The organism is Streptomyces sp. 35G-GA-8 (assembly GCF_023534745.1).
GTDB lineage: Bacteria > Actinomycetota > Actinomycetes > Streptomycetales > Streptomycetaceae > Streptomyces.
Genome location: NZ_JAMHJQ010000009.1, coordinates 1 through 448,667, shown reverse-complemented (window position 1 = coordinate 448,667; position 448,667 = coordinate 1). Strand labels below are relative to the sequence as shown.

The 448,667-nt window shown below is 69.8% G+C and carries 393 protein-coding genes, 17 tRNA genes, 1 other RNA gene, 5 pseudogenes, 1 CRISPR repeat array and 2 riboswitches; of the genes and pseudogenes, 211 read left to right on the top strand and 205 right to left on the bottom strand.

Going from position 1 to position 448,667, the window contains the following annotated elements:
• On the top strand, positions 1–926 hold a 926-nt coding region (locus M1203_RS23150; RefSeq protein WP_249951674.1), incomplete at its 5' end, for an NPCBM/NEW2 domain-containing protein.
• Between the two features lie 107 nt (positions 927–1,033).
• Here M1203_RS23150 and M1203_RS23145 read toward each other — a convergent pair.
• From M1203_RS23145 to M1203_RS23135, 3 genes are all read right to left on the bottom strand, one after another.
• A complete protein-coding gene (locus M1203_RS23145) occupies positions 1,034–2,059 on the bottom strand; it encodes an SGNH/GDSL hydrolase family protein (protein ID WP_249951673.1) in 1,026 nt (341 codons plus the stop codon).
• Positions 2,060–2,197: 138 nt separating this feature from the next.
• A complete protein-coding gene (locus M1203_RS23140; RefSeq protein ID WP_249951672.1) occupies positions 2,198–5,788 on the bottom strand; it encodes a BTAD domain-containing putative transcriptional regulator in 3,591 nt (1,196 codons plus the stop codon).
• Between the two features lie 249 nt (positions 5,789–6,037).
• Positions 6,038–8,146: an asparagine synthase-related protein gene (locus M1203_RS23135; RefSeq protein WP_249951671.1), complete on the bottom strand. Its 2,109-nt coding sequence runs from the start codon at positions 8,144–8,146 to the stop codon at positions 6,038–6,040.
• Positions 8,147–8,728: 582 nt separating this feature from the next.
• Here M1203_RS23135 and M1203_RS23130 point away from each other — a divergent pair.
• The 4 genes and pseudogenes from M1203_RS23130 (at position 8,729) to M1203_RS23115 (ending at position 13,946) form a co-directional block, all read left to right on the top strand.
• Positions 8,729–10,210, top strand: coding sequence for an MFS transporter (locus M1203_RS23130; protein ID WP_249951670.1), 1,482 nt, complete (start codon positions 8,729–8,731; stop codon positions 10,208–10,210).
• A 173-nt stretch (positions 10,211–10,383) separates the two neighbouring features.
• Positions 10,384–11,607, top strand: a complete 1,224-nt coding sequence (gene lhgO, locus M1203_RS23125; protein ID WP_249951669.1) for an L-2-hydroxyglutarate oxidase — start codon at positions 10,384–10,386, stop codon at positions 11,605–11,607.
• A gap of 56 nt (positions 11,608–11,663) precedes the next feature.
• A pseudogene (gene trmB, locus M1203_RS23120) lies at positions 11,664–12,410 on the top strand (tRNA (guanosine(46)-N7)-methyltransferase TrmB); the annotation flags it as partial.
• 195 nt (positions 12,411–12,605) lie between these two features.
• Positions 12,606–13,946 carry a PrsW family intramembrane metalloprotease gene (locus M1203_RS23115; protein ID WP_249951668.1) on the top strand — a complete coding sequence of 447 codons (1,341 nt, stop codon included), beginning with the start codon at positions 12,606–12,608 and terminating at the stop codon, positions 13,944–13,946.
• Positions 13,947–14,032: 86 nt separating this feature from the next.
• Here M1203_RS23115 and M1203_RS23110 read toward each other — a convergent pair whose 3' ends face one another.
• From M1203_RS23110 to M1203_RS23085, 6 genes are all read right to left on the bottom strand, one after another.
• Positions 14,033–14,977 (bottom strand): aldo/keto reductase, encoded by a 945-nt coding sequence (locus M1203_RS23110; protein WP_249951667.1) that lies wholly within the window; start codon positions 14,975–14,977, stop codon positions 14,033–14,035.
• Positions 14,978–15,088: 111 nt separating this feature from the next.
• Entirely contained in the window at positions 15,089–16,114 is a 1,026-nt protein-coding gene (locus M1203_RS23105) for a M23 family metallopeptidase (RefSeq protein WP_249951666.1), read from the bottom strand.
• 11 nt (positions 16,115–16,125) lie between these two features.
• Positions 16,126–16,279, bottom strand: a riboswitch (cyclic di-AMP (ydaO/yuaA leader).
• Positions 16,280–16,563: 284 nt separating this feature from the next.
• The gene (locus M1203_RS23100; protein WP_249951707.1) at positions 16,564–17,790 is read right to left on the bottom strand and encodes a PP2C family protein-serine/threonine phosphatase; all 1,227 of its coding nucleotides are present in this window, start codon (positions 17,788–17,790) and stop codon (positions 16,564–16,566) included.
• A gap of 195 nt (positions 17,791–17,985) precedes the next feature.
• Positions 17,986–18,732 (bottom strand): MerR family transcriptional regulator, encoded by a 747-nt coding sequence (locus M1203_RS23095; RefSeq protein WP_249951665.1) that lies wholly within the window; start codon positions 18,730–18,732, stop codon positions 17,986–17,988.
• A 115-nt stretch (positions 18,733–18,847) separates the two neighbouring features.
• Positions 18,848–18,921: transfer RNA gene (locus M1203_RS23090), tRNA-Met, on the bottom strand.
• A gap of 65 nt (positions 18,922–18,986) precedes the next feature.
• Positions 18,987–19,196: a hypothetical protein gene (locus M1203_RS23085; protein ID WP_249951664.1), complete on the bottom strand. Its 210-nt coding sequence runs from the start codon at positions 19,194–19,196 to the stop codon at positions 18,987–18,989.
• A gap of 83 nt (positions 19,197–19,279) precedes the next feature.
• Here M1203_RS23085 and M1203_RS23080 point away from each other — a divergent pair, with 83 nt between their 5' ends.
• On the top strand, positions 19,280–19,963 hold the full coding sequence (locus M1203_RS23080) for an HAD family hydrolase (RefSeq protein ID WP_249951706.1): 684 nt from the start codon (positions 19,280–19,282) through the stop codon (positions 19,961–19,963).
• 52 nt (positions 19,964–20,015) lie between these two features.
• Here the strand turns inward: M1203_RS23080 and M1203_RS23075 are convergent, their stop codons facing one another.
• A complete protein-coding gene (locus tag M1203_RS23075) occupies positions 20,016–20,228 on the bottom strand; it encodes a hypothetical protein (protein WP_249951663.1) in 213 nt (70 codons plus the stop codon).
• Between the two features lie 117 nt (positions 20,229–20,345).
• The gene (locus M1203_RS23070; protein WP_249951662.1) at positions 20,346–21,395 is read right to left on the bottom strand and encodes a helix-turn-helix domain-containing protein; all 1,050 of its coding nucleotides are present in this window, start codon (positions 21,393–21,395) and stop codon (positions 20,346–20,348) included.
• Positions 21,396–22,086: 691 nt separating this feature from the next.
• Between M1203_RS23070 and M1203_RS23065 the strand changes: the two genes are divergently transcribed.
• Positions 22,087–22,275 carry a hypothetical protein gene (locus tag M1203_RS23065; protein WP_249951661.1) on the top strand — a complete coding sequence of 63 codons (189 nt, stop codon included), beginning with the start codon at positions 22,087–22,089 and terminating at the stop codon, positions 22,273–22,275.
• Between the two features lie 145 nt (positions 22,276–22,420).
• Here the strand turns inward: M1203_RS23065 and M1203_RS23060 are convergent.
• The 3 genes from M1203_RS23060 to M1203_RS23050 form a co-directional block, all read right to left on the bottom strand.
• A tRNA-Lys gene (locus M1203_RS23060) sits at positions 22,421–22,493 on the bottom strand.
• A gap of 298 nt (positions 22,494–22,791) precedes the next feature.
• The gene (locus M1203_RS23055) at positions 22,792–25,032 is read right to left on the bottom strand and encodes a DEAD/DEAH box helicase (RefSeq protein WP_249951660.1); all 2,241 of its coding nucleotides are present in this window, start codon (positions 25,030–25,032) and stop codon (positions 22,792–22,794) included.
• A 204-nt stretch (positions 25,033–25,236) separates the two neighbouring features.
• Positions 25,237–25,872, bottom strand: a complete 636-nt coding sequence (locus M1203_RS23050) for a hypothetical protein (protein WP_249951659.1) — start codon at positions 25,870–25,872, stop codon at positions 25,237–25,239.
• A gap of 167 nt (positions 25,873–26,039) precedes the next feature.
• Here M1203_RS23050 and M1203_RS23045 point away from each other — a divergent pair, with 167 nt between their 5' ends.
• The 5 genes from M1203_RS23045 to M1203_RS23025 all read left to right on the top strand — a co-directional run bounded on the left by M1203_RS23045 (position 26,040) and on the right by M1203_RS23025 (position 28,542).
• Positions 26,040–26,390: a metallopeptidase family protein gene (locus tag M1203_RS23045; protein WP_249951658.1), complete on the top strand. Its 351-nt coding sequence runs from the start codon at positions 26,040–26,042 to the stop codon at positions 26,388–26,390.
• Positions 26,391–26,458: 68 nt separating this feature from the next.
• Complete coding sequence (locus tag M1203_RS23040) at positions 26,459–28,180, top strand: metallophosphoesterase (RefSeq protein ID WP_374403700.1); 1,722 nt, start codon at positions 26,459–26,461, stop codon at positions 28,178–28,180.
• 80 nt (positions 28,181–28,260) lie between these two features.
• Positions 28,261–28,333: transfer RNA gene (locus tag M1203_RS23035), tRNA-Glu, on the top strand.
• 39 nt (positions 28,334–28,372) lie between these two features.
• Positions 28,373–28,447 (top strand) — tRNA-Asp (locus M1203_RS23030).
• 21 nt (positions 28,448–28,468) lie between these two features.
• A tRNA-Phe gene (locus tag M1203_RS23025) sits at positions 28,469–28,542 on the top strand.
• A 54-nt stretch (positions 28,543–28,596) separates the two neighbouring features.
• Here the strand turns inward: M1203_RS23025 and M1203_RS23020 are convergent.
• The 3 genes from M1203_RS23020 to M1203_RS23010 all read right to left on the bottom strand — a co-directional run bounded on the left by M1203_RS23020 (position 28,597) and on the right by M1203_RS23010 (position 30,831).
• Positions 28,597–29,484, bottom strand: a complete 888-nt coding sequence (locus M1203_RS23020) for a cytochrome c biogenesis CcdA family protein (RefSeq protein ID WP_249951656.1) — start codon at positions 29,482–29,484, stop codon at positions 28,597–28,599.
• On the bottom strand, positions 29,481–30,281 hold the full coding sequence (locus M1203_RS23015; protein WP_249951655.1) for a thioredoxin domain-containing protein: 801 nt from the start codon (positions 30,279–30,281) through the stop codon (positions 29,481–29,483). Before M1203_RS23015 ends, M1203_RS23020 begins: the two co-directional genes overlap by 4 nt.
• A 100-nt stretch (positions 30,282–30,381) precedes the next feature.
• Positions 30,382–30,831, bottom strand: coding sequence for a hypothetical protein (locus M1203_RS23010; protein WP_249951654.1), 450 nt, complete (start codon positions 30,829–30,831; stop codon positions 30,382–30,384).
• Positions 30,832–31,079: 248 nt separating this feature from the next.
• On the opposite strand from M1203_RS23010, the gene hrpA reads away from it, so the two are divergent.
• The 3 genes from hrpA (at position 31,080) to M1203_RS22995 (ending at position 35,705) form a co-directional block, all read left to right on the top strand.
• The gene (gene hrpA, locus M1203_RS23005) at positions 31,080–35,054 is read left to right on the top strand and encodes an ATP-dependent RNA helicase HrpA (RefSeq protein WP_249951653.1); all 3,975 of its coding nucleotides are present in this window, start codon (positions 31,080–31,082) and stop codon (positions 35,052–35,054) included.
• 101 nt (positions 35,055–35,155) lie between these two features.
• Positions 35,156–35,230, top strand: a tRNA-Asp gene (locus M1203_RS23000).
• Between the two features lie 262 nt (positions 35,231–35,492).
• A complete protein-coding gene (locus M1203_RS22995; protein ID WP_249951652.1) occupies positions 35,493–35,705 on the top strand; it encodes a DUF6274 family protein in 213 nt (70 codons plus the stop codon).
• Between the two features lie 412 nt (positions 35,706–36,117).
• On the opposite strand, the gene bldC is transcribed toward M1203_RS22995, so the two are convergent.
• Both bldC and M1203_RS22985 read right to left on the bottom strand, forming a co-directional pair.
• Complete coding sequence (gene bldC / locus M1203_RS22990; RefSeq protein ID WP_003949541.1) at positions 36,118–36,324, bottom strand: developmental transcriptional regulator BldC; 207 nt, start codon at positions 36,322–36,324, stop codon at positions 36,118–36,120.
• A 575-nt stretch (positions 36,325–36,899) separates the two neighbouring features.
• Positions 36,900–37,793, bottom strand: coding sequence for a hypothetical protein (locus M1203_RS22985; RefSeq protein ID WP_249951651.1), 894 nt, complete (start codon positions 37,791–37,793; stop codon positions 36,900–36,902).
• 179 nt (positions 37,794–37,972) lie between these two features.
• On the opposite strand from M1203_RS22985, the gene M1203_RS22980 reads away from it, so the two are divergent.
• A complete protein-coding gene (locus tag M1203_RS22980; RefSeq protein ID WP_249951650.1) occupies positions 37,973–39,073 on the top strand; it encodes a Glu/Leu/Phe/Val dehydrogenase dimerization domain-containing protein in 1,101 nt (366 codons plus the stop codon).
• Positions 39,074–39,375: 302 nt separating this feature from the next.
• Positions 39,376–39,627, top strand: coding sequence for a DUF3073 domain-containing protein (locus M1203_RS22975; protein ID WP_030350036.1), 252 nt, complete (start codon positions 39,376–39,378; stop codon positions 39,625–39,627).
• Positions 39,628–39,771: 144 nt separating this feature from the next.
• On the opposite strand, the gene purM is transcribed toward M1203_RS22975, so the two are convergent.
• The 7 genes from purM to purS form a co-directional block, all read right to left on the bottom strand.
• Complete coding sequence (gene purM / locus M1203_RS22970) at positions 39,772–40,842, bottom strand: phosphoribosylformylglycinamidine cyclo-ligase (RefSeq protein ID WP_249951649.1); 1,071 nt, start codon at positions 40,840–40,842, stop codon at positions 39,772–39,774.
• A 73-nt stretch (positions 40,843–40,915) separates the two neighbouring features.
• A complete protein-coding gene (purF, locus tag M1203_RS22965; RefSeq protein ID WP_249951648.1) occupies positions 40,916–42,442 on the bottom strand; it encodes an amidophosphoribosyltransferase in 1,527 nt (508 codons plus the stop codon).
• A gap of 73 nt (positions 42,443–42,515) precedes the next feature.
• Positions 42,516–43,388: an META domain-containing protein gene (locus M1203_RS22960; protein WP_249951647.1), complete on the bottom strand. Its 873-nt coding sequence runs from the start codon at positions 43,386–43,388 to the stop codon at positions 42,516–42,518.
• Positions 43,389–43,459: 71 nt separating this feature from the next.
• Positions 43,460–44,263: a maleylpyruvate isomerase family mycothiol-dependent enzyme gene (locus M1203_RS22955; RefSeq protein WP_249951646.1), complete on the bottom strand. Its 804-nt coding sequence runs from the start codon at positions 44,261–44,263 to the stop codon at positions 43,460–43,462.
• A 215-nt stretch (positions 44,264–44,478) separates the two neighbouring features.
• Positions 44,479–46,728, bottom strand: a complete 2,250-nt coding sequence (gene purL / locus M1203_RS22950; RefSeq protein WP_249951645.1) for a phosphoribosylformylglycinamidine synthase subunit PurL — start codon at positions 46,726–46,728, stop codon at positions 44,479–44,481.
• Between the two features lie 97 nt (positions 46,729–46,825).
• Positions 46,826–47,506: a phosphoribosylformylglycinamidine synthase subunit PurQ gene (gene purQ, locus M1203_RS22945; RefSeq protein ID WP_249951644.1), complete on the bottom strand. Its 681-nt coding sequence runs from the start codon at positions 47,504–47,506 to the stop codon at positions 46,826–46,828.
• Positions 47,503–47,754 carry a phosphoribosylformylglycinamidine synthase subunit PurS gene (purS, locus tag M1203_RS22940; protein ID WP_249951643.1) on the bottom strand — a complete coding sequence of 84 codons (252 nt, stop codon included), beginning with the start codon at positions 47,752–47,754 and terminating at the stop codon, positions 47,503–47,505. The genes purQ and purS overlap by 4 nt, the downstream gene beginning before the upstream one ends.
• Positions 47,755–48,129: 375 nt before the next feature.
• On the opposite strand from purS, the gene M1203_RS22935 reads away from it, so the two are divergent.
• The 8 genes from M1203_RS22935 to M1203_RS22900 all read left to right on the top strand — a co-directional run bounded on the left by M1203_RS22935 (position 48,130) and on the right by M1203_RS22900 (position 53,049).
• Positions 48,130–48,465, top strand: a complete 336-nt coding sequence (locus M1203_RS22935; protein ID WP_249951642.1) for an Lsr2 family protein — start codon at positions 48,130–48,132, stop codon at positions 48,463–48,465.
• Positions 48,466–48,617: 152 nt separating this feature from the next.
• Positions 48,618–48,689 (top strand) — tRNA-Gly (locus M1203_RS22930).
• 81 nt (positions 48,690–48,770) lie between these two features.
• Positions 48,771–48,843 (top strand) — tRNA-Gly (locus tag M1203_RS22925).
• Positions 48,844–48,984: 141 nt separating this feature from the next.
• Positions 48,985–49,953, top strand: coding sequence for an ABC transporter ATP-binding protein (locus M1203_RS22920; RefSeq protein ID WP_249951641.1), 969 nt, complete (start codon positions 48,985–48,987; stop codon positions 49,951–49,953).
• Complete coding sequence (locus tag M1203_RS22915) at positions 49,950–50,777, top strand: ABC transporter permease (protein ID WP_249951640.1); 828 nt, start codon at positions 49,950–49,952, stop codon at positions 50,775–50,777. The genes M1203_RS22920 and M1203_RS22915 overlap by 4 nt, the downstream gene beginning before the upstream one ends.
• Before the next feature lie 39 nt (positions 50,778–50,816).
• A complete protein-coding gene (locus tag M1203_RS22910; protein ID WP_249951639.1) occupies positions 50,817–52,346 on the top strand; it encodes a sensor histidine kinase in 1,530 nt (509 codons plus the stop codon).
• Positions 52,343–52,954 (top strand): response regulator transcription factor, encoded by a 612-nt coding sequence (locus M1203_RS22905; RefSeq protein WP_249951638.1) that lies wholly within the window; start codon positions 52,343–52,345, stop codon positions 52,952–52,954. The genes M1203_RS22910 and M1203_RS22905 overlap by 4 nt, the downstream gene beginning before the upstream one ends.
• 22 nt (positions 52,955–52,976) lie before the next feature.
• Positions 52,977–53,049: transfer RNA gene (locus M1203_RS22900), tRNA-Gly, on the top strand.
• A gap of 88 nt (positions 53,050–53,137) precedes the next feature.
• Here the strand turns inward: M1203_RS22900 and M1203_RS22895 are convergent.
• From M1203_RS22895 to ffs, 6 genes are all read right to left on the bottom strand, one after another.
• On the bottom strand, positions 53,138–54,037 hold the full coding sequence (locus M1203_RS22895) for a phosphoribosylaminoimidazolesuccinocarboxamide synthase (protein ID WP_249951637.1): 900 nt from the start codon (positions 54,035–54,037) through the stop codon (positions 53,138–53,140).
• Positions 54,038–54,150: 113 nt separating this feature from the next.
• Positions 54,151–55,677, bottom strand: coding sequence for a N,N-dimethylformamidase beta subunit family domain-containing protein (locus M1203_RS22890; protein ID WP_249951636.1), 1,527 nt, complete (start codon positions 55,675–55,677; stop codon positions 54,151–54,153).
• Between the two features lie 372 nt (positions 55,678–56,049).
• The gene (locus tag M1203_RS22885) at positions 56,050–58,023 is read right to left on the bottom strand and encodes a hypothetical protein (protein ID WP_249951635.1); all 1,974 of its coding nucleotides are present in this window, start codon (positions 58,021–58,023) and stop codon (positions 56,050–56,052) included.
• Positions 58,024–58,445: 422 nt separating this feature from the next.
• Positions 58,446–59,696 carry a phosphoribosylamine--glycine ligase gene (gene purD / locus M1203_RS22880; protein ID WP_249951634.1) on the bottom strand — a complete coding sequence of 417 codons (1,251 nt, stop codon included), beginning with the start codon at positions 59,694–59,696 and terminating at the stop codon, positions 58,446–58,448.
• An 82-nt stretch (positions 59,697–59,778) separates the two neighbouring features.
• Positions 59,779–62,139, bottom strand: coding sequence for a DNA polymerase III subunit gamma and tau (locus M1203_RS22875; RefSeq protein WP_249951633.1), 2,361 nt, complete (start codon positions 62,137–62,139; stop codon positions 59,779–59,781).
• 51 nt (positions 62,140–62,190) lie between these two features.
• Positions 62,191–62,289, bottom strand: an RNA gene (gene ffs / locus M1203_RS22870) — signal recognition particle sRNA small type.
• Between the two features lie 72 nt (positions 62,290–62,361).
• Here ffs and M1203_RS22865 point away from each other — a divergent pair.
• Positions 62,362–62,449: transfer RNA gene (locus M1203_RS22865), tRNA-Ser, on the top strand.
• A 103-nt stretch (positions 62,450–62,552) separates the two neighbouring features.
• Here M1203_RS22865 and M1203_RS22860 read toward each other — a convergent pair.
• The 3 genes from M1203_RS22860 to uppS form a co-directional block, all read right to left on the bottom strand.
• A complete protein-coding gene (locus tag M1203_RS22860; RefSeq protein ID WP_249951632.1) occupies positions 62,553–63,467 on the bottom strand; it encodes an NADP-dependent oxidoreductase in 915 nt (304 codons plus the stop codon).
• 220 nt (positions 63,468–63,687) lie between these two features.
• On the bottom strand, positions 63,688–65,148 hold the full coding sequence (locus tag M1203_RS22855; RefSeq protein ID WP_249951705.1) for an oxygenase MpaB family protein: 1,461 nt from the start codon (positions 65,146–65,148) through the stop codon (positions 63,688–63,690).
• Between the two features lie 137 nt (positions 65,149–65,285).
• Positions 65,286–65,975 carry a polyprenyl diphosphate synthase gene (uppS, locus tag M1203_RS22850; protein WP_249951704.1) on the bottom strand — a complete coding sequence of 230 codons (690 nt, stop codon included), beginning with the start codon at positions 65,973–65,975 and terminating at the stop codon, positions 65,286–65,288.
• Positions 65,976–66,429: 454 nt separating this feature from the next.
• On the opposite strand from uppS, the gene M1203_RS22845 reads away from it, so the two are divergent.
• A complete protein-coding gene (locus tag M1203_RS22845; protein ID WP_249951631.1) occupies positions 66,430–67,587 on the top strand; it encodes a hypothetical protein in 1,158 nt (385 codons plus the stop codon).
• On the opposite strand, the gene M1203_RS22840 is transcribed toward M1203_RS22845, so the two are convergent.
• Both M1203_RS22840 and M1203_RS22835 read right to left on the bottom strand, forming a co-directional pair.
• Entirely contained in the window at positions 67,568–68,152 is a 585-nt protein-coding gene (locus tag M1203_RS22840) for a pyridoxamine 5'-phosphate oxidase family protein (RefSeq protein WP_249951630.1), read from the bottom strand. The two genes, M1203_RS22845 and M1203_RS22840, sit on opposite strands and share 20 nt — an antisense overlap.
• A gap of 75 nt (positions 68,153–68,227) precedes the next feature.
• The gene (locus M1203_RS22835) at positions 68,228–69,646 is read right to left on the bottom strand and encodes an MFS transporter (protein ID WP_249951629.1); all 1,419 of its coding nucleotides are present in this window, start codon (positions 69,644–69,646) and stop codon (positions 68,228–68,230) included.
• A 151-nt stretch (positions 69,647–69,797) separates the two neighbouring features.
• On the opposite strand from M1203_RS22835, the gene M1203_RS22830 reads away from it, so the two are divergent.
• A complete protein-coding gene (locus tag M1203_RS22830) occupies positions 69,798–70,727 on the top strand; it encodes a LysR family transcriptional regulator (RefSeq protein WP_249951628.1) in 930 nt (309 codons plus the stop codon).
• A gap of 137 nt (positions 70,728–70,864) precedes the next feature.
• Positions 70,865–71,398, top strand: coding sequence for an EF-hand domain-containing protein (locus tag M1203_RS22825; protein WP_249951627.1), 534 nt, complete (start codon positions 70,865–70,867; stop codon positions 71,396–71,398).
• A 74-nt stretch (positions 71,399–71,472) separates the two neighbouring features.
• Here the strand turns inward: M1203_RS22825 and M1203_RS22820 are convergent, their stop codons facing one another.
• Positions 71,473–73,854, bottom strand: coding sequence for an ABC transporter permease (locus M1203_RS22820; RefSeq protein WP_249951626.1), 2,382 nt, complete (start codon positions 73,852–73,854; stop codon positions 71,473–71,475).
• A gap of 250 nt (positions 73,855–74,104) precedes the next feature.
• Here M1203_RS22820 and M1203_RS22815 point away from each other — a divergent pair, with 250 nt between their 5' ends.
• Both M1203_RS22815 and M1203_RS22810 read left to right on the top strand, forming a co-directional pair.
• Positions 74,105–74,971 carry a histidine kinase gene (locus tag M1203_RS22815; RefSeq protein ID WP_249951625.1) on the top strand — a complete coding sequence of 289 codons (867 nt, stop codon included), beginning with the start codon at positions 74,105–74,107 and terminating at the stop codon, positions 74,969–74,971.
• Positions 74,968–75,741, top strand: a complete 774-nt coding sequence (locus M1203_RS22810) for a response regulator transcription factor (protein WP_249951624.1) — start codon at positions 74,968–74,970, stop codon at positions 75,739–75,741. The genes M1203_RS22815 and M1203_RS22810 overlap by 4 nt, the downstream gene beginning before the upstream one ends.
• An 84-nt stretch (positions 75,742–75,825) precedes the next feature.
• Here the strand turns inward: M1203_RS22810 and M1203_RS22805 are convergent, their stop codons facing one another.
• Positions 75,826–77,754, bottom strand: coding sequence for a P-loop ATPase, Sll1717 family (locus M1203_RS22805; protein WP_249951623.1), 1,929 nt, complete (start codon positions 77,752–77,754; stop codon positions 75,826–75,828).
• 280 nt (positions 77,755–78,034) lie between these two features.
• On the opposite strand from M1203_RS22805, the gene M1203_RS22800 reads away from it, so the two are divergent.
• The 6 genes from M1203_RS22800 to M1203_RS22775 all read left to right on the top strand — a co-directional run bounded on the left by M1203_RS22800 (position 78,035) and on the right by M1203_RS22775 (position 83,259).
• Entirely contained in the window at positions 78,035–78,898 is an 864-nt protein-coding gene (locus M1203_RS22800; RefSeq protein WP_249951622.1) for an oxaloacetate decarboxylase, read from the top strand.
• 103 nt (positions 78,899–79,001) lie between these two features.
• Positions 79,002–79,436, top strand: coding sequence for a hypothetical protein (locus M1203_RS22795; RefSeq protein WP_249951621.1), 435 nt, complete (start codon positions 79,002–79,004; stop codon positions 79,434–79,436).
• 22 nt (positions 79,437–79,458) lie between these two features.
• On the top strand, positions 79,459–80,490 hold the full coding sequence (locus M1203_RS22790) for a bile acid:sodium symporter family protein (protein ID WP_249951703.1): 1,032 nt from the start codon (positions 79,459–79,461) through the stop codon (positions 80,488–80,490).
• 160 nt (positions 80,491–80,650) lie between these two features.
• A complete protein-coding gene (locus M1203_RS22785) occupies positions 80,651–81,067 on the top strand; it encodes a YciI family protein (protein WP_249951620.1) in 417 nt (138 codons plus the stop codon).
• Positions 81,068–81,091: 24 nt separating this feature from the next.
• The gene (locus M1203_RS22780; RefSeq protein ID WP_249951619.1) at positions 81,092–82,324 is read left to right on the top strand and encodes an RNA polymerase sigma factor; all 1,233 of its coding nucleotides are present in this window, start codon (positions 81,092–81,094) and stop codon (positions 82,322–82,324) included.
• A 137-nt stretch (positions 82,325–82,461) separates the two neighbouring features.
• Positions 82,462–83,259, top strand: a complete 798-nt coding sequence (locus M1203_RS22775; RefSeq protein WP_249951618.1) for a hypothetical protein — start codon at positions 82,462–82,464, stop codon at positions 83,257–83,259.
• 62 nt (positions 83,260–83,321) lie between these two features.
• Here M1203_RS22775 and M1203_RS22770 read toward each other — a convergent pair whose 3' ends face one another.
• The 10 genes and pseudogenes from M1203_RS22770 to M1203_RS22725 all read right to left on the bottom strand — a co-directional run bounded on the left by M1203_RS22770 (position 83,322) and on the right by M1203_RS22725 (position 97,307).
• Positions 83,322–84,902: an aldehyde dehydrogenase (NADP(+)) gene (locus M1203_RS22770; protein WP_249951617.1), complete on the bottom strand. Its 1,581-nt coding sequence runs from the start codon at positions 84,900–84,902 to the stop codon at positions 83,322–83,324.
• 125 nt (positions 84,903–85,027) lie between these two features.
• Entirely contained in the window at positions 85,028–86,044 is a 1,017-nt protein-coding gene (locus M1203_RS22765) for an MASE1 domain-containing protein (protein WP_249951702.1), read from the bottom strand.
• A gap of 118 nt (positions 86,045–86,162) precedes the next feature.
• Complete coding sequence (locus M1203_RS22760) at positions 86,163–87,041, bottom strand: PP2C family protein-serine/threonine phosphatase (RefSeq protein WP_249951616.1); 879 nt, start codon at positions 87,039–87,041, stop codon at positions 86,163–86,165.
• Between the two features lie 207 nt (positions 87,042–87,248).
• Positions 87,249–88,169 (bottom strand): SDR family oxidoreductase, encoded by a 921-nt coding sequence (locus tag M1203_RS22755; RefSeq protein WP_249951615.1) that lies wholly within the window; start codon positions 88,167–88,169, stop codon positions 87,249–87,251.
• Between the two features lie 249 nt (positions 88,170–88,418).
• A complete protein-coding gene (locus M1203_RS22750; protein ID WP_249951614.1) occupies positions 88,419–89,648 on the bottom strand; it encodes a beta-ketoacyl synthase in 1,230 nt (409 codons plus the stop codon).
• Between the two features lie 134 nt (positions 89,649–89,782).
• Positions 89,783–90,007 (bottom strand): annotated as a pseudogene (locus M1203_RS22745) (acyl carrier protein); the annotation flags it as partial.
• Positions 90,008–90,053: 46 nt separating this feature from the next.
• Positions 90,054–92,012, bottom strand: coding sequence for an acyl-CoA dehydrogenase (locus M1203_RS22740; RefSeq protein ID WP_249951613.1), 1,959 nt, complete (start codon positions 92,010–92,012; stop codon positions 90,054–90,056).
• A 314-nt stretch (positions 92,013–92,326) separates the two neighbouring features.
• Positions 92,327–93,604 carry a beta-ketoacyl synthase gene (locus tag M1203_RS22735; protein WP_249951612.1) on the bottom strand — a complete coding sequence of 426 codons (1,278 nt, stop codon included), beginning with the start codon at positions 93,602–93,604 and terminating at the stop codon, positions 92,327–92,329.
• On the bottom strand, positions 93,601–94,791 hold the full coding sequence (locus M1203_RS22730) for a beta-ketoacyl-ACP synthase 3 (RefSeq protein ID WP_249951701.1): 1,191 nt from the start codon (positions 94,789–94,791) through the stop codon (positions 93,601–93,603). Before M1203_RS22730 ends, M1203_RS22735 begins: the two co-directional genes overlap by 4 nt.
• 200 nt (positions 94,792–94,991) lie before the next feature.
• Positions 94,992–97,307, bottom strand: a complete 2,316-nt coding sequence (locus M1203_RS22725) for a family 2 encapsulin nanocompartment cargo protein terpene cyclase (protein WP_308404894.1) — start codon at positions 97,305–97,307, stop codon at positions 94,992–94,994.
• A gap of 158 nt (positions 97,308–97,465) precedes the next feature.
• Between M1203_RS22725 and M1203_RS22720 the strand changes: the two genes are divergently transcribed.
• Positions 97,466–98,077, top strand: coding sequence for an HhH-GPD-type base excision DNA repair protein (locus M1203_RS22720; protein ID WP_249951610.1), 612 nt, complete (start codon positions 97,466–97,468; stop codon positions 98,075–98,077).
• Positions 98,078–98,268: 191 nt separating this feature from the next.
• Entirely contained in the window at positions 98,269–99,834 is a 1,566-nt protein-coding gene (locus M1203_RS22715; RefSeq protein WP_249951609.1) for a M28 family metallopeptidase, read from the top strand.
• A gap of 36 nt (positions 99,835–99,870) precedes the next feature.
• On the opposite strand, the gene M1203_RS22710 is transcribed toward M1203_RS22715, so the two are convergent.
• The gene (locus M1203_RS22710; protein ID WP_249951608.1) at positions 99,871–100,011 is read right to left on the bottom strand and encodes a DUF397 domain-containing protein; all 141 of its coding nucleotides are present in this window, start codon (positions 100,009–100,011) and stop codon (positions 99,871–99,873) included.
• Positions 99,968–100,915, bottom strand: coding sequence for a helix-turn-helix transcriptional regulator (locus tag M1203_RS22705; protein ID WP_249951607.1), 948 nt, complete (start codon positions 100,913–100,915; stop codon positions 99,968–99,970). The genes M1203_RS22710 and M1203_RS22705 overlap by 44 nt, the downstream gene beginning before the upstream one ends.
• An 897-nt stretch (positions 100,916–101,812) precedes the next feature.
• On the opposite strand from M1203_RS22705, the gene M1203_RS22695 reads away from it, so the two are divergent.
• Positions 101,813–102,115, top strand: a complete 303-nt coding sequence (locus M1203_RS22695) for a type II toxin-antitoxin system VapB family antitoxin (protein ID WP_249951605.1) — start codon at positions 101,813–101,815, stop codon at positions 102,113–102,115.
• A gap of 163 nt (positions 102,116–102,278) precedes the next feature.
• A complete protein-coding gene (locus M1203_RS22690) occupies positions 102,279–102,917 on the top strand; it encodes a LytR C-terminal domain-containing protein (RefSeq protein WP_374403681.1) in 639 nt (212 codons plus the stop codon).
• Positions 102,918–103,064: 147 nt separating this feature from the next.
• Here M1203_RS22690 and upp read toward each other — a convergent pair whose 3' ends face one another.
• The gene (gene upp / locus M1203_RS22685; protein WP_030349959.1) at positions 103,065–103,700 is read right to left on the bottom strand and encodes a uracil phosphoribosyltransferase; all 636 of its coding nucleotides are present in this window, start codon (positions 103,698–103,700) and stop codon (positions 103,065–103,067) included.
• 143 nt (positions 103,701–103,843) lie between these two features.
• Between upp and M1203_RS22680 the strand changes: the two genes are divergently transcribed.
• The 4 genes from M1203_RS22680 (at position 103,844) to M1203_RS22665 (ending at position 105,572) form a co-directional block, all read left to right on the top strand.
• Positions 103,844–104,107, top strand: coding sequence for a hypothetical protein (locus M1203_RS22680; protein WP_249951604.1), 264 nt, complete (start codon positions 103,844–103,846; stop codon positions 104,105–104,107).
• A gap of 224 nt (positions 104,108–104,331) precedes the next feature.
• On the top strand, positions 104,332–104,868 hold the full coding sequence (locus tag M1203_RS22675) for a hypothetical protein (RefSeq protein WP_249951603.1): 537 nt from the start codon (positions 104,332–104,334) through the stop codon (positions 104,866–104,868).
• 53 nt (positions 104,869–104,921) lie between these two features.
• Complete coding sequence (tadA, locus tag M1203_RS22670; protein ID WP_249951699.1) at positions 104,922–105,350, top strand: tRNA adenosine(34) deaminase TadA; 429 nt, start codon at positions 104,922–104,924, stop codon at positions 105,348–105,350.
• Positions 105,351–105,484: 134 nt separating this feature from the next.
• Positions 105,485–105,572: transfer RNA gene (locus tag M1203_RS22665), tRNA-Ser, on the top strand.
• An 825-nt stretch (positions 105,573–106,397) separates the two neighbouring features.
• A CRISPR array of direct repeats spans positions 106,398–107,219; the repeat unit is 29 nt; unit sequence GTGGTCCCCGCGCCTGCGGGGTTGGTCCC.
• 155 nt (positions 107,220–107,374) lie between these two features.
• Here the strand turns inward: M1203_RS22665 and M1203_RS22660 are convergent.
• From M1203_RS22660 to M1203_RS22635, 6 genes are all read right to left on the bottom strand, one after another.
• A complete protein-coding gene (locus M1203_RS22660; RefSeq protein WP_249951602.1) occupies positions 107,375–108,616 on the bottom strand; it encodes a hypothetical protein in 1,242 nt (413 codons plus the stop codon).
• A complete protein-coding gene (locus tag M1203_RS22655) occupies positions 108,613–109,497 on the bottom strand; it encodes an ABC transporter permease (RefSeq protein ID WP_249951601.1) in 885 nt (294 codons plus the stop codon). Before M1203_RS22655 ends, M1203_RS22660 begins: the two co-directional genes overlap by 4 nt.
• Complete coding sequence (locus tag M1203_RS22650) at positions 109,494–110,576, bottom strand: ABC transporter ATP-binding protein (RefSeq protein ID WP_249951600.1); 1,083 nt, start codon at positions 110,574–110,576, stop codon at positions 109,494–109,496. The genes M1203_RS22655 and M1203_RS22650 overlap by 4 nt, the downstream gene beginning before the upstream one ends.
• Before the next feature lie 41 nt (positions 110,577–110,617).
• Positions 110,618–111,973 carry a lanthionine synthetase C family protein gene (locus tag M1203_RS22645; RefSeq protein ID WP_249951599.1) on the bottom strand — a complete coding sequence of 452 codons (1,356 nt, stop codon included), beginning with the start codon at positions 111,971–111,973 and terminating at the stop codon, positions 110,618–110,620.
• Positions 111,970–115,170, bottom strand: a complete 3,201-nt coding sequence (locus M1203_RS22640; protein WP_249951598.1) for a lantibiotic dehydratase — start codon at positions 115,168–115,170, stop codon at positions 111,970–111,972. The genes M1203_RS22645 and M1203_RS22640 overlap by 4 nt, the downstream gene beginning before the upstream one ends.
• Positions 115,171–115,311: 141 nt before the next feature.
• Positions 115,312–115,485: a gallidermin/nisin family lantibiotic gene (locus tag M1203_RS22635; RefSeq protein ID WP_249951597.1), complete on the bottom strand. Its 174-nt coding sequence runs from the start codon at positions 115,483–115,485 to the stop codon at positions 115,312–115,314.
• Between the two features lie 234 nt (positions 115,486–115,719).
• On the opposite strand from M1203_RS22635, the gene M1203_RS22630 reads away from it, so the two are divergent.
• The 7 genes from M1203_RS22630 (at position 115,720) to M1203_RS22600 (ending at position 121,184) form a co-directional block, all read left to right on the top strand.
• Positions 115,720–116,313, top strand: coding sequence for a sigma-70 family RNA polymerase sigma factor (locus M1203_RS22630; protein WP_249951596.1), 594 nt, complete (start codon positions 115,720–115,722; stop codon positions 116,311–116,313).
• Complete coding sequence (locus M1203_RS22625) at positions 116,310–117,272, top strand: hypothetical protein (RefSeq protein WP_249951595.1); 963 nt, start codon at positions 116,310–116,312, stop codon at positions 117,270–117,272. Before M1203_RS22630 ends, M1203_RS22625 begins: the two co-directional genes overlap by 4 nt.
• A 291-nt stretch (positions 117,273–117,563) precedes the next feature.
• Positions 117,564–118,211, top strand: coding sequence for a hypothetical protein (locus tag M1203_RS22620; protein ID WP_249951594.1), 648 nt, complete (start codon positions 117,564–117,566; stop codon positions 118,209–118,211).
• A complete protein-coding gene (locus M1203_RS22615; RefSeq protein WP_249951593.1) occupies positions 118,211–119,005 on the top strand; it encodes a hypothetical protein in 795 nt (264 codons plus the stop codon). Before M1203_RS22620 ends, M1203_RS22615 begins: the two co-directional genes overlap by 1 nt.
• Positions 119,002–119,919: an ATP-binding cassette domain-containing protein gene (locus tag M1203_RS22610; protein ID WP_249951592.1), complete on the top strand. Its 918-nt coding sequence runs from the start codon at positions 119,002–119,004 to the stop codon at positions 119,917–119,919. The genes M1203_RS22615 and M1203_RS22610 overlap by 4 nt, the downstream gene beginning before the upstream one ends.
• Positions 119,916–120,314, top strand: a complete 399-nt coding sequence (locus tag M1203_RS22605; protein ID WP_249951591.1) for a DUF2511 domain-containing protein — start codon at positions 119,916–119,918, stop codon at positions 120,312–120,314. The genes M1203_RS22610 and M1203_RS22605 overlap by 4 nt, the downstream gene beginning before the upstream one ends.
• 252 nt (positions 120,315–120,566) lie before the next feature.
• Positions 120,567–121,184, top strand: a complete 618-nt coding sequence (locus M1203_RS22600) for a hypothetical protein (protein ID WP_249951590.1) — start codon at positions 120,567–120,569, stop codon at positions 121,182–121,184.
• A gap of 213 nt (positions 121,185–121,397) precedes the next feature.
• Here the strand turns inward: M1203_RS22600 and M1203_RS22595 are convergent, their stop codons facing one another.
• Both M1203_RS22595 and M1203_RS22590 read right to left on the bottom strand, forming a co-directional pair.
• Positions 121,398–122,123, bottom strand: a complete 726-nt coding sequence (locus tag M1203_RS22595; RefSeq protein WP_249951589.1) for an ABC transporter ATP-binding protein — start codon at positions 122,121–122,123, stop codon at positions 121,398–121,400.
• A 2-nt stretch (positions 122,124–122,125) separates the two neighbouring features.
• Positions 122,126–122,929, bottom strand: coding sequence for an ABC transporter permease (locus tag M1203_RS22590; protein WP_249951588.1), 804 nt, complete (start codon positions 122,927–122,929; stop codon positions 122,126–122,128).
• A 259-nt stretch (positions 122,930–123,188) separates the two neighbouring features.
• Between M1203_RS22590 and M1203_RS22585 the strand changes: the two genes are divergently transcribed.
• The 6 genes from M1203_RS22585 to M1203_RS22560 all read left to right on the top strand — a co-directional run bounded on the left by M1203_RS22585 (position 123,189) and on the right by M1203_RS22560 (position 126,627).
• Entirely contained in the window at positions 123,189–123,497 is a 309-nt protein-coding gene (locus M1203_RS22585) for a hypothetical protein (protein WP_249951587.1), read from the top strand.
• Between the two features lie 121 nt (positions 123,498–123,618).
• Positions 123,619–123,876, top strand: a complete 258-nt coding sequence (locus M1203_RS22580; protein ID WP_249951586.1) for a hypothetical protein — start codon at positions 123,619–123,621, stop codon at positions 123,874–123,876.
• Positions 123,877–123,955: 79 nt separating this feature from the next.
• On the top strand, positions 123,956–124,120 hold the full coding sequence (locus tag M1203_RS22575) for a hypothetical protein (RefSeq protein WP_249951585.1): 165 nt from the start codon (positions 123,956–123,958) through the stop codon (positions 124,118–124,120).
• Positions 124,121–124,226: 106 nt separating this feature from the next.
• Positions 124,227–124,520 carry a Dabb family protein gene (locus M1203_RS22570; protein ID WP_249951584.1) on the top strand — a complete coding sequence of 98 codons (294 nt, stop codon included), beginning with the start codon at positions 124,227–124,229 and terminating at the stop codon, positions 124,518–124,520.
• A gap of 175 nt (positions 124,521–124,695) precedes the next feature.
• A complete protein-coding gene (locus tag M1203_RS22565) occupies positions 124,696–125,526 on the top strand; it encodes an RNA polymerase sigma factor SigF (RefSeq protein WP_249951583.1) in 831 nt (276 codons plus the stop codon).
• Between the two features lie 234 nt (positions 125,527–125,760).
• The gene (locus M1203_RS22560; protein ID WP_030349953.1) at positions 125,761–126,627 is read left to right on the top strand and encodes an RNA polymerase sigma factor SigF; all 867 of its coding nucleotides are present in this window, start codon (positions 125,761–125,763) and stop codon (positions 126,625–126,627) included.
• Between the two features lie 123 nt (positions 126,628–126,750).
• Here the strand turns inward: M1203_RS22560 and M1203_RS22555 are convergent, their stop codons facing one another.
• The gene (locus M1203_RS22555; protein ID WP_249951582.1) at positions 126,751–126,960 is read right to left on the bottom strand and encodes a hypothetical protein; all 210 of its coding nucleotides are present in this window, start codon (positions 126,958–126,960) and stop codon (positions 126,751–126,753) included.
• A gap of 368 nt (positions 126,961–127,328) precedes the next feature.
• On the opposite strand from M1203_RS22555, the gene M1203_RS22550 reads away from it, so the two are divergent.
• The 4 genes from M1203_RS22550 (at position 127,329) to M1203_RS22535 (ending at position 131,885) form a co-directional block, all read left to right on the top strand.
• Positions 127,329–127,814, top strand: coding sequence for a MarR family winged helix-turn-helix transcriptional regulator (locus M1203_RS22550; protein ID WP_249951581.1), 486 nt, complete (start codon positions 127,329–127,331; stop codon positions 127,812–127,814).
• A gap of 13 nt (positions 127,815–127,827) precedes the next feature.
• Entirely contained in the window at positions 127,828–130,311 is a 2,484-nt protein-coding gene (locus M1203_RS22545; protein ID WP_249951580.1) for an MFS transporter, read from the top strand.
• Positions 130,312–130,465: 154 nt separating this feature from the next.
• Positions 130,466–131,302, top strand: a complete 837-nt coding sequence (locus M1203_RS22540) for a YceI family protein (protein ID WP_249951579.1) — start codon at positions 130,466–130,468, stop codon at positions 131,300–131,302.
• A gap of 118 nt (positions 131,303–131,420) precedes the next feature.
• Positions 131,421–131,885 (top strand): PPOX class F420-dependent oxidoreductase, encoded by a 465-nt coding sequence (locus M1203_RS22535; RefSeq protein ID WP_249951578.1) that lies wholly within the window; start codon positions 131,421–131,423, stop codon positions 131,883–131,885.
• 92 nt (positions 131,886–131,977) lie between these two features.
• Here M1203_RS22535 and M1203_RS22530 read toward each other — a convergent pair whose 3' ends face one another.
• The 10 genes from M1203_RS22530 to M1203_RS22485 form a co-directional block, all read right to left on the bottom strand.
• Complete coding sequence (locus tag M1203_RS22530) at positions 131,978–132,829, bottom strand: TetR/AcrR family transcriptional regulator (protein WP_249951577.1); 852 nt, start codon at positions 132,827–132,829, stop codon at positions 131,978–131,980.
• 190 nt (positions 132,830–133,019) lie between these two features.
• Positions 133,020–134,648, bottom strand: coding sequence for an MFS transporter (locus tag M1203_RS22525; RefSeq protein ID WP_249951576.1), 1,629 nt, complete (start codon positions 134,646–134,648; stop codon positions 133,020–133,022).
• A 133-nt stretch (positions 134,649–134,781) separates the two neighbouring features.
• A complete protein-coding gene (locus M1203_RS22520) occupies positions 134,782–136,986 on the bottom strand; it encodes a glycosyltransferase family 39 protein (protein WP_374403668.1) in 2,205 nt (734 codons plus the stop codon).
• A complete protein-coding gene (locus M1203_RS22515; RefSeq protein ID WP_249951575.1) occupies positions 136,983–138,380 on the bottom strand; it encodes a bifunctional glycosyltransferase family 2/GtrA family protein in 1,398 nt (465 codons plus the stop codon). Before M1203_RS22515 ends, M1203_RS22520 begins: the two co-directional genes overlap by 4 nt.
• 25 nt (positions 138,381–138,405) lie before the next feature.
• The gene (locus M1203_RS22510; RefSeq protein ID WP_249951574.1) at positions 138,406–140,166 is read right to left on the bottom strand and encodes a cell wall metabolism sensor histidine kinase WalK; all 1,761 of its coding nucleotides are present in this window, start codon (positions 140,164–140,166) and stop codon (positions 138,406–138,408) included.
• On the bottom strand, positions 140,163–140,918 hold the full coding sequence (locus M1203_RS22505) for a response regulator transcription factor (protein ID WP_283958882.1): 756 nt from the start codon (positions 140,916–140,918) through the stop codon (positions 140,163–140,165). Before M1203_RS22505 ends, M1203_RS22510 begins: the two co-directional genes overlap by 4 nt.
• 84 nt (positions 140,919–141,002) lie before the next feature.
• Positions 141,003–141,938, bottom strand: coding sequence for an amidohydrolase family protein (locus M1203_RS22500; RefSeq protein WP_249951573.1), 936 nt, complete (start codon positions 141,936–141,938; stop codon positions 141,003–141,005).
• 17 nt (positions 141,939–141,955) lie between these two features.
• The gene (locus M1203_RS22495; protein ID WP_249951696.1) at positions 141,956–142,861 is read right to left on the bottom strand and encodes a DUF2797 domain-containing protein; all 906 of its coding nucleotides are present in this window, start codon (positions 142,859–142,861) and stop codon (positions 141,956–141,958) included.
• Positions 142,862–143,418: 557 nt separating this feature from the next.
• Positions 143,419–143,637, bottom strand: a complete 219-nt coding sequence (locus M1203_RS22490) for a hypothetical protein (protein WP_249951572.1) — start codon at positions 143,635–143,637, stop codon at positions 143,419–143,421.
• A gap of 258 nt (positions 143,638–143,895) precedes the next feature.
• Entirely contained in the window at positions 143,896–144,033 is a 138-nt protein-coding gene (locus tag M1203_RS22485; RefSeq protein WP_249951571.1) for a hypothetical protein, read from the bottom strand.
• Between the two features lie 428 nt (positions 144,034–144,461).
• Between M1203_RS22485 and M1203_RS22480 the strand changes: the two genes are divergently transcribed.
• Both M1203_RS22480 and M1203_RS22475 read left to right on the top strand, forming a co-directional pair.
• Positions 144,462–145,937, top strand: coding sequence for an AAA family ATPase (locus M1203_RS22480; protein ID WP_249951570.1), 1,476 nt, complete (start codon positions 144,462–144,464; stop codon positions 145,935–145,937).
• 29 nt (positions 145,938–145,966) lie between these two features.
• Positions 145,967–146,872 carry a hypothetical protein gene (locus M1203_RS22475; protein ID WP_249951569.1) on the top strand — a complete coding sequence of 302 codons (906 nt, stop codon included), beginning with the start codon at positions 145,967–145,969 and terminating at the stop codon, positions 146,870–146,872.
• Positions 146,873–147,072: 200 nt separating this feature from the next.
• Here the strand turns inward: M1203_RS22475 and M1203_RS22470 are convergent, their stop codons facing one another.
• A complete protein-coding gene (locus M1203_RS22470) occupies positions 147,073–147,642 on the bottom strand; it encodes a hypothetical protein (protein ID WP_249951568.1) in 570 nt (189 codons plus the stop codon).
• A gap of 210 nt (positions 147,643–147,852) precedes the next feature.
• Positions 147,853–148,014 (bottom strand): hypothetical protein, encoded by a 162-nt coding sequence (locus M1203_RS22465; protein ID WP_249951567.1) that lies wholly within the window; start codon positions 148,012–148,014, stop codon positions 147,853–147,855.
• Positions 148,015–148,477: 463 nt separating this feature from the next.
• On the opposite strand from M1203_RS22465, the gene M1203_RS22460 reads away from it, so the two are divergent.
• Positions 148,478–149,401 carry an FkbM family methyltransferase gene (locus M1203_RS22460; RefSeq protein WP_249951566.1) on the top strand — a complete coding sequence of 308 codons (924 nt, stop codon included), beginning with the start codon at positions 148,478–148,480 and terminating at the stop codon, positions 149,399–149,401.
• Positions 149,402–149,519: 118 nt separating this feature from the next.
• On the opposite strand, the gene M1203_RS22455 is transcribed toward M1203_RS22460, so the two are convergent.
• The 5 genes from M1203_RS22455 to M1203_RS22435 form a co-directional block, all read right to left on the bottom strand.
• Positions 149,520–149,948, bottom strand: coding sequence for a serine/threonine-protein phosphatase 2A activator (locus M1203_RS22455; RefSeq protein ID WP_249951565.1), 429 nt, complete (start codon positions 149,946–149,948; stop codon positions 149,520–149,522).
• A 274-nt stretch (positions 149,949–150,222) separates the two neighbouring features.
• Positions 150,223–150,675, bottom strand: a complete 453-nt coding sequence (locus M1203_RS22450; RefSeq protein ID WP_249951564.1) for an ATP-binding protein — start codon at positions 150,673–150,675, stop codon at positions 150,223–150,225.
• Entirely contained in the window at positions 150,672–151,409 is a 738-nt protein-coding gene (locus M1203_RS22445; RefSeq protein ID WP_249951563.1) for a GntR family transcriptional regulator, read from the bottom strand. Before M1203_RS22445 ends, M1203_RS22450 begins: the two co-directional genes overlap by 4 nt.
• Complete coding sequence (locus M1203_RS22440) at positions 151,402–151,608, bottom strand: hypothetical protein (protein ID WP_249951562.1); 207 nt, start codon at positions 151,606–151,608, stop codon at positions 151,402–151,404. The genes M1203_RS22445 and M1203_RS22440 overlap by 8 nt, the downstream gene beginning before the upstream one ends.
• Before the next feature lie 330 nt (positions 151,609–151,938).
• Entirely contained in the window at positions 151,939–152,151 is a 213-nt protein-coding gene (locus M1203_RS22435) for a hypothetical protein (protein WP_249951561.1), read from the bottom strand.
• 146 nt (positions 152,152–152,297) lie between these two features.
• Here M1203_RS22435 and M1203_RS22430 point away from each other — a divergent pair, with 146 nt between their 5' ends.
• Entirely contained in the window at positions 152,298–153,053 is a 756-nt protein-coding gene (locus M1203_RS22430; protein ID WP_249951560.1) for a GntR family transcriptional regulator, read from the top strand.
• A 107-nt stretch (positions 153,054–153,160) separates the two neighbouring features.
• Here the strand turns inward: M1203_RS22430 and M1203_RS22425 are convergent, their stop codons facing one another.
• From M1203_RS22425 to M1203_RS22415, 3 genes are read right to left on the bottom strand one after another with little or no spacing between them, the layout of a single operon-like run.
• On the bottom strand, positions 153,161–153,481 hold the full coding sequence (locus M1203_RS22425) for a hypothetical protein (protein ID WP_249951559.1): 321 nt from the start codon (positions 153,479–153,481) through the stop codon (positions 153,161–153,163).
• 57 nt (positions 153,482–153,538) lie between these two features.
• A complete protein-coding gene (locus M1203_RS22420) occupies positions 153,539–154,297 on the bottom strand; it encodes a glycosyltransferase family 2 protein (protein WP_249951558.1) in 759 nt (252 codons plus the stop codon).
• 5 nt (positions 154,298–154,302) lie between these two features.
• Positions 154,303–155,091: a GntR family transcriptional regulator gene (locus M1203_RS22415; RefSeq protein ID WP_249951557.1), complete on the bottom strand. Its 789-nt coding sequence runs from the start codon at positions 155,089–155,091 to the stop codon at positions 154,303–154,305.
• 233 nt (positions 155,092–155,324) lie between these two features.
• Between M1203_RS22415 and M1203_RS22410 the strand changes: the two genes are divergently transcribed.
• The 12 genes and pseudogenes from M1203_RS22410 (at position 155,325) to xerC (ending at position 164,763) form a co-directional block, all read left to right on the top strand.
• Positions 155,325–155,615 (top strand): hypothetical protein, encoded by a 291-nt coding sequence (locus M1203_RS22410; protein ID WP_249951556.1) that lies wholly within the window; start codon positions 155,325–155,327, stop codon positions 155,613–155,615.
• Positions 155,612–156,577 (top strand): annotated as a pseudogene (locus M1203_RS22405) (DUF2637 domain-containing protein). Before M1203_RS22410 ends, M1203_RS22405 begins: the two are co-directional and overlap by 4 nt.
• A 156-nt stretch (positions 156,578–156,733) precedes the next feature.
• On the top strand, positions 156,734–158,875 hold the full coding sequence (locus tag M1203_RS22400; RefSeq protein WP_249951695.1) for a cell division protein FtsK: 2,142 nt from the start codon (positions 156,734–156,736) through the stop codon (positions 158,873–158,875).
• A gap of 163 nt (positions 158,876–159,038) precedes the next feature.
• Positions 159,039–159,269, top strand: a complete 231-nt coding sequence (locus M1203_RS22395; RefSeq protein WP_249951555.1) for a hypothetical protein — start codon at positions 159,039–159,041, stop codon at positions 159,267–159,269.
• A gap of 28 nt (positions 159,270–159,297) precedes the next feature.
• Entirely contained in the window at positions 159,298–159,492 is a 195-nt protein-coding gene (locus tag M1203_RS22390) for a hypothetical protein (protein WP_249951554.1), read from the top strand.
• A 38-nt stretch (positions 159,493–159,530) separates the two neighbouring features.
• Positions 159,531–159,776, top strand: coding sequence for a hypothetical protein (locus tag M1203_RS22385; RefSeq protein ID WP_249951553.1), 246 nt, complete (start codon positions 159,531–159,533; stop codon positions 159,774–159,776).
• 102 nt (positions 159,777–159,878) lie between these two features.
• Positions 159,879–160,541: a hypothetical protein gene (locus M1203_RS22380; protein ID WP_249951552.1), complete on the top strand. Its 663-nt coding sequence runs from the start codon at positions 159,879–159,881 to the stop codon at positions 160,539–160,541.
• On the top strand, positions 160,541–160,861 hold the full coding sequence (locus tag M1203_RS22375; protein WP_249951551.1) for a DUF6303 family protein: 321 nt from the start codon (positions 160,541–160,543) through the stop codon (positions 160,859–160,861). The genes M1203_RS22380 and M1203_RS22375 overlap by 1 nt, the downstream gene beginning before the upstream one ends.
• Positions 160,862–160,951: 90 nt before the next feature.
• Entirely contained in the window at positions 160,952–163,018 is a 2,067-nt protein-coding gene (locus M1203_RS22370) for a YfjI family protein (protein ID WP_249951550.1), read from the top strand.
• Positions 163,008–163,334, top strand: a complete 327-nt coding sequence (locus M1203_RS22365; protein ID WP_249951708.1) for a hypothetical protein — start codon at positions 163,008–163,010, stop codon at positions 163,332–163,334. Before M1203_RS22370 ends, M1203_RS22365 begins: the two co-directional genes overlap by 11 nt.
• A complete protein-coding gene (locus M1203_RS22360) occupies positions 163,334–163,540 on the top strand; it encodes an excisionase family DNA-binding protein (RefSeq protein WP_249951549.1) in 207 nt (68 codons plus the stop codon). The genes M1203_RS22365 and M1203_RS22360 overlap by 1 nt, the downstream gene beginning before the upstream one ends.
• Complete coding sequence (gene xerC, locus M1203_RS22355; protein WP_249951548.1) at positions 163,528–164,763, top strand: site-specific integrase; 1,236 nt, start codon at positions 163,528–163,530, stop codon at positions 164,761–164,763. Before M1203_RS22360 ends, xerC begins: the two co-directional genes overlap by 13 nt.
• 94 nt (positions 164,764–164,857) lie before the next feature.
• Here xerC and M1203_RS22350 read toward each other — a convergent pair.
• Together M1203_RS22350 and M1203_RS22345 are read right to left on the bottom strand one after the other, a co-directional pair.
• Positions 164,858–164,930: transfer RNA gene (locus M1203_RS22350), tRNA-Arg, on the bottom strand.
• 284 nt (positions 164,931–165,214) lie between these two features.
• A tRNA-Ser gene (locus tag M1203_RS22345) sits at positions 165,215–165,305 on the bottom strand.
• 192 nt (positions 165,306–165,497) lie between these two features.
• Between M1203_RS22345 and M1203_RS22340 the strand changes: the two genes are divergently transcribed.
• Positions 165,498–166,013, top strand: a complete 516-nt coding sequence (locus tag M1203_RS22340) for an SSI family serine proteinase inhibitor (protein WP_249951547.1) — start codon at positions 165,498–165,500, stop codon at positions 166,011–166,013.
• Positions 166,014–166,331: 318 nt separating this feature from the next.
• Positions 166,332–171,095 carry a PAS domain-containing protein gene (locus M1203_RS22335; protein ID WP_249951546.1) on the top strand — a complete coding sequence of 1,588 codons (4,764 nt, stop codon included), beginning with the start codon at positions 166,332–166,334 and terminating at the stop codon, positions 171,093–171,095.
• Between the two features lie 144 nt (positions 171,096–171,239).
• On the opposite strand, the gene M1203_RS22330 is transcribed toward M1203_RS22335, so the two are convergent.
• The 3 genes from M1203_RS22330 to M1203_RS22320 all read right to left on the bottom strand — a co-directional run bounded on the left by M1203_RS22330 (position 171,240) and on the right by M1203_RS22320 (position 174,347).
• Positions 171,240–172,886: a long-chain fatty acid--CoA ligase gene (locus tag M1203_RS22330; protein WP_249951545.1), complete on the bottom strand. Its 1,647-nt coding sequence runs from the start codon at positions 172,884–172,886 to the stop codon at positions 171,240–171,242.
• 254 nt (positions 172,887–173,140) lie between these two features.
• A complete protein-coding gene (locus M1203_RS22325; RefSeq protein WP_249951544.1) occupies positions 173,141–173,758 on the bottom strand; it encodes a SigE family RNA polymerase sigma factor in 618 nt (205 codons plus the stop codon).
• A 274-nt stretch (positions 173,759–174,032) separates the two neighbouring features.
• Entirely contained in the window at positions 174,033–174,347 is a 315-nt protein-coding gene (locus tag M1203_RS22320) for a hypothetical protein (protein ID WP_249951543.1), read from the bottom strand.
• Between the two features lie 326 nt (positions 174,348–174,673).
• Between M1203_RS22320 and M1203_RS22315 the strand changes: the two genes are divergently transcribed.
• Complete coding sequence (locus M1203_RS22315) at positions 174,674–175,798, top strand: bifunctional DNA primase/polymerase (protein WP_249951542.1); 1,125 nt, start codon at positions 174,674–174,676, stop codon at positions 175,796–175,798.
• 57 nt (positions 175,799–175,855) lie between these two features.
• Here the strand turns inward: M1203_RS22315 and M1203_RS22310 are convergent, their stop codons facing one another.
• The 4 genes from M1203_RS22310 to M1203_RS22295 all read right to left on the bottom strand — a co-directional run bounded on the left by M1203_RS22310 (position 175,856) and on the right by M1203_RS22295 (position 181,009).
• Positions 175,856–176,521 (bottom strand): histone deacetylase, encoded by a 666-nt coding sequence (locus M1203_RS22310; RefSeq protein ID WP_249951541.1) that lies wholly within the window; start codon positions 176,519–176,521, stop codon positions 175,856–175,858.
• Between the two features lie 144 nt (positions 176,522–176,665).
• Positions 176,666–177,754 (bottom strand): ADP-ribosyltransferase, encoded by a 1,089-nt coding sequence (locus M1203_RS22305; RefSeq protein WP_249951540.1) that lies wholly within the window; start codon positions 177,752–177,754, stop codon positions 176,666–176,668.
• A 2,221-nt stretch (positions 177,755–179,975) separates the two neighbouring features.
• Positions 179,976–180,062, bottom strand: a tRNA-Ser gene (locus M1203_RS22300).
• Positions 180,063–180,283: 221 nt separating this feature from the next.
• A complete protein-coding gene (locus M1203_RS22295; protein WP_249951539.1) occupies positions 180,284–181,009 on the bottom strand; it encodes a DUF4241 domain-containing protein in 726 nt (241 codons plus the stop codon).
• A gap of 162 nt (positions 181,010–181,171) precedes the next feature.
• Here M1203_RS22295 and M1203_RS22290 point away from each other — a divergent pair, with 162 nt between their 5' ends.
• Positions 181,172–181,648 carry a hypothetical protein gene (locus M1203_RS22290; protein ID WP_249951538.1) on the top strand — a complete coding sequence of 159 codons (477 nt, stop codon included), beginning with the start codon at positions 181,172–181,174 and terminating at the stop codon, positions 181,646–181,648.
• 107 nt (positions 181,649–181,755) lie between these two features.
• Here the strand turns inward: M1203_RS22290 and M1203_RS22285 are convergent, their stop codons facing one another.
• Positions 181,756–182,223 carry a hypothetical protein gene (locus M1203_RS22285; protein WP_249951537.1) on the bottom strand — a complete coding sequence of 156 codons (468 nt, stop codon included), beginning with the start codon at positions 182,221–182,223 and terminating at the stop codon, positions 181,756–181,758.
• Positions 182,224–182,443: 220 nt separating this feature from the next.
• Between M1203_RS22285 and M1203_RS22280 the strand changes: the two genes are divergently transcribed.
• Positions 182,444–182,956 carry a hypothetical protein gene (locus M1203_RS22280; RefSeq protein WP_249951536.1) on the top strand — a complete coding sequence of 171 codons (513 nt, stop codon included), beginning with the start codon at positions 182,444–182,446 and terminating at the stop codon, positions 182,954–182,956.
• A 188-nt stretch (positions 182,957–183,144) separates the two neighbouring features.
• On the opposite strand, the gene M1203_RS22275 is transcribed toward M1203_RS22280, so the two are convergent.
• Positions 183,145–184,710 (bottom strand): S1C family serine protease, encoded by a 1,566-nt coding sequence (locus M1203_RS22275; protein WP_249951535.1) that lies wholly within the window; start codon positions 184,708–184,710, stop codon positions 183,145–183,147.
• Positions 184,711–184,926: 216 nt separating this feature from the next.
• Here M1203_RS22275 and M1203_RS22270 point away from each other — a divergent pair, with 216 nt between their 5' ends.
• The 3 genes from M1203_RS22270 (at position 184,927) to M1203_RS22260 (ending at position 187,940) form a co-directional block, all read left to right on the top strand.
• Entirely contained in the window at positions 184,927–185,832 is a 906-nt protein-coding gene (locus tag M1203_RS22270) for a glycerophosphodiester phosphodiesterase (RefSeq protein ID WP_249951534.1), read from the top strand.
• A gap of 96 nt (positions 185,833–185,928) precedes the next feature.
• The gene (locus M1203_RS22265; RefSeq protein WP_374403653.1) at positions 185,929–186,642 is read left to right on the top strand and encodes an ATP-binding protein; all 714 of its coding nucleotides are present in this window, start codon (positions 185,929–185,931) and stop codon (positions 186,640–186,642) included.
• A 332-nt stretch (positions 186,643–186,974) separates the two neighbouring features.
• Positions 186,975–187,940 carry a DUF5926 family protein gene (locus M1203_RS22260; RefSeq protein WP_249951532.1) on the top strand — a complete coding sequence of 322 codons (966 nt, stop codon included), beginning with the start codon at positions 186,975–186,977 and terminating at the stop codon, positions 187,938–187,940.
• 203 nt (positions 187,941–188,143) lie between these two features.
• Here the strand turns inward: M1203_RS22260 and M1203_RS39045 are convergent, their stop codons facing one another.
• Both M1203_RS39045 and M1203_RS22250 read right to left on the bottom strand, forming a co-directional pair.
• Entirely contained in the window at positions 188,144–188,614 is a 471-nt protein-coding gene (locus M1203_RS39045; RefSeq protein WP_308404893.1) for a hypothetical protein, read from the bottom strand.
• 617 nt (positions 188,615–189,231) lie between these two features.
• Complete coding sequence (locus M1203_RS22250) at positions 189,232–189,915, bottom strand: bifunctional DNA primase/polymerase (protein ID WP_249951530.1); 684 nt, start codon at positions 189,913–189,915, stop codon at positions 189,232–189,234.
• A gap of 627 nt (positions 189,916–190,542) precedes the next feature.
• On the opposite strand from M1203_RS22250, the gene M1203_RS22245 reads away from it, so the two are divergent.
• Together M1203_RS22245 and M1203_RS22240 are read left to right on the top strand one after the other, a co-directional pair.
• A complete protein-coding gene (locus M1203_RS22245) occupies positions 190,543–192,180 on the top strand; it encodes a PP2C family protein-serine/threonine phosphatase (protein ID WP_374403650.1) in 1,638 nt (545 codons plus the stop codon).
• Positions 192,181–192,275: 95 nt separating this feature from the next.
• Positions 192,276–193,757, top strand: coding sequence for an aminopeptidase P family protein (locus M1203_RS22240; RefSeq protein WP_249951528.1), 1,482 nt, complete (start codon positions 192,276–192,278; stop codon positions 193,755–193,757).
• A gap of 102 nt (positions 193,758–193,859) precedes the next feature.
• Here M1203_RS22240 and M1203_RS22235 read toward each other — a convergent pair whose 3' ends face one another.
• A complete protein-coding gene (locus M1203_RS22235; protein WP_249951527.1) occupies positions 193,860–194,339 on the bottom strand; it encodes an ATP-binding protein in 480 nt (159 codons plus the stop codon).
• A 308-nt stretch (positions 194,340–194,647) separates the two neighbouring features.
• On the opposite strand from M1203_RS22235, the gene M1203_RS22230 reads away from it, so the two are divergent.
• The 9 genes from M1203_RS22230 to M1203_RS22190 all read left to right on the top strand — a co-directional run bounded on the left by M1203_RS22230 (position 194,648) and on the right by M1203_RS22190 (position 204,875).
• Positions 194,648–195,472 carry a hypothetical protein gene (locus M1203_RS22230; RefSeq protein ID WP_249951526.1) on the top strand — a complete coding sequence of 275 codons (825 nt, stop codon included), beginning with the start codon at positions 194,648–194,650 and terminating at the stop codon, positions 195,470–195,472.
• 148 nt (positions 195,473–195,620) lie between these two features.
• Positions 195,621–196,337, top strand: a complete 717-nt coding sequence (locus M1203_RS22225; RefSeq protein WP_249951694.1) for a YcnI family protein — start codon at positions 195,621–195,623, stop codon at positions 196,335–196,337.
• A gap of 171 nt (positions 196,338–196,508) precedes the next feature.
• Positions 196,509–197,186 (top strand): SCO family protein, encoded by a 678-nt coding sequence (locus M1203_RS22220; RefSeq protein ID WP_249951525.1) that lies wholly within the window; start codon positions 196,509–196,511, stop codon positions 197,184–197,186.
• A complete protein-coding gene (locus tag M1203_RS22215) occupies positions 197,183–197,677 on the top strand; it encodes a copper chaperone PCu(A)C (protein WP_249951524.1) in 495 nt (164 codons plus the stop codon). Before M1203_RS22220 ends, M1203_RS22215 begins: the two co-directional genes overlap by 4 nt.
• A gap of 14 nt (positions 197,678–197,691) precedes the next feature.
• Complete coding sequence (locus tag M1203_RS22210) at positions 197,692–199,731, top strand: copper resistance protein CopC (RefSeq protein WP_249951523.1); 2,040 nt, start codon at positions 197,692–197,694, stop codon at positions 199,729–199,731.
• 78 nt (positions 199,732–199,809) lie between these two features.
• Positions 199,810–201,069 (top strand): iron uptake transporter deferrochelatase/peroxidase subunit, encoded by a 1,260-nt coding sequence (gene efeB, locus M1203_RS22205; protein WP_249951693.1) that lies wholly within the window; start codon positions 199,810–199,812, stop codon positions 201,067–201,069.
• Positions 201,070–201,141: 72 nt separating this feature from the next.
• Positions 201,142–202,077, top strand: coding sequence for a prephenate dehydratase (pheA, locus tag M1203_RS22200; protein ID WP_249951522.1), 936 nt, complete (start codon positions 201,142–201,144; stop codon positions 202,075–202,077).
• A gap of 579 nt (positions 202,078–202,656) precedes the next feature.
• A complete protein-coding gene (gene serS / locus M1203_RS22195; RefSeq protein ID WP_249951521.1) occupies positions 202,657–203,934 on the top strand; it encodes a serine--tRNA ligase in 1,278 nt (425 codons plus the stop codon).
• A 122-nt stretch (positions 203,935–204,056) separates the two neighbouring features.
• Positions 204,057–204,875, top strand: a complete 819-nt coding sequence (locus M1203_RS22190) for an HAD family hydrolase (RefSeq protein WP_249951520.1) — start codon at positions 204,057–204,059, stop codon at positions 204,873–204,875.
• Between the two features lie 367 nt (positions 204,876–205,242).
• Here M1203_RS22190 and M1203_RS22185 read toward each other — a convergent pair whose 3' ends face one another.
• The 5 genes from M1203_RS22185 to M1203_RS22165 form a co-directional block, all read right to left on the bottom strand.
• A complete protein-coding gene (locus M1203_RS22185) occupies positions 205,243–205,935 on the bottom strand; it encodes a hypothetical protein (protein ID WP_249951519.1) in 693 nt (230 codons plus the stop codon).
• Positions 205,936–206,258: 323 nt separating this feature from the next.
• A complete protein-coding gene (locus tag M1203_RS22180; RefSeq protein WP_249951518.1) occupies positions 206,259–206,978 on the bottom strand; it encodes an ABC transporter permease in 720 nt (239 codons plus the stop codon).
• Between the two features lie 25 nt (positions 206,979–207,003).
• Complete coding sequence (locus tag M1203_RS22175; RefSeq protein WP_249951517.1) at positions 207,004–207,915, bottom strand: ABC transporter ATP-binding protein; 912 nt, start codon at positions 207,913–207,915, stop codon at positions 207,004–207,006.
• A complete protein-coding gene (locus M1203_RS22170) occupies positions 207,912–208,823 on the bottom strand; it encodes an ABC transporter permease (RefSeq protein ID WP_249951516.1) in 912 nt (303 codons plus the stop codon). The genes M1203_RS22175 and M1203_RS22170 overlap by 4 nt, the downstream gene beginning before the upstream one ends.
• Positions 208,813–209,829: an ABC transporter ATP-binding protein gene (locus M1203_RS22165; RefSeq protein ID WP_249951692.1), complete on the bottom strand. Its 1,017-nt coding sequence runs from the start codon at positions 209,827–209,829 to the stop codon at positions 208,813–208,815. The genes M1203_RS22170 and M1203_RS22165 overlap by 11 nt, the downstream gene beginning before the upstream one ends.
• Positions 209,830–210,085: 256 nt before the next feature.
• On the opposite strand from M1203_RS22165, the gene M1203_RS22160 reads away from it, so the two are divergent.
• From M1203_RS22160 to M1203_RS22140, 5 genes are all read left to right on the top strand, one after another.
• Positions 210,086–210,916: a M24 family metallopeptidase gene (locus tag M1203_RS22160; protein ID WP_374403711.1), complete on the top strand. Its 831-nt coding sequence runs from the start codon at positions 210,086–210,088 to the stop codon at positions 210,914–210,916.
• 32 nt (positions 210,917–210,948) lie between these two features.
• On the top strand, positions 210,949–212,751 hold the full coding sequence (locus M1203_RS22155) for an SDR family oxidoreductase (RefSeq protein WP_249951514.1): 1,803 nt from the start codon (positions 210,949–210,951) through the stop codon (positions 212,749–212,751).
• Positions 212,748–213,671, top strand: a complete 924-nt coding sequence (locus M1203_RS22150; protein ID WP_249951513.1) for a metal-dependent hydrolase — start codon at positions 212,748–212,750, stop codon at positions 213,669–213,671. The genes M1203_RS22155 and M1203_RS22150 overlap by 4 nt, the downstream gene beginning before the upstream one ends.
• An 83-nt stretch (positions 213,672–213,754) precedes the next feature.
• Complete coding sequence (locus M1203_RS22145; RefSeq protein WP_249951691.1) at positions 213,755–214,666, top strand: MerR family transcriptional regulator; 912 nt, start codon at positions 213,755–213,757, stop codon at positions 214,664–214,666.
• 134 nt (positions 214,667–214,800) lie between these two features.
• Complete coding sequence (locus tag M1203_RS22140; RefSeq protein ID WP_249951512.1) at positions 214,801–215,361, top strand: RNA 2'-phosphotransferase; 561 nt, start codon at positions 214,801–214,803, stop codon at positions 215,359–215,361.
• 37 nt (positions 215,362–215,398) lie between these two features.
• Here M1203_RS22140 and M1203_RS22135 read toward each other — a convergent pair whose 3' ends face one another.
• Positions 215,399–216,298 (bottom strand): LLM class flavin-dependent oxidoreductase, encoded by a 900-nt coding sequence (locus M1203_RS22135; protein WP_249951511.1) that lies wholly within the window; start codon positions 216,296–216,298, stop codon positions 215,399–215,401.
• 158 nt (positions 216,299–216,456) lie between these two features.
• Here M1203_RS22135 and M1203_RS22130 point away from each other — a divergent pair, with 158 nt between their 5' ends.
• A complete protein-coding gene (locus M1203_RS22130; RefSeq protein WP_249951510.1) occupies positions 216,457–217,386 on the top strand; it encodes a Cof-type HAD-IIB family hydrolase in 930 nt (309 codons plus the stop codon).
• A 139-nt stretch (positions 217,387–217,525) separates the two neighbouring features.
• On the opposite strand, the gene M1203_RS22125 is transcribed toward M1203_RS22130, so the two are convergent.
• The 5 genes from M1203_RS22125 to hisC form a co-directional block, all read right to left on the bottom strand.
• Positions 217,526–219,229 carry a GAF domain-containing sensor histidine kinase gene (locus tag M1203_RS22125; protein ID WP_249951509.1) on the bottom strand — a complete coding sequence of 568 codons (1,704 nt, stop codon included), beginning with the start codon at positions 219,227–219,229 and terminating at the stop codon, positions 217,526–217,528.
• Positions 219,230–219,249: 20 nt separating this feature from the next.
• Positions 219,250–222,891 (bottom strand): thiol reductant ABC exporter subunit CydD, encoded by a 3,642-nt coding sequence (cydD, locus tag M1203_RS22120; RefSeq protein ID WP_249951508.1) that lies wholly within the window; start codon positions 222,889–222,891, stop codon positions 219,250–219,252.
• Between the two features lie 150 nt (positions 222,892–223,041).
• Positions 223,042–224,037, bottom strand: coding sequence for a cytochrome d ubiquinol oxidase subunit II (cydB, locus tag M1203_RS22115; RefSeq protein WP_249951507.1), 996 nt, complete (start codon positions 224,035–224,037; stop codon positions 223,042–223,044).
• A gap of 15 nt (positions 224,038–224,052) precedes the next feature.
• A complete protein-coding gene (locus M1203_RS22110) occupies positions 224,053–225,561 on the bottom strand; it encodes a cytochrome ubiquinol oxidase subunit I (RefSeq protein ID WP_249951506.1) in 1,509 nt (502 codons plus the stop codon).
• 308 nt (positions 225,562–225,869) lie between these two features.
• Positions 225,870–226,964, bottom strand: a complete 1,095-nt coding sequence (hisC, locus tag M1203_RS22105) for a histidinol-phosphate transaminase (RefSeq protein ID WP_249951505.1) — start codon at positions 226,962–226,964, stop codon at positions 225,870–225,872.
• Positions 226,965–227,333: 369 nt separating this feature from the next.
• Here hisC and M1203_RS22100 point away from each other — a divergent pair, with 369 nt between their 5' ends.
• The 3 genes from M1203_RS22100 (at position 227,334) to M1203_RS22090 (ending at position 231,019) form a co-directional block, all read left to right on the top strand.
• Entirely contained in the window at positions 227,334–228,446 is a 1,113-nt protein-coding gene (locus M1203_RS22100) for a LacI family DNA-binding transcriptional regulator (RefSeq protein WP_249951504.1), read from the top strand.
• A 479-nt stretch (positions 228,447–228,925) separates the two neighbouring features.
• On the top strand, positions 228,926–230,026 hold the full coding sequence (locus tag M1203_RS22095) for a metallophosphoesterase (protein WP_283958878.1): 1,101 nt from the start codon (positions 228,926–228,928) through the stop codon (positions 230,024–230,026).
• A 147-nt stretch (positions 230,027–230,173) separates the two neighbouring features.
• Positions 230,174–231,019 (top strand): hypothetical protein, encoded by an 846-nt coding sequence (locus tag M1203_RS22090; RefSeq protein ID WP_249951503.1) that lies wholly within the window; start codon positions 230,174–230,176, stop codon positions 231,017–231,019.
• Between the two features lie 86 nt (positions 231,020–231,105).
• Here the strand turns inward: M1203_RS22090 and thiC are convergent, their stop codons facing one another.
• A complete protein-coding gene (gene thiC / locus M1203_RS22085; protein WP_249951502.1) occupies positions 231,106–232,947 on the bottom strand; it encodes a phosphomethylpyrimidine synthase ThiC in 1,842 nt (613 codons plus the stop codon).
• Positions 232,940–233,085, bottom strand: a riboswitch (TPP riboswitch). Its footprint overlaps the gene before it by 8 nt.
• A 71-nt stretch (positions 233,086–233,156) precedes the next feature.
• Between thiC and M1203_RS22080 the strand changes: the two genes are divergently transcribed.
• The gene (locus tag M1203_RS22080) at positions 233,157–234,641 is read left to right on the top strand and encodes a YibE/F family protein (RefSeq protein WP_249951501.1); all 1,485 of its coding nucleotides are present in this window, start codon (positions 233,157–233,159) and stop codon (positions 234,639–234,641) included.
• A 31-nt stretch (positions 234,642–234,672) separates the two neighbouring features.
• Here M1203_RS22080 and M1203_RS22075 read toward each other — a convergent pair whose 3' ends face one another.
• The 4 genes from M1203_RS22075 to M1203_RS22060 form a co-directional block, all read right to left on the bottom strand.
• On the bottom strand, positions 234,673–235,107 hold the full coding sequence (locus M1203_RS22075) for an SsgA family sporulation/cell division regulator (RefSeq protein ID WP_030349862.1): 435 nt from the start codon (positions 235,105–235,107) through the stop codon (positions 234,673–234,675).
• 101 nt (positions 235,108–235,208) lie between these two features.
• Entirely contained in the window at positions 235,209–235,979 is a 771-nt protein-coding gene (locus M1203_RS22070; RefSeq protein WP_249951500.1) for an IclR family transcriptional regulator, read from the bottom strand.
• 300 nt (positions 235,980–236,279) lie between these two features.
• Positions 236,280–236,504: a DUF5326 family protein gene (locus M1203_RS22065; protein WP_249951499.1), complete on the bottom strand. Its 225-nt coding sequence runs from the start codon at positions 236,502–236,504 to the stop codon at positions 236,280–236,282.
• Between the two features lie 141 nt (positions 236,505–236,645).
• Positions 236,646–236,963: a cupin domain-containing protein gene (locus tag M1203_RS22060; RefSeq protein WP_030349859.1), complete on the bottom strand. Its 318-nt coding sequence runs from the start codon at positions 236,961–236,963 to the stop codon at positions 236,646–236,648.
• A 15-nt stretch (positions 236,964–236,978) separates the two neighbouring features.
• Between M1203_RS22060 and M1203_RS22055 the strand changes: the two genes are divergently transcribed.
• The 5 genes from M1203_RS22055 to M1203_RS22035 all read left to right on the top strand — a co-directional run bounded on the left by M1203_RS22055 (position 236,979) and on the right by M1203_RS22035 (position 240,691).
• Positions 236,979–237,359, top strand: coding sequence for a phage holin family protein (locus tag M1203_RS22055; RefSeq protein WP_249951498.1), 381 nt, complete (start codon positions 236,979–236,981; stop codon positions 237,357–237,359).
• An 8-nt stretch (positions 237,360–237,367) separates the two neighbouring features.
• Positions 237,368–237,880, top strand: a complete 513-nt coding sequence (locus M1203_RS22050) for a low molecular weight protein-tyrosine-phosphatase (protein ID WP_249951497.1) — start codon at positions 237,368–237,370, stop codon at positions 237,878–237,880.
• Positions 237,877–239,019, top strand: coding sequence for a cystathionine gamma-lyase (locus M1203_RS22045; RefSeq protein ID WP_374403636.1), 1,143 nt, complete (start codon positions 237,877–237,879; stop codon positions 239,017–239,019). Before M1203_RS22050 ends, M1203_RS22045 begins: the two co-directional genes overlap by 4 nt.
• Positions 239,020–239,242: 223 nt before the next feature.
• The gene (locus M1203_RS22040; protein ID WP_249951496.1) at positions 239,243–240,136 is read left to right on the top strand and encodes a LysR family transcriptional regulator; all 894 of its coding nucleotides are present in this window, start codon (positions 239,243–239,245) and stop codon (positions 240,134–240,136) included.
• 75 nt (positions 240,137–240,211) lie between these two features.
• Positions 240,212–240,691, top strand: coding sequence for an NUDIX domain-containing protein (locus M1203_RS22035; protein ID WP_249951495.1), 480 nt, complete (start codon positions 240,212–240,214; stop codon positions 240,689–240,691).
• 130 nt (positions 240,692–240,821) lie between these two features.
• Here M1203_RS22035 and M1203_RS22030 read toward each other — a convergent pair whose 3' ends face one another.
• A complete protein-coding gene (locus M1203_RS22030; protein ID WP_249951494.1) occupies positions 240,822–242,603 on the bottom strand; it encodes a globin domain-containing protein in 1,782 nt (593 codons plus the stop codon).
• 340 nt (positions 242,604–242,943) lie between these two features.
• Complete coding sequence (locus M1203_RS22025; RefSeq protein ID WP_249951493.1) at positions 242,944–243,582, bottom strand: HAD family phosphatase; 639 nt, start codon at positions 243,580–243,582, stop codon at positions 242,944–242,946.
• A 76-nt stretch (positions 243,583–243,658) separates the two neighbouring features.
• Here M1203_RS22025 and M1203_RS22020 point away from each other — a divergent pair, with 76 nt between their 5' ends.
• From M1203_RS22020 to M1203_RS22010, 3 genes are all read left to right on the top strand, one after another.
• Positions 243,659–244,201 carry a DUF2269 domain-containing protein gene (locus tag M1203_RS22020; protein ID WP_249951492.1) on the top strand — a complete coding sequence of 181 codons (543 nt, stop codon included), beginning with the start codon at positions 243,659–243,661 and terminating at the stop codon, positions 244,199–244,201.
• 5 nt (positions 244,202–244,206) lie between these two features.
• Positions 244,207–245,073, top strand: a complete 867-nt coding sequence (locus M1203_RS22015; protein WP_249951491.1) for a GNAT family N-acetyltransferase — start codon at positions 244,207–244,209, stop codon at positions 245,071–245,073.
• Positions 245,074–245,152: 79 nt separating this feature from the next.
• Complete coding sequence (locus M1203_RS22010) at positions 245,153–245,605, top strand: GNAT family N-acetyltransferase (protein ID WP_249951490.1); 453 nt, start codon at positions 245,153–245,155, stop codon at positions 245,603–245,605.
• Positions 245,606–245,766: 161 nt separating this feature from the next.
• Here M1203_RS22010 and M1203_RS22005 read toward each other — a convergent pair whose 3' ends face one another.
• Positions 245,767–247,158, bottom strand: coding sequence for a serine hydrolase (locus M1203_RS22005; protein WP_249951489.1), 1,392 nt, complete (start codon positions 247,156–247,158; stop codon positions 245,767–245,769).
• A gap of 96 nt (positions 247,159–247,254) precedes the next feature.
• On the opposite strand from M1203_RS22005, the pseudogene M1203_RS22000 reads away from it, so the two are divergent.
• A pseudogene (locus M1203_RS22000) lies at positions 247,255–247,626 on the top strand (VOC family protein); the annotation flags it as partial.
• A gap of 40 nt (positions 247,627–247,666) precedes the next feature.
• Positions 247,667–248,632, top strand: a complete 966-nt coding sequence (locus M1203_RS21995; protein WP_249951688.1) for an aldo/keto reductase — start codon at positions 247,667–247,669, stop codon at positions 248,630–248,632.
• 87 nt (positions 248,633–248,719) lie between these two features.
• Here M1203_RS21995 and M1203_RS21990 read toward each other — a convergent pair whose 3' ends face one another.
• Together M1203_RS21990 and M1203_RS21985 are read right to left on the bottom strand one after the other, a co-directional pair.
• A complete protein-coding gene (locus tag M1203_RS21990) occupies positions 248,720–249,106 on the bottom strand; it encodes a VOC family protein (protein ID WP_249951488.1) in 387 nt (128 codons plus the stop codon).
• A 195-nt stretch (positions 249,107–249,301) separates the two neighbouring features.
• Positions 249,302–250,261, bottom strand: a complete 960-nt coding sequence (locus tag M1203_RS21985; RefSeq protein WP_249951487.1) for an aldo/keto reductase — start codon at positions 250,259–250,261, stop codon at positions 249,302–249,304.
• A 163-nt stretch (positions 250,262–250,424) separates the two neighbouring features.
• Between M1203_RS21985 and M1203_RS21980 the strand changes: the two genes are divergently transcribed.
• Both M1203_RS21980 and M1203_RS21975 read left to right on the top strand, forming a co-directional pair.
• A complete protein-coding gene (locus M1203_RS21980; protein ID WP_249951486.1) occupies positions 250,425–250,997 on the top strand; it encodes a TetR/AcrR family transcriptional regulator in 573 nt (190 codons plus the stop codon).
• A gap of 152 nt (positions 250,998–251,149) precedes the next feature.
• Positions 251,150–251,716, top strand: coding sequence for a dihydrofolate reductase family protein (locus M1203_RS21975; protein ID WP_249951485.1), 567 nt, complete (start codon positions 251,150–251,152; stop codon positions 251,714–251,716).
• A 19-nt stretch (positions 251,717–251,735) separates the two neighbouring features.
• Here M1203_RS21975 and dnaB read toward each other — a convergent pair whose 3' ends face one another.
• A complete protein-coding gene (gene dnaB, locus M1203_RS21970) occupies positions 251,736–253,214 on the bottom strand; it encodes a replicative DNA helicase (RefSeq protein WP_249951484.1) in 1,479 nt (492 codons plus the stop codon).
• Between the two features lie 422 nt (positions 253,215–253,636).
• Between dnaB and M1203_RS21965 the strand changes: the two genes are divergently transcribed.
• Complete coding sequence (locus tag M1203_RS21965) at positions 253,637–254,974, top strand: MATE family efflux transporter (RefSeq protein ID WP_249951483.1); 1,338 nt, start codon at positions 253,637–253,639, stop codon at positions 254,972–254,974.
• A gap of 147 nt (positions 254,975–255,121) precedes the next feature.
• Here M1203_RS21965 and rplI read toward each other — a convergent pair whose 3' ends face one another.
• The 4 genes from rplI to rpsF form a co-directional block, all read right to left on the bottom strand.
• The gene (rplI, locus tag M1203_RS21960) at positions 255,122–255,568 is read right to left on the bottom strand and encodes a 50S ribosomal protein L9 (RefSeq protein ID WP_030354350.1); all 447 of its coding nucleotides are present in this window, start codon (positions 255,566–255,568) and stop codon (positions 255,122–255,124) included.
• Between the two features lie 18 nt (positions 255,569–255,586).
• Positions 255,587–255,823, bottom strand: a complete 237-nt coding sequence (gene rpsR, locus M1203_RS21955) for a 30S ribosomal protein S18 (protein ID WP_003967857.1) — start codon at positions 255,821–255,823, stop codon at positions 255,587–255,589.
• 43 nt (positions 255,824–255,866) lie between these two features.
• A complete protein-coding gene (locus M1203_RS21950) occupies positions 255,867–256,460 on the bottom strand; it encodes a single-stranded DNA-binding protein (RefSeq protein WP_249951482.1) in 594 nt (197 codons plus the stop codon).
• Positions 256,461–256,534: 74 nt separating this feature from the next.
• On the bottom strand, positions 256,535–256,825 hold the full coding sequence (rpsF, locus tag M1203_RS21945) for a 30S ribosomal protein S6 (RefSeq protein WP_006604399.1): 291 nt from the start codon (positions 256,823–256,825) through the stop codon (positions 256,535–256,537).
• Positions 256,826–257,097: 272 nt separating this feature from the next.
• Here rpsF and M1203_RS21940 point away from each other — a divergent pair, with 272 nt between their 5' ends.
• The 3 genes from M1203_RS21940 to M1203_RS21930 all read left to right on the top strand — a co-directional run bounded on the left by M1203_RS21940 (position 257,098) and on the right by M1203_RS21930 (position 259,843).
• Positions 257,098–257,412, top strand: a complete 315-nt coding sequence (locus M1203_RS21940; protein ID WP_249951481.1) for a hypothetical protein — start codon at positions 257,098–257,100, stop codon at positions 257,410–257,412.
• A gap of 110 nt (positions 257,413–257,522) precedes the next feature.
• A complete protein-coding gene (locus M1203_RS21935) occupies positions 257,523–258,641 on the top strand; it encodes a peptidoglycan bridge formation glycyltransferase FemA/FemB family protein (RefSeq protein ID WP_249951480.1) in 1,119 nt (372 codons plus the stop codon).
• Positions 258,642–258,811: 170 nt separating this feature from the next.
• Entirely contained in the window at positions 258,812–259,843 is a 1,032-nt protein-coding gene (locus M1203_RS21930; protein ID WP_249951479.1) for an alanine racemase, read from the top strand.
• A gap of 100 nt (positions 259,844–259,943) precedes the next feature.
• On the opposite strand, the gene M1203_RS21925 is transcribed toward M1203_RS21930, so the two are convergent.
• Positions 259,944–261,434, bottom strand: a complete 1,491-nt coding sequence (locus tag M1203_RS21925; protein ID WP_249951478.1) for a glycosyltransferase family 87 protein — start codon at positions 261,432–261,434, stop codon at positions 259,944–259,946.
• A gap of 139 nt (positions 261,435–261,573) precedes the next feature.
• Positions 261,574–264,195, bottom strand: coding sequence for a transglycosylase domain-containing protein (locus tag M1203_RS21920; RefSeq protein ID WP_249951477.1), 2,622 nt, complete (start codon positions 264,193–264,195; stop codon positions 261,574–261,576).
• A gap of 369 nt (positions 264,196–264,564) precedes the next feature.
• On the opposite strand from M1203_RS21920, the gene M1203_RS21915 reads away from it, so the two are divergent.
• The 3 genes from M1203_RS21915 (at position 264,565) to M1203_RS21905 (ending at position 267,814) form a co-directional block, all read left to right on the top strand.
• A complete protein-coding gene (locus M1203_RS21915) occupies positions 264,565–265,281 on the top strand; it encodes a PadR family transcriptional regulator (protein ID WP_249951476.1) in 717 nt (238 codons plus the stop codon).
• A 60-nt stretch (positions 265,282–265,341) separates the two neighbouring features.
• On the top strand, positions 265,342–266,424 hold the full coding sequence (locus tag M1203_RS21910) for an inositol-3-phosphate synthase (protein ID WP_249951475.1): 1,083 nt from the start codon (positions 265,342–265,344) through the stop codon (positions 266,422–266,424).
• 97 nt (positions 266,425–266,521) lie between these two features.
• On the top strand, positions 266,522–267,814 hold the full coding sequence (locus M1203_RS21905) for an MFS transporter (protein WP_249951474.1): 1,293 nt from the start codon (positions 266,522–266,524) through the stop codon (positions 267,812–267,814).
• A 59-nt stretch (positions 267,815–267,873) separates the two neighbouring features.
• Here the strand turns inward: M1203_RS21905 and M1203_RS21900 are convergent, their stop codons facing one another.
• Entirely contained in the window at positions 267,874–269,340 is a 1,467-nt protein-coding gene (locus tag M1203_RS21900) for a CCA tRNA nucleotidyltransferase (RefSeq protein WP_249951473.1), read from the bottom strand.
• 210 nt (positions 269,341–269,550) lie between these two features.
• Here M1203_RS21900 and M1203_RS21895 point away from each other — a divergent pair, with 210 nt between their 5' ends.
• From M1203_RS21895 to trxA, 7 genes are all read left to right on the top strand, one after another.
• A complete protein-coding gene (locus M1203_RS21895) occupies positions 269,551–271,926 on the top strand; it encodes a DUF6049 family protein (protein ID WP_249951472.1) in 2,376 nt (791 codons plus the stop codon).
• 45 nt (positions 271,927–271,971) lie between these two features.
• Entirely contained in the window at positions 271,972–274,119 is a 2,148-nt protein-coding gene (gene murJ, locus M1203_RS21890) for a murein biosynthesis integral membrane protein MurJ (RefSeq protein ID WP_249951471.1), read from the top strand.
• A gap of 120 nt (positions 274,120–274,239) precedes the next feature.
• Positions 274,240–275,949, top strand: a complete 1,710-nt coding sequence (locus M1203_RS21885) for a protein kinase family protein (protein WP_249951470.1) — start codon at positions 274,240–274,242, stop codon at positions 275,947–275,949.
• Between the two features lie 25 nt (positions 275,950–275,974).
• Complete coding sequence (gene sigM / locus M1203_RS21880; protein ID WP_249951469.1) at positions 275,975–276,679, top strand: RNA polymerase sigma factor SigM; 705 nt, start codon at positions 275,975–275,977, stop codon at positions 276,677–276,679.
• On the top strand, positions 276,676–277,659 hold the full coding sequence (locus tag M1203_RS21875) for a hypothetical protein (RefSeq protein ID WP_249951468.1): 984 nt from the start codon (positions 276,676–276,678) through the stop codon (positions 277,657–277,659). Before sigM ends, M1203_RS21875 begins: the two co-directional genes overlap by 4 nt.
• A 118-nt stretch (positions 277,660–277,777) precedes the next feature.
• Positions 277,778–278,749: a thioredoxin-disulfide reductase gene (gene trxB / locus M1203_RS21870; RefSeq protein WP_249951467.1), complete on the top strand. Its 972-nt coding sequence runs from the start codon at positions 277,778–277,780 to the stop codon at positions 278,747–278,749.
• Positions 278,750–278,791: 42 nt separating this feature from the next.
• A complete protein-coding gene (trxA, locus tag M1203_RS21865) occupies positions 278,792–279,124 on the top strand; it encodes a thioredoxin (RefSeq protein ID WP_249951466.1) in 333 nt (110 codons plus the stop codon).
• 96 nt (positions 279,125–279,220) lie between these two features.
• On the opposite strand, the gene M1203_RS21860 is transcribed toward trxA, so the two are convergent.
• From M1203_RS21860 to rpmH, 9 genes are all read right to left on the bottom strand, one after another.
• On the bottom strand, positions 279,221–279,838 hold the full coding sequence (locus tag M1203_RS21860; RefSeq protein WP_249951465.1) for a GNAT family N-acetyltransferase: 618 nt from the start codon (positions 279,836–279,838) through the stop codon (positions 279,221–279,223).
• 303 nt (positions 279,839–280,141) lie between these two features.
• Positions 280,142–281,242, bottom strand: coding sequence for a ParB/RepB/Spo0J family partition protein (locus M1203_RS21855; RefSeq protein ID WP_249951464.1), 1,101 nt, complete (start codon positions 281,240–281,242; stop codon positions 280,142–280,144).
• Complete coding sequence (locus M1203_RS21850) at positions 281,239–282,315, bottom strand: ParA family protein (protein ID WP_249951463.1); 1,077 nt, start codon at positions 282,313–282,315, stop codon at positions 281,239–281,241. The genes M1203_RS21855 and M1203_RS21850 overlap by 4 nt, the downstream gene beginning before the upstream one ends.
• A 265-nt stretch (positions 282,316–282,580) precedes the next feature.
• Entirely contained in the window at positions 282,581–283,297 is a 717-nt protein-coding gene (gene rsmG, locus M1203_RS21845; protein ID WP_249951462.1) for a 16S rRNA (guanine(527)-N(7))-methyltransferase RsmG, read from the bottom strand.
• Positions 283,298–283,401: 104 nt separating this feature from the next.
• A complete protein-coding gene (locus tag M1203_RS21840) occupies positions 283,402–283,920 on the bottom strand; it encodes a R3H domain-containing nucleic acid-binding protein (RefSeq protein ID WP_249951461.1) in 519 nt (172 codons plus the stop codon).
• Positions 283,921–283,934: 14 nt separating this feature from the next.
• Entirely contained in the window at positions 283,935–285,212 is a 1,278-nt protein-coding gene (gene yidC / locus M1203_RS21835; RefSeq protein WP_249951460.1) for a membrane protein insertase YidC, read from the bottom strand.
• Positions 285,213–285,215: 3 nt separating this feature from the next.
• Positions 285,216–285,575: a membrane protein insertion efficiency factor YidD gene (gene yidD, locus M1203_RS21830; RefSeq protein ID WP_249951459.1), complete on the bottom strand. Its 360-nt coding sequence runs from the start codon at positions 285,573–285,575 to the stop codon at positions 285,216–285,218.
• Entirely contained in the window at positions 285,572–285,943 is a 372-nt protein-coding gene (gene rnpA, locus M1203_RS21825; protein ID WP_249951458.1) for a ribonuclease P protein component, read from the bottom strand. The genes yidD and rnpA overlap by 4 nt, the downstream gene beginning before the upstream one ends.
• Positions 285,944–285,969: 26 nt before the next feature.
• Positions 285,970–286,107 (bottom strand): 50S ribosomal protein L34, encoded by a 138-nt coding sequence (gene rpmH, locus M1203_RS21820; protein WP_030354375.1) that lies wholly within the window; start codon positions 286,105–286,107, stop codon positions 285,970–285,972.
• Positions 286,108–286,483: 376 nt separating this feature from the next.
• Here rpmH and dnaA point away from each other — a divergent pair, with 376 nt between their 5' ends.
• The 11 genes from dnaA (at position 286,484) to M1203_RS21765 (ending at position 301,120) form a co-directional block, all read left to right on the top strand.
• A complete protein-coding gene (gene dnaA / locus M1203_RS21815; RefSeq protein WP_249951457.1) occupies positions 286,484–288,259 on the top strand; it encodes a chromosomal replication initiator protein DnaA in 1,776 nt (591 codons plus the stop codon).
• Between the two features lie 883 nt (positions 288,260–289,142).
• Entirely contained in the window at positions 289,143–290,273 is a 1,131-nt protein-coding gene (dnaN, locus tag M1203_RS21810; protein ID WP_249951456.1) for a DNA polymerase III subunit beta, read from the top strand.
• A gap of 89 nt (positions 290,274–290,362) precedes the next feature.
• Entirely contained in the window at positions 290,363–291,250 is an 888-nt protein-coding gene (gene gnd / locus M1203_RS21805; RefSeq protein ID WP_249951455.1) for a phosphogluconate dehydrogenase (NAD(+)-dependent, decarboxylating), read from the top strand.
• 32 nt (positions 291,251–291,282) lie between these two features.
• A complete protein-coding gene (gene recF, locus M1203_RS21800; RefSeq protein ID WP_249951454.1) occupies positions 291,283–292,491 on the top strand; it encodes a DNA replication/repair protein RecF in 1,209 nt (402 codons plus the stop codon).
• The gene (locus tag M1203_RS21795; protein ID WP_249951453.1) at positions 292,488–293,108 is read left to right on the top strand and encodes a DUF721 domain-containing protein; all 621 of its coding nucleotides are present in this window, start codon (positions 292,488–292,490) and stop codon (positions 293,106–293,108) included. The genes recF and M1203_RS21795 overlap by 4 nt, the downstream gene beginning before the upstream one ends.
• Positions 293,109–293,561: 453 nt before the next feature.
• Positions 293,562–295,640 carry a DNA topoisomerase (ATP-hydrolyzing) subunit B gene (gene gyrB / locus M1203_RS21790; RefSeq protein ID WP_308404891.1) on the top strand — a complete coding sequence of 693 codons (2,079 nt, stop codon included), beginning with the start codon at positions 293,562–293,564 and terminating at the stop codon, positions 295,638–295,640.
• Between the two features lie 51 nt (positions 295,641–295,691).
• Positions 295,692–298,367 carry a DNA gyrase subunit A gene (gene gyrA / locus M1203_RS21785; protein ID WP_249951452.1) on the top strand — a complete coding sequence of 892 codons (2,676 nt, stop codon included), beginning with the start codon at positions 295,692–295,694 and terminating at the stop codon, positions 298,365–298,367.
• Positions 298,368–298,454: 87 nt separating this feature from the next.
• Positions 298,455–299,075, top strand: a complete 621-nt coding sequence (locus M1203_RS21780) for a DUF3566 domain-containing protein (protein ID WP_249951451.1) — start codon at positions 298,455–298,457, stop codon at positions 299,073–299,075.
• 58 nt (positions 299,076–299,133) lie between these two features.
• Positions 299,134–299,207, top strand: a tRNA-Ile gene (locus tag M1203_RS21775).
• Positions 299,208–299,397: 190 nt separating this feature from the next.
• Entirely contained in the window at positions 299,398–299,532 is a 135-nt protein-coding gene (locus M1203_RS21770; RefSeq protein ID WP_211266759.1) for a DLW-39 family protein, read from the top strand.
• A gap of 307 nt (positions 299,533–299,839) precedes the next feature.
• Entirely contained in the window at positions 299,840–301,120 is a 1,281-nt protein-coding gene (locus tag M1203_RS21765; RefSeq protein WP_249951450.1) for a hypothetical protein, read from the top strand.
• 12 nt (positions 301,121–301,132) lie between these two features.
• On the opposite strand, the gene M1203_RS21760 is transcribed toward M1203_RS21765, so the two are convergent.
• Positions 301,133–302,650 carry a serine/threonine-protein kinase gene (locus M1203_RS21760; protein ID WP_249951449.1) on the bottom strand — a complete coding sequence of 506 codons (1,518 nt, stop codon included), beginning with the start codon at positions 302,648–302,650 and terminating at the stop codon, positions 301,133–301,135.
• A 34-nt stretch (positions 302,651–302,684) separates the two neighbouring features.
• Positions 302,685–303,233, bottom strand: a complete 549-nt coding sequence (locus M1203_RS21755) for a transcriptional regulator (protein ID WP_030354386.1) — start codon at positions 303,231–303,233, stop codon at positions 302,685–302,687.
• Between the two features lie 186 nt (positions 303,234–303,419).
• Here M1203_RS21755 and M1203_RS21750 point away from each other — a divergent pair.
• Positions 303,420–303,492 (top strand) — tRNA-Ala (locus M1203_RS21750).
• A gap of 75 nt (positions 303,493–303,567) precedes the next feature.
• Here M1203_RS21750 and fumC read toward each other — a convergent pair.
• The 3 genes from fumC to M1203_RS21735 form a co-directional block, all read right to left on the bottom strand.
• Positions 303,568–305,034: a class II fumarate hydratase gene (fumC, locus tag M1203_RS21745; RefSeq protein WP_249951448.1), complete on the bottom strand. Its 1,467-nt coding sequence runs from the start codon at positions 305,032–305,034 to the stop codon at positions 303,568–303,570.
• On the bottom strand, positions 305,031–306,692 hold the full coding sequence (locus M1203_RS21740; RefSeq protein ID WP_249951447.1) for an NAD-dependent malic enzyme: 1,662 nt from the start codon (positions 306,690–306,692) through the stop codon (positions 305,031–305,033). Before M1203_RS21740 ends, fumC begins: the two co-directional genes overlap by 4 nt.
• A gap of 185 nt (positions 306,693–306,877) precedes the next feature.
• Positions 306,878–307,849 carry an alpha/beta fold hydrolase gene (locus M1203_RS21735; RefSeq protein ID WP_249951446.1) on the bottom strand — a complete coding sequence of 324 codons (972 nt, stop codon included), beginning with the start codon at positions 307,847–307,849 and terminating at the stop codon, positions 306,878–306,880.
• Positions 307,850–308,281: 432 nt separating this feature from the next.
• Here M1203_RS21735 and M1203_RS21730 point away from each other — a divergent pair, with 432 nt between their 5' ends.
• Complete coding sequence (locus tag M1203_RS21730; protein WP_249951445.1) at positions 308,282–308,653, top strand: DUF6344 domain-containing protein; 372 nt, start codon at positions 308,282–308,284, stop codon at positions 308,651–308,653.
• Positions 308,654–308,691: 38 nt separating this feature from the next.
• Here the strand turns inward: M1203_RS21730 and M1203_RS38775 are convergent, their stop codons facing one another.
• Both M1203_RS38775 and M1203_RS21725 read right to left on the bottom strand, forming a co-directional pair.
• Positions 308,692–308,814, bottom strand: a complete 123-nt coding sequence (locus tag M1203_RS38775; protein ID WP_283958875.1) for a hypothetical protein — start codon at positions 308,812–308,814, stop codon at positions 308,692–308,694.
• A gap of 122 nt (positions 308,815–308,936) precedes the next feature.
• Positions 308,937–309,668 carry a DUF5324 family protein gene (locus M1203_RS21725; RefSeq protein WP_249951444.1) on the bottom strand — a complete coding sequence of 244 codons (732 nt, stop codon included), beginning with the start codon at positions 309,666–309,668 and terminating at the stop codon, positions 308,937–308,939.
• A 420-nt stretch (positions 309,669–310,088) separates the two neighbouring features.
• On the opposite strand from M1203_RS21725, the gene M1203_RS21720 reads away from it, so the two are divergent.
• Both M1203_RS21720 and M1203_RS21715 read left to right on the top strand, forming a co-directional pair.
• Positions 310,089–310,616 (top strand): peptidylprolyl isomerase, encoded by a 528-nt coding sequence (locus M1203_RS21720; RefSeq protein WP_249951443.1) that lies wholly within the window; start codon positions 310,089–310,091, stop codon positions 310,614–310,616.
• 139 nt (positions 310,617–310,755) lie between these two features.
• On the top strand, positions 310,756–311,667 hold the full coding sequence (locus tag M1203_RS21715; RefSeq protein ID WP_249951442.1) for a rhomboid family intramembrane serine protease: 912 nt from the start codon (positions 310,756–310,758) through the stop codon (positions 311,665–311,667).
• Between the two features lie 271 nt (positions 311,668–311,938).
• On the opposite strand, the gene crgA is transcribed toward M1203_RS21715, so the two are convergent.
• On the bottom strand, positions 311,939–312,196 hold the full coding sequence (crgA, locus tag M1203_RS21710; RefSeq protein ID WP_030350948.1) for a cell division protein CrgA: 258 nt from the start codon (positions 312,194–312,196) through the stop codon (positions 311,939–311,941).
• 142 nt (positions 312,197–312,338) lie between these two features.
• Between crgA and M1203_RS21705 the strand changes: the two genes are divergently transcribed.
• The 5 genes from M1203_RS21705 to M1203_RS21685 all read left to right on the top strand — a co-directional run bounded on the left by M1203_RS21705 (position 312,339) and on the right by M1203_RS21685 (position 316,321).
• Positions 312,339–313,106 carry a DUF881 domain-containing protein gene (locus M1203_RS21705; RefSeq protein WP_249951441.1) on the top strand — a complete coding sequence of 256 codons (768 nt, stop codon included), beginning with the start codon at positions 312,339–312,341 and terminating at the stop codon, positions 313,104–313,106.
• A 228-nt stretch (positions 313,107–313,334) separates the two neighbouring features.
• Entirely contained in the window at positions 313,335–313,514 is a 180-nt protein-coding gene (locus M1203_RS21700; protein ID WP_249951440.1) for a hypothetical protein, read from the top strand.
• Positions 313,511–314,149, top strand: a complete 639-nt coding sequence (locus M1203_RS21695; protein WP_249951439.1) for an aminodeoxychorismate/anthranilate synthase component II — start codon at positions 313,511–313,513, stop codon at positions 314,147–314,149. Before M1203_RS21700 ends, M1203_RS21695 begins: the two co-directional genes overlap by 4 nt.
• Entirely contained in the window at positions 314,146–315,498 is a 1,353-nt protein-coding gene (locus M1203_RS21690; RefSeq protein ID WP_249951438.1) for a class E sortase, read from the top strand. Before M1203_RS21695 ends, M1203_RS21690 begins: the two co-directional genes overlap by 4 nt.
• A 49-nt stretch (positions 315,499–315,547) precedes the next feature.
• Positions 315,548–316,321, top strand: a complete 774-nt coding sequence (locus M1203_RS21685) for a class E sortase (RefSeq protein ID WP_249951437.1) — start codon at positions 315,548–315,550, stop codon at positions 316,319–316,321.
• Positions 316,322–316,426: 105 nt separating this feature from the next.
• Here the strand turns inward: M1203_RS21685 and pknB are convergent, their stop codons facing one another.
• The 6 genes from pknB to M1203_RS21655 all read right to left on the bottom strand — a co-directional run bounded on the left by pknB (position 316,427) and on the right by M1203_RS21655 (position 324,563).
• On the bottom strand, positions 316,427–318,442 hold the full coding sequence (gene pknB / locus M1203_RS21680; RefSeq protein WP_249951436.1) for a Stk1 family PASTA domain-containing Ser/Thr kinase: 2,016 nt from the start codon (positions 318,440–318,442) through the stop codon (positions 316,427–316,429).
• A 167-nt stretch (positions 318,443–318,609) separates the two neighbouring features.
• Positions 318,610–320,076 carry a penicillin-binding protein 2 gene (locus tag M1203_RS21675; protein ID WP_249951435.1) on the bottom strand — a complete coding sequence of 489 codons (1,467 nt, stop codon included), beginning with the start codon at positions 320,074–320,076 and terminating at the stop codon, positions 318,610–318,612.
• Positions 320,073–321,485, bottom strand: coding sequence for an FtsW/RodA/SpoVE family cell cycle protein (locus M1203_RS21670; protein ID WP_249951434.1), 1,413 nt, complete (start codon positions 321,483–321,485; stop codon positions 320,073–320,075). Before M1203_RS21670 ends, M1203_RS21675 begins: the two co-directional genes overlap by 4 nt.
• A 29-nt stretch (positions 321,486–321,514) precedes the next feature.
• Positions 321,515–323,020: a Stp1/IreP family PP2C-type Ser/Thr phosphatase gene (locus M1203_RS21665; RefSeq protein WP_249951433.1), complete on the bottom strand. Its 1,506-nt coding sequence runs from the start codon at positions 323,018–323,020 to the stop codon at positions 321,515–321,517.
• Between the two features lie 141 nt (positions 323,021–323,161).
• A complete protein-coding gene (locus M1203_RS21660) occupies positions 323,162–323,680 on the bottom strand; it encodes an FHA domain-containing protein (protein WP_249951432.1) in 519 nt (172 codons plus the stop codon).
• A 10-nt stretch (positions 323,681–323,690) separates the two neighbouring features.
• Positions 323,691–324,563 (bottom strand): DUF3662 and FHA domain-containing protein, encoded by an 873-nt coding sequence (locus M1203_RS21655; RefSeq protein ID WP_249951431.1) that lies wholly within the window; start codon positions 324,561–324,563, stop codon positions 323,691–323,693.
• A 315-nt stretch (positions 324,564–324,878) separates the two neighbouring features.
• Between M1203_RS21655 and M1203_RS21650 the strand changes: the two genes are divergently transcribed.
• Positions 324,879–324,962: transfer RNA gene (locus tag M1203_RS21650), tRNA-Leu, on the top strand.
• Between the two features lie 326 nt (positions 324,963–325,288).
• Here M1203_RS21650 and M1203_RS21645 read toward each other — a convergent pair.
• Entirely contained in the window at positions 325,289–325,906 is a 618-nt protein-coding gene (locus tag M1203_RS21645) for an FMN-dependent NADH-azoreductase (RefSeq protein ID WP_249951430.1), read from the bottom strand.
• A 120-nt stretch (positions 325,907–326,026) separates the two neighbouring features.
• On the opposite strand from M1203_RS21645, the gene M1203_RS21640 reads away from it, so the two are divergent.
• The 4 genes from M1203_RS21640 (at position 326,027) to M1203_RS21625 (ending at position 329,558) form a co-directional block, all read left to right on the top strand.
• The gene (locus M1203_RS21640) at positions 326,027–326,377 is read left to right on the top strand and encodes a helix-turn-helix domain-containing protein (protein WP_249951429.1); all 351 of its coding nucleotides are present in this window, start codon (positions 326,027–326,029) and stop codon (positions 326,375–326,377) included.
• A 245-nt stretch (positions 326,378–326,622) separates the two neighbouring features.
• On the top strand, positions 326,623–328,107 hold the full coding sequence (locus tag M1203_RS21635) for a DUF2252 domain-containing protein (RefSeq protein WP_249951428.1): 1,485 nt from the start codon (positions 326,623–326,625) through the stop codon (positions 328,105–328,107).
• A 50-nt stretch (positions 328,108–328,157) separates the two neighbouring features.
• A complete protein-coding gene (locus M1203_RS21630) occupies positions 328,158–329,015 on the top strand; it encodes a J domain-containing protein (protein ID WP_249951427.1) in 858 nt (285 codons plus the stop codon).
• Between the two features lie 198 nt (positions 329,016–329,213).
• Positions 329,214–329,558 (top strand): rhodanese-like domain-containing protein, encoded by a 345-nt coding sequence (locus tag M1203_RS21625; RefSeq protein WP_249951426.1) that lies wholly within the window; start codon positions 329,214–329,216, stop codon positions 329,556–329,558.
• Positions 329,559–329,637: 79 nt separating this feature from the next.
• On the opposite strand, the gene M1203_RS21620 is transcribed toward M1203_RS21625, so the two are convergent.
• The 5 genes from M1203_RS21620 to paaA are packed head-to-tail and all read right to left on the bottom strand — an operon-like array spanning position 329,638 to position 333,330.
• Complete coding sequence (locus tag M1203_RS21620) at positions 329,638–330,702, bottom strand: 2Fe-2S iron-sulfur cluster-binding protein (protein ID WP_249951425.1); 1,065 nt, start codon at positions 330,700–330,702, stop codon at positions 329,638–329,640.
• The gene (gene paaD, locus M1203_RS21615) at positions 330,703–331,281 is read right to left on the bottom strand and encodes a 1,2-phenylacetyl-CoA epoxidase subunit PaaD (protein WP_249951424.1); all 579 of its coding nucleotides are present in this window, start codon (positions 331,279–331,281) and stop codon (positions 330,703–330,705) included.
• On the bottom strand, positions 331,275–332,021 hold the full coding sequence (gene paaC / locus M1203_RS21610) for a 1,2-phenylacetyl-CoA epoxidase subunit PaaC (RefSeq protein ID WP_249951423.1): 747 nt from the start codon (positions 332,019–332,021) through the stop codon (positions 331,275–331,277). The genes paaD and paaC overlap by 7 nt, the downstream gene beginning before the upstream one ends.
• Positions 332,018–332,308 carry a 1,2-phenylacetyl-CoA epoxidase subunit PaaB gene (gene paaB / locus M1203_RS21605; RefSeq protein ID WP_249951422.1) on the bottom strand — a complete coding sequence of 97 codons (291 nt, stop codon included), beginning with the start codon at positions 332,306–332,308 and terminating at the stop codon, positions 332,018–332,020. Before paaB ends, paaC begins: the two co-directional genes overlap by 4 nt.
• Positions 332,305–333,330, bottom strand: coding sequence for a 1,2-phenylacetyl-CoA epoxidase subunit PaaA (gene paaA / locus M1203_RS21600; RefSeq protein ID WP_374403601.1), 1,026 nt, complete (start codon positions 333,328–333,330; stop codon positions 332,305–332,307). Before paaA ends, paaB begins: the two co-directional genes overlap by 4 nt.
• A gap of 41 nt (positions 333,331–333,371) precedes the next feature.
• Between paaA and M1203_RS21595 the strand changes: the two genes are divergently transcribed.
• The 3 genes from M1203_RS21595 to M1203_RS21585 are packed head-to-tail and all read left to right on the top strand — an operon-like array spanning position 333,372 to position 336,329.
• Positions 333,372–334,154 (top strand): DUF5819 family protein, encoded by a 783-nt coding sequence (locus M1203_RS21595; protein ID WP_249951421.1) that lies wholly within the window; start codon positions 333,372–333,374, stop codon positions 334,152–334,154.
• A 50-nt stretch (positions 334,155–334,204) separates the two neighbouring features.
• Entirely contained in the window at positions 334,205–335,488 is a 1,284-nt protein-coding gene (locus M1203_RS21590; protein ID WP_249951685.1) for an HTTM domain-containing protein, read from the top strand.
• 52 nt (positions 335,489–335,540) lie between these two features.
• The gene (locus tag M1203_RS21585) at positions 335,541–336,329 is read left to right on the top strand and encodes an RNA methyltransferase (RefSeq protein ID WP_249951420.1); all 789 of its coding nucleotides are present in this window, start codon (positions 335,541–335,543) and stop codon (positions 336,327–336,329) included.
• Positions 336,330–336,421: 92 nt separating this feature from the next.
• Here M1203_RS21585 and paaN read toward each other — a convergent pair whose 3' ends face one another.
• Positions 336,422–338,155, bottom strand: coding sequence for a phenylacetic acid degradation protein PaaN (gene paaN, locus M1203_RS21580; RefSeq protein WP_249951419.1), 1,734 nt, complete (start codon positions 338,153–338,155; stop codon positions 336,422–336,424).
• A gap of 248 nt (positions 338,156–338,403) precedes the next feature.
• Between paaN and M1203_RS21575 the strand changes: the two genes are divergently transcribed.
• Positions 338,404–339,924 (top strand): 3-hydroxyacyl-CoA dehydrogenase, encoded by a 1,521-nt coding sequence (locus M1203_RS21575; protein ID WP_249951418.1) that lies wholly within the window; start codon positions 338,404–338,406, stop codon positions 339,922–339,924.
• On the top strand, positions 339,921–340,526 hold the full coding sequence (locus tag M1203_RS21570; RefSeq protein ID WP_249951417.1) for a TetR/AcrR family transcriptional regulator: 606 nt from the start codon (positions 339,921–339,923) through the stop codon (positions 340,524–340,526). Before M1203_RS21575 ends, M1203_RS21570 begins: the two co-directional genes overlap by 4 nt.
• Positions 340,527–340,612: 86 nt before the next feature.
• Here M1203_RS21570 and M1203_RS21565 read toward each other — a convergent pair whose 3' ends face one another.
• Positions 340,613–341,152: an Lrp/AsnC family transcriptional regulator gene (locus M1203_RS21565; RefSeq protein WP_374403597.1), complete on the bottom strand. Its 540-nt coding sequence runs from the start codon at positions 341,150–341,152 to the stop codon at positions 340,613–340,615.
• 188 nt (positions 341,153–341,340) lie between these two features.
• Between M1203_RS21565 and pdhA (M1203_RS21560) the strand changes: the two genes are divergently transcribed.
• The 7 genes from pdhA (M1203_RS21560) (at position 341,341) to M1203_RS21530 (ending at position 349,542) form a co-directional block, all read left to right on the top strand.
• Positions 341,341–342,555 (top strand): pyruvate dehydrogenase (acetyl-transferring) E1 component subunit alpha, encoded by a 1,215-nt coding sequence (gene pdhA, locus M1203_RS21560; protein ID WP_249951416.1) that lies wholly within the window; start codon positions 341,341–341,343, stop codon positions 342,553–342,555.
• Positions 342,552–343,556, top strand: coding sequence for an alpha-ketoacid dehydrogenase subunit beta (locus M1203_RS21555; protein WP_249951415.1), 1,005 nt, complete (start codon positions 342,552–342,554; stop codon positions 343,554–343,556). Before pdhA (M1203_RS21560) ends, M1203_RS21555 begins: the two co-directional genes overlap by 4 nt.
• Positions 343,556–344,986 (top strand): dihydrolipoamide acetyltransferase family protein, encoded by a 1,431-nt coding sequence (locus M1203_RS21550; RefSeq protein WP_249951414.1) that lies wholly within the window; start codon positions 343,556–343,558, stop codon positions 344,984–344,986. The genes M1203_RS21555 and M1203_RS21550 overlap by 1 nt, the downstream gene beginning before the upstream one ends.
• A gap of 70 nt (positions 344,987–345,056) precedes the next feature.
• Entirely contained in the window at positions 345,057–345,932 is an 876-nt protein-coding gene (locus M1203_RS21545) for an NTP transferase domain-containing protein (RefSeq protein WP_249951413.1), read from the top strand.
• Positions 345,929–347,383 carry a molybdopterin molybdotransferase MoeA gene (locus tag M1203_RS21540; protein ID WP_249951412.1) on the top strand — a complete coding sequence of 485 codons (1,455 nt, stop codon included), beginning with the start codon at positions 345,929–345,931 and terminating at the stop codon, positions 347,381–347,383. The genes M1203_RS21545 and M1203_RS21540 overlap by 4 nt, the downstream gene beginning before the upstream one ends.
• Positions 347,384–347,403: 20 nt before the next feature.
• Positions 347,404–348,459, top strand: coding sequence for a TrkA family potassium uptake protein (locus tag M1203_RS21535; protein WP_249951411.1), 1,056 nt, complete (start codon positions 347,404–347,406; stop codon positions 348,457–348,459).
• Between the two features lie 93 nt (positions 348,460–348,552).
• Positions 348,553–349,542 carry an NAD(P)H-quinone oxidoreductase gene (locus M1203_RS21530; protein WP_249951410.1) on the top strand — a complete coding sequence of 330 codons (990 nt, stop codon included), beginning with the start codon at positions 348,553–348,555 and terminating at the stop codon, positions 349,540–349,542.
• A 166-nt stretch (positions 349,543–349,708) separates the two neighbouring features.
• Here M1203_RS21530 and M1203_RS21525 read toward each other — a convergent pair whose 3' ends face one another.
• The 6 genes from M1203_RS21525 to M1203_RS21500 all read right to left on the bottom strand — a co-directional run bounded on the left by M1203_RS21525 (position 349,709) and on the right by M1203_RS21500 (position 357,612).
• The gene (locus M1203_RS21525) at positions 349,709–350,251 is read right to left on the bottom strand and encodes a bacterial proteasome activator family protein (protein WP_283958873.1); all 543 of its coding nucleotides are present in this window, start codon (positions 350,249–350,251) and stop codon (positions 349,709–349,711) included.
• A 98-nt stretch (positions 350,252–350,349) separates the two neighbouring features.
• A complete protein-coding gene (locus M1203_RS21520) occupies positions 350,350–353,199 on the bottom strand; it encodes an ABC transporter permease (RefSeq protein WP_249951409.1) in 2,850 nt (949 codons plus the stop codon).
• A complete protein-coding gene (locus tag M1203_RS21515) occupies positions 353,196–353,912 on the bottom strand; it encodes an ABC transporter ATP-binding protein (RefSeq protein WP_249951682.1) in 717 nt (238 codons plus the stop codon). The genes M1203_RS21520 and M1203_RS21515 overlap by 4 nt, the downstream gene beginning before the upstream one ends.
• Positions 353,913–354,205: 293 nt before the next feature.
• Complete coding sequence (locus M1203_RS21510) at positions 354,206–354,889, bottom strand: PadR family transcriptional regulator (RefSeq protein WP_249951408.1); 684 nt, start codon at positions 354,887–354,889, stop codon at positions 354,206–354,208.
• 214 nt (positions 354,890–355,103) lie between these two features.
• Positions 355,104–355,700: a hypothetical protein gene (locus M1203_RS21505; RefSeq protein WP_249951407.1), complete on the bottom strand. Its 597-nt coding sequence runs from the start codon at positions 355,698–355,700 to the stop codon at positions 355,104–355,106.
• A gap of 184 nt (positions 355,701–355,884) precedes the next feature.
• On the bottom strand, positions 355,885–357,612 hold the full coding sequence (locus M1203_RS21500; protein WP_249951406.1) for a protein kinase: 1,728 nt from the start codon (positions 357,610–357,612) through the stop codon (positions 355,885–355,887).
• Positions 357,613–358,021: 409 nt separating this feature from the next.
• Here M1203_RS21500 and M1203_RS21495 point away from each other — a divergent pair, with 409 nt between their 5' ends.
• Positions 358,022–359,668 carry a protein kinase gene (locus M1203_RS21495; protein WP_249951405.1) on the top strand — a complete coding sequence of 549 codons (1,647 nt, stop codon included), beginning with the start codon at positions 358,022–358,024 and terminating at the stop codon, positions 359,666–359,668.
• Between the two features lie 67 nt (positions 359,669–359,735).
• Here the strand turns inward: M1203_RS21495 and M1203_RS21490 are convergent, their stop codons facing one another.
• The 3 genes from M1203_RS21490 to M1203_RS21480 all read right to left on the bottom strand — a co-directional run bounded on the left by M1203_RS21490 (position 359,736) and on the right by M1203_RS21480 (position 362,168).
• Entirely contained in the window at positions 359,736–360,893 is a 1,158-nt protein-coding gene (locus tag M1203_RS21490; RefSeq protein WP_249951404.1) for a phosphotransferase, read from the bottom strand.
• Positions 360,894–360,995: 102 nt separating this feature from the next.
• Positions 360,996–361,412, bottom strand: coding sequence for a pyridoxamine 5'-phosphate oxidase family protein (locus tag M1203_RS21485; protein WP_249951403.1), 417 nt, complete (start codon positions 361,410–361,412; stop codon positions 360,996–360,998).
• Positions 361,413–361,511: 99 nt separating this feature from the next.
• A complete protein-coding gene (locus M1203_RS21480) occupies positions 361,512–362,168 on the bottom strand; it encodes a response regulator transcription factor (RefSeq protein ID WP_249951681.1) in 657 nt (218 codons plus the stop codon).
• A gap of 324 nt (positions 362,169–362,492) precedes the next feature.
• Between M1203_RS21480 and pdhA (M1203_RS21475) the strand changes: the two genes are divergently transcribed.
• The 3 genes from pdhA (M1203_RS21475) to M1203_RS21465 are packed head-to-tail and all read left to right on the top strand — an operon-like array spanning position 362,493 to position 366,135.
• The gene (gene pdhA, locus M1203_RS21475; RefSeq protein WP_249951402.1) at positions 362,493–363,674 is read left to right on the top strand and encodes a pyruvate dehydrogenase (acetyl-transferring) E1 component subunit alpha; all 1,182 of its coding nucleotides are present in this window, start codon (positions 362,493–362,495) and stop codon (positions 363,672–363,674) included.
• 2 nt (positions 363,675–363,676) lie between these two features.
• A complete protein-coding gene (locus M1203_RS21470; RefSeq protein WP_249951401.1) occupies positions 363,677–364,657 on the top strand; it encodes an alpha-ketoacid dehydrogenase subunit beta in 981 nt (326 codons plus the stop codon).
• 8 nt (positions 364,658–364,665) lie between these two features.
• Complete coding sequence (locus M1203_RS21465; protein WP_374403588.1) at positions 364,666–366,135, top strand: dihydrolipoamide acetyltransferase family protein; 1,470 nt, start codon at positions 364,666–364,668, stop codon at positions 366,133–366,135.
• 548 nt (positions 366,136–366,683) lie between these two features.
• Here M1203_RS21465 and M1203_RS21460 read toward each other — a convergent pair.
• The 3 genes from M1203_RS21460 to M1203_RS21450 form a co-directional block, all read right to left on the bottom strand.
• The gene (locus tag M1203_RS21460; protein ID WP_249951399.1) at positions 366,684–366,890 is read right to left on the bottom strand and encodes a hypothetical protein; all 207 of its coding nucleotides are present in this window, start codon (positions 366,888–366,890) and stop codon (positions 366,684–366,686) included.
• A gap of 227 nt (positions 366,891–367,117) precedes the next feature.
• Positions 367,118–367,363 carry a hypothetical protein gene (locus M1203_RS21455; RefSeq protein ID WP_249951398.1) on the bottom strand — a complete coding sequence of 82 codons (246 nt, stop codon included), beginning with the start codon at positions 367,361–367,363 and terminating at the stop codon, positions 367,118–367,120.
• Complete coding sequence (locus M1203_RS21450; protein WP_249951397.1) at positions 367,360–367,812, bottom strand: ATP-binding protein; 453 nt, start codon at positions 367,810–367,812, stop codon at positions 367,360–367,362. Before M1203_RS21450 ends, M1203_RS21455 begins: the two co-directional genes overlap by 4 nt.
• Before the next feature lie 276 nt (positions 367,813–368,088).
• Between M1203_RS21450 and M1203_RS21445 the strand changes: the two genes are divergently transcribed.
• From M1203_RS21445 to M1203_RS21435, 3 genes are read left to right on the top strand one after another with little or no spacing between them, the layout of a single operon-like run.
• Positions 368,089–368,970 carry a helix-turn-helix transcriptional regulator gene (locus M1203_RS21445; RefSeq protein WP_249951396.1) on the top strand — a complete coding sequence of 294 codons (882 nt, stop codon included), beginning with the start codon at positions 368,089–368,091 and terminating at the stop codon, positions 368,968–368,970.
• A 5-nt stretch (positions 368,971–368,975) separates the two neighbouring features.
• A complete protein-coding gene (locus M1203_RS21440) occupies positions 368,976–369,173 on the top strand; it encodes a DUF397 domain-containing protein (protein WP_249951395.1) in 198 nt (65 codons plus the stop codon).
• A complete protein-coding gene (locus tag M1203_RS21435; RefSeq protein ID WP_249951394.1) occupies positions 369,170–369,355 on the top strand; it encodes a DUF397 domain-containing protein in 186 nt (61 codons plus the stop codon). Before M1203_RS21440 ends, M1203_RS21435 begins: the two co-directional genes overlap by 4 nt.
• Before the next feature lie 39 nt (positions 369,356–369,394).
• On the opposite strand, the gene M1203_RS21430 is transcribed toward M1203_RS21435, so the two are convergent.
• Entirely contained in the window at positions 369,395–370,327 is a 933-nt protein-coding gene (locus M1203_RS21430) for a D-alanyl-D-alanine carboxypeptidase family protein (protein WP_249951393.1), read from the bottom strand.
• 249 nt (positions 370,328–370,576) lie between these two features.
• On the opposite strand from M1203_RS21430, the gene M1203_RS21425 reads away from it, so the two are divergent.
• Positions 370,577–371,260, top strand: coding sequence for a GntR family transcriptional regulator (locus tag M1203_RS21425; protein ID WP_249951392.1), 684 nt, complete (start codon positions 370,577–370,579; stop codon positions 371,258–371,260).
• 56 nt (positions 371,261–371,316) lie between these two features.
• Positions 371,317–372,558 carry a nitrate/nitrite transporter gene (locus M1203_RS21420; protein ID WP_249951680.1) on the top strand — a complete coding sequence of 414 codons (1,242 nt, stop codon included), beginning with the start codon at positions 371,317–371,319 and terminating at the stop codon, positions 372,556–372,558.
• A gap of 68 nt (positions 372,559–372,626) precedes the next feature.
• Here the strand turns inward: M1203_RS21420 and M1203_RS21415 are convergent, their stop codons facing one another.
• Positions 372,627–373,451, bottom strand: a complete 825-nt coding sequence (locus tag M1203_RS21415; RefSeq protein WP_249951391.1) for a maleylpyruvate isomerase family mycothiol-dependent enzyme — start codon at positions 373,449–373,451, stop codon at positions 372,627–372,629.
• A gap of 181 nt (positions 373,452–373,632) precedes the next feature.
• Here M1203_RS21415 and M1203_RS21410 point away from each other — a divergent pair, with 181 nt between their 5' ends.
• Positions 373,633–374,493 carry a carbon-nitrogen family hydrolase gene (locus M1203_RS21410; RefSeq protein ID WP_249951390.1) on the top strand — a complete coding sequence of 287 codons (861 nt, stop codon included), beginning with the start codon at positions 373,633–373,635 and terminating at the stop codon, positions 374,491–374,493.
• Between the two features lie 20 nt (positions 374,494–374,513).
• Here M1203_RS21410 and M1203_RS21405 read toward each other — a convergent pair whose 3' ends face one another.
• Positions 374,514–375,008: an LURP-one-related/scramblase family protein gene (locus M1203_RS21405; protein WP_249951389.1), complete on the bottom strand. Its 495-nt coding sequence runs from the start codon at positions 375,006–375,008 to the stop codon at positions 374,514–374,516.
• A gap of 215 nt (positions 375,009–375,223) precedes the next feature.
• On the opposite strand from M1203_RS21405, the gene M1203_RS21400 reads away from it, so the two are divergent.
• Complete coding sequence (locus tag M1203_RS21400) at positions 375,224–377,095, top strand: NHL domain-containing thioredoxin family protein (RefSeq protein ID WP_249951388.1); 1,872 nt, start codon at positions 375,224–375,226, stop codon at positions 377,093–377,095.
• A gap of 9 nt (positions 377,096–377,104) precedes the next feature.
• Here M1203_RS21400 and M1203_RS21395 read toward each other — a convergent pair whose 3' ends face one another.
• Together M1203_RS21395 and M1203_RS21390 are read right to left on the bottom strand one after the other, a co-directional pair.
• Positions 377,105–378,406, bottom strand: a complete 1,302-nt coding sequence (locus tag M1203_RS21395; protein WP_249951387.1) for a M18 family aminopeptidase — start codon at positions 378,404–378,406, stop codon at positions 377,105–377,107.
• A 203-nt stretch (positions 378,407–378,609) separates the two neighbouring features.
• Positions 378,610–380,436, bottom strand: coding sequence for an acyl-CoA dehydrogenase (locus tag M1203_RS21390; protein WP_249951386.1), 1,827 nt, complete (start codon positions 380,434–380,436; stop codon positions 378,610–378,612).
• Between the two features lie 163 nt (positions 380,437–380,599).
• Here M1203_RS21390 and M1203_RS21385 point away from each other — a divergent pair, with 163 nt between their 5' ends.
• The 3 genes from M1203_RS21385 (at position 380,600) to M1203_RS21375 (ending at position 383,765) form a co-directional block, all read left to right on the top strand.
• On the top strand, positions 380,600–381,088 hold the full coding sequence (locus M1203_RS21385) for an SseB family protein (protein ID WP_129772895.1): 489 nt from the start codon (positions 380,600–380,602) through the stop codon (positions 381,086–381,088).
• 144 nt (positions 381,089–381,232) lie between these two features.
• Positions 381,233–382,186: a pirin family protein gene (locus M1203_RS21380; RefSeq protein ID WP_249951385.1), complete on the top strand. Its 954-nt coding sequence runs from the start codon at positions 381,233–381,235 to the stop codon at positions 382,184–382,186.
• Between the two features lie 502 nt (positions 382,187–382,688).
• The gene (locus M1203_RS21375) at positions 382,689–383,765 is read left to right on the top strand and encodes an AI-2E family transporter (RefSeq protein WP_249951384.1); all 1,077 of its coding nucleotides are present in this window, start codon (positions 382,689–382,691) and stop codon (positions 383,763–383,765) included.
• On the opposite strand, the gene M1203_RS21370 is transcribed toward M1203_RS21375, so the two are convergent.
• On the bottom strand, positions 383,726–385,936 hold the full coding sequence (locus M1203_RS21370) for a SpoIIE family protein phosphatase (protein WP_249951383.1): 2,211 nt from the start codon (positions 385,934–385,936) through the stop codon (positions 383,726–383,728). The genes M1203_RS21375 and M1203_RS21370 overlap by 40 nt on opposite strands.
• A gap of 154 nt (positions 385,937–386,090) precedes the next feature.
• Here M1203_RS21370 and aspS point away from each other — a divergent pair, with 154 nt between their 5' ends.
• The gene (gene aspS / locus M1203_RS21365) at positions 386,091–387,863 is read left to right on the top strand and encodes an aspartate--tRNA ligase (protein WP_249951382.1); all 1,773 of its coding nucleotides are present in this window, start codon (positions 386,091–386,093) and stop codon (positions 387,861–387,863) included.
• A gap of 72 nt (positions 387,864–387,935) precedes the next feature.
• Here aspS and M1203_RS21360 read toward each other — a convergent pair whose 3' ends face one another.
• Positions 387,936–388,496, bottom strand: coding sequence for a DoxX family protein (locus M1203_RS21360; protein WP_249951381.1), 561 nt, complete (start codon positions 388,494–388,496; stop codon positions 387,936–387,938).
• A 231-nt stretch (positions 388,497–388,727) separates the two neighbouring features.
• Here M1203_RS21360 and M1203_RS21355 point away from each other — a divergent pair, with 231 nt between their 5' ends.
• From M1203_RS21355 to M1203_RS21345, 3 genes are read left to right on the top strand one after another with little or no spacing between them, the layout of a single operon-like run.
• Entirely contained in the window at positions 388,728–389,237 is a 510-nt protein-coding gene (locus tag M1203_RS21355; RefSeq protein ID WP_249951380.1) for a SigE family RNA polymerase sigma factor, read from the top strand.
• On the top strand, positions 389,221–390,105 hold the full coding sequence (locus tag M1203_RS21350; RefSeq protein WP_249951379.1) for a hypothetical protein: 885 nt from the start codon (positions 389,221–389,223) through the stop codon (positions 390,103–390,105). Before M1203_RS21355 ends, M1203_RS21350 begins: the two co-directional genes overlap by 17 nt.
• Positions 390,106–390,118: 13 nt before the next feature.
• Positions 390,119–390,934 carry a L,D-transpeptidase family protein gene (locus M1203_RS21345; RefSeq protein ID WP_249951378.1) on the top strand — a complete coding sequence of 272 codons (816 nt, stop codon included), beginning with the start codon at positions 390,119–390,121 and terminating at the stop codon, positions 390,932–390,934.
• 140 nt (positions 390,935–391,074) lie between these two features.
• Here M1203_RS21345 and metG read toward each other — a convergent pair whose 3' ends face one another.
• Positions 391,075–392,799 carry a methionine--tRNA ligase gene (gene metG / locus M1203_RS21340; RefSeq protein ID WP_249951377.1) on the bottom strand — a complete coding sequence of 575 codons (1,725 nt, stop codon included), beginning with the start codon at positions 392,797–392,799 and terminating at the stop codon, positions 391,075–391,077.
• A gap of 272 nt (positions 392,800–393,071) precedes the next feature.
• On the opposite strand from metG, the gene M1203_RS21335 reads away from it, so the two are divergent.
• Together M1203_RS21335 and M1203_RS21330 are read left to right on the top strand one after the other, a co-directional pair.
• A complete protein-coding gene (locus tag M1203_RS21335; RefSeq protein ID WP_249951376.1) occupies positions 393,072–393,725 on the top strand; it encodes a response regulator transcription factor in 654 nt (217 codons plus the stop codon).
• Positions 393,726–393,814: 89 nt separating this feature from the next.
• On the top strand, positions 393,815–394,942 hold the full coding sequence (locus M1203_RS21330; protein WP_249951679.1) for an ATP-binding protein: 1,128 nt from the start codon (positions 393,815–393,817) through the stop codon (positions 394,940–394,942).
• A gap of 113 nt (positions 394,943–395,055) precedes the next feature.
• On the opposite strand, the gene M1203_RS21325 is transcribed toward M1203_RS21330, so the two are convergent.
• Positions 395,056–396,507, bottom strand: a complete 1,452-nt coding sequence (locus M1203_RS21325) for a VWA domain-containing protein (RefSeq protein ID WP_249951375.1) — start codon at positions 396,505–396,507, stop codon at positions 395,056–395,058.
• A gap of 330 nt (positions 396,508–396,837) precedes the next feature.
• Here M1203_RS21325 and M1203_RS21320 point away from each other — a divergent pair, with 330 nt between their 5' ends.
• The 3 genes from M1203_RS21320 to M1203_RS21310 all read left to right on the top strand — a co-directional run bounded on the left by M1203_RS21320 (position 396,838) and on the right by M1203_RS21310 (position 400,024).
• Positions 396,838–398,925: a PhoX family phosphatase gene (locus tag M1203_RS21320; protein WP_249951374.1), complete on the top strand. Its 2,088-nt coding sequence runs from the start codon at positions 396,838–396,840 to the stop codon at positions 398,923–398,925.
• Positions 398,926–399,067: 142 nt separating this feature from the next.
• Complete coding sequence (locus tag M1203_RS21315) at positions 399,068–399,475, top strand: RNA-binding S4 domain-containing protein (protein WP_249951373.1); 408 nt, start codon at positions 399,068–399,070, stop codon at positions 399,473–399,475.
• Between the two features lie 102 nt (positions 399,476–399,577).
• Positions 399,578–400,024 (top strand): ATP-binding protein, encoded by a 447-nt coding sequence (locus tag M1203_RS21310; protein ID WP_249951372.1) that lies wholly within the window; start codon positions 399,578–399,580, stop codon positions 400,022–400,024.
• Here the strand turns inward: M1203_RS21310 and M1203_RS21305 are convergent.
• The 4 genes from M1203_RS21305 to M1203_RS21290 all read right to left on the bottom strand — a co-directional run bounded on the left by M1203_RS21305 (position 400,005) and on the right by M1203_RS21290 (position 404,043).
• Positions 400,005–402,092: an FUSC family protein gene (locus M1203_RS21305; protein WP_249951371.1), complete on the bottom strand. Its 2,088-nt coding sequence runs from the start codon at positions 402,090–402,092 to the stop codon at positions 400,005–400,007. The genes M1203_RS21310 and M1203_RS21305 overlap by 20 nt on opposite strands.
• 51 nt (positions 402,093–402,143) lie before the next feature.
• Positions 402,144–402,413 (bottom strand): DUF2630 family protein, encoded by a 270-nt coding sequence (locus M1203_RS21300; RefSeq protein ID WP_249951370.1) that lies wholly within the window; start codon positions 402,411–402,413, stop codon positions 402,144–402,146.
• 154 nt (positions 402,414–402,567) lie between these two features.
• Positions 402,568–402,915, bottom strand: a complete 348-nt coding sequence (locus M1203_RS21295) for a hypothetical protein (protein WP_249951369.1) — start codon at positions 402,913–402,915, stop codon at positions 402,568–402,570.
• A gap of 249 nt (positions 402,916–403,164) precedes the next feature.
• The gene (locus M1203_RS21290; RefSeq protein ID WP_249951368.1) at positions 403,165–404,043 is read right to left on the bottom strand and encodes a hypothetical protein; all 879 of its coding nucleotides are present in this window, start codon (positions 404,041–404,043) and stop codon (positions 403,165–403,167) included.
• Between the two features lie 185 nt (positions 404,044–404,228).
• Between M1203_RS21290 and M1203_RS21285 the strand changes: the two genes are divergently transcribed.
• The 4 genes from M1203_RS21285 (at position 404,229) to M1203_RS21270 (ending at position 407,768) form a co-directional block, all read left to right on the top strand.
• Complete coding sequence (locus M1203_RS21285) at positions 404,229–404,831, top strand: hypothetical protein (RefSeq protein WP_249951367.1); 603 nt, start codon at positions 404,229–404,231, stop codon at positions 404,829–404,831.
• Between the two features lie 98 nt (positions 404,832–404,929).
• Positions 404,930–405,139, top strand: a complete 210-nt coding sequence (locus M1203_RS21280) for a ferredoxin (RefSeq protein ID WP_249951366.1) — start codon at positions 404,930–404,932, stop codon at positions 405,137–405,139.
• Positions 405,129–406,520, top strand: coding sequence for an FAD-dependent oxidoreductase (locus tag M1203_RS21275; protein WP_249951365.1), 1,392 nt, complete (start codon positions 405,129–405,131; stop codon positions 406,518–406,520). Before M1203_RS21280 ends, M1203_RS21275 begins: the two co-directional genes overlap by 11 nt.
• A gap of 30 nt (positions 406,521–406,550) precedes the next feature.
• A complete protein-coding gene (locus tag M1203_RS21270; RefSeq protein ID WP_249951364.1) occupies positions 406,551–407,768 on the top strand; it encodes a cytochrome P450 in 1,218 nt (405 codons plus the stop codon).
• 1,480 nt (positions 407,769–409,248) lie between these two features.
• Here the strand turns inward: M1203_RS21270 and M1203_RS21265 are convergent.
• Positions 409,249–410,124, bottom strand: coding sequence for a glycosyltransferase (locus M1203_RS21265; RefSeq protein WP_249951363.1), 876 nt, complete (start codon positions 410,122–410,124; stop codon positions 409,249–409,251).
• Positions 410,125–410,463: 339 nt separating this feature from the next.
• Between M1203_RS21265 and M1203_RS21260 the strand changes: the two genes are divergently transcribed.
• Positions 410,464–411,324, top strand: coding sequence for a helix-turn-helix transcriptional regulator (locus M1203_RS21260; RefSeq protein ID WP_249951362.1), 861 nt, complete (start codon positions 410,464–410,466; stop codon positions 411,322–411,324).
• A 6-nt stretch (positions 411,325–411,330) separates the two neighbouring features.
• Positions 411,331–412,116 carry an SAM-dependent methyltransferase gene (locus tag M1203_RS21255; RefSeq protein WP_249951361.1) on the top strand — a complete coding sequence of 262 codons (786 nt, stop codon included), beginning with the start codon at positions 411,331–411,333 and terminating at the stop codon, positions 412,114–412,116.
• Here the strand turns inward: M1203_RS21255 and M1203_RS21250 are convergent.
• The 9 genes and pseudogenes from M1203_RS21250 to M1203_RS21215 form a co-directional block, all read right to left on the bottom strand.
• Positions 412,089–412,649, bottom strand: a complete 561-nt coding sequence (locus M1203_RS21250) for a molybdopterin-dependent oxidoreductase (protein ID WP_249951360.1) — start codon at positions 412,647–412,649, stop codon at positions 412,089–412,091. The two genes, M1203_RS21255 and M1203_RS21250, sit on opposite strands and share 28 nt — an antisense overlap.
• A 343-nt stretch (positions 412,650–412,992) precedes the next feature.
• The gene (locus M1203_RS21245) at positions 412,993–414,441 is read right to left on the bottom strand and encodes a flotillin family protein (RefSeq protein WP_249951359.1); all 1,449 of its coding nucleotides are present in this window, start codon (positions 414,439–414,441) and stop codon (positions 412,993–412,995) included.
• A 179-nt stretch (positions 414,442–414,620) separates the two neighbouring features.
• Positions 414,621–415,136: a hypothetical protein gene (locus tag M1203_RS21240; RefSeq protein WP_249951678.1), complete on the bottom strand. Its 516-nt coding sequence runs from the start codon at positions 415,134–415,136 to the stop codon at positions 414,621–414,623.
• Between the two features lie 194 nt (positions 415,137–415,330).
• Positions 415,331–416,413 (bottom strand): helix-turn-helix domain-containing protein, encoded by a 1,083-nt coding sequence (locus M1203_RS21235; RefSeq protein ID WP_249951358.1) that lies wholly within the window; start codon positions 416,411–416,413, stop codon positions 415,331–415,333.
• Between the two features lie 253 nt (positions 416,414–416,666).
• Positions 416,667–416,858 (bottom strand): annotated as a pseudogene (locus tag M1203_RS21230) (Gfo/Idh/MocA family oxidoreductase); the annotation flags it as partial.
• Positions 416,859–416,952: 94 nt separating this feature from the next.
• Positions 416,953–418,185 (bottom strand): methyltransferase domain-containing protein, encoded by a 1,233-nt coding sequence (locus M1203_RS38770; protein WP_283958870.1) that lies wholly within the window; start codon positions 418,183–418,185, stop codon positions 416,953–416,955.
• A 44-nt stretch (positions 418,186–418,229) separates the two neighbouring features.
• On the bottom strand, positions 418,230–418,364 hold the full coding sequence (locus M1203_RS38765; RefSeq protein WP_283958869.1) for a hypothetical protein: 135 nt from the start codon (positions 418,362–418,364) through the stop codon (positions 418,230–418,232).
• Between the two features lie 397 nt (positions 418,365–418,761).
• Positions 418,762–418,962, bottom strand: a complete 201-nt coding sequence (locus M1203_RS21220) for a DUF397 domain-containing protein (protein ID WP_249951357.1) — start codon at positions 418,960–418,962, stop codon at positions 418,762–418,764.
• A 9-nt stretch (positions 418,963–418,971) separates the two neighbouring features.
• The gene (locus M1203_RS21215) at positions 418,972–419,820 is read right to left on the bottom strand and encodes a helix-turn-helix transcriptional regulator (RefSeq protein WP_283958868.1); all 849 of its coding nucleotides are present in this window, start codon (positions 419,818–419,820) and stop codon (positions 418,972–418,974) included.
• A 244-nt stretch (positions 419,821–420,064) separates the two neighbouring features.
• Here M1203_RS21215 and M1203_RS21210 point away from each other — a divergent pair, with 244 nt between their 5' ends.
• Together M1203_RS21210 and M1203_RS21205 are read left to right on the top strand one after the other, a co-directional pair.
• Positions 420,065–420,559 carry an ATP-binding protein gene (locus tag M1203_RS21210; RefSeq protein WP_249951355.1) on the top strand — a complete coding sequence of 165 codons (495 nt, stop codon included), beginning with the start codon at positions 420,065–420,067 and terminating at the stop codon, positions 420,557–420,559.
• On the top strand, positions 420,547–420,807 hold the full coding sequence (locus M1203_RS21205; protein WP_249951354.1) for a hypothetical protein: 261 nt from the start codon (positions 420,547–420,549) through the stop codon (positions 420,805–420,807). The genes M1203_RS21210 and M1203_RS21205 overlap by 13 nt, the downstream gene beginning before the upstream one ends.
• A gap of 1,173 nt (positions 420,808–421,980) precedes the next feature.
• Here M1203_RS21205 and M1203_RS21200 read toward each other — a convergent pair.
• Positions 421,981–422,853 (bottom strand): N-acetyltransferase, encoded by an 873-nt coding sequence (locus tag M1203_RS21200; RefSeq protein WP_249951353.1) that lies wholly within the window; start codon positions 422,851–422,853, stop codon positions 421,981–421,983.
• Positions 422,854–423,005: 152 nt separating this feature from the next.
• Here M1203_RS21200 and M1203_RS21195 point away from each other — a divergent pair, with 152 nt between their 5' ends.
• Positions 423,006–423,344: a YciI family protein gene (locus M1203_RS21195; RefSeq protein WP_249951352.1), complete on the top strand. Its 339-nt coding sequence runs from the start codon at positions 423,006–423,008 to the stop codon at positions 423,342–423,344.
• A 168-nt stretch (positions 423,345–423,512) separates the two neighbouring features.
• Here the strand turns inward: M1203_RS21195 and M1203_RS21190 are convergent, their stop codons facing one another.
• On the bottom strand, positions 423,513–424,106 hold the full coding sequence (locus M1203_RS21190; RefSeq protein ID WP_249951351.1) for a TetR/AcrR family transcriptional regulator: 594 nt from the start codon (positions 424,104–424,106) through the stop codon (positions 423,513–423,515).
• Positions 424,107–424,209: 103 nt separating this feature from the next.
• Between M1203_RS21190 and M1203_RS21185 the strand changes: the two genes are divergently transcribed.
• Positions 424,210–424,899 (top strand): nitroreductase, encoded by a 690-nt coding sequence (locus tag M1203_RS21185; protein WP_249951350.1) that lies wholly within the window; start codon positions 424,210–424,212, stop codon positions 424,897–424,899.
• Positions 424,900–425,899: 1,000 nt separating this feature from the next.
• Here the strand turns inward: M1203_RS21185 and M1203_RS21180 are convergent.
• On the bottom strand, positions 425,900–426,871 hold the full coding sequence (locus M1203_RS21180; protein ID WP_249951349.1) for an SGNH/GDSL hydrolase family protein: 972 nt from the start codon (positions 426,869–426,871) through the stop codon (positions 425,900–425,902).
• Between the two features lie 325 nt (positions 426,872–427,196).
• Here M1203_RS21180 and M1203_RS21175 point away from each other — a divergent pair, with 325 nt between their 5' ends.
• Together M1203_RS21175 and M1203_RS21170 are read left to right on the top strand one after the other, a co-directional pair.
• Complete coding sequence (locus M1203_RS21175; protein ID WP_249951677.1) at positions 427,197–428,111, top strand: aminoglycoside phosphotransferase family protein; 915 nt, start codon at positions 427,197–427,199, stop codon at positions 428,109–428,111.
• Between the two features lie 193 nt (positions 428,112–428,304).
• On the top strand, positions 428,305–428,826 hold the full coding sequence (locus tag M1203_RS21170; RefSeq protein ID WP_249951348.1) for a hypothetical protein: 522 nt from the start codon (positions 428,305–428,307) through the stop codon (positions 428,824–428,826).
• Positions 428,827–428,904: 78 nt separating this feature from the next.
• Here the strand turns inward: M1203_RS21170 and M1203_RS21165 are convergent, their stop codons facing one another.
• The 3 genes from M1203_RS21165 to M1203_RS21155 form a co-directional block, all read right to left on the bottom strand.
• Positions 428,905–429,552 (bottom strand): TetR/AcrR family transcriptional regulator, encoded by a 648-nt coding sequence (locus M1203_RS21165; RefSeq protein WP_249951347.1) that lies wholly within the window; start codon positions 429,550–429,552, stop codon positions 428,905–428,907.
• 217 nt (positions 429,553–429,769) lie between these two features.
• Positions 429,770–430,405 (bottom strand): GPP34 family phosphoprotein, encoded by a 636-nt coding sequence (locus tag M1203_RS21160; protein WP_249951346.1) that lies wholly within the window; start codon positions 430,403–430,405, stop codon positions 429,770–429,772.
• Between the two features lie 179 nt (positions 430,406–430,584).
• A complete protein-coding gene (locus tag M1203_RS21155) occupies positions 430,585–431,997 on the bottom strand; it encodes an NAD(P)/FAD-dependent oxidoreductase (RefSeq protein ID WP_249951345.1) in 1,413 nt (470 codons plus the stop codon).
• Between the two features lie 200 nt (positions 431,998–432,197).
• Here M1203_RS21155 and M1203_RS21150 point away from each other — a divergent pair, with 200 nt between their 5' ends.
• Positions 432,198–433,199: an ABC transporter substrate-binding protein gene (locus M1203_RS21150; protein ID WP_374403565.1), complete on the top strand. Its 1,002-nt coding sequence runs from the start codon at positions 432,198–432,200 to the stop codon at positions 433,197–433,199.
• Here M1203_RS21150 and M1203_RS21145 read toward each other — a convergent pair.
• The 7 genes from M1203_RS21145 to M1203_RS21115 form a co-directional block, all read right to left on the bottom strand.
• Positions 433,196–434,749 carry a lysine N(6)-hydroxylase/L-ornithine N(5)-oxygenase family protein gene (locus M1203_RS21145; protein ID WP_249951344.1) on the bottom strand — a complete coding sequence of 518 codons (1,554 nt, stop codon included), beginning with the start codon at positions 434,747–434,749 and terminating at the stop codon, positions 433,196–433,198. The genes M1203_RS21150 and M1203_RS21145 overlap by 4 nt on opposite strands.
• Positions 434,746–434,916: a hypothetical protein gene (locus tag M1203_RS21140; protein ID WP_249951343.1), complete on the bottom strand. Its 171-nt coding sequence runs from the start codon at positions 434,914–434,916 to the stop codon at positions 434,746–434,748. Before M1203_RS21140 ends, M1203_RS21145 begins: the two co-directional genes overlap by 4 nt.
• Entirely contained in the window at positions 434,913–436,553 is a 1,641-nt protein-coding gene (locus tag M1203_RS21135) for a pyridoxal-dependent decarboxylase (protein ID WP_249951342.1), read from the bottom strand. The genes M1203_RS21140 and M1203_RS21135 overlap by 4 nt, the downstream gene beginning before the upstream one ends.
• Positions 436,554–436,582: 29 nt before the next feature.
• Positions 436,583–437,983 (bottom strand): diaminobutyrate--2-oxoglutarate transaminase, encoded by a 1,401-nt coding sequence (locus M1203_RS21130; RefSeq protein WP_249951341.1) that lies wholly within the window; start codon positions 437,981–437,983, stop codon positions 436,583–436,585.
• 53 nt (positions 437,984–438,036) lie between these two features.
• The gene (locus M1203_RS21125) at positions 438,037–438,327 is read right to left on the bottom strand and encodes a hypothetical protein (protein WP_249951340.1); all 291 of its coding nucleotides are present in this window, start codon (positions 438,325–438,327) and stop codon (positions 438,037–438,039) included.
• 164 nt (positions 438,328–438,491) lie between these two features.
• Positions 438,492–439,520 carry a class A beta-lactamase-related serine hydrolase gene (locus tag M1203_RS21120; RefSeq protein ID WP_249951339.1) on the bottom strand — a complete coding sequence of 343 codons (1,029 nt, stop codon included), beginning with the start codon at positions 439,518–439,520 and terminating at the stop codon, positions 438,492–438,494.
• Between the two features lie 72 nt (positions 439,521–439,592).
• On the bottom strand, positions 439,593–440,201 hold the full coding sequence (locus M1203_RS21115; RefSeq protein ID WP_249951338.1) for a GNAT family N-acetyltransferase: 609 nt from the start codon (positions 440,199–440,201) through the stop codon (positions 439,593–439,595).
• Between the two features lie 196 nt (positions 440,202–440,397).
• Between M1203_RS21115 and M1203_RS21110 the strand changes: the two genes are divergently transcribed.
• Positions 440,398–440,709, top strand: a complete 312-nt coding sequence (locus M1203_RS21110) for a hypothetical protein (protein ID WP_249951337.1) — start codon at positions 440,398–440,400, stop codon at positions 440,707–440,709.
• 109 nt (positions 440,710–440,818) lie between these two features.
• Here M1203_RS21110 and M1203_RS21105 read toward each other — a convergent pair whose 3' ends face one another.
• The gene (locus tag M1203_RS21105; protein WP_308404888.1) at positions 440,819–441,952 is read right to left on the bottom strand and encodes a methyltransferase domain-containing protein; all 1,134 of its coding nucleotides are present in this window, start codon (positions 441,950–441,952) and stop codon (positions 440,819–440,821) included.
• 399 nt (positions 441,953–442,351) lie between these two features.
• Here M1203_RS21105 and M1203_RS21100 point away from each other — a divergent pair, with 399 nt between their 5' ends.
• The 4 genes from M1203_RS21100 (at position 442,352) to M1203_RS21085 (ending at position 446,834) form a co-directional block, all read left to right on the top strand.
• Positions 442,352–443,434, top strand: a complete 1,083-nt coding sequence (locus tag M1203_RS21100) for an LLM class flavin-dependent oxidoreductase (protein ID WP_249951336.1) — start codon at positions 442,352–442,354, stop codon at positions 443,432–443,434.
• 2 nt (positions 443,435–443,436) lie between these two features.
• Positions 443,437–444,234: an FMN reductase gene (locus tag M1203_RS21095; protein WP_249951335.1), complete on the top strand. Its 798-nt coding sequence runs from the start codon at positions 443,437–443,439 to the stop codon at positions 444,232–444,234.
• Positions 444,235–444,298: 64 nt separating this feature from the next.
• A complete protein-coding gene (locus M1203_RS21090; RefSeq protein ID WP_249951334.1) occupies positions 444,299–444,739 on the top strand; it encodes a universal stress protein in 441 nt (146 codons plus the stop codon).
• Positions 444,740–444,839: 100 nt separating this feature from the next.
• On the top strand, positions 444,840–446,834 hold the full coding sequence (locus tag M1203_RS21085; RefSeq protein ID WP_249951333.1) for an ABC transporter ATP-binding protein: 1,995 nt from the start codon (positions 444,840–444,842) through the stop codon (positions 446,832–446,834).
• A 46-nt stretch (positions 446,835–446,880) separates the two neighbouring features.
• Here the strand turns inward: M1203_RS21085 and M1203_RS21080 are convergent, their stop codons facing one another.
• Positions 446,881–447,600 (bottom strand): TetR/AcrR family transcriptional regulator, encoded by a 720-nt coding sequence (locus M1203_RS21080; protein ID WP_249951332.1) that lies wholly within the window; start codon positions 447,598–447,600, stop codon positions 446,881–446,883.
• Positions 447,601–448,667: the final 1,067 nt, after the last annotated feature.

The window sequence follows — 448,667 nt, the reverse complement described above, 5'->3', positions numbered from 1 at the left end:
GGGCCGGTGCCGCCGCCGCGGCGACCGGTGGGGCGGGTGGCGCCGCCGCCGGAGCGTCCGGTGGGGCGGCGGGCGGAGCCGCCGGTGGGGCCGCCGGTGGGGCCGCCGCGTCCGAAGGGCTCGGCGCCCCGGTGAAGGCCGGCATCGGCGGGCTGGTGGCCGTCGCCGCGGCGGCCGGGATCGTCTTCGCCCTGGTGAACAACCCCGGGCCCGAGCAGCCGCCCAAGGCCAGGCCGCCGGTTGCGAAGCCCCTCGTACCGCAGCGGCCGGCCCCGTCGCCCGAGCCGCCGAAACCGGCCGCGCCCGAGCCGCCGGCGCCCAAACCCGGCACCACGCCCCCCAAGAAACCCGCCCCCTCGACGAAGCCCACGCCGTCGCGCACCCCCGCCCCGAAGCCCCCGTCCAAGCCCGGGCCCAGGCCCAAACCCAGGCCCAGCCCGCCCGCGTCGCCCGCGCCCAAGCCGCCCCCCAGCCCGAAGCCACCCCCGGCCCCGGCCGTCTTCCAGGTGAACAAGCTCGCGTACGGCGTCTTCGGCGACGGCTCCAAGCCGGAGGTACGGCTCGGCGCGAGCGACTGGCTCTGGCAGCGGTCGAACGTGTCGATCAACGGCACCCGCTACGGCCACGGCGTGACCATGCGCGCCGCCTCGTCGGTCACCATCGATCTCAACCGGAGCTGCTCCCGCTACGCGGCCCTGGTCGGGGTGGACGATCTCACGAGGGGACTCGGATCCGTGCGCTTCTCGCTGTACGGCGACGGGTCGCGGCTCTGGCGCTCGCCGGTGCTGAGCGGCGACGACGCGGCCGTACCCCTGGACGTTGGCATTTCCGGACGCAAGACCATCCGGCTGGTGGTCGAACCGCACACGCCGTTCGACGTGGTGGCACTCGCGGACTGGGCACAGTCCCGCATCAGCTGCCGCTGAACGGTCGGGTCATGCCCCACTACGTGAGCCGGCATAAGGACCGGCTGCCCGGGGTGTGTCCCCGGGCAGCCGGTCGGCGCCGTGAGCCTGCCGGGCCGCGTGCCCTTCTACCGGTTGAGGATCTGCTCGACCTTGCCGGCCACCTGCTTGGCCTGGATGTCGCGGCCCTTGTCATTGGGGTGCGCGTACCAGGGGAGCTTGGCGCCGAGATCGAGCTGGGAGTCCTCCAGCAGGCCGCCGACGCCCCGGTCGGCGCCGTTGCACGCCGTGTTGGCGCCGGTGTGGGCGTAGAGGTCGACGAAGTCGGCGCCGCCGTCGGCGTCAGCGACGACCTTCTTCGTGGCGTCGTTCAGCCGCTTCTGGATCTGGTCCAGGACCGGCAGGGCGTCCTGGGGAATGTCGGCGAACGGCAGCTTCGTCTGACCGGGCGCCGCGGTCAGGCACTTGGTGGTGTCCGCGGGCACGAGCCGGGGGTAGCCGACCAGGACGCGCTTCGCGTCGGGGGCGAAGTAGCCGATGCGGTCGAGCAGTTCCTCCAGTTCCCAACCGACCTGCTCGAACTGGCCGTCCAGCCAGTTCTTTCCGTCCCCGGTCTCGAAGAACTCGCCGCACTTGGAGGCGGGCTCGTCCCCGTCCACCGGCTCTCCCGGCAGCAGAGGGTGGCTCCGGAGCTCGTCGGAACACTGCTTCAGGATGCGGTTGAAGCCCAGCGTGTTGCCGCCCATGCTGCCCACGGCCAGCTGAGTGTCCTGCTTGAGCGCGTCCTGCTGCGGCGGGACCGTCAGGCCGGGCAGCAGCAGCTCCTGTTCCTGCCAGAAGTGGTGGACGAGTGCGCCTCCGCAGGAGACGTCCGCCTGGACGTCGAGCGTGATGCCCTTGTCCGCGAGGCGGCGGGTGGCCACGGTGGGGTAATTCTCCTTCGCCTGGAAGCAGAAGTCCCTCTTGCCGTCCTGGTTGAAGGGAGCGATGCCGAAGTTGGCGGTGTAGGAGTCGCCGAAGAAGACGGTCGGTACGGGGTCGGCGGGCGCCGCACCGGCGCTTCCCGCCGGCCCGGCGAGCGCCAGGCAGCTGCCCAGCGCGACGGCCGCGGCAGCCAGCCGCCGCGCCACCGGAGATTTCGTCGTCCTACGCATGGCCGAAGACATGGATGTGCCCTGTCGTCAAGGCCCACGAGAAGGGGCCGGTCACCTGGAACGTTTAGTGATCATTCATGCGCGCAGGGTGACGAGTCAAATGAGTGGTGCGGCATCCCGCGTTTCCGGTCAGCCCCTCTAGTCCCGCTCGTCGGGCCTCTCGCGTGGTGGTGCGACGGTCCGGGTCGGCAGCTCCAGCAGGTCGGCGATCTGGTCGGGGGTGAGAGGGCGGCCTGCCTCGTGCTCCGCCTCGTACTCCCGCTCGCCCAGCTCCGCGCGGGCGAGCGTCTCGATCCGCCGGGCCTCGGTCCACTCCGGCACCGAGCGCGGATAGCCGGCCCGCCAGGTGTTGGCGGCGGCCAGGATCCTGACGGCGCGGCGGGGGTCGCCGACGAGCAGCACCACCGGGGCCGCCATCTCGGCGAGCTGGGCGACGATGGGGTCCGTCAGCCGGCTCTCGCGCGCCGTACGCAGCACGGCCGCCAGCGAACGGGCGGCGGCCACCGGCCCCTTCGTCTCGTACGCGGCGATCCGCGCGTCCAGCGCGCTGGTCACCGCGGCGAAGTGCGGTGGCGGTGAGCCGCGTACGCTGCCGGACCTCGCCTCGTCCAGCAGCAGTCTGGCGCGGGAGGTCTCGCCCCGGTCCAGGGCGAAGACCGCCCGCATGAGGTGGACGAAAGCGCGGGCGTCCTGGACCTGATAGCGCTCGGCCTCTTCGGCGGCGCGGTCGAGCCTTCTCTCCGCGGCGTCCGTGTCACCGGCGCGGTACGACAGCTCGGCCAGGCGCGCGAGCAGGAAAGGCGCCTCGGCGTGCGCCCCCACCTCGCCGGCGAACCGCAGCGCTTCCTCGTACGCGTCGCGCGCCTCCTCGTACCGCCCGCGCGCCATGCCCGCCTCGCCGACGACGCTCGCCACCTGCGCGCGCATCCAGCGGTCACCGACGCGTCGGCTCAGCTCGCGCAACTCGGTCAGGTCCCGATCGACGCCGTGCGCTCCCCCGGGCATGTCGACGATCATGTGCGTACGGCCCATCAGCAGCACGCCCGTCTCCCAATCACCGCCGTGTGCACGGCAGTTGGCGATGGACGAGTCCATCAGGGCGTGGATGTCCAGCTTCTCGTCGTTCGCGTAGACGACCAGTACCCAGAGCAGCCCGGGAAAGCGGGCGGACTGCGGACCCGGTCTGCCGAAGGCCTCGCGGATCCGCAGGACGAGTTCCTGGAAGTGCGCGTCGGTCCTGATTCTCTCGGTCTGGCCGCTCTCACCGGCGAGAAAGACCCGTAGCACCTGGAGGTGCATCCGGGGCCAGTACCGGGGGTCGTCGGGGCCGGCCGGTTCGGGGCCGAGGCCGAGCGCGCACTCCGCCCAGGCCAGCCCCTCGGGGCGGTGGTTGCGCAGCCACCAGAACCAGCCCATGGCGAAGACCAGCCGCAGCGTCGTCTCCTCGTCGCGCGCGAGTACGGCGCGGTGGAGGGCGGCACGGATGTTGTCGAGGTCGACCTCCAGGCCCCGGATCCAAGGGAGTTGGTCCCTGGAGCGCAGTCGGGGCTCGGCCTCCTCGGCGAGGGCGGCGAAGTAGGCGGAGTGGGCGCGCTCGGCGGCGGACCGTACGGCCGGAGTCTCGGCGGCGCGTTCCGCCGCGTACTCGTGGATGGTCTCCAGGAGGTGGTAGCGCATCGCACCGCCGGGGCCGGGGCCGGGGACCGGAGTGGCGACGACGAGTGACTTGTCGACCAGCGCGCCCAGCAGATCGGGGACATGGGAGGCGTCGGCGGCGGCACCGGGGGACGCGCGACCGGAGGACCCGTGGGACGCGCCGCCCGCGGGGGCGGGCGAGGGGGTGCCGGGCACGTCTTCCGAGGGCGTGCCCGGCACATCGCCCGAGGGATCGGCCAGCACGTCGCCCGAGGGGTCGGCCGGCGCGCCGCCGCATACGCCCTCGGCCGCCGTCAGATCCCAGCCGCCCGCGAAGACGGACACCTCGCGCAGGACCCTACGCTCCCGCTCGTCCAGCAGGTCCCAGGACCAGTCGACAACGGCGCGCAGGGTCTGCTGGCGCGGCAGGACCGTCCGGCTCCCGCTGGTCAGCAGCCGAAAACGGTCATCGAGACGATCCGCGATCTGACGCGGCGTCAGCATCCGCAACCGCGCCGCCGCCAGCTCGATCGCCAACGGCAGACCGTCAAGACGACGGCAGATCTCCGCCACCGCCTCCGGATCCCCCGCCGGATCGAACCCCGGCCGCACCGCACCGGCACGCTCATCGAACAACCGGTGCGCCGGATCCGGAGGCAACGGCTCCACCGGCCGCACCGACTCACCCGGCACCCCCAACGGCTCCCGGCTCGTGGCGAGGATACGGAGGCCGGGACAGTGGACGAGCAGCGTCTCGGCCAGGGCGGCGGCGGCCCCGATCACATGCTCGCAGTTGTCGAGGACGAGGAGCGTGCCGCTGCGGGCGAGATGGTCGACGAGCCGGGCGGTCGGGTCGTCCCGGGCGGGCCGGCCGTCGCGGGCGGCGAGCTGGGTCTCGCGCAGCCCGAGCGCGCTCAGTACGGCACCGGGGACGGCCGAGGGGTGGTCCAGCGGGGCCAGCTCGACGAGCCAGGCGTTGCGGGGCGCGGCCTCCTCGGCGAGCCGGGTCTTGCCGGAGCCACCGGGTCCGGTGAGGGTGACCAGGCGGGAGCGGCGCAGATCGGCCCGGATGGCGTGGAGTTCGCTCTCGCGGCCGACGAAGGAGGTCAGACGGGGGCGCAGATTGCCGTGCGGCTCGTGGCTGTCCCCGGCGGGCGCCCCGGTCGTGGCCTCGCCGACGGAATCGGCACCGGGGTCGGAATCGGCACCGGCACCGGCACCGGCGTCGGCACCGCTGCCGATGTCGATGTCGAGCCGGAGAGCGGTGTCGGCCGTGGTCACAGGGGCCGCGTCGAACTCCCTCGGGGAAGAGGTACCGGTACCGTCACCGACCGCGGTCGCGGTCGCGGGCGCGGTCGCTCGGGCCGCGCCCGCTCCCGTGGCCGCCAGCAACTGCCTCTGCAACGAGGTCAGTTCGGGCCCGGGGTCGGCGCCGAGCCCGTCCGCGAGGACGCGGCGCGTGTCCTCGTACGCCGCGAGCGCGTCGGCCTGCCGGCCCTCCGCCCACAGGGCCCGGATGAGCTGCGCCCTGAAGGGCTCGTCGTACGGGTGGTCCGCGGCCAGTTCCCTCAGCTCCGGTACGAGCGTGGCCGTGGCGCCCCGGCGCAGATCGGCCTCTATGCGCTGCTGGAGGGCGGCCAGCCGCTGGGCCTCGGGCCGTACGCCGCGGTCCCGGTCGGGCAGATCGGCGAGGGCCGCGCCACGCCAGAGCGCGAGCGCCGCGCGCAGGGTACGGGCGGCGCTCCGCGGATCGCCCCCGTCGAGCTGGTCCGCCCCCTCGCGCGCGAGCCGCTCGAAGACGTACAGATCTATGTCGTCCACCACGGCCGCGAGCCGGTAGCCGCCGGGGACCGAATCGATCGCCTCTTTACCGAGGACGCGCCGGAGCCGCCCCACGAGCGCCTGGAGCGCGGCGGGCGCGTCCTGCGGCGGCTCGCCGCCCCACACCTCGTCCACCAGCTCCCCGACGGCGACGGGCCGGCCGGGGCGCAGCGCGAGCGCGGCGAGGAGCGCCCGCAGCCGGGGTCCGCCCAGCGGCAGGCTCCCGCCGTGTCCGTCACGCACCTCGGTGACGCCAAGGATGAGATACCGCACCCGGCCCATTGTGGGGGCAGGGTCTGACAACGACCGTCTGGTTTTCCCGGAGCGCCGCCGCCTTGGTAGAGCGGAGCGCCCCACTCCGCCCTACCGCGCGATCTCCGCCCTACCGCGCGATCTCCGCCTTACCGCGCGATCTCCGCTCTACCGCGCGGCCTCCGCTCTACCGCGCGGTGTCGGCTCCTCCGGCGCGGCCCCAGCTCCTCCGGCCAGGCCTCGGCTCTCCTCGCTCGGCGCCGACCGGCCCTACTGGTGCAGCGTCGGCCGCGGGGCCACGCCGCCCGCCACCGCCCGCTGGCGCGGCGCCGCCGTGCCCGTCCAGCAGGTGCCGCGCCGGGCGAGCAGCCGCCGCAGCCACAGCTCCGTGGAGACCAGGTCCGCGATCCCGTCCAGAGGCACCGGCTCGCCCTCGGCCGCCGCGCGCAGCGCCTTGCGTACGACGCGGGCCTCCACCAGGCCCGCGTCGGCGAGCAGCGGCGCGTCGAAGAGGTCGATCAGCTCGCCGACGGCCGCCCGCAGGCCCACGCGCGTCGCGGCGGCGGCGCCGTCCCGGGACGTGGCGCCCCAGCCCGGCGGCAGCTCGTGGATACCGGCCCCGGCGAGGACCGTACGGAGCACATCCGCGCGGGCGCCCGGCTGCACCCGCAGCGCCTCGGGCAGATCACGGCAGGCCCGTACCACCTGGTTGTCGAGGAACGGCGCGTGCAGCCGCTGGCTGCGGATCTCCGCGGCCTGTTCGAAGACACGGTGGTCGGCGGCGTGGCGGGCGAGCGCGGCGCGGGCGCGTGCCTCGCCGGGGCGCTGTACGGAGGTGGGCCGGGTCGACGCCGACATCAGGCGAACCGATACTTCGGCGAGCGCCTCCCCCGTCAGCCAGCGCGCGGCGGGGCCGGGCCGGGACCAGGTGAGGGCCGCCAGCGACGCCCCGAGCGGACTGATCGCGGCGGCGGTCAGCACCCCCCTGTTGGCCTCGGGGAGCCGGGCGGCGGCCTCTTCGAGACCGGTGCGGTACGGCGTACGCGCCAGCCGGCGGGCCGCCCGGTAGACGGTCAGCGGGATGAACAGCGAGGCGGGCGACGGGCCCTCGGCCTTGGCGAGCGCGCTGACCGGGTGCAGGAGATGGCGTCTGCGCCGGTCGAGCAGCAGATCGGCCAGGCGCGCCGGATGCGCGTCGAGCACCTCGCGGGCACCGGCGCCGGTGAAGTGGTCGGCGCTGCCCGCGGCCAGCCTGCGCCGGTGCCGCTCGGCGGTGACGAGGGACGGCCCGGGTTCGTCGGTGAGCGGGCCCTCCAACTCGGCGTACGGCAGGGCCTCTTCACCGCCCGGGACGACGACGTGGTGGAGCCGCGGGTTGGCGGCGATGGCGCGGGCCCGCTCCAGCTCGGCCTCGTCGCGGGCGCCGGTGGACAGATCGTTGAAGGTGACGGCGAGCAGCCGCTCCCCCGCGCCGGTGCCGTGCCCCAGGATCGTGCCCGGCGCCCCGGGCAGCCCGGCGGCGAGCAGCGCGAGAGTGCCGGAGGCGCTGCCGCCCGACAGATCGGCGCCGATGCCGGGCACGGGCCCGCCCCGGGCGGCACGCCGGTCGGCGGGCCCCATGCCGGGGACAGGACCCGGGTCGGGCGGCAGGGTCTCGGGGGCGTGGCGCGGCGCGAGCAGCCTGGCGCGTACGGCTTCGATGAGCGCGTCCCGTACGCCCTCGACGGCCCGGTCCGGATCACGCTGGGGTCCCGCGACGGCGAGGGAGGCGACCGGCTCGTATCCGGTGATCTCGCGCGAGCCCTCGCGCAGGACGAGCGCGTGTCCCGGCGGAATGCGTTTGACGCCGTCGTACGGGGTCGTGTCGCGCAGCGCCTCCGGGGTCTCGGGGCAGGCGAGGAGCGCGGCCAGATGCCCGATGTCGAGCTGCGCCTCGATGAGATCGGCGAGCGGCAGGGCGGCGGTGGCGTAGGCCGTGCCGTTCGCCCACGGCGTGTAGAAGACGGGCCGGGCCCCGGCCAGATCGCCTGCGACGGTGATGCGGCGGCCGATCTGGGCGACGGCGGTGTAACTGCCCGGCCAGGCGGTGAGATGGCGCAGGGCGCCGCCGCGCGCCGCGAACAGCCCGACCCGTAGCTCCTCGTCGGTGGCGCCGCAGCAGCCGAGCACGGCGAGCCGGGTGAAGGGATCGACCGTGACGACCCTGATCTCGTCCGGCCGCCAGTCGCCCACCGCCCACAGCGGATCCGGGTCGCCCCACAGGAGCTGGGATCCGACGGGATGCACGCTGCCGCCCTCGGAGCCGTCACCGACCGGACCGACGGCCCCTGCCGTACCGAAACGCGCGGCGATACTGCTCCATCCCACCAACCAGCGCATCGCCGCCTCCACAGCCTGTGGACAAGTCCAGACCAAGCTGGAAACGCTTGAGCTGAAGCCGTTCGGGAACATGCTGCCATGACAACAGCGCACAGGAGGGCCTACGGAAGCGCGGGTGGGAATGCGAATGCGCCCCTGGCAATGGCCATTTGGCGGAGATGTGGCCTTCCGCGGACAGACAGCATTCAGCCAATCTCCGGGCCCGGCGCGTCAGTTCAGCACCGGTATACGTTCAGTCCGGGAGGCGTGTCCCGCCTCCCGGACTGATCCACCGCCCGCGGGGATTGGGGCGGCGGGATCCCCCAGCCCACTGGTTCCAGTACGCAGTGGGCCGACCCACGCAGGTCTCATGGAAGCGCTCCCGCTCCACCGTGGCCAAGAGCGCACGGCCGGGCGCGCGCTGCACAGCCGGAGCACGGCGCGCCGCTCGGGGACCTGCGGCGCGATCACCGCACGGACAACAATCCCGCCATCCGGAACTCCGCCCCTTAACGGTCGGGATGTGGCGAACTACGCTGGGTTTACGAATGCCGCGCGCCTATGCCGCGAAGCGGCGGGCGTCTGTGTGCCGAGGGGTGACGCATGTCCAGGGAGCTACGCGGGCCGAACGAAAAGCTCGGAACCGTTCTCGCCCTCGCGGGAATCAGCAACGCCGGCCTGGCCCGGCGGGTCAACGACCTCGGGGCGCAACGTGGTCTGACACTCCGCTACGACAAGACCTCCGTGGCGCGCTGGGTGTCGAAGGGCATGGTCCCGCAGGGTGCGGCGCCGCATCTCATCGCCGCCGCCATCGGAGCGAAGCTGGGACGTCCCGTCCCACTCCATGAGATCGGTCTCGCGGACGCGGATCCGGCCCCCGAGGTCGGGCTCGCCTTCCCGCGCGATGTGGGCGAGGCGGTGCGCGCGGCGACGGAGCTGTACCGGCTGGACCTCGCGGGCCGCCGGGCGGGCAGCGGCGGCATATGGCAGTCGCTGGCCGGATCCTTCGCAGTGAGCGCTTACGCCACACCCGCTTCCCGGTGGCTGATAACCCCCGCCGACTCCTCGGTCGCCCGGGACGCGGCGGTCGCGGAGGCGGCGCAGGGAGCGCATGGCGGGAGCGGGGGGGCCGTCGATGCCTCCGGACCGGGTGGCGAGGTCACGCCACTGCGCGTGGGCCACAGCGATGTGGCCAAGCTGCGGGAGGCGGCCTCGGACGCCCGGCGCTGGGACTCCAAGTACGGCGGCGGGGACTGGCGTTCCTCGATGGTGCCCGAGTGTCTGCGGGTCGACGCGGCGCCGCTGCTCCTCGGCGCGTACAGCGACGAGGTGGGCAGGGGACTGTTCGGCGCCACCGCCGAGCTGACCAGGCTGGCCGGCTGGATGGCCTTCGACACCGGCCAGCAGGAGGCCGCGCAGCGCTACTACATCCAGGCGCTGCGGCTGGCCCGCGCCGCCGCCGACGTACCGCTCGGCGGCTATGTGCTGGCCTCCATGTCGCTCCAGGCGACCTACCGCGGTTTCGCGGACGAGGGCGTGGATCTCGCCCAGGCGGCGCTGGAGCGCAATCGCGGTCTGGCCACCGCCCGCACGATGAGCTTCTTCCGGCTGGTGGAGGCGCGCGCGCACGCGAAGGCGGGCGACGCGGTGGCGGCCGGGGCCGCGCTGAAGGCGGCCGAGGGCTGGCTGGAGCGCTCGCGGGAGGGCGACGCCGACCCGTCCTGGCTGGGTTTCTACTCGTACGACCGGTTCGCGGCCGACGCCGCCGAGTGCTACCGCGATCTGAAGGCGCCGCGCCAGGTACGGCAGTTCACGGAGCAGGCGCTGTCCCGGCCGACGGAGGAGTTCGTACGCTCGCACGGACTGCGCCTGGTGGTGAGCGCCGTGGCCGAGCTGGAGTCGGGCAATCTGGACGCGGCCTGCGCGGCGGGTACGCGGGCCGTGGAGGTGGCGGGCCGGATCTCCTCCGCGCGTACGACGGAGTACGTACGGGATCTGCTGCACCGCCTGGAGCCGTACGGGGACGAGCCGCGGGTGGTGGAGCTGCGGGAGCGCGCGCGGCCCCTGCTGGTGGCGCCCGCCTGATCCAGCGGCCTGCTCCCGGCGACACCTCGGGGCCATGTCCATGACGTCCCCGCACCCGGCCGGAACCTGTCCGCGAGGCATGGCGCACATGTCCACCGGTCAACGGTTCGAGCGCGGTGGTTTAAGCACGTCGTCCGCGGGCCAGTGCACTATCGGGGTGGGAGGTGGCGCGCATGAGCGGACGCGGACGCATGGGTTTCGACTGCGAGGTGCTGGTGATCGGCGGCGGGATCGTCGGTCTCTCGACGGCGTACGCGATCACGCGCGCCGCTCCGGGCACCAGGGTCGTGGTGCTGGAGAAGGAGCCGGGCCCCGCCCGCCACCAGACGGGCCACAACAGCGGGGTGATCCACAGCGGCGTCTACTACCGCCCCGGCTCGCTCAAGGCGCGGTACGCGGTGCGCGGCTCCGCCGAGATGGTCAAGTTCTGCGCGGAGTACGGCATCGCGCACGAGGTCACGGGCAAGCTGATCGTCGCCACGCGGCGCGACGAACTGCCCCGGCTGCACGCCCTGGTCCAGCGCGGCAGGGAGAACGGCATTCCGGTGCGCGAGCTGGGCCCGGCGCAGATCACCGAGTACGAGCCCCAGGTGCGCGGCCTCGCGGCGATCCAGGTCGGTACGACCGGGGTGTGCGACTTCGTGGCGGTCGCCGAGCAGCTCGCCGAGTCGGCGGAGGCGACCGGCGCGTCCGTACGGTACGGATCCGAGGTCACGGTCATCGACCGGCGCCCCTGGGGCGTCGCGGTCCGTACGGCCGCCGGCGCGGTGGTCAGGGCGCGGGCCCTGGTGAACTGCGCGGGGCTCCAGTGCGACCAGGTGGCGCTGCTGGCGGGCGACGAACCGGGCATGCGGATCGTGCCGTTCCGGGGTGAGTACTACGAGCTGGCCAGGCCGGATCTGGTGCGGGGGCTGGTCTATCCGGTGCCCGACCCGGCGTTCCCGTTCCTCGGCGTCCATCTGACGCGCTCCATCGACGGCGGTGTCCATGTCGGGCCGAACGCGGTCCCGGCGCTGGCCCGCGAGGGCTACACCTGGTCGGACGTGCGCCCCGGCGAGCTGGCGTCCACCCTCAGCTGGCCAGGCGCGTGGCGCACGGCCCGTAAGCACTGGCGGTACGGCGCCGGTGAGCTGCACCGTTCGCTCTCCAAGCGCGCCTTCGCGACGGCCGTACGGCGGCTGCTCCCGGCGGTCACCGACGCGGACCTGCGCCCGGCGGCGGCCGGGGTACGGGCCCAGGCGGTGCTGCGGGACGGCACGCTGGCCGATGACTTCCTGATCCGGCAGACCCCGCGCACGGTGCATGTCCTGAACGCGCCGTCCCCGGCGGCGACGGCCGCGCTGCCCATCGGCCGGGAGGTCGCGCGGCGGGCGCTGGCCGTGCTGGCGGAGGACTGAGCCTCGGGGTCCCGGTCCTCCGTAGAATCGGAGGCACTGTGAGCGAGACGAACGAGATGGCCGAGAGCCGCACCATGAGCCGGATGTTTCCCGAGGGCACGGGCCCCGCGGCCGACCCCGCCGGGTCCCACTTCGAGCGGCGCATCCGAAGCTTCCAGCCACGCCGGAGCCGGGTCACCACCGGCCAGGCCGAGGCGCTGCGGCGGATGTGGGCCGACTGGGGCATGGACATCGACGGGCAGCGGGTGCTCGACCCGGACGAGATGTTCGGCGGGCTTCCGGTCGTCCTGGAGATCGGCTTCGGGATGGGCGAGGCCACGGCGCGCATGGCCGCGGACGACCCGGGCACCGGCATCCTCGCCGTCGATGTGCACACTCCGGGCCAGGGAAATCTGCTCCGGCTCGCGGAGGAGAACGGGCTGACCAACATCCGGGTGGCCAACGGCGACGCGATCATCCTGCTCAGGGAGATGCTGCCGGCCGAGTCGCTCGCCGGGCTGCGGATCTACTTCCCCGACCCCTGGCCCAAGAAGCGGCACCACAAGCGGCGGCTGATCCAGCGCGAGTTCCTCACGCTGGCCGCGGGCCGGCTGAAGCCGGGCGCCGTGCTGCACTGCGCGACCGACTGGGAGCCCTACGCCGAGCAGATGCTGGCGGAGCTGACCGCCCACCCCGGCTTCGAGAACACCCAGCGGGACGGCGGTTACGCGCCACGGCCGGCCTTCCGTCCGCTGACCCGGTTCGAGGGGCAGGGGCTCGACAAGGGCCATGTGGTGCATGACCTGCTGTTCCGCCGCGCACCGGAGTTCCGGGCGACGGAACACCACGAAGCGGAACGCCACGGAACCGAACACCACGAAGCGGAACACCACGGAGCAGAACGCCACGGAGCGGAACGCCAAGCCCCTGAGCGCCCTTCGGTAACGGGACCCGCGTAACACGAGGCCGTGGTCCGGGCACCATCGCCAGGTGTCAGTGCCCCTCGTTAGGGTCGTCGAGTGTCAGAACCGTCCCCGCAGCCACCCGGTCCACGTCCGGCGATCCCCGACTACGAGCGTCAGCAGCGGCTCGGTGAGCTGTGGGCCGCCGTGCCGGAGCCCGCCCGCAGGCGCTACCGGCCGAGCCGCGCCTTCTGGCGCCGCCGCGCGGTGCGGGTGGGCGCCGTGATCACGGTGCTCGCCCTCTGCGCGCTGGTGATCCTCGCGCTCGTCCGGGACGAGACCGGCACGGAGGGCTTTCTGGTGGGACTCGGGCTGGCCGTCCTGCCCGTACCGCTGCTCATCACGGCCTTCCGCTGGCTGGACCGGGTCGAGCCGGGGCCCTGGCCGAATCAGCTCTTCGCCCTGGCGTGGGGCGCCTTCGCCGCCGCCCTTGTCGCGATCATCGCGAACTCGTTCGCGACCGAATGGATAGCCACCGCCACCGCCGACCCGGCGGGCGCGGAATCCCTCGGTGCCACGGTGATAGCCCCCGTCGTGGAGGAGAGCGCCAAGGCCGCGGCGATTCTGCTGATCTTCCTCTTCCGCCGGAGGGCCTTCACCGGGCTCGTCGACGGCGTCGTGATCGCGGGGTTCAGCGCCACCGGCTTCGCCTTCACCGAGAACATCCTCTATCTGGGCAGCGCCTTCGGCGAGGACCAGGACCTGGGCAACTCCGGTCTGGCCTCCGTCACGGCCGCGACCTTCTTCGTACGGGTCGTCATGTCGCCGTTCGCCCATCCGCTCTTCACCGTGCTCACCGGCATCGGTTTCGGACTGGCGGCGATGGCGGCGCGCAGGCAGCGGATCCGCCGGTTCGCGCTCCCTCTGCTCGGTCTGGCCCTGGCGATGGGCCTGCACGCGCTGTGGAACGGATCGGGGCCGCTCTTCGGCCCGTACGGCTTCTATGTGGTGTACGGGGTGTTCATGGTCCCGGTCTTCGCGCTGCTGACCTGGCTGGTGATCTGGAGCCGCCAGCGCGAGCTGCGCACGGTCGGGTCCGAGCTGCCCGCGTACGCCGCCGCCGGCTGGCTGACCCCGGCCGCGCCCCTCGCGCTCTCCTCCATGCGGGCGCGCACGATGGCGCGTGACTTCGCCCGGCGTACGTACGGCCCGCCGGCGGCCAGATCGGTACGGGAGTACGAGGCGTTCGCGACGTCCCTGGCGTTTCTGCGCCACCGGGCCCACCGCGGCGCGGTGGGCCCGGACTTCATCGAGCGCGAGCAGGAGCTGCTGCACCATCTGTGGCAACGCAGGGAGATAGCCGGGCCCGCGCTGACCTACGCGGCGCGGGCCACGGGCCGGGTACGGGTACCGCCGCCGTACGTCGACTACGACGGCTACAACCCCTACCGCCAATGACGAGCCGGTCCGACGAGGGCTTCGGGCAGCGGCTTCGGACGGCGGCTTCGGGCGGCGGCTTCAGTGAGAGGCTTCAGTGAGAGGCTTCAGGCGGACGCCGCCGTGAGCTTCGCCAGCTCCTCCGCCGTCAGTTCGAGGTCGACCGCCGCCAGCAGCGCGGGCAGCTGCTCGGTCGAACGCGCGGACGCGAGCGGCGCGACCACGGTCGGCTGAGCCGCCAGCCAGGCCAGCGCGACGGTCGCGATCTCGGCGTCCCGTGCCCCGGCGATCCGGTCCAGCGCGGCCAGGACCCTGGCGCCCCGCTCGGACTCCAGATATTCGGCCGCCTTGCCGGCCCGAGGGCTGTCGACCGTGGCCCCCGGACGGTACTTGCCGGTGAGAAAGCCCGAGGCCAGCGCGGCATACGGGACGACCGACAGACCGTGACGCAGCACGGTGTCCAGAAGCTCGCCCTCGTACGTGTCGCGGGAGACGAGGTTGTAGTGCGGCTGAAGCGCCACATAGCGGGCCAGCCCCTCGCGCTCGGAGAAGACGAGCGAGGCGGCCAGCCGCTCCGCGCCGATGTTGGAGGCGCCGAGCGCGCGGACCTTGCCGGCCTTCACCAACTGGTCGAGAGCGGTGATGATCTCCTCGACCGGGACCTCGGGGTCGTCGAAGTGCGTGTAGTAGAGATCGATGTACTCCGTACGGAGCCGGCGCAGCGACTCCTCGACCCCGGCCTTGATGGTGGCCGCTTTGAGCCCCTTGTACCGCGGGTGCGCGCCGACCTTGGTCGCGATCAGGATGTCGGAGCGATTGCCGCGCGAGGCCAGCCAGTTGCCGATGACGGTCTCGGACTCACCGCCCTGGTGGCCGGGTGCCCACGACGAGTACATGTCGGCGGTGTCGATAAAGTTCCCGCCCGCGGCGGCGTACGCGTCGAGGACGGCGAAGGAGGCCGTCTCGTCCGCGGTCCAGCCGAAGACATTGCCGCCGAGGGCGAGCGGGAAGACGTGCAGATCGGAGGAGCCCAGTGGGCGCAGAGCGGTCATAGGTGGATGCAATCCCCCAATGGGGACGCCCTATTCCGCTCCGCGCCCTCGTGTGGGCCGCATGGGGGAATACCCGGGGGAATACCGAGCAGGAGTGCCTACGGGGCAGGTCTACGGGTTGAGGCCCTTGCCGCGCAGCCAGCTCATCGGGTCCAGACCCGCGCCGCCCGCCGTGTGGACTTCGAGGTGCAGATGGGCGCCGGTCACATTGCCGGTCGCGCCGACCCTGCCGATGACCTCGCCGGTGGTGACCTTCTGCCCGGCGCTGACGGAGATCGAGGACTGGTGGGCGTACCAGATCTCCGTGCCGTCATCGAGCTCCAGGACCGTGCGGTATCCGTACGAGCCCGACCAGCCGGCCGACGTGATCGTGCCGCTGTGCACGGCCTTGAGCGGGGTGCCCGTCGGCGCGGCGAAGTCCAGGCCGGTGTGCTGGCCGGAGGACCACAGGGAGCCGGCCTGACCATAGGTCGAGGTGATCGTGTACGAGGAGGTGGGGATCGCGTAGCTGGCGGCCAGCTTGGCCAGCCGCTCCTTCTCCGCCTTGGCCCTGGCCTCCGCCTCGGCCTTCTTCTTCGCCTCTTCGATCTTCTTCTCGGCGTCGGTCTGCTGCTTCTTGGCCTCGGCCGCGGCCTGCTCGGCCGCCGCCGACTCCGCGGCGGCCTTCCGCGCCGCGTCGGCCCCGGTCTGCTGCGCCTCGGCCTGCTGGAGGATACGGGCGCGCAGCGCCTCTCCCGCGTCGGTGGCGCCCTGTTCGGTCTCGGCGGTCGTGAGCCCGGCGGTGGTGAGCGGGGCGGCGAGTACCTGGGACTCGGAGTCGTCCGAGGCGAGCGAGCCCATTCCCGGCAGCGACGCGGCGTCCGGGAGCTTGTCCGTGATCGCGTCGGGCAGGGATATGGAGACCGCGGGCTTGTCCTGCGCGGTGGCGATGCCGCCCGCGCCGACGGCGGCGATGACGCCGACGCCGAGGACCGTGGAGCTACGGGCCAGTCCGCGCTGCTTGGCGACGCGGTGCCGGCCGCGTACCGGCCGTATGGACTCCTCGGTGGGATTCCATTCCCCCCACGCCCTGTCCGGCTCGCTGCCGAAGGAGTGGGTTTCGAAGACGGCTTCGGGGGCAGGCTTGTTGGACGCCACTGAGGCGTGCTCCTTTCCTTCCTTCTCGCCTACCGGGTTAGCTGACGGGTTCGGAGCAGGAAGGTCTCCTACGGGCGCTCCTGCCGCACAGGGCAGCAAAAGACACCCGATTCACCCCAATTGGTGGTTCCCCGGTTCCCTCGCGGGATTCGGCGCGTGCGCACGGTGCCATCTCTTACGACGGCTGGGACGACCGCGCTGCGTTATCGAACGTTAATAGAGACCCGGCCCTTATTCCAAGCTGTTCCGGGTGATCGTTAACGACTTCGCATCGGACGTACCGGGACGTAAGGGAATCTAATCGGGCGAGTTGACGGCCCGTCAGGGGGGCCTACATTTCTGACGGTGTGTCAAATGTTATGCGGAGGGATACCCCTCGATTACATACAGTGGCAGAGGCGCCTCGCCGGGCGATCCGGGCAACGGCCTCGACGGCGGGCGCGGCCGTCTCACGGCACCAAGGGCATGGTCCTGCGCCGCTCCGGCTCGCCCTCCGAGGGCCGGCTGACCGCCAGCAGCGCCATGTCGTCCTGGCTCCCGCCGCCCGTGTGCCGCCGTACGTCGTCGATGAGCGCCTGAAGTATCTCGTCGGGCCCTTGGAAGACCCGTCCGTCGAGCCGTTCGCGCGGGACGTAGAAGACCCCATGGGCATCGCGCGCCTCGGTGAGCCCGTCCGTGTAGAAGAGCAGCGTCGCGCCCTCCGGATACCCGGCCTGGTCCGCCCGGTCCGGCCACGCGCCCAGTTCGCTCATCCCGAGCGGCAGCGCGTGGTCGCTCGGGGCGAGCATCCGTACCTGACCGTCGCGGCACATCAGCAGCGGCTCGGGGTGGCCCCGGTTGAGCAGCCGCACCACACCCTCCTCGTGCGGGATCTCGGCGAGAACGGCCGTGGTGAACCCCTCGAAGACATCGAGCCCGTCCCGTCGCGTCCCCTCGCGCCTGAGCGCGCGCTCCAGCCGCTGCGCGACCCCCTCCAGCGAACTCTCCTGCTCGGCGGCCTCCCGGAACGACCCGATGACCACCGCCACCGCTTCGACCGCGTCAAGGCCCTTCCCCCGTACGTCCCCGACCACCAGGCGCACCCCGTACGGCGTGTCCTGTACGGCGAAGAGGTCCCCGCCGATGAACGCGCCCTCCTGCGCCGCCTCGTACCGCGCGGCGATCCGCAGCCCCCCGATCCGCTCGGCCGGTCTGGGCAGCACCGCGCGCTGGGCGGTCTCGGCGATGATGCGGGCGGAGGCCAGCCGCTCGCCGCTGCGCCGTACGACACCGTTGATGTACAGCGCGAGCAGGGAGACGACCAGCACGGTCAGCACCTCGCTGATCGACTCCACCTGGAACTGGGTGTCCGCGTGGATATGCAGCACCACCTCGGCGCCCAGCGAGGCGGCGGCGATGGCGAGCGTGCCGGCCAGCGGGTAGAACGGGGCGGCGAACAGCGGAGCGGCGGCGAACAGGGGTGAGGCGGTGACCCGCGTCGGGGTCACCAGGTCGAAGATCACCGCAGCGATGATCACCAGCACGGGCAGTGCCCGCGCCAGTCTGCGTCCGGTACCGCCGCGTCCGCCCGGATACCGGCCGCCGCCGCGGACATTGTCGCCCGCCGCCCAGAAACCCCTTCCGTCAGCAGCCCAGAGCCCGGCGTCCTCGGCCGCCCGCCGGCCCCTGCCGCCGATGCTCTTTCCGAGCTTCCTCAGTCTCCACACCAGTGGTCTCCTGCCCGGTCCGCCGACTGCTGCGGACGGTGCCGCGCTCCACCCAGGCTGGCCGCTGCCCTCCCGGGCGGCGAATCGCCGTCGGCCGAGTGGGCTACGACGAGCCGACCCGCCGACCCCGCCGGTGCTTGGCGCACCCGGGGCCGACGGAACGGATCAGTCGGTCAGGTGGCGCTCGGCGTACACCTTCATGGCGTCCCGCACGAGCACAGCCGTACCTTCACCGTACTGGTCATAGGTGGCCGCGAAGCGCGCGTCATCGACATACATCGCCGTCACGCCGATGACATACGACCTGGTGGGCTCGACCGTGACGGACAGCCATTCGCAGTGACGCCGGGCGACGGCCCCTGCCTCCTCGCTGTCCGCGGCGAGGCCCGCCGCGGCCAGGCGCCCCCAGTCCCTGGCGATGTCCTCGTGCCGGCCCTTGAAGTCCTGCCGCTCCTCCTCGCTCAGCGACCGCCACCAGCGGTCGCCCTTTTCGTAGGCGTCCCGGCCCCACCGCTGGGTCACCTCCTCCTCGTACCGTGTGTGATCGAAGCCGTCGAGTACGTCCTCGGCCATGAGTTCCTCTCCCGTCGTCGTCTTGTGGAGAGTGGTCCGCACCGAGGCGATCAGCCGCCCGATGCGCTCCCGTTCCCGCTCCAGCAGGATCAGATGGCCGCGCAGGGCGGCGGCCGTGTCCTGCCGGCCGTCGAGGACGCGCGCGATCTCGGGCAGCCCGAGCCCCAGCTCCCGCAGCAGCAGAATCCGCTGGAGCCGGACCAGGGCGTCCTGTCCGTAGTAGCGATAGCCATTGCTGCCCGTACGGCTGGGCTCAAGCAGCCCCAGCTCGCCGTAGTGCCTGAGCGTGCGGCTCGTCGTGCCCGCTTTCTTCGCGATTTCCTGGATCGACCACTCCATGACTTTCACGGTAGAACTTGACGTTGCGTAAAGGTCAAGCACGGAAGCCGAAGGCGCGGGCGGGCATGACGAAGGCCCGGATTCACCAGGAATCCGGGCCTTCGTTCTCTTCCAGTAGCGGGGACAGGATTTGAACCTGCGACCTCTGGGTTATGAGCCCAGCGAGCTACCGAGCTGCTCCACCCCGCGCCGTTGAACGCAACTCTACGCCATCCGGAGCAAGATCATCACCACTCGGCGCACAACGAGCGGGCCTAGGCCGCCTCGACGACATCCGCGCGGACGGCGACGGCCCACTCCACCAGAAGTCGCTGGTAGCGCTCCTGCTCGGCGGGCGGCAGCGCGCCACCGGCGCGGGCCCACAGGGCACGGATCTCCGCGTTGACGACAGCGGCGGACCTGACAGCGCGTAACGAGTCGCCGTCACCGGAAGCGGGGGAAGGAGTGGACGAGGAAGCGAACATAGGAGCAAGGCTACGGCCAGCCACTGACAATCGGCAGAGCGTGTCCCCTCTGGCCCCTGTCCGGCCCTAGGGTTACACCGGTGATTGAAACCATCGTGTTCGACGTCGGCGAGACCCTCGTCCGCGACGACCGCTACTGGGCGTCCTGGGCCGACTGGCTGGGCATTCCCCGACACACCGTCTCCGCGCTCGTCGGCGCCGCCACCGTCCAGAACCGCGACAACGCCGACGCCCTCCGCCTCATCAAACCCGGCATGGATGTCGGCGAGGCGTACCGCGCCAGGGAGGCCGCCGGCCGCGGCGACCATCTCGACGAGTCCGATCTCTATCCCGATGTACGGCCCGCCCTGGCGAGCATCCGGGCACTCGGCCTCCGCGTCGTCCTCGCGGGCAACCAGACCGTCAAGACCGGGGAGCTGCTGCGCGGCCTCGATCTGCCCGTCGATCTCATCGCCACCTCGGGCGAGTGGGGCGTCGAGAAGCCGTCGCCGGAGTTCTTCGCGCGCGTCGTCGAGGTGTCCGGGACCACGCCCGACAGGACGGTGTACGTGGGCGATCATCCCGCGTACGACCTGTTCCCCGCCAGGGAGGCGGGTCTGCGCGCCGTCCATCTGCGGCGCGGGCCGTGGGGCTATCTGTGGGCGGACGACCCGGAGGTGATCGAGGCGGCGGACTGGCGGATCGACAATCTGACACAGCTCGCCGCGATCGCGGCGGAGCAGAGGGAGCCTGCCGACCAGGCGGAACGGGCGGACGAACAGCGCTGACCGGGTCGACGGGGCGAGGTGCCCGGGGAGCGTGGCAGCGCACCACGCGGGCTCACACCACGCTGTACTCGTGCGCGGGGCCGCCCTGCCACTCCACCCAGGCCGGGTCGTCCAGCAGCTCCCAGGCGTCCGGCAGCCCCGCCAGACGCAGGAATTCGATCAGATGGTCGTCGGAGTGGGCGAGCCCCATGATCCGCCCACGGACCGTGACCCGCCGCCCGCCTGTCCCTGACGCCCGGTGGACGACGATCGGTGCATCACTCATAGGCCCAAGAGTGCGTCGATCTCGCCCTGTGCGCAGCCTCTGGGACCCGGATCTTTTCACCACGGGCGGACGACGAAGGCTACGGGACGAAGACTACGGAGGGATATGCCCGCCCGCTCACGCCTCGGCGAGCCGAATCGCGTACCGAATTCCCTGCAGTTCCCTTCTCGCGCGCGCCGAGAGTTCCCGGTCGTCGAGCAGCGCCGGGAGACATTCGCTGAGCGCGCTCCCCGCCGGGCCGCCGGGCCGCAGCAGATTCGGCCGGGCCGCCAGCAGCGCCCACAGGGTGTGGACATTGAGGTCGAAGAACCCGTGACGCGGCGACAGTCCTCCGACGAGGTGGTGCATCAGCCTGTCGCCCGGCCAGCTGCCCGGGGTACGGGCGGCGATGAAGTCGTCGGACAGCTGGATGTGCGGTGCCTCGCCGATCCAGTACGCCCAGTAGTTCAGATTGGCGGCCTCGCCCGCGTCGTCGTCGACGAGGGTGCTGTCGATGAAGTGGCGCATCCGGTCCCGGTCGCCCTGCCGGGCGGCGACGGCCGCCACCGAGCGGGAGTTGAGCCAGGCCGACAGCCAGTCGTCGGGCCGTTCGATGCGCTGCTGGCGGGCCAGCCAGCCGGGGGTGTCGGGCCGGTCGTCATAGCCGGCCAGATACAGGGCCTGGCGCCGCAGCAGGAAGCTCTCCGACCCCCGGGCCCGCTCGGCGGTGCGCCGCATCTCCGAGAAGAAGCGGCGACGGTCCGCGGCCCCCAACTCGGGCCCCTGGGGCACCGGCCCCCGCCGGGTACGCGGCGGCTCGGGCAGCGCGCTCAGATACGTGGGAGCGACCCCGTTCAGAGGCCAGGCGAGCACCTCGACCAGATCCCGCCGCATCACGCACGCGCCCAGCGGATTGGCCTCGTACGAGAATCCGCCGTCCAGCGCGCCGGCGAGCAGGACGTCCGCCTCCATGGCGCGCTCCAGGGACAGCAGCAGCGCGGGGACGGTACCCAGCCGCATCAGCCGGTGGCTGTACACGAACAACTGCCCAACCGGTACGGCGGTCAGCGCCCGCCGCCCCGACTCCCACCCGGCGACGGTGTCGGCCGACACCCGGAACTTCTCGGCCAGGGCCTCCTGGGTGAGCCCCAGTTGCTCACGGATGATCCGGAACACATAACCGGACACGATCCCCGCACGTGCCCTCGGCGCTCTCGCCCGACTGCCGGTCAGGGTGAACCGCGGAACGTTCGGCACGGGGCCCCCAATCGCACACGGACCACGGCCGGCTACCCGTACCCGTGGTCACTTCAGGCGGTGATCTCCGCTCCCTACTGTCATGAACCCAGTAACGGACGGGCAACTCAGCGTAGTAGGAGAGGCGTCATGCCGATTGCCGTACCGCCGCCCGCACCCGGTCGGCACGGCGCGGAAGCCACACCTACGGATGACGCGGCAACCCGGACGACGACGGACGGACACGAAGTGGAAGCGGCCCAGTGACACCGAAGGTGCCCGCCTACACGGCGCCGGCGTGCCGCATCGAGGAGCACGCGGAATGCCACGGCCCGGGCGAGACCCGGCTCCCCTGGCAGTCGCGCACAGGACCCGCGATCGAAACGCTCCGCTGCGACTGCCCCTGCCACGGCACCCCCCAACGCCACTTGCACGCGGCGCCGGCCCCCTCGACGCCGGAAGCGGCCCGAATCCCGGTGGCAGATCCTGACGCGCTTGTCATCCGCCCCTCTTTTGTCATGTGAGTTCCTGCCCTCGCGGGTTCTCGCGGCAGCCACCCCTTGGATACACCCCTCGCGCATGGCACGCTGACGTTCCGTCAGCTTCCCGTAAGCGCGTTCGAAGCGCTGTCGAAAGGACTGCTATGCCCAGGGCCCGCCGCCTCGCGGTTGCCTCTCTGCTCGCGCTCGCCGCCGCCATCGCCCCCGCCGCCGCCACGACGGCCGATGACGCGCCCCAGGTTGTGGCCGCTACCACGGACGCCGGTTGGGGCAGCACCCCGACGACCACCCCGGACGCCGCCGGCACCCAGGACGACACCTTCTGCTGCTGAGGAGACCGCCGACCGGGCGCTCGGGGCGCCAACTGGACGACGAAGCCCCCCTTACCGCTGTTCGCGGCAGGGGGGCTCTGTACGAGTCGACCCGGGCGGGGCACTTCACAGCAGGTCGGACAAGGGATCCTCCGCCTGCCGACGGTAGGCCGTGTGGGACTCGAACCCACAACCAACGGATTAAAAGTCCGCTGCTCTGCCAATTGAGCTAACGGCCCTCGGCACAACACACACGAGCATAGCCCGCCCTCGGCCCTGCGCCGATCGGGTATCCCGTCGTGGGTATGTCGCGCGTCGGCGCGGGTGTCTGCGCGGTTCGTGGGGGAGGTGTCCGGCAGGGTGGCCGGAGGCGGTCTTCGTGGGCCCTGGGTGGACGGGATATGTCCGTAACCTCGGAGCCGCGGAGCCGCGGAGGCCGCAGGCCCCCTCGGACGCGGCCAGGGCCCGTGCGCCACCTCGGGGGTGGGGCACGGGCCCTGGTCGTGCGTCAGGCCGGACGATCAGCCGTTGCGAAGGTCAGCCGTTGCGCTTCCAGCGCGGCTTGTCGTCGCGGCGGCCGAAGGAGCCGGTGCCGGTGCCCGTCGTGCCGCCCCGGTGGTCGTCACGGCGGGTGGAGGGGCGGTCGTGGCCGCCGGAGCGGAAGCCGCTCGACGGGCGGTCGTCGCGGCGGTCGCGGTTGAACGGGCGGTCGCTGCCACGGTGGTCACGGCGCTCGAAGGAGCGGCCACCGCGGTCGTCACGGCGCTCGCCGCCACGGTCGTTACGGTCGTCACGACGGTCGCGGTTGAAGCCACCGCGCTCGGCACCACGGTCGTCACGGCGCTGGAACCCGCCGCGGTCACCGCCACGGTCGTCACGGCGGTCACGGTTGAACCCGCCCCGCTCGCCGCCACGGTCGTCACGGCGGTCGTCACGGCGCTGGAAGCCACCGCGGTCACCGCCTCGGTCGTCCCTGCGCTCGTCCCGGCGGAAGCCACCGCGGTCGTCGCGGCGCTGGAACCCGCCACGGTCACCACCGCGCTCCGCGCCGCGCTCGGCAGCACGGTCGTCGCGCGGCGTGTAGCCCCGCGCGCCGCCCCGGCCGCTGCGCTCGCCGCGGTCGTCGCGGCGACCGAAGTTGCCCCGGTCGTCCCTGCGCTCCTCGCGCTGCGCCGGTACGGCGGCCGCGGCGGCAGCCGCTGCCTCCTCGACCGCGCGCTCGGCCTCGGCGGCCACCTCGGCCACCGCCGCCTCCGGGTCGTCGCCCCGCTCGCGCGCCGCACGGGCGACCAGGCGCTCGGCCTCCTCGCGCAGTTCGGCGGCGCGGCGCTGGACCCGCTCCAGCTGCTTGGCCAGCTCGGCGGCCTCGCGCTCGGCCTGCTTGGCCGCGTTGTTCGCCGAGTCCGCCTGGACCTCGGTGAGCGAACGGGCACCCGTGATCTCGGCGACCTCCGGGTCGAACGCACCGGCTCCACCGACCATGTGGCGCGAGGCGTCCACGCCCGCGTCCTCCATCAGCCGGAAGATCTGGCGGCGCTGGTGCGGCAGCGCCAGCGAGACGACGACACCGGACTTGCCGGCCCGCGCCGTACGGCCCGAGCGGTGCAGATAGTCCTTGTGGTCCCCGGCCGGGTCCACGTTCAGCACGAGGTCGATGCCGTCCACGTGGATACCGCGCGCGGCGACATCGGTGGCGACCAGCGCGTTGACGTAACCGTCCTTGAAGTCGGCCAGCGTCCGGGTCCGCGCGCCCTGCGTCATACCGCCGTGCAGCGCGTCGGCCTTCACACCGGAGTCGCGCAGCTGCTCGGCGATACGGTCGGCGCCCAGCTGCGTCCGTACGAAGATGATCGTGCGGCCCTTGCGCGCGGCGATCGCCGCGGTGACCGGGGCCTTGTCCTTCGGCTTCACGACGAGCACGTGGTGCGTCATGGTCGTGACATTGCCCTGGGCGCTGTCGACCTCGTGGCTGACCGGGTTGGACAGGTAGCGCTTGACCAGCGTGCTGATCTCGTTCTCCATCGTGGCGGAGAAGAGCATGCGCTGACCGCCCGCGGGCACCAGGTCGAGCAGCTCGGTGACCTCGGGCAGGAAGCCCAGGTCCGACATCTGGTCGGCCTCGTCGAGGATCGCGATCTGGACCTGCTCAAGCGAGCAGGCACCGCGGTTGATGATGTCGCGCAGCCGGCCCGGGGTGGCGACGAGGATGTCGACCCCGCGCTCCAGCGCGTAGATCTGGTTGCCCATCGACGTACCGCCGCAGACGACCTTCATCTTCAGGCCGAGCACATCGCCGTACGGCTGGAGGGCGTCCGCGACCTGCATCGCCAGCTCGCGGGTCGGGGTGAGGATGACACCGCGGGGCTTCTTCTTCTCGGTGTGGCCGCCGGCGAGCGTGGCCAGCAGCGGCAGACCGAAGGAGAGGGTCTTGCCGGAGCCGGTACGGCCTCGGCCCAGGATGTCCTTGCCCGCCAGCGCGTCCGGGATGGTCGCGGCCTGGATCGGGAAGGGTGCGGTGACACCGTTCTGGCCGAGCTTGCGGACGATGCCGTCCGGGAGGCCCAGATCGCCGAAGCTGAGCCCGGGGGCCTCGTCGGCGCCTGACGCCTCGTCGGCCTCGAAGGTCTCGTCAATCCCGGTGGCCTCGGGGGCCTCGGTGGCCGTCTCGGGGGCCACGACGGCCTCCGCGCTCTCGACGATCTCGGCGGTCACGTCGGCGACCGTCTCGGGGGACTCGTTCTCGGGCATGACGGCGTGGTCAGTACTGGAAATGGACATGCGAAATGCGAAACCTTCCGGAGTCTCGGCACGCGCCCAAACTCCGTGATTCGCAAATCGACCGCCTCAATGCGGTCAGCCACGGCAAGGGAGAGTACGCGCCACGCGGCGCTCTTCTGTGTCGGCGCCGGGCAATGATCAAACGATCTACTACCATACGCACCCTCCCCCCTCTTAGGCAAACCGCCTCCGCCGCGACCTCGCTCACACCGGCCCGAGCTGCGGCGACGCCGCCGGCTCCTTCCGCATCCCCGTCCCGTCGCCGGGCGACCTCGCGCCCGCACGGACATCCGCCGCCGGGGACGCGGACGGCTGCTCCGGTGGCTCCGGCTCCGGCTCGGGCTGCGGTTCCGGGTCCGGGGGCTCAGGCGGCGGGGAGGCGGGCGGCGCCGTGCGCGTGGGCTCCTTGGGCGGTACGGGCCCGCCGCCCGGCGGCACCGGCTTCCCGGGCGTCGGACGCGTGCCCTTCGAGGGCTCGGGCGAGGGTGTGACGGCGGAACTGGCACTCGGCGAAGCGCCGTTGCCCCCCGTATCACCCCTGTCGTCCGTTCCCTTGTCCTCGCCCTTCCCGTCCCGGTCCTCCTCCCCCTCGTCGTCCGCGCCGCCCGGCTCCGGGTCGCCGCTCTCCGTACGGCCCTGCCAGGCGTAGGGCTCACCGGCCCCGGCGCCCTCGCCCGTGACGCCGTCGGGCTGGGCCGCGGCGCCCCTGCCCTCCGCCGACCGCGAGGGCGCCGGCTTCCCTTCGTCCTCACCGACGCTCATGCAGCCTGTGGAGGCCGCGACCGCCAGTGACGTGACGATCCAGACGGCGAATCGGCCTGGGGCGGACAACTGGCGCACGAGTGGCACCTCCGGGGGCGCGGAACGGGTCTCCCCGCCGACGGCGGGGGAAGGCTTTCACTGTTCAACTCCCTTTTCCCCGCCGGGGACACGCCCGGCGCACATCCCGCACCCGCGCGTCCGGAAGGCGGGGGCCGTTCCGCCGGACTCTGCTGGACAATGGCGATGTGCTGGAGATGACACGCGAGACCTTCGAAGAGCTGGTGAGCCAGGCCCTTGATCAGATCCCACCGGAGCTGACCAAAGTCATGGACAACGTCGCCGTCTTCGTCGAGGACGAACCCGACGCGTCCGACCCCGAGCTGCTGGGGCTCTACGAGGGGACTCCGCTCACGGACCGCGGCGAGTGGTACGCCGGGGTGCTGCCCGACCGCATCTCCATCTACATGGGGCCGACCCTGCGCTACTGCGAGACCCCCGAGGAGGTGGTGCACGAGGTCTCCGTGACCGTCGTCCATGAGATCGCCCACCACTTCGGCATCGCGGACGACCGGCTGCACGAGCTGGGCTGGGGCTGAGCCCCGCCCACCACTCCCGTGCTCCCGCACTCCCGTGCTCCCGCTACTCCTGATGGCGGCAGGCAGGCATGGCAGGCCCTCATCGTGGGCATACGCGATCAATGGCCCGTGATGTACCACGCTTCCCGTTCCGTACCTCTCTCACCCGCATCCAGGGCCATCTCAGTTCCAGCCGTGACGCGCCCACCAGCGCCCTGGTCCACTCCCCGCACCCCTACGCCCGCGCGCTCGGGCTGTTCGCGGTCGTCCTCCTCGGCGCCTGGCTCGGGCTGCTGATCGTCGGCAGCGTCAAGACCCCGGTCGGTCCGATGGACACCAAGATGACGCTGCGTCCGTCCCTGACCGGCGGCACCAAGATCAATGTCTCTCCGCTGGGCGCGCTGGAGCTGAGCACGCACACCGCCCCCATCCGCCTCGACGTCGATGTGGACCAGCTGGACCCCGTACGGTCCCAGGCGCTCGTCGAGCACCCCGAGCGGCTCTCCGGTCTCCAGGGCGAGGTCAGCCACGACGTCATGGACGGCACCACCGAGCTGGCCGTACGGTCCGTCGTCGCCGTCGTCTCCGGAGCCACCGCCCTCGGGCTCGCCGTCTACCGCCGCCCCCGCCGCGCCCTTGTCGCCGGCGGGCTGGCGCTCACGCTGCTCGCCGCCTCGGGTGTCGGCGCGTACGCCACCTGGAACCCCAAGTCGGTACTGGAGCCCCGGTTCTCCGGACTGCTCTCCTCCGCCCCGCAGGTGGTCGGCAGCGCGCGCTCGATCGTGAACGATTTCAACGTCTACCAGAAGGAGTTGGCGCGGCTGGTCACCAACGTGACCAAGCTGTACGACGCCGCCTCGACGCTCCCGACCTTCCAGCCGGACCCGGCCACCCTCCGGGTCCTGCATGTCTCGGACATCCATCTCAACCCGGCGGCCTGGCACATCATCGGCTCCCTCGTCGAGCAGTACGGGATCCACATGATCATCGACTCCGGCGACACCATGGACCACGGCGCCTCCGCCGAGAACACCTTCCTCGACCCGATCGCCGATCTGGACGTCCCGTACGTCTGGGTGCGCGGCAACCACGACTCGCGCGGCACCCAGGAGTATCTGCGGCGCATGAAGAACGTCCGGGTCCTGGACGAGGGCCGGGCCGTCACCGTCGCGGGGGTACGGGTGGCGGGCAGCGGCGATCCGCAGTTCACCCCCGACCGCTCGGTGGAGGCCCAGGGCGACCCGGCCGAACGCATGACGGGCATCCGGCTCGCCTCGGCACTGCGCGACCAGCAGCGGGCCGGCACGCCCGTGCACATCGCGGTCGCCCACAACCCGGTGGCCGCCCGGGAGACCGACGGTCTCGTCCCGCTGGCCCTCTCCGGCCATATCCACCACCGCGAGACGCAGATGCTGCCGCACGGAACCCGGCTGAAGATCGAGGGCTCCACGGGCGGCGGCGGGCTGCGCGCCGTGCAGAACGAGACCCCGGAGAAGGTGCAGATGTCCGTGCTCTATCTGGACCGGACGACCAAGCGGCTCCAGGCCTGGGACGAGATCACCCTCGGCGGGCTGGGGCTGACGACCGCCGAGGTCAGCCGCCATCTTCCGCAGGAGATCGTTACACCGGGCGCCGGGGCCTCGCCCAGCCCGGATCCGTCGGGCACGGGCGGTACGGGACCGTCGTCGGGCACCGGCTCCCCGGCACCGCCGACCGGCTCCCCCTCACGCACGCCGGGCGCCGCCCCGCCCGCACCCGGCGCCGGGCCACCCTCGCCCACCCCGCCGGACGTCCCCCTGCCCGCTCCCTAAACCGTTTTGGCGATAGCTCTGCCCATCCCATATGCTTCTCACGTCCCCGACGCGCTGCAAAGCGCCCAGGCGGGCCCTTAGCCCTCATCGTCTAGTGGCCCAGGACGCCGCCCTTTCAAGGCGGTAGCACGGGTTCGAATCCCGTTGGGGGCACGCAACACCGTGTGCGAGACTAGTGCTCGCACATTGCTTGGTCCTGTGGAGCAGTTTGGAGTGCTCGCCACCCTGTCAAGGTGGAGGCCGCGGGTTCAAATCCCGTCAGGACCGCTGCAGCCGTTGAGGTTGCGTGGCTGGGTAGCTCAGTTGGTACGAGCGATCGCCTGAAAAGCGATAGGTCGCCGGTTCGATCCCGGCCCCAGCCACTTCGGCCCATAAGGGCGGTAGCCCCCCACCGAGATTCTCGGCGGGGGGCTTTCTCATGCTCCCGTCTCGTTACGGACCGGCTCGGCACGCCCAGCAGGCTCAGCACACTCGTCGCGGTCGTCACGGCCCCGGGACCGGGACCAGCGCACCAGTGTGATCACCGCCACCACCAGCACCACCCCTCCCAGCAGCGCCCAGTCCGGGATCGCCGCCCCGATCCCGCGCGCCCACTGCTCGGTGGCGAAGGAGTCGTCGACCGAGAGCAGCCCCGGCAGCGCCGTCGTCCCGTCGAAGGCGAGGAAGACCACGCCCAGGACGAGGAAGAAGAGCCCCGAGAGCAGCGAGGTCGTGTGCAGCTCGAAGCGTCCCAGCCGGAAGGCCCGGCCGCGCAGCCACCGCCGGCCGCCGAGCTCGAACCGTTCCCAGAGCAGGGCGAGCAGGAACAGCGGTACGGCCATGCCGAGCGCGTACACCGCGAGCAGCAGCCCGCCGTAGGCCGGACTGCCGCTCAGCGCCGCCACGGTCAGCACGCTGCCCAGGATCGGCCCCGCGCAGAAGCCGGCGAGCCCGTAGACCATGCCGAGGGCGTACACGGACAGCGCGGTCGTCGGCCGGATCCGGCCCGACAGCGCGGCCATACGGCGCGAGGCGAAGCCCATGCCGATGATCTGGGCGACCCCGAACGCGATGATCAGCCAGCCGCCGGTGGTGACCAGCAGATCGCGGTGCCCGTAGAAGAGCCGGCCGGCGAAGGAACCGGCGGCGCCCAGCGGGACGAGTGTGGTCGCGAGGCCGAGGTAGAAGATGCCGGTTCGGGCCAGGAGCCGGCCGGCCGAGTCGATGGAGTACGCGAAGAACGCGGGCAGGAGCAGGGCGCTGCACGGACTGAGCAGCGCGAGGAGGCCGCCGATCAGGGCGACCGGGTACCCGATGTCGGTCATCGGTTCTCCTTGCCGTCCGTACCCGCCGTGCCGCTCTTCCCGGTCTCGGGGGCGTTCGTGGCCGCGTCCGCCGCGGCTTTCGCCGACTCGATGGCCCGGGTGAAGGTCTCGTCCGGCTGCGCGCCGGCGATGGGGCGGCCGTTGATGAGGAAGGACGGGGTGGCTGTGGCGCCGAGGCCGAACGCCTCCTCCTTGTCCTTCCGTACGGCCGCCGCGGCGGCGTCCCCGGCGCGGTCGCGATGGAACCGCTCCAGGTCCTTCACCCCGGCCTCCCGGGCGAGCGCTTCGAGCCGGTCGTCGCCGAAGCCCTTCTCCTTCGAGCCCTCGGCGTACGCGGCCGAGTGGAACTCCCAGAAGCGGCCCTGCTGTCCGGCGGCCCAGCCGGCGTGGGCGGCGGCCTCCGACTCCTCTCCGAAGAGCGGGTAGTTGCGCCATTCGATGCGCAGGGTGCCCTTCTTGACGTACTTCTCCATGAGGCCGGGCTCGGTGTCGCGGGCGAACTTGCCGCAGTAGCCGCACTTGAAGTCGGCGTACTCGATCAGGACGACCGGCGCGTCCGCGCGGCCGACGGCGAGGGGGTCCGCACCGTCGCGGCGGGCGAGCTCGGCCAGCTCGGGGTAGACCCCGGCCTGCGGCTCCGCGGAGACCTCGGCGACCGGGCTTTCCCCGGACGTGACGCTGGTGGCGGCGTCCGACGTGGTGGTGGCGGGTTTGGTCGCGGTGTACGAGACGACGCCGAGCAGGGCGGCGGCGGCCACGACACCGGCGCCGATGGCGACGGCACGGCGGGAGGACATACGGGAAGGCTGTGCGGACATGGGTGACCGGCTCTCCGTTGCGATCCGTGAAATGGATCCGTGAAAAAAGGGGGACGAAAGCGGCGGACGCGGTCGGCCCCTATACGCGCAGCAGTACGGAGAGATCGATCGGAGAGGGCGCGGCGACCGGCGGCGGCCCGCGGTCGGGTATCACGGCGAGCACGGCCTGAGCGATGCCCCACGCGCCGGCGGTGTCGCGGGCGTCGTTCAGCGCGGGCAGCAGTTCATGGGCGAAGCCGCCGCGCGCGGGGGCGAGAGGCGGGGTGCCGGCGTCGTCCCGGTCGCCGCGCCCGCAGCCCGGAGTCGGACCGCCGTACCCGTCGGCGCCCGTAACCGTCTCGGTCCCGGCGGTCCCGGCAGCGACAACCGTCTCGACGGTCCCGGCGGCCGGCGGGGAAGCCGACACGAAGTCCGACGCCGCGGCCGACGGGAGACAGAACAGCAGCGCGACCAGCATCCCCAGCAGCGCCCCGCCCATGCCCACACCCACGAAGCGGCGGCGCCTGCTTCCGACGGGCACGCGGGGCATCAGGTGAACCTCTCCGGGCGACGGCGGTACGGGACGAGTGGCGCGGGACGGGTGGTACGGGACGACTGGCGCGGGGACGGGTGAAGCGGAAGGACCAGGTACGGGGTACGGGGCACCTGTCTCGCATCGTAAGGGGTGCTCATTCCCCTCGGGCAATACGGCCCTCCGCCCCGCCGTGCCGCCGCGCCGGATCCGCCGCCGAAATGGGTTCGCCACTCCCGAGCCGCGGGTGAGATCCTGGGCCAGGTATGTCTACTTCCTTCGCCGACCTCCAGACCCTGCTGGCCGACGTCCCGCTGCGTGACGCGCAGCGGCTCGGCCGCCGTCTCGAAGGCGCACGCCGCATCCGTAAGCCCGACGCGCGGCAGGCCGTGCTGGACGAGATCGCGGGTCAGGCCGAGAAGGCCGCCGAGCGGACGCGGCTGCGCGCCGGACGGATGCCCGCCGTCTCGTACCCCGAGCAGCTGCCCGTCAGCCAGAAGAAGGACCTGATCCTGGAGGCGATACGCGACCACCAGGTCGTGATCGTCGCCGGGGAGACCGGGTCGGGCAAGACGACCCAGATCCCCAAGATCTGTCTGGAGCTGGGCCGCGGTGTCCGCGGCATGATCGGGCACACCCAGCCACGCCGGATCGCCGCCCGTACGGTCGCGGAACGGGTCGCGGAGGAGCTGGACACGCCGCTGGGCGAGGCGGTCGGCTGGAAGGTCCGTTTCACCGATCAGGTCGATCAGGACGCGACGTTCGTCAAGCTGATGACGGACGGCATCCTGCTCGCCGAGGTCCAGACGGACCGCGAGCTGCTCGCGTACGACACGATCATCATCGACGAGGCCCATGAGCGCAGCCTCAACATCGACTTCCTGCTGGGGTATCTCGCCCAGCTGCTCCCCAGACGCCCCGACCTCAAGGTCGTCATCACCTCCGCGACCATCGACCCGGAACGTTTCTCCCGGCACTTCGCGGACGCGCCCATCGTGGAGGTCTCGGGCCGTACGTACCCGGTCGAGGTCCGCTACCGGCCCCTGCTGGAGGAGGACGGCGAGGAGGGCGACCGCGACCAGATCACCGCGATCTCCGAAGCCGTGGACGAACTCCAGGGCGAGGGCCCCGGCGACATTCTGGTCTTTCTCTCCGGCGAGCGTGAGATCCGCGACACCGCCGACGCCCTGGAGAAGCTTCAGCACCGGAACACCGAGGTTCTGCCGCTCTACGCCCGGCTCTCGCACGCCGAGCAGAACCGGGTGTTCCAGAAACACAGCGGACGCCGGATCGTGCTCGCGACGAATGTCGCCGAGACCTCGCTGACCGTCCCCGGCATCAAGTACGTGATCGACCCGGGCAACGCCCGGATCTCCCGCTACAGCCACCGCACCAAGGTCCAGCGGCTGCCGATCGAGAAGATCTCCCAGGCCAGCGCCAACCAGCGCAAGGGCCGCTGCGGCCGTACCTCGGACGGCATCTGCGTCCGGCTCTACTCCGAGGAGGACTTCGAGTCGCGCCCGGAGTTCACCGACGCCGAGATCCTCCGTACGAATCTGGCGTCCGTCATCCTCCAGATGACCGCGGCCGGGCTCGGCGACATCGAGAAGTTCCCCTTCATCGATCCGCCGGACCACCGCAATATCCGCGACGGTGTGCAGCTGCTCCAGGAGCTGGGCGCGTTCGACCCGTCGCAGGCCGCGCAGAAGGACCCGAAGAAGCGGCTCACCCCGCTCGGCCGCAAGCTCTCCCAGCTGCCCGTGGACCCGCGGCTGGCCCGGATGGTCATCGAGGCCGACCGCAACGGCTGCGTACGCGAAGTGATGGTGATCGCCGCCGCGCTCTCCATCCAGGACCCGCGCGAGCGGCCCGTCGACAAGCAGACCCAGGCCGACCAGCAGCACGCCCGCTTCAAGGACGAGACGTCCGACTTCCTGGCCTTCATCAATCTCTGGCGCTACATCAGGGAGCAGCAGAAGACGCTGTCCTCCTCGGCCTTCCGCCGGATGTGCAAGTCGGAGTATCTGAACTTCCTGCGGATCCGCGAGTGGCAGGACATCTACTCCCAGCTGCGTACGGTCGCCAAGCAGATGGGCATCCATCTCAACGAGGAGGACGCGGCGGACCAGTCCATCCACGTGTCGCTGCTGGCCGGGCTCCTCTCGCACATCGGGATGAAGGATGTGAAGAACGCCGGGGGGGAGGGTGGGAAAAACACCGCCAAGAACGAGTATCTGGGCGCCCGCAGCGCGAAGTTCGCGGTGTTCCCCGGCTCGGCGCTGTTCAAGAAGCCGCCGCGCTTCCTCATGTCCGCCGAGCTGGTGGAGACCTCCCGGCTCTGGGCGCGGGTCAACGCGAAGATCGAGCCCGAGTGGATCGAGCCCCTTGCCGGCCATCTCCTCAAGCACACCTACAGCGAGCCGCACTGGGAGAAGGACATGGCGGCCGTGATGGCGTACGAGAAGGTGACGCTCTACGGAGTACCGATCGTCGCCCAGCGCAAGGTGAATTTCGGCCGAATCGACCCCGAGGCATCCCGGGAGCTGTTCATCCGCCACGCGCTGGTCGAGGGCGACTGGCGCACGCACCACCAGTTCTTCCATGACAATCGCAAACTCCTGGGCGAGGTTGAGGAGTTGGAGCACCGCGCCCGGCGCCGCGACATCCTCGTGGACGACGAGACGCTCTACGACTTCTACGACCGGCGGGTGCCGGACGAGGTGGTCTCCGGCGCGCACTTCGACTCCTGGTGGAAGAAGAGACGCCGCGAGGAGCCGGACCTCCTCGACTTCGAGCGCTCGATGCTCATCAACGAGAAGGCCGGCTCCGTCACCAAGGACGACTACCCGGACTCCTGGCGCCAGGGACCGCTCAAGTTCCGCGTGACGTACCAGTTCGAGCCGGGTACGGACGCGGACGGCGTGACCGTCCATGTCCCGCTCCAGGTGCTCAACCAGGTCACCTCCGAAGGCTTCGACTGGCAGATCCCGGGCCTGCGCGAGCAGGTGGTCATGGAGCTGATCCGCTCGCTGCCCAAGCCGATCCGCCGCCACTACGTGCCCGCGCCGAACTACGCCAAGGCGTTCCTGGAGCGGGCCGTGCCCCTTCAGGAGCCGCTGCCGGTGACCCTGGCCCGCGAGCTCCAGCGGATGGTCGGGGTGCCGGTCACGGCCGACGACTTCGACCCCGCCCGGATGCCCGACCATCTCAGGGTCACGTTCCGCATCGTCGACGAGCGGCGCCGCAAGATCGCCGAACACGCCGAGGGGAAAGACCTGGAGGCGCTCAAGCTCCAGTTGCGCCCCAAGGCCCGTCAGGCGCTCTCCAAGGCCGCCGCGGCCACCGCCGAGCGCTCGGGCGGCGAGGCGATCGAACGTACGGGCCTGACGGAGTGGACGATCGGCACGCTCTCCCGGGTCTTCGAGACCCGGCGGGCCGGCCAGCCCGTCAAGGCGTACCCGGCGCTGGTCGATCAGGGCGCGACCGTGGCCGTACGGCTCTTCGACACCGAGGCGGAGCAGCGGCAGGCGATGTGGGCGGGTACGCGCCGGCTGATCCTGCTGAACATCCCGGTGAACCCGGCGAAGTTCGCCTCCGACAAGCTCACCAACCAGCAGAAGCTGGCGCTCTCCCGCAATCCGCACGGCTCCGTCCAGGCGCTGTTCGACGACTGCGCCATGGCCGCCGCCGACAAGCTGATCGCGGACCACGGGGGTCCGGCCTGGGACGAGGAATCGTTCCGGAAGCTGTACGACAAGGTGCGCGCCGATCTCGTCGACGCGACCGTGCGGACCATCGGACAGGTCCAGCAGATCCTGGCCGCCTGGCAGGCCTGTGAGCGCCGTTTGAAGGCCACGGGCAGTCCGACACTGATCAACAACGTCCAGGACGTCAGGGACCAGCTGGCGGCCCTCGTACCGGCCGGCTTCGTCACCCGCACCGGGCTGCGCCGGCTGCCCGACCTGATGCGCTATCTCGTCGCGGCGGACCGCCGGCTCCAGCAGATGCCGACGAACGTCCAGCGCGACACCACACGCATGGAGAAGGTCCATGAGATGCGGGACGAGTACGCCTGGCTGCTCGAACAGCTCCCGCGGGGACGACCGGTGCCCCAGCAGGTGCTGGACATCCGCTGGATGATCGAGGAGCTGCGGGTGAGCTACTTCGCGCACGCCCTGGGCACCGCGCAGCCCGTCTCGGACAAGCGCATCATCAAGGCGATCGACGCGGCGGCGCCGTAACGCGTTCATGGCGGAGGGTGCGCGGGGAGTGAGTTCGACCGGACCCCGCGAGCTGCTGTAGAGTCTCGTCTCGCAGCCGCCGGTACGGGGCAGCGAAACCTGGTCCTGTGGAGCAGTTTGGAGTGCTCGCCACCCTGTCAAGGTGGAGGCCGCGGGTTCAAATCCCGTCAGGACCGCAGTCGCAGTACAGAGGAGCCCGCATCCACACCGGATGCGGGCTTTTCCGTTGCCCCCCTCTCTCTCTCACCACCCCCGTGCACAGGTGACCCCATTGCATACGGCAAGCGCCGTCGACGCCCTGGTCACGCCGCAGTAATGGCGTACCCAAATCCACCGGGCCCGGGCCGCATCTCCTTGACGACGCCAACGGCCGGGGGTACCTAAGCAGAAGGGCCCCACGCTCACCGCATCCACGGGCCCGCACCGGGGGTGGTGTGCGTGACGGCATCGACGACGAGGCATGAGACCCGCGCGCTGTTGCGCGCCCATCTGGCGGCCGCGTCCGGCCATCCGCATCGCACCGGATACTGCCCGATCTGTCATCGCCTCCAGCGGCTCGCCATGGAGTCCTCGGCGAACGACGATCTCTTTCTCGAAGAGTGCTTCCTGGACGACGAGTTAGCCGAGGACCAGGCCACCTCCGCTCCGTGACCGACCGTATGAGCGTGATCCATTCGGTAGCGCTCCCACTCTTGGCAAGTCCTTGGTGGTGTGACGCTAGTCACCGAATGAGTTTCTGGAATGACGGCGCTTACACCCCACCTACAATCCACCAATTTAATATGTGCAATTGCACTCTCTCCCGAACCCCTCCGGAGGCACCTTCGACACCGTCCACACAGCGCCCCAACAGGGCCGGGACACCGCCTCCCCGGCGCACAAAAAAGATCGCGCTGGACCCGGCGGAGTCCAGCGCGATCGACGACTTACCCCGTGATGCGAGGGCATGGGGCCTGTTGGGGCAGGCGCCCGTCGTATGGAGCTATGGGTCGGGACGACCGAGTTTGGGGGACCCGGCAGTGCCCTGCTTGTAGTTGAGCCCTAATGAGCCTTACTGGGTTGTTCAGGCCTCGCTGCGCTGCTGCGGAATACCCGCAAGCAGTGCGCGGACCTCTGCCTCGCGATACCGGCGATGCCCACCGAGCGTGCGGATGGACGTGAGCTTGCCGGCTTTTGCCCAGCGAGTGACCGTCTTCGGGTCCACGCGGAACATCGTGGCAACCTCAGCCGGGGTCAGCAGCGGCTCGGCATCAGGGGTGCGAGCGGTCATGAGCGGCCTCCTCGGGAGAACCGAACCATCTCGGTTCTTTCCTCTAAATTCTGCACCTTGACCCGCGTTGCCCGAAATGGCGGACGCGGGCCGAGTCGGTTATAGGACGAACGGCTTGTCCTCGGCACTACAACTACACCATCCGTCCAGCCACGTCGGCCAAACCGATGGAATTGCCCTCTGAGGTGTTCATCAGTGGCGGAAGCCGATGGACCATGCCATAGCGGACAGTCACGTCACAGATACGATCAGTCACAGAGCGATCAGGAGTCAACAGACCCCCCATATAGAGTGCAATGCTGAGCGTTCCGCCCACACTTGGGCGGAAGGAACCCTCCCCGGACTCCTTGTCCTATTTTGACACGAGGGTAGGCGATGGGCGCAAGAGCCCCGTTAGTGCGGTCCGTCACGCTTGAGGCAAAGGCCCGGATCGGGACCTCCGCCCTAGGCCCCGTTCACCGCCCGTAAGGGCCCGGACACTGCCCGTTTCGGCGCCCGTTCTCACCTGCGCACCGCCCGTCACTCTCCGCCTCGCGGGAGTCGGGAAGGGAGACGGAGGATGAACGCGGGGGAACTCAGTTCGCGAACTGGCGGTCCCGGACCGCCCGCCATCGCTCCGTGAGCCGTCCGTACGCCTCCCCGGCACCCTCGTCGTCCCCGTCCCGCAGCGCCGTGATCGCCGCCGCCACATCGGCCGCCGAGTGGTCCTCGGCGAGCTGAGCGCAGGACAGTACGTGCACCAGACCTCCGTAGTCCAGTTCGACCAGTGAGCGCGGGTGGAACTCCTCCAGCCAGCGCCCCACGTCCACCAGGCCGTCGATCAGCGGGCCGTCGTCCAGGGTGTCCCGCAGGGTCTTCAGCGAGCGGGCCAGCCGGCGCCGGGCCTGCACCATCGGGGTCCGGTACCGCAGCACCCGCGCGCCGCCAGGTCCGGCCCCATTCGATTCGGTCGCGTCCGATCCGGTGCCTCCCGGCACCGCCCCACCTGGCTCAAAAGTGCGCTCGTCGTCGGAGAAGAGGGTGAACCAGCGCACCGGCACCTGCCAGACCGCCGTCCGGATCCACGGCCGCGCGTCCGGGTTGCTGTCCCGCCAGCGCTCGTAGTCCTTCGCCGCCTGCCCGCGCACCACCGGCGGCAGCACCGCGTCCAGGAGCGGTACCGGCAGCAGTTCGCCCAGTTCCTCCAGCGCCAGCCAGCCGCGCAGCCGGGTGCGCCAGGGACAGACGCACACCACACCGTCCACCTCGGTGATGAAGGCGTCCGCGCTCTCGTGCACCGGCACGGGCACCGGCGGGGTGGGCAGCAAGTCGGCCAGGGAGCGCCGTAGTTCGTCCTGTGCGGTCGGCGTCCCGTCCCGGGCGGCGTAGCGTCGCCAATGACCCCGTTCGGGCTCGGCGAAGGCTGCAAGCGGCTCGTAGACCCGCAGGTAGGACGCGTAAGGGACGAGAACTGAAGACACCGCAGGCATGCGGCGCATCGTCCCATGCCTGTACCCCACAAGGGGGTGATCCTCGGCACTGCGGCTGATCCGCGCCCCCACAGGAATTACTCTCTTGCTTGCTCGACCGCTCCACCCTTCAACGGGTCCCTCCCCCACCCAGCAGGAGGGGCCCGCCCACCGCCGCTTCGTACTTGGGAGTCACCACAGTGACCGATGTGACCGGCGCTCCTGTCGACGTACTGCACACCCTGTTCCGTTCGGAGCAGGGAGGCCACGAGCAAGTCGTGCTCTGCCAGGACCGTGCCAGCGGCCTCAAGGCCGTTATCGCCATCCATTCGACCGCCCTGGGCCCCGCCCTGGGCGGCACCCGTTTCTATCCCTACGCGTCCGAGGAAGAGGCCGTCGCCGACGCGCTGAACCTCTCCCGGGGCATGTCGTACAAGAACGCCCTGGCCGGGCTCGACCACGGCGGCGGCAAAGCCGTGATCATCGGGGACTCCGCGCAGTTCGAGGGCGACAGAAGGACCGAGCTGCTGCTCGCCTACGGCCGGGCCGTGGCCTCGCTCGGCGGCCGGTACGTCACCGCCTGCGATGTCGGCACGTACGTCGCGGACATGGACGTCGTGGCGCGCGAGTGCCGGTGGACCACGGGACGGTCCCCGGAGAACGGCGGGGCGGGCGACTCGTCGGTCCTGACGGCCTTCGGGGTCTTCCAGGGCATGCGGGCGAGCGCGCGGCACCTGTGGGGCGACCCGTCGCTGCGCGGCCGCACGGTCGGGGTCGCGGGCGTCGGCAAGGTCGGGCGGCACCTCGTGGAGCATCTGCTCCAGGACGGCGCGCAGGTCGTCATCACGGACGTACGGGAAGAGTCGGTCACCCGCATCACCGACCGCCACCCACAGGTCGCCGTCGTCGCCGACAACGACACGCTGATCCGCACCGCGGGCATGGACATCTACGCCCCGTGCGCGCTCGGCGGCGCGCTGAACGACGAGTCCGTACCGGTCCTCACCGCGGCCGTGGTCTGCGGAGCGGCCAACAACCAGCTCGCCCACCCCGGTGTCGAGAAGGACCTCTCGGACCGCGGGATCCTCTACGCGCCCGACTACGTGGTGAACGCCGGCGGGGTGATCCAGGTCGCCGACGAACTGAACGGGTTCGACTTCGACCGGTGCCACGCGAAGGCGGCCAAGATCTTCGACACCGCGCTGGCGATATTCGCACGTGCGAAGGAGGACGGTATTCCGCCGGCCGCCGCGGCGGACAGGATCGCCGAGCACAGGATGGCGGAAGCCCGCCACCGCTGACCGCCCGAGAGGCCGGCGTGACGTACGCGGGACCGCGCGGGGGACCGTTCGGGAGACCAGACTCACGCCGGTCGGCGGGTCGCCCGGCGAGAAGAGGTTAAAATCGCAGCTGACCAGCGAGGACGGGGCACCTCGTTGGTCCTGCGCCAAGGCGCGTCATGCGGGCGGCGTACCGTATGGCCGCGGAAGCAGGTACCGTTGAAGCCCTACGGACGGGTCTCTCCGCGGAGAGCTCGTTCTGATTCATGAACGCGTGTCAAGACTCTGGGGCCGTCGAGCCCCGTCACCGAGGGGGTCGAGCCATGGGGCGCGGCCGGGCCAAGGCCAAGCAGACGAAGGTCGCCCGCCAGCTGAAGTACAACAGCGGCGGGACTGACCTGTCGCGTCTGGCCAACGAGCTGGGCGCATCGCCTTCAAGTCAACCACCGAACGCGGAGCCGTTCGAGGATGACGACGAGGAAGATGACCCGTACGCACAGTACGCGGATCGTTACAACGACGACGAGGACGAGGACGACGAGTCCGGACCCTCGACGCGGCGCCGCGGCGCTTGACGTCCTTATACGTCGATATACCCCGAGCAGTAGCTCATTGCCCGGTCCTGGGCGGTAGTCCGGGACCGGGTTCTGTGCTGTCCGCTGCCGGACGGTCTCCTACGGTGCCGGGGGCGGCCTGAGGCAGGACGGGTCCGCCCGCACTCAGCCCGCGTAGTCACCGGTCAGCGTGGCACCGGTGGAGTGGCCGGCCCGCTCGGTGATCTCTCCGGCGATCCAGGCGTCCACCCCTCGGTCGGCGAGCGTGGTGAGCGCGGCGCCGGCCGACTCCGCCGGGACGACGGCCATCATGCCCACGCCCATGTTCAGCGTCCTCTCCAGCTCCAGGCGCTCCACCCGGCCCGCCGTGCCGATGACGTCGAAGACCGCGCCGGGCGTCCAGGTCGAGCGGTCCACCGTGGCGTGCAGTCCCTCGGGGATCACCCGGGCCAGATTGGCCGCCAGACCGCCGCCGGTGATGTGGCTGAACGCGTGCACCTCGGTGGTCCTGGTGAGCGCCAGACAGTCCAGTGAGTAGATCTTGGTCGGTTCGAGCAGCTCCTCGCCGAGGGTGCGGCCGAACTCCGCGACCTCGCGGTCGAGCGACCAGCCGGCCCGGTCGAAGACCACGTGCCGGACCAGCGAGTACCCGTTGGAGTGAAGACCGGAGGACGCCATGGCGATCACCGCGTCACCCGTACGGATACGATCCGCGCCGAGCAGCCGGTCCGCCTCGACCACGCCCGTACCGGCGCCCGCGACATCGAAGTCGTCCTCGCCGAGCAGTCCGGGGTGCTCGGCGGTCTCGCCGCCGACCAGGGCACAGCCGGCCAGCACACAGCCTTCGGCGATGCCCTTGACGATGGCGGCGACCCGCTCGGGGTGGACCTTGCCGACACAGATGTAGTCGGTCATGAAAAGGGGCTCGGCGCCGCAGACCACCAGGTCGTCGACGACCATGCCGACCAGATCGTGACCGATCGTGTCGTACACGCCCATCTTGCGCGCGAGATCGACCTTCGTACCGACCCCGTCGGTGGCGGAGGCGAGCAGCGGGCGCTCGTAGCGCTTGAGGGCGGAGGCGTCGAAGAGGCCGGCGAAGCCGCCGAGGCCGCCGAGGACCTCGGGGCGCCGGGTCTTCTTCACCCACTCCTTCATCAGCTCGACGGCGCGGTCACCGGCTTCGATGTCGACGCCCGCGGCGGCATAGCTGGCACCAGTAGTCGTTTCGGACATGGCTGGGTACTTTCCTGTCGTCTTGCGGTCGTCTGGGGGACGGACGGTCACGGGCGGGGAGGGGCGCGGGCGGCTACGGGCGGCGGAGCGCGTCCGTGGCGGCGGTGTTGGCCGGGCCCGCCGCCAGCTCGGTCTCCAGCAGCTGCTTGCCGAGGAGCTCGGGGTCGGGAAGATCCATCGGGTACTCGCCGTCGAAGCAGGCGCGGCAGAGATTCGGCTTGGCGATGGTCGTCGCCTCGATCATCCCGTCGAGGGAGATGTACGCGAGGGAGTCGGCCCCCATGGAGACGCCGATCTCCTCGACCGTCATGCCGTTGGCGATCAGCTCGGCGCGGGTGGCGAAATCTATCCCGAAGAAGCACGGCCACTTCACCGGCGGCGACGAGATCCGGATATGGACCTCGGCGGCGCCCGCCTCACGGAGCATCTTGACCAGGGCGCGCTGGGTGTTGCCGCGGACGATCGAGTCGTCGACGACAACCAGACGCTTGCCCCGGATGACTTCCTTCAGCGGGTTCAGCTTGAGACGGATGCCCAGCTGGCGGATGGTCTGGGACGGCTGGATGAAGGTCCGGCCGACATAGGCGTTCTTGACCAGGCCCGAGCCGTACGGGATGCCGCTGGCCTCCGCGTAGCCGATCGCGGCCGGGGTGCCGGACTCCGGCGTCGCTATGACCAGATCCGCCTCGACCGGAGCTTCCTTGGCGAGTTTCCGCCCCATTTCGACCCGGGACAGATAGACATTCCGCCCGGCGATGTCCGTATCAGGACGGGCCAGATAGACATACTCGAAGACACAGCCCTTGGGCTTCGCTTCCGCGAATCGCTGCGAACGGAGACCGTTCTCGTCGATGGCGATCAGCTCGCCGGGCTCGATCTCCCGGACGTACGAGGCGCCGCAGATGTCCAGAGCGGCGCCCTCGGAGGCGACGACCCAGCCACGTTCGAGCCGGCCGAGGACCAGCGGGCGGATGCCCTGGGGGTCGCGGGCGGCGTAGAGGGTGTGCTCGTCCATGAAGACGAACGAGAAGGCGCCCTTGACGTCGGGCAGCACCTTGGCGGCGGCGTCCTCGACCGTGAGGGGCTTGCCGTCCTCGTCGACCTGACTGGCGAGCAGCGCCGTGACCAGGTCGGTGTCATTGGTGGCGGCGACCCGGGTCGTCCGGCCGTTCTCCTTGGGCAGATCGGCGACCATCTCGGCGAGCTGGGCGGTATTGACCAGATTGCCGTTGTGGCCGAGCGCGATGGAACCGTGGCCCGTGGCCCGGAAGGTCGGCTGCGCGTTCTCCCACACCGAGGCTCCGGTGGTGGAGTAGCGGGCATGGCCCACCGCGATATGGCCGAGGAGCGAGCTGAGGGAGGTTTCGTCGAAGACCTGCGAGACCAGGCCCATGTCCTTGAAAACCAGGATCTGGGACCCATTGCTCACTGCGATGCCCGCGGACTCCTGTCCACGGTGCTGCAGGGCATACAGTCCGAAATAGGTGAGCTTGGCGACCTCTTCGCCCGGGGCCCAGACTCCGAAGACGCCACAAGCGTCCTGGGGGCCTTTCTCTCCGGGGAGCAGGTCGTGGTTGAGTCGTCCATCACCACGAGGCACGCCACCGAGTGTAGGCGAGATCGACCACTGGTCCGAATTGGGGATACGGACCGGCCCCCCGCCGGCCCCCGTACTACTTCCCCGGGGCGGGCGCGGTGGCGCTCAGTCCCTGGCCGTCGGCGGCCCTGAGGGTCAGCCCGCGGTGACGCAGCTCATAGGAGACCTTGCCCTCCAGCACCTTCTGAACCTGGCGTTCCAGGGTCATTTCGGGCCCCGGGCAGAGCTTGCGGGTGGAGCTGACCCGGCCGATCGTGAGGGTGGCCGGGGCACCGGACGCGGACTCGGAGAGCCGCGCGGTCGCGCTGAAGGAGTTGCAGCCGAGGCTGCCCTCCATGGACAGGTCCTTGCCGTCCTCACGGAACGTGAAACGCGCCTTGCCGTCCGTCCCCTTGGGCAGGGAGGTCGCGGTGGCGCCCTGGGCCAGCGCGTCGACGGTCCACTCGGTGCCCACGAGGGGCGCGGGGGGCTCGGAGGTGAGGGCGATCGCGTCGCCGTCGGCGGTGGTGAGCGTGAGCCTCTTGTCCTGGACAGTGGCCTTGAGCTTGCCGGAGAACGCGCCGTCCAGCGCCTTCTCGAAGGTCTCCAGCTCCTTCGGACAGCCGATCATCGTGGTCTGCTTCTTGCCCACGGTGACCGTGTCGCCCTCGACGGTGACGTCCGCGCCGATGGAGTTGCAGCCCGTCTTCGCGCTGGCCCGCCCCTGGGAGTCGATCTCCACGCTGGCACCGGCGGGGGCGGCGGTCTTCCGGCCGCCGACGGTCACGCTGTCGACGTTCCAGCGCACATCGGTGAGGGCGGTCTCGGTCCGTACCTCTCCGCCGGAGCCCGCGCCGGCGCCGGAGCCCGAGCCCTTGCCGGACTCCGTACCGCAGGCGGTCAGTGTGAGCAGAGCGACGGTAGTGACGGCTGTGACAGTGGTGAGTGGGGTGATCCGCTGCTTCGGCATACCCGTGGGACGGGACGGGCGGGGCTCCGGTTCCGCGATTCCTCCCGTGTCCCCCGGGTGGCGGGGTCCCGTCACCCCATGAGGGGGAGCAGCCCGGCCAGATCCGCGCGCTCCCCACTGGCGCTGACCCGCGCCGCGCCGAGCGCGTCGTGCCAGGTCGTACGTCCGGTGGCGAGCCTGACCCAGGTCAGCGGATCGGTCTCCACGACGTTCGGGGGCGTCCCACGGGTGTGCCGGGGACCTTCCACGCACTGCACCACGGCGTACGGCGGGATCCGTACCTCGGTCGAGGCCCCGGGCGCCTTCACCGCGAGGGCGTCGGCGAGCAGTCGCGTACAGGCGGCGAGCGCCTGCCGCTCGTACGGAATGCTCAGCCCGGTCGCCCGGTTCAGGTCGTCGGTGTGGACGATCAGCTCGACGGTCCGGGTGACCAGATAGTCCCCGAGGCGTATGGCACCGATCCGGGTCGCCAGCAGCCGGTCGTCGGGGGCGTCGGGCAGCAGGGCGGCGATCCGGGTCCCGGCCCGCTCGAACAGTTCGTCGGGGGCGGCGGACGCGGCGAGCGCGCGAATGTCCTCGGAGATGGCCGTGGCGTGCGCAGCGGTCGTGAAGGGCCACTCGGGCAGGACGACCACGGGGCCGGGCGGCGGTCCCGGGTATTCGGGCTGTTCGAGATAGCGGTTGACGGACTCGACGGCCATGCTGAGATGCGCGGCCAGCTCGCGTACGGTCCAGTCGCCGAGCGCGGTGGGCAGCGCGAGCTGCTCGGGGGTGAGCCGGGCGACCGCCTCGCGTACCGTCCCGAACTGGGTCAGAACAGCGGTCCGGATCTTGGCGGAGTCGTAGCTGCGCAGACGCTTCTTGGCCGGTGGCATGGCGCGAGCATATGCGCGGCCCCCGGCCGGCCGCCGGGGCCGTACGCATCCCCGCCACGACTGGCGCGAAGTGACCCGCGCCGGCGCGTGATCCTGTCGCCGCGGGCCCCCGCCCGGTGGAGACCGGGCGGGGGCTCATCGCCGCGTTCGTTCGGACACGGCCCCGGATACGGACCGCGATCCGGGGCCGATACGACCCCGGATACGGCCGGACCTCAGGCCAGCAGCGCGGGGATCGTGCCCTCGTGGGCTTCCTTCAGCTCGGCCAGCGTGAGGCTGAACTCGTCCTGGATCTCGATCGCCTCGCCGTCCACGACCCCGATCCGGGCCACGGGCAGCCCGCGCGCACCGCACATGTCGGTGAAGCGAAGCTCCTCGCTGCGCGGTACGGAGACGACCGCGCGCCCCGCGGACTCGCTGAGCAGGAACGTGAACGCGTCCAGACCGTCCGGCACGACCAGCCGGGCGCCGTTCCCGCCACGCAGGCAGGACTCGGTGACCGCCTGGATCAGACCGCCGTCGCTCAGATCGTGCGCCGCGTCGATCATGCCGTCGCGGGACGCCGAGATCAGGATCTCGCCGAGCAGCTTCTCCCGGTCCAGGTCCACGGCCGGCGGCAGCCCGCCGAGGTGGTCGTGGACGACCTGCGACCAGGCCGAGCCGCCGAACTCCTCGCGCGTCTCGCCCAGCAGATAGAGGAGCTGGCCCTCTTCCGCGAAGGCGATCGGCGTACGGCGGTTGACATCGTCGATCACACCGAGCACCGCGACGACCGGCGTCGGATGGATGGCCGTCTCGCCCGTCTGGTTGTAGAGCGAGACATTGCCGCCGGTGACCGGGGTGCCCAACTGGCGGCAGCCGTCCGCCAGACCGCGCGTGGCCTCGGCGAACTGCCACATGACGGCCGGGTCCTCGGGCGAGCCGAAGTTCAGGCAGTCGGAGATGGCGAGCGGCGTGGCACCGGAGGCGGCGACATTGCGGTACGACTCGGCCAGCGCGAGCTGTGCGCCCGTGTACGGGTCGAGCTTCGCGTACCGGCCGTTGCCGTCGGTCGCCATCGCCACGCCCAGGTTCGACTCCTCGTCGATCCGGACCATTCCGGCGTCCTCGGGCTGCGCGAGGACGGTGTTGCCCTGCACGAACCGGTCGTACTGGTCGGTGATCCACGCCTTGGACGCCTGGTTCGGCGACGCGATCAGCCGCAGGACCTGCTCCCTGAGCTCGGCGGAGGTCGCCGGGCGGGCCAGCTTGTTGGCGTCGTCCGCCTGGAGGGCGTCCTGCCAGTCGGGGCGCGCGTACGGCCGGTGGTAGACCGGACCGTCGTGCGCCACCGAGCGCGGCGGTACGTCGACGATCTGCTCGCCGTGCCAGAAGATCTCCAGGCGCTCGCCCTCGGTCACCTCACCGATGACGGTGGCGATGACGTCCCACTTCTCGCAGATCTCCATGAAGCGGTCGACCTTGTCGGGCTCGACCACCGCGCACATGCGCTCCTGCGACTCGCTCATGAGGATTTCCTCGGGCGAGAGGGTCGCGTCACGCAGCGGCACGGTGTCCAGCTCGACCCGCATCCCGCCGGAACCGGCGGAGGCCAGCTCGCTGGTGGCGCAGGAGAGCCCGGCGCCGCCGAGGTCCTGGATACCGGCGACCAGCTTCTCGCGGAAGATCTCCAGGGTGCACTCGATGAGCAGCTTCTCCTGGAAGGGGTCGCCGACCTGGACGGCGGGCCGCTTGGCCGGTCCGGTGGACTCGAAGGTCTCGGACGCCAGGACGGAGACCCCGCCGATGCCGTCGCCGCCGGTGCGGGCGCCGTACAGGATCACCTTGTTGCCGGGGCCCGAGGCCTTCGCGAGGTGGATGTCCTCGTGCTTCATCACACCGATACAGCCGGCGTTGACCAGCGGGTTGCCCTGGTAGCAGGCGTCGAAGACGACCTCGCCGCCGATGTTCGGCAGGCCCAGGCAGTTGCCGTAGCCGCCGATGCCCGCGACGACGCCCGGCAGGACGCGCTTGGTGTCGGGGTGGTCGGCGGCGCCGAAGCGGAGCGGGTCCACGACGGCGACCGGGCGGGCGCCCATGGCGAGGATGTCGCGCACAATGCCGCCGACGCCGGTGGCCGCGCCCTGGTAGGGCTCGATGTACGAGGGGTGGTTGTGGGACTCGACCTTGAACGTGACCGCGTACCCCTGGCCGACGTCCACGACGCCCGCGTTCTCACCGATGCCCACGAGCATCGCGTCGCTGGCCGGGGCCTTCTCGCCGAACTGCTTGAGGTGCACCTTGCTGCTCTTGTACGAGCAGTGCTCGGACCACATGACGGAGTACATGGCCAGCTCGGCACCGGTGGGACGGCGCTCCAGGATCTCGCGGATCCGGGCGTACTCGTCCTCCTTGAGGCCGAGTTCCTTCCAGGGCTGCTCGGCCTCGGGGGTGCCGCTCGCGTGCTTGACCGTATCGAGGGTCACGCTCGGTCGCTCCTTCGCGCGCTGTGCTTCAGGTACGTCAGACCGGGGCGCTCACTCGCTCCCTCGGCTGTTCCGGCATCGAGGGTCTTGATGGTCATCAGGCGCTTACCAGCTTCTTCAGGATCGAGGTGAAGAACCCCAGGCCGTCGGTGCGGCCCGTACCGATCAGCGGCTCCACCGCGTGCTCGGGGTGCGGCATCAGGCCGACGACATTGCCCGCCGCGTTGGTGACTCCGGCGATGTCGCGCAGCGAACCGTTGGGGTTGCCGTCCAGATAGCGGAAGGCGACCCTGCCCTCGGCCTCCAGCTCGTCGAGCGTGCGCTCGTCGGCGACATACCGGCCGTCGATGTTCTTGAGGGGTACGGAGATCTCCTGGCCGGTCTCGTAATCGGCGGTCCAGGCGGTGTCCGTGGTCTCCACCCGCAGCTTCTGGTCGCGGCAGATGAAGTGCAGGTGGTTGTTCCTGAGCATCGCACCGGGCAGCAGATGGGACTCGGTGAGGATCTGGAAGCCGTTGCAGATACCGAGGACCGGCAGACCGGCCTTCGCCTGCTCGATGACCGTCTCCATCACCGGGGAGAACCGGGAGATGGCGCCCGCCCGCAGATAGTCGCCGTAGCTGAAGCCGCCGGCCAGCACGACGGCGTCGACCTGCTTGAGGTCCTTGTCGCGGTGCCAGAGGGAGACGGGCTCGGCCCCGGCGATCCGGACGGCGCGCAGGCTGTCCCGGTCGTCCAGCGTGCCGGGAAAGGTGACGACTCCGATACGAGAGGTCACTTCGACTCCTCGACCTTCACGATGAAGTCTTCGATGACGGTGTTGGCGAGAAACGTCTCGGCCATCTCATGGATACGGGCGAGGGCGGCTTCGTCGACCGGCCCTGCCACCTCAAGCTCGAAGCGCTTCCCCTGACGGACGTCGGCGATGCCCTCGAAACCCAGGCGGGGCAGTGCGCGCTGCACCGCCTGGCCCTGCGGGTCGAGGATCTCCGGCTTGAGCATGACGTCGACTACGACGCGTGCCACTGGCACTCCCGGTGGTGTGGTGCGGCTGGTTCTCGCTGCTGTCTTCTCCGGGGAATCCCCCAGACCCCCCGAGCTCTCTCAGCGTACCCGGCTCCAAAATCTACGCGGGTAGATATGCTGGTTCACAGATCACGCCGCGATTTCGGCCCCGGCGACAACGGGAAAAATCCAGGGAAAAAGTCGCATCCGCCATTGCCGTGGGACACGCTGATGTAATTGGCTGGGCTTCACAATGCGACGCCCACCGCTGTACAAAGGAATGCAGAAGAAAGCAGCATTGCCCCATAACAGCCGGAAGGCCGGTATCACCGCACGTCAGCCGCGTTTCCCGCAGGTGACGGAGGCGAGTGGCACCGCAGGAAAGGACCGATATCCGTGGCGCAACGCGTAGTGGTCACGCTCTCCGACGACATCGACGGAGGAGAAGCGGCGGAAACGGTCACGTTCGGCCTGGACGGGAAGTCGTACGAGATCGACCTCAATCCCGCCAATGCAAAGAAACTGCGCAAGGCCCTGGCACCGTTCATGGCCGCAGGCCGAAAGCAGACAAACGCCAGCAAGCACGGCAAGTCTCGCACCAGCTACCGGCACACCACCCTCGCGCCCGACCCGGCGGCGGTCCGCGCCTGGGCGCAGTCGCACAAGATGGAGGTGCCGGCCAGGGGCCGGATCCCCAAGCGCGTGTACGAGGCGTTCCGCGAGGCGAGTTGAGCCCGCGGCGCCCGGGTCCGCGGGCTGGGGGCGGCCCGGTCCCGCGGACAGCGCGCCCCGAGGCGCACGGAGTTGCACAGCACCCCCATTGATCGGCTAGAGTTTGGACCACGCCGAGGGGCAAGGCCGAAAGGCCAAACCCCAAGCAGCGTGCGGGTGTAGTTCAGTAGCAGAACGCCCCCTTTCCAAGGGGGAGGCGCAGTGTGCAATTCCTGTCACCCGCTCTGCATCGCTCTCCGGTCCAGTGGTCCGAAGGTTCAATTGGATCAGGTAGAGTGGTGTTCGCGTCGGTCTTCCGACGCACTGCGGACGTAGCTCAGTTGGTAGAGCGCAACCTTGCCAAGGTTGAGGTCGCCAGTTCGAACCTGGTCGTCCGCTCAGAGATGAAGGCCCCGGTCACTTCGACCGGGGCTTTCTTCGTTTGTCCCGTCGCTTGTCCCGGCCGACGATGACAAATGTCATCCCCCGCGATGACACCGCGCACTGCCGTCCCCACCGGTCCGGCGGAAACCTCGAAGCATGATGAACGACGCGGTAATCGAGGTGGAAGAGCTGAGGCGGGCATACGCCGGCGGCTTCACCGCGGTGGACGGTATCTCCTTCTCCGTGGGGCGCGGCGAGCTGTTCGCGCTGCTGGGGACGAACGGCGCGGGCAAGACTTCCACCGTCGAACTGCTGGAGGGCCTGGCCCGGCCCAGCGGCGGCACGGTCCGGGTGCTCGGCCATGATCCGTACACCGAGCGGAAGTCCGTCCGGCCCCGGATGGGGGTGATGCTCCAGGAGGGCGGCTTCCCGTCCGATCTGACGGTCGCCGAGACCGTGCGGATGTGCGCCGGCTGCACCACCGGGGCACGGCCCACTCAGGAGGCATTGGCTCTGGTGGGGCTCACTCAGCGCTCAGGCGTACGCGTCAAGCAGCTGTCCGGCGGGGAGAAGCGGCGCCTGGATCTGGCGCTCGCGCTGCTCGGCCGGCCCGAGGTGCTTTTCCTCGACGAGCCGACGACCGGGCTGGACGCCGAAGGGCGGCGCGACACCTGGGAATTGGTCAGGGAGCTGCGGGACGGCGGTACGACCGTGCTGCTGACCACGCACTATCTGGAAGAGGCCGAGACCCTTGCCGACCGGCTGGCGATCATGCACCAGGGCCGGATCGATGTCACCGGCACCCCGGCCGAGGTGACCGCCTCCCGGCCGGCCCGGATCCGCTTCGTCCTGCCCGAGGACGTTCCCGCCGGGCGGCTCCCGCTGTCCCTGCGGGCGGGGGCGGACGGACGGGCGGTGGAGATCCGTACGCGGCGGCTCCAGCGGGATCTGAGCGAACTCCTCCGGTGGGCCGAGGAATCGGGCGTGGAGCTGGAGGCGCTGGACGCGCGGTCCGCCTCCCTCGAAGAGGCCTTCCTCGACATCGCGGCGCGCGGGACGGAAACGGCGGGAATTGCCGGAACGGTCGGAACGGTCGGAACAGCGGGAACGGTGGACGCGCGATGAGCACGGTGAGCTCGAAGAAGACGGAGAGCCCCCGGAGCGGGGAGAGCGGCGTACGGACGACGACGACGACAGGAGACCATCTCAAGTCGCTCGGCCGGGCCGAGTTCTCGCTCCTCCTGCGGAACAGAACGGCGCTGTTCACCGCCCTGTTCGTACCGCTCGGAATGATCGTGGCGATCAGACAGTCGCTCGGCGGGATCGACCTCGGCGAGACCGGGATCAGCGCCCTTGAGGCGGCGATGACCGGCGGCATCGGCATGGTGCTGATCATGGCCGTCTACGGCAGTCTCACCTCCGCGTACACCGCGCGGCGCGAGGAACTGGTGCTCAAGCGGCTCCGCACGATGGAAGCGTCCGACCGGGAGATCCTGATCGGCACCGCGCTGCCGGCGGCCGGACTCGCGTTCATACAGGCGGCCGTGATGATCGCCGCCGGGGTCGTGTTCCTCGATGTCCGCGCGCCGCAGCAGCCGGTGGTGCTGGTCGGCGGGCTCCTGATCGGGCTGCTGCTGCTCAGCGCGCTGGCCGCCGTGACCTCCGCGTTCACCCGTACCGTCGAGAGCGCTCAGATCAGCATCATGCCGCTGTTCATGATCTCGGTGATCGGCTCGGGGCTGTTCATCCCGCTGGAGGCGCTGCCGGAGCGGATGGCCTCGTTCTGCGAGCTGCTGCCGGTGACCGGGGCCATGACGCTGATCCGCGCGGGCTGGCTCGGCGGGACGGACGGCCCCGACCTGCTCGGCGCGGCGCTGAGCGCCTTGGTTTGGACCATCCTCTCAGTGTTTGCTGTACAGCGATGGTTCCGCTGGGAGCCACGTCGCTGAGACACGGACACAGGCACCGGGACACCGAGGAAGGGCGCGATGTCCAGACTGACGGGCTGGTGGAACGGCAGGGGCGGGCCGGCCAGGAGCAACATGGTCAAGGTCGAGCTCTACACCCGCTGGACGTTCCACGCCCTCGCGGGCCTCGAAGTCGGCGCGATCGGCGTTCCGCAGCTCCTCGACGGAGCCGGCGGCGAGGTCGGGGGGCAGCTCGGCGGCTGGCTCTTTCTGTTGGTCGTCACACATGCCGTGCTCTGCGGTGTGCTGCTGTCCATGGCCATGGACTGGCGTCTCGGCCGACGCGAGCAGCCTCTACGGCTGATTCTGAGCGTTTCCGCGCTGACCGGCGGAGGCATCATCATCCTGCTCGCGCTGCGGAACACCAATTCCATTCCACAGGATCAGGGCTACGCGTTTCTCTTGATGGGGATCGCCGGTTTCGGCCTGGCGGCGATCGCCCTGGGCCTGCGCACGGCGGCGCACAGGGTGTACGCCGTGCTCGGTACGGCGGCCGGGACGGCGGTCATGAGTCTGGTGGTGGGGCTGGAGTGGAACAACGCCGTCGCGAACGCGGCCGGGGTCACCGCCACGAGTGCGGCTCTCGCGTTCACCTATGTCTTCTCGGCCTGGTTGGTCAGCGTCGTCTGGGAGCTGGACGAGGCACGCGAGCTGCATACGCGGCTGGCGATCGCGGAGGAGCGCTTGCGGTTCGGGCGCGATCTGCACGATGTCATGGGCCGCAATCTCGCGGTGATCGCGCTGAAGAGCGAGCTGGCGGTCCAGCTGGCCGAGCGCGACCGGCCGGGGGCGGTGACCCAGATGACCGAGGTGCAGCAGCTCGCGCAGGAGTCGCAGCGGGAGGTACGGGAGGTCGTACGCGGCTACCGGGAAGCGGATCTGCACACCGAACTGGAAGGAGCCCGGGGGGTGTTGAAGGCGGCGGGCATCGACTGCCGGATCAAGGGGGGCGATGTCGAAGGACTGTCCGCCGAGATCCAGTCGGCTCTCGGGTGGGTGGTACGGGAAGCGACGACGAATGTGCTGCGGCACGGGGACGCCCGGCGGTGCACCGTACGGCTGTCGCAGACAGGCGAGTCCGGGTCCTTGGCATCCGGGTCCTCGGCATTCGGGTCCTCGGCATCCGGGTCTTTGGCCGGGTGCCACGGGTCCGGGAGTGGGTCCGGTGGCCGGGAGGCGGTCCTGACCGTGGAGAACGACGGGGTGTCCGACGTCGGCGCCGACGGGTTGGCCGGGAAGGGCGCCGGGCTCGCGCGCCGCGGATCGGGACTGTCCGGGAAGGGCTCAGGGCTCGCCGGGCTGCGGGAGCGACTGGCCGCGCTGGACGGGACCCTCGAAGCGGGGAGTACGGCGGACGGCTGCTTCGTACTGACGGCGCGGGTGCCGCTGCCGAGGACGGTCACCGAGCACACCGGCCCCGCCGACCCCGCCGACCACGCCGAGCCCTCTGGGAACACCGGCCACCCCGGGCACACCGGGCACGTACGCCCCGTGGACGATGAGGTCGGTGAGACCGGCGAGACCGAGACCGGCGAGGAAGTGACGGTATGAGTCCTGTTCGCGTCCTGCTCGCCGACGACGAGCATCTGATCCGGGGCGCGCTCGCCGCCCTGCTCGCGCTCGAAGACGATCTGATCGTGGTCGCCGAGGCGGCCTCCGGGCCCGAGGCGCTGGCGATGGCACGGGCCCACCGGCCCGATGTGGCCGTACTGGATCTCCAGATGCCCGGCGCGGACGGTGTGAAAGTCGCCACATCGCTCCGTACCGATCTGCCCGGCTGCCGGACGATGATCGTGACGAGCCACGGCCGGCCGGGCCATCTGAAGCGGGCGCTGGCCGCGGGCGTACGGGGCTTCGTACCGAAGACGGTGAGCGCGCGGCAGCTCGCCGAGATCATCCGCACCGTCCACGCCGGGAACCGTTTCGTCGACCCCGAGTTGGCGGCGGACGCCATCTCGGCCGGGGACTCGCCGCTCACCGCGCGGGAGGCCGAGGTCCTGGAGCTGGCGGCGGACGGAGCACCCATCTCGGAGGTCGCGGAGCGCGCGTCTCTGTCGCAGGGGACCGTACGGAACTATCTGTCGTCGGCGGCCTCGAAACTGGGGGCGGAGAACCGACATACGGCGGTGCGTCTCGCACGCGAGCGAGGTTGGGTATAGTTGGCTCCGCGCCACGGCGCACGCGGACGTAGCTCAGTTGGTAGAGCGCAACCTTGCCAAGGTTGAGGTCGCCAGTTCGAACCTGGTCGTCCGCTCAGTGCAGAAGCCCCCCGGCCGAATCGGCCGGGGGGCTTCTCTGTGTTCCGATGGCAGGTCTCGGCCGCTGCTCGTGCGGGCCGGGGCCTACCGCCAGCTGAGGCCGGTGAGGAGTTCGTACGCCTCCAGGTACTTCGCTCGGGTCGCGTCGACGATCTCCCTCGGCAGCGGGGGCGGCGGCTGCTCGCTCCGGCGGTCCCAGCCGGACTCCGGGGAGGTCAGCCAGTCGCGTACGTACTGCTTGTCGAACGACGGCTGCGGGTGGCCCGGCTCCCAGTCGGCGGCCGGCCAGAAACGCGAGGAGTCGGGGGTCAACACCTCGTCGGCGAGCACCAGATCATCGCCGTCGAAGCCGAACTCGAACTTGGTGTCGGCGAGGATGATCCCCCGGTCGCGGGCGATGTCCCGGGCCCGGCCGTAGATGTCGAGGGTCGTCCGGCGCAGCAGGGCGGCGGTCTCCGCGCCGGCCTGGTGGGCGACTTCCTCGTACGGGACGTTCTCGTCGTGGTCACCGACCGCCGCCTTGGTGGCGGGCGTGAAGATCGGCGCGGGCAGCTCGGAGCCGTCCGTGAGCCCTTCGGGGAGCGCGAGCCCGCAGACGGTACGGGTCTGCTCGTACTCGGCGAGACCCGAGCCCGTCAGATAGCCGCGGGCGACGCACTCCACCGGGATCATCCGGAGCGACCGGCAGATGAGCGTGCGGCCGGCCCAGTCGGCGGGGGCGCCCGGGGGGAGGTCGGTGGAGATCACATGGTTGGGCACGAGGTCGCTGAGCTTCTCGAACCACCAGAGCGAGAGCTGGGTGAGCACCCGGCCCTTGTCGGGGAATTCGGTGGGCAGCACCCAGTCGTACGCGGACATTCGGTCACTGGCGACCATCACGAGGTCGCCCGCCTCGTTCCGGTACAGATCCCGCACCTTGCCGGTGTGGATGTGCACCAGACCCGGCACCTCGACGGGCTCGGGCTTTTCTACGAATCCGGACACGGTTCCTCCCCGTGGTTCTGTCCGATCTGAGAGATCGCCTCGATTCTCCCGTATGCCGGAAGTCCCAGCTCGCAGGGGTGCGGTGCGCCGTGGGCAGCCGGCTCCCCGTGCCCTCAGTCCCGCTTGCAGATCCGGTCCAGGAGGTTGGCGGTCGCGCGCTGGATACGGGCGTCCACATGGCCCGGCCGGTCCAGCGCCGGGGACCACGCGAAAGTCCCCGACGCGAAGACGAGCGCGCCGGACGGCGCGCGGTAGAGCGAGGTCTCCTGGTGGCGCCTGCTGTTGTCGAGATCGCGGTACGGGGAGTGCGCGAGCAGGATCCGGTCCTGGTGCTCGGGGAGCGCGGTACGCGGGAAGTAACGGTCCGCCTCACCGGCGACCAGGCCCTCGATCTCGTCGCCCTCGGTCGCGCCGGTGGCTTCCCAGAGCCAGTGATCGGCGTTCCGTACGACCAGGGGGCGCGGCTCGGGGACGCGGCCCGCGTACTGGATACCGAGCAGCTGCTGCTCCGGCCGGTCCACCTCGCGCCAGAGCGCGGGGCGGCCGGGACCTCGGCGCTTGCGGCAGGTGAGCAGGCGGTCGGGGACGCCGGAGGCCGAGGGCCCCAACTCCACCTGCCAGTACATGGTGTTGGCGGAGAGGAAGACGAGTGAGGTGCCGCCGTCCCGCGCGGCCTCGACGGTCCGGCGCATGGGCACGGACCAGTACTCGTCATGGCCGGGGAAGACCAGGCCCCGGTAACGGCTGGGGTCGACACGGCCCGCGTGCAGATCGCGGGTGTCGGCGTAGGCGAGGTCGTAGCCGTACCGCTCGGCCCAGCGGATGAAGTCGTAGGCGTGGCCGACATGGAGCGGCAGTCCCGCGCCCGCGTAGGGGCGGTCGAAGGAGACGGTCGTGGCGGCGTCGCGCTCGCCGAGGAGCCGGCCCTCCTCGTCCCAGGCGTGGTAGAGGCTGGCGCCGGTGTGGCCGTCCTCGGGATAGAGGTTGTACGCCTGCCAGGTGATGTCGGGGAGGAGCAGGAGCAGGTCGGCCGGGTGGCTGTCGCGGACCGTGAAGGGGATGTGGGAGCGGTAGCCGTCGAGCGTCGTGAGGACGGCGACATAGGCGCCGAGGGCCCAGAACTCCGGGATCTGGAGCCGCCAGGAGAGCCACCAGTGATGGCAGGAGACGGTCCGGTCGGCGGCGAGCGGGGGCGGCTGGACGATTCCGGAGAGCCGCGGGCTGGTGATGATCTTGCGGGCGCCGTCGCCGCCGTAGTGCCCGATCCGGTAGATGTCGACCGAGAACTGCTGGGGCGGGTCGACCGTCACATGGAAGTCGATGGCCTCGCCGGGCGCGACGGCGCCGGTGGACGCGAAGCCCTTGATCTGGCGTCGTACGTCGTCGGCGGTACGGGTGCCACCGCTGCCGGCGCTGCCGCCGTGATGGCCGCCGTGGTGTCCGTGACCGCCGTGGTGCCCGTGACCGCCGTGGCTGCCGCTGCCCAGATGCGGATCGGCGTACCAGGGCACGACATGGCCGGTGTCGTCGAAGTAGTTCTCGCTGCCGCGCAGCCAGGGCAGCGGGCCCTGACCGAAGGGATCGCTGACCGCGTGGGCGAGCGCACCCGATTCCCACCGCCGGATCTGGTCCGCCCCCATGGTGCGCCCCTCCTCCGAGCCCCCGCGCCATCAGGTGGCACGACCATTGATGAATGCGCCGACGCGAGCGCCGACGCGCCGGTGATACGACCGTTTATCCGGCCGGTGAAGCGGTCGGGTGTAAGCGGCGATCCCCAGCACATCACATTACGCACGCACTCCGTCACCGTTCGTTGCGAATTAACCTTAACGGAAGGCGACAATCGGGATGCACGGTGTGATAAAGGATGGGCGCCGATCGGCGCTCGCGGGGTGACGCCGGGCGGATCGCCGGGCCCCGTGCCGTGCGCTGTCGTGCGCTGTCGTGCGGCGGGTGGCGATTTCCGGCCCTCGGACGGGCGTGTGACGGGTCTCCGCGGCGTGTGGCGCGACTCACACGAGGCGTACGGGCTTCTCGGCCCGTACACCGAGCGAGACCAGCCAGGAACGGAGCGGTTCCGCGTCGCCGCCCTCGACCAGGCTGAGGACGCGCCCGCTCAGGTCCGCGCGGCGCTCGCCGTCGATCAGGAGCGCCGGGCCGTCGAGCCAGTCGAGACCGGGCACGGCGCCCGCCGTGTCGACGGCGGAGCAGCAGACCATCGCCGTGACATGGTCGGCGAGCAGCTCACGGCCGCTGCGGGGCGGCTGGAGCGGAAAGAGGGGCAGCGGGTCGGTGCCCCAGAGCGCGAGGGCGTCGCTCGCGGCCTCCGCCGGGGTGGACGGGGCCGCCGCCGCCTCTTCGCGGGCCAGCTCAGCGCTGATGCCCGCGGCCAAGGCGTCGCCGGGCTCACAGGCGTCACCGGCCTCGCCACCGGTCCTGGCGGTTCCAGTGCTTCCAGTGCTTCCAGTGGTTGCGGCGGTTCCAGGCGTTCCGGCGGTGACGGCGGTTCTGGCCGTGTCGGCGGCTCCGGCTGTGTCGGCGGCTTCGGCCGAGTCACTGGTCTCGCTGTTCTCGCTCGTCCTGTTCTCGCTCGTCCTGCTCTTGCTCGTCCCTCCGGCCATGGTGGAGCCGCTGGTCCCAGTGGGCTTGTCCGACCCGGCGTCGTGCCGGGAGAGATGGTCGATGACCCGTTCCAGGGTCGGGCCCGGGCTCAGCGCGGAGCCCGAGGGGTCGGCGGAGCACCGTACCCCCATGGTGTCGAGGACGCGGTGCAGCCTGGCCGCTTCCGTGCGCCACTTACGGTCGACGACCTCTTCCGGATACTGCTGCCAGTCCACCGGGGACCAGTCCGGGCCCGCCTCGGCCGGGCCGCCGTGGAAGAGGCGGGCGGCCAGCAGGGAGGCCGCCTCGTCGACCACGCCCGGTTCTTCGAGCAGATCGCAGGCGGGACGCTCGCCGAGCCGGGAGGCGAAGCCTTCCGCGAGGCTGTCGCGGCGGGACAGCTCGGTGAGGGCGGACACCACGCCGGCGTCCAGCCGGGAGGGCCAGCGGCCCATGCGCCACGCGGGCAGGGCGACCCTGGTCAGCAGCCGGTCCCAGCCCGCGTACGCGAGGCCGACCTGTTCCTGGGCGACGATCCGCAGACCGTAGTCCACCGCCTGCGCGCGCTCGGACGCCGCTGCCGCCACGCCGCGCTCCATCAGCGCGGCGTGCTCGCCGCAGCCGCGCAGCAGCAGCTTGGCGATCCGGCCGACAAAACCCAGCGCCACCCGTCGTATCGGCCCCAGGCCCGGCCGGGTCGCGACAGCCACCGCCGCGTCCAACCCCCGAACGAACCGGCGGGCCGCGGCTATGTCGGGGTGCGCCGAGGGTCCCGTACCCGCCACGACGGGGGCCAGTACGGCGCGCAGCTCGGCGACCCGCATCCACCACAGGAAGGGCGAACCGATCACGAGGACAGGGGCGGCGGGGATCCGCCGGGCGGCGCGCCGACGGCCGCCACCGAAGCCGGACAGCGCGCGGTGGCGCGTATATGGGTCCGCGTGCGTACGCGAGAACGCCTCGGCGTGCGCCGGATGCGTACGGTCCTCCAGCCAGCTGTCGCAGTCCGGGGTCAGCGCTATGGCGGAGGGCGCGGGCACATCGAGCCGCTCCGCGAGATCGCGCACCAGCCGGTAGAGATCGGGGGCGGCCTTCTCGGTGACGGGGACCGTGGGGCTGAGCGCGGGCCTGGCGCGGGCGACCACGGCGGCGACGGCACCCGCGAGCAGCAGCACGACGAGCGCGAAGCCCGTCACGGCCCAGCGCGCGATGTCCCAGCCCCCACCACTGATACGGCCCGTGGCGCCGCCGACAAGCAGTACGACGGCGACGGCGGCGGGCAGCAGCGCCACGGCCAGCGCCCTGCTGCGGATGCGCAGCACGGCGAGAGCCCGTACACGGGCGCCCTGAGCACCCATCTCCTCACGGATACCGGAACCGGACATGGTCGGACCTCACCCCCTCTGCCCCGCGGCCTGCGTTGCTCACTCCCCCACTGTGGCACCCGTCACTGACATCGCAATGCCGATGGGCCAAGTGCCGGAACGCCTGCGCCGCACCCTAGTTGGACCCTGGAGACCCGTCATCCGGATGGCCCAACGGTCACCCGATGGAATGGCTTTGGGCAAAGCTGCTGACGCGAGGGGGTGGGTGAGGGCGTGCGGCGTGGCAGCCCGGCCGGGCGGGGCGGGGTGATCGAGGGGCGGCGGGGTGCGGGGCGGGGGCCGGGCAGCGCGTGCCGGGCGGAGTGTGTGTGGCCGGGCGTGCCCCGCCAGACAGTGCGTGCCTGGTGGGGCGGGCCTGGCCGGGACGGGCCTGGCCGGGGCGGGCGGGGCGTGCCCGGCCTGGCCACGACGGGCGCCCGGGATCAGGCTTCCGCGGCCTCGCGGGCGATGTCCGTGCGGTGCTGGGAGCCCGCCAGACGGATGCGGCGCAGCGCCGTGTACGCGCGCTCCCGGGCCTGCGTCAGGTTCTGGCCCGTCGCCGTCACCGAAAGCACGCGACCGCCGGCGCTCACGACCGTGTCGCCGTCGCGCCGGGTGCCGGCGTGCAGGACGTACGCGTTGGGGGCATCCTGTTCCGCGATCTCTCCCAGACCCTCGATCGGGTCGCCGGTGCGCGGCGTGTCCGGGTAGTTGTGCGAGGCGACGACCACCGTGACCGCCGCGTCGTCGCGCCAGGTCAGCGGGGGCAGCGCGGCGAGGTCTCCCTCCGCCGCCGCCAGCAGGACGCGGGCCAGCGGCGTCCTGAGCCTCGCCAGGACCACCTGTGTCTCCGGGTCGCCGAAGCGCGCGTTGAACTCGATGACCCGCACGCCGCGTCCGGTGATCGCGAGACCCGCGTACAGCAGCCCCGAGAAGGGCGTACCGCGCCGGCGCAATTCGTTGACCGTCGGCTGGAGCACGGTCTCCAGGACCTCGTCCACCAGCTTGGGGTCGGCCCACGGGAGCGGGGAGTACGCCCCCATGCCGCCCGTGTTGGGGCCCTCGTCGTTGTCGAGGGCGCGCTTGAAGTCCTGCGCGGGCTGGAGCGGAAGGACCGTCTCGCCGTCGGTGATGGCGAAGAGGGAGACCTCCGGGCCGTCGAGGAACTCCTCGATGACGACCCGGTCGCAGCCGATCGCGTGCGCGCGCGCCGCGGCGAGATCCGCGGTCACGACGACGCCCTTCCCGGCGGCCAGCCCGTCGTCCTTGACGACGTAGGGCGGACCGAAGGCGTCGAGGGCGTCGTCGATCTGTTCGGGGGTGGTGCAGACGTAGCTACGGGCCGTCGGAACGTTCGCCGAGGCCATCACATCCTTGGCGAAGGCCTTGGAGCCCTCCAGCTCGGCCGCCTCCCGCGACGGGCCGAAGCACGGGATGCCCGCGTTCCGTACGGCGTCCGCGACCCCGGCCACCAGCGGGGCCTCGGGACCGACGACGACGAGCCCGGCCTCCAGCTCGGTGGCGAGGCGGGCCACGGCCGCACCGTCCAGCGCGTCCACCGCGTGCAGCTCGGCCACTTCGGCGATACCGGCGTTACCGGGCGCGCAGTGCAGAGCGGTGACCTCGGGGTCGAGGGAGAGAGAGCGGCACAGGGCGTGTTCGCGGGCGCCGCCGCCGATGACAAGGACCTTCACGGGGGGCAGCCTAGCCCGGACGGGGCGCCGCTCCGTGTGCGGGCCTCGGTCGGTCTTGGACGGGTCACCGAAAGACGGACCGCTATTCGTTTGTGTATTCCTCCACAACCGTCGCCCCCAGCTCGCGCACGATCAGGTCATGGCCGGAGAGCGCGGAGTCGACGAGATCCGGATCGTCCTCCTCCGGAATGTCGTCTTCCGGTGCCACGGGGGGCTTCGTGGGCGCGACGGGTCTGTTGTCGGGCCGCTCCGAGCGGTCGGGGCCGCTCCGGCGCTGGGACTCGGATCGCGCCGTACCCGGACCGGTCGGGCCTTGGGGCGCGGGGGCGGCGGGCGACGGCCCTGACGCGTGCGCGGGCTGGCCGGGGCGCTGTGTCTGCGTGGCTGCCGGGGTGGCCGGGGCGGCGTTCGAGGCGGAGGGGGCGCCGCCGTAACCGCCGGCTCCGCCCCCGTACCCACCGCCGCCGGGTGCGCTCGCCCCACCTGGGCCGGCCGCGCCACCGCCGTAGCCACCACCAGGGCCGGAGCCGGGGCCTGGGCCAGGGCCGGGGCCTTGGCCGCCGTAACCGCCACCGCCGCCGCCTCCGCCCGCCGGGGGCGCGGCGGTGCCGCCCGACGGGTCGACGATCGCCTCGATCTTCCACTGCACATGGAACTGCTCGGAGAGCGCCTGTTTGAGCACGTCCTCGCTGCCGCTGCTGGTGAAGTTGTCGCGGGCGCCCGCGTTGATGAAGCCGACCTGGAGTGTCGTGCCGTCGAACCCCGCGACCTGCGCGTTCTGGCTGAGCAGGATCCAGGTGAAGCGCCGGCGGTTCTTCACGGCCTCCAGGATGTCCGGCCACATGCTCCGCACCTGACCGGCGCCCTGTGTCATGCCGGGGGCCGGCGCGGCGGCAGCGGGCTGGGGAGCGGCCGGCGCGGACGCGGGCCCCGGCGACGATGCGGCCCCCTGTCCCTGCCCCTGCCCCTGTCCGGGCGCGGACGCGGTGGGCCAGCCGCCGGGACGGCGCCCCGGAGCCTCCGGCGCCGCGGCGGAGGGCCAGGCACCGGGCCGCTGCGACTCGGCGGCGGGGGTGGGTGCGGGTGCCGACGGGGGCGCGGACGGCGGCGGAGAGGCGGGCGCCGGAGCGGCATGCTGCATGGGCGGCGATACGGGCGCGGGCGCCGACGGCCCAGGCATCACGGTCGGTACGGGCGCGTGCGCCTCGGGCCCGGGGACGTACCCCGTCGCGGGACCGGGCCCCCCGGCCGAGAACGCGGCCCCCGCGACCGAAGCGGCCGCGGCCGCCCCGCGCTCCAGCCGGTCGAGCCGTGCCTGAACCGACCGCTCGTCGTCGAAGGCCGCGGGCAGCAGCACCCGCGCACAGATCAGCTCCAGCTGAAGCCGGGGCGAGGTGGCCCCGCGCATTTCCGTGAGCCCGGTGTTGACCAGGTCGGCCGCCCGGCTCAGCTCGGCCGCGCCGAAGACCGACGCCTGGGCCCGCATCCGCTCGACGACATCGGCGGGGGCATCGATCAGCCCCTTCTCCCCCGCATCCGGCACGGCGGCCAGAATGACCAGGTCCCGCAGCCGCTCCAGCAGATCGGCGACAAAGCGCCGCGGGTCGTTTCCGCCCTCGATGACCTGCTCCACGACCTCGAACGCCGCGGCCCCGTCCCCCGCCGCGAACGCGTCCACCACCGAATCGAGCAGCGACCCGTCCGTATAACCGAGCAGGGCCGTCGCCATGGCGTACTTCACACCGTCCTCGGCCGCGCCCGCGAGCAACTGATCCATGACGGACATCGAGTCCCGCACGGACCCGCCACCGGCGCGTACGACCAGCGGCAACACCCCGTCGGCGACCGGGATCCGCTCCTTCCCGCACACCTCGCCGAGATAGTCGCGCAGCGTCCCCGGCGGGACCAGCCGGAACGGATAGTGGTGCGTACGCGACCGGATCGTGCCGATGACCTTCTCGGGCTCGGTGGTCGCGAAGATGAACTTGAGATGCTCCGGCGGCTCCTCGACCACCTTCAGCAGCGCGTTGAAGCCCGCCGAGGTGACCATGTGCGCCTCGTCGATGATGTAGATCTTGTAACGACTGCTCGCCGGCCCGAAGAACGCCTTCTCACGAAGATCACGGGCATCGTCCACACCACCGTGCGACGCGGCGTCGATCTCGATCACATCGATGGACCCCGGCCCGTTCCTGGCCAGGTCCTTGCAGGACTGGCACTCCCCGCACGGCGTCGGCGTCGGCCCCTGCTCACAGTTCAGACAGCGCGCGAGGATGCGTGCACTGGTCGTCTTCCCACAGCCGCGCGGCCCACTGAACAGGTACGCATGATTGACCCGGTTGTTCCGCAGGGCCTGCTGCAGCGGGTCAGTGACATGCTCCTGCCCGATGACCTCGGCGAACGACTCGGGGCGATAACGGCGGTACAGCGCAAGGGACGACACACCTACGACGATATCGGCCCCCTACGACAACGCCCCCCTGCCGCCACCCCCAACACAAGCACCCCCCACGCACCCGCCAGAGCCAACCTACCCTTGCTGCCTTCCGGCCCTGGGGGAGTTCAGTCAGATAGCGCCACGTGAGGGGCTCCGCCCACAGTACCCGATGCGGGAGGCCCGGATCGAGTTCGCGAGCACTCCCCAGCGTCTTGTATTGTTTGCGGCGGAGGATTCGCCTAGTGGCCTAGGGCGCACGCTTGGAAAGCGTGTTGGGGGCAACCCCTCACGAGTTCGAATCTCGTATCCTCCGCCATTGCTCTCACCGGGCAATACGACGAAGGCCCTGACCAGTCTCGACTGGTCAGGGCCTTCGTCGTGTGTGGGTGCGCTGTCTTCGCCCGTTTCTGGGGGCGTTCTTATGGGATTTGGATGATCGTCTTGCCAGGGGTGCGCCGGTCGGGGGCGAAGGCGGTGGGTGCCTCGGGGAGTGGTCGTACCGCACCGATGATGGGCTTGAGTCGTCCGTCCCTGAGCCGGTGGGCGAGGTCCGTGAGTCGGGCGCGATCGGGTTCGACGACGAAGAAGACGGCCCGTCCGTCGGTGGGCCGGACCGTGGGTGGCCCGGCGATGGTGACGAGTGTCCCGCCGGCGCGAACCAGGGCGGCCGAGCGGTCGAGGATCTCGCCGCCGATCACATCGAACACCACGTCCACCTCGCCGACGTCCTCCAAGCGGTCGGCCTGGAGGTCCAGGAAGGCGTCCGAGCCGAGACGCAGTGCCGTGTCCCTGTCGGTGGCCCGGCCCGTGCCGATCACTCGGGCTCCCCGCTCGTGTGCGAGCTGCACCGCGATCGATCCGACACCGCCCGCCGCGCCGTGGATCAGGACGGTCTGTCCTGTCGTGAGCCGCGCGTGGTCGAACAGACCTTGCCATGCGGTCAGTCCGGAGATCGGCAGCGCGGCGGCCACGGTGTGATCGACGTCCGCCGGCAGTGGGGCGAGGTTGCGGGCCTCCACCGCCGCGTACTCGGCCAGTGATCCGTTCCGGGTCCAGTCGGCGAGTCCGAACACTCGCTGGCCGACGGTGAGGCCGGTGGTGCCATACCCCAACTCGGCTACGACACCTGACAGTTCGTGTCCTGGCACGCTCGGGGTCCGGTCGCGGCCCGCGCGGTCGCACCACGTTCCGGGCCAGTCGAGCTCGCCGGGGGTGAACCCCGCGGCATGCACGCGCACGATCACGTCGTTCTCAGCGGCGTGCGGATAGGGCATGTCCGACAGGGACAGTCCACCGACACCGGCGTCACGGTCTCGGACGATGATGGCTCGCATGGCGGATCCTCGCTCGGATGAGGTTCTTTCGAGCACAGGCACACAGGTGCCCGTTCAGCACGGTCGGACAGGCAGCCGACGACCCATCACACCGCCCGGTGAGCGGCGGGGCCACTTGCCAGGGCGGGCAGGAGGTCATTTGCCGTCGTGATATCGACCGTACGCTCAAGGCGGCCCATCCGCGTGGGCCATTTCCGCGGTATTGCGTCGGGCCACTTGCCTACGCCTCGGCGAGCAGTGGGTCGAAGGCGGTCGAGCGGCGGCGGCCCGCCATGAAGGAGAGGAAGTCCTTCACAAATGCGCTGCGGGAGTACGTCGCGGCGGCGTCCGCAGCGGCGTCGGCATCGGTCATCGTGCGGCGGAATCCCGTTCGGAACAGGGCCCGGTACTCGTCCGCGTCGATGCGCTGGTTGCCGTCCGTGTCGGTGACGCTGAAGAGCACCTCGGCGACCCTGATCAGCGCGGGGCCGGCGAGGGAGGGGACGGCAGCGGCGTACTCCTCCTTGCTGACGCGGCCGTCGCCGTCGAGGTCGAGAGCCGCCTGGAGCTCCCTCCACCACTCCGCGTACGCGTTGTAGAGCTTGGTCTCCTCCGGCTCGTCCAGATCGAGGCGGGAGGACAACTCCCGTGCCATGGCGGCGAGATCGGGCCAGTCCAGATAGCCGTCCCCGGTCTGGTCCAGTACCTCGGTGAAGAATTCCTCGGCGCTCCGCCGCGCCTCGGTGCCCCGCCGCGGCCCCGCCTCCTCCGCCGGACCGTATTCCGCCGGACCGTGCTCCGCCGGAAACGGTGTGACCAGCCGGAACAGGGCGCCGGCCCTCTTCATCCGGCCGCGCAGCTCGTTGAGCGTCGCCGCGCGCGGGTCGTCGCTGTCCGGGGACAGGTAGAGCAGGTTGGTGATGTTCTCGGCCTGGAGCCAGCTGTCGGGCAGGAAACGCGCCAGGCCGACGCCCAGGTAGGCGCTCTGCATCAACGCCTGGGCACCGGGGATTTCGGGCAGACCCGCCCGTCGGCGGAAGGGTTCGGGGAGAGACGCCACGGTGATCGTGCCGAGGACCGGACCGGCGAGCGCGCGACCCGCCGCCCATACGGTGGGCAGGCCGTGCAGCAGAGGCGGCGCCGGGAGATGGTCGAAGAGTTTGTAGAGGATGACGCGCAGGGCCTCGGTGTCCTCCAGCTCCTCCTGGACCGTGTGGTCGTAGTACTGCCAGAACTCCTTCAACGTGGGCGGCAGATGACCGCCCTGGTCCCCCAAGACCCCGAGATACGCCTGGAATTCGGCGTAGAGCTGTTCCATGGTGGTCCGGTCGAGTGGCTGACCGCTCAGTCGGCACATGGTGACGGAGCTCTCGAAGAGTGTCGCGACCACCCAGGCGCGGACCTTGGGGTCCATCGCGTCGTACGGCCGGTTCCGCGCGTCCGTACCGCTCAGCCTCGCGTGCAGGCGGTTGAGCCGCGCCGCCTCCCTTCGGCGCGTGTCGTCGTCGGCGCCGAACATGCGCTGCAGGCTGACGAGGGTGTTGCGCAGCCGCCGCCACGGGTGCGCCACGAACGTCGAGTTGTCGATCAGGGCCGCGCCGATCTGCGGATGGGCGGCCTCCAGCACCGTGGCCCTGAGTACGGCCAGGGCCCAGCGCGGATCGTTGAAGAACCGGTGGAACTGCGCGTCGGGGCCGAACAGGGAGCCGGGCTGTGTCTCAGAAGGTGTCTCAGAGGGTGTCTCAGGGGGTGTCTGAGGAGGTGGCCCCGAGAGGTCACCGTGGTGACCGGTGGCTTCGGTACGTGCGTCCTTGGGGCGGCTGCCGGGGCCTGTATCCGTCACGAGTGAGCTTCTCCGTTCGCGTGCGGCGTCACGCCGCCGAAGCGGCGATCGCGTTGCCGGTAGGTGTGCAGGCACTCCAGGAAGTGCGGCGCGCGGAAGTCGGGCCAGAGCACCGGCGGGAACATCCACTCGGCGTAGGCCACCTGCCAGAGCATGAAGTTGGAGATGCGCTGTTCGCCGGAGGTCCGGATGAGGAGGTCCACATCGGGTGTGTCGGGAAAGGGCAGATGAGCGGCGAAGAGCCGCTCATCGACGGCGTCGGCCGGCACCCCGTCCCGGATGAGGGATCGTGCCGCCTCGACGATGTCCCTGCGTCCGCCGTGATCGAAGGCCACGGTCAGCGTCATGCCCCGGTTCCTGCTGGTCAGCGTCATCAGGTCGGTGAAGTCCCGGGCCAGCGGTCCGGGGATCCTGGGGTCCGTCACCCCGAGGAACCGGCAGCGGATGCCGCGCGCGTGCAGCAGCGGGGCGTGTTTACGTACCACGCGGCGCACCAGTCGCATGAGGAAATCGACCTCGCCGCTCGGGCGTTGCCAGTTCTCGGTGGAGAAGGCGTACAGGCTCAGCCACTCCACCCCCGCTGTCCGTGCCGCCTCGATGACATCGATCACCGTCGCCTCCGCCGCCCGGTGACCCGACGTACGGGGCAATGACCGCCGTGCCGCCCACCGGCCGTTCCCGTCCATCACGCATGCGACATGACGTGGCACAGTTTCCTGCCGGTCCTCGGCGGCCGGGTGAGGCGGGGGTGCGGAGGCCGACGACGAGGCGGAGGTGCCGTCGGCGTCGGTGTCGCCGCCGGTGTCGCCGTCAGCCTCGGCCTCGGCCTCGGCCTCGGCTCGTTCAACCGTCATACGTGCTGCTCCCCCGCGATCGGCCCTCAGCAGATTGCCGGTCCCCGACCCCGCGCACATCGCGATCTCCGCACATTCACCCTTAGTACGTCAGTACGATTTTCGGTGCGGCGCACGAACGCGACCACCCCTGTCCAGGTCTCCCGGCCGGGCAGTCGGCTACAACCATGCGGCACTGACGCGAGTCTGACTGTTCGTCAGATAGCCCTGACCGTCCGTACGCGCGCCGCCAGGGGTGCGCCGAGGTGGCAGGGGCCTCTCTCTCGCCGTAAAGGAACGCCCACCGATGCATACACGGCACCTACTGCGTACCGCCGCCGCCTCGCTGACTCTCGCCGCCACCCTCCTCACCACCGGAGCCGCCGGAACCGCCGGAGCCGCCGACTCGGCGGAATCGACCGGTACGGCCTCCGGCTGGGAGCTCTCCCTTTCCGGAAACAGCCCCGTTGAGTCCCTGAAGTCGGTCTCCGCCCTCAGCGAGGATCTTGCCTGGGCGGTCGGCAGGAAGGCTCAGCACGGCGTCATCATGCGCTGGGACGGCGAGAGATGGAGCGAGAACACCGCTCCGGGGCTTCCCGCCGTGTGGGAGTGGTCGTCGGTCAGCGCCGTCTCCGCCGACGACGTCTGGGCCTACGGCATGGTGAACAGGGACCAGGTCCTCGTGCACTACGACGGCGAGCGCTGGAGCACCGTTCCCACCACCGGCCCCTCCGACGACTCCTGGCCCGAGGTCCCGATCAAGGCCGTACCGGGGCGGCTCTTCAAGGGCGGCAATGCCCTCTACACCTACGCGGACGGCGCATGGCAGACGTTCGCGTTGCCACCGCTCGTCGACATCCGGGACATCGACGCCCTGTCGGCGGACGACGCCTACGCGACCGGCATGCGCTACCCCGTGAACGGCGGCCATCCGGTGACCTACCACTGGGACGGTACGACCTGGACCCTGCTGGAGGAGCCTCCCGTACGAGCCGGTACGGACACGGCCAAGATCGCGGCGGACTCCCCGGACAGCGTCTACGTGGCCGGATGGTCCGACGGCCCCGACGCCGGCCCGCCCGTCCCGAGCGTCACGCACTGGAACGGGACCGCCTGGGAGGACATCACCGGTTCGCTCGCCGGCCTCTACCTCCACGCGATCGCCCCGGACGGCCGCGGCGGTCTGTGGGTCACCGGCAACGACCAGTCCGAATCGCCCCGCTCGTGGCCGGTGTTCTGGCACTACGACGGCACGAGCTGGACCAAGCAGCCCGGAGCCACGGCCCCCGACGGCGACACCCGGTATCCGTCCTACACCTTCTACGATCTGGCCCCGGCCGGTGACTCCGGAGCCTTCTGGGCCGTCGGTGACTACACCACGCCCATGGACTCCCACGGCGATCAGACGGTCAACGGCCTGATCGAACGCTCCACCACGCTCCCCCTCACGCCCGACCCGCGCTGACCGACCCGTCGGGACCACCGCGGCCCGGCGGCTCGTCTCGGCCCGGCGGCTCGGCGCGGCCCGGCCGCTCGTCGCCGCCCGGCCGCTCGTCGCGGTACCAGAGCGTGCTCCGCAGATCGGCGCCCCGTACCAGCTGGATCCGCCAGGGATCGATACGGATCACGTGGTACTCGGGATCCTCGGGTCCGCCGCGCCAGTACCGGGCCGGGTCGTACCCCACCCCCGGCGGACCGCCCTCGACATACACGTCCCAGGCGTGGCGTCTGGACTCCTCGTCCTCGGCCCAGGTCGAGACGCTGTCGACGAAGGCGGCGTTCTGCCGGGGGCTCCAGTACGCGTACGTGGTGTGCGGATTGCCCGCGAGGTGGGCCGTCTTGACCGGGGTCCTGTAGACCGCGAGCCAGCCGACCGGGTGGCCGTCGACGACTTCCCAGACGGGGAGCAGCACGCGGGCCCTGGGACGGTTCTCGCGGTCGACGGTGATCATCGTGGCGTAGGTGATGGAGCGGACGTAGCTGAAGAAGGTGTCCTGGATCTCGGCGAAGGCACTGGCTCGGTCGGCCATGAAGGGCTCCTCACACTGGTCGGGCAATCCGGCGGTCGGGCGATCGGGCAGCCCGGCGATCCGGCAGCCCGGCGGTCAGCGGGCAGCGGGGGTGTCGGGGCGGGCCTGCGCCTCCCCGTACGCGACCGCCGAGCCCTTCCGCGACCGCAGCCCGAAAGCGCTGACGAGGGCGGCGAGCAGGGCCGCCGCGAACGGGACGACCAGTGCGGCGTGGTATCCGTCCAGCAGGGCCGCCGGCGAGTCCGCGTCGGTGGCCGCGACGTTCACGGCGGTGACCGCCGAGAGCCCGAGCGCGGCGCCGAACTGGAACGAGGTGTAGAGCAGGCCGCCGGCCAGCCCCTGTTCACGCTCCTCGATACCGTCCGTGGCGGCGATGGTGAGCGGGCCGTACGCCAGCGCGAAGGCCAGCCCGAGGATGATCAGGCTCGGGAACATCATCGGATACGTCCAGTCGGCGCCGACCGGCAGGAACAGCGCGTAGGCGAGCGCGGCCAGCAGCAGACCGCCGAAGATCACCCTCGCGTTGCCGAACCGGGCCACCAGCTTCGGCGTGAGCGTGGGCGAGAGTATGGCGTCGATACCGATGACGATCATCGCGAAGCTCGTCTGGAGCGTCGACCAGCCGCGCAGCTCCTGGAGATACAGCACCACCAGGAACTGGAATCCGAAGAAGCCGGCCGCGAACAGCAGCGCGGAGAGGTTGGCGCGCACCAGTGGTCCGACGCGGAAGATGCCCAGACGTACGAGCGGAGAGGCCGAGCGCCGTTCGACGGCGACGAAGACACCGAGGAGGGCCAGGCCCGCCGCGAGCGTGCCGAGCGTCCAGCCGATCCCCGTGTGGGAGGCACGTTCGACGCCGAGGACGAGCAGCACGATGGCCGCGGTGATGGTGACCGAACCCGCCAGGTCCACGCTCTCCCCGGTCCGGTCCGGCCGCGGCGACCTGGGCAGGAGCGCGAGCGCGGCGGTCAGGACGAGGAAGGACAGAACGACCGGCGCGAAGAACACCCACCGCCAGTCGACCGCGGTGAGCAACCCGCCGACGACCAGACCGATCGAGAAGCCGCCCGCCGCCGTGCCGGAGTAGACGAGCAGGGCCTTGTCGCGGCGCGGGCCCTCCTCGAAGCTCGTGGTGATGATGGACAGTCCGGCCGGGGTCATGAAGGCGGCGGCGACGCCGGTGACGAACCGCGCGACGATCAGCGTCCAGCCGTCGGTGGCGAACCCGCCGAGGCCCGAGAAGAGCAGGAAGACGGTGAGCCAGAAGACGAACATCCTGCGGCGGCCGAAGAGGTCGGCGGCCCGTCCTCCGAGCAGCATGAAGCCGCCGTACCCGAGGACGTACGCACTCATGACCCACTGCAACTCGCCGGTGGACAGGCCGAGTTCGGAGCGGATGGAGGGGAGGGCCACATTGAGCATGGCCACGTCGATGCCTTCCAGGAAGATCGCACCGCACAGGACGAACAGCACGCCCCAGTCACGCGTACTCATCTGAATTCCTCGATGGTGTAGGGAAGTCTTGGCTCGATCACCATCGATCAGCGGCTGTGGGGGAACAACGGCGAAGATCGCAACGTTCGTCAAGCCAGGCTTACCGATCCGGCCCGGCCCGACCTGGCCGGCGCACCGATCCGGGGGAGCTATGGAGCGCGTTGAACCGGGGGCGACCATGGAGCGCGTTGAACTGGAGTGCTTTCTCATCCTCGCCGAGGAGCTGCATTTCGGCCGCACCGCGGACCGGCTGCGGCTGTCCCGGGCCCGGGTGAGCCAGCTCGTCCAGCGCCTGGAACGCCGCGTCGGCGCCCCGCTGTTCGTCCGTACGAGCCGCCGCGTCGCCCTCACCGCCCTCGGCCGGCAGCTCCGTGACGACCTCGAACCGCACCATCGCGCGGTCGGCGCCGCCGTCGCGCGTGCCGCCGCCACCGCGCGCGGCATCAGTGGCGTGCTGCATGTCGGGTTCTCCACCCCGCTGGCCGGCGAGATCGTGATGAAGGCCGCGGAGGCGCTGCGCGCCGGCCATCCCGAGCTGGGCGTGGAGATCTGTGAGGTGCCGCTCTCGGATCCGTTCGGGCAGCTGCGCAGCGGCGAGTTCGATGTCCAGCTCACGGAGTTCCCCGTACGGGAGGACGATCTCGGCGGGGGCCCCACCCTGCTCACGGAGGGGCGCGTGCTGGCGGTCTCCGCCGGGCATCCGCTGGCCGCCGGAGGGAAGGTGTCGCTCGAAGACCTGGCCGAGGTGCCGTTGCTCACGATCGCCGGTGAACTCCCCGACTACCGGCTGGAACAGCGGGTGCCCGCGCACACGCCCAGCGGCAGACCGATCCGTCGCGGCCCTGCCGTCACCCATATGCAGGAGGCGCTCATGCTCGTCGCCGGTGGCAAGGGGGCCCTGCTGTCGGCCGCGCACACCGCCACATACTTCACGCGGCCGGGCGTCACGTACCTGCCCTTCGAGGACGCCGAACCCATCGGGTACGGCCTGGTGTGGCGGGCCGGGGACGACACCGGCGCCGTCCAGGTCTTCGCGCGAGCGGTCCTCGAAGTGACGAAGGACCCCCAACTCGCCCTCTGATAAACCGCTTTCACTCATCCTGATGAATGCCTCGGCACTTCACGGGACGCACCGCCCCCTGCCTCGCACAGTGGAAACGCCTACGCGCGTGCACGATGCGTGCACGCCGGTCAGGGCCTGACGGAGGGCGAGACACCATGCGTACGGAAGCACTCGACCGGGTCAAGCTGGTCTTCACACTCTTCGACGTCAACGGCAACGGATATCTCGAAGCGGACGATTTCGAGCTCATGGCGACGCATGTCGTCCAGGCGGTACCCAGCGCCGACGACGCGGCGAAGAGCGCGATGGTCGCCGCGTTCCGGACGTACTGGACGACCGTGGTCGGCGAACTGGACGCCGACGGCGACGGCAAGGTCGGCCTCGACGAGTACGTGGCCTGTGTCCTTTCTCCGGAGCGCTTCGATGAAGCGGTCGACGAGTTCGCCGAAACACTGTCCGCGCTGGGCGATCTGGAGGGCGACGGACTGGTCAGGCGGCCGACATTCGTCGCGCTCATGACGGCCATCGGCTTCCGGCTCCCCAACATCCACTCCCTCTTCGACGCGTTCGGGCCCACGGACGCGGACCGGATCGCGCGGGTGACCTGGGCCGATGGCATCAGGGACTACTACGACCCCACCAAGGCCGGCATCCCTGGTGACCATCTGGTCGGTGAACCGGCGCTCTGACCGGCCTCAGAACGGGCGCGATCGCTCCGGGCTTGGGGTGGACGACGACCGGCCTCACTCGTTGTGCGGCGCCCTCACTCGTTGTGCAGCACCTTCGCGATCGTCAGCCGCGCCGCCGAGCGGGCCGGGACCAGGGCGCCGAGCGCCGCGATCACGATGCCCGTCAGGGCGAGCGGGGCCAGTACGGAGGCCTGCCAGACGTCCGTCATGGAGGCGGGGAGGCTGACGTCCGCCGCGTCGGTCATGGCGGGGATGATCAGTTCGTACGCGCCGATGCCGGCCGGGATGCCCAGCGCGCCGCCGACCGCGCCGAGCGCCGCCATCGAGGTCACCACCATCACGCTCACCTGACGCGGTGTCATGCCGAGGGACTTGAGCGTGCCCAGATCCCTGCGCCGCTCGCGGGTGTTGAGGAGGGCGGTGTTGAAGACACCCAGCGCGGCGACCGTCGCGAGGAGGACGGTCAGCGCCGAGGCCGAGCCGATGATGACGACGGCGTCGCGGTTCGTCTCGGAGAGGGCCAGGGGCCTGAGCCCCGGGTCCGCCGCCCTGACGGCCGCGTTGTAGGTGTCGACGGCGGTGCCCGGGGCGAGCTGGACCTCGTACTGATTGGCCTCGCGGTCCGGTGCGAACGCGGTCAGCGTCTCCCAGTTGGACTGGAGCCGGTCGGGCATGCCGTCCATGGTCTCGCCGACGATCGTGGCGGACGCCTTCCTGCCGTCCAGCGCGAAGGTGACCCGGTCACCGACCTCCAGGCCGCGCTTGTTCAGGAACGCGGGCGACGCCACCACCTCTCCCGGGCCCTCCAGCCAGCGGCCCTTGGCGATCGTCTCGCCCAGGGTGTCCGAATCGCCCCGGAAGAACTGGCAGTTGATGGTCTCCGTGTACCCGGCGAGGTTGACCTCGATCCACGCGTCGGCGGTCACCCGGACCGCGCCGGGCAGCGAGCGCAGCAGGGCCTCCGTCTCGGCGTCGCCCTGCTTCGGCGCGGGCTCGCCGAACTGCGGCTTGCCCACATGGACCACGGTGTGTACGTGCCCGACCCGCTGCGCGGCCTCGCCGTACGCGGTCATCGTGCTGGACAGTCCGGTCGCCAGCGTCACCGTGGTCACGCCGAGGACGACGGCCGCCAGGGTCAGGACCGTACGGCCCGGCCGCGCGAAGGGCAGGCCAAGCCCCAGGCTGACCGAGCGCGGCAGCCGGGTGCCCGCGAGCCGCCGCTGTACGCGCTGTCCGCGTCCGGCGCGGGGCGAGCTGCCCGCGCTGATCGCCCTGGCCGCCGGGAGCCGGTGCGCGCGCAGCGCGGGGGCGAGCGCGGCGAGGACGACCAGGACGGGCATCCCGAGCAGCGTCACGCCGTACACCCATGGGCTGATGCCCACGGCGAGATCCTCGGTCCCGATCCCCATGAAGACGCTTTTCAGGAGGGGTTGTGCCCCGATGCCGCCGAGTACGGTGCCGGTGACACAGCCGACGGCCCCCGGGACGAGCACCATCACCAGATAGACGGAGACGACCTGGTTCGGTGTGAAGCCCAGCGCCTTGAGGACCCCGATGTGCCGGAGCCCCGCGACGACCGCGCCGCTCACCACATTGGCGACGATCAGGACCGCCACCACCAGGCCGAGGATCCCGAAGGCCAGCAGGAAGGGCACATAGGCGGAGGCCGTGCGGCCGACATCCCGCTTGATGCTGAGGTACGACTGCGAGGCGAGCAGCGACGCCGACGGCAGGTCCGCCATGGCCGAGGCCATCGCCTTCTCGATCCCGCCGTCCGTGGCGGAGGCCGAGCCGGCGAACCGGTAGAGCATCTGCGTCGCGGTCGGGTGCAGGGCCCCGATCTGGTCGGGGGTGACCCAGCCCTGGGCGGACCGGCTGAGACTGCTGGCCCAGCCCACGACGGTGAGTCGCGGTCCTCCGGGGACGCTGATCACCGTGCCCAGTTCCCGGTCGGCGCCCTGCGCCTGGAGGACGATCTCCCCGGGGCGGGTGACCCAGCGGCCGGCCAGCAGGCGCACCCGGTCCACCGGACCGGCCGGGTCGGCGCGTCCGACGACCGTGAGAGGGCCGGTGATCACGCGCGGAGCGGCCGGGGCCCCGGATTCCGTACCGGCGCCGCCCCCGGTCCCGGTTCCGGACCCGCCCCCGGCCCCCTCCCCGGCGTCGGGAACGGTGATGACGGCCTGCTCGAACGGACCGGCCGCGGCCTCCACCCCCGGCCGCCGCGCCGTCGCCCCCAACCGCGCGTCCGGGACCCCGGCCCGGTCGAACGAGGCGACCACATGGGCGCCGCGCTGCTGTGCGAAGGCGCGGTCGAAGGGCGCCGAGGCGGCTTCGAGCAGCCCGAGTGCCACGACGATCGCCACCGTGGAGGAGAAGACGACAAGACCGATGACGATCGTCTGGAGCCTGCGCCGCCGTACGGCCGCGCGCGAGGCCCGCCACACGGCGCTCACGCGGTCCGCCCCGAAGTGTCCGGAGCCGCCTGGCCCGACGGAGTCGACGGAGTCATCGCGAGGGCCTCCGCCGTGATCCGTCCTGTCTCTTCTGCGGTTTCGGTAACCATGGCAAGAAGCTTGGGGGGAGCGGTACGGCCCGTACGTCCCTCCCCGGAGGTAATCTCCGGGCCGCGTCATCCCACGGATGTACGGCGCTGGATCCGGGGATGGATGCGCGTCCAGGGGGCCGTCTGAGAAGGTGGGATCCGTGGGGATATCCGGGACGGGCGCGCTGGTCGCCGCCCTCGTGGCGGCCTGTGCGGTCGCCGGCCGGCTGGCCGTGGCGCTCGTACGGGCACGGCGTCTGCACCGCAAGGCCCTGGGGGACCGGCGCTGGCTCCTCGAACGCGAACGCGAGAGCGCGGCCCGTACCGCCGTCGACACCGAACGGGCCAGGATCGCCCAGGAGTTGCACGACATCGTCAGCCACAACGTGAGCGTCATGGTCGTCCAGGCGGGAGCCGCCCGCGAGGTGCTGGCGACGCTGCCGGACGAGGCCGAGACGGCGCTGCGGGCCGTCGAGGGCGCGGGCCGTGACGCGATGACCGAACTGCGTCATCTGCTGGGGCTGCTGGCGCCGTCGCAGAGCGGCGAGGACGGGGAGGACGGGGAGGACCCGGACGGCTCCACCGGCGCGGCGGCCCTGTCACCGCAGCCGAGCCTGAGCCGGCTCAGCCCGCTGATCGACCGGATCGCGTTCGCCGGGCTGCCGGTCGAGGTGCGCATCTCCGGGGAGCCCCGCCCGCTCCCGGCCGGGATCGATCTCACCGCGTACCGGATCATCCAGGAAGCCCTGACCAACGCGCTCAAGCACGGCGGCGCCGAGCAGGCGGAGGTGACGGTGCGGTACGCCGACCACTGTCTGCGGGTCGAGGTGCTGAACAGCGGGCCGAGCGTGCTGTCCGGGCACCGGCCCGCGCCGGGAGAGCCGGCCATGGACGGGAGGGGCGGAGCGGGGCGCGGCCTGCTCGGGCTCCGGGAACGGGTCGCCGTCTACGGTGGCGATCTGGACGCCAGACGGCGCCTCGGCGGTGGCTACCGCGTACGCGCGCGGATTCCGTTGGACCGGCCATGAGCGCCGTACCCGACACCGCGCCCGGCACCCCGTCCGAGCCGGTCCCGCGTGTTCTGATCGCCGACGACCAGGCCCTGGTCCGTACCGGCTTCCGGCTGATCCTCACCACGCGCGGCATCGAGGTGGTCGGCGAGGCCGCCGACGGAGCCGAGGCCGTCGCGGCAGCCCGTCGGCTGCGCCCGGACGTGGTCCTGATGGACATCCGTATGCCGAACATGGACGGACTGGAGGCAGCCCGGCGCGTCCTCGAACAGAACCCGGAGTGCCGGGTGCTCATGCTGACCACCTTCGACCTCGACCGTTATGTCTACGCCGCGCTGGCCCTCGGCGCGAGCGGCTTCCTGCTGAAGGACGTCACCCCGCAGCACCTCACCGCCGCCGTACGCCTCGTCAACACCGGTGACGCGCTGCTCTCCCCCTCGATCACCCGGCGCCTCGTCGAACGCTTCGCCTTCAGCGACCACCGTCCAGGCCCTCCACCCGGCAGTCCGCCCGGCCACCCGTCCGGCAACCGGCCCGCCCGCGTGCCCGGACCGCCCGCCGTCCATCGCGATCTCACGGCCCTGACACCTCGCGAGCTGGAGGTCCTGACCCTCATGGGCGGCGGCCTCTCCAACGCCGAACTCGCCCGGGAGCTCACCCTCAGCGAAGCCACCGTGAAGACCCATGTCGCCCGGATCTTCGCCAAGCTCGCCCTGCGCGACCGCGCCCAGGCCGTGGTCCTGGCCTACGAGACGGGTCTGGTCTCGCCCGGGGGCCCCGCCGTCTAGGGGACGTCCAGGGGCACGTCGTCACGTTCCATCGGCCCGCCCGCACACGGTGCGTACCGCCGTACACCGGGCCGTGGCGCCGTGTCAGCGGCCCCCCGAGTCGCCCGAGCTCCCGTAGGACCCGCCGGCCAGGCGTCGCAGCCGGCGTGCCTCGTCCTCGATCCGCTGTGCGACGCTTCCCGCGCCCGTGGTGTCGTCCAGCCCGCTGGCCCGCAGCTGGGCGGCGAGGCTGGTGAAGTAGTGCGCGGCGGTGAGGAGATGGCCCGCCGTGTCGCTGTATCCGCCACTGCCGCCGCGGGGCCGGGCGGCGCCGATGTCGTTCAGCACGCGGCCGATCTGCTGGGTGATCTCGTCCCGTGCGTCCTGGGCCAGCCCGACCGCCCGCCCGACCTGGGAAAGGATGGAGTGACAGGACCGCGTCAGCTCCGCCAGCAGCCGGTACTCGCGGCTCACCCCCGTATTGCCCGCCCCGTCGACGGTGAAAGTGCCGGACGCGATACGGTCGCCCGCCGCCACCGGCTCGAAGCGGCGGAGGTCGATCGCGCTGGTGGCGCCCAACGCCTCACGGAAGCACGGATGGACATGGAGCTCCCCTTCGTGCGGCTGGACGGGCAGCTCACCGCCGCCCGCGAACACCACGTCATTGCCTCGGCGCACCCCGAGGAAGCCCACGCTGTACAGGATGTCGACCGCGCCGGACGGCGTCAGCGCCTCGGCGTACGCGGGGAACAGCCGGTGCAGCGTCTCCGCGGCCTGCTCGAACCGGCTGCTGAGCGCCGCGCGCGACACCACGTACCCCGTGTTCTGGAAGAGCGGGAAGAGCCGTTCGAGGAACGGGTGGGCGATCAAGTACTCCTGCGCCAGGTCCTTCAGCTTCCACGCGGAGAACTGCCGGCCCGCCTGGAGGACATCGGAGTCCGTGATCCGGTCGCGGCCGTGCGTCAGCCAGGCCGTCTCCTGGCAGAGGTTGAGGAACTGGATGGCGTCGCGCGGCCGGGGCAGACAGCGGCTGAAGATGAACGCCGCGGTGTCCTCCCCGCGCACGCTCGCCGGGAAGATCTCCCGCCACAGCGACTCCTCCGGCAGACCGGCGAGCCCGGTCGAGGCCCGGGCGCGGGCCAGGGCGAGCTCCCGAAGGGAGTGGTCCGTCCAGACGATCCGCAGCTCGTCCCCGTGGAACTTGTCGCCCTCGCCGAACGACAGCGAGTCGTAGATGTCCGCGCGCAGGAACAGCAGACACCGCACCGCCCGTCCGTACAGCCCCGCCGCGTGCTTCGCCGCCAGCAGCAGCCCGATCACCATCGAGTTGCTCTCCGGCTCCACCGACCAGACCTGCTCCAACTGGTCGACCAGGAGCAATAACGGCTCGTGCGCGGCGGCGCAGTCCAGCTCGGCGAAGGCGTCGGCCACCCCCCTTTCCACCACGTCCAGCTGCCGGGCGGCCCGCGCGCCCTCCGAGGGCGCGTGTGCCAGCTCCACCCCCGCCTTGAACCCGAACGCCTCCAGCGACAGCGCCGTCTGCAACCCCCGTGCGCCTTGGGCCAGTCGGTCGCCGAACCGGTCACCCGGACGGTCGGCGGGCAGCTCGTCGTTCTGCTTGAGGAAGCGGCGCAGCGCCTTCACCGAGTCGGCCTTCCGGCCGTGTGCGTCCGCCGCATGGGTCACCAGATGGCGCGCGGCGTTGACGGCGAACACATACCGCCAGATCAGTGACTTGGCCGAGTCTCCGGGCAGCCCCTGGAGCTCGAAGCGGCGGATCTCGTCCCCGGCGGCGTCGTCGGGCGTGATCAGCACTTTCCCGCCGGGGTGCACCCCGTCCGCCATCAGACGCATACAGATCGCGCTCTTGCCCGACCCCTTGCGCCCGATGATCAGCATCTTCCGGCCGGACACCGCCGCGCGCGTCGCGTTCGTCGACAGGAAGCCGCCGCGCAGCAGCAGCCCGTCGGTGACGTCCCGCTCGGCGTCCTCCCGCCCGAAGTGGAGATTCGCCAGTACGGATTCCCCCGCCATCCCATCCTCCCCCGTCCCGGTTCCCTACGCCCCCGCGCCCGCGGTCCGTCACAAGTCCGCTTTCCCGCACGGCAGTTGTATCGCACCGGGCGGCGATCCGCAGCGTCGATGAATCGTCACTTCGTTGAATTGTCACACATATCGATCACTCCGAATTTTTTGCCAGATCGAGCGACGACACGGTGTGTCGTTTTACGAAGTCTTGGTCTTCTGTAAATGTGTGCCCGTCAGCACATCGCCTGAACTCGTGATCGGGCGGGTTCTGGAACGAGGGAGAACCATGCGCTACGGCAACTCCTTGCGAGAAGCGGTCGAATCGCCTCGCACGACGCCTCTCATCGGCATCTACGACATGTACTCGGCCTCGATCGCGGCCCAGCACTACAACGGATTCTTTGTCTCCGGCTTCGGCTTCGCCGCTTCCCATTACGGGCTGCCGGACATCGGTTTCATCGCCTGGCCCGACATGGTCGCCTTCGCGGAACGGCTCCGTCTGGCGTTTCCTCGCCATCACATGCTCGTCGACATCGACGACGGGTATGTCGACCCCGAGGTCGCGTGCCATGTCGTCCAGCGACTGGAGCGCGCCGGGGCCTCGGGCGTGATTCTGGAGGATCAGAAGCGGCCTCGACGGTGCGGGCACGCGGACGGGAAGCTGATCCTGCCGCTGGAGGAGTACCTGGCCAAGCTCGATCTGGTCCTGCGCAGCAGGGAGGAGATGCTTGTGGTGGCGCGTACGGACGCCACGGAGGAGTCGGAGATCGTACGGCGCGCAGCCGCGCTGGCGGAGACGGACGCGGATGTCGTCCTCGTCGACGGCGTGCGGAGCGTGGAGTGGATTCGTAAGATCCGGTCGGTCGTCGGCGACAAGCCGCTGCTGTTCAACCAGATCGCGGGCGGAAAGTCGCCGCGGCTCTCCCTCTCCGAACTCTCCGACCTGGGCGTCAATCTCGCCATCTACAGCACGCCGTGTCTTTTCGCCGCGCACGGCGCGATCGACGGAGCGCTGGTCGATCTGAAAATGGCGGACGGACGGCTGCCGGACACCAGGGAGACGGGGGCGATCGGGGTCAAGGGATCGACGGAATTGCTGGAAAAGAACATCAGCAGACACCACGACAGTCGAGTTTCGGTGTCGGTGTGACCACGGGAATTACCTCTTGTCTTCTCATTTCCTTCGGTCCGGCACCGGCCGGCACCGTCTTCCGAGGAAAACGCCCCTTCTGAGGGGAGTCTCCACGACGAGTGTGATCGTCGCGGCGACGACGAGCGTCCTGTGCGGCGCCGGTGCCGCACAGGCCGACGACGACGAGCCGGAGCGGTCGGGGCCCGTCGCGGGACGTAACGTCGGCCTGCTGGTGATCGACAACTCCCATGCCGACTCATGGCTGGAGGTCGACCGGACGCTCAACACGCTGTTCAAAAGCAAGGGCACGGCGGGCAGCGACCACGACGGGGGTGGTGGCGCCATCGACGTGCGGACCGGGGATGTCTCCGGGTCCGAGAACGGGACCCGGAGCGGGCCCTGCTCATGTCCGAGCCCGTCCTCCGACGCCGACTCGGGCTCCGGCTCGGGCTCGGGTTCCGGCTCGGGCTCGGGTTCCGGCTCCGGCTCGGGTGGTGTGATCGAGCAGATCGGACAGATCGGACATCCGCCGTACCAAGGCGAGAACGGTGAATGATGTGACCTCCAAGTCCTGGCTGATGTCCTGGCCGGGCCGGCTGGGAAGGGCGATCGACCCCTACGTCGTCGCCCTTCTCGGCACGGTCGTGCTCGCGGCGCTGCTGCCCGCGAGCGGCCGGGCGGCCGTGGCCGTCGGCGGTGCCGCCGACCTCGCCATCGCGCTGCTCTTCTTCCTCTACGGCGCACGGCTCTCCACCCGCGAGGCGGTCGACGGACTGCGGCAGTGGAAACTCCACCTCGCCATCGGAGCCAGTACGTTCGCGCTCTTCCCGCTGCTCGGGCTGATCGTGGGCGCACTCGTACCGTTCCTCCTCACCGACCAGCTCTACACCGGCCTCCTCTTCCTCTGCGTCGTCCCCTCGACCGTTCAGTCGTCGATCGCGCTGACCTCCGCCGCCCGGGGCAATGTCCCGGCCGCCATCTGCGCCGGTACGTACTCCAGCCTGTTCGGCATGATCGCCACCCCGCTGCTCGCCGCCTGGCTGATCGGCTCCACCGTCAGCTTCTCGGCCCATGGGGCGGTGGCCATCACCACCCAGCTCCTGCTTCCCTTTGTCGCCGGACAGTTGGCGCGACGCTGGATCGGCGGGTTCATCGGCCGCCACAAGAAGCGGATCGGCCTGCTGGACCGGTTCTCCATCCTTCTCGTCGTCTATACGGCCTTCAGCCAGGGCATGGCGGAAGGCATCTGGCGGCAGATCACCCCGGCGCGGCTGGCCGGTCTGGTCGCGCTGGCCGCGCTCCTGCTGGCGGCGGCGCTCGCGACGACCTCGTTCGCCGCGCGGCGCCTGGGGTTCAGCCGGGAGGACCGGATCACCATCGTCTTCTGCGGATCCAACAAGAGCCTGGCGACGGGGCTGCCCATGGCGGCGGTGCTGTTCGGCGCCTCCGCGGGCCCGGTGATCCTGCCCCTCATGCTCTTCCACCAGGTGCAGCTGATGGTGTGCGCGGTCCTCGCGGGCCGCTGGGCCCGCCGGCCGCTGGAAACCGCCTCCGACCGGACTCCCGCGCAGGCGTCCCGTGCCGTTCCCCTGCGGGAGACGGCCCGCTGACCGGCCGGTCGCCGGTCCCCGGCGCTCCCCGAAGGGCGCCGGGAAATTTCTTCGTGATTCCGTCGGGCCAGTTGTCGAGAACGTGTGGCCCGCTCCGATGTCCCCTGTGAGAGTCACCCACGACGGGTGACGGCGTACCGAGGACCGAGGAGACGACATCATGAAGTATCTGGTGATGGTGCAGGGCTCGCAGGCCGACTACGACGCTCTGGGCGGCAAGGCGTCCGCCCACAGCCCGGCCTGGAGCGAGAAGGAGCTGCGAGCGATGTCCTCCTTCATGGAAGAGCTCAACAACGACCTCGCCGAGAGCGGTGAGATGGTGGACGGGAACGGTCTGGCCGCGCCCGCCGCCACGCGCCTCGTCGGGCTCGGCGAGGACGGCCGGCCCGTGATCACGGACGGCCCGTACGGCGAGACCAAGGAAGTGCTCGCCGGGTACTGGGTACTGGACTGCGAGAGCCTGGAGCGGGTGACGGCGATCGCCGAACGCGTCCTCCGGTCCCCGGTGCCCGAGGGCAGCCCTGTCCACCCCGTGGTCATCCGGCCCATCCCGGACATGGGCGGGGGCGACGTGTGAGACGTGACGTGTGAGACGTACGGCATGAGGCACGGAACGGAGATCGAGGACCTGCTGCGGCTGCACACGCCGCAGGTCCTCGGCGCGCTGGTACGGCGATACGGACACTTCGACGCGGCCGAGGAGTCCGTCCAGGAGGCGCTGCTCGCCGCGGCGCGGCAGTGGCCGGAGACGGGGGTGCCCGACAACCCGCGCGGCTGGCTGATCAGGGTCGCCTCCCGGCGGCTCATCGACCAGCTGCGTGCCGACGAGGCGCGGCGGGCGCGCGAGGAGACCGCCGCGGCGCTCACACCGCGCGACGCGTTCACGGCGCCGCCGCCCGGTGAGAGCCGCGCGCCGTCCCAGGACGACACCCTCACCCTGCTCTTCCTCTGCTGCCACCCCGAACTGGCCCCCGCCGCGCAGATCGCGCTCACCCTGCGTGCGGTCGGCGGTCTGACCACGGCCGAGATCGCCCGGGCCCATCTGGTGCCCGAGGCGACGATGGCCCAGCGGATCAGCAGGGCCAAGCGGCGGATCAAAGGGGTGCCCTTCCGGCAGCCGGGGCCCGAGGGCGGCGGCCAACGGCTCGCACCCGTGCTCCAGGTGCTCTATCTGATCTTCAACGAGGGCTATACGGCGACCTCCGGCAGCGATCTGCACCGCGCCGATCTCGCCCGCGAGGCGATCCGGCTGACCCGGGCCGTACGGGAGTTGCTGCCCCGGGAGGGCGCGGTGACCGGGCTGCTGGCGCTGATGCTGCTCACCGACGCCCGTAGCGCGGCGCGTACGGGGCCGGACGGCGACCTGATCCCGCTGGACGAGCAGGACCGTTCCCTCTGGGACGGGAAGGCGATCGACGAAGGCACCGCGCTGGTGACGGAGGCGCTGTCCCAGGGACCGGCCGGCGCCTACCAGTTGCAGTCGGCCATCGCCGCGCTCCATGACGAGGCGGCACGCGCCGAGGACACCGACTGGCCGCAGATCCTGGCCCTGTACGACATCTTGGTGCGCCGCGCGCCCGAGCCGATGGCCGAACTGGGCAGGGCCGTGGCCGTCGCGATGGTGCACGGCCCCCGGGCCGGACTGGCCGAGGTCGCCGTACTGGAGGACCGGTTGGCAGGCCATCACCGACTCGACGCCGTACGGGCGCATCTGCTGGAGAAGGCGGGGGACGTCGAAGGCGCGCGAGCCGCCTACCGGTTGGCCGCCGGGCGTACGCTCAGCGTGCCCGAGGCACGGTACCTGCGGATGCGCGCCGCCAGGCTGCCGGTCTGAGTCCATCCGACCCGAGTCCATCACCCGGAGATTGTCATCCCATGGCATTTCCATGAAAGATCTGATCCAACTGGCCCTTATTGTATCTTTAGGCTCTTTGGGTGCAATTGAACACATAGTCCATTCCTGTACGCGCCATGGACGTTGTTCCGCACGTGGATCCACGTGAACTCTGGGAACGGAACACTGTCCTGGCCGAAGCGTTCTGCGCCAGCGATGAGCGTGTACGCCAGGCCCAGTCAGTGCTGGACGAGGCGCAGGCCGAGCGGAGCAGGACGCTCGCGGCCTTCTCCGTGACGGTCGGGAACGACGGCGCGGTGGCCGATCTGATGGGCCTGAACGAACGGGAAGTCCGGGTCGCCCGGCGCACGGTGGGCAGGGAGGACGCCCGGTCCGTCGCCGAGGAACTCCTGATCCGCGGAACGCAGCCACCGCCACCACCGCTGATCCCGCAGGGGCCCCCGCAGACACCGCCGCCCCCTCCCCAGGCGCAGGCACAGACAGCGCAGGGACAGGGACCGATGTCCGATCCCGCCACCGACACCTTCCCCATGCCGGAGGTCCAGCTGCCCCAGCCCCGCGGCGAGATGCCTCCCCCGCAGCAGGACACGATGCCGCAGGACGCGCAGACAGCCGCCGCGCCCACCGACTTCCACACCCCCTCGGTGGAGGAGACGGTGATCTGGTCGGCGAGCATGGACTCCGTCCTGCTGTGGAGCTGGAAGTCCGGCCTCGACCTCCAGACGGTCGCCGCCGAACTGGGCCTGGATCTGCGGGCGCTGCTGCTCCGCGTACAGACCCTGGCCAACGACGGGCTGCTCACGCCGCGTACCCCGCCCTCCGACAGCGGGCAGTCGGGCCGTCACCGCCGGCACGAGGACCCGTACGCGGCCCTCATCAGCCCCGCGACCACGCCGTTCCCCGTCTACCACTGACGAACGCGGCACTGACGAACGCGGCACTGAGGAACGCGGCTCTGAGGAACGCGGCACTGAGCTCAGCGGTGTTCCCTGGCACCGTCCAGCCGGCGCGGCAGGTCGCGGGGGTTGCCGTCGGAGACATCGGCGGGGAGGAAGTCGGCCGGGACGTCCTGGTAGCAGACCGGGCGCAGGAAGCGCCGGACGGACAGGGTGCCGACCGAGGTCGTGCGGACGTCCGAGGTGGCGGGGTAGGGCCCGCCGTGCACCATGGCGTGGCTGACCTCGACGGCCGTCGGCCAGCCGTCGTAGAGGACGCGGCCCGCCCTGGTCTCCAGCAACGGCAGCAGAGCGGCGGCGGTGTCGTGGTCTCCCGGGCCGTGGTGGACCGTGGCGGTCAGCTGCCCGCGCAAAGCGCGTGCCACCTCGATGAGTTGGGACGTATCACGGCAGGTCAGCACGATCGCGGCGGTGCCGAAGGGCCGGTCCTGGAGTTCCGGCCGGCCCAGGAACGTCTCGGCCGGCGCCGTGAGCAGCCGGGGCGCGCAGGTGTTGGCGCCCTCGCCCGGCTGTCCGGCGGCGATCTCCCGTACGTCCTCGACCGCCGCCAGCGCCGCCGCCGCGTGCTCGTACGCGTCGTGGAGGGCCTGGGTCCCCACCGTCTGCGCCATCCGGGCGGACACCGCACGGCCGGCCGCCGCCAGGAACTCCGCCAGCTCGGGTCCGTTGACGGCGGCCAGCAGCCCCGGCCGGGTACGGAACTGCCCGGCCCCCGCCGTCAGCGCGCCGATGAATCCGTCGACCAGCGCGGCGGACCGGTCGCGGAGGGCGCCGGGCAGCAGGAGGACCGGATTGACGCTGCTCATCTCGGCGTACACCGGGACCGGTTCGGGGCGGGTGGCGACCGTACGCATCAGCGCCTCGCCGCCCGCCCGCGATCCGGTGAAGCCGACCGCCCGGATCCGGGGGTCGGCGACCAGGGCCCGGCCCAGTTCCGCGCCGGAGCCGAAGAGCAGCGAGAACACGCCTTCCGGCAGCTCGCTCTCGCGTACGGCGGCGGCCACGGCCGAGCCGACCAGTTCCGAGGTGCCCAGATGGGCGCTGTGTGCCTTGAGCACGACGGGACAGCCGGCGGCGAGGGCGGCCGTGCTGTCCGCGCCCGCCACCGAGAAGCCGAGCGGGAAGTCTCTCGCGCCGAAGACGGCCACCGGCCCGATACCGATATGACGCTCCCGCAGATCGGGCCGCGGCTCGGGGACGCGGTCCGGCAGCGGGCGGTCGATCCGTACCTCCGCCCAGGCGCCGTAGCGCACCTCGGCCGCGAGGAGCCGCAGCTGTCCCGTCGTACGGTCCCTCTCGCCGGTGACCAGGTCCGCGGGAAGGCCGCTCTCGGCGACGGCACGGGCGATCAGCTCGGCGCCGAGCGATTCGATACGGTCCGCGATGCGCTCCAGGAAGGTCGCCCGCCGCTCGGGGGAGGTGGCGCGGTAGCCGGGGGCGGCCAGCTCGGCCAGTTCGCAGGCGCGCGCGATGTCCTCGGGGGTGCCGGAGCCGTAGCCGGGCTCCAGCGGGGTGTCCGTACGGGGATCGAGCGAGACGATCGCCTGGCCCCGGCCGGGCCGCCGCTCGGCGCCGAGGAACATCGCTCCTGTCAGGGGCATGGTGCGCTACCTCACCTCTCTGGGCTTCGTCGGTTTCCTCGGACGGGGGACGCGGGGGCCGGGCGTGCGATCGCGGGGCCCGGAATCGCGGGCCCTGGAATCGCGGGGCCCGGAGATGCCGGGGCTCAGCCGCCCCCGGGCTTCTTCCCCCGGTCCTGACCCCACGGCTTCCGCGGCTTCCGCGGCTTCGACGGCTCCACCGGACTCAGGCGCGCCACCAGTTCGGCGAGCTCCACGCACGCCTGCTCGATCTTCAGCCGGACGTTCCGCTGCTCCGTGACGATCGCCGCCAGCAGCAGCGAGGTCAGCGCGACGGCCCCGTTGAAGGCCTGGAGGCTGACCAGGCGCTCGACGAGGGTGTGGTGTTCGAAGGCCCCGATACGGTCGGTCGCCTCCGAGATCGCCAGTACGGACACGCACAGCGCGTACGGCGCGCTCGCCGGGAGCTGGAAACGCAGCGCGGCCCAGATGAGCACCGGGAAGACGAGGAAGAGCACGGAGAAGCTGCTCAGGGTGGCCAGCGGCGTCACGACGACAGCGGTGATCAGCAGCGCCAGCGCCTCGGGCCAGCGGCGGAAGTCATTGGCGCGGGGAAGCCGGGCACGGCGGAGCATGAGCAGCATCGGCGTGACCACCAGCACCCCCATGGCGTCGCCCACCCACCACGCGGTCCAGGCCGGCCAGAACCCCTCCGGGCTCAGCTTGCCGCCGAGCACCAGCATCCACACGCCCAGCGTCGCGCTGATCAGCATCCCGGCCAGTGCCCCGAGGAACACCAGGGCGACCCCGTCGCGCAGCCGGTCCAGCTGCGTACGGAAACCCACGCGCCGGAGCATCAGAAAGGCGCAGACCGGGCCGAGGGTGCTCGCCGCGACGACCCCGATGTCGAAGAGACCGACGGGACCGAGCGTCACGATGGTGACGAGCGCGCCGAGCGAGATCCCCGGCCAGACCCCGATGCCCAGCAAGAGCAGCGCGACCACCGCGATGCCCGAGGGCGGCCAGAGAGGCGTCACGACCGCGCCGGAGATCGACAGCTGCTTCAGCAGCCCGAGCTGCGCGGCCCCGGCGTAGGCGGCGGCGACGCCGAGGATCCGGCCAGCGGCCATGGACAGACGTCGGACTTCCTCGGTACGCACCACATCAGCCATCAGACAACGCCCGCCGCCCGGGTACGCCGTGACACGCACTGCCGGAGGGCTCGCGTCACCCCGGGCCGTACGGGTGGACAGTGGCCCGGGAAGCGGCCCCCGCGTCAGGTCAGCGACGTTCGCCGCGCGCGCCGATGGGTCCCTCCGGTACGGAGTCATGGCAGAGGACGAGCACGGCGGCGTCGTCGGCGTGACCGGTCAGCTCGGCCACCTTCAGCACCTCGGTGGCCAGCGCGCTGGGATCCGCACCGACGCGGGAGTCCTGTGCGGCCAGCACCGCCTCGGCGGTCAGCTGGGCCACCCGCCCGAGGCCGTCCTCCACCGAGAACGCGGGGCCTTCCACCACACCGTCCGTGACCAGTACGAACGCCCCGGTGTCCGTCAGCCGTCGGCGGATCACCGGGTATATCTCCCCCGGCAGGATGCCCAGCGGCAGACCGCCCGGGTCCTCGTCGATACCCGCGCTGCCGTCCGCCGCGGCCCAGACCGAGGCCACATGACCGGCGCGGGCGCTCTCCAGCACGCGGGTGACCGGGTCGAAGCGGAGGAACGTACAGGTCGCGAAGAGGCTGGAGTCCACCGACAGCATCAGATCGTTGGCCCTGCTCAGCACCTGGCCGGGATCGCCGGCCGCAGCCGCGACCGCCCGCAGCCCGATCCGTACCTGCCCCATGATCACGGCCGCCTCGACATCGTGCCCCTGGACATCGCCGACGCAGAACGCGAGCGCTCCGTCGGGCAGCACAAAACCGTCGTACCAGTCACCGCCGATGTCCAGACCGTCCCGCGCCGGCGCGTAGCTGGCAGCCGTCCGCAGCCCCGGTACGGCGGGCAGGAAAGGCGGGAGCATCGCACGCTGCAGGGCCTCCGCCAGCTCCACCCGGGCGTGCTGAAGCTCCACCCGCCGCCGTGCCTGGGCGGTGAGCCGACCGAGTGTGGTCAGCAGGTCGTCGGCGCTCGCCGATCGGCTGGGACGACGCCGGGTCATGCACCGCTCCGAGGTACGTCCGTTGGTGGACCGCTGTGAGTTGTTCCTCGCAACGGAGTACAGAGGGGCCTCTCGCTCAAGCCTCACCTTCATCATATTTCCGCCACGCGGCTTCCGCCGGATAAGCCCGGGTCAGACCGGATCAACCCGGATTAGCTCGGGATCAGCCCGGATCAGCCGGTGATCCTCAGGGGGCCTTCTGGGTCCTCAGACTATGCACGACGCACGAGACGTGCATGACGAACATCGGTCGGCGGAGTCGTCCATCTCGTTCGCGGCCCCGCCCGCGCCCAGAAGGGTGGTGGGGGTCTCGGCCGAGGCGGGTTCCAGGGCGGGCAGGGCACGGCGGGCTCGCCGCGCCGCGGCGGGCGGGAGGGCCGCCCGTACGAGCTGGGCCGCGCGGAGCCAGGGCTGGGCGTAGACATGGCGGGCGCGGCGTTCGATGCCGGCGGTGAGGCGGTCCACGGCCGGGGCCAGCGGGTAGGTGCGGTTGGCCGGCCAGCGCATACGGGAGCGCAGCTCGCGGAGCGTGACATCCTGCTCGGCGCTCCGGACCATGTCGGTGTCGGTCCAGGTGAGATAGCCGACGCCGATCTCCACTCCGTGGTGCGCCACCTCCATACGGAGCGTGTGCGCGAAGGACTCCACCCCGGCCTTCGAAGCGCAGTAGGCCGTCATCATCGGCGCGGGGGCGAGGGCCGCGAGCGAGGCGATCTGGAGGTAGTAGCCCCGGGAGTCCAGCAGGGCGGGGAGGAAGGCGCGGGCGGTATTGGCGCTGCCGATCAGGTTGACCTCGATGACGCGGCGCCACGCGTCGGGCTCGGAGTGGCGGAAGAGCCCGCCCGCCGCGACCCCCGCGTTGGCGACGACGACATCGACCGTGCCGAAGCGCTCCTCGACGAGCCGTGCCGTACGCAGCATGGCCGCCGCGTCGGTGACATCCGCGTGCCAGTGGTCCGCCTCGCCGGTCAAGGACTCGGTGACACGGGCGAGTTCGGTTTTCTCCAGGCCGACGAGCGCCAGCCGGGCGCCCCGCTCGGAGAGGGACCGGGCGAGCTGTTCGCCGACGCCGCGCGCGGCGCCGGTGATGACGGCGGTACGTCCTCGGAGCGGCGGATGCCTGCTCATCGTGGGGCCTCCGGAGAGAGAGTGAGGGGAGGCCGCCCCCCGGCGCGTGGCTGGAGGACGGCATTCCGTACGCCGGCGCATTGTGTGCTCCGGCGCGTCGCGCGCGCTGACGCGGTGTGTGCGGCAGTACGCACGGCGGTGCGTGCGGCAGCGCATGCGGCAGGCAGCGCGTGCGGCAGGCGATGCATGCGGCGGGCGATGCATGCGGCAGGCAGTGCGTGCGGCAGGCAGTGCGTGCGGCGGCGCGGCTCAGGCGCGTTGCAGCGCCAGCACCGCGTTGTGCCCGCCGAAGCCGAACGAGTGGCTGACCGCGCGGTCGATCCGCTGGTGCAGCGGCTGCTTGGTCACGCAGTCGATGTCGAACTCGACGGCCGGCGCGTCCAGGTTGGCGATCGGCGGTACGACGCCGTACTGGAGCGTCAGAACGGTCAGGCCCGCCTCGATCGCGCCCGCCGCCCCCATACAGTGCCCGAGCACGCCCTTGGGCGCCGTGACCGGTGGACGGTGCGGATAGACCCTGCTGATCAGCGCCGCCTCGGTCGCGTCGTTGAGCGGTGTCGAGGTGCCGTGCGCGTTGACATGCTCGACATCACCCGACTGCCAGCCCGCGTCGCGCAGCGCCACCTCCACCGCGCGCTGGGCGACGGCGCCCGAGGGGTGCGGGCTCGTCGGGTGGTGCGCGTCGGTCGTGGCACCGGCGCCCGCCAGCAGCGCGCGTGGCTTCGCGCCGCGCGCCCGCGCGTCCTGCTCGCGCTCCAGCACCATGATCGCCGCGCCCTCCCCCAGGACCAGCCCCGCGCGGTCCGAGGCGAAGGGCCTGCACAGCAGCGCCGGGTCGTCGCCGGGATCCGCCGTGGCGGCGGCGCCCGAGCGCACGAACCCGGTCATGGCGACCGGGAAGACGATGGACTCCGTCGCCCCCGCCACGGCGATGTCGCACTGCCCGGTGGAGAGCAGGTCCCGCGCCACGGACAGCGCCGTGACCCCCGAGGAACACGCCGTGCACGGCGCCATGCTGGGCCCGGTGGCGCGCATCTTGATGGCGATCTCGGCGGCCGGCATGTTGGGGATCGTGAGCAGGATGCCGGACGGGGAGGTCGCCTCGGGCCCGCGTCTGTCGAGCGCGACGGACTGTTCCGTCAGGCTGGCGGAACCCCCGCTGCTGGTCCCGACCACGACGGCGACCCGGGTGCCGTCCCAGCTCGTCGGGTCGAGTCCGGCGTCGGCGACCGCCTCGCGCGCGGCGAGGAGTGCGAACTTCACGTACCGGCCCATCCGGAAGGCCGTACGTCCGCCGATCGCGGCGTCGAGATCGATGCCCTCGACCGTACAGGCGAAGTCGACCGCGCAGCCGCTCAGTTCGGGCACCCGATGCGCCGGGGAGACTCCCGCGCACACGCCGTGCCAGGTGGAGTCGGTGTCGTTCCCGGCCGGTGTGATCATCCCCAGACCGGTGATGGCGATGGCGGGTCCGGTCATCGGCCGACGCCCACCGCGGCCTCGTTCGTCCCGCTGACGCCGCTCATCGTGCCCGCCGCGTGAACCGCGCGGAGGGCGTGCGCCGAGGGCGCGGAGGGTGCCGCGTGCGCCGTCCGCGCCGTACGCGCCGTACGCGCCCCGTCGAGGAACGCGGTGATCTCCGCCAGCGTGGCGCCCTTGAGCAGCGAGTCCGAGTCGGCGTCGATCCCCAGAGTCTCCTTGATGATGACGGCGAACTCGGCGACGGCGAGGGAGTCCATCTCCAGGCTGTCCATGGTGGCCTCGGGGATGATCTCCGCGGCGGGCACCTTGAACGTCTCCGTCAGCACCTCGGAGATCTTCGGGTGGATCTCGCTCATGGGTTGTCCTTTCCAGGGGTTGGGTCGGTTGAAGGGGTCGGTGGTTTCAAGCGGGTGCGGCGGGTACGGCGTGCCACGCGCCCTCCGGGTCGTCGTAGGCGTCCACGTAACCGCCTCCGGAGATGGGCCAGTCCGCGAACATCTCCTCCGGCAGCGCGAAGGACTCCACGAGAGCGGGGGCATGGCCGGCCAGCCGCGAGATGAGCTGTTCGACGGCCTCGGGCAGTTCGTCGAGATGACGGGGGGCCAGCCGGCCCGCGGCCAGCAGATCGCCGCTGTTCCGGTCGATCCACTGGAGCGCGAAGAGCCGGCGCAGCGAACGCAGCAGGTCACGGGCCGAGGGCGAGCCGGACGAGAGCGAGCCGGACGAGGGCGACGTGCCGGGCTCCAGTCCTGCCATCGCCGCCGCGTACGCCTCCGACGCCCGCCGGTACGCGTACGCCTCCACGGCGCGCAGCGCGGCACCGGACGCCGCGTTCCACCGTGCCAGCGAATCACCGTGCGGCACCTGGCTCATCCGGCGGCGGGCCCGCTCCAGCCATACGGCCTCGACGGCGACGAGGAGTCCGTCCAGGAACAGCGGGTCGGTCAACTCACGGTGCGAGGGACCGTACGATCCGTCCCCCGCCTCCGGACCCGAAACCGCGTCCGGCCCCGGAGTCGGCGCGGGACCCGGCTCCGGTTCGGGCTCCGGAGCCGCCGAGAACAGCATCTCGGCCGCCGCCTTCGCGTAGATCGCGAGATTGTCGCCCTCCGCCGTGATGACGCCCTCGATACCCGCCAGCAGCTCGGTCATGCCGTTGTTCTCCAGCAGCGCCTGCGCACCGCACCGTTCCCGTGACTCCCCGATGACCTCGCGCGCCCGCCAGCTGATCCAGCCCTTGGCGACGGCCACCAGCCGCTCGGCCTCGTCGGTGTCCGCTTCGGTGCGCGACTCCCAGGCGTCCAGCGCCGTACGGTGCAACAAGCTCATCGCGAAGACCGTGGCCAGGGCTCCGACCAGGGGACCGTGGTGGCTGCGGTGCGCGAACACCGGTACCCGTTCCCCTCCCCTGGAACCGGAGATCCGCCGGTGCCCGCCGTACCGCACGGCGAGCGCCAGCGTGACCCGCGCCGAGCCGACCGCGCACGCGCTCATCGAGAGCTTGCCCGCCGTGACCCGGCCGATCGATGTCAGGAAGCGCCGTCGGCGATTGCTCTGCTCGCTCCTGAACACCCCGTCGTCCCCGATCCGCCCCTGCGCACCGCCCAGCAGCGCGTCGCGCCCCACGAACACCCGGTCGAACGAGGTCAGACAGTGGTCCACCGGGCTGCCCAGCCGGGCGGGCAGCCTGCGCACCCGGACACCGGGGAGCGCCCCGACGGCGTCGGTCAGCGGCGTCAGGAAGAGGAAAACGCCGTGATCGGTACCGTCCACGAGCAACCGCGCCGCCACCACACCGGACTTGGGACCGCCCACCGGGCTGGTGTTGGGCATGAACTTCTGCGCCCCGGCATGCGGCGTGCACAGGACGAAACCGTCCCGCTCCCGGTCATAGGCCGCCGTCGTCTCCACGGCGACCGCGTCGTTTCCGTGCGCCACCTCCGTACAGAGGAAGGTGCCCACCCGGCGCAGCGCGAAGAAGTCGGCCACGTCCGCCGAGCCCGCCACGTCCCGCGCCGTGCCGCGCGCCGCGCCCTTCTCGCTCTCCGCGTGGTCGAGAAGACTGCCGAGGAACAGGTTGTAGTGAATGCCCGCGACCGTCGTGAAGGCCGGGTCGACCGGGCCCAGCCACTCGTGCAGGGCGGCGAGCCCGCGCGCGTCGGCAACCAGCTCCGCGGGGCTGTCGAGCGTGTCATTGACGGTACGCAGCCGCTCGTACGCCATCGCCAGCCGTTCCCCGGACGAGGCACCGGGCCGGCGGCGGAACGGCGCCGCGGCGGCGAGCCGACGCCACGGCGCGTGCTCCCGGTCGAAGTCCTCACCGAAGAGCACGCGCGTCAGCGAATCCACTGTCGAATCCACCGTCGAATCCACCGTCGAATCCACCGTCGGATCCGCCGTCGGACCCACCGTCGGGCCCGATGAGTCCGTAGGATCCGATGAGTCCGCCGGGACAAACGACTCGGTCCGGACGAACGACTCCATCGGGACGAATGAGTCCGTCGGATCCAGGCCCGTCCGGTCCAATGAGCCCTTCTGGTTCGCCGAGTTCATGGCAACGGTATTGATATTTATACTCACGCCGGTATAACGATCAATCAATGGCGAAGAAACGACTCTCCCACCCGCAGAACCATGGGACATTCGTACGATCAGCTCCCTGATGTGACCTGTCGTCAGGCCCGCCGAAACGCCAGCGCCACGTTGTGCCCGCCGAACCCGAAAGAGTGGCTGACCGCCGTCTCCACCCACTGCCGCCGGGGTTCCTTGGTCACACAGTCGAGGTCGAACTCGACGGCGGGCGCGTCCACGTTGGCGATCGGCGGAATCACGCCATGTTCGAGGGTCAGCACCGTCGCCACCGCCTCGATCGCCCCCGCCGCCGCCAGCGTGTGCCCGACCACCCCCTTCGGCGCCGTGACCGACGGCCGGTGCGGGTAGACCCGGTCGATCAGTGTCGCCTCCATCGCGTCGTTGAGCGGTGTCGACGTGCCGTGCGCGTTGACATGCTCGACGTCGTACGGGCTCCAGCCCGCGTCCCGCAGCGCCTCCTCCACCGCCACCTGGGCCCACCGGCCGTCCGGCGCGGGCGCCGTCGGGTGGTGCGCGTCCGTACTGGCGCCCGCGCCGGCCAGCAGCGCGCGCGGCGCCCGGCCCCGGGCCCGCGCGTCCGCCTCGCGTTCCAGGACGACCATGGCGGCGCCCTCGCCGATGACGAACCCGTCCCGGTCCGAGGCGAACGGACGTGACGCCTCACCCGGGTCACCGGTACGCGTCGACAGCGCGCCCATCCGCGCGAAGGCCGTCACCACCAGTGGGGTCAGTACGGACTCGGCGCCCCCGGCCACCACCACATCGCACTGCCCGCTCGTCAGCAGATCGCGGGCCACGGCGATCGCGGTGGCCCCCGAGGCGCAGGCGGTCGCCGGGGCCAGGCTCGGCCCCCGGGCCTTGAGCGCGATGGCGACCTCTCCCGCCGCCGCGTTGGGGATCATCATCGGCACCAGTACGGGGGAGACCGCCTGCGGGCCGTCAGCCTGGAGCTTCAGCGCGTTGTCGACGAGCAGGGAGACACCCCCGACGCCCACGCCGAGCACCACGCCCACCCGGCCGCTGTCCCAGCTCACGGGGTCGAGTCCGGCGTCCGCCACGGCCTGCCGGGCCGCGATCAGCGCCAGCTTCACGAACCGTGCCATCCGCCAGACCGACCGCCCGCCGATCACGGCGTCGAGATCGATGCCCTCGACCGCGCAGGCGAAGTCGACCGGCATACCGGCCAGTTCCGGGCGCCGTCTGGCCAGCGACCGCCCCGCGCACAGCCCCTCCCAGAAGGACCGTTCATCATGACCGGCGGGAGTCACGACCCCGAGCCCGGTCACCGCGACCGTCCCGCTCCGCTGTCCGATCCTCTGCCCTGTCCCCTGTCCGCGCTCCTGCTCGGCCGTCGGCGTCATGATCCGTTCCTTCCGTCGAGGGCCGTGGCCCGTGAGCTGTCGGGCCGTACGGCCCCGGACGTAGTCGTCTCGACCGTCGTCGTCTCGACCGCTGTCATCGCGGGCGCGATCGTCGGGGGTGTGGCCGCCGCAGGCGCGGTCGTCGCGGGCCAGCGCAGCGCCACCGTTCCCCAGGTGAGGCCGCCGCCGAAGGCGGTCAGCAGCATGCGGTCACCCGCGCGGAAACGTCCCCGCGCGTCCGCGTCCGCGAGGGCGAGAGGGATGGAGGCCGCGCCGGTATTGCCCACCCGGTCGAGATGCGTGACACAGCGCCGCGCGCCGATCCCCAGCCGCTCCGCGACAGCCCGGAGAATCCGGGCGTTGGCCTGGTGCGGTACGAAATGGTCGACCTCGGCGGCGTCCCAGCCCACGGTGCGCAGCAGCGAGCGGCACGAACCGGTCATCCGCTCGACCGCGTGCTGATAGACCGCCCGCCCCCGCATCCGGAAGAACTCGTCGCCCTCGGCGGACGGTCCCGCCACCGACCTCGACCGCGCCCCGCCGCCCGCCACGGTGATCAGGTCGTATCCCGTCCCGTCACTGCCCAGATCGAAGGCGATCAGCTCGCCCGGGTCCCCGGCCCTGCCCGCGCCGATCAGCGCGGCTCCGGCGCCGTCGCCGAACACCACGCCCGATGAGCGGTCCCGGGGGTCCAGCCACGTGGAGTACACATCGGCGCCGACCAGGAGCACCCGTTCACAGATACCCGACACCACGAGTCCATGGCAGACGGCGAGGCCGTAGACAAAGCCGCTGCACACCGCGTCGATATCGAACGCGGGTACCGTGCCCAACCCCAGGCGTGCCGCCAGCGCCGGCGCGGTCCCCGGAATCAGATGGTCCGGCGTCGCCGTGGCCAGCACCACGGCGTCCGCCGCCCGCGCGGAGCCCGCCTCCCCGGAGCCCGCCTCCCCGGAGCCCGCCCGCGCGGAGCCCGCCCCCGCGGAACCCGCCCGCACCGGATCGGCGACCAGCAGTCTCGCCGCCTCATACGCGAGGTCGCCCGTGGACATCCCCGGAGCCGCCCGATGGCGGCCGGCGATGCCCGTGCGCGTACGGATCCAGGCGTCATCCACCCCCCACTCGGCGGGCAACGCCTCATTGGGGACCGGCTCCCCCGGGACCCATCCGGCGACGGCCTCCAGCACCGCCGTCCGTGGCCCCAGCCGCTCCCGGCTCTCCTCCCGGCTCTCCTCCGAGCTCTCCTCCGAGCTCTCTTCGCGCCCCCTCGCGCGCGGGCCCCGCGCCTCCTCGCGCCCGTACAGTGCGCTTCCGCTCGCCACCCACGGCCCCCATCCGGTAAACGATCACATCGACCGGATGACAAACGGGCGCGCCCGTAAGCGAGTTACTGCGCCATTTGGGGCAAAGATCGCGCTCGTTCCCACCCAGGTAGGTGAATCCGTGCCGCGGAGGTGCCGAGTCCGCTCGGAACGGGAGGCAGCCGACGAGTGATACCGGCCCGGTCCTCCAGCAGTTCGGCCTCCTTGTACCGCTTACAGCCGTGGTGCCAGTGGAGAATCCCGGACAGCCAGTTCTCCAGCTCCTTCACATAGCCGTCGAGCGCCCGGCGCGCGTCCGCGTCGAGGGCGAAGTCGTCGTACAGCACGGGCAGTTCATGGGCGACGACATGCTGGAACTGGCTCATCCGCGAGTTCATCAGGTCATCGATGATGGCGAGGGCGGCCGGATAGTCGCAGTTGAAGAAGTTCTCCACGACGAGCACACCGTTGTGCGTCTCGCCCTCGAACTCGATCTCCTTCTGGTACGAGAAGACGTCGTTCAGCAGCGTCGCGTAGTCCTGCGCCGCGTTCTCCATGGCCCTCATCGGGCCCGACCGATAGATCGCGGGCGGCACCATCCGGCCGTGGCTCAGCCGGGACAGACTCATCGTCATGTCCGAGCCGAAGGTCCGCCGGCGCATCTCGATGTAGTCGACGGGGTCGGGGATACGGTTCTGCACGTGATTGGCCAGCTCCCACAGCCAACTGTCGATCATGTCCACGACCGACTCACGGAAGGCGCGGCGCGCGTCCAGGTCCATCGGGCCCGCCGTACGGACCCACAGGTCGGCCAGCCCCCGTTCCAGCCCGGTCGCGGGCACCGGCATCGCCATCCCCTCGACCGGCATGAACCGCGCCAGCCGGTCATTGCACGCCCTCGCGCCCGCCATATCGCGCGCGTTTCCGTAGACCACCGGGTAGTAGTCGTCGCCGTACGTCCCCCACGTCAGCCAGTCCGAGGTGAGATCGAGCTCCTCCGCCGTGGCGTCCGGATGGATACCGGCCGCGCAGAGCGGCAGATCGATACGGCGCAGCCGCCGCTCGTCCCAGATGTCCGAGCCGGGGATGCCGGGCTGCGCCCTCAGGATGCCCATCCGGTCGGCCCACTCGACGGTGTGCTCCCGCGAGTGGTTCAGATGCGGACTCAGCGACAGCCCGAACGGCATCCGGAACTCCGGCAGCACGGAGGGGCCGACCCGCTGGAACGGGATATGACTATGCGCGCGCGCCCGCGCCGACGCACCCACGCCGATCGTCTTCGCGATATCGGCGGCGGCCGTACCGAGACCGACCGGCACCATCGAGAACGACATCCCCGCCCCGCCCGGCGCACCACCCGCCCCGCCGACGGCCCCGCCGCCCGCGCCGGGACCGGCAGCGGCACCGGAACCGGCGCCGTTCATATACCGGCTGGAGCGCATATGCCACTCATGGCCGCCCGACTGCCAGTCCTGGAGCCCCTTCACATAGGCGAGAGTGTCGGCGCACGCCCGCGGATCCAGGCCCTTCTCGGCGAAGAGCGGCCCCAGTTCGGTCAGCGCGGTGTTCTCGAACTGCTGGATGCGCGAGGTGAGCAGATCGTTGACGGCGTCCGCCGCCTCCTGTGTCGTACAGCCGAGGAAGGTCTCCAGGACGAGCACGCCATTGCTGAGCTCACCCTCCTCCTCGATCTCCCGCTGGTACGAGAACAGGTCGTTACGCAGATGGACGGCGTCCGAGAACGTGTCCTTCAGCACCCGCAGCGGGCGCGAGCCGGCGATCTCCGCGGGCACTTCGGCACTCGCCGCGTACTCGACGAGCCCAGCGGACCAGGGCGCTCCGCCGACCTTGCGGCGCATCTCGATGTACTCGACCGGATTCGCGATCCGGTGCGCGTTGATGTTCGCGAGCTCCCAGTCGGACTCATTGAGGAGATTCTCCGTGGACTCCGCGAACCGCTGTCGCCACGCCATGGACATGCTCGGGACCGTACGGGCCCAGAGGTCCGCCAGCCCCGCCTCGACCGGATTGGTCGGCTCCGGGAATCCGGCGGCGAGATCCATCGGCATGAAAGCGGCCAGCCGTTCGAGATACGCCTTGCCGCCCTCCCGGTCCTGGGGCCGCTTGTAGACCTCCAAGAAGTGGTCGTCGAAGAAGAACACCCACACGTACCACTCCGTGACCAGCGACAACGCCGGACCGTCGCAGTCCGGATGCGTGTACGAGCAGAGCAGGGCGTAGTCGTGGGAATCGAGATCGCGCTCCTCCCAGACACCCGAACCCTCCAGCATGCCCATGTCCCTGGCCCACCGCTTGGAATGCGCCCTGGCCTCCTCCAGGTGCGGATTGAGTCGGGCCGGATAAGCCATATAGAAATCCGGCAATTCAAACGGCTGTGTCACGGGCGAGCGGCCTTTCCCGACGGTTCCGGTGATTTTTCCCTGGGGCGTGATCTACCCCTCGCCCGACTCCGCCATCCGGACCACAAATTAGTCATATGAACACATGACGAGCGCGTGGCGTACGCACGTCACCGCGCGGCCCGGGTGATCATCGCTGAATGAGCACCACAATCCGGCTCGCACAACAGCCCGAGGCCGACGAGCTGCTCGGCCGCAGCCCGCTGGCCGCGCTCGTCGGCATGCTGCTTGACCAACAGGTCCCGATGGAGTGGGCGTTCTCCGGCCCGTACACCATCGCCGTGCGCATGGGACACGACGACCTCGACGCCGGCGAGATCGCCGCGTACGACCCCGAGGCGTTCGTCGCGCTGCTCTCGGACAAGCCCGCCGTGCACCGCTATCCGGGGTCGATGGCCAGACGCGTCCAGCAGCTCTGTCAGTACCTCGTCGAGCACTACGACGGCGATCCCACCGGGATCTGGCGTGACGTCGCCACCGGCGCGGAGGTACGGGACCGGCTGAACGCGCTGCCCGGCTTCGGCACGCAGAAGTCCCAGATCTTCCTGGCACTGCTGGGCAAGCAGTACGGGGTGCGGCCCAAGGGCTGGCGCGAGGCCGCGGGCGCGTACGGGGACGCCGGGTCGTACCGCTCGGCGGCGGACATCACAGGACCCGAATCGCTGGCCAAGGTAAGGGCGTTCAAGCAGGAGGCGAAGCGCGCGGCGAAAGCGGCGAAAGCGACGCCGGCGCCGACGCCCGAGACCGACTGATCGCCGACGGATCCGGACCGGCCCGCACCCCGGTCCAGGCGCGAACCAGGCGTGAGACGGGCCCGATCCGCGCCCGATCCGCGACTGTTCCGCCGATACGCACCATGACCTATGACACAAGTGTTCCCACGCGGCGCGGCGCTGGCTAGCTTTCCCTCACATTTGTTCGCACCGGAAGGATCCCAGCCCCTGTGAACGCAACTTCCCGCAGACTCCTGGCAGTCGCGGCCACCACCGCGCTCGCCGCCCCTCTGCTGCTGTCCGCCTCGTCCGCCTCCGCGCGCTCCCACGACCCGGCCAAGGACGCCGCGAAGGACGCGGCGAAGCTCTCCCGGAAGCTGGTGAGCGAGGCATCGGCCGGCGACGCCTACCGGCATCTGGAGAAGTTCCAGGCCATCGCGGACTCGGCCAACGGCAACAGGGCGGCCGGCACCCTCGGCCACGACGCCTCCGCCGCGTATGTGTACAGCCAGCTGAAGAAGGCCGGTTACCAGGTCTCGTACAACACGTTCGACATCACCTATATCGAGACGCTCGCCGAGAAGCTGACGGTCACCGCGCCGACGCCGCGCGACATCGCGATCACGGCCATGTCGTACACGACGTCCACCAAGGAGGGCGGCATCGCGGCCGACCTCGCCGTCGTCCCGGTCGACGCGACCACGGGCTGCGAGCCGGCCGACTACGCCGCCGGCGCCTTCACCGGCAAGATCGCGCTGATCCAGCGCGGCGGCTGCGACTTCGCGACGAAGCAGAAGGAGGCGGCGGCGGCAGGCGCGGTCGCCGCGGTCATCTACAACAACACCGAGGGCGCGCTCAGCGGAACGCTCGGCGGCCCGGACGCCGGGAAGATCCCCACGGGCGGCATCACGCGGGCCGAGGGCCAGGCGCTGGCCGCCGAGGCCGCCAAGGGCGCGGTGAAGGTCTCCCTGGACATCCGCCAGCTCCAGGAGGAGCGCACCACCCGCAATGTGGTCGCCGAGACCAAGGGCGGCAGGGCGGACAGGACCGTGATGCTCGGCTCCCATCTGGACTCCGTCACCGAGGGCCCCGGCATCAACGACAACGGCTCCGGTTCCGCCGGGCTGTTGGAGGTCGCCCTCAAGCTCGCCAAGACGCATGACAAGCCGGCGAACAAGGTGCGCTTCGCCTGGTGGTCGGCGGAGGAGCTGGGCCTGCTCGGCGCCGAGGCGTACGTCAACGGCCTCACCGCCGCACAGCGCGCGGACATCGCGCTCTACCTCAACTTCGACATGATCGCCTCGCCGAACTTCGCTCAGTTCGTGTACGACGGCGACGACTCGGACGGCGTGGGCGCGGGCCCCGGGCCCGAGGGCTCAGCCCAGTTGGAGAAGGGCATCACCGACTTCCTCGACAGCAAGAAGATTCCGCACGAGGGCACGGACTTCGACGGCCGCTCCGACTACGGGCCGTTCATCGAGGCGGGCATCCCGTCCGGCGGCACCTTCACCGGCGCCGAGGGCATCAAGTCCGAGGCCCAGGCGAAGAAGTACGGCGGCCAGGCCGGTATCGCGTACGACAGGTGCTACCACTCGGCCTGCGACGATCTCTCGAACATCAATATGAAGGCGTTCGGCATTAACATCGACGTGATCGCCAACGCCGTGGGCACCTACGCTCACGATCTGAGTTCGGTGACCAAGCCGACGGCCACCGCCGAAGCGGCGCGGATCCCGCTCAAGCGCGGCGAGGCCGAAACCGTTTCGCACTCCCGGGGCCACACGCCCACCGCGTAACGGAGAGGCCCGACAGCACGGCGCACCCCATTGCGTTCAGGCGATGGGGTGCGCGGCGGTTCTGGCGCCGGAAACGAACGTGGAGAAAACAGCTCTGCTGAACACGAGGACCGGGCCCTCGGTATTCTTGCTGTCACGTACGGGGATAATGCCCGGGATACCGGTGCCTATTTCCACGCAGTTTCCGCTGTTGTCGCCGCTGTAACTGCTCTTTACCCACGTTGTCGCTCTGAAATCGCGATTCATCATGGTGGCCGTACCCTTCCATCGCGTCATTGAGCAACGCGGCAGACTCGGAGGCGGACAGCGCATCCGCCCTCAGAACAGCATAGGTCTGTGCATGACGGCCGGTAACTTCCGGATCGTCGCTGAAGTGCCCGCGGTCAAGCGATTCCGAGTACACCCAGACATGGCCATCCGAGAGGGTGATCAGAGACATGGACGTATTGGGACGCCAAATACCCGGGACACCCGCCGGGGCGACTTGAACACGGATGTTCGGCTGCTTTCCCACGCGCAGCAGATGTGCGCACTGATCCCGCATGACGGCCGCGCTGCCGACCGTGTTCCGGATGCAGCTCTCATCCAGGACCATGAGCAGAAGCGGCCCCTCGGGGGAGAGAAACCTGTGCTGCCTGCTGAGCCGCGCGCGGACGCGCCTCTCCAGCTCGTCCCCGTTGGCCCGGCGCGAGAGCAACGCTCGGGCGTAGTCCTCGGTCTGCAGCAGCCCCGGCATCATCTGGGTCTGGTACTCACGGAGCGCCGTCGCCTCCGCGTCCATGGCGGCACGGCGCTTGAACCAGTCCGGATGGTCCACTTCCGGATACCAGTCGATCTTGTGCCAGAGCTTCTGCAGGATGCCGCCGGTACGCAACACGATGTCGCACGTCTCAGCGAATTTCTCGTCAGGAACACGTGTTCCGGCTTCCACACGGGCAACGTAGGAGCGATCGCAGGGGACTTCGCCAGCCAGTGCTATTTGCGTAACACCTATGGACTCACGGCAGTGCTTCAGAACTTCACCGAAGACATCGGCCGTGCTGGCGCCTTTCTCCCCGCCCCCTGCGTTGCGTCGGCCCATGGCCGCTCCCCTCATGTCATGTGACAGATCTCGACTGGAACGCGTGCGACGTTGTGCGCCCGCCCTGTGCAACGCAACCCTTGTCCTGTGCAACGTAGTTGCATCGCCCCGAGGACGACAATGCGCGAGGAATCGAACTCAATGACACACCGTCCCCCTGAATTGGAGGCCGTGGTCCTCGGCACGACTATGCTCCGGCGGCGCCGGGCGGAACAACTACCCGCCGAAGCAGGTGAATTGCACGAGCCGGTTTATTATCGAGTATCCCTCGGAGGGCATCAGAACGCGGCGCATGGAAAGGTGACGTGATGCCCAGGGCGACCTTGACCACCGTGCTGCTCTCAAAGACGGACTGCTGGTACTGCGAATCCTGCTGGATAAACAGCGTGGAGGCGGCACGCACCACCCAGGACGGCTCTATGGACCTGCTGTGCCTCGGGTGCGCCGAGGCGAATTTCCCGAGGCGCGTGGATATCTTTCCGCCGTTCGGAATCTTCGGGCTCTCGAACCGCAGAACGCGAACGAGCAATGGAAAGCACGCGAAACCGGGCGGCCCCAAACTACCGCCCGATCCGGGCCCGCATCCGCCGCCGAACCCGCGCCCGCAGTCCCCGCCGGGGACCCCGCCCGTCTGACGTCGCCCGTCCGGCGGGTCCGGCGGACGGGCGACGTCAGACGGGCGGGATGGCGTGGTGAGTCGCTGTCGCCCACCTCACCGGACCCCTTTCGAGCGAATCGGCGGCGCACCCCCAGCCGCCGACGGCCGCGCTCGCGGGGGCGCGGGCGCCGGAGGGGTTGGTTCCACTCACGCTTTACGCCCCCTTTGCCAATGAATGTGACTTTTGAACTCAGGCACCATGGCTGCGCCCGGAGCCGGTCGCCCGGTAGGCTTTCCGTGTGATCTTCAAGCGCATCGGTAACGGGCGGCCGTATCCCGACCACGGCCGGGAAAGCACCCGGCAGTGGGCGGATGTCGCGCCGCGCCCGGTCCGCCTCGATCAGCTCGTGACCACGAAGGGTCAATTGGACCTGGAGACACTGCTCGCCGAGGACTCGACCTTCTATGGGGACCTCTTCGCCCATGTCGTGAAGTGGCAGGGCGATCTCTATCTGGAGGACGGTCTGCACCGCGCCGTGCGCGCCGCGCTCCAGCAGCGCCAGGTGCTGCACGCACGCGTGCTGGAGCTGGATCCGCGCTGATCCGTGGGGACAGGGGCCGGCATAGGGGGCTCCGCCGGCAGAGGGGGCTCCGGCAGGGCCGGCCCTTCGAGCACTGAGCCTTTCGGGGCCTTTCGCCACCCGGACCGCGCAACCAGTTGATCATTTAGTAGGAAACACCACCGGGGCGCACTACGCTGCGGCCATGAGCATGCTGACTCCCCCCGGCATGGGCGGAAAGTACCGCATTACGGGCAACAAATACCCGCGCATGCGCCGCCCCCGTCATCGTCGCAGGATCGTGCTCGCGGCCGTCGCATCCGTCGTTGCCCTCGGCCTGGCCGGCTGGGGAACGCTGCAGCTCATCGACGTCTTCACGGGGGGCGGCACGAAAAGCGCCGCCGCCGCCGGGAAGTCCGGCTGCAAGCACTCGTCCGAGCCCGTCAAGGCGCTCCCCAAGCCCGGCCAGATCACGGTCAACGTCTACAACGCGACCCCGCGAGGCGGACTCGCCCAGACCACCGCCGACGAGCTGAAGAAACGCGGCTTCGTCATCGGCAAGGTGGGCAACGCCCCCGCCGCGTACGACAAGAAGGTCCCGGGCACCGGGATACTGCTCGGCGCGCTGAAGCCCGAGGACGGTTTCTTCACCGTCCTGGGCGCCCAACTGAAGGGGGCCACGTCGAAGACCGACTCCCGTAAGACACCGGATGTCGATCTGATTCTCGGCGCGGCCTTCGAGGCGCTGACCGACCAGAAGGACGCCGACCAGGCCCTGGCCACCCAGTCGAGCGCCGCGTCGGATCCCGCCTGCGGGGATCTGGGGGCGGCCCCGAAGAACTGACCGTCACGCCTTCCGTCGGGGCCCGGTTCGCCTGCCGCGCGAACCGGGCCCCGACGCGAGTCGGGCCATGACGCGAGTCGGGCCATGGCCCGAACCAGGCCATGAAGCGAACCGGGCCATGACGCGAACCGGGTCCCAGCGGATGCCCTACTCGGCCGTCCCGTACATACGGTCGCCCGCGTCGCCGAGGCCCGGGACGATGTAGCCGTTCTCGTTGAGGCGCTCGTCCACCGCCGCCGTGACGACCGTCACCGGCGTACCCGCGAGCTCGCGCTCCATCACCTCGACGCCCTCGGGCGCCGCGAGCAGCACGACCGCGGTCACATCGTCCGCGCCGCGCTTGATCAGCTCACGGATCGCCGCGACCAGCGTGCCGCCGGTCGCCAGCATGGGATCGAGCACGTACACCTGGCGTCCCGAGAGGTCCTCGGGCATGCGGTTCGCGTAGGTGGACGCCTGAAGGGTCTCCTCGTCGCGGATCATCCCGAGGAAGCCCACCTCCGCGGTCGGCAGCAGCCGCACCATGCCGTCGAGCATGCCGAGGCCGGCCCGGAGGATCGGGACCACGAGGGGGCGCGGGTACGAGAGCTTCACGCCCGTCGTGCCGGTCACCGGTGTCTGGATGTCGACCTGTTCTGTCCGTACGTCCCGGGTGGCCTCGTACGCGAGCAGGGTGACCAGCTCGTCGGCGAGGCGCCGGAAGGTCGGGGAGTCGGTGCGCCGATCGCGCAGCGTGGTGAGTTTGTGCGCCACCAGCGGGTGGTCGACGACATGAATCCGCATGGCGACACAGTAACCGGGGGCCAAGGCCGTACGCGCTGCCACCGTCCGGTCGGCATCAACCCCGGTCAGTGAGGGAAGGTGTCAGAAGGTCGGCCCCGGTACACCGCGGAGCTGAGTACGCAGCCTGAGGTGGTGACGAAGCCATGCCGGACGAGGATCGGGAAGGCCGGGATCAGCGCCCCGACGAGGCCGAGGCGAGGGCGGAGGCCGAGGCCCGGGAAGCGGACGAGGCCTGGGCGGAGACCCCGGCGGACGCCCGGGAGAGCGAGGCCGAGCGCCGTCGGCGGCGCGCGCAGTTCCTGCGGGAGCTGAACGAGGCCAAGGCGCTGCGCGAGCGCGTAAAACCCCGGCAGGCCCGCGCCGCGCGGATGCGCCAGCAGATGCGGATGCGTACGTTCCGGTGGTGACCGGCCGGTAGCCGCGCCCGGCGCGCGACGTACGTCATGTCCATCCCGCATGCTCATGGAAGGCATCCGGCGCCCGGAGCCGAACAGGGGCCTAATAAAATGGCCCGACGACGCAACGGTGGAAGACCTCTCGCGAAGCGTTCGTTTCTGCCACGATTCCGAGTGGGCGGGGCAGATCAGCGCACCGCCGGATCGTCACACCTCTGACCAGTGGGAGAGTCACGGTGTACTTCGCCGCACTGCTCGCGCGCACCGAAGACGGGTGGGAAGCGAGCGACACAGAGCTCGACGATGTGGAGACCTTGTCGGACCTGACCGACTTGGCCCGAGAAGCCTCGGTGGACGAGGACACGGTGCTCGTGTTCATCGAGCAGGAGGATGCCTGGTTCGGCATCCTCCGCGTGGAGGGCGAGGAAGATCCTCGCATCTACGTCTCCGACGCGGCCGCGGCCGCACGCTCCTCGTACGGGGAGATCCTCATTGATGAACTGCTCGGCAGGGACGACGACGACCCGGCCGACGACTTGGACACGCTGGACCTCGACGGTACGGAGGACGGCGAACCGGACGAGAACGACGAGGAGGAAGTGGACATCCCCGTGAAGGACGGGGAGACCGTGCCCGCGGGAGCCGTTGGCGACCGCGAGATTCTCAGCGACCTCGGCCTGTCCGAGGCCGATCTGCTGGCCCTGGATTCGGACGCGATGGCCGAGATCGCGGAGGCTCTGGGAGCCGCCGAGGTGCTGGAGACCGTCCGATAGTGATCCGGCACGACCCCGCGCCCGACCCGGTACGCGCACCGTGGCAGGCGGCCATGCGGCTTGCCCTGGAGGAGGCGGCACGGGCTGCCCTGTCCGGTGATGTGCCGGTCGGCGCCGTCGTGCTGTCCCCGGACGGCACGGTGCTCGCCGCGGGCCACAACGAACGCGAGGCCACGGGCGACCCGACGGCACATGCGGAGATCCTGGCGATCCGCAGGGCCGCCGGGAAGCTCGGAGCCTGGCGACTCACGGAGTGCACGCTGGTGGTGACCCTGGAGCCGTGCACGATGTGCGCGGGCGCGATCGTCCAGTCCCGGGTGGACCGGGTGGTCTTCGGCGCGCTCGACGAGAAGGCGGGAGCCGCCGGCTCGCTCTGGGACGTCGTACGCGACCGACGGCTCAACCACCGGCCCGAGGTGATCCACGGGGTGCTCGCGGAGGAGTGCTCCGACCTGCTGACGTCGTTCTTCCGCGACCGCTGACGACCCGTCGGGCAGCCGCCGCCCGGCCATCGACCGGCCGCCGCCCGGCCGCCGCCCGGCCGCCGGGCGCCCTTCGGGCGGCACTCGGGATACCGATTTCGGAGCACGGCCCACCTTGGGCTAAGCTCTCTCTCGGTAGCGTGTCCGAGCGGCCGAAGGAGCTCGCCTCGAAAGCGAGTGTGGGGAAACTCACCGAGGGTTCAAATCCCTCCGCTACCGCCATCGATCATCGCCCCTGACCTGGGAAAACAGGTCAGGGGCGATGGTCGTCAGAAGCCGTTCGGAGCCGGTCCGCCAGGCCATTCCGGCGCTCGACACAGCGGGAACCCCGGGACGTTGACCTCCCGCATCAGCTGCCGGACTCGCCAGGGTCCACCGGCCGCACTCAAGCCTCCCAACCGCCGGTGCCGCTCGGCGCCGAGGCTGCCTGATGACGCCCCGCCGTTCATGACCGAACGTGCCGAGGAATCTGCCCCGCGGATCCCTGCGCCTACGGAGAGCTTGTCACCCGAGCCGTCCTCCCGTCGGCCCGAGGGCAACCAGCCACGGCGGATCTCGGCGACAAGATCCTTCTTGGTCAGCCAAAAGAAGTGCGCGCCCTGGCCGGTGAGCTTGTCCGTGTCCGGACCCACAATGGGCGGGTCGGCGAACTGGACCGTTAGGTCGCCCTGCCCCAGGAATACGGAGGTGGGAGTGCGGGACGGTTTTGGCTTCCCGCTCCCGCTCCCGCTCCATGCCATGCCATGCCGGGAACGCGGCAGCCGCGCCCTCGGGCGGCGGCAGATGCCGGTCGATCTGCCAGGGCCCGATGGCCTCGGCGAGGACGAGAGCAAGGCGCGGGAAACGATCTCCAGGCGGTAGCGGGGCTGGGTACTACACCGTCAATACCCCCGCGCTATGCCGTCAGGCGGCGCGGAAAGTACGGTGGCAGCTGACGAAGACACACATCCCACACGCCCTCGTAAAGCAAAGAAGTACCTAATGTCGGAATCCACGAAAGTAAGTAAAACCAGGCACCGAGTCAGGTGAAACCCCAGGTCGCCGCCTGTGGTCCCCGCGCACGCGGGGTTGGTCCCTCGCAACCGAGCACCACCAGATCATGCCGGGAGTGGTCCCCGCGCACGCGGGGTTGGTCCCACGGCGCCGCGTGAGCGCGCACCGCAGCCGGAGTGGTCCCCGCGCCTGCGGGGTTGGTCCCTGCTGACTGTCGAGTACCAGTACCTGCCGTCGGTGGTCCCCGCGCCTGCGGGGTTGGTCCCCAGCGGGGGCACCGATGAAGCTGACCAGCCGAGTGGTCCCCGCGCCTGCGGGGTTGGTCCCGCGTGATACCCCTCGCACCCGTGCTACGGGTGGTGGTCCCCGCGCCTGCGGGGTTGGTCCCCACGCCTTCGCCGCCTCGGCGGTGGCGCGGTTGTGGTCCCCGCGCCTGCGGGGTTGGTCCCTTGAGTTGACAGGCCCCGTCCTCACCCACGAGGTGGTCCCCGCGCCTGCGGGGTTGGCCCCTGGGACTCGTTCGGGGCGATCTGGATCGCCTGGTGGTCCCCGCGCCTGCGGGGTTGGTCCCAGTCCCGCTGCTTCCAGCTTGCTCAGCGCCTTGTGGTCCCCGCGCCTGCGGGGTTGGTCCCCTTCGAGCCAGCCGGGGAGGTAGATCGTGGGGGTGGTCCCCGCGCCTGCGGGGTTGGTCCCGGACTGGCAGCGCACAACGCTGCGTAACCGGCGTGGTCCCCGCGCCTGCGGGGTTGGTCCCGCCCGCTCGATGCACCGCCGGTGCAACAGTGCGTGGTCCCCGCGCCTGCGGGGTTGGTCCCCCTTGCCCAGGACGACATGGTCCTCGCCGTCTGTGGTCCCCGCGTCTGCGGGGTTGGGCGCGGTGTGGCTTGTCGTGGGCGAATTCCGGGTGGCCGAGCCGGGTCTGCTTTCGGGCCCGGGGTTCGCGAGTTGTTCTGGCGGGGTTCGGGCAGCCCGGTCCTGCGGCGTCCAGCAGCTGGTTTGCCTGCTCGTCGGTGTAGTCGAACCCCTTCTGTTCAGGCGGTCCATGCGGCCAGTAGTGCCGCCGCCCTTTGAGGGATGGGGTGGTCGGCGCGGCCCAGTTGTTTGGCGGCTCGTAGGACTTCCGCGAGGACGTCCGGGTCGTGGGACTGGAGCCCGAGCACCAGCAGCGGGTCGAGTCGGGCGGACCAGGCTGCTCGGATGGCGGTGGGGGCGGTGGCGGCGGTCGTGGTGACTTCGCGGGCCCAGGCGCGCACGTGGGCGGGGTCCGCGGATGGCATCGGGGGGCCGCTGGCGCTCTGTGCGGGACGCTGCCGGTCTCTTCGTACCGTGGCCGCCAGGGCCGCCGCGGTCGTCGTGTGGTAGCAGGTACCGAACAGGTACGCGGTGGCCTTGTCGCCCTGGAGACCGGCCAGGACCTCCGGGCGGTGCACGGGGCCCGGCACGGCACCGTCCGGCCGGGACGCGCGGGCCAGCGCGTTCCAGCCCTCGGCCGGAAGCGGGTCCATGACGGGCTCTTCGCCCAGGGCCGCCTCGCACAGCAGCATCTCGGCCAAGAGGTCCAGGCTGCCGCGGGCCAGGTGCACGCCGAGCAGGACGCGTACGGTCTCGCGGAGGCGGGCCGTCGGCTCGGGCCCGCCGAGATCGAGGGGTCGGTGGCCGAAGTCCGTCGCGTAGAAGACGACATGGGTCAGGGCGTAGGTCTCGCTCTCGCTCAGCTGGAGGACATCCGGGTCCAGTGCGGCGATGCTCTCGCGGTGGAGCGCGCGGGCCTCGGGCAGGCACGCCGGGGCGGTGAATCCGCCGCGGTCGGCGAAGTAGCGGAGTTCGATCCGGTTGAGCACCGGCTTGTACGGCTGGGCGTGGGCGCCCGCGTCCGCCGCGAGCAGTGCCTGGCACGCCGCGCGGGACTCGGCGCGGGGGCGTCCCAGCAGCTCCAGCAGGGCGATCAGATTGAGGTGGTACGGGAAGAAGGCGTCACCGGCGCGCAGTCCGCGTGTGAAGGACACGTCGGAGGCGGCCCGTTCTGCGAGGTCGAGGGCTCCTGTCGCGAGCGGGGCATCCGTGGCGAGGACGCCCCCGCGGGCCAGGACCCGGACCAGGCCGAGGAGTTCGAGGAGCGGACCGGGGCGGAAGGGGCGGCGGGGCAGGAAGTCCTCCCACCGTTCGGGCGCGAACCACTCCAGCCGGTCCTCGATCCAGCGCAGGGCGCCCGCCAGAACCTGGTCGGCCGCCTCGTCCTCGGTGAGTGACGCAGCCGGCCGGACGCCGCTCATCGCGCGCTCCGGACGCGCAGCACGGCCAGAACCGCGACCAGGATTCCGGCGAGTGCGCCGAGGTCCGCCCACCACGGCAGCAGGCCACCGTCGCCCAGCAGGGTCTGGCGGGCCAGGTCAACGGCGTACGTCATGGGATTGAGGTGCATGATCCAGGCCAGCCAGTCGGGGGCGTCCTGGGCGCTGAAGACCGACCCGGAGAGGAACAGCATCGGGAACATGGCCAGTTGGACGGCCGCCTGGAGCGTCTGCACCCGCTTGATGACGGTGGCCAGGCACAGCCCGATGACGCTGAACACCACCGCGGCGAGCGCGTAGGCGCCGACCGCGGCGGTGAACCGGCCCGGCGTCAGCTCGACCCCGATCAGGGGGGCGAAGGCGAGCATCACGACGCTCTGCGCCGTCACCATGCCCGCCCCGGCGACCACCTTGCCCAGGGGCAGACAGATCCGGGGGACCGGGGCGACGAGGAGTTCGCGCAGAACGCCGTACTCACGGTCCCAGGCGTACGTCTGGCCGGAGGCGACGCCGATCGACACGACCTGGATGGCGATGATGCCGGGGAAGACATACGCGCTGAACGACACGGAACCGACCGAGCCGATCATGCCGTTGAAGCCGACGGCGTAGACGAGGACGAAGAAGAGGATCTGCACACCCTGACTGACGAGCATGCCCGGACGCTTGACCTGCCGGAGCAGATCGCGGTGGGCGATGACGCCGATGGCGCGCAGTGCCACGGTCAGGCGGCCGTCCTCGGAGCCGGACTCATGGGCGCCGGACTCATGGGCGGACTCTTGGGCGCCGGGCTCTTGGGCGCCGGGCTCTTGGGCGCCGGGCTCTTGGGCGAGGCCGGGGCCGGGGGCGCTGGTCGTGGTCACGGCGTGCTCCCGCTTTCCTGTCGGCCGCTCTCCTGTCGGCCGCGCTCCGGCTGGTCGTCGTTCTCCCGTACGGCCGCGGCCGCCAAGTAGACATCGTTCATGGACGGGTGGTGGACGGCGACGGTCAGACCGGGCACATCGAGGGCGCGCACCACCTCCGCGATCCTCGCCTCGGGATCGGCGCAGTGCACCGCGACTCCGCCGGGTTCGTGCAGCGGAGCGAAGCCCGCGGCGCGCAACTGACGGGCGGCGGCCTCGTCGTCGGCGCAGGACACCACGATGCGGGAGGAGTCCAGGCTGCTCTTGAGCCGTGCCAGGCTGCCCTGCCGGACGACCCGTCCCTGCCGCAGGATGACGATCTCGTCGGCGTACTCGGCCTCGTCCATGTAGTGGGTCGAGTACAGGACGGTGACACCCAGGCGCTCGCGCAGCCGCAGGAGATCGGCCCACACGGTGGCCCGTGCGGAGGGGTCGAGACCGTTGGTGGGCTCGTCGAGGACGATCAGGCCGGGGCGGTGGAGCAGGGCGCGGGCGATCTCCACCCGCCTGGCCAGTCCGCCGGACAACTCCTCGATCGGCTGGCGACGCCGGTCGGTCAGTTCGAACAGGTCCAGCATGAGATCGATGCGGGCACGGGCGTCGGCCCGTTTCATGCCGAACAGCCGGGCGTGGAACCACAGGTTGCGTTCCACGGAGAGTTCCTTGTCGAGGGTGCGCTCCTGGAAGACAAGGCCGAGCCGGCGGCGCGCGGCCATCGGGGCCTTCAGCACGTCGTACCCGAAGACGCGGACCGTGCCGGAGTGCGGCCGGGAGGCCGTCGACAACACGCCCAGCAGGCTGGATTTCCCGGCGCCGTTGGGGCCGAGGAGCGCGGTGATACGTCCCGGGGGAGAGCTGACCGAGACGTCGTCGACGGCACGCACCTTGCCGTAGCGCACGACGAGACCCCTCAGCTCGAAGGCCGCCGGTGCCTCGAAGAACGGGCCGGAAGACGGGCCGGAAGGCGGGCCGGAGGACAGGCCGGTGGACAGGTCGGAAGACAGGCCCGTGGACACGTCGGTGGGCAGGTCGCTCGACACGTCGTTCTCCTCGATTCGCTCGATGTCCGGAATCCGGGGGCTCAGACCAGTCCCAGCGTGCGGTCCCACGGCAGTGGCCCCCCATCGACCGGCAGCAATGACAGCGCGACTCCCGCCGCGCCCTCCAGCAGCCCCGCCGTGTTCACGGCCCGGTGCGGCACCGGCGAGTGCGCGGCGGCCGGGAAGCGCATGAGGTGGCGGAAGCCGAAGGGGGCGTCCTCGTCGGCACAGTCGAGGACCTTGGCGGTCAACCAGACGCGACCGGCCCGCAGTACGGGGTCGCCGGTGGCGTGCGCGACCCTGGCCACGACGCGCAGCAGTCCGGCGTGGCCGTGGCAGACGGTGGCGCCCTCGATCGCCCACTTGGACTCGTCCCGCCGCAGCGCCGCGTGCAGTGCGTCGACGGCGGCGGTGCGCCAGGCCGGCCGGTCGAAGGCGGTCCCGGCGTGACAGAGTGCGGCGGCGACGCCCGGGGCGCCGTAGCACCAGGCGGTCCGGGTGAACAGCTCGCGCGGCCGGTCGACGGCCAGTTCGTCGTCCCAGCTCGCCCGGGCCGGCCAGTACGATCCTGCCTCGTCGTGCAGCGTCCAGCCCAGCAGCCAGTCGGCGATCCGGTCCGCGGCGTCGTGCAGTCCTGACACCCGGTGCCCGGCGGCGTGAGCGGAGCCGAGCACCGTGAGCGGTCCGGCGATGCCATGGGCCAGGCCCAGGTTGAAGTCGCCGCGTGGATAGGTGTGCCGGTCGCGTTCGCCGAGCTGGAGCGCGGCCGGTACCCACCAGCCGGGGACCTCATGGCCGTCGACCCGGACGGGTTCGGTGAGGCGCACCAGGTGGCGGAGGGAGTCGGTCAGGGCGGACTCGACGTCGGGGCCGGTCTCGGCCGGATCGGCCGCCGAGTCCAGAAGCAGGCGGGTGACGCCCGAGACCCCGTTGATCAGGTCGTACGCGGCCCAGTCGACACCGGTGCCGCCGTTCGCGGCCCGCTCGCGGAAGGCGTGCAGCCGCTCCCGCTGGTCCTTGGCGACCCAGGCGGCCAGTTTCCGGCGCAGTGAGCCGTAGTGGCCGGCCGGACCCGCGCAGCTCTGGGCGGCGGCCAGCAGTGCGGCAGGACCGGAGAACAGTCCTCGGCTCGGCGCGGAGTTCATCGCCCGTCCGGCGGCGGCGATGTACCGGTGGGCCACCTGCCGCCAGGCCTCGTCGGTGCGTGCCAGCTCCGCGTAGAGGAGCGCGGTGCCCGGCAGACCGTTGGCGAGGGTCATCGGCCCCCACATGACGGAGTCGTAGATCGGATCGCGGTTGTCGTCGCGGGAGGCGACGGCGGCGACGTGTGCGGGGTCGGCGAGCCGGTCGGCGACCAGGGCCACCGCCTCCTGGGCCCCGGGCGTGGGGGTGTTCATGAGGTATGGCTCCGGCGCTGGAAATTGTCCTGGACGGCGCCCCGGGCGATCCCGAGGACAGTGAGCTCGCGGGCGCTCTGGCCACCGAAGAGGCGGTTGCAGACCATGTGCAGCAAGCTACCGACGACGCGGCCCTCGGGCGTGGCACCGGAGTCCCGCACGGCGTCGGCGAGTTGACGGACCGCCGCGTCCCGGGCGCGCAGGGCCGCCACGGCGGCGGCGCCGGCGGGGTCCAGGCAGGGCCAGCCGCCGTAGGGGTCGAGGGTGCGGCGCCAGTGGGCGGCCCGGGCGCGGAAGGCGGCGGGCAGATCCCGGCGCGAGCCGGTCATGGAGAGCCAGGCCGCCGCCGCGTCGTCGCCGAAGTCCTCGGTGAGCAGCGGGTGGTGGGGCGAGGGCGGTCCGAAGGCGTGCGCCAGCGCGGCGCAGGAGAGGGCGGCGAGGTCATCGACCGTATGGGCGTTCGCCGGGTCCTTGGCCAGCCGCAGCAGGTAGAGGGCGGCCTCGCTGTCGTACTGGAAGACCCGTTCGGCGAGCCGCTGGGCGGCCGGGCCGCCGTAACGCTCGGTCTCCGGGTCGTACTGGGCGACGGTGTGGCTGCGCAGCAGGCCCTGTTGGTGCCAGCGCTCCAGCAGCGCGCCGAGCGGGGGCGCCACCGAGCCCCACAGGACCTCGGGCCGGGAGCCGTGCAGGCGCACGCGCAGGTGGTGGCCGGCCTCGTCGGTGTAGCGGATGAAGAACCAGCCGTCGGCGCCCTTCTCGGCGGCCAGCGCCACCAGTTCGGGGACGTGACGGCGCAGCAGGTCGTCCTGGGCGCGGGCGGAGCCGTGCAGTTTGACGTACAGCCACTCACCGCCCAGGCCGTGCACGGTACGGGTGGGCTGATGGCGTCCGGCGTACGGCCTCCGCCGGGGCAGGCCCCTCTCGCGGCGGGCCAGCGGGACGACCAGTTCGACGGTGTGCCCGGCGAGCGGGCTCTCCAGCCAGCCCTCGTACTCGCCCGGGATCTCCTGGGCGATCAGGTCGGGGTGGCGCAGCACCTGGTCGCGCAGCAGCTCACGGTGCCAGGCGTCGCCGAGGTCGAGCAGCAGCCGCTGGTCGGCGGTGACGGCGAGGACCCGGCGCGGTACGTCCCAGGCTTCACGCCAGTCCGCGACCGCGCGGTCCCAGTCGGCGCCCCGCGCGTCCGCGGCACATGAGCGGGGTTCGTCCAGCCGCCACACGGCGCAGGCCAGCACGAAGGGGCCGTACCGGACCCGGGGGACGAAAGGCGCGTCGGCCGACGGCCCCCAGTTCCATGGCTCCCACAGCCGTTGCCCCTCCAGGCCGATCTCCCACAACAGCCGTACGGCGTTGGGGGCCTGGGCGGGCGCGCTGACCATGTTGCCCAGCACGGGCACGATCTCGCGGCCGGTGGGCAGATGGACGGCGGTGAGCCGGTCGAGGGTGGCACCGACGCCGATGTCCGACAGGCGCAGTTCCTCCGTGCCGGACACGTCGGGCACGCCGACGCTGATGCGGCGGCCGGTGGCCGGAGTGGTGTGGGCCAGGTTGGCGGCCCTCCCCGAGCGGGTGCGGAAGGCGAGGTCGACGGCGACGGCGTCCGCCACATGCACCGGGTTGTCCCGGTGCAGCGCGGCGAACTCGGTGCGCCAGGCGGGGTGCAGGTCGGCGAAGCGGGCGAAGGTCGACCCGGCGCGGTGCGACCCTGGCGAGGGCGACAGGAAGACCCGGAAGTCCCCGTCGTCCAGGGCCTCCACCGAGTCCGCGACGACCTGCACGGTCACCTCCGCGGAGTTGGGCAGCTCCGCCGGATCCGCGCTGTCGTGGCACAGCTCGTCGAGGTCCGCGTCACCGAGGACCACCTCGCGCAGCCCGGCCCGCTGTGCCGCGGCCACCAGCCGGGCCACGGCCCGGTCCCGGCGTGCCGTCCGCGGGGTGTCGGGCGCGGGGCCTGGCGGCGTGTCGCCGTTGGGCCAGCCGTAACCGGCGGGGGCGCCGAGACCCGTGGACTCGTCCAGGAGATCCAGGACCGGTACGAGTCGGTCGGCGCCGTACACGTCGAGGAACCGGCGATGGTAGTCCCGCAGTGCGAACAGCCCCAGCTTGGTGCGGGACAGCCGCCACATCACGTCCGTGGCACGCTCGATCACCTCCCGTACCGCGTACGGCAGATGCAGGGCGCTGTCGAGGCGGGTGTCGATGTGCAGGGGGGTGTCGTCCGGCTCCGCCGAGCGCGCCGTCTCCAGCAGCCGACCGAGCCGCTCGCGCCCGGCACCGACGGCCACCGCGTCGTACGCCTGCCGCTCTCGGTCCACCGTCAGCAGCGCGGTGCGGAGGCGGCGGGTCTCCTCGGACGCGTCCGCCACGGGTGCGAGCAGGTCCCGTACGTGCCGCAGTGGATCGCCGCCGTCCAGGGGCGGACGTAACCCGGTGATGAGGATCTCCTGCCGCACCAGCTCGCCGATCAGCGCCCGGATCTTCTCGACGGGGGCGCCCGGGAAGGCGTCCGCGAGACGCCCGGCCAGTTCGCCGTACGGCAGTGGCGCCGCGGCCTCGGTCACGGCCCGTTCGACGACGGGTGTGTGGCATACGGAGACCGTGGACCGTGTCTCGCCGCCCTCGGTGAGGCGGACGCCCTGTGCGGAGGACGAGGTGAGGACCAGCCGGTTCCCGCGTACGACCAGGGCCTGATGGGCCTGGACGGTGAGGGTGGACAGGACGGCGGGGTCCTGTTCGAGGCGGTGCACGAGCCGGGTGAGCCACTGCATGTCGGCGTGGGTGCGGGTGCGGTGTTCCGTGCCGCGCTGCAGCTTGGCGGTGGAGTCGAACTGGCCGGTGGCCACTCCGGCGAAGAGGCCGAAGGGGGTGGGCCGGGTCCGCATCCGGATGTCGTAGCGCAGCACCGCGAGGGCGGCCCGGCGCAGCTGGCCCGCCTTGATCCCGCGCGGGCCACGCTCCGTGACACGGCGGATCATGGCGCTGAGGCTGGGCGAGGCCAGGTCGAGCGCCTCGCTCAAGGCGGGGTCGGCGTGGACAGAGCCGAGCAGGGCGGCGCAGGCGTCCAGGTCCCGGGGGCCCGCCGTGGGCAGGGGCAGGCCGGGGCCGTGCGGTGCCATGGGCGCCCGGTACAGGAAGGTGTCCCTGGCCTCGAACAGGCTCTCCGGCGGGTTCCGGTGCTCCGGTGACGATGCCCCCACGGTGTGCTCCTCCTTGTCGTCCTGCCGTTGTGGTCCTGCCGTTGTCGTCCTGCCGTTCCGGTCCGCGTGCCGGGAAGTGCCGGGAAGAGCCCATGGGGCGGGGCGGGCCCCGCCCCATGGCTCCTGTCGTGTCGTGTGCCGTCAGCAGCAGTGGCTGCAGCCGGAGCCGCCGCCCTCGCTGGTGCAGCCAGGGGTGCACCACGAGACGCTGGTGATGGCCGGACCCGCGACCGACTTCTCGACGCCGATTTCCAGGTCGAGGTCGAACAGGTCCGTGTCCTTGGTGGACAGGACGGGTGCGTTGATGCTGCCCATGCGGATACTCCTTCGCAAGAATCGGACGAATGTGTGTGAATCGCGATCCGGACATCACCGAACCATGGGCGCTCGTCGCCGGACAACAGCTCCGGACGGGAATGGCAGCGATGGCAGTCCTGTGGCAGGGGCGTCTTTGAGAGGCGCGCTTGAAGGGCGCATGTGAGGGGCGCGTTCGAGGGGGCCGACGCGCCGGTCGAGTTCCGGCCAGAATCATCAGGAACAGCACAATTCGTGAACCGACCCGGCGCTTTTGGATACGTATGGGGTGTGTGTCCGGACGAAGCCCTGCTCGCTGCCGTTGCCGCCGGCGACCAAACCGCCCTGCGTGTCCTCTACGAGAGGCATGCCACCGCCGTGCTCCGTCTCATCCGCAGACTCACCTCCGACCAGGGCGTGGCGGAGGAGATCCTGCAGGAGACCTGGCTCGCGGTGTGGCGCTCGGCGACCGGGTTCCGCGGCGAGTGCTCGGTCAAGGGGTGGGTGATGGGCGTGGCCAGACGGCAGGCCCACAACCAACTGCGTCGCGCCCGGCCGCGGTTGACCGACCTGGCCGAGGCCAGGGACGTGCCGGATCCGGCACCGGGCGTGGAGGACCAGATCATGCGGGACGCCGAGCGCGCCGAGCTGATGACCGCCGTGGCGGCACTGCCGGAGCATCTGCGCGAGGTGCTCACGCTGGTCCTGGTCGAGGAGCTTCCCTATCCGGAAGTGGCCACCGTGCTCGCCATCCCGGTGGGCACCGTCAAGAGCAGAATGTCCCAGGCGAGACAGCGGCTGGGCCGCATGCTCGCCGCCGGGCGGCTGGAAGGAGCGGAACGACGATGACGACAGAACACCTCACGGACGACGCCCTGGCCCGCCTGGCGCACACGGCACCGCGCGACCCGCTTCCCCCGGGGCACCTGGCCGGATGCGCCGACTGCCGTACCCGTATGGCGGCGTGGCGGGACATCCGCGCGGCGGTGCGCGCGGAGGCGGCGGAGCACACCGTGTCCCCGCCCTCGTTCGACGTGCTGTTGGGGGGCGTGTTGGCGGGGGCGGAGGCACGGCACGCGGAGGCACGGACCGCCGCGAGACCGGACGACCCCGGCGCCGGAAACGTTCCGGCTGTCGTGCCGGGAAGCCGTGCGGCCACCGCACCCCCCACCCCGCACATCGGCGACTCCCTGCGGACGACCTGGCAACTGGTCGTCCGGCAGGCCGTGTTGATGCCGAAGAGCTGGGCGCCGCTCAGCGCGGCCGGCTTCGTGGGGGCGGCGCTGCTGGCATCGGTGCAGATGCACGAGCGGTTTGGGCTGCGGCTGTTCACCTCGGTGGCGGTGCTGCTGGTGATGCTCGGTGCGCTGATGACGGCCTCGCCCCGCTGGGACCCTCGGCGCGAACTGCTCCTCACCCTCCCGGTCCCGCCCACGGCCGTATTCCTGGCCCGGCTCACGGTGGTGCTCTGCGTCGACGTGGCACTGGCCCTGCTCTGCTCCACCCTGGTGGACGGGCCGCCCGGCTGGTCGCGAGTGGTCTCGGCCTGGCTCGGACAGTCCCTGCTGGCCGCGTCCTGCGCCCTCGCGGTCTCGGTCAGATCCAGCCCGGCGGCCGGGGCGGCGGCGGGCGGGGCGATATGGCTGCTGGGCGTGGTGAGCGGACCCCAGGGCATCTTCCCCACCCCGCTCGACGCCCTCCTCGGTCCCCTGCTGTCCACGACTCCCTGGACGCTGGCCCTGGCCGTGGCCCTCCTGGGCTGGGCCGTCGGCGCCATGCGGACCTCTCCGGACACCACCTCGCGGTAACCGGCCAGGTGGGCACCCGGCGTCCGCGCCCCGTGCCGTGAACCTCGGGGCGCTCCGCCGCTACGTACAGGGTGTACCGCCGCCAGGGGCCGGCGCCCCCGTAGCCGACCGCGAACGGCGGTACGCCACCCCCGCCATCGGGGGCCCGACGACCGGAGAGGAGCCCGGAGGGGAGCCCGGAAGGGAGCGGCGCGCGGGAAGCCCGCCAGGGACACAACCACCAGGACACAACCGCCAGGGACACAACAACGAGAAGGGAAAACGGGGTCAGGAAGATGGTGGAGCCGTGACATGACCGCTGCGACGCGGTGGACACACGAGGCACGCCGCTGCGGGAGACAGGCCTTCCTCCTCCCGGTACTGGCGGCACTCCTCGCCTACCTCACGAGTACGACCGGTTCCGGTGCCGGCGCCGGCATGCTGCTGGGCCGCTCCCTGCTGAGCTGCGCCCTGCCCGCTGCCACGGCACTGGCCTGCGCGGCGGTGGTGGCACGCGAGCAACTGCTGGAGCTGCATCTGTCGTTGCCCACCCGCTATCCGCTCGCCGTGGCCCGCCGCCTGTGCTGGCCGGTCGGCGTCGCGGCCCTCGCGGCGGGGGTGCTGGTGACGCTGCTGGCCCTCACCGGGCCCCGGGAGTTCGACCCGGCGGCCGTCCTGCTGGAACTGGCAGGACTGACAGTCCTGCTCAGCGGCGGCGCGGTCTGGGCCACGGTCCGGTTCGGGTCCGCGGCCCCCGCCACCGGCCTGGTCGTGGCGGCCGTCCTGGCCAAGCTGCTGCTGGTCGACCGGATCGTGCCGGACGGGACCGCGGCGGCCCTGCTCGCGCTGCCGGCCGGTGCCCTGCTCACCGTACGGGCGCTGAGGGCCCTCGAACCCGGGCGGGCAGGCGCCCGGCTCGACCGGGGCACCGCCCCGTACACCTCCGACGGGGAGACATGATGGGCGCACTGCTGTGGACGTTGCGGTACGAGGCGCTGATGGCCGCCCGCCGCAAGATCGTCTGGGGCGCCGTGGTGCCCCTCGCCCTGCTCAGCCTGCTGCTGGCCGTGTCCTCGCCCGCCATCGTCGGGCACGCCGACGCGACCGCCAGAACCGGCGCCGCCGCGGTGCTCGTCAACACCTTCTGCACGCTCGGCGTGGGCATCGCGCTCGCCGATCTGCTGCGCAGGACGCTGGAGACGCGTGGCATGGCCGAGCTGCTCACCACCACCCCGGCCGCGGCGGCGGCCCGCACCGCCGGGACCCTCGCCGGTCCGCTGCTGACCGCCCTGGCCCCGGTCGCCGCGCTGTTCCTGCTGTACGCGGGGGCGGTCGCGGCCACCGAGGGCTCCCCCGCGCCGCTCGGCTCGGCGGTCCTCGCGCTCCTGACCGCCGTCCTCCCGGCGGCGGCACTCGCCACGGCGCTCGGCGGGCTGCTCGGCCTGCTGATGCCGGTGGCCGTCGCGCGGGCCGTCCTGGTCATGGTCTGGCTGTGGGCCTGCCACTTCCCGCCGTCGTTCTCACCGGTGCCCACGGTCACCGGCACCGTCCTGTCACCGCTCGGCGGCTATCCGCTCGTCGCCTGGGCGCATGCCCCGACCGTATGGGCGACCCGGGAGGGCACCGGAGCCCTCCGCCCCGCCGTGAGCGACACGACCGCGCTGCTGAACCTCGCCCTCGTCCTCGCGACGGCCCTGGCCTGCCACGCGCTCGGCCACCTCGTCGCCCGTATCCGACGACACGGAGCATCATGAACATCACCACGGAGCAGCTGACCAAGGTCTACCGTGGCGGGCGCCGTGCGCTGGACGCTGTCGATCTGCACGTCGACAGCGGCACCGTCGGCCTGCTGGGCGCCAACGGGGCGGGAAAGACGACCCTGTTGCGCATCCTCACCGGCGTCCTGCGGCCCACCTCCGGCCGGGTCACGGTCGCCGGGCACGACCTGTCGACGACCGCCGGCCTCACCGCCGCCAAACGCACCCTGGGCTACCTGCCGCAGGAGCTGTCCCTCTACCCCGACCTGACGGCACGCGAGTTCCTCGACTACATCGCCGTGCTCAAAGGCATCCACGACAAGCGGGAACGCCGCCGCCAGGTGGCGGAGCGGCTCGCCGAAGTCGGCCTGGAGGACCGGGCGTCCGAGCGACTCGCCGGCCACTCCGGCGGTATGAGACGGCGTATCGGCATCGCGCAGGCCCTGCTGGGCAATCCGTCCGTACTGATCGTGGACGAGCCGACCACCGGCCTCGACCCGCACGAACGGATGCGCTTCCGCGCCCTGCTCGCCGGACTCGGCGGCGGTCGCACCGTCCTGCTCTCCACCCACATCCTCGACGACGTGGCCCAGACCTGCTCGGACGTGGCCGTACTCGCCGCCGGCCGGCTGGTCTTCCACGACACCACCGCCGCGCTGGTCAGCCAGGCCGCGGGCCACACATACGTCGTCCGGGCGGGCGGCCCGGGGGCCGGGCCGCCCGCCGGCGCACAGGTGGTCAGCGCGGTCAACACGGCCGGGGGAGCCGAGTACCGCATCGTCACCGCCGCGCCGGCGCCCGACGCCCGCCCGGTCGAGCCGTCCCTGGAGGACGGCTACGCCGCACTGCTCGCCGCCGACAGCACGACCCGAGACAACCGCACGCTCCGAGACGAAATGACCGACACATGACCGCGAAAGCCCGAACCCGCACCACCGTCACCGCATCCGCGCTCACCGGCCTGATCCTGCTGGCGCTCACCGCCTGCTCGGGCTCCGGTCGCAGCGACCCGGCCACCGGGGATCCGGTGCCGCTGCCCAGCCCGACCACCACGAAGCAGGCGATGAGCGAGAAGAACCTCGGCTACATGTGGCCGCTGAACGTCGATCACGGCACCGCCGAGTGCCGCGACAACGACCAGGCCGTCTTCACCGTCCCCGACGGCACCACCTACGCGCTCAACGACCGTGCCCGAGAAGCGGGGTACGCGGACATCGATCCGGTGCGCGCCTCCGGCGACGGCGGCGGCAAGGTGAGTATCGGTGTCCTGCTCAGCCGCACCATGAAACTCTGCCGGCCCGCCTGACCAGCTGACCGGCACACGGACAAGCCCACCGCGACGACCAGACCACCGCACCGACAGGACCACCGCACCGACAGGACCGACGACCGCGACGAACAAGAGGAATCCACAACAGCACGGGGGAAGAAAGCAGTGCACGAGTCCCAGCCTTTTCATGTATTGGTCCATGCCGGCCTCAGGAGTCACTTCGACTCGGCGGGTTCGGCGGACTCACCGTTCGAGACGCTCCGCCGGAGCCTTGACCACGTCGACTTCGTGGACGAGGAGAAACTGAACGCTTCCGGTGGGCTCAGCCTGCCGGTGCTGCTACCGGTCAACAGCGAGTTCCAGGCCGAGGAACTGCGCACTCTGCGGGTACGGCATCCGCTGTCCCTGCTCATCGCCGTCACGAACGACCTCTCGGGCCACCACACCTACTACGCCATCCGCTCCGGCGCGAACTTCGTGTTCAACGTGGCCATCTCGGGCGAGAGCCAGATCGGCATGGTGCAGGCGCAGCTGCGGGCCCATGCCCTCACCCATGCCCTCGCCCACGCCGACGTTCCGGCCACCGTCCCCGCCGACGCCGGGCGGGCCCCCGTACGCGTCACCGAGCAGAGGGTCACGCGGCCCGTGGCCCTCCCCGGCCTGCACGCGGCGGAAGCGTCGGCGGTCCCGGAACTGCACCGGGCCGACCGGGAACTGGTCCGCCAGCTCCGCACGTCCATGACCGTGTCGGAGATAGCTCGCCGTCACTACTGTTCCGAGCGGTCCATGTACCGCCGCATCCGCAGGATCTACGACGAACTCGGCGTACGGGGCCGTGCCGAACTGATGTCCGTCGTCCCGGCGTCGGCCGATACCGGCGACCGCGTCCGGTCACAGGCCGGCTGAGCGTCCCACCGCCGCGGCGGGACCTGCCGGGACATGTCCTCCGGCCCTGACGCCGTCTCCGGCCCCGGGATGTCCCCGGGGCCGGAGACGTCCCGGAAAGGGTCGGCTCCGGGGGCTGCCCCGGAGCCGGACGGCCGGGGAGCGAGCTGTCCTGGAGAGGGTTGACCCGGGGCGGAGGCCCGTAGCGGACATGGCCGTCCCTGGACGGGCCGTTCAGCGCACGCCCGCGTCCGCGGTCTCCAGCAGCCGGAAGAACCCGGCCTCCAGGTCACCGTCGTCGGCGAGCCCGGCCAGCGGACCCTCGTACTGGGTCCGCCCCGCCACCAGGACCTGCACCCGGTCGCACACCTGGGCCACCTCCGCCAGCTGATGGCTGGCGATCAGCACCGCCACGCCCTCGCCTGCCAGCGACCGGATGATCCCCCGCATCTCCCGGATGCCCACGGGATCGAGCCCGTTGGTCGGCTCGTCGAGGATGATCAGCCGCGGTCGCGCCAGCAACGCCACGGCGATGCCCAGCCGCCATCGCATCCCGAGGGAGTACGCGCCGACCTTGCGGTCCCGCGCCCCGGTCATCCCCACCAGGGTGAGGGCCGGCTCGATCCACTCCTTCGGGACACAGCGCAGCGAGGCGTGCAGCCGCAGCGTCTCGTCGCCCGTCAGCGTCGGCCACAGACCGGGCACCTCGATCAGCGCGCCGACCCGCGCCAGCGCCTCTCGCCCGACCGGCCCGCCGAACAGCTCGATACCGCCCGACGTGGGCCGCTGCAGACCCAGCACCGTCTTCATCAGGGTCGTCTTGCCGGCGCCGTTCGGCCCGAGCAGGCCATAGACCTCTCCCTGCGACACCGTGAGGTCCACGCCGTCGAGGGCACGGTGGGTGCCGTAGTGCTTGTGCAGCCGCCGGATGGACAGCGCGGGGGCAGCCGTCGTCGTCATGGTCAGATCTCCTTACGGCTCATGTGCGCGCTGCCGACGACCAGCAGGACCGCGGTCAGCACGACGGCGAGGACGACGGCGAGCGGAATCGCCGACATGGCGGTCACGGGACTGCCGTCGGGCAACGGCACCCCGTTGGGCCCGATCCCGGCCAGCGGCAGCACCACCCGCATGGGCCAGGCGAACGGAACGGCGTACCAGAAGTCCTTGTCCGAGACGAGCGCCCCGCACAACAGCCCCGCGACACCCACTCCGATACTCGGGCCCGTGCCCCACATCACCGCCACCAGCACGGCCAGGGCCGTCATCGACAGCCCCACCAGCCAGGGCAGATAGACCGCCGCGACCACCGTCCCCATCGCCCCGGGGAACTTTCCGCTGATCATCGCGCCCAGGGACAGCATCACCAGCAGCACCGTGGAGGACACGAGACCGAGCACGCCGAGGGCGGCCACCTTGCCGATGAAGTACCGGCGGCGCGGGACGCCGTACGACAGCAGCAGCCGCCAGGCGTCCTGGTCGGCGCGGACCGTCAGCGCCGCCGCGAGCCCGGCCGTCATCGGCACCAGCACGCCCCAGAACTCCAGCGTCACATTGCGGAACACCTCGAAGGTCTGTCCGGCCTTCGCCTCGGAGGAGCCGAGCGCCCCGAGGAACAGCGGGACGGTGATGACGATCGGCGCGAGCAGGTGGTACCAGGGCACGAACCCCCGCTTGTTGCGGGCCAGTTCCGTGCCCACCACGGTCACCAGCGAGGGGTTGTCGCGCCGCCCCGCCAGGGGCGGGTGGGCCGTGTCGTACACCATGGGTCTCCTCCGGGGTCGTGGTCGCTACGACCAGTACGTAGCGGTGGAGGCCGCGTCGGTTCAGAGCTCGGTGCGGACCGTACGTCGTTGGCAGTCCGTGGCAGGTCCGCCGGTGTGGCAGTCCCGCGGCTGCCACCTGCCGACGCACTGCCAACCCGGCTGTCAGCCACTGCGTTCGGCGGGTGCGGATGCCAGGGTCGGAGGCGCCGCGGCTGCACAGAACGCACGTCCCGTGCTTCACCGAACCCAGGAGGACCCCGTGAAGAAGTTCCGTACCGCGCTGACCGTGGGGGCGATGACCCTCGCCCTCGGCGGCCTCGTCGCGCCCGCCGCCTCCGCCACGACCTTCCCCGAGGCCGCTCCCCGGGGCGGGATCTCGATCCAGCGCACCTGGCACGCGACGGTCCAGTGCCAGATTGTTCGCATCAGCGACAACAACGTCATCGGCTACGACCGCGCGGACGGCAGCGGCAACTCCAAGGAGGCCGCGATCAACGACGCCAAGCGGAACGTCCCCGTTCCGCCCAACCACTACAAGCGCCACTGCGACGCGAAGCGCGTCTGGTAGCGTCCAAAAAGGTCGTCCGAAAAGGGCGGGAGGCGTCCGATTCGCCCCCGCCCCTTTTTGTCCACTTCTTTTTCTTTGTCCTTCGTCATTCACTTCAATGGGTGCCAGCAGGAGGCCGGCGATGTCCGAGGAGCGGAGCATCTGGGAAGTGCGGCTGGGCGTGTATGCCACGCGGCAGCAGGCCGACGAGATCAAGGAGCAGATCACCAGAATCCTCTGCCCGGACCCCGACCACGCCCCGCCCTGTCCGGTCCCGTGGTCGGTCATGACGCTGCACGCGTCGGACCTGGACGAGGAGGACCCCTATCCGGAGCTGGTGGAGCAGGCGCGGATCGAGCGGCCGGGTGGGCCCCCGCCCCCGGGGCCGAGTCGTGTGTGAGAGCGACCTCTGGGCACAGGTGTTCATACGGTTAGACTCACGCGCGACCGCACTGGGAAGACAGGGGAGGAAGCGGCGCATGGGGCAAGCGAGAAAGATAGTGCTGTACGCGGTCGCCGTCTTCGTGCTGTACACGATCATCACGTCGCCTGCCCGGGCCGCCGATCTTGTCCAGGTAGGGTTCGAGGGCATCTCCAGCGCCGCTCAGGGTGTCGGCCAGTTCATGTCCGAACTCATCAACTGACCGACGCTCCGTTACGGACCGATCCGCGGCCCCGGCCCACGCCACCGGCCCGCGCCACCCGGGTCCGCGCCCTCTATCTCTTTCCCGCGTCCTCCAAGGAGTGCCCGTGATCCGCCACCTGGTCCTCTTCAAGCTCAACGAGGGTGTCTCGCGCGACGAGCCGCGTGTCGTCGCGGGGGTGAAGGCCTTCAAGGAGCTCGGCGGGCAGGTGCCCGAGCTGGAGGTCTGGGAGTCCGCCTGGAACATCAGCGACCGCCCGATCGCCTATGACTTCGCCATCAACGCGGCGGTCGCCGATCACGATGCGCTCCAGCGCTATCTGGACCACCCGGCACACCAGGCGGGCGTCGCGCAGTGGCGTGAATTCGCCACCTGGGTGATCGCCGACTACGAGTTCTGAGCCTCCCGCCTCCTCGCCCCGCACCCATTCGGTGTGGGGCTTTTGGGTTTATTGCTCCATCTTGCCGTCAACACGGTTTTTTCAGGTGCTTGCACACAGTGGACATGTCTTGTGATGCTATGACCGCTTTTGACGGATGAGTTGACGTAGTCGACCGCAAAGGGGTGGCGTCACCGTGCCGGCCAGTACTACGCCTCAACTGCTGCCCCAGATCGAGACCGAGCCCCGCCCCACGTCACAGAGCCGGGGCGCGGACACCAGGGCGCTGACCCAGGTCCTCTTCGCCGAACTGAAAGGGCTTGAGCCGGGCAGCGAGGAACACACCCGGGTGCGCGGAGCGCTCATCGAGGCGAATCTGCCACTGGTGCGCTATGCGGCGGCCCGGTTCCGCAGCCGCAATGAGCCCATGGAGGATGTCGTCCAGGTCGGCACGATCGGCCTGATCAACGCCATCGACCGGTTCGACCCGGATCGCGGGGTTCAGTTCCCCACGTTCGCGATGCCGACCGTCGTCGGCGAGATCAAACGTTACTTTCGGGACAATGTGCGGACTGTCCATGTCCCCCGTCGACTGCACGAGCTGTGGGTACAGGTCACCGGCGCGACCGAGGACCTGACGACGGCGCACGGCCGCTCCCCCACGACCGCCGAGATCGCCGAGCGGCTGAAGATCTCCGAGGACGAGGTACTGGCCTGCATCGAGGCGGGGCGTTCGTACCACGCGACCTCACTGGAGGCCGCCCAGGAGGGTGACGGACTCCCGGGCCTGCTGGACAGGCTCGGTTACGAGGACCCGGCGCTGGCCGGGGTCGAGCATCGCGATCTGGTGCGGCATCTGCTCGTACAGCTGCCCGAGAGGGAGCAGCGGATCCTGATGCTGCGCTACTACAACAACCTGACGCAGTCCCAGATCAGTCAGGAATTGGGGGTTTCTCAGATGCATGTGTCAAGACTTCTGGCCAGAAGCTTTGCCCGACTGCGATCCGCAAATCGGATCGAGTCGTAACCCACAGGGGTAGACCCACTTCGACTCCCTTTCGCCGCTCGAAAAGCCCCACACCCCCTCTTTCCAGGGCGGATCCAGCGCTCACTTGTCGACATGTCACTACAGCGTGTTGCCGACATGTGACATTCTGCTGGAACCGCGTTTGCCGCACTCCCGGCTCCGGTATTCAGGTGGAGGCTGCGTTCCACCGACGGGAGCGGCCGACGCGACCGTCCGCGACCTCAAGGGGGTGGCATGTCCGTAGAACAGGGCAGCTCGAAGGTGCTCACGCTCACAAAGAGCGCTCCCGCGCCCGATGCTCTCGACCACGTGGTCCAGCCGCGTGTGTCCCAGCCGGAAGCCATCGACACCCGCACTCTGTCCCGCTCCCTGTTCCTGCGGCTCGCCGTGCTGGATCAGGACAGCCCGGAGCGCACCTACGTACGTGACACCCTCATCGAGCTGAATCTGCCGCTGGTGCGTTACGCGGCGGCCCGGTTCCGCAGCCGCAATGAGCCCATGGAGGACATCGTCCAGGTCGGCACGATCGGCCTGATCAAGGCGATCGACCGGTTCGACTGCGAACGGGGCGTGGAATTCCCGACGTTCGCCATGCCGACCGTCGTCGGCGAGATCAAACGGTTCTTCCGGGACACCTCATGGTCGGTGCGGGTGCCGCGCCGGCTCCAGGAGCTGCGTCTCGCGCTGACGAAGGCCAGCGACGAGCTGGCACAGAAGCTGGACCGCTCGCCGACCGTCCCCGAACTCGCCGCCGTACTGGGCGTGTCGGAGGAGGACGTGGTCGACGGTCTCGCGGTCGGGAACGCGTACACCGCTTCCTCGCTGGACTCGCCCTCGCCGGAGGACGACGGCGGGGAGGGCTCGCTCGCGGACCGGCTCGGCTACGAGGACATGGCGCTTGAGGGCGTCGAGTACCGCGAGTCACTCAAGCCGCTCCTGGCCAAACTGCCGCCCCGCGAACGCCAGATCATCATGCTCCGGTTCTTCGCGAACATGACCCAGTCGCAGATCGGCGAAGAGGTGGGCATCTCCCAGATGCATGTCTCGCGGCTGCTGACCCGTACGCTCGCGCAGCTGCGGGAAGGCCTGATCTCGGACTGAGGCCCGCGGACCCCGCCCCTCGCCCGTTCTCGGGCGATGTCGCGGGCGGGGTTCGGAACGACCGGACCGGGTGACGGAGCGGAGTTACGGGACCGGGCTTCGGAACCGGGCTTCGGGACCGGGTCAGGCGAAGGCCAGCCAGGCCACCACGGCCAGGACCACGACGGCCGCGACAACGCCGACGATCACTCCGACCTTCGGCCCGCTCTGCTGGGGCGGCGCCTGCCGGCGCTGCGGCTCGCCGTCGTCGACGAACGCACGGAACATCTGGGTGCTGCCCGCGGGGTCGGGATTGCCCTGGGGGCCCTGCGGGGCATGGGGGTTGTGTGCCATACGCCAGGACCCTAGCGAACGCGCGGATCGCGGCCAACGCCGGGCCCGCCGCCGACTGATACGCCCCGGCCGATACGCCCCGACTGATACGCCCGACCGATACGCCCTCCCGGACAGCGCCCGTGACATGACAGCCCCGCGACTGACCCGCTGACTGACCCGCTGACAGCCCCGCGACTGACCCGCTGACAGCCCCGTGACCGACCCGCTGACAGCTCCGCGACAGCTCCCGCGCCGGGCATTGACCTCGGCCATGCGAAGCCTTTTGGGTTCCTTTACTCCACTCAGCCCGTTTTCGTTTGCCTGCAGCAACCAACGGCTTCTATGGTTCTATGGTTGCCCCAAGCAACAAGATGTCGGGAGGGCCCATGGCCGCAGCACAGAGTCAGTACGCGGAACTGGCCCGACAGCTCAGTGCCATCGGCGCCGTCAAACGGGGGCTGGCGCGCATCCTGCCGGCCGAGTGCCCGGCCGGCACCGCCGCCGTACTGACCCTGCTCGACCGGCACGGCGAGATGCGGATGAGCCGGCTCGCCGAGCTGCTCGCCGTCGACATGTCGGTGACCAGCAGGCATGTCGCACACGCCGCCGAGCGCGGCTGGATCGAGCGGTCCCCGGACCCGGCGGACAAGCGCTCACGCATCCTGCGGCTCACCCCGGCGGGCCTGGAGCTGATCAACGAGCTCGCCCGGCGGACGACCGAGATGTTCGCACGGACGCTCGACGACTGGACCGACGACGAGGTCGGGCAGCTGGCCACGATGTTGGAGCGGCTGCGCAACAGCTTCGGCGACTGCCGGGACTGGCGCTACCAAGACTCGTACACCCGTACACCCATGCGGCAAGAGACGTAAGACAAGGAATTCAATGGCTACGACCACACCAACGGGTGTGCGGGGCGTCCACGCCAAGCACGGGGGCGGCGCCGCCCCCGCGACCGGCGCGCCGATGTCACACCGTCAGATCATGGAGGCGCTCTCCGGGCTGCTTCTGGGCATGTTCGTCGCGATCCTGTCGTCGACGATCGTCTCCAACGCGCTGCCGGAGATCATCTCCGACCTGGGCGGCGGACAGAGCGCCTACACCTGGGTGGTGACCGCGTCGCTGCTGGCGATGACGGCGACCACGCCGCTGTGGGGCAAGCTCTCCGACCTCTTCAGCAAGAAGCTCCTGGTTCAGATAGCCCTGGTCATCTACGTCTCGGGCTCGATCGTGGCCGGCCTCTCGCAGAGCGCCGGGATGCTGATCGCCTGCCGGGTGGTCCAGGGCATCGGCGTCGGCGGTCTCTCCGCCCTCGCCCAGATAGTCATGGCCGCGATGATCGCGCCGCGCGAGCGCGGCCGGTACAGCGGCTACCTCGGCGCGACCTTCGCCGTCGCCACCGTCGGCGGCCCGCTGCTCGGCGGTGTCATCACCGACACCACCTGGCTGGGCTGGCGCTGGTGCTTCTACGTCGGCGTCCCGTTCGCCGTCATCGCGCTGATCGTGCTCCAGAAGACCCTGAAGCTCCCGGTCATCAAGCGCGAAGGGGTCAAGGTCGACTGGTTCGGGGCCTTCTTCATCAGCGCGGCCGTCTCACTGCTGCTGGTCTGGGTCACCTTCGCGGGCAACAAGTACGACTGGATCTCCTGGCAGACGTACGCCATGGTCGGCGGGTCGGTGGTGCTCGGCGCCGCGTTCATCCTCGTCGAGTCCAAGGCACGCGAGCCGATCATCCCGCTGCGGCTCTTCCGTAACCGCACGATCACGCTGGCCTCACTGGCCTCGCTCTTCGTCGGTATCGCGATGTTCGCCGGCACGGTCTTCTTCAGCCAGTACTTCCAGCTGGCGCGCGACAAGTCGCCGACGATGTCCGGGGTCATGACCATCCCGATGATCGGTGGTCTGTTCATCTCCTCCACCGTCTCCGGCATGATCATCACCAAGACGGGACGCTGGAAGGTCTGGCTGGTCAGCGGTGGTGTGCTGGTGACTGCCGGGCTCGGGCTGCTGGGCACCCTCCGGTACGACACCCCGTACTGGCACATGGCGATCTACATGGCGCTGATGGGTCTCGGCGTCGGCATGATGATGCAGAACCTGGTCCTGTGCACACAGAACCAGGTCTCCCCCGAGGACCTCGGCGCCGCCAGCTCGACCGTCACCTTCTTCCGCTCGCTGGGCGGTGCGGTCGGTGTCTCGGCGCTGGGCGCGGTGCTCGGAAACCGGGTCACGCACTACGTCAAGGAGGGGCTGGCCGACCTCGGTCCGCAGGGTGCGGCCCTGGGCCACGGGGGCACCGGTGGCGGCGCCATCCCGAACCTGGACACGCTGCCCGCGCCGCTGCGGACGGTCATGGAGGTGGCGTACGGCCATGGCGTCGGCGATGTCTTCCTCTACTCGGCACCGGCCGCGCTGGTCGCGCTGCTGCTGACGCTCTTCATCAAGGAGGTCGCGCTGAAGTCGCGGGCCGGCGGTGAGACGGCGGAGGTCGCGGCTCCCGCCGTGACGAGCACGCCGACCGCTCCGACCGCTCCGACCGCGGCGAACGGCGCGATACCGGCGCTGTCCGGAACGACGCCGTCCCTGGCGGCGGCACCCCCGCCGGGCACCGCCGTACAGGGTGTGGTGCTCGGCTCCGAGGGCACGCCGGTGCCCCGCGCCGCCGTCACCCTGATCTCCCTGGGCGGCCGGCAGCTGGCCCGCTCGGTCGCCCAGTCCGACGGCGGCTATGTCCTGGACGCGCCGGGCGCGGGCTCGTACGTACTGATCGCCTCCGCCGACGGCTTCCAGCCGCAGGCGTCCACGGTGGTCGTCGGGGACGGACCGGTCTCGTACGACATCCTGCTCTCCGGTACGAGCGGTCTCACCGGTGCCGTGCGCGCCGCGGACGGCGGGTACCCGATCGAGGGCGCGATGGTGATCGTGACCGACGTGCGCGGCGATGTGCTGGCCACCGGGAAGTCGTCGGAGCAGGGCGAGTTCGGCTTCAGTGAGCTGGTCCCCGGATATGTGACCGTCGCGGTGAACGCCGCGGGCTTCCGTCCGCTGGCCCTGCCGGTGGAGATAGCCGGCCAGGGCGTCACGCGTGTCGAGGCCGTCCTCCTCTCCGGCGCCCTGGTCCAGGGCACGGTCAGGGCGGGCGCGGCCCGCCGCCCGGCGCACGACGCCCGGGTGACGCTGGTCGACGCGGCCGGAAACGTGGTCGCGACGGCGACGACCGGGGAGGACGGGGCGTACGCCTTCGCCGATCTGGACTCGGGCGAGTACACGGTCATCGCGACCGGCTACCCGCCGGTGGCGGGCTCGTTGACGGTCACCGGGCGCGGGGTCGACGGGCACGACATCGAACTCGCTCACCCCGGCGAGTAATGGAAACCCCCCGGGTCGCGCGGCGCTTGTAGCGGGCGGCGCGTCGGTCGGGTGCGGAAACGGGCTCCGGTGGCGGGGGCGGCGGGCAGGGGACGGCCTGCCCGCCCCCGGCCGGGGCCCGGCTCTTTATGAGACCGAGGGAGAGAGAAACGGGATGGGACTTCGCGGACAGGTACGGACGCGGGACGGCTGGGCGGTGCGCCACGCGGTCGTGACCATGACCAATATGAGCGGTACGCAGGTGCTGCGGGAGAGCGCCGACGAGAACGGCGCCGTACGGACCGACGCGGAGCTGGCACCGGGTCCGTACACCGTGGTCGTGACGGCCGTCGGCTACGCGCCCGTCGCCTCCACGGCGCTGGTCACGGCGAGCGGGCGGGCCGAGGTCGGCACGGTGGTGCTGGCCAGGCAGGGCGGGGTCGAACTGCCGCCACCGGGCACCTGGAGCCTGGATCCGGCGCACACGGCGGTGAGCGCGGTGGCACAGCATCTGGGGATCTCCAGCGTGCGCGGGAGGTTCACGGAGTTCGGGGGACGGATCGAGATCTCGGGGGGCGCGGCAGGCGGGTATGAGGCCGAGGCGTCGCGCGTCGACGCGGTCATCAGCGCGGCGAGCATCGACACCGGCAACGCGCTGCGGGACAAGCACCTCAAGTCGCCCGACTTCCTCGACGTGGAGCGCTTCCCGGAGATCACCTACAGCAGTACGGGGCTGACCCCGGCGGGCCCCGACCGCTGGACGGTGCACGGACTGCTGTCGCTGCACGGCGTCGTACGCGAGGTGGACCTGGACCTGAGCTACCTGGGCACCGGGCCTGACCCGTGGGGCGGGGTACGGGCCGCCTTCCGCGCGACCGCGGAGCTGCACAGGGAGGACTTCGCCATGAACTACAACCAGGTGGTGCAGGCGGGGATCTCGATGATCGGGACGACGCTACGGGTGGAGCTGGACGTCCAGGCGGTACAGGGCGAGAGCCTGCCGGGGGCGTGATGGCCGTGCGGCTCTCGTGTGACACCCAGGTGAGTCCTGGGGAGTCTTGGGGACGGTGTGGCTCCGGCGAGGAGTGTGGTTGCCGGCGGGCGGGCTCCGAGGTCGTAGGCTGCGCGGCATGGCACCGAATATCGCAACGAACAAGGCCGTTGACCTCGCCGGGCTGCTGGAGTTCGTACGTCCCAGGCACCGCGCGATCCTGCTGACCACCCGTTCCGACGGCCGGCCGCAGGGCTCCCCGCTCGCCTGCGGGGTCGACGACTCGGGCCGGATCGTCGTCTCCACGTACCCCGAGCGCGCCAAGACGCGGAACGCCAAGCGGGACGAGCGGGTGAGCGTGATCGTCCTGTCGGACGACTGGAACGGTCCCTGGGTCCAGGTCGACGGTACGGCCGAGGTGATCGACTCCCCCGAGTCGGTCGAGCCGCTGGTCGAGTACTACCGGAACATCGCGGGGGAGCACCCCGACTGGGACGAGTACCGAGAGGCGATGGTGAAGCAGGGGAAGTCCATCATCCGGATCACCCCGGAGCGCTGGAGTCCGCTTGCCACGGGCGGCTTCCCGGCCCGTCTCGTCTCGTAACCGTTAGGGGCGGGACGGGGCGGCCGGTGGGAGGGGCTGGACGGTCGGGGGGCCGGCCAGTCGGGCGGGGGCCGGCCGTCCCGTCCACCGGTTCAGTCGCGGGGCCCGCCCCCGCTCGGCTCGTGGGGCCCGTCCGCCGCCCCGGCGCGGTGTCCCGCGGGGGACCAGCCGCGCTCCCGCATCGTCTCGATGCCCGCAATGAGGAGTTCGATCGCGAACGTGAAGTCGCGTTGGCGCATCTCCGCCACCGTATCGCCGCCTCGCGCCTCCATCAGTTCGTCCGCGCTCTCGAACGACTCCTGGAACCGCGGCTGTTCGTTGATGGCGCCCATCGCCTGATGGAAGTACTCGTCCTGGGTCAGCCCGGCGTCGGCGCAGCGCTGTACGAAGTGGCCCTCGATCGTGCCGAATCCGTACACGAACTGGAAGACCGCCGCCAGCCCGCCCATCCGGCCGTGCGGCGCCAGGCCCGTCCGGTCCATGACGGTCTGGACGGCCGCCGAGAAGGCCATCGAGTGCGGGCCGATATTCAGATACCGGCCGATGAGCGGCGAGACCCAGTGGTGCCTGACCAGCACCGCCCGGTAGCTGGTGGCCAGTTCGCGCAGCTGGTCGCGCCAGTCGGCGTCCTCGTCGGTCATGTCGGGGACCTTGACCTCGCCGAAGACGGAGTCCAGGGCGAGTTCCAGGAGGTCGTCCTTGGTGTCGACGTACCAGTAGAGGGACATGGCGGTCACCCCCAGCTCGGCGGCCAGCCGTCGCATGGAGAACTTCGCAGGGCCCTCCGCGTCGAGCAGCCGTACCGAGACCGCCGTGATGCGGTCGCGGTCCAGGCCGGCGGGGTGGTCCGAGTTCTCGCTTCTGCGGCCGCGGCCCGCGGGCTTGCCCTCCAGCCAAACGCTGGTACGGGTCCGCCGCTTGGCGCGATCGGCTTCCGGCACCATGGGTGAGCCTCCTCGGTTCCCGCCGGCCGGGCTTCGGCCGGACTCCACTTCGCTGCCCGGCTCAGGCCCCGGCCGGCGCAGGCCCCTGCCGTCCGTCTCCGGGGACCGGGGCGACGACCGAGGCGACGACCGAGATGACGATCGGATGTTCCGATGAGCCGGAGCCCGGACGCCTGCCGCTCTTCCGATGCTATGCCGCCCCTGACACGGAGTCCGACGGGGAGCCCTGAGAGCCGACGGAGCCCGGAGTTCCAGGAGATTCCGGAGTTCCTGAAGTTCGCGGAGTTCCTGAAGTTCCCGGAGATCCCGGAGATCCCGGCGATCCCGGCGAGGGGTTCGCGCGCTCGGCCCTGCGCAGCAGCAGCGCGGCCAGCAGACCGCCCGCCAGTACGGCCACGGCCCCGACCAGCTGGCTGGTCTCCAGGCTCGACGCGAACGCGTCGGAGATGCTCAGCCGTTCCGCGTCCCCGTCAGCGGCCGCGAGCGCGGCGGGCAGCGAGGCGGCCCCCACCGCCGCCGGGACCAGCGCGGCGAAGCGGGAGTTGAGCACGGCGCCCAGGACGGCGACGCCGAGACCGTTGCCGAACTCGGCGAGCGTGCCGTTGATACCCGCGCCGACGCCCGCCTTCTCCGGCGGGATCGCGCTCATGATGGCGTTCGCCATGGCCGGCATGGAGAGGGCGACACCCGCGCCCATCACGACCAGGCCGAGCAGCATCCCGCCGTAACCATGGGCGCCGAGCAACGCGATCGCGGCGAGCCCCGCGGACACCAGGACCATGCCGAGCGCGATGGTGCCCGGCGTACCGAGCTTCCGTACGGCCAGCGCGCCCACGCCCGCGAGGTTCAGGACGATGACGCTGACCGCGAGCGGAGCCGTACGCAGACCGGCGTCCAACGGCCCGTAGCCCAGGACGAACTGGAGATGCTGGGTCAGCAGGAAGAGCGAACCGGTCATCCCGAAGGCGACCAGGACGGCTCCCGCCACCGCCCCGATGAAGCGCTGGTCGCGGAAGAAGTGCATGTCGAGCATCGGATACGGGACGCGCAGCTCCCAGAGGACGAACAGACCGAGGACGACCAGGCCGACGGAGGCCGAGAGCAGCACCTGTCCGGAGAGCCAGCCGTGGTCGGGCCCGGAGATGATCGCGTACACGACGGCCGTCATACCGATGGTGGAGAGCAGCGCGCCGAGCAGATCGGGGCGGTCGCCCTCCTTGCTCTTCGACTCCGGTACGAGCGTGGCGACGGCGATCACTCCGAGCACCGCGACCGGGATGTTGATGAGGAAGATCGCGCCCCACCAGAAGTGGTCGAGCATGGCGCCGCCGATCAGCGGACCGGCGGCGAAGCCGAGGGAGTTGACGGTCGACCAGATACCGATCGCCTTGACGCGCTCGGTGTCGTCGAACAGCTGGACCACGACGGCGAGGGTCGTGGTGATCAGCAGCGCGCCCCCGACGCCCATCCCGGCGCGGGCGGCGATCAACTGGCCGCTGGTCTGGGCGAGTCCGGCGGCCAGCGAGCCGATCCCGAACAGCACGAGGCCCACGATCAGCAGCTTCTTGCGGCCGTAGCGGTCGGCGGCGTTGCCCGCGGTGAGCAGCAGGCCCGACTGGACCAGGGAGTAGGCGTTGATCATCCACTGGATGTCGGCGGTGGAGGCGTGCAGCTCGCGGGTGAGGGACGGAATCGCGACGCTGAGGACGGTGTTGTCGAGCAGCACGGTGAGTTGGGCGAGACAGATGACACCGAGGATCAGCCAGCGCTGCGGATGTCGTGCGGGGGCGGTGCGGTGCTCGGCGGCTGTCGCCGTCATGGAGGACTCCTTGTACGGTGTACGGGAACCGTCGCCGTACACCGTACAAGAGCCTCCCTTACGCCGTATAGCGTCTTTTTCTCGCCAGACGGGCCCCGCTGTGGGGCAGGGCTTCTGGATCAGGCCTCCTGGGTCAGACCTGCTGGGTCAGGTCGTAGAGGGTCGCGCCGTCCACGGTGACCTTCTTGAAGGTGGATTCCACCCATGTGGAGATCCCGGAGTTCGAGCCGAGGCCACCGCCCCGGCCACCACCACCGCCGCCACCGCCGCCACCGCCGCCCTCACGGGCGTCGTCGCCGCCCGACAGGAAGTAGTGGATCTTTCCGTCCGCGACGTACTGCTTGAACTGGTCGAGGGTGGGGGACGGATCGCTGCCGTTGAAGCCGCCGATCGCCATGACGGGCTTCTCGGTGGCGAGTTGATAGCTGGCCGCGTTCTGGGAGCCGATGGTCGCCGCGACCCAGGTGTAGTCGGAGGCGTCCTTCTTGAGCGCGGCCTCGACCTCGGAGCTGACCGTCTGGCCGTTGAGTAGGCCGCCCATGCCGCCTCCGCCGCCCATACCGCCCCTGAAGCCCTCGGGCAGCGCGCCGTTCGGCGGCAGTTGGGGCAGGCCACCGCCGGCGGCCGGAGCTTGTCCCTGGCCTTGGCCCTGCCCCTGGCCTTGGCCTTGCCGCTGTGCCTGTCCCTGGCCTTGGCCTTGCGCCTGGCCTTGGCCTTGGCCTTGAGCCTGGCCCGCTGCCCGCTGGCCGGGAGGCACCATCCCTGCCTCGACGGCGCCACCGGCGCCCCGGGCCCCACCGCCGCCGAATCCGCCGGGGCCGCCCCGCGCCGAGGCCGGTCCCGCCGTGATGATGGAGCCCCGGTACGCGGTGTTGACCGTGGTCAGCGTGTACGCGAGCGGCCCGGCCAGCGAGGCCGCGATCGCGAGCCCCGCCGCCGTGAGCGCGAGCGGCCGGCCGAGCCTGCCCGCGACGAGCAGCCCCACCGCGGCCGCCAGGCCGCCGATCAGGACCGCCCAGCGCAGCCACGGCACATAGTCCGGGGTCCGGCCGAGCAGTACGTACGCCCATACCGCCGTCCCCGCCGCCGCGATCCCCAGCGTCGCCGACGCCAGGATCCCGGCGCGCTCCTCCCACAGGACGGTGACGCCCATGCCGATGACGGCCGCGATGTACGGCGCCAGTGCCACCGTGTAGTACTCGTGGAAGATTCCGGCCATGAAGCTGAAGACCCCGAGGGTCACCAGCAGCGAGCCGCCCCACACCAGGAACGCGGCGCGGGCCGTGTCCGTACGCGCGCTCCGCCGGGTCACGACGAGTCCGACGACGAGCAGCAGCAGAGCGGCGGGGAGCAGCCAGGAGATCTGACCGCCGATGGACTCGCTGAACATCCGGCCGATTCCGGTCTCGCCGCCGCGCCCGCCCCCGCCGCCGCCTCCACCGCCGACGCTTCCGGCCTCCTCGCCGTTGATCCGGCCGAGACCGTTGTAACCGAAGGTCAGTTCAAGGAAGGAGTTGGTCTGGGAGCCGCCTACGTACGGACGCGAGGAGGCGGGCCACAGCTCCACGATCGCGACCCACCAGCCGCCGGAGACGACGAGCGCGAGACCGGCCAGCGCGAGCTGGCCGAACCGGCGCCGTACGGACGTGGGCGCGCACACCGCGTACACCAGCGCCAGCGCCGGCAGGATCAGAAAGCCCTGAAGCGTCTTGGTCAGGAACGCGAACCCGATCGCGATCCCCGCCCACACCAGCCACTTGGTCCGTCCGGCCTCCAGCGCACGCAGCACGCAGTAGACGCTGGTGGTCATCAGCAGGGCGAGCAGCGCGTCCGGGTTGTTGAAGCGGAACATCATGACGGCGACGGGCGTCAGCGCCAGCACCACGGCCGCGGTCAGCCCGGCGACGGCGCTGAAGCGGCGGCGTACGGCGGCGTACAGCACCGCCACCGTGCCGAGCCCCATCAGCACCTCGGGCACCAGGATCTGCCACGATCCGAGCCCGAAGAGCCTTACGGACAGGGCCATCGGCCAGAGTGCGGCCGGGGGCTTGTCGACGGTGATGGAGTTCGCCGCGTCGGAGGAGCCGAAGAAGAAGGCCTTCCAGCTCTCGCTGCCCGCCTGCACGGCGGCGGAGTAGAAGGAGTTGGCGTAACCGGAATCGCTCAGATGCCACAGCTGGAGCAGCCCTGCGACCAGCAGGATGGCGAGCAGGGCCGGGCGTACCCAGGCGGCGTCCTCGGCCCTGCCCCGCCAGAAGCGGAGGGCGCGGCCGGAGGCGCGATGGCTTTGTTGGGCCGCCATCGCCGGAGGGCCGTCGGGCTGAAGGATCGTGGTCATCGTGCGGTCCTTGGGTCGAGGTCGGCGGTGTCGGAAGAGGAAGCAGGAGCGGGAGCGGTGCCGGTGCCTGTGCCCGTGCCTGTACCTGTGGCTGTGGCTGTGGCGGGAGCGGTGGCGGAGGACGTAGCGGTGTCGCGGGCGGGGAAGTCGTCCGTACGGCGCTCGGGGAAGACCCAGGCGCGCAGGAGCAGGAAGCGCAGCACCGTCGCGGCGAGGTTGGCGGCTATCAGCACGGCCAGCTCCGTGGAGTGAGAGGGGGTGCCCGTGGCCGCGTCAAGGGCCGCCAGTGAACCGCTGGTCAGGGCGAGTCCGATGGCGAAGACGACCAGGCCCTGGGCCTGGTGACGTACGGCCCGCTCGCGGCCCCGCACCCCGAAGGTGAGCCTCCGGTTGGCGGCGGTGTTGGCGATCGCGGAGACCAGCAGAGCCGCCGCGTTGGCGAGTTGTGGACTCGCCATTGAACGAAAGCCGGAGTACAGCAGAAGATAGAAGAGCGTGGACAGGGCGCCCACGAAGCAGAAGCCGACCAGTTGCCTGGCGAGTCCGCCGGGCACCCCACCGATCCGGCGGTCTCTCGGGTCATCCCCGAATGGCCTGGCCAGCCGGTCCAGAGGCAGCGCGCCCACCGCCAGTGCCCGCCCCACCCGCCAGACGCCCTTGAGATCCTCGGCCGCGGTCTTGACGATATGCACCGTGCTGTCGGGGTCGTCGATCCAGTCCACCGGGACTTCATGGATCCGCAGTCCGGCGCGTTCGGCGAGCACGAGCATCTCTGTGTCGAAGAACCACCCGGTGTCCTCGACCATCGGCAGCAGCCGCTGGGCGACGTCACCCCGTATGGCCTTGAACCCACACTGCGCGTCGCTGAAGCGCGCGGAGAGAGAGGACTTGAGGATGAGGTTGTAGGCCCGCGAGATGAACTCGCGCTTGGGGCCGCGTACGACCCGTGACGAACGGGACAGCCGCGACCCGATCGCCAGATCCGAGTGGCCCGAGATCAGCGGCGCCACCAGTGGGAGGAGTGCGTTGAGATCCGTGGACAGATCCACATCCATATAGGCGAGGACGGGCGCGTCGGAGTGCGACCACACGGTACGGAGCGCCCTGCCGCGGCCCTTCTGCTCCAGACGGTACGCGCGTACCTCCGGAATCTCCGTGTCGAGCCGGGCCGCGACCTGGGGGGTCCGGTCGGTACTGGCGTTGTCGGCGATCGTGATGCGAAAGCTGTACGGGAAGGTGCGGGCGAGGTGTTCGTGCAGGCGCCGCACACATGGTTCGAGGTCCTGCTCCTCGTTGTAGACGGGGATCGTCACGTCAAGTACGGGGGCATCGGTCACCTCGACCGGGAGATGCTCCCGGGCCGGGAGTGTGCCCCATGAAGTGTCGGTTCGCATGGTTCGACATTCGCGAGGCGCGCTGTCACGGCAGTGTGGTGAGGCTGTGCCCCGTCTGTGAGTCACGGCCGGTCCCCCACGAGCCCTGCTGGGGCCGATGCTGATGCTGCTGTCCGTGTGAGGGGTGGGTCTGCCCCTGCCCGTGCCCGTGCGGGTCGGGCAGACGTACGGAGAACACGGTCCGGCCGGGGACGCTCTGTACGGTGACGGTCCCGCCGTGGGCGGTGACGACCGCTTGGACGATCGCCAGGCCGAGACCCGTGGAGCCGGCCGCGCGGGAGCGTGACGCGTCTCCGCGCGCGAAGCGTTCGAAGACATGCGGAAGCAGCTCGGGAGGGATGCCGGGGCCGTCGTCCTGCACTTCGAGGACGACGGAAGGGCCGGCGCCCAACGACCAGACATCCCACAGTCCCCCGTCCCAGTACCCGCTGTCGCTCCTGCGGACGCGTGCGGTGACGGTGGTGCCGGGCGGGGTGTGCGTACGGGCGTTGGCGAGGAGATTGACGAGCACTTGATGGAGGCGGGAGGCGTCGCCGTACACCGTGGCGGACGGCTCGTCCGGCTCGGGCAGTTCAAGGCGCCAGTGGTGGTCCTGTCCGGCGGCATGGGCGTCGCTCACCGCGTCCACGACGAGAGGGGAGAGATCAGTGCTCTCGTACGAGAGCGGGCGTCCGGCGTCGAGCCGCGCCAGCAGCAGCAGGTCCTCGACCAGGCCGGTCATGCGTTCCGCCTCGGCCTCGATACGGCCGAGCGCGCGCCGGGTGTCGGGGCCGGTCTTCTCGCGTCCGCGCCGGGTCAGCTCGGCGTATCCCCGGATCGAGGCGAGGGGTGTACGGAGTTCATGGCCGGCGTCGGCGACGAACTGCCGTACCCGCGTCTCGCTCTCCTGCCTGGCCGCGAGTGCGGACCCGACATGCCCCAGCATGCGGTTGAGGGCCGCGCCGACCTGTCCTACCTCGGTGCGTGGATCGGCCTCGGCGGCGGGGACCCGTGCGAGCGGGGCAACCTCACCCCTGTGCAGCGGCAGTTCGGAGACCCGGGTGGCGGTCGTGGCCACGCGCCTGAGCGGTCGCAGCGCGACGCCGACGAGGGCGCTGCCCGCGATACCGGCGGCGATCAGCCCGGCGACGGTGACACAGACCTCCACGAGCACCAGGGTGCTGAGACTGTCCTGCACTTGGGCGGCGGGTATACCGACGAGGTAGGCGCCGTTGACGCCGTCGACGTACTGGATCCGGTAGTCGGCGCCGTCGGGCAGCGTGACGGTGTGGGCCGTGCCGTCGCGCGGGACGGCCGCTATGGCCGCCTTCTGCGCTGCGCTGAGCGGCGTTTCAGCGACCGGTGGCCATGTGTTCTCGTTCTTCTGCAGGGCGCTCATCAGCCCCCGGCCGACGGAGCCGTCGGCCGCCAGCTCGACAGCGACCGTACCCACGGGTGCGCCGCCGCCCGTGACGACTTTCAGCGGGTCCTTGCCCTCGAGGGTGGTGTCGGATGGCCGGTCGCCGGTGCCGTTCCCGGTGCCGTCCTGCGCCGCCCCGTTCCCCGCGGCGTCCGTCGGTCCGTTCTCGCCGCTGCTCGCCGCCCTTCCCGGCGGCGGACCCGCGGCCCGCTTGGCGACGGCCTGCACCTGCGTGTCCAACTGGTCGTAAAGATACGAGCGGTAGGCGATCGTCGTGACCGCCCCGATCACCGCACCGACGATCGCGATCAGCGCGACCGCCGACACGACGAGCCGCGTCCGCAAGGACCAGCGCCGCTTCGTCGCCCCGCGCCGACGACCCTTCATCGCGGGGCGTCGCCCGGCTCACCGGGCTTGATCAGATAGCCGGCCCCGCGCCGGGTGTGGATCATCGGCGGGCGCCCGGCGTCGATCTTCCGCCGCAGATAGGAGATATACAGCTCGACGACATTGGCCTGGCCGCCGAAGTCGTACGACCACACCCGGTCCAGGATCTGTGCCTTGCTCAGCACCCGGCGCGGATTGCGCATCAGATAGCGCAGCAGCTCGAACTCGGTCGCGGTCAGATGGATGGACTGCCCGTCGCGGGTGACGTCATGGCTGTCCTCGTCGAGCGTCAGATCCCCCACGACCAGCAACGACTCACTGCGCACGGCCGCCGCGCCGGACCGCCGGATCAGTCCGCGCAGCCGCGCCACGACCTCCTCCAGGCTGAACGGCTTGGTGACATAGTCGTCACCCCCCGCGGTCAGTCCGGCGATCCGGTCCTCCACGGAGTCCTTCGCGGTGAGGAAGAGCACGGGCACCTGCGGCAGCTCATGACGCAGCCGCCCCAGCACCGCCAGCCCGTCCATGTCGGGCAGCATCACGTCCAGCACGACCGCGTCGGGACGGAAGTCCCGCGCCGAACGCATGGCGCCCGCGCCGTCACCGGCGCTGCGCACCTCCCAGCCTTCGTACCGCAGGGCCATGGACAGCAGCTCGGTGAGCGAGGTCTCGTCGTCGACGACAAGCACGCGGACGGGGCTCCCGTCCGGCCTGAGCATTTCGGTACGCCCCCGGGGCGAGGTGATGGTCATGCTCTTCACCCTGGGGACGGCCTCTGAGATTGACCTTGTCGCTTCCTGTGAAATCCCTGAGAAACGAATTCCCGACTCAGGACACTAGAGGCCGCGGTCGGCGATCCCGAAGAGCCGGGCCCCGTTCTCGTAACAGACCGCCCGCAGCCACGCGTCCCCCAGCCCCAGTCGTTCCAGGGCCTCCAGCTGATGAATGTACGGATAAGGGATGTTCGGGAAGTCCGTCCCCAGCAGGATCCGGTCCCCCAGGTCCGCCAGCCGCGCCCTCGCCTCCCGGGGGAACGGCGCGAAGGCCTCGCTGAAGTCCGTGAACGCCATGGTCGTGTCCAGCCTGACCTCCGCGTACCGCTCGGCGAGGTCCAGGAAATCCACGTACTCCGGCATCCCGAGATGCGCGACGATCAGCCGCAGCCCGGGGTGGCGCGCCAGCAGCCGCCCCACCGGCTCGGGCCCGGTGTACTTGCCGGGCGCCGGGCCTGAGCCGCAGTGCATCACCACCGGGACGGCGGCCTCGGCGAGCAGCCCCCAGACCCGGTCGAGCCGCTCGTCGTTCGGGTCGTACGCGCCGACTTGGAGGTGCGACTTGAAGATCCGGGCGCCGCCCTCGACGGCCTCGCGTACATACGCCTCGACGCCGTCCTCCGGGAAGAGCGTGGCCGTCCGCAGACAGTCCGGCGTACGTGCCGCGAACGCGGCGGCCCAGCCGTTCAGCCATTCCGCCATTCCCGGCTTGTGCGGGTAGAGCATCGAGGTGTACGCCCGGGCGCCGAACGCGCGCAGCAGAGCGACCCGTTCGTCCTCCTCCCGCCGGTAGGAGATGGGCCACTCCCGCCCGATGAGCGGCCCGGCGGCGTCGAAGTACGCCCAGACCTTCTTGAGGACCCGCTCCGGCATGAAGTGCGTATGTACGTCGACGAGGCCCGGAAGCCCCGTCCGCTCCCGGAACCGCCCTACGGCCTCGACTTCCCCCGCGTCACGCTCTTCACCCTCGTCACGCTCCTCACCCTCGTGACCACTCATGCCGGCCCCATCCCCCTTCAGAAGAGCTCGTCCTGTACCCCGCCGTTGTCCATGTCCCTGACCGGCACGGTGACCACGCCCTCACCCCCGCCGTCGCCGCCCGCCGGCGCGGTCAACTCCCACCCGCTCATCAGCCGGGTGTCCAGGACAATCATCCCGCCGTCCGCGGTGGCGAGATGGAGATCGGGCCCGGCGGCCGCGACCAGCCGCCCGGCGACGCACCCGGCGTCCACCAGTTCCACCACCACGCCGGTGGCCGGCGCCAGCCCGGCCAGACCGAAGGCCCCGGCGTGATCGACCGCCGCGAACTCCAGCCGTTCCAGCGACGGCGGCCACCCTTCCAGCGCCACCGCCCGTCCATACAGCCGCTCGATCTCGGCCACCCGCTCCGCCAGGTCCGGCAGCGCGGCCCGTACGGCCCGCTTCCGCGCGTACGGGATACGGTCCGGCACCCCCAGCGCCCTGCGCAGCAGATCCTCGGTCCGCCGCGCGGCCATCAGCGGCCCGCGCCCGAGCCAGCTGAACGCGACCGCTCCCTGCTCCAGGAGGCGCGCGGACCCACGCTCCTCGGCGGTGATCCCCACCTTGACCATCCCGGGCCCGAACCACGCGAGATAGACGCGGTACGTCCGCGGATCATCGGCGATGGTGTCGGCGGCCACGGAGTGCGCCCGGTCCAGCCGCGCGCACTCGGCGCACTGCCCGCCCGTACCGCGCCCGGCGACCGGCGCCCCAAGGGGACACACGTTCCCCCGCGCCCCGACGCACACGCGCGCCCCGACGGCACGGAACCCCAGGTCACGCCCGTACTCCAGAACACTCTCCCGCCGGACGCCGCTCCCGCCCCCGCTCCCCTCGCCTCGCCGCCAACCGAGCACGGGCGCCGCGCCGCTCCAGCGAAGCCCCTGGCACTTCCATCCCATACCCAACCCACTCACCCGCTCGCCCACTCCCGCGTGAACCCCGATGAACCCCGACGAACCCACGGACCGCGGCAGGTTCGTCGGCGAAGGTCCGCGAGCCGATGTCCGAGAACTACTCGCTCCGTCGCCGTACGGACAACGCGAGAGGCCCCCAGGACTTCTCCTGGGGGCCTCTGACGTGTTGTGCACTCGGCAGGATTCGAACCTGCAACCTTCTGATCCGTAGCTCTAGCGAGATCGGTCAGTGACGGTCATTCCGGCCGCTAAGAGGCCCCGCAGAGGTGGTGGCGTACGGGGGCGGTTGCTGGGGTTGCGGTACTGCGCTGCGGTACAGGGCCCGCCGCTACGGAAGTGCCTTGGGGTTGGTGCTGATGAACCCCTTTTCTCGGGCCAGATCACGGCGCAGTCCTGCGTCTTGGCCAGGGCCAGGAGGTCTTCCCGCGGCTCGGAGGGGAGCAGGATGGGCGGATCGTGTGGTCGACAAACCTGCTGTAGTCCGCGAGCTGTCCGATTGCCATCCGGATGTTCTCGCGGGGTGACGCTGCCCTCGGTCTCGATCAGGAGACCGAGTCCCTTGGCGTGGAGATCGGTGAAGAGCTGGCGGCTTTCACCTGGGGCAGGATGCGCTGCCGGCCGGACTGGTGGCCGTGGCTGGTCAGGTAGTCGGCGAACGCCTTGACCAGGCGGGCTTCCTTGCGGTCGGCCTCGCAGGGCTCCTGGTTCGGGTTGACGAACGTGGTCTGGCTCTCGTTCCGTTCCAGGGAGAGGTCGTCCACCTGGTTGGGGTGCGAGACGAGCAGCCGGCCGAGCTTAGTGGCGGGTTCCTGGGGTGCGGTGTCTACCGGGTTGAGCCGGAAGACGATGACCTTACGGAGAGGGCGGTCGTTGGTCTCGGGGGCGTCCGTGGAGTACCAGGGGGTTCTCGTGGTCGACGGTGAACTCGCCGCGGTAGGTGACCGTTCCGCGGGCGCCCTGGAGGACGCGGAGCGCGCGTCCTTCAGCCTGGTGGTTCAGGATGCTGGCGCTGCCGGAGATCATCCGCTGGTCGCCGTACTGGCCTTCTGCACACCCAAACACTGGAGGCGTACGGACACAGTCTCCATCCCGTGCAGTACGAGGAGCTCGTTGCCGGCCTCGAAGATCTCCCCGGCGCAACTGCGGTCCGCCTTCAAGCCCGAACCGTCGTGATCGTTGCCGATGATCTACCCGATCCGCTATGCCAAGACGGGCGTGCCTGTCACCGCGGCACGACTACCGCGAGCTACCGGCTTACGCGCTGGCCTCATCCGACGTCACGGCCCTGAACCCATGCAGGGCGAACTAGACCTAGGGCTTGAAGAACTAGAAGAGCAAGCGGCTCATCGAGACCTCGGTCAGCTTCCGCCGGAGACGAGGCTGCTCCTCGTCGCCTACGCCTGCTGCATGCCCCAAGGGGTAATGCGGCTTGAGCGGGGTGCCGCGGAACTGCACTGTGAGGACCATTGCCTCATCTGGCACCACGATGAGCCAGTGCAAGTCTGCAGGTGACCTCGGCGCGACCGGCCAGTGAGTTTTATCGAATGCACCTCTACGGCGCGCATGCCGAAGGTAGCCTGCTCACATGGACCAAATGATGCCGCCCGGCACCCCGAGCTTGACAAAAGAATCCGCCCCAGAAAGCCTCATCAAGTCGGTTGAAGTGACCAAACTATTCGGTCAATTCTATTACGAAATCGATCTAACCGATCCCATGCTCGCCACACCAGCGAGCCGGAGACTTACGCTACTTTATGGAGACAATGGAAGCGGGAAGACGACCATCCTCAACCTGCTATGGAACGCCCTCAGCGCATCACCCCTCGGCGCCCACCGCTCATATTTGGGGAATTGCCCTTTTGCAACCCTAACCATCCAGCTAAACAATGGTGATTCAATCACCGTAGAAAAAGCGGAGGATCTGCAAGGTCCTTTCCATATTCGCGCCCAAGGCACAGGAGTAGATATTATCCAGCGTTACGCGACACTGGATGATGATTCATACTTTGCCATTGGAGAGGATGGCCAGTCGGTATCAGAGTTGAGCAGACGGGAGATGGAATACCGCTTGCGTATGGAACGGAGAACACGGGACTCGCGCGCCCCACATGCTAGTCGGCGCGCACGCGAACAACTTGCACTCTTCGCGGATCAACGGAACGACGCCTTTGTTGATTACCTGAACGGTCTCAACGCCAACCCGCACTTCCTTGCGGATGACCGACAAATCTATGGTGACGATCTTAATCATCATTTGAAGAATCATAGAAGTGTTCGAGATGTCGAGGAAGAGGGCCCAAATGATACCAAGTCCTTTCTTGGTAAAGAACTCGGGTCAGTTATGCGCAGAGTTCACATGCAGTTCCAACAGCAAGTCATCCGCGGGAATCAACAAGGCTCTCGTGGGACCAATAAAATCTACCTAGACATTCTGGCAAGAATCGCCCAAAGGGACTTTAACGGGGGAAGTCATTCACCCATCGAAACACTACTTAACCGACTTAACGATCTAGCCGTAAGGACGCAAAAATACGCAGAGTTTGGGCTAGTACCCGCATTGCGTTCTCAGCCTTTCGCCAGCCTCCTATCCGATATTCCAACTGATAAATCGGCTGTTGCCGAAGAAGTAATTCTTCCTTATCTGGAAGCACAAGAAACTCGACTTGATGCACTAAAAAAGACAGAGCAACTGATTCGAACTTTGGTCGAGCAAGCGAACGGTTTCCTCCGCACAAAACGACTGGTTTTCGATCTTTCTCGCGGTATGCGTGTTGTCGCATATGACAGCATGGAACAGGAGCTCGGTCCCCACCAGCTGTCCTCAGGTGAACGTCAAATCCTCCTCCTGCTGTCAAACACGGTTCTCGCACGTGGCAATACGAAGCTCTTCCTGATCGACGAACCGGAGCTTAGCCTCAATGTGAAGTGGCAGCGGAAGCTGATGTCAGCTTTGCTCGCCTGCACCGAGGGTAGCGGGATGCAATTTGTAGTTGCCACACACTCCGTCGAGGTTATTACAGGAAATAAGGATTCGCTATCCCGACTCGTTTCGAAGAGTTGAAAATGCATTTAGCGAACCGAGAGGGCGAAATGACTAACATCGACGAGAATCGCAGAACGCCAGGCGAATTGGCAATGCTCGAAATTCTTGAGCCCGACATGAAGGAAGTTATAGTTGAGGGTAGAGGCGACCAGGCAATTTTGCGCTGGTTCTTTACCCATGCAGCACCTGAGACGGAAATTGACATTTTCGCAGTTAAGGAAAGAGTCCTTATAGACGAGGAGGTAGTCTCCACACACGGCTACAACACAGGCGAGCGGGGAAGCGTCCTAACGGTAGCAGAAATTGTAAATGCGGCTCATCCTGAGGGTAATCGTCTTCGTTTCGTAGCTGATCGGGATCTCAGTTCCCTCGGATTGGACGGGTGCCCGCAGATCGGAAACGTTTTCTACACGGATTTCGCATCCATGGAACTCTACTTCTTTTCCGAAAAGCCCATTGGGAAAATGCTCAGCGTGGCACTGAGGGCGCCCGCCAGAATTTCGCCTAGAGCTGTGATCGAAGCGGTCACGCCCGTCCTCGTATCCATTTTCACCATAAGATCAATTTTGAGATCCTTGCCAACGCCTAAGAAACTCGCCAGCAAAGTTATCGATAGCCTTAAGTTCACCGAAACTGGCAGTACGCTTGATGTGCGGGAAGCATTTAGCAAGTCATGCCAAGGGGCAAACATCGAAACTCTTGTCGCGAAATATTCAGGCGTTGAAATTGCAAGCGACTTAGATGTTCGACACTTCATCCGAGGTCATGACATTAGTGCCGTTCTGGTTAGATACATCTCTTCTCTTCATGGGCAACTATTTCGCGAGGATAGGCGTCACCTGGCGCAAGCCGCGGCAATGGAAATTTGCCTGACCACCTGCCTTGAGCTTGCGGACTTCGAAGGGTTCGCGCTATTTAAAAGTCTCAAAGATTACGTATCTACTCGACCTTGACCTACCTCCCGCACCCACTATTCACCCCGGCTCCCATCCCGTCCGCCTTCGACCCACACACACCGTGGAGCGGAGGCAGACGGGATGGGAGCTCCACAACGCTCGCCACGCTCCGCTGAACAGCACGAACACCACTCCGTGGGTAAATTTGAGGACTGGTGGCGGGGACACCAGGCGGACAGCCGGACGAGATAGAGGCGTTAGCCGCCCGCCTGTCCCCCATCCCTGCGAGCAGTCGGCAGCAGGAGGTCCCGCTCCGGATGGTTCTCGCCGGTGACCTTCCCCTGTACTCCAAGGTCCACCCGAGCGGCCTCGTGGAACTGGTTGATCTCCCTGAAGACGGCACGATTGCGTTCGCGCCAGTCCTCCAAGGTGCCCGTAGTCTTCCCGCTCGCCTGCCAGTCAACGGCAAGGGCCACCACGTTCAACTCGTGCGCGGCCTCAACCACCTCGTCTCCGCCGAGCAGCATGATCTGTTCAAAGGCCCGACCGCGGAGACGTCCGGCTTCAGACTGCTCGGCGAGCATTTCGCTCTCTGTCTTGCCGCTCTCACGCAGGCCTTCCTTGTGCTCGTACAACTGCACAGCCACAAAGATGCAGGTCCTCATCGTGTCGATGTAGCCCGCATAAGCATCGAGCTTCCGGTCGTCCCACCGAGTCAACAGCTCCCGCCGGTGCCGACTCCGCTCCATCACATAGTTGGTCAGATGCGTCGTCAACGCACCGAGCAACACAGCAGCGACGGTCACAAGTTGCTCGCCGATGCCCAACTCGTCCCCCAGTCAACCAAGTCATCTACATCTCTGGAGGATCTTAGGAGTGGGACGGTCTCAAGCCCAGGTGGCAAACGAGCTACGAGTGAGACCGAAGCCGGAGAGCTTGGCAGTGGCCTGACGGCGACGTTGGTCGCAGCCCCGATGAACGGGCCGCGACCAACGTGGTGCCCCACCATGACGACGACGTCTGGAGCCAGCGTCTCGTTACAACTGAGAGATCACGAACCCGATCACCACCATCAGGAGCCCTGCGCCTCCGATGGCCACCAGCAGGGGCGTGGCAAGTACGGGATGCCTGTACGACACGTACACAAGTCCGACGAAGACAAGGGCGAGCACGATGAGCAGCAAGAGCAACAGGAGCATCTGAGTGGCGTTTTGCGGGCCGGTCGGAGTCATCTGGCTTCTCTCCGGATCAGGGCATGCGTCCGCCGCATGCGAAGGGATGGGAGTGAGCCCCGGGACCGAGTGACAGGTCCGCGGCTCGACGTGGGCCACTATCGGGAGAGCGAGGGTTAGCCGCGCAACCTCGCTGGGAGCGGCTCCGTCACGACGCCACCCGATGGTGACCTAGCACCAAGATTTCCAACGGCCGTCATCCATTCAACGGTTCTGATCTGTGGTTTTCCGGAAATCCTGCTCATGGATCGCCTTGAGTGGACGACATCCTCGCGCTACGAAGCTCGCGCCAGCAGACCCTTGAATCGGCGCTTCTACACCAGTACGGGGTTAGCCACGCAAACCTCGTGGGCGTCGGCGGCAGCCGGTCCGGCATCGCAGGCGGCCGCAGAGCTACGGTTTACGCGGAACCGGCGGAAAGGCCAGTTGGATGCTCAGTCGCAGCGCAGATGCCCTGATCGGCCTCGGCAGGCGCTACGTGCGCGACGCTCCCGGGGCGCTCGGCAAGGCTGCCCTAGCCGCTCGGTGCTTGAACCCTCGGTTGCGGGAGCGCCCACGACGGCGGGTTGTCCGGTCGCGGTTCGGGGCTCGGTTCGCTGTTGATACTCGGGACCTCATCCAGCGGTACCTGTACATGTTCGGGGTGTGGGAACCGCACATGACGCGGTGGCTACAGAGCCGGCTCCGGCCCGGAGACACGTTCGTCGACGTCGGGGCGAACATCGGCTACTACAGCGTCCTTGCGTCCGGGCTCGTCGGGGACGAGGGCCAGGTGGTGGCGATCGAGGCATCGCCGGACTTCCACCGGAAGCTGTTGCAGCAGGTGCAGCTCAATCAGTGCAGCAACGTGCGCGCGGTTAATGGCGCCGTCTCGGACAGTCGGAAGGCTCTGACGTTCGTACTTGCCAGTTCAGCCAACATGGGGGCGAACAGCATCGTCCCGTATGACGGGCTGGCGGAGTCCTCGTTTGAGATTGAGGCGCGGCCACTGCCGGAACTGCTTGAGTCGGACGAGATCGCCCGTGCTCGCGTGATCAAGATCGATGTCGAGGGGGCGGAGGGGTCCGTCGTGCGGGGGATGGTGCCGATACTCGACAAGCTACGGCCGGACGTCGAGATCACGGTTGAGGTGACCCCCGATCGCATGGCCCAGCTCGGGGACTCCGCCGAGGAGTTGGTGACGACGATGCGCGATCACGGGTTCAACGTCTACCGGCTCGCGAACGACTACGCGCCCGAAAGCTATCCCTCGGCGCTTCGTGGCAGGCCGGTTGTTCCGGTGAGGTGGCGCGGGGCGATCGTTGAGGAGAGTGACTTGATCTTCTCCCGTATCGACGCGGAGACGCTCGCCTGATTCCCTGAGCCACGGACACACGACAGGCCCCAGGTTCAGTGACCTGGGGCCTGTGTGGTGATGAGACGTAGCGTCGCATGACTGAGGGCTGTCTCGTCTGCGCGCGCCGACTCGCGCGTTAGATGCCACCCTCGTCGGGTTGGCGCTCCCTCGTCTCCGCGTCATGCGCGAGGCGTCTCAATGCACGGCGTGTCCCTTCCTCCGTCTTCCAGTCCGGCGGAGATGTGCGCTCATACGCCTCCCGTACCGCGTCCATACGCCGGTGGAAATCGCGGAACGAGACGTTGCGCTCCCACCACTCCTCGGCTGCGATCAGACACGCACCGAACCGGCTCAGGAGGGAAGGCTTCGGCGGGTTGAGGATCCGCTGAACGTTCCACTCCACACGCTCGTTCAGGTCGTCAGGTGCACGGTTGCGCTTTGACTCGCGTCGGTCGATCAGGTCAAGAACCCAGGCGATGAAGTGAGTCATGAGATCAACCCCGACTCCGCGCATGGGCACGGAGAAACCAGAAGGGGTAAAAAGAACGCCGGGCTGATCGTCCATCTCAGCACTGCGCCCTGGTACAGCAGAGAGAGCGCCGCCGGTTCGCCTCGGTTGAGCTGGTCAGCGGCTGTCCACTGGTGGCGCTCAAGCCATTCGAATGCCCACCGGGCCTGCACAGGATCGAGGCCCCCGGTCAGTGGGCGCAAATCCACGCGCAGCCAGGACAGCGCTCCCCCTGTGCTCCGAGCCGCGCGCGTCTTCTGCTTACCGGGTGCATCGGCCTCCGCTGCGGTGACCGTGAACTCGCACCAGAAACCCGCTCGAATCCAGAGGCTCACGATGCCCCCAGAGGGGCCGGCCGTTTGATCTGCGCCCATACCGTCTTGCCGACTGGGCGCTCCGCGACTCCCCAAGCGCCGCCGCTCAGGACGTCCACCATTTCCAGGCCTCGCCCGCGCTCGGCGTCGCCCTGGTCCCCATCGCTGGGAGGAGACAGTTCGGGGTGGCGCTCCGCGTCGGCGTCGGACACCTCGATGCGAATCACTTCGGCGTTCGGCACCACGACCAGCTTCCAATGAGAATCCGGAAGGGCCCGCGCGTGCGTTACCGCGTTCGCGGTCAACTCCCCCACTACAAGCAGCACGTCGTCCCTCGTGCCCGAGTCCACGTCCCACTTACTCATGGCCGCTTCGAGCACGCTGCGGGCAAGGGGAACAGATCGAGCGGTCATCGGAAGCCGGATATTGAACGAGGCTTCTGAGGTGGTGATGGCGTGCAACGCAGTCATCCCGCTGCCCCCACTTCCTGGGTCACAGAACGCCTGGTGAAGAGGGCATCGGTGCGGTCACCGGGAAGCACCAGGAGCGCCGCCTCCACCACACGGTCACTGGCGTCGGTCGACGTACGTTCCACCGCCAGAACAGGAGCCCTGGTGCTGATGTGCAGGGTGTGCGCCTCCCACGCCGTGGGGAAGCGCGCGGTGACCCGCTCGGCGGTCGCCGTCACCCGTACGCCCGCCCCGGACAGCAGCTGCCGCACGCCGTCGCCCCACGGCGACTCATTCACGTCCGGCACGCCGAGACGAGCCACGGCATGAGGCACGTAGACACGGGCCAAGCTGCGCGGTGACGTCCCCTGATAGCTGATGAAGGCGTACTCGGCCAGCGGACTGCCCGCTCGCACGGCCAGGAGCAGAGACAGCTGAGCATCTGCCTCCACCAGCGCGGTTTCGAGGCTGACGCTGACGGCGACGTTGGGTACGAGGCTCCGTCCGGGCTCGTGCCTGTCATTGGCGTATGTGATCCGCTGTCCCGGCCGACGGATGAAGTTCCCGCTGCCGTGGCGCTTCTCCACCAGCCCCTCGCTCTGAAGAACCTCCAGCGCGTTCCGCAGCGTCGGTGTGCTGACCTTGTAGCGCAAGGCGAGTTCCTGTTCCGCGGGCAGCCGCTCGCCCACGGACAAGGCACCCGTCGTGATCAGGCGCCGTAGGTCGTCCGCGACGTGCTCGTACCGGTTAGCCATGCGTCCCGCCTTCACCGGAGGCCTCGACCTCGCTCGAATGGCACGAGCACACGCAGCTCTCGTAGACGATCGGCACGGCGGCCGGGGAAGCTTTGAACTCCGCCTCCTCGCACTTGGCGTGCGTACCGACACGGCAGGCCATTGAGTAGTACGGCACGGTCATGGCGGCGCTGGTCGGTCGCTGGTGACGGGTCGACATCAGTGGACCTCCGCGGCGTTGAAGTACGGGCGGACCAGGAGCGTTCGGGGGCGCGGCCGACGCCACAGTCGGGCTCGCTCTTCAGCCGTCAATACGTACGGCCGTACGAGAGCGTTGTCTTCCGCTCGAAGTGGCGCGGCGTGCTTAGGGCGCCGCGGTGGGCGCATCGGCATCAACGCCGCAGGTGAAGTGCGTCGTTCGGTCTGGCCGGCGATCGCGCGATGCGAACCGCGCCGACGAGGTAAACGATGACGCGGTGAAGGTGGAGCGAGCCGTCGTCTGGTCCCTGCGGCAGCACGGCGGATAAAGTCGAACACACTGATCAGCTCCCTATAGCTGATGGGTGTGCCCCCGGACGGTGTCGCCTGTCTCGGGGGCATTTCTGCGGATGACGGCCCATGCGAGGCGACCGCCCGCGCTGCTGATGTCCAGCCCGAACCGATCGGCTGCTTCCAGCACCGCCAAGAGCTCCTGCCAGGACCCGGCCGAGACCGAGTCCGCGACCTCCGTCTCGATGCGCGTGTGGTCGTCGTGATCCGTCACGCGCGGGGTGAACCCGGCGGCGGAGAGGCGCGTGGCCAGTTGGTCAGCCCATCCTTGGGGTAAGGACACGAGTCCCCCGGTCGCCGCAGGATCACTTTAAGTGAAGGTAGTTAACTAGATTAGAGCTAGTGGACTAGATTTTCCATATGCGTGAGCAACCGCCCTACCTCCGGATCGCCGACGTGCTGCGGCAGCGCATCGCTGACCAGGAGTGGACGCCGGGAGACCGGCTCCCGTCCCGTGCTCAACTCGCACAGGAATGCGGGGTCGGAGAGAACGTCATTCGCCGTGCGCAGGAACTCCTGATCTCACTGGGCGTGCTGGAGGGCCGTACGGGATCGGGCACGTACGTCGCCGAACCGCGCGAGCGTCTGCGCATGGTCCGCTCGCAGTACCGCGAGCAGCGCGGGGGATCACCGTTCCGCGCCGACATGGCGTCGCTCGGCAAGCGCGGTACGTGGGAGAGCCGTACGGATGCGAAGGTCCCGGCCCCGGCGGACATCGCTGCGCGGCTCGGCATCGCCGAGGGGGATCTCTGCGTCCGCACCGCGTACGAGTTCCTGGTCGACGGTAAACCGGCTCAGGTGTCGACCAGTTGGGAGCCGTACGAGATCACGTCCGGCACGCTGATCGTGCTGCCCGAGGGCGGACCGCACGCCGGCGCGGGAGTGGTCGACCGCATGGCGGAGATCGGCATCACGGTCAGCCACGTCGTGGAACAGCCGGAGCCCGGACAGGCCAACGCCGACGAAGCGACGCTCCTCGGCCTACAGCGCGGCGCCCTCGTCACGCGCATCCGGCGGACGTACTACAGCGACGACGCGCGCCCGGTGGAGACGGCGGACATCGTCATCCCGGCCGCTACCTGCGAAATCGTCTACGAGGTGCCCGTCCGCAACTGACCCGCCTCGCCAGCGCGCACGCGTATTGGAGCCACTGCACCGATCACCGCGTTGGTCTTCACACCGTCTGCCTGGCTATCCCGTTCTGTATGCCGTCGGTTCGTCTCTCATAGAACGATCACCAGCACCGACGTCGGCAGCAAGGTCACCAAGGCGCTGGGTAGCCAGTACCAAGGAGAAGCCACAGCAACCCTGCGCCGCACGGGGCGGTTGGCCAGCCACCAGAACAGGATGAACCCGATCGCCACTGGCCCCCCGAACAGGAGCCAAGGCAGCATGCCGTCGTTCTCCGTCGGCTCCCGCTGGGTCCAGCCGAGCGCGGCGAACGGCCAGTTCGACGCGAAGTACCACAGCAGCCATACCGGAACCACAGCGGGAAGTCCCAGCAGCAGGTTCACGCCCACGGATGTCAACGACCATTTCCACATGCGCCCAGTATGGAAACCCATGGTGGCAGTCGCTTGCTGCGGGAGAGTCAGCAGCGTTCAGCCGACGGCCGGATAGTTCCACCGCAGGTACGAGAGCGCCCGCGCCCTCGCCTCCACCACCGCCATGCGGGCATCCCGTTCCGCCGGGTCGGTGTGCGCGGCCTGCCCCGTCGCCTGGCCGGGCCACTTGCGGTACAGGAGCCCCACCTCCGGTGAGAACCAGCCGCGGCTGACCGAGTCCAGCGCGAGCAGCAGCCCGGTGTCCTCCGAGGCCGGCAGCGCCATCCATCCGCCGAGAGCCAGCACCAGGTCCCGGCGCGCGAAGAGCGTCGCCGGGTGGACCGGGGCCCGGTAGTTGTTCGCCGACCAGTACGCGGCCACCGTGCCACGCTCGATCGGACCCGCGTCGGGGTCGCCCTCGAAGCCGATGGTCGAGCCGTCCGGCAGCAGATCCAGCACGCGCGATGTCGCCCAGCCGAGCGTAGGGTCGGCTTCGAGCGCCGCCAGGTCCCGGGCCAGCGCCCCCGCCGGCAACTGGTCGTCGGCGTCCAGGACCTTCACGTACTCGCCGTCCGCGTGCGCCAGCGCCAACGTGCGGGCAGTGCCCGGACCGCCGGGGCGCCCCTGCTTGAAGGTCACCCGCGCATCGTCGGGTACGTACGGCGCGACCTCGTCGCTCCGGCCGTCCTCCTGGATCAGCCAGTGCCACTCCCACCCCTCGGGAAGCTCCTGCTCGCACAGCGACTTGTACGCGTCCGGCAGGAAGTGGGCCGACGGTGCGTGCACGGCGGTAATGACGATGATGCGCCGGCTCACGGCACTCACCACCTTTCCAGGGGAGTGGCGAAGAGCATTTCCGTACGGTCACCGGGCAGCGTGACGTCGGACATCTCCACGACGCGGTCATTGAGGTCGAACGAGGTCTTCCGGAGCAGGAGGACCGAGGTCCCGGGCGGGAGCTCAAGCTCCTCCGCCTCTTCGGGAGTCGGCGGCCGGGCGGTCACACGCTCTTCGATGCGGTCCAGCTCGATGCCGACCGAGAGCAGCTGGTTCTGCGTACCCCCGGGCCACGGCTCGTTCGCCGCGTCCAGGAGGTCAGGGTTCGACTCAACCAGCGCACGGATGAGATACGAGGTGACCAGGGCGAACGGAGCGGTCTCGGCGGCGTACCGCGTCCGATACGTACGCTCCACGAGGGCGCTGCCCTCAGGAACGCCGAGCGCCTCGGCAATCTCCTTGTCCGCCTTGGTCTCGCGGTACGACGCGTGAAACACGAGGTCGTTCACCTCAAGACCGGTGTCGTGCTCGGTGGAGCCCGTCTCCAGTCGCCTGGCCTCCGGCTCCCGCGCCCGGTCTTTCTCCCACTGGTGGCGGTCGTTCGCGCGAAGGACCCTCGTACGGGCCTTGCGGACGAAGTTCCCGCGGCCGTGCAGCTTCTCGATCAGCCCCTCGTCCTGAAGGAGCCTGAGCGCGTCACGGATCGTCGGGACGCTCCGCCTGTGCTCCTCGGCGAGCTTCGTCTCCGAGGGCAGGCGGTCGCCGGGCTTCAGCTCACCTGCGCGGATGGACTCTCGAAGCTCGTCCGCGATCCGCTCGTATGCCTTGGCCATGGGTACTCACCGTCCTCTTGTGCGACGGCGCCAGCATACGACTCCTAAAGAGGTCTTGACGACTGGGGGAGGGATGCCCCATAGTCCTAGCTACTCCTAAAGAGGTCTTGAGGAGAAGACCTCTTCATGAGTTGCTTTGACATGGCCGGTGACGGCGGTCGACGGTCAGACGATGCCCGCCGGGCCGGCTTCGCCCATCCCATTCAGGACCAGGAGAGAAGGTGAGGACCCCCATGCGTACGTACGTCGGCGGCTGGGCGGCCCACGCATTAGAGGAGCGGGAGCAGGAGCCGGATTCCGAGGGCTTCCGGGACCTCTTCCTCGGCGAGTACGGCGAGACCGCCGAGCAGCGTGAGGTCAGGAGGGCAGCCGCCCGCGATGTGCTGCTGGAGCTGCTTGAGCAGAGCGAGAACGATGAGATCTCCCTGCTCAACGCGGTGTACGCGGCTCAGCTCAGCAGCGTCGCGGCGCTGAGGAACATGGCTGGAGTGCTGCCAGTGACCTGGACGAGGGCCGCCGCATGAGCCGACCGCCCGCGCCTCTCCCGCTCAGCACAGTGGACAAGGCACTGCTCGGCATCGTGATCCCGACGGGTGGTGCGGTTGGCGGCCTCGGCCTTGTCGCTTCGTTCGGCTCTGTCTCCTCGGCAGCAGAGCGCTGGGGATTCACCGAGGCGTGGATGCTCCCGGTCGGTATCGACCTGGCCATCCCGGTCTTCACTGCGGCCAATCTTCTGTTGATCCGGCTCGGCATGCCGTTGGCCTGGGTACGGTTCGTGCCCTGAGCTCTCACGCTGGTCACCTGCTGGCTGAACGTCGCGGCCGGGACCTCGATCTCGGCGAAGATCGCCCACGGATCGATGCCGCTGTTGTGGGTCGTGCTCAGCGAGGTCGCGGCGCACGTCTACGCCGTCCGCATCGGGGTGGCGACCGGGGCCCGGATGGAAAGCATCCGACGCTCGCGCTGGCTGTTCGCGCCCCGTACGACGCTGATGCTGTGGCGTCGGATGGCGCTCTGGGAGACGACCGACTATCGCGAGGCTCTGGCGCTGGAGAAGCAACGGCTTCTCGTTCGGGCCGAGTTGCGCGAGAGCTACGGTCGGGCCTGGCGACGCAGGGCTCCGCACCGCGATCTGGTGTTGCTCAAGCTGGGCGAACTGGCACCGGAGGGCTACCTCCCGACCGACGCCGAAGAAGAAGACCAGCCCGACGCGACGGCGGCGGACTGTGAGTCGGCCTCGGAGCCGAAAGTCCGACCGCGTTGGAAGGCGAAGGCGCAGAAGTACCGCCCGCGCATGACGTGGGACGAGGCGATCAAGAAAGCCCGCGAGGAAACGGCGTCTTGGCCCTACGAGCGCCTGGACGCCGAGCCCATCCGTAAGGCCGTCGGCTGTGGCCAGGACCGCTCGCGCCAACTGCGCGACGTACTCAGGTCCGAGCGCCGCGCGGCGGAAGCCGAACCGGAACCGGCAGCGGCTGTGGTCTGAACAGACCGACCTAACTCCCCGTTTCGAACTGAGGCCCGGCCGGTGCTTTGGCGGGTAGGGCCGGGCCTCAGCCTCCCTATCCGGAAGGAAGTGCCAGTGAAGCACGAGGATCACGACGATCAGGAGCGCGAGTTCTTCGCGCGGTTGGAGAAGGAGATGAGCGTCGGTAAGCCCGGGGCGGAGCAGTCAGCCCCAGCCGAGGCCCCGACCGAGTCGGCCGACTCCCACACGACCGAGCGCGTCGAACGCGTCGATCCCGCTGATCCGGACGCGACAGTCATGGTCGACCGTCCCGGCGGACCGTCGGGCCCCGGGCTGATGGACCGCGTACGCGGCGCGAAGCGGCGCGCGGTCGTCCCCGCCTGGGCCAAGTCCCGAGCCGAGTTCACCAGCGCGAGCAAGGGCGTGGCCGCGTATGCCTGGCACGTCACCTCGTACCACGCGATCCGTACACCGTGGTACGCCCTGCGCCTCGTACTACAGGCGCCACGGGGCATGTCCCGGTTCATCGGCGGCTCGCTGCGGTGGATGGCGGACGCCGAGGGCGGGCCACTCCGTCAGTCGGCGGCCACGAACGACGACATCGACGACTATCTGAAGCTCTGCCGACAGCGGGACCGTCGGGTGCGGTGGCGTACGGTCGTCGCCGTCCTCGCCTCGATCGTCGGGCCGACAACGGCACTGACCCTGTACGTTCTGGCCCCGGCCTGGCTGCTCGCCCTCGCGTGCACGGCCACCACCCTCGCGCTGGGCTGGCTAGGCCAGGCCGCCGACGCTCCGGTCATCAACAGGGCTGTGGAAATCCCCAAGGCCACCAAGCTGACCAGCGACATCGTGTTGCGCGCACTGGGATCGATCAGCATCGCTGCCATCAACCAAGCCCAGTCCAAAGGCGATCCGGGCTTCGCCTTCACCGCGCCCATCACACGGGACGGACCGGGGTGGCTGGCCGTGGGGGACCTGCCGTTCGGCGTCACCGTGACGGACGTCGCCGACCGTCGCGACAAGTTGGCCTCGGGACTCCGGCGCCCGCTGGGGTGCGTATGGCCGGAGGCCATCCCGGACGAACACACCGGCCGGCTCAGGCTCTGGGTCGGGGATCAGGACATGTCCCAGGCCGACCAGGCACCGTGGCCGCTCGCGAAGTCCGGCAGCACGGATCTCTTCAAGCCCGTCGACTGGGGAACTGACCAGCGCGGGCGGTGGGTCGGTGTCACGCTCATGTTCATCGCCGGTGTCATCGGTGCCATCCCGAGGATGGGCAAGACGTTCCTGCTCCGGCTGCTGCTGCTCATCGCCGCGCTCGATACGCGGGCCGAGCTGCACACGTACGACCTGAAGGGCACCGGCGACCTGGACTCGGTCGGTGACCGTGTGGCCTACCGCCACCGGGCCGGCGAGGAGGACCCGGACATCGAGTACGCCATCGCTGACCTGCGAGAACTTCAGGGTGAGCTGCGGAGGCGAGCCAAGGTGATTCGGTCGCTGCCCCGGGACATCTGCCCCGAGTCGAAGGTGACCACCGAACTGGCCTCCAAGCGCTCGCTCGGCCTCCACCCGATCGTGGTCGGGGTGGATGAGTGTCAGGTCTGGTTCGAACACCCCAAGTACGGCGGTGAGTTCAAGGACATCTGCACCGACCTGGTCAAGCGCGGACCGGCCACCGGAATCGTTCTGCTGCTGGCCACGCAGCGGCCGGACAAGGACAGCATTCCGACGGCCATCAGCGCCAACGCCTCGGCCCGCTGGTGCCTGAAGGTCATGGGCCAGATCGAGAACGACATGGTCCTCGGCACCGGCGCGTACAAGCGCGGCGTGCGCGCGAGCATGTTCGCCTGGGGTGACAAGGGCATCTCTTATTTCCTCGGTGAAGGCGCGGACGCCCGGATCGTCCGCTCGGCGTTCATCGACGCCGTACAGGCCGACCGGATCGCGCTTCGCGCACGCGTACTACGAGAGCGCGCCGGCACCCTCGCCGGGCACGCGCTCGGTGAACAGCCCGCGTCGAATGCGGCTGCCTCGTACGACCTGTTGGCCGATCTCTGCGCCGCGATTCCCTCCGACAAGCCGAAGCTCTGGAACGAGGTTGTCGTCCCGCGTCTCGCCGAACTCCGGCCGGACGTCTACGGCGAGTGGACCCCGGAGCAGCTGACCAGCGCGCTGAAGCCGTACGGCATCCGGACCGCGCAGGTATGGGGCACCACCGAGGACGGCAAGGGCGCCAACCGCCGTGGCATCAAGCGCGCCGACGTCCTCTCGGCGATCACAAAACGTGTCGGGAAAGCGGAAGCGGCATAGCCGTTCGCGCCGCTGGACCTAGCGGCGAGCCCCGCTAGGTCTAGCACCCCCGCTAGCGCCGAGAACCAACTCTGAGCAGGCAACTAGCCCCTAGCGGCCCTGCCTGGCTCATGCCCTCATTCCTGCCCTGGGAGGGGTTGTCATGCCTTCTCTGCTCTCCGCAATGCCCATCCTCATAGTCGCCACGCTCTGCTACGGGCTGATGTGTGCCGCGAGTCCGTACGGCGCCTGCCGCAAGTGCAAGGGCTGGGGCCACAAGATCCATCAGACGCGCACCGGACGGCTCAAGCGCGGTCGTCAGTGCAGGCGCTGCGACGGCTACGGCCGCCGTCTCCGGATCGGCCGCCGCCTCTACAACGGCGCCGCTCGCCTCCACCACGACGGCACCCGCTGATCACCAACAGCTTCTGGAGGCCACGCCCATGTTCCTGACCATCTCCGCACTCGCGCTGCTCGGGCTCCTGCTGGCGCTGCTCCTGCGCTTCAAGGCCGTCGGCATCGGGGCCGCCGTGGTCGCCGTGCTCTTCGGCTTCTACCTCTCGCGCACCGGAGCCGCCGAGTCCATCGACCAGGTCATGACCGCGCTCGCCGATGCCGTACGCGACCTCGGCAACTGACGCAGATCCCGCCCATCCCACCGAGAGGAATCCCGCCCATGTCCGAGCAGTACGCCACCGCCCCTCCTCAGATCTCGCTGATGGCCGCGGGTGAACTCCGGGACGCCCTTGAGGCAATCGGCGAGGGCCGCGGCCCCGCCGCCGTCGCCTCGCTGATGGCCATCGACTCCGCATCCTGGCAGGCGATCGAACAGCGTCTCGCCGTCGTCGTGGGCAGCGACCTCCGGACACTCCTGCTGGCGTCCGCCGGCGGCGCCAGCGCGGTACGGCAGTTCGTCGGCTGACGGTCCTCTGCGCGGCTCCAACTCCCCTCATCACGGCAGGAGGTGGAGCCGCGCGGAGGACCGGACAGACCGACCGGCCCGCGCCCGACACGGAGGATCTCCATGCCCAAGCCGACCTCAGCGTGGTTCGACACCCTGACCGCGAGCGCGCATGCCCTCGGCGCCGCCGCCCGCGAATACCGAACCGCCCATCAGACGGCGTGCACCGCCTCATGGCACGTCGATCCCACGCGAGTACTGCCCGTCAACGGCAAGCTGATTGTTCTCGAAAGGGACTTCGTGCGTCCGCAGGACGATGCCCTCTGGCGACTCGGTGAGTTGTACGGCGACCTGCGCGACACGACGAAGAAGCTGTACGAGAACGCGGCGCAGGCGTACGCGTACGGCACCGCCGCGGCCGTGCAGTCCGTAATCAACGGCGCGCGTCCGCCCCACATCGAGCTCGGGCGTCGCGACGGCTGCTACATACTGCCCGCCGAGCCCCTGCCAGACATGCGGAGTGCGCTCAGCCGGTGGACCGGAAGCGAGCGGCTCGCCAGTTTGCGGCAGCGGGTACTGGAGCAGGAGTGCGCCCTCGCGTACGTCTCCGACTTTGCGTTCTACGAGGACCTGGCGGACTACGAGTGCACCGAACTCGCCCATGCCTCCGAGCGCGCCGCAGGGCTGCCGGACACTGCGTACGCCTACGGCGAGGCAGCCGAGAGCGCCTTGCACTTCGTGCTTCTCACCGCAGCGACCAACCAGGCTTCCGGGGGAGACCGATGATGCGGGAGATCCCCCTGCTCACCGCGCAGATGAGTCGAACCGGGGACGGCTCCCACTGGGCTGTCTACGTCGTCCTCTCCGGCGAGAGCCGGTGGCCGGAGGAACTGCTCCCCGCCGACGGCGGCATCCCCAGCGTCAACGACCGCGTCACCGCGCTCAACCGCCTCGGCTATGTCCCGTTCAGGACGTACCCGTACTGGGACTGGGTCGAGACGGAGAACCCGCGGGACACCGCATCCCCGGTCCGGCTCATCGCCACCTTGGCCGTTGTCCCAGCGAAGTCCGAGCACCGCACAGAAGACCTCACCCGGCACTCGTAGCTGTGCCCGGGGCAGCGGTCGACGGGTCAAAGACGCCCGCTGCCCCGGATCCTCCCCATCCCATCCACGGAACCAGGAGGTGCCCTCAGAATGCCCCACATCCGCCTCGCTCACGCAGTCGCCCTGGTGAACGTACGCAGCGCCCGCCGGATCCGCTGGCACCTCTTGCACGCGAAAGGCCGCAAGGTGACCAGCCCCTTCCCGTCCGACGAGACGCAGACAGAACCGCCGAACGATCTGGACGCCGAACAGGCCGCGCTCGGCTCCATGCTTCTTTCTCGCGCCGCGATCACCGAGGTAACGGCGATCCTGGCCCTCGACGACTACTACCGGCCGGCGCACGCGACCATCCACGCGGCGATCACCGCCATGCACGCCTCGGGCCTGCCCGTCGACCCGATCACCGTCGCCGCGTATCTGCGCGATGCCGGAGATCTTCACCGCGTCGGTGGACCGAGCTATCTGCACACCCTCGTTCAGGCCACGCCCACCGCGGCGAACGGCTCGTACTACGCCCAGATCGTCACCGAGGTCGCGAAGCAGCGCCGTCTCATCGAGACCGGCACTCGGCTGATCGCGCACGGCCGCCGAGACGCGTCGGGCACGGAGCAGATCGCCGCCCAGGCCGCCGAGGAACTGGCAACGATCCGTTCAACAGACCGTTGGCCGGCCCCGATCCCGCTCGGCACGCACGCGGCTCTCCCCGTCTTTCCGGTATCCGCCTTGACGCCATGGATGGCGGAATACGTGGCCGCCGTTGCCGAGTTCACCCAGACCCCGCCGGACCTCGGCGCGACCATGGCGCTGGCCGCTGTCTCCACAGCGGCGGGCGGCCGGGTGCATGTGGAGATCCGGCCCGGCTGGCGTGAGCAATCCAATCTCTACCTCGTCTGCGCGATGCCTCCCGCTTCGCGGAAGTCCGACGTGTTCGCCGCCATGACGGAACCGATCTACGACGTCGAACGCCAACTTCAGGAAGAGTCCCGCGCCCGGATCATCGAGGCCGAGACGGCAAAGGAAGCGGCACTCGCCGAGGCCGAGGGACTTATGGCCAGGGCGCGTAAGCCCGGTGACGGCATGGACCGCAGCGCCCTGGTTGCCGAGGCATCCGCGGCCAAACTCCTCGCCGAGGAGATCGCCGTACCACCGAGGCCGCGCCTGACAGTCTCCGGCGACATCACCCCCGAGCCCCTCGCGCAACAGCTCGCGGTTCACCGCTGCCTGGCCGCGCTGTCCCCCGAGGGCGACCTCTTCGACATCATCGCGGGACGCTACAGCGCCAAGCCGAACCTCGGCGTCTTCCTCCAGGCCCACAAGGGCGAACGGCTCCAGACGGACCGCATCACCCGCGAACAGCCCAGCGTCGACAAGCCGGCGCTCACCATCGGCATCACGCCCCAGCCCGCCGTCCTCCAGGACCTGGCCGGCGCCCCCGGCGCCCGCGACCGAGGACTGCTGGCCCGCTTCCTGTACGCGCTGCCCGCCTCGAACCTCGGCTACCGCAAGACCCGCACCACCCCCGTACCCGAGGCCGTAGCCCAGCGCTACCACGCCCGCCTGTCCGGCCTCCTCCACACGCTCTACGCGCTCCCGGAACCGGTCACGGTCCCCCTCACCGCCCAAGCGGACCGAGCGGTAGAAACACTCCAAGACCGACTCGAAGTCGCCCTGCGCCCGGAACAGCCCCTCGCCCATCTCCTCGACTGGGCAGGCAAACTCGTCGGCCACACGGCCCGAGTCGCGCTGCTCCTCCACCTCGCCGACCGAGTAACCGACGACCGATGGGGCCAACCGGTCCCCGCCGAAACGGTCAACCGCGCAGCGGAGATCACCGACTACTACACCCAGCACGCCTTGGCCGTCTTCGACCTGATCGGCTCAGACCCCGCCACCGAGGCCGCAGCGACCATCCTCGGCTGGCTCCGTCGCCCACGCACGGACGGCACATGGCGTACGACGATCAAGCGCCGCGACGCCGTCGCCGCCTCCCGCCGCTTCCGCACCGTCACCCAGGTCGAACCAGCCCTCGCGTTGCTCGAATCCCACGGCTACCTCCGCGCCAACGCACCGGCCAGAACCGTCCGCACAGGCCAGCCGGCCACGGCCACGTACCTCGTCCACCCCTCCCTCCAGGAGGGCAGCGCCGATGCCCTCTGACCGTCAGCAACGTCAGCACAATCCACTGACCAGCAAGAACGCCGACGAACACATGGTCAGCAGCCGTCAGCACCGTCAGCGCCCCCAGCCGCTGACACAGCTGACATCCGCTGACGCCCGCCAGCACCCCAAAACCGCCGGTCAGCGAGTTCCGCTGACGCTGCTGACACCCCCCGCCACCCCCTACATCGCCGAATGCGCGGCCACGGCCGCAGAAGCAGCCGGCACCGTGCACCGCCGCATCGGCGAACTGGCCGAATTCGACAAGCTGCCCGACCTGCCCGACCACACCCACTGCCTGGAGGCGGACTGCTGATGACTCCCGCTGTGATCGAACGCAAGTGGCACACCACAGCCGAGGTTGCCGAGATGCTCGGCTTCGGTCTGTCCAAGACCAAGATGCTCGTGCTCACCGGTGAGATCCGCTCGGTGAAGGTCGGCCGTAACCGGCGCATCCTGCCTGCCTGGGTGGACGCGTATGTCACCCGCGTTGCTACCGACGATGCGCGGTGGTCGGCATGAGTGGCAAGCGGGGCAACGGCGAAGGGTCCATCTACCCCTACAAGAACGGCTTCGCCGCGTACGTCTGGGTCGACACCCCGGACGGGAAGCGCAAGCGGAAGTACGTCTACGGGCCGACCCGCGATGTCGTGCACGACAAGTGGATCCGGCTGCACGGCGAAGCCAAGAAGGGGCCCGTGGCGACCCGTCACCGCACCCTCGAAGCCTTCCTGATGTACTGGCTCGACTCGATCGTGAAGCCGAACCTCGCCCCTCTCTCCTACATCTCGTACGAGGGTTCCGTACGGCTCTACATCGGCCCGCACCTCGGCAGGAAGCGCCTCGACAAGCTCACCGTGCGGGACGTCCGCGAGTGGCTGACCAAGCTTGCCGGCATCTGCCAGTGCTGCGCGCAGGGCAAGGACGCCAAGCGCTCACCGGATCGGCAACGCTGCTGCGCCGCCGGTGAGTGCTGCGAGGCATTCCCCTCCCGGCGGGTGATCCAGGCCGCGCGCGACGCGCTGCGCGCCGCCCTGTCGCACGCCGTGGCCGAAGAGGAGATCGGTAAGAACGTCGCCTCCCTGGTCAAGGTCCCCAAGCCGCGTCGTCGCCGGATCAAGCCGTGGTCCGTGGCCGAGGCGGGCCACTTCCTCGCCGACGGAGTGGCCCGTGACGATCACCTGTTCGCGGCCTGGGTCCTCGTCCTCTGCCTGGGGCTGCGACGTGGTGAAGTGCTCGGTCTAACCGGGAAGTCCATCGACTTCGAGACCGGCGAGTTGTACGTGGACCACCAGATCCAGCGAGCCGGACGGCAGATCCTCCACCGCGAGACCAAGACGGAGGAGTCGGACGACTTCCTGCCGCTGCCCGCGCTCTGCCTCAAGGCCCTACGCATGCGCCGCGCTCAGCAGACCGGGGACCGGAAAGCCGCAGGCTCTCTCTGGCAGGACAGACACGATCTGGTCTTCACCACGAAGTACGGGACGCCGATCGAACCGGGCAACCTCACCCGCATGTTCGCGCTACGCGCCCGCCGGGCCGGCCTCCGGGCGATCCCGCTGCGGAACACCCGGCACACGTGCAGCTCGCTCCTGGTCGCCCTCAAGGTGCATCCGAAGATCGCTCAGCGCATCCTTCGGCACTCCCAGATCGCCATGACGATGGAGGTCTACGCGGAGGCGAGTGAGGACGAGGTACGTGCGGCCATCGGCAAGCTTTCCGAAGCGATGGGCGGCACTGGCTGACGTTCCCGACCCCGGTTGACCCGTTGCTGTACTTCGCTGCTGTACGGCCCAACGCGAGAGGCCCCCGGTTTTCCCCGGGGGCCTCTCACCTGTGTGCACTCGGCAGGATTCGAACCTGCAACCTTCTGATCCGTAGTCAGATGCTCTATCCGTTAAGCTACGAGTGCTCGGCGTTCCGGGCTTTTCTTCCCGGTCGGCGTTGCGGGAACAACATTACATGACCTGTGGCGCCAGGTGAAATCCATTCGCCAGACCACACCTGACCTGCGAAAACGTCTCAGAAACCGCCCTGGGGCGGCGTGTCGGCGGGGGTGTGGACGATCACTCGTCGGGGCGCTCGCCCGTACGGGCCATCGTTGCCGGAGCGCCGGAGCGCCGGAACTCAGGAACGCCGGATCGCAGGAACGACCGAAGCCCCGGCTGTGGGGCCGGGGCTTCGGTGATCAACACGCGGAGGCGGAGGGATTTGAACCCTCGATGGGCTTTAAGACCCAAACCGCATTAGCAGTGCGGCGCCATAGACCGGACTAGGCGACGCCTCCAGCACACCCGCGCGGGCGCGGATGGTGCGTGCAGATGATGACACAGCCAGGTGGGGTGTCACCAATCGCTTCTCACGGTACTAGGCGGGTGGCCCGCAGAGCAAAGCGCTTCCGCATGCGAAACGCCGGGGCTTGACGCGCGTTAGACACGGCGGGCCGTTGGCCCCGGATCCGTCACCGTCAGGAGCTCCCATGCCGCGTCGCCTCGCCCTCACCGCCGCCGCCTCCTTCGCCGCTTGCGCCGCCCTGCTGGGCGCCTTCGCACCCGCCGCCTCCGCGGACGCCTCGGCCCGCGCCGACACCGGCGCCTTCATCGAGTCCGCCGACTCCACGCTGACGCGGCTCGCGCCCGTACCGCTGCCCCTGGCCGAAAGCGCTCCGGACGAGTTCACCGTCACCGTCGCGGACTCCGGTCTCCGGGGTGCCGACGGCACGTACCGCCTGAAGTGCCGGCCGGCGGGTGGGACGCATCTGCAGGCGCGGGCCGCGTGCGACCGGCTGGCGCAGCTGGCGAGCGAGCAGAAGGATCCGTTCGCGCCGGTGCCGAAGGGCGCGCAGTGCACCATGCTGTACGGCGGTGACGCCACGGCTCGTATCACCGGCACCTGGCAGGGCCGCGCCGTCGACGCCACGTTCAACCGGAAGAACGGGTGCGAGATCGCCCGCTGGCAGACGCTGGAGCCGGTACTGCCGAGCACCCGCGGATAGCCCCCGATAGCCCCCGGTCCGGACCGTACGTCGCTCACGTAAGCCCCTGCGCGCGCGGAGCGGCGTACGGATGACCCAGTCGTGACCCAGTCGCCGGGCAGTACGTCCCACAATGAGGCAATCGCGAGGTGCGGGAGGCCGCGTGAAAGGCCAGTGGCAAAAGCCATTCGCACACAACCCCTGCGAGAGCTCCCGCTCATCCGCCGTCGCGGCCGCTTGCCCAGCCTTTAGACTCCCTTCCGTGACAGGCCGGAACCCGAGGGGCAAGATGGGTGCCGCGGTCCGCAAGGTGCAGTGGTTCAGGGAGGAAGCGTCGTCGTGAGCAGCAGGCCATCCCGAGGCGCTGCTCGCCTCGCGGCGATACTCGACGCACTCCCCGACGGCTTGGTGCTCGTCAACGCCAACGGCACGGTCGTCAACGCCAACACCATCGCGCTGGAGATGTTCGAGACCCCCGGCACCGCGCTGGTCGGTCGCGGGCTGCTCGATCTGCTGCCCGAGTTCGACTCCAAGCTGATCCCCGGTTCGATGCGCCGCCCGGAGACGGCGGACGCGCGCGGCCGTACGAAGCCGACGCGGATGATCGCGCGGCGTACGGACGGCGGTGAGTTCCCGGCCGAGGTCACCAGCGCGAGCCTGGAGGACGGCCGGGACGCGTACAACGACTCGCACAGCTACACCGGCGACGAGCTGCTGATGCTGGTCGTACGCGATCTCTCCGGCACGATGGACACCGAGGCCGAGCTGGCACGCTCGCAGCGGCAGACCGAGATGATCCTGCGGGCCGCGTCGGAGGGTGTCGTCGGTACGGACACCGAGGGCCGCGTCGTCCTCGTCAACCCCGCCGCCGCGCAGATCCTCGGCTTCCGCGCCAGCGATCTGGGCGGCCACCGGCTGCACCCGCTGATCCTGCACTCGCGCGCGGACGGCGAGCCCTTCCCGTACGAGGACTCCCCGCTCGCGGACACGCTCAGGTCGGGCCGCAAGCACCGGGTGCGCGGGCAGGTGCTGTGGGCGAAGAACGGCAAACAGGTGCCGGTCGATCTGACGACCGCGCCCGTACGGGACGGCGACCAGCTCGTCGGCGCCGTGATGACCTTCACCGACCGGCGTCCGTACGACGATCTCACCAAGCAGCACGCGGCCGAGCTGGCGACGGCGGAGGAACGGCACACGGCGGAGCTGACGGAGACGACGGAGCGCCTCACCACCGAGCTGACGGACACGACCGAGCGCCTCCGCGCCGAGCTGGCGGAGACCACCGAGCGGCTGCGCGCCGAGCTGGCCGAGGCCACCGAGCGGCACGCGGCGGAGCTCGCGGACCGCAGCGACCGGTACGCGGCCGAGATCGAGGAGCTGACGGAGCGGTACGGCGAGACGTCCGACCGGCACTCGCAGCTGACCGCCGTCCTCGGCGAGTCGCTGCGCGGACCGCTGGTCGAGCTGCGCGGCGAACTGGCCACGCTCGCCGCCGACCCGGCCGGCCAGCTCTGGCCCGAGGCCAACCAGATCCTGCACCATCTGGCCGCGGGGTACTCCCGGATGACGACGCTCGTCGACAACGTCCTCGGGTATCAGCGGCTCGACGCGGGCACGGAACAGCTGATCAAGACGAACACCCTGCTCGACGGGGTCGTGGCGGCCGGGGTGGAGGGCGCGGTCGAGCTGATCGGGCCTGGCCGGGCGCAGTTCGCGGTGCACGCCCCGCCGATCGAGGCCGAGGTGGACCCGGGCCGGCTGGCGACGGCGCTGGCGCATCTGATCGCCGATGTGGCCGGGGTCGACTCGACGGGCCGGGCCAGGCTGATGCCGGGCGGCGGTTACGTCGACTCGACGATCGTGGTGGCGGCTGCGCAGCGCAGCGATGTCGTACGGATCGAGGTGCGCGGGCCGTTCGCCGGGGGTGATCCGGTGCATGAGCCGATCGTGCGCGGGATCGTACGGGCGCACGGCGGGGTGCTTCAGACGCACGAGATGCCGGGTATGGGCGGCAGCGCCTACGTGCTGGAGCTGCCGCTCGGCGAGGGCGCGGGTACGGTCAGGCCGCCCGCCGGGATGCCGGGGTCCGCACAGCCCGCCCTGCCCGCGCAGGCATCGGGCACGGGTACGGACACAGGCACGGGTACGGGCACAGGCGCGGGCACGGGGGCGAGCACTTCGGGTGGCGGCGGCAGGCGGCGCGCCCGGCGGTCGTCCACGGACGCCTTCCTGGCGTCCGCGACGGAGGACACCGGGGAACCGACCGGACGCCGTCGGGCGCGTGCGGCCGAGCCACCAGAGGCTGAAGCGGCGCCCGTGACCGGCGCGGCCGGAGTCGGAACAGCGGGGTCCGGGGCTGGGACCGATGGGGCCGGGACAGACGGGTCCGGGTCCGGCGCCGGGACGGAGGGTGCCGGTCCAGGAGGCCCGGGAGCCCGGCAGGACCTGATCCCCGCGCAGGGCACCGGCGGCGGCAGCGGTACGGGCCGTCGGCGCGGCCGTCCGAGCCCCGCTGACGACGCCGCGGCAGCCGCGGGCGCCGGGCCGGGTGTCGGAGGACCGGGTGTGGGCGGGCCCGCGGCCGGCGGGCCGTATCCGGGGTCCGCAGTCGCGCTGCCGGCCGCCCCGGCCTCCGAGGGGTCGGTCGTGACGGCCGCCGAGGGAGCGCATCCGACCGGACGGGCGGCGCTCGGCCAGGCCGTCCCGCCGCAGGGCGTGCCCACGGACGCCGCCGGGACCGGGCGCAGGGCCCGGCACGGGGCCCAGGGTGGCCCGGGTGGCCCGGGTGGCCCGGGTGGCCAAGCCGACCAGGGCGGACGAGGTGGCGGGCCCGGACGAGGTGGCCAGGCCGGACAGGGGCAGCGGGCGCTTCCCGCGCTTCCGGCCGGTCCTCTGACTTCCGCCGCTGCCGCTCCGATGGCACCCGCTGCTCCCGCGTCTGCGCCCGTTCCTGCGCCCGTATCCCCGCCCGCGCCGACCGGCGTCGCGACAACCGCCGCACCCGCTGTGGGTGCCTCGCCCGGCGTTCCTCCCGTACCCGCCGGGCCGGCCCCCGCCGTTCCACGACCGGCATCCGCACCTGCGGCCCCGGCCGCTCCGGCGCCCATGCCGCCGCGTCCCGCTCAGCCGGCGCCACCGGCCGGACGCCGTGCCCGGCGTGCGCTCGCCCCCGCGCAGGAGCGGCACATCCCTGTGCCCGCCGAGCCCGAGGGCGCGCGCAGCCCGTTCGCGCTGCCGCCCGCCGAGGCCGACCGCACGCCCGGTCCCGGCCACGGCCCCGGCCCCGCCGCTGGTCCCGTCGCCTCGCCCGCGCGCAATGCCTCGCCCGTGCCCGGTGACTCGTTCGCGCCCGGTGGCTCGCTGTCCGGCCGCCATGACGCCGTGCGGACGAACCCTGACGACGACCACACCCCGCCGCAGCCGCACCCGCTGCCGTCGGGGCGCGGGCGCAGGGGGGCGTTCGCCGAGACCGAGGACGCCCCGAACCCGAACGCCTGGGGAAGCCCCGACCCGACCCCGCCCGGCCGGTTCGCGCAGGATCACGGTTACGGCCATGGCACGGGCCCTGCGCCCCGGCCCGGCCCGGCCTCCGACGGCCAGGGGATGGCCTCCGACGGTCAGGGGATGCCGACGACTTCCGGCTTCGGCACGATGGCCGCGCCTCCGGGCTGGCCGGACGACCCCGCCGCGACCAACCCCCCGACCGGAGCGCCGGGCGATGCCCAGGGCAACGCCACCGGCAGCGTGTCGGTCCCGTCGGCTGCCCGTACTTCCCCGGCGTCCGGGGAGGTACCGGAGGACCCTTCCGCCCAGTCCCAGTCCCAGCCTCCGTCGGCCGCCCCCGCCGTCGCCGTACCGAATCCACGGCGCGGCGCTCATCAACCGCTCCCGCCCGCGCAGCCTCTGCCCGAAGAGGCGCCGGTCTCGGCGGACTCCACACAGGGGCGGGCCTTCAGCGTGCGGACCCTCGGCCAGGGTGTCCCCTTCACGCAGCAGCCCCCGCACCAGCAGAACCAGCCCCAGGCCCCCGGCCAGCCGCCGAACCAGGCCCCGGGTCAGACACCGGGTCAGACACCGGGCCAGCCGCAGTCCCTCGGCTCCGGCCGCCGCCGCAAGCTGGGCACCCCGCCCGACGGCACCGAACGCCCCGACCCGAGCGGTCCCGGCCCTCACACGGGCTCCGGCCCCGGCGCGCACCCCGCCGTCGGCGCGGGCGCGTCACCGGGCGGCTCGCGCCTGCCCCACGCTCACCCCGAAGGGCGTTCGTACGCGATCGGCGCGCCCGACGAGGGCGCCGAGGGCCCCGAGCCGCTGGACGGCCCCGGAGGAGCGGTCGAGGTGGCCAACCGGCCCCAGCCGCGGCCCGTCGACGACGAACTCCCCCCGGAGCCGCTCGACAACCCGCGACGGCTGCTGGTCTGGCCCGCGCCGGACGTCTCCACCCAGCAGGCGCTGAGCGACCGCGGCTACCGCCCGGTGGTGGTGCACTCCCGCGAGGAGGTCGACGCGCAGATCGCCGCGTTCCCGGCGGCGCTGTTCGTCGACCCGCTGACCGGACCGATCACCCGTACCGCGCTCCAGTCACTGCGCCAGGCCGCGGTCGCCGCCGAGGTCCCCGTCCTGGTGACGGCGGGTCTCGGGCAGGCGACCCGCGAAGCGGCGTACGGCGCCGATCCGGCCGTACTCCTCAAGGCCCTGGCCCCGCGCGACAGCGAACAGCACCCCCCGCGCGTCCTGTTGATCGAGGAGAACGAGGAGATCGCGCTCGCCCTGACGGAGACGCTGGAGCGGCGCGGCATGCAGGTCGCGCTGGCGGCCACCGACAACGAGGCGGTCAACCTCGCCACCCAGATGCGGCCGAACCTGGTCGTCATGGACCTGATGCAGGTACGCCGCCGCCGCGCCGGGATCATCGACTGGCTGCGGGCGAACGGCCAGTTGAACCGGACGCCGCTGGTGATCTACACCTCGGCCGGAATCGACCGTACGGAGCTGCCGCGGCTCGCCTCCGGGGAGACGGTGCTGTTCCTGGCCGAGCGCTCCACCAGCGACGAGGTGCAGTCCCGGATCGTGGACCTGCTCGCGAAGATCGGAACGAACTAGACGAACTGGGCGACCGGGCGACCGGGCGACCAGGGCAGGCCCTGTCCGACCGGTCGGACAGGGCCGAACACAGCGGCCCTGGTTCCTGTCCGGTCGATCTTCGCGGGCCCGCGGCCTGATCGGCGAAGATCCACCGGACAGGCCCTAGACGCGAGTGACGTCCAACTCACCGTCCGCGTACTGCTTGCGGATCACCTTCTTGTCGAACTTCCCGACGCTCGTCTTCGGCACCGCGGACACCACCGTCCACCGCTCCGGCAGCTGCCACTTCGCGATCCTCCCGGCGAGGAACTCCTTGAGTGAGACGTAGTCGGCCGTCGCCCCGTCCCTGAGAACGACCGTCGCGAGCGGCCGCTCGCCCCACTTGTCGTCCGGTACGGCCACGACCGCCGCCTCCGCCACCTCCGGGTGGGCCATCAGCGCGTTCTCCAGCTCGACGCTGGAGATCCACTCGCCCCCGGACTTGATGACGTCCTTGGCCCGGTCGGTGAGCGTGAGAAAGCCGTCCGCGTCGATCCGCCCCACGTCGCCGGTCTTGAGCCAGCCGTCCTCACTGAACTTGTCCGCGGGCCTGATCTGTTCACCGCCCGCGCCCCCGTAGTACGCCCCGGCGATCCAGGGACCCCGTACCTCCAGCTCGCCCGCCGACTCACCGTCCCATGCCAGAAGGTCGCCACCGGGACCGGTCAGCCGGGCCTCGACACCGGCCGGGAAGCGGCCCTGGGTGATGCGGTACGGCCACTCCTCCTCGGCGGTGAGCCCGGCGGGCGGGTTGGACATCGTGCCGAGCGGCGAGGTCTCCGTCATGCCCCAGGCGTGGCAGAGCCGTACGCCGAGCTTGTCGTACGCCTCCATCAGCGAGGGCGGACAGGCCGCGCCGCCGATGGTGACGCGGGCCATCGAGGTCAGATCGCGCGGCCGGGCGGTGACCTCTGCCAGCAGCCCCTGCCAGATGGTGGGGACCGCGGCCGCGTGCGTGGGCTTCTCGCGCTCGATCATCTCGGCGAGCGGGCCCGGCTGGAGGAAGCGGTCGGGCATCAGCATGCTGACGCCGGTCATGAAGGTGGCGTGCGGCAGGCCCCAGGCGTTGACATGGAACTGCGGGACGACGACCAGCGTGGTGTCCCTGTCCGTCAGCCCCATCGACTCGGACATATTGACCTGCATGGAGTGCAGATAGATGGAGCGGTGGGAGTAGACGACGCCCTTGGGGTCACCGGTGGTGCCGGAGGTGTAGCACATGGCCGCGGCGGACCGCTCGTCCAGCTCGGGCCAGGCGAACGCGGTGGGGCGGCCGGCGATCAACTCGTCGTAGTCGTGCACGCGTACGGCCGCCCCGTCGAGCGGCGCGCGATCGCCGGGACCGGAGACGATGACGTGCTCGACGGTCGGCAGATGCGGGAGGAGCGGGGCGAGCAGCGGCAGCAGCGAGCCGTTCGCGAGGATCACGCGGTCGGCCGCGTGCTGGACGATCCAGATCAACTGCTCGGCCGGGAGCCGGGGGTTGAGGGTGTGGAGGACCGCGCCCATCGAGGGGATCGCGAAGTACGCCTCGACATGCTCGGCGTTGTTCCACATCAGAGTTCCCAGCACACTTCCCTCGGTTACTCCGAGGTCATCGCGTAGGGCGTTGGCAAGCTGTGCCGCGCGGGCGCCGATCTCAGCGAACGTGCGGCGCTGGGGTTCTGCCTCACCGGTCCATGTCGTGACGGTCGACTGCCCATGGATGGTGCGGCCGTGCTCAAGGATCCGACTGATCAGAAGCGGCACGTCTTGCATAGTGCTGTCCACAGCATCCTCCCGGGGGCGCCGTCGCCACATCGCGACGAGTGGGGAAGATTCTGCGCACGTACCGTGCGGTATGTCACTACCCGGGAGTAGAAACGGCGGTAGGAAGTCAAAGTCTCGGGGCGGGGTCTCGGGAGCCCACCAGGCCAGGCGCGAGCCGCGTGGCGAGTCCGGTACGAGCCCCTGTGCGAGTCCGGTACGAGTCCGCGTGCGAGCCCGGTGCGAGTCCGTGTGCGAGCCCGGTGCGAGCCCGGCCGTCAGCGGGCGGGCGAGAGCTCCGGGTCCTCGCGGAGCTTTCCGAGCGCGCGGGACACCGCGCTCTTGACCGTGCCGATCGAGACCCCGAGCACCTCGGCGGTCTGGGCCTCGCTGAGATCCTCGTAGTACCGCAGGACCACCATGGCCCGCTGGCGGTCCGGAAGCCGCATGACCGCACGCCACATCGCGTCGTGCAGCACCTGCTGCTCGGCCGGATCGGGCTCGGGCTGGCCGACGGGCTCGGGCAGTTCCTCGCAGGCGAACTCGTCGACCTTGCGCTTGCGCCACTGCGAGGTCCGGGTGTTCAGCAGTGCGCGGCGGACGTAACCGTCCAGTGCCCGATGGTCCTCGATGCGGTCCCAGGCGACGTACGTCTTGGTGAGGGCCGTCTGCAACAGGTCCTCCGCGTCGCACGGATTGGAGGTGAGCGAGCGCGCCGTACGCAGCAGCACGGGCCCCCGCGCCCGTACGTACGAGGAGAACGACGCGAAGGGCGGGTACGGCGAGAAGTGGGCACCGTGGGCGCTGTGGCCGGCGGCCGGCGGGTGACTCGGATACGACGAGTGCGCGGCCGGCTTGGCGGCTTGAGAGGCGCTCGTGCAGACAGGCGTGGTCATGGCTCAACGCTAGGAGCGAGGCCCACCTCAGGGGATCGGCCCCAGGTCCCGAAGCCTTCTCCGCCTCAGGGTGTAGTGAGGGTGCTGCCTCCACCTCCTGTAGGTGGAGGAGCGGTCGGGGAGACCGTCAGGGTCACCCTGTGGGAGGACGGATCCGGCACCGTACGAGAACGATCGGTCACGCGAAGAACGCCCTACGCGGCGGCACCGGAGAACCGGTACCGCCGCGCAGAACGAATCTCACCCCTCAGTCACGCCCCCGTCGGGCCGTACTTCACCACCAGAGGTTGTTGAAGCTCACCGAAACGTTCTCGTTGGACTGGTCGATCGACGTGAAGCCCGAGCCGATCACGTTCGCGGTGTTGTTCTGATTGGACGCCCCTTCGCCGGTGGCCACCTGCTGGGTCGTCGTCGAGTTGCCGAGGTTGTGTCCGCCCACCCCACTGCCAGTGAGATTGGCCACGGTCGCGTTGGATCCATCACCGGAGAAGGCGCCGTTGTCGGCCTGAGCAACCCCAGTGAAGAGCGCGGCGGCGAGGGGCAGCGCGGCGACGGCGGCGAAGGCACGGGCGGTACGGAAGCTTGCCATGACATTTCCTCCAGGAACCAGAAGTACGGCTTTTTCCGAAGCAGTTGGCCGACTGCCTCGGTCGTGGTGACGACGTCGCGACCTCAGAATTGCCCACCGAATCCCTCTCGAACCAGCCCGGAGGGCCTGATTCCCTCGCAAGCGTGAGGACATGTCGATAAACCCCCAATGCGCCCCCAAAGCCCGGAGCCACGCGCGCCAGGATCGTGCGACCTGACGCGCGATCCCCTCCACCACAAGGGAAGAAGCGTTTCCGCACCCCTTCCGCCCGGCCGCCTCGAACCACCCCCCTTCCCTTCTTCGAACACTTGTACGAACATAGACTCATGGCCATCACCGCCGGGCACACCGCCACCCTGGCCCTCGCACACGCGCTGTCCGCCGCCGAGCGTGGGCTTCCCGTCTTCCCGCTGTCCCCCACCAAGCTCCCCGCGCTGCGCTCGCCACACAGGGGCGAGCCCGAACCGGCCCTCTGCCACGGCGAATGCGGGCAGCCCGGCCATGGTGTGCATGACGCCACCACTGATCCCACCGGCGTGCGCTCCTTGTTCGCCGCCGCCCCCTGGGCGACCGGCTACGGCATCGCCTGCGGCCGGCCGCCGCACCATCTGATCGGCATAGACCTGGATGTCACCTCCGGACGGACGGGACCGACGTCGGGACGGACGGAACCGACGGGAACGGCGGGACGGACGGGACGGACGGGAACGACGGGACGGACCGCGGAAACGGCGCCGACCTCGAACCGGGCCTCGAACCGGGCCTCGAACGAGGTCTCGAACGGGGCCTCGACCTGGGAATCGCCCCTCGGCCCGGCCCTCGGCTCGGCTCTCGACTCGGCCCTCGACTCAACCCTCGGCTCGGCCTTCGACTCACCCCCCGACTCGGTGGCCGCGCTTCAGCAACTGGCACTCCAGCATCTGTTCACGCTCCCGGAGACCGTGGTGATCCTCACCCCCAGCGGTGGCCGCCACATCTGGCTCACAGGCCCGCCCAACGTGGTCGTACCGAACTCCGCGGGCCGGCTCGCCCCCGGCATCGACGTACGCGGCGCCGGCGGCTATCTCGTGGGCCCCGGCTCGGTCACGGCACGCGGGGCCTACCGGCCGGCCCCCGGTACGGCCGACCTGGCGCCCGCGCCCTGCCCCCGCGCCCTGCTGCGTCTGCTCACCACCCCCGCGTCCCCTCCCCGCTCCCAGCACCACCGGCACCGCTCGGGCGCGGAACAGGAACAGCCCGCGCGCGGCCACGGCCTGGTGCAGTTCGTACGCGCGGCGCACTCGGGTCAGCGCAACACCCGGCTGTTCTGGGCCGCCTGCCGCGCGTACGAACACGGTTTCGGCGAGACGCTGACGGAATCCCTCGTCGATGCCGCCGTATTCACCGGCCTGACGGAACAGGAGGCCCGCGCGACGATCGCCTCGGCCGCCCGCCTCACCGCCGGCCCCTGACCCGACAGCACGCCCCACGAACCAGGCCACGCCCCGCCCCGCGCCACTCCGCACCCCTCAGGAGATGGCGATCAGGTCCGCCACATCGCGCGCGCTCCACTGGCCGGCCGCACCTGGGCACGCCGCGAGATAGCGCGCGACAGTGTCCGGCTCCCAGGCGCCCGCCTCCAGCAGGCCGGAACCGAGCATCCTGACGTACGGCGCGGAAGGCGCGTTCCACTCCAGCTCGTTCACGCTCCACGGAGCGGTGAAGGTAACCACCGGAATCCCGTCCATCGCCCCCGGACACACAAGCGTCTCGTACCGCCCGTCCCCGAGCACCGCCCGCCCGTCGGTCACCACTTCCGTCAGATCGAGATCGTCCCCCGGCTCCCGGTACATCTCCTGTGCCGCGATGTCCGAGAACTGCCCGACCGAGACAAGGTGTGCCCTCGCCAACACCCTTCCCCCGACGCCGGGGTCGTAGAAGGCCCTGCCGCCTCCCCAGACGAGCGATTCGGTGGCGAAGTACATGACACCGTCGAGCTCCACCGGCACGGAGGCCCTCGGCGGACGCTTGTCCCTGCACCCCGGATACCCCCTGGCGGCGCCCGGCGGCCGTCCGCCGGCGATGTAGTACGAAAGCCGCTCAAGGCACGTATTGGAACCGTAGGACGTGTACCAGACCTGACTCGGCGGCGCGATGGCGCTCTGTCGACTCTGTACGGCATGGGGGCTGCTCACTGATCCACCGATCGCTGGTCACGGCCATTTCAACGCGACGCACGCTCATCCTCGCGGATGATGCGTGGCCCGGGTGTCGGCCCTCGATGTCCTCCGTACCGAGCGACTCGTAGAGCGCCCGGTACGGGCGGCGGATACTCAGGCTCAACCCACCTGCTTCACCTGGATGACCTTGTACTCCTTGCCACCGATGATCTTCGTCGTCTCGCCCGTTTTCACGAACTTGCCGCCGCGCGGGATAAGGACCTCCGATTCCCTGCCGTGGTAGCGGGAAAGGGGGTCGATGTTGCGGCCATTGTCCGTAGTGACTTCCATCACCACATTCTCGCCCTTCCGACCGTTGGCCTTCGCATTCTCGGCGGCACGGTCGGCCTTCGCCGGGTCGCTGGACGTGCTGAGGTACTCGGGCATCTCGACCTCTTCGCCGTTGGCGAACCTCTCCATCAGCTCGTCCGGCATGAACGTACCCCGGTAGAACGTCCCGTTGACGGGCGGCAAGTGCTCCAGAGCACGGTCCATCTTCTCGATGAACTCCGGGACCCGCCCCGCACGGAGGCCGGAGATCGGCTGACCACGCAGGTACTTGTTCGCGTCCTCGGCCCACGGGCCGGTGTAGTCGGCGATGATGAGCGCGTCCTCGGCGGTGAGATCCTTTGTCAGCGGATTCTCGTCAGCCTTCTTCTCGACCTCCTCCGACCACTTCTTCCTGTCCCCATTGCGGTACTTCGGGACATCGTCCAGCGCGGTCATCGGGTCGGGACGGTCGGAGCAACTTCCCCCATCCGGACCCGGTTCGGGCTCGGGCTCGGGGTCGCGCTCGGGCTCCGGCCTCGGCTCATCAGTGAGTCCAAGAGCGTGGGAGACCCTGTCCTCCACGTCTTGGAACGTATCGACACCAGCGAGGGAGTATCCGGACAGCGCCTGCGCCGCGTTCATCGCGGACGCGCCTCCGGAGTCGGCTGCGAGCGCGACGCCGCCAACGACAACGCGCGTCCGGCCCGCGGCCGAGGCAAGCGTGTAACGACCGTCGCCGGCCGCGCCGGTGCTCACGGGGCCGGAGAACGCGACCTTGGTGGCGTTCAGGCAGTCGTTCTTATCGTCCTTGTCCTTGTCGTCGTTCTTGTCGTCTTTCTTGTCGTCGTTCTTGCCGCCGCTGCTCCCGCCCGTGCCACCACCGGTGCCTCCGCTGGTGCCCGTTTCCCTGCAGCTCTGCATGATGCCCCAAGGGGCCATGACCGGATTGCACTCGACACCACCACTCGACCCACCACTGTCCGAACCACCATCGGAACCACCACCGTCCGAACCACCGCCAGAGTCACCACCACCATCGGACCCACCACCATCCGAACCACCGCCATCGGACCCACCGTCCGAACCGCCCCCATCGGAACCGCCCCCGTCGGAGCCACCGCCGTCCGAACCACCGCCGCTCGAACCGCTACCCCCGGTACCCCCGCCGGCGTCAGACCCGCTGGTGCCCGTTTCCCTGCAGCTCTGCATGATGCCCCAAGGGGCCATGACCGGATTGCACTCGACACCACCACTCGACCCACCACTGTCCGAACCACCATCCGAACCACCACCATCGGAACCGCCGTCCGAACCACCGCCGCGCGAACCGCAACCCCCGGTACCCCCGCCGGCGTCAGACCCGCTGGTGCCCGTTTCCCTGCAGCTCTGCATGATGCCCCAAGGGGCCATGACCGGATTGCACTCGACACCACCACTCGACCCACCACTGTCCGAACCACCATCCGAACCACCACCGTCGGAACCGCCACCATCGGAACCACCACCATCCGAACCACCACCGTCGGACCCACCACCATCGGAACCGCCGTCCGAACCACCCCCGTCGGATCCACCTCCGTCGGAACCGCCGTCCGAACCACCCCCATCGGACCCACCACCATCGGAACCGCCGTCCGAACCACCCCCATCGGACCCACCACCATCGGAACCGCCGTCCGAACCACCACCATCGGAACCGCCGTTCGAACCACCACCGTCGGATCCACCACCATCGGATCCACCGTCCGAGCCACCACCGTCGGATCCACCACCATCGGACCCACCGTCCGAGCCACCACCGTCGGATCCACCACCATCGGAACCACCGTCCGAACCACCCCCATCGGAGCCCCCGTCTGAGCCGCCTCCGTCGGAACCGCCACCATCCGAACCACCACCATCCGAACCACCACCGTCCGAACCACCCCCATCGGACCCACCACCGTCCGAGCCACCCCCATCGGAACCGCCGCCGGAGTCACCACCCCCGTTGTTCCCACCGTCAGAGTCACCACCACCGGAGTCACCACCTCCGTTGTCGCCGCCTCCGGAGTCACCACCGCCGCTGTCGCCACCACCCGACGCACCGCCACCCGACTCGCCACCGCCACCGGCGACCGTGTCGCTCTCGCAGTCGCCGCCAAGGATGTTGCAGACCGCCGTCTGAAGACCGGTCGCGACCTGAGTCCCCACACCACTAACAACAAGCGCACCGATGATCAGGGCAACGACACCGATCATCCCCGCGTACTCGACCGTCGACTGGCCGCGGTTCCGGCGCCATCCGATCATGTGCGGAATCGACGGAAACGCCTCCCGACGCAACCGCTCACGCGTCCACCGCGGCCTCACAGCCCGCTGATCCGCAGGCAACTCAAACCACACCCGGCTCGCACCCGCACTGACCAACGCCAACAAAGCACCCGGCAACAGAAGCTGACTCAGCCCCCGCTCCGAACCCCCATACAAATTGACCACGCTGCCGACCAGCAACCACGCCTGAAGCCCGACCAACCCGAACCAGACGACCTTCCCACCCGTCCACACAAGCCGCGCCAGAACCACCGCAGCAATCCCCGGCACCACCGCATACAACGCCACCAAAGACAGCGCCGGCGTGACACGAGTACCCAGCTCCAGCAGCGAGTTCACCACCCCCACACCGCCCAGCAGCGTGAGAGCGAACATCAGATAGAGCAGAACCCGGGTCACCACGAGCGATCTCGGCAACTCCCAGCGACGCGCGGGCGCGGGTATGCCGACCTGGACCGCCACGCCTTGTGAGTCCGACACGGGAAACCCCTCCAGCAAACTGCCTAGGATGTCCGGCCCAGGCGCCCAGCCGTCGCCCGTATCTCGGCACAGTACGGAGACGCAAGACCCATTCCGAAGGGCCCACGGACCCACCTGGGGCCCAAACCCACCCCGCGCCGCGTCTCAGCGGCTCTCACCGTCCCCAAACGACATCGGGTGATCGAACAGCGGCAGCCGCGTCGCACAGGTTCGCCAGATGGACGAACACGGATTCTGGGGGATGGCTGGACGACGGCACTGATCCACAGCAGTCCACAGGCGAGAAACCCTGAGGCAGGAGCAACACGGAAGGGGCGCCCCTCGCCGAGGAGCACCCCTTCTGACCAGCGCATACGCTGACCTGCTGCGGTGGGTGTGGGATTTGAACCCACGGTGACATCGCTGCCACGACGGTTTTCAAGACCGTTCCCTTAGGCCGCTCGGGCAACCCACCCACGCCCCGCCCACCAGCGACGGAGCGGCTACAGCCTACCGGCTGCGCGATCTCGATGCGCTGCCCTGGCCAGAGGATGGCCACGGCGAGCTTCCGCGTCCTCCGGGTGAGTCCAGAGTGACCAATCCCATGAGGGGATTCTTGCTTCTCGCCTCACTTGATCAAGTCCTCACGCGAGTAGGGAGGTTCAGCGGACGCGGCGGGGCCCGCTGGGCGCCGCGTCAGGCCTTGGCACCGGGCAAACCGCTGGTTACGACGATGGTGGCCACGTCGCCGGTCTTGGTGCGGCCCAGCCAGACGACACCTCCCGACTCAGCCGTGAACGTAACCAGATCGGCTTGTTGCGACTCATCGGATACCCGCTCGCACCAGTCCGGCAGTTCCTCGGAGTCGCGCTCCACCGGCCTGCCGTCCACAAACGTGCGAAACGGCGCGGCCAAGGCCGTCCACGCACCGGCGTCGGCGAAGCAGCCAATATTGGCGTCGGAGTAGAAGCGGACCTGCTCGCCCGGCTGAAGCCGGTCGATATCGTCGTCGACACCCAGGCCCATCTCCCACCCGACCACGGGGTCGTCACTGACGCGCAGGCGGGTCGCGGCGCACGCGATGCCGTCGACGTGCTCCCCGAAGAATTCGTACGGACCCGCCGTCCACGCGATCTCCACCCGGTAGGTGCCCGGGGGAATGCGCGCCGCAAGCTCCCTCGGGGGCTCTGTCGGCAGTCCTCGCTTGTACGCCCATACTTCGTCGTCATGCCACGGCGCGTCCACGACAAGGCGGCCGCTGGGTATGCGAAGGGTGGTCAGCTCTTCAATGCCCGTGACCACGACGGGCGTTGTCGGATCGTCGTACACCGTCCCCAAGTGCTCCCCCGGCGTGAACGCAGTCTCCAGGTACCAGGTGGCCTCCGGCCCGGCCGCCAGCCGAGCGTCCCCGATCCATTCCATGTCTCATCCCTCCGTCGCCGCCCGCCCGCGCGGCCGTTCAAAACGGTACGTGAGCCCTGTGACATCGACGGTTCGCCGGGGGGACTGGTGGACCTCCGCTCCGCGCCTGCCGCTAGAGTGCGATGCTTGTTCGATTCGCCGGGAGGCGAAGGGGGAGGGGTCGTGAGCGTGCAACTCAGAGACATCGCCGGGGAGTTGGCGGCGGTGTTGTGGCGGGAACACACCGTGTACCGGGAGCGGTCCGGCGGTGTGGTCATCCGGGGCGAGCATGTACGGCGATGGATCAGCCTCGCTCCGGCGGGCGGCCGGGACGAGGTCCTCGTACGCGCGGGGCGCATCCTGGACGGTGGCACCACCGCGCCGGCGCGTTCGGAGGCCGTGGTGCCCCTCGCCTCCGGTACGGGCGTGCTCGCCGCGACCTGCCGTCGTCTGCTCGCCGAGACGGCTGCCGACGCCGCGCCGGCCGCGCCAGGACGGGGAACGCCAGGACGGGGAGCGCCCGGGCGGTCGAAGCGGTCCGGGAAGGGATCGCGGCCCAAGAGCAGGGGGAAACACACCAGCTTCGGTTCATGGGTGATCCTCGCCTGCGTCGCCGGTGTGATCGCCCTGTACGTCTACAGCACCGCGATGCGCGGCTAGCCAGTAACGCGGCCGGCCGGCACCAGAGAGAGACGTCACGCAGGCAGGACGGCTTGGGGGGCATCGCCGCTTCTCCGAACCTGAGCCAGGGCCGCCGGCGCCACGCGTCACGTGTAGTAGGTGTCGAACGATCCGATCCACGACGCCGCCAACGGCAGGACGCACACCTGCACGCCGGCTGTGGTCCAGCACCGGCAGAGGGCCGCGATCCCGGAGGTCCACCACGCCATCGTGCGCAGCGCGCTCACCACTCCGGCCTGATAGCCCTGCCCAGAGGGATCCGTCATGCCGGGGTACCCCATCCAGTCCTCTGTGAAGATGCCGTCCGACCCGAACACGATGGCCGCCGACACGAGCCACAGATCGACCAGCAGGGCCGATGTGGCGAGCACCACATCGAGGCGCAGATACGCGGGTGCCGGCACCAGCAGCCGTACCGCCGGGTGTCCCTCGCGTCGCACCCAGTCCCGCGGCCAGATACGTACCAGCACAACCAGGCCGTACACCAGCGCGGCACCGGCCGCCGCCCACCCGACCATGAAGGCCAGCCCGAAGAAGAACATTCCGAACCCCATGCCGGGCCAGATGCGCGCGCCGTATCGAATGGTTCCCCTCGAATGGTTCCCTCCGCATCAAGGGTGCTGCCGTTACGACATCGCGGTCCTGTCCTTGCTCCGCTCGGAATGGGAGTCGCCGGCACGCCCCAGGTCCTGGGACCTGTGACAGGACATCTGGCTCATCGCGCAGAAGCAGCACGCCTTGAACCTGCGCATCGACTCCTCATAGGTTTACTTCATGGGACTCTTCGACAAGCTGACCGGAACCAAGCGTCCCGCCGACGGTGTCGCCCCGCGATCCGCCGCCGAGGTCCACGCGGCTGTGCTCGGGCTCAACCGCCCTGACGTCCCGTACATCATCCGGGACGGCCGCGAAGAGGGTGCCGACCTGGTGGCCGAGTGGCGCATCCTGGATCCGGCCTGGCAGGCCTTCTTCGTCCGCACACAGGTGAGTCGAGTGTTCCAGGTCCGTATGCGCCTGGTGCCGGAGAAGAACGAAGTCCGCTCTCTCGACCAGCAGTACGAGGTCACGTGGGTCGGCGACACCCCCAGACTGGCCATCGCGGCCGAGGCCCAACGCGGTCAGGTGCAGACGGTCTCGAAGCGCTGGACGCTCGGTGGGGGCGAGGACAGTGGCCCCGAAGCTCCCGAGACGTTCAGCTTCGACAGCTCTGATCTGAAGGACCCCCTGCAAGACACCGTTCTGGGCGCGGGGTGGACCTGGCGTGGAGTCATCACCGGCAAGCTGTGAGGTTGGCGAGCCCCTGACTCTTCGGCCTCGGCGGCAGGCGGGCTGCCCGGCCCCGACGGAGGAACGGGCCCCCGCCGACACGTCGGTCGGCGGCTGAGCGTGTCCTACGCCCTGCCGCCGACCTCCGCTCCGTTACGAGTACGGGTACGGGTGCGGTACGAGTACGCGTGCGCGTGCGAGCCCGCCCGTCAGCTCTCGCCCTCGCGCTCGCCCAGGATGACCTCGGTCGTGGACTCCTTGCCGTCGCGCTTGTAGGTCAGGGTGACCTTGTCGCCGGGACGGTGGGTCCAGATCTGGCCGATGAGGGTGGGACCGCTGTCGATCGGGGTGCCGTTGAACTTGGTGATGATGTCCCCGGCCTTCAGACCGGCCTTGGCGGCCGGGCCGTTCGCGACGACGGCCGGGCTGCCGCCCTCGTTGCCCGAGATCGCGGCGCCTTCGCCGCCCTCGGCCATCGAGACCGTGGCGCCGATCACCGGGTACACCGGCTTGCCCGTCTTGATGAGCTGATCGGCGACGTTCTTCGCCTGGTTGATCGGGATCGCGAAGCCCAGCCCGATGGAGCCCGCCTGGGACTGCCCCAGGCCGCCGCTGCCCGCCGACTGGATGGCCGAGTTGATACCGATGACCGCGCCCCGCGAATCCAGCAGCGGACCACCGGAGTTGCCCGGGTTGATGGAGGCGTCGGTCTGGAGGGCGCTCATGTACGAATTGCTCGCCCCGGAGCCGTCACCGGAGGCGACGGGGCGGTTCTTGGCGCTGATGATGCCGGTGGTGACCGTGTTGGACAGGCCGAACGGGGCGCCGATCGCGATCGTCGAGTCCCCGACCGCGACCTGCTCCGAGTTGGCGAGCGGGAGCGGAGTCAGACCGGAGGGCGCCTCCTTCAGCTTCACCACCGCCACGTCGTAGCCCTGGGCGCGGCCGACGACCTCGGCGTCGTACTTCTTGCCGTTGGAGAAGGTCGCCGTGAGGTCACCTCCGTTCGCCGCGGAGGCCACCACGTGGTTGTTGGTGAGGATGTGGCCCTCCTTGTCGTAGACGAAGCCGGTGCCCGTCCCGCCCTCGCCGTTCCCCTGCGCCTCGATGGTGACCACGCTCGGCAGCGACTTGGCGGCCACCGAGGCGACCGTACCGGCGTCACGCTTGACCTCCTTCGGGGCGTCCGCCGCGGAGACCGTCGTCGAACCGGTCGAGCCGTCGTCGTTGCGCTCGGCCGCCCAGTAACCGATTCCGCCGCCCACCCCGCCCGCGATCAGCGCGGCCGCGAGCACGCCGGTGATCAGCGCGCTCTGGCGCTTGCGCGGAGGCCGCGGCTCGTGTCCCGGCACCGGCGCGCCCCAGGCCGGGCCGCCGCTGCCCGCTCCGCCGTACGAGGGAAACTCGGGCGGCGGCGGGGGCCAGCCCGCGTCGGCCGCACGCGGCGGCGCGTCGGCGTACTCCGGCGCCGGACCGTGCTGGGTCGGAGCCTGGGCCGGAGTCGGAGTCGGAGTCGGAGACGGGGTCGGCGACTGCGACTGCGACTGCGACGAGGGGTACTGGTGGGGGGCGGGCTCGCGGTAATGGCCGGGCTGGTCGCCCGTCGGGGCCGTCGGCTCATGCCTCGCCGGCTCATGCGCCGCCGGCTCGTGCGCCCTCGGCTCATGCGCGGCCCCTCGCGGAGCGGACGCGGGCGTGCCCTCGGGAGCGGCATCCGGCACGGGAGGTACGGACGGGTCGGCTGGGACCGCGTTGCCCTCGTTCTCAGTGCTCACAGCTCTTTCTCCTCGGTTCCACGTCGTCTTCGGCAAGAGTCCGCTGTGCAAGTGTCCGCGGTCAGCTTTTCCCACAGCACGTCAGGCCACTGTAAGCAGGACCTGTGCATCTGTCCGCCATCCTTTACTCCGGACAAAACGCTCGCACCTGGACCGACCTGCCGTGAGACACCAGCCGTTCACTCGTCTACCCCCTCACGATGACACCATGACGCGGTGACTCAAGCACGCCAGCACAGCATCCAGGTCGTCGCCCACCGCGGAGCCTCGGAGGACGCCCCCGAGCACACCCTGGCGGCGTACACAAAGGCAATCGAGGACGGCGCGGACGCACTTGAGTGCGACGTACGACTCACCGCCGACGGTCATCTCGTCTGCGTCCACGACCGCCGGGTGAACCGCACCTCCAACGGCCGCGGCGCCGTCTCCGCCCTGGAACTCGCCGATCTCGCGACCCTGGACTTCGGTTCCTGGAAGGACAGCGAGGAGAGCCCGGACTGGCGGGACCCGGAGTTCACCTCCGTACTGACGCTGGAGCGCCTCCTCGAACTGATCGCGGACGCAGGCCGCCCCATCCAGCTGGCCATCGAGACCAAGCACCCCACCCGGTGGGCCGGGCAGGTGGAGGAGCGGCTGCTGCAGCTGCTGAAGCGGTTCGGACTGGACGACCCCACGCACGGCGGCCGGACTCCGGGCGCCCCCACACGGGGCGGGCGCATCCTGGGCGGCGGGTCACTGGGCGAGCCCTTCCGCGGCCGGTCCGCGCCGGGCGGAGCCGTTCCGGACGAATCGGCCGTACGGATCATGAGTTTCTCGGCGCGCTCACTGCACCGGATCGCCTCCGCCGCGCCCCAGCTGCCGACCGTCTATCTGATGCAGTTCGTGTCACCCCGGCTGCGCGACGGACGGCTCCCCGCCGGGGCCAGGATCGCGGGTCCGGGGATGCGGATCGTCCGTAACCACCCCGGCTATATCGCCCGACTGCACAGGGCGGGCCACCGTGTCCATGTCTGGACGGTGAATGAGCCGGAAGATGTCGATCTCTGTGTCCGCCTCGGAGTAGAGGCGATCATCACCAACCGTCCCAAACAGGTTCTGTCCCAGCTGGGCCGTCTTGCCTGACATCTCCCGACTCCGTGTCTGACATCTCCCGACTCCGGCTCACAGCCAGTGACGAGGAGTGCACCGGCGCGTTCGCTCCGTGTTCGAACGTCATCAGTGCGTCAATGGCCTTCCCCTGGCCGGTTTCCGGTCCAGGCCATTGGGGCATCCACACGGTGGCGTGGGGCAAAGGAGGTCTCGGGGGTGGCGTTTGTGGTGGCACAGGAAGTGCCCACGTCGTCGTGCATGGCCGTACCCCATGGCCCTGCGGGCGTGGGTGAAGCGCGACATCGGATGCGCGAGCAGTTGCGGCGCAGCGGGATGTCGGACTCGGTGGTGGACGACGCCGTACTGATCCTTTCGGAACTTCTCAGCAATGCCTGCCGGCATGGCAGACCGCTGGGGCGCACGGAGATCGGTGACGGCGACATACGTGCCGCCTGGCGTGTCGACAAGGCGGGCCGGCTGACCGTGGAGGTGACGGACGGCGGTGGTCCTACGCGGCCCATCCCCGCCACCCCCTCGGTCACGGCACGCGGCGGGCGCGGGCTGAACATCATCTCGGCCCTCGCCCAGGAGTGGGGGGTACGGGACAGCGCCTCCGGTGAAGTCACGGTGTGGGTCATCGTTTCGGATGGGCCCCGTCACGACGATTTCGCTACGCGCGTCACTCCCCCTCGCCGACCGCTGGAGAGGCGCGACGGCCTGGACGAGTTGGACGGCCTGGACAGACTGGACGGCCTGGACGCGCTGGAAGGTCTCAATGGCATGGACGGCCTTGAGGGGCTGGACGGGCTGGGTCTCGCGGACGTCTTGGAGGACCGGGACTGACGGAGGACCGGGACCGACGGAGGACCGGGACCGACAGCGGCCGGGGGCTACTGACAGACGCCGGGGGCTACTGACAGAGGCCCGGGGACCGACATCGCGCCGGGACTGACAGACGCCCGGGACTGACAGACTCCCGGGCCTGACAGACTCCCGGGCCTGACGTCGCGCCGACAGACGGCCAGGACTCACCGACCCCCGGGACTCACGGCCCCCCGAGGACCCGCAGAATGCCCGCCTCGCCCGTTCGCGCGGCCGCATCGCGCCCCCGGCAATCCCCGTACGGCTAGGCTCGCGCCGACACCGCATCGCCGCTACCGGGAGAAAGCCACACCATGGCCAAGAAGCGCCCCCAGACGAAGGCCGCGAAGGCTCAGCTCAAGGACGGACCCATTCCGGTGGTGGGGGCCCGTGAGCCCTGCCCGTGCGGTTCGGGCCGTCGCTACAAGGCCTGTCATGGCCGGGCCGCCGCGCACGCCGTCACCGAGCTGGTCCAGCGCCCCTTCGAGGGACTCGCCGGTGAGTGCGACTGGGTCGCGCTGCGCGAGCTGGTGCCCGCCGCGACCGCCGAGCTGACCCTGAAGGACGGACTGCCCGAGGGAGTTCCCTCCGTAACGCTCGCCACGGTCCTGCCGATGGCCTGGCCCGCGCTGCGCCGCGACGACGGCTCCGTGCTGCTCGCGCTCCAGAACGACACCTCGTCCGGTGATCTGAGCCGCGACCTCGCCGACACGCTCCAGCGTGCGCTGACCGCGGAGCCCGGCAACCCGGTGGCCGCTCAGCGGGTGCCCGCCGACGGTCCGCGCCTCCAGGACCTGCTGGACCCCGACGCCGCCTTCACACCCGTCGTCCACTCCGGATTCGAGTTCTGGGTCCCGGACGCGCAGAACGCGTCGGCGGAGGTGACCGCCTCCCTGGAGCGCGCCAACGCCGCCGCCATCCCCACCGCGCTGCTCTCGGGTACGGACGCCGCGTACTGGTGCGAGACACCGGAGAAGAACCACCTCCGCTGGGTCATGCCGTACGCCGAGGAGAAGCTGCTCGACGCGCTCGCCCGGCTGCACGCCGCGGGCACATCAAGCCTTGGTGAGGGCACCCGGCTCGTCGGCTCCTTCCGGGCACATGGGCTCACGGTGCCGGTGTGGGACCTGCCGAGCGCGATGGGCGCGGAGGAGTGCGAGAAGCCCGCGGCGGAGTTCGCCGAGCGGCTCACCGCCGCGCTCGCCGTCGACGCGCCGCTGACCGGGGACGAACGCCGGGCGCGCGGCGGGCTCACCAACCGCCAGGTGACGCTGAGCTGACAGTCCCGACGGACTGTGACGCGTTCCACTGAAGCCGGTGACACCTGTCACAACTTCCTCTACCGGCAGGTAATTCATTGTCCGAATACACCGGATCGAATTTGCTAACCGCCGATCTCTTGTTACGGTTCTAGAAGCCCGGTCGCTGGTGCATCCCCCGTCGCCAGCGACCGGGCGTCCGCGTTCTCGGACGCTCCGGCCCCTCAATGGGCCGCCGGGGCCGGCGAGTTGCTCCCCGATCTCAGCAGCAGCGGCTCGATCTCCGCACCGCTGCCCTCGGTCCCCTCGTCGATCTGCCCCTCGTTCTCCCCGTCGTCGCCGCCGTTCCCACTGTTCGCGGGCGCGGAGAACTCCGCCACCGCCAGGTAGGCGGAGTGCTCGCCCCGGGACGGCTCGCGCGGTGTCTCACAAACCGCCGGTTCGTCGCCGGCGTCGATCGGGCAGTGGGTCCCTACGGTCCGTCCGTAGGGACCCATCAGGCTCAGTACGGCGAGCAGTTCGCCGCCCGTCTCATTGCGGTAGTAGGTACGCGCCCAGGTGTCGGGCCCGTCATCTCGGGCGCGTGGCGAGGTCAGGACACAGGTCTGCGCCTCGATTCCCTCGGGAGAGGCGACCTCGGGCCCGCATCGTTCGGTCGTACGTGCCACAGCGTCCGTACCGCGCGCATCACGCATACCACGCGCACCGGGGGTCACAGCGCTCCCGGCGCTCCCGGGCGTAGCGGACCCTTTAATTCCGGACACAGCCGAAAGCCCGGCCTTCGCATCCGCAAGGAGCCCGGTCGTTCCGCTCGCCTCGCCGCTCATGGCTCCGCTTGCCGCGCCGCCTTCCCTGCCCCCCATCGCGTCCGTGCCACCCGTCGCTCCCTCGTCGGACCATGGACCGTCCACGGGGCCGGCGGAGGCGGCGAGCGGAAGCAATGCGGTGAGCACCACTACGGCCGCGAGCCCGATCATGCGGAGATTCATGGTGGGGCCCACCTGTCACTGCCGGGGAATTGCTGACGGTGGGCCGAAGATATCGACGGAATGAGGTGCCCAAGGACCGCGCGCGCCCAATTCCCCCGCAACTCGGCCTTACTCGCACCCGTACGAGTGACAGAGCGTGAACGCGCCCCGGCCCCCTGGATCGCCTGGACCGTCTGGATTACCTTGATCGCCTGGATCGCCGAAGTACGGTCCGCCCCGCCCCACCCCGCCCCGACCGGTCTGGATCAGACCGGACCGGACCGGGGCGCAGAGCCGTCAACCACACCGGGCGGCAAACACACCCCGCGGTACACGCGCGGCCGTCAGTACGCGAGCCTGCTGCCGCCGTCCGGCGCGCTCGTGCTCGCCTCGACGAGCGCGTCCACGACCGCCTCCACATCCGGCAGCCACGGCGCCGCCGAACCCTCCAGAGGCGCCCGCTCCCAGCGCACCTGTCCGCCGGCCGCCTCGGACGGCGGCAGCACCAGATAGCCGCCCTCGCCGTGGAACCGCAGCGAACTGGGCACCCAGTCCTTGCTGTAGAGGAGCTCACCGAGTTGTTCGAGGCTGTACGGGGCCACCAGCAGTGACCAGCGGGTCGGGGTCGCGACAACCGGCCCCAGCCGCATGCCCATCCGGTCCAGCTCCACCAGCGCACGCGCGCCGGCGACGGCGGGCAGGCTCACCGCGCACGGGGCGCTGCCGCCGGTCGCGAGCACGATCGGGGCCGTGGGGCGGTTGCCCCACCACCAGCGCACCATTCGCTCGTCGGTGGTCGCGGCGAGCAGCCCCGGATCGAAGGGGTGCGCGCCGGGCACGACGCATTCGAGGTCGGGGCAGGCGCAGCCGTGGCCGCGCGTCCCGCGTCCGCCGGCCGACTTGAGTCCGGCACCCGGCAGTACGGGCCATCTCCACGCGGTGGCGCAGGTGAGCGCCGCGTCGAGTTGGGCAGCCCTCCCCTTGCGCCGGAACCGGAGCCTGCGTCGCCTTCCGAGGATCTCGCGCATGAGCGCTCGTTCCTTTCCGTTGAACGCCGAGGTCCACATGACACTGACACCATGTGTGTGCATCACTTCACCGTGCGTACATTTCGACGCGTGGCCGCCCCTTGCCCGAGGCACGAACAGACCGTCCCGGTCCGTGGTGCGTCGCACCGTCCCTGAACCGAACTCGGACTGTCTTCATTAAACGCGTGGCGAGGGGTGGCGTGCGCATGGCGCTTACTGTCCCGCTGCCGTACCGCTGTTCTCTTCCCGCCACTCCGGGGGATGGGTGCGGGCTACGGCGGTTAAGACGCCCAAGCCCGTCGGCAGGTTCCGAGGCGGTCCCAACTGCCCCTGTCCGTCACCGTTTACGTACCCATCACGTTCGGAATGACGCTCCACATGAGTCGTACTCGAACTCAGCACTGAAGGACTCCCAGTTGAGCGCCCTCAGTCGACCGCAAAACCACATCACCAGGGTCATTTTTTGGCCAAGTTCAGCGTCTCACAGACACCCGTCACTCCTCCAGGACAATGCTGGACATCACATCAGCTGTACGTGTAGATGTGGATCTATTGATAGCTGCGCAGAATGACATGGGGGTTTGCAATGCTATTGAGTGAAATGCACCGTCCCGGAAGTCGGCTGCCATGAGCGCTCCACACATGCCGAAAGTGGCTGGAATCGACTCTGGGGTCCCTGCCCCCACACAGACTGTTCCGCCCCTCGACGCCCTTCCGGCCGCGCCGGGCGCAGTGATCCAGGACCGGCTGGCGGGCTGGGTCTCCGATCTCACGAACCTCCATGAGCTCACCGAAGGCCTGGCCAGGACCCGTTCCCTGGACGGCGCGCTCCATGAACTGCTGCGCGCCGGCGCCGCCCTGGTCGGCGCGCGGCGGGGTCTGGTCCTGTTCGAACCGGCCGACGGTCTCGGTCCCGTCACCACCCTCGGGCTCGGACTCAGCCACGCCGATCTCGGCCTGCTGGAGACCGTGCCGCGCCGCGCCACCTCGTACGGCAGATTCCTCCACGACCCCGACTGCCCCAGCAGCCCCAATGACCCCGACGACCCCAACGGCCCCAACTGCCCCGACAGACCGGCCGAATCCACCGACCCGGTCGAACCGGCCGGACCTGCCGGACCTGTGGCTGTCCCCGATCTGCTCGCCGACACGGATGCTCGTACGGGTGCAGCCACGGATGCGCGTACGGACGCAGCTATGGCGACGGACCCGCGCCAGCGCGAGGTGGCGGCCCGGCTCGGCGTGGGCGCCAGTTACGCCGTACCGCTGCTGGCCGGTGGGACCGGATGCGATCCCCGTACGGCCACGGCAACGACCACGGCGTCGGCGTCGGCGCCTCCGGGCGCGCCCTCTCGGCCGGTTCGGCCCGCGAAGCTCGGCGCCGCCGTCTGGTTGTACGACAAACCCGCCGAGCCGACGGAACGGCAGCGCCATCTGATCGGTCTCTACGTCCGTTACGCCGGCGAACACCTCGCCCGCCTGCTGGAGCTGGAACGCGCCCGCGCCCACGTGACCAGTCTCACCCGCGAACTGCTGCCCGGCCGACTGCCCCGGATGCCCGGCGTGCGCATCGCCGTGCGCCATCGCACCACGGCGGCCGGCGGGGGCGACTGGTACGACGCGCTGCCGCTCCCCGAGGGCGCCCTCAGCCTCGCCGTCGGCTCGGTCAGCGGCTCCGGGCCCGGCGCGCTGGCCGCGATGGGACGGCTGCGCGCCGCCCTGCGGGCGTACGCCGTGATGGAGGGCGAGGACCCCATCGCCGTCCTGTCCGATCTGGAGCTGCTGCTACGCCTGACCGAGCCCGCGCTTACGGCCACGGCGCTCTTCGCGTACGCCGAACCCGCCCGGCGCACGCTCCTACTCGCCGGAGCCGGGCACGCGCCCCTGCTGGTCGTCGGAGAACGGCGCACCGAGTTCGTCGAGACGTCGCTCTCCGCGCCGCTCGGGATGCTCTCCTGCTGGCAGGCGCCGAGCGTGGAGCTGGTGACCGCCCCCGGAGAAACGGTGCTGCTCTATACGGACGGGCTGCTGCGCCGTACGGGCGAGCCCATGGACCGGGCCTTCGCCCGGCTGCACACGGCCGCCGCGAGTGTCCCCACGGCCGCCAGGGACGATCCGGGAGCGGTCGCCGACCACGTATTGCGGGCCCTGCTGCCCGCGCGCCCCGCGGAGCCCACCGGACCGGGAACGGCCGGTCTCGCGCAGCCCCACCATCCCCCGGAGCCGGACGAGGACTTCGTACTGCTCGCCGCCCGCTTTGAGTGATCATGACGGATTCCTCACAGAGAGCCGAGGCCTTCCTCCCCTCGCACATACGATGGAAAAGATGGTCCAGATCCGTAGTCGTATGAGGAGAAGACGTGGCTGAGGAGCTCACACCGGAGACCCCGGAGCCGGAGACCCCTGAAACAGAAGAAGCCCCCATCAAGCCGAGGAAGAACGGTCTGTACCCGGGCGTGTCCGATGAGCTCGCAGAGAACATGAAGTCAGGCTGGGCCGACACCGAGTTGCACGGCCTGGAGCCGATCGCGCAGGCGTCCGAGACCGCCGCCCGCCGCGCCGCGCTCTCGGCGCGCTTCCCCGGCGAACGCCTGGTGATCCCCGCGGGCAACCTCAAGACCCGCTCCAATGACACCGAGTACGCCTTCCGCGCCTCCACGGAGTACGCGTACCTCACCGGCGACCAGACCCAGGACGGCGTCCTCGTACTGGAGCCGAAGCCCAACGAGGGCGGGCACGACGCGACCGTCTATCTGCTGCCGCGCTCCAACCGCGAGAACGGCGAGTTCTGGCTCGACGGCCAGGGCGAGCTGTGGGTCGGCCGCCGGCACTCCCTCACCGAGGCCGAGCAGCTTCTCGGCATCCCCGCCAAGGACGTACGGGAGCTTGCCGCCGCCCTCAAGGACGCCACGGGCCCCGTCCGCAACGTCCGGGGACACGACGCCGGCGTCGAGGCCGCGCTGACCGACAAGGTCACCGCCGAGCGCGACGAGGAGCTGCGCGTCCATCTCTCCGAGGCACGCGCCGTGAAGGACGCGTTCGAGATCGGCGAGCTGCAGAAGGCCGTGGACTCCACCGTCCGGGGCTTCGAGGACGTCGTGAAGATCCTCGACAAGGCCGAGGCCACCAGCGAGCGCTACATCGAGGGCACGTTCTTCCTGCGCGCCCGCGTCGAGGGCAACGACATCGGCTACGGCTCGATCTGCGCGGCGGGACCGCACGCCACCACCCTGCACTGGGTACGCAACGACGGCGACGTACGCCCCGGCGATCTGCTGCTGCTCGACGCCGGTGTGGAGACTCACACCCTCTACACCGCGGACGTCACGCGCACGCTGCCGATCAACGGCCGCTACAGCGAGATCCAGCGGAAGATCTACGACGCGGTCTACGAGTCCCAGGAGGCCGGCATCGCGGCGGTGCGGCCGGGCGCGAAGTACCGCGACTTCCACGACGCCTCGCAGCGGGTCCTCGCCGAGAAGCTGGTCGAGTGGGGGCTCCTTGAGGGGCCGGTCGAGAAGGTCCTGGAGCTGGGGCTCCAGCGCCGCTGGACCCTGCACGGCACCGGTCACATGCTCGGTCTGGACGTCCACGACTGCGCGGCCGCGCGCCGGGAGGCGTACGCGGACGGCACGCTGGAGCCGGGGATGTGCCTCACCGTCGAACCGGGGCTCTACTTCCAGGCCGATGATCTGACCGTGCCCGAGGAGTACCGCGGCATCGGCGTCCGGATCGAGGACGACATCCTCGTCACGGAGGACGGGAACCGGAACCTGTCGGACGCGCTGCCGCGCCGGGCCGACGAGGTCGAGGCATGGATGGCGGCGCTCAAGCGGGCCTGAGCCCGAGAGCCTGATCCCCGGCCCGGGTCCGGCCCCCGCCTAGGCCCCGGCCCCGGTCCTGGTGGTCCTGGCAGTCCTGGTGGAGGGCGTCCCGCTCTGAGTTCACATGGCTCTGAGCAGGGCGCCCTCGCGCCATTTGAGGATCTTGTCGAAGCTGACCACCGCGCCGCGCCCCGGCCGGTTCCCGAACTGCACATGATCGGCGAGCTGCTCGATCAGCCCCAGCCCCCTGCCGTTCTCGGCCATGAGCGCGGGGGCGGGGGTAGGCGCGGGCGCGGGGGCGGGGGCCGTACGCCGCACCACCCTTCGGGCGGGAAATCCCGGGCCCGAGTCGGCCACTTCGATACGGCATCTCTCGCCGTCCAGATACGCGGTCACCCGGTACGCCCCCGGTGGCTCACCGGCCCCTTCGTTCCCACCGTGCTCAACGGCGTTCGCACAGGCTTCGCTGAGCGCGACCGACAGGTCGAAGGAGATGTCAGGGTCGACACCCGCGGTGTCCATGGCGCCGAGCAGAAGGCGGCGGGCGAGCGGAACGCTCGCGGCTTCGCGCCGCAAGTGGACAGACCACCAGATGCTCATGCTCCAGCCTCCAGGCTGCGGCTCGACATACCGGCGCTCGACATATCGAGGCTCGACATACCGATACGTATTGCCCCGCGTCTCCGGTCTAAGCACGCGGTTGACGTGATAGCCCTCATTCGGCGGACGCGTCCGTGGCGCACCGCGGTGTAGGGGACGGGGCACAGCGGTATGGCCAGAGACCGTGCGAGGACCTGGCGGGGACGGTGGCGGGGACCGGGCAGAGATCCGGGCAGAGATCGGGCAGAGAGTGACCTTCCGGACCTGCCCTACGGCGTCCGGGGCCGCAGTGCGATGATGACCCGGCCATGTCCAGTCCCGTCCGCATGTACGCCGGAGCCGCGCCGCGGCTGCTGAGGGCCGCGGTGTTCACCGCGGTCTGCGTCGTGCTGTCGGCGACCGGGCATGTACTGGCCGCCTGCGCGCCGGTCCCCTGGTGGACCCTGCTCCTCGGCTTCCTGGGAGTGTTCGCGGTCGCCGCACCGCTCGCCGGACGGGCACGCTCGACCGGCTCCATCGTCATCGCCCTGATGGGTGGTCAGCTCGGCCTGCACAGCCTGTTCGGCGCCGGCCAGCAGCACCTCAAGGTGCCGGCGGGCACGGACGACGCGCTGATCAGACTGGCCGCGAAACTGGTCTGCGGACCGGGCCCCGCCTCGCTCAGCGCGGTGGACGCACAGCGGATCGTCGCCAACGCGGGGATCAGCCCGGTGGATTCGGCGACGAGCACCCATCAGCACATGGTGTCCGCGTTCGGACCCGCGGCCTCGACCGCCACGTCGGCCACCACCGCGGGCGAAGGGCTGCTGCCCTCCCTCCCCATGGTGCTCGGGCATCTGCTCGCCGCCCTCGCGACGGGCTGGCTGCTGCGCCGCGGGGATCTCGCCCTTCTCCGGCTCACCCAGCTGTCGACGCAGGGTATCGGCGAAGTGACCGACAGTGCGCTGCTGCGTGCCCTGCGCGCGGCTCTCGCCCTCGTACGGGCCCTGCGCGCCGGGCTGCCCGGCGTGCCCGCGCCGCAACCGCGCGCCTGGCGTGGCCCGTACCGTACTCTCCCGCCACCGTCCGGTGAGACGCTCCAGCACACGGTGATCAGACGCGGCCCTCCGGCCGTATTCGCTCTCGCAGCCTGACGCGACACCCCCGCGCTTTCGCGTGCCGATGGACATCGGACACGGACCGGGGTGAGGTCGCGATGCCGTCGCACACCGCTGCGGCGCCCCCGTCTGTTCACCCCTCTCTACTTTCTCTCGCACCGTGGAGTGCTCTGTGTTCTCAGTAATGAACGTCACCCGCGTCTCCGTTGCCGGCGGTATCGCCGCGACCTCCCTTCTGCTGATGGCCGGCTCCGCCTCCGCGCATGTCGGCGTGCAGCCGCAGGGCGAGGCCGCCAAGGGCGGTTCCGTGACGGTCAACTTCAAGGTCCCCAACGAGCGCGACAACGCCTCCACCGTCAAGGTCGAAGTGAATCTCCCTGCCGACCACCCGCTGGCGTCCGTGCTGCCGCAGCCCTTGCCGGGTTGGAAGGTCGAAGTCACCAAGACCAAGCTCGCCAAGCCGCTGGAGATGCACGGCAACACGATCACCGAGGCCGTGTCCAAGGTCACCTGGACCGCGGACGGCGGCAAGATCGGACCGGGCCAGTTCCAGCAGTTCCCGCTCTCCGTCGGACAACTCCCCGAGGACGCCGACCAGCTGGTCTTCAAGACGATCCAGACGTACGACAACCAGGACGTCGCCCGTTGGATCGAGGAGCCCAAGGAAGGCGCGGCGGAGCCCCTGAGCCCCGCGCCCGTGCTGAAGCTCACCGCGGCCACCGGGGACGGGCACGGCGCCTCGGCCACCGCCGGGACCGAGGCGAAGGACGAAGCGAAGCACGCGACGGCCTCCGCCGACGCGAGTGACACCACCGCCCGTGCCCTCGGTCTCATCGGCATCCTCGTCGGCATCGCCGGGGTGACCTTCGCCGTGCTGGCCGGCCGGCGCCGTACGGCCTGACGCTCCCCTCACGCGCCAGGGCCCACTGCTACGGCTACGGCTACGGCCACGGCCACGCGCACCACGGCACCACCCACACCACGTACCCGCGGCGCCCGAGACACGCGGGGCCGGGAATCAGATCCGGCCCGCGTGTCCGGTGCCCGTACTCCACGACCAGGAAATATCCCCATGCGCACGAAGACAGTGACGTCCCGCAAGAAGGCAGTGGCCTCCGCCGCCGCCCTCGTCGCGGCTCTTGCACTCACCCTGACCGCCTGCGGCGGTGGCGACGACTCGGCGAAGCCCGTCGCCGATGTCTCCGCCGAGCCGAAGACCCAAGCCGCGACCGTGCTCGACACACCGTTCAAGAAGCCGAACCTCGTCCTGAAGGACACCAAGGGGGAGTCGTACGACTTCCGCGAGGCGACCAAGGGCAAGCCGACGCTCATCTACTTCGGCTACACCAACTGCCCGGACGTCTGCCCGACAACGATCAGCAATATCGCCATCGCCCGTAAGTCGCTGCCCAAGGCCGACCAGGACAAGCTCCAGGTCGTCTTCGTCACCACCGACCCGGAGCGGGACACCTCCGCCGAGCTCGGCAAGTGGCTGGCCAGCGCGGGCGATCCGTCCTTCGTCGGTCTCACCGGCGACTTCCCCACCATCCAGGCGGGCGCGCGTCAGCTCGGCATCGGCATCGACGCGCCCAAGAAGGAGAAGGACGGCACCGTCGTATCGATGCACGGCGCGCAGGTCATCGCGTTCTCACCGAAGACCGACGGCGGGTATGTCCTCTACGGCGAGGACGCCTCCTCGGACGACTACGCCAAGGACCTGCCGAAACTCATCAAGGGTGAGACCCCGTGAACCGCCGTGCCCCCCTCGCTCTCGCGGCCGGACTGACCGCCGCGCTCGCGCTGGCCGGCTGCTCCTCGGCATCATCCGCTTCCTCCTCTTCGTCCGACGCTTCCGCCAACCCCTCGGGCAACGCACCTCAGTTGAAGGTCAGCGGTGGCTATATGCCGCGCCCGGTCGGCGATCTCGCGGCGGGCTTCCTCGTCGTCACCAACAGCGGTGGCGCCGCCGACAAGCTCACCTCGGTCACCAGCGACATCTCCGACGACATCACGATCCACAGCACCGAGAACCAGAAAATGCGGAAGGTGAAGTCCTTCGACATCCCGGCCGGCGGCGAACTGAACCTCGCGCGTGGTGGCAACCACATCATGTTCATGAGTCTCAAACGCCAGCCGGAGCAGGGCCAGAAGGTCGGCATTGAACTGCACTTCGAGAAGGCCGACCCCATCAAGGTCGAGCTTCCCGTGAAGGAGATCAACTACAACCCGGCCCAGCAATGAGGGACTGAGGGACCATGACAGCCACCGCCCCGCGCTTCGGATCCGCACCGTTGGTGCGGCTACTGCTCATTGCCACGGTGCTTCTCGGCACCGTCTTCACCGTGCTCTCCGGCACGGCGTCGGCGCATGCCGCACTGACCGGGAGCACCCCCGAGGACGGGGCGGTGGTCGCCACCGCTCCCAAGGACATCAGCCTCACCTTCTCCGAACAGGTCGCCATGGGCGACGACTCGATCCGTGTGCTCGATCCGGACAACAAGCGCGCCGACGCCGGGAAGATCCGCGATCTGAGCAGCGGCGGCACCATCACCTACGGCATCGACCTCCGCACGGGGCTGCCCGACGGCACCTACACCGTCGCCTGGCAGGCCGTCTCCGCCGACAGCCATCCCATCTCCGGCGCCTTCACCTTCTCCATCGGAGCGCCTTCGACAACCACGGCCGCCGTGCCCAGCGGGGAAGCCGGCGGGGGACTGGTCGGCACCCTCTACGACATCGCGCGCTATATCTCGTACGCCGGTTTCATCCTCCTCGTCGGTGGTGCAGCCTTCGTCCTCGGCTGCTGGCCGCGCGGAGCGTCCGTACGTCCCCTGCAACGGCTCGTCGTACAGGGCTGGCTCACCCTCACCGCCGCCACGCTCGTCCTGCTGCTCCTGCGGGGCCCGTACACCGGCTCGGGCAAACTGGGCGACGCCTTCGATCTCGGCGGACTACAGGACGTCCTGGCCACAAAAACCGGAGCGGCGCTCGTCTCCCGGCTGCTGCTGCTCGGCGCCGCCGCCCTGTTCGTGGCCGTCCTCTTCGGCGCGTACGCCAAGCGGGAGACGCCCCGGGACGAGGAGGAGAGCAAAGAGAGGAAGGACCTCACCTTCGGACTCGCCGTGGGCGGCACCGTCGTCGCGGCCGGGATCGCCGGAACGTGGGCGCTCGCCGAGCACGCCTCGACCGGGATCCAGACCGGTCTCGCCATGCCGGTGGATGTCCTGCATCTGCTGGCGGTGGCGGCCTGGCTCGGCGGGCTCACGGCGCTGCTCGTCGCCCTCTACCGGGCACCCTCCATCGAGAACGCGGCGGTGCGGCGCTTCTCGCGCATCGCGTTCATCAGCGTCGTCGTACTCGCCGTGACCGGGCTCTACCAGTCCTGGCGTCAGGTCGGATCGTGGTCGGCGCTCTGGGGCACGTCATATGGACAGCTCCTTCTGGTCAAGGTCGGGCTCGTCGCTGTGCTGGTCGGGATCGCTTGGTTCTCCCGTCGGTGGACGGAACGGCTGGGACAACGGACTGATGAGGCAGGGGCAACGGAGGCAGAGGCAGGGACAGGGAAAGAGGCACGGGCAGGAATCGAGGCGGATGCGGATGCGGATGCGGAGGCGGAGGCCAAGACCAAGGCCAAGGCCGAAGCCGAAGCCGCGACGGGATCGGAGACTGGGAGTGGGACCAAGCCCGCCGCGGCGACGACCGTCGTTGGTGACAGTGAGAGAGCTACCCAGCTCGCACGGCAGAAAGCCGCACTGGCGACTGCTCGCCAGAAGCGGATCCGCGACGCCGATCCGAGGCGAATCGGACTGCGCCGATCCGTACTGGCCGAAGCCGGAGTCGCCGTGGTGCTCCTCGCCGTCACGACCGTACTGACCTCCACCGAGCCGGGCCGTACCGCCGAGCAGGAAGCAGGCGCGACCGGCGGCACGGCCGCCACCGCGCCCACGTCCGAAGGCCCCGTCGACCTCACGCTGCCCTTCGACACCGGCGGCGAGAACGGCAAGGGCACCATGCGGCTCACCCTCGACCCCGGCCGCCCCGGCGCCAACGCGATGCATATCTACGTCGACGGCCCGGACGGACAACCACTGGATGTGCCCGAGGTGAAGGCCGCCTTCACCCTCACGGCCCAGAAGATCGGTCCGCTGCCGATCGTGCCCGAGCGCTTCGCTCCCGGGCACTGGAGCGCGGGCGCCGTACAGATCCCGATGCCGGGTGAATGGCAGCTCCAGCTGACCATTCGTACCTCCGACATCGACCAGACCACCGTCGACAAGAACGTGAAGATCGGCTGACCCATCGTGAGCGAGACAACCCGGCAGGACCACGACAACCGGCACGGCCACAACGACGACCGGGCCCCTCTCGCCGGTATCTCCAGGCGACGGCTCCTCGGCACCGCTGGCGCCGCCGGCGCGACCGGACTCGCCCTCGGGGCGGTGGGTGGAGCCGGCGCCTACGCGGCGAGCCGCCCCGCGCCGGCGACCGCTCTGACCACCGTCGGCACGGACTCCGTCCCCTTCCACGGCGCGCACCAGCCCGGCATCACCACCCCCCTGCACGCCCGTGGCCATCTGATCGCCTTCGACCTGGCCCCGGGCGCGGGACGGAAGGAAGCCGCCGCGCTGCTGCGCCGCTGGTCGGCCACGGCGCGGACGCTGATGGCGGGGGAACCGGCCGCGGGCGGCGGCGCGGGAACGGCAGAGGCGGACGGCGGCCATGACACCGGTATCGCCCTGGACGCGGGACCCTCCTCCCTCACCGTGACCTTCGGATTCGGCCGCACCTTCTTCGACCGTACGGGCCTGGCCGCCCGGCGCCCGGCCGCTCTGGATCCGCTGCCCGCCTTCTCCTCGGACCATCTCGACGCCGGACGCAGCAATGGCGATCTCTGGATCCAGATCGGCTCCAACGACGCGCTTGTGGCCTTCCACGCGCTGCGCGCGCTCCAGAAGGACGCGGGCGAGGCGGCCCGGGTGCGCTGGCAGATGAACGGCTTCAACCGCACCCCCGGCGCCACCGCCCACCCCATGACCAGCCGGAATCTCATGGGTCAGATAGACGGCACCGGCAACCCCAAGCAGTCGGACCCCGACTTCGACCGGCGGATCTTCGTCCCGGCGACCCCGGCGGCCGGCACCCCGTCCTGGATGGCGGGCGGCTCCTACGCGGTCGTACGGCGTATCCGTATGCTCCTGGACGACTGGGAAAAGCTCTCGCTCACCAAGCAGGAGCAGGTCATCGGCCGCCGCAAGTCCGACGGCGCGCCGCTCACAGGCGGTACGGAGACGACCGATCCGGACCTGGACCGGTTGGGACCGGACGGCAAGCCCGTCATCCCCGGCAACGCGCACGCCCGGATCTCGACACCGGAGGCCAACGGCGGGGCCGCGATGCTGCGCCGTCCCTTCTCCTTCCACGACGGGATCGGGCCGGACGGGACCCCGGACGCGGGGCTGCTCTTCGTCTGCTGGCAGGCCGATCCGCTCAAGGGGTTCGTACCGGTGCAGCGCAAGCTCGACCGGGGGGACGCCCTCTCGGCGTTCATCCGACATGAGGCGAGCGGTCTCTTCGCGGTGCCGGGGGGCGCGCGCGAGGGGGAGTACGTGGGGCAGCGGCTCCTGGAGTCCTGAGCCCGGGCGCCCCCCACCTCGGGGTTTACGAGCCCGGATTCACGAGAGGCGTCGGCACATTAGGGTGACCGTATGTCGGCCACGCGCTACACGTATCTCGGCCCCGAGGGCACCTTCACGGAAGCGGCCCTCCGTACGCTCCCGGAATCAGCCACGCGGGAACTCGTCCCCATGGTCTCCGTACCGGCGGCCCTCGACGCCGTGCGGAACGGGGATGCCGCGGCCGCACTGGTACCGATCGAGAATTCGGTGGAGGGCGGGGTCACCGCGACCCTCGACGAGCTCGCCTCCGGCGAACCGCTGATGATCTACCGCGAGGTGCTGCTGCCGATCACCTTCGCCCTGCTCGTACGGCCGGGGACGGGGCTGTCGGATGTGAAGACGGTGACCGGTCATCCGGTCGCGCAGCCGCAGGTGCGGAACTGGCTGCGGGCCCATCTGCCGGACGCTCTGTGGGAATCGGCCGCGTCGAACGCGGACGGGGCGCGGCTGGTGCAGGAGGGCAGGTTCGACGCGGCCTTCGCGGGTGAGTTCGCGGCGGCGACGTACGGCCTTGAGCCCCTGGTCACCGAGATCCATGACGCGGAGAACGCGGAGACGCGCTTCGTTCTGGTGGGCCGGCCCGCGCGTCCGGCGGCGCCGACGGGCGCGGACAAGACGTCGGTCGTCATCTGGCTGGGCGACGACCACCCGGGCGCGCTGCTCGAACTGCTCCAGGAGTTCGCGGTGCGCGGGGTCAACCTGATGCTGATCCAGTCGCGGCCGACGGGCGCGGGAATCGGCAATTACTGCTTCGCCGTGGACGCCGAGGGTCATATCTCGGACCGGCGGGTGGGTGAGGCGCTGATGGGGCTGAAGCGGATCTGCCCCAAGGTACGGTTCCTCGGCTCGTACCCGCGGGCGGGAGTGTCCCCTGCCGATGTGCCGCCGCTGCGGCCAGGGACCTCGGACACGGCGTTCATCGAGGCATCGGACTGGCTGGCGCGCAGCCAGGACGGCCGCGCCTGAGGCCCGGCCGCGCCTGGTCGTATCGTGCCGCAGGACCTGTGGATGTATCGCGGAGTTATCCACAGGCTTGGCCGTCACCCTGGGGACAAGTCGACAACGCAGACCTGCGCAGTCGACAAATCGCTCCGGTCACCCTCTCTCCGTCCACAGGGCACCGAGGAGCCTCGCGTCACCTCAATTCCCGTGATCAACTCGTTAGAGCGAGCAATTCCCACCCGAATGAGTGCGCAAAGCGGGTTTGAGAAGAGAATCGATCCGACTGTCTCCGGCTTTCGAGGCAACCTTTTCGGCGATCCACAGATCCTCCACACAGCCTGTGGATAACTCTGGAGCCCTGTGCATTTCTGTGGACAACGCAGGCCGCAACCGGCTCAAGTCCCGTGCCACACAAGGGAAGTGAGTCAAGGGAGCTACACCGGAATGCCTCGTTCCGGGGAATTGCGCCCCCTTTATTGACGAACGCCGAGCGACCGGCAACGGTTTTCCCGACAGGTTTACCAATTCCGGCAATTAGGACAAAGTGGCACGCCTGTTGATATCGGGTGGGGCGCCGTCAGTGCGCACGGGTAGCCTGGTGGGGTGATTGACCTTCGCCTGCTCCGTGAGGACCCCGACCGTGTTCGCGCCTCCCAGCGCGCCCGTGGAGAGGACGTCGCGCTCGTGGACGCCCTGCTCTCCGCCGACGAGCGGCGCCGGTCGTCCGGCCTGCGCTTCGACGAGCTGCGCTCCGAGCAGAAGTCGCTCGGCAAGCTGATCCCCAAGGCGTCCCCGGAGGAGAAGGCGGAGCTGCTCAGGAAGGCGGAGCAGCTGAAGTCGGACGTCAAGGCCGCCGACGCCGAGCAGCACGAAGCCGACGAGGACGCCAAGCGGCTGCTCCTCCAGATCGGCAACATCATCCACCCCGACGTCCCGGTGGGCGGCGAGGAGGACTTCGTCGTTCTGGAGACGCACGGCACGATCCGTGACTTCGCGGCGGAGGGCTTCGAGCCCAAGGACCACCTGGAGCTCGGTGAGGCGCTGGGCGCCATCGACGTCGAGCGGGGCGCCAAGGTGTCCGGCTCGCGCTTCTACTATCTGACGGGTGTCGGCGCGCTGCTGGAGCTCGCCCTCGTCAACGCGGCGATCGCGCAGGCCACCGAGGCCGGCTTCATTCCGATGCTCACGCCCGCGCTGGTCCGCCCGCGCGCCATGGAGGGCACGGGCTTCCTCGGCCAGGCCGCAGAGAACGTGTACCACCTGGAGAAGGACGACTACTACCTGGTCGGTACGTCAGAGGTGCCGCTCGCCGCGTACCACATGGACGAGATCATCGAGGCCGACAAGCTGCCCCTGCGGTACGCGGGCTTCTCGCCGTGCTTCCGCCGCGAGGCCGGGACGTACGGCAAGGACACCCGGGGAATCTTCCGGGTCCACCAGTTCGACAAGGTCGAGATGTTCTCGTACGTCGATCCTGCCGATGCGCAGTCCGAGCACCAGCGGCTGCTGGACTGGGAGAAGCAGTGGCTGACCGGCCTCGGGCTGCCCTTCCAGGTGATCGATGTGGCCACGGGCGATCTGGGTGCCTCGGCCTCGCGCAAGTTCGACTGCGAGGCGTGGATCCCGACCCAGGGCAAGTACCGCGAGCTGACCTCGGCGTCCAACTGCGACGGCTTCCAGGCCCGCCGGCTCTCCGTCCGGATGCGGGACGGCAAGCAGGTCAAGCCCCTGGCGACGCTGAACGGCACGCTGTGTGCCGTCCCTCGCACGATCGTGGCGCTGCTGGAGAACCACCAGCAGCCGGACGGCTCGGTGTGGGTGCCCGAGGTGCTCCGCCCGTATCTGGGCGGCCGTGAGGTACTGGAACCGATCGCCAAGTGAGTACGGACCCCACAGCGGCGCCCGCGCCCTCGCACTCCCCCGCGCCGACGTCCCCGCCCGTCTCGGGGCCGTCGTCCTCGGAGCCGTCGTCGTCCGGGCCGTCGTCCTCGGAGCCGTCATCCTTGGAGCCGTCGTTCCCGTACAGGCTGGTCGCGACCGATCTGGACGGCACGCTGCTGCGTGAGGACGGCACGGTCTCCGGGCGTACGCGCGAAGCGCTCGCCGCCGTCACCGCGGCGGGCGCCGCGCACATCATCGTCACCGGACGTGCCGTGCCGTGGACCCGGCACATACTGGACGATCTGGGGTATGAGGGTCTCGCGGTATGCGGTCAGGGTGCGCAGGTCTATCACGCCGGTGAGCACAAGCTGCTGACGTCACTGACGCTGGACCGTCAACTGGCCGGGCTGGCGCTGGCCAAGATCGAGGGAGAGGTCGGCCCGCTGGCACTGGCCGTGAGCCGGGACGGACTCGACGGCGATGTACTGGTCGGCCCCGGCTACCAGTTGCAGGACGGCCCGCTCCCGACAGTGCTGGTCGACGATCCGGCGGAGATGTGGTCGGCTCCGCTCAACAAGGTGTACATCCAGCATCCGCGGCTGGACGACGACGCGTTGGCGCAGGCCGCGCGGGCGGTGGTCGGCAGTCTGGTGGACGTGGTGATGGCGGGCCCGGGTGTCGTGGAGATCCTTCCGCTGGGCCTGAGCAAGGCCACCGGACTCTCGCTGGCGGCGCGCCGTCTGGGCGTCAAGGCGGCGGACACGATCGCCTTTGGCGACATGCCGAACGACATCCCGATGTTCGGCTGGGCACGGCACGGTGTGGCGATGGCCAACGCACACGAGGAGTTGAAGGCCGTGGCGGACGAGGTCACGGCGTCGAACGAGGACGACGGCATCGCGCTGGTGCTGGAGAAGCTGCTGGGCCAGAGCCGGGCCTGATCGAGAAAACCGTCCCCAGGACTTGTGGGTCCGGTTCGGCTCGGCAAGCCTTTGTCTTGCCGGTCGGAGAATCCGCCGGGGAAGGGGCGGCCCGCGCGGATGCGCGCTCGAAGCGGCCGCCCCCTGGGCAGCGCGCCGGCGGCTGCGCGGAGTGGTGATGGCTACTCCGGTGCCTACGCGGTGCTGCCCCGCTGGGAACTCGACGGACTCGGCCTCCCGGTCATCGCCGTGCTCCGCTCCCGGTCCGGGGTGTGTTCCGACACAACTACTCTGACCGGCAGGGCGGTTCCGCGCCACCGAATATCGGCGGCACGGTCCGCGCCCGTCCAAGAGATGCCGCGGACGGACGCGGACCGTCCCCAGAGGATCAGCGGCGCTTACGCCCGCGACGCAGATCCCTCAGCTGATGGACGACGTCGTCCACCCTGGCGTCCACGCGGTGGATGTCCGCGGACATCTCGCACAGCCGGTTACTGATGGCGGCGACAACCCGATTGGTCGCGTCGAGCCGCCGGTCCAGACTGTCGAGCCGGTATGACATCCGGTTCAGAACCGGCCCCAACTCCCGCAGCGCGACCCCGACTCCACCGAGGCAGGCCTCGACATCGGTGACCCGCCGGTCGAGGTCCACGTACCCCTTCCGAAGATCGTCTTCGGCATCGAGGAGGTACGTACGGACGCACCGCGCGATGTCGCTGTCGCGAAGAAGCATCGCGATGTTGAGGACGGCGCGACGGGTGTAGAGCGTGAGGCTGGAACGCCTCTGTGGATAACTCCCGCCGCCCCCGGATGAGAGTGACATCTTGTCACTCTGATATTCCCGCAGGTCAGAGCCTCGCAGTACATGCATCCCGTTCTCGGACAGCTCTGCGCGATGCCTCGCGGTCAACTGCCTGATGACGTCTGTGGATACTTCGAAGTACCGCGCGACGCCCTCGGTCGCGATGTGTACGCCGTCGTGCAGCAGCCGCAGCGCCTTGACCTTGTCGAGCGCCTCGACCCGCCCCACAACGCTGTCGCGCATCGTGCGCGATTCGAGCAGAGCACCTTCAGGTGGCATGGAAATGCCTTCCCCTTGTAGAACCGATGATGGTCGGCCCTGTCCCCGGGCTTCAGGGGCGGAGGTCGGCTCACGGTGGCTACTCACTCAATGACCGGTGCGGCTTTCGATCCGGCACCGGCAATCCCCAGTTTCACAAAGGCTCGACGCTACGAATCCCAGTTGCCTCCACGCACCCCGAACAACGAGCCGATAAGCGTACAGTTACGCCGCAACCCCCGCCTATCGGGCAGGGGTTGCGGCGTAACGACGGCGTACGTCGGATGACGCGCCGGACAGAAGCAGACAAGGGCAGGCGGAGACAGCGGAGGCAAGCCCTCGGCTCACTCCTCGCCCGCGAGCGTCAACGTCCGTAGTTTCTGGCCCGCGTACCAGGTCGCGACCACCGACACACCCACCAGCAGGACCACTGCCAGCGGCAGTCCGACGTCCGAGGTGATCGTCGTCCCGTCGCCGATCTTCTGGGCGAGGGCCAGGGACCACTGCTGGACGCTGAGCGTGCGCGCGCCCGCGACCAGGCTGCCGAAAAGGGTCTCCCAGACCAGCGCGTAGACGAGACCTATGACCACCGCGTGCCGGCTGACCGTACCGAGCAGCAGGAACAGCGCACTGTAGGCGATCGAGGCGACCAGTGCCGCGACGGTATAGGCGATGGCGATCTGCTGGCCATTGCCGTTCAGGATGAATCCGGCGACGAACGTGGGGATCGCGGAGAACGCCATCGTCACGGCTATCGCCACGAGCAGCTTGGTGAAGATGATCGTCGACCGCTTCACCGGCTTGGACAGCAGATAGACGATCGAGCCGTCATCGATCTCGGGCCCGATCGCGCCCGTCCCCGCGATCACGCCGATCAGCGGCACCATCGTGGCCAGGGCGAAGCCGCCCAGCACGTCGGAGGCGACCTGGTCGTCCACTCCGTTGAAGCTGCGGACAGCCGCCGCGATGAGGATCAGCAGAGCGGGCAGTACGAAGAGGATCGCGGCCCGGCGCCTGCCGAGCAGGGCCCGGTAGGTGAGCCGGGCGACTGTGGGGTTGTACATGACGTCACAGCTCCTTTCAGGCCGCTCAGGCCGCTACGAGGTAGGAGAAGACCGATTCGAGGGACTCGTCCGAGGGCGAGACCGCGAGCAGCCGGATGGAGTGCTCACGGGCGACCCGTGGCAGCAGTTCGGTGAAGCGGCCGAAGTCGACAGCCTGGATACGCAGTGCGCCCTCGGCGACGTCGACCTCGATACCGGCCGTCGACGGGTCGGCGATCAGCGCGGCGGCGAGCGCGCGGTCGTCGCTGGACCGTACGAGATAGCGGTGCGGCCGGTCGGTCATCAGGCGGCGGATCTTGCGGAAGTCGCCGGAGGCGGCGTGGCGGCCGGCCACGATCACCTCGATGTGCGAGGCGAGTTGCTCGACCTCCTCCAGAATATGGGAGGAGAACAGGACTGTCCGCCCCGTGGCGCCCATACGCCGCAGCAGATCCATCAGCTGCATCCGCTGGCGCGGGTCCATCCCGTTGAACGGCTCGTCCAGGAGCAGCACCGACGGGTCGTGCACCAGCGCGGACGCCATCTTCACGCGCTGGCGCATGCCCTTGCTGTACGTCGCGATCTTGCGGTCCTGCGCGTACTCCATCTCGACCGTGGCGAGCGCCTCGCGGGCCGCCTTCGCGCCCAGTCCGTGCAGTTCGGCGTTTGCCACGACGAAGTCGAGACCGGTGAGGAAGTCGTACATCGACTCCCGTTCCGGCACGATGCCGATCTGCCGGTAGACGCCCTCGTTGCGCCAGATCTGCTTTCCGTCGAGGGTGACAGTGCCCGTGGAGGGGGCGAGGAAGCCCGCCATCATGTTGATGAGGGTGGACTTGCCCGCGCCGTTGGGGCCGAGCAGGCCGGTGACGCCGGGGCCGATCGTCATCGTGACGTCGTTGACGGCCACCACATTGCCGAACCAGCGCGAGGTGTGCTCGATATTGATGGTGGTCACAGCCCGACCTTCCGGTAACGGCGCATGAGAACGGCGTACGAGCCGAGGACGAGCGCAATAACGACCAGCAGATAGATCACGCCCACGGCGGCCGAGGGACCCGCTTCGCCGGGGAAGGCGGAGGTGGCGCCCAGGAAGGCGGTCTGTACGCCGTCGATGAGCGTGACCGGCGAGAAGAGACCGAGCCACTTGACGGCGCCGAGCGCGTCCGTCTGCCAGGCGATCGCCTGGACGGTGGAGACCGCGCCGTAGGAGATGGTCAGGGCGGCGATGACCGCGGCGACGCCGAAGCCGCGGCGCGGCGTGAGCGCGGCCAGCACGAGGCCGATCCCGCCGAAGAGGAGCGAGAGCAGCGCGACCGACACCAGTCCCTGGCCGAACCCCTTGGTCTGGTCGACGAAGTCCATCTTCGCCAGCAGAGAGCCCACATAGAGGATGACGAGCGGCGACGCGGTCAGCACGAAGAGCGCGGAGGCCATCGCCCCGTACTTCGCGATGACGTAGTCGACCCGCTCGATCGGGCGGGAGAAGTACAGCGGCACGGTCTTGAAGCGCAGATCCCGCGAGACGGACTGCGGGGCCTGGGCGGCGAGATAGAGGCCGATGACGGCCTGGGTGACGATCGCGTAGCGCGTGTAGTCGAGCGGCAGCGCCTTGAGGTTGGTCGTGATGGCGACCGCGACGATGATCGCCGCGGGCAGGCACATCACCGCGAAGAGGATCATCGGCAGGACCTTGGACTTGGCCGAGCGGCCGAGTCCGTAGGCACCGCGCAGGGACTGCGAGTAGAGGGAGCGGCGGGCGTAGGCGCGGCCGAGCCGCGGCCCGTCGTAGTTGCGGTACCCGATGTTGTGGATCCGGGTGGCTCCGGCGCCTGCCCCGGCACCGGTCTCGGTCTCAGTGCTCATCGCGGGCGCCTCCCTTCTGCAGTGCGTACTCCGCCTCGTCGGCGCCCTGGCCCGGCTGGGCCGCTTCGGCGGACGGTTCCGAGCGGAAGACCTCCGCGATGTGGTGCCGGCGCTGTTCCATCCGTACCAGCCCCAGGCCGAGCCCGGCGACAGTGTCGCGGACGACGTCGTACGTCTCCTCGCCCTTGGCCTCGATCAGCAGGATGTGGCCCGCGCCTGGCAGTCCTTCCTCCATGCCCGCGTGCAGGGTGAGTCCGGCGGTGGTGAGTGCCTCGCGCAGGGAGCGCGTGCCGTCGGGGTGCGCGTCCGTGTCGGTGACCTCGACCGCGAGGGTGGTGGTGATCTGGGTGAAGTCGCTGGTGGAACTGGAGCGCAGAAGCGTTCCGCCGTCGATGACGACGACATGGTCACAGGTGCGTTCGAGCTCGCCCAGGAGATGCGAGGTGACCAGTACGGAGATGCCGAAGTCGGTGTAGACGCGTCGGATGAGGCCGAGCATCTCGTCGCGGCCGACCGGGTCGAGACCATTGGTCGGCTCGTCGAGGAGGACCAGTTGGGGGTCGTGGACCAGCGCCTGCGCGAGCTTGACGCGCTGCTTCATACCCGTCGAGTAGCCGCCGATGGGGCGGTAGCGCTCCTCGTACAGGCCGACATGGCGCAGCGTGTCGGCGGTCCGCTCGCGGGCGGCGGTCGGCGGAAGTCCGGACATGCGCGCCATGTGGACGACGAACTCGGTGGCCGAGACGTCCGGCGGCAGGCAATCGTGCTCGGGCATGTATCCGACGCGCTCGCGGATGGCGCCACCGCTGGTGGCGACATCGAGCCCGAGCACCGTGGCCCGGCCTTCCGTGGCGGGGGACAGACCCAGCAGGATCTTGATCATGGTGGACTTGCCGGCCCCGTTGGCGCCCACCAGGCCGGTCACACCCGGTCCGATGTCCAAGGAGAGCCGGTCAAGCGCGGTTACCCGGGGGAACCGCTTGCTCAGGCTTTCTAGCGCGATCACAGTCACGGTTCGACGGTAGTGGCGCGGGCCACGGTGAGCGTCAGACCAGGCGGCTGTATCCATGTCAGCCTCCAGATGTAGGGAACCCGTAGGGGCCCGGCCGCCCGCCGGTTGTCCACAGGGATGCCCCGCCCCTTTATCCACAGGAATGCCCCGCCTCTTGACGTCGCCGCCAACCATTGTCACATTCATCAGTGTCACGTTACGAACACGTACCGCACACGGAACGGGGTGGGGACGGGTGGGAAGCGACGCAGTGACGGACGCGCGGACCGCGGAGCTGCGGGGGTTCAGGGAGGTGCAGCGCCTGGCGTACGCGTGTGCGGAGGCGGTCGCCGCGCGGCTGCGGCCGGGGTTGACCGAGCGCGACGCGGCGCGGATGCAGCGCGAGTGGCTCCGCGCGCGTGGTGTGCGCGACTGGTTCCATCTGCCCTTCGCGTGGTTCGGGGACCGTACGGCGTTCGCGGGCTTCCGGATACCGCTCCAGTTCTTTCCCACCGGCCGGCGGCTGGAAGCGGGCATGCCGTTCATCCTCGACCTGGCACCGGTCCACCGCGGCTTCACTGCCGACGTCGGCTACTCGGGCTGTCTCGGGCCCAACCGGCTGCACGGCAAGCTGCTCGCCGACCTTGAGGCGCACCGTGAGCTGATCCTGCGGGAGGTGCGCGAGCGGCGCTCACTGCGGGAGATCTACCAGGACGTGGACCGGCTGATGGCGCGGCAGGGATACGCCAACCGGCATCGCGCGTACCCCTTCGGTGTCATCGCCCACAAGATCGACCGGGTGAAGGAGCGCCGCGTCTCGCCCCATGTGCTGGGGTTCGGCACCCAGTCGCTCAAGGGGCTGGCGCGCGATGCCCTGCATGGCCACCGGGACGGCTGGTCACCGCTGTGGAGCCCGTACAGATTCTCCGATCACCCGCCGAAGCCGGGGCTGTGGGCGGTCGAACCCCACCTCGGATTCCGGGGTACCGGCGCGAAGTTCGAGGAGATCCTGGTGGTCACCGACTCCCGGGACCCGGAGCAGAGCGCGTTCTGGCTGGACGACGATCTGCCGCATGTGCGGCGCTGGGCGGAGGCCGCGTGAAGGGCGGAGGCCGTATGAAGAGCGGAGGCCGCATGAGTGACGGTGCGGGCGAAGGCGGCGGTACGGACAGGGGCCCGGCGGACGCGCGGGAGCGCTGGGTGCGTACGGGCGGGATCGAGCTGTGCGTGGCCGAGTTGGGCGATCCGGCGCGGCCGACCGTCCTGCTGGTGCACGGCTATCCGGACAGCAAGGAAGTCTGGTCCGAGGTCGCGGGACGGCTCGCGGACCGTTTCCATGTGGTGCTCTACGACGTACGGGGCCACGGCAGGTCGACGGCGCCGGTCCCGCTGCGCGGCGGCTTCACGCTGGAGAAGCTGACGGACGACTTCCTCGCGGTCGCCGACGCGGTGAGCCCGGACCGGCCGGTCCATCTGGTCGGCCACGACTGGGGCTCCGTGCAGTGCTGGGAGTTTGCCACGGTGGCACGGACCGAGGGCCGGATCGCCTCCTTCACCTCGATGTCGGGCCCCTCCCTCGATCATCTGGGGCACTGGATCAAGCAGCGGGCCGCACGGCCCACTCCGCGCCGTGCCGGCCAGCTCCTCGGACAGGGCGCCAAGTCCTGGTACGTCTATCTGCTGCATACGCCCGTGCTGCCGGAGCTGGCCTGGCGCGGGCCGCTCGGCAAGCGGTGGCCGAGGATCCTCCAGCGGGTCGAGGGGATCCCGGGCGGTACGTACCCGACGTCCTCGCTGCCCCAGGACGCGGCGCACGGCGCGTGGCTCTACCGGGACAACGTCCGCGCCCGGCTGCGCGGGCCGCGCACCGACGCCGCCTACGCGCATGTCCCCGTTCAGCTGATCACGCCGACCGGCGACGCCTTCCTGTCGGCACGGCTCTACGACGATCTGGAGCAGTGGGCTCCGCGGCTCGTACGGCGGACGCTGCCCGCCAAGCACTGGGTGCCCCGCACCCGCCCCGACCAACTGGCCTCCTGGATCGGTGATTTCGTCACGGCACACGAGGACGGCGGGCTCCCGGACCCCGTTGCGGCGCCGAGCGGGCCGTACGCCGAGCGCTTCGGCGGACAGCTGGTACTGGTCACCGGCGCGGCCAGCGGCATCGGCCGGGCCACCGCCTTCGCGTTCGCCGAGGCGGGCGCGCGGATCGTGGCGGTCGACCGGGACGCGGAGGGGGCGGCCAGGACCGCGGAGCTGGCCCGGCTGATCGGCGCCCCGGACGCCTGGGCAGAGCCGACCGATGTCGGCGACGGGCAGGCGATGGAGAAGCTCGCCGAGAGGGTCGCCACGGAGTACGGCATTGTCGATGTGCTGGTCAACAACGCGGGGATCGGGCTGTCCGGAGCGTTCCTCGACACCACCGCCGAGGAGTGGAAGAAGGTCCTGGACGTCAATCTGTGGGGCGTCATCCATGGCTGCCGGCTCTTCGGCAAGCAGATGGCCGAGCGCGGCCAGGGCGGTCATATCGTCAACACCGCTTCGGCCGCGGCGTATCAGCCCTCGAAGGCGCTGCCCGCGTACAGCACGTCGAAGGCGGCGGTGCTGATGCTCAGCGAGTGTCTCCGGGCCGAACTGGCCGGGCAGGGCATCGGGGTCTCCGCGATCTGCCCCGGCTTCGTCAACACCAACATCACCTCGACCGCGCACTTCACAGGAGTCTCCGCCGAGGAGGAGGAGCGGCGCAGGAAGAAGTCGGCCCGGCTGTACGGGCTGCGCAACTACCCGCCGGAGAAGGTCGCCGAAGCCGTGCTGCGCGCCGTCGTCCGCAACCAGGCCGTGGTGCCGGTCACTCCGGAGGCGCACGGATCGCGGCTGCTGTCCCGGTTCGCGCCGGGCGTGCTGCGGGCCATCGCACGGGTGGAGCCGCCGCTGTGAACGCCGAAAGAGACGAGGAGCACCCCATCGTGCCGCGCCGCGTCTCGTTCGACTGGCGGGGGACCCCGCTGCACTGGATACCGGACGAGCCCACCGCCACCCATGTCATCAATGTGCTGCATCTGCTGCTGCCCGCGGGCGAGCGGTGGTTCGTGAAGGTCTTCAAGGAGGGCCTTCCGCTGGTCACCGACGCGGGCCTGCTCAAGGACGTCAAGGGGTTCATGGGTCAGGAGGCCACACACAGCGTCCAGCACTCCTATGTGCTGAACCACCTGGCGGAACAGCGGCTGGACACCGACGCGTACACCCGGCATGTGGACTTCCTCTTCGAGCGGCTGCTCGGCGAGAAGCCGCCCTGGGGGATACCCTTCCCGGCCGGGAAATGGCTCCTGTACCGGCTGGCGTTCGTCGCGGCGATCGAGCAGTTCACGGCGGTCCTCGGCGACTGGGTGCTGCGCGCGGAGGAGCTGGACCGCGCGGGCGCCGACGAGGTCATGCTCGATCTGCTGCGCTGGCACGGCGCCGAGGAGGTCGAGCACCGGGCGGTGGCGTTCGACATGTACCAGCACTGCGGCGGCTCCGGTGCGGCGCCGTACGCCCGGCGGATCGGGACGATGTGCGTCACCGCGCCCGTACTGCTGTGGCTGTGGACCTGGGGCGCGGCCTATCTGATCCGGCACGACCCCCAACTCGCCGGCCGGTCGCGCTATTCGCTGCGTGAGCACAACAAGGCGATCGACAGGGGTTTGCTGCCCACCTGGCGGGAGCTCGGTTCGGCGATACCCCGCTACGTCCGGCGCTCGTACCATCCCTCGCGGGAGGGCTCGCCGCGCAGGGCCCTCGACTATCTCGCGACCTCGCCGGCGGCGCGTGCGGCGGCGGGCGCGGTGGGCCGCGCGGCCCTGGGAGGAAGGAAGTGAGCGTGTCCGGGTCCGAGCCGCGGTCCGAGCCGCGGTCCGAGCCGCGGTCCGAGCCGCGGTCCGAGACCGGCGCCGAGTACCGGATCGAGGGTCTCGCGCAGGCGAGCGGCGCCACGGTCCGTACGATCCGCGCCTACCAGGACCGCGGGCTGCTGCCCAGGCCCGAGCGGCGCGGCCGGGCCAATGTGTACGACGACACCCATCTCGCCCGGCTGCGGCAGATCGCCGATCTGCTGGAGCGGGGCTACACCCTGGCCTCCATCAAGGAGTTGCTGGAGGCATGGGACGCCGGACGCGGGCTGGGCGGGGTGCTCGGGCTCGTCGCCGAGGTGCACGGACCATGGACCGACGAGGAGACGGCCAGCATCTCGCGGGCGGAACTGGACGAGCGGTTCGGCGGCGCGCGCGACGACGCGGCCGTCGAGGAGGCCCTGGAGCTGGGCGTGCTGGAACGTATCCCGGGCCGGGATGACGCCTTCCTCGTCCCCAGCCCCCAGGAGCTCGCCGTGGCAGCGGAGTTGCACGCGGCCGGGGTACCACTGCCCGCGATCTCCGGACATCTGCGGGAGCTTCGCGGTCAGGTCGAGCACATCGCCTCCCGTTTCCTGGAGTTCACCACTGAGCATGTCTTCGCCCGCTATCTCGGTCACCGCCCTCCGACGGACGCGGAAGCGGCCGAGGCGGCCGCGCTGGTGCGCCGGATGCGGCCGCTGGCGCGGCAGTCGGTCGACGCGGAACTGGCCCGCGCGATGCGACTGTTCGCCACCCGCCACCTCCATCAACACTTGGCGGTGGACGCCCCGCCCTCTGGCCCCTCCGGGACCCGGTCCGTGCCCTTGCCCGCCGAAACGATCCAGGCTGTGGAGAAGCTTGTTGGCCGGGAGCGAGTGGCGTCCTTCGTCGCCGCGGCCACCGAACGCGAGGTCCAGGCAAGGACCTTGGACGACCTCACCTCAACCCACAGATATACAGGACAAATTGATCAAATAGGTTAAATAGCCCGGTGGTTATCCACAGATTCGCCAAATAGCCTGTGGATAAACAAAGTTGACTGTGGATCAAACCTACGCACCGTCAGCAATGTGAAATGAGAGTGGCGCCGGACAGCACCACCGGTCACGCTGGTGCGATGACCGGAGTATCCGACGAACGACGCATCGTGAAGGTGTCGAAGTACCTCGCCAAACATCTGCGCCACCAGCCCGAGCGCATCGGCATCACCCTCGACGCGAACGGCTGGGTGCCCGTCGATGAGCTGATGACCGCCGCCGCCGCGCACGGCTTCCGGCTGAGCCGTGCCGAGCTGGATCACGTGGTCGCCGTCAACGACAAGCGTCGCTTCACCATCGACGGCGACCGGATCCGCGCCAACCAGGGCCACACCGTCGCCGTCGACCTGGAGCTGGCCCCGGCACAGCCGCCCGCGTACCTCTACCACGGCACGGTCGCCCGCAACTTGGACGCGATCCGGGCGGAGGGGCTGCGCCCCATGGACCGCCACCACGTCCATCTCTCGCCCGACCGCGAGACCGCGACGCGGGTGGGCGCACGCCGCGGCCGGCCCGTCGTCCTGCCGGTGGACGCCGGAGCGATGCACCGCGACGGGCTGGTGTTCCACGTCAGCGCCAATGGCGTCTGGCTCACCGACTCCGTACCGCCGCGGTATCTGCGCTTTCCGACTGAGGGCTGACGAGTTGAGGAGCCCCGAGAGAGCCCCCGGAGGCGCGCTACCGCTGGAGCTGGGTCGGCGCCTCGGTGGCGATCCGCTCGTAGACCCGCTGGTCGGCCGCGAATTCCGAGTCGGGGATGGGTGCGTGCACCGCGATCTCGGTGATGCCCAGTTCGAAGTGCCTGCCCGCGAAGTCCACGAACGCGTCGAGCGACCCCATCGGGCCATTACGGTCCGGGGTGAATCCGGTGAGCAGGATCTTCTCCACCTCGGACACCTCCCGCCCGATCTCCGAGCAGGCCTTGCCCAGCCGCTCGATCTGCCCGCTGATGGCGGCACGCGACTGCTCCGGCGTACCCGTCTCGAACAGCTTCGGGTCCCCCGTCGTCACCCAGGACTGACCGTGCCGGGCGGCGAGCTTCATACCGCGCGGTCCGGTGGCCGCCACCGCGAAGGGCAGCCGGGGCCGCTGCGCACACCCCGGGATGCCACGCGCCTCGACCGCCGAGTAGTACGTCCCGTCGTATGTCACGGAGTCCTCGGTCAGCAGCCGGTCGAGCAGCGGCACGAACTCGGCGAACCGGTCTGCCCGCTCCTTCGGCGTCCATGGCTCCTGCCCCAGCACCGTCGCGTCGAAGCCGGTGCCACCCGCTCCGATCCCCAAGGTGATCCGGCCGTCCGAGACATCGTCGAGCGAGATGAGGTCCTTGGCGAGCGTCACCGGATGCCGGAAGTTCGGCGAGGTGACGAGGGTGCCCAGCCGCAGCCGCTCGGTGACGGCGGCAGCCGCGGTCAGGGTCGGCAGGGCCCCGAACCAGGGCCCGTCGCGGAAGGTCCGCCAGGACAGATGGTCGTAGGTGTACGCGGTATGGAAGCCGAGCCGCTCGGCTCGCTGCCAGTCGTCACGGCCTCCGTCGTGCCAGCGGCGGACGGGCAGGATCACGGTACTCAGACGCATGCCCCTGACGATACGGGTGCGTACGGAGCGCAGGTCCGGCCGGGGACGACCGGGGATGACCGGGGACGACCGGGGACGGAACCGAGCGCGCACCCGGGGCCCACTCAGATGTGCGCCCCTCCGCACGCCCGTGCGTATCCGTACGGGAGAATGGACGAGTGACCTCGCCCAATGGACCCGCGCCCGTGCCCGACGACTCCCCGCTCCCCGCCAGACCCCGGCTGATCGCCACCGATCTCGACGGCACGCTGCTACACGACGACAAGTACGTCTCGGACCGCACGATCGCCGCGCTCGCCGCCGCCGAGCGGGCCGGTATCGAGGTCTTCTTCGTCACCGGCCGCCCGGCCCGCTGGATGGATGTCGTCAGCGAGCATGTGCACGGCCACGGGATGGCGATCTGCGCCAACGGCGCCGCGGTCGTGGATCTGCACGCCGGCGGAAAGCTGTTGCAGGTCCGCCCGCTGGAGCGCGAAATCGCCCTGGCCGTCGTCCAGGCGCTGCGCGACGCCGCGCCCGGCACGACCTTCGCCGTCGAACTGACCACGGGCATCCATTACGAGCCGGCGTATCCGCCCTTCCACCAGGATCCGGGCGCGACCGTCGCCACCGCGGAGAAGCTGCTCCAGGTACAGGGGCAGGTGCACGAGCCGATACAAGAGCAGGGACCGGAAACGGGAACGGTGGACGAGTCCGCCGCGCCCGTGGTGAAGCTGCTCGCGTACCACCCCGATCTGACGCCCGACGGCTTCCTCGCCGTGGCCCGTACGGCGGTGGGGGACCTCGCCACCATCACCCGCTCCAGCCCCAGCGCGCTCCTTGAGGTCAGCGGCCCGGGGGTCAGCAAGGCCAGCACGCTCGCGCTCTGCTGTGCCCAGCGCGGCATCTCCTCCGACGAGGTCGTCGCCTTCGGCGACATGCCGAACGATCTGGAGATGCTGACCTGGGCCGGGACGTCGTACGCGATGGGCAACGCCCACCCGGACGTACTGGCCGCCGCCTCCGGACGTACGGTCACCAACAACGAGGACGGCGTCGCGATCGTCATCGAGCAGATCGTGGCCCGCCGTCAAGCAGAGGGACATTGAGCGAACAGGCCCTGACCGAACGGGCCCCGAGCAAACAGGCCCCGAGCGGACCGCATGAGGCACACCGGTGAAGAGCAGCGGTGAGGAGCGGTGAGCCCCCTTGGAGCGGGACCTCACAGCAGGACCTCACAGCAGGACCTCACAGTGGGACCTCCCACACCACCGTCGTACCGCGTCTGCTCTCCCCGAGCCCCGGCTCGCACGTACTCGATCCGCCCAGCGACTCCGCCCGTCGCTTGAGGTTGCGCAGTCCGCTGCGCCGCCCGCCCGCCGGAATGCCCACCCCGTCGTCGGCGACCGACAGCCGGACCCCCCGCCCGCCGTCGGGAAGGAGCACCGTGCAGTCGACGACGACTTCGATCCGGGTGGCGTGCGCGTGCCGGAAGGCATTGGAAAGGGCCTCCCGAAGCGCGGCGATCAGGTTCTTCCCGGCGAGCTCGCCGACGGAGTCGACCGCGCCGACGAAGCGATGGGTGGGCCGGAAGCCCAGGGGGACCGCGGCCATATTGATCTCCCGCAGCACTCGGGTACGCATCCCTGGCGGCGCCTCGGCCGGTCCCTGCTGGAGCGCGAAGATGGCCGTACGGATCTCCTGAATCGTCACGTCCAGTTCCGCGACCGCCTTCTCGATGCCGTGGTGCACTTCGGGCGCCACCTCACCGCGCTGGGCCGTCTCCAGCGTCATCCCGGTGGCGAACAGCCGCTGGATGACCAGATCGTGGAGGTCGCGTGCGATCCGGTCGCGGTCCTCCAGTACGGCCAGCCGTTCCCGGTCCCGCTGTGCCCCGGCCATCATCAGGGCCAGCGCCGCCTGCGAGGCGAACTGCCTGGCCAGCGAGCGTTCCCGCCTGCTGAAGTGACGCGCGCCCGGCGCGCGCGGCATCACCAGCGCGCCGAGCACCCGCCCGTCGGTACGCAGCGGCAGCAGCATGAGGGGACCGAACTCGGAGGCCAGCCTGGTCACCAGGCGCGGGTCGGTGGCGGCGTCGTCCACGAAGACGGATTCACCGGCCAGCAGAGCCGCGGCGGCGGGGGCGTTGGCCGGGACGCGGTACCCCACCCTCATCACCGGATGGTCGGCGGAGACGGCCACGATCTCCAGGCCGCCGTTCCGCGCGCGCAGCATCACCGCGCCCATGGTCGAACCCGAGAGTCTGCCGGCCTGTTCCGCGACGACGGTGAGCGCGTCGTCGGCGTCACCGCCGGAGAGGAGGGCGGTGGTGACGGCGACCGAACCCTCGATCCACCGTTCACGCTGCCGCGCCGCTTCGTACAGCCGGGCGTTGCCGATGGCCACCCCCGCCTCGGCGGCAAGCACCCGCAACAGGCGCAGGTCGCTGTCGTCGAACTCGCCCCCACCCGCCTTCTCCGCCAGATAGAAGTTGCCGATGGTCCTCTCCCTGGCCCGGATCGGGACGCCGAGGAAGGTCCGCATCGGCGGGTGGCCCGGCGGGAATCCGACGGCGCGCGGATCGGTCGTCAGATCTCTGAGCCGAATCGGGTCGGGGGTCCTGATCAGCGCGCCGAGGAGGCCGCTCCGTCCGTCCGGTCTGCGTCCGATCCGCCGGGCCACCTCCTCGCCGGCCCCATAGGTCAGAAAGTCGGAAAGGCCCTCGCCCTCCTCGTCGACCACGCCGATCGCCGCGTACCGGGCGTCGGCGAGTTCGGCCGCGGTCTCACAGATCCGGTCGAGCGTGGAGTGCTGCCCGAGTCCGGTACCGACCGAACACATCGCCTCCAGCAATTGCGGCACGCGCGCGGCGGTCTCGGCGGACAGGCCCTCAAGGCTGGTCGCCGCGCGGATCGCGGCTTCGAGGGGGTCCTTGGGTTCGGGCACGTCCATGCCCATGAGCCTAATAAGTCCTATTTGGCAGGGAAAGTCGACTTCTGGGCTTCCAGGAGGTCTCCGGCGCGTTCCCGGTCCAGCATCCGGCGCAGCGGTCCCTCCTCAGCGGCCAGTTCGGCGTAAGTGCCGCGCTGTACGGGACGACCGCCATCGAGCACGATCACCTCGTCAACCGTGTCAAGGCCCTGCAAACGGTGGGTGATGAGCAGCGTCGTCCGCCCCTCGGTCGCCGCCAGCAGATCGGTGGTCAGCGCGTCGGCCGTCGCCAGGTCCAGATGCTCGGCCGGCTCGTCGAGGACCAGCACGGGGAAGTCGGCGAGAAGCGCCCGGGCCAGCGCGAGCCGCTGCCGCTGGCCGCCGGAGATCCGTGCGCCGTGCTCACCGACGAGCGTGTCGAGTCCGGCGGGCAGGGCGTCGACCCAGTCGAGCAGCCGGGCCCGGCGCAGGGCGTCGCGCAGTTCGTCGTCGGTCGCGTCCGTACGGGCGAGCCTGAGGTTCTCCCGTACCGAACTGTCGAAGAGGTGCGCGTCCTGGGCGCACAGCCCCACGAACCGGCGGACGGTGTCCCCGTCGAGCGTGGCCGTGTCCGTACCGCCGAGCCGGCAGCCACCCTCGCGCGCGTCCAGGAAGCGCAGCAGTACCTGAGCAAGCGTCGTCTTGCCCGAACCGGAAGGCCCGACGACGGCGACCCGTTTTCCGGCGGTCAGGGTCAGATCGAAGCCGCTCAGCGCGTCCCGCCGCTGCCCCGGATACCGCGCGGCCAGCCCGCGCACCTCCAGCGGGAACGGCGATACGGGAGCGGCGGCCGGCCGCTCGGGCTCCTGTACGGGTACGGGCGCGTCCAGCACCTCGCACACCCGCTCCGCGCTGCGCCGGGAGCGCTGCCGGTACTGCACGGCGAGCGGCAGCCCCGTCACCGCCTCGAACGCGGCGAGGGAGGTCAGAACGACCACGGCCAGTTCGACGCCCGCGAGCCGTCCGTCCGCCAGGGCCCCGACCCCCGCATACGCGGCCGCGGCGACGGTCAGTCCGCAGACCAGGGCGGAGAGCCCGCCGCCGAGGGCGTTGACGCTCGCGCCGCGGGAGGCGATGGCCGTCAGTGTCCCGTCGGCCTCCCGTGTCCGGCGCATCCGGCTCTTCAGCGCGCCCGCGACGGTCAACTCGGCGACGCCGCTGAGCAGATCGGCGACGCGGGTGGCCAGCAGTCCCCGTGCCGGGGCGAGTTGCCGCTCGGCCCGGCGGGCGCAGACACCGCTCAGCAGCGGTACGCCCACGCCGGCGACGAGCAGCCCACCGGCCAGTACGGCGCCTGCCTCGGGCAGCAGCCACGCGGTGAATCCGACCGCGCCCACCCCGACGAGCAGGGCGGAGCCGACCGGGAGCAGCCAGCGCAGCCAGTAGTCCTGGAGTTCGTCCACATCGGCGACCAGCCGGGACAGCAGATCGCCGCGCCTGGTCTCGCGCAGACCGGCGGGCGCGATGCGCTCCAGCCTCCGGTACACGGAGACCCTGAGGTCGGCGAGCATCCTGAGGACCGCGTCGTGCGACACGATCCGCTCGGCGTACCGGAAGACGGCCCGCCCGATACCGAAGGCGCGGGTCGCCGTCACCGCGATCATCAGATAGAGAACGGGCGGCTGCTCGGAGGCGCGGGAGATGAGCCAGCCGGACACCGCCATGAGCCCGACGGCGGAACCGAGCGCGCAGCTCCCGAGGACCAGCGCGAGCACGAAGCGACCACGGAGCGCACCGGCGGCGGCCCGCATCCGCGCGAGCGGGGCCCGCGCACCGGTATGTCCACCGTGCCCGCGCTCTGCGCCACCTCCGCCGTCCCCCCGTACGGCGTGCTCTTCGCCGGGCGGAGGCAGCGCGGGGAGGTCACCGAGTCCGAGCCCGGGTCCGGACTCCTCGATCGCCGACCCCACCGACCCCACCGACGCCATGGGCGTCAGGGGCCGCTCCATGGACGCCGACAGCTCGGACGGCTCCGGCCGCGCGGATCCGGCCCTACGTTCGCGGTGCCGCGCCCGCTCCACGAGGGTCACCACCCGGTCCGCCACCGCGAGCAGCGCGGGCCGGTGGACGACCAGCAGTACCGTACGGCCCACGGCCAGCCGTCGCACCGCCTCGACGATGCCCGCCTCCGTCTCGCCGTCGAGCGCCGCCGTGGGCTCGTCAAGCAGCAGCAGCGGCCGGTCCGCGAGGAAGGCGCGGGCCAGCGCGAGCCGCTGACGCTGGCCCGCCGAGAGCCCCGCCCCGTCCTCGCCGAGCACGGTGTCCGGTCCTTCCGGGAGCGCCGCCACGAAGTCGTACGCCCCCGCGTCCCGCAGCGCGTCCCGCACGGCCGTGTCATCCGCGTCCGGCCGGGCCAGCCGTACGTTCTCCGCGATCGTCCCGGCGAAGAGATACGGCCGCTGCGGCACCCACGCGATCCGTTCGCGCCAGCGCTCCATATCGAGGGAGGCCAGATCGCGGCCGTCGACCCGCACCCGGCCCTCGTCGGGTGCGGCGAAACCGAGGACGACATTGAGCAGGGTGGTCTTGCCGATGCCACTGGGGCCGACCAGAGCCACCGTCTCCCCCGGCTCGACCGTCAGCGTGGCCTCGTCCAACGAGGGCTCGGTACGCCCCTGATGGCGGACCGTCACCCCGTCCAGCTCCAGGCGGGGCACTCCGGGCACCTCCCCCGTACCGCCCGCCGGGGGTTCGGTCTCCAGCACCGTGAAGATCTCCTCGGCCGCCGAAAGCCCCTCGGCCGCCGCGTGGTACTGCGCCCCCACCTGCCGGATCGGCAGATAGGCCTCGGGCGCGAGGATCAGCACCACCAGCCCCGTGTACAGATCGAGTTCGCCATGGACGAGCCGCATCCCGATGGTGACCGCGACCAGCGCCACCGACAGCGTCGCGAGCAGTTCCAGCGCGAATGACGACAGGAAGGCGATCCGCAGCGTGCGCAGGGTGGCCTGCCGGTACTCCGAGGTGATCGTACGGATCGCCTCGGCCTGGGCCTTGGCCCGGCCGAAGACCTTGAGGGTCGGCAGCCCTGCGACCACATCCAGGAAGTGCCCCGACAGCCGGGACAGCAGCCGCCACTGACGGTCCATCCGGGCCTGGGTGGCCCAGCCGATGAGCACCATGAACAGTGGGATCAGCGGCAGGGTCACCACGATGATGGCCGCCGAGACCCAGTCCTCCGTGACGATCCGGGCCAGAACCGCCACGGGCACCACCACGGCAAGCCCCAGCTGCGGCAGATAGCGCGCGAAGTAGTCGTCCAGCGCGTCGACCCCGCGGGTGGCGAGCGCGACCAGCGAACCGACGCGCTGGCCGCTCAGCCACCCCGGGCCCAGTTCAGCGGCCCGCTCCAGCAGCCGTCCGCGCAGCTCCGACTTGACCGCGGCGCTCGCCCGGTGGGCGGCGAGCTCGGTCAGCCAGGAGACCAGCCCTCGCCCGGCGGCGACCGCGACCAGCAACAGCAGCGGAGTACGCAGATCGGAGCCGTCGAACCCGCGCTGGAACCCGCCGACCACCACCTCGGCGATAAGCATCGCCTGAGCGATGACCAGCCCCGCGCCGGCCACCCCAAGGACCACCACGGCCACCAGGAAGAAACGAGTGGCCCGGGCATACCGGAGCAGACGGGGGTCGATTGGTTTCACGTGAAACACCTACTCCTACTGCTCTGCCGCTCTGCCGCTTCTTCCTTGACCCGCGCCTTGGCGCCGTACGGTCTGACCCCTTACGGCCCGGGGCCTCGCCATCCGGCGCCTTGCTGTCCGGGGCCTTGCTGTCCGGCGCCTTCGCCGTCGCTACTCGGCGATGTGCTGCGTACCGATCCGCTTACGGAACACCCAGTACGTCCAGCCCTGGTAGAGCAGCACGACCGGAGTGGCGATACCCGCGCACCACGTCATGATCTTCAGCGTGTACGGGGTCGACGAGGCGTTCGTCACCGTGAGGCTCCACGCCTCATTCAGCGAGGATGGCATGACGTTCGGAAAGAGCGTCAGGAAAAGCATCGCGACCGCGGCCACGATCGTCACACCGGAGAGCGCGAACGACCAGCCCTCACGCCCCGCCGCGATGGCCCCGATGGCGGCGACCAGTGCCGCGACGGCGACGACCATGGCGACCAGGCTCTTGCCGTCCCCGTTGTCCGCCTGGGTCCAGATCAGAAAGCCGAGCGCCAGTACGGCGGTGATCGCTCCGAGACCCAGGGCCAGCTTCCTGGCCCTGACCCGGATGTCCCCCACCGTCTTCAGCGCGGCGAACACCGTGCCGTGGAAGGTGAAGAGGGCCAGCGTCACCAGCCCGCCGAGGATCGCGTACGGGTTGAGCAGATCGCCCAGGGTGCCGACGTACTCCTTCTGCGCGTCGATCTTCACGCCCCGCACGATGTTGCCGAAGGCGACACCCCAGAGCACCGCGGGGATCAGGGAGGTCCAGAAGATCGCGTTCTCCCAGTTGCGCTGCCAGCTCTCGGCGGGCCGCTTGGCCCGGTACTCGAAGGCGACTCCGCGCACGATCAGACAGACCAGGATGAGCAGCAGCGGCAGATAGAAGCCCGAGAAGAGCGTGGCGTACCAGTCGGGAAAGGCGGCGAAGGTGGCTCCTCCGGCGCTCAGCAGCCACACCTCGTTGCCGTCCCAGACGGGCCCGATGGTGTTGATGAGGACCCGTCGCTCCTTGCGGTCACGGGCCAGCAGCTTGGTGAGGATCCCGATGCCGAAGTCGAATCCCTCAAGGAAGAAGTAGCCGGTCCAGAGGACGGCGATCAGAACGAACCAGACGTCGTGGAGTTCCATTGCTCCTCAAACTCCTCAGTACGAGAAGGCCATGGGCCGGTCGGCGTCCGTATGGTCGCCGCCGATCTTGGTGGGCGGGTTGAGGTCGGCGTCCGTGAGCTCCGGCGGCCCGGCCTTGACGTACTTGACCATCAGCCTGACCTCGATGACCGCGAGGACCGCGTACAGCAGGGTGAAGACGATCATCGAGGTGAGTACCTCCGCCTGGGAGACGCCGGGGGAGACAGCGTCGGCGGTGCGCAGCACTCCGTACACGACCCATGGCTGGCGTCCCGTCTCGGTGAAGATCCAGCCCCAGGAGTTGGCGATCAGCGGGAAGAGCAGCGTCCACAGCGCGGTGATCCAGTACCACTTGGCGAATCTCGGGCTGAGCGCCTTGTTCCGGAAGAGCACCAGATTCGGCACTTCGTCCTCGCCGGTCCGCAGAGCGGCCGGCAGCAGGAACTTCTTGCGCGTCAGCCAGAGCCCGAGCGCTCCGATGGCCAGGGACGCCATGCCGAAGCCGATCATCCAGCGGAATGACCAGTAGGCGACGGGGATGTTGGGCCGGTAGTCGCCGGGGCCGAACTTCTCCTGCTCGGCCTTGTTGATGTCGTTGATACCGGGGACATGCGAGGTGAAGTCGTTGTTGGCGAGGAAGGAGAGCATCCCGGGTATCTCGATGGCGACCTCGTTGTGCCCCTTGTCGACGTCCCCGTAGGCGAACAGGGAGAACGGCGCGGGCGCCTCGCCGTCCCAGAGCGCCTCGGCGGCGGCCATCTTCATCGGCTGCTGCTTGAACATGACCTTGCCGAGGGTGTCGCCGCTGACCGCGGTGAGGAGTCCGGCCACCATGACGGTGATCAGGCCGAGGCGCAGCGAGGTCCGCATGACCGGGATATGGCGCTTGCGGGCCAGATGGAAGGCCGCGATACCGACCATGAAGGCGCCGCCGACGAGGAAGGCGGCCGTGAGCGTGTGGAAGAACTGCGTGAGCGCCGTGTCCTGGGTGAGCACCGCCCAGAAGTCGGTGAGTTCGGCCCGCCCGGCTTCCTTGTTGATCCGGTAGCCGATCGGATGCTGCATCCAGGAGTTGGCCGCGAGGATGAAGTACGCGGAGAGGATCGTGCCGATCGAGACCATCCATATACAGGCCAGATGGATCTTCTTGGGCAGCTTGTCCCAGCCGAAGATCCACAGCCCGATGAAGGTGGACTCGAAGAAGAAGGCGATCAGCGCCTCGAAGGCGAGGGGGGCTCCGAAGACATCTCCGACGAACCGCGAGTAGTCGGACCAGTTCATCCCGAACTGGAACTCCTGCACGATGCCGGTGACGACACCCATCGCGATATTGATCAGGAAGAGCTTGCCCCAGAACTTCGTGGCCTTGAGGTACTTCGGATTTTCCGTGCGCACCCACGCGGTCTGCAGCCCCGCGGTGAGCGCGGCGAGCGAGATCGTCAGGGGGACGAAGAGGAAGTGGTAGACGGTGGTGATGCCGAACTGCCATCGCGCCAGGGTCTCCGGCGCCAGAGCAAGATCCACGTCATCTCTCCTTACATCACATCGCCGTCGCCGCGACGGCGGCCTGCCCCATTTGCCCTGGGCGTAACGTCAGGAACCGGGACACGCTTGTGAAAGCGTTCACATTCACAAGCATTATGTCGCACAGCCTTCCGGATCTTCGCGTGGGGGGTCCCCTCCACGGAGAGGCCCGTGGAGAGGCCCGCGGGGACGTCCAGGAGGAGGCCCCCGGAAACGCCGAAGGGCGGCCTCGAAGAGACCGCCCCACCCGTCCGAAGCCGGCTCCGGCCGGCTCCAGCTTTCGGCTCCGGCTCCGACGCCGACTCGGACTACATCTCCTTGCGGAACGCCTCGGCCGTCCGCAGGAAGAGGTCATTGGCCTCGTTCTCGCCGACCGTGACCCGTACACCCTCGCCCGCGAACGGCCGTACGACCACGCCGGCGGCCTCACACGCCGCGGCGAAGTCCAGCGTGCGCGCGCCCAGCCGCAGCCATACGAAATTGGCCTGTGTCTCGGGCACGGTCCAGCCCTGCCCGACCAGCCCCCGGTAGACCCGCTCCCGCTCGGCGACCAGCGAGCCGACCCGCCCCAGCAGCTCGTCCTCGGCGCGCAGCGAGGCGATCGCCGCCTCCTGTGCGATCTGGCTCACACCGAACGGAACCGCGGTCTTCCGCAGCGCGGCGGCGACCGGCTCATGGGCGACCGCGAAGCCGACCCGCAGACCGGCCAGCCCGTACGCCTTGGAGAAGGTACGCAGGACGGCCACATTCGGCCGGTCGCGATAGATGTCGATCCCGTCCGGAACCGCACCGTCGCCGCCCTCGGCCGCCCGAATGAACTCGCGGTACGCCTCGTCCAGCACCACCAGCACATCCCCGGGCACCCGGTCCAGGAAGCGCTCCAGCTCCGCCCTGCGCACCACCGTGCCGGTCGGATTGTTCGGGTTGCAGACGAAGATCAGCCGTGTCCTGTCGGTGATCGCCTCGGCCATCGCGTCCAGATCGTGCACCTCGCCGGCGGTCAGCGGCACCTTGATCGACGTGGCGCCCGAGATCTGCGTGATGATCGGGTACGCCTCAAAGGAGCGCCAGGCGTAGATGACCTCGTCACCCGCGCCCGCGGTGGCCTGAAGAAGCTGCTGGGCGACACCCACCGAGCCGGTGCCGGTGGCCAGATGCGAGACGGGCACCCCGAAGCGGTCGGCCAGCTCGTTCATCAGGCCGGTGCACGCCATGTCCGGGTAGCGGTTGAAGACGCCGGCGGCCGAGATCGCCTGCTCCATGACCCCGGGCAGCGGCGGATAGGGGTTCTCGTTGGAGGACAGCTTGTACGCCACGGGTCCACCGGCCGCCGCGGGCTTGCCCGGCTTGTACGTGGGGATGCCGTCCAGCTCGGCACGCAGCTTGGGGCTCGTCTCGCTCACCGCAGGTCCTCCTCGGCCGTTCACGGGTCCTTACATCTTCAATACTGCTCACCTTATGAGGATTCGGGGCCCCTGCGAATGGCGGGCACCGGGAAAGCCCGCAGGGGTGGGGCGCGCTCGCCTTCCTGGCGCGCGCCGGTGGCCCGCGCCGTGGCGCGCATCCCCCGTAGAGGTGAGTTGAGACCTCTTCGAAACATGGGCCCTTCGACAGGTCCATGCCGCTCCTTGCATGGCAGACCAATGCGAAACCCACCAACCTCCTTGATTTCCAAGCACGTTGATTATTTTTGATCATGCAGAAACGTGCCTGCTGCCGGGTGCATATGCGACCGGCCCCACCGCCCCTCAGCGCCCTACTATCGGCTCGCCATGACAGCAGCAGGGAAACACCAGGTGAGCCGGACGGACACAACCCGCCGGGGCAGCCGGCAAAGTCGGGCGGGCATCCGGGACGTAGCCGCCGCAGCCGGTGTCTCCATCACGACTGTCTCGGACGCGCTCAACGGCAAGGGACGGTTACCCGACGCCACCCGACGCCATGTCCGAGAAGTCGCAGAGCGCCTCGGCTACCGGCCTTCCGCCGCGGCCCGAACCCTCCGTACCGGCAAGTCAGGACTCATCGGCCTGACCGTGACCACATACGGGGATGAACCTTTCACCTTCACCGAGTTCGCCTACTTCGCCGAGATGGCCAGGGCGGCGACCAGCGCCGCGCTCGCCCGCGGTTACGCCCTCGTCATCCTCCCCGCCACCTCCCGCCATGACGTCTGGTCGAACGTCGCCCTCGACGGCACCGTCGTCATCGACCCCTCCGACCATGATCCGGTCGTCACCGAACTCGTCCGGCAGGGCCTTCCCGTCGTCTCCGACGGCCGGCCCGCGGGCACCCTCCCCGTCACCGCCTGGGTCGACAACGACCACGAGGCGGCCGTCCTCGAACTGCTCGACCATCTCGCCGCCGCCGGAGCACGCAGGATCGGCCTGCTCACCGGCACCACCACGGACACCTACACCCGGCTCTCCACCACCGCCTATCTGCACTGGTGCGAGCGCGTCGGCCAGGACCCGGTCTACGAGTCCTATCCCGCCCACGACCCGTGCGCCGGGGCCGTCGCCGCCGACCGGCTGCTCGCCCGCCCCGACCGCCCCGACGCCGTCTACGGTCTCTTCGACCCCAACGGCACCGACCTGCTCGCCGCCGCCCGGCGCTACGGGCTGCGCGTCCCCGAGGATCTGCTGCTGGTCTGCTGCAGCGAGTCCACGGTGTACGCCGCGACGGAACCGCCCATCACCACGCTCTCGCTCAAGCCGCGCCGTATCGGCACCGCCGTCATCCAGCTCCTGATCGACGCCATCGAGGGGATCGACAACGGCCGGCCGGTCGAGCAGGTGATACCGACCGAACTGATCATCCGGACCTCTTCCCAACGGCGGCCCCCGCGCACCACGGTCAGCGCGCCCCGGTCCCCCGCGGGCGACTGACCGAAGGCAGAGGGCACAGGGCACAGGCACCGAGGCCCGAGGACGACGGACGGTACGGTCCCCGGGCCCCGGAAGCGGTCCCGGAGACCTGTCCGGGCGGTCGGAGAGCCGCCGTACGGTCCCGTCGGAGAACCGCCGTACGGTCCCGGAGGTCGTCCGGCGGCCCCACGACTCGCCGGAACAGTCTCGGAAACTCGCCGAACAGCCTCGACGACTCGCCGAACCGTGCCGGAGACTCGCCGCCCCAGAGGCCGGAAGAAGGACCAGACCTTTTCGCAATTCGGGCGATCGGCGTGAAAACAGCCGTTGAACCCGAGGTCCCGCCGAATTCTCCCCCCTGGTGCGTCACAGAGCGGGAGCGGCGTTCCTATGATGGGCGCACGACACCACGGACCTCGTCCTACCTGCGATGGGCTCACCCCCATCCAGCCCGGCGGGCCCGAGAGGTGTACGGCGGCGCGACGGTGGTGGAGGGGTCGATGACACAGGGGGCCGGCGAGGAACCCGTGGTGCGGACGGCGACGTTGCGCGACTTCCGCGTACCGCCGTACGCGCAGGTTCCCGTGCAGTCCGGAGAGCCCGGACCGTCCGGCACACCGGCTGACGGCCCGTCCGGGCATCCCGGCAACGCGATCCCGGACCACGAACCGCCGGAGGGCTACACCCCCACCGAGCGCGATCTCCCGGTGATCAACCGGGGGGACACGGTTCAGGTACGGGTCGACCCCCTGGAGCCGTCGGCGGCCGACGGCCGCGGCCCGCTCTACGTCGTCGGCGATGTGCACGGCTATCTCGACGAACTCGTCGCCGCGCTGGCCGCGCAGGACCTCATCGACGCCGACGGCAACTGGGCGGCCGGCAACGCCCGGCTCTGGTTCCTCGGCGACTTCACCGACCGCGGCCCCGACGGCATCGGTGTCATCGATCTCGTGATGCGGCTCTCCGCGGAGGCCGCGGCCGCCGGCGGCTACTGCAAGGCCCTGATGGGCAATCACGAACTGCTGCTCATCGGCGCCAAGCGATTCGGCGACACGCCCGTCAGCTCAGGCGCGGGCACCGCCACATTCCAGGCCGCCTGGCTGCTCAACGGCGGCCAGCGGACCGATATGGAGCGCCTCCAGGATGTCCATCTGCAATGGATGTCCCGGCTCGACGCGGTTGTCGAGGAGGACGAGCATCTGCTGATGCACTCCGACACAACGGCTTATCTCGACTACGGATCCACCATCGAGGACGTCAACGACACCGTCCATCAGATCCTCACCCGCAATGACGCCGACGAATGCTGGGATTTGTTCCGTAAGCTCACCAAACGCTTCGCGTTCCGTGACGACGGCGGGCCGGGGGCCGTCCGCGAACTGCTTTCCCAGTACGGCGGACAGCGCGTCGTCCACGGACACAGCCCCATTCCCTATCTGCTCGGCGAAGTCGGTACAGAAGACGCTTCGGATGACGAAGGCGACACGGGCCCGGTAGTGGAAGGGCCACACGTATATGCCGATGGACTCGCCATCGCGATGGACGGCGGCGTCACCATGGCGGGAAAGCTGCTGGTCGTACAGCTTCCGTTGAACGACTGAATCGATGTGTGACAGGTGAATTCCCCAAACCCCCTGTCACGCCCCGCCACAACAGCCCTACCATCGCCTTATCCGTAGCAGGCTCTCCTCCGTTTCCGCCAACTGCCCGTCCCACGCGGGCGAACCGGCCCTACGGAGCATCGGGGGATGCACATGAACAGCGCTCCACACCTGCTGAGCGAGGATCGCGCGGATTTCGAGCGAATCCTCGACGAGGCACTGCGCCACACACATGACCGTGCGGAACTCCCCGCGGTCGGACAGCGGCTCACCAACGAGCAGTTGCGCACGATGGCCCTGAGTGCCACGGCGCTGATCACCACGTCCGCCGCCCCGGAGTACGAGCATTTCGCGAAGGTCCGCGAGGAATTCCGCTCACCGGCGCCCTCTTCCTCATCGGTCCAGGACGTCGCCTCGACCCCGTCGGGGAGCGAGGCTCCGGACGCCGGCGCGGGGCTCGCGGCCGTTGTCGCCGTGCTGGCCCCGGTTCTCGGCGGCACCGCGGCGGTGATCTTCCTGCTTGTCGGCTACCTCCTCAAGGCGCTCAGCCCGCCACCCGCCTTCGCCCGCAGCATGGTCGCGGTCGGGTGGTTCTTCGCCGCCGTGACCGTCGTCGGCCTCCTGGTCGCCGCGGTGGGTCTGCTCGTCACGGCCCTGCGCAATACCGCGACCCAGCTTCCCGCCGGGGAACCGGGGGGTGGCGAACTGCCCGACGAGGTGGCCCGCGCGCGGGATGCCTGGCACGAGGCCCTGCTGGAGCGCGGCATCCTGCCCTTCCTGCGGTCAGCGCTGGCCGACCCGAACGCCGGCACCGCGGCCACCCCGCCCGCACCGCGCCAGGCACAGCCGACGAAGCACCTGCCCAAGATCGGCTACAGCCGCCCGGACTTCTCCAGCCCGGACGAGGGCTCGACCGCCGGCCAGCGCCCGACGTTCAGCAGCCCGGACTTCTCCAGCCCCGACTTCGGCGGCCCGGAGCACCGGCCGGAGTAGCCCCCGGCCAGTGCCCGGTCCACGCGGTGCCGGCCGACACGGCGCCAGCGGACGCGGTGCCGGCCGACGCGGTGCCGGCCGCTCGCTCAGTCCGCGAGCGGCAGATACACCCTGTTGCCCGCCGCGGCGAACTCCTTGGACTTCTCCGCCATGCCCGCCTCGATCTCGGCGGACCCCATACCACCGGACCCCGTCCCGGCCGACTCCATCTCACCGCCGTGCCTGCGCCTGATGTCCTGCGAGATCTTCATCGAGCAGAACTTGGGGCCGCACATCGAGCAGAAATGCGCCGTCTTCGCCGGTTCGGCCGGCAGCGTCTCGTCATGGAACTCCCGTGCCGTGTCCGGGTCGAGAGCCAGATTGAACTGGTCCTCCCACCGGAACTCGAACCGGGCGTCGGACAGCGCGTCGTCCCACTCCTGCGCCCCCGGATGCCCCTTGGCGAGGTCCGCCGCGTGCGCCGCGATCTTGTAGGTGATGACACCGGTCTTCACATCATCGCGATCCGGCAGCCCGAGATGCTCCTTGGGCGTGACATAGCAGAGCATCGCCGTGCCCCACCATGCGATCATCGCCGCGCCGATGCCGGAGGTGATGTGGTCGTACGCCGGGGCCACATCGGTCGTCAGCGGGCCGAGCGTATAGAACGGCGCCTCCTCACAGATCTCCTGCTGAAGGTCGATGTTCTCCTTGATCTTGTGCATCGGGACATGCCCCGGGCCCTCGATCATCGTCTGTACGCCCAGCCGCTTCGCGGTCGAGTTCAGCTCGCCGAGCGTGCGCAACTCGGCGAACTGCGCCTCATCGTTGGCGTCCGCGATACAGCCGGGCCGCAGACCGTCACCCAGGGAGTACGTCACGTCGTAAGCCGCGAGGATCTCGCACAGCTCCTCGAAGTTCTCGTACAGGAACGACTCCTTGTGGTGCGCGAGACACCAGGCGGCCATGATCGAACCACCGCGCGAGACGATGCCCGTCTTGCGACGGGCTGTCAGCGGCACATAACGCAGCAGCACTCCGGCGTGCACCGTCATGTAGTCGACGCCCTGTTCGGCCTGCTCGATGACCGTGTCCTTGTAGATGTCCCAGGTCAGCTCCTCGGCCTTGCCATCCACCTTTTCGAGTGCCTGGTACAATGGGACGGTGCCGATGGGGACGGGGGAGTTACGCAGCACCCACTCGCGGGTGGTGTGGATATTGCGGCCCGTCGAGAGGTCCATGACCGTGTCCGCGCCCCAACGCGTCGCCCAGGTCATCTTCTCCACCTCCTCCTCGATGGAGGAAGTGACGGCGGAATTGCCGATATTGGCGTTGACCTTCACCAGGAACCGCTTGCCGATGATCATCGGCTCGATCTCCGGGTGATTGACATTGGCCGGCAGCACGGCCCGCCCGGCGGCGATCTCCTCGCGGACGACCTCCGGAGACACGTTCTCGCGGATCGCGACGTACTCCATCTCCGGGGTGATGTCACCGCGCCGCGCATACGCGAGCTGCGTCACCGGCTGCCCGTTCCGGCTCCGCCTGGGCTGGCGCGGCCGGCCGGGGAAGACCGCGTCGAGGCCCCGCAGATCGGTCGATCCGCTCCGGAGCAGCACCCCGCGGGGTGAGGTGTGCTTGAGCCCGTCGTCCTCGGGACGGGCCGGCCGGCCCGCGTACTCCTCGGTGTCGCCGCGACCGATGATCCAGTTCTCGCGCAGCGGTGCGAGACCCCGGCGTACGTCGGTTTCGACGCCGGGATCGGTGTACGGACCCGACGTGTCGTACAGCGTCACGTCCTTGCCGTTGGTGAGATGCACTTGGCGGACCGGCACCCGGAGGTCCGGGCGTGAACCCTGGACATATCCCTTGTGCCAGCCGATGGACTTCCCGGCCTCGCTCGGATTCCCCGAGTCGGAGGCAGACGGATGTGCGTCCTGAACGGTCATGAGACCTACTCCCTACGCCGGCATTACCCGGTAACAGGTTCAGCGGTCGGCGCAGCGCAGATGTCCGGGGCAATACCCCCGGGACCACACAGTCAGCGCCCTCTCAGCCCGGTGCTCCGAGCTCCCGCGTGTGCAAAGGTTGCCTCCACGCTAGCGTCATATCCGGCGTGCTGAACAGAGGGCCCCTTCCTTCTTGCGATGATCGGTCGGTGACCCCTCCCCAGCAGACTCACGAAGCGCACGGCCACTCGCACAGCCATGGGCCGGCCGCTCCGGTCTCCCTGCACCTCCGCAAGGTCATCGCGGCGGTCCTGATTCCGTTCGCGGCCGCCGTGGCCGTCGGGCTGGCCCTGCTCTGGCCGGGCAGCACCCCGGCGCACGAGCGCACCGGTGTGGGCTTCGACCGGCAGACGGAGCAGGGCCAGGTCGTACGGATCGAACGGGTCGACTGCAAGGACGTCAACGCCTCCCAGCTCCCGTCGACGGGCGACCTCACCAAGCCCCAGGGGCGCGAGGCGCAGCAGGCGGAGACCGGGGAGTGCAAGAAGGCCACGGTCGAGGTCACGACCGGCAAGGAGAAGGGGCGCACCTTCGTCGAGGTCGTCCAGCCGGACGCGCCGCGGCAGTTTCACGTGAAACAGGGTGTCGTGGTGGCATACGCACCCGATGCGCCACGTGATCTCCAGTACTCCGTCACGGACGTGGACCGTAAGTTCCCGCTGACGCTGCTGGCCGGGATCTTCGCGCTCGTCGTGGTCGTGGTGGGGCGGATGCGGGGCATCATGGCGCTGGTCGCGCTCATCGCCTCGTTCGCCATTCTGACGCTCTTCATCCTGCCCGCGATTCTGCAGGGATCGAACCCGCTGATCGTGGCGGTTGTCGGGGCCAGCGCGATCATGCTGATCGCCCTCTATCTCTGCCATGGTCTGACGGCGCGCACCTCGGTCGCGGTCCTGGGCACGCTGATCTCGCTGCTGCTGATCGGACTGCTGGGGTCGGTCTTCATCGGCTGGGCGAGCCTGACCGGCAACACCGATGACAACACCGGACTGATCCACGGCCTGTATCCCGAGATCGATATGAGCGGTCTGCTGCTGGCGGGCGTGATCATCGGTTCGCTCGGCGTGCTGGACGATGTGACGGTGACCCAGACCTCGGCGGTCTGGGAGCTGCGCCAGGCGGATCCGTCGATGGGGCCGCGCGCGCTCTACCGGGCGGCCATCCGGATCGGCCGGGACCATATCGCCTCGGTGGTCAATACGCTCGTTCTCGCCTACGCGGGCGCGGCGCTGCCGCTTCTGCTGCTCTTCTCGATCGCGCAGTCGAGCATGGGAACGGTCGCGAACAGCGAGCTGGTGGCGGAGGAGATCGTCCGGACGCTGGTGGGCTCGATCGGCCTGGTCGCGTCGGTGCCGGTCACGACGGCGCTGGCGGCGCTGGTGGTCTCCGCCGACCGGCAGGCTCCGGAGGCGCCCGCCATGGCCCCGTATCCGGCGCCTACGGGGCCGGGCCCCGGGCCGGCTTCCCCGTACGAACCGGATTCCACGCCCGGTCAAGGTTCAGCACCCGGCCAAGGCTCAGCACCCGGTCAGGGTTCAGCGCCTGGACTGGGTTCAGCCGCGACCCCCTCTGTGCCGGGACAGAACGCGCTGACCCGCAAGCTCGGTGGCAGGGGACGCCGACGCAAGAAGTGACCACGCGGGGCCGCACTTCCGCTCAGCCGGGTCAGCCGGCGTTCTCCTCGGCGAGGATGCGGCCGAGCGCCTCCTCCAGATTGCCCTCGAAGTCACTGAGCGTGCGTTCCTGACCGAGCGGAACCAACCGGTCCGTACGGTCGAGGAAGGCCACCAGCGGCGCCGCACTGACCCGGAAGAGGGCGTGGTCGTCGCCGACCTGGAGCCGCATATGGACGTCGGAGAGGTCCTCCGGAGTGGTCGGCGCGATATGCACATCGCCGTCCCCACTGGGCGTGTTGATTCCATCGAGCAGCAACTCGCGGCCGAAAGTCCAGGTCACGGGGGCATCGCCGGGCAGATGGAAGGTCATCCGCACGGCATAGGGATCCCTCACCTCGTAGTGGAGTTCCACCGGGATTCGGAACGAGAGCTCCTCGGAGACGAGGAAGCTCATCAGGACCTCGGCCTGGACCGACTCGCGCATCGTGCACTCCGGAGTAGATGAAGCAGTGGCTGGGAATGATCCCGTGGATCCCCTTGACGCAATCGTCCTGTAAGCGCTAGCAGATCACAAGGAGTAATTTTTCAGATACTGATAGAGAAGGCGAGAGAGCTCGCCAGCGATTCGATCTCTCTATGTAACCGTTCGATTGCCGGGAGCAGTCGCTCCTGTTGATGGAGTGGTACGGAAATGGCCACCGAGCCCGCGGTGACCCCGGCCTGGATCGGTACGGCCGCGCAGACGGTACCGAGTCGATACTCCTGGCGCTCCACCACCGGCTCGGCCGGTCCCAGTGAGCCCAGGCGCTCCAGCAGCGTCCGGCGGTCAGGCACGGAGTAGGGCGTGAGCGGGCGGACGGGATAGCGGTCCAGATGATCGCGGCGGGATTCCTCGTCGAGCCGGCTGAGCAGGCACTGGCCGAGCGCGTGCGCGTGCCCCGTCTCGCGAATGTCCGCCGCGTGGGCGACCGCCGGGGCCTCGGGGCTGTCCGCCACGGAGACGAGATCGATCTCACCGTCGTCGTAGATCGCGAAGTACACCGGGAGGCCGGTCGCGTCGTGCCATCGGCCAAGCGATTCGGTGATCTTGCTGCGACGATTCTGCTGGCCGTCACCGTGTGCCAGCCGCTGTACGGCGTCGCCGAGCAGGAAGACGCCCTTCTCACGGCGGAGATAGCCCTCGTGGGCCAGGGTGCGCAGCAGGTGATAGGCGGTGGGAAGCGGCAGTCCGGCCTCGCGTGCGAGCTGCTTCGCGGGAGCCCCGTCCGGATGGGAGCCCACCGACTCCAGCAGTCGCAGCGCTCGCTGTACCGAACCGATCAGGGTTGGGGCTGCGGTACGTGTAGCTGTGGCCATAGGTCACCCCCAGGCGTGCTGACGGGCGCGAGCCCGCCCGCGGGGGCCGCCCCCGCGCGCCCGCCGCACCCCTGAGGGAACCGAGGGACCGAAGGAACCTTGAGGCGGACCCGAGGAACCTTGAGGCCCCGCCCAGAAAAATCGCACAAACCAATGGTCAGAGCGATCGTCGATGGTGTTTTCCCAGGGCGCGGCAGTGGTTTGCCACTCTAGGGGCAGGCCGGGGCGAGGGATGGTTTCCCCTTCACCTTTCCCTCGCGCGGGCTAACGGCCGTTCGAGCCGGCAGTCCGCCTGGGGTCCTACCAGTCGCCGCGTGACGAGGAGGATGAGGAAGACATGAACTTCCGTACGACATAGACCAGTCCACCGACCAGCGCCACCAGGATCAGCACCTTGAAGAGGAGACCGACCACGATGGTGATGACCGTCGTGATCAGTCCGCCGAATACGACAAGGACGATCACGGGAACCGCGATCCACTTCACCCACCAGGGCAGCCCTGTGAGTACGTCCCGAACCGCCATCGTCCTTACCTCGCTTCGCCGAGAGCCCGTGTATCCATTCTGCTCCTTCGATGCTAGAGGCGAGGGAGCGGCAGCGGACGGCCCGCGGCCCCCGATCTCCCCTGATCCGACCCTGAGGCGGTCCTGAGGGTCGGAAGAGGGTCAGCCCTCGGGCGGGGAGAACACGACCATCACCCGCAGATCCTCGGTGATGTGATGGAACTTGTGCGCCGTTCCGGCCGGTACGTACACCACGCTTCCCCGGCTGACCTGCGTGGTCTCCATCCCGACGGTGAGCGAGGCGCGGCCGCTCACGACGAAGTACACCTCGTCCTGCCGGTGCGGCTGCTGCGGGTCGCTCGCGCCGGCGTCCAGCGCGTACAGCCCCACGGACATGTTGCGTTCCCGCACAAACTGCAGATACGCCCCGTCGTTGGCGGCACGTTCCGCCTCCAGCTCATCCAGTCGGAATGCCTTCATGCCACGATCAGACACATGATGAATTTCCTAGTCAAGACGATCGCCAACGCGGGTGCCCTGGCGGTCGCGATCTGGCTCATCCAGAACATCACGCTGACCGGCGACAGCACCGGCAAGAAGGCCCTGACGCTGGTGCTCGTCGCCGTGCTCTTCGGCGTGATCAACTTCATAGTCAAGCCGGTGGTGCAGCTGCTGACACTGCCGTTGTTCATCCTGACGCTCGGGCTGTTCACGCTGGTGATCAACGCCCTGATGCTGCTGCTGACGTCGTGGCTCGCGGACAAGCTCGATCTGAGCTTCCATGTCGAGGGCTTCTGGACAGCCGTACTCGGCGGTCTGATCATCTCGATCGTGTCGTGGGCGCTGAACGTCGTCCTCCCCGACGGCAAGGACTGAGCGCCCCCATGACCTCTCCGTATCGCGTCTGCTTCGTCTGCACGGGCAATATCTGCCGCTCGCCCATCGCCGAGTCCGTCTTCCGCGCACGGCTGACGGAAGCCGGCCTCGACGGCCTGGTCGAGGTGGACAGCGCGGGCACCGACGGCTGGCACGAAGGCGACGGCGCCGACCCGCGCACCGTCGCCGTACTCGACGCGCACGGCTATGACAGCGACCACACGGCGCGGCAGTTCCACGCCTCGTGGTTCGCGCGGCTCGACCTGGTGATCGCACTGGACGATGGCCATCTGCGCGAGCTGCGGCGCCTCGCGCCCACGCCCGGTGACGCGGCGAAGGTGCGCCTGCTGCGCTCCTACGACCTCTCCCTCGACACTTCGGGCGAACCGTCCGGCGATCTCGGCGTACCCGATCCTTACTACGGCGGGAGGGCCGGGTTCGAGGAGTGCCTGGAGCTCGTGGAGGCGGCCTGCGACGGGCTGCTCGCCGCCGTGCGGAACGCGACCGAGAGGGCGGCATGAGCGAGCCGAGAGACGGTATGAGCATCGGGGACGGCACCCGAGCGGTACGGGCCGGACTGCCCGACCCCGTGAAGTACGAACCGACCCTTCCCGGGCCGGTCTTCGCCGCCCACTACCACCTGCCGGGCGAGCCGACCGGCCCGTACACCTACGGCCGGGACGAGAACCCGACCTGGACCCTTCTGGAACGCGCCATCAGCGAGCTGGAGGCCCCGGGGGAGCCGGTCGAGACCGTCGTCTTCGCCTCCGGGATGGCGGCGATCTCCGCGGTGGCCTTCTCCCAGCTGCGGGCCGGTGACGCGATCGTCCTGCCGGACGACGGCTACCAGGCACTGCCACTGCTCCGGGAACGCCTGGAGGCGTACGGCGTGACGGTACGGACCGCGCCGACCGGCGCGGATGCCCAACTGCGCGTCCTGGAGGGGGCGCGGCTGCTCTGGATCGAGACACCGTCCAACCCCGGCCTTGACGTCTGCGACATCCGGCGGCTGGTGAAGGCGGCGCACGGCGCGGGCGCGCTGGTCGCCGTCGACAACACCCTTGCCACGCCGCTCGGGCAGCGGCCGCTGGAACTGGGCGCGGACTTCTCGGTGGCCAGTGACACCAAGGGCATGACCGGCCACGGAGACATCCTGCTCGGCCATGTCACCAGCGGGGATCCGGAACTGGCAGCGGGGGTACGGCGCTGGCGCAAGGTCGTCGGTGCCATTCCCGGGCCGATGGAGGCATGGCTCGCGCACCGCTCACTGGCCACGCTCCAGCTGCGCGTCGACCGGCAGTGCGCCGGCGCGCTGGCACTGGCACAGGCGCTGGAGACACGCGCCGATATCGACGGGCTGCGCTACCCCGGCCTGCCGGGCGACCCCTCGTACCGCATCGCCTCCCAGCAGATGCGGCGCTTCGGCTCCGTGGTGTCGTTCGTGCTCCCCGACCGGGAATGGGCCGAGCGCTTCCTGGACGGGCTGCGGCTGGTCGACGACGCGACAAGCTTCGGCGGCGTACGGTCCACGGCGGAACGGCGGGGACGATGGGGCGGCGACGCCGTACCGGAAGGCTTCATCCGCTTCTCCGTCGGAGCCGAGGATCCCGAAGATCTGATCGCGGACGTGCTGCGGGCCCTGGACGAGGCTGCCCCCTGAGCACACGCCTCTGACCTGGCCCTCTCCGCGGGCGGACGGTCCGAGCCTCCCCCCTCATGGCTCGGACCGTCCCAGGTTCCACGCGCGGAGAACCATTTGCCCAAGGCTAGTTGACTCTGCGTCAGTGTCCAATCACAGTAGCGACAGCGACCTATCGACTTATTTATAGTTGACTGTCCGGAGTTGCCGCGGGGGCCGAGGCTCAAGACGGGAGAGCGGGAACATGGACCTGGCCCTGCTCCGCACCTTTGTCACCGTGCATCGCGCGGGCTCCTTCACCCGCGCCGCGGCGCTGCTCGGCCTCTCCCAGCCCGCGGTCACCGGCCAGATCAGAACCCTTGAACGACAGCTCGGCCGGCCCCTCTTCCTGCGCCAGGCCCGCGGCGTGACCCCCACCACCATCGGCGACGAACTCGCCCAGCGGGCCGCACCCCATCTCGACGCGCTCGTCGAGATCGCCGAGACCGGACTCGACGAGGAATCCGGTATACGGACCCTCCATCTGGCGGGACCACCGGAGTTCACCTCCCTGCGGGCGCTGCCCGCGCTCACCCCGCTCACCACCCAGGGCCTCGCCCTGCGCACCTCCTTCTTCGGCAACCCCGAAGAGACCTTGGAAGGCCTGGCCGCCGGACACCACGATCTGGCCATCACCACGGCCCGGCCACGCGGCGGGCTGCTCACCTCGACTCCGCTCTGCGACGAGGAACACGTACTGATCGCCGCACCCCGCTGGGCGGCCAGGCTGGGCCATGACGTGCTGCGCGAGGGCCAGGTGGTGCTGGAGCAGCTGCCGGTGGTGGAGGTGCACGAATCCCTCCCGCTCGTCTCCCGTTACTGGGCGACCGTCTTCGAGTCCCAGCCGGCCGCCGCCGGCACCGTGATCGCCCCCGACCTGCGGGCCGTCCTCGAATGCACGGCTGCGGGCGCCGGACTGGCCGTACTGCCCCGTTACCTCTGCGAAGGAGCGCTGGAGCGCGGGGAAGTGGTCGCGCTGCTCGATCCGCCCGTCCCCCCGCTGCGCACCTACTTCCTGGTCGTACGCACCGGCACCCTCACCCTGCCCCCGGTCGCGCGGGCTCACGAATGGCTGCTGCGCGCCGCCGAGGAGTGGTGAGGGAAGAACAGGCGGGAGTCCGGTGGGAGTCCCGGCGGGAGTTTCAGAAGGGGGATCCCGGGCGAACCTCTTCCCATGACCGAAAGGCCCGTGGTCAAGCGCACCGCACGCGCCATCCTGCTCGACGGCGACGATCTGATCCTGATCAAACGCACCAAACCGGGAGTGGATCCCTACTGGCTCACCCCCGGTGGCGGAGTGGAGGCGACGGACACCACCGTCGTCGACGCACTCCACCGCGAAGTCCACGAAGAGCTCGGCGCCAAGATCATGGATGTGGTGCCCTGCTTCGTCGACACCGTGGAACATATCGCCGACGGCGGCGTGACCGGCGTCAAAGTGCAGCACTTCTTCGTCTGCCGGCTGGCCTCGATGGACCCCGCGCTGCGGCACGGCCCGGAGATCGATGAGCCGCACGGCGAGTACGAGATCGTACGGGTGCCCTTCAGCCGTGTCGGGATCGCCGCCGTCCATCTCGTACCGCTGTCACTGCGGCACTACCTGGACGGCAATATCGAGGGCGTACGCGCGATGCACGCCCCCGACCTGGCCTGAAAGACCACCGGCCCGGCGCGCCGCGTTCCCGGCCCCGTCCGGCCCGATCCGGACGACAGGCCCTAGGGCGTGTCTTCAAAGTCCCGCCTGCCTGGCCTACGGGCGGACGGCGCTACTTTGAAGACACGCCCTAGCCGACCGCCGCCACCAGTTCCTCAAGGGAGTCGTGGCGGATCCGCTCCAATGGGATCCCCGCCCCCTTGAGCGCGTCGAGACTGCTGCGGATCATCCCGGGCGGCCCCGACAGATACGCGTCGTACTCATGCCAGGGACCGTATTCGCGCACCGCCTCCGGAATCTGCCCTGTGAGCCCCTGGCTGGGCCCCTCGGCGACCACCGGACGCACCGCCAGCCACGGATGCGCGCTCTGGAGCCGCAGCATCGTCTCGATGTCGTACAGATCCTCGTCATGGCGCGCACCGTAGAAGACATGGACGGGGCGCCGGTGCCCGTGCTCGGCGACATCCTCGACGAGCGCCTTGATCGGCGCTATGCCCGTGCCGCCGCCCAGACAGAGCAGACCGTTGTCCGTGCTGTGGTCGACGGTCATCGAACCGGCCGGCGGGCCCAGCCGCAGAACGTCGCCGGGACGGGCGTGATGGACCAGCGCGTTGGAGACCCAGCCCGCCGGAACCGCCTTGACGTGGAAGGACAGCAGACCGTCCGGGCGGGGCGCGGAAGCGAACGAGTAGTGCCGCCAGACCCGTGGCCACCACGGCGTCTCCAGGCTGGTGTACTGCCCCGCCACAAACGGATACGGCTGATCGGGGCGGACCGTGACGACCGCGATGTCGGACGTGCGCAGATCGTGCGAGACCACCTCGGCCTGCCACCAGGCCGGAGCGTGCAGCTCGTTCTCCGCCGCAGCGTCGATCATGATCTGCGAGATCGTGGTGTACGTCCTGACCCAGGCGGCCTCGGTCTCGTCGTCCCAACTGGCCGAGGCGTAACGGGACAGCGCGCCCAGAAGCGCCTCACCGACGGCGGGATAGTGCGTGGCCTGCGTACCGTACTTGCGGTGTCCCCGGCCCAGTTGGCGGAGATAGCCCGTCAGCACGGCCGGCGAGTCCATGTGCTCGGCGGCGGTCAGCAGCGCCTTGAGGAGCCGGTCACGCTGGGCGTCCATGGCGACCGGGAACAGGACCCGCAGATCCGGGTGACGGACGAAGAGCAGCGAATAGAAGTACGAGGTGACCTGGTCGGAGACCGGAGCGATCTCGGCCAGCGTACGGCGGACCAGGATCGCGTCCGGGGACGCGTTCGGGTCGTCCGCGGGAGCGGAGGGACTGGCTGAAGCGGAGGGCGCGGACGACGCGGCAGGGGCCCCGGCGGACGGTTGCGACGCCGGCGCCTCGGGAGGCAGTGCGCCCGGCATCGGTCCGGCAGGCTTCACCGCTCCTGGTGCGGCGGCCTCGGCGGCCGGTTCACCACCGCTGTCGGCCGTCGTGGCGGGATGCGAAGCGGGGGTCGTAGTGGCTGCGGCGGGGGCTGCTGCTGCGGGGCCCTCCGTCGCGGGGGCCGCTGGTGCCGGATGCTCGTGGACCGGCGGATGAGGAGCCGGTCCGTCCGCGCCGCGCACCCCCTTGCCACGCGGCCGGAATGCCTCGGGAACGTCGTTCACCGGCCCCGGCTGCCGCCCGGCCGCCGTATCCGTCCGTGCCTCATGCCCCACGGCGCCCTCACGCGGCGGCGGAGCCGAACGAGCCGCCCCGGAGCCCACCGGGCGTATGGAGGCAAGCGAGCGCCCCGGAACGGGTATTCGCTCCCGCCCCGCCGCCTCCCGCGCGCCCTCCGCGGTCCCGGAGTCCGGCCGGCTCTCGCCCTTCGGCGCTCTACGGGCCGCGAACCAACCGCCTCCTCCGCCGCCTCCAGAAGTGCCGTTGTCGGCCGACGTGGTGGTCGGAGCGTCCATGGTGTGCCTCGCCTCGAACATCTCTCGGTCGGTCTGCGCACTTCCGCTGGCCCGGAATACGCTAGCAATTCCCCGCTCTGACTAGGACTGTTGACAGCTCACATTAACCTCCCCCGAAGCCCCAATTCGGGCACAAGGTGGGGGAGTGCGACATTGCCCACATCGCCTCTGCACGCAGCATGACAGGCTGGCCGACCACAGGGGACAAAGAGCGCGAAGTCCGGGCATCCACACCGGATTTACCGTTAGGCTGCATCGCTCCTGTGCTCATTCGCCGGATTCCCGCCGCGTTTCCCGCGGCACCTCCGGGTCAGAGTATTACTGCCGCCGCCGTACCGGTTCACTGGAGCCGAACCAGTTCATAGGCCTCACGCAGATCGCCTCCCCTGTACGTGTGCGTAGCAAGCCCCGACAGATGGTGATCCGCATTCACCGCCACAGCCCGGGGCACCGTCGCGAAGATCTCCGCATCAGACATCGAATCACCGTAGGCGACACAGTCGTCCAGACCCACCCCGAACTCTGCACACAGCCGGTTCGCGATCTTCACCTTGGCGGCAGGGTTCAAAATGCCCGCCCGGTCGACCGGCTCGGTGAAAGGCAGCACCGGCCAGCGGGAACCATGCGCGGCATGCACACCCCACTCCAGCAGCCGCGCGACAAAGAAGTCGGGCGACAAGGAGATAACAGCGCAGTAATCCCCCCGCTTCCGGATATCCGCCCAGACCTCACGGATACCCAGCAGCCAGGGCGCTCCCTCGAAAGCCGCCGCCACCTGCGCGAGGGTGAGTTCGGCCCACAGCTCCCGGGCCCGCACCGCGAACTCGTCCGGCGTCAGCCCGAGGACCCGGAACTCACGCTCCAACTCCGCGATTTCGGCACCCACCCCCAACTGCCGGGAAATCTCCACAGCCGCTGCCGAGCCATGGATCAGCGTTCCATCGAGGTCGAAGAGATGCAGTCTGCGTACGCTCGCCATGTACGCCGAGGTTAGTACGCGCGGTTACTCCCGTGGGCAGACGCCCCACACCCCGCCCCAAGGCACCGTGTTTCACGTGAAACAACTCAAGCGGCCCGCGCGCCGGACCCTCCTCGTCGCCCATGTCGCCACATCCGTGAGCTGGCTGGGACTCACCCTCGGCCTCCTCACCCTCGGCGTCACCGCCTACCTCACCAACGACGCCGCCACCACACAGGCCGCCTACCGCGCCATGAAGATCTTCGCTGACTGGCTGATCGTTCCGATCGCCCTGCTCGCCCTCATCAGCGGAGTGCTGCTCTCGCTCGGTACCCCCTGGGGTCTGGCCCGGCACCACTGGGTGTGGATCAAGTTCTGGCTCACCCTGATCACCCTCGCGGCTACCGTCTTCGCCCTGCGACCGACCATCAACGACGCCGCGGCCGCCGGACTCCCCGACAGCAGCCTCGTCGCCGCGCCCACCGTGGCGAGCTGCGCCTATCTCTTCATGACAGCGATCTCCGTGCTCAAGCCCTGGGGGCTTACTCGGCGCGGCCGACGTTTGCGGCACAGGGCCGCATCCCGTCGCACTACTTCTCGTAAAGCGGTGGACGAACGATCACCGGCTCCGACAGCCTGATCCTTATGTCGACACCGCTCTCCGCACAGCCGATCCGCCGTCTGACCATGAGCGACCTCACGTCCTGCGCAGACCTCGCCGAAGACCGCAGCTGGCCACGCGAAGAGCGCAGATGGAGTCTGCTGCTCTCGGCGAGCACCACCTACGGCATCGACGACCCGGCGGGGACAGGGCTGGCAGGCGTATGCGTCGTCACCTCGTACGGCCCCACGGACCGCCCGGAACTCGCGGCCATCGGCATGCTGCTCGTCGCCGGACGCCACGCGCGCCAGGGGCTCGGGCGGCGGCTCATGGACCACGCACTGCACGAGGCCGGGAGCACCCCGCTCACCCTCTACGCCACTCCCTTCGGCCGCCCGCTCTACGAAAAGCTCGGCTTCACCGACATCGGCGAAGCCGAGACGCTCCTCGGACACCTCCGGTCACCGGAGCACCCGCCGCGGATCACCACCCGGCCCGCGTCCGCCAGCGACCTGCCGGCGATCGTACGCCTGGACACCGAGGTCTTCGGAGCAGACCGCACCCACCTCATCGCGCGGCTCCCCGCCTTCGCCGACCGGCTCAGAGTCGCGGAGGAAGGCTCCACCCTCATCGGATACGCGGCGGCCTGGCCGTCGGCGGGCGCCGATGTCATCGGCCCTCTGATCGCCCGGGACACAGAGACAGCGAAAGCACTGATCTCCACACTGGCCGCGGGCTCGGACCGACCCGTTCGAACCGTCATCGACCTGCGCCACGAAGAACTGCTGAAGTGGCTCAAAGAGCATGGCCTGAATCCGGTCGCCCGCACCACGCTCATGACATACAGCGACCAGGAACTGCCCGGCGACCGGTCCCGGCGGTTCGCACCACTGAACATGGCGACCGGCTGAGCCTCCCGGACCGCCCCAGTCGACCGACCGCGGCACCCGTCCGGCCCCCGCCAACGCCCTCCGGCGTACTCTGCGGATCATGAGCGATCTGAACATACGGTCCGCCGCCCCCGACGACATCCCCGCCATCGTGGCGATGCTCGCCGACGACCCCCTGGGCGCCCAGCGCGAGTCCCCCGACGACCTCACCCCGTACACCGAGGCCTACGAACGACTCGCCCGCGACCCGAACCAGCACATCGTGGTGGCCGAACTCGATGGCCGGATCGTCGGTACGCTCCAGCTCACGATCATCCCCGGACTCTCCCGGCGCGGCGCGACCCGCTCCATCATCGAGGCCGTACGCGTACACGCCGATGCGCGCGGCAGCGGACTCGGCACCCGCTTCATCGAGTGGGCGGTCGACGAATCCCGTCGCCAGGGCTGCCAGTTGATCCAGCTGACCTCCGACGCCAGCCGCACCGACGCCCACCGCTTCTACGAGCGGCTCGGCTTCACCGCCTCGCATGTCGGTTTCAAGATGAGTATCTGAGAACCGCAGCCTCATGCGTTTTGGCTCTCTGCCTCGGGCGAGGGGGCGGACGTACGTCCGGATCCCCCCACTCGAATGGCTCCTAGCGGTTTCGGAGCCGCACGCACTCTGGCGTCAACGGACCCGGTGTGCCCGGTTTCACGTGAAACATCATGGTCTCTCTACTGCGTGACATCTCCGAGGCCGAGCCAGCCCTTCGGGTCCACGCCCCCGGGAACCGCGTCGCCCGGCCCATACGGCTCGCGCGTGAAAACGAACGACCCCAGATCGAGATGGCTCACCGAGCCGTCAGGGCGACGCACCACCCGCAGGGTCTCCCCCGCGTAGTAGCCATCGAGTCCTCTCCAGTCGCCATCCGGCTGCACCACGAAGCGGGAACCACGCCCGCCGCCTCGTAGCGGGTTGAGTTCCAGGCCCCGGTCCGACGACCACTTCAGCCCGAAGGGATGCGTCCCCCAGTACCACGGCCCGGTGAGATCCAGCAGGGACCGGTCGGCCTCGGGCAGCGGACGCCACGGTTCGGGGATCCGTGGCTCCGCCTCCGCCACAATGCCGATGAGTTCGGCCGCGATCACCCCGACAGACGGCCCCGAGGTGACATTGGCCAGCACCACCGCGGCCACGTCCTCCTCCACGCTGACCCACAGACCGGCGACAAAGCCGGGCAGCGAACCCGTATGCCCCACCAGCGTCCGGTCCCCCCACCGGGCAAGCTGCGTCCCGAGTCCGTAGCCGCCGTTCCACTCCCCGGCCTCGGGCGGCACGGCCGGCGTCCGCAGCTCCCCCACGGACTCCGCGCTCAGGACCCTCTCGTCCCCCTCCGACAGGAAGACCGCGAAGCGGCAGAGATCGGCGGCCGTCGACCAGAGCTGACCGGCGGGGGCCATCAGACCCAGATCCTCCACCGGCTCGGGCAGCATCACATCCGCCCAGGGATGCACAGCCCAGCCGCCCGCGTGCGGAGCCACCGGCCGCGAGGACGTACGGTCCATGGACAAGGGCTCAAGAACCTCACGCCGCAGCACCTCCTCCCAGGACGCCCCGCGCACGGCCTCCACCAGCGACCCGAGCAGCGTGAAGCCCGGATTCGAGTAGTGGTGGCGCCGTCCCGCGGGGTGCAGCACGGGCCGCTCGCCGAGGACATCCGCGAGCTCCGGGCGGAGCGAACCCGGTGTCCGCTCCCACCAGGGGGCCGGGGTCTCCGCGCTCAACCCCGCGGTGTGCCCCAGGAGCTGAGCGACCGTGACTTCACCCACCCCCGTGCCCGGAAGGTGCTTCTCCAGCGGGTCGTTCAGATCGAGCAGCCCCTCATCACGCAACCGCAGTACCAGAACGGCGGTGAACGTCTTGGTGATGGACCCGATCCGGTACTGCGTGTCCGCGTCCGGAGCGTGCCCCTCCATGCAACTGCGGGCCCCCGTCCACACCATCCGCCCCTCTCGCGCCACCGCACCGACCAGTGACGGAGCACGGCCCTCGGCCTGAGCACGGGCGATGCGATGCAACAGGGCTCGACGCGTACTGGGCAGCAACTGTTCAGGAGATGAGGTCATGGTCCACATCTACCGGCGCCAACCCGTCCGGTCGACTTCATTTCGCTCCACGGCGTCACCCTGGACAGAAACGGCCGGAATGATCAGAGTGACCGCATGACATCCCTGGTACGCCACATCACCATCGACTGCGCAGACACCTACGCCCTCGGCAGCTTCTGGGGCAAGGTCCTCGGCGCCTCCCTGGCGGACGACGACAATCCCGGCGACCCGGAAGCACTGCTCGCGTCGGAGGGCGCCACGCTGCTGTTCATCCAGGTGCCCGAGGCCAAGTCCATCAAGAACAGAGTCCATCTGGACCTCCAGCCCCAGGACCGCACACGCGACGAAGAGGTGGACCGCGTCCTCGCCCTCGGCGCCACCCTGGTGGGCGACCACCGCCGCCCCGACGGCACGGGCTGGGTCACCCTCGCGGACCCGGAAGGCAACGAATTCTGCGTGGAACGCAGCGCCGCCGAACGAGCGGCCTGACCAACCCGACTCGACCAACCAAGATGTGGAGGGGACTGTGCACTACCGCGAGCTGGGACGCAGTGGACTGTCGGTGTCCGAGATCGGCTACGGAGCCTGGGGCATCGGCGCGTCCGGCTGGGTGGGCGCCACGGAGGACGAGTCCGTACGCGCACTGCGCCGCGCCATCGACCAGGGCGTGAACTTCATCGACACCGCCCGCGGCTACGGCGAGAGCGAGCGCATCGTGGGCCAAGTGGTCCGCGAGCGGGCCGATGACCAGGTGTACGTGGCGACCAAGGTGCCCCCGAAGAACCGCGTCTGGCCCGCCCCCGGCGGACTGGACCCCGCGGAGACCTTCCCCGGCACACATATCCGCGACAGCCTGGAGACCAGCCTGCGCGTCAGCGGCCTGGACCACTTCGACGTACTGCAGTTCCACGTCTGGAGCGACGAATGGGTGGGCCGCGGCGACTGGCTGGAGACCATCGCCGAATTGAAGCAGCAGGGAAAGATCCGCCTGTTCGGCGTATCCATCAACGACCACCAGCCCGACAACGCCCTCGCCCTGGTCCGCAGCGGCGTGGTGGACACCGTGCAGGTCATCTACAACATCTTCGACCAGGCCCCGGCCGACACCCTGCTACCCGCCTGCCAGGAACACGGAGTCGGCGTGATCGTCCGAGTGGCCCTCGACGAAGGAGGCCTGACAGGGCGAATCACGGCCGGAACCACCTTCCCCGACGGCGACTTCCGCAGCCGCTACTTCCGCGACGACCGTCCCGCCCAGGTCGAGCAGCACGTCAACGCGATCACCACCGAGTTGGGCATCGCCCACGACGCGATCGCGGAAACCGCACTGCGGTACGTACTCAGCGCACCGGCCGTCTCCACCGTCATCCCCGGCATGCGCACCGTACGGAACGTGGAGCGCAACACCGCCGTGAGCGACGGACACCCGCTGACCTCCGACCAACTCACCCTGCTCGCCAAACACCGCTGGCAGCGCAACTTCTACGCCTGACCCCCTGCGGACGCGGCCCCCGCCGGACGGCTGTCCACGGCGGGGCCGCACCACGCGAACCGCACGCGCGCCCGCGAGAGACGCCGATCAGGGGCGGCGGCCCGCAAGGACGCAGAACTCGTTCCCCTCCGGGTCGGCGAGTACGACCCAGCTCTCACCGCCCTGGCCGACGTCGGCGTACCGAGCACCCAGATCGAGCAGGCGACGGACCTCTTCGTCCTGCTCCCTGTCGGTTGGATTGACGTCGATGTGGAGCCTGTTCTTGACCGTCTTGCCCTCGGGCACCCGCGCGAAGGTCAACGTCGGCGGCACCGGACCGAGGCGGCTCTTGCCTTCAGGCACCAGAGGAGAGCCAATGATGACAACTCCCTCATCCTCTTCCTGCACCTCGTAGTCGAGGACCGCGCACCAGAACCGGGCGAGAGTGCTGGGATCGGCACAGTCGATCGCGAGCTCGGTGAACTTACTGGCCATCTCAGGACCTCCCGGTCGAGCAGCGGAACCGCCAGAGCCCACGAGCCGATCGCATCGTTCGACGGCGGGGTCGCCGCGCGAGATGCGCGCTCTTTGAGGGCCTGATGGGGTCGCAGAGCGTTGTAGGTGTGGTGGAACAGTCTGACTCACGTCCAAGACTGTCCACACGTAGCGCGAAACGGCTTGGTCAGGTCCTCAGCGCGGAGGGAAGAGTTCGTCGAGTCGAGCCATGAGCTCCGCTGTCCACTCGAACCGCAACGCCTCGTGGACACCGAGCCACTGCGCGGAACTGCTGATTCCGATGATCGGCGCGGTAACCGACGGACAGTTGAACAACCATGCCAACGCCAGGCCGGCCGGGGTGACGCCGTAAGCGGCAGCGAGCCGGTCGAACTCCTGCACCTGGGCCATCAACTCGACGTCTTCAAGGAACCCCTGAACTCGCGGGCCTGTGCTGGCCCGACTGCCCTTCGCCGGCTGCTCCCCGCGGCTGTACCGACCGGCCAGAATTCCATTGGCCAGCGGCGAGTAGGGCGTGTACGCGAGCCCTTCCGACGCCACGACCGGCAGGACGGACCGGTCATCGCCGCGCACGAGCAGCGAGTAGGAGTTCTGGACCAGTTCGGGGCGCACGAGGCCGAGGCGGTCGGCGGTCTCCAGCGCAGAGGTGAGCGCTGCCTCGTCGACGTTGGACAGGCCGTACGCCCGGATGAGGCCGCTCTCGACGGCCGTGCTGAAGACCGGCAGCGAGTCGGCCCACGGCGTGTTCGGATCGACGGCGTGCGCGGTGTACAGATCGACTCGGCCGAGGACATCGATGCTGTGCCGCAGCTGCCGACGTACCCGGTCCGGGGACAGGTCGGGCCCGTTTCCCGTGACACCGGTCTTGCTCTGAATGACCACATCCGAATCCGGATGCGCGTGGTTCCACAGCCCGACCACCCGCTCGCTGTCGCCGCCGGCGTAGATGTCAGCGGTGTCGAGGATTCTGACACCTTCCGCGATCGCGCGGTCGATCAGGTCCAGGCCCTCGCTGTCGGACAAGCCGATGCCCGGGCCGGTCACCGCGGCGATGCCGCCGATGTTGCCGGTGCCGAGGAGAAAGCGCCCGAACTGTTCACGGCGCGCCTGAGGTGAGGATGCGATCCAGGTCAACGTATCTCCAAGTGTCGAGGGGAGCGCTGTGCGTCCGCCCTGCCGGGCTCTGGAGCGCGCCACGACGAGAGCACACTGATACTATGCATGTCAGCATACATGTTTAGGGGCGACGGGACGGGGAGGGTCGATCATGGCGCGACGATCAGACGCCAAGCAGAGGATGGTGCAGGCAGCCAAGGAGCTCATGCAGCGGAACGGCTGCGACGCGACCGCCTTCTCCGATGTGCTCAAGCTCAGTGACGCGCCGCGCGGCTCGGTGTATTTCCACTTCCCTGGCGGTAAGGCGCAGCTCGTCACGGAAGCCGCGGCGGCGCACGCCCACGAGCAGGTCGAGCTCATCGACCGTGTAGCCGGCGATGTCGACTCCGCGGCCGGGCTGGTCGAGCGCTACATGGATCTCGGGCGTGAAGGCATGGTGGCCAGTGACTACACCCGAGGCTGTGCGGTCGCACCCCTGGTGACGGAGGGGACCCTCCGGGAGTCGCCCGAGGTCGCCGAGACCAGCCGCCGGGCATTCTCCGAGATGGTCGATCGACTGGCGTTTCACTTCACCGCGTTCGGCGTCGAGCCAACCGCGGCGCGAGTGCTCGCCGATGCCGTGCTCGCGGGCATCGAGGGCGCGATGGTCACCTCGCGCGCGTTGCGCAGTCCTGCCCCGTACGACTCGGTGCGCGCGGTGCTGTCCGGCTACGCCGCGGCGGTGTCCCCGAAGGCGGCACGAGACAGCCAGTGATCGTGAGAGGCGGCCGGCTTGCCCGTGTCGGCCGACTACACCACGCTGAGCCCCGAGCACGAGGACTACCGGCGAGCCCAGATCGCGCACCGATGAGTTTCCCGCGCCGCACCGGTCCATACGCCGGACACCCACGGACGGAAGGCTGTGCCATGCGGAAACTGATCTACGGCATGAACCTGACCCTGGACGGCTACATCGCCGCGGCCGGCGACAACATCGGCTGGAGCGGACCGCCGAACCACGAGCTGTTCCAGTGGTGGCTCGACCACGAGCAGGCGAGTGGTCTGTCGCTGTACGGGCGCAAGCTATGGGAGACGATGAGCTCCTACTGGCCGACCGGCGACCAGCAGCCGGGCGCCACCCCGGCGGAGATCGAGTTCGCGCGGAACTGGCGGGACACCCCGAAGGTGGTGTTCTCCTCGACGATCGACAAGGTCGACTGGAACACCCGCCTGGTCACCGGCGACGCGATCGCCGAGATCACCCGGCTCAAGGCCGAGGACGGCGGCCCCATGAACATCGGCGGCGCCACGCTCGCCGGGGCGGCCATGCGCGCCGGGCTGATCGACGAGTACGTGATCGCCGCGCATCCGGTCCTGGTGGGCGGCGGCACGCCGTTCTTCACCGCGCTGGACAGCTGGGTGAACCTGAACCTGGTGGAGACGCGGACGCTTCCCAGCGGCGTGATCCTGACCAGGTACGAGACGAGGCGCTGAGACCCCGCATATCCGGGCGTCAGGTCTGTGCCATGTCCACGAAGCGCGAATAGTGGCCCTGGAACGCCACCGTGATCGTCGCGGTGGGGCCATTACGGTGCTTCGCCACGATGAGGTCGGCCTCACCCGCGCGCGGCGACTCCTTCTCGTAGGCATCCTCGCGGTGCAGCAGGATCACCATGTCCGCGTCCTGCTCGATCGAACCCGACTCACGCAGGTCGGAGACCATCGGCTTCTTGTCCGTACGCTGCTCCGGACCACGGTTCAGCTGCGACAGCGCGATGACCGGCAGCTCCAGCTCCTTGGCCAGCAGCTTCAGGTTTCGCGACATGTCCGAGACCTCCTGCTGACGGCTCTCGGCCCGCTTCGAACCGCCCGACTGCATCAGCTGCAGATAGTCGATGATCACCAGCTTCAGCTCATTGCGCTGCTTCAGCCGCCGGCACTTCGCCCGGATCTCCATCATCGAGAGGTTCGGCGAGTCATCGATATAGAGCGGAGCCTGCGACACATCCGGCATACGACGTGCCAGCCGGGTCCAGTCCTCGTCCGTCATCGTGCCCGATCGCATATGGTGCAGCGCCACCCGCGCCTCCGCCGACAGCAGACGCATCGCGATCTCATTGCGCCCCATTTCGAGCGAGAAGATCACACTCGGCAGATTGTTCTTGATCGACGCGGCCCTCGCGAAGTCCAGGGCGAGCGTGGACTTACCCATGGCGGGACGGGCCGCGATGACAATCATCTGGCCGGGGTGCAGCCCGTTCGTGAGGGAATCGAAGTCCGTGAAGCCGGTCGGCACACCGGTCATCTCACCGCTGCGCGAACCGATCGCCTCGATCTCGTCGAGCGCTCCCTCCATGATGTCGCCGAGCGGCAGATAGTCCTCACTGGTCCGCTGCTCGGTGACGGCGTAGATCTCGGCCTGTGCGGAGTTGACGATCTCGTCCACATCGCCGTCGGCCGCGTATCCCATCTGCGTGATCTTCGTGCCGGCCTCGACAAGCCGCCGCAGCACCGCACGCTCATGGACGATCTCCGCGTAGTACGAGGCGTTGGCCGCCGTGGGCACCGACTGCACCAGCGTGTGCAGATACGACGGCCCGCCGACGCGGGTGATCTCACCCCGCTTGGTCAGCTCGGCCGCCACCGTGATGGGGTCGGCCGGCTCCCCCTTCGCGTAGAGGTCGAGGATCGCCTGGAAGACGGTCTCGTGCGCGGGGCGATAGAAGTCATGCCCCTTGATGATCTCCACCACATCGGCGATGGCGTCCTTGGACAGCAGCATGCCGCCGAGTACGGACTGCTCGGCATCGAGATCCTGCGGCGGCACCCGCTCGAACCCGGGTGAACCGCCGTCCCAGGCACCACTGTCCCGACCGCGCTCGTGCTGCTCCTCACGGCCCTGACCCTCGCCACGGCGCTGCCGGGAGACAGGCAGACGGTCACTGGGACCGGCGTCGGTCCAAGGGTCGTCCAATGGCTCGGGAATACTCACCGGCCACCTCCTCACGTCCGCTCAGCGGACCTCGCCGTGCCAATCTTTCTACGGCACGACACTGACAAAACGAGAGGCCTGTCTCCGGTTCCGGCGCGTCGGACGCCGGTCCACGGTAGGCCCGCGGGCACCGTCAGCCAATCTGGTTATCCACAGGCCATGTGGACGACCGATCAGATGCTGTGGAGAACCCCGGCAATCCTGTGCACGGACCGGGGGACAGCACTGTGGACAAACTCATAGCGACCTTGTCGCACCCACTCTGAGCTGGTCTTTTTCCGTCCACCGACTGTGGGGAAGAAAAACTTTCCCGACTGGACCAAGATCAGAACAAACGGCACACAGCCGAGCCTCCGCGAGGCAGTGGCGTAAGGAGTCCAGACACATTGCGTCACTTACCTGTGGAAGATTAGATTGAGCGCATGACAAAGGCTCCCGCGATATCCAGGACAGGCCCCCGAAGGCACGATCGCGAGATCATCGCCCTCGCCGTTCCCGCCTTCGGCGCCCTCGTCGCCGAGCCGCTCTTCGTGATGGTGGACAGTGCGATCGTCGGCCATCTCGGCACCCCCCAACTCGCCGGACTGGCGATCGCGGCAGCCCTGCTGATGACCGCGGTGAGCATCTTTGTCTTTCTCGCCTACGCCACCACCGCGGCCGTGGCCCGGCGTGTGGGCGCGGGCGATCTCCAAGCCGCCATCCGTCAGGGCATGGACGGTATCTGGCTCGCTCTTCTGCTCGGCGCGGCGGTCATCGCCGTCACACTGCCCGCCGCGCCCTGGCTTGTGGGTCTGTTCGGGGCGTCGGACACCGCCGCCCCGTATGCGGTGACCTATCTGCGGATCTCCAGTCTCGGCATCCCGGCCATGCTGGTCGTGCTCGCCGCCACGGGTGTGCTGCGCGGGCTCCAGGACACCCGGACCCCGCTGTATGTCGCCATCGGCGGGTTCGGTGCCAACGCGGTGCTCAATGTCGTGCTCGTCTACGGTGCCGGTCTGGGGATCGCCGGTTCCGCCTGGGGGACGGTGCTGGCTCAGTGCGCCATGGCGGCCGTCTATCTCGTGGTGGTAGTCCGTGGAGCGCGTCGGCACGGTGCGTCGCTGCGTCCCGACGCGGCGGGAATACGGGCGAGTGCGCAGGCCGGCGTACCGCTGTTGGTCCGTACGCTGTCGCTGCGCGCGGTTCTGATGATCGCCACAGCGGTCGCCGCGCGCCTGGGCGACGCGGATGTGGCGGCCCATCAGATCATTCTGTCGTTGTGGAGCCTGACAGCTTTCGCGCTCGATGCGATCGCCATCGCGGGCCAGGCGATCATTGGCCGCTATCTCGGGGCGGGTGACACTCAGGGCGCCCGGGATGTCTGCCGTCGCATGGTGCAGTGGGGGGTGGCGGCGGGTGTGGGGCTCGCCGTTCTGATCGTGGCGACGCGTCCACTGTTCATTCCCCTGTTCACCGGTGACCAGGTGGTGCAGGACGCGCTGCTGCCGGCTCTGTTGGTGGTGGCTGTTACTCAGCCGATCTCGGGGATCGTCTTCGTGCTGGACGGTGTGCTGATGGGCGCAGGGGACGGCCCGTATCTGGCGGGAGCGATGTTGGTGACTCTCGCGGTCTTCGCCCCGGTCGCACTGCTCGTTCCCACCTGGGGCGGCGGCCTGACGGCTCTGTGGTGGGCGATGGGGCTGATGATGGGGGTTCGTATGCTGACGCTCTGGCTGCGCACCCGCTCGGGGCGGTGGCTGGTCATAGGCGCCACCCGCTGACGGAAGAACGCAGGCCGTGTTTCACGTGAAACACGGTCGCTGCGGGGCGTTTCCAGAGAGCACGAGAGGGCCGCATCCCCTGGGGGATGCGGCCCTCTCCATGTACTGCTGAGCTGTACTGCTGAGCTGTACTGCTGAGCGCTTCGCTCAGGCGGCGATGACCTCGACGCCAAGCTTCGCGGCGACCTCGGGGTGCAGCCGGACGGACACCTGGTGCGAGCCCAGGGTCTTGATCGGCGAACCGAGCTCGATGCGGCGCTTGTCGACCTCCGGGCCACCGGCGGACTTGATCGCCGAGGCGAGGTCGGCCGGGGTGACGGAGCCGAAGAGACGGCCGGCGTCGCCGGAGCGAACGGCCAGACGTACCTTCACGCCTTCGAGGCGGGCCTTGATCTCGTTGGCCTGCTCGATGGTGGCGATCTCGTGGATCTTGCGGGCGCGGCGGATCTGCGCCACGTCCTTCTCGCCGCCCTTGGTCCAGCGGATCGCGAAACCACGCGGGACCAGGTAGTTGCGAGCGTAGCCGTCCTTGACGTCGACGACGTCGCCGGCGGCACCGAGGCCTGAGACCTCGTGGGTGAGGATGATCTTCATGATTCGGTCACCCTTCCCTTATCGCGCGGTGGACGTGTAGGGCAGCAGCGCCATCTCACGGCTGTTCTTGACTGCCGTGGCGACGTCACGCTGGTGCTGCGTGCAGTTGCCGGTGACGCGGCGGGCACGGATCTTGCCGCGGTCGGAAATGAACTTCCGCAGCATGTTCGTGTCCTTGTAGTCCACGTACTGGGTCTTGTCCTTGCAGAATGCGCAGACCTTCTTCTTAGGCTTGCGCACAGGCGGCTTCGCCATGGTGTTTCTCCTGTGTGATCAAGAAGTGGGGTGCGAGCCCGCCCTAGAAGGGCGGCTCGTCCGAGTAGCCGCCGCCGGAGCTTCCGCCCCAGCCGCCTCCATTGCCCCCGCCGCTCTGCGGCTGCTGCTGGCCGCCGCCGGCCGGCGCGCTGGTGGCCCACGGGTCGTCGGCGGGTGCTCCGCCGCCGCCCTGCTGGCCACCACCACCGGGGCCGCCGCCCCAGTTTCCGCCGCCCTGCTGGCCGCCGCCGTAGCCGCCCTGGCCACCGCGGCCGGTGGTCTTGGTGACCTTGGCCGTGGCGTTCTTGAGACTGGGGCCGACTTCCTCGACGTCCAGCTCGTAGACCGTGCGCTTGACGCCCTCGCGGTCCTCGTAGGACCGCTGCTTCAGCCGGCCCTGCACGACAACGCGCATGCCTCGCTGGAGCGACTCGGCGACGTTCTCCGCCGCCTGACGCCAGACCGAGCAGGTCAGGAAGAGGCTTTCGCCGTCCTTCCACTCATTGGTCTGACGGTCGAAGGTGCGGGGAGTGGACGCGACGCGGAACTTCGCGACCGCCGCACCGGACGGGGTGAAGCGCAGCTCGGGGTCGTCGACGAGATTGCCGACGACCGTGATGACGGTCTCGCCTGCCATGGGTGAACCTCTCGGCGGGGATTGCTTCTGGCTGCTTGCTGCTGCTCGGACCCGATGACCTCTGAGCTAGGAGCTCAGTGGGTCTCGGGACGGAGGACCTTGGTCCGGAGGACCGACTCGTTCAGGTTCATCTGTCGGTCGAGCTCCTTGACGACTGCGGGCTCGGCCTGCAGGTCGATGACCGAGTAGATGCCCTCGGGCTTCTTCTTGATCTCGTAAGAGAGACGACGACGGCCCCAGGTGTCGACCTTCTCGACCTTTCCGTTGCCCTCACGGACGACGGAGAGGAAGTTCTCGATCAACGGGGAGACAGCGCGCTCCTCAAGATCGGGGTCGAGGATGACCATCACCTCGTAGTGACGCATGTGGAACCCACCTCCTTTGGACTCAGCGGCCACGGTCGTTCCGTGGCAGGAGGGTCGTGATGCGTGAGCAACGGTATCGGCCGCCACTGACAATCCTGCTCGCCGGGCGAGGGGACCGTTTTCTGGCGTGGGCAGACACCGCCGCAGACCGTACAGACTACTCACAGACCGGCTTCCGGTTGAAATCCGGTCGCCTGCGGACGCAATCTGTACACATCGGGTGTGCGCGGCGCTACGATGCGCCGCCTTCAGGCAAGGCCAGGAGGTGCCAGATGGCACAGGCAATGCGACCGAACTCCGCCACCTCTCTGTTCTCCACGGACGGCAAGCGTCATCCCCTCCAGGACACCCTGGTCGTGGTGACGCTGACACTGGGCGTTCTCGCCTTCGTCTCGGCTTTCTTCCACAATCTGCATCTGCTCAGTTCGTGGGCGGGACTGGTGGGGGTCCTGACGGGCGCGTACGGGCAGTTCATCTCCGTGACGACGCGTGAACGGTTCCTGATCATCATCGGGCTCGGCGCCTCGGCGGTCGGGTTCTTCCTCGGAATGGCGCATGGCGGACTGTTCGGTGGGGTCGTCGGATAGCCGGACGCTCCGCCCACAGCCAGACGGGGCGCTCCATCGGCACAGTAGGCTTCGCGCGAGAGCCGGAGCCCCTGTATCGATGGGGACACACCTGCCGAGGAGCGCCCCGCATGAGTCTGACCCTGAGGACCATCAGCCGAGAGCAGCATCTGGCGTATATCCAGAGTCTGCCGGCGGCGAGTCATTGCCAGGTCCCGGCATGGGCTGATGTCAAGACGGAGTGGCGCTCGGAGAACCTGGGCTGGTTCGACAAGAACGACCAGCTGGTCGGCGCGGGGCTGGTGCTCTACCGTCAGCTGCCGAAGATCAAGCGGTATCTGGCGTATCTGCCCGAGGGGCCGGTGCTGAACTGGTACGCCCCGAATCTGGACGAGTGGCTGCGGCCGATGCTGGCGCATCTGAAGCATCAGGGTGCCTTCTCGGTGAAGATGGGTCCGCCGGTGGTGATTCGCCGGTGGAACGCGGGTGCGATCAAGTCGGGTATTCAGGATCCGGATGTGAAGCGTCTGCGTGATGTCGAGGCGACGCATATCGAGCCGCGTGCGTTCGAGGTGTCCGACCGGCTGCGCAAGATGGGCTGGCAGCAGGGGGAGGACGGCGGCGCGGGCTTCGGTGATGTGCAGCCGCGCTATGTCTTCCAGGTGCCGTTGGCGAATCGGTCGCTGGATGACGTTCTCAAGGGCTTCAATCAGTTGTGGCGGCGCAATATCAAGAAGGCCGAGAAGGCCGGCGTCGATGTGGTGCAGGGCGGCTACGAGGATCTCGGCGAGTGGCAGCGGCTGTACGAGATCACGGCTGAGCGGGACCATTTCCGGCCGCGCCCGTTGTCGTACTTCCAGCGCATGTGGACGGTGCTGAACAACGAGGACCCGAATCGTATGCGGCTGTATTTCGCCCGTCATGAGGGTGAGAATGTCGCGGCGGCGACGATGTTGATCGTCGGCGGTCATGTCTGGTACTCGTACGGTGCGTCGGCCAATCACAAGCGTGAGGTCAGGCCGTCGAACGCGATGCAGTGGCGGATGCTGCGTGACGCGTACGCGATGGGTGCGACGGTCTATGACCTGCGCGGGATCTCCGACTCGCTCGACGAGACCGATCATCTCTTCGGTCTGATCCAGTTCAAGGTGGGTACGGGCGGCGAGGCCGTCGAGTACATCGGTGAGTGGGATTTCCCGCTCAACAAGCTGCTGCACAAGGCGCTCGACATCTATATGTCGCGCCGCTGACCGCGGTGGTGGCCGGCGGTCAGCCTCTGTGGCGTTCCGTGCGGCGGCCGGATTCTCCCCCTTTCGTTTTGTTTCCCCCTCGTTTCCCCCCTCGTTTCCCCCCTCGTTTCTCCTCCTCGTTCATCCATCTCTTCGATTCACGGCAGCCGAGAGAAAGGTTCCGGACCGGTATGGCGCTCTCCCTCTACGTCGACACCGCGCGCTGGCGGGCGCACCAGAAGTCGGTCATCGAGCAGTTCCCGGGGGTTGTCCCGGTCTGCAAGGGCAATGGCTATGGCTTCGGTCATGAGCGCCTCGCCGATGAGACCACGCGCTTCGGGTCCGACACGCTGGCTGTCGGAACCATCTACGAGGCGGCCAGGATCAAGGACTGGTTCAGTGGTGACCTGCTGGTTCTCACGCCGTTCCGGCGGGGTGAGGAGCCGGTGCCGCTGCCCGATCGGGTAGTGCGTTCGGTCTCGTCCGTCGATGGTGTCTTCGCGCTGGTGGGCGCTCGTGTGGTCATCGAGTGCATGAGCTCGATGAAGCGCCATGGCGTGAAGGAGGAGGAGCTCGGCCAGCTCCACGCGGCCATTGAGGACGTGCGGCTGGAGGGTTTCGCCCTGCATCTGCCGCTGGACCGTACGGACGGGTCCGACGCGGTGGAGGAGGTCATCGCGTGGATGGACCGGCTGCGTGCGGCACGGCTTCCGTTGCACACGATGTTCGTGAGCCACTTGCGCGCCGCGGACCTGGCCAGCTTGCAGCAGCAGTTCCCGCAGACCCGTTTCCGGGCGCGTATCGGTACGCGGCTGTGGCTGGGGGATCACGACGCGACGGAGTACCGGGGCTCTGTCCTGGATGTCACCCGCGTCTCCAAGGGGGAGCGGTTCGGCTATCGCCAGCAGAAGGTCGCTTCCGACGGCTGGCTGGTGGTGGTCGCCGGGGGGACGTCCCATGGGGTGGGTCTGGAGGCTCCGAAGGCGTTGCACGGGGTGATGCCGCGTGCGAAGGGTGTCGCGCGGGCGGGTCTGGCCACGGTGAACCGGAATCTGTCGCCGTTCGTCTGGGACGGCAAGCAGCGTTGGTTCGCGGAGCCGCCGCATATGCAGGTGTCGATCCTGTTCGTGCCGTCCGACGCGCAGGAGCCCAAGGTCGGGGATGAGCTGGTGGCTCATCTGCGGCACACGACGACGCAGTTCGACCGTCTCGTCGACCGCTGAGCGGGACGTCACCCAAAAGGCCGCAGAGCGCTCCAGGGGCGCTCTGCGGCCTTTTCATGTCGGTGACCGGCCTGGGCGGCGTCGCGGGCGCGTGGGCCGCTCAGGCGGCTCCTGGTGGCCGCACGCCCCATTCGACCCGGGGCCCTTCCACCGACTGGGCGGCGTGCTGTGTCGGCCTGGCGGCGCCGCCGAGTACGAATCTGTCCTGCGCCCGGTCCAGTACGCCGCCCGAGGGGTCGTCGGAGCCGTCGGTGCGTACACCGTCCTTCTCGGGCATCAGGATGTCCCGTACGACCAGCGCGCACAGGTAGAGCGTCCCCAGCAGGTGCAGGGCGATGGCGAGCTGGTAGCCCTCGGTGGGCAGTCCCTTGTGGGCGTCGCCGCTGGTCGTGTAGGCGAGGTACATCCAGATGCCGAGGTAGTACATGACCTCGCAGGCCTGCCAGATCAGGAAGTCCCGCCAGCGGGGCCGGGCGAGGGCCGCCAGTGGGACGAGCCACAGTACGTACTGCGGTGAGTAGACCTTGTTGGTGAGGATGAAGGCGGCGACGACGAGGAAGGCGAGCTGGGCGAAGCGTGGCCGGCGCGGGGCCGTCAGGGCGAGCGTCGCGATGCCCGCGCACGCCAGGAGCATCAGAAGCATCGCGTAGTTGTTGACGGTGCCGACGTCCAGCGACTCGCCCGTGCGCTGGGTGATGATCAGCCAGAAGGAGCCGAAGTCGACCTGGCGCTCCTGGCTGAAGGTGTAGAACTTCTTCCATCCCTCGGGTGCGAGGACCATGACCGGCAGATTCACCGCGAGCCAGGCGGCGGCGGCGCCCAGGACCGCCGTTCCGTACTCGCGGAATCTCCCCGCCCGCCAGCACAGCAGGAGCAGCGGTCCCAGGAGCAGTACGGGGTAGAGCTTGGCGGCGGTCGCGAGGCCGATGAGGATGCCGAAGGCAAGGGCGCGGCCGCGTGACCACATCAGCATCGCGGCGGCGGTGAGCGCCACAGCCAGCAGGTCCCAGTTGATGGTGGCCGTGAGGGCGAAGGCGGGCGCGAGGGCGACCAGCAGGGCGTCCCAGGGGCGGCGGCGGTGGGTGCGGGCGACGCAGACGGCGATGATCGCGGCGCAGATCATCAGCATTCCCGCGTTGACCATCCAGTACATCTGCTCGCGGTACTGCAGGGAGCCGCCCGGTGTGAGCCAGGAGGCGACCTCCATGAAGAGGCCGGTCAGTACGGGGTACTCCAGGTACTCCATGTCGCCGTTGAGCCGGTCGAAGTACGGCACCAGGTTGTCGGAGAAGCCGCGTCCCAGGAAGAGGTGCGGGATGTCCGAGTAGCAGGCGTGGGTGTACTGCGAGCTGGCGCCGCGGAACCAGGCCCAGTTGTAACACGGCATCTTCTGCGCCATGCCGAGCGCAAACATGCCGATCGCCACGAGCGCGACGACGCGTACGGGGGTGAGCCAGCTGCTGCCGAACCAGGCCCAGCGCCCGACCGGGCCGCCGATCAGCTCGCTGCCGGCCGCGGCGATCTCGTCACGCCGCGTGGGCGGCACGACCGGCCGGTCCTGGTCCACGGATGTCTCTTCTGCGCTGGGCATGGCGCCCATCCTGCCGTATGCCGCCAGGAACGCGGCGAGGGCCGCCGCACCGTACACGTACGCGAGTCGGTACGTGCCGGTGCGGCGGCCCTCGTGGCGGGTCTCGTGGGCGGCGGTCGGCCTCCCGGGCCCGTGGCGGTCAGCCTCTGGGGCCTCCGAAGATGCTGGTGTCCTCGGTGCTCTCACCCGGGGACGATGACGGACTGTTCTCTCCGCCAGGTCCGCCGTTGCCCCCATTACCTCCGTTGCCGCCATTACCTCCGTTGCCGCCATTACCTCCATTGCCGCCGCCGTTGCCGCAGCCGAACGGCAGGTCGCAGGACTCCTCCGAGGAGGGCGTGTCGGACGGCGTCTCGGACGGCGTCTCCGAGGGAGTCTCGGACGGCGTCTCGCTCGGCGTCTCGGACGGCGTCTCGCTCGGGGTCGGGGACGGTGACGTGCCGCCGCCGTACCAAGCCCCTCCGACGGGCTCGGGCTCGGGGAACTTCACGGCGGGCTGCCCCTTGAGCGCCTCTTCCATGTAGTCGTGCCAGATCTCCGAGGGGAACGAGGCACCGTGGATCTTGTCCTGGCCACCCGTGCCGAACATCTTCAGGAACTCGCGGTTCTTGTTCGTCGCGTCGTCGTCCATCCGGTACATGTCGATGGCGGTCGACAGCTGCGGGGTGTAGCCCACGAACCAGGCCGACTTGTTGCCGTCGGTGGTACCGGTCTTGCCGGCCACCTCGCGCCCTTCGAGCCGCGCGTTCTTACCGGTGCCCTTCTCCACCACGGTCTTCAGTACGTCCGTGACGTTGTCGGCGACGGCCGGGTCGAACGCCCTCTGGTCCTTGGCCTCGTGCTCGTAGACGGTCTTGCCGCTCTGGAGCACCTTGGTGACGGAGTAGGGGTCGCGCTGCTTGCCGCTGGAGGCGAAGGTGCCGTAGGCGCCCGCCATCCGGATGGTGCTGGGGTCCGAGATACCGATCGAGAAGGACGGAACGTTCGACTCGGTGAGGGAGCTCTCCAGGAGCCCGGCTTTGATGGCCGCGTCACGGACCTGGGGGATGCCCACGTCCATGCCCAGCTGGACGAACGGGGAGTTGGCCGACTCCTGCATGGCGTAGCGCAGGTCGATGGGCCCGTAGTCCTTGTTGCCGTCGTTGACCTGGAGCCACTCCTTGTCCTCTTCGTTGGTCCAGATCGAACCGTCGTAGTTCTTGATCTTCAGCTTGTTGTCGCCGTTGTAGATGGTCTTGTCGGGCGAGACGGTCGTGCGGCTGCCGTCGACCGGATCGCGGACGCCGTCCTGCATCGCCGCGGCCAGAACGAACGGCTTGAAGGTCGAGCCGACCTGGGCTCCGGTCTGGTCGGCGTTGTTGGTGAAGTGCTTGGTGGCGTCCTGGCCGCCGTAGATGGCGACGATCTTGCCGGAGGCGGGCTCGACGGAGGCGCCGCCGAACTGGACGTGTGTGTCGGTCTCCGGGCGCTTCTTGGGGTCGATGTTGGCGTCGTAGACATTCTCGACAGCGTTCTTCAGCTGTTCGACCTTCTTCTTGTTGAAGGTCGTGTGGATCTCGAAGCCGCCCCTGGAGAGATCGTCCGCCGTGAGGCCCTTCGTGTTGTTGTTGACGAAGTACGCCTTGGCGAGGTCGACCAGGTAGCCGATCTGTCCGCCCTGCTGGGTGTTCTTCTTGACACCGTCCGGCATCGGGAACTTGGTGTACTTGGCCCGCTCGGACTGCTCAAGATGGCCGTCCTTCACCATCTCGTCGAGGATCCAGGCCCAGCGCTCGGTAGCCCTCTGCGTGTTCGCCTCGGCGGTCGCCCTCGGGTCGATGGAGGTCTGGCCGGCGGGGTCGTAGTACGTCGCGCCCTTGAGGAGCGTGGCCAGGAGCGCGCACTCGCTGGCGTTCAGCTGGGAGGCGTCCTTGCCGTAGTAGGTACGGGCGGCGGCCTGGATACCGAAGGCGCCTCGCCCGTAGTAGGAGGTGTTCAGATAGCCCGCCATGATCTCGGACTTCTCCATGTCGGTGCCGACCTTCATGGAGATGAACAGCTCTTTGAACTTGCGGCTCAGGGTCTGGCTCTGGTCGCCGAGCCGGGCGTTCTTGACGTACTGCTGGGTGATGGTGGAGCCACCCTGGGTGTTGCCGCCCTTGGCCATGTTGATCAGAGCGCGGCCGATACCCATCGGGTCGACACCCGAATCGTCCTTGAAGGTCTTGTTCTCGGCGGAGATCACCGCGTTCTGCATTTCCTCGGGGATCTTCTCGATCGGGATGATCTGCCGGTTGACCTCCCCACCGGTGGCGACCATCTGGGTGCCGTCGTCCCAGTAGTAGACGTTGTTCTCGGCCTTCGAGGCGAGATTGGGGTCCGGCACCTGTACCAGCGCGTAGGCGATGGTCCCGGCGGCCATGATGGAGGCGACGAAGGCGATACCGAGCCCGGTGGTCTGCTTCCAGGACGGCACCCAGCGCCGCCAGCCGTACTTGCCCTGGCGCGGGTAGTCGATGAACCGCTTCTTGTACGGCTCACCTCGGCCGCGGCCGGCGCCCCCGCCGTCCGCCCCACGCCTGCGGCCACCCCGCTGGGCGGCTCGTCGGGCCGCGGCGCGGCCACCGTAGGGCGGCTCCTCCTCATAGGAGCCGGAAGGTGAGGCCGAAACGGTTTCTCGGGACGGGGCGGCGCGGCGGCCGGATGGCTGCTGGGCTGCACGCCTGGCCGCGGCACGACCGCCACCCTGCGGCTGCGGCTGTTTGCGACGGTGCTCGCTCATCGAACGACTACTCCTCGGGCAGGCGCGGGCGCCTGGAAGCGGCAGTTGAGTTCCGGTCCCCCCGAAATGAATACGGACCGGCCCGGCATCGGGCTCATCCGATATGCATCCGGTAAGCCGACAGTCTTGACGCTTACCGACGTCACTCGGTTCCCGGTGGTCTGCATGCCGCACAGACTACGCACGGTCAAAACCCCCCGAGAGCTGAAGTTCACCCTAAATCAGGCAAGTTGCTTCCTGAGAATTGGTGATGTGACGCCGTTCACGATGGCTCCTCTTGTCGCAACCTCCACTCCGTTCTATCGTCGGGATGTATCGAGTCGATACATCAGTACGGCATAAGAGTCCGGACAGCGGAGGAGGCGACGGGTGAGCAGACGCTCGGGCATCCTTGAGTTCGCTGTCCTCGGTCTGCTCCGCGAGTCCCCCATGCACGGCTATGAGCTGCGGAAACGGCTCAATACGTCACTGGGGATCTTCCGTGCCTTCAGTTACGGAACGCTCTATCCCTGCCTCAAGACGCTGGTCGCCAACGGCTGGTTGATCGAGGAGCCGGGGAGCGCTCCGGAGGACGCGCTCGCCGCCTCGCTGGCGGGGCGCCGCGCCAAGATCGTCTATCGGCTGACGGCGGAAGGTAAGGAGCACTTCGAGGAGCTGCTGTCCCACACCGGTCCCGACGCCTGGGAGGACGAGCACTTCGCGGCTCGGTTCGCCTTCTTCGGGCAGACGGAACGTGAGGTGCGGATGCGGGTGCTGGAGGGCCGCCGCAGCAGGCTGGAGGAGCGTCTGGAGAAGATGCGCGCCTCCCTGGCCCGTACCCGCGAGCGCCTCGACGACTACACGCTGGAGCTCCAGCGGCACGGCATGGAATCCGTGGAGCGCGAGGTGCGCTGGCTGAACGAGCTCATCGAAAGCGAGCGGGCGGGGCGGGATCAGAGACGGTCCGGCCCCGGGAGTCCCGCTCAGCAGGAAGGCACATCAGGAGAAGCGGACGGCCTGCCCCGGCACCGGGATGCCGCGTCTTCCGGGGGCACGCCCCCGGGTCATCCCGGCCCGCCGGATCCGTCCGCGGACACCACCAAGTGAGGTCCTGCATCTCCGCAGGGTTTCATCACGAACACTGACATCACACAGGGAGCAACCGGAATGGGTTCGGTACGCGTAGCCATCGTCGGCGTGGGCAACTGCGCCGCCTCACTGGTGCAGGGCGTCGAGTACTACAAGGACGCCGACCCGGCGGGCAAGGTACCGGGGCTGATGCATGTCCAGTTCGGCGAGTACCACGTGCGGGACATCGAGTTCGTGGCCGCCTTCGACGTTGATGCCAAGAAGGTCGGCCTCGACCTCGCGGACGCCATCGGCGCCAGTGAGAACAACACCATCAAGATCTGTGACGTGCCGTCCTCGGGCGTCACGGTCCAGCGCGGCCACACCCTCGACGGTCTGGGCAAGTACTACCGCCAGACGATCGAGGAGTCCCCCGAGGCGCCTGCGGACATCGTCCAGACCCTCAAGGACAAGCAGGTCGATGTCCTGGTCTGCTACCTGCCCGTGGGTTCCGAAGAAGCCGCGAAGTACTACGCGCAGTGCGCCATCGACGCCAAGGTCGCCTTCGTCAACGCCCTCCCGGTCTTCATCGCCGGCACGAAGGAGTGGGCGGACAAGTTCACCGAGGCCGGTGTCCCGATCGTCGGTGACGACATCAAGTCCCAGGTCGGTGCCACGATCACGCACCGCGTCATGGCGAAGCTCTTCGAGGACCGGGGTGTCATCCTGGACCGCACGATGCAGCTGAACGTCGGCGGCAACATGGACTTCAAGAACATGCTGGAGCGCGAGCGCCTGGAGTCCAAGAAGATCTCGAAGACGCAGGCCGTCACCTCCCAGATCCCCGACCGTGACCTGGGTGCCGACAATGTCCACATCGGCCCGTCGGACTACGTCGCCTGGCTCGACGACCGCAAGTGGGCGTACGTCCGCCTTGAGGGCCGCGCCTTCGGTGACGTCCCGCTGAACCTGGAGTACAAGCTGGAGGTCTGGGACTCCCCGAACTCCGCGGGTGTCATCATCGACGCGGTGCGCGCCGCGAAGATCGCCAAGGACCGCGGTATCGGTGGCCCCATCCTCTCCGCGTCGTCGTACTTCATGAAGTCGCCGCCGGTCCAGTACTTCGACGACCAGGCCCGCGAGAATGTCGAGAAGTTCATCGCCGGCGAGGTCGAGCGCTAGAGCGCGGCCTCCCCGTCACGACGAGAAGGGTCTCCGGACTGCTGGTCCGGCGACCCTTCTCGTCCGTTCCGGAGCCGCGTGTGTGACGCTGGCTCACATGTCTGTCGTGCGTGATCTGCGTGTGCTCCTGCGCCTCGGAAACTTCCGCCGACTGCTGGCGGTCCGGTTGCTCTCCCAGGCGGCCGACGGCGTCTTCCAGGTGGCGCTCGCCGCGTACGTCGTCTTCTCCCCGGAGAAACAGACCTCGCCCGCCTCGATCGCCTCCGCGATGGCCGTGCTCCTGCTGCCGTATTCCCTGGTCGGCCCGTTCGCCGGGCTGCTGCTGGACCGCTGGCAGCGCCGCCAGGTCTTTCTGTACGGGAATCTGCTGCGGGCCCTCCTCGCGGGCTGTACGGCGGTGCTGATCGTGGTCTCCGTGCCCGACTGGCTCTTCTATGTCGCGGCGCTGTCGGTGACCGCCGTCAACCGGTTCGTTCTCGCCGGGCTGTCCGCCGCCCTGCCGCGTGTGGTGGACGACGAGCGCCTCGTCCTCGCGAACTCGCTCTCTCCGACCGCCGGAACGCTCGCCGCGACCGCGGGCGGCGGACTCGCCTTTGTCGTACGGCTGACGATCGCGGACTCCGACGCGGCCGTGATGCTGCTGGGCGCCGTCCTCTATCTCTGCGGGGCGCTCGCCTCCCTCCGGCTGGCGCGCGAACTGCTGGGTCCTGAAAAGTCGTCGCGAGACCGGCCCCGGCTGAGCACCGCCCTGTCCTCCACGGCACACGGGCTCGCGGACGGGGTACGGCATCTCGCCGAGCGGCGGGCGGCGGCCAAAGCGCTGGCGGCCATGACGGTGATGCGCTTCTGCTACGGGGCGCTGACGGTGATGGTGCTGATGCTCTGCAGATACGCCTGGACGGAGCGGGAGGACAGCGGGCTGGCGCTGCTCGGGCTGGCCGTCGCCATCTCCGGCGCGGGGTTCTTCGCCGCCGCGGTTCTCACGCCCTGGGCGGCGGGCCGGCTCGGCCCGTTCGGGTGGATGGCACTGTGCGCGGGAGCGGCGGCCGTCCTGGAGCCGGCCTTGGGGCTGACCTTCGCGCCTACGCCCATCCTGGCCGCCGCCTTCATTCTCGGCCTGATCACCCAGGGGGCGAAGATCGCCACGGACACGGTGGTGCAGACGGCGGTGGACGATGACTTCCGAGGCCGGGTCTTCTCCCTCTACGACGTCCTCTTCAATGTCGCCTTCGTCGGCGCAGCGGGGGTGGCCGCAGCGATGCTGCCGCCAGACGGCCGCTCCGTACCGCTCGTGATCACGGTGGCCGTGCTCTACGCAGGAGTGGCCGCGGTCGTGGCGTACGGAGCACGGGGGGGCGATGTTTCACGTGAAACATCGCCCCTGAAGTAGCGCGGCGCGGGTCATGTTTCACGTGAAACATGACCCGCGCCGCGGTTCGGTACTTCGCGTCAGCTCTGCGCGGCCCACCACTCCTTGAGGGCGGCGACGGCCGCGTCGTGCTCCACCGGCCCATTCTCCAGTCGCAGCTCCAGCAGGAACGTGTACGCGGCGCCGATCACCGGTCCGGGGCCGACGCCCAGGATCTCCATGATCTGGTTGCCGTCCAGATCGGGCCTGATGGCATCCAGCTCCTCCTTCTCCTGGAGCTGGGTGATCCGCTCCTCCAGGCCGTCGTAGGCCCGCGAGAGGGCGCTCGCCTTGCGCTTGTTGCGCGTCGTGCAGTCCGAGCGGGTCAGCTTGTGGAGCCTGTCGAGCAGGGGCCCGGCGTCACGTACATAGCGCCGCACCGCCGAGTCGGTCCACTCACCCGTTCCGTAACCGTGGAAGCGCAGGTGCAGCTCCACCAGCCGGGCGACATCCCTCACCATCTCGTTGGAGTACTTGAGCGCGGTCATCCGCTTCTTGGTCAGCTTCGCACCCACCACCTCATGGTGATGGAAGGAGACCCGGCCGTCCTTCTCGAAGCGGCGCGTCCGGGGCTTGCCGATGTCGTGCAGCAGCGCGGCCAGCCGTAGCACCAGGTCCGGCCCGTTCTCCTCCAGGTCGATGGCCTGCTCCAGGACGGTCAGCGAGTGCTCGTAGACATCCTTGTGCCGGTGATGCTCATCGCTCTCCAGTCGCAGCGCCGGCAGCTCGGGCAGCACCCGCTCGGCGAGCCCCGTATCGACCAGCAGCGCCAGTCCCTTGCGCGGGTGGGCGGAGAGGATCAGCTTGTTCAGCTCGTCCCGTACGCGCTCCGCGGAGACGATCTCGATACGGCCGGACATGTCCTTCATGGCCTCGACCACGCCCGGGGCCACCTCGAAGTCCAGCTGTGCTGCGAACCGCGCGGCCCGCAGCATCCGCAGGGGATCGTCGGAGAAGGACTCCTGTGGGGTGCCGGGGGTGCGCAGCACCTGGGCGGAGAGATCCTCCAGTCCGCCGTGGGGATCGATGAACTCCTTCTGCGGCAGCGCGACGGCCATCGCGTTCACCGTGAAGTCCCGGCGCACGAGGTCTTCCTCGATGGAGTCGCCGTAGGACACCTCAGGTTTGCGTGATGTCCGGTCGTAGGCCTCCGAGCGGTACGTCGTCACCTCGATCTGGAAGCGCTGATCGCTGTCTCCGACACGGGCGTCCTTCTGGACACCGACCGTGCCGAAGGCGATCCCCACTTCCCACACCGAATCCGCCCAAGGCCTGACGATCTTCAGAACGTCCTCGGGCCGGGCATCAGTCGTGAAATCCAGGTCATTGCCGAGCCGGCCGAGAAGTGCGTCCCTGACCGAGCCGCCGACCAGGGCGAGTGTGAATCCGGCCTCCTGAAACCGGCGCGCGAGATCGTCCGCGACGGGGGATACCCGCAGCAGTTCACTGACCGCTCGGCGCTGCACCTGACTGAGGGCACGGGGATTGTCTTCATTGGCATTCGGCACAACAGAAAAGGGTACGTGCCGTGGCCCCCACGGGCGCCCCGGTTTCGGGCCGCCCCGCCTCGATGCGGAGGTTTCCGGTGGCTCATGAGATTCTTCCGATCATGTGGAGCGGTTCCCAGCACTTCGCCACAGCGCACATCGTTACCATGCGTGGACGCGGCAATTGACAACCACCAACGGCAACCGACGATGACAGGGACGGGCGAGCGCGTGGCGGAGGCGGCAGACTTCCAGGGGATGGGTCATTCCCCTGCCCGCCGGTGGCTGCGGCGCACAGCCTCTGTGCTGGCCGGAGCGCCGCTTCTGGCAGGGTTGCTGGCCGTGACGGCCGCGCCCGCGGCCCAGGCCGCTCCGACGGCCACCGGCTCCCATACGGTCCATGTGTCGCTCGACACACTGGCCCCCAGCGCGCCGGTGAAGGGCGACACGCTCACCGTCTCCGGGACGGTCACCAACGAGGGCAAGAGCACCATCACCGACGCCCAGGTCGATCTGCGGGTCGGCCCGCGGATGTACGGCAGGACGGCCATCGACGACGCCGCCGAGCGCACCAGCACCTCCGGTGATGTGGCTCCGATCGGCGGCAAGTACAAGGTCACCATCCCGAAGCTCGCCGTCGGCATCCCCCAGGACTTCGCCCTCTCGGTACCGGTCAGCAAGCTCGGGCTCGGCCAGGACGGCGTGTATCAGCTCGGCGTCTCACTGACCGGGCAGACCGCGTCCGCGCCGTACGACCACGTGCTCGGTATCCAGCGCACCTTCCTGCCCTGGCAGCCGGACGCGACGGAGGAGAAGACACAGCTCACTGTCCTCTGGCCGCTGATCTCGTCGACGCGCCTGTCCGCGGAGACCGGCTCGGACGACCAGCAGACCCCGGTCTTCGAGAACGACGACCTGGCGGAGGAGCTTGCCCCCGGCGGGCGGCTGGAGCAGCTGGTCTCGCTCGGCAACCAGCTTCCGGTCACCTGGGTGATCGACCCCGACCTGCTCGCCACCGCCGACGCCATGACCAAGAACTACCAGGTCAGAAACGGTGACACCACCGTCCCGGGCAAGAACCAGGCCGTGGCCACCAAGTGGCTCAACGCCCTGGAGAAGGCGGTGCAGGGACGCAAGGTCGTCGCGCTGCCGTTCGCCGATCCGGACCTGGCGTCGCTCGCTCACCGCGGCAAGGACGTGTCCGGCGCGCTCAGCCATCTGCAGCCCGCCACGGATGTGGCGGGAAAGACCGTGGAGACCATCCTCCATGTGAAGCCGTCCGTCGACTTCGCCTGGCCCGTGGACGGGGCGATCGACCCCTCGATCGTCGATGTGGCCACCTCGGCGGGCGCTCACAAGGTCATCACCCGCAGCGACAGCCTCCAGGACAATCTGCCGTACACCCCCACCGCGGCACGGCCGATCGGCGGCGGGACGACAGCCGTCGTCGCCGACACCCGGCTCTCCACCGCCTTCCAGGGGGATATGTCGCAGGCGGGCGCGTCCACTCTCGCGGTGCAGAAGTTCCTCGCACAGTCGCTGGCCGTGACGCTCCAGGACCCGGAGAATCAGCGCAGTATCGTCGTCGCTCCCCAGCGGATGCCGAGCGCCGCCCAGGCACAGTCGATGGCGCGCGCCCTGCGGGGCCTGGACCCCGAGCGCTGGACCGAGGCGTCCGATCTGATGGCGGCGGCCTCGGCGACACCCGACTCGGACGCCACCACCAAGGTCCCCGGCTCTTCGCGTTACCCGGAGAAGCTGCGGGACCAGGAGCTGCCGGCCGAGGTCTTCCTCGACATCAAGGAGACGCAGGAGCGGCTCGACAACTTCCAGGCCATCCTCAGCGCTCCGGACCGGGTGGCCGCGCCCTTCGGTAACGCGATCGGCCGGACGATGTCGACCTCGTGGCGCGGGCAGCCCGAGACGGCCCAGCAGTACCGCGGCACGGTGGAGGACTATCTGGTGGGCCTCACCACCGAGGTGCAGCTCATCCCGAAGTCCGTGCTCACGCTGTCGGGGCGCAGCGCGACGATCCCGGTGACCGTCCAGAACCAGCTGCTGCAGGGCGTCCAGAATCTGGTGCTGCGCCTGAAGTCCGACAACCCGACGCGTCTCAAGCTGGACGGCGACCGGGCGGTCGCCGAGCGGCCGATCAAGATCGACGGCGGGCACAGCCAGTCGGTGAAGTTCACCGGCGCGGGCAACGCCAACGGGCCGGTGCAGGTGACCGCCCAGCTGTACACGGTGGACGGCACGCCGTACGGCAGCCCGATGACGTTCCAGGTCAAGGTCTCCGAGATCACGCCCACCGTGATGCTCGTCATCGCCGGCGGTGTGCTGCTTCTTGTCCTCGCGGGGGTCAAGATGTACAGCCAGCGCAAGCGCGCGGTGGCCCGTAAGGCCGCCGCGGAGGACGCGGAGGGCACGGACAGCGCGGAGAGCGGCGCAGACGGCACCGGCGTGGATGGGAACGCGCGGGACACGCAGAGCACGGACGGCGCACGGGCCGCTGAGGACACAGATCCCGGGCACCCGAGTGACCCGACACCGGACACCGGTCCGGAAAGCGCGGACGCGTCGGGCGCGGGTGAGAAAGTGGACCGTTGAGCGATGTCGTGGCCGGTCGGCCGGGGACGATGAGGTGGGGTAACCATGAACGCGCCGTACGACGGTGACCGTGGGCAGGGCGCGGGTGGCGACCCGGCGGGCCAGATTCCGCCCACGCCCACTCCGCCGTCCGCCCAGGATCCCTATGTCCAGGATGCCTACAACCGGGACCCCTACTGGTCACAGGACCTTTCCGCACAGGATCCGGTGACGGAGGCGCTGTACGACCGCGCCTCGCATCCGCCGCCGCCTCCCGGCACCTATCCGGAGGCCCATCAGCTCTACCAGCAGCCGCCCACCCCGCAGAACGCGCCCGATCCCCGGGTCTGGGCCCAGACCCCGCCGCCCGAGCCCTCAGGGCCGATGCGCCATCTCCCGTACGGGGAGAACCCGAGGACCACCCAGTTCACCGGCCTCGACGACCTGGTCTCCCGGGCCGGCGACGAGGACTCGCAGCCGGACGCGTTCGCTCATCTCTACCGCGACCAGCAGGGCTCGGGCCAGGTGCTGACCGCGCCGGAGCCCGAACCCCCGTCCGCACCGCCGCCCCCCAAGAAGTCGGGCGGCAAGGCCGCAGGTCTGCTCAAGTCCAGTGCCCTGATGGCCGCGGGCACGCTGGTCTCCCGGCTCACCGGCTTCGTACGGAGCCTGGTGATCACCGCCGCGCTGGGCGCGGCCCTGCTCGGTGACTCCTTCACCGTGGCGTACACGCTGCCGACGATGATCTACATCCTCACCGTCGGGGGCGGTCTCAACTCCGTGTTCGTCCCGCAGCTCGTGCGGGCGATGAAGAACGACGACGACGGTGGCGTCGCCTACGCCAACCGGCTGCTGACCCTCGTCATGGTGGCGCTCGGCGCGATCGTGGCCCTCGCCGTGTTCGGGGCGCCGTGGCTGGTGCGTCTGATGTCGGACCCGATCGCCAGTGACGCGGCCGCCAACAACGTCGCCGTCACCTTCGCCCGCTACTGCCTGCCCACGATCTTCTTCATGGGTGTGCATGTGGTGATGGGCCAGATCCTCAACGCGCGCGGGAAGTTCGGCGCGATGATGTGGACTCCGGTCCTCAACAACATCGTCATGATCACCACGTTCGGTCTGTTCATCTGGGTGTACGGCACCGCCGCGGACTCGGGCATGACCGTGCAGACGATCCCGCCGGACGGCGTGCGGCTGCTGGGCATCGGTACGCTGCTCGGCCTGGTCGTCCAGGCGCTCGCCATGATCCCCTACCTCCGCGAGACCGGCTTCCGGTTCCGTCCCCGCTTCGACTGGAAGGGCCACGGCCTCGGCAAGACGGTCAGGCTGGCCAAGTGGACGGTGCTGTTCGTCCTCGCCAACCAGGCCGGTGTCCTGGTCGTCACCCAGCTCGCCACCGCCGCAGGCGTCGCCTCCGGCAAGGACGGCACCGGCATCCTCGCCTACAGCAACGCCCAGCTGATCTGGGGCATGCCGCAGGCCATCATCACCGTCTCCGTCATGGCCGCCCTGCTGCCCAGGATCTCCCGTGCCGCCCACGACGGCGACCCGGGCGCGGTACGGGACGACATCTCCCAGGGCCTGCGCAACTCGGCGGTCGCGATCGTTCCGATCGCCTTCGGGTTCCTCGCGCTGGGTGTCCCGCTGTCGATCCTGATGTTCTCGTCCAGCGGCCTGGAATCGGCACGCTCCATGGGCTTCATCCTGATGGCGTTCGCCCTCGGACTCATCCCGTACTCCGTGCAGTACGTCGTCCTGCGCGGTTTCTACGCCTACGAGGACACCAGGACCCCCTTCTACAACACGGTCATCGTCGCCGCGGTCAACGCCGCCGCCTCCGGCGTCTCGTATCTGGTCCTGCCCTCCCGCTGGGCCGTCGTCGGCATGGCCGCCTCCTACGGCCTCGCCTACGCGGTCGGCGTCGGTGTGGCCTGGCGCAGGCTGCGGAACCGGCTGGGCGGCGATCTGGACGGCGGCAGGGTCCTGCGTACGTACGCCCGGCTCTGCCTGGCGGCCGTCCCCGGGGCCCTCGCGGCCGGCGCGATCGCCTACGCCGTCCTGAACGCTCTGGGCAGCAGCGCCCTCAGCTCGCTGGCGGCGCTGGTCGGCGGCGGTCTCGCCCTGCTGGCCCTCTTCTTCGTCGCGGCGAAGAAGATGCGGATCGAAGAGATGAACGCCATGGTCGGCATGGTCCGCGGTCGCCTCGGAAGGTAACCGCGGCACGGTCCAGCACAACCATCACCGGCTGCCGCGTGTCGTGCATAGCGTCCAACTGTGGGCACAATTGGCTTGGCTGTTGGATAGTGCGCAACGGATGGGGAGGCAGGAGCGACGGTGGCGGAACGTAGCACGGCTGCCGTCGACGTGGCCGACAACAGCGGTGATGAACCGCTGGCCGCCAAGGCGGGCAAGGCCACGACCGACGGGTTGGCGGAAGCCCAGGACGAGGCGGACAAGTCCGCACCGGGCACGGGCAGCGAACGGCAGAACACCGAGCCGGGCATCTCGACGCCCGAGCTGCACAGCGGCCACAAACTCGCCAGACGCTACCGCCTGGAGGAGTGTGTCACCCGTCTGGACGGTTTCAGCAGCTGGCGAGCGGTCGATGAGAAGCTGCGCCGCGCCGTCGGCGTCCATCTGCTGCCGGCCGACCATCCACGGGCCCGTTCCGTGCTGGCGGCGGCCCGGTCCTCCGCCCTCCTCGGCGACCCTCGCTTCGTGCAGGTCCTGGACGCCGTCGAGGAGAACGACCTCGTCTACGTCGTCCACGAGTGGCTGCCCGACGCGGTCGAGCTGACCACGCTCCTCGCCTCAGGACCGATGGAGGCTCACGAGGCGTACCAGCTCGTCAGCCAGGTCTCCCAGGCCATGGCGGCGGCTCACCGTGAAGGACTCGCCCATCTGCGGCTGACGCCCGGAGCGGTACTGCGTACGTCCACCGGTCAGTACCGCATCCGTGGCCTCGCTGTGAACGCCGCTCTGCGCGGGATCAGCGCGGACCGGCCGCAGCGCACCGACACCGAGGCGATCGGCGCGCTCCTCTACGCGGCACTGACCCAGCGCTGGCCCTACGAGACCGACGCGTACGGGCTCTCCGGCCTTCCCAAGGGCGTCGGGCTCATCGCCCCCGACCAGGTCCGGGCCGGAGTCCACCGCGGCCTCTCCGAGCTCGCCATGCGCGCCCTGATCAATGACGGCGCCCACGCCTCCCGCCAGGAACCGCCGTGCACGACCCCCGACGAGCTCGCCGCGGCCGTCGCGGAGATGCCGCGCATCCGTCCGCCGGAGCCCACGTTCACCGCTCCGCCGGAGTATCAGCGCACCACCTACCAGCAGGGCACCTATGGACGCTCCCAGCCGGGCCTCGGAGCGCCGCCCCTGCCCCCGGTGGCGCCCCCGCCACCCCCGCTCCAGAGCCGTACCGGCAAGGCGCTGAAGTGGACCGTCGCCGCGCTCCTCATCGCCGCGCTGGGTCTAGGCAGCTGGCAGGTCGCCGACCACCTCCTCGACCAGGGCAGCGAGAACGACCCCGCGCCCACCCAGCCGGCCACAGGCGACGACAAGGCGCCCAAGCCCCTCAAGCAGCTCAAGATCGCCGACGCTGCCGAGTTCATGCCCAGCGGGTCCGGGATAAAGCCGGCCCTCGTACCGAACGCCATCGATGGCAAGTCCGGCACGTCGTGGATCACGCTCCAGTACCAGAACTACCCGAACTTCGGGAATCTGCCGGACCGGAAGCAGGGCTCCGGAATCATCGTCGATCTGGGCAGCGTGAAGGATGTGTCCGGTATCGATATCGATATGTACCGCAAGGGCCAGAAGGCAGAGGTACTCGCGGCCGGTGCGGACGCGTCGGACCCGTCGGCGCTCGCGGACTTCTCTCAGCGCCTCACCAAGCTGGAGACGGTGGGCCGTACTCTCAAAACCACTCTCGACAAGCCCGTGCGAACCCGGTACGTATTGATCCACATCACCGAACTGCCGCCGGACGGGTCCGCCGACCGCTTCCGCGGAGGAATCTCCGAGATCAAGTTCACGGGCTGAGGGATCAGGGGAGGGGGGCTCACTGTTGGACGACGCCGCGCTCGGCGACTCAAGCGACCAAGACCTTCTGAGCGCTCATGTCGCGGGCCACCCTCACGCCTTCGGTGAGTTGGTACGGCGCCATCGGGACCGGCTGTGGGCAGTGGCCCTCCGGACGCTGGGAGACCGGGAGGAAGCCGCGGACGCGGTCCAGGACGCGCTGGTCTCCGCTTTCCGGGCGGCCCATACCTTCCGCGGGCAGTCGGCCGTGACCACCTGGCTGCACCGCATCACCGTCAATGCCTGCCTCGACCGCGCCCGTAAGGCTGCCTCACGCAGAACCTCCCCCATGGATGACACCGAGCGGCTGGAACAGCTTCTTGAGCCTCATGAGTCGGCGGAGGCCCCCGCGGAGCGCAAGGATCTCCACCGTGAGCTGCTGGCGGCGCTGGCCAAGCTCCCCGCCGAGCAGCGGGCGGCCCTGGTCCTCGTCGATATGCAGGGCTATCCCGTGGCCGAGGCCGCCGCGGTGCTGGGTGTACCCACCGGAACGGTGAAGAGCCGCTGTGCGCGCGGCCGGGCCAGATTGCTGCCCATGCTCACGCATCTACGCGGGGCCACCAGGGATAACACCGGTCTCGGCAGGGGAAGGAACCGGACGCCGGGGGCATCCGTCCCACCGGCATCGGAACCAAGAGACCCAGGACCGAATGATCCTGCTGGAGTGAAGGGCGGAGGTGGGCGCGCGTGACATCCACGACCGACACGGATCAGCACCCGGATGTCTCGGAGATCTCCGATCTCACGGAGGGGCTGCTCTCACCGTCCCGTACCGCCGAAGTACGGCGCCACCTCGATGGCTGCGCTCTGTGCGCGGATGTCCATGACTCGCTCGAAGAGATCAGGGGACTGCTCGGCACGCTGCCCGGACCGCCGCGGATGCCGGCCGATGTCGCCGGCCGTATCGATGCCGCGCTGGCGGCGGAGGCGCTACTGAACGCCACCGCCCCCGACGAGACAGTGAATGTTTCACGTGAAACATCGCCCGCATCCCGGAAGCCCTCGGCCCGGCTCCTCACGGCACCGGCCGTCGCCACACCGACCGGCCCGCCGAGTCCCGCGGAGTCCACGGTGGCGGAGACGGTACGGACCGACCGGCCCGCCGGCCGTCCAAGGGCGGCCACCGGCCCCGGCCGGGGTGGGCAGACCCGCCGTCGCCGCCGCAATGCCGTCCTGGGGGCCGTCTTCGGAACAGCGGCCGTAGGTGTCAGCGTTCTCCTGTTCCAGTCGATCGGAGCGTCGGGCAGCAACGACAGTCAGGCCGACACCATGGCCAGCGCCCCGAAGAGCGACAGTGCAGAGTTCTCCGAGGCGCAGCTCCAGAGCCGCGTGGACGCTCTGCTGGCCTCGGGCGCCACGGCCAAGGAGTCCAAGGGTTCGAAGGCCGAGGAGCCTCGCGCTACCGGGGGTGACCGGAGTACGGCGAATTCGCCGCTGCTCCAGCCCGAGCCCGAGGTGCCGCCCTGCGTCCGGCAGGGCACGGGCAGCGCCACGCCCGCCCTCGCCGCCGAGCCGGGCACCTACCAGGGCAGCAGCGCCTATCTCGTCGTTCTGCCGGACGCTACCGACAGCACCCGGGTCCAGGCCTATGTGATCGATGCGGGCTGCATCGACAGCGATCCTTCGGGCAAGGGGAAAGTCCTCCTCAAGCAGACCTACCTCCGCCGCTGACGCCCTCCTTCGTGGAGCCGGGACACCTCGGGAATGCGGGACCCGTAGGATCCGTTGGATGGGGTGAAAGTCGTTGATCCGGCCCCAGTAGGCAGTCTGCAGAGACGAGGAAGAACCCGTGAGCGACGTCCGTAATGTGATCATCATCGGCTCCGGGCCCGCCGGCTATACGGCCGCGCTGTACACCGCGCGCGCATCGCTGAAGCCGCTGGTATTCGAGGGCGCCGTCACCGCCGGTGGTGCGCTGATGAACACGACCGATGTGGAGAACTTCCCGGGTTTCCGCGACGGCATCATGGGCCCGGACCTCATGGACAACATGCGGGCGCAGGCCGAGCGCTTCGGCGCCGAGCTCGTCCCGGACGATGTCGTCGCGGTCGACCTCAGCGGTGACATCAAGACGGTCACCGACACGGCCGGCACGGTGCACCAGGCCAGGGCCGTGATCGTCACGACCGGCTCCCAGCACCGTAAGCTCGGCCTGGCCAACGAGGACGCCCTCTCGGGGCGCGGCGTCTCCTGGTGCGCGACCTGCGACGGCTTCTTCTTCAAGGACCAGGACATCGCCGTGATCGGTGGCGGCGACACCGCGATGGAGGAAGCCACCTTCCTGTCGCGCTTCGCCAAGTCCGTCACGATCGTCCACCGTCGGAACACGCTGCGCGCCTCCAAGGCCATGCAGGACCGCGCCTTCGCCGACCCCAAGATCAAGTTCGCCTGGGACAGCGAGGTCGCCGAGATCCACGGCGAGCAGAAGCTCTCCGGTCTGACCCTGCGCAACACCAAGACCGGCGAGACCTCCGCGCTCCCCGTGACCGGTCTGTTCATCGCGGTGGGCCACGACCCGCGGACCGAGCTGTTCAAGGGCCAGCTCGATCTGGACGCCGAGGGCTACCTCACCGTCGCCGCCCCGTCGACGCGGACGAACCTGTCCGGTGTCTTCGGCGCCGGTGATGTAGTCGACCACACCTACCGCCAGGCGATCACCGCCGCGGGCACCGGCTGCTCCGCCGCTCTCGACGCGGAGCGTTTCCTCGCCGCGCTCAGCGACAGCGAGAACGCCGCGGCGGAGAAGACCGCCGCCGTCTGACCAGCTGTACCAACCCCACCCCGCGAATTTAAGGAGGCCGCCGTGGCCGGCGACCTGAAGCATGTAACCGACGCCTCGTTCGACGAGGACGTACTCAAGAGCGACAAGCCCGTACTGGTGGACTTCTGGGCCGCCTGGTGCGGACCGTGCCGCCAGATCGCCCCGTCGCTTGAGGCGATCGCGGCCGAGCACGGCGACAAGATCGAGGTCGTCAAGCTCAACATCGACGAGAACCCGGCCACGGCAGCCAAGTACGGCGTCATGTCCATCCCGACGCTGAACGTGTACCACAAGGGTGAGGTTGCCAAGACCATCGTCGGCGCCAAGCCCAAGGCCGCGCTCGTAAGGGACCTTGAGGACTTCATCGGCGAGTAAGTCGGCGTCCCCGGCTCTCGATGTTTCACGTGAAACGGGCCGTCTCCCCCGTGGGGGAGTCGGCCCGTTCCGTTTTCCGTATCCCCTGCCCGGCACTCAGAGCGGCCGTAGCGCGGGTTCCTTCTTGACGGCGCCCAGCAGCCGGTCCAGCGCCATCTCCACGTCTTCCTTCCAGGAGAGCGTGGTCCGCAGCTCAAGCCTCAGCCGTGGATACGTGGGATGCGGGCGTACGGTCTTGAAGCCCACCGCGAGCAGATGATCCGCGGGGAGCACACAGGCCGGCTCCCTCCAGCGGGCATTGCCGAAGGCTTCGATCGCCTTGAACTCCCGCCGCAGCAGATCCTTCACCACGGTCTGCACCATCACCCGGCCCAGTCCCTGCCCCTGATACCCCGGCATGATCCATGCGGTCATCAGCTGGACGGCGTCCGGGGAGACCGGGCTCGTGGGAAAGGCCATGGACCGCGGCACATACGCCGGAGGCGCGTACAGCACGAAGCCGACCGGCATATCGTCGATATAGACAATGCGGCCGCAGGATCCCCACTCCAGCAGAACGGCCGAGATCCAGGCTTCCTTCTCGGCCTCGGCCCTTCCGGCCCTTACCGCTGCTTCCCCGCTGACCGGATCGAGCTCCCAGAAGACACACGCTCGGCAGCGCTTGGGGAGGTCGGGAAGGTTGTCCAGCGTGAGCGGTACGAGCCGACGCCCCATGGAGGCTGTTCCTCACTTCCTTCGCCTGCCGCGCCACGGGCGGCCGTCAGCGCGCTCCGTTCCCTGAGCAGGCTGCCGACGAAGCCGCCGAGCACTCCAAGACCCAGTCCGGCCGATAACAGCCGACTGCGGCTCACCGATCGCATGGCCCCCGCTCTCCTTCTGGGATGAATCAAGGTGGATGCGCCATACCAGAACGCATCGTATCCACCCGCAGATGTCCGGCACACCGCGAGACAGCAAAGGGCGGGCCGTGTTCCGGTAAGCATGGAACACGGCCCGCCCTGGGGCTGTTCAGGAGCCTCAGCTCTCGTCGTCCTGCTCGGCTTCCTCGGCGAGGCTCTTGTCCAGGACGCGTCCCTCACCGGGCGCGAGGGTGCCGAGAATCCGGTCCAGATCGTCTATTGAAGCGAACTCGACGACGATCTTTCCCTTCTTCTGCCCCAGGTCGACCTTCACTCGGGTCTCGAAGCGATCCGAGAGACGCGACGCCAGATCGGTGAGCGCCGGCGACAGCCGGGCCCCGGCCCGGGGTCCCTTCGACTTGGTGGAGTTCTGCGGGCGCGAACCCATCAGGGTCACGATCTCCTCGACCGCGCGCACCGAAAGCCCCTCGGCCACGATGCGGTGTGCCAGCCGGTCCTGCTCCTCGGAGTCGTCCAGCGCGAGCAGCGCTCGCGCATGACCTGCCGAGAGCACGCCGGCGGCGACCCTGCGCTGCACCGGGGGAGAGAGACGCAGCAACCGCAGCGTGTTGGAGACCTGCGGACGTGAGCGTCCGATCCGGTCGGCCAGCTGGTCATGCGTGCAGTTGAAGTCCTTGAGCAGCTGGTCGTAGGCCGCGGCCTCTTCCAGCGGATTCAGCTGGGCACGGTGCAGGTTCTCCAGCAGAGCGTCAAGCAGCAGCTTTTCGTCGTCGGTGGCACGGACGATCGCCGGAATGCGTTCCAGACCGGCTTCCCGGCAAGCCCGCCAGCGCCGCTCGCCCATGATGAGCTCGTAGCGCTCGGACCCCACCTGCCGTACGACCACGGGCTGGAGGAGACCGACTTCCTTGATGGAAGTGATCAGTTCGGCGAGGGCGTCCTCGTCGAAGACCTCACGCGGCTGGCGCGGGTTCGGCGTGATGGAGTCGATCGGTACTTCGGCGAAGTGCGCCCCCGCCGTCGCCGTCGGCTCGGGCGCCGCTTCGAACTCCGGCGCCACCGTCTCCACTTCGGGCACCATGGCGGCCTGCGGGAGCGAAGTCACCTTCGCGGCCGCCACACCGCGTTCTGCGGTCAGTACGGGAGCCGCCCCCGGAGTGGCAGTGGACGCTCCTGAAGAGGCCACCTGCTTCTCCTGTGGAGCGGCAGGGATCAGAGCACCGAGCCCACGTCCCAATCCCCTGCGTCGCTCGCTCACTGGATCCCCTCCGACAAACTCTGCTGAGTGTTCTGACTTCCCACATGGGCCTGCTGGGCGTCGTAGTGCACCCCGACCCCCCGTAGAGCGATCTCACGGGCGGCTTCGAGATACGACAGCGATCCACTGGAACCCGGATCGTAGGTCAGCACCGTCTGCCCATAGCTCGGCGCCTCGGAGATTCGTACGGACCGAGGGATGCTCGTCCGCAGCACCTCCTTGCCGAAGTGGCTCCGTACCTCGTCCGCCACCTGCGAGGCGAGCCGTGTCCTGCCGTCGTACATGGTGAGCAGGATGGTCGAGACATGCAGTGCGGGGTTGAGATGCCCCCGCACCAGGTCGACGTTCCGCAGCAGCTGCCCCAGCCCCTCCAGCGCGTAGTACTCGCACTGGATGGGGATCAGCACCTCCGCGCCGGCGACCATCGCATTGACGGTCAGCAGGCCGAGCGAGGGCGGGCAGTCGATAAGGATGTAGTCCAACGGCTGCTCGTACGCTTCGATCGCCCGCTGCAGTCGGCTCTCCCGTGCCACCAGCGAGACCAACTCGATCTCCGCACCGGCGAGATCGATGGTGGCCGGGGCACAGAAGAGGCCTTCGACGTCGGGGACAGGCTGGACCACTTCCGAGAGTGGCTTGCTCTCCACCAGGACGTCATAGATCGAGGGAACTTCGGCGTGATGGTCGATCCCGAGCGCCGTGGAGGCGTTGCCCTGGGGATCGAGGTCGACCACCAGCACACGCGCGCCATGGAGCGCGAGCGAGGCGGCGAGATTGACCGTGGTGGTGGTCTTCCCTACGCCGCCCTTCTGGTTGGCGACGACGATGACACGCGTCTGCTCTGGGCGGGGCAGACCCTCGCCGGCGCGGCCCAGTGCCTCCACCGCCAGCTGGGCCGCACGGCCAATGGGGGTGTCGTCCATCGGGGGCGGTGTTTCACGTGAAACATCCTCCCCCGCCGACTCGGTACGGGGACCGGGGACCGGATCGGTCATCGGTCCCGCGATGTTGGCGTCGGACCGCAAGGATTCACCCTCCTCGACTTCAGACTCGCAATGGACAGAGCCTGCCATGCTTTCGGGGTCGTGAACCAGCGAGGCCCGTGGTTCTGTGGATGAATCCGCCTCTGTGGGCAACCCCGTCCCCCTTACGAGGGGCTTTCGGCCACGCGGCGTAGCAGCAGCGCGGCCACGGCCGATGATTCCCTGCAGCAGTGAGCGACGTTTCACGTGAAACACGATGCACGCGCCGCAGAGCTACACCGTCACGACACTCCGCATTGCATAGGTATGGCAGCTTGTATGGAGCATCACTGATAGGCCCTACGGACTGTACGGCTCAACGGCGCCGCCGCGCACGGCCGGCCCGTGCGGCCTTGGCCCTCTTCGTGGCAAATCGCACACCGCCGGGGCTCTCCCCGGCCTCCACTCGCACCACGGTGGCCAGGGGATCGACGATGCCCTCACCGACATGAAGGACCGAGGTCTCGATCACACCGAGCCTGCCCAGTGCGGCACGGGCCCCGTTGATCTCCTCCTCGGCGGTGTCGCCCTTGAGCGCCAGCATCTCGCCGTAGGGCCGCAGCAGGGGCACCCCCCAGCCCGCCAGCCGGTCCAGCGGAGCCACCGCGCGGGCCGTCACCACATGCACCGGCTGCAGGGTGCCGAGGACCTCTTCGGCGCGGCCACGCACGACCGTCACATGGTCCAGGCCGAGCAGCTCGACGACTTCCTGAAGAAAGTTCGTCCGCCGCAGCAGAGGTTCCAGCAGCGTGATCTTCAGATCGGGCCGTACCAGCGCCAGCGGGATCCCCGGGAGCCCCGCACCCGAACCGACATCGCAGACCGTCACGCCCTCGGGTACGACCTCGGAGAGCACCGCGCAGTTCAGCAGGTGCCGCTCCCAGAGCCGTGGGACCTCGCGCGGGCCGATCAGGCCACGCTTGACCCCCGCGTCCGCGAGCAGTTCCGCGTAGCGGACAGCCTCCGGAAAGAACTCACCGAAAACAGTGCGCGCCTCGTCCGGTGCGGGGGGAAGCTCTGCTGCCTCCGTCACGGGAACCGTCCTTCCATACCGAACCACCGACCGGTGGCTGACTATCAGGCTGACAAAGATCGGCCCCGTCTGCGCAACAGACGGGGCCGAAAAGAATGGACCGCTCAGGCAGGGAGCACCACGACGAAGCGCTGCGGCTCCTCGCCCTCGGACTCACTGCGCAGACCCGCGGCGGCGACCGCGTCATGCACGACCTTCCGCTCGAAGGGCGTCATGGGGTTCAGCTTCACCGGCTCACCGGTGCTCTTCACCTCGTCCGCGGCCTTGGCTCCCAGCTCGGCCAGCTCGGTACGCTTCTTGGCCCGGAAGCCGGCGATGTCCAGCATCAGCCGACTGCGGTCACCGGTCTCCCGGTGCACGGCGAGCCGGGTCAGCTCCTGAAGCGCCTCCAGCACCTCACCGTCGCGTCCGACAAGCTTCTGCAGGTCCCGCGCCGAGTCACTGATGATCGAGACCGCGGCCCGGTCGGCCTCGACATCCATGTCGATATCGCCGTCGAGATCAGCGATATCGAGCAGACCTTCGAGGTAGTCGGCCGCGATCTCCCCTTCCTGCTCCAGGCGGGTCAGGGTGTCGCCTCCCTCGGGGGCGGACTCGTCGGCGGAAATGGTGCCTTCCGTCACGGATGGACTCCTTCTTACTTCTTGGACGGGTGCTTGGGCCGCTGCTGGCCCTTACGCTGCCCCGACTTGGCTTGGCGTGCGGAACCGGCGGCGGGCTTGCCCGCCGGCTTGGACTTGGTGTCCTGCGGCTCGCCCTTCTGCAACGAAGTCTTCGCCGGCTCGCCTGCGGCCGCGGAGTCCTTGGGCTGGTCCGGCTTGTCGCCACCCGCCTGGGCGGCGGCTGCCTGCCGCTGCGCCTTCGTCTGGCGCTTCGGCTGCTGCCGCCTGCCGGCACCACCGGACTCGGCCTCGGCAGCGGCGGTGTCGCTCTTGATCACCGTTCCGTCGGGCTGCGCGGCGAGCCCCGCCTTGGCCAGGCTCGTGAAGAACTTGCGCTCGTTGTCATTGCGGTCCGGGCCCTTGGCCACGATCGCCTGGACGATGGAGCGCTTACGACGGGACCGCACCTCGCTGTGCGCGGTGATGTTCTTGAGCAGACGCTGCAAGTACTGGTCCTGCGCCTTGCTGCCCGGGGTCGGGTTCTGGTTGATCACATACATCTGCTGGCCCATGGTCCACACGTTGGTGGTCAGCCAGTAGACGAGCACACCGACGGGGAAGTTGACACCCGTGACGGCGAAGATCACCGGGAAGATGTACATCAGCATCTTCTGCTGCTGCATGTACGGCGTCTTGACCGTCAGGTCGACGTTCTTCGTCATCAGCTGGCGCTGCGTGTAGAACTGCGACGCCGACATCAGCACGATCATGATCGCGGTGACGACCCGCACATCGGTCAGCGAGGCGTTCAGGGACGCGACCTTCTCGCTGCTGTCCATGAACTTGGCGGCCAGCGGGGCGCCGAAGATATGCGCCTGACGGGCGCTGTCGAGCAGCCCCTGGTCGATGACCCCGATGGTCTTGCCGCTCGCGATGCTGGAGAGCACGTGATAGAGGGCAAAGAAGAACGGCGACTGCGCCAGGATGGGAAGACAGGAGGAGAGCGGGTTGGTGCCCGTCTCCTTGTACAGCTTCATCATCTCTTCGGACTGACGCTGTTTGTCGTTCTTGTAGCGCTCCTGGATCGCCTTCATCTTGGGCTGGAGCACCTGCATGTTCCGGGTCGACTTGATCTGCTTGACGAACAGCGGGATCAGACAGATCCGGATCAGTACCACCAGGGACACGATGGACAGTCCCCAGGCCCAGCCCGTGTCGGGGCCGAAAATCATCCCGTACAGCGAGTGGAACTGGACGATGACCCATGAAACAGGTGTGGTGATAAAACTGAAGAGACTGGCAATCGTGTCCACTAATCAGGCTCCTTGAGCTTTGGGCGAGGTCTCTGCGGCCGGACTCGGGGTGTCGGGGGCCAATCCCCCGGAAGGCACGCCAGCGGCGGAGTGTCCGCCCTTACGGCCGCGCCAGGCATTGCGCAGCGATTCATGCCAGCGCGGGCGTTTGCGCGGTGGCACATGGTCCACACCACCCGGCGACCACGGATTGCACCGCAGAATGCGCCAGGCGGTCAGCGCCGTGCCTTTCACCGCGCCATGTCGGTCGATGGCCGTGTATCCGTAGTGCGAACACGACGGGTAGTACCGGCAGACGGGCCCGAGAAGCGGGCTGATCGTCCACTGGTACAGCTTGATCAGAGCCAGCAGCGGGTACTTCATCGTGTGCCCCCTCCCAGCAGCCGCTGAAAAGCGGCGTCCAGGTCTCGGGCCAGGTGTCCATATTCGGCGTCGCCCGCACCCGGCAGCGCCCGTACGACAACCAGGCTACCGGGGGGCAGCTCGGACAGTCGTTCGCGTATCAGATGACGCAGTCGCCGCTTCACCTGGTTACGTACGACCGCTCCACCCACGGCCTTGCTCACGACGAAACCCGCACGCGTCGGGGAGGCGCTCTCCCCAGGCGCGTGCGGGTCCGTTGCACCGCTGCGTAGATGGACGACGAGAAGCGGGCGTCCGGCCCGGCGTCCCCGGCGTACCGCGGTCGCGAAGTCCTCGCGCCGCCTCAGCCGATTCTCGGTAGGCAGCACGTCATGACCTGTTGGCGATCAGGCGATCAGGCCGACAGACGGGCGCGACCCTTGCCACGGCGGGTCGCGAGAATCGCGCGGCCGGCACGGGTACGCATCCGCAGCCGGAACCCGTGGGTCTTGGCGCGACGACGGTTGTTCGGCTGGAAGGTGCGCTTGCTCACTCGGGGGCTCCAGAAAATGATGTGTGGATGGCGGGACATCGCCTGGCTGTCACCGTGCGCCCACGAGAAGCTGAGAAGCTCGCGATCACGCCCGAGTGCACCGCTTCACAACCACAGATCGTGATCTTTGCCCATCGGAGGCAGGCGGCAGCAGCCATCGACAACTCGACCTGGTCACGGTACGCGCGGCTACGCCATCCGGTCAAACCCGCTCCATGCCCGGCTCCATTGTGCACAGGCTGTGGACAACAACTTGAACCGCGCGGGCCGCCCTGACTACCGTGGCTGAACTCCGGCTTCAATTCCTGCCGGTCTTCCCATCCCGTCCCGAGCACCACGCATTCGTGGGATCCGGACCTGCGAGAGAGCGTGCCTTGTGGCTGATGTACCTGCCGATCTTGCCGCAGTGTGGCCACGAGTGCTGGAGCAGCTCCTCAGGGAGGGCCAGCAGGGCGTCGAGCCCAAGGACAAACAGTGGATCGAGCGCTGTCAGCCTCTCGCACTGGTCGCCGACACCGCGCTGCTCGCCGTCCCCAATGAATGGGGCAAGCGGGTCCTGGAGGGCCGGCTCGCCCCGCTCATCAGCGAGACGCTGAGCCACGAGTGCGGCCGCCCGATCCGGATCGCCATCACCGTCGACGACTCGGCGGTCGAGCCCACCCCGCCGGCCCCGCCCGTGCCCCAGCAGCACCGCTACCAGGGGCCGCCCCATGACGAGCAGCGGCAGGGCGATACATACGACGGCTACGGGCACCGCCCGTCGGACGACGGCATGCCGTCGGTACGGCCCGCGTACCCGGACTACCAGCAGCAGCGCCCCGACCCCGGCGCCTGGCCGCGGACCCAGGAGGACCTGTCCTGGCAGCAGCCGCGGCTCGGCGGATACCAGGATCGCGATCCGTACGCCACCGCTCACCAGCAGCAGCCGCAGCACGACTACCGGCAGCCGGGGGGGCCCGAGCACTCCCCGTACGAGCAGCGCCCCGACCGGCGCGAACTCCAGGAGCCGCCCTCCCCGCGCCATGGCGGGGGGCCCAATGTCGGCCGCGGAGGCACGCACGGCGGATCGGTGGGACCGCTGGGCGCCCAGCCCGCCCCGGCGCCTGGTCCCGGCGAGCCGCATGCCCGGCTGAATCCCAAGTACCTCTTCGACACCTTTGTGATCGGGGCGTCCAACCGGTTCGCGCACGCGGCCGCGGTCGCGGTCGCCGAGGCCCCGGCCAAGGCGTACAACCCGCTCTTCATCTACGGGGAGTCCGGGCTCGGCAAGACGCATCTGCTGCACGCCATCGGGCACTACGCGCGCAGCCTCTACCCCGGCACGCGCGTGCGCTATGTGAGCTCCGAGGAGTTCACGAACGAGTTCATCAACTCGATCCGCGACGGCAAGGGCGACACCTTCCGCAAGCGGTACCGGGATGTCGACATCCTGCTGGTCGACGACATCCAGTTCCTGGCGAGCAAGGAGTCGACGCAGGAGGAGTTCTTCCACACCTTCAACACGCTGCACAACGCCAACAAGCAGATCGTGCTCTCCTCGGACCGGCCGCCCAAGCAGCTGATCACCCTGGAGGACCGGCTCCGGAATCGCTTCGAGTGGGGCCTGACCACGGACGTCCAGCCCCCGGAGCTGGAGACGCGTATCGCGATCCTCCGTAAGAAGGCGGTGCAGGAGCAGCTGAACGCCCCGCCCGAGGTGCTGGAGTTCATCGCCTCCCGTATCTCGCGGAACATCCGCGAGCTGGAGGGCGCGCTGATCCGGGTGACGGCGTTCGCCTCGCTCAACCGGCAGCCGGTGGACCTCGGCCTCACCGAGATCGTGCTCAAGGATCTGATCCCGGGCGGGGAGGACTCGGCCCCGGAGATCACCGCGAGCGCCATCATGGCGGCGACCGCCGACTACTTCGGGCTGACAGTGGAGGATCTCTGCGGATCGTCGAGGAGCCGGGTGCTGGTGACGGCCCGCCAGATCGCGATGTACCTCTGCCGTGAGCTGACCGATCTCTCCCTGCCCAAGATCGGCGGGCATTTCGGCGGCAGGGACCATACGACCGTGATGCACGCGGACCGGAAGATCCGCGCGCTGATGGCCGAGCGGCGCTCGATCTACAACCAGGTCACGGAGCTCACCAACCGCATCAAGAACGGCTGACAGCCGGCTCTCCGCCCGCTGCCGAGGCGCTCAGGGACACCGTCCGGGACGGTCCCTGGGCGCCTCTTCGCGCTCTCCGGACCTCGCGTAAACCTCGCGTGGACCCCGCGGCGACCGGGTCCGCGTGTCGCCGCAGAGCCCTCGCTGTTCGAATACCTGGCGGTGGAGGGTCCTTCTCCACAGATCGGGTCCCGATCTTCCGTCCACAGCCTGGGGACCGAGAAGTTGTCCAGATCGCGTCCACAGGCAGAGTCGACGGGAAGCCATCGGGGCAGGTCAGAGCCCTGTGGATTTGTGGCCGCCGCCGCTCCACAGACTGTGGACGAAAAATTCTTCCACAGGGCGTCGGCGCCGCTGTCCACCGGCAGCCCACAGGCGGGCCGCTCTTTCCCACAGCTTCTCCACACCCCTGTCCACTGTTCGGCAACGAAACGCCCGGCATCGCTGAGTCGAGTGAAAGGCGTCACACCAAGGAGGTCGATTGGGCTGTGGGGAACGTGGGTAAAGCTGGGGACGTGGCTGGGGAGAAGTCCCTGTGTCCTGTGCATCGCTTGTGCAGAACTTTCGCCCGTCCACAGAACGACCGGGTTGTCCACGGACGGCGCCCACAGGGTCGGTGGACAAAAAAACGGGTCTGACCTGCGCGAATGACGTTATCCACGGTTTCCACAGGCCCTACTACTACTCCCACTCAGAGTTAACGGGGAATCAGCTTCGAAGAAGGCCCTGTGCACAACTCGGCCCCGGAGCCCTCGGCACCTGCTGCGCCGACTTGACCCGCAGCCGCACCGACTGTCGGTGCCGTACGTCAGACTGGTCCCCGGCATCACAGCCGACGACGAAGGCCAGCAGGGCGAGCCAGCAACAGCAGGAGGCGGTTCCGGTGAAGATCCGGGTGGAGCGCGATGTACTCGCGGAGGCGGTGGCCTGGGTGGCCCGTAGCCTCCCGGCCCGTCCGCCGGCGCCCGTACTCGCAGGCCTTCTGCTGAAGGCCGAGGACGGCGCTCTCAGCTTCTCCAGCTTCGACTACGAGGTCTCGGCGCGGGTCTCGGTGGACGCCGAGGTCGAGGAGGACGGCACCGTCCTCGTCTCCGGCCGGCTCCTCGCCGACATCTGCCGCGCGCTGCCGAACCGACCGGTGGAGATTTCCACAGACGGTGTACGGGCGACCGTGGTCTGTGGCTCGTCGCGCTTCACGCTCCACACCCTTCCGGTGGACGAGTACCCGGCGCTGCCGCAGATGCCGACCGCGACGGGCACCGTTCCCGGTGAGGTCTTCGCGTCGGCCGCCTCCCAGGTCGCCATCGCCGCGGGCCGCGACGACACGCTGCCGGTGCTGACCGGCGTACGGATCGAGATCGAGGGCGACACGGTCACCCTGGCCTCGACCGACCGCTACCGCTTCGCGGTCCGTGAGTTCCTGTGGAAGCCGGAAGCCTCCGATGTGTCCGCCGTCGCGCTGGTGCCCGCCAAGACGCTGCTGGACACCGCCAAGGCCCTCACCAGCGGTGACACGGTCACCCTGGCGCTCTCCGGGGCGGGCGCCGGCGAGGGGCTGATCGGTTTCGAGGGCGCCGGGCGGCGTACGACCACCCGGCTGCTCGAAGGTGATCTGCCGAAGTACCGCACGCTCTTCCCGACCGAGTTCAACTCGGTCGCGGTGATCGAGACCGCCCCGTTCGTCGAGGCCGTCAAGCGCGTGGCGCTGGTCGCCGAGCGGAACACCCCGGTGCGGCTGAGCTTCGAGCAGGGCGTGCTGATCCTGGAGGCCGGTTCCAGCGACGACGCACAGGCTGTGGAGCGCGTCGACGCGCAGCTGGAGGGCGATGACATCTCGATCGCCTTCAACCCGACCTTCCTGCTCGACGGGCTCAGCGCGATCGATTCGCCGGTCGCCCAGCTCTCCTTCACGACGTCCACGAAGCCGGCTCTGCTCAGCGGCCGGCCGGCCGTCGACGCGGAGGCGGACGAGGCGTACAAGTACCTGATCATGCCGGTACGCCTGAGCGGCTGACCCCACAGGTGAGTGGCCGGGTCCGGGCGTAGGCTCGGATCCGGGTACAAACCCGGGTACGAATCGCCTCAACGCTTAAGGAACACCTGATGGAGCTCGGTCTCGTCGGTCTCGGCAAGATGGGCGGCAATATGCGCGAGCGTATCCGCCGCGCAGGCCACACCGTCATCGGATATGACCGCAATCCGGACCTCGCCGATGTCCACAGCCTCCAGGAGCTGGTGAGCAAGCTCAAGGGTCCGCGAGTGGTGTGGGTGATGGTTCCGGCCGGTGCCGCGACCCAGGCCACGATCGACGAGCTGGCCGCGCTGCTGTCGCCCGGCGACGTGGTGGTGGACGGCGGGAATTCCCGCTGGACGGACGACGAGAAGCACGCGGTCGAGCTGGGCATCAAGGGCATCGGCTTCGTCGACTGCGGTGTCTCCGGCGGCGTCTGGGGCCTGGAGAACGGCTACGCGCTGATGTACGGCGGTACTCCGGAGCATGTGGCGCAGGTGCAGCCGATCTTCGACGCGCTCAAGCCCGAGGGCGACTTCGGGGCCGTACACGCGGGCAAGGTCGGCGCGGGCCACTTCGCCAAGATGGTCCACAACGGCATCGAGTACGCCATGATGCAGGCCTATGCCGAGGGCTGGGAGCTGCTGGAGAGCGTCGACTCGGTCACCGACGTCCGTGAGGTCTTCCGCTCCTGGCAGGAGGGCACGGTCATCCGTTCCTGGCTGCTGGATCTGGCGGTGAACGCCCTGGACGAGGATGAGCACCTGGAGCAGCTGAAGGGCTACGCGGAGGACTCCGGCGAGGGCCGGTGGACGGTCGAGGCGGCCATCAACCACGCGGTGCCGCTGCCCGCGATCACCGCGTCGCTGTTCGCGCGCTTCGCGTCCCGGCAGGACGATTCGCCGCAGATGAAGATGGTCTCGGCGCTGCGCAATCAGTTCGGCGGCCACGCGGTCGAGCCGAACAAGCCGAAGAAGTAGAGCCCGTAGCCGGGGGAGGCCCGCGTACATCCATGCACGTCACGCATCTGTCGCTGGCCGACTTCCGGTCCTACGCCCGGGTCGAGGTACCGCTCGATCCGGGCGTCACCGCGTTCGTGGGGGCGAACGGGCAGGGAAAGACCAATCTGGTCGAGGCGGTCGGCTATCTCGCGAGCCTCGGCAGTCACCGGGTGTCGTCGGACGCCCCGCTGGTGCGGATGGGCGCGGACCGTGCGGTGATCCGGGCCGCGGTCACCCAGGGCGAACGGTCGCAACTGGTGGAGCTCGAACTCAACCCCGGCCGCGCGAACAGGGCGCGTATCAACCGGTCCTCGCAGGTCAGACCGCGTGATGTGCTCGGGATCGTACGGACGGTGCTGTTCGCGCCGGAGGATCTGGCGCTGGTGAAGGGCGATCCGGGAGAGCGGCGCCGGTTCCTCGACGAGCTGATCACGGCACGGTCGCCCCGGATGGCCGGGGTGCGGTCGGACTACGACCGGGTGCTCAGACAGCGCAACACGCTGCTCAAGTCGGCGGCGATGGCGCGGCGGCACGGCGGGCGTGGCATGGATCTGTCGACGCTGGATGTGTGGGACCAGCATCTGGCGCGCGCGGGGGCCGAGTTGCTGGCGCAGCGGGTCGATCTGATCGCGACGCTCCAGCCGCTGGCCGACAAGGCGTATGAGCAACTGGCGCCGGGGGGCGGTCCGGTGGCGCTGGAGTACCGTTCCTCCGCCGGTGATCCCGGCGATTTTGGTGATGCGGCAGCGCCCGACGCTGCCGGCGGCGCCGCTTCGGGGACCGGGGCCGGGGACGGGCTCATGGCCTCGGGGGTGGCCTCGCGCGATGAGCTGTACGCGCATCTGCTGGCGGCCCTTGCCGGGGTGCGCAAGCAGGAGATCGAGCGGGGGGTGACGCTGGTCGGTCCGCACCGCGACGATCTGGTGCTGAGGCTGGGCCGGCTGCCCGCGAAGGGGTACGCCAGCCATGGCGAGTGCTGGTCGTTCGCGCTGGCGCTGCGGCTGGCCTCGTACGATCTGCTGCGCGCCGAGGGCAATGAGCCGGTGCTGGTGCTGGACGACGTGTTCGCCGAGCTGGACGCGCGGCGGCGGGAGCGGCTCGCGGAGCTGGTGGTTCCGGGCGAGCAGGTGCTGGTGACGGCGGCAGTCGACGACGATGTGCCGGGGGTGCTGGCCGGGGCGCGGTTCGCGGTGGCCGACGGCATGGTGGAGCGCGTATGAGTACTTCTCGGGGGCCGTCCGGGGCGGCCGGGGCCGACGGATTCGGGGGGCCCGCCGAGCTGCCGGGCTCCTCCGCGGCCCCCGGGGGGCTCGGGGCGCCGGGGATCCCGGAGTCGTCGGGGGTGGATCTGGCGCGGGTCGCGCTGCGCGCGGCGAAGGAGCAGGCGCGGGCGCGGGGCGCCGCCGCACAGCAGAAGAAGCAGGCGCGGCGGGGCGGCGGGCTGCGTTCGGGGGCGCGGGCGGACGGCCGTGATCCGCTGCCGCTGGGTGCGGCGATCAACCGGCTGATCACGGAGCGGGGCTGGGAGACGCCGGCGGCCGTGGGCGGAGTCATGGGCCGGTGGCCGCAGATCGTCGGTGAGGACGTGGCGAAACACTGTGTGCCGCAGCGGTACGACGACGGTGACGACGAGCGGGTGCTGACGGTGCAGTGCGACTCGACGGCGTGGGCGACGCAGCTGCGGCTGCTGGCGCCTCGGCTGGTGGCGCGGCTGAACGAGGACCTGGGGCAGGGCACCGTACGGCTGATCAAGGTGCTGGGCCCGGGTGGTCCGCCGCAGCGGTTCGGCCGGCTGCGGGCGCCGGGCAGCAAGGGCCCGGGTGACACGTACGGCTGATGGCGCCGGTTCCGCCTTGACACCTGGAAGAGGGCTCTGACCAGGGATTTCGGCTTCGGCGGGACCCTTCTGCCGACCGCTGCCCGGTCCCCGGCGGCGGGTCCGGGATGTGGTCGTGGGGTCCCTCGCGCGCCGGTCGCCGTGCTGCTCCGGCCCTCTCTCCGCCCCCGGGATGTCCTGGCGGGACGCCTGGGGAGATTGAGGTGTCCCTCACCGTAGTGGGAGGTTGACAGGCCGAAGCGCTCAACGCGGGTGTGAGCCTCTTGGAGCCCCTTCCTGAATATGGGGAGTCGGCAGGCGCTCCTTCAGGACGGCACATGCGGACTCAGGTACCGGCAAACCCCCATTCGGGTCGGCGCTACCGGTAGACTGGTGGAAAATCCCGCTGTGCTTGCGGGACCCGTCGATACAAGCCGAACGACGCAGCCGCTCCCGCTTGCCGGAGAACGGCCTGTGCTGTGCCAGAAAGGGCGCTTCGTGGCCGATTCCGGCAACCCCATTGAGAAGACTCCGTCCACCGCCACTGGAGAGAACGGCGAGGTCACGGCCTCGTACGACGCCAGTGCCATCACCGTGCTCGAGGGCTTGGACGCGGTCCGCAAGCGGCCCGGCATGTACATCGGCTCCACCGGTGAGCGTGGGCTGCATCACTTGGTGTACGAGGTCGTCGACAACTCCGTCGACGAGGCCCTGGCCGGGCACGCGGACACCATCGACGTGACGATCCTGGCCGATGGCGGGGTGCGCGTGGTCGACAACGGTCGCGGTATCCCGGTGGGCATCGTTCCGTCCGAGAACAAGCCGGCCGTCGAGGTCGTGCTGACGGTCCTGCACGCGGGCGGCAAGTTCGGCGGCGGCGGCTATGCCGTCTCCGGTGGTCTGCACGGCGTCGGCGTCTCGGTGGTCAACGCCCTGTCGTCGAAGGTCGCCGTCGAGGTCAAGACGGACGGCTACCGCTGGACGCAGGACTACAAGCTGGGTGTGCCGACGGCTCCGCTGCTCCGTAACGAGGCGACGTCGGAAACCGGTACGACGGTGGTGTTCTGGGCCGACCCGGACGTCTTCGAGACGACGGAGTACTCCTTCGAGACGCTGTCCCGGCGCTTCCAGGAGATGGCCTTCCTCAACAAGGGCCTGACCCTGACGCTGACCGACGAGCGCGAGTCGGCGAAGGCCGTCGTGGGCGCCGATGTCGCGGGCACGGACGTGACGGAGGGCACGAGCGAGGAGCCGGCCCGCACGGTCACGTACTTCTACGAGGGCGGCATCGTCGACTTCGTGAAGTACCTCAACTCGCGCAAGGGCGAGCTGATCCATCCGACGGTCATCGACATCGAGGCCGAGGACAAGGAGCGGATGCTCTCGGTCGAGATCGCGATGCAGTGGAACGCGCAGTACAGCGAGGGTGTCTACTCGTTCGCGAACACGATCCACACGCATGAGGGCGGTACGCACGAGGAGGGCTTCCGCGCGGCGATGACCGGTCTGGTCAACCGTTACGCGCGCGAGAAGAAGTTCCTGCGCGAGAAGGACGACAATCTGGCGGGCGAGGACATCCGCGAGGGTCTGACCGCGATCATCTCGGTCAAGCTGGGCGAGCCGCAGTTCGAGGGCCAGACGAAGACGAAGCTCGGCAACACCGAGGCGAAGACCTTCGTCCAGAAGATCGTGCACGAGCACCTCACGGACTGGTTCGACCGCAACCCGAACGAGGCGGCGGACATCATCCGCAAGTCGATCCAGGCCGCCACGGCCCGGGTCGCCGCTCGTAAGGCGCGGGATCTCACCCGGCGCAAGGGGCTGCTGGAGAGCGCGTCGCTGCCGGGCAAGCTGAGCGACTGCCAGTCCAATGACCCGTCGAAGTGCGAGATCTTCATCGTCGAGGGTGACTCCGCCGGTGGTTCCGCGAAGTCGGGCCGTAACCCGATGTACCAGGCGATCCTGCCGATCCGGGGCAAGATCCTGAACGTCGAGAAGGCGCGGATCGACAAGATCCTCCAGAACACCGAGGTGCAGGCGCTGATCTCGGCGTTCGGCACCGGTGTGCACGAGGACTTCGACATCGAGAAGCTCCGCTATCACAAGATCATCCTGATGGCGGACGCCGATGTCGACGGACAGCACATCAACACGCTGCTGCTGACGTTCCTCTTCCGTTTCATGCGTCCCCTGGTCGAGGCGGGGCACGTCTATCTGTCGCGTCCGCCGCTCTACAAGATCAAGTGGGGCCGGGACGACTTCGAGTACGCCTACTCCGACCGGGAGCGCGACGCCCTGGTGGAGCTGGGCAAGCAGAACGGCAAGCGCATCCGCGAGGACTCGATCCAGCGCTTCAAGGGCCTGGGCGAGATGAACGCCGAGGAACTGCGGGTCACCACGATGGACATCGACCACCGGGTGCTCGGCCAGGTCACGCTGGACGACGCGGCCCAGGCCGACGATCTGTTCTCGGTGCTGATGGGCGAGGACGTCGAGGCACGGCGGTCGTTCATCCAGCGCAATGCCAAGGACGTCCGCTTCCTCGACATCTGAGTCGGTCTCAGCTGACGGATTCGACAAGGCCGAAAGGAACACTGACCAGCAATGGCCGACGAGAACACCCCTGATACCCCTGACACCCCCGAGAGCTCCGGCGTCCCCGGCACCCCTGGTACCCCCGCGGTCCAGGAGGCCGTCGTGGCGGCGGAGGCTGTTGAGGGGCTGGCGATGCGCGTAGAGCCGGTCGGGCTCGAAACGGAGATGCAGCGCTCGTATCTCGACTACGCGATGTCCGTCATCGTGTCGCGCGCGCTCCCGGACGTACGGGACGGTCTCAAGCCCGTCCACCGGCGTGTGCTGTACGCGATGTACGACGGCGGCTACCGGCCCGAGAAGGGCTTCTACAAGTGCGCCCGCGTCGTCGGTGACGTCATGGGTACGTACCACCCGCACGGCGACTCCTCGATCTACGACGCGCTGGTCCGGCTCGCGCAGCCGTGGTCGATGCGGATGCCGCTGGTGGACTCCAACGGCAACTTCGGTTCTCCGGGCAATGACCCGGCCGCGGCCATGCGGTACACCGAGTGCAAGATGATGCCGCTGTCGATGGAGATGCTCCGGGACATCGACGAGGAGACCGTCGACTTCACGGACAACTACGACGGCCGTAATCAGGAGCCGACGGTCCTGCCGGCGCGGTTCCCGAATCTGCTGATCAACGGCTCTGCCGGGATCGCCGTCGGTATGGCCACGAACATCCCGCCGCACAATCTGCGGGAGGTCGCGGCCGGCGCGATGTGGGCGCTTGAGCACCCCGAGGCGAGCCACGAGGAACTGCTCGACGCGCTCATCGAGCGGATCAAGGGCCCCGACTTCCCGACCGGCGCGCTGGTCGTGGGGCGCAAGGGCATCGAGGAGGCGTACCGCACGGGCCGCGGCTCGATCACGATGCGCGCCGTGGTCGAGGTCGAGGAGATCCAGAACCGCCAGTGCCTGGTGGTCACGGAGCTGCCGTACCAGACCAACCCGGACAACCTCGCGCAGAAGATCGCCGACCTGGTCAAGGACGGCAGGGTCGGCGGCATCGCGGACGTCCGCGACGAGACGTCCTCGCGTACGGGTCAGCGGCTGGTCGTCGTCCTGAAGCGGGACGCGGTCGCCAAGGTCGTTCTGAACAACCTGTACAAGCACACCGATCTGCAGAGCAACTTCAGCGCGAACATGCTGGCGCTGGTGGACGGCGTGCCGCGCACGCTCTCGCTGGACGCGTTCATCCGGCACTGGGTGACGCACCAGATCGAGGTCATCGTCCGGCGCACGAAGTTCCGGCTGCGCAAGGCCGAGGAGCGGGCGCACATCCTGCGCGGTCTGCTCAAGGCGCTCGACGCGATCGACGAGGTCATCGCGCTGATCCGGCGCAGTGACACGGTCGAGATCGCGCGTGAGGGCCTGATGGGGCTGCTCACGATCGACGAGATCCAGGCGAACGCGATCCTGGAGATGCAGCTGCGCCGGCTGGCGGCCCTGGAGCGGCGGAAGATCGTCGCGGAACACGACGAGCTGCAGCAGAAGATCAACGAGTACAACGCGATCCTGGCCTCGCCGGAGAAGCAGCGGCAGATCGTCCATGACGAACTGGCCGTCATGGTCGACAAGTTCGGAGACGACCGGCGTTCGAAGCTGGTGCCCTTCGACGGTGACATGTCCATCGAGGACCTGATCGCCGAGGAGGACATCGTCGTCACGATCACGCGTGGCGGCTATGTGAAGCGTACGAAGACGGACGACTACCGCTCGCAGAAGCGCGGCGGCAAGGGCGTACGCGGTACGAAGCTGAAGGAAGACGACATCGTCGACCACTTCTTCGTCTCGACCACGCACCACTGGCTGCTGTTCTTCACGAACAAGGGCCGGGTCTACCGGGCGAAGGCGTACGAGCTGCCGGACGTCGGACGGGACGCGCGGGGTCAGCATGTGGCCAATCTGCTCGCCTTCCAGCCGGACGAGCAGATCGCCGAGATCCTGGCGATCCGTGACTACGAGGCCGCGCCGTATCTGGTCCTGGCCACGAAGGCGGGTCTGGTGAAGAAGACCTCGCTCAAGGACTACGACTCACCCCGCTCGGGCGGTGTCATCGCGATCAATCTCCGGGAGACGGACGACGGCGCGGACGACGAGCTGATCGGCGCGGAGCTGGTGTCGGCGGAGGACGATCTGCTCCTCATCAGCCGCAAGGCGCAGTCGATCCGGTTCACCGCGACGGACGACGCGCTGCGCCCGATGGGGCGTGCCACGTCGGGCGTGAAGGGGATGAGTTTCCGCGAGGGTGACGAACTGCTCTCGATGAATGTCGTCAGGCCCGGTACGTTCGTCTTCACTGCTACAGATGGCGGATACGCGAAGCGGACCGCTGTGGATGAGTATCGCGTCCAGGGTCGGGGCGGTCTGGGTATCAAGGCCGCCAAGATTGTGGAGGATCGGGGTTCTCTCGTCGGTGCTTTGGTGGTCGAGGAAACGGATGAGATCCTTGCCATCACTCTCGGCGGCGGTGTGATTCGCACGCGAGTCAACGAAGTCAGGGAGACCGGCCGTGACACGATGGGTGTCCAACTGATCAACCTGGGCAAGCGGGATGCCGTCGTCGGTATCGCGCGCAACGCCGAGGCGGGACGTGAAGCCGAAGAGGTCGACGGGACCGATGACCCGGGGACCGAAGAGGCTGGTACGGCCGAGGTCGTCGCCGAGGGTATTCAGCCCTCGGCCGGGGAGCACGAGGAGTAGAGCGTGAGTGGAGCCACGGGCGCCGGATCGGCCGCTTCCGGAGCGAACGGTGCCCGTGGCCCTGCCACGGACTCCCAGGGGGTAACGGTGACCGACACCCGGGGGCAGAAGCCCCCTTACGAGAAGTACGGCCCCGAGCAGCCGCAGCCGGCCGCTCAGCCGTACCACCCGCCGCAGGCGTATCCCTCGCCACACGGCGGCGGGCCGAGCCAGGGCGGACAGCAGATGCAGCAAGGGGCTCCCGTGACCTCCGCCGTTCCCGGTGGGGCGGGTCCCGCGGGGGCCCCCGCCGCTTCCGCGGTGCGCCGGCCGCGGACGGGCGCGCGGACGACTCCGCGTACCCGTAAGGCGCGACTGCGGGTGGCGAAGGCCGATCCGTGGTCGGTGATGAAGGTCAGCTTCCTGCTCTCCATCGCGCTGGGTCTGTGCACCATCGTCGCGGCCGCCGTGCTGTGGATGGTCATGGACGCGATGGGCGTCTTCTCGACGGTCGGCGGGACGATCAGCGAGGCCACGGGCTCCAACGAGAGCAATGGCTTCGACCTTCAGTCGTTCCTGTCGCTGCCGCGAGTGATCATCTTCACGTCGGTCATCGCGGTGATCGATGTGGTGCTCGCGACGGCGCTGGCGACGCTCGGAGCCTTCATCTACAACCTGTCCGCGGGCTTTGTGGGCGGTGTTGAGCTCACGCTCGCCGAGGACGAGTGAGGGCCGGGTATCGATTTTGGGGCTGGCCCTGAAGTGCGCTAATCTTCAGGGGCAGCGCGGGGCTATAGCTCAGTTGGTTAGAGCGCATCCCTGATAAGGATGAGGCCACAGGTTCAAATCCTGTTAGCCCCACCGCGACAATCGGCCCGTACGGATCGTCTCCGTACGGGCCGATCGTATTTCGCGGGCAGTCGCTCTTCGAGGTCCCTTTGTGCTCGGCCGGAGCTCCGCCTCGTTCGCGGGCAGGTCACCGATCGGTATCGGTCGGTGTGTATAGTCGGGCGCCAGAAGTCCCCTACGTCAAGAAAGACGAGGTCGCGCGGTGAAGAAGCTTCTCTTGGTCGCACTGGCCGCCATCGGCGGGCTCCTCGTGTACCGCCAGATCCAGGCGGACCGCGCCGAGCAGGACCTGTGGACGGAGGAGACCGACTCCGTGCCCGCAGGTTCGGGTGTGTGAGACGCAGTAGTCCTGATACGAGATACGAGCCCCGGCCGCCGAGCGGTCGGGGCTCTGTGCTGTCCGGGCCCCGTGCTGTGCGGGGCCGTGCGTCCCTGCCGCTCCGATGGAATTCACTCACGTGAATCTTTGACTTGCTTACGCAAAGGTCGGGGGTGTGGACCGGGAGTGATCCGGCCGAGCCCGGTGACCCCGCAGACAGCGGAGGGAGCCTCGGGGCAGGATGGACCGACCGACAGGGCCAGCCGGCCGAGAGGGCGAGGGGAAGCGCGTGAAGTGGCAGTGCGGCAGGGGGCGGGCGGCGTCGGTGAGAGGCCCCAGGGCGGTGGCGGTGGGCGCGGCGGTGTGTCTGCTGGCGGCGGTGCCGGGCCAGGCCATGGCGGACGGTGAGCCGAGCCCGTACGCCTTCGATCCCGGCGCGCGGCGGATCAGCGGAGCGGCGACCACGAGCGACGCCAAGCCGCTTGACGCCGAGGGCACTTACCGCGATTCGATCGAGCCCGGCGGCACACTCGTCTACCGGCTGAACCTCGACGCGGAGACGAACGCGTATGTATCGGCGGTCGCCGTGCCCGGCTCGGGGACGACCGTCGCCTACGGGGACAAGATCGAGATCTCGCTGCAGAACAGCCAGGGCGCCGACTGCGACTCCAACGACGCGCAGTTCGGCGCCGCGAGCAAATTCCCCCGGCCGCTCGCCGCCTATGCCTACCGGCTGATCGAGGCGGGGGCGTCCTCCTGCCAGGAGGCCGGCCCGTACTACGTCGTCATCGAGCGGACCGGCGAGGACACCTCCACCCCTGAGCCCTGGGAGCTGGAGATCCGCCATGTCTCCGAGCCGGGGCTCACGGGCCCCGGACCGTCCGAGGCGCCTTCGGGGTGGCCCAGCGCCTCGCCCGACCCGGTCGGCGGTGAGCCGCGGGCGCGGGCGGGCGGCACGGGCTTCTATGACGCGGCGGAGCTGGGGAAGGGCGAGTGGACGTCGAAGATCGAGCCGGGCGCCTCGCTCTTCTACCGGGTGCCCGTGGACTGGGGGCAGCAGATCTTCGCCGCCGCGGACCTGGGCAGCGCGGCGTCCGGGTCGGGGTTTGTGAGCGGCGCGTTCTCCATGGCCCTCTACAACCCGGCGCGAGGGCTCGTCGACACCAGCAACTCGCTCTCGTACACCGGGAAGCAGAAGACGACGTCCCTCGATCCGCTGCCTCCGGTGGCGTACGAGAACCGCTTCGGCTCGCGGACCGGCGACAAGGAGATGAGGTTCGCGGGCTGGTACTACCTGCGCGTCAGCCTCAACCCCGAGGTGGGCGAGAAGTTCGGCGCCGGGCCGTACGGACTGACGCTGCGGATCGACGTCGAGGGCGACCCGAAGGACGCTCCGGCGTACGCGGGGCCCGCCGGCGATTTCAGCGTGGACCCGGACGACCGGCAGTCGGCGACCGGTGACGGGACGACCGGAACCGGCGCCGCGGGCAACGAGGCGATGAAGTGGGTCGCGGCGGGGGGAATCGGCGCGGGCACCGTGCTGGTGCTCGGCCTCGGGGTGTGGACGCTGCTCGCGCGGCGGCGCGCGGAAGTGGGGTCCGGCTGAGCGCCAGGACCGTCAGCTCTGGATCTGGGTGAGGGCCCAGATCCCCACGGCGAAACAGGCCAGCGCCAGCAGCAGGACCGGGACCGTCACCTTCGGGGGCGGTCCCACGCGTTTGGCGGGGGCGCGGTGGGCCGGTGCCCGCGGATGGGGGACCGCCGGCTGCTGAAAGGGAACCCCCGGGCTCTGGGCGGTGTACGGGCGGGTGTGGCCCTGTTCGTGCCGGACCGCCGCCGTCTCGGCCTGGGAGAGGTCGGGCGGCGTGGCGTAGTCGTGGTGAGGGGGGATGTGCTGGGCCGGGTACGGCGGGACGTAGGCCTGCTGAGGGGCGGGCTGAGCCTGCGGTGCCTGCTGGGGAGCGTGGTCCCGGCTCGGCGGCGGGGGGAGATGGAAACTGCCGGTCTCCGACATGGAGGCGGGCCCGGGCGCCGGCGTGGGGGGCGGCGAGGGCGCTGTCGAGGGCGGCGGTGTGAGGGACGACGAGGCCGTCGCCGGTCCGGCGGGCGGCTGAGCCGTGCGCGGGTCGGTGTACGGGCCGCCGCTGGCCTCGGTGTAGGGAGCTGAGGGGTGGCCGCCGGTCCGGGGATCCGTGACGGGACCGGCGGTACTGGCCGGGCCGACGGTACTGGCGGGGCTAGCGGGGCTAGCGGGGCTGACGGGACCGGCGGGACCGAAGGCGGAGGGGAGCGGACCGATCTGGTCGAAGACCTCGACGATCTCGTCGTCGATGTCGGGCTCGGGCAGCAGCTCCACGGCCGTTGTGAGCGCCTTGCGGGCGCCCGTGGCCGTACGGAACCTCGCGTCCGGATCGGGCTGCAGAAGGCCCGCCAGGACCTGCCACAGCGGCTCGGGGATGCCCTGGGGCGCCCCGGGGGTGCCGTGCGCGGTGAAATGCTCGACCAGGGCCTTGGCGTCCGGCTTCTGACCCTGCATCAGGTAGAGAGCCACGAGACCGACCGCGAAGAGATCGGCGGGGAAGTCCGGCTCGGCGCCCATCATCTGCTCGGGCGCGAAGTAACCGGGCGTTCCCACCACGTAGTTGGTCTCCGTCAGGCGTGGCTCGCCCTTGCGCATGGAGATGCCGAAGTCGGACAGCCGCAGATGCGGTCTGCCCGTCCCGGTGGCCTCCAGCAGGATGTTGGCCGGTTTGATGTCGCGGTGCACGACCCCCTCCGCGTGCACCGCGGCCAGACCGGCCAGCAACTGGTCGAGCAGGGTGCAGACGAAGCGCGGCGGCAGCGGCCCGTAGTCGCCGATGACATGCGCGAGCGAGCCGCCGCTCACCAGATCCATGGTGAACAGGACCTTGTCGTCGTCCGCAGCCCAGCTCGCCGGGGCGAGGACATGCGGGTGATCGATCCGCAGGGCCTGTTCCCGTACGAACCGCAGCAGGGTGTGCGCGTCGCTCTGCTGGAGGACCTTCGCCGCCACATAGCGTCTGCGCCGGTGGTCCCAGGCACGCCAGACGGCACCGACACCGCCACGCCCGATCGGGTCGATCAGCTCGTACCGTCCCGCGAAGACCTCACCCATGCGCCGCGCTCGCTCCCCGTCGTCCCGTACGCCGTCAGCTTTGATGCGCCTCGTAATGGGCGACCGCCTCCGCGGTGCGCCCGGCGCCGTAGACCCTGAGGAACTCTGCCAGTTCGGGCTGGGTCGGGGCGAGGGAGTCGGCGGCATCGATGATGTCGCCGGCCGCCGCGACCGAGCGCAGCAGGGACTGGATCTCGCGGACCACCCGGCGCACGGTCGGCGCGCCCGAGCTGTTCGTCGTCTGGCTGGTGCCGGTGAGGACGGAACCCCCCTGCGATTTCTTGATCTCCTCCATCCGGTCCGTGGCCTCCCCGGCGCTCACGCTTCCGTCGGCCACCTGACCGGCGAGATCCTGGAGGGCCTGGACCCGCTGGACCACGGCCGGATTCCCGATCTTCGCGCGTTGACCGCTCATCAACTGGGAGAGCATCGGTGCGGAGAGTCCGAGGACCGCCGCGAGCCGGGCCTGGTTCAGGCCCAGGTCATCTATGAGTCGACGGAAGAGCGCCCCCAACGGCTCTCCGTACCAGCTCCGCTGAAGTTCTCTGGCTCTGGCAGTCGATTCCTGCTGTGCGGCGTCCATACGCGTCTCCCCATCGCTTCCCCAATGCGGCAGCTTCGCTGCTGCGAACCTCGTGGGGCATCTTACGGAGCGTGGTCGTGCACGGGGAGTCCCAATCCTTTTGCGGGATCACTCGGGATAGCCGGTACTCTGGTCCCGGTGATGGACGAGCGCCGCTGCGCGGCTCGGCCGTACCCAACCCACCGAGGGGCCTTAGCTCAGTTGGTAGAGCGCTGTCTTTGCATGGCAGATGTCAGGGGTTCGACTCCCCTAGGCTCCACCTATAAATGCCCTCCGACCTGCGGAAACGCAGTTTCGGAGGGCATTTTCGCGGCGCCACGAGGGCGCTTGGTCCTCAGTGGTGGAGATGGACCATCTTCCTGGGGTCGACGATCCGGTCGAAGTCCTCGGCGCTGATGTATCCGCTGTCGAGCGCCGCCTCCCGGAGGGTGGTGCCCTCGTCGTCGGCCCGGTGGGCGATGCTGCTGGCCTTGTCGTAGCCGATCTCCGGCGAGAGAGCGGTGACGAGCATCAGGGAGCGCGAGAGGTATTCGTCGATCTGCTCGCGGTGGGGTTCCGCCCCTTCGACGCAGTACGTGCGCAGCTTCTCCGACGCGTCCCCGAGGATGCGCGCGGAGTGGAGGAAGTTGTTCACGATGACGGGGCGCATGGCGTTCAGCTCGAAGTTCCCCTGGCTCCCGGCGAACGCGATGGCGCTGTCCTCCGCCAGCACCTGGATGCAGACCATCACCATGGCCTCGCACTGGGTCGGGTTGACCTTGCCCGGCATGATCGAACTGCCGGGCTCGTTCGCGGGGAGCGTGAGCTCGCCGAGGCCGCAGCGGGGTCCGGAGGCGAGCCAGCGGATGTCGTTCGCGATCTTCATCAGGGGGACGGCGAGGCCGCGCAGGCCGGCCGAGGCCGCGACCATGGCGTCCAGACCGCCTTGGGCGGCGAAGGAGTTGGCCGCGGCGCGGAACGGAGAGCCGGTCAGTGCCTCGATCCGCTCCGCGACATGGACGCCGAAGCCCACGGGGGCGTTGAGGCCCGTACCCACAGCGGTTCCGCCGACGGCGAGCCGGTACAGGTCGGGCAGGGTGGCCTCGACTCTGCCGATGGCGTCGCCGAGCTGGGCGGCGTAGCCGGACCACTCCTCGCCGACCGACAGCGGAACGGCGTCTTCCAGGTGGGTGCGTCCGATCTTGACGATGTCCGACCACGCGCGGGACTTCGCCGTGATCGCCTCGTGGAGTTGCCGTACTCGGGGGAGGAGGTGGCCGTTGATCTCCTGGACGGCGGCTATGTGCATCGCCGTGGGGAAGGTGTCGTTGGAGGACTGGCCCATGTTGACGTCGTCGTTGGGGTGGACCGGCGTCTTGGAGCCGAGCTCGCCGCCCACCAGCTGGATGGCGCGGTTGCTGATCACCTCGTTGACGTTCATATTGCTCTGGGTTCCGGAACCCGTCTGCCAGACGTACAGGGGGAAGTGGTCGTCCAGCGCACCGGAGATCACCTCGTCGGCCACACGGGCGATGAGGTCGGCCTTCCAGCGCGGCAGGCGGCCTTCGTCGGCGTTGACGCGGGCGGCGGCCTTCTTGACGTAGCCGTAGGCGTGGTAGACGGCCTTGGGCATTCGGTCGTCCCCGATGGAGAAGTGGATCAGGGAACGCTGGGTCTGAGCGCCCCAGTAACGGTCGGCCGGCACGTCCACCGTGCCCATCGAGTCCGTCTCGCGGCGGGTGCCGAGGGCGTCAATGCCGATCGATATGTCCCGCACCTTCGGCGGGTGCTCGGAGCCGGTGCCATGCTGCCGGGTGGTCATGAGGGCTCCCCCAGCTCCTTGGGCAGCGGCCCGTAGGCGGGTTGCCACATCGCGTCCTGCACCGCCTGGACGAGGTCGTCCGGGTGACGGGTGCCGGCTTGGGCCCCGGCGGCATGGATGACGGCCTTGGCCACGATCGCCGAGGAAGCACGCAGGTTCGACACCGGCGGCAGCAGGGGCGCTCCGGGCGCTCGGGGGTCCACCTGGCCGGCCACCGCCTCCGCCGCGGCGAGGATCATCGGCGCGGTGAGACGGTCTGTACCGGACAGGATGGTCCCCAGGCCGAGACCGGGGTACAGCAGCGCGTTGTTGGCCTGTCCGATGATGTGGTGGACGCCGCCGTGGTTCACGGGGTCGACCGGGATTCCGGTCGCCGTCAGCACCTTGCCGTCGGTCCAGGCGAGCAGGTCCGAGGGCATGGCCTCGATCTTCTCGGTCGGGTTGGAGAGAGGCAGGATGATGGGGCGTTCGACGTGCCGGGCCATCTCCGTGACGACGTGCCGGTCGAATGTGCCGGGGCTGGTGGAGGTGCCGATCAGGATCGTCGGACGGACGTGCTGAACGGTCGTGGGCAGGTCGATCGGCCCGTCCGCCCAGTCCCGTACCCCGGCGCGGGGGCGGGCGTAGGGGGCCTGGTAGTCACGTAGGCCGGGCATGCCGTCGACGAGCAGTCCCTGCTTGTCGACCAGCCATACGAGGCGCGTGGCGGCCGTGGTGTCCAGGCCGTCACGGACCATGGCGTCGCGCAGCTGGTCGGCGATGCCCACGCCCGCGGTGCCGGCGCCGAATACGACGACGCGCTGCTCACGGAACGGGACGCCGGTGACCTTCAGGGCGGACATGACCGCGGCCAGCGTGATGGCGCCTGTTCCCTGCATGTCGTCGTTGAACATCCGGTAGTGGTCCTTGTACTCCTCCAGGAGCCGGCGGGCGTTGCTGGGACCGAAGTCCTCGAAATGCAGGAGCGCGTTCGGATACAGGTCCGCGACCGTCTCCAGATAGGCCGCGACGAAATCGTCGTACTTCCTGCCCCGCACCCGGCTGTGACGCATGCCCAGGTAGAGCGGGTCGTTCAGCAGGTTCTCGTTGTCGGTGCCGACGTCCAGGACCACCGGCACGCAGCGTCCGGGGTGCAGGCCGGCCGCCGCGGTGTACACGGCGAGTTTGCCGACCGAGATCTGGATCCCGTGCACACCCCAGTCGCCGATGCCCAGGATCTCCTCGGCGTCGGTGGCCACCACCAGGTCCACCTGGTCGCGGTGGAGCCGCAGCGACTCGAGGGCGCGGCGGATGTCCTGAGGCCGGTCGATGGAGAGGTAGATGCCGCGTGGGAGCCGGTACTCGTGGCTGTACCGCTTGATGGCCTCGCCCACGGTGGGGTCGTAGACGATCGGCAGCAGCTCGGCCAGGTGGTCGGCCAGCACCCGGTAGTACACCACTTCGTTGCGGTTGTGGAGCTGTTCGAGGTAGATGAACTTCGCCAGGTCTGTCGGCTCCTCCCGCACCTGCTCGTAGGCGCGCTGCGCCTGTTGGTCCAGGGTCAGCACGGCGCTGGGCAGGCGGCCTGTCAGCCCGAGGCTGTCGCGTTCTTCCAGGGTGAAGGCGCTCCCTCGATCGAGGAGCGGGTCGAGGAGGATGGGTGGCGTATGCATCGACATCTGCGGCCTCCATCGTCGGCGGGGCGCGTGGCAGGGCCTCCATCCATGCTGAGCCGGATAAGGGGGGCCTGCCACTCGGCTGGGTGAGTCCACCTTGCCGATCCCGCGGCAGGCCCGCTCTCGCTCGTCCTCGCTCCGGTCCTCGCTCGCCAGGGGCAGCGCGCCAGGGGGCAGCGCGCATGGGGTCAGCGGTCGCGTGCCTGGTGTCTGCGTACGGCCACGATCAGGCCCACGCCCGCGGCGATCGCGACGAGACCGATCAGCCCCGTTGTCGAGGCTGTGCCGCCCGTCGTGGCCAGGGACGGGGTGCCGGAGGCCTCGGTGCGAATGGCGTCGAGGATCAGGCTGGTGACGGTCCCGGGGTGGGAGATCATCGCCACATGCGAGGAGTTCACCTCGATCGTGTGGGAGCCCGCCCGTTTGGCCTCGAAGCGCTCCAGATCCGGTGCTATCGCGCGGTCCTTGGTGGCGACCAGGAACCAGGACGGGATGGTCTTCCAGGCGGCGGCGCCGGCCTTCTCGGTGAAGGCCGCGGCGCTGATCGGGCGCTGAGTGGCGGCCATCTGCGCGGCGGTGGAGGCCGGGAGGTCCGCGGCGAAGACCTGATGGAACTTCTCGGGCTTGATGTACAGATCGGTGCCCGTCATGCCGTCGCCGCTTTGGAACGGCACCTGTTTGAGCGCCGGATCGAGCCTGCTGCCGGCGAACTTCGCGCCCAGCGCCCCCAGTGTCTCGCCTTTGGCGGGCATGAACGCCGAGATGTAGACGAGCGCCTTGACGTTGGGGTTGCCGGCCGCGGCCTCGCCGATCACGGCACCGCCGTAGGAATGCCCGGCGAGGACGAGCGGTCCTTTGACGCTCTTCAGGACGCTGGCGATGTAGGCGGAGTCACTGCCCAGCCCGCGCAGCGGGTTCGCGGGGGCTATGACGGGATAGCCGTCGCGCTGGAGCCGTTCCACCACGCCGTCCCACCCGGAGGCGTCGGCGAACGCGCCGTGCACCAGTACCACGGTCGGCTTGGCTATGCCTTTGGCGCCCGAGTCGGTGGAATCGCCGTCGGCGACGGCAGGCGCCGTGAGCGCCGCCACGGAGCACACAGAGGCGAGGGCGGCAACGGGCCGCGAGCGTATGAGCTTTCGGGACGGGCGCAGCGTCATGGCGTTCTCTCTTTCTCTTCTGCCAGGAGGGGCGGGCCGAGCATCAGCTTTTCCGGTTTATGCCGATACGGCGCGCTCTGAGCGGCAGGCGGGTGACGCCGCGCGGCCGAGCAGGTGGTGGGGCCTCACCCGGCGGCGATCGTTCCGGGTGGCGGCGGAGCGCAAGTCGTGCTTCGGCCGGCGCGGAGGGGCGGCGCGAAGGCGCCGGAGGGGCGCTGACGTGCGCAGGTACGCGTCGCTGGGCGAGGAGGGAGCGCTGCTTCAGATACGGCTTCGGGCGCGATTCGGCCGCGGATCCGCCGGGCCGGTTGGACCGTACGAGTGGTGTTCATCCGAAGAACTGTCGGACGGCGGCGTAGCTCCGTGGATTTTCAAGATGCGTCCACATCATGAGGAAGGTATGTAAACCGCTCAACCCGAAAGCGAGGGGTCATGGCCGCCTTCAAGGTCAAGAAACTGTGGACTGTCTTCATCACCGCGTTCTTCGCGGTGCTCGCCTCCCTGGGGCTGACCGCCCCGGCCGCGGCCGCCGGCAACGCCGTGCCGCAGCCGGCCGAGCAGCCCGCGCCGGCGCCCGCCGCCGCGGACCACGTCACCGAGGCCGCTCCGGCCAGGGCGACCGTACCCAGGTCGCTGCCACGCGGCCGGTCGCTGCCGCCCACGATCAAGCAGCGTATCCGCGCGGAGGCGCACGGCTCGTCACCTTCGGTCCGTCATCTGCCGGACACCACGCCGAGCGAGGCCGATGCCCGCGCGGCACACATGAACGCGTACGCCGCCGACGCGGCACTCGTCGCGGCGTGAGGCGTCGGGAACCCCGTGGTCTCCCGGCGCCCTTCACCTCAGGTGCGCCCGTCGCCGAACCCCGTACGCCGGTGGTGCGACGAGGACGACGCGGACAACAAGAACGCGAGCAGCAGGAACGCGGACAGCGAGAGCGCGGACAGCGAGAGCTCGGTCGACACGGACGAGGTCGCCAAGCGTGCGGACGACAAGAGCACAGGGGACACGGACTACAGGCGCGGCGCGTACGAGTGCCACGCCCGATCCGCGCTCTCCATGGCCGTGGTCTCCGCGGGCCCTGTGATCAGGGACGGTCGTCCCGGTCGTTCTCCGACGCCTCGGCCTCGGCCTGCTTCGCCTGGACCTCCGGATCCAGCGGATCGACCACATGGCTGCCGTCCACGGACGTCAGCGGACCACGCTCCGAGACCTCGGTAGCGGCCGGCGGCTCCACGAGCCAGTCCGGATTCGCCTGCTTGTCCCACCACTTCCAGGCGGCGAAAGCCCCACCTGCCAGCACGCCGAGGACCGCCAGGCCCTTGGCCAACCGGCCGGCCCTGGCCCGCCGTTCATGCTTCCTCACCAGCTTCTGGATCTCTTTCGTCGTGACCTGTCCGCGCAGAGCGGCCAGGGCGGCCGCGGAACGTGCCGCTGCCTGCTCGGCCACCGGCTGTGCGGTGGCCACCGCCTGATTCACGCGCGGCACTGTGTAATCCGCCGCCTGACGGGTGTAATCCGCCGCCTGACGGGCGGCCTGACGAGTGCGCACCGCGGCGCGGTGAGCGGCTTCATCGACCTTTGGGGGTACCCGGGGCGCCACATGGGCGCCGTACTGAACACGAGCCTGCTGAGCGGCCTTCGATACTGTCGGCGCGAGCCGTACACGCGCCTCACGGGCGTAGAGCGCGGCCTGTTCCTTGGCCAGAGCGGCCTGTTCCTTGGCCGTACCGGCGTAAGGGGCCACCACTACCGCGGCGTGCTGCACGCTCTCCTTCGCCGAACCGGTAGCGGCGCGCACGCTGTCCATGCGGGTCACAGGATCATCCTCCTCGGTGGCGTTCCGTATTTCGCCTATCCACCCTTTTCGAGATCATGCCTGCCGGGCTCGGTCTCGGCATGCGTTGCGGGCATCCGGGTCATGGAAGACGACGTGGGTGATGTCCGTACATCACGGCCCTCCGCGTGCGTTCCGTACGCGCTGACGGGCCACGACGCCATGCCTCCTTCCAGCATGCGCGGGTTCCGGCGTGACCACACCGCCGTCTCCGCGACTGCTCGCCTTCTTTCGCTTCCGGCTGCCCCGAACCGGCGCCTCACCCGTGTCTTGCCGCCTCCATCCGGCCCCGAAAACGCCCCAAGACGGGCGTAAAGCCCGTTCGAGGGCAGCGGCCGGGCGGCGATCGCGCCTTCCGTGCGAGGATCGTGAGGGTCAGAGAAGACTTACGGAAGGCAGATCGTGGCCGAGCAGCTTTACGCCACCCTGAAGACCAACCACGGCGACATCGAGGTCCGGCTTCTGCCGAACCACGCGCCGAAGACGGTCAAGAACTTTGTCGAGCTCGCGCAGGGCGACCGGGAGTGGGTCAGCCCGGAGACCGGGCAGAAGACCACGGACAGGCTGTACGACGGCACCGTCTTCCACCGTGTGATCAGCGGCTTCATGATCCAGGGCGGAGACCCGCTGGGCAACGGCACCGGTGGCCCCGGCTACCAGTTCGAGGACGAGTTCCACCCGGACCTCGGCTTCGACAGGCCGTACCTGCTGGCGATGGCCAACGCGGGCCCGGGGACCAATGGCTCGCAGTTCTTCATCACCCTGGCGCCGACGTCCTGGCTGAACCGGAAGCACACCATCTTCGGCGAGGTCTCCAACGAGGCCGGCAAGAAGGTCGTGGACGCCATCGGCGGTACCCAGACCAACCCGCGTACCGACCGTCCGCTGCAGGACGTCGTGATCGAGTCGGTCGTCATCGAGACGCGCTGACCACTCGCACAGTGTCCGGTTCCCCGGTTCGGGGAACCATCCCGCCCTGCCCGTCCGTAGTGGTTACATACCGGACGGGCGGGGCGGTGCGCTGTGGCGTGCCGGGCACCGTCCGCCGTCACGAGGACCGAGGGGACCGATGGACCACCCGCCAGGCGGCCACGGAGGCCAGGATCAGCCTGCCGTCACCGAAGGCCTGCCCAGCTGTTACCGGCATCCGGACCGGGAGACGGGCATACGCTGCACGCGCTGCGAGCGCCCCATCTGCCCCGAGTGCATGATCAGCGCCTCCGTCGGCTTCCAGTGCCCGGAATGCGTCCGGCAGGGGTCGGGTACGGGGCACGGGGCGAGCGCGAACCGGCCGCGCACTCTCGCCGGCGGCACGGTCGCGGCCGACCCCCGGCTGGTCACCAAGATCCTGCTGGGCATCAATGTCGCGCTGTTCGTCGCCGTTCTCGCGGTGGGCGACCGGCACCGGCTCGTCGAGGACCTCGACCTCATCGGCTATGCGTTCAGCCCTGACCTCAACCGGGCCGTCGGCGTCGCGGACGGCGAGTGGTACCGGCTCGTCACCGCCATGTTCCTGCACCAGGAGATCTGGCACATCGCCTTCAACATGCTCGGGCTGTGGTGGCTCGGCGGGCCGCTGGAGGCGGCGCTGGGCCGCGTCCGCTTCCTGGCGCTCTATCTGCTCTCCGGACTGGCCGGCAGCGCCCTCACGTATCTTCTCGCCGAACCGAACCAGCCCTCGCTGGGCGCGTCCGGCGCGATCTTCGGGCTGCTCGGCGCGACCGTCGTACTGATGCGGCGGCTCAACTACGACATGCGGCCGGTCCTCGTCCTGCTGGCGCTGAACCTGGTCTTCACCTTCACCTGGTCCAACATCGCCTGGGAGGCGCATGTCGGCGGGCTGGTGGCCGGCGTGGTGATCGCCATAGGGATGGTGCACGCGCCTCGCGAGCGGCGCGCTCTCGTGCAGTACGGGACCTGCGCGCTGGTACTGGTGGCGACGGTTGTGATCATCGCGGCGAGAACGGCCTCACTCACCTGAGCGTGACCCTGTGGGAACGGCCTGTACTCCACAGTTGTCCACAGTGTGTGGCGGATCTTGTGCATCCTGTGGGGAACGTGCGTGCCCCTTGTCGCTGATGTGGGTTTGACCAGCAGCGACAAGGGGCGGGCACGTCATCAGAATGGCGGATGCAGTCACACCGGCGTCAACGTCCCGTGGAGTTATCCACAGATCGTCTGACCTTTTCCCCTGCTGTGGACAACGCTGTGGATAAGTGGGGGCAGAGCTTGACGGCGGAGCGGTGGACCCGCTACTTCCACTGGGTCGAGACACCGAAGCCGGCGGCGATGAAGCCGAACCCGACCACGATGTTCCAGTTCCCGAAGCTCTGCAGCGGAAGATCGCCCTCGGTCACATAGAAGACGACGATCCAGGCCAGGCCGATCAGGAACAGTGCCAACATGACCGGGGCCACCCAGCTCCGGTTGGTCAGCTTGAGGTTGACCGTCTGCTTCGCGGCCGGAGGCGGCGTGAACTCGGCCTTCTTGCGGATACGTGACTTCGGCACGAGGGACTCTCCTGTCGATGCGCTGCGTGACCGCGCAGGGGGACTGAACGGTGTTGCCGGGGCGGAGAGCAGGGGGAACACCGCCGCCCCCGGGCGTCCGTTAGCGTAGTGCTTCCGCGGCGCCTAAGGAGATAAGGGTACGTTGAGCAATTCCGCCGACTCTCCCCCAGGGCCGGTCCGCCGACCGAACAGGCGGCCCGTCCGGCTGCTGACGGCTGCCGTCTTCGCCCTCGCCGGGCTGATTTTCGTGACCAGCTTCAACACGGCCAAGGGCACCAACATCCGTACGGACACCTCGCTGCTCAAGCTCTCCGATCTGATCCACGAACGCGACCGCAAGAACGCCGAACTGGGCGATGCCAACGCGGCGGTACGGCAGGACATCGACACCCTCGTCGGCCGTGACCACGGCACCACCGCGGCCGACGAGGCCAGGCTGAACGCCCTGGAGGAGGGCGCGGGCACCAAGAAGGTCACCGGCCGGTCGCTCACCGTCACGCTCGACGACGCGCCGCCGAACGCCACGGCCAACCCCGGCTATCCCGAGCCGCAGCCCAATGACCTCGTCATCCACCAGCAGGATCTGCAGGCCGTCGTCAACGCCCTGTGGAAGGGCGGCGCGGAGGGCATCCGCGTCATGGACCAGCGGCTGATCTCCACCAGCGCCGTGCGGTGCGTGGGGAATACGCTGATCCTCCAGGGCCGCGTCTACTCACCGCCCTACAAGATCACCGCTGTTGGTGACCAGGGCAGGCTCCGCAAGGCGCTCGCCGACTCCCCGGCGGTCCAGAACTACCAGCTGTACGTCAAGGCGTACGGCCTGGGCTGGAAGGTCGACGAGCGCGACAAGGAGACGCTGCCGGGCTACACGGGCACGGTGGATCTGCACTACGCGAAGCCGGTCGACTAGGTCGGCCTGTCCGGCGATCCACCGGACAGGCCCTAGGTCGGGCCCGTGAAGATCGGCCGGACAGGACCCGGGTCACGCCCCAGGGGCGGGCAGCGGCCTTCGGTGGCTCCTGTGACGAAGAGCAAGCCCGAACCTCTGTGCAGCTGACCGATGAACCGCCCATGTGTCGGTGGAGCCCTTTAGTCTGGTGCCGTACCGCCTGGCGCGGTACCGGACGGAAGGGACAGCATGTACGGCTGGATCTGGCGGCATCTGCCGGGCAACGTGTGGCTGCGGGCGGCGATCTCGCTCCTGTTGGCGCTCGCCGTCGTCTATGTGCTGTTCCAGTACGTCTTCCCGTGGGCGGAGCCGCTGCTTCCGTTCAATGATGTGACGGTCGACGGTGAGGGATCGGGGGCGGCCGGATGAGCGCGCGCATTCTCGTGGTCGACAACTACGACAGCTTCGTCTTCAACCTCGTCCAGTACCTCTATCAACTCGGCGCCGAGTGCGAGGTGCTGCGCAACGACGAGGTGACGACCGCTCACGCCCAGGACGGCTTCGACGGCGTTCTGCTCTCCCCCGGGCCCGGCACACCCGAACAGGCCGGTGTCTGCGTCGAGATGGTGCGTCACTGCGCCGAGACCGCGGTGCCCGTCTTCGGGGTGTGCCTCGGCATGCAGTCGATGGCGGTCGCGTACGGCGGTGTCGTCGGCCGCGCGCCCGAGCTGCTGCACGGCAAGACGTCGCTCGTCACGCACGAGGGCAAGGGCGTCTTCGCCGGGCTGCCTTCGCCGTTCACCGCGACCCGGTATCACTCGCTCGCGGCGGAGCCCGCCACGCTGCCGGCCGAGCTGGAGGTCACCGCGCGCACCGCGGACGGCATCATCATGGGCGTACGCCACCGTGAACTGGCCGTCGAGGGTGTGCAGTTCCACCCGGAGTCGGTCCTGACCGAACACGGGCATCTGATGCTGGCCAACTGGCTGGCGCAGTGCGGCGATCCGGGCGCGGTGGGCCGGTCGACGGGGCTGGCGCCGGTGGTGGGCAAGGCGCTCGCGTGACGGCACTCCGCCCCGAACACGAAGCGGGTTACGGAGCCTCGTACGAGCAGGGAGGGTACGAGGTCTCCGGAGCGTTCGAGGCGGCCGTGGACGGGCTGGCGGACCCGCTGAAGGATCCGCTGCCGGGGCAACCGGGGCAACCGGGGCGTCCGGGAGAAGCACAGGGGCGGGGCCAGGGCCAGAGCGGCGAGCAAGGACAGCAGCCGGTACGGAAGCAGGGGCGGCACCGGGGCCCCCGGCAGCCGGAGCCCGTCCCGGAAGCCACGGCCCCCGGGCCCGAGTGGTCCGGTGACTACTACCGCCAGTACGCGACGGAGGCCCCCCGGGGGCCGGAGTCCGGTACTCCCTCGTACTACGCGGATGGTACGGCGCCGATGGCGGACACGGCCCGGATACCGGTATCCGAGCCCGCCCCCGTACCCGTACCTGTACCCGAGCCCAGGTTGGATGATCAGACGGTCGGACTCCGGACGGCGGACACGCGCCGGGCGGTCGAGCCGGAGCCCGTGACGGGGGGCCGGGCCGAGCGGCGCAGGGCCGCCAAGGGCGGTGGGCGGGGCCGTAGACGCGCCGAGCCCGCCGGGGCCTCCGGGGCCGACGCCGGGCAGGGCTCCGAGGAGCAGGCGCCCGCCAGACCGCTCTCCCGGGTCGAAGCACGGCGTGCGGCGCGTGCCCTCAAGGAGAGCCCCGCCGTCATCGCCAGCCGGGCGGTCGGCGAGCTGTTCATCACCTTCGGCGTCCTGATGCTGCTGTTCGTCACGTACCAGCTCTGGTGGACGAATGTGCGGGCCGACCAGTACGCGGGCAACGAGACGAACAAGATCCAGGACAGCTGGACGAAGGACCGGCAGCCTGGCGCCTTCGAGCCGGGGCAGGGCTTCGCCATCATGCATATCCCGAAGCTGGACGTCGTCGTGCCGATCGCCGAGGGCATCAACAAGTCGCAGGTCCTCGACCGTGGAATGGTCGGCCATTACGCGGAGGGCCGCCTCAAGACGGCGATGCCCTCGGACAAGCAGGGCAACTTCGCGGTGGCGGGCCACCGCAACACCCATGGCGAACCCTTCCGCTACATCAACCAGTTGAAGCCCGGCGACGAGATCATCGTCGAGACGCGCGACGCGTACTACACGTACGACATGGCCAGCATCCTGCCGCAGACGTCGCCGTCGAATGTGAGCGTGATCGGTCCGGTGCCGCCGGGTTCGGGGTTCACGGAGCCCGGTCGCTACATCACGCTGACGACGTGCACGCCGGAATTCACCAGTACCTATCGGCTGATCGTGTGGGGCAAGATGGTGGACGAACGGCCGCGCAGCAAGGGCAAGCCCGACGCTCTCGTCGGCTGACGCCCGGTCCGCGCGCGGACAGACTTCAGGGACTTTGGGGACGGGTGCGGTGGCAGCCAGTACGGAGCACGACGAGCAGGCCGACGCACCGCCGCCGCCGGACGCGGCCACCGCCTCGGCTCCGGTACGGGCCCGCCGCTCCAGGAGCCCGCTCGCGTCCGCGGTCAGCGTCTTCGGTGAACTGCTCATCACCGCGGGCGTGGTGCTCGGTCTCTTCGTCGTCTACTCGCTGTGGTGGACGAACGTCCTGGCCGACCGCGAGGCCGCCAAGCAGGGCGACGACGTACGTCATGGCTGGGCGCAGGAGAAGAAGCCGGGCGGGGCGCCCCGGACCTACGACTCCGAGGACGGCGTCGGCTTCCTGCACGTTCCGGCGATGGACAGCCGAGAGGTGCTGGTCAAGAAGGGCACGACGACCTCGTCCCTGAACGACGGGATCGCCGGCTACTACACGGAGCCCGTCAAGTCGGCTCTCCCCTGGGACGAGACAGGCAACTTCACGCTGGCCGCGCACCGGGACGGCCACGGGGCGCGGTTCCACAACATCCACAAGCTCAAGACCGGTGATCCGATCGTCTTCGAGACCCGCGACACCTGGTACATCTACAAGGTCTTCAAGGAGCTTCCGAAGACCTCGAAGTACAACGTGGACGTACTCCAGCCGGTCCCCAAGGAGTCGGGGAAGAAGAAGGCCGGCCGCTATCTCACCCTGACGACCTGCACGCCGATCTACACCTCGGACTACCGCTACATCGTCTGGGCCGAGCTGGAGCGCACGGAGAAGGTCGACAAGAACCGCACGCCCCCGCCCGAGCTCGGCTGAGGCACCGGCCCAGGCCCAGGCTCAAGGGAAGTACAGAACAGCCCCGGCCCCCTCTCGGAGGGGGCCGGGGCTGTTCGCGTTCCGCTTGTCCTGCTGCCCTGCTTGTCAGTTCTCGTTACGGAAGTTGGCGCCGGACGGGCCGCCGAAGAAGCCGCCGCCTCCTCCGTTGTTGCCGCCGCCGTTGTTGTTGCCCTGGCCGCCCACGGTGGTCAGGGTGACGGTGTCGTTCTTGTTGACCTGCGCGCCGGGCTGGGGATCGCTGTTTATCACCACGGCGTTGGGGTCGTTCGGCGAGTTCGGCGCGAGCGCGACATTGAGCCCTTGGCCCTGGAGGATGCCCTGGACCTCTCCGAAGGTCTTGCCGCGGATGTCACCGGGGATCGTGACCTTCTCCTGCTTCGGACCCTTGGAGACCTTCAGCGTCACCTGCGAGCCCTTGGCGGCCTTGGTGCCGCCCTGCGGGTCCTGCTCAAGGACGGTGCCCAGGGGCTGCTCCGAGTCCACGTCGTTCCGTACGACCGTGAAGCCGAGCTGCTGCAGCTGGTTCTGCGCGTCGTCGTACAGTCCGGTGACAACCGGAGGAACGGGAACCTGGCTCTGGGTGGCGATCGTCAGCGTGATCTTGGATGCCTTCTCGACCATGGAGCCACCCTCCGGGTCCTGTGCGAGCACCGTCCCGGGGTCCTCCTCCGACTCCTCCGTCTTGTAGTCGACCTGGAAGTTCTCGCCTTCCAGAATGTCGGTCGCCTTGTCCTTCTGCTTGTCGGTGACGTCCGGGACCTTGACCTGCGGAGCGCCCTCCGAGACGACGACCTGGATGGTCTCGCCCTGGGACATCTTGCCGCTGGCCGGGATCTGGCTGCAGATGGAGCCCTTGGGCACGTCGCAGCGTTCCGAGCCGGACTGCGCGACCTTCACGCTCGCGTTGTCCGCGAGCTCCTGGGCCTCGGTGAGCGTCTTGCCGACGAACTGGGGAACGTCCAGCTGGCTGGTGCCCGTTTCGCCGCCGAAGACCGCCTTGCCGACCAGGATGGCCCCGACCAGTACCAGGACGCCCGCGACCGCCAGCAGGATCGTCGAGGTGTTGGACTTCTTCTGCCGGCGCCGGGCCGGGCGGTCGTCGTAGCCGCCGTAGCCGTCGTCCGGGCCGACGGGCGGGAGCATGGACGTCTGGCCGCCCGGGTCGCCCTGGCGCATCGCCGTCGTCGGCTGGTCCGACGGGCCGCCGTATCCGCCGCCGCCGTAGCCGACCGCGCCCATGGCCGCGGTGGCGGCGACGGGCTGGCCGTCGAGGCACGCCTCGATGTCGGCGCGCATCTCGTCGGCGGACTGGTAGCGGTAGTCGGGGTCCTTGACGAGGGCCTTCAGCACGATCGCGTCCATCTCGGGCGTGATCTCCGGGTCGAAGACGCTGGGCGTCTGCGGCTCTTCCCGTACGTGCTGGTAGGCGACGGCGACCGGGGAGTCCCCGATGAAGGGGGGCCGGACCGTCAGCAGTTCGTAGAGCAGACAGCCGGTGGAGTAGAGGTCGGACCGCGCGTCGACCTGCTCGCCCTTGGCCTGCTCGGGGGAGAGGTACTGGGCGGTGCCGATGACGGCGGAGGTCTGCGTCATCGTCATCCCGGAGTCGCCCATGGCGCGGGCGATGCCGAAGTCCATGACCTTGACCTGGCCGGTGCGCGTCAGCATGACGTTCGCCGGCTTGATGTCACGGTGGACGATGCCGTTGCGGTGGGAGTACTCCAGCGCCTGGAGGATGCCGACCGTCATCTCCAGCGTGCGCTCCGGCAGCAGTCTGCGCCCGGAGTGCAGCAGCTCTCTCAGGGTCGAGCCGTCGACGTGCTCCATCACGATGTACGGGAGGGACACCCCGTCGACGTAGTCCTCGCCGGTGTCATAGACCGCGACGATCGCCGGGTGGTTGAGCGAGGCGGCCGACTGGGCCTCTCGGCGGAACCGGGCCTGGAAAGACGGATCGCGGGCGAGGTCCGCCCGCAGCGTCTTCACGGCGACGGTGCGACCGAGCCGGGTGTCATGCGCGAGGTAGACCTCCGCCATGCCACCACGGCCGAGCACCGAGCCCAGCTCGTACCGGCCGCCGAGGCGACGCGGCTCTTCCATAACGTTCCAGCCCTCTCCGTCAGTCCCGACCGCACCCGTGTGTGGTCCGGCGGTGTGCTGTTCGCGCCTACGCTACCGGGCACGCCGCATGCCGTTGGCCCGTAACGGTCACCTGATATACGACCGGTATCGCAATGTGCAGGAATGGACGTGAGCCGTGACCGGCGTCACTTCTTGCTGTCGAGAACCGCCTTCATCACGCTCTTCGCGATGGGGGCGGCCAGGCCGCCGCCGGAGATGTCGTCACGGCTGGCGTTGCTGTCCTCGACGACGACCGCGACGGCGACCGGGGAGCCGTTGTCCGCCTTGGCGTACGAGATGAACCACGCGTACGGGTTCTTGCTGTTGTTCTCGCCGTGCTGGGCGGTACCGGTCTTGCCGCCGACCGTCACGTTCGGGATCTGCGCGTTCCTGCCGGTGCCGTCGTTGACGACCGTCTCCATCATGCTCTGGAGCTTCTGCGCGTTCTCCTGGCTGAGGGGGCGGCTCAGCTCCTCGGGCTCGGTCTTGTCGAGCACGTCCAGGTTCGGCGCCTCAAGACGGTCGATCATGTACGGCTTCATCAGCTTGCCGTCATTGGCGATCGCGGCGGTGACCATGGCCATCTGGAGCGGGGTGGTACGGGTGTCGAACTGGCCGATGGAGGAGAGCGCGGTCTGGGACTCGTTCAGCTCCTCCGGGAAGATCGAGGCGTCGGCGCGTACCGGAATGAACTGCTCCTGGTTGAAGCCGAACTTCTTCGCGGTCTCCAGCATCTTGTCCTTGCCGAGATCCGCGCCGAGCTTGCCGAAGACGGTGTTGCAGGAGACGCGCAGCGCGGTGCGCAGCGTGGCGTTCTCGCAGGGGATGTTGCCCTCGTTCTTCAGCGGGGTGGTCGTCCCGGGCATGATCCACGGCAGCGGCGTGTCCGTGTTCGCGTCGACGTCCGTGACCTTGCCGTGCTCCAGGGCGGCGGCGGCGGTGACCACCTTGAACGTGGAGCCGGGCGGGTAGGTCTGGCGCAGCGCCCGGTTGAGCATCGGGTCGGCGGGGTTGTTCTTCTTGTCCAGGCCGACCCAGGCCTTGGTGTCCTTGCTGCTGTTGCCGGCGAACGTGGCCGGGTCGTAGCTGGGGGTGGAGGCCAGCGCCAGGATCCTGCCCGTCTGCGGGTCGATCGCCGCGACGGCGCCCTTCTTGTCGCCCAGCCCCTCGAAGGCGGCCTTCTGGGCGGCGCCGCTGAGGGTGGTGACGACGTTGCCGCCCTTCTTCTCCTTGCCGGTGAACATGCCCATGGTGCGGTCGAAGAAGAGCCGGTCGTCGTTGCCGGTGAGGATGCCGTCCTCGATCTTCTCGATCTGGTTGGCGTCGAAGGCCTGCGAGGCGTAGCCGGTGACGGGCGCCCACATGGGCCCGTTGGTGTAGGTGCGCTTGTAGACGAAGTCGGTGTCGTCCGTCTTGACGGAGCCGGTGATCGGCTTGCCGTCGACGATGATGTTGCCGCGCTCGTTGCTGTACCGCTCGATCAGGACGCGGCGGTTGTTCTTGTGCGAGTTCAGCTCGTCCGCGCGGACGTACTGGAGCCAGTTGTCCCGAAGGAGCAGCGCGAGGACGAGTAGCCCGCAGAAGATCGCGATTCGGCGCAGGGGCTTGTTCACGGTCGGACCACCTGGGTCATCTCGGCGTCGGGTGAGGGAGCCGGAGCCGGTGCGGGCCGGCGCGCGGTGTCGCTGATACGGATCAGGATCCCGATCAGGGCCCAGTTGGCGAGTACGGAGGAGCCGCCGGCCGCGACGAACGGCATGGTCATACCGGTCAGCGGGATGAGCCCCATGACGCCGCCGGCGACCACGAAGACCTGGATGGCGAAGGCGCTGGAGAGGCCGATGGCGAGGAGCTTGCCGAAGGGGTCGCGGGCGGCGAGGGCAGTACGTACGCCACGCTCCACGATCAGCCCGTACAGCAGCAGGAACGCCATCGTGCCGGCGAGGCCGAGCTCCTCGCCGACGGTGGTGAGGATGAAGTCGGCGTTGGCGGCGAAGCCGATGAGGTCGGAGTTGCCCTGGCCGAGCCCCGTGCCGAGCGTGCCGCCGGAGCCGAAGGACAGCAGGGCGTCGCCGATCTGCTGGCAGGCGCCGTCGGTCGCGTAACAGGAGAACGGGTCCTGCCAGGCGTTCACGCGGGCCTGGACGTGCGGTTCGAAGGTGGCGACACCGACGGCTCCGCCGACCGACATCAGCAGACCGAAGACGATCCAGCTGGTCCGCTCGGTGGCGACGTAGAGCATGACCACGAAGAGGCCGAAGAAGAGCAGTGAGGTACCGAGGTCGGTCTCGAACACCAGGATGAGGATCGAGAGGGCCCAGATGCCGAGGATCGGTCCGAGGTCGCGGCCGCGGGGCAGGTAGAGCCCCATGAAGCGGCGGCTGGCGAGGGCCAGGGCATCGCGCTTGACCATCAGATAGCCGGAGAAGAAGATCGCGATGATGATCTTCGCGAACTCACCGGGCTGGACATTGAAGCCCGCGATGCTGACCCAGATCTTGGCGCCGTTCCTGGCGGGGAAGAACATGGGCAGGATCAGCAGGAACAGCGCGACGGCCATCGAGATGTACGTGTAGCGCTGGAGGATGCGGTGATCCTTGAGGAGCAGCAGGACGGCCGCGAAGAGCGCGATGCCCATCGCCGAGTACATCAGCTGCTTCGTCGCGGACGGGCTGAAGACGCCGTAGCTGAGTTCGGCGAGCCGGATGAGCCGGGGTGACTGGTCGAGGCGCCAGATCAGTACCAGCCCGAGGCCGTTGAGCAGCGTCGCCAGAGGCAGCAGCAGCGGGTCGGCGTAGCGGGCGAATTTGCGCACCACGAGGTGGGCGACGCCGGCGAGCAGGCCGAGGCCGAGGCCGTAACCGAGCATGCCCGTGGGCACCTTGCCGTCGATCGCGAGCCCGACGTTCAGGTACGCGAACACCGGGATGGCGACGGCGAAGGCGAGCAGGGCAAGCTCGGTGTTGCGGCGGCTCGGCGCTTCGATGGCGCCGATGGTGGTCGTGTTGGTGACTACGCTCATGGTGGTGAAGGGCCCCCTACGGCCGGCTCCTACTGCTTACCGCAGTTCGAGGCCACTTTCTGCTCCTCTTCCGAGAGGCTGGGGCCCGGACTCGGAGCGGCTGCTTTCGGCTTGGTGTCGGTGGTCAACGCGGAGGTGTTCGTACCGGTCGTGCCGCCGGCCTCTCCTTCGCCGGTGATCACATTGGCCTCGCGGTCGGCCTGACGGCGCTGCTCGTCCTTCTTGCAGGCCGATGCCTGGACGGCGAGCTCATCGATCTTGTCGCGTCCACCGGCGAGGCTGCTCTCCGCGATGGTGGCCTCGACCTGCTTGCGCTGGTAGTCCGGAAGGTACTTGAGTTCGATGTCGGTTTCCCTCTCGATCTTCGAGAGGGAGACCCAGCCGAGGTCCTGGCTGATGCCCCGGTAGAGCGCGACGTGCTCCTTGTTGGCGCCGACGTAGTACTGCGTCTGCGTCCAGTAGTAACCGCCGTACAGGCCCCCGCCGACGACGGCGAGCGCGAGGATGGCGTAGAAGGACGTCTTGAGCCACCGGCGGCGCGGGCGGGGCTTGACGAACTCCTCGTCGTCGTAGGCCCCGAAGCCGCCTCCCGGCGGCATTCCGTCGTAGCCGGCGCTGTCGCCGCTGCCGGGCGGGCCGAAGCCGCCTCCGCCGGGCTGCGGCGGTACGGCGCGGCCGAGGCCCGCGGCGCGGCCCGCCGGGGTCTGCATCGCGGCGGCGTTCTCGGCGGAGCTGAGCGGGAGCTGGTTCTCGGCGACCGCCCCGACCACGACCGGGGTGTCGTTGAGCTGCCCGGCCAGGGTGTCGTTGGACTCGACGTCCAGAACGTCGGCCACGATGCAGGTGATGTTGTCGGGGCCGCCGCCGCGCAGCGCGAGCTGGATGAGCGCCTGGATGGTCTCCTGAGGGCCCTGGTAGCTGGCGAGCGTCTCCTCCATCGTCTGGTGGGAGACGACGCCGGAGAGGCCGTCGGAGCAGATCAGATAGCGGTCACCGGCCCGGACTTCACGGATGGAGAGATCGGGCTCGACATGGTCGCCGCTGCCCAGCGCGCGCATCAGCAGGGAGCGCTGCGGGTGGGTGGTGGCCTCTTCCTCGGTGATCCGGCCCTCGTCGACCAGCCGCTGCACCCAGGTGTGGTCCTGGGTGATCTGGGTCAGTACGCCGTCGCGCAGGAGGTAGGCGCGGGAGTCGCCGACATGGACGAGGCCGAGGCGCTGGCCGGTCCAGAGAAGAGCGGTGAGCGTGGTGCCCATGCCCTCCAGCTGCGGGTCCTCCTCGACCATGACGCGCAGCTGGTCGTTGGCGCGCTGCACCGCCGTGCCGAGCGAGGTGAGGATGTCCGACCCCGGCACGTCGTCGTCGAGCTGTACGAGGGTGGAGATCACCTCGGAGGAGGCGACCTCGCCCGCGGCCTGGCCGCCCATGCCGTCGGCGATGGCCAGCAGCCGGGGACCGGCGTAACCGGAGTCCTCGTTGCCCTCCCGGATCATGCCTTTGTGCGATCCGGCGGCGAAGCGCAGAGACAGACTCATGCGCACCTCGCCCGTCGGCTCGCCGGTCGACTGTCGCGCCAGCCGGTCTCGAGCCACACTGCCCACCCTCCGGTCGGGAGTCGGCCGCGGTCCGCCGTCGGTACCGCCGCGGCTCGCTCGCTCCGCTCGCTCATTGTCGTACTACTTCCGCAGCTCGATGACGGTCTTGCCGATGCGGATCGGAGCGCCAAGCGCGATCGGTGTCGGGGTCGTGAGCCGGGTCCGGTCGAGATACGTGCCATTGGTGGAGCCGAGGTCCTCGACGATCCACTGGCCGTCGCGGTCCGGGTAGATCCTGGCATGCCTGCTGGACGCGTAGTCGTCGTCCAGCACGATCGTCGAGTCGTGCGCGCGGCCCAGCGTGATGGTCTGCCCCTGGAGGGCCACCGTGGTGCCGGTGAGGCTGCCCTCGGACACGACGAGCTTGGTGGGGGCCCCTCGGCGCTGCCGGCCCCCTTGTTGCTGCTGCTGGCGCTGCTGGGGCGGCGCCGGTGACTGGCGTGCCTGCTGCGGTCTGGCGTCGGCGTTGCGGCGCGAGCCGCGCTGTGTGACGCGTGTTCCGAACAGGTCGCTGCGGATGACCTGTACGGCCACGATCACGAACAGCCACAGAACGGCCAGGAAACCTAGCCGCATGACCGTCAGGGTCAGCTCTGACATTGCCCCCGCTTCACCCTTCGGCTTGCCGGTAAACGATGGTGGTGTTGCCCACGACGATCCGCGAGCCGTCGCGGAGCGTAGCGCGGGTGGTGTGCTGTCCGTCTACCACGATGCCGTTGGTCGACCCGAGGTCCTGGATGGTCGAGGGCGTTCCGGTCCGGATCTCGCAGTGCCTGCGCGATACACCGGGGTCGTCGATCCGTACGTCCGCGTCGGTGCTGCGGCCGAGGACGAGCGTCGCGCGGGAGATCTGGTGGCGGGTGCCGTTGATCTCGATCCAGCGGCGTACCTGGCCGTGCGACGACACGCCGGGGCCCGGGGCCGGGGGCCGGTGCGCCGCGGGTGCGTGGCCGCCGCCGGGTGGCGGAGCCGCCGGCATGGGAGGGACGGCGGCGGGCGGGTATCCGTAACCGCCCGGAGCGCCCCCGGGCACGCCGCCGCCCTGGGGGGAGGCGGGCACCGCGTGACCCGAGTGGCCCGCGGGACCGCGCTCGGGCGCCTGGGACGTGCTCGACGCCAGCGTGCGGCTGCGGACACGGTACAGACCGGTGTCGAGATCCTCGGCCTTCTCCAGATGGACCTTGATCGGGCCCATGAAGGTGTAGCGCTGCTGCTTGGCGTAGTCGCGGACGAGCCCGGACAGCTCGTCGCCGAGCTGTCCCGAGTACGGGCTGAGACGCTCGTAGTCGGGCGTGCTCAGCTCCACGATGAAGTCATTGGGGACGACCGTCCGCTCGCGGTTCCAGATCGTCGCGTTGTTGTCGCACTCGCGCTGGAGGGCACCCGCGATCTCGACGGGCTGGACCTCGGACTTGAACACCTTCGCGAAGGTGCCATTGACCAAACCTTCGAGACGCTGTTCGAAACGCTTCATGACTCCCATGGGGCACCTCCTCCGTAGTGGCCGTCCTGGTACTGCTTACTGATCGTATCCACGCGTCGGGAAATCGGCTGGTTCCCCTTGTCTGCCCCGTCGATGAGTGTCACCTCTCACACGGATCGTAGAGGCGGCCTGACGCCAGTGTCCCGCACCCGGGGTGCACTCAGGGGGAGCGGGGGGCGGCCGCTGTCGGTTCCCTGTTCCGCGGCGGGGTCGTCGAAACAAACGGATGTGAACCCACCCTCCGCACCGTGCTAATCTTCTCGATGTCGCCAGGAGCACACACCAGCAGGTGAGGCACCGAACGACACACCCAATGCGCGGGTGGCGGAATAGGCAGACGCGCTGGATTCAGGTTCCAGTGCCCGAAAGGGCGTGGGGGTTCAACTCCCCCCTCGCGCACAGAGAAGCATCGAACGATGGTGCCTCTGGCTGGTGACGGAAGTCACTGGTCAGGGGCACTTTCTCGTGTCCTGGGCTTTCGTGTCTTCGGCTGCTGGGAGGTCGGGGTTGGGGGCGGTGGCCCGCGTCCGGGCGGGGCCGGGGTTCCCCGGAGTTTCCGGGCGGGGCCGGGTTCCGGTCCTTTTTATGTGAGGTTTCAGATGTGAGACATGCCCCCCGCGGGCGGGGTTCCCGTGGGAGGCATGGCTTGGTGCGTGCTGTGCGCGTGGGCGATGTGACGCTTGGGGTCCGTGCGCTCGGGGTCCGTGCGCTCAGGGTCCGTGCGCTCAGGCGGCGAGGCGGGCGGCCAGTGCCTTGCCCTTCTGCTGGGCCTCTTCCTCCGCCTTGGCGCGGGACGCCTCGGCCAGCGGGATGAGGTCGGCCATGCCCGGGTTGGTGTGGGCCAGCGTCAGTTCGGGGACGATGAAGTCGATCTGGGTGGTGCCGAACATGTTCGCCAGCACCTTCCCCAGGTAGTTCTGGACGAACTCGCTGTCCTCGCGCGGGGTACCGGCGGCGTACGAGCCACCGCGGCTGGCGACGATCGTGAACGGGATGGCGGCCAGCGGGGTGTCGGGACGGCCCGCGTTGTGGCCGACGATGATCACCTGGTCGAGCCATGCCTTCAGGCTGGACGGGATCGTGAAGTTGTACATCGGCGCACCGATCAGCACGGCGTCCGACTCGGCCAGCTCGGCGGCGAGTTCCGCGCGCAGCGCGTCGTCCGCGCCCGCGGCGGCGGCGCCGACGGTCAGATGGGGCAGCGGGGCGGCGGCGAGATCGCGGTAGATGACCTTGCCCTCGGGGTGCTGCTCCCGCCAGGACCGGACGAAGGCGGCGGTGATGTCGCGCGAGGCGGAGCCTTCGGGGAAGACGGCGGAGTCGATGTGCAGAAGCGTGGCCATGATGGTCTCCGTGAGGGGTGGCGTATGAGGGTGAGCGGACAGGGGTTCCGTTCGCTCCTATGAATAACATAGTCGCTTACTTTTTTTCATCCCCACCTTGGAAACCGGTACCCTGTGTGCATGGCGGACCACAACGCGGACGCGTGCAAGAAGGTTGACGTGAGCATCACGCGGGTCTTCGAGCTGCTGGGCAAGCGGTGGACCGGGCCGATCATCTCCGTACTGATGGAACGAGCGGTCTACTTCGCGGAGCTGCGCCGGGCGATTCCCGGCATCAGCGAGCGCATGCTCTCGGACCGGCTCACGGAGCTGGGCGCGGCGGGGCTGGTGGTGCGCGAGGTCGATGAGGGGCCGCCCCTGCGGGTCTCGTACCGGCTGACGAAGGCGGGGTCGGCGATGGAACCCGCGCTGAAGGAGCTGGCGCTGTGGGCCGAATCCCATCTGGCGGAGGTCTCGGAGGGCGGCTGCTAGACACCCCGTCAGGTCCGGTGCCCAGGACCCGTGTTCATGGCCCGCGCTCAGGGTTCTCTCCCCGGGCCGTCGCGTGAGCGGACCGGCGTTGTCCACAGGTTGTCGCCGGTGGTCGCGGCGGTCGCGGGTGGTCACGAGTGGTTATCCACAGGGGGAGACGGCGGTCGGGCCCGGCGGTACCGTCGTGTGCGGTTGATCTCGCACGAGCACAAGCACAAGCACGAGTACGGGGGAGGCGGCGCGCCATGGGCGATGTCGGGTCGGCGGTGGAGGGACCGCGCGCGGTTCCAGGGGGCTCCGCGGTCTCGGGGGTGGAGCGCCTGCCGGTGGTGCCGGGTTTCGCGCCGCGTACGGCCGTGGGCGGGGCGAAGTCGCCCAAGGGCCGGGGGAAGGCGCTGCGGGAGCGGGTGCCGAGGTCCGCGCACGACTCGGTGGTGTTCACGGCGGTGCGGCCCGACGCGGTGCGCGCCGTCGAGGAGTCGAGCCGGGGCCGGGTGCCCGAGCTGGCGCCGCTGCGGGTGGGGCGGATGGCCGCGACGCCGTTCGCCTTTCTGCGGGGCTCCGCCGGGCTGATGGCCCACGATCTGACGGGCACCCCGGTCACCGGGGTCGGCGCGCAGATCTGCGGGGACGCGCACGCGGCGAACTTCGGTCTGTACGGGGACGCCAGTGGCCGGCTCGTCATCGACCTCAATGACTTCGACGAGACCGTGGTCGGCCCCTGGGAGTGGGACGTCAAGCGGCTCGCCACATCACTGGTGCTGGCCGGCCGTGAGGCGGGCGCGGACGAGGACACCTGCAGGCAGGGGGCGCACGACGCGGTGGGCGCGTATCGGCGCACGATGCGGCTGCTGGCGAAGCTTCCCGCGCTCGACGCGTGGAACGCCATCGCGGACGAGGAGCTGGTCTCGCACGCGAACGCGCGCGATCTGGCCGGCACGCTGGAGCGTGTCTCGGAGAAGGCACGCAACAACACGAGCGCGCGGTTCGCGGCCAGGTCCACCGAGACGGTGCCCGACGAGGGCGGAGACGGTGGAGGGGGCGTGCGGCGGCGGTTCGTGGACGCGCCGCCCGTTCTGCGGCGGGTGCCCGACGAGGAGGCCGCGGCGGTCGCCGCCTCGCTGGAGGAATATCTGGGCACGCTCTCGGAGGACCGGCTGCCGCTGCTCGCGCGCTACGCGATCCACGATGTGGCGTTCCGGGTGGTCGGCACCGGCAGCGTGGGGACGCGGTCGTATGTGGTGCTGCTCCTCGACCACCGGGGCGAGCCGCTGGTGCTCCAGGTGAAGGAGGCGCGGCCCTCCGCGCTGCTGCCCCATCTGCCGGCCGTCGGATTCGAGGCGCCGGAGGTGGTGCACGAGGGCTGCCGTGTGGTGCTCGGGCAGAAGCGGATGCAGGTGGTCAGCGACAGCCTGCTGGGGTGGACGACGGTCCAGGGCAGGCCCTGTCAGGTGCGGCAGTTCAGGAACCGCAAGGGAAGCGTGGATCCGGCGGCGCTGCCGGCCGACCAGATAGACGACTACGGCCGGATGACCGGCGCGCTGCTGGCCAGGGCCCACGCGCACAGCGTGGACCCGCGGCTGATCGCCGGGTACTGCGGCAAGAACGAGGAGCTGGACACGGCCGTGGCGGCGTTCGCCATGGCGTACGCGGACCGTACGGAGGCGGACCACGCCGAGCTGGTGGCGGCTGTCAGGAGCGGGCGGATAGCCGCCGAGCTGGGGGTGTGACGGCCCGGGACGGGGCGGGGGCCGCCGCGGTTCGCCCTTACGCTGGACGGGTGATGCACGACGCCCCTGGGGAGCCGACGATCCGAAACGACGACGAGCAGGACGTACGAGACGCGCCGGACGCGGGGGCGGCGCCGCGTCCGGAGGCCCGGCTGGAGACGGCCGTGCGCGCCGCTGAGCAGGCGCTGATCGAGTTCGAGATCGCGCTGGAGACCTTCCGGATCGAGGTGGAGAACTTCTCCCGCCTGCACCACCAGCGGCTCGGCCCGATGTATGCCCGGCTCGACGAGCTGGACGCGATGATCGCCGAGGCCCGTGCGGCGCGCACCGGAGACCCCGAGGATCTGCGCAAGGCGCGCGAGGCCCGTGCGCTGGTGCAGCCGATGCCGGGCGTGGAGGAGCTGTTCCACGACTGGCTCGACTCCGACGGCCTGTCGCCGGAGGCGGCGGCCATGCTGACGGATCAGCCGGTGCGACCGCCCAAGCGGGTCAGGCCGAGCGACGAGGCCCGCAAGCTCTATCGCGAACTGGTGCGCAAGGCGCATCCGGATCTGGCGCAGGACGAGAAGGAGCGGGCACGGTGTGAGGAATTCCTCACACGCGTCAATGCCGCCTATGGGCGCGGGGACGAGCCGCTGCTCCAGGAACTGGTGGCGGAATGGGCGGCGGGGCCGGAGACACAGGCGCCCCGGCTGAGCGAGAGCGAGGAGCTCTATGCCCGGCTGGAGTGGCTGGCGCAGCGCAAGGAGATGCTGACGGTGGTCGCCAAGGAGTTGGAGGAGAGCGCGATCGGCGCGATGCTCAGGATGGCGCCGGACGACCCGGACCGGCTGCTGGAAGAGATCGCCGAGCAGTTGCTCGCGGAGGTCTCCGAGCGTGAGACGGAACTCGCCAGGCTGGTGGAGTAGGTTTTTCGGAGCTTCCGGTCGGGAGCCCGCTGATCCGGTCGGCAGCCCGCGGGCCCGGTGTCGGTTCCAGTCCCAGGCCTGGCCCTGGTCCTCATCCGGTGCCGGTCCTGAGCTGGTCCTGAGCTGGTCCCGGTCGGGGTCCTTGCCCCGATCCGGGGCTCCGCCCGCCCCGGTCACGAACGAGAGAAGGCACTACTCATGAACTTCGCCCCGCTGCCCTCGGTCGACGTCGCGGCGATCCCGGCCGACGGCCTGGTGCTGGACGTCCGGGAGAACGACGAGTGGGCGGCCGGTCATGTCGAGGGCGCGCTGCATGTCCCGATGAGCGACTTCGTGGCCCGCTTCGGAGAGGTGACCGAGGCGGTCGCCGAGGGCCGCCGGGCCTATGTGATGTGTCGGGTCGGCGGCCGGTCCGCCCAGGTCACCCAGTATCTGGTCCAGCAGGGCGTCGACGCGGTGAACGTGGACGGCGGGATGCTCGCCTGGGACGGCGCCGGGCGTCCGATGGTCACCGACAACGGCAGCCCGGCGTTCGTCCTCTGAGACCCGCCTCAGGGCCCTTCCAGGGCCGGGAGCGAGCCCGGGGGTGAGCCGGTGACCGGCTCGCCCGGTCACCGATGGCTCAGCGGTCGAAGTCCAACTCCACTTCCGCGGTGGCCGGATGGGACTGGCAGGCCAGCACATAGCCCGCTTCCGTCTCTTCCGGTTCGAGCGCGAAGTTGCGGTCCATCCTGACCTCGCCCGAGACCAGGAACGCCCGGCAGGTCCCGCAGACCCCGCCCTTGCACGCGTACGGCGCGTCCGCGCGGCTGCGCAGCACGGTCTCCAGCAGCGAGTCCCCGTCCCTGACCGGCCAGCTGCCCGAGCGGCCGTCGAGGGTCGCGGTGAGCGTGCTGTGCGCGGGGACCGGCGCGCTCGCCGTGCCGGGCGCCGGGGTGGTCATGGTCACCGCGTCGTCGACATGGAAGATCTCCTGGTGGATACGGTCACGGGCCACCCCGAGACCGCGCAGCGCCCGTTCGGCGCCGACCACCAGACCCAGCGGGCCGCAGAGGAACCATCCGTCGACCTCGGCGACCGGCAGCAGCGCGGGCAGCAGATCGGTCAGCCGCTCCCGGTCCAGCCGGCCGGACGGCAGACCGGCCTGCTGTTCCTCCCGGGAGACCACGCTGACCAGCTGAAACCGCTCCGGATAGCGGTCCTTGAGGTCGGCGACCTCCTCCAGGAACATCGTGGACGCGACGGTCCTGTCACTGCGGACCAGACAGAACCGGGCACCGGGCTCCCGCGCGAGCAGGGTGGCCGCGATCGACAGCACCGGCGTGATGCCGCTGCCGCCGACGACCGCCGCGAAGTGTCCGGCACGCGGCTCCAGCGTGAAACGGCCTGTCGGCTCCATGACGTCGACCACGTCGCCCACGGCGAGTTCCTTGAGGGCGTATGTCGAGAACTCACCTCCCTCGACCAGCCGGATCCCCACCCGCAGTACGGGGTCGGCTCCGGCGGGCGCGCAGATCGAGTACGTACGCCGGATCTCCTCGCCCTGGCCGTCGATACGGCGCAGGGCGATGTGCTGGCCGGGGATGTGCCGGAAGGACGCGCGCAGCTCGGGCGGGACGGCGAAGGTGACGGTCACCGCGTCGTCCGTGAGCGGCTCGACCTCGCTGACCCGGAGCGGATGGAACATCTACAACTCCTTGAAGTGGTCGAACGGTTCACGGCAGGCCGCGCAGCGGCGCAGCGCCTTGCACGCGGTGGAGGAGAACCTGCTCAGCAGCTCGGTGTCGGTCGAGCCGCAGTGCGGGCAGCGGATCGAGAGCGAGAGCGGTACGGGCCCGTCCGCCGCGACCGGGCGGGGCGGGGCTATGCCGAACTCGGCGAGCTTGCGCCGGCCCTCGGCGCTGATGTCATCCGTCGACCAGGCCGGGGAGAGGACCGTGACGACCGAGACGTCCGGTATTCCGCGGTCACGCAGCACGCGCTCGATGTCCTCCGACATCGTCTCGATCGCCGGGCAGCCCGTATAGGTCGGGGTCAGCTCGACCCGGACCTTGCCGGGGCCCCGCACCTCGACCGCACGCAGCACCCCCAGCTCCTCCAGCGTCAGCACCGGCAGCTCGGGGTCGGGCACCGCCCCGGCGAGCGCGCGCAACTCGGTCTCCAGCGCGGTCGGGCGCGTCTCGCCCCCGCCCGGTGGAGGCTCAGCGCCCGAAGCCGGCGGGGTGGCGGGCGCGGCGGTGGGCCGGGAGCCCGTGCCGGTCACCATGACGCCCCCGGGTGGCTGCGGTGCAGATGCTGCATCTCGGCGAGCATCGGCCCGAACGGCTCCGTGTGCAGCCCCTGCCGGCCCGCGCCCGCCCGCCAGGCGCCGGAGCGGGGGCCCTCCGGGAGCGTCAGCGTCGCCCGCTGAAGCACGCCGGTGATGGAATCGAGCCAACTGGCCTCCAGAGCGGGCCAGTCGACGTCCAGGCCCTCCACCGGCTCGAACATCTCGCCGGTGAACCGCCACAGCGTCTCGCAGGCCCGCGCCATCCGCTCATGGCTCTCGGCCGTGCCGTCGCCGAGCCGCAGTGTCCAGTGCTCGGCGTGGTCCTGGTGGTACGCGACCTCCTTGACGGCCTTGGCCGCGAGACCGGTGAAGGCGCTGTCCCCGGCGGCCAGCCGCTGGTACAGGAAGAGCTGATAGGTGGAGAAGTAGAGCTGGCGCGCGATCGTGTGCGCGAAGTCGCCGTTGGGCTGCTCGACCAGCTGGAGATTGCGGAAGGCCCGCTCCTCGCGCAGATAGGCCAGCTCGTCCTCGTCCCCGACGAGGGAGAGCAGGATCCGCGCCTGTCCGAGCAGATCCAGCGCGATATTGGCGAGCGCGACCTCCTCCTCCAGGACGGGCGCGTGTCCCGCCCACTCCCCCAGCCGGTGCGAGAGCACCAGCGCGTCGTCGCCGAGCGCGAGGGCCGCGGTCCGGGGCGGGGCCGTCACCGCCGCGTCGCTCGCAGTCGCGTCGCTCACAGGTGCTTCACCCCTTCCGGGATCTCGTAGAAGGTCGGGTGCCGGTACGGCTTGTCTGCGGCCGACGCGAAGAACGGGTCCTTCTCGTCGGGGGAGGATGCGGTGATCGCCGAGGAGGGGACGACCCAGATCGACACCCCTTCGTTGCGCCGGGTGTAGAGATCGCGGGCGTTGCGGAGAGCCATCTCCGCGTCCGGCGCGTGCAGGCTTCCCGCGTGGGTGTGGGACAGCCCGCGGCGGGAGCGTACGAACACCTCCCACAGCGGCCAGTCGGTCGATTCGCTCATGCCGTCGCCTCCATCATCCGGACCCTGTCGTCGCCGTCGGCCGGGGCGTCGCCGGCGTCGCGCTTCGTCGCGTACGCCGCCGCCGCGTCCCGTACCCAGGCACCCTCTTCGTGCGCCCGGCGGCGCTGGGTGAGGCGCTGTTCGTTGCAGGGGCCGTTCCCCTTCAGGACCTCGCGGAACTCGGACCAGTCGATGGCGCCGAAGTCATGCCTGCCCCGCTCCTCGTTCCACCGGAGATCCGGGTCGGGGAGGACCAGCCCGAGGGCCTCGGCCTGCGGGACGCAGATGTCCACGAAACGCTGGCGCAGCTCGTCGTTGGAGTGCCGCTTGATCTTCCAGGCCATGGACTGCGCGGAGTGGGCCGATTCATCGTCCGGCGGCCCGAACATCATCAGCGAGGGCCACCACCAGCGGTTCACCGCGTCCTGTGCCATCTCGTGCTGCGCCGGGGTCCCGTTGCTGAGCGCGAGCAGCAGCTCGTACCCCTGCCGCTGATGGAAGGACTCCTCCTTGCAGATCCGGACCATCGCGCGGGCGTACGGGCCGTACGAGCAGCGGCACAGCGGCACCTGGTTCGTGATCGCCGCGCCGTCCACAAGCCAGCCGATCGCGCCGACATCGGCCCAGGTCAGCGTCGGATAGTTGAAGATCGAGGAGTACTTCTGGCGGCCGGTGTGGAGCTTGTCGAGCAGCTCCTCGCGGCCGGTGCCCAGTGTCTCGGCCGCGCTGTAGAGATACAGCCCGTGTCCCGCCTCGTCCTGCACCTTCGCCATCAGGATCGCCTTGCGGCGCAGCGACGGCGCGCGCGAGATCCAGTTCGCCTCCGGCTGCATGCCGATGATCTCGGAGTGGGCGTGCTGAGCGATCTGGCGGACCAGCGAGGCACGGTACGCCTCGGGCATCCAGTCGCGCGGCTCGATGCGCTCCTCGGCGGCCACCGCGGCGTCGAACGCCGCCTCGAACCCCTCCGCCGTCGTCTCCATCGTCGCCTCCGCAGCTGTCCCCGCGGTCACTGCCGTCATCCGGACCCCCTACCGACCGATCGTTCGGTTCATGGACTTCAATGGTGAGTCGGCGGCCCGTAGGGTGTCAACCGCTGTGGATAACTGACTGTGGCACCAACGGGGATCGGGGCGGGATGGATTCGTACGACGACGAGGGTGTGCCGGCCGGGCCACCGCCGGGCGCGGGGATAGCCGGCCTCTCCTTGCGCTACCAGCTGGTGGCCGCCGTCGCCCTGGCGGTCATCGGGGTGCTGGCCTGCACTCATGTGGCCATGGTGTTCCTGCATGTCGCCCCGTCCAACACGCTCACCAAGCAGCACGGCGAGACCGTCGACGGGTGGATCTACCCCGAGTTCGAACAGAACTGGAAGCTCTTCGCGCCCAACCCGCTCCAGCAGAATGTCGCCGTCGAGGCGCGCGCCGAGGTCGAGACCCCCGAAGGCGCGCGCAGGACCACCGACTGGATCAACCTCTCCGCCGAGGACGGAGCGGCCATCCGCGGCAATCTCCTGCCCAGCCATGTCGACCAGAACCAGCTGCGCCGCGGCTGGGACTTCTTCGTCGGATCGCGCGACAACAAGAACCGTCCCAATGGTCTGCGCGGGCAGCTCTCCGAAAGCTATATCCGCCGCATAGTGATGCTGCGCCTGGAGGACCACGATCTGGGCGGTTCCGTGGAGCGCCTCCAGCTCAGGTCCGCCACGACCGCCATCGCGGCCCCCTCCTGGAGCAAGGAGAAGGTCAATACGCGGCCGTTCTACCGGGTCTTCCCCTGGTGGACGGTGAACGCGTCCGATCTTCCCGGCGGCGTACAGAACGGCCGTACGGAGGCGGGCGAGTGAGCGAGCGATTCGAGCGTCAGCGGGGCGGCCGGTCCCTCGGGCCGGGCGGCCTGACCGGGAAGCGGGTCACCTTCGACCGCTGGGTCGCCGGCGGTATCCAGCGCGTCACCGCGCGCCCTCTCGGCCGGTACCAGAGCGCCGTCGTCCGGATCGGGTTCGCCGGCACCTGGCTGCTCTTCCTGGTGCGCGAGCTGCCCCACCGCCGTGAGATGTACGGGCCCGACGCCCCGTGGGGCTGGGAGATCGCCCAGCAGTTGATCGCCAAGAACGGTGCCTTCACCGGGCTGATGTGGTCGGACAGCACGGTGTGGTTCGAGATCGTGTTCGCCATAGCCATGCTGTCCAGCGCGCTGCTGATGGTCGGCTGGCGCACCCGCACGATGTCCGTGGTGTTCATGTTCGGCGTGCTGTCGCTGCAGAACCGCTCCATCTTCATGGGCGACGGCGGCGACAACATCATTCATCTGATCGCGATCTATCTGGTGCTGACGAGGTGCGGTCAGGTCTGGTCGCTGGACGCCAGACGCGCCAGGCGTGCCGCCCGCAAGGCGACCGGTGCCGCGCCGGACGGTGCCGCGCCGGACGGTGTCGCGCCGGAGAGCGCCGTACCGGACAGTGTGCGGCCGGACCGCGCCGTACCGGACCGCGTCGGACCGGTCCTGTGGGTCGTTCTCGGCGGGCTCCTCGTTGTCGGCACATCGCTGGACCGGGTCCATGTAGAGCTGTGGATGCTGATCCTGTTCTGGGGCCTCTGGGCCGCGCAGGGCCTGTGGTGGGCGGCGAACCGGTACGCGCCGGACGGCGAGCCCCGCGCCCTGCTCGATGTCGTCGCCAACCTTGTCCACAATGCCGGACTCGCCGTGATCATGGCGGAGGTCTGTCTCGTATACGCCACGGCCGGCTGGTACAAGATCCAGGGCTCGCGCTGGCAGGACGGCACGGCGCTGTACTACCCGCTCAAGCTCGACTATTTCTCGCCCCTGCCGGATCTCTCCGGACTGCTCGCCACCAGCGGCGTCATGGTGATGCTGCTCAGCTACGGCACGGTCATCGTGCAGGTCGCCTTTCCGTTCACGCTCTTCAACCGCCGTGTGAAGAATGTGCTGCTGGTCGCGATGATGCTGGAGCACGCGGGCATCGCCGTGCTGCTCGGACTGCCGTTCTTCTCGCTCGCGATGATCGCCGCCGACGCGGTGTTCCTGCCGACGAACTTCCTGCGATGGCTCGGCGGCCGGGTCTCGGGTCTGTGGGGCCGGTTCTTCCTTCGGACGGGCAATCCGCTGCCGGAGCAACGGAGCGAGAGCCCTGACCAGCCCCGGACCCTCGTCGGATGAGCGACGGCCCGCGAACCGCCTGGTCACCGCGGGCACGCCGTACTCTGAGGCGATGAACGACGCTGAGGCCGCCCGTGCCGTACGGCAGTGGCGCGAGGCCGGCCCCGACCTGGTGGTGCTCGACGGCTTCCATGCGCTGAAACACGCGCTCCGGTTCGGGGCGGACGTACGGTCCGCGGTCACGAGCGACAAGGAATCCGCGCTGGCTCTGGCGGCCGAACTCGCCGACGACGTGACCGACGCGATCAAGGAATCAGTCGTTGAGATACCGGCCCACGTCCTGCGGGAACTGGTGCCGCGCGTGCATGCCACGCAGATCGCCGCTCTGGCGGTCAGACGCGATCGCGGGACCAACCTGGACGCGCTGTCGGCGCTGCCCCGTCCGTCACCCCTCGTCATCCTCGACAACCCTCGCAATCTGGGAAATGTCGGGGCCGTCGTCCGGCTCGCCGCCGGGTTCGGGGCGACCGGTGTGATCACGACCGGCGATATGGACCCCTGGCACGCGAACGCCGTACGCGCCGGCGCCGGGCTCCACTTCGCCACCGCCGTGGAGCGGCTTTCTCCCGATGACTTCCCTCCGGGACCGCTGTACGCCCTGGATCCGGAGGGCGACGACATCCGGTCCATGACCATCCCCGATGACGCGCTGCTCGCCTTCGGCTCCGAGCGGCACGGGCTCTCGGCGGCCGTCCGGAGCCGGGCCACCAAGCTGCTGTCGCTCCCGATGCGGCCGCAGGTGTCCAGCTACAACCTCGCCACCAGCGTGGCCATGGCGCTGTTCCACTGGGGAGGCCCCTCCGGGGCCCCGGAGGGGCGATCGGCGCCGCCCGCCCCCTGACCGGCGGGCGGCGTCCGGGCCTGAGTCTTCGGCCCTCAGGCCTCAGCCCACAGCCCTCAGGCATGGGCCTCGGCCTCAGGCGTCAGCGCACCTCAGGCCTGGCGTCGTACCTCCACCACCCGGAAGCGGTTCGCCACGAACGCGGCGTCACACAGAGCCGCGTTCGCCGCCGGGTTGCCGCCGGAGCCGTGGAAGTCCGAGAAGGCCGCCGTCTGGTTCACATACACCCCGCCCGTGAGGTTGAGCGAGAGCTGCGCGGACTCCTCCAGGCAGACCTCCTCGATCGCGCGCTCCGTCTCACTCGACGTCGTGTACGCGCCGACCGTCATCGCGCCCTTGTCGCGCACCGTGCGCCGCAGCAGCTCCAGCGCGTCCTCCGTCGAGTCCACGGCGACCGCGAAGGACACCGGGCCGAAGCACTCCGCGAGATACGGCAGCTCCGCGGCAGTGGCGCCGCCGCCCTCGGCCGCGCCCTCCCAGGCCTTCTCCCAGGCCTTGCGGGCGCCGTCGGCCTTCACGATCGCGGGCGTACGGACCACCGCGTCCGGGAAGTCCGGGTTGGTGATCTCGCGCGAGGCGAGCGCGACGTCCCCGAGCCCGCCCGCCGCGTCGAGACGGGCCTTCACCTCGGGGTTGACGAGCGCGCCCAGCAGCGCGTTGGCACGGGCGTCGTCGCCCAGCAGCCCGCTCACCGAGGCGGCGAGATCGGCCACCACCTCGTCGTACGACTTCTCGCCCGCGTCCGTCGTGATGCCGTCCCGGGGGATCAGCAGATTCTGCGGGGTGGTGCACATCTGGCCGCTGTACAGCGAGAGCGAGAACGCGAGGTTGGAGAGCATCCCCTTGTAGTCGTCGGTGGAGTCGATCACGACGGTGTTGACGCCGGCCTTCTCCGTGTACACCTGCGCCTGGCGGGCGTGGGTCTCCAGCCAGTCCCCGAAGGCGGTGGAGCCGGTGTAGTCGATGATCCGGATCTCGGGGCGTACGGCCAGGGTCTTGGCGATGGCCTCGCCGGGCCGCTCCACGGCCAGGGCGACCAGATTCGGGTCGAAGCCGGCCTCGGCCAGCACCTCGCGGGCCACCCGGACCGTCAGCGCGAGCGGCAGGACCGCCCGCGGATGCGGCTTGACGAGCACGGGGTTGCCGGTGGCCAGGGAGGCGAACAGCCCCGGGTAGCCGTTCCACGTCGGGAAGGTGTTGCAGCCGACCAGCAGCGAGATCCCGCGCGCCGCCGACGTGAAGGTCTTCCGCAGCTCAAGGGGGTCGCGCTTGCCCTGCGGCTTGGACCAGTCGGCCGCGGCGGGCGTACGGACCTGCTCCTGATACGCGTAGGCCACGGCCTCCAGGCCGCGGTCCTGGGCATGCGGCCCGCCCGCCTGGAACGCCATCATGAACGCCTGCCCGCTGGTGTGCATCACCGCGTGCGCGAACTCGTGCGTACGGGCGCTGATCCGCGCCAGGATCTCCAGACAGACCAGGGCGCGCGTCTCGGGTCCCGCCTCGCGCCACGCGCCCATGCCCGCGCGCATGGCGGGCAGCAGGACGTCCAGATCGGCGTGCGGATACTCGACCTCCAGCGCCGGGCCGTACGGCGAGATCTCGCCGCCGGTCCAGCCGTCCGTCCCCGGCTGGTCCAGCTCGAAGCGGGTCCCGCGCAGCGCCTGGAAGGCGGCGAGCCCGTTCGCCGGCGCGGTCTCCCCGTACCCCTTGGGGTGCTCGGGATGCGGGGACCAGTAGGCGCGGGTGGTGATCGCGTCGAGAGCCCGGTCGAGCGTGGACCGGTGCTTGTCGGAGAGCTGCTGGGGACTGAGCTGGGCGGCGGCCATGACGGACCCACTCCTCGGTCGGGCTGAGCATCAGGGACACGGACAGGGACATGAGCTGGCAGACAGAGTTAGAGTAACCGAACGATCGGTCGGGACAAGGGTGTCCGGCGAACCTGTGCATAACTCGTCCGTACTCGTTCGTTCGAATGCGGCCGTGACCCGTCCGCGGGCAACTTGTCTGTGGACAACTGGCTCGACTCGGACAACTGGCTCACTCAATGGCTCACTCATACGGGAGGATTGCGTCCATGACAGCAATCGAGCCCGGCCGCGTCGTCGCGGTCGTCGGCACCGGCACGATGGGGCAGGGCATAGCCCAGGTGGCGCTGGTCGCAGGCCATCCCGTACGGCTCTACGACGCCGTGCCCGGCCGTGCGGAGCAGGCCGCCACCACGCTCGCCGGACGACTGGACCGGCTCGTCGAGAAGGGCCGGCTCGACGCCGCGGCGCGCGACGCCGCGTGTTCCCGGCTGCACCCGGCCCGGGACCTCACCGAGCTGGCCGACGCCGCGCTCGTGGTCGAAGCGGTCCTGGAGGAACTCTCCGTCAAGCGGGACCTGTTCGCGGCGCTGGAGGACATCGTCGCCGACGACTGCCTGCTCGCCACGAACACCTCCTCCCTCTCCGTCACCGCCGTCGCGGGCGCGCTGCGCCACCCCGGCCGCTTCGTGGGACTGCACTTCTTCAACCCGGCTCCGCTCCTGCCGCTCGTGGAGGTCGTCAGCGGCTTCGCGACCGACGAGACGGCCGCCGAGCGCGCCCACGCGACCGCGCTGGCCTGGGGAAAGACACCGGTACGCTGCGCCGACACCCCCGGTTTCGTCGTCAACCGGGTCGCCCGTCCCTTCTACGCGGAAGCGCTGCGCGTCTACGAGGAGCGGGCCGCCGACCCCGCGACCATCGACGCCGTCCTGCGGGAATGCGGCGGCTTCCGGATGGGCCCCTTCGAGCTGACCGACCTGATCGGCCAGGACGTCAACGAGGCCGTCACCCGGTCGGTCTGGGAGTCCTTCTTCCAGGACCCGAAGTTCACGCCGTCGCTCGCACAGCGCCGGCTGGTGGAGTCGGGACGGCTGGGGCGCAAGTCGGGCCGGGGGTGGTACGCGTACGGCGAGGACGCGCCGGGGGCCGCCGCGCACACGGCGGAGCCCGAGAAGGCGCCCGCGTCCATCACGGTGCGGGGCGAGCTGTTCGCGGCGGACGCGCTGCCCGCACTGATCGAGGAGGCGGGGATCGTCGTCATCCGTGAGGACGACGCCGTCCCCGGCTATCCCGGCTGGATCGAACTGTCCGACGGCACGCGTCTCTTTCTGGCGGACGGCTCGGCCGCCGACGACGTGGGGATGCCGGTCATCCACTTCGATCTGGCGCTGGACTACCGGGACGCGACCCGGATCGCCCTCGCGCCCGCCGCCGGGGTGGCCGGCACGGCCCTGAAGGAGGCCATCGGCCTCTTCCAGGCGCTGGGCAAGGACGTCAGCGTGATCGGTGACATCCCCGGCCTGATCGTGGCCCGTACGGTCGCGATGCTCGTCGACTTCGCCCTTGACGCGGCAGCGCGCCGGGTGGCGGCCCCCGAGGACATCGACCTCGCGATGCGGCTCGGCGTCAACTACCCGCGCGGCCCCCTCGACTGGGGCGACCGGCTCGGCGCGCGATGGGCGCTCGACACGCTGGACGCGCTGCACGAGGAGTACCCCACGGGCCGCTACGCGCCCTCCCAGGCACTGCGGCGCCTGGCCGCCGCCCAGGAGGACGACGCGTCATGACCACCGCGAAGCGCGACACGTACACGCCCGAGACCCTGCTGACCGTCGCTGTCCGCGTCTTCAACGAGCGCGGGTACGACGGCACCTCCATGGAGCATCTCTCCAAGGCCGCCGGGATCTCCAAGTCCTCGATATACCACCACGTCGTGGGCAAGGAGGAGCTGCTGCGCCGTGCGGTCAGCCGCGCCCTGGACGGCCTCTTCGGGATCCTCGAAGAGGAGGGGGCGACGCGCGGACGGGCCATCGGGCGGGTGGAGTACGTGACCCGCCGTACGGTCGAGGTGCTGATCGCCGAGCTGCCGTATGTGACGCTGCTGCTGCGGGTCAGGGGCAATACCCAGACCGAGCGCTGGGCGATGGAGCGGCGCCGCGAGTTCGACCAGCGGGTCGCCGATCTGCTGAAGGCCGCCGCCGCGGACGGCGATCTGCGCGCCGACATGGACATCAGGCTGGCGACCCGGCTGCTCTTCGGCATGGTCAACTCGCTGGTGGAGTGGTACCGGCCGCACGCGCCCGGCGGCTACGACTGCGACCAGGTCGCGGAGGCGGTCGTACGGCTCGCCTTCGACGGGCTGCGGACCGATCTCCAGCTGGGTCCGTAGCGGTTCCGTTCCGAGCCCTGGGCCCCGTACCCGTTGACGGCCTCCTCTTGAAGTTGACGGCCTCCTCTTGAAGAGGGGGCCGTTTTCTACGGAGGGGGCCCATTCAGGTCCGTCTCCTCGAAGACCAGCAGCGTGCGGGTCGAGAGCACCTCGGGGATGGACTGGAGCCTGGTCAGGACCAGCTCCCGCAGGGAGCGGTTGTCCGGGGCGTGCACCAGCAGCAGTACGTCGAAGTCACCGCTGACCAGCGCGATATGGGTGGCCCCGGGCAGCTCCTGGAGCTGTTCGCGCACCGTGCGCCAGGAGTTCTGCACGATCTTCAGGGTGATGTACGCGGACGCGCCCTGGCCGGCGCGTTCATGGTTGACGCTGGCACTGAAACCTCGGATCACGCCGTCGTCGATCAGCCGGTTGATACGGGCGTACGCATTGGCGCGCGAGACATGGACGCGCTCGGCCACCGACCGTATCGAGGCGCGGCCGTCGGCTCGCAGGATGCGCAGAATGTCCTGATCGATGGCGTCCAGCGGGCGTGCCGGAAGCATGGATTCCGTACCGCCGCCGCCTCTCTCGGCGCCGGATCCGACCCCCACCCCGTCGATCTCCCGGTCGATGCCGTCGGCCATTTGTTCAGCTCCCCTGTCTGCTCGCCTCCGCGCCGTGGACGGCCTGCGTCCATCCCAAGCTGTGGAGAACCGTTTGTCCACAGGCTGGAGCCGCGTGTAGCCAAAATGCCCTGACGACCGAACAATCGGTAGGTGAGGCGTGCCACATCTTGGCACCCGTTCGCCCACTCCCACGAGGAGGTGCACGCGTGAAGAAGAGCAGTACGTCGGTCCAGGAACTGCCCGGTGCCGCGGGCCACCTGCCGCACCCGCCCCCGGCGTGGCGGCCGCGTACCGACCCCGCCCCGCTGCTGCCCGACCCCGAGCCGTACCGCGTGCTGGGTACGGACGCCGCGGCCGGGGCCGACCCCGCCCTGCTGCTCCGGCTCTACGCCGAGCTGGTCCGCGGGCGCAGGTACAACACGCAGGCCACGGCGCTCACCAAACAGGGCAGGCTCGCCGTCTACCCGTCGAGCACCGGCCAGGAGGCCTGCCAGATCGCCGCCGCGCTGGTCCTGCGGGAGCAGGACTGGCTCTTTCCCAGCTACCGCGACACTCTCGCGGCCGTGGCGCGCGGACTGGACCCCGTACAGGCACTGACGCTGCTGCGCGGTGACTGGCACACCGGCTACGACCCGCACGAGCACCGGATCGCGCCGCTGTCGACACCGCTGGCCACTCAGCTGCCGCACGCGGTCGGCCTGGCGCACGCGGCCAGGCTCAAGGGGGACGATGTGGTCGCGCTCGCCCTCGTGGGCGACGGCGGCACCAGCGAGGGCGACTTCCACGAGGCGCTGAACTTCGCCGCCGTGTGGCGGGTCCCGGTCGTCTTCCTCGTCCAGAACAACGGCTTCGCGATCTCCGTGCCCCTCTCCAAGCAGAGCGCGGCGCCCTCCCTGGCCCACAAGGCCGTCGGGTACGGCATGCCGGGCCGGCTGGTCGACGGCAATGACGTGGTCGCGGTGCACACGGTCCTCGGCGAGGCCCTGGCACGCGCCGGGCGCGGCGAGGGGCCGACGCTGGTGGAGGCGCTGACCTACCGCATCGATGCCCATACGAACGCCGACGACGCCACGCGCTACCGGGCCGGCGACGAGGTCGAGATCTGGCGCGCGCACGACCCGGTCCGGCTGCTCGAACACGAGCTGACCGCGCGCGGGGTGCTCGACGAGGACGGCATCGGCAAGGCCGCCGAGGCCGCCGAGGCGATGGCCGCTCGGCTGCGTGACCGGATGAACGCCGAGCCGGTGCTCGATCCCATGGACCTCTTCGCGCATGTCTACGCCCATCAGACCGCCCAGCTGCGCGAGCAGGCGGCCCAGCTCCGTGCCGAGCTTGAGGCATCGGCCGACGAAGGTTCCGAGGAAAGTTCCGACGAAGGCTCCGGGGAAGGACGCGCGGAAGGATCCGGTGAGACGCGATGACCACTGTCGCGGTGAAGCCCGCCACCATGGCGGAGGCCCTGCGGCGCGCGATGCGCGACGCGATGGCCGAGGACCCCTCCGTCCATGTCCTCGGTGAGGACGTCGGCACGCTCGGCGGGGTCTTCCGTATCACCGACGGGCTCGCGGCCGAGTTCGGCGACGACCGCTGTACGGACACGCCTCTCGCCGAGGCCGGCATCCTGGGGACGGCTGTCGGGATGGCGATGTACGGGCTGCGGCCCGTGGTGGAGATGCAGTTCGACGCCTTCGCCTATCCGTCGTTCGAGCAGCTGATCAGCCATGTGGCGAAGATGCGGAACCGCACGCGGGGCGCGATGCCGCTGCCGATCACCGTGCGGGTGCCGTACGGCGGCGGCATCGGCGGGGTCGAGCACCACAGCGACTCCTCGGAGGCGTACTACATGGCGACCCCCGGCCTCCATGTCGTCACGCCCGCCACGGTCGACGACGCGTACGGGCTGCTGCGGGCCGCGATCGCCTCCGACGATCCGGTGATCTTCCTGGAGCCGAAGCGGCTCTACTGGTCGAAGGCCCAGTGGTCGCCGGACGAGCCGGCCGAGGTCGATCCGATCGGACGGGCCGTCGTGCGGCGCCGGGGCAGCAGCGCCACGCTGATCACCTACGGTCCCTCCGTGCCGGTCTGCCTGGAGGCGGCGGAGGCGGCCCGCGCCGAGGGCTGGGACCTGGAGGTCGTCGATCTGCGCTCACTGGTGCCGTTCGACGACGAGACGGTCGCGGCGTCCGTCCGGCGCACGGGGCGCGCGGTCGTCGTCCACGAGTCCACCGGCTTCGGCGGCCCCGGCGGGGAGATCGCCGCCCGGGTCACCGAGCGCTGCTTCCACTACCTGGAAGCGCCGGTTCTGCGCGTGGCCGGATTCGACATTCCCTATCCGCCGCCCATGCTGGAGAGGCACCATCTTCCGGGAGTGGACCGGGTGCTGGACGCGGTCGCGCGACTCCAGTGGGAGACGGAGAGCTGATGGCCCAGGTGCTGGAATTCAAACTGCCGGACCTCGGGGAAGGGCTGACCGAGGCCGAGATCGTCCGCTGGCTGGTGTCGGTGGGGGATGTCGTCGCCATCGATCAGCCGGTGGTCGAGGTCGAGACGGCCAAGGCGATGGTGGAAGTGCCCTGCCCCTATGGGGGCGTGGTGACTGCGCGCTTCGGCGAAGAGGGCTCGGAGCTGCCGGTCGGGGCGCCGCTGCTGACCGTGGCGGTGGGGGCGTCGGAACCGGCCGATTCGCCGCCGACGACTGCCTCGGCGAGGGCTGCCGCCCCGGCCTCAGCCCCGGCTTCGCCCCCCGCACCCGCCGCCGCGACTTCGGCTTCGGCCTCCCATGAGACGTCGGGCAATGTGCTGGTCGGGTACGGCACGGGCGCCCCGGCGGCGCGTCGGCGCCGGGTTCGCCGGGCGCCGCTGAGCGCGTCCGCCGCCCCCGCCCCCGCTCGTGAACCGGTGAACGGCGCGGCCGGTGCGGTGCCGGTCGTCTCCCCACTGGTACGCAGGCTGGCGCGAGAGCACGGCCTGGATCTGCGGGAGCTGACGGGCTCGGGGCGCGACGGGCTGATCCTGCGGTGCGATGTCGAGCAGGCGATCAGCCGGGGCGCCGCCCAGGCGCCGTCCACCGTTCCGGCACCAGCCCCGGCTCCGGCTCCTGCCCCGGTCCCGGTCCCGGCCGTGTCTCCGGCTCCGGTGGGGGCGTCCGCGTCCGCGCGGCCCGGCGTCACCAGGGTGCCGCTGCGGGGCGTACGCGGCGCGGTCGCGGACAAGCTCACCCGCAGCCGCCATGACATCCCGGACGCGACCTGCTGGGTCGACGCGGACGCGACGGAACTGATGGCCGCCCGAACGGCGATGAACGCGGCCGGAGGGGCCAAGATCTCGCTGCTCGCCCTGATGGCCCGCATCTGCACGGCGGCCCTGGCCCGCCACCCCGAGCTGAACTCCACCGTGGACATGGCCGCCCGGGAGATCGTGCGCCTGCCGGAGGTGCATCTCGGCTTCGCCGCACAGACCGACCGCGGCCTGGTCGTCCCCGTCGTACGGGACGCGCACGCGCGCTCGGCGGAGTCGCTGAGCGCCGAGTTCGCCCGGCTGACCGAGGCGGGCCGGGCGGGCACCCTCACGCCGGGCGAGCTGACCGGCGGGACGTTCACCCTCAACAACTACGGGGTGTTCGGGGTCGACGGTTCGACGCCGATCATCAACCACCCCGAGGCGGCGATGCTCGGGATCGGCAGGATCGTGCCCAAGCCATGGGTGCACGACGGGGAGCTGGCCGTCCGTCAGGTCGTCCAACTGTCGCTCACCTTCGACCACCGCGTCTGCGACGGCGGTACGGCGGGCGGCTTCCTGCGCTATGTGGCGGACTGTGTCGAACAGCCGGCGGTGCTGCTGCGCACGCTGTAGTGAGGTGTCCGCCCGAAGTACCAGCCACCTCGGATGCTTCGGGCGGCCGGTCGCGGCCCATACTTCAGCCATGACCGCGTATGACGCCATCGTGCTCGCCGGAGGTGCCGCCAAGAGGCTCGGCGGCGCCGACAAGCCAGGGGTACGTGTCGGAGGCCGCTCGCTGCTCGACCGGGTGCTCGCGGCCTGTGAAGGGGCCGCCCGCACCGTCGTCGTGGGCGGCAGGCGGCCCACGGCGCGACCGGTGCGCTGGGCCCGCGAGGATCCGCCCGGCGGCGGGCCCCTCGCCGCGCTCGACGCGGGGGTGCGGTGCGCCGAGGCGGAGACCGTCGTCGTACTCTCCGCGGATCTTCCGTTCCTGGGGAAGCCGACGGTGCGCCGCCTGATCGAGACGCTGGACAGAACCGGCCGGGAGGGGGCGCTCCTCACCGACGCCGAAGGCCGTGACCAGCCGCTGGTCGCCGCCTACCGCGCCGAACCGCTCCGTCGTGAACTGGCCCTTCTCGCCACGGAGTACGGCAGTCTGCCCGGCCTGCCGCTCCGGCTGCTGGTCGGGGAACTGGACCTCGCCCGGCTCGACGCCGATCCGCTCGCCTCCTTCGACTGCGACACCTGGGAAGACATCTCCGCAGCGCGGGCCAGGATCAGAGAGCATGGGACCGTGCTGGACGAATGGATCACCGCAGTCAAGGACGAACTCGGCATCGAGCTGGATGTCGACACCCGTGTACTCCTCGATCTCGCCCGCGACGCCGCGCACGGCGTCGCCAGGCCCGCCGCGCCGCTGACGACCTTCCTGGTCGGTTACGCGGCGGCCAAGGCCGGCGGGGACGGCCCGGAAGCGGTCGCCGAGGCCGCCCGCAAGGCCGTGGCGCTCGCCCTGCGCTGGGCGGACGAGACGGAGGGCACCGACGGACCGGATGCCAAGGGGGCCGACGCCGGATGACGGCCCAGGACCGCGAGGTCGACGGGTTCGACGACGCCCTGGCTCTGGTCCACGGAGAGCAGGGCGCGGGGCGCCCGCCGGACCGTGCCACCGCGCCAGGTCACGGCATCGCGCCAGGTCACACCGCCGCGCCAGGTCGCGGCACCGATCCAGGCCATGGCACCGGCTCGGCCATGTCCGCTCGGCACCACGCCGAGTCATGGGAAGCCGCCCGCGCTCTCGCGGCCCGCTCCGCGGGGCCGGTCCCGGCCGCCCGTGCCGTCTCCGTACCCCTCGACCAGGCCGTGGGCCGGGCGCTCGCCGAGCCGCTGACGGCACTCACCGATCTCCCGTCGTTCGACACCTCGGCCATGGACGGCTGGGCGGTCTCGGGGCCGGGCCCCTGGACCGTGCGGCCCGTCCAGGACTCCCCACGAGAAGAGGCGACGGCCGGCGATCACGGCAGTCAGGGCGCCGACGACCTCGGCATTCTGGCCGGTCAGGGGACGGCGGCGGCGCTCCAGGACGGCACGGCCGTACGGATCGCCACCGGCGCCCGTATCCCCGCCGACACGACCGCGGTGATCCGCAGCGAGCATGCCGTCACGGACAGCCATGGAAATCTCCATGCCGACCGTGAGGTGGTCCACGGACAGGACATCAGGCCGCGTGGCCAGGAGTGCCGGACCGACGACCTGCTGCTGCCCGCCGGTTCCGTGGTGACGCCCGCCGTGCTGGGGCTCGCGGCGGCGGCCGGCTATGACGAGTTGCTCACCGTCCCGCGCCCGCGCGTGGAGGTACTGGTCCTCGGTGACGAGCTGCTGACCGAGGGGCTGCCCCACGACGGGCTGATCCGCGACGCGCTGGGGCCGATGCTCGCCCCCTGGCTCCGTACGCTCGGCGCGGAGGTGATCGCCACCCGTCGGATCCGCGACGACGCCGGAGCGCTCTGCCGCGCGATCACCGGATCCACGGCGGATCTCGTCCTCACCACGGGCGGTACGGCCGCCGGGCCGGTCGACCATGTCCATCCGGTGCTCCATAAGACGGGTGCCGAGCTGCTGGTCGACGGGGTCGCCGTACGCCCCGGGCATCCCATGCTGCTCGCCCGGCTGCCGTCGGGAGGGCATCTGGTGGGGCTGCCCGGCAACCCGCTCGCCGCGGTCTCCGGGCTGCTGACGCTCGCCGAGCCCCTGCTGCGCGCGCTGGCGGGACGGGCGCCCCGGCCCTCGTATCGCGCACCGCTGCGGGACGCGGTGCAGGGCCATCCGTATGACACCCGGCTGGTGCCGTTCGTGCACCAGGACGAGGGCCTTGTACCACTGCACTTCAACGGCCCCGCCATGCTGCGCGGTATCGCCGCCGCCGATGGACTCGTGGTCGTGCCGCCGGGCGGCGCACGGCCCGGAGACGAACTGGAAGTTCTCGACCTGCCGTGGGCGGCACCGGTCGATGGAGGGTGTTTCACGTGAAACTTCCCGGCCATGATGCGATGGCCAGGCATGCCGACGAGCATCTCGTCTCGGCGCGGGTGAAGCTTCCGCGCCGTACCGCCGTCCAGCCGCTGCGTCAGGTCACCAGACGGCTGTTGATGGCGCTGTTCGTTCTCGCCCTGACGGTCTTTATCGTCTATATCGACAGAGCGGGCTACCACGACAACTCGGATGAATCGGTCGACTTCCTCGACTCCGTCTACTACGCGACCGTCACGCTCTCGACGACGGGGTACGGAGACATCGTCCCGTACAGCGACAGCGCGCGGCTGGCCAATGTGCTGCTGGTGACCCCGCTGCGGGTGCTTTTCCTGATCATTCTGGTCGGTACCACTCTCGAAGTGCTCACGGAGCGCACCCGGGAGGAGTGGCGGCTGAACCGCTGGAGGTCCAACTTGCGTGACCACACCATCATCGTCGGCTTCGGCACCAAGGGACGCTCGGCGATGCAGACCCTCTGTGCCACGGGTCTCAAGAAGGAACAGATCGTTATCGTCGATCCGTCCAGCAAGGTCATCGACGCGGCGAACGCGGAAGGGTTCGTGGGCGTGATCGGCGACGCGACGCGCAGCGATGTGCTGATCCGTGCCGAGTTGCAGCGGGCGCGTCAGATAGTCATCGCCACCCAGCGCGACGACACGGCCGTGCTGGTGGCGCTGACCGCACGTCAGCTCAATCGCGCCGCGAAGATCGTCGCCGCCGTGCGCGAGGAGGAGAACGCACCGCTCCTGCGCCAGTCCGGGGCCGACGCGGTCATCACCAGCGCCAGCGCGGCAGGACGGCTGCTGGGACTGTCCGTGCTCAGTCCGAGCGCGGGCACGGTGATGGAGGATCTGATCCAGCAGGGCAGTGGTCTCGACATCATCGAACGCCCCGTCATAAAGGCGGAGGTGGGCCGGAATGTACGGGAGACGGAAGACCTGGTGGTGAGCGTACTGCGGGGCCATCGGCTGCTGGGGTACGACGACCCCGCCGCCAGTCCGCTCCAGCTGACCGACCGTCTGATCACCATCGTCCGGGCGCAGAGCCCTGCGGCGCCGGACAACTCGAACTGACGGCACCCGGGGCCGTCTCGCGGCCGTCTCGCGGCCCGCTCGGCGGCCTGTGCAGTGGCCCACTCAGCGGTCCGCCGGAGTAGCCTCGCGGCCATGCATGCGATCACGATTCCGGAACCCGGTGGCCCCGAGGCGCTTGTATGGGCCGAGGTGCCCGATCCCGTACCCGGCGAGGGCGAGGTGCTCGTCGAGGTGGCGTCGAGCGCCGTCAACCGCGCGGACCTGCTGCAACGACAGGGCTTCTACGATCCCCCGCCAGGCTCTTCCCCGTACCCCGGCCTGGAGTGCGCGGGCACGGTCGCCGCGCTCGGCGCCGGTGTCTCGGGCTGGGCCGTCGGCGACGAGGTGTGCGCGCTGCTGGCCGGCGGGGGGTACGCGGAGAAGGTCGCCGTCCCGGCCGGGCAGTTGCTTCCCGTACCGCGCGGCCTGGACCTGACCACGGCCGCGGCGCTCCCCGAGGTCACCTGCACGGTCTGGTCGAACGTCTTCATGGTGTCCCATCTGCGGCCGGGCGAGACGGTGCTGCTGCACGGCGGGGCGAGCGGAATCGGCACGATGGCGATCCAGCTGGCCAAGGCGGTGGGCGCGCGGGTCGCGGTCACGGCGGGCGGCCCCGAGAAGCTGGCGCGCTGCGCCGAACTCGGCGCGGACATCCTGATCGACTACCGCGAGCAGGACTTCGTGGAGGAGATCCGCAAGGCCACGGACGGCGCGGGCGCGGACGTCATTCTCGATATCGTCGGCGCGAAGTATCTGGAACGGAACGTAAAGGCCCTGGCCGTGAACGGCCGGCTGGCGGTGATCGGTCTCCAGGGCGGAGTGAAGGCCGAGCTCAATCTGGGCGCCCTGCTGAGCAAGCGCGGGGCCATTACGGCGACCTCGCTGCGCGCCCGGCCGCTGGCCGAGAAGGCGGCGATCGTCGCGGCCGTACGGGAGCATGTCTGGCCGCTGATCGCCGACGGTCAGGTCCGCCCGATCGTGGACCGCACCCTGCCGATGTCGGAGGCGGCCGAGGCGCACCGCACCCTGGAGGCGAGCACGCACGTCGGCAAGATCCTGCTGCTCACATCGGCGAACGCCTGAGACGCCCGCGGCCCGGCACACCACACGGTGCGCCGGGCCGCGCCGAACAGGGTCAGCCGCCCCGGACAGATCAGCCGCTCCGGACAGAGTCGTCATCGGAGCGGTCCGGACACCTAAGGCGGTCCGGACACCTAAGGCCGTCCGGACACCCAAGCGGTCCGGAGATCTACAGGTACGGGCCCGAGCGGATCGCGCCGTGCCCCTGCTCCCCGTCGTCCTCCTGGACCGAGCCCGGCGGCAGCGCGCGGCGCATCTGCTCCAGCTGGGCCCTGGCAGCCATCTGCTGGGCGAACAGCGCCGTCTGGATTCCGTGGAAAAGGCCCTCCAGCCAGCCCACCAGCTGAGCCTGCGCGATACGCAGCTCCGCCTCGGAGGGAATGGCCTCGTCCGTGAAGGGGAGCGAGAGCCGCTCCAGCTCCTCGACCAGTTCGGGGGCGAGGCCGTCCTCCAGCTCCTTCACCGAGCCGGCGTGGATCTCCTTGAGCCGTACCCGGCTCGCCTCGTCCAGGGGAGCCGCGCGCACCTCCTCCAGAAGCTGCTTGATCATGCTGCCGATCCGCATGACCTTGGCGGGCTGCTCGACCATCTCCGTCACCGGCATCTCACGTGCGCCGTCGTCGGTTCCACCGCCGCCGAGCGCCATCCCGTCCTGTCCCACCACGAGGACGTGGGGGCTCTCCTGCGACCGTTCGTTCCTCGGCATCTCCATGCGGCCCATTGTCTCGCACATGTGCGTCACCACATGGCGTGCCCCCGTACGAAGGCGGATGACCTTCGTACGGGGGCACGGATACGGGGCCCGGGGGGTTACGTCGCCGCCCGGCGGCCGAGCACCCGGTGCGAGCGGGTGACCAGCGCCGCCAGGATCGCGGCGCCCAGCGGGACGGCGATCAGCAGCGCGGCCAGCGTCCCCCACGGGATCACGATCGGCACGTTGGGTGGGCTGACGGCGCCCCAGCCCTCGTCGAGCGCCCTCTCGTACCACTTCCACTGGCCGCGCCGGTCCGTCAGCCGTAGCCCGATGGCCGGCAGCACCCCGGCCGCCGTGCCGAGCAGCACACCCATCACGGCCACCACCCCGCACTGGAACCCGCTGAGCGTCCTGCGGACCCGCGCCGGGGCGCCGACCGCGGCGAGTGTCTTGAGGTCCGCCTCGGCGTCGGCCTGGGCAAGACCGGTGGCGATACCCGCGGCACCGATGGTGATCAACCCGGCGAAGACGGTGAGAGCCAGCAGCACGATGTTGTTCTCGCTGATGTAGCCGCGCTCGATATGGAGGCTCACATCGCTGCCGGTCTTGGCGAGCTCACTGTCCAGCTTCTGCCTCTGGGCGTCACTGGGTGTGGCGCTGGTCGAGTAGTACGCGCCGATCGGGACGGTGCTGAAGCCCGCCGCCTTCGCCGTGGCGGGGGTCAGGAGCATCGAGACGCCGTACGCGTTGGGCGACCCCCCGACCTGATGCGCCGTGAGGGACTTGACGACGCCCGGCGATTCCTCGCCCTTCTCGATGGCCGCGTCGGCCGCCTCGATGTCGGTGACCAGGCGGATGCCGATCTTGCCGTTCGAGTCGATGTTCCGCTTGTCGAAGGAGACGATCCGCCCGTCCGCCAGGGCCTTCTCGGCGCCCGCGTCCTTGATCCCGAGGACCTTCAGCAGCTTGGCGTCCCCGATCAGCACACCGCCCTCGACGCTGAGGTAGACCTCGTTGTTCTTGCAGCGCCAGTCCTTGGCGAGCTTGCGCCGCTCGGCCTTGCTGAACTTCTCCGAGGGGTCCTCGGTCCCGCTGGCCATCCACAGCGGGCACTGGTTGGCCTTCGGTACGACCACCTCGTACCGGCCGCAGCCCTCCCCGCTGCTGTACATCGAACAGCCGGGCTTCCCCACGGAGATCCGGTCCACATCGGCCCGTATCTCCGTGGGCAGATTCTTCTGGACGGCCGTACGGACGGTCGGGACATCCCGGCCGCCGCCCTCGTCGAGCATGGCGGAGACCGCGCCGTGGGGCAGTTGAGGCGTGTACCCGGCCCGGCCCTGGGCGTCGATGCTCGCGGCGTACGTCGCGACCGCGACCGTGCCCGCGACCGCGGCGAGCACCGCGGCCACGGCCGGGGCCGTGCGCCCCCGGTTGCGTACGGCGTCGCGCAGCGCCAGCCGCGGTGAGAGCGGCATCCAGCGGCCGATCCGGCCGAACAGACCCACCAGGGCCGGTGTCAGCGCGACCACACCCAGCTCGGCGAGGGCACTGCCGCCCGCCACGATCGCGAACTGGTCGGTCATCGTCGAGCCGTACAGCGCGATCGCGGCACCGAGCGCGAACGCGATCAGTCCGAGGATCGGCAGCACCCTGCTGGTCTTGCGCACCCCGCGGCGGCCGGTGAGCGAGGCCAGAACGGTCTGACGGGAGGCGGTGACCGCCGGGACGATCGCGGCCAGCAGACCGGTGACCACGGCGAGCGCCGCGATACCGATCAGCTCCAGCGGCCGGATCTCGAACCCGCCGAAGCGCTGGCCCATGTAGTCCTCAAGTACCGGACGCAGGGCGAAGGTGAGGGCGACGCCGAGGGCCGTACCGATGACGGCCGAGGCGACACCGATCACCAGACCGCCGGCGAGCACGATGGCCCGGATATGACGCCGGTCGCCACCGTTCGCCCCGACCAGGCCGAGCTGACGGCGCGAGCGCCGGGCGCCGACCGCGAAGGCGGGCCCCGCCAGCAGACAGATCTCCAGCATCGCGAGACCGACGATGGTGCCGAGCGCGGCCATCGCGGCGGTCTTGGCCGCCGTGCTCTCCTCGTACGGCTGCCAGCCCTCCTGCTGGTAGAGCGGGACGTCCGAGTCGGCGGGCGGGTTCAGCTGTACGGCACGCGAGGTGACCGTCAGACCCTTGGCGTTGGCCTCTCGCACCATGTTCCACGTGAAACCACCGGAGACGCTGACCAGTTGAGTCGTGGTCGGCGAGGTGCCCGGCAGATCGTCGGCCTTCAGCGCCTTGTCGAGCGGGGCCAGCAACGCGCCGGGGAGCGCGTTGACCTGGTCGGTCTCCAGGGAGCTGGGGAGTTCGTACTCGCCGACGATCCGGTAGTCGGCATCGAGCCCCCGGGCGGTGAGCTTCGAGCCCACCCGCAGCCCGCTGGACTTCAGGAAGTGCGTGGTCGCGGCGACCTCGCCGCCCTTCTCCGGGAAGCGGCCGTCGAGGAGACGCATGATGCCCCGGGCCATCGGGTCCGCTGCCTTGAGTTCACGGATCTCGGTGTGCAGCAGCCCGTGTGTGGTGCGCAGCTTTCCGGACCCGACCGTGTCCTCAAGGACGGTGGCGCCCGCCGGGATGGCCTTCTCGATGTCCGTGGGGCCATCGGGCCACGGCTTGTTCTCGAAATCGCCCACCGGCGCGTACTGCTCGCCCGTCGGGTCCTGATTGAGGGGCTGACCGCCGAACGAGGGGTCGGTGATCCGCGCGTCGGCCCGGCCGATGTCGCGGCTCAGGCTCTCCGTGGTGGAGAGTTCCGAACTGCGCACGGTCAGATCGAAGGCGCTCACCCCGAGGATGGGCAGCGCGATCATGGCGAGGACGAGGAAGCTGCGTCCCTTGAAGCGCCAGGCGTCGCGGCGGGCTATCCGTACCGCGGCGCGCCAGGAGTGGAACCAGTTCTTCACAGCTCGGCCGCCTGGCCCGTCAGCAGCGAGTCAGCCTCGCTGCGCAGCGTCTGATCGACGACCGCACCGTCCCGCAGGAAGATCACGCGGTCCGCCCAGGCCGCGAAGCGCGGCTCGTGGGTGACCAGGATGCCGGCGGCGCCCGCGTCACAGCGCGTGCGCAGCAGCGCGAGTACGGACTCGCCGGTCTCGGAGTCCAGGGCTCCGGTCGGCTCGTCCGCGAGGACCAGACGCCGTTCGCCGACCAGGGCACGGGCGATCGCCACCCGCTGCTGCTGGCCGCCGGACATCTCGTCGGGGAACCGGTCGGCAAGCTCCTCCAGACCCATCTCCCGCAGCGCGGCCAGGGCCTCGACGCGTCCCTTGCGGGCGGAGACTCCGTCGAGTTCGCGGGGCAGCGCGATGTTCTCGGCGGCGGTGAGCGCGGGGATCAGGTTGTAGTCCTGGAAGACATAACCGATGCTGCGGCGGCGCAGGGCCGCGAGCTTCTTGCGGTCGGCGGTGGTGATGTCGGTGTCCTCGACGATCACCCGGCCCGAGGTGGGGGTGTCGAGGCCGCCCGCGATGGTGAGCAGGGTGGATTTGCCGGAGCCCGACGGGCCCATGACCGCGACCAGTTCGCCGGGGAACACATCGAGATTGATCCCGCGCAGCGCGTGCACCTCGGTGGCGCCACTGCCGTGGACCCGGGTCAGCTCCTGGAGCTGGAGCACGGGCCGCCGCGACGAGTGCTGCTGCGGCGACCGGGGCTGCTGCTGCGACGGCTGCTGCGGCGACGACTGATCCTGCTGTGGCGCCGGATGTGACGGCTGTGACTGGTGTGGCTGATGTGATTTGCGAGCCATGAGGGTCCCCCCATTGGGCGTACGCGCACGTACGAGCGGTTCGGTATGACGAGTGAGGTGGGGCGGGAGATGGTGCGGTCAGCCCCAGGGAGCCGCGCGGACCCCGGCCAAGTGGTTCGGGTGATGGCCGGAGCCGCGGGCGGTGATGTCCGCGGCTCCGGTCAGTCGGCGGTCGAGCCGACCGACGGTTCGGACACGGCAGCCGGTGTGGCGGAAGCCGAGGTGGACGCGGGCGCGGGGGCGGGCGCGGGCGTGGACCCGGTGTCCGGACCCCCCGAAGGCGTCTCCGAGGTCTCGCCGTTCCGCCCCGGCACCATCGCGAGCCGGATCAGCCGGACCTCGCAGTGGTCGAGCCAGCGGGCCTCGGCCTCGGTCTGGAAGATGAGCTGTTCCAGGACGAGGAGCCAGGCCACCTCGTCCCGGTCGGTCGGGACGGCTTCCAGGGCCTGTGCCTTCAGCCGCGTGTAGTCCTGCATCGCCTGGATGGTGTGATGCCGCTGCGACTGGATGACCTCCCGGACGTCGACCCCTGGAGCCCCGACCGCCATGGCGAGCTTGATCGCCAGCTCGTCACGCGGGGGACTGGCGCGGTCGACAGGGGTACGGAACCAGGACCGCAGCTCCGCGCGGCCCGTCTCCGTGATCACGTAGAGCGCGTGACCCGCCTTGTCCTCGCCTTCCTGCGTGACCATGCCGTCGCGCTCCAGCCGGCTCAGGGTCGTATAGACCTGGCCGACGTTGAGCGGCCAGGTGGAACCGGTGCGCGACTCGAACTCCGTACGGAGTTGAGAGCCGTAACGCGGACCGCGTTCGAGGAGGGCGAGAAGCCCGTGGCGAATGGACATACTCAGTATGTATACCGCGTAAGTCCTGGCCCGCAAGCGACCTGAGACGGACTTCATAAGTACGCCATAAGGAGGACCGCCGAACCGCCCGAGGACCGCCGGACCGTCCGAGGGCCGTCGAACCGTCCGAGGACCGCCGGGGGATCACGGGGGCGGGGGCGTGGGATCGCCCGGGAGCCGTCGGGAGGCATCGAGGGCCGCCACCAGCACGGTTTCAGCGGCGTCGCAGACGCAGCCCGAGAAAGCCGAGCCCCAGGCCGAGCAGCGTGATTCCGGCGCCCAGGGTCAGTACGGGCACCGGCCGCGTGGCCGATCTGTCGAGAGCCGTCACGTCCGGCCTGCGGGGATCGATGGGGGGCGCGGAGTCGGCTGCCGTCGGCTCTCCCGCATCCGCCCGCTCCTCCGGTGGCCGCCGGACCTCCCCCGGCGCGTCGGCCGCGTCCCACTCCTCGTCCGCCGCCTCCTCGTCCGTACGCGCGGGGGCGGAGGCGGACGGCTTCGCGGGTTTGGAGGAGGACGACGGCTTACGGGAGGGAGCGGGCGGCTTCGCCGGCGACGAAGGCCGGCCCGGTCGCGCGGGGTCCGCGCTCTCCGCGCTCTCCGCACTCGCGCTCGGGTCCACGTCCTCGGGTGTCGCGTCCTCGGCGTCCGGCGCCGGCGGCCTGCCAGGCCGGGTCTTCCCCTCCCCGGCGAGACGCCCCGCCAGCGAGGAACCTTCGGGCTCCGGGGCGACGGACGCGTGCGGCGGGGGCGGGGCGGACTCCTCGGCGTACGCGGCTGGTGCGGTCAGCAGCAGGGATGCGACCGCCATCGCGCAAGAGGTGCGAAACCTTGGAGTCACCGATCCAGCGTCACATGGGGGGACAACTCCGGCATCCCGGACGGCCAGTCCATCCGTCGTGAGTACTAGTCCGGGTCCCCCTTAGAGCGGGTACTACTCCGGATCCGCCCCCGTGGAGCGGGTACCACTCCGGAACCGCCCCGTGGAGCGGGCGCTACTCCGGGTCGCCCGTGGAGATCGTCAGCTCGAACTCCTGCTCCTTGGGCAGCACGGCGGCACCCGGGCGCGGGTACTGGCCGATCACGATGTCCTCGGCCTGCGTGCCGTCGTTCTGCTTCTTCGGCTCCGACCAGGTCCAGCCCGCCGCGCGGAGGCAGTCCTTCACCGAGAGGATGTCCTTGTACCGCAGGTCGGGGACCGTCACCTTGGTCGGGTCGAGACCGTCCTCCGAGGCGTCCGAGCACTTCGACGCGTCGATCGTGCGATTCCGCTCGGGATCCCGGTGGCCCGCGACCGGCGCCCCGGAGTCGCTGGTGCCCGGATCCGCGTTCGTGTTGTCGTCCGAGCCCTTGTTCATCGACAGCGCGAGGACCAGCCCGCCGATCGCGAGGACCGCGACCGCGATCGAGCCCACGATGACCGGCGTGTTGCGCCGGCCGTCGCGCCGGCCGCCCCCGCCGTGCCCCCCGTAACCAGGTGTCGTCTGGGGCTGGGGTGAGCTCGTGTACGGCCGCGGAGCCGGCGACGGGGACTGGTACGCGGGCTGCGGGGTCCCCGGATAGCCGTAGCCGGCCACGGCGCCCGGGCCCGTACCGGCTCCCGGTGTCGGTGTGTGCATCGGCGCGGACGTCTGCATCGGCGGCTGCCCCGGGGCGGGCGTCGGCGGCCCGTAAGGACCCGGCTGATACGGCGTCTGCACGCCCTGCACGCCCTGCACGCCCTGCACGCCGTGCCCGCTCGGCGGCCCCTGGGGCGGCTGGTCCACCGGCGGGAAGACCGCGGAGCCCACGCCCGCGCCGCTGTTCTGCGGAATGCCCTGCACGATCACCGGCGCGCCCGTCTGCCCGCCGGGCAGCACCCGCGCGCATTCGTCGCGCATCGCCTCCGCGCTGGGGAAGCGCTCGTTCGGGTTCTTCTTCAGCGCCCGCGCGACCAGGGCGTCGATCGCGGGGGTGAGCGAACGGTTGATGCTGGACGGAGCGACCGGCTCCTCCTGCACATGCGCGTACGCGATCGCCAGCGGCGAGTCCGCCTCGAACGGCAGCCGGCCCGTCAGCAGTTGGAAGAGCATGATGCCGACCGAGTAGAGGTCGGAGCGCGCGTCGACACCGCGCCCGAGCGCCTGCTCGGGCGACAGGTACTGCGGCGTCCCGACGACCATGCCGGTCTGTGTCATCGACGTCACACCCGACTGCATGGCGCGCGCGATGCCGAAGTCCATGACCTTGACGATGCCGCGCTTGGTCATCATCACGTTGCCCGGCTTGATGTCCCGGTGGACCAGCCCCATCTCATGGCTGGTCTCCAGCGCGGCCAGCACATCGGCCGTCACCTTCAGCGCCTTGCCGGCCGGCATCGCGCCGTACTGGGCGATGTCCGCCTGGAGTACGGAGCCGAGCGGCTGCCCCTCGACGTACTCCATGACGATGTACGGCATCAGCGCGCCGTCCAGCTCGTCCTCGCCCGTGTCGAAGACGGAGACGATATTGGTGTGCGACAGCTTGGCCACGGCCTGGGCCTCACGGCGGAAGCGCTCGCGGAAGGACTGCTCGCGCCCCAGCTCCGTGTGGAGTGTCTTGATCGCGACCTGACGGTCCAGGGCCGCGTCGTACGCCAGATATACGGACGCCATGCCGCCTTCGCCGAGCAGGTCGCGAAGCTGGTACCGGCCACCCGCGACCGAACCGCCCGCATAGCGGCCCCGTGCGCCGTCCTGGCTCATGACTGTGCTTCCCCCTCGGCGCGCGCTGACGCGGTGGTGCCACGCGATGACCCGTTGTCGAAGATCCCCTTGCCGAAGATCCCGTCGTCGGGGATCCCGCGTTATCGGAGATCCCGCGATGACGCGAATACGCGCCAAGTCTGCCCGAGGGCACTGACACGTCAAGCCGGGTGCCCGTTCCGTGACCGTACGCACAACAAGCGTCTCGGAAGCGTTACAGGAAACGCATGGAATTTGCATGGGCGGCGAGTGAACGGGTTTCATGACCGGTCCATCCTGGACCGGCGTGTCACACGGAGGCTGTAGCGTGATGTGGCATAGCCACTCCTGAGACATCCCCTGAGACACACAGACATACCGCGGACCGCGCGTGCGGCCGCTCCGCGGACAGAAACGACGGCGAGGACTGATGGCACCCGAACCCGAAGCAGGCGGCGGAGTGCCGGATGCGGCGGACTCCTGGGGCGACAACGGATTGGTCGGCGGAATGGTCGGCGACGGCCGCTACCGCCTGACCCACCGCCTGGGCCGTGGCGGCATGGCCGAGGTGTTCGCGGCAGAGGACGTACGGCTCGGACGCATCGTCGCCGTCAAGCTGCTCCGGGCCGATCTCGCCGAGGACCCGGTCTCCAAGGCCCGCTTCACCCGCGAGGCACAGTCGGTCGCCGGGCTGAACCACCACGCGGTGGTGGCGGTGTACGACTCGGGCGAGGACACGGTCAACGGTCAGACCGTGCCGTACATCGTGATGGAGCTGGTCGAGGGCCGCACCATCCGTGATCTGCTGGTCAGCGCGGAGGCCCCGCCGCCCGAGCAGGCGCTGATCATCGTCTCCGGGGTGCTTGAAGCGCTCGCCTACTCGCACCAGCACGGCATCGTGCACCGGGACATCAAGCCCGCGAACGTGATCATCACGGACGCCGGCGCGGTGAAGGTGATGGACTTCGGCATCGCGCGCGCCCTGCACGGCGCGCAGTCGACGATGACCCAGACCGGCATGGTCATGGGCACGCCGCAGTACCTCTCGCCCGAGCAGGCGCTCGGCAAGGCCGTCGACCACCGCAGCGACCTGTACGCCACGGGCTGTCTGCTCTACGAACTGCTCGCCCTGCGGCCCCCCTTCACCGGCGAGACCCCGCTCTCGGTCGTCTACCAGCATGTCCAGGACATCCCGGTCCCGCCGTCCGAGGTCTCGGACGTGGCGCCGCCGGAGCTGGACGGGCTGGTCATGCGCGCGCTGGCGAAGGAGCCGGACGACCGGTTCCAGAGCGCCGAGGAGATGCGCGGGCTGATCCAGTACGGCATGCAGATGCTCCAGCAGCAGGGCAGCCATACGGGTACGTGGAACACCGGGGCCGTCGAGCCGCACATGGGCGGCAACACCCCGGCGATGGGCATGGCCGCGACGACCGCGCTGGGTCACCCGCCGCACGGCGACACCTCACAGGGCCCGATCCTGCCGCCGAGGAACCCGGACGACGGCGGGTACGACGGCGGGCACCAGAACGGCAGGGGCCGCAGCAAGATGTGGATCTTCGTGGCGCTCGCGGTGATCGCGATCGTGGCGGGGGCGGCCTACGCGTTCAAGGGCCTGGGCGACACGGGCACGGGCGACAAGTCGGAGAACAAGCCGTCGGTCAGCACGAGCGAGTCGACGCCGAGCGATTCCCCCTCGCCCTCGGACTCCCCGAGCGAGGACACCTCGGAGACGGACACCTCCACCGGAGGCGACGACCACTGGCCCAGCTACAAGCCGAGTGATACGCCGTCGGAGTCGCCGAGCGACTCCGAATCGTCGAGTGATCCGTCGACGCCCCCCTCGGAGACGGGTTCGACCGGCTCCAGCAGCGGGACGAACACGGGCACTTCGGATGGCGGCACCTCCGACGGCGGCACGACGGACGGGGGCACGACCGACGGCGGCACGACCGATGGGGGCACCGCCGACGGGGGCACGACCGACGGAGGGACCACCGACGGCGGCACGACCACGGGCAATGGTGCCCCCGGCGGCACCATCACCGGCGCCGACGCCGCCGGAGGCACCACTCCCTGACCGGAGGCACCACTTCCTGACCGGAGGCACCACTTCCTGACCGGAGGCACCACTTTCTGAGGTGGGATCAGCCGGCGAAGGCCTCGCGTACCGCCTCGTACTCCCGCGTCCACCACACCGCGAGGGCCGACACCGCTGCGAACAGCGGGTCGGCCCTTCGGTCGTCCAGCTGGTAGCGCCAGCGCAGTATCCAGAAGTCGTTGAGCCGCTCCCACCACACCCGGTGCACGGCCGCGGCGAGTTCGGAGGCGCGGGCTCCGGCGGCCCGGCGGTAGGCGCGCGCGTACGCCCGTACCTTCGTCAGCTCCAGCTCGCCCGTCGGCCGGACGAAGAAGATCGCCGCGGCGCGTACCGCCTCCTCCGCGCGCGGCTGTACGCCGAGCCGGTCCCAGTCGATGATCGCGACCGGTTCGTCGCCTCGGTAGAGCAGGTTCAGCGGGTGGAAGTCGCCGTGCACCCAGCCCGTGGCCGGTTCCGCGCCGGGGGGCGGCCGGCGATGGGCGTGGAGTTCCAGCAGGTCCCGGCGTTCCAGGAGGCGGTGTTCGGCCAGCGCGTCGAAGACGTCCCTGCGGGTACGGCCGCGGGCCAGGGCGAGCAGTTCCTCGATGAGGTCGAAGGTGTCGGCGGGGTCGGGGCTGACATACGCGAGCGTCGGCGGATCCGGCTCCATCACCCGCTCCAGACAGGTGTGCACCAGCCCGAGGAGCGCCCCGAGGTGCCCCGACCCGCCGGTGGTCAGCTGTGAGCCGTCGCGATGGCGTCCGTCGATCCACGGGTGCAGGGCGTAGCAGTGGCCGCCGATGACCGCGACGGTGTCGCCGTCGGTGTTCTCGACGGGCGGGGCGACGGGCACGCCGAGCGTCTGGAGCCGCTGGGTGGCGCGGTGCTGGCGGGCGATGGTGTCGCGGTCGCCGTCCAGATGGTGCTTGAGGAAGTAGGCGCCCCGGGTGGTGCGGAGCCGGTAGCCGCGGTTGAGGAGCCCTTGGGCGACGGGCTCGCAGGAGAGCGGCTCGCCCGCGTTGCGGTAGCGGCGCAGGAGCGTCCGGACGGGCGGAGCGGTGGCGTGGAGCGGGAGGGTGGAGTGCAGTGGCGCGGACGGGTGCGGTGGTGCGGACGGGTGTGGCGGGGCTGACGGGTGTGGCGGGGCTGACGGGTGAAGCGGGGCGGAGGGGCGCGGTGGTGCGGAGCGATGCGGTGGTGCGGAGGGATGTACGGGGGGAAGCATGGAACGAGGTGCACGAGCGGCGGCAGGCGCGGGGATGGGGATCACGGCGGTCGCAGCAGGTGCGGCGAATTCATATGAGCGCGGCACTTGTCAGATGTTAGATCACGCAACGTGTTCGCTTCGTCGCTCCAAGGAATAGTCGAGCGTGTGTACGGTGACGAACTGGGGCGTAAGTCGCATATAGACCGGATCGAATGGCTCACCGTCCACGCGGTGGGGGCCCGTGCCGAACATTTCCAGCTCGGGGGCCGTCGGTTCGATGATCTCGGCGGTGCCGGTGAACTCGACCGACCACTGGTCCATCTCGTCGCTGCTGAAGTTGTCCGCTCCGTACGCCACCACGCCACCGCCGCACGCCCGGTGGTAGCCGAGGCCCGCGTGCATGCACAGCAGGACGGATCCGCCGGCCACGACATGGCGGGCGGGCGCCACGAACGGCATCGCGCGCATACTCGTCGCCACCCGCCCGTACGGCACCCGGCTGAGCAGATCGATGGCTCGGAGTTCCTCGGTGAACATGGTGTCCACTGTGCGTTACCGAAGACCCTGCCAACAGAGGAGGCGGCCCCGGATGAACGGGACGTAGGTCCCGATTAGGACCGGGTCGGACGCGGTACGTCAGGGCTTCTCGGCCTGGAGCCGCGCCACATACGCGGCTGCCTGCGACCGGCGCTCCATCCCCAGCTTGGAGAGCAGGCTGGAGACATAGTTCTTGATCGTCTTCTCGGCGAGATGCAGCTCCCCGCCGATCGCGCGGTTGGTCATGCCCTCGCCGATCAGATTCAGGATCCTGCGCTCCTGGTCGGTGAGGCCGGCCAGCTTGTCGTCCTTCGGGGGGTTGCCCGTACGCAGCCGCTCCAGCACCCGCGCCGTCGCCTCCGGGTCGAGCAGCGACCGCCCCGCCGCCACGTCCCGTACCGCCGTCAGCAGCTCATTGCCACGGATCGCCTTCAGTACATAACCCGAGGCCCCGGCCATGATCGCGTCGAAGAGGGCCTCGTCGTCGGCGAACGAGGTGAGCATCAGGCACTTGATGGACTCGTCCCGGGAGCGGATCTCCCGGCAGACCTCCACGCCGCTGCCGTCCGGCAGCCGGACGTCCAGCACCGCCACATCGGGCCGGGTGGCCGGGATTCGGGCCGTCGCGTCCGCCGCCGTACCGGCCTCCCCGACGACCTCGATGTCGTCCTCGACGGAGAGAAGCTCGTAGACGCCCCTGCGGACGACTTCATGGTCATCAACAAGGAATACCGTAATTTTTCCGTCCTTGTACACAGAATCCAGTCTCACACATTCACCCCTTCCCTGCCGCAGATCAGCGGGATAACGTGCCGTTGTTCCGGCGGCCTGCAAGGCTGTGACCAGTGGTTGTTCCAGACTTTGGCGATTTACTTGGAAATCCAAGCAAAATTGCAGGTCAGAAGGGGTTTCGCAGGAGTGCCCCCCACTGGGTAACGTGCCTGTGACAGGGCGCTCGCCGGGGCACCTGTCACGCCTGTCCCGGCCGCGTCGCACCCACCCCGTGCACACGACGGAAACAGGCGAGCCGCACTGGTACCCGGCGGATCCCGGGAGCCGGACAGACGGAGGAGCAAGCACGTGACCGTGGAGAGCACTGCCGCGCGCAAACCGCGACGCAGCAGCGGCACCAAGCGCGCAAGCGCCAAAAGGACGCCGCAGCCTCAGAGTTCTGAGCCCCAGCTCGTACAACTGCTCAGCCCCGAGGGCGAGCGGGTCGAGCACCCGGACTACGGGATCGATCTGACCCCGGAGGAGTTGCGCGGGCTGTACCGCGACATGGTCCTGACCCGCCGCTTCGACGCCGAGGCCACGGCGCTCCAGCGCCAGGGCGAGCTGGGACTGTGGGCGTCACTGCTCGGCCAGGAGGCCGCGCAGATCGGCTCGGGTCGCGCCCTGCGCGACGACGACTATGTCTTCCCCACCTACCGTGAGCACGGCGTGGCCTGGTGCCGAGGCGTCGACCCGACGAATCTGCTGGGCATGTTCCGTGGTGTGAACAACGGAGGCTGGGACCCCAGCAGCAACAACTTCCACCTCTACACCATCGTCATCGGCTCCCAGACCCTGCACGCCACCGGCTACGCCATGGGCGTCGCCAAGGACGGCGCGGACTCGGCCGTGATCGCGTACTTCGGGGACGGCGCCTCCAGCCAGGGCGATGTCGCCGAGTCGTTCACCTTCGCCGCGGTCTACAACGCGCCGGTGGTCTTCTTCTGCCAGAACAACCAGTGGGCCATCTCCGAGCCGACCGAGAAGCAGACCCGGGTGCCGCTCTACCAGCGCGCGCAGGGGTACGGCTTCCCCGGCGTCCGCGTCGACGGCAATGACGTACTGGCCTGTCTCGCCGTGACCCGTGCCGCGCTGGAGCGGGCCCGCCGGGGCGAGGGGCCCATGCTGGTCGAGGCCTTCACCTATCGGATGGGCGCGCACACCACCTCGGACGACCCGACCAAGTACCGCGCGGACGAGGAGCGGGAGGCCTGGGAGGCCAAGGACCCGATCCTGCGGCTGCGCAGGTATCTGGAGCGGGAGGGCCACGCGGACGAGGCGTTCTTCACGGCTCTGGACGAGGAGAGCGAAACCCTCGGAAAGCGGGTACGAGAGGTAGTGCGGGCCATGCCCGACCCGGACCCCATGGCGATCTTCGACCATGTCTACGCCGACGGGCACGCGCTTGTCGACGAGGAGCGCGCGCAGTTCGCCGCGTACCAGGCGTCGTTCGAGGACACCCAGAGTGGTTCCGCCGGGGAGGGCAAGTAGCCATGGCCGTACAGAAGCTCCCGATCGCCAAGGCGATCAACGAGTCGCTCCGCAAGGCGCTGGAGACCGACCCCAAGGTCCTGATCATGGGCGAGGACGTCGGCAAGCTCGGCGGCGTCTTCCGGGTCACGGACGGTCTGCAGAAGGACTTCGGCGAGGACCGCGTCATCGACACCCCGCTCGCCGAGTCGGGCATCGTCGGCACGGCCATCGGTCTCGCGCTGCGCGGCTACCGGCCGGTGGTGGAGATCCAGTTCGACGGTTTCGTCTTCCCCGCCTACGACCAGATCGTCACCCAGCTCGCGAAGATGCACGCCCGCGCGCTGGGCAAGATCAAGCTGCCCGTCGTCGTCCGTATCCCGTACGGCGGCGGCATCGGCGCGGTCGAGCACCACAGCGAGTCCCCCGAGGCGCTCTTCGCGCATGTCGCGGGGCTGAAGATCGTCTCGCCTTCCACGGCGTCGGACGCGTACTGGATGATGCAGCAGGCCATCCAGAGCGACGACCCGGTGATCTTCTTCGAGCCCAAGCGGCGCTACTGGGACAAGGGCGAGGTCAACGCCGAGGCCATCCCCGGTCCGCTGCACGGCGCGCGGGTCGCCAGGGAGGGTACGGACCTGACGCTCGCGGCGTACGGCCCGATGGTGAAGGTCTGTCTGGAGGCCGCCGCGGCGGCCGAGGAGGAGGGCAAGTCGCTGGAGGTCGTCGATCTCCGCTCGATGTCCCCGATCGACTTCGACACGATCCAGACGTCGGTGGAGAAGACGCGCCGACTGGTCGTGGTGCACGAGGCGCCGGTCTTCTACGGCTCCGGCGCGGAGATCGCCGCGCGCCTCACGGAGCGGTGCTTCTACCACCTGGAGGCCCCGGTGCTGCGGGTCGGCGGCTACCACGCGCCGTACCCGCCGGCCCGGCTGGAGGACGAGTACCTCCCGGGCCTGGACCGGGTGCTCGACGCCGTCGACCGCTCGCTCGCGTACTGAGGAGTGCCGTGACCATGACTGCTGACACTTCCACTCGCTACCGCGAATTCAAGATGCCCGACGTGGGCGAGGGGCTCACCGAGGCCGAGATCCTCAAGTGGTACGTACAGCCGGGCGATTCTGTCGTGGACGGCCAGGTGGTGTGCGAGGTCGAGACCGCGAAGGCGGCTGTGGAACTGCCCATTCCGTACAACGGGGTGGTGCACGAGCTGCGCTTCGAGGAGGGCACGACGGTCGACGTCGGCGCGTCCATCATCTCGGTGGACGTGGCACCGGGCAGCGCCGAGCCGGCGCCTGCCGCTCCCGCTCCCGTTGCCGCTGACGTCGCTGCCGAGGAACCCGCTGAGCCGGCGGGGCGTACGCCGGTACTCGTCGGCTACGGGGTCGCCGAGGCGTCCACGAAGCGGCGCGCGCGCAGGGGCGCTCCGGGTGCCTCGGTGCCGGAGCAGGCGACGGCCGCGGAGACGGCCGGCGCGGCCATCCAGGCGGAGATGAACGGGCACGCGGCCCCGACCGTGTCCGCCGCGCCCACGCGGTCCCGTCCGCTGGCCAAGCCCCCGGTACGCAAGCTCGCCAAGGACCTGGGTGTGGACCTGGCGACGATCACGCCGACGGGTCCCGGCGGGATCATCACGCGCGAGGACGTCCACGCGGCGACGGCTCCGGCCACGGCCACCGAACCGGCGGTCGCTCCGGCGCCTGCCGCTGTCGCTCCGGCTCCGGCTTCGACTCCGGTTGCCGAACCGGCGGCGGCCCAGGCGGTCGGTGCGGCGACCGGCCGGGAGACCCGTATCCCGATCAAGGGCGTACGGAAGGCCACGGCGGCGGCCATGGTGGGCAGCGCGTTCACCGCGCCGCATGTCACGGAGTTCATCACCGTCGATGTGACGCGCACGATGAAGCTGGTCGAGGAGCTGAAGTCCGACAAGGACATGGCGGGCCTGCGGGTCAACCCGCTGCTCCTCGTCGTCAAGGCGCTGCTGGTCGCGATCAAGCGGAACCCCGAGGTCAACGCGGCCTGGGACGAGGCGAACCAGGAGATCGTCCTCAAGCACTACGTCAACCTGGGCATCGCGGCGGCGACCCCGCGCGGTCTGATCGTCCCGAACATCAAGGACGCGCACGACAAGACGCTGCCTCAACTGGCCGAAGCGCTGGGGGAGCTGGTGTCCACGGCCCGCGAGGGGAAGACGACCCCGGCGGCCATGCAGGGCGGCACGGTGACGATCACCAACGTCGGCGTCTTCGGCGTCGACACCGGTACGCCGATCCTCAACCCGGGCGAGTCCGCGATCCTCGCGGTCGGCGCGATCAAGCTCCAGCCGTGGGTCCACAAGGGCCAGGTGAAGCCCCGCCAGGTCACCACGCTGGCGCTCTCCTTCGACCACCGCCTGGTCGACGGCGCACTGGGCTCCCGGGTCCTGGCGGACATCGCCGCGATCCTGGAACAGCCGAAGCGCCTGATCACCTGGGGATAGCGCCCCAGGACCTGGGGATAGCACCCCAGAGCCCGCGCCCGAACGACGGAGCCCCACGGCGAGCACATGGCCGTGGGGCTCTTCGTGTGTCCGGGGCGCACGGGGCTGGGACTCCGAGGGCGCCGTTGTGCTGTGGAGTGGGTGGGGGTTCGTGCCGAGGGGTAGTCGGGGTGGGCCGGAGTCGGACATGGCGGGTGGGGGCCGCCCCTTAGGTTTCAGTTTCGCGGTTCCGGGTCGGGCGTCAAGGGCGCTCCTTCGTCGCGTCGGCTGCGCCGATTGCGCTTCGCTTCACCCTTGACTCCCGCCCCTCCCCCGGGCCGCCCCCCTCAAAGCTGCACTTGCGGTGGAGGGGCGGGGGTCAAGGGTGGGCGCAGCCCATCGGCTTGCCGACGCGACGAAGGAGCGCCCTTGACGCCCGACCCGGAGCCGCGAAACTGAAACCTAGGGGCGGCCCCCACCCGTCTCCGAACCTTCCGGCCCACGCCGACTACCCCTCGGCACGAACCCGCACCCAGCGCCCGTGATATCTCGCAGTGGTATCCACTCGGTCACTCGGTGAGCAGTATCCCGAAGATCCAGAAGAAGAGGATCGGCACGCTGGATACCGCTCCCATGGCGGCGAAGCGCCGACGAGCCCGCCGTCGTCGGCTGACAAGCGCCACCACGAACCCCGCCGTCGGTGCGACCACCGCACTGATCAGAGCGGTCCACCCGAACATCAGGCCGTACTCGTCCCGTACCCCTGGAAACCCCATCGCGCGGGCGATCGGGGGAGTCAGCAGGATGAGTGGGGCAGCTACCCACCACCACGACAACGCCGTGATCGCCCAACGGGTCAGTGAAGTCCTCCGCGTTGCGGAGGGCGCAGATCCGTCAGGAGTGGCGCTGGGCGATGACATGCCCGAAGCATAGGCACCCCAGCCTCCCGCAGCCCCGCGAAACGGTCGGGCCGGTCCTCAGGCTCGGGCCGGTCCTCAGGCTCTCACCGTCTCCAGTGTCCGCGCGCCTGCCTGCGGGGGAGTTCGGAGGCGCGGAGGGTGATATGGATCGGTTCACGGTGGCAGTAACAGGTGTACGTGTACGCCTTCTCGGCGGTTGCCGAGAGCTGGGGCGGTTCGTGTTCGGGGCGCCAGGTCGCCGCGTACAGAATGCCGATCACCAGCACGATGAGGCTGATGGCGAGGGCGACGACGCCCCACAGCGCTCTGTCGGTGACAGGGTCGATCATCGTGCCGCATCCGTCCGCACGTCGATCTCCGCATAGACGGTCTTGCCGACGCTGCGGGGCTGGGTGCCCCAGCGGTCCGCGAGTTGCGTGACGATGTGCAGCCCTCGGCCGAAGCATTCGTCGTCCTCCGCGACACGCAGGCTCGGCAGCCGCTCTCCGCGCGGGTCGCTCACCTCGATACGGAGAGTCTTCGGCCGGAGGGTGGTCCGCACCTGGAACAGGCGGTCACGCAAGCTCCCGTGCAGCAGGGCGTTGGTGGCGAGCTCGCTGACCACCAAGGCGGTGGACCAGGCGAGTTCGGGGTGCCCCCACTGCGTGACGAGCCGCGCGGCGCGTCGCCGCGCGAGGCTGACGCTGCCGGCGGTGGGTGTGTAGTTCAGCCGGTCCTCTTGGAGGGGCTGCCAGAACTCCGGCTCGGACTCGGATGCCTCTTGGTTGGCTGAGGTCATTGATGCGCACCTTTCCGTGTGCGGCGGCTCTGCCCGTACGGGGGTGCGCCTGGCAGTGGCGATGCCCGCCCGACTCCGCGTCTGTTCTGACGCAGGGCAGACCGGTGCGCTTCTGCCGAACGGCTCCACTGTGCGAGCGATCAGATACGTAGAGTAGTCGCAGGTTCGGTAGGCAGCAAGTGGAACGGGCAGGGAAATTGCTGTCCATGAGTTGTGTGAGAAGTGATCGAGGTCTCAGACTGGTGCGATTCACTGGGAGTTGGGAGGGAGCGCGGGGTGGCAGGTACCAATCCGGATCGCGGGAAGACGGTCTCAACCGTCCTTGGACGTCGGCTCGGCGGCGAGTTGCTGCGCATGCGCGAGGCATGCTCGTTGCGTCAGACGCACGCGGCCGAGGCGCTGACGGCGTCCGTCACCAAGGTCGCGAAGATCGAACGAGGGCTGGTGCCAATCAGGGATCCCGACGTCAGGGCGTTGTGCCACTTGTACGGGGTGGACGACGCAACCGTTCTTGGCAGACTGCTGACCCTCGCAAAGGCCGACAGAGACCGCCGCAAAGCGCGCGGGTGGTGGAATCAGTACCCAGAGCTGCAGGCGATGGTCGAGTATGTGGCGCTCGAAGACATCGCGACTCGAATCCGCACCTGGCAACTTGCCATCGTTCCCGGCCTGCTGCAGACCCCGGACTATGCGAGAGCACTTGCAGTGGGTAACGGATCCTGGGCTGATCTGGATGAGATCGATCCGTTCGTTGAGTCCCGGATGGCACGCCAGGCGCGTCTTGCAGGGGAACGCGCGCTGGAACTCTGGGCGATCGTCCATGAGGGCGCCCTGCGGCAACTCGTAGGAGGTCGGGAGGTCATGCGGGAGCAACTCGCACATCTGCTGAAGATGGCTCAGCGGCCCAATGTGAAGTTGCAGGTGGTGCCCTACCTTGCCGGGGCTCACCCGGGCATGACCAGCGCCTTCACCATCGTTTCGTTCGCGGAGCCGGGCGCGCTCGACGTGGTGCACATGGATACCACGTCGACGACTCTCTGGTTGGAGGGCGATACTGATGCTGCGCACCACGGCCAGTTGTTCTACCGCATCTCCCGACTCGGGCTCGCGCAACGCAACTCGGTCGGACTGATCGATGGAATCCTCAAGGAGTTGTAGCTCCCGTGCCCGCCTTCGAGTTCATAAGGTCCAGCTACAGCGGCGGAAATGCTGGACAGGAGTGCGTAGAGGTCGCCCTCAACGTCCCCGGCATCGTTGCCGTCCGTGACTCCAAGGACTCCGTCGGCCCAGTACTTCTCCTCACCTCCGGTGCATGGGGCGCATTTACTGCGACTGTGCAGGTACAGACGGAGGCATCGTGACCGGTTTCGTCTTCGTGAAGTCCGGCTACAGCAGTGGCGATCCACACGGCGACTGCGTAGAGGTCGCCCTCAACGTCCCCCGCACCGTCGCCGTCCGTGACTCCAAAGACTCAGCCGGCCCGGTGCTGCTCCTCGCCCCCGCCGCATGGGAGGCGTTCCGGGCCGGCCTGCTCAAGTCGTAGGACCCTGGATCAGGACCGATCAGTCCTGCTCGGTCCTGATCAGTCCTGCTGCGCGCCCGCCGGGAGCGTCCGCAGCTTCATCGTCTTCGCGGTCGACGAGCCGAAGCCGTAGTCGAGCAGCTTCGCCGCGTCCTTGTAACGGTCGGCGCTGTTCAGGACGACGCCCACGAGGGTCTTGCTGCCGCGCGTGGCGGCGAAGACCAGGCAGGGGCCCGCCGCCGTGCCGGTGCCCGTCTTGATGCCGATCGCGCCGCTGTAGGAGCCGAGCAGCTTGTTCGTGTTGTACCAGGTGTAGGTGCGCGTGCCGCCGGTGCTGGTCGGTGCCGTGCTCTTGTACGAGGTGGCCTTCACGACCGCGCGGAAGTTGGAGTTCTTCATCGCGTACTGGGCGATCTTGGCGAGGTCGCGCGGGGTGGTGTAGTTGTTCCCGGCCTGCGATATGCCGTCGAAGGAGTCGAACTTGGTGTTCTTGAGCTTGAGTTCGACGGCCTTCGCGTTCATCTTCGCGATGAACGACTTGGTGCGGGCGGCGTTGGTGGAGCCGGTGCCGAAGGTGTCGGCGAGGGCGTAGGCCGCGTCGCAGCCGGAGGGCAGCATCGTGCCGTACAGCAGCTGCCGCACGGTGACCTTGTCGCCGGTCCGCAGATCCGCGGTGCTCGCGCCCTCCTTGGCGACGTAGTCGCGGTAGGCCTGCTTGACGGTGACCTTGCGGTTGAGGTCGACGCCCTTGGTGCTGAGCACCACGGCGACGGTCATGATCTTCGTCGTGCTCGCCATCTGGCGCCTGGTGTCGGCGGTCTTGCTGTAGACCGTCGCGCTGGACGCGTTGTTGAGCACGAACCCGCCCTTGCCGCTGATGGACGGCGCGGTGGCCGCCTGAGCGGGTGAGGCCAGGGCCGTGACGGCCATGAGCGCGCCGGCGGTGAGAGAGACCACGGCGGCTTTGCGCGCGCCCGGGAGGCTGGGTATCAAGTGAAACGCTCCGAATCCGCGAATGCGAGGGGAAGCACCGATGGGGGCCGTCTTGGGAAACAGGCCCCTATAGGTGACGCGTGAGGGGATCGGAGGGATGTACGGGATAGGGGAGCGGTTTCGTGGTTCAGGTCACGATGAGGTCGCTTGCGGTGGCTCGGCGCGGGCCGGGGCGGTCGGCTCGGCGTCCGCATCCCGCATCCCGGACGCCGGATGCTGTTGCACCTCTGTTGTATCTAAGCTGTGTGCATGCCGCCCGCTCCTGCTCCCGCCCCTGCCGCCCCCGCCGCGCCCCTGAAGCGACCGCCCGCCGCGGACCGCGTCTACAGCCATATCAAGGAAGCCGTGCTCGACCGCCGTTTCGAAGGCGGCACCCTGCTGACCGAAGGTGAGTTGGCCGAAGCCGTCGGGGTGTCCCGTACACCCGTTCGGGAGGCGTTGCTCAAGCTGGAGGTCGAAGGGCTGATCAAGCTCTATCCGAAGAAGGGCGCCCTCGTGCTCGCCGTCTCCGCGCAGGAGATCGCGGATGTCGTCGAGACCCGGCTGCTGGTCGAGGAGTTCGCCGTACGGAAGGCCGTACCGGCGTCCGCGCGGTTGATCGCGCGGCTGGAGGAGGTGCTGGAGGAGCAGCGGCGGCTGGCCGAGGACGGGGATCTCGCCGCCGTCGCCGTCGCCGACCGGTGCTTCCACGCCGAGATTGTGCGCCACGCGGGCAACGAGATCCTCTCCAAGCTCTACGACCAGCTCAGGGACCGTCAGTTGCGGATGGGCGTCGCCGTACTCGAAGCGCACCCCGACCGCATCGCCAAGAACATCACCGAGCACACCGAAATGCTCGACGCCATCAGAAGAGGCGACGCGGACGCCGCCGCGCAATGTGTGCGCCGGCATGTCAGCCGGGTCAAGGTGCTGGTCCGGGGTGAAGCCCGGTGAGCGGCGGCTCGGTCACTCTCCCCGGCGATCCACCCGGCGGGCGCCGTGCCACCTATATGTGGGGCATCGGCGTCGCCGTCTACTTCGTCGCCGTCATCTTCCGTACCAGCCTGGGCGTGGCCGGCCTCGACGCCGCCGACCGCTTCGGGGTCAACGCCTCGGCCCTGTCGACGTTCTCCATACTTCAGCTGCTCGTGTACGCGGGCATGCAGATACCCGTCGGCCTGATGGTCGACCGGCTCGGCACCAAGAAGGTGCTGACCATCGGCGTCGTGCTGTTCACCGTCGGGCAGCTCGGCTTCGCGCTCTCCCCCTCGTACGGCACCGCCCTCGTCTCCCGCGCGCTCCTCGGCTGCGGCGACGCGATGACCTTCATCAGCGTGCTGCGGCTCGGCACCCGCTGGTTCCCCGCCCGGCGCGGGCCGATGATCGCCCAGGTCGCCGCGCTCTTCGGGATGGCGGGCAACCTCGTCTCCACCATCTTCATCTCCCGCACCCTGAACGGTCTCGGCTGGACCACGACCTTCGCGGGCAGCGCGCTCGCCGGGGTCCTCGTCCTCGTCCTGCTGCTGCTCTTCCTCAAGGACCACCCGGAGGGCCACGAGCCGCCGCCCGCCGAGCACGCGGGGGCCGCGTACGTACGGAAGCAGATCGCCGAGTCCTGGCGTGAACCCGGCACCCGGCTGGGGATGTGGGTGCACTTCACCACCCAGTTCCCGGCGATGTTCTTCCTGCTGCTGTGGGGGATGCCGTTCCTCGTCGAGGCGCAGGGCCTGTCCCGTGCCGTCGCGGGCGAACTGCTCACCCTGATCGTGCTCTCCAACATGGTCGTCGGGCTGGTCTACGGGCAGGTCATCGCCCGCCACCACGCGGCCAGGGCGCCACTGGCCCTGGGCACCGTCGGGGCGTCGGCGCTGGCCTGGGCGGTGACGATCGGGTACCCCGGCGACCATGCCCCGATGTGGCTGCTGATCACGCTCTGCGCGGTCCTGGGCGCCTGCGGGCCCGCGTCGATGATCGGCTTCGACTTCGCCAGGCCCGCGAATCCGCCGGAGCGTCAGGGCACGGCCTCCGGAATCGTCAACATGGGCGGTTTCACGGCCTCGATGACGACGCTGTTCGCGGTCGGCGTCCTGCTGGACGCGACCGGCGACAACTACCGGATCGCGTTCTCGACCGTCTTCGTTCTCCAGGCGATCGGGATCGTGCAGATCCTGCGGCTGCGGAACCGCACCGCGCGCCGGGAGCGGGAGCGGCTGGTGGCGAGCCGGGTGGAGGCCGTACACGTACCGGCATGACCGGCTGGACCGGCGCGTGGTCGCCCGTACGGGCCGGGCCCGGTGCGTTGCCGCCGTGCCCGGCTCCCCTACGGCGTGACCGCGAACTCCCGCAGAATCGCGTCGGCCAGATCGAGATCACCGTCGATCTTGACGCGGTCCGCCACCGCCGCGGGCCGCACGCGTCCGCACGCCAGCCTGAAGTACGTCTCCCAGTCCGTCGCGAGCGTCACCAGGGGGCCGAGCGACGGGGAGCCGTCCACCGAACCGCGTCCGTCGGCGTTCACCCTGACCGTACGGAGGAATTCCACCGGGCCGCTGACATCGATGACGACCGCCGAGTTCGGCGGGGCGCCCGCCTTCTTGGCGACGACCTTCGGCAGCGCGGCCAGCAGCATGTCGCGGGTGATCACCGCGCCCGGCGAGTCCAGGTTGCCGGGCCTGTTCAGCGCGGTGCGCAGATCCTGCTCGTGCACCCAGATGTCGAACGCCCGCGCGCGCATGGCGTCTTCGAGGGTCCACTCGGCGCCCAGTGGGGCACGGACCATGGTGTCGGGGGAGCGGTTCTCGTTCCGCAACTGCCGGTTGCGGCGGATGATCGTGTACTCCAGTTCGGAGGTCATCTCCGGCGCCGTGTGGTGGCGCCGCACGTCGACCTGCATCTCCATGTAGCGGGTGTGGTCGTCCCGTACGTGGTAGAGGTCGCGCGGCAGCGAATGGATGGGCCGCGGGTCCCCGAGCATCTCGCATTCCAGGCCGATGACATGCGAGACGATGTCTCGTACGGACCAACCGGGGCACGGTGTGCGGCGGTTCCATTCGCCCTCGACGAGCGGCTGCACCAGCTCGGCTATGGCCTCGATGGAGTGGGTCCAGGCATCGGCGTAGTTTTGAAGGCTGGGATGGACGGTCACGGGACCCCTCGGCGGTTCTGCGGTACGCGGGCTGGCTTGCTTGCTGGCGGGCGGGCTGCGGGCTGCGGGCTGCGTGGGAGGTTTGGCAGCTAAGTTACGCTGCCCGGTGGCACCCCGGCAGTGCTTTCGTGTGACGATCGTAGGCCCGTGTTGACGGCTCGAATGCCAGGACGGTGGTACTGTGCGCGCCTCGCTGATCCAGATCGCGGTAGATCCGTACGAATCGGCCGATTCGCGCCGTCGGCGCGCGGCGGCGATGGTGAGGGCGCAGCGCGGCGCCGATCTGGTGGTGCTTCCGGAGCTCTGGCCGGTCGGGGCCTTCGCGTACGAGTCGTTCGCCGACGAGGCGGAGGCGGCGGACGGCCCCACGTTCCGGGAGATGTCCGAGGCGGCGCGGGACGCGGGCGTCTGGCTGCACGCGGGATCCATCGTGGAGCGAGTCAGGGACGGGTACGCGCCGGACGAGCACGCCTCGGACGGGTACGCGCCGGACGGACATGCCCCGGACGGGATCCTCTACAACACCTCGCTCGTCCTCTCCCCCGCCGGTGAGCTCGTCCGTACCTACCGCAAGATCCATCGCTTCGGCTTCGACAAGGGCGAGGCCACGCTGATGGGCGCGGGCGACGAACTGGTCACCGTCCGGCTGCCGGAGACCACCCTCGGCCTCGCCACCTGCTACGACCTGCGCTTCCCCGAACTGTTCCGCGGGCTGGTCGACGCGGGCGCCGAGACGCTCGTCGTCCCGGCCGGCTGGCCCGCCCGCAGGCGCGCGCACTGGACGCTGCTCGCCCGCGCACGCGCCGTGGAGAACCAGGCGTACGTCCTGGCCTGCGCGAGCGCCGGTACGCACGCCGGTGTGGAGCAGTCCGGGCACAGCATCGTGGTGGACCCCTGGGGCGAGGTGCTCGCGGAGGCGGGGACGGACGAGGAGGTCCTGACCGTCGATCTCGACCCGGCGTCGGTCGCGACGACCCGGGAGCGCTTCCCGGCGCTGAAGGACCGTCGGCTGGGGCTGGAGACGCCGACCGTGATCCGATAGGCCCCCTTCCGGCTTCCGGATCAGCTGTCCTCGTGCTCCTTCTCCGCCATCCTGATCACACACACGGCCACGGCGATCAGCAGCGCGTGGTCCGCGTCGTCCCGTACGACATTCACGCCGTACGTCTCCCGCATCCGCAGCCGGCGCCGCGACACATGGGCCAGCAGTTCGCCGTCGTACTCGATCGCGAACTCCAGATCCAGGATCCGCCCGCTCACATCCAGCTCGGTGCCCTCGGCCAGGGAGACCCGGTAGTGATTGCGCAGCAGCGAGAGCCGCTTTCTGCGGATCGTCGCCAGCGTCCGGTCGTCCCGCTCGATGATCATGGCGTCCCGCAGGCTGAGCAGTTTCTGGCGCAGCGTGATCAGCACCTGCCCGGTGGGCGCCTTGAGTTCGAGCGTGTCGCGCAGCCGCAGCGCCTTGCCGTCGACGCGGAAGGCCCGTCTGCCCTGTTCGTCCTCGATCCAGTAGTCGTCGCCGATCGCGAAGATCTTGTCGCGCACGAGATATCTCATGGAGGACGGGTACCCGGGGGCGCGGAGGCGGCGGTCGGCGGGCGCGCAGGTGCACGCGTACGAGCGCGGGCGCACGCGTACGGCCGTGCGCGGGATGCGGCGCCCGCGGTTGTGGGGTCCCAGCGGTTGTGGGGTCCCTGGCGGTCATGGGGTCCCCGGCTCGGTTGTGGGGTCCCTGGCTGCGGGGGCGTTTTCGGTGGTGGCACCCTTGTTTCATGACCGACGCGACCCCCGCCCCCGCTTCACCCCCGTCTCGCCGCGCCCGGGTCCGTGCCCCCGAACTGATCGGCAAGGGCGGCTGGCTCAATACCGGCGAGATGTCGTACACCCTCGCCGACCTGCGCGGACGCATCGTCATTCTCGACTTCTGGACCTTCTGCTGCATCAACTGCCTGCATGTCCTCGATGAGCTGCGGGAGCTGGAGGAGAAGCACCGGGACACGGTCGTGATCATCGGTGTCCACTCACCGAAGTTCGTGCACGAGGCCGAGCACCAGTCCGTCGTCGACGCCGTCGAGCGGTACGGGGTGCACCACCCGGTGCTGGACGATCCCGAGCTGGCGACCTGGAAGCAGTACGCGGTACGCGCCTGGCCGACGCTGGTCGTCATCGACCCCGAGGGCTATGTCGTGGCCCAGCACGCCGGTGAGGGACATGCGCACGCCATCGCGAAGCTGGTGGAGGAGCTGGAGGCCGAGCACGCCGCGAAGGGGACGCTGCGGCGCGGGGACGGTCCGTACGTACCGCCGGAGCCGGTCGCGACCGGTCTGCGCTTCCCCGGCAAGGCGCTCGTGCTGCCCGGCGGGCACTTCCTCGTCTCCGACTCCACCCGCCATCAGCTGGTCGAGCTGGAGGCGGACGGCGAGACGGTCGTCCGACGGATCGGCAGCGGTGTGCGCGGCTCGGGACCCGACTCCTTCAGCGAACCGCAGGGGCTCGCGCTGCTCCCCGACGGCAAGGTGATCGTCGCGGACACCGTGAACCACGCGCTGCGGACGTACGACCCGGTCAGCGGCGCCGTCGAGACCGTCGCCGGGACCGGCAGGCAGTGGTGGCAGGGCTCGCCGACCGAGGGGCCCGCCCTGGAGGTGGACCTCTCCTCGCCGTGGGACGTCGCGTGGTGGGCGGACCGGGTCTGGATCGCGATGGCCGGGGTGCACCAGCTGTGGACGTACGACCCGGCCGCCGGGACGGTCGCGGTGGCGGCCGGTACGACCAATGAGGGGCTGGTGGACGGGCCCGCCGCGGAGGCGTGGTTCGCGCAGCCGTCCGGGCTCGCGGCGGCCGGGGACCGGCTGTGGATCGCCGACTCGGAGACCAGCGCGTTGCGCTACGTGGAGCGGGCGGGAGCCGGGGACAGTGCGGGCGAGGGCGGCGGGTTCGAGGGCGGCGGGTTCGTGATCCGTACGGCCGTCGGCTCCGGGCTCTTCGACTTCGGGCACCGCGACGGCGCCGCGGAACAGGCCCTGCTCCAGCACCCGCTGGGTGTCACCGCCCTGCCGGACGGCTCGGTCGCCGTCTCGGACACGTACAACCACGCGCTGCGCCGCTACGACCCGGCGACCGGTGAGGTGACCACGCTGGCAACGGATCTGCGGGAGCCGAGCGACGCGGTGCTCGTCGGCGAGGACATCGTCGTCGTCGAGTCCGCGCGGCACCGGCTGACCCGGCTGCGGCTGCCCGACGAGGCGGTCAAGGTCGAGGCCGTCGCCCACCGCACCCGGCGGGAGGCCACCGAGGTCGCCCCCGGCGCGCTGACGCTGAACGTCGTCTTCACGGCGCCGACGGGCCAGAAGCTCGACACGCGCTACGGTCCCTCGACCCGGCTGCTGGTCTCCGCCACCCCGCCAGAACTGCTGGCGGAGGGCTCCGGCGCCGGTACGGACCTCCACCGCGAACTGGTGCTGGCCGACGGGGTCACCGAGGGCGTGCTGCATGTCTCCGCGATGGCCGCCTCCTGCGACGACGACCCGGCGAACGAGTACCCGGCCTGTCACGTCCATCAGCAGGACTGGGGCGTGCCCGTCCGCGTAGGCGACACCGGAACGTCCCGGCTCGCGCTCGTACTGGCCGGCCTCGGCGCGTAAGCGGGCCGTTCAGCCCTCCAGGAACGCCACGAGGGCGTTCGCCAGCAGATACGGGTCGTCCGCGCCGCACAGCTCGCGCGCGCTGTGCATCGACAGGATGGCCACGCCGATGTCGACGGTCTGGATGCCGTGTCTCGCCGCGGTGATCGGACCGATCGTCGTGCCGCACGGCATCGAGTTGTTGGAGACGAACGACTGCCAGGGCACGCCGGCCTTCTCGCAGGCGGCGGCGAACACGGCCCGGCCGCTGCCGTCCGTCGCGTACCGCATGTTGACGTTGACCTTGAGGATGGGGCCGCCGTTGGCGCGCGGGTGATGCGTCGGGTCGTGGCGGTCGCTGTAGTTCGGGTGCACGGCGTGGCCGGTGTCGGACGACAGACAGACCGTGCCCGCGAAGGCCCGCGCCCGGTCCTCGTACGTACCGCCGCGGGCGAGCACCGAGCGTTCGAGGACGGTGCCGAGGAGCGGTCCGTCCGCGCCGGTGTCCGACTGGGAGCCGTTCTCCTCGTGGTCGAAGGCGGCGAGCACGGGGATATACGGAAGCGGCTCGGCGGCGGCGGACGTGGCGACCGCGGCCAGCGCCGCCGTACCCGCGTGCACCGACAGCAGGTTGTCCATCCGGGGCCCGGCCAGCAGCTCACGGTCGCGGCCGAGATAGGAGGGCGGCTCGATCGCGTGCGGCATCAGGTCCCAGCCGGTGATGTCCGTGGCGTCGACGCCCGTCTCCCGCGCCACGAAGCGGATCAGATCGCCCTCCTGGGGGTCGCCGAGGCCCCAGATCGGCTGCATGTGCCGCTGCCGGTCCAGCTTCAGCCCCTCGGTGTTCACGGAGCGGTCCAGATGCACGGCCAGCTGCGGGACACGGAGCAGGGCGCGGTCGATATTGATCAGCCGGTGCGAGCCGTCGCGCAGGGTGACGCGGCCCGCGAGGCCCAGATCGCGGTCGAGCCAGGTGTTGAGCAGCGTCCCGCCGTAGATCTCCACGGCGATCTGGCGCCAGCCGAACGAGCCGGTGTCCGGCAGCGGCTTCACCCGCAGATTCGGGGAGTCCGTGTGGGCTCCGACGATCCGGAAGGGCGTGTGCGGATCGGCGCCTTCCGGTACGAACCAGGCGATGATCGCCCCGCCGCGCAGCACGAACCGCCCGCCCGCCGACCCGTCCCAGGCGTCCGTCTCCCGCAGCTGCCGGAAGCCTGCCTTCTCCAGTCGCTCAGCGGCGTTGGCCACCGCGTGATACGGCGAGGGACTGGCCGTCAAGAAGGAGATGAGATCGTCGGTGTGGCCGCGGTCGAAGCGGGCGGAAGTGCTCATGGGGTTCACCATAACGACGGGCCCTGGCACCGGGCCCGTCACCGGTTGGAACGGCACGGAACTGGGCGGGACAAGCTCCGCACATGGGGAGAACAGGCACGCGGGACGGAGCGGCGGGCGGCGGAAAACGGGGGGACAGGACGGCGGGACACCTCCCCGGGGAGGTGTCCCGCCGTCCCGTCGTCGTGATCGGGCGGGCCCGGTCAGAAGGCCGCTTCGTCCAGCTCCATGAGGGAGTCGTCGACGGTCTCGGCGAGCGCGCGCTGCGTCGAGACGTCCGGCAGGACATTCGCGGCGAAGAACTTCGCCGCCGCGATCTTGCCCTGGTAGAACGCCACGTCCTTCGCGGCGGCCGTCTCCAGCTTCTCGGCGGCCACGGCGGCGCCGCGCAGCAGCAGATAGCCGACGACCACATCGCCCGAGGCCATCAGCAGCCGCGTCGTGTTCAGCCCGACCTTGTAGATGTTCTTGACGTCCTCGCCGGTGGAGGTGAGATCGGTCAGCATCCGGCCGACGATCGCCTCCAGGTCGACGGCCGCCTTGGCGAGCGCGTCGCGGGCCGGGGCCAGCTCCGTACCGCCGGTGCCGACCGCGAGGAACGTCTTGATCTCCTCGGCGAGCGTGTTCAACGACTGGCCCTGGTCACGGACGATCTTCCGGAAGAAGAAGTCCTGGCCCTGGATCGCGGTGGTGCCCTCGTAGAGGGTGTCGATCTTGGCGTCCCGGATGTACTGCTCGATCGGGTACTCCTGGAGATAGCCGGAGCCGCCGAAGATCTGGAGGGACTGGGCGAGCTGCTCGTACGACCGCTCCGAGCCGTAGCCCTTCACTATCGGCAGCAGCAGATCGTTCAGCCCGTGCAGCGCCTTCGCGTTCTCGCCCTCGGCCTCCTTGACGGCGATCTCGTCCTGGACGGAGGCGGTGTACATGACGAGGGCGCGCATGCCCTCGGCGTACGCCTTCTGCGTCATCAGCGAGCGGCGCACATCGGGGTGGTGCGTGATGGTGACCTTGGGCGCCGCCTTGTCCATGAACTGCGCCAGATCGGGGCCCTGGACGCGCTCCTTGGCGTACTCCAGCGCGTTCAGATAGCCGGTGGACAGCGTGGCGATGGCCTTCGTACCGACCATCATCCGGGCGAACTCGATGATGCGGAACATCTGGCGGATGCCCTCGTGCTTGTCACCGATCAGCCAGCCCTTGGCGGGGTGGCGGTCGCCGAAGGTCATCTCGCAGGTGTTGGAGGCCTTGAGCCCCATCTTGTGCTCGACGTTCGTGGCGTAGGCGCCGTTGCGCGCGCCCAGCTCGCCGGTCTCCCAGTCGAACTCGTACTTCGGTACGAGGAAGAGCGACAGGCCCTTGGTGCCGGGGCCGGCGCCCTCGGGGCGGGCGAGGACGTAGTGAAGGATGTTCTCCGACATGTCGTGCTCGCCGGAGGTGATGAAGCGCTTCACGCCCTCGATGTGCCAGCTGCCGTCCTCCTGCTCGACGGCCTTCGTACGGCCCGCGCCGACGTCCGAGCCGGCGTCCGGCTCGGTGAGGACCATCGTGGAGCCCCACTGCTTCTCGACGGCGAACGCGGCGACCTTCTTCTGCGCCTCATTGCCCTCGTCGAAAAGGATCCCGGCGAAGGCGGGGCCCGACGCGTACATCCACACGGCGGGGTTCGCGCCGAGGAGCAGCTCCGCGTACGCCCAGATCAGGGAGCGGGGGGAGGTCGTGCCGCCGATCTCCTCCGGCAGGCCGAGGCGCCAGTACTCGGAGTCCATGTACGCCTGGTAGCTCTTCTTGAAGGCCGCCGGGACCGGAGCCGTGTTGGTCTCCGGGTCGAAGACCGGGGGGTTGCGGTCGGCGTCCGCGAACGACTCGGCGAGGTCGCTCTCCGCGAGGCGCGTGACCTCTTCGAGGATGCTCTTGGCGGTCTCCACGTCCATCTCCGCGAACGGTCCGGAGCCGTACAGCTTGTCGCGTCCGAGGACCTCGAAGAGGTTGAACTCGATGTCGCGCAGATTTGACTTGTAGTGCCCCATGGCGACGACTCCGTAAGGATCGGGGAGGCAGGTTCCTCATACATGTACCGGTAAGTAGCTACGATGATGCTACCCATGGGTAATAAGGCGCAACCCCGTCCGGGAGACTGTGACGAGGCCGACCCGGCTCCCCAGGACACCATTCCTCAGTACTCTTGCGCTCATGTACGGCTACGACCAGAACCCGGGCGCTCAGCAGCAGTACACGCACCCGCCTCAGCAGCCGCAGCAGCAGCCGATGGGCGGCCCGGGCGCGGGCGGATACGGCGAACAGCCGCTGTATCCGGAGCCCTCGCCCCCGTCGCTGGGAGACGCGGTGCGCGCGTTCACGACGGGGTCGTTGTCGGCCGAGGACTTCCAGCAGATCTTCGCGACGTCGAAGGTCTACTGCCCGCGGGGTGACAACCCCGGGTTCCTGGCCCTGCACAACACGCAGCAGCCGGTGATCCCCATGTTCAGCACGCTCAAGGAGCTGCGGCGGTACGCGGGCAAGGAGTCGAAGTACTTCGTGATCACCGGCGCCGAGGTGATCGATCTGCTGCCCACGGGATACGGCTTCGTCCTGGACATGGAGGGCGACCATCGCATGGTGTTCGACGCGAAGGCGGTCGAGCAGATGGTGGACTTCGCGATGCGCCGTATGTACGGCTAGATCCTGTCCCCTCCTTCCCGGCTCCTCCTCCGCCGCGGCCCATCCGGCCGCGGCGTACTCATGTCGGCCCCCGGGAATGCGGTGCGCCTTGCCAGATGTTCACCGTTCAACTAAATTGAACGTTGAATCATCAAGGAGGCCCCCATGCCCGCAGTGACTGTCGAAAACCCGCTGACCCTGCCCCGGGTGGCGGCCCCGGCCGACGCCGTGGCCCGCCCCGTACTCGCCGTCACGACCGCCCCCGGCGGATTCGAGGGCGAGGGCTTCCCGGTGCGTCGCGCGTTCGCGGGGATCAACTACCAGCACCTCGACCCGTTCATCATGATGGACCAGATGGGCGAGGTGGAGTACGCGCCGGGCGAGCCCAAGGGCACGCCGTGGCACCCGCACCGCGGCTTCGAGACCGTGACGTACCTGATCGACGGCACCTTCATCCACCAGGACAGCAACGGCGGCGGCGGCACCATCCAGAACGGTGACACCCAGTGGATGACGGCGGGCTCCGGCCTGCTGCACATCGAGGCTCCGCCGGAGTCGCTGGTCATGTCCGGCGGGCTGTTCCACGGCCTCCAGCTCTGGGTGAACCTCCCGGCGTCCGACAAGATGATGGACCCCCGGTACCAGGACATCCGCGGCGGCCAGGTCCAGCTGCTGACCTCGCCCGACGGCGGCGCGCTGCTCCGGGTGATCGCCGGTTCGCTCGACGGACACGAGGGCCCCGGCATCACGCACACCCCGATCACGATGATCCACGCGACGCTGCGGCCGGGTGCGGAGATCAATCTGCCGTGGCGGGAGGACTTCAACGGTCTCGCGTACGTACTGGCGGGGCGCGGCTCGGTCGGTACGGACCGGCGTCCGGTCCACATGGGGCAGACGGCGGTGTTCGGCGCGGGCGGCGCGCTGAGCGTGCGCGCGGACGAGTCCCAGGACGGGAACACGCCGGACCTGGAGGTCGTGCTGCTGGGCGGACGCCCGATCCGGGAGCCGATGGCGCACTATGGCCCGTTTGTGATGAACAGTCACGCGGAGCTCAAGCAGGCGTTCGAGGACTTCCAGGCGGGGCGCCTGGGCACGGTCCCGGCGGGGCCGGCGTAGCCGGCGCGGGCGCGGTTCGGGGTTCGTTTCGGCCGGGGCCGGTTCTCGTGTGCGGGTTGTTGCCGGTGGTCGCTCCGGGCCCGCGTCCGGGACTGCATGATTTACGGCGCGCAGCTGCCCAGACGATGGTTCGGGCGTTCGCGCGCCACAAATCACGCTCTACGTCCCGGACACGACCCCTGCGCGCCCCCCTTCACCGCCCGCACAAGCGGGCCCGGCCGACCGCGAGGGCAAGTGCGCCCACGGGCGGGAGGGGGTCGGGGTCGTAGGAGGTGCGTGTCCGGACACTAAAGCGTGATTTGTGGCGCGCGGACGCCCGAACCAACGACAGGCCAGAGCCGCGCCGTAAATCGTGCCGTCCGGACATGCACCTCCGGAGGCCCCGGCCCCCGGCACCACCCACCGCGCCCCGCGCCACCCACGACCCCCCGCCGGGAGGCGACTGTCACCCCGGCGGAGTCCTGCGCGGGACAGGCCCAACTTCGCGTGGTCGGGTGGGAGCGTGCAGATCTCGTCGTCCGTCCTCCCCGAGAGCGCCCGGCGCCTCGCCGCCTGGTGCGGGGTGGTGCTGGTGATCGCCGGGGTCGGGGCCGTCGCGATCTGGCTGGTCGTCACCTTCAAGACCGCCGTCACGCCCGTACTGCTCGCCATCCTCGGCACCGCCCTGCTCGGCCCCTTCTACCGCCGCCTCGTCGCACTGCGGCTGAACCGGTCGCTCGCCGCCGGGCTCACCTGCGTCGCCGTCGTGGCCGTGGTCGGCGGCGCGGGGTACATCGTCGTCAGCGCGCTGGTCGACAACGGGGACCAGATCATGACCTCGCTGCGGCAGGCGGCGCGGGACTTGGCCAAGCACTTCGGCGCCGCCGGGACCTCGCTCGACGATCTGACGAAGAACGCCAAGTCGCTGATCGGGAAGTTCGGCGCCACCGCCGCCTCCGGGGTGCTCACCGGCATCAGTGTCGTCGGCGAGCTGATCGCCACCGCCGTGCTCGCGCTGCTGCTGATGTTCTTCTTCCTGCGCGACTCGGAGCGCGCGGCCGACGCGCTCAGGGCCTTCGCCCCGCGTACGACCGGGGACACCGTCGAGGCCATGGCCCGCCGTGCCTTCGGCGCCGTCGAGGGGTTCATGCGCGGCACCACCGTCATCGCCCTCATCGACGCGGTCTGCATCACCGTCGGCCTGCTGATCCTGCGTGTCCCCGGCGCGGTCGGGCTCGGTGCGCTCGTCTTCGTCGGGGCGTACATCCCGTATCTCGGCGCCTTCCTCTCCGGCGCCGTCGCCGTGCTGGTCGCCCTCGCCGACCGGGGCCTGGTGATCGGGCTGTGGGCGCTGGGGGTGGTGCTCGCCGTGCAGGTCCTTGAGGGCCATGTGCTTCAGCCGATGATCCAGAGCCGTACGGTACAGATGCACCCGGCCGTGGTGATATTGGCGATCACCGCGGGCGCCAGCGTGGCCGGGATTCTGGGGATACTGCTCGCCGTGCCGTTGACGGCCGCCGCGTTCGGTGTCCTCTCCGAGCTGAAGGACCGTTACGGGCGCTACGACGAGACCCCGGGTTCCGCCCCGCCGCACTCGTAGAGCTCGAACCAGATCGACTTCCCCTCGCCGCGCGGATCCACCCCCCACGCGTCGGCGAGCACCTCCATCAGCACCAGGCCGCGCCCGCTGGAGGCCAGCTCCCCGGGGTGTCTGCGGTGCGGCAGTTCGTCGCTGGTGTCGGCGACCTCGACGCGCAGGCGCCGGTCCCCCGGCTCGCCGCGCGCCTCCGCGACGAGCAGGGCGTCGCCGTCGGTGTGTACGAGGACGTTGGTGATCATCTCGGAGACCATCAGCTCCGCGGAGTCGATCTGTTCCGCGTCCGCCCAGTCGTGCAGCAGCTCGCGCAGCTGGCGTCGGGCGCCCGCGATCCGCTCGGGCTCGGCCTGGGCGACGGTCAGCGCGGTGCGCCGGGGAATCCCGCCGGGGAGCCGGGCCGGCGCGAGGTCCCGGGCGAGCAGCAGGAGCGCGATGTCGTCCTCGCGGCGGTCCACGAGCGGTCCGGTCGTGTAGTGCGAGGTGGGGCCGTGCACGGCCTGGATGAGGGTGTCGGCGAGCTTTTCCAGGGATCCGCCGGTGTCCTGCTCCAGTACGGGCCGCAGCCGCGCCCAGCCGGTCGCGAGATCGTGTCCGCCGGTCTCGATGAGCCCGTCCGTGCAGAGCATGAGTGTTTCGCCGGGGCCCAGGACGATCCGGGTCGTCGGATAGTCGGAGTCGGCCTCGATGCCGAGCGGCAGTCCGCCCGCGGTCTGCCGGACGAACGCGGTCCCGTCCGCCGTACGGATCACCGGGTCGGGATGGCCCGCGCGGGCGATGTCGAGCGTGCCGCTCTCCGGGTCGACCTCCATATAGAGGCAGGTCGCGAAGCGCGGTCCCGCCACGGAGTACCACTCGTTCATCACGGTGGCCCCCGCGTCCGTGCGCGGTCCCCCGCCGGGGATGTCGCTGCCGCCGTCGCGTCCCGGGTAGTACTGGAGACCGGCCAGGAAGCGGGACGCGCGGGAGAGCACCGCGTCCGGGCGGTGGCCCTCGGAGGCATAGGCGCGCAGGGCGATCCGCAGCTGGCCCATGAGGCCGGCGGCCCGTACGTCATGGCCCTGGACATCCCCGATGACCAGCGCGAAGCGTCCGCCCCAGCGCCCCTCGGAGTGCGAGGTGCCGCCGGGCAGCGGGATCATGTCGTACCAGTCGCCGCCGATCTGGAGGCCGCCGCCGGTCGGTACGTACCGGGCGGCCATCGTCATGCCGGGGATCTCGGGGCCGAGCGTGGGCATCATCGTGCGCTGGAGGCCCAGGGAGAGCTCGCGCTCGGTCTCGGCGACGCTCGCGCGGGCCAGCGCCTGCGCCATCATCCGGGCCACCGTCGTCAGGACGGACCGCTCGTCGGGCGAGAACGCGACCCGGTGTTTGAAGGCGGCCATCCAGGTGCCCAGCGTGCGGCCCGCGACGATCAGCGGCAGGAAGGCCCACGAGTGGCGGCCGAAGCGCTTCACGTACCGCCAGGTGGCGGGGTACCGGTCGGCGTACGACTCCGGGGTCGGCAGATAGATGGCCCGGCCGGTCCGTACGACCTCGGCCGCCGGGTAGTCGGTGTCCACCGTCATGCCCTCGAACGGGGCCGAGTCCTCCGGCGCGTGCCCGTGGTGGCCGATGATCGTCAGCCGCTCGCCGGAGACGCCGTAGACCGCGAGACCGTCCGGCGAGAAGCCGGGCATGGACAGGGAGGCGGCGACCCGCAGCACCTCGGCGGTCGAGCGGGCCTCGGCCAGCGCGCGGCCGGCGTCGAGCAGGAATGCCTCGCGGGAGCGCCGCCAGTCGCCGGTGACGGAGGACCGTTCGACGGTGGTGCCCGGCTGGGGCTCGGTGATCGCCTGGACCGTGCCGATCATCTCGTAGTCCCCCTCGGTCGGGGACGTGATGACCGGTTTGGCCCTGACCCGTACGGTACGGAGCACCCGGCCGCTCTCGTCCACGATCCGCAGCCGTGCCTCGGCGAGGGTCCCCTCGGCGAGCGCGAGATTGAAGATGCCGTCGATCTCGTTCCAGTCGATGGGGTGCAGACGGGAGCGCGCGGCGGCCGTGGTGAGGGTCACGGGTTCTTCGGGCATGCCGAGCAGCCGGGACGCCTCCGCGTCGAGGGTGACGGTGTCGGACGCGTTCTCCCAGCGCCATAGACCGGTCGCGATCGCGGCCAGGACATCCTCGGTGCGCATTGTCCCACTTTATGAATATGTGTAGAACAAACGCCACCGAGGGGTGTGTCATGGCCGGGCGGTAACCTGTTACGGCGTACGAGGTAATGCCCTCCTACGACACAGCGCTTCCGTCCGGCCAACCCCGACTTGCCAAGAACTGGATGAAACGACGATGCATCGGTACAGGTCCCACACCTGCGGCGAGCTCCGCGCCTCTGACGTCGGTACCGACGTCCGGCTGAGCGGCTGGCTGCACAATCGCCGAGACCTGGGCGGCATCCTCTTCATCGATCTCCGCGATCACTACGGTCTGGTCCAGCTCGTGGCCCGCCCCGGCACCCCCGCGAACGAGGAGCTGTCCAAGCTCACGAAGGAGACCGTCGTCCGTATCGACGGCAAGGTCTCCGCGCGCGGTGCGGAGAACGTCAACCCGGAGCTGTCGACGGGCGAGATCGAGATCGAGGTCTCCGAGGTCGAGATCCTCGGCGCGGCGGGTCCGCTGCCGTTCACGGTCAACGCCGAGGACGGGGTGAACGAGGAGCGGCGACTGGAGTACCGCTTCCTCGACCTGCGCCGCGAGCGCATGCACCGCAACATCATGCTGCGGACGGCCGTCATCTCCGCCATCCGGCACAAGATGACCGCGCTGGGCTTCAACGAGATGGCCACGCCCATCCTCACCGCGACCTCCCCCGAGGGCGCCCGCGACTTCGTGGTCCCGTCCCGGCTGAACCCGGGCAGGTTCTACGCGCTGCCACAGGCGCCGCAGCAGTTCAAGCAGCTGCTGATGATCTCGGGCTTCGACCGCTACTTCCAGATCGCGCCCTGCTTCCGCGACGAGGACGCCCGCGCCGACCGCTCGCCCGGCGAGTTCTACCAGCTCGATGTCGAGATGAGCTTCGTCGAGCAGGAGGATGTCTTCCGGCCGATCGAGAAGCTGATGACCGAGCTGTTCGAGGAGTTCGGCAACGGCCGCCATGTCACCTCGCCGTTCCCGCGCATCCCGTTCCGCGAGTCGATGCTGAAGTACGGCAACGACAAGCCGGACCTGCGCGCCAAGCTCGAACTGTCCGACATCTCCGATGTCTTCGAGGGCTCCGAGTTCAAGGCGTTCGCCGGTAAGCACGTCCGCGCGCTGCCGGTGCCCGACACGGCGGGCCAGTCGCGGAAGTTCTTCGACGGGCTCGGGGAGTACGCCGTCGAGCACGGCGCGAAGGGCCTGGCCTGGGTGCGGGTCGGCGAGGACGGCTCGCTGAGCGGCCCGATCGCCAAGTTCCTCACCGAGGAGAACGTCAAGCTGCTCACCGAGCGCCTGGGGCTCGTCCCCGGCCACGCCGTCTTCTTCGGCGCGGGCGAGTTCGACGAGGTCTCCAAGATCATGAGCGCGGTGCGCGTCGAGGCGGCCAAGCGCGCGGGCCACTTCGAGGAGGGCGTCTTCCGGTTCTGCTGGATCGTCGACTTCCCGATGTACGAGAAGGACGAGGAGACCGGGAAGATCGACTTCTCGCACAACCCGTTCTCGATGCCCCAGGGCGGTCTGGAAGACCTGGAGACGAAGGACCCGCTGGACATCCTGGCGTGGCAGTACGACATCGTCTGCAACGGAATCGAGCTGTCCTCGGGCGCGATCCGTAACCACGAGCCCGAGCTGATGATCAAGGCGTTCGAGATCGCGGGCTACGACCGCGAGACCGTCGAGCACGAGTTCGCCGGCATGCTCCGCGCCTTCCGCCTCGGCGCCCCGCCGCACGGCGGCATCGCCCCGGGCGTCGACCGCATCGTGATGCTGCTGGCCGACGAGCCGAACATCCGCGAGACGATCGCCTTCCCGCTCAACGGCAACGCGCAGGATCTGATGATGGGCGCGCCCACGGAGCTGGCCGAATCCCGCCTCCGCGAGCTGAACATCGCGCTGCGCAAGCCGGCCGCGAAGTCCGGCGAGTAGCCCTCCCGGCACCCCCGAAGGGGCCCGGAACCACACGGTTCCGGGCCCCTTCGCGTGTATCCGGCCGCCCGGTCAGTTGCGGAGCAGGAGGGTGATCGCCGCGATCACGAGGCCGAGGGCCAGGGCCGAGGCGCCGTAGGCCAGGCGGTGGGACTTGACCCAGGGCAGGTAGCGGTCCACGGCGAGGCGGCCCGGGCCGGTGAGGGCGAGGGCGGCTGCGCCGGCGGTGAGGAGGAGTTCGTACTCGATGCCGTCCGGGGCGAAGAAGGCGCCGAAGCCCTTCACCGCGAGCGCGTTGACCATGGTGCCGACCACCGCGGCGCCCGCGAGCGGGGTGAGCAGGCCCAGGGCCAGGCCGAGGCCGCCGAAGGTCTCGGTGAGGCCGGCCACGACGGCCAGCGCTTCGCCGTTGGGATAGCCGCTCATGGTGAAGAAGGATCCGGTGCCTTCGATACCGCCGCCGCCGAACCAGCCGAACAGCTTCTGGCTCCCGTGCGCGGCCATCGTCAGGCCCAGGACGACGCGCAGGAGCAGCAGTCCGGCGTCGTAGGCGCCCGGCGAGGCGGCGTGCGGGGCGTGGGTGGCTTCGGGGGTGCGGGCGAGCGGGCCGGTGGTGCTGGTGGGGGACGACATGAGCGCGTTCTCTCCTGGGGTGTGGGGGCGTGGGGGGACGAGATTCGTGCTTGAAAGTTTAAGCAATCTCGCTGACGACCGTACACAGTGCTCCGAATTTGGACAACGTGATCCGTGCCCGCCGAGCGGACCGGCGTACGCGGAGAAGTTCCGCCGCCCGAGGCAACCTGATCGCCGTCCCATCGCGTTCCACTGGCGTGGGAGACCGAACACAATGGCGAGGGCAGGTCAATGAATCCCGGGGACGGCGACTTCGAGGCATTCGTCGCCGCCCGGGGGCCGCGGCTTCTGCGGATGGCCTGGCTGCTGACCGGGGACGCGCATCTCGCCGAGGATCTGCTCCAGAGCACCCTCGCGAAGGTGTGGCCCAAGTGGCCGCGGATCGCCGGGGACCGGCCGGAGGCGTACGTACGCAAGGCCCTGGTGCATCTGCACGCCTCCTGGTGGCGGCGGCGCTGGCGGGGCGAGTTGCCGTACGGCGAAGTCCCGGACGCGGCCGGGACGTTCGACGCGTACGCCGGAGTGGACCTGGAACAGTCGCTGGCCGCCGCGGTCCGCGCGCTGCCCGTGCGGCAGCGCGCCGTGGTCGTGCTCCGCTACTTCGAGGACCTGAGCGTCGACGACACCGCGGCGACACTCGGCTGCACCCCCGGCACCGTCAAGAGCCAGTCGGCGCGTGCGCTGCGCTCCCTGCGCGCCGCGCTGCCCGCCTCCGTGGAAGGCGGTGACCGCTGTGGGTGACTTCTGGCGCCGTCGGCCGCGCAGGACCCCCGGGGCGGACAGCGGGACCCGCGCGGGGCGCGAGCCGGGCCCCGAGGACGAGCGGGAGCTGCGGATCCTGCTGGAGAGGGCCGTACCCCGGCTGCCCGCCCCCGAGGGACGGCTGCACGGCGTACGGGAACGGATCGCCCGGACCCGCCGTCGGCGCCGTACGGCAGGGACCGCCGCCGCGGCCGTCACCGGGCTGGTCCTCGCCGGGACGCTGCTGCCCGGCGTGTCGCGCGTCGGCGAGGAGTCCACGCCACCCGCCTCCGCCGCCCCCTCGGTCACCGCGCCGTCGGCCACCCCGCCCCCGGCCCCCTCGCCCGGCGACGGACGGGACCGGCGGACGCGCTTCGCACAGGTGGCCGGTCTCACCCTCCGGCTGCCCGACACCTGGGGGGCCCTCGACGTGCCGGAGGACGTCCGGTACAAACAGCCGGCCCGCGGCTTCGTCTCGTCCCAGCCCTTCGTTCCGTACGACCAGCCCTGCCCCGGGAACGACCCGGGCCTGTGCCTTCCGGTGGCGCCCCTCCGGCCCGGTGGCGTCCTGGTCACGCTGGTCGCGCGGAGCGGCATCGACCTGTCGCCCAAGGCCCAGGACCCACCGGAGCTGTACCCGTCGGACAGCCCTTCCGCGGCCTGCCGGAAGATCGCCGGCACTCAGGAGTTCTACGGGCTGATCGGCGGCGTCCCCGCTCCCTACTCGGCGATCACCGTCACCCTGTGCGTCGCGGGCGACTCGCCGGGGACCGTCGAGGACGCCCACGCGATGATCACCGGCGCAGACTTCGGCAGAGCACCAGAGAACGCCCCGACCACTACCGAGCATCCCCGGAACGCGAGATGAAAGAGGCCCGTACATGTCCGTGCGCCCTGTCCGCCCCGTCCGCAGAGGACCGCTGATCACCGCGCTGCTGGCGGCCGGCCTGCTGCTCACCGGCTGCTCGGGCCTCACCGGCACCACGGACCACGCGGACAACGTGGGCTCGGCGCCGGGCGGGGCGCCCGCGAAGGACAAGGCCGGCGCCGATGCCACCGGTGGCGCCGCGGGAGGGCCCGCCCCCGAGCCGGCGGGCGTCACAGCGGAGGAGATCCCCGATCTCGGTCCCGCGACCCGCGCCGAGATCTCCCCCCAGACGTCCCAGGCCGTCGTGGTGACCGGCGCGGGCCGGGACTCCAGCACGGCCTCGGCCGTCGTCTACGAGCGCGATCCGGTCACCGGCTGGCATGCCGTCTCGGACGTCTGGCCCGCCCACAACGCCGTGCGCGGCTGGACCGACGACCACTTCCAGGGCGATCTGCGTTCGCCCATCGGGGTGTTCGACCTCACCGATGCGGGCGGCAAGCTGCCCGACCCCGGCACGAAGCTCCCGTACGACCGCGGTGCCATCTTCGAGGCGTCGGGCGACGGCTTCGAGGGGGAGGCGCTCGCGGGGTCCTTCGACTATGTGGTCGCGATCAACTACAACCGGCTGCCCGGCACCACACCCCTCGACTGGACCCGGCCGCTCGGCGAGGACAAGGGCGGTGGCATCTGGCTCCATGTGGACCACGGCGGGCCCACCCAGGGGTGTGTCTCGCTGCCGCGCTGGCGGATGAAGGAGCTGCTGAGGATGCTGGACCCGGCGAAGCGGCCGGTCGTGGTGATGGGTGACGCGGAATCGCTCAGCGACTGACCGTACGAAGGCACTCGCCCCGTTCCGCGGCGTGCGGCCCGCTACCCGCTCCCGTACGCGCGGAAGGCCCGGGACCTGCCGTCCCGGGCCCTCCCTCTCATGCCATCAGCGTCGGCCGGGGCGTTCCCCCCGGCCGCGCGTCACGCCGCCGCCGGGTCCTCGCCGCCGAAGCGCTCCCGGTACGCGGCCAGGTCCTCGTCGCTGATCTTCGCGAAGAGCACCGGCGGGACGGTGAACGCCGTACCGGCCGGAACGGACGCCAGCGCCTTCGCCTCCTCGGCCGTGACCCAGCGCGCCGTGTCGTCGGTCAGCGCGAACGCCTCCCGCATGGCCCTGGAGGACGCCGGGATGAACGGCTCGGAGACCACCGCGTACAGATGGATCAGGTTCATCGCCGTCCGCAGGCTCAGTGCCGCGCCCTCCTCGTCGGACTTGATCTCCAGCCACGGAGCCTTCTCCTCCAGATACGAGTTGCCCGCGGACCACAGGGCGCGCAGCGCGGCGGCGGCCTTGCGGAACTGGAGCGTCTCCATGTGGCCCTCGTACTCCGCGAGCAGCCCCGCGATCTGCTCGCCGAGCCGCGCCTCCGCCTCGCCCGCCGGCTTGCCGGCCGGCACCGCGTCGCCGAAGCGCTTGCGCGAGAAGGACAGGACGCGGTTCACGAAGTTGCCGAGGGTGTCGGCGAGGTCTTTGTTGACCGTCGCCGTGAAGTGCTCCCAGGAGAAGGACGTGTCGTCCGACTCCGGCGCGTTCGCGATCAGGAAGTAGCGCCAGTAGTCGGCGGGCAGCAGGTCGAGCGCCGCGTCGGTGAAGACGCCCCGCTTCTGCGAGGTGGAGAACTTGCCGCCGTAGTAGTTGAGCCAGTTGAAGGCCTTGACGTAGTCGACCTTCTTCCAGGGCTCGCGGGTGCCGAGCTGGGTGGCCGGGAACATCACCGTGTGGAACGGGACGTTGTCCTTGGCCATGAACTCCGTGTAGCGGACGGTGTCGTCCGCCTCGTACCACCAGGACTTCCAGTCGCGGTTCGCCGGGTCCTGGTCGGACCACTCCTTCGTCGCGCCGATGTACTCGACGGGCGCGTCGAACCAGACGTAGAAGACCTTGCCTTCGGCCGCCAGCTCCGGCCAGGTGTCGGCCGGGACCGGTACGCCCCAGTCCAGGTCGCGGGTGATCGCGCGGTCGTGCAGGCCCTCGCTCAGCCACTTGCGGGCGATGGAGGAGGCGAGCTGCGGCCACTCGGCGCTGGTCGCGTCGATCCAGGCCTCGACCTCGCCGGCCAGCTTCGACTGGAGGAGGAAGAGGTGCTTGGTCTCGCGGACCTCCAGCTCGCTGCTGCCGCTGATCGCGGAGCGCGGGTTGATCAGATCGGTCGGGTCCAGGACACGCGTGCAGTTCTCGCACTGGTCGCCGCGGGCCTTGTCGTAGCCGCAGTGCGGGCACGTGCCGACGATGTAGCGGTCCGGCAGGAAGCGGTCGTCGGCGATCGAGAAGACCTGGCGGATCGCCCGCTCCTCGATGAAGCCGTTCTCTTTGAGCCGGCGCGCGAAGTGCTGGGTGATCTCGCGGTTCTGCGCGGACGAGCTGCGGCCGAAGTAGTCGAAGGCCAGCTCGAAGCCGTCGTAGATCGCCTTCTGGGCGTCGTGCTGCTCGGCGCAGAAGGCGTCGACCGGCACGCCCGCTTCCTTCGCCGCCAGCTCGGCGGGGGTGCCGTGCTCGTCGGTGGCGCAGATGTACAGGACCTCGTGGTCGCGCTGGCGGAGGTACCTGGCGTACACATCCGCCGGGAGCATGGACCCCACCATGTTGCCCAGGTGCTTGATCCCGTTGATATACGGAAGGGCGCTGGTGATGAGGTGTCGAGCCATTGCAGGCTGCTCCCAAGTCGCTACACGGAGTGACCAATTGGTCTACGGAATGTCAATATCGTATCCGACCCATCAAGCGCGAGTCGCCCGCATTTGCCGGGGGTGCGCAGGGGTGTGCGAGAAGCGGTCGGGTGGTGCGCGGGGGCGCCTGGGAGCACACGGGCGGGGGAGAGAGCTTTCCGAAACACCCCTTCCCGTAGACAGGCACATCCCGGGAGAGAAAGGGCATCATGTACGAGGCGGGGCAGGGGACAGGGGCAGGGGACAGCAGCATGCGGGTACTGGTCGCCGAGGACGAGGAGGTCCTGGCCGAGCTGGTGGCCACCGGGCTGCGGCGGGCGGGATTCGCCGTCGACACCGTGTACAGCGGTGACGCCGCCCTCGCCTATCTGGGACTGCACGACTACGACGTCGTCGTACTCGACCGCGATCTGCCACGTGTCCACGGCGACGACGTCGCGCGCAAGCTGGTCGCGGAGTCGTCCCGTACGCGCATCCTGATGCTCACCGCGTCCGCCTCCATGGAGGAGCGCGTCGAAGGGCTCGATCTGGGCGCCGACGACTATCTGGGCAAGCCCTTCGACTTCCCCGAGCTGGTCTCGCGCGTGCGCGCGCTGCGGCGGCGCAGCGCCAGGCCCGTGCCGCCGCAGCTGGAGCGGCATGGCGTACGGCTCGATTCCGTACGGCGGACGGCGTCGCGGGACGGGGTGGCGCTCGAACTCTCGCCCAAGGAGTTCTCGGTTCTTCAGATCCTGCTGGAGGCGGACGGGGCGCCGGTCTCCGCCGAGGAACTGCTGGAGCGGGCCTGGGACGCGCACGCGGATCCGTTCACCGGAGCGGTCCGGGTCTGTCTCAGCAAGCTGCGGGCCAAGCTCGGGGATCCGCCGCTGATCCGCACGGTCCAGGGGGTGGGATACGCGCTGTGATACGCGACGCGACCACGCGCGCCGCGAAGAGAACGGGGCGGTGCGGGGCGTACAGGACGCTGGGGCCCGGCTCCACCATCCGTACGCGGATGGCCCTGATCTACGGGGGCGTCTTCGTCGTCCTCGGTGGCTGTCTGCTCGCCGTCGTCAATCTGCTCTCCAGCGCCGGTACGCAGAACGAGGCTCAGGAGATCGCCGCCCGGGTGGCGCCGGTCCAGGTGTCGCCCGAGCTCCCCGCCTCGCCGGGGAGCGGGCTGATCCGCCGGCAACAGCACCAGTACGTCGCCGTGTATCAGCTCACCGACACGGTCACGGACGCCGCCTCGGACGAGATGATGTTCTGGTCGGTCGCCGCGCTGCTGGTCATGGCGGCGTGCGCGGTCGGTGTCGGCTGGTGGACGGCGGGGCGCGTACTGCGTCCGGTGCACGCGATGACGGCGAAGGCCCGTCGGCTTTCCGAACACAATCTTCACGAACGGATCGGCGCGAGCGGCCCGGACGATGAGCTGAAGGAACTGGGCGACACCCTGGACGCGCTTCTGGCGCGTCTGCAGAAAGCTTTCGACAGTCAGCGCCGGTTCATCGCGAACGCCTCGCACGAGCTGCGCACCCCGCTGGCGACCCAGCGCGCCGCGATCCAGGTCGGGTTGGACGACCTCTGCACGCCGGACGAGCTGGCCCGTACGAAGGAGACCCTGCTCGACAACAACCGGCGCAGCGAACGGCTCATCGAGGGGCTGCTGCTGCTGGCGCGCAGCGAGCGCGAGGTGGAGGACCTGGAACCGGTGGATCTGGGCGAGGCGGTGGCCGAGGAGACGGCACGCTACGGGCGACGGGTCTCGCTCACTGTCGCCGACGCCGACGTGGTGCGCGGAAACCGGCTGCTGCTCGGGCAGTTGGTGGGAAACCTGCTGGCCAACGCGGTGACGTACAACGTGCCGGGCGGGACGGTGGACGTCGGGGTGCGGGGCGGGGAACTGGTGGTGCGCAACACCGGCCCTGTGGTCGCCGAGGCGGACATCCCCGCCCTGTTCGAACCGTTCCGGCGCGGTGAGGGCCGCGACCGGATGGGGCTCGGCGCGGGGCTCGGCCTCTCCATCGTCCGCTCGATCGCGGTGGCGCACGGGGGGACGGTCACGGCGGAGCCCGGCGGTGCGGGTGGGGGGCTGGCGGTGACGGTGTCGCTGCCGAAGGCGGAGCGCGACGGCGGAACCTGAGCCTGAGCCTGAGCCTGAGCTGAACCGCCGCCGCCGGCGCCGCGTACGGGACGCGGGCCGGCGGCGGTGAAGACGGTACGGCGTTGAAGGCGTAGAAGGCCGTACGGCGCAGGTCAGTTGGCGGGGGCGGACGGCCCCCAGGCGGCGAGCAGTTCGCGGTAGAACGTGGCGTCCGGGACCTCGCTGGGCACCGGACCCGCGTGGTAGAAGCCGACGTTCGCGGTGGCCTCGTCCGCGCCGAGCTTGCGCGCGAAGTCGAAGCCCTTGGCGTCCTCCTCGCCGAACGCCACGAACTGCCAGAAGAGCGGGTGCTTCGCCGCCTCGGCGAGGGCCTGCTCGGCGAGGCGTACGGCGCTGGGCGCACCGTCCGTCTGGAAGATCACCAACGCGGGCCCGGCCGAACCGGACTTCTCGTGGAGCGTGACGACCTCTTCGACGGCGCGGTGGTAGTTCGTACGCCCCATGCGTCCGAGGGAGCCGTGCAGTTCGTCGATCTTCCCCTCGTAGTCGGTGAGACCGATCTCGCCGGTCCCGTCGATCTCGGTGGAGAAGAACACGACGGAGACGGTCGCGCTCTCGTCCAGGTGCGCGGCGAGCGCGAGGGCCTGCTCGCCGAGGTGCTGGGCGCTGCCGTCCTTGAAGTACGGCCGCATGGAGCCGGACCGGTCGAGAATGAGATAGACCGAGGCCCGCTCCCCGGTGAGGCCGCGCTTCTTGAGGGCGGCGCCGGCGGCCTTGTAGTGGTCGGCCAGGCCGGGGGCACGGGACTTGACGCGGGCGAGGGTGAAGGCCGGGCGGGCGGTGGCGGTGGCGCCGGTGCTGGTGTCGTCAGCGACGGCTGCGGCGGCAGCGGCGGCAGCGACGGGCTCGGGCTCGGCTTCGAGTACGGGCTCGGGCTCCGTTTCGAGTACGGCCTCGGCTTTGACCTCGACGGCTTTGACCTCGACGGCCTCGGCCTTCGGCTCCGCCTTGAGCTCGGGTTCGGGTTCGGGCTCCGGTTCCGGTTCCGGCTCCGCCGGAACAACCGCCTCCCGCACGGGAGTCACATCGAGTTCGGGCTCCGCCGTGGCCTGCGCGGGGACCGTGGGCGTGGGGGTGACGGCGGGGGTGACAGCCGGGGCGGGCGTGGCCATGGCCGCCGGCGGCTCCTCGATCGCGCTCGTCCGCGGCAGCTGCGAGGGGACGGCGCGGTCCGGATCGGCCGGACGGGGGTTGTCGAACGCCGCGGCCACCAGATCCGCCGCCACCCCTCCGATGTCGCCGGGCTCCACCGGCTCCTTGGGCTCAACCCGGGCGGGAGCCGCGGCAGGCGCCGGATCCGGGGCCGTGGTGGAGGCCGGGGCCGAGGCCGCGTCCGAGGACGTGGCCGTCGTCGTGGCCCTGGCCGCGTCGTCCGCGACGGCCGTCGTGTCCGTACCCGAATCCTTGGGCGTCGGCTCCGCCGGATCCGTACGGTCGGAACGCCCCGCCTGGGACGGTACCGAGGCCGAGACCGGCACCGACTCGTGGTGCTCCTCCGCACGGTCGCGTCCGAACACCTTGCGCAGCAAGCTCCGAATGCCCATGGGCGAGGCCTTTCAGATGAGTTGGGTGCGGTGTCCGCCCCCGGGGAAACGCGCATCCCTGGCCAGGGCGGATACGTAAGGTTAGCGGCCGCCGCGAATGATCTCCGGCAGGGGCGGTGCACGTGTAGGGCGGGCTCTGTGGGCAGGACGCTATCCTCCCTGCCGCCGACGGCATTACACTCCCCCGACCACACGGTCGGCGCAGGTTCATGTGCCGTTCACCTGGCGGCCGTCACCCTGGTGGCGTCCGCACCTAGCGTCACCAGCCGAGACATCCCGACACCGTGTCGGCGCGGTGCGCGCCGAATACATCGCATTTCGGAGGCGAAAGTGCGCAAACTGCTGCCGCTGCTCAATTCGAGCTCCAGCCCCCACCCGGGCGGGCGTTCGGCCCTGACCTGCCGCTTCCGCTGCGGCGACGCCTGCTTCCACGAGGTGCCGAACAAGAGCGACAACGCGTACGTCGGTGACATCATCGCCGGTGCCATGACACGGCGTTCCATGGTGCGCGCGGCAGCCGTCGTGACGGTCGCCACCGCGGCGGGCAGCGCGCTCGCGTTCGGCCCCGGCAACTCCCCGGCGTCCGCCGCCCCTGTCGCCGGCAACGGCAACGGCAACGGCAACGCCGGTGGCGCGGGTGGCAAGGTCGACGGCGCCCGCGGTCTGCGTTTCACCCCGGTCGCCCCCAACACCGCGGACAAGGTGACCATCCCCTCCGGCTACGACCAGAACGTGGTCATCCGCTGGGGTGACCCGATCCTGCGCGGTGCGCCGGAGTTCAACCCGGACAAGCAGACCGCCAAGGCCCAGGCCGGCCAGTTCGGTTACAACGTCGACTTCCTGAGCCTGCTCCCGCTGAAGGGCGAGCGCGACCGTCAGGTCCTCGTGGCCAACCACGAGTACACCGACGAGATCCTGATGTTCAAGGGTTACGACTCGGCCAAGCCGACCCGCGAGCAGGTGGAGATCGCCTGGGCCGCCCACGGTCTCTCCGTCGTCGTGGTCCAGGAGGACCGCAAGAACGGCAAGCTCACCGCCGTCACCCGGCACGAGCTCAACCGCCGCCTCACGGTCACCAGCGAGTTCCGGCTCACCGGCCCCGCCGCGGGCAGCGATCTGCTCCGTACCTCGGCGGACCGCACGGGCAGCAGGGTCCTCGGCACGCTGAACAACTGCGCCGGCGGCACCACCCCCTGGGGCACGACGCTGCACGGCGAGGAGAACTTCAACCAGTACTTCGCCAACGGTTCGAGCGACACGGACAAGCGCTACGGCGTCGGCACCGCCGCGAGCGAGCGCAAGTGGGAGCTGTTCGACAAGCGCTTCGACCTCAAGCAGGAGCCCAACGAGGTCCACCGCCACGGCTGGGTCGTCGAGCTGGACCCGTACGACCCGGACTTCACGCCCCGTAAGCGCACCGCCCTCGGCCGCTTCAAGCACGAGGCCGCGCAGCCCCGGCTGACCGCCGACGGCCGCCCCGTCGTCTACATGGGTGACGACGAGCGCTTCGACTACCTGTACAAGTTCGTCTCGTCGAAGCAGATGAAGCAGGGCAACAGCCGCGCCGCCCACGAGCACAACCTGACGCTGCTCGACGAGGGCACGCTGTACGTGGCCAAGCTGACCGGTGACAGCCCGGCGGGCGAGATCGACGGCACGGGCAAGCTCCCGAACGACGGCGAGTTCGACGGTTCCGGCGTCTGGATACCGCTGGCGACCGGCGATGTCTCGCACGTGCCCGGCATGAGCGCCGACGAGGTGTACGTCTTCACGCGCCTCGCGGGTGACAAGGTCGGCGCCACCAAGATGGACCGTCCCGAGGACGTCGAGCCGTCGCCGCGCACCGGCCGGGTCTACGTCGCGCTGACGAACAACACCGACCGCGGCAAGGCGGGCAAGGCGGGCGTCGACGAGGCCAACCCCCGTAACGCCAACAAGCACGGTCACATCCTGGAGCTGGCGGAGAACTGGGACGACCCGGCGGGCGACGGGTTCGCCTGGCGCCTCTTCCTGGTCGCGGGTGACCCCAACGACCCGGCCACCTACTTCGCGGGCTTCCCCAAGGACAAGGTCAGCCCGATCTCCTGCCCGGACAATGTCGCCTTCGACCCGCACGGCAACCTGTGGATCTCGACGGACGGCAACGCGCTCGGCAACCACGACGGTCTGTTCGGTGTCGCGACGCAGGGCGAGCGGCGCGGTGAGCTGAAGCAGTTCCTGACCATGCCGAACGGCGCGGAGACCTGTGGCCCGATCATCCAGGACAACCGCGTCCTGGTCGCGGTGCAGCACCCGGGTGAGATCGACGGCGCGACCGTCGAGAAGCCGGCGAGCGCGTGGCCCGACGGTCCCGGCAAGATGGTCCGTCCGTCGGTCGTCTCCGTCTGGCGCAAGGACGGCGGCAACATCGGCGTCTGACGCCGACTGACCTGACCCGACCGCGGGGTGGCGCCGTCTCGGACCGGCGTCACCCCGCTCGGCGTTTCAGCCCGGTCGACGACAGACTCGGTCGACGACAAATGGGGGGAGCGGCGGGGCCGTCCGCGCTTACCCTCGATGTATGACTTCCGAGGCTTCGGACACCGGGACCGCACGGGTCGACTCCTGGATCTGGTCCGTACGGCTCACCAAGACCCGCTCCCAGGCCGCCGCAGCCTGCCGCGGCGGCCACGTCCGCGTCAACGGCGAGCGGGTCAAGCCCGCGTACGCGATCAAGCCGGGCGACGAGGTCCGGCTGCGCCACGCGGCCCGCGACCGGGTCGTGGTGGTCTCGCGCATCGTGAAGAAGCGGGTGGGCGCGCCGGTCGCCGTGGAGTGCTACGTGGACAACAGCCCGCCGCCCCCGCCGCGCGAACTGACCGTCCCCATCGCCCTGCGGGACCGGGGGACGGGCCGCCCGACGAAGCGCGACCGCAGGGAGCTCGACCGGCTTCAGGACAGGGTCCAGGACCAGTGGTTCCAGGGCTGACCGTCCGGGTTCGGAACTGTCAGCGAATGAGTGAGTTTAGCTGCACACAGTCACCTTTGGTGCACGGAAAGTAAAACCCGCACCAGAGGGAAGGTCCTTCCCATGAACCACGACGGTGAACAGCGCGACCAGCAGCACCAGCACACACAGCGCTTCATGTTCCGCCTCCCCAGTCACCCCCGTAGCGTCGGCCGGGCCCGCGAAGTTCTTCAGACGAAAGTCGGTCTGGCCGGAGACCCCGGCGAGACCGCCGCCCTCCTGCTCTCCGAGCTCGTCACCAACGCGCTGCGCCACGGCAGCCCGCCCGGCCGGGAGATCGCCGTCACCCTGGAGCGGGCAGAGGGGCTGCTCAGGCTGGAGGTCGAGGACGCCGGGGACTATCTGCCGCGTCCACGCACCCCCGACCTGGAGGACGAGTGCGGGCGGGGGCTCGCGCTGGTGGCCGCGCTCGCCGACGACTGGGGTGTGGCGCCCAGGCGGGGCCCCGGGAAGCGGGTCTGGGTGACGCTGAAAGTGCCCGAGAGATCCCTCAGGACGTCCGGTCAATGAGATCGGTCCCGCGCTGTGGAGAGGCGATCGCCAGCGCCGCCCGTACCTCCTGGCGCAGTGGAGCCAGGACGCTCTTCTCGTCGCCGGGCGGCGGCTCGGTCCGTACCTCCACCAGGACCTCGCTCGACCGCACCCCGGCCGCCAGCTCCCGCAGCTGGCGCTCGACGCCGGCGATCTCGGCCGGGGTGGGCGGCTCGGCGCCGTAGTCGACGCGTACCCGGGCCGCCGTCGTCGCGTCCACGACGCGTTCCACCGCGACGACCAGCGGCAGCCACGCCGCGGCGCGCGTCCCGGTGGGCGGCGGCTCGGTCACGGCGCGCTGGAATTCGCTGCGTACGACGGACAGATCGCGGTAGAGACGGCGCCGCATGCGGGCGCGTTCGCCTTGGTCGGGCCCGTACACGAACGCGCTGCGCACATACTCCGCCGTGTCCTCGACCGTGTCCGCGAGCCGGTGCCCGATCCGGCTGCGCCAGCTCTCCGGCCAGAGCAGATAGCCCACGATCAGGGCGATCGCACAGCCCACCATGCTGTCGACCAGGCGCGGGATCACGAGTTCGAAACCCTCGTGATTGAGGATGTCGGAGATCAGCAGGATCACCGGCGTGATGGCCGCCGTCTGGAACGCGTACCCCTTCGCGGAGAACGCCGGGATCAGCCCCGCGATGACGGGCATGATCGCCACGTCCCACCAGCCGAGCGGCACCGCCGCCAGGATCGCGGCGGAGGTGACGAGACCGAGCACCGTGCCGAGCGCGCGCAGCAGGGCGCGCGAGAAGACCGAGCCGAAGTCCGGTTTGAGGATGAACGTGACGGTGAGCGCCACCCAGTACGAGCGGGGTACGGGGATGAGCGACACCAGCGCCTGGGCGAGGCCGATACAGAGCGCGAGGCGCAGCCCGTAGCGCCAGGACGCCTCGGAGAGCAGGATGTTGCGCCCGCCGCGGCGGGCGCGGACCCACAGCGGGGCGGGGCGGCCGAGCCGGTCGTCGGTGTCGACACCGACGTAGGCGGCGCCGGGGTCGTTGTGGATGTCGGGGCGGTGCACCACGGCGAACGCGTGCCGCAGCGCGGTGTCGACGGCGCGCGCACACCGGTCGTCGGGCGCGGGCAGGTCGGGCGGCGCCGGCGGCGGGCCTTCGGTACGGCCCATGGCGACCGCGTCCGCCAACTCCCGCACGGCGGCCGGGATCGCGGCGGGCAGCGGTCGGTCGCGCAGCCGGGCGGCGGGCGCGGCCTCGATCAGCGGGATGATCACATTGAGCTGCGCGAGCAGCCGTACGAGCGGCCTGGAACGGCCGTGTTCGCGGGCGCGGCGGGCGAGGACGAGGTCGTAGGAGTGGTTGAGGGATTCGGTGACGGCCAGCCGTTCGGCGTCGTACGTGTTTCCCTTCGCGTTCTCGGTACGGCCGGCCGCCTCCAGCAGATCGGCCACCGCGCGGTACGTCGCGGCCACGGCGGTCCGTTCCGGCACCCCGCGGCGCAGCGGCCAGGCGAGCAGCGAGAGCGCGAGGACGAACAGCCCGCCGAGAACGAACAGCAGCGGGGGCTTCCACCAGGGCTGGGGCAGCGGCAGTCCCGCGCCGATCACCGCGTCGAGCAGGAGCAGCAGCCCGGCGGACGAGGCCACCGCGCCGATCGAGGAGATCATCCCGGAGACGAGCGCGACCACGGTCAGTACCCCGACGGCGACCCATCCGTGGCCGTAGACGAGCGTGCCGAGCGTGACGCCGAGGGCGCCGAAGAACTGGGGGACCCCGATGGTGAGGATCCGCATCCGGTACGCGTCCGCGGCGCGGCCGGCGACCGCGAGCAGCGCGCCCAACGAGACGAGCGCGCCGTAGTCGGGGGCGCCCATGGCGAGCCCCGCGGCCAGGGGCACGGTCAGGGCGACGGACGCGCGGGCGACGGCGGCCCAGGGGATGGGGGCGGACTGCGGGCGCAGCCCGGCGAGCAGCCATTCGGGCGGGGCCAGATGGGAGGCCGGTCGCAGGCGCCCGGACAGGCGCCGCCTGAGCGGGCGGCTCGCGGGCCGGGGTTTCCGCGTCGGGTTTCGGCTGTCTCCCATGGCTCCCGTGTCTCCCGTGGCTCCCATGGCTCACATGGAGGCGGGGCGGCTTCAGCCCTGGTAGCCCTCGACCTCGCCCGGGGGCCGTACCGCCGCCTCGTCGGGGTCCTCGCCGAACTCCGACTTGGCGCGCCGCTGCCGCAGCAGATCCCAGCACTGGTCGAGCTGGATCTCGACGGAGCGCAGCCGCGCCTGTTCGTCGGCGCCGAGCCCGAGCTTCTCTGACGAGCGTGCGCGCAGGGCCCGTTCCTCCGCGACGAGTGCGCCGATGTTGTCGAGGATCTCGTCGTTCTTGCCGGCGGCGTTGCTGGCTGCGTTCATGGTTCGATCCTCGCGCTCGCGCGGCACCCTCGCACCTCGTACGTCACGCACGCGTATACGGGCACAGGAGCGAGAGCCGCTGTGCCCGTATACGCGGACGTTGCGTGGTCGGGTGGTCGGGTGGTCGGTTCGGCGGGTGGGAGGGGTCGGCCCCTCAGGTTCTGTTGCCCGCCCAGGACGTCGCGCGATCCGTGGTCAGTGCCCAGATCACGAACGCCGCCAGCGCCATGCCGACGATCGCCCAGATCGGCGCGTACGGCAGGTACATGAACTGCGCGACCAGATAGAGCGCCGCCACCCCTATTCCGAAGTACCTGGCCATCGGGACGCGCATGAGAATGGCCAGTCCAGTGGCGGCGATCAGGATTCCGAGGGCTACGTGGATCCAGCCCCAGGAGCTGAGGTTGAAGTCGTAGGCGTAGCCGGTGACCGCGTTGAACACCGCGTCGTGCCGTACGGCCGCCACGCCCTGAAGGATGTCTACCGCTCCCGCGACCAGCATGAGAACACCGGCGAAGAAGCTACCGCCAGTAGCCCAGGCTGCCTTCCTTTCCGCATGTGCGCCGGTATGCGCGCCGGTACCTGCTCCGGTGCCTGTGCCGGTGCCCATGCCTGTTCCTGTGCCCGTACCTGTGCCCATGCCCGTGGTGGGGGGCCTCTGTGCTGTGTTCTGGCTCATAACCCCATGGTGCTCCAAATGCCGCAAAAGGGACATTCGGTCGGGTGGGATCAGCATAAAGATTTCGTAAAGTCAGACGGGGGACGAGCTGCGCGGGGTGCTGGAAGCGATATGCGGCGCGTGCGGAGCCCGGGATAACCGGCCGCTCAGCCAGGCACCGAGGCTCAGGGCGAGTCCGCAGGCGAGCACGCACCAGCCCGCCGTACGCAACGAGGCGGTCAACGCGTCGAAGATGGCGGCGGCGGCCGACCTGTCCCCGTTGTCCGGCAGGTCCTGGAGGATCGACCCGCGCGCCACGGCGACCACGATGAACAGCAGCGCCGCACCGGCCGCGTACGCGAGACCGGTGCCGATGAGCGCGCGGCGCCGGTGGACGGCGAGCAGCACGGCCGCGCCGCTGAGGGCCAGTGTGCCGACGGCGGGCCAGATCCCCGCCGCGCGCAGCCCCTGGGCGACCTCGCGCCAGATCCCGAGTCCGTTGGCCTCCAGGACGATGATCTGCGTATGCCGCACGGGGATCCGGTTGGCGTAGGGCACGCTGTCGTCGGTCAGCTGCTTCTTGACCCGCGCGGTGATGGGCGCCAGATCGATCGTCACGGCATTGCCGCCGCCGCTGGTCAGCGCGTGTTCCGCGGTGGCGTGGGCGGCGCGGGTCGCCGTCTTCCACGCGTTCTTGAAGGCATTGGTGGTCTCGAACGACAGCACCGCGTCGTGCAGCAGACCGCGTACCCCTTCCTGAAGGAGCGGCCCCACAGGGACCTCGGTCAGCACCTCGTCGGTGATCCGGTCGGCGACGGCGTTCTGTACGTCCGGATCGGAGGCGAGCGGCGCCATGGTGGAGACGAAGCGGTCGGTGTCGCCGATCTCCAGATCGACCCAGGCCGCGACCGCGCTCAGCGGGGCGAGGACCGTCAGCAGGACGATCAGCGCCGTGGAGAGGTAGGTCCGCACTCCTCAAGGGAACGGGTACGGGGCGACGGACGCGAGCGGTGCGCCGCCGACCCGGTGAGAGTGCGTGGGCCCGGTGAGAGCGCGCGGCCCGTCACCCCCGCTGAGGTTGACGCGTAGGGCGGGCGGGTGTGCCCTGGAGAGGCGGGGGCGGACGTGGGGGGGTGCGACGAAAGGAGCCCCCTGCCATGGCGACCCGGACACCGACGCCCACCCGGCATCGCACACTGAGGCCCCATCTCCCGTGGCGCGACGACACGCGGCACGAGGACACGCGCCACGACGAAGCGCGCCACGAAGGCGGGCGGCACGAAGGCGCGGCGTACGAGGGCCCCAAGTACGGCGGCGAGCGGCCTCCGGGCGCACGGGACACCCGCCCCCAGGACTCGGGGCGGCACGAGCACCGTGTCTCGCCACGCCTCGTGGGGAACTCCCTCCTGCTGGGCGTCGCCTACGGCGCCTACGCGTCGTTCATCGCCCGGGGCGGCGGCCCCGCCACCTTCGGACAGCTCGCCCTGGCCCTGATCTCCGGCGCGCTCGCGGCCCTCCTGGTCTTCGGCCTCGTCCGCGTACAGCACCGACTGATGCGTGAAGTACGCGCCGCGGCCTGGGGCGTACTCGTCGGCGGGGGCATGGGCTTCCTCTACAGCCTCACCAACCACAGCGTTCTGCTGTGCTCGGGGATCGGACTGGCGTTCGGCGCGGCCACGGTCATCGTGGTCTTCTACGGGCTCTACACCCGCGAACCCCGAGAGTCGCCAGAACCCCGGGAGTCCCGGGAACAACCTTGAGGTGCCCCGCTCACCCCATCGGCACCCCACCGCTCGCGCCGCTCCCCCGCAGGCCATAGGACGGAGTCGGCGGGCGGCGCGCGGAGGAGTGGACCGGGATGCAGATCGTTGTCGACCTCAACCGCTGCCAGGCGTACGCGCAGTGCGTGTTCCTCGCCCCTCAGGTGTTCGAGTTGCATGGCGAGGAGGCCCTGATGTTCACGCCGGCCGTGCCCGACGATCAGCGGGGACACGTACGCCGGGCCGCGGCGGCGTGTCCGGTGCAGGCCATCCTCGTCGGCGAGCGGGCGGGCCCCTGTGACCGGTGAACCGTGGGACGGCCGGATCGTCATCGTCGGCGCGTCGCTGGCCGGTCTGCGCGCCGCCGAGACGCTGCGCGACGAAGGCTTCACCGGACCGCTGACGCTGGTCGGGGACGAACCGCACCCCCCGTACGACAGGCCACCGCTGTCCAAACAGGTGCTGCTCGGGCGGGCGGGCGCGCAGGACCTCGGGCTGCCGCGCCGCCGCGAGGTGGACGCGCGGTGGAAGCTCGGCGTACGGGCCGGCGGGATCGACCCGATCGAGAAGCGGGTGATCCTCGCCGACGGCGAACTCCTGCCGTTCGACCGGCTGCTGATCGCCACCGGAACCCGGGCGCGCCCCTGGCCCGACCCGGCGGAAGCCCGGCTGGACGGCGTACTGATGCTGCGTACGAGCGACGACGCGGCACAGCTCGCGCAGCGGCTCGACGCCGGACCGCGCCGGGTCCTGGTGATCGGCGCAGGGTTCACCGGCTCGGAGATCGCCTCCGCCTGCCGGGAACGCGGCCTGGAGGTGACCGTCGCCGAACGCGGCCCCGCCCCGCTCGTCGGGGCGCTCGGCGGCGCGGTCGGCGCGTTCGCCGCCAAGCTCCAGCGCGCGCACGGCGTCGATCTGCGCTGCGGCGTGACCGTCACCTCCCTGAAGGGCCGCGACGGACGGCTCATCGGCGCCGAGTTCTCCGACGGCAGCCGGATCGAGACCGATGTCGCCGTGGTCGCGCTGGGCGCGGTACGCAACACCGAATGGCTCGCCGAATCCGGTCTGGCGGCCGGGCCCCGGGGCGTGGCCTGCGACGCGGGGTGCCGTGCGTTCAACATGTACGGGATCGTCACGGACGACGTCTTCGTCGCCGGTGACGTGGCGCGCTTCCCGCATCCGCTCTTCGAGTACCAGATGCTGGCCCTCGAACACTGGGGCAACGCGGTCGCGCAGGCGGAGGTGGCGGCCCACAACATGGTCAGCACGGGCCCGCACAGGCGTCCGCATCTGGCGGTGCCCGCCTTCTGGTCCAGTCAGTTCGGCCTCAACATCAAGTCCGTCGGCGTACCGACCTACTCCGACCAAGTGGTCATCGCCCAGGGCTCGTTGCAGGAGCGCCGGCTCGTCGCCGTCTACGGCTACCGGGGACGGATCACCGCGGCGGTCACGGTGAACCGGGCCAAGTGGCTTGAGCACTACGAATACCTCATCGAGACGGCGGCGCCGTTTCCCCCCGAGACCGGCGCCGCCGACCGGCCCGACTCGGCGGTGCCCGTCCCCTCCGATGTGCCGGACCCCCAACTGCTCTCGCACGGACCGACCGTGGCCCTCACCGGCCATCTGCCGGACCGGCGCCTGACCGTGGTGCGGCACGAACCGATCCCGACCGCCGCCCACCGTCGCTGAGCCGCCCACCGTCGTTGAGGAGCCCCCCGCATGTCCCCGTCCCCGGACACCCTCTACCAGCGCATCACCGACTACGCGAACCGCGCCGACCCCTATCCGCTCTACGCCGAACTCCGCGAGAACGGGGTGACGCGGCAGAACGACGGCACCTATCTCGTCGGCACGTACCACGAGATCGCCGCACTGCTCCATGATCCGCGGATCAGCTCGGACACCCGCAACCGTGCCGACCCGGCCACGGTCCCGCCCGTCAGACGGCTCGCCCAGGCGTCCTTCATCGGCCTCGACGACCCCGAGCACGACCGGCTGCGGCGCATCGCGACGCGCCCCTTCGGGCCGCCCCACACCCCGGGCCGGATCGACGCGCTGCGCGCGGACATCACCCGGATCTCCGACGAACTGATCGACGCGTTCCGGGACAAGGACCACGTCGATGTCGTCGAGGAGTTCGCGTACCCGCTCCCTGTCACCGTGATCTGCCGGCTGCTCGGTGTGCCCCACGAGGACGTGCCCCGGATCCGCGCGTGGACGAACGAGATCATCGCCAGTCTCGACCTGAAGCCGGGGAAGTACGACGACAACTACCGCAGCGCGGGCATGGACGCCCGGGAGGCGATGGGGGAGTACCTCGGGGATCTCTCCGACAAGCGCCGCGACCACCCCTCGGACGACATGCTCTCCGCGCTCGTCCACGACATCGGCCCCGACGGGCGGCTGACCAGGGCCGAACTGATGGCGACCGGGACCCTCCTGCTCATCGCCGGGCACGAGACGACGGTCAATCTCATCAGCAACGGCGCGCTCACCTTCCTGCGCTTCCCCGACGCCTACCGGCTCCTGCGGGACAAGCCGGAACTGATGCCCAGGGCGGTCGAGGAACTGCTGCGCTACGAACCGCCCGTCCACCTGCTCCCCCAGCGCACCCCGCTGGCGGACATCCAGGTCGCGGACGTCACCGTCCCCGAGGGCGCCCCGCTGGTCCTCGTACTCGCCGCGGGGAACCGGGACCCGCTGCGGTTCGACGACCCGGACCACTTCGACCCGACCCGCGAGGACAACCAGCACTTCGGCTTCGGCAGCGGCGTCCACAACTGCTTCGGGGCGCCGCTGGCCCGCGTGGAGGCCCAGATCGCCCTGAACGCGCTGCTCCCTTGTCTGGAGGGCTACCAACTGTCCGAGGACCCGCCGCCTTACCGGCGCAGCCCGATCCTCCGGGGTCCCCGGCACCTGCGGATCGAGCGGATGTGAAGCGGGGTGGTGGTGGGGTGGTTGGTCGGCGTGAGGTCAGTGCCGAGGGGTAACCGGGGTTACCCGGAGGGTCCAGAGACGGGTGGGGGCCGCCCCTTGGGTTTCAGTTTCGCGGTTCCGGGTCGGGTATCAAGGGCGCTCCTTCGTCGCGTCGGCAAGCCGATGGGCTGCGCCCACCCTTGACACCCGCCCCTCCACCGCAAGTGCAGCTTTGAGGGGGGCGGCCCGGGGGAGGGGTCCCCGGGGGGCCTGTCTATTGGACCGGCTCGGTTCCCGGCCTGCGGCCCGGTGGGTGGGGCGCAGCAGTGGAATGGGGCGGCCCGGCACCGGCAAAGCGACTGTCGGTCGGGGAGTGGCCGGGATTCATGCCCCGCTGGTGGGGGTGCGTTGTTGGGTGGGGGTTCGTGCCGAGGGGTAGTCGGGGTGGGCCGGAAGGTTCGGAGACGGGTGGGGGCCGCCCCTAGGTTTCAGTGTCGCGGTTCCGGGCCGGGTATCAAGGGCGCTCCTCCGTCGCGTCGGCTGCGCCGATTCCGCTTCGCTCCACCCTGGACACCCGCCCCTCCACCGCAAGTGCTGCTTTGAGGGGGGCGGCCCGGGGGAGGGGTCCCCGGAGGGGATCCGTGCATGGGGACGGCCGGTTGCCGACCGCAGGTGGGTGGGCCCTGCGGGGCGCGCGGCAGTGGAGTGGGGAGGCCCGGCACCGGCAAGGCGACTGACGGTCGGGGAGCGGCTGGGACTCATGCCCCGCTGTGAGGGCCCGTTGTCGGCCGACACCTGTCAGCCGAGGTGGACGGGCCTGCCACCTGCCCCCAATGTCCCCTTTTGGAAGGGGCTTTGGGGAGGGCTCCGGCGGCTCATGCGTCGGGAGTTCGGTTAACCGGGCCCCATGACACATCACCCCCTCCGACCGGCCCACCGCCCCAGGATGCGTGGATGGTGGGGCGGGGGTGACTCACGGGGCGGCCAATGGGCCGGTGGGAAGTGGCGATGTGTCGTGGGAACGACTTAACCGAACCCAGGACACATGACCGGCCGGGGAGCCCCCGAACAGCTCGCCAAACTGGGACATAGGGGGTGGCTTGCGGGTCCGTCTGCCTCCGTCGACAGGTGCAGGCGACAACGAGCCCGCACAGCGGGGCATGAGTCCCAGCCGCCCACGGGGATCAGTCGCTGAGCCGGTGTCGGGCCGCCCCACTCCACTGCCGCGCAGCCCCGCAGGGCCCACCCACCCGAAAGCCGGGAACCGGACCCCGGAACATGGGTGCTTCCCCGGGGACCCCTCCCCCCGGGCCGCCCCCCTCAAAGCTGCACTTGCGGTGGAGGGTTGGGTGTCAAGGGTGGAGCGAAGCGGAATCGGCGTAGCCGACGCGACGGAGGAGCGCCCTTGATGCCCGGCCCGGAACCGCGAAACTCAAAGATCAGGGGCGGCCCCCACCCGACACCAAACGCACCGGGTGCCCCCGACTACCCCTCCGCCACGTCAGATCACCGGTGGCCGACCCAGCGCCGTCATGCGTCCCACCGTTCGCCACCGCATCGGCCGTCGCGTCCCGCACGCCGTGCGTACTCCCTCGAAGAAGCCGCCGAACCACGCCCGCAGCCCGCTCACCGACCGCGTGCGCGCCACGGTGAGCAGAATCCACGTACCGAGATACAGCGGTACGAGCGGCGCGGGCAGGTGCCGGCGTGCCAGCCATACCCGGTTGCGGGCGGTCATCCGGTAGAACTCCGCGTGCCTCGCCGGTGAGGTGCGCGGGTGCTGGAGCACCAGTTCCGGCTCGTAGCGGATCGTCCAGTCCGCGTCCAGCGCGCGCCACGCGAGGTCGGTCTCCTCGTGCGTGAAGAAGAACGCGTCGGGCCAGCCGCCCGTCTCCGCCAGCATCGCCATGGACAGCGCGTGTCCGCCGCCCAGGAAGGTGGTCACCTCGCCCGCGCGCATCGGATCGTCCACCCGCAGCCGGGGCACATGCCGCCGCTGGGTGAGGCCGGTCTCGTCCGCGATACGGAAGCTGACGATGCCGAGCCGGGGGTGCGCCTCGTACAGATCGGCGACGCGGGTGATCACATCGGCCTCGATCAGCAGGCCGTCGTCGTCCAGGTCCACCAGAACGTCCACGTCGCCGCAGTCGCGGAGCTTCTCCATGGCGACATTGCGCCCGCCGGAGACCCCGAGGTTTTCCGTCAGCTCGACTCCGATGACGCCCTCGGGCAGCTCGGGCAGGGGAGCGCCGTTGCCCACGACCACGATCCGTGTCGGGGCCTCCCGCTGCTTGGCGACGGAGTCCAGCAGGGCCCGCAGTTCGACGGGCCTGTTCCCCATCGTCAGCACGGCCACACCCACACGCGGTCGGGACACGTCCAGATCACTCCAGCTCTCGGTGACGGGAAGGGAAGGGGCAGGGAGGGGAAGGGGCAGGGAGGAGAAGGGCCAGGGCAGGAAACAGGACACGGAAACGAGGGACAGGGCACGGAAACGAGGGACAGGGCACGGAAACGGCGGGAGGCGAGAAAGTGCCGCGATTCGATGCTAACCGGCGGACGCCATCCTGAGGACATCGGAAGGTATCCCCGTCGACGTCGCGGGTTCATCTTGCCGTCCGGCCGGAACCACGGCGTCCATCCACGCCGACGCCCCCGTGTGCGTGTTCGGGCCGCTGTGGCAAACTGCCCGCATGCTGGTGGCTGGTGGTGGGGTGTGAGCGAGCCGCGGTCCGCTCCGACAATTGGGCAACTCGTCCTGAGCAAACGGCTCCAGGGGCTGCGCGAGAGAGCCGGCCTCAGCCGCGACCGGGCCGCCAGACTGCTGCATGTCGCCCCCGCGACGATACGGCGCATGGAAATGGCCGAGGTCGCGCTCAAGGTCCCGTACGTACAGCTGCTGCTGCCCGCGTACGGCGTGACGGGCGACGAGGCCGCCGCCTTCCTCCAACTGGTCGACGAGGCCAACAAGCCCGGCTGGTGGCAGCGCTTCCACGACGTCCTGCCGGAGTGGTTCGGCGGCCATGTCAGCCTGGAGGAGGCGGCCAAGACCATCCGGTGCTACGAGCCGCATTTCGTGCCGGGGCTCCTCCAGACCGAGGACTACGCCCGCGCGATACTGACCTACGGCGAGGTCGGCCGGAACGACCCGGCGCGCATCGAACGCCATGTGGCGCTGCGCCTGGAGCGCCAGTCGCTGCTGACCGGACCGGAGGCCCCGGTCTTCTGGGTTGTCATGGACGAGACGGTTCTGCACCGCCCCGTCGGCTCGTCCGCCGTGATGCGCGCGCAGATCGACCGGCTGCTGGCCGCGGCCGAGCTGCCGAATGTGACGCTCCAGATAGCCGAGTTCGCCGCCGGGCATCACCCCGGCACCTACAGCCCCTTCGTGCTGTTCCGCTTCGCCATACCCGAATTGCCCGATATGGTCATCGTCGAATATCTGACCGGTGCGCTCTATATCGACAACACCGGCGAGGTGGCGGAGCACATGGAGGCGATGGACCGCATGGTGGCCCACGCGGAATCCGCGCGCCGCACCAAACAGATCCTCGCCGATTTCCGTAAGGAGCTGTGACCCGAGATGACGGCAGGCATACCCAAGCCCCAGATCGACACCAGCAAGCCTCACCCGGCCCGGGTGTACGACTATCTGCTCGGCGGTAAGGACAACTATCCGGTCGACCGGGAGATAGGGGAGCAGCTGCCCGAGGACTCCCGGCGCGACTCCCGGCTGAACCGCGCGTTCATGCACCGCGCCGCGGCCTGGATGGCGCGCAGCGGTATCGAGCAGTACCTCGACATCGGTACGGGAATCCCGACCGAGCCGAACCTCCACCAGATCGTCCAGCAGACCGCGCCGGCCTCACGCGTCGTCTACACGGACAACGACCCGATCGTGCTGCGTCACGCCGAGGCCCTGCTGATCAGCACACCCGAAGGCGCCACCGACTACGTCGAGGCGGATGTCCGCCGGCCGCACGAGATCCTTGAACACGCCCGTGGCTTCCTCGACTTCAGCAGGCCCCTCGCCCTGTCCCTCATCGCCCTGATGCACTTCATCCCCGACGAGGACGACCCGTACGGCATCACCCGCACCCTGGTGGACGCGCTGCCGTCCGGCAGTCTCTTCGTCTTCTCACAGGGCACCGGCGACTTCCAGCCGCAGAAGGCGGGCCAGGTCACCAACACCTACGGCAAGGGCGGCATCGCGCTCCGGCTGCGCACGCACGCCGAGGTCCTGCGGTTCTTCGACGGGCTGGATCTGGTGGATCCGGGCCTGGTGACGGCCCCGAAGTGGTTCAAGGGGACACCCGCCCCCGAGGACGAGCAGAGCTCCTTCTACGTGGGCGTGGCCCGGGTCCGCTGAGGCGGAACCGCGCAGGTGCCCACCCACACGCTGGTGATCGCGCTGATGTAGCGCGCCCCGCAGCGGTCCGTGGGCACCACCAGCTGGGAGCCCGCCGACTCCAGGCCGCGCCCGTCCATCGTCGTGGCCAGCAGGATCGGTACGTTGCCGAAGTCGGCGTCGATCTCCGCCCAGGAGAGCACCGTATGGTGCCCGTCCCCGCCGGTGACGGCGATCAGGAACCGGGACCTGTCCTTGCGCCGACGGGGGTCGAAGACCGGCTTCGCGTCGCCGACCACCTCCCGGAGCAGGGGGCCCTCGAAGGTGTGGTGCCGAGGCCCGCTGGTGGCGCAGTCGAAGACCACCTCGGCGCGGTGCTGCTCCCAGCGCTCCCGCAGATCGGCGACGGTCAGCGAGACCGGACACGCGACCTCTCCACGGAGGGTGAGGGACGTACGCGCCGGGACGGTCGGGCCCGGCGAAACGGTCGGGCCCGGCGATACGGTCGTGTCCGGCGATACGGTCGTGTCCGGCGGCAGGCAGGGTCGGCTCATCAGATTCCCCCTCGGGAGGTCCGCTGAGAGGTCCGCGTGGCGGCTGCACCCTGGTGATGCCCCGCCGACCCGCCGGGGAATCGCGGATACGAGCCGACTGTGCTTCTTTGCCTCGCCTTTGTGAGGTGATACCCGCACATGGGATGGCAACTGCGCACGCGCCGAGGTCGGTTGCCGGACGGAGAAAGCCGAGAGGCCCGGTCGGATCCCCCGTCGACCGGGCCCCTCGGTGTGGTGCGGACAGAGCGCTCGGCCCGTTCAGGGCGCTCGCTCGGTCCCTTCAGGGAGCGCTCGCTCGGTCCGTTCGGAGAGCGTTCGCTCGGTCCGTTCGGAGAGCGCTTGCTCAGTCCGTGACCTCGATCTGCCCGTTGACCTTGGCGGCCCCCGTCGTCTTCGCCACCGCGCCCGCGCCCGGGCCCCCCGTCTTGCCCGCCGCGACGCCCTTCAGCAGCTCGGCCAGGTCGACTCCGGTGGTGGAGCTGAGCAGTTCGACGCCCTGCGCGACATTGTCGGCGACGGTACGCGCCAGCTGACCGGCGCCGTCCGTCGAGATCACCGTCATCTTGTCCACCGCGCTCAGCGGCTCGGACGCCTTCTCGACGACCGACGGCAGCACCTCCACCAGCATCTGGAGGACGGCCGCGTCCCCGTACCGCGCGAACGCGTCGGCCTTCTTGTGCATCGCTTCCGCCTCCGCGGCACCCTTGGCGCCGATCGCGGCGGCCTCCGCCTCGCCCTCGATCCGTACGGCGGCGGCGAGCGCGGCGCGGTGCGCCTTCTCGCCCTCACCGGTGAGCCGGGACCGCTCGGCGTCCGCCTCGGCCTGCTTGACCAGCGCGATCCGCCGCGCCTCGGCCTCCTGCTCGGCCTGGTACCGCGCGGCGTCCGCGGGCTTGCGCACCTTGGTGTCCAGCTCGCGGTCGGTCAGCGCGGCCTGGCGCTGGGCCACCTTCTCCTGCTCCGCGAGCACGTCCTGCTCGCGCGCCGCCTGGGCCAGCGGTCCCGCCGCCGCGGCGCGCGCCGCCGCCTCGTCCGTCTCGGCCTTGATCTCGGCCTGCTTCAGATAGAAGGTCCGCTGGGCGATCGCGATCTCTTCCTCCGCCTTCAGCCGTGCCTGCTCGGCGGCGCGGCGCGCCACCGCCTCGGCGATGTCGGCCTCCTGCTTGGCACGCGCGGCCTCGGGCCGGCCGAGGTCCTCCAGATACGAGCCCTCGGTGGTGATGTCCTGGATCTGGAAGGCGTCCAGCACCAGGCCCTGCCCGGACAGGCTCGCCTCGGCCTCCTCCGCGACCTGGCCGGCGAAGGCCGCGCGGTCGCGGATGATGTCCTCGACCGACATCCGGCCGACGATGGAGCGCAGCGCGCCCGAGAGCACTTCCTGGGTGAAGCCGACGATGCCGCCCTGCTGCTGGAGGAAGCGCTGGGCCGCGGCCCGGATGGAGTCCTCGGTGCCGCCGACCTTGACGATGGCGACGCCTTCGAGGTTCGCCTTCACCCCGCGCAGCGTGACCGCGCCGCGCACGGCCACCGGGATGTGCCGGCTGGACAGGTCCAGTGTGAACTTCTGCTGTACGAACGGGACGACGAAGACGCCGCCGCCGACCACGACCTTCTGGCCGCTGGTGTCCATGGACACCCGGCCGGTGGCCGGATCGGTCGACTGCTTGCCGCGCCGGCCGGTGACGATGAACGCCTGGCTGGGCCCGGCGACCTTGTAGCGCGTGATGACGGCGAGTGCCAGTAGGACGACGAGTGCGACGACCCCCACCACGGCGATGAGAAGTGGACTCATGGTGCTCTCTCCCTTGCCTTCCGAAGGGACGGCAAATCAAGGCGATTGAGGCGAAAAATTGACGAATAGGGATGAAGAGGGCTGAAAAGGCATCTTTGGGCGGGACGAAGGACGACGGAGCGGGACAAGGTGGGCGGCGCGAGATGGAGCAGGTCGAGGCAGGGCCCGTGCTGAGCCGGTCAGCGCTGCACGGGACGCACCAGGACCGAGGTCGACGAGAGCGTCTCCTCCACCCAGATCTCGGCGCCGTTCGCCACGGGCTGCGCGCTCTTCGCCGCGTACTTCACCGGCTGACCGCCGAGCCGCAGCAGCACCTCGCCATACCCGCCGGCCGGAATCGCGGTGACCACCGTGCCCGCCGACCCCACGAGATCGTCGCCCCGTGGGGTGACGGCTGTCTGGTCACGCATCAGCGCCTTGCTGAACTTCCAGGTGAGCCATCCGGCACCGAACCCGGCCGCCACCCCCGTGACGGCGGCCGGTCCGGTACCGAGCTGCGTGGTGCCCAGCACGATCGCTCCCCCGAAGCCGAGCATCGAGACGAACCCGGCGATCACCGGCAGCGAAAGCAGCCCGTCGAACAGTCCGTTCAGCACCCCGACCCCGTCGAAGAGCCCTTCGAGAATGCCGTCGAAGATCAGCGACAGGACGAGCAGCACGATCCCCGCGATGCCGAGACCGAGAAACAAGGTCATCGGATCCATCGGTTCCCCCTCCCCCTCTGCCGCTCATTTCCTCGGCAGGGCCCCATGGTCCCATCTTTGTCCGGAACCGGACATTGCCGTTTTCCGGCAGTCTTAACGCGTTCTTAATGCCGACAGTCGCAGGTCTCCCCGTCCGGACCGTCCGGAAGGACACGCGGCGGCTCGCGGCCGGAATGTCTCCCGGTTCAGAAGGACTTCGCCGGCCAGTCCATGAGCCTGGCCCCGATCACAGCGGTTTGCAAGGTGTAGCGATGCACCGGATCGGCGGGATCGGCGCCGGTGAGCTTATGGATCCTTTCCAGCCGGTATGTCAGGGCTCGCACGCTCAGCGAGAGCCGCCGCGCGGCCTCCGCCGCCACACACCCCGCGTCGAAGTAGACGGTGAGGGTCTCGATGAGCGGCCGGGCGCCGCCGCGCGCCGCCTCCAGCGGACCGAGCGCGCTGAGGACGAGTTCCGTCATCGCCTGCCGGTCCCGGGTGAGGACCGGATAGACGAGCAGATCGGCGGCGTGCAGGACGGGATCGTCCAGGTCGAGCCGTTCGGCGAGGTCGAGTACGTTCAGCGCTTCCTCGTACGACTGCACGACCCCGCCCACTCCGGGCCGGGGCCGGCCGATGGCGACCCGGCCGCCGTCCGTGGCGGCGAACGCCTGTTTGGCGAAGTAGGCGAGGACTTCCGCCTGGTCGCCCGGCGCGATACAGACGAGCCGGCCCGTCTTCGTCGTGAGCAGCACGTCGCGATCGCCGAACCGGCCGTTCAGAGCCCGCTCCACCGAGCGCGGAACGGCGTCCTCCTCGTCGTACGGGACGGCGCCCTCCGCGACCGCCACGGCATGTTCGTACGAGAGCCGCAGCCCGAACCGCTCGGCACGCTCGGCCAGCCGCCCCAGATCGCTGCGCCCGTACAGCAGATCGTCGATGAACTCCCGGCGCGCGGCGACCTCCTGGCGTACGGCGAGCCGCTGCGCGCGTTCGTACCCCTCGGCGAACGCGTCCACGGCCTGCTCGATGGCGGCGAGCACGCTGTCGGTGGACGCGGCGCCGTCGCGGGTGCCGGGGGCCGCGGTGACGGGCCAGTGGGTACGGGCCGAGGCGAGATGCGCGCCGACCAGGGCACGCAGCCCGAAGCCGGCCTCCGCGGCCCGTTCCCCCATCTCGCGACGGGCCAGCAATTCGTCCCGGGTGAGCCGGCGGCCCGTCGGGGCGACCGCCGCCAGGATGCGGGCGTACCCGTCCAGATACTCGTCGGGTATCCCGTTCTCTGCCACGTCTGCCCCTGCCCTGGTGTCTCGATCGGTCTCGATGAGTCGCGACGACTCGCGATGAGTTCCGATGACTCGTGATGACTCGCGATGACTCGCGATGAGTCCCGACGACTCGCGACGACTCTCGATGTACGGATGTCGTGCATCCCCACCATGGTGCACGTGGGGCGATCCGTACGGGAGAGATACCGGTGCGGGCGCGGGCGGGACCACGGGCTACTCCGGCGCGTCCCCGAAGTCCGGGATCTCCAGCCGCTGCCATCGGCACCGCCGAGTACACATGCTTGCCCGCGCGCAGGGCTTTGAGGACGAGCGGGCCGTGCGTCCGGCGCTGGGTGAAGACGGCGACCGCGTCGACGTCCGAGTCGAGCAGGGCGTCGAAGGAGGGGAGGGTCCCGGCGAGGTCGAATTCGGCGGCGAGCCGGCCGGCCCGTCCTGACGTGAGGTCCTACTTGGCGTGCTTGCAGACGGGGCAACTCACCTTCTTGCGCGCGCCGTCCTGGTGCTCATAAACCCATCCCTTGCCGTGACAGGTGCCGCAGTCAGCCAAGGGAGGCTCCCACCGCCGGTCTCGCGTCCGGCGTCTCGTCGAGCGCCCGAACGGCGGGTACGGCAGGGTCGTCCACCCACACGTACTGCCGCTGGGGGGTGACGGTGAAGCCGATACGGTCCAGCCCCGGCCGGCCCCGCCGTGTCCAGGCGCGATGGACGGACTCGGCCTCGTCCCAGAGATCGCGCGGCCCGGTCTGCGTCAGCCGACGGCCGTCCTCGACGACGGCGCGGGAGACCCCGTCCGTCAGCAGCACGCTGCCGGAAGCGCCCACCCAGGGCTCGTCGCCGACGAGGGCGGCGAGCAGGACCTGAAGGCCGGGGGCGGGGTGGAGCAGGGACGCGGTGTCGGAGTCGGGGTCGGAGTCGGAGGCCGGGGCGAGGGAGCGACGGCGGGGGTTGGGGTTGGGGTTGGGGTGGAGGTTGGGGTGGGGGGTCGGGTGGGTGTCGTGGCTGGTGGTGCCTTCGTCGGCCGACGGCATCTGCCGCCGTGAACGTAACGGCATGTACGAGCACTCCTCCCCGAACCGGCCGGTGGCCGAGCCGTCCTCGTGGACGGTGAGACGCAGGAGTCGCCCGATGGGCGGGTTGTACGGGAGCACGATGTGCCCGCCGGGCCGGGTGTGCGCCACCCATACGTACGGGATGTCCGTGACGCCACAGGTGACATGCACGCGGTCGAACAGTCCGTCGGACTCGCCGTCCGAGCTGGGGAGTTCGGTGGCCGCATCACCGGTGACGATGGTGGGGCGCAGGCCGCAGCGGGCGAGGTTCTCCGTGGCGGTTCCCGCCAGATCGGGGTCGATCTCGACGGTGGTCACCAGGGTGTCGTCCCCGGCGAGGTACGCGCAGAGCCCGGAGGTCCAGCCCGTACCGGTCCCGATGTCGAGGACCCGGTCTCCGGGCCGCACGGCGAGGTGCCGTAACCCGGCGGTCACGAGGAGGGGACTGGAGGCGGCGCAGCTCGGCGCGGTCGTGGGAGCGGCGGCGTTGGCCGGGGTGAGCTCGGTCCGGCCGCCGTCGAGCTGAGTGACGATCACGGTGTCGGAGTACACGGCCCGCCACCAGCGGTCGGGGTCACGGTGCTGATCGATCCAGTAGCCGGAGGCGGCGGCGGGCGGGGTTCCGGGTCCTTGGGGTACGGCCCAGGCGCGGGCAGGAATGAACTCGTGCCGGGGTGCGCGGATCAAGGCGTCGGCGAGGACGTCGGGTTGGGGCGGGGGCATGGTGATCCTTCCGGTCGGGGATGGTGCGGCGCGGGCATGGGCCGTCACTGCGGTGGCGGGTCCCCGAAGATCCGCTGGAACAGCTCGGCTTCGTCGGGAAGGGCAGGCGACGCGTCCGGGCGCGTGTCCGGGTGCGTGTCGGTCGTGGGAACGAGGAGCGCCCCGCCCACTCCGAACATGTCGATCAACATGGACAGCCGCTGCCGAGCCTCACTGCCCGTCGTGGGGCTGGGTGGCTCTGGTGGGGGTGCGGGTGGAGGTGGAGCCATGGTCTCGGTGCCCTTCTCCTCAGCGCGCGATGCGGGGCAGAGTTGTCCCCCGCCCAGGCGCCGGCATGACGAGCGGTGGGCGGGGGACAACCCTTCGGGACTCTCCCCAATGGGACGCGGGACGGGGAGAGTTGCGCCGGTCAGGGCGATGTCCTGCCGAGGGACCACCCTGAATCGGCGACGCACAGCGACCGTAGCGTCACGCATGGGTGAGGCGCAACAGTGGTCCGTCCCAGAGTTGCACCCTAAGATGCCGTACGCCCCCCACCTGTGAAGAGGCGAGGGGCGTCGGTGTGCGGACGGTTCGTCAGATCAGGTGGTCGAACTCTCCGGCCTTGACACCGAGGAGGAAGGCGCGCAGCTTCTCGGGGCTCGTTGTGACGACGGTGTCCGGGGCGTCACTCTCCCGCATCTTGATCTGCCCGTCGACACTGGCCAGTTCGACGCAGTTCGGATTGTTGTCACCGCCCGAGAAGGAGGATTTCTGCCAGTCAATGTGGTTGGTCATGCCGCTCACTCACATTTCTTGTGCGATGCGTTGGATGAATTTGCTCGACTCGGCGGCACTGAGTGAGATCGCCTCGACTGCCTCGATAAGCGCCCGGTACTTGACGAGTTGAGCCTCAGCGTCCAGATATTCGGCGTCGAATGCGCTGTCAATCTGGACGGTGTCCAGTTGCGGTATCACAGCGCCCGCGTAGAGCATCGAGTGGACCGAGCAAGTGATGCGCGCATCGAAGGGGATGATGCGGATTGTCACACTCGGCCAGAGCGAGACCTCATGCAGGAAATCCATCTGTGCCCGCATGACTTCGATGGAGCAGTACCTCATGCGAAGTGCTGCTTCATGGATGAGTGCCTCGAACTTCGGCGGGTTCGGGCGGTCGAAGATCTCGCGACGCCTCATGCGGTGCTCTACACGCGCATTGACCTCAGAGGCCTGAAAGCTGGTCACGCCGCTCGCGATCAGCTCACGTGCGTATTCAGCCGTCTGGAAAATTCCTGGCACGTAGAGCATCTGAACGGCACGCATGTAGCTCGCATGGTGTTCCAGCTCTGACTGGTCCAGGAAGCCTGGTGGGAGAATCCCTCGGTAGTCCTCCCACCATCCCTTTCCGCGTTCTTCCGCCATGCTCGCGAGTGCGTCGACGAGGTGCTTGTCCGTAGCCGAGCAGTGGGCGGCGATTCGGCGGACTCGCTCCGCGCTCACTCCGTACCGACCCGACTCCAAGTGGCTGACCTGGGCACGTTCGCCGCCCAGGAAGGCCGCGACCGCGCTCCCGGACATGCCGGCTCGCTCTCGCAGCTTTCTCAACTCAGCACCCAGTCGCTTCTGTCGGGCGGTCGGGTAAGCCCTTGGCGGCATGAACCTCTCCCTCTGTGGTCACAACGAGTGTGCCGTCCCACAGTGCCATGGGTCCACCCATAAGGGTGCGACATGCGTCCCATTGTTGCGCCGTCCCACTGTTGTGCCCTAACGTCCAAAGGGCGACGCAGCCTTCACAGCTCGAAGTGCAGCTTCCCGCATGCCTGTTGAAGGCCTGGAGGGCGGCCAGGGACACGGGCTATCGCGCAATCGGCGCCGCCAAAGACCGCGTTGGGAGAACGACATGACCACCGTGACCGCCACCGCAACCCCCGTACCCCCGCCACCGCAGGGCGCCGAGACCTACCGGCTGACCCTGCCCAGTACGGCGACCGCACCCAGGATCGCGCGTGACTTCGTCACGTCGCTCCTCGGGCTCGGCCGGCACCGCAACCTCGTCGACGACGCGCGCCTCTGTGTGACCGAAGTGGTCACCAACGCGCACCGGCATACCCGTACGCCCCTGATCCGCGTCCGCGTGACGGTCAACCGCAAGCAGGTCACCGTCTCCGTCGCGGACGACAAACCGTGGGCGCTGCCCACGCCTTCCGCGCACACCGCGCCCGCTGCGCCGGGCGCGGCTGGCGAACAGAGTTCGGGGCGTGGGCTTGTCCTCGTCGAGAGCCTGGCCCTCGCGTGGGGGTCGACGATCTACGGGGGATGCTCACCCAGTCACAAGACCGTCTGGTTCACGTTGGCCGAGGCCAGGAACGAGGTGACCGGTCGATGGAACCCGTAACGGACCCGGCACTGTGGGGTGTCGTGTCGATCGCGATGAGTGCGATCGTGCTGGCGGTGGGGGTGTTGTACGCGGTGATGCCGAGTGCGGAGAGTGCTCTTCCGCCGGTGCCGCTGGATGCGGAGGAGGGGTTCACGTACACCTGCTACTGCTGCCCTGATCCGGTGCGTGTGACGGTGCGTGCGCCGCAGGCGCACTTGGTGGGGCGGGTGGCGGGTGGTCGGCATGAGGTCAGTGCCGAGGGGTAGTCGGGGTGGGCCGGAGGGCGTGGATGCGGGTGGGGGCCGCCCCTAGGTTTCAGTTTCGCGGTTCCGGGTCGGGCGTCAAGGGCGCTCCTTCGTCGCGTCGGCTTCGCCGATTCCGCTGCGCTCCACCCTTGACACCCGCCCCTCCACCGCAAGTGCTGCTTTGAGGGGGGCGGCCCGGGGGGAGGGGTCCCCGGAGGGGATCCGTGCATGGTCCGGTCCCTTGCCGACCTCGGGTCGGTGGGTGGTCTGCGCGGCAGTGGAGTGGGGCGGCCCGGCCCCGGCAAAGCGACTGACGGTCGGGGAGCGGCTGGGACTCATGCCCCGCTGTGAGGGCTCGTTGTCGGGTGACACCTGTCGACGGAGGCGGACAGACCGGCCACCCGCCCCCTATGTCCCAGTTTGGCAGGCTGTTCCGGGGCTCCCCGGCCGGTCATGTGTCCTGAGTGCAGTTAAGTCGTTCCCATGACGCATCACCGGCTCTGACTGGCCCATTGGCCGCCCCATGAGTCACACCTGTCCCTCTGTGCACGCACCCTGGGGTGGTGGGGTGGGTGTGGCTGGTGAGGTGTTGAGTGGGCCGGTCGGAGGGGGTGATGTGTCATGGGGCCCGGTTAACCGAACTCCCGACGCATGACCCGCCGGAGCCCTCCCCAAAGCCCTTTCCAAACTGGGACATTGGGGGCAGGTGGCAGGCCCGTCCGCCTCGGCTGACAGGTGTCACCCGACAACGAGTCCGCACAGCGGGGCATGAGTCCCAACCACCCACTCACATCAGCTCGCTGAGCCGATGCCGGGCCGCCCCACTCCACTGCCGCGCGCCCCGCAGGGCCCACCGATCCGAGGTCGGCAAGGGACCGGACCATGCACGGAGCCCCTCCGGGGACCCCTCCCCCCGGGCCGCCCCCCTCAAAGCTGCACTTGCGGTGGAGGGTTGGGGGTCAAGGGTGACCGAAGGTCATCGGCTTGCCGACGCGACGAAGGAGCGCCCTTGACGCCCGACCCGGAACCGCGAAACTCAAAGATCAGGGGCGGCCCCAACCCGTCATCAAACGCACCGCCTGCCCCCGACTACCCCCACTACCCCCCGCCCGAACCCCTACGAAATACGGGTCCGGCCGTGGGTCCTCCGGCGGTGATGCGTTCTGGGTTCGGTTAAGTCGTTCCCACGGCACATCACTGCTTCGCGTCCCTGGACTGGTCCCGGACCTCGGGGCGCTGCTGGAAGCCGGCTGACTTGTAGGTCGCGACGGCGCCGACGTTGGAGCTCGGGGTGCAGACGATCGCGCTCGACGATCCCAGCTCCCTGAGCGCCGCCGCCGCGGCGACACAGATCGCCTCGCCGTAGCCGTGACGGCGGTGTTCCCGATGGACACCCATCGGTTCGAGCAACCCGGGCCTGCCCGGACCGGCCGACCACACCGTCACCGCCGCCACCGCGTTGTCACCGTCGTCGTACGCGACCAGACACCGGGCGTCGGCGTACGGCACTCCGGCCGCCATCGCGTGCCAGCGCTCGTCCGTGAACTTCGACCCGTCCCACGCGGCCCGATGTGCGGTGGTGAACACATGTGCCTGCTCCGGCCCGATCACCCCGATCCGTACGCCGGGAGCCTTCACCGGCTCGGTGAGGTCGCGGCGCAGCGGCGTCCACGGCTCGTCGGCGTTCCAGCCGCACTCGGACAGCAGATCTCGGACGAGCACACCCATCGGCGACTCGACGCTCACCCTCCCCCGGGGCAGCACGCCGCGCTCCGGCTCGGTCACGTCTTCGACCAGCCGCCGCGCCAACTCCTCGTCCTGCTGAGATTCCGGCGCGATCGTCAGCCGCAACAGCCCGGGGCCGTCCAGGAGTCCCACGGCGAGAATCTGTCCGTCCCGGCTCCACGTCCTGACCGCCGCGGCGGTCGCTTCCGCGCCTGACCGCCAGAACCAGCCCAGGTCCCCGGGATGCAGTTGCATCGGTGCCCCGTCGTCCTGCCATTCCCGCAGCACGCGCACAGCCCTACTCAGTCCGTCGGCTTCCAACGTGCTCAATGCGATCGCCATGCCTTCGATCACACACCACCGCACCGAGGGCCCGCATCTGGATTCCGGTCGGCGCCTGTTTCGGAAGCCGGGAGCAGTGTCGGTTCCGAACCGAGGCGTTCGTCGTAGGGTGAGGGGCGGCCGAAGGCGGCCAACGGTCAAGGGGGCTATGGATGGCGCGGTACCTGATCTCGTTCGATGACGGCGCGATGAACTTCTCCGAGGAGCAGTTGGCCGAGGCGGGCGAGGCCTCGCATGCGGTGGTGCGTGAGGCTCAGGAGGCCGGTGTGTGGTTCTTCGGTGGTGGAGTGGAAAGGCAGCGGGCGAGCGTCGTGGCCATCGACGGGACCGTCACCGACGGCCCCTACCCGGAGACCAAGGCAGTCGTCGGTGGGTTCTCGATCATCGATGTGCCCAGCCGCGAGGACGCGCTGAAGTGGGCTGCCAAGATCGCTGCCGCGTGCCGCTGTGCGCAAGAGGTCCGGGAGATCATGCCCGACGAGACCGTCTGATCGAAGGCGATCCGCCGTGGCTGGGGCCCGGTGCGGAAGCGGCTGCCGCCGGTGACGCGTCCCGGGTCCGGTTGACCCGTCCCCAGAGCACATCACCACCTCCGACCGGCCCGGTCGCCCAAGTCCAGCCGGTCGGTGAAGGCGGCACGCGAAGACGAGCGCGGCCTTTCAGCCGGCCGGTGCGAGTGCCCGGCGGAGCAGGATCTCCGCGGCGGCACGGGCGTGTCGGCCGTAATCGGGCTGGTCCAGCACCATCGCGCGGCTGGCCGCGCCATCGGCGAGTGTGACCAACTGCTCGGCGAGCGCGGCGGGTTCGGCGGCGCCCAGCTCCGCCGCCAGCTCGGTGACGAGCTGGGCCATCAGTGTCTTCTGCTCGCGCGCGTACGCGTGGACCGCACTCCGCGGATCGGGGAACTCGACCGCGGCGTCGATGAACGGGCATCCGCGCACCGGGGACGTGTGCGGTGCCGGAAGGTCGAACAGCCGGAGAATCCGCTCCCGGGGATCGAGATCTTCCCGGGTGAGCACGCTCTCCAGGGTCTGCCCGGATGTGGTCAGCTCCCGCAGGTAGGCCATCACCAGATCGCTCTTGGCCGGGAAGTGCGCGTAGAGCGTGCGCTTGGACACCGGTGCCGCCTCCGCGACCTGCTCCATACCGGTCGCGTTGATCCCCTGGTTGGCGAACAGCAGGGCGGCTGCCCCCAGGATCCGTTCACGCCCGCCGCGCCCCCGGCGCTGAGTCTTCGTGGTCGTCGCATCCATGAGCTAAGTATACGTCTGCGTTTACTTTGGTCCGGAGCTGCGGTTATGGTCGGAATCAAAGTAAACGATTCCGTGTACCTAAGCCGTTCTGAGGAGGACCACCATGAGCCCGAACGGCTCGACCGAGATGAGCGATTACGCGGAGAAGCTGATTCGTGGCCGCCGCGCGACCCGCGCCTTCCGGCCCGACCCGGTGCCTGAGGAGATCCTGCGCGCGGTCTTCGCGCTCGCCGGCGCCGCGCCGTCCAACTCCAATGCGCAGCCCTGGCGGGTCGAGGTGGTGAGCGGGGCGCTGCGGGACCGGCTCGCCGACGCGCTCCAGAAGGCACACGCCGGGCAGCGCACCACGGTCGACTTCCCTTACCGCGAGGACATGTACTCCACCGAGCACCAGCGCCGCCGCGCCGCGTTCGGCGCCGAGCTCTACGGCGCGCTGGGCATCGGCCAGAACGACCACGCGGCCCGCGCCGCCTACGATGCCGAGAGCCTTGGCTTCTACGGTGCCCCGCATGTCGCGTTCCTCTTCGTCACCGGAGACGCCGGGGCACGCCTGGCCGCGGATGTCGGCATCTACACCCAGACACTGCTGCTGGCGATGGCGGCGTACGGCCTGGACAGCTGCCCGCAGGGACTGCTGAGCTTCTACGCCGACACCGTCCGCGGCGAACTCGGCCTGGACGGCGGCAAGCTGCTCGTGGGGATCTCCTTCGGTTACGCCGACGAGGCCGCGCCGGTCAACCACATCACGCCCGGCCGGGCCGCGCTCGACGCGACCACGACCTTCCATCTTTAGGCCATACTCAGCCGCCAGTGCCGAGGGGTAGTCGGGGTGGGCCGGGGGGTTTGGTGTCGGGTGGGGGCCGCCCCTGATCTTTGAGTTTCGCGGTTGCGGGTCGGGTGTCAAGGGCGCTCCTTCGTCGCGTCGGCTACGCCGATTCCGCTGCGCTCCACCCTTGACACCCGCCCCTCCACCGCAAGTGCTGCTTTGAGGGGGGCGGCCCGGGGGGAGGGGTCCCCGGGGAAGCACCCATGTTCCGGCGGCCGGTTCCCGACCGCAGGTCGGTGGGCCCTGCGGGGCTGCGCGGCAGTGGAGTGGGGCGGCCCGGCCCCGGCAAAGCGACTGACCGTCGAGGAGTGGCCGGGACTCATGCCCCGCTGTGAGGGTCCGTTGTCGGGTGACACCTGTCAGCCGAGGCGGACGGACCTGCCACCTGCACCCAATGTCCCATTTTGGAAGGGGCTTTGGGGAGTGCTCCGGCGGGTGATGCGTCGTGAGGACGACTTAACTGGACTCAGGACGCATGACCGGCCCGGGGCCCCCGGAACAGCCCGCCAAACTGGGACATAGGGGGCGGGTGGCCGGTCCGTCTGCCTCCGTCGACAGGTGCAGGCGACAACGAGCCCGCACAGCGGGGCATGAGTCTCAACCACCCACTCACATCAGCTCGCTGAGCCGGGGCCGGGCCGCCCCACTCCACTGCCGCGCGCCCCGCAGGGCCCACCGGGCCGCAGGCCGGGAACCGGGCGGGTCCAATAGACAGGCCCCCCGGGGACCCCTCCCCCCGGGCCGCCCCCCTCAAAGCCGCACTTGCGGTGGAGGGTTGGGTGTCAAGGGTGACCGAAGGTCATCGGCTTGCCGACGCGACGAAGGAGCGCCCTTGATACCCGACCCGGAACCGCGAAACTCAAAGATCAGGGGCGGCCCCCACCCGTATCCACACGTCCCGGCCCACCCCGACTACCCCTCCGCCCGACCCCCACACAGAGTCAGGCCGGAGGCGGTTCGCTGTGGGTCAGGCCGGGCTGATGGCGTTCAGGATCGCCGATGTGACGTGGTCTGCGGCGTTGCGGTGGCCCTTGGCGTTGGGGTGGACGAGGGCCGGCCGGTTGTCGTGGTCGAGGACGCCCTCGGTCCACTTGCCCGCGTCACAGACGCTGTGGTTCGTCGAAGAATCGTAGAGGTTGACGAACGTGGTGGAGCTATGTGCGTCGGCCGACTTCTCGATGGTCTTGTTGAGGGGTTCCAGGACGTCCTGGCGCAGCCAGTCCAGGTCCCCCTGGGTGATCGAGGCGAATTGCTGCAAGTTGTTGTACTGGCACTTGGAGGTGTCCTTGGGGACGACCGTGGGGTAGCCGACTGCCAGGATCTTGGCGTGCGGGGCCTTCTCGTGGAGCTTGGCGAGCATCTCGCCGTACTCCTTGTTCACCTTGGTCAGCCGGCCCGGGATGCTCGCGGCCAGATCGTCCTTGCACGGCGTGCCCACGCCGCCGCTGCCCTGGTCCAGTTCCAGGCACTTGAGGAGAATGCCGGCGAAGCCGAGGGTGTTGCCGCCCACGCCCACGGTGATCACGTCGGTGCCGGACTGGACCGCCTCGGACTGGGGAGGCACCGGGGGGAAGGGGTAGTCCGGGTCCTCGGAGATGGGCGGCAGGTGCCGGCCGATCGGCTCCTGGGCCCTGAAGGTGACGTCCTGGATCGTGGCGGCGCCGCAGCTGACGTTGGTCAGCTCGATCAGTGAGCCGAGGTCGCGGTCGATGACCTGCGGGTAGGACCGGTCGGTGCGCTCGCAGCCGTCACGGGGGTACTCGAAGACGTCACCGGCGGCCGGGATGACCCCGGCGGTGTAGGAGTCACCCAGGGCCACCCACTGAAGGTCCGCCGCGGCCGCAGATTGTGCCCCGACGAGCTGGACGGGGACAAGGGTGCCCGCAGCGAGGGCTGCTGCCGAGGCCAGCAGGGCCGGACGGGTGCGGAAGCGTGCCATGAATCCTCCAGAGATGCGGCGTTGGTGCCGCAATGACGATATGGAGGTTGTCGCTCTCCGCACTAGATCCAATACGGATGGTCATGAAAGGAATATGAGATGCCCGCCATGAGCGAGTTGTTTCGGCGTACTGACCAGTTGTGCCTGTTGCCTGACCGGCTCGGCATGGCAGTTGTGCACAGCGCGGAAATGGCTTGATCGACTTGTGTGGTCTCGGCTCGGCGCGCAGCTCTCGGCGGTTGGCTTGTTTTCGATCATGGTGGTGGCGCCGGTGTCCTCGAAAATCACTGGCGGCGGCCGAGCCTCGCTGAGAAGGCTCTCCCCCATGACACTTCATGAGAGCGAGATCCGTGTGGATGAGGCGGTCGTTCGGTCGCTGCTGCGGGAGCAGCGACCGGAGTGGGCCGCCCTCCCCGTCTCGTTGGCCGGTGCGGGCACGGACAACACGATGTACCGGCTCGGCGACCAGTTGCTCATACGGCTACCGCGCACCCCGGACAATGCCGAGGCCGTACGGAAGGAGCAGACGTGGCTGCCGCGGCTGGCGCCGTACCTTTCCTGTCGCATCCCGGAGCCGGTCTACGCCGGCACCCCGAGTTCCGCCTTTCCGCTCGCCTGGTCGGTGTACCGCTGGATCGACGGTGGTGACGCCGGCCCGGGATCCGTCACCGATTGGCCGGCCTTCGGGGCCGACCTGGCGGCGGTCGTGCAGAGGCTGCACTCCATTCCTCTCATGGGAGCCGCTCGCGAGGGCGAGCTCAGTTGGTATCGCGGGGGTGGTTTGCGAGCTTGCGACCGGTGGATCAGTGGGTGCTTTGACGACTGTCAGACGATCCAGGGTCTCGATCTCGACATCGCGCACCTGCGACGCCTGTGGCAGAAGGCGCTCGCTCTGCCCGAGCCGTCCGGCCGACAGGTGTGGCTCCACGGGGATCTCAAACCCACCAACATCCTGGTCCAGCAGGGCAGGCTGCACGCGGTCATCGACTTCGGAGGCCTCTCGGTCGGCTTTCCCGACGCCGAACACGCGCCCCTGTGGGACTTTCCCCCCGGGGCCCGACAGGAGTACTGGGATGCCCTGAGCCTCGACGACGTGACATGGCTGCGTGCCCGGGCATGGGCCATCGGCCTCGGAGTCAGTGGGGTGTCGTACTACTGGGGCAGGTATCCCGGCTTCGTCACCGAATGCCTGTCGCGCCTCCGCGCGATCCTGGAGGCGGCCGACGCTTTCGACCAGTGATGCGCCCCGGGTTCGATCAACTCGTCCCCACGACGCATGACCTCCTCCGACTGGCCCACTCGGCGCCGGGCCGCCTCACTCAACTGCCACCCCGACTACCCCTCGGCATCGACCCCATGGCCCTGATGGACGTCCAACCTTGAATCACCCGTCATGGCGATCATTGGATCGGGTCGCCGCTCGTTGACCGGACATGACCCGACTGCGCATCGCCGGAGCACTCCTGAGTGCTCTGGCCCTCTCCGCCATCCCCTCCGTCGCCGGCGCCGCCGACCCGGAGCCGCCCAGCGGCTGTGAGTCGACCACCGGCTACTCCAAAGACGGCTCCCTCTCGGGAAAGCTGACCATCTGCTTCACCGAGGAGAAGAAGTACTCCCACACCAAAGGCGAGCAGATGGCTCCGGCCGTCTCCGTGAAGGGGGAGTGTCGCCGCAAGACGCTCCTCACCTGGAGCGAGCAGGGATCGTGCAAGTGGACGGGCGACCTGTCGATGAAGAAGGACGGAGTCCAGCAGTGGAAGGAGCGCTGGGGCAAGGCGACCGGGGCAGCCCACACGGGTGACAGGACCATCCGGGGCCATTACCAGTGCCGGGGGAACGGGACTTACACCCTCACCCTGGACAACATCGACATGAAGTCGTCCAACGGCGGCATCGTCGGCGTATGGGAGCCGGTCCATCCCGAGCCGGTCACCCTCACCGCCAAGGGCTGCTGAGCTTGTTCTTCGCCCTCCGTCTGGCACCCTCCGTGCGCGTCGCACGGCGCGGACGGAGGCTCCGACGTTCGGACGGGCTCACGGTGCGGTCAGGACGTCAAGTTCGGCCGCGTAGAGCAGGGCGGGGTCGAATTCCATCCCGGTGAACTGGCCCGCGAGTTCGAGGGACAGCGCGCCGTGCAGCCGGGTCCAGAAGGTCAGGGCCCGGTGGAGGGTCTCGGGTGAGGCGGGGTGGTCGGCCGCCCACGGCCGGTGGTCTTCGAGGTGGGTGGCGAACGGTGTCGTGGGGCGGTCCGAGGGCAGCGCCGTGTAGGCGTCGAGCAGGGTCGTCATGATCTCGGAGGCGATGGCGGTGATGTCGTCGGGTGCCTTGTAGCCCGGGACGGGTGTGCCGTAGATGAGGAAGTAGCGCTGGGGGTCGGCCAGCGCCCACGTGCGGAGGGCGTGCGCCAGCCCGGCCACGTCGGCGCCGGACTCGTGGGCCGTGCGGAAGGTGTCGGCGAGGCTTCGGTACGCGTCCCTGATGAGTTCGGTGATCAGCTCGTCGCGGCCGGCGAAATACCGGTAGAGCGCGGGTCCGCTCATGCCCATCCGCTTGGCGATCGCGTTGAGGGAGAGCGCCGACGCGCCAGCCGTGGCGATCTGTTCCCACGCGCGTTCCTTGATCTCCGCGCGCACTTGGCCGCGATAGCGTTCGCGCGGGGTCCTTGTGCCTGCTTCTGCCATGGCCTGCCACCTTCCACACCTGCGCGACTATACGCTCAAGATTTAGTTAGAGGCTATCACGAAGGCTATTGGCGTCCCCTTCTTCCGTGAGTTGGAACTCGCGATCGTCCCGGTCACGATTCGTGGGGCTGATCGTCGTCGCGTCCGCCGCGCTCATCCTCACCATCCACCGGGCCCGTCGGCGCTGAGGAGCGTGGTGCCATGGGAGTTCTCCCGATCAGTAGCCGCGCCAGACGTTGTCGAAAGCATCCTGCTCGATGGACCGCCGCTGCCGTACGGCCTCCAGCTCCAGCAACGCCTCATTGACCGCGACGAGTACCGTCTCGACCGCGTCTTCCGCGTCGTCCGCGTCGTCCGCAGTGACCAGGGCTTCTCCCGGCCCCTCCTCGTCGTTCTTGTCGCGGATCCCGACGGCCGTCGCGAGGGCGACGAGGACCGGCTCGTTCGATGCCCAGCGTTCTCCCGCCAAGCGGCGATCGGGCGAGTCGACCAGCACCGTACGGCCCGTACGGAAAGGCAGCCCGCGGCGCCGCGGGCGCGTCAGTTGGCCCTCCGCCTCAAGAGCGGCCAGATACGCCGCGGCCAGGCCGCGGCCTCTCCGCCACAGCCAGTCGGCGACCAGCTCGTACGGTGCTTCTCGGGCGAGCGACCCCGCGGCCTGTTCCAGTGGACGATCGGCGATGTCCGGCCGGTGGCCGGGCACGATGTGGTCGCCGTCCAGCCGGATGGCCTCGGCCGCCAGGAGGTCGATCAGCTCGGCGCCCGCCAGCGCGAGCGACAGCTCACCGGCCTCAGGAGGTGGACTGGGCGCCACGTCCAAGGCGGTGATCATCAGGTCCCGGGCTGTGGTCATAGCGGGTTCCACCTCACTCGATCACTCCACCTCACTGGCATAGGCATAGACGGACAGGCCACGTCCGGTGTTCCCGGCGGGGCTCAGCCGGCCCCGGCCGTGGCGAGCTTCGGCCCCGACCTTCCGCCCCGACCTTCCGCCTCGACCTTCGGTCTGGACGTTCGACGCGACCGTCGTGATCACGCCTCGACCGGCTGCCGCGTCCCCCCGATCTCGGCCCTGAGCGCCTTCAGCGCGGCGGCGTGGATCTCCGAGAAGCTGGGGAACGGCTGGATCGTGTCGCGCAGCACACCGAGCGGGACACGGGCGCGGATCGCCAGCGTGGCCTGCTGCATCCACTCCCCGGCCTCGGGACCGAGCCCGTAGGCGCCGGTCAGCACGTCGCCATCGCTGAGAAGTGTCAGAAAGCCGTTCGAGTCGGCGTAGGCGTGCGTGTACGTAGCCGTCTTGGCGATCTCCGACAGGAGCGCGGTGGCGCTGAACGGGGCCTCGGCCGCGCCCACCGACGCCGCTTGCGGATCGGTGTACGTGACGCGCGGGACCGCCTCGTAATGGGCCTCACGCGGTTCGCCGAGGATGTTCGCGGCGACGACCTCGCCCTGGTACTCACCGACATGCGTCAGCGGCCAGATACCGGTGACATCGCCGATCGCCCACAACCGCTCGCCCGCCCTCATGCGCGCGTCGACCGGGATTCCCCGGCCGTCCGTGGTGACGCCGACGGTCTCCAGCCCGATCCCCTCCACGCGCGGGCGGCGGCCGGTCGCGATGAGGAGACGGTCGCCGCGCAGCTCGCGTCCGTCCTCCAGCTCCAGAACGTAGTCCTCGCCGGCGCGGCGCGCCTTGGTCGCGTGCATGCCGAGTACGAGCTCGATTCCGTCGCGGCGCAGGGCCTTGCCGAGGGCTTCGCCCAGCGGCGCCGGCTCGCGTGCGAGCAGATGCGCGGAGGCCTCGACGAGAACGACCTCGCCGCCGAAGCGACGTACCACCTGCGCCAGTTCGACCCCGGCCGGCCCACCGCCGAGCACGAGCAGCCGTGCGGGCACCGCCTTCATGCCCGTCGCCTCGCGGGTGCTCCAGACGCCGTCGATGTCCCGCAGGCCGGGCAGCGGCGGTACGACGGGATCGGCGCCGTTCGCCAGCACGACGTGCTCGGCGGTGTACCGCACGCCGTCGACCTCCACCACCCCGGTGCCCGCGAGGCGGCCACGACCGCGCAGCAGAGCGATCCCCTTGTCCGCCAGCCACCGCGCGGCTCCGGCGTCGGAGTAGTCGGAGACCATGTAGTCACGCCAGGCCAGGGCCGCCTTTACGTGTACTTCGGCGCTCCCCGCCGCGTCACGCGCGCCCTGCACCGCCTCGCCGGGGCGCAGCAGCGTCTTCGACGGAATGCACGCCCAGTACGTGCACTCGCCGCCGGCCAGGTCGCGCTCCACGACGGCGACGCGCAGGCCGCCCTCGGCGAGCGCACCGGCGGCATGCTCGCCCGGGGCGCCACCGCCGAGGACGATCACGTCATAGTCGTGGTTGTGGTCCTGGTCGTGGCCGTGCCCGTTGTCGTGGGTCTTGCTGGTGCCGCCCGTGCCGCTCATCGCGTTCTCCGTTCGAACTCGCGTGCTGCTCCAACGGTCGCTTCTAACCGTCGCGCTTTTCGGGACTCGTCGCACCTTTGATCCGAGCTCGATCCGGCCGTTGATCCGTAAGTGACTTGTTCCCCGGTCTGAGCAATGGTTAGGTTTGCCTTACTTAGGTCCGGAAGAGTCCGGCCCGTTGTCAGGGAGGCCTCCCTACCGTGACCAGTACCTTCGCCACCTTCGCCACCTCCGCCCGCCGCCGTATCACCGTGGCCGCCGCCACCACCGCGCTCGCCGTCACGCTCGCCGGGTGCGGCGGCGGCGACGAGGCCGGGGACAAGGGGGGCAAGGCCGCCGACGGCGGTGCCGGTACGCACACCGTCAAGACGGTCATGGGCGAGGTGAAGGTCAGTGACGCGCCGAAGCGGGTCGTCGTGCTGGACACGGACGCGCTCGACTCGGCCGTCACCCTCGGCATCACGCCGGTCGGCGCCACCACGGTCGTCGACAAGGCCCCCTTCTCCACCTACCTCCCCGAGGACAAGCTCAAGGGCATCCAGCCCGTCGGCCTGATCGCCGGGGCGAACCTCGAAGCCATCGCCGCACTCAAGCCGGACCTGATCCTGAGCAGCAAGGTCCGCGACGAGAAGAACTACGCGTCCCTCTCGCGGATCGCCCCGACCGTCTTCTCCGACACCACCGGGCCGACCTGGCGCGAGAACTTCGAGCTGCACGCGGACGCGCTCGGCAGGAAGAACGAGGCGAAGAAGGTCGTCTCCGACTACGACGCGCACGTCAAGCGGCTGACCGACGCGCTGGGCGGGGCCGCGGAGGCGAAGCGGACCAAGGTCGGCTTCGTACGCTTCGTGGAGGGCGCGGACACCCGGCTCTACCTGAACGACACCTTCGTCGGCTCCATCTTCAAGGACCTCCAGGTCGGCCGGCCCGCCAACCAGGACACCACCGGCTTCTCGGTCGACGTCAGCCCCGAGCAGATCGACAAGGCCAACGCCGACGTCATCTTCTACTCCACCTACGGCGACGCGAAGAAGGCCAAGGAGACCGACACCATCGGCGGCCCGCTGTGGAAGAACCTGGACGCGGTGAAGAAGGACATGGCCTTCAAGGTCGACGACAACCTGTGGATGCTCGGCATCGGTTACACCGGCGCGGGCCAGGTGCTGGACGCGATGGAGAAGAGCTACGCCGCCGCACGCTAGGCCGTGCCGCTGGACCGCGCGCCGGGCGCCGACTCGGCCCCCGCCGCGCCGGCCTCCACCACCCCGGCCCCCGGCGCCCCCGCCCCCGGCGCCCCGAACGTCGTCCAAGCGGCGCGCTCCGGCACCCGCAGTACCTCCCGCCCCGCGACCGCGTTGAGGATCGTCGCCGCCCGCCACGCGCCGAGCGTGAGATCCGGAGCCCCTATGCCGTGCGTGTGCAGCTCCGCGTTCTGCACGTACAGCGCGCCGGACACGCTCGCGTCCAGCGCGACCCGGTAGTTCCCGTCGATCCGGTAGCGGCCCTGCTCGTCCCAGTCCACCAGTTTCGTCATGGTGTCCAGGAAGGCCGGGCGCGCCGCCGCGTATCCGGTGGCCGCCACGATCGCGGACGTACGCACCTCGAACAGCGCGTCCTGCTCCGAATGCCGGCAGGTCAGCACATAGCCGCCACCGCCACCGCCACCAGCACCGCCGCCACCACCTCCACTACCGCCTTCGCGGTCGCGCTCGGGCTCCGCCGCGATGACCGTGACGCCCGGGTGCAGAGCCGCGCGCGGCTCCGTACCGCCGATGGTCCGCTCGTACAGCTCGTCGTGGATCTCGCCCAGCGTCTCCTCGCTGACGCCCTTGTACAGCTGCCACTGCTCGCGTACGAGCCGCTCGCGCCGCTCCTCGGGCAGGGCGCGGAAGTACCGGATGTAGTCGGGCGTGAAGTGCTCAAGGCCGATCTTGGAGTACTCCATCGGCGCGAAGGCGGGGGTACGGGCCAGCCAACGGACATACGGGCCACCCGCACCGGAACCGTCCTGATGGCGCAGGAGATCGAGGGCGACCTCGGCGCCGGACTGGCCCGCTCCGAGGACCGTGACATCGGCGAGAGCGGCCAGCCGCGCCCGGTGGGCGCGGTAGTCGGAACTGTGCAGCACGTGCCCCGCGTGCGCGGGGGTGAGCAGCGGGCGCAGCGGCTCGGGGACGACCGGGTTCGTACCGACGCCCAGCACGATCTGCCGGGCCCGTACGCGCGAGACCGCGCCGTCGGCCGCGCGGTGGGTGACGACGAACACCTCGTCGCGTTCGTCCCATTCGACCTCCGTGACGCGCGCGTCGAAGCGGCAGGACGGCAGGCTCTCGGCGACCCAGCGGCAGTAGTGGTCGTACTCGCGACGCGGTATGTGGAAGCGCTCGGAGAAGAAGAAGGGGAACATCCGGTCGTGTTCCCGCAGATAGTTGAGGTACGACCAGGGGCTGGTCGGGTCGGCCATGGTCACCAGGTCGGCGAGGAAGGGGACCTGGAGAACCGTTCCCTCCATCAGCAGCCCGGGATGCCAGGAGAAGGCGGGCTTGGCGTCGAGGAAGAGCGTACGGAGCCCCGGAGCGCCGTCGGAGAGAGCGGCCAACGAGAGATTGAACGGCCCGATGCCGACGCCGACCAGGTCATAGGCCCCGTGGCTCTCGTGGGTCTGGTGGCTCTCGTGGGTCTTGTACTCGGAGCCGTGCTGGTGCTGGTGCCGGTGCTCGTGCTCACGCGCGTATATGTCTTCGGTCGTCACCGCTTGGCCTCCGCGAGGGGATGGGGAACGTCGATGTGGACGGACTGAGTGTCTTTGCCGCGACGGGAGTTGGTGATCCGCGTACCGGGGGACAGTCTCAGCGTGACGTCGACGCCCGGCGGGTGCGGGGTCCGTACGGAGGGTCCGGCCGTCTTCCGTAAGGTCACCGCGCCTCTTCCTTCTCCTCCGCACGCCCCGCCGCCACGACGGCGTCCAGCAGCCGCTTCACCTCGGCGGCGGTGGTGTGCGGGTTGAGCAGCGTGAGCTTGAGCCGTACGCGACCCGGCCCCTGGCCCGGGAGTTCCGTACGGCCGACGACGGCGCTGCCCTCGCGCAGGAGCCTGCGGCGCAGGGCGGCGTTGACCGCGTCGCAGCGTGCCTCGTACTCCGCCGATTCCGCAGTGTCCATCGTGTCCGCCGGACGCTCCGGCAGATAGCGGAACAGGAAGGCCGTCAGCACCGGTTCGGAGTGCAACTCCAGCCGTGGATGGTCCGCGACCGCCCGCGCTCCCGACACGGCCAGCTCACGGCAGGCGTCCACGAGCCGGCCCAGCCCCTCCCTGCCCAGCGTCCGCAGGGTGACCGCGATCTTGAAGGCGTCGGCCCGGCGCGTCGTACGCAGCGAGAGTCCGAGCAGGCTCGGGTAACCGGCCTCCTCGTCGTCGGCCGGATTGAGATAGACGGCCCGCCGCGCGAGCGACGCGTACGTCTCCGACCGCCGCACCAGGAAGACGCCCGCGGCGGCCGGCTGCCAGCCCAGCTTGTGCCAATCGAGCGAGACAGAGTCGGCGAGTCCGAGACCGTCGAGGAGCGGTGCGAGCCGGTCGGAGAGCAGGGCGCCGCCCCCGTACGCGGCGTCCACATGCAGCCAGGCGCCGTGCTCGGCGGCGAGCGCCGCGCACGCGCGCAACGGGTCGATGGAGCCGGTGTCGGTCGTACCGGCGGTGGCGACGATCGCGACCGGCAGTTCCCCGCGCTCGGCGCAGCCGTCCAGTACATCCGCCAACGCCTCCGTATCCATACGGAGTTGACGGTCGACCGGAACAGACAGCACCGCGTACTCGCCGAGCCCGAGCAGGGCGGCGGCGCGCTGTACGGAGAAGTGCGCAGCGGCGGAGGCGAGGATGCGGGGACGGGGCGCCCGGTCCGTTCCGGCGCCGGGCACCCCCGTCAGCTCGATCTGCCGGCCGGACGCCGTGCCGAGGACCCGGTCCCTGGCCAGCATCAGGCCCATCAGATTGGACTCCGTACCACCTGAGGTGAGGACTCCGGCGGCCCGCTCGGGCTCGTACCCGACCAGAGCGGCCAACTCCTGGAGCAGCAGGGACTCCAGAGCGGTGGCGGCGGGTGCCTGGTCCCAGGAGTCCTGGGACGGGTTGAGGGCCGAGACCGCGAGGTCGGCGGCGACGGCGATGGCGAGGGGCGGGCAGTGCAGGTGGGCGGCGCAGGAGGCGTCCGCCGGGTCGGCGCTGCCGTGCGCGAGGAGTTCGGTGAGCCGGTCGAGCGCCTCGGCGCCGGTGACGGCGGCCGGACCGCCGAACACCTCGCCGACCGCGGCCGCGACATCTCCGGGCCGACCGGGTGCGATGGGGCCGCCGCGCCGCCGGGCGCCCCGGGCGAGGGCGTCCAGCACCGTGTCCACGAGCGGAGCCAGGGCATCGGCGCCGCCGGTCCCGCCGGACAGGGCGGTGACGCGGGCGCGGACGTCCGCGCGCGCTACGGGAACCGACTCCGGTGCCGACTTTGAGGCGGACGCCGACGCCGAGGCCACCGTCTCCGTCCGCGTCTCCGTCTCCGGCCTCATGAGCGCCGTCTCCGTCTCCGTATCCGGCCTCATGAGCGCCGTCCCCGCTGCTGACCCGACACGTCGGCGATCGCGTCCGTCAGCCGCTCCAGAACCGCTTCCGTCTGCTCGTCCGTGATGACGAGCGGCGGGAGAAGCCGGACGGTCGAGCCGAAGCGCCCGCCCAGTTCGACGATCAGCCCCCGGTCGAGACAGGCCGACCGCACCCGCTCCGCCACCTCCGGGGCGACCGGATGCGCGCCGCACGAGTCCGCTTCCCCCTCCGGGTCGACGATCTCGACCCCGATCATCAGCCCACGGCCCCGGACGTCACCGATCACCGGCAGTGCGGAACGCAGCCCCTCCAGCCGCGCGGTCATCCTGGCGCCGACGACCGCCGCGCGCTCGGTCAGCCCCTCGTCGGCCACGTACCGCAGTGTCGCCGCGCCCGTGGCCATGGCCAGGGTGTTGCCCCGGAACGTCCCGGTGTGAGCGCCGGGCAGCCAGCCGTCGTAGTCCTGGTCGTACACGATCACGGCCAGCGGCAGACTCCCCCCGATCGCCTTCGACATGACCATCGCGTCCGGAACGATCCCGCTGTGCTCGACCGCCCAGAACGCGCCCGTGCGTCCGACGCCCGTCTGTACCTCGTCCACGATCAGCGGGATGCCCCGCTCGCCGGTGATCCGCCGCATCTCGCGCAGCCAGCCGTCCGGCGCGGGCACCGCGCCGCCTTCGCCCTGCACCGCTTCGAGGATCATCGCCGCGGGCGGTACGACACCGCCCGACGGATCGTCCAGCAGCCGTTCCGTATACGTGGCGGCCAGTTCGGCGCCACGCTCGCCGCCGACCCCGAACGGGCAGCGGTACGGGTACGGATACGGCAGTCGCGTCACCTCGGCCGCGCCGCCCGCGACCCGCTCCCTGACCGCGACACTGCCGGTCGCCGACAGCGCGCCCGCGGTCATGCCGTGGTACGCGCCGGTGAACGCGAGCACCCCGCGCCGGCCGGTCGCGGTCTGCATCAGCTTCAGCGCCGCCTCGACCGCGTCCGTACCTGCGGGCCCGCAGAAGTGGATCCTGGCGCGGTCCGCGAAGGGTTTCGGCAGGGTGGCGAAGAGCGCGTCGGTGAAGTCGTCCTTCTCCGGGGTCGCCAGGTCGAGGATGTGCAGCGGCGCCCCGCTCTCCACCGTGCGCCGGATGGCCTCCAGCACCACGGGGTGATTGTGGCCGAGTGCGAGGGTCCCCGCGCCGGAGAGGCAGTCGAGATAGCGGCGGCCGTCCGTCCCCTCGATCGTCATGCCCTTGGCGCGGGCCGGGACGATCGGGAACGACCGGGCGTAGGTACGTGCCGACGACTCCCTGGCGCGCTGACGCCGCAGGATGCCGTCCGCGCCGGCGGCGGGGACGGGCCGCCCGCTCGTGGGCAGGGTGATGGGGGGCACGGTCATGACACGGCTCCGGCGGAGTAGGAGAGAGAAAGACACACAGAGAGGCGGCGGGCTCAGAGCAGAGGGCGCTCGGCGACGGGGTGGCCGAGGAAGGAGCGCACGTGTACGGCGAACTCCCCTCCGTGGGAGCCCTCGTAAGGGAAAACGATCAGGTCGCCCGCGCGTATCCGGTCGATCAGGACTTCGCGCGGAAGTGTGTCCTCGGGGGTGCGCGGTTCACCGACGACGGTGACGCGGGTGTTCTCGGCCGTGGGGCGCGAACACCCCTCGCCCCTCTTCTCGACGGCGGCGAGGGCGGGGGCGGATCGAGGCGCGGCGGAGGGCGGTAACGTGACGGCGAGCATGGTCCCCCCGGATCGGGCTGTGCGGTCGAGCGCTACGACACATCGGGCAAAGACTTAGGTGAGCCTAACCTAAAGGATTCCTGTGTGCGTGCAAGGGTGCCTTGACCCTGGGGGCGGCCGGGTCATGATCTGTCCGCCATGACCTTCCGGTCTGACCGTCCGGCCTATGCGGGATCACCCGAGGCCGAGGCCGATACCGATACGGATACCGCCACCGATACCGCCGCCGCCACGGCTGTCTTCGCCGCCTTCTCCACCAGCGAGATCCCGGCCTCCTTGCTGACGTTGCCGCTCGACAGCACGGCCACCAGATAACCGTGCCCGTCCGCCACGATCCGGCCGATGCTGTTGATGTCCCACAGCTTCGTCGCGGTCCGCTGCAGCCATCCGTTCTTCAGCCCCGTCACCGCGCCGGCGGCCGAGACTCCCCAGTCCTGGTCCGCCGCTATCCCGTTCATCAGGCCCTGGATGTACGTCCGCGAGCGCGAGGCCAGCGGGGAATCGGAGTCGTCGCCGAACACGGCGGAGAGGAGCGCGAGCTGGTCCGTCGCCGTCGACTGCGTAAGGCCCCACAGAGGCCCGGTGCCGCCGGTGGTCGCCGTCAGACCGAGCCGCTTGTTCGCCGCGTCCAGCCCGGCCGCACCGCCGATCGCCAGCCACAGGGCGTCCGCCGATTCGTTGTCGCTCACCTGGATCATCGAGGTCGCGTACTTCTTCTCCTGCGCGGTGAGCACCCGGCCCTGGTCCTGCGCCTTCAGCAGCAGGGCCGCCAGGATGTCGACCTTGACGATGCTGGCCGTGTCGTACGTCTTCCCGGCCTGTACGCCGTAGTCCGCGCTGTCCCCGCCCTCGACGTCGAGCACGGCCACGGAGAGGGAGGCCGTCGTGGCGTCCTGGATCGGGGCGAGCTGCTCGGAGAGCGCGTGATCCGGATCGGCCGAGGGTGAGGGCGTGGGCGTGGGTGAAGGAGAAGGGGAGGCCGGGGTGGCGGGTGTCGCGGACCACCCCGGACCGCCGGAGCGCGCTTTGGCGTCCGAGTCGCCGCCGGACAGCGGCGGGAGGTCCATGGCCACCCAGACGGCCAGGAGTACGACGGCGGCCACGGCCGCGAGTATGGGGAACGCGGCCCGGCCCCGTAGGGAACCGCCGGCTCTGAAGCCGCGGGTCTTGCGGGCGGAACGATGGCGGGACATCCCGCGAGGCTAGAAAGCTTAGATGTGTCCAGAATGTGTCTTGCGTTAACCTTCCATAACGATCCGGCACGGTCACGACGTCAGCGCGCGGCTCCAGATGTCCGTACTCGTGCCGGAACCGACCACCGGCACGGCGGTGAACGGCGCGGTCGCGGCCACCCCGTCCGACGAGACGACCGGCCGCGCGACCGCGCCCAGCCTCGTCCAGCCCCAGGACCTGAGCGCCCCCACGGCGGCCTCGTTCGCCGGGTCGACCCGCGCGGCCACCAGCGCCGCGTCCGTCCGGATCAGCAGCTGCTCGACCAGCCGCGTGGCCACCCCGCCCCGCCGGTGCGCGGGCAGGACCATCAGCCCGGCGAGGGCGAAGACCTGCCCCGAGACGGTCAGCTCCTCGATGTCGCAGTCCCACGGCAGCTCGCCGCTCAGCGCGCGCCACCACTCCCCGGCCCGGTCCAGGACGAACCCGTACGCGTACGCCGCCGGCTTGTTTCCGCCACTCGCCACCACCATGTCGAAGCCGGGCCGCTGCACATCCTCGGCGAAGGTGGCCAGGAACTCATGGCGGTCGCGGGACTCCTCGCCATGGGCGCGGGGGTACGCCTCGGCGTGGACATCGGCGAGGGCTTCCCGCTGCTGTTCCGCCTGCCACCGGCTCAGGCGCCGAATGAACACCTCTGTCATCTGTTGTTTCCCCCTGCACTTCCCCCGGCCGGTACATCGGTGTTCATCGTCCCAGGGGGAGGACCACCACGGGAATACCGAGTCCGAGCCTCCGTCCACGGCTCTGTCCATGGCTCTGTCCACGGTTCCGTCCACCGTCCGCAGTACGCTGGAAAAGCCGCGAATCCCGCTCACGCCGGGAGGAGGCGAGGGCAAGATGAGCAACTGGGTCAGCGTCGTGGTGATCCTGGGCCTGATCGTCGTGGGCGTCATGGTGATCCACCTGGTGAACGGGCAGCACAGGAATCGCATCGCCACCTACAGCTTCGGACGCTCCTTGTGGGAGCCCCAGAACCGCGCCACCCGAACCGACACCACGGAACCCACCACCCCCGGCGCACACCGCGCCACGACGGACGAGCAGGCGGCGGCGGGCGCGGAGGCGCCGGCGGGCACGAGCCATGGCCTTCACCGGCTGAGCGGGCTTGTCCCGGGGCGCGCTCGCCGACGGAGAAAAGCAGCCGGATGAACCCCGCGAAGACCGCGAAGAGATACGTCGCGACGACGCGGACAACGACGTAGACGAAGACGCGCGGCAAGCCACCCCGCCCCACACCAGGTCACTCCCACCATCCGACTCATCGGAGGACGGGTTCCCAGCGCGGCCCCGTGTCCTTGTCACCGCTCCATACGTACTGCTCATGGGCGGTCCGGGTGATGCCGAAGTCGTACAGATCCGGTGCCCCACCGCTCTGCCACCTCTGCCACGCCCGGTCGATCTCATCGGCCAGGCGACGGGGCCCGCCCTGGTAGGCCACGGCGTGCTCGCCGGGGGTGGCGACCAGCGTGGCCCAGGAGGAATCGCCGTCATGCAGCCAGGCGGTCACGCCTTCCGCAGCTTCCGTGGTGATACGTACGTCCGGCAGCATGACGCGCAGGGCGAAGAGGAGTCCGGAGTCGGCACGCAGCGGCAGTGGGTTCCGGGGGAAAGGTCCTTCCACCTCGGGCGGACCATCACCGCGGACTTCATGCCGGCTCCGGCCCTGGTCGGTGCCACGGCTCGGCATGAAGGTGGCCAGCCCCTGTACCCAGCCGGAGGCCGAGCGGCCATCGGCGGCCACGGTGAGCGCCACATGGCCCAGCCTGCCCCAGGGAGTGACGATACGGCCGCCCGGCCGGGTCTGTTCCACCCATGACCATGGCACCTCATCGACCGCGTATGTCGCCATGAGCCGGTCGTACGGAGCACCCTCTGGGTCCCCGGGAGTGCCGTCGCCGACCTTCACGACCACGCCCGCACCCACCGCGTCGAGGCGCGCGCGTGCCACTGCCGCGAGCCCGGCGTCGATCTCCATGCTGGTCACAAGACCGGCTCCCGCCCGCGCGGCGAGCAGCGCCGCGTTCCAGCCCGCCCCCGTACCCAGCTCCAGCACGCGATGCCCGGGGTTCACCATCAGTGAGTCGAGCATGTCCACCACGATCGCCTGACAGGAGAGACTGGAGGACGGCAGATCGTCGGTGACCTGCGTAATGGTGGCCCCGTCGGGTCCCGGGTAGACGAGCTCCGCCCAGCGCCCGGGTTCGGTGGCGCGATCCGCCGGGGCGTAGCCGGAGCCGTCCCAGGACCACAACCGGTCCGGGGCGAACCGATGTCTCGGCAGCTTCCGGACCGCCTCGCGGATCCACGGAGAATCCGCGGGCCAATCGCACCGGGCGTCCATGGCCTGCGCGAGTCGGTGGCGGAGTTCGGCGAACTCTTCGCGCTCTTCCACTGGTTACTTTCTGCGCGTGCCGCTGGGTGGAGGCTGATCGGGCACTTTCCCGTCCGAGTTGCCAGGCGGCGGCCTCCCCTGGCTCGGGTCGGGATCGGGTTTGCGATGTTCTCCCACGACTACCGCCTCTCTCGGCGAACTGGAACGGGACGGCGTCCCCTTCTTCCCTTCAGCAGGACGCTCACGACTCTGAGCTGTCCACTCAGAGCTACAGGTAATCACTCAAGGTGACGTCTCGGGGGCTGCTGTCGAATACTCGCCACGGATCGCGACTTCGCCGGAGATCGCGGCCGGGAGCCCTCCGGAGCGGGGGCGGAATAGAGGTCGAGGGTGTTCCGTTGTAGGCTTCAGTTGAAGCTTCAACTACTATGGCTCTGAGAAAGGCGAGAGGTGAGCGCGATGCAGTTCGGGATCTTCACCGTCGGCGATGTCACGCCCGACCCGACCACCGGACGTACGCCGACCGAGCACGAGCGGATCAAGGCGATGGTCGCCATCGCGCGGAAGGCCGAGGAGGTCGGGCTTGATGTCTTCGCCACCGGCGAGCACCACAACCCGCCCTTCGTCCCCTCGTCGCCCACCACGATGCTCGGCTATATCGCGGCCACCACCGAGCGGCTGATCCTGTCGACGTCCACCACGCTGATCACCACCAACGACCCGGTGAAGATCGCTGAGGACTTCGCGATGCTCCAGCATCTGGCCGACGGGCGCGTCGATCTGATGATGGGACGCGGGAACACCGGGCCCGTCTATCCGTGGTTCGGCGAGGACATCCGCCAGGGCATCCCGCTCGCCATCGAGAAGTACGCGCTGCTCCACAAGTTGTGGCGCGAGGACGTCGTCGACTGGGAAGGCAAGTTCCGTACGCCGCTCCAGGGCTTCACCTCGACGCCCCGGCCGCTGGACGGCACCCCGCCGTTCGTCTGGCACGGCTCGATCCGCTCGCCCGAGATCGCCGAGCAGGCCGCCTACTACGGAGACGGCTTCTTCGCGAACAACATCTTCTGGCCCAAGGAGCACTTCCAGAAGCTGATCCGGCTCTACCGCAAGCGGTACGCGCACTACGGCCACGGCACCCCGGAACAGGCCATCGTCGGTCTGGGCGGTCAGGCGTTCATCCGGAAGAACTCGCAGGACGCGGTGCGGGAATTCCGCCCGTACTTCGACAACGCGCCGGTCTACGGTCACGGGCCCTCCCTGGAGGAGTTCACGGAGCAGACGCCGCTGGTCGTGGGCAGCCCTCAGGAGGTCATCGAGAAGACCCTGGCCTTCCGTGACGCCTTCGGCGACTACCAGCGCCAGCTGTTCCTGATGGACCACGCGGGGCTGCCGCTGAAGACCGTGCTTGAGCAGCTGGATCTGCTGGGCGAGGAGGTCGTACCCGTACTGCGCAAGGAGTTCGCGGCCCTGCGGCCGGCCGGGGTCCCGGACGGTCCTGTGCACCCGGCCGCCGCCACATCGGTGAAGGAGGAGGTCTGACGATGGAGCGTACGAGCACCGGGACGGGTACGAGCACCGCTACGCGTACGGGCACCGCTACGCGTACGGGCACCGCTACGCGTACGGGCGGAGCCGGGCCGTTGCGGCTCGTCGCCGTATCGGCCGGGCTGAGCAAGCCGTCCTCCACCAGGCTGCTGGCGGACCGGCTGGCGGAGGCGACCAGCCGCGAACTGGCCGCCGACGACCGGAAGGCCGAGGTCGAGATCATCGAACTGCGCGATCTGGCCGTCGAGATCGCGAACCACCTGGTCACCGGCTTCCCGGCGGCCGCGCTGAGCGCGGCGCTGGAGGCGGTGACCGGGGCGGACGGGCTCATTGTCGTGAGCCCGGTCTTCGCGGGCTCGTACAGCGGACTGTTCAAGTCGTTCTTCGACCTGATCGAGCCGGACGCGCTCACCGGAACGCCCGTACTGCTCGCCGCCACCGGCGGCACCGCGCGCCACTCGCTCGTGGTGGAGCACGCGATGCGCCCGCTCTTCTCGTATCTGCACGCGCTCACCCTGCCGACGGCCGTCTTCGCGGCGACCGACGACTGGGGCGCGGGCGCCGACGTGTACGGGGGCGGGCTGCCGGCCCGGATCGACCGTGCCGGTGGCGAGTTCGCCCGGCTGCTGCGGGGGCTGACGCCCGCGACCGGTGGGACGGGCGGGTACACGGCGGGCGACGGCCCGGACGGGATGGCCGAGGTGGACGAGTTGGCCGACGTGGACGACCTGGACGACGTGGAGGGCGTGGACGGCGTGGTGCCCTTCGAGCACCTTCTCGCGAACCTTAAGTAGGTTTGCCCCCTGGGGAGATTCGGGGCAACAGCGAAAAATCGAGTCAATCAGCAGGAGGAATGTCATGAGCGGCACCATCGTGGTCGGCGTCGACGGCTCGGAGCCCTCACTGAAGGCGCTGCGCTGGGCCGTACGGCAGGCGAAGCTGACCGGTGACGAGGTGGGCGCGGTGATCGGCTGGGAGTACCCGGCCACCGGCTGGGCGGGCATGCTGCCCGGCATGCCGCCGGAGTTCGAACCGGAGCAGCTGGCCTGGCAGATCCTGGACGAGGCGCTGGACAAGACGCTGGAGGCGGACGTCGCGGCCGTGGTCGAACGCCGCGTCGTCGCCGGCCCCGCCGCGCAGGTCCTGCTGGACAGCGCCGAGGGGGCCTCGCTCCTGGTGGTCGGCGACCGTGGATACAGCGGCTTCAAGGCGGCCCTGCTCGGGTCGGTGAGCCTGCATGTCACGCAGCACGCCAAGTGCCCGGTGGTCGTGGTGCGCGGCGAGATCGCCGAGGGCTGACACCGGCTGACGGCGCTCGGCAGGGGGAGTGCGCCGGGTGTGCTCCGTTCACGCCGCGCGAGCTGCCGTGAGCGCCCTTCGGCCTGGGCATCGAACATCCATGGCATCGCGACGGAAACCCCGTACCACCAGTGAGGTCACCAGCGAGACGGAGCGCGTGGAGTCGTCCGAGTCCGAGGAGACGCTGTTCGGCGGCCCGCTGCGGTACGACATGGGCTGGAACAAGCATGACGACGCCTTCCTCCAGCTCAACTTACGGTCCATGGTCACGCGGCTGCCCCGGCTGGTCGGTACGACGGCCCGCTTGGCCTGGGAGGCGGACAGAGCCGCACTGCGCCTGGTGACCTGCGCGGAGATCGGCCGGGGGGTCAGCCAGGCGGTCGGGCTGATCGCCGTGAACCGCGTCCTCGGACATCTCCTGGGCGAGGGCACCACCGCCGAACGGCTCACCCACGCGGGCCCGGCGCTGGCGGTCGCCGGCGGTACAGCGCTGGCGGGCGCGGTGCTGCGGGCCCTGTCCACCGCCGGTACGGGACAGCTGGAACCGAAGGTCGAACGGGTCGCCACCGAGCGGTACTTGTCACATACCGCCAAAGTTGAGCTGGAAGCGGTCGAGGACGACGAATTCCACAAGCTTCTCGACAGCGCCCAGTACGGCGCCGGTTCGGCCCGGCGGATGGTGCAGTACTGCCAGAACGTCCTCAACGCCCTGATGTCGCTGATCGCGGCGGCCGGCGTTCTCGCCGTACTGCACCCCGTACTGCTCCCGCTGCTCGTCGCGATGACGCTGCCCAGCGCCTGGGCGGCCCTGTCGATGGCGCGGCGCCGTTACATCTCGTTCCAGGTGTGGGTGCAGCACTCACGGGCCGGGAGCCTGATCAGCCGTCTGCTGATCTCCACCGACGCGGCGCCGGAGATACGGGTCCACAACGTCGGACCGTTCCTGCTGCATCACTTCCGCGAGATGTCGCGGTCGCAGGAGGCGGAGCAGCGCAGGCTCGCCCGGCTCGCCGCCCGTACGGGGCTGATCGCCGCCGGATGGACGGGGCTGGCGGCGGGCGCCGCGTATGCCACGCTCGGCGGGCTGCTGTGGACGGGCGCGATGGCACTCTCCGTCGGCGGCACGGCCGTACTCGCCATCCGTAGCGGCTCCTCCAGCCTGGAGAATCTGGTGCTCCAGGTGAACTACCTGCATGAGGAGAGCCTGTTCGTCGGGGATCTGCACCGGCTGTGCGAGGAGGCGGTCGAGCGCGCGATTCCGGTCGGCGGGCTGCCGCTGCCCGAGAAGCCGGAGACGATCACCTTCGAGGATGTCGTCTTCACCTACCGGGGCAAGGACAACAAACGCGCGCTCGACGGCGCCAGTCTGGCCATCCCCGCCGGCCGGATCGTCGCGCTGGTGGGGGAGAACGGCAGCGGCAAGTCCACCCTGGTCAAGCTGTTGTGCGGGCTCTACCGGCCGGACTCCGGCCGCATCCTGTGGGACGGCGTCGACGCGGCGGAGGCGGACCGGCAGGAACTTGTCTCGCGGGTGGCGGTGGTGGGCCAGGACTTCTACCGGTGGCCCTTCACCGCCACGGTGAACGTCAGCATCGGACGGCCCGAGGCGCCGGTGAGCCAGGAGAGGCTGGACGCGGCCGTACGGTACGCGGGCGCCGAGGAGCTGATGGCCGAGCTGCCGCGCGGCTGGAAGACGCTGCTGGCCCGGGGATACAAGGGCGGTCACCAACTGTCCGGCGGTCAGTGGCAGCGGATCGGCCTCGGCCGCGCGCACTACCGCGCGGGACAGATCCTCATCGTCGACGAGCCGACCTCGGCCCTCGACGCCAAGGCCGAGCAGCAGCTCTTCGAGCAGATCCGCAGCCTCGCGGACTCCGGCCAGACGGTCATCCTGATCACGCACCGGCTCGGTTCGGTACGGGCGGCGGATCTGATCCATGTCCTGGACCGGGGGCGGGTCGTGGAGAGCGGCACGTTCTCGGAACTGCTGTCGGACGAGGTCGAGGGCCCGAAGGTCTTCCGCGGCCTGTACCGGATCCAGGCGGCCCAGTACGCGACGGAGGCGCCGGCCTCGTCGGTTCCGTCGGCTCCGTAGCCTCCGTCGGTTCCGTCCCAGGACGGGGCTCAGTCACCGAGGCACCTCAGCGGGCGCGGTGCGGGCCCAAGTCATGGAGGACGCTGCTGAGTTCATCGAGGGTGAGGGGCGGTGCGGGAAGCGGTGGGGTGGGTGCGGCGGTTGCGGCGGTTGCTGCGGTCGCTGTTGGTTCGCCGGGCTTCGCGCGCAGTCCGTCGAGGAGAAGGGCGAGGTAGCGCCGCCAGGCGTCCGGGGCCGTGGTGGTCAGGGCGGGTACGGCGCGGCCGAGCGCGGCCAGGCTGAAGAGCAGATCCTCGGTGGTGATGTCACGACGCATCGTCCCCTGCCGCTGGGCGCGCGCCAGGAGGAGGCCGACGGTCTCCCGGTTCTCGGCATGGAGGGCTTCGAGCGAGGGCACGCCCCGTACGCCGGTGGTCATCAGGTCGTTGGCCCCACGGTCGGCGGCCAGCCCCGCGAAGATCGAGGAGAGATACGTGGTGAGCCCGGCCCAGGCATCGTCGCTCAGCCGCGCCTCCTCACCGGCGCGCTGCGTCGCACCGAGGGACTCGTGGAAGACGGCCTCGATGAGGGCCACCCGGTCGGGGAAGTGCCGGTACAGAGTGGCGTTACCGACGCCGGCACGACGAGCGATCTCATCCAGCGACGCGTCGAGCCCCTGCTCGGCGAACACCTCCCGCGCGGAGGCGATCAGCAGCTCCCGATTGCGCTGAGCGTCGCGCCGCAGCGGCGCCGCTTTCGCCGCCGGTTTCCGCTCGCTGGCTCCCATGACCACCTTTCCGAGGAAAGCGTGGAGCGCTCCCCGATTGAGATGCTACCTGGGGTGGTCGGGGGTTTTGGGGTTGGCCGTGGGGGCGTTGTCGGGTGGGGGTGAGGACCGAGGGGTAGTCGGGGTCACCCGGAGGGTCCAGAGACGGGTGGGGGCCGCCCCTGGGTTTCAGTGTCGCGGTTGCGGGTCGGGCGTCAAGGGCGCTCCTTCGTCGCGTCGGCAAGCCGATGGGCTGCGCCCACCCTTGACACCCGCCCCTCCACCGCAAGTGCTGCTTTGAGGGGGGCGGCCCGGGGGAGGGGTCCCCGGGGAAGCTCCCTTGTTCTGGGGGTCTGTTCCCGGCCTCGGGCCGGTGGGTGGTCTGCGCGGCAGTGGAGTGGGGCGGCCCGGCACCGGCTCAGCGAGCAGGCGTAGGTGGGTGGTCGAGACTCATGCCCCGCTTTGCGGGCTCGTTGTCGGGTGACACCTGTCGACGGAGGCGGACAGACCGGCCACCCGCCCCCTATGTCCCAGTTCGGCGGGCTGTTCGGGGGCTCCCCGGCTGGTCATGCGTCCTGAGTCCAGTTAAGTCGTTCCCACGACGCATCACCGGCTCTGACTGACCCATTGGCCGCCCCATGAGTCACACCCGCCCCACCATCCACGCATCCTGGGGCGGCGGGCCGGTCGGAGGGGGTGATGTGTCAGGGGGCCCGGTTAACCGAACTCCCGACGCATGAGCCGCCGGAGCCCTCCCCAAAGCCCCTTCCAAAAGGGGACATTGGGGGCAGGGGGCAGGTCCGTCCGCCTCGGCTGACAGGTGTCGGCCGACAACGGGCCCTCACAGCGGGGCATGAGTCCCGGCCACTTCCCGACCGTCAGTCGCTTTGCCGGTGTCGGGCCGCCCCATTCCACTGCTGCGCAGACCACCCACCGACCTGCGGTCGGCAAGGGACCGGACCATGCACGGATCCCCTCCGGGGACCCCTCCCCCGGGCCGCCCCCCTCAAAGCTGCACTTGCGGTGGAGGGGCGGGTGTCAAGGGTGACCGGAGGTCATCGGCTTGCCGACGCGACGAAGGAGCGCCC

Coding starts and splice junctions, on each gene's coding strand:
- M1203_RS23145 (WP_249951673.1), bottom strand. CDS start 2,059: ATGCGTAGGACGACGAAATCTCCGGTGGCGCGGCGGCTGGCTGCCGCG.
- M1203_RS23135 (WP_249951671.1), bottom strand. CDS start 8,146: ATGCGCTGGTTGGTGGGATGGAGCAGTATCGCCGCGCGTTTCGGTACG.
- M1203_RS23130 (WP_249951670.1), top strand. CDS start 8,729: ATGTCCAGGGAGCTACGCGGGCCGAACGAAAAGCTCGGAACCGTTCTC.
- lhgO (WP_249951669.1), top strand. CDS start 10,384: ATGAGCGGACGCGGACGCATGGGTTTCGACTGCGAGGTGCTGGTGATC.
- M1203_RS23110 (WP_249951667.1), bottom strand. CDS start 14,977: ATGACCGCTCTGCGCCCACTGGGCTCCTCCGATCTGCACGTCTTCCCG.
- M1203_RS23095 (WP_249951665.1), bottom strand. CDS start 18,732: ATGGAGTGGTCGATCCAGGAAATCGCGAAGAAAGCGGGCACGACGAGC.
- M1203_RS23085 (WP_249951664.1), bottom strand. CDS start 19,196: ATGTTCGCTTCCTCGTCCACTCCTTCCCCCGCTTCCGGTGACGGCGAC.
- M1203_RS23075 (WP_249951663.1), bottom strand. CDS start 20,228: ATGAGTGATGCACCGATCGTCGTCCACCGGGCGTCAGGGACAGGCGGG.
- M1203_RS23065 (WP_249951661.1), top strand. CDS start 22,087: ATGCCCAGGGCCCGCCGCCTCGCGGTTGCCTCTCTGCTCGCGCTCGCC.
- M1203_RS23055 (WP_249951660.1), bottom strand. CDS start 25,032: ATGTCCATTTCCAGTACTGACCACGCCGTCATGCCCGAGAACGAGTCC.
- M1203_RS23040 (WP_374403700.1), top strand. CDS start 26,459: ATGGCAGGCCCTCATCGTGGGCATACGCGATCAATGGCCCGTGATGTA.
- M1203_RS23020 (WP_249951656.1), bottom strand. CDS start 29,484: ATGACCGACATCGGGTACCCGGTCGCCCTGATCGGCGGCCTCCTCGCG.
- M1203_RS23015 (WP_249951655.1), bottom strand. CDS start 30,281: ATGTCCTCCCGCCGTGCCGTCGCCATCGGCGCCGGTGTCGTGGCCGCC.
- M1203_RS23010 (WP_249951654.1), bottom strand. CDS start 30,831: ATGCCCCGCGTGCCCGTCGGAAGCAGGCGCCGCCGCTTCGTGGGTGTG.
- hrpA (WP_249951653.1), top strand. CDS start 31,080: ATGTCTACTTCCTTCGCCGACCTCCAGACCCTGCTGGCCGACGTCCCG.
- bldC (WP_003949541.1), bottom strand. CDS start 36,324: ATGACCGCTCGCACCCCTGATGCCGAGCCGCTGCTGACCCCGGCTGAG.
- M1203_RS22985 (WP_249951651.1), bottom strand. CDS start 37,793: ATGCCTGCGGTGTCTTCAGTTCTCGTCCCTTACGCGTCCTACCTGCGG.
- M1203_RS22975 (WP_030350036.1), top strand. CDS start 39,376: ATGGGGCGCGGCCGGGCCAAGGCCAAGCAGACGAAGGTCGCCCGCCAG.
- purM (WP_249951649.1), bottom strand. CDS start 40,842: ATGTCCGAAACGACTACTGGTGCCAGCTATGCCGCCGCGGGCGTCGAC.
- M1203_RS22960 (WP_249951647.1), bottom strand. CDS start 43,388: ATGCCGAAGCAGCGGATCACCCCACTCACCACTGTCACAGCCGTCACT.
- M1203_RS22955 (WP_249951646.1), bottom strand. CDS start 44,263: ATGCCACCGGCCAAGAAGCGTCTGCGCAGCTACGACTCCGCCAAGATC.
- M1203_RS22920 (WP_249951641.1), top strand. CDS start 48,985: ATGATGAACGACGCGGTAATCGAGGTGGAAGAGCTGAGGCGGGCATAC.
- M1203_RS22915 (WP_249951640.1), top strand. CDS start 49,950: ATGAGCACGGTGAGCTCGAAGAAGACGGAGAGCCCCCGGAGCGGGGAG.
- M1203_RS22910 (WP_249951639.1), top strand. CDS start 50,817: ATGTCCAGACTGACGGGCTGGTGGAACGGCAGGGGCGGGCCGGCCAGG.
- M1203_RS22905 (WP_249951638.1), top strand. CDS start 52,343: ATGAGTCCTGTTCGCGTCCTGCTCGCCGACGACGAGCATCTGATCCGG.
- M1203_RS22890 (WP_249951636.1), bottom strand. CDS start 55,677: ATGGGGGCGGACCAGATCCGGCGGTGGGAATCGGGTGCGCTCGCCCAC.
- M1203_RS22885 (WP_249951635.1), bottom strand. CDS start 58,023: ATGTCCGGTTCCGGTATCCGTGAGGAGATGGGTGCTCAGGGCGCCCGT.
- M1203_RS22860 (WP_249951632.1), bottom strand. CDS start 63,467: ATGCGAGCCATCATCGTCCGAGACCGTGACGCCGGTGTCGGTGGACTG.
- uppS (WP_249951704.1), bottom strand. CDS start 65,975: ATGGACGGGAACGGCCGGTGGGCGGCACGGCGGTCATTGCCCCGTACG.
- M1203_RS22845 (WP_249951631.1), top strand. CDS start 66,430: ATGCATACACGGCACCTACTGCGTACCGCCGCCGCCTCGCTGACTCTC.
- M1203_RS22840 (WP_249951630.1), bottom strand. CDS start 68,152: ATGGCCGACCGAGCCAGTGCCTTCGCCGAGATCCAGGACACCTTCTTC.
- M1203_RS22835 (WP_249951629.1), bottom strand. CDS start 69,646: ATGAGTACGCGTGACTGGGGCGTGCTGTTCGTCCTGTGCGGTGCGATC.
- M1203_RS22830 (WP_249951628.1), top strand. CDS start 69,798: ATGGAGCGCGTTGAACCGGGGGCGACCATGGAGCGCGTTGAACTGGAG.
- M1203_RS22825 (WP_249951627.1), top strand. CDS start 70,865: ATGCGTACGGAAGCACTCGACCGGGTCAAGCTGGTCTTCACACTCTTC.
- M1203_RS22810 (WP_249951624.1), top strand. CDS start 74,968: ATGAGCGCCGTACCCGACACCGCGCCCGGCACCCCGTCCGAGCCGGTC.
- M1203_RS22805 (WP_249951623.1), bottom strand. CDS start 77,754: ATGGCGGGGGAATCCGTACTGGCGAATCTCCACTTCGGGCGGGAGGAC.
- M1203_RS22800 (WP_249951622.1), top strand. CDS start 78,035: ATGCGCTACGGCAACTCCTTGCGAGAAGCGGTCGAATCGCCTCGCACG.
- M1203_RS22790 (WP_249951703.1), top strand. CDS start 79,459: ATGTCCTGGCCGGGCCGGCTGGGAAGGGCGATCGACCCCTACGTCGTC.
- M1203_RS22785 (WP_249951620.1), top strand. CDS start 80,651: ATGAAGTATCTGGTGATGGTGCAGGGCTCGCAGGCCGACTACGACGCT.
- M1203_RS22780 (WP_249951619.1), top strand. CDS start 81,092: ATGAGGCACGGAACGGAGATCGAGGACCTGCTGCGGCTGCACACGCCG.
- M1203_RS22775 (WP_249951618.1), top strand. CDS start 82,462: ATGGACGTTGTTCCGCACGTGGATCCACGTGAACTCTGGGAACGGAAC.
- M1203_RS22770 (WP_249951617.1), bottom strand. CDS start 84,902: ATGCCCCTGACAGGAGCGATGTTCCTCGGCGCCGAGCGGCGGCCCGGC.
- M1203_RS22760 (WP_249951616.1), bottom strand. CDS start 87,041: ATGACCCGGCGTCGTCCCAGCCGATCGGCGAGCGCCGACGACCTGCTG.
- M1203_RS22755 (WP_249951615.1), bottom strand. CDS start 88,169: ATGAGCAGGCATCCGCCGCTCCGAGGACGTACCGCCGTCATCACCGGC.
- M1203_RS22750 (WP_249951614.1), bottom strand. CDS start 89,648: ATGACCGGACCCGCCATCGCCATCACCGGTCTGGGGATGATCACACCG.
- M1203_RS22735 (WP_249951612.1), bottom strand. CDS start 93,604: ATGACGCCGACGGCCGAGCAGGAGCGCGGACAGGGGACAGGGCAGAGG.
- M1203_RS22720 (WP_249951610.1), top strand. CDS start 97,466: ATGAGCACCACAATCCGGCTCGCACAACAGCCCGAGGCCGACGAGCTG.
- M1203_RS22705 (WP_249951607.1), bottom strand. CDS start 100,915: ATGGGCCGACGCAACGCAGGGGGCGGGGAGAAAGGCGCCAGCACGGCC.
- M1203_RS22690 (WP_374403681.1), top strand. CDS start 102,279: ATGAGCATGCTGACTCCCCCCGGCATGGGCGGAAAGTACCGCATTACG.
- upp (WP_030349959.1), bottom strand. CDS start 103,700: ATGCGGATTCATGTCGTCGACCACCCGCTGGTGGCGCACAAACTCACC.
- M1203_RS22680 (WP_249951604.1), top strand. CDS start 103,844: ATGCCGGACGAGGATCGGGAAGGCCGGGATCAGCGCCCCGACGAGGCC.
- tadA (WP_249951699.1), top strand. CDS start 104,922: ATGCGGCTTGCCCTGGAGGAGGCGGCACGGGCTGCCCTGTCCGGTGAT.
- M1203_RS22660 (WP_249951602.1), bottom strand. CDS start 108,616: ATGAGCGGCGTCCGGCCGGCTGCGTCACTCACCGAGGACGAGGCGGCC.
- M1203_RS22645 (WP_249951599.1), bottom strand. CDS start 111,973: ATGAACACCCCCACGCCCGGGGCCCAGGAGGCGGTGGCCCTGGTCGCC.
- M1203_RS22635 (WP_249951597.1), bottom strand. CDS start 115,485: ATGGGCAGCATCAACGCACCCGTCCTGTCCACCAAGGACACGGACCTG.
- M1203_RS22625 (WP_249951595.1), top strand. CDS start 116,310: ATGACGACAGAACACCTCACGGACGACGCCCTGGCCCGCCTGGCGCAC.
- M1203_RS22620 (WP_249951594.1), top strand. CDS start 117,564: ATGACCGCTGCGACGCGGTGGACACACGAGGCACGCCGCTGCGGGAGA.
- M1203_RS22615 (WP_249951593.1), top strand. CDS start 118,211: ATGGGCGCACTGCTGTGGACGTTGCGGTACGAGGCGCTGATGGCCGCC.
- M1203_RS22610 (WP_249951592.1), top strand. CDS start 119,002: ATGAACATCACCACGGAGCAGCTGACCAAGGTCTACCGTGGCGGGCGC.
- M1203_RS22605 (WP_249951591.1), top strand. CDS start 119,916: ATGACCGCGAAAGCCCGAACCCGCACCACCGTCACCGCATCCGCGCTC.
- M1203_RS22595 (WP_249951589.1), bottom strand. CDS start 122,123: ATGACGACGACGGCTGCCCCCGCGCTGTCCATCCGGCGGCTGCACAAG.
- M1203_RS22590 (WP_249951588.1), bottom strand. CDS start 122,929: ATGGTGTACGACACGGCCCACCCGCCCCTGGCGGGGCGGCGCGACAAC.
- M1203_RS22580 (WP_249951586.1), top strand. CDS start 123,619: ATGTCCGAGGAGCGGAGCATCTGGGAAGTGCGGCTGGGCGTGTATGCC.
- M1203_RS22575 (WP_249951585.1), top strand. CDS start 123,956: ATGGGGCAAGCGAGAAAGATAGTGCTGTACGCGGTCGCCGTCTTCGTG.
- M1203_RS22560 (WP_030349953.1), top strand. CDS start 125,761: ATGTCCGTAGAACAGGGCAGCTCGAAGGTGCTCACGCTCACAAAGAGC.
- M1203_RS22555 (WP_249951582.1), bottom strand. CDS start 126,960: ATGGCACACAACCCCCATGCCCCGCAGGGCCCCCAGGGCAATCCCGAC.
- M1203_RS22550 (WP_249951581.1), top strand. CDS start 127,329: ATGGCCGCAGCACAGAGTCAGTACGCGGAACTGGCCCGACAGCTCAGT.
- M1203_RS22545 (WP_249951580.1), top strand. CDS start 127,828: ATGGCTACGACCACACCAACGGGTGTGCGGGGCGTCCACGCCAAGCAC.
- M1203_RS22540 (WP_249951579.1), top strand. CDS start 130,466: ATGGGACTTCGCGGACAGGTACGGACGCGGGACGGCTGGGCGGTGCGC.
- M1203_RS22535 (WP_249951578.1), top strand. CDS start 131,421: ATGGCACCGAATATCGCAACGAACAAGGCCGTTGACCTCGCCGGGCTG.
- M1203_RS22530 (WP_249951577.1), bottom strand. CDS start 132,829: ATGGTGCCGGAAGCCGATCGCGCCAAGCGGCGGACCCGTACCAGCGTT.
- M1203_RS22525 (WP_249951576.1), bottom strand. CDS start 134,648: ATGACGGCGACAGCCGCCGAGCACCGCACCGCCCCCGCACGACATCCG.
- M1203_RS22520 (WP_374403668.1), bottom strand. CDS start 136,986: ATGACCACGATCCTTCAGCCCGACGGCCCTCCGGCGATGGCGGCCCAA.
- M1203_RS22515 (WP_249951575.1), bottom strand. CDS start 138,380: ATGCGAACCGACACTTCATGGGGCACACTCCCGGCCCGGGAGCATCTC.
- M1203_RS22510 (WP_249951574.1), bottom strand. CDS start 140,166: ATGAAGGGTCGTCGGCGCGGGGCGACGAAGCGGCGCTGGTCCTTGCGG.
- M1203_RS22505 (WP_283958882.1), bottom strand. CDS start 140,918: ATGACCATCACCTCGCCCCGGGGGCGTACCGAAATGCTCAGGCCGGAC.
- M1203_RS22500 (WP_249951573.1), bottom strand. CDS start 141,938: ATGAGTGGTCACGAGGGTGAGGAGCGTGACGAGGGTGAAGAGCGTGAC.
- M1203_RS22495 (WP_249951696.1), bottom strand. CDS start 142,861: ATGGGATGGAAGTGCCAGGGGCTTCGCTGGAGCGGCGCGGCGCCCGTG.
- M1203_RS22480 (WP_249951570.1), top strand. CDS start 144,462: ATGGACCAAATGATGCCGCCCGGCACCCCGAGCTTGACAAAAGAATCC.
- M1203_RS22475 (WP_249951569.1), top strand. CDS start 145,967: ATGACTAACATCGACGAGAATCGCAGAACGCCAGGCGAATTGGCAATG.
- M1203_RS22465 (WP_249951567.1), bottom strand. CDS start 148,014: ATGCTCCTGTTGCTCTTGCTGCTCATCGTGCTCGCCCTTGTCTTCGTC.
- M1203_RS22460 (WP_249951566.1), top strand. CDS start 148,478: ATGCTCAGTCGCAGCGCAGATGCCCTGATCGGCCTCGGCAGGCGCTAC.
- M1203_RS22455 (WP_249951565.1), bottom strand. CDS start 149,948: ATGGACGATCAGCCCGGCGTTCTTTTTACCCCTTCTGGTTTCTCCGTG.
- M1203_RS22450 (WP_249951564.1), bottom strand. CDS start 150,675: ATGACTGCGTTGCACGCCATCACCACCTCAGAAGCCTCGTTCAATATC.
- M1203_RS22445 (WP_249951563.1), bottom strand. CDS start 151,409: ATGGCTAACCGGTACGAGCACGTCGCGGACGACCTACGGCGCCTGATC.
- M1203_RS22440 (WP_249951562.1), bottom strand. CDS start 151,608: ATGTCGACCCGTCACCAGCGACCGACCAGCGCCGCCATGACCGTGCCG.
- M1203_RS22430 (WP_249951560.1), top strand. CDS start 152,298: ATGCGTGAGCAACCGCCCTACCTCCGGATCGCCGACGTGCTGCGGCAG.
- M1203_RS22425 (WP_249951559.1), bottom strand. CDS start 153,481: ATGTGGAAATGGTCGTTGACATCCGTGGGCGTGAACCTGCTGCTGGGA.
- M1203_RS22415 (WP_249951557.1), bottom strand. CDS start 155,091: ATGGCCAAGGCATACGAGCGGATCGCGGACGAGCTTCGAGAGTCCATC.
- M1203_RS22410 (WP_249951556.1), top strand. CDS start 155,325: ATGCGTACGTACGTCGGCGGCTGGGCGGCCCACGCATTAGAGGAGCGG.
- M1203_RS22400 (WP_249951695.1), top strand. CDS start 156,734: ATGAGCGTCGGTAAGCCCGGGGCGGAGCAGTCAGCCCCAGCCGAGGCC.
- M1203_RS22395 (WP_249951555.1), top strand. CDS start 159,039: ATGCCCATCCTCATAGTCGCCACGCTCTGCTACGGGCTGATGTGTGCC.
- M1203_RS22390 (WP_249951554.1), top strand. CDS start 159,298: ATGTTCCTGACCATCTCCGCACTCGCGCTGCTCGGGCTCCTGCTGGCG.
- M1203_RS22385 (WP_249951553.1), top strand. CDS start 159,531: ATGTCCGAGCAGTACGCCACCGCCCCTCCTCAGATCTCGCTGATGGCC.
- M1203_RS22380 (WP_249951552.1), top strand. CDS start 159,879: ATGCCCAAGCCGACCTCAGCGTGGTTCGACACCCTGACCGCGAGCGCG.
- M1203_RS22375 (WP_249951551.1), top strand. CDS start 160,541: ATGCGGGAGATCCCCCTGCTCACCGCGCAGATGAGTCGAACCGGGGAC.
- M1203_RS22370 (WP_249951550.1), top strand. CDS start 160,952: ATGCCCCACATCCGCCTCGCTCACGCAGTCGCCCTGGTGAACGTACGC.
- M1203_RS22365 (WP_249951708.1), top strand. CDS start 163,008: ATGCCCTCTGACCGTCAGCAACGTCAGCACAATCCACTGACCAGCAAG.
- M1203_RS22360 (WP_249951549.1), top strand. CDS start 163,334: ATGACTCCCGCTGTGATCGAACGCAAGTGGCACACCACAGCCGAGGTT.
- M1203_RS22340 (WP_249951547.1), top strand. CDS start 165,498: ATGCCGCGTCGCCTCGCCCTCACCGCCGCCGCCTCCTTCGCCGCTTGC.
- M1203_RS22325 (WP_249951544.1), bottom strand. CDS start 173,758: ATGACCACGCCTGTCTGCACGAGCGCCTCTCAAGCCGCCAAGCCGGCC.
- M1203_RS22320 (WP_249951543.1), bottom strand. CDS start 174,347: ATGGCAAGCTTCCGTACCGCCCGTGCCTTCGCCGCCGTCGCCGCGCTG.
- M1203_RS22315 (WP_249951542.1), top strand. CDS start 174,674: ATGGCCATCACCGCCGGGCACACCGCCACCCTGGCCCTCGCACACGCG.
- M1203_RS22305 (WP_249951540.1), bottom strand. CDS start 177,754: ATGGCCCCTTGGGGCATCATGCAGAGCTGCAGGGAAACGGGCACCAGC.
- M1203_RS22295 (WP_249951539.1), bottom strand. CDS start 181,009: ATGGAATGGATCGGGGACGCTCGGCTGGCGGCCGGGCCGGAGGCCACC.
- M1203_RS22285 (WP_249951537.1), bottom strand. CDS start 182,223: ATGGGGTTCGGAATGTTCTTCTTCGGGCTGGCCTTCATGGTCGGGTGG.
- M1203_RS22280 (WP_249951536.1), top strand. CDS start 182,444: ATGGGACTCTTCGACAAGCTGACCGGAACCAAGCGTCCCGCCGACGGT.
- M1203_RS22260 (WP_249951532.1), top strand. CDS start 186,975: ATGGCCAAGAAGCGCCCCCAGACGAAGGCCGCGAAGGCTCAGCTCAAG.
- M1203_RS39045 (WP_308404893.1), bottom strand. CDS start 188,614: ATGCGTGATGCGCGCGGTACGGACGCTGTGGCACGTACGACCGAACGA.
- M1203_RS22250 (WP_249951530.1), bottom strand. CDS start 189,915: ATGCGCGAGATCCTCGGAAGGCGACGCAGGCTCCGGTTCCGGCGCAAG.
- M1203_RS22245 (WP_374403650.1), top strand. CDS start 190,543: ATGAGCGCTCCACACATGCCGAAAGTGGCTGGAATCGACTCTGGGGTC.
- M1203_RS22235 (WP_249951527.1), bottom strand. CDS start 194,339: ATGAGCATCTGGTGGTCTGTCCACTTGCGGCGCGAAGCCGCGAGCGTT.
- M1203_RS22230 (WP_249951526.1), top strand. CDS start 194,648: ATGTCCAGTCCCGTCCGCATGTACGCCGGAGCCGCGCCGCGGCTGCTG.
- M1203_RS22225 (WP_249951694.1), top strand. CDS start 195,621: ATGAACGTCACCCGCGTCTCCGTTGCCGGCGGTATCGCCGCGACCTCC.
- M1203_RS22220 (WP_249951525.1), top strand. CDS start 196,509: ATGCGCACGAAGACAGTGACGTCCCGCAAGAAGGCAGTGGCCTCCGCC.
- M1203_RS22210 (WP_249951523.1), top strand. CDS start 197,692: ATGACAGCCACCGCCCCGCGCTTCGGATCCGCACCGTTGGTGCGGCTA.
- pheA (WP_249951522.1), top strand. CDS start 201,142: ATGTCGGCCACGCGCTACACGTATCTCGGCCCCGAGGGCACCTTCACG.
- M1203_RS22185 (WP_249951519.1), bottom strand. CDS start 205,935: ATGCCACCTGAAGGTGCTCTGCTCGAATCGCGCACGATGCGCGACAGC.
- M1203_RS22180 (WP_249951518.1), bottom strand. CDS start 206,978: ATGTACAACCCCACAGTCGCCCGGCTCACCTACCGGGCCCTGCTCGGC.
- M1203_RS22170 (WP_249951516.1), bottom strand. CDS start 208,823: ATGAGCACTGAGACCGAGACCGGTGCCGGGGCAGGCGCCGGAGCCACC.
- M1203_RS22155 (WP_249951514.1), top strand. CDS start 210,949: ATGAGTGACGGTGCGGGCGAAGGCGGCGGTACGGACAGGGGCCCGGCG.
- M1203_RS22140 (WP_249951512.1), top strand. CDS start 214,801: ATGACCGGAGTATCCGACGAACGACGCATCGTGAAGGTGTCGAAGTAC.
- M1203_RS22135 (WP_249951511.1), bottom strand. CDS start 216,298: ATGCGTCTGAGTACCGTGATCCTGCCCGTCCGCCGCTGGCACGACGGA.
- M1203_RS22125 (WP_249951509.1), bottom strand. CDS start 219,229: ATGGACGTGCCCGAACCCAAGGACCCCCTCGAAGCCGCGATCCGCGCG.
- cydB (WP_249951507.1), bottom strand. CDS start 224,037: ATGGAACTCCACGACGTCTGGTTCGTTCTGATCGCCGTCCTCTGGACC.
- M1203_RS22100 (WP_249951504.1), top strand. CDS start 227,334: ATGACAGCAGCAGGGAAACACCAGGTGAGCCGGACGGACACAACCCGC.
- M1203_RS22095 (WP_283958878.1), top strand. CDS start 228,926: ATGACACAGGGGGCCGGCGAGGAACCCGTGGTGCGGACGGCGACGTTG.
- M1203_RS22090 (WP_249951503.1), top strand. CDS start 230,174: ATGCACATGAACAGCGCTCCACACCTGCTGAGCGAGGATCGCGCGGAT.
- thiC (WP_249951502.1), bottom strand. CDS start 232,947: ATGACCGTTCAGGACGCACATCCGTCTGCCTCCGACTCGGGGAATCCG.
- M1203_RS22075 (WP_030349862.1), bottom strand. CDS start 235,107: ATGCGCGAGTCGGTCCAGGCCGAGGTCCTGATGAGCTTCCTCGTCTCC.
- M1203_RS22070 (WP_249951500.1), bottom strand. CDS start 235,979: ATGGCCACAGCTACACGTACCGCAGCCCCAACCCTGATCGGTTCGGTA.
- M1203_RS22065 (WP_249951499.1), bottom strand. CDS start 236,504: ATGGCGGTTCGGGACGTACTCACAGGGCTGCCCTGGTGGGTGAAGTGG.
- M1203_RS22060 (WP_030349859.1), bottom strand. CDS start 236,963: ATGAAGGCATTCCGACTGGATGAGCTGGAGGCGGAACGTGCCGCCAAC.
- M1203_RS22055 (WP_249951498.1), top strand. CDS start 236,979: ATGATGAATTTCCTAGTCAAGACGATCGCCAACGCGGGTGCCCTGGCG.
- M1203_RS22050 (WP_249951497.1), top strand. CDS start 237,368: ATGACCTCTCCGTATCGCGTCTGCTTCGTCTGCACGGGCAATATCTGC.
- M1203_RS22045 (WP_374403636.1), top strand. CDS start 237,877: ATGAGCGAGCCGAGAGACGGTATGAGCATCGGGGACGGCACCCGAGCG.
- M1203_RS22040 (WP_249951496.1), top strand. CDS start 239,243: ATGGACCTGGCCCTGCTCCGCACCTTTGTCACCGTGCATCGCGCGGGC.
- M1203_RS22035 (WP_249951495.1), top strand. CDS start 240,212: ATGACCGAAAGGCCCGTGGTCAAGCGCACCGCACGCGCCATCCTGCTC.
- M1203_RS22030 (WP_249951494.1), bottom strand. CDS start 242,603: ATGGACGCTCCGACCACCACGTCGGCCGACAACGGCACTTCTGGAGGC.
- M1203_RS22025 (WP_249951493.1), bottom strand. CDS start 243,582: ATGGCGAGCGTACGCAGACTGCATCTCTTCGACCTCGATGGAACGCTG.
- M1203_RS22015 (WP_249951491.1), top strand. CDS start 244,207: ATGTCGACACCGCTCTCCGCACAGCCGATCCGCCGTCTGACCATGAGC.
- M1203_RS22010 (WP_249951490.1), top strand. CDS start 245,153: ATGAGCGATCTGAACATACGGTCCGCCGCCCCCGACGACATCCCCGCC.
- M1203_RS22005 (WP_249951489.1), bottom strand. CDS start 247,158: ATGACCTCATCTCCTGAACAGTTGCTGCCCAGTACGCGTCGAGCCCTG.
- M1203_RS21990 (WP_249951488.1), bottom strand. CDS start 249,106: ATGGCCAGTAAGTTCACCGAGCTCGCGATCGACTGTGCCGATCCCAGC.
- M1203_RS21980 (WP_249951486.1), top strand. CDS start 250,425: ATGGTGCAGGCAGCCAAGGAGCTCATGCAGCGGAACGGCTGCGACGCG.
- M1203_RS21975 (WP_249951485.1), top strand. CDS start 251,150: ATGCGGAAACTGATCTACGGCATGAACCTGACCCTGGACGGCTACATC.
- M1203_RS21965 (WP_249951483.1), top strand. CDS start 253,637: ATGACAAAGGCTCCCGCGATATCCAGGACAGGCCCCCGAAGGCACGAT.
- rplI (WP_030354350.1), bottom strand. CDS start 255,568: ATGAAGATCATCCTCACCCACGAGGTCTCAGGCCTCGGTGCCGCCGGC.
- rpsR (WP_003967857.1), bottom strand. CDS start 255,823: ATGGCGAAGCCGCCTGTGCGCAAGCCTAAGAAGAAGGTCTGCGCATTC.
- M1203_RS21950 (WP_249951482.1), bottom strand. CDS start 256,460: ATGGCAGGCGAGACCGTCATCACGGTCGTCGGCAATCTCGTCGACGAC.
- rpsF (WP_006604399.1), bottom strand. CDS start 256,825: ATGCGTCACTACGAGGTGATGGTCATCCTCGACCCCGATCTTGAGGAG.
- M1203_RS21940 (WP_249951481.1), top strand. CDS start 257,098: ATGGCACAGGCAATGCGACCGAACTCCGCCACCTCTCTGTTCTCCACG.
- M1203_RS21935 (WP_249951480.1), top strand. CDS start 257,523: ATGAGTCTGACCCTGAGGACCATCAGCCGAGAGCAGCATCTGGCGTAT.
- M1203_RS21930 (WP_249951479.1), top strand. CDS start 258,812: ATGGCGCTCTCCCTCTACGTCGACACCGCGCGCTGGCGGGCGCACCAG.
- M1203_RS21925 (WP_249951478.1), bottom strand. CDS start 261,434: ATGCCCAGCGCAGAAGAGACATCCGTGGACCAGGACCGGCCGGTCGTG.
- M1203_RS21920 (WP_249951477.1), bottom strand. CDS start 264,195: ATGAGCGAGCACCGTCGCAAACAGCCGCAGCCGCAGGGTGGCGGTCGT.
- M1203_RS21910 (WP_249951475.1), top strand. CDS start 265,342: ATGGGTTCGGTACGCGTAGCCATCGTCGGCGTGGGCAACTGCGCCGCC.
- M1203_RS21905 (WP_249951474.1), top strand. CDS start 266,522: ATGTCTGTCGTGCGTGATCTGCGTGTGCTCCTGCGCCTCGGAAACTTC.
- murJ (WP_249951471.1), top strand. CDS start 271,972: ATGAACGCGCCGTACGACGGTGACCGTGGGCAGGGCGCGGGTGGCGAC.
- M1203_RS21860 (WP_249951465.1), bottom strand. CDS start 279,838: ATGGGGCGTCGGCTCGTACCGCTCACGCTGGACAACCTTCCCGACCTC.
- M1203_RS21850 (WP_249951463.1), bottom strand. CDS start 282,315: ATGGCAGGCTCTGTCCATTGCGAGTCTGAAGTCGAGGAGGGTGAATCC.
- yidD (WP_249951459.1), bottom strand. CDS start 285,575: ATGAAGTACCCGCTGCTGGCTCTGATCAAGCTGTACCAGTGGACGATC.
- gnd (WP_249951455.1), top strand. CDS start 290,363: ATGGAGCTCGGTCTCGTCGGTCTCGGCAAGATGGGCGGCAATATGCGC.
- recF (WP_249951454.1), top strand. CDS start 291,283: ATGCACGTCACGCATCTGTCGCTGGCCGACTTCCGGTCCTACGCCCGG.
- M1203_RS21795 (WP_249951453.1), top strand. CDS start 292,488: ATGAGTACTTCTCGGGGGCCGTCCGGGGCGGCCGGGGCCGACGGATTC.
- gyrA (WP_249951452.1), top strand. CDS start 295,692: ATGGCCGACGAGAACACCCCTGATACCCCTGACACCCCCGAGAGCTCC.
- M1203_RS21760 (WP_249951449.1), bottom strand. CDS start 302,650: ATGGGTGAGGTCTTCGCGGGACGGTACGAGCTGATCGACCCGATCGGG.
- M1203_RS21755 (WP_030354386.1), bottom strand. CDS start 303,233: ATGGACGCCGCACAGCAGGAATCGACTGCCAGAGCCAGAGAACTTCAG.
- fumC (WP_249951448.1), bottom strand. CDS start 305,034: ATGACCACCCGGCAGCATGGCACCGGCTCCGAGCACCCGCCGAAGGTG.
- M1203_RS21740 (WP_249951447.1), bottom strand. CDS start 306,692: ATGTCGATGCATACGCCACCCATCCTCCTCGACCCGCTCCTCGATCGA.
- M1203_RS21735 (WP_249951446.1), bottom strand. CDS start 307,849: ATGACGCTGCGCCCGTCCCGAAAGCTCATACGCTCGCGGCCCGTTGCC.
- M1203_RS21730 (WP_249951445.1), top strand. CDS start 308,282: ATGGCCGCCTTCAAGGTCAAGAAACTGTGGACTGTCTTCATCACCGCG.
- M1203_RS21715 (WP_249951442.1), top strand. CDS start 310,756: ATGGACCACCCGCCAGGCGGCCACGGAGGCCAGGATCAGCCTGCCGTC.
- M1203_RS21700 (WP_249951440.1), top strand. CDS start 313,335: ATGTACGGCTGGATCTGGCGGCATCTGCCGGGCAACGTGTGGCTGCGG.
- M1203_RS21695 (WP_249951439.1), top strand. CDS start 313,511: ATGAGCGCGCGCATTCTCGTGGTCGACAACTACGACAGCTTCGTCTTC.
- pknB (WP_249951436.1), bottom strand. CDS start 318,442: ATGGAAGAGCCGCGTCGCCTCGGCGGCCGGTACGAGCTGGGCTCGGTG.
- M1203_RS21670 (WP_249951434.1), bottom strand. CDS start 321,485: ATGAGCGTAGTCACCAACACGACCACCATCGGCGCCATCGAAGCGCCG.
- M1203_RS21665 (WP_249951433.1), bottom strand. CDS start 323,020: ATGAGTCTGTCTCTGCGCTTCGCCGCCGGATCGCACAAAGGCATGATC.
- M1203_RS21660 (WP_249951432.1), bottom strand. CDS start 323,680: ATGTCAGAGCTGACCCTGACGGTCATGCGGCTAGGTTTCCTGGCCGTT.
- M1203_RS21655 (WP_249951431.1), bottom strand. CDS start 324,563: ATGGGAGTCATGAAGCGTTTCGAACAGCGTCTCGAAGGTTTGGTCAAT.
- M1203_RS21645 (WP_249951430.1), bottom strand. CDS start 325,906: ATGGCCACGCTTCTGCACATCGACTCCGCCGTCTTCCCCGAAGGCTCC.
- M1203_RS21640 (WP_249951429.1), top strand. CDS start 326,027: ATGGCGGACCACAACGCGGACGCGTGCAAGAAGGTTGACGTGAGCATC.
- M1203_RS21635 (WP_249951428.1), top strand. CDS start 326,623: ATGGGCGATGTCGGGTCGGCGGTGGAGGGACCGCGCGCGGTTCCAGGG.
- M1203_RS21625 (WP_249951426.1), top strand. CDS start 329,214: ATGAACTTCGCCCCGCTGCCCTCGGTCGACGTCGCGGCGATCCCGGCC.
- M1203_RS21620 (WP_249951425.1), bottom strand. CDS start 330,702: ATGTTCCATCCGCTCCGGGTCAGCGAGGTCGAGCCGCTCACGGACGAC.
- paaD (WP_249951424.1), bottom strand. CDS start 331,281: ATGGTGACCGGCACGGGCTCCCGGCCCACCGCCGCGCCCGCCACCCCG.
- paaB (WP_249951422.1), bottom strand. CDS start 332,308: ATGAGCGAATCGACCGACTGGCCGCTGTGGGAGGTGTTCGTACGCTCC.
- paaA (WP_374403601.1), bottom strand. CDS start 333,330: ATGACGGCAGTGACCGCGGGGACAGCTGCGGAGGCGACGATGGAGACG.
- M1203_RS21595 (WP_249951421.1), top strand. CDS start 333,372: ATGGTGAGTCGGCGGCCCGTAGGGTGTCAACCGCTGTGGATAACTGAC.
- M1203_RS21585 (WP_249951420.1), top strand. CDS start 335,541: ATGAACGACGCTGAGGCCGCCCGTGCCGTACGGCAGTGGCGCGAGGCC.
- paaN (WP_249951419.1), bottom strand. CDS start 338,155: ATGGCCGCCGCCCAGCTCAGTCCCCAGCAGCTCTCCGACAAGCACCGG.
- M1203_RS21575 (WP_249951418.1), top strand. CDS start 338,404: ATGACAGCAATCGAGCCCGGCCGCGTCGTCGCGGTCGTCGGCACCGGC.
- M1203_RS21570 (WP_249951417.1), top strand. CDS start 339,921: ATGACCACCGCGAAGCGCGACACGTACACGCCCGAGACCCTGCTGACC.
- M1203_RS21565 (WP_374403597.1), bottom strand. CDS start 341,152: ATGGCCGACGGCATCGACCGGGAGATCGACGGGGTGGGGGTCGGATCC.
- M1203_RS21555 (WP_249951415.1), top strand. CDS start 342,552: ATGACCACTGTCGCGGTGAAGCCCGCCACCATGGCGGAGGCCCTGCGG.
- M1203_RS21550 (WP_249951414.1), top strand. CDS start 343,556: ATGGCCCAGGTGCTGGAATTCAAACTGCCGGACCTCGGGGAAGGGCTG.
- M1203_RS21545 (WP_249951413.1), top strand. CDS start 345,057: ATGACCGCGTATGACGCCATCGTGCTCGCCGGAGGTGCCGCCAAGAGG.
- M1203_RS21540 (WP_249951412.1), top strand. CDS start 345,929: ATGACGGCCCAGGACCGCGAGGTCGACGGGTTCGACGACGCCCTGGCT.
- M1203_RS21535 (WP_249951411.1), top strand. CDS start 347,404: ATGGCCAGGCATGCCGACGAGCATCTCGTCTCGGCGCGGGTGAAGCTT.
- M1203_RS21530 (WP_249951410.1), top strand. CDS start 348,553: ATGCATGCGATCACGATTCCGGAACCCGGTGGCCCCGAGGCGCTTGTA.
- M1203_RS21525 (WP_283958873.1), bottom strand. CDS start 350,251: ATGGAGATGCCGAGGAACGAACGGTCGCAGGAGAGCCCCCACGTCCTC.
- M1203_RS21510 (WP_249951408.1), bottom strand. CDS start 354,889: ATGTCCATTCGCCACGGGCTTCTCGCCCTCCTCGAACGCGGTCCGCGT.
- M1203_RS21505 (WP_249951407.1), bottom strand. CDS start 355,700: ATGGCGGTCGCATCCCTGCTGCTGACCGCACCAGCCGCGTACGCCGAG.
- M1203_RS21500 (WP_249951406.1), bottom strand. CDS start 357,612: ATGAGCCAGGACGGCGCACGGGGCCGCTATGCGGGCGGTTCGGTCGCG.
- M1203_RS21495 (WP_249951405.1), top strand. CDS start 358,022: ATGGCACCCGAACCCGAAGCAGGCGGCGGAGTGCCGGATGCGGCGGAC.
- M1203_RS21490 (WP_249951404.1), bottom strand. CDS start 360,893: ATGCTTCCCCCCGTACATCCCTCCGCACCACCGCATCGCTCCGCACCA.
- M1203_RS21485 (WP_249951403.1), bottom strand. CDS start 361,412: ATGTTCACCGAGGAACTCCGAGCCATCGATCTGCTCAGCCGGGTGCCG.
- M1203_RS21470 (WP_249951401.1), top strand. CDS start 363,677: ATGGCCGTACAGAAGCTCCCGATCGCCAAGGCGATCAACGAGTCGCTC.
- M1203_RS21460 (WP_249951399.1), bottom strand. CDS start 366,890: ATGGGGTTTCCAGGGGTACGGGACGAGTACGGCCTGATGTTCGGGTGG.
- M1203_RS21455 (WP_249951398.1), bottom strand. CDS start 367,363: ATGATCGACCCTGTCACCGACAGAGCGCTGTGGGGCGTCGTCGCCCTC.
- M1203_RS21450 (WP_249951397.1), bottom strand. CDS start 367,812: ATGACCTCAGCCAACCAAGAGGCATCCGAGTCCGAGCCGGAGTTCTGG.
- M1203_RS21425 (WP_249951392.1), top strand. CDS start 370,577: ATGCCGCCCGCTCCTGCTCCCGCCCCTGCCGCCCCCGCCGCGCCCCTG.
- M1203_RS21420 (WP_249951680.1), top strand. CDS start 371,317: ATGTGGGGCATCGGCGTCGCCGTCTACTTCGTCGCCGTCATCTTCCGT.
- M1203_RS21405 (WP_249951389.1), bottom strand. CDS start 375,008: ATGAGATATCTCGTGCGCGACAAGATCTTCGCGATCGGCGACGACTAC.
- M1203_RS21400 (WP_249951388.1), top strand. CDS start 375,224: ATGACCGACGCGACCCCCGCCCCCGCTTCACCCCCGTCTCGCCGCGCC.
- M1203_RS21395 (WP_249951387.1), bottom strand. CDS start 378,406: ATGAGCACTTCCGCCCGCTTCGACCGCGGCCACACCGACGATCTCATC.
- M1203_RS21390 (WP_249951386.1), bottom strand. CDS start 380,436: ATGGGGCACTACAAGTCAAATCTGCGCGACATCGAGTTCAACCTCTTC.
- M1203_RS21385 (WP_129772895.1), top strand. CDS start 380,600: ATGTACGGCTACGACCAGAACCCGGGCGCTCAGCAGCAGTACACGCAC.
- M1203_RS21380 (WP_249951385.1), top strand. CDS start 381,233: ATGCCCGCAGTGACTGTCGAAAACCCGCTGACCCTGCCCCGGGTGGCG.
- M1203_RS21370 (WP_249951383.1), bottom strand. CDS start 385,936: ATGCGCACCGAGGATGTCCTGGCCGCGATCGCGACCGGTCTATGGCGC.
- aspS (WP_249951382.1), top strand. CDS start 386,091: ATGCATCGGTACAGGTCCCACACCTGCGGCGAGCTCCGCGCCTCTGAC.
- M1203_RS21360 (WP_249951381.1), bottom strand. CDS start 388,496: ATGTCGTCCCCCACCAGCACCACCGGCCCGCTCGCCCGCACCCCCGAA.
- M1203_RS21355 (WP_249951380.1), top strand. CDS start 388,728: ATGAATCCCGGGGACGGCGACTTCGAGGCATTCGTCGCCGCCCGGGGG.
- M1203_RS21345 (WP_249951378.1), top strand. CDS start 390,119: ATGTCCGTGCGCCCTGTCCGCCCCGTCCGCAGAGGACCGCTGATCACC.
- metG (WP_249951377.1), bottom strand. CDS start 392,799: ATGGCTCGACACCTCATCACCAGCGCCCTTCCGTATATCAACGGGATC.
- M1203_RS21335 (WP_249951376.1), top strand. CDS start 393,072: ATGCGGGTACTGGTCGCCGAGGACGAGGAGGTCCTGGCCGAGCTGGTG.
- M1203_RS21330 (WP_249951679.1), top strand. CDS start 393,815: ATGGCCCTGATCTACGGGGGCGTCTTCGTCGTCCTCGGTGGCTGTCTG.
- M1203_RS21325 (WP_249951375.1), bottom strand. CDS start 396,507: ATGGGCATTCGGAGCTTGCTGCGCAAGGTGTTCGGACGCGACCGTGCG.
- M1203_RS21315 (WP_249951373.1), top strand. CDS start 399,068: ATGACTTCCGAGGCTTCGGACACCGGGACCGCACGGGTCGACTCCTGG.
- M1203_RS21310 (WP_249951372.1), top strand. CDS start 399,578: ATGAACCACGACGGTGAACAGCGCGACCAGCAGCACCAGCACACACAG.
- M1203_RS21305 (WP_249951371.1), bottom strand. CDS start 402,092: ATGGGAGACAGCCGAAACCCGACGCGGAAACCCCGGCCCGCGAGCCGC.
- M1203_RS21300 (WP_249951370.1), bottom strand. CDS start 402,413: ATGAACGCAGCCAGCAACGCCGCCGGCAAGAACGACGAGATCCTCGAC.
- M1203_RS21295 (WP_249951369.1), bottom strand. CDS start 402,915: ATGCTGGTCGCGGGAGCGGTAGACATCCTTCAGGGCGTGGCGGCCGTA.
- M1203_RS21285 (WP_249951367.1), top strand. CDS start 404,229: ATGGCGACCCGGACACCGACGCCCACCCGGCATCGCACACTGAGGCCC.
- M1203_RS21280 (WP_249951366.1), top strand. CDS start 404,930: ATGCAGATCGTTGTCGACCTCAACCGCTGCCAGGCGTACGCGCAGTGC.
- M1203_RS21270 (WP_249951364.1), top strand. CDS start 406,551: ATGTCCCCGTCCCCGGACACCCTCTACCAGCGCATCACCGACTACGCG.
- M1203_RS21255 (WP_249951361.1), top strand. CDS start 411,331: ATGACGGCAGGCATACCCAAGCCCCAGATCGACACCAGCAAGCCTCAC.
- M1203_RS21250 (WP_249951360.1), bottom strand. CDS start 412,649: ATGAGCCGACCCTGCCTGCCGCCGGACACGACCGTATCGCCGGACACG.
- M1203_RS21245 (WP_249951359.1), bottom strand. CDS start 414,441: ATGAGTCCACTTCTCATCGCCGTGGTGGGGGTCGTCGCACTCGTCGTC.
- M1203_RS21240 (WP_249951678.1), bottom strand. CDS start 415,136: ATGACCTTGTTTCTCGGTCTCGGCATCGCGGGGATCGTGCTGCTCGTC.
- M1203_RS38770 (WP_283958870.1), bottom strand. CDS start 418,185: ATGCCCCCGCCCCAACCCGACGTCCTCGCCGACGCCTTGATCCGCGCA.
- M1203_RS38765 (WP_283958869.1), bottom strand. CDS start 418,364: ATGTTCGGAGTGGGCGGGGCGCTCCTCGTTCCCACGACCGACACGCAC.
- M1203_RS21220 (WP_249951357.1), bottom strand. CDS start 418,962: ATGACCAACCACATTGACTGGCAGAAATCCTCCTTCTCGGGCGGTGAC.
- M1203_RS21215 (WP_283958868.1), bottom strand. CDS start 419,820: ATGCCGCCAAGGGCTTACCCGACCGCCCGACAGAAGCGACTGGGTGCT.
- M1203_RS21210 (WP_249951355.1), top strand. CDS start 420,065: ATGACCACCGTGACCGCCACCGCAACCCCCGTACCCCCGCCACCGCAG.
- M1203_RS21205 (WP_249951354.1), top strand. CDS start 420,547: ATGGAACCCGTAACGGACCCGGCACTGTGGGGTGTCGTGTCGATCGCG.
- M1203_RS21200 (WP_249951353.1), bottom strand. CDS start 422,853: ATGGCGATCGCATTGAGCACGTTGGAAGCCGACGGACTGAGTAGGGCT.
- M1203_RS21195 (WP_249951352.1), top strand. CDS start 423,006: ATGGCGCGGTACCTGATCTCGTTCGATGACGGCGCGATGAACTTCTCC.
- M1203_RS21190 (WP_249951351.1), bottom strand. CDS start 424,106: ATGGATGCGACGACCACGAAGACTCAGCGCCGGGGGCGCGGCGGGCGT.
- M1203_RS21185 (WP_249951350.1), top strand. CDS start 424,210: ATGAGCCCGAACGGCTCGACCGAGATGAGCGATTACGCGGAGAAGCTG.
- M1203_RS21180 (WP_249951349.1), bottom strand. CDS start 426,871: ATGGCACGCTTCCGCACCCGTCCGGCCCTGCTGGCCTCGGCAGCAGCC.
- M1203_RS21175 (WP_249951677.1), top strand. CDS start 427,197: ATGACACTTCATGAGAGCGAGATCCGTGTGGATGAGGCGGTCGTTCGG.
- M1203_RS21170 (WP_249951348.1), top strand. CDS start 428,305: ATGACCCGACTGCGCATCGCCGGAGCACTCCTGAGTGCTCTGGCCCTC.
- M1203_RS21165 (WP_249951347.1), bottom strand. CDS start 429,552: ATGGCAGAAGCAGGCACAAGGACCCCGCGCGAACGCTATCGCGGCCAA.
- M1203_RS21160 (WP_249951346.1), bottom strand. CDS start 430,405: ATGACCACAGCCCGGGACCTGATGATCACCGCCTTGGACGTGGCGCCC.
- M1203_RS21155 (WP_249951345.1), bottom strand. CDS start 431,997: ATGAGCGGCACGGGCGGCACCAGCAAGACCCACGACAACGGGCACGGC.
- M1203_RS21135 (WP_249951342.1), bottom strand. CDS start 436,553: ATGAGGCCGGAGACGGAGACGCGGACGGAGACGGTGGCCTCGGCGTCG.
- M1203_RS21130 (WP_249951341.1), bottom strand. CDS start 437,983: ATGACCGTGCCCCCCATCACCCTGCCCACGAGCGGGCGGCCCGTCCCC.
- M1203_RS21125 (WP_249951340.1), bottom strand. CDS start 438,327: ATGCTCGCCGTCACGTTACCGCCCTCCGCCGCGCCTCGATCCGCCCCC.
- M1203_RS21120 (WP_249951339.1), bottom strand. CDS start 439,520: ATGTCCCGCCATCGTTCCGCCCGCAAGACCCGCGGCTTCAGAGCCGGC.
- M1203_RS21115 (WP_249951338.1), bottom strand. CDS start 440,201: ATGACAGAGGTGTTCATTCGGCGCCTGAGCCGGTGGCAGGCGGAACAG.
- M1203_RS21110 (WP_249951337.1), top strand. CDS start 440,398: ATGAGCAACTGGGTCAGCGTCGTGGTGATCCTGGGCCTGATCGTCGTG.
- M1203_RS21100 (WP_249951336.1), top strand. CDS start 442,352: ATGCAGTTCGGGATCTTCACCGTCGGCGATGTCACGCCCGACCCGACC.
- M1203_RS21095 (WP_249951335.1), top strand. CDS start 443,437: ATGGAGCGTACGAGCACCGGGACGGGTACGAGCACCGCTACGCGTACG.
- M1203_RS21090 (WP_249951334.1), top strand. CDS start 444,299: ATGAGCGGCACCATCGTGGTCGGCGTCGACGGCTCGGAGCCCTCACTG.
- M1203_RS21085 (WP_249951333.1), top strand. CDS start 444,840: ATGGCATCGCGACGGAAACCCCGTACCACCAGTGAGGTCACCAGCGAG.
- M1203_RS21080 (WP_249951332.1), bottom strand. CDS start 447,600: ATGGGAGCCAGCGAGCGGAAACCGGCGGCGAAAGCGGCGCCGCTGCGG.